We start from the raw sequence: 461,373 nt of genomic DNA, 5'->3' as shown, positions 1-461,373 counted from the left end.
CAGCACCCACGATAATAAAGGCGCGAGCAAAAGCCCGAACAGAAATAGCACATTAATTTCTAAGGCGGCCCTGACTTGGGGAATATCGCTCCAATTGCCAAAACCAATCGCGGGTAAATGCGGGGCGGTAGGTTGGATATAAGGTTTACCGAAAAAGAACGCGACACCGATACCGAACAGCATCAGGGCAATGCCCACGGCAATATCGTTGACTTTTTTAAACTGGCAAACCCAGGCATGGAGCAAGCCTAGCAACATGCCCGTCGCTCCGGCAGCAAGAACGCCTAACCACGGTGAACCGCTGAGATAAGAAACGGCGTAAGCTGTCATCGCCCCCAACACAAGATTGCCTTCTTGTCCCAGATTGGTCCGTCCGCTTTTTTCAGTTAAGCATTCGCCTAGGCTCACAAACAAATACGGCGTGCTCGCCCGAATCGCACCGCCCAATATCGCTAACGGAACACCCCACCAGCCTAAAACGGTTTCGGTCATGTCCGTCCCCTTTCGTCACAGAGTAATTTCAAACGCCCGTATAAAGTCTCGCTTAACAGGATCACGATAAAAATAATGCCTTGGAGAATGAAGACGGTTGCATCTGGCAAATGATGGCTGCGTTGCAATAAACCCGCACTGGCAGAAATACCACCTAATAAGATAGCCACGGGAATGACGGTCAGTGGATTTTGCCTAGCCAGAAAAGCGACCAGGATACCCGCATAACCGTAGCCCGCCGCTAAAGACCCGTTCGCCGTACCGTGAATGGCGGCGACTTCGATCATTCCCGCCAAACCCGCTGCGGCTCCGGCAAAAAAACACGTCATCACCGTCAAGCGGCCTACCGGAAGCCCGACGATTTTGGCGGTGCGGATATTGCCGCCGATGATACGCACGGCAAAGCCCAGCGTGGTGTGCTGGAAAATGAGGTAGTAAAGCAGGCACAGCACCAACCCAAACGCCAGCCCCCAATGCACGCCCAATTCGGGGATGTCCGCAATCATATTGGCACTGCCAATTGGCAGTGTTGCGGGTTTGTTCAGGCTTTGCGGATCACGCATCGGGCCGGTGATGAGATGGTTCAATAAAGCGATGGCGATATAGTTGAACAACAAACTGGTGATGGTTTCGTTAACCCCCCGATAGTGCTTTAACCATCCGGTACTGGCAATCCATAGGCCACCAGAGAAAGCACCAGCGATAACCATCGCTATCATGACCAGCCACGGTGCGTTGCCATTTAAGGATAAGCCTACCGAGGCGGCAGCAATACCGCCTATCACCAACGCGCCTTCACCGCCGATCATGATCAAGCCTAGCCGTGCTGGTAAGGCGGTGCACAAGGCGGTCAGCATGAGTGGTGCAGCCCGCTCCAAGGTATTCCGCCAAGAAAAAGGGCTACCGAAACCGCCCCGATACATGGAATAAAAAACCCCGAACGGGTCATTATCCACCGCCAGCAGAAACACGCCGAAGATTCCTAACGACAGCAATAACGCCAGTAGCGGAATCAACAAACCTTCCATAGCGGCGACCAGCGCTAACGCTTTCATGATTACGATCCAGTGTTACCAATAACGCCTGCAACTAAATAATCCATCGATTCGAGCTGAATGTCGGTTTGCGATAAGGCCGTTCCGGCAGGAATAACCACGTTGCCTTTGTTATCTTTCAGTTCGCCTTTGTAGATGACCATATCGCCAGCCATAAATTTGGCTTTGGCGGCATCAGCCAAGGCGGCAGTTTTGGCACTGACTGCCGGGCCATATTTTGACACTTTGACCAAGCCTTCTTTAATGCCGCCTCTTAACAAATGTGGGAAGGGTTTGCCATCCTTCAACAATGTCACAAAGTCCGTATAGACTTTCGGCCAGTTCCATTCCGCGCCCGTCAGATAACCTTTGGGGGCCAGTTCGGATTGGTCGGCATGGTAGCCGCTGGAATAAATCCCACGGCGTTCGCAAATTTCGATAATCACTTTGGGGCTGTCCACGTGCATGGTGATCACGTCAATGCCTTGGTCTATCAAACTGTTGGCGGCTTCAGCCTCTTTCACGGGCATTGCCCAATCGCCAGTGAAAATCACTTGGGTGGTGATTTTAGGGTTGACGCTTTGTGCGCCTAAAGTGAAGGAATTGATGTTACGTAACACCTGCGGGATGGGTTTGGCGGCGATAAAGCCCAATTTACCCGATTTAGACGTACCGCCAGCGACGATGCCGGCAATATATTGCGCTTCGTCGATATAACCAAAGTAACTGCCTGCGTTTAGCGGGTGTTTGCCTTCCTGATACAAGCCGCCAGCATGGAGAATCGTGACATCAGGGTATTTCGGTGCCACGGTCAGGATATGCGGGTCGAAATAACCAAAAGAAGTGGGGAATATCAGCTTGGCACCATCCAAGTTGATCATGCTTTCCATCGTGTTTTGCACGGCGATGGTTTCCGGGACATTTTCTTCTTCAATGACTTTAACCCCCGGCATAGCCTTTACCGCAGCGGCCCCCAAGGCATGGGCCTGGTTATAGCCGTAATCGCCTTTGGAACCGACATAAATAAAGCCTACGACAACGTCGTCTCCATAAGCGGCGGGTAACAGGGCAAACGATAAGGAAAAGATAAATGTTGAGGTGCATAGTTTTTTTAGGGTGTGGGTAAAAGTCTTTTTAGCAATTGCATTCATTGGAGGCCTCAAAAAGTTGATAGGTAAATGACACAACATTAACGGGTGCTTGCGTTAGCAATACCCCTAACCCAAGGCTGAAGCATAGGTTGGGGGGTAGCCCCAACGTGTTCGACCCAGTTGGGTTCCCGTGCCTACAAAGATGGCTGTGCGGGTATTACACCACTCATCGTTGTATACAACAATAAATGCATTAACAGTGCCAAGTGCCGATTTCCCCCCCTGCCTGATCCGGAATCCTGCCCGTGCTTGGGTAAAGCCGTGCTTTGGGGCGGCTAATGGATCAGGCATGAAAATAACGGGACAACCGCGTAAACCTGACAAATGATTGAAAATAGTGCGGGTTGCTTATTTTTGCACTGAATTGGCCCGTGACTCAGGGGCGCGGGACGCCGTTATTTTTGCGGAAGTTTGCTGGGAGGTCAGCCTCCCTAAAAGATCGGGCCCTGACCTTACCGCCGCTCATGCCCGAATTTTAAAATCATAGGCGTGCCTTGGTTATGGATAATGAGTTGCTGACGCGGTTCTTGCGTGGCTGGCGGCGGTGTGGCTGTCGCGGTGGCAGGCGAAGCCGTGGCGGCCGGTGGGTTTTCTAGTTTCGGCTGGGGTTGCGGGACTGGCACGGTTTCGACTTGCACGCTTGGCATCCAAGTGGGTTTGCTGATGGTTGCCGCCGCTTGGGCGGCGGTGGGGGGCGGTAAAAATTTTAAACTATCGAGCAAGTCAAAACACACGCCGCTGATGTTTTCAATTAGGCTTTCCTGCAATTTATGGGTATTGATAGGGGAAGACGGGGCGGAGAACGTCATGTCCAGTTCTTCATGCTGGTTCGGGTTGGCGTTGGCGCTTAAACGGCATTGGATAGGGATAACCTGGGCTTTTTGGAAACCCGGTGCGCGTGGGTCGGAGTTGCCGCTGGAAAAAGAAAATCCCACCGGGGTTTGGTCGTATTTGCTGTCGCCAATCTCAACCGTCAAGGTATGCGTGTAAGTTTGCCCGTTGCCAGCAGGTAGCGGGAAACGCCATTGGCTAAGGTTGCCAATGACCGCCGCACGCAAGGCGTTGGTGTCTGTTAAGCCCCATTTTACTAGCGTTTGCCGGGCGAGCTGCAGGTCAATCGCTTTGATCGCTTGTTTGTCCAGCGGCTGTGCCCTGCTGGTATTAATGCCGGATAACAAGCCGATGAGGGCCAGGATGTGGATCGGTGTTAGTGTTTTCATTGATGGGTTCCTAATGGAAAACTGGTTGTCAGGTTTGCCCTGGGCATAAAAGCGCGGTGGCGTGACCCGAAGGGATATGAATGGCACGCCTACGCATCCGGCTACACCGCCCTGCTTCCTCTGTTTTTGTTTTTGTAACGGCCTGCGCTTCCCCGCACTTACTTTAGAAACCCTCCGGATTTTCCGATATACGTCATTTAACTCATGAGTCAGATGACGCATTGTGAAATATTTACATAAGCCAAATAATCCTCGCCAGCCGCATCTTAGGGCTGCATCAAGTGAGGCTTGATGTATCAATTAACGCAAGTTTATGATCAAAGGGGCTTAATATGACTAATTCAAGCAAGCATTTAGCAAAAATCCGCCGGGCCGGATGGTTGCCGATGATGACTTTAACGGCTTTGGTGGCGGGGCATTCATCCGTCTCCCAAGCCGGGGCAACGTTTAAAATTGATGATACCAAATGGGTCAGTCTCGGGTTGGGGATGAGGACGAGTTTTTCATCAGTGGAGGATGCCAACGGCAGGGCGGGTAACCCAAAATGGTCTACCGATTTCGCCCTTAACAACCTCCGTCTCTACATGAACGGCCAGATCCATAAATACATCAAGTTCACCTTCAACACCGAATGTTCGAATTGCGGGGATGGTGGGGACATCCGTATTTTGGACGGTATCGCCCAATTTGAATTCAACCCTTATGTCAATGTCTGGGCGGGCCGCCAATTGGTGCCTGAAGGCCGTATCGAAATGAACGGGCCGTTTTACAGCGCCACTTACGAGCCTTTCAAGACCCCTTTCGAAGCATCCGATTCAACCATCCAAAATGTGTTGCCTGGGCCGGATGCCGGTACGTTTGGCCGTGACGAAGGCGCCAATTTCTGGGGAGCCGCGTTTGACGGCCACTTGAAATATGTGTTCGGTATTTTCGAAGGCTTGAAACGGGGAGCCACCGCCAACGCCGACGGTAACCTGATGTATGCCACCCGCGTTGCTTACAATATCTTGAATGTGGAAAGTGCGCCTGGCTATTACACGGGCGGTACTGCTTATGGTGCTGATGGCGATGTCTTGACGGTCGCTGGCTTTGCCCAATACCAAGAAGACGGTGCCGGCAGTTACGCGAATGCCGGCAATATGCTGATGACCGGTGGCGACCTAAAGTTTGAAAAAGTGTTGCCTAACAAAGGGGTGCTGACCGTCAACACTGAGTATAAAAACTTTGGCATTGATTATCGTAACGGTGCGCCTGCTCCAGGGACCCCAGGCACTTTTTATGTCGGCGGCGGTGGCGGCGGGCTTGTCAACGGCTTCCAAGGCGATTCCATCACCAGCAACTTGCTGTATCTGATCCCGCAAAAAGTGTGGGTCGGCCAGTTCCAACCTTATGTCATGTATACCCAAGTCATGACCCGCCAAGGTTTTACCAGCGCACAAGACCAAAGCGAGTATGAAGGCGGCATAAACTACATCATCGACGGACATAACGCGCGTGTTTCCTTGTTATGGCAAGGCGGCGACCTGTCTGGTGGGGGTGGCATTTGGAATCCGGCCGCCAACGGCAATTTCGTCAACGCGATCAAGCTGGGCGTACAGATCCAAATCTAATCCAACCTGTATAAATGCTAAGGAACAAGAACATGTTTAATAAAATTTCGAAAAAACTGCTGTTAGCCCCCATCGCCGCCGCGGTGATGGCTTTCTTCCCCGTTGCCCACGCCGAAGACACCATCAAAGTCGGCGTGTTGCACTCTTTATCCGGCACAATGGCGATCAGTGAAACCACGCTGAAAGACACCATGCTGATGCTGATAGACGAGCAAAACAAAAAAGGCGGTTTGCTCGGCAAAAAGTTGGAAGCGGTCGTCGTTGACCCCGCGTCCAATTGGCCTTTGTTTGCGGAAAAAGCCCGTGAATTGCTGACTAAAGATAAAGTGTCGGCCATCTTCGGTTGCTGGACTTCGGTTTCCCGCAAATCGGTGCTGCCTGTCATTGAGGAGCTGAACGGCATTCTCTTCTACCCCGTGCAATACGAAGGTGAAGAGTCCTCGAAAAACGTTTTTTACACCGGTGCGGCGCCTAACCAACAAGCCATCCCCGCCGTTGATTATTTGATGAACGATTTGGGTGTCAAACGTTGGGTCTTGGCAGGGACTGACTATGTCTATCCCCGCACCACCAACAAAATCTTGGAAGCCTACCTAAAATCCAAAAAGGTCGCCAAGAAAGACATCATGATCAACTACACGCCGTTCGGCCATTCTGACTGGCAAAGCATCGTCGCCGACATCAAGAAATTCGGCTCTGCGGGTAAGAAAACCGCTGTGGTCTCCACCATCAACGGCGATGCCAACGTGCCGTTCTACAAAGAGTTGGGTAACCAGGGCATTTCGGCGGAAAACATCCCCGTTATCGCCTTCTCAGTCGGTGAAGAGGAATTGTCCGGTATCGACACCAAACCGTTGGTCGGACATTTGGCGGCTTGGAACTATTTCATGAGCGTCGACACCACCAAAAACGCTGCCTTTATCAAAGAATGGCACGACTTTATCAAAAATCCAAAACGCGTCACCAACGACCCGATGGAAGCGCATTACATCGGTTTCAATATGTGGGTGAAAGCGGTCGAAAAAGCCGGTACGACTGACCCTGATGCCGTGCAAAAAGCGATTATCGGTGTCGAGTATCCCAACTTGACGGGCGGCATGTCGAAAATGTTGCCTAACCATCACATCAGCAAACCCGTCCTGATCGGCGAAATCCAAGATGACGGCCAGTTCGTCACTGTGTGGCAAACCAACAAACTGGTCGATGGCGATGCCTGGTCAGATTACCTGCCAGAAAGCAAACCGATCATTGCCGATTGGACGCCCCCTATCAACTGCGGCAACTACAACACCAAGACCAAAAAGTGTTCTGGCCAAAACTATTGATTTGATGAATCGTAGGATGGGCTGACGCAAGGAAGCCCATCAAATGGGGTAAACCAGCGATGGGCTTCGTCGCCCATCCTACATTCTCGGCTTCACATCGCCCGCAACCTGAAAAGGAAATATGATGACCCTCTTCAATCCCACGCGCTGCCAAGCCTTACTCGCGCTGCTGATGCTGGTGTTTTCGCTGGCGGCGCACAGTGATCCACAACCCGCGCCCCAGCCTTGGCTGGACGCCTTGGACACCCTCAAACAAGGCTCCATGCCGGAGCGTGAAAAAGCCATCATGCAGCTTGCCGACATCAAGGATGCGCACAATCTGGCGATCTTGCAAGCCCTGCTCGATAGCAAGCTTTTTATTACCAAGACCGATGCCAGATTGGTGATCGGCACAGACAACCATCAAGGTTTTGACCTCAGCGATGCCGTCAGCGGCGCGTCTTTAGGCGCGGTCGGCCATGATGCCCTGACCAAAATTAACCTCACTAACAAAATGCGCGGCACGCTTAGGAAAATCATCGGCGAATTGGAACTCAGCGCGGATGACCCGAAAGTGCGGTTGGCGGCGGTCAAAGCCATGGCCAAGGAAGCCGACGAAAAAGCCATCAGTTTGCTACGCGAACGTGCCGGACAGGAACAGGACGAAGCCGTCCGAGAAGCGATTAAAGTGGCTTTGCTCTTGCAGGATATGGACAGTGAAGACAAAGCCGTGCGCATCATGGCGATTGAAGGCTTGAAGGCCTACGACAGCCAAGAAGCCGCCAACCGCCTGAACGCGATGCTGGAAAAGGACGAAAACGGGGAATATTCGGAGCCGGACGCCGATGTCCGCAACCTTGCCAAAGCCTCGTTGACCAACATCAATAACCGCCTGCAATTGTACGGCTCGATAGAGACCATATTTTTTGGGCTTAGCCTAGGGGCGGTGCTGGTGTTGTCCGCCATCGGTTTGGCGATCACCTTTGGGGTGATGGGGGTCATCAACATGGCCCACGGCGAGCTGATGATGCTGGGCGCATACACCACTTATGTCATCCAGCAACTGATGCCCAATTATCTGGGCGTGTCGGTCATTATCGCCATCCCCGCCGCGTTTGTGATTTCCGCGCTGGCCGGCATCGCCATCGAACGCGGCATTATCCGCTTCCTCTACGGACGGCCTTTGGAGACTTTATTGGCGACCTTTGGCGTGAGCCTGATCTTGCAACAAAGTGTGCGCTCGATTTTCTCCCCGCTCAACCGCAGCGTCGCCACGCCTGAATGGATGAGCGGCTCCTGGCAAATCAATGATTTTTTGTCACTGACCTGGAACCGCTTTTATATCCTGGTGTTTTGCTTGCTGGTGTTTGTGCTGCTGTTGCAAATCCTCAAACGCACCAGCTTAGGCTTGGAAGTCCGCGCCGTTGCGCAAAACCGCAAAATGGCGAAAGCGATGGGCATACCCACCGCCCGCGTCGATGCCATGACCTTTGGTTTAGGTTCCGGTATCGCCGGGGTCGCGGGCGTGGCCTTAAGCCAAATCACCAATGTCGGCCCGAATTTGGGGCAGGCCTATATCGTCGATTCGTTCATGGTCGTCGTGTTTGGGGGTGTCGGCAACCTGCTCGGTACCTTGGTGGCGGGATTTTCCTTAGGTATCGCCAATAAGTTTTTGGAGCCTTTCGCCGGAGCGGTATTGGCGAAGATCCTGGTGCTGGTGTTCATCATTTTATTTATCCAAAAACGCCCGCGTGGTTTGTTCCCGCAAAAAGGCAGAGCGGCGGATTCTTGACTCGTTCCCAAGCTCCGGCTTGGGAATGCGGGATAAGAAGCTCTAGCTTCCTATAATCCTCGAAGCTAGAGCTTCTGAGACTTGAATTCCCAAGCCGGAGCTTGGGAACGAGAATTAATGAATTGATAAAAGGCTTTAAACATGAAACTCCTGACACTCGCAACCCAAGACAAAACCTGCGCCACGGTGCTGATGGTGCTGGCGGCGGTGACCTTTATCATCCCGCTCTGCAATCTGCTCACACCTGCTGATTCGCCATTGCATTTTTCTGCCTACACGGTCTCGCTGGTCGGCAAATACCTGACTTTTGCGCTATTGGGCATGTCGTTGGATTTAGTTTGGGGATATTGCGGCATTTTGGCTTTAGGCCACGGTGCGTTTTTCGCGCTAGGCGGTTACGCGATGGGCATGTACCTGATGCGCCAAATCGGCACACGCGGTGTGTACGGCGACCCGTTGTTGCCCGATTTCATGGTGTTCCTGAACTGGAAAGAATTGCCTTGGTATTGGTTTGGTTTCGATAACTTTGGCTTTGCCATGCTGATGGTCGTGCTCGCCCCTGGCGCGTTGGCGTTTGTGTTCGGCTGGCTGGCGTTCCGCTCCCGCGTCACCGGCGTGTACCTGTCCATCATCACCCAAGCCCTGACTTACGCGCTGTTGCTGGCGTTTTTCCGCAATGAAATGGGCTTTGGCGGCAACAACGGCCTGACGGATTTCAAGGACATCTTAGGCTTTAACATACAATCCGAAAATGTGCGCTCGGTGCTGTTTTTCCTTTCCGGCTTGGCTTTAATCATCGCGTTCCTGCTCTGCCGTTGGATAACCAACACCAAATTGGGCCGTGTGGTCACCGCCATACGCGACCAGGAATCACGGGTGCGTTTCCTAGGCTACCGCGTGGAAATGTTCAAACTATGGATATTTGTGTTCGCCGCCATGCTGGCCGGGGTTGCCGGGGCTTTGTATGTGCCGCAAGTCGGCATTATCAACCCCAGCGAATTTACCCCGCTCAATTCGCTTGAGATTGTGGTGTGGGTGGCGATGGGGGGGCGCGGCACTTTATATGGCGCGATCATTGGCGCGGTGGTGGTCAATTTCAGCAAAACGGTGCTGACCGGATTGATGCCGGATGCGTGGTTGTTCATTCTGGGCGGCTTGTTCGTGGTCATCACCGTGCTGTTGCCGGATGGCATCGTCGGCCTGATGCGGCGGAACATAAGGAGCAAACAAGCATGAATTCTTTTGCAGAAAACCTGTTTGATGAAGATGATAAAGTCAAAGCCAGCAATGTGGTGGTCGAAGGCAAGGTCGATATCCGCCACGGCCCCATTTTGTATATGGAAGATGTCAGCGTCAGTTTTGACGGGTTTAAGGCATTGAATAAATTGTCTTTATTCATAGATGCAGGGGAGTTGCGCTGCATGATCGGCCCGAATGGCGCAGGCAAAACCACCATGATGGACGTGATTACGGGCAAAACCAAGCCCGATACCGGATCGGTGTTTTTCGGGCAAACTATTGATTTGTTGGAAATGGATGAACCCGCGATTGCCCAAGCGGGCATCTGCCGGAAATTCCAAAAACCTAGCGTCTTTGATGCCTTAAGCGTATTTGAAAACTTGGAATTGGCCTTAAAAACCAACAAAGGCGCGTGGAAGACGCTATTTTTCCGCTTGACAGGCGAACAGCGTGACCGCATTGGTGAAGTGATGGAAACGGTGGGTTTAACGGCTTTGGCGCATTCACGGGCGGGCATCCTGTCGCATGGACAAAAACAATGGCTGGAAATCGGTATGTTATTGATGCAAGAGCCAAAAGTGATGTTGGTTGACGAACCCATTGCCGGTATGACCCATCAGGAAATCGAACGCACCGCCGAATTGCTGTTGTCGTTGCAAGGCGAACGCTCGTTGGTGGTGGTCGAGCATGATATGGAATTCGTCCGCTCCATCGCCCGTAAAGTCACGGTTTTGCACGAAGGCTCGGTGTTGACCGAAGGCACGATGGACGAAGTGCAAAACGACCCGCGCGTCATTCAAGTGTATTTGGGCGGATGATGCAACGCATGCCATTATTCCAGTTAGGCGTAGGTTGGGCTGGACGAAGGGAAGCCCAACAAAATCCACGGCAAATGATGGGCATCCTTACGTCAGCCCATCCTACAGCAACATCGCAACATCATTCCGGCGTGCATCAATCAGGAATATCAAGATGCTAAAAATCAAACAATTGCAACAATACTACGGCGAAAGCCATACCCTCTGGGACTTGGATTTGGACGTGCCGGAAGGCGCGTGTGTCTGCCTTATGGGGCGTAACGGCGTGGGCAAGACCACCTTGCTGAAAGCCATCATGGGCTTGATCCCCGTCAGGGATGGCAGCATCACAATGGACGGCGCACCGCTCGCCGATGGCAAAGCCGAACAACGCGCCACTTTGGGTATCGGTTATGTCCCGCAAGGGCGGGAAATCTTTCCGCTATTGACCGTGGAAGAAAACCTTAAAACGGGTTTACGCGCCGCCAGCAAGCAAGGCATCAAAAAAATCCCCGACCATATTTACGAAATCTTCCCCGTGTTGAAACAAATGCTACGGCGGCGGGGCGGCGATTTGTCCGGCGGCCAGCAACAACAATTGGCGATAGGCCGCGCCTTGGTCTTGAACCCGCGCCTGTTGATCCTAGACGAACCCACCGAAGGCATACAACCCAATATCGTCAGCGAAATTGGCGATGTCATCATCCGCCTCAACCGCTCGCGCGGCACGCCCCTACCCATGCCCAAACCGAATCCCAACGCCTTAGGCGAAGTGCATGAGGCCATCAACAAAATCAACCAGGAATTGGGCGTGACCGTCTTGCTGGTCGAGCAAAAACTGCCTTTCGCCAGAAAAGTCGCAGACCGGTTTTGCATTATGGACAGAGGCCGTAGTGTGGCTACTGGCGAGATGGACGGATTGACCGAAGGCATGGTGAAGCAGTATTTGACGGTTTGATGCGTAAAGCTTTTAACCACGAAGTGCGCGAAGTAAAGCAAGACAAAAACTTCGTGCGCATAGTGTCCTTCATGGTAAATTCATCACCTCAAATGTCGAATTGCTGACCACCGAGGTGAAAGGGCCATGACCATACAACCGCAATACATCACCGATGCCAACGGACAGAAACTCTCCGTTATCTTACCCATTGACGATTATCTGGAACTGCTGGAAGACCTTGAGGATTTGGCAACGATAGCCGAGCGTAAAGACGAAGCCACTTTTTCGCTTGAGGATGTCATAAAAGAACTTCAGTTATGACTGTCTACCGCATTGAATTTAAACAGTCTGCCAAAAAGGAATTAGCGCAGTTGCCGCGTCCGATAGCTGAAAAAATACTGGAACGTATCAAAGCCCTCGCGAATAATCCCAGACCCGATGCTTGCAAAAAACTAAGCGGCTCAACGCATTCTTACCGGATACGCATCAATGATTATCGTGTGGTTTATTCAATCATTGATAAACAGCTGATTGTTCAGGTTATTAAAATAGGCCATCGTAAAGCAGTTTACCGATAACATAGAGTGTTCTAAGTACGCAATGCGTGCTTTTTTATTCAACGAGGATTCTTATGAAAACAAAATCACTTATCTTAACCACCATCTTATCAATGCTAGCCACTCTGCCCGCTTACGCCCATACCGGCATCGGCGCAGTCCACGGCTTGCTGGATGGCGTTGTCCATCCCTTAATCGGCATCGACCACTTGCTGGTCATGCTCGCCGTGGGTCTATGGGCCGCCATGCGTGGCGGCAAATCCTTATGGCTGTTGCCGCTGGCGTTTGTCACCGCAATGGGCGTAGGTGCAGGTTTGTCGATGCTAGGCATCACCATTAACGCCGCAGAAACCTGGGTGGCGGCTTCTGTCATTGCTGCGGGCGTGTTGGTCTGGCGTAACACCCGTATGTCATCCGTTTTGGCGGTGGCTTTGGTGTCCGTTTTTGCCCTAGCCCATGGTTATGTCCATGCTCTGGAATTGACTGATAGTGCCGATGCCTTGGCTTATTCAGCGGGTTTTTTGCTGACTACGGCGGCATTGCATGGTTTGGGGTTGGCAGTTGGCTTATTGGCGGCGGCTAGATTGAGAATGCTTGGGGATGTGTTGGGATTGGTTTGCGCTTTGGTTGGGGTGGGGTTATTAGCAGGGGGTTAGAGAATTGTAGCCGTAGCTGTAGGTCGGGTTAGCGATAGCGTAACCCGACAGATAGATCAAAATCATAACAATCAAAAATAATCATGCGTTATCGCCGAGCTTACATACAAGGCGGCAGCTACTTCTTCACGGTTGTTACCGAAAAGCGCCGAAATATTTTCGTCCATACCGAGAATATCAACCGCCTACGAGCCGCTTTCAGAACCGTCATGAAAAAACGGCCTTTTCAGATAGATGCCGCTGTTGTCTTACCTGACCACCTGCATTTTATTTGGACACTACCTGAACATGACAGTGACTACCCAACCCGCTGGCGATTGATTAAAACCGTATTTACCAAAGATTATCCCGATAAATCTTCTGTAGATAACTTCAATCGCATAAAGAAAAACCAGCAAGACATTTGGCAGCATCGCAGCTGGGAACATTGCCTACGCGATGAAAAGGATTTTCAACAGCATGTGGATTACATCCATTACAACCCCGTAAAACATAGGTTGGTAAAACGTGCTAGTGATTGGCGGTATTCAAGCATTCACCGTTACATTCGGTTGGGGATTTTGGATGAAAATTGGGGTGGTGGGATTGAGTTTGATGAGGGGGTTGGTTATGAATAATTGGGAGGTTGGTGTAGGCTACGGAATTTAATTTGTCAACCTAAGCTAAATATATGAACACAGTATACAGATTTGCAAAGAAATTTTTGATTTCTCAAATCCCTTCACCAAATGCGAAAAAAATTCTCGAAAGCTATCTAACTTTACCGGATGGGAGTGCGGAGCCAGTTGAAATTAATGAGCTTTTTAGGCGACTACTTAGTTCTGCACAAAATACTAATATGAAGGCGAACGTAATCGGCGGATCAATTGACGGCATTGAAAACTTAGGAAAGGCTCTATTTAATTTTGATCCTAAGAAGGTCGATAAAAAATTCGCTAATGATCCAAGTAAACTCCTAAGTCATCTTATTAAGAAACTCAATCCACGGGGCGAAATTCGTGAAACTTCAAGAAGTATTTGGCCTAAGTACTGCCAAACAATAATCTCTGCTTCAGTATTTTTTAATCAATTTGAAGATGGTGACGATTTTTTTGATTGGGCTAATTATCTTTATCAAGATGAACGATCAATGGCTTCGTTACCTATGATTTTAGCGGCTGAAATTGACGGTATTGGTTATCCTCTTGCCTGTGATTTTCTTAAGGAACTAGGGTTTGTGAACTTTGGAAAACCAGATGTTCATATAATAGATATATTTGTTGGAATTGGATTATGTGATGAAAAAGCCAGTCCCTATAAAATTCAAAAAATAATCGCTCAAATGGCAAAAGCGTCTAAAGTTTCTTCTTACAATATAGATAAATTATTTTGGCTAATTGGTAGCGGTAAATTAGACATCTTTCCTAAATAATACAGATTAAATAAACCCCAATAAGGTTAAAATGGGCAACCTTCCTGATGCCGCCCAAAAGCCATGAAAACCTATGCCCAGCTGCCCACCGACAACCCCGAAGAATTCAAACGGCTGGTCGGGCTGTCAAAGGAAAATTTCCAGCATCTCAACGGCAAGCTGTGCGCTTACATCAGCGAACAAAAAAACCTCAGCCCGCTGACACGGCGAGGCCGGAAGGACAGTAAACTGGCAGCGGAAGACCGCCTGCTACTGACACTTTATTACCTCCGCCACTATCCGACCTTGATAAACTTAGGGGCGGTCTTTGGCATCAGCGAGTCGTATTGCCATAAAGTGTATTCGCGCACTGCCAGGCAGTTGGTCAAAATTGAAAGGCTCCCCAAGCGCAAGGCGCTGTTGGAAGACCCTGCCGCCACCTTGGCCGTTGACGTGTCGGAACAGCCCATCGAACGCCCCGTCAAAGGCCAGAAAGCCTTCTACTCAGGAAAAAAAACGCCACACGGTTAAGGCCCAGTTGGTCATCTGCGCGTTGACGCTGGCCATCCTGTCCGTAGTGGTGGGCAAAGGGCGGCAACACGACTTTGCCGTCTTCAAAGGCTGCCGCCTGTTGCTGCACCCTAAAGCCAACCTGTTGGCGGATTCGGGATACCAAGGGATGCACGGCCATCACCGGAATTCGACTTTGCCTATCAAAAAGCAAAAAGGCAAGCCTCTTTCTGCCGAAGACAAAGCCCACAATAAAATCCTTTCAAAACAGCGGGTTTTCATTGAGCATGTCAACCGCCGATGCAAGATTTTCAGGATCGTCAAGGACGTTTATCGGGGAAAACACAAAAACTACTCCCTGACCTGGAATTTGGTGGCTGCATTGGTCAACTTGAGATATGCCTGTATTTAGGAAAGATGTCTATTCTACAAACATCCCGAAATTGGAAATAACGGGAAAATTGGAAGCAAAAAAGATGAGTTTATTGCTGAGTTTAATGAACTATAAAATGTTAATTTAAGCAAAGTAGGTCGGGTTAGCTTATTGAGCGTAGCGAGATAACGTAACCCGACATGCCCGCGGAATGTACATTTTGTCGGGTTACGCTATCGCTAACCCGACCTACAACGTCGTATATCATTATTTAAAATGGCTATGTCACCGTTAGTTGTTGAAAAAATTTTATGTTCGGCGCAAAGCCTTATTTAATGCGGATTGCGGCTTTCGCTCAAAGCCGCGTCATTTAAGGCTTCCACAATTAACGGTGACATAGCCTTTAAAATAAACGGCATTACCCAATTGAAACCTGAAATTCCCGAAGCCTCTGGCATTGCCAATTATGCCACTCCCCAACCCCAAGGCTGGCAAGCCCAACTAGACCTAGGCTTCGAACACCAACACGGCAAAACCGTATTGGCGCACCGTCGCCATCTCGGCCCGTTAACCGTACAACGCCCCTTTTACCCAGAAGGCGAGGTCTGCCATGTGTATGTGTTGCATCCACCAGGCGGTGTCGTGGCGGGCGACTGTTTAGCAATCAACATCAACGTTGCCAGCCACAGCAAGGCGTTGGTGACCACGCCAGCGGCAGGCAAGTTTTACCGTAGCGAAGGCAAACAAGCGCGGCAACGCGTGGTGTTAAGCGTGGCGGCAGCCGCATCACTAGAATGGTTGCCGCAGGAAACCATTGTTTACGAAGGTGCACAAGTCGCGTCAGAGGTACGATTGGATTTGGCGGTGGGGGCGCGGTTTCTCGGTTGGGAAGTGTTGGCATTAGGCCGGCCTGCCGCGCAAGAGGGTTTCACCAGCGGCGAAATCGGTATGAATTGGCGCATCTTCCGTGCGGGCGAATTGTTTTACCGCGAACGCCTGTTGATAGATGCGGGGGCTTTTGCCGCCAACTGGGGTTTGAATGGGCATTCCGCTTGCGGCACCTTGTTCGCCTATCCTGCCAACGCCGCGCAACTGGCGGCAGTGCAAGAACTGATTGGCGATAGTGCAGGGCGGGGCGTGACTTTATTGGATGATCTGCTGATCTGCCGGGCTTTAGATGTCCGCGCCGACCGCTTGCGGGATTTTTTCCAAGACGTTTGGCGGCTGTTGCGGCCTGAGGTGATTGGCCGAGAGGCTTGTGCACCGCGTATTTGGGCGACTTGATTGGTCATGAAAGCCCATCCCTCGACCTAGAAAATAAAGTAAAGATGCCGGCAATAGTTTTGGAATCAACCATCACTTGCCCAGAATGTGGGCATCAAAAATTGGAGACCATGCCAAGCGATGCTTGCCTATGGTTTTATGAATGTGAAGCCTGTCATGTGCTGCTACGCCCCAAGGCAGGTGATTGTTGTGTTTTTTGTTCTTATGCCACTGTGGCATGCCCACCTAGGCAGCAAAGTGGCAAAAATTGCTGTGGCCACTAAGGTTGCGTAGGTTTTATTCGCGGCAGGCCATTGAAATCAGCCCTCTTTTGAATACCGGAAAATCACTATGCAACTGACCGCACACGAAAAAGATAAGCTCCTGATCTTCACCGCCGCCTTACTGGCTGAGCGGCGCAAAGCCCGTGGCCTGAAACTGAATTACCCCGAAGCCGTAGCCTACATCACCGCCGCGATCATGGAAGGCGCGAGGGACGGGCGCACGGTCGCCGAGCTGATGGAATATGGGCGCACCTTGTTAAGCCGTGACGATGTCATGGACGGCATCAGTGAAATGTTGCCGGATGTGCAGATAGAGGCGACCTTTCCTGACGGCACCAAACTGGTGACCGTCCATAACCCCATAGTGTAGGGTGGGCACGCTGTTTGTGCCCACCTTACTACCGATTCTGATAGTGGGCATAAACAGCGTGCCCACCCTACCCAAGGAGCCCCCCATGATCCCCGGAGAAATCATCCCCGCCGCTGGCGAGATTGAATTGAACGCTGGTTGCGAAACCCTCACCTTAATCGTAGCCAACAGCGGCGACCGCCCGATTCAAGTCGGCTCGCATTACCATTTTTATGAAACCAATCCCGCCTTGGCGTTTGATCGTGAAGCCGCCCGTGGCTTTAGATTAGACATCCCCGCAGGCACGGCGGTGCGTTTCGAGCCAGGCCAACAACGGCAAATCCAGCTCGTGCCATTCGGCGGTTTGCGCCGCGTGTATGGCTTTCGCAATGCCGTCATGGGCGATTTGGATGCCACTTCAGCGGAGACAAAACAATGAGCAAAATCAGCAGACAAGCCTACGCCGACATGTTCGGCTCCACCACTGGCGATAAAGTCCGTTTGGGCGATAGCGAATTGTTTTTACAAGTCGAAGCCGACCGCACTATCTACGGCGAAGAAGTCAAATTCGGCGGCGGCAAAGTGATCCGCGACGGCATGGGCCAAAGCCAAGTCGATTCCAAAATCGCGATGGACATGGTGATTACCAACGCCTTGATTATCGACTACTGGGGCATCATCAAAGCCGATGTCGGCGTGAAAAACGGGCGCATCGCCGCAATCGGCAAAGCGGGCAACCCTGACATCCAATCCGGCGTGGACATGATTATCGGCCCCGGCACGGAAATCATCGCGGGCGAGGGCAATATCCTCACCGCAGGCGGCATCGACGCGCACATCCATTTCATCTGCCCGCAACAAATTGAAGAAGCCTTAAATTCTGGCGTAACAACGATGATCGGCGGCGGCACCGGCCCGGCAACGGGTACGAACGCCACCACCTGCACCCCCGGCCCTTGGCACTTGCAACAAATGCTCTCGGCCTTGGATGGTTTTGCTATGAATTTCGGCTTGCTCGGCAAAGGTAACGCCAGCTTGCCAGGCGGATTGGAAGAGCAAATCCAAGCCGGCGCGATGGGCTTAAAACTGCACGAAGACTGGGGCACAACCCCCGCCGCCATAGACTGCTGTCTAAGCGTTGCTGAAAAATACGACGTGCAAGTGGCGATCCACACTGATACCCTCAACGAATCCGGTTTTGTCGAAGATACCATCGCCGCCTTTCAAGGCCGCACCATCCACACTTACCACACCGAAGGCGCGGGTGGCGGTCATGCGCCGGACATCATCAAAGCCTGCGGTTTGCCGAACGTATTGCCGTCGTCCACCAACCCGACGCGTCCTTACACCGTCAACACCGTCGATGAACATCTGGACATGCTGATGGTCTGCCATCACCTCGACCCCAGCATCCCCGAAGATGTCGCCTTCGCCGAATCACGCATCCGCCGCGAAACCATCGCCGCCGAAGACATCCTGCACGACTTGGGTGCGTTCTCGATGATTTCGTCTGACTCGCAAGCCATGGGTCGCGTCGGCGAAGTCATCCTCCGCACCTGGCAAACCGCGCATAAAATGAAAATTCAGCGCGGCGCATTGCCAGAAGATGGCGCGGACAGCGACAACTTCCGCATCAAACGCTACATCGCCAAATACACCATCAACCCCGCGATTAGCCACGGCATCGCCCATGAAGTCGGCTCGATAGAAGTCGGCAAACTCGCCGATTTGGTGCTGTGGAATCCGGCATTTTTCGGCGTAAAACCCAGCCTGATCTTAAAAGGCGGCCTTATCGCCGCCGCCGCGATGGGCGACCCCAACGCCTCCATCCCCACCCCGCAACCCGTGCATTACCGCCCCATGTTCGGCGCGTTCGGTGTCACCGCCGCCGCTACCTCCATGATCTTCCTACCCCAAACGGCGGTAGAAGGCGGCGTGCCTGCCAATTTGGGTTTGCGTAAACGCATCGGCATCGTCAAAAACACCCGTAACATCGGCAAAAAAGATTTAATCCACAACGCCTACCAACCCGTCATGGAAGTTGACCCGCAAACTTATGCGGTACGGGCGGACGGGCAATTGTTGACGTGTGAACCCGTGGCGGTGTTGCCGTTTGCTCAACGGTATTTTTTGTTTTGAGTGGTTGGGGTCAATGCGGTAGGTTGAGTTAGACATTTTGTCGGGTTACGCTACGGCTAACCCGACCTACGAACTTCAACGAGTATTTTAATGGCTATTGATAAGCAGAAAATTATTTCGGAAATTATACGAACCGCGAAAGAAAACGGCGGTATTGCGCTTGGGATGACGAGGTTCGAGCAGGAAACTGGGATACGGAAAAGTGATTGGGAGGCCAAATATTGGACAAAATGGTCGGATGCACTGATAGAGGCGGGCTACTCGCCGAACCAATTTGGCGCTCCTGCATGTGACAAAGAATTGGTATTAGTTAAACTTGCTGAATTAACTCGAGTATTTGGTCATTACCCAAATAAAAACGAAATTAAAATGCGAAAGCGAGGGGACAGCTCTATACCAACTGACGTAACAATCCGAAGACTATTTGGAAATAAATATTCCGCAGTAAATGTTCTTCTTTCTTTTGTAAAAAATGATCCTGTATGGTCTGATCTAATAGAAACTCTAGAAAATGAGTTGGAACGCATCATGCCGGAGAGCAACGTAGTTGCTGACGATACATTAAAAATCGGCTATGTGTACTTGATGCAGCACGGAAATCGAAACGAATACAAAATTGGATATACATACGACGCAATACGAAGGGAAGGCGAGATAAAAATACAGCTACCTGAGCGCGTCAATCCAATCCACTATATTGAAACTGATGACCCTTCTGGCATAGAAGCCTATTGGCATAGGCGATTCTCCCAGAAGCGAAAAAATGGCGAATGGTTTGAGTTGTCAAAATTGGATGTTAGAGCATTCAAACGTTGGAGAAAAATCTATTAAACCCTTTTCCGCTAGTTCCCAAGCTCCAGCTTGGGAGCTCAAGTCCGGGAAGCTCTAGCTTCGGGAACACGGGAAGCTGGAGCTTGGGAACGAGCCGATGGATGGGCTAACACAAATCCAAGCTAACCAAGCCGTTGAGAAAACACCATTATGCCCAGAAGCCGCTACCGCGTCCTCAGCAATCCATGCCCGCATTTTATGACAGCCACCGTCAACCACTGGCTGCCGTTGTTTACCCGCCCGGAAACGGTGGGCATCGTGTTGGATTCCTGGCGTTTTTTACAACGGGAATCAGGCTTTCAGCTTTATGGCTATGTCATCCTTGAAAACCACTTGCATCTGATCGCCGCGTCGGAAAATCTAAGCCACGATATGCAGCGGTTCAAATCGTATACGGCGAAGCAAATTATCGCGCATTTGGAACAACGCGGTGCGGTGAAGCTGTTGGAACTGTTGGCTTTTTTCAAACGCGCCCATAAGCAAGATACAGATTATCAGGTTTGGGAAGAAGGCAATCATCCACAACTCATTGAATCTGAAACAGTGATGCGGCAAAAGTTGGATTACATCCATCAAAATCCGGTGAAACGAGGCTATGTGGATCAGCCGGAACATTGGCGGTATTCCAGTGCGCGGAATTATGCGGGGCAAACGGGTTTGATTGAGGTGGTGCGAGCTTGGTAAGCTATTTTAGATTCGATCCCAAACTTCATTGGTTACTCAAATCTGCGAAGCTCTAGCTTCGAGAATACTGGAAGCTAGAGCTTCCGAAACTGCGTTCCCAAGCTGGAGTTTGGGAACGAGCATATACTTTACTGATTAATTGACTTAACTAACTATGCTAAAACTCACCGAACTCGCCCCCGCCGATACCCAAGCCGACGATAGCTTGACCTTACCCTTCGAATCCCGCCAAAAAAGCCGCTTGCCTGCCCTGACTGATGGCGGCGTAAAAGTCGGTTTGTTTTTGCAGCGCGGCAATTATTTGCGCTCCGGCACGATACTGACGGGCAACGAAAAATTCAAAGTCCTGATAAAAGCCGCGCCGGAAACTTTGTCGGTCGTCCGCACCGATGATCCTTTGCTGTTCGCGCGGGTGTGTTATCACCTTGGCAACCGCCATATTGCATTGCAAATCTTGCCCGGCGAATTGCGGTTTTTGAGCGACCACGTCCTCGATCACATGGTCGAAGGTTTAGGCTTAAGCGTCAGCCATGAAGATTTGCCTTTCGAACCCGAAGCAGGCGCGTACCAGCATCATGGGCACTGATCTTAGCCTTTTGCGCTTGCTGCAACTGGTCAGCCCTGGCTTGCCGATTGGCATGTACAGCTATTCGCAAGGGCTGGAGCGGGCGGTGGACGATGGTTGGGTCAGCACACCTGATGCCGCCCGCGAATGGATAGGCGGCGTGTTGCAGACCAGCATGACGCGCGTGGATGTGCCGATTTTGTTGCGTTTGTTGAGCGCATGGCAAAACCAAGACCTCGCGGCGGTGACACACTGGAGCCAAACCCTAACTGCCTGCCGAGAAACCAGCGAACTGCGCGCTGAAGACCGCCAAACCGGACAGGCGTTGGCGAAATTGCTGGTGAAATTGGATATGCCGGAAGCCCAAGCGTGGCAACGTCAATCGGAAGCGACCTTGGCAACCGTGTTCAGTCTCGCTGCTGTACGTTGGGGCATAGACCCGCGCCTTGCCGCGATGGGTTATGTCTGGGGCTGGTTAGAAAACCAAGTGTTATGCGCCGTCAAACTTGTTCCTTTGGGACAGGTCGCCGGACAGCAATTATTGCAAGCCTTGGCGGCGCAAATTCCTGCGCAAGTCGATGCGGCGATGTCGCTGGATGATGACGATATTGGCGGCAGTGCGTTCGGTTTGGCTTTGGCGAGTAGCCGCCATGAAATGCAGTATTCGCGGTTGTTCCGGTCTTGAATAGTAATGTAGGGTGGGCACGCTGTTCTGCCCACCTTTTTTGGTAAATGTTGGTGGGCAGAAAAGCGTTGCCCACCCTACAAAAGGAAAATCCCATGAATGACAAATCTGTATTAAGGGTCGGAATCGGCGGCCCGGTCGGTTCCGGTAAAACCGCGTTGGTGGATGCCTTGTGCAAACGGATGCGCGACAATTTTGAAATTGCGGTGGTGACTAACGACATCTACACCCGCGAAGACCAGCAATTTTTAATCCGCAGCCAAGCGCTGCCGGAAGAGCGGATTTTGGGCGTGGAAACGGGTGGCTGCCCGCATACCGCCATCCGCGAGGATGCGTCGATGAATTTGGCGGCGGTGGATGAGTTGTGCGAGCGTTGGGATAACCTGGATTTTATTATGGTGGAAAGTGGCGGCGATAACCTCAGCGCGACGTTTAGCCCGGAATTGGCGGATTTGACCATTTACGTGATTGACGTTTCAGCGGGCGACAAAATCCCCCGCAAAGGCGGCCCCGGCATCACCCGTTCGGATTTGTTGGTGATTAATAAGATTGATCTTGCGCCTTATGTTGGCGCGTCGTTGGACGTGATGGACAGGGATGCCAAGAAAATGCGTGGCGAACGTCCGTTTGTATTCAGTAATTTAAAAACCGGAACGGGCTTGGCGGATATTGAGGCGTTTATTATCCGGGCAGGGATGTTGGACGTGACGCTTGGGCATGGCTGATAGCCATTATTGGACGTCCAGTAGCCAGTCAAGCGTTTTGCCGGTCATCGAAGATTCTGACCCTCAGGCCAAGGTTATAGCAAGCGGTTTCCCAAAATTTGACGTTTTCGATGGGGGCGGGAAGGGAAGAGTATGGCCTCTTTTAGCGTTAGGGCAATGGCATACAGGGCGTACAGCACACTGATGGTGATTAAAGCGATAATGAGGCAGTGCATGACAATACCTTAGGTTTTGGGATAGGCCTTTCGGGTTTTAGAAACCTGAAAGGCCTTGGTCTTTTATGGCTCGCTCACAAACTTCTTCGCATAAGATTCCAGATGCGGAATATCAATGCGGTAACCTTTAATCATCAAATGCCAATACAGCCAGGGGAAGCCCGTGGTTTTCCCCCACCACCAGATCGGGCGGTTGGCGCGTGGATCCAGCCATGGGAAAGACGGCGTCACTTTGCCGCCATAAGAAAATTCCGCCAGCATGACGGTGTTCAAGGAAGTGGTCAACGGGCAGGAGCCATAACCATCGTAGCCTTCCACGACCGTTTTGCTGTCAATCAGGCCAAGGATGTTGTCAACCACCACCGGTACTTGTTTGCGTACGGCAGCGGCGGTTTTGGCGTTGCTGGTCGCCGCGACATCGCCCAGGCTGAAAATGTTCGGGTATTTGCTGTGTTGCAAACTTTTGTCGTTGACATCCACCCAACCTGCGGCATTTGCCAAGGGGCTTTGCTTGATAAAATCCGGTGCGCTTTGTGGCGGCGTGACGTGGATCATGTCAAAGGCTTTGGTGACACGCTCCTTGTTGCCGTTGCTGTCGCTCACTTCGAACGTCGCCATTTTGGCGTCGCCGTCTATCCCGACCAAATTATGGTTGAACGAGGTGGTGATGCCGTAATCGGCAACGACCTTGCTTAAGGCCTTGGCGAAGAAAGGCACGCCAAACAACGCCGGCCCTGCGTTGAGGAATTCGATGGTGAACTTGTCCAGTATGCCTTTTTTGCGGAAACGGTCCGCCGCCAAGTACATGATCTTTTGCGGCGCACCTGCACATTTGATCGGCATGGGCGGTTGCGTGAACAAGGCGATGCCGGATTGCATGTTTTGGATGCATTCCCAGGTGTATTCAACGGTTTCCGGCGAATAATTGCTGCACACTTGGTTTTTGCCGATGGTTTCTTTCAAGCCTTGGATTTTGCCCCAATCCAATTGCAGGCCTGGGCAAACGACCAGATAGTCATAGCCGACCACGTCACCGGAGCGTAGGGTGACGGTGTTGTCTTCGGGTTGGAAGGTGTCGGCGTAATCCTTAATCCATGTGACCGAAGGGTGGATTAAGTCCGCTTCCTTGCGCATGGTTTGTTTCAGGGTGTAAGCGCCCCCGCCAACGATAGTGAAACCGGGTTGGTAGTAGTGGGTTTCCGCTGGTTCGATAAGGGTAATGTCGATAGTTTTGTTTTGCCTGCGCATGTTATTGGCGACCGAAACGCCCGCCGCGCCGCCGCCAATGATCAGGACAGTGGAATGTTGTTGAGTCATAAACCCTCCAGGTTGATTTAATAGGTTCTTGTAATGATGGAATATCGGCAAAATTAACGAAAACTTCCGGCTAGTGGTTGGCGGATGTTTTCATGGGGGAAGCATTTTTCCGCGCCTACTTTTGAACTAAAATTAAGGCTAAGTCAAGCAATTAAGCAGCCGCCAAGCCTTCAATATTCAAACTGGTAAATGATCCCCAGGCTGTTTGGGTTGGCATTTTTATTAGTCGCCGCATTGGCGCCGACAGCGGCTTCCAGCTTGATATGTTTGGTCAAGTCGATTTGTATCATCGCTTGCGGGCCGCCACTGAGGCCTTGCCGTGTGCCAAGGTAAACGCCAGGGACGACATAACTGCCGGCTTCGACCGAGGTTTTTTTGCCGCCGACAGTCAGGCGGTCTAGCCCCAAGGTTTTACGGACATTGTCGAGGGGGTCACCCATGCCGGAAGTCGCCCCGCTCAGCGTCGCCACGGCAGAGCCTATTTGTAAAATCTCCAAGACACTCAAACTGCTGGCACTGCGGCTAAACAAGAGGCGGGCGAGGATTTCATCTTGTGGAAGGTCAGGGACGCTGCTTAAGGTGATTTTCGGTTTGTTGGCGGAACCCGCGATGGTCAGCGTCGCGGTGATATTGTCGCTACTGGTGCTGGCGACAAAATTCAGTGACGGGTCGGTCAAGCGGCCATTGTCGAAGCCGACTTTGCCTTCAGAAAAGGCCAGCGTTTTTCCGCCTAGCGTATATTGGCCGCGCCGCAATTTAAAACCACCGTCCGCCCTAGGTCTGCCTGCTGTGCCACGGACGCCGACGGTGCCGTCCAACTCGGCATCCACGCCACGCCCACGCACAAAAATCTGGCCTGGGGAGGAGATGATCAGGTTCAGTTTAATGGCAGATTCCCTGATGGCGGGCGGCGGTGCCGGGCTTCCTTTGGGTGTTTCCAATTTGAGCACGGCGATGTTGGCAGGGAGATATTCCGGGATGCGGATATCGGCACGGTTGATTTTGATGACCCCAAGCAACAGCAAATCTTCTGAAACCAAGCCGCGCAAGGTCAAATCGGCATTGATATCCGCAGTCAGGCGGTCACTCGCCAGGGGCTTGGCATTCCTTGCAATGATGGCCAGATTGATTGGCATCCCTTCCTTAAGCACGTCAATCGTCCCTTTGGCCGAAACCGTGCCGTTACCCGCTTCCCCTTGGAGTTTGTCAATCACTAACTGCCCCCCATTGGCCGTGATGAGACCGTTGATGTCGGTCAGGTTGGCACCGATAGCGTAGTCGCGTACTTCCACTTTTGTTAGCACGGCGGTTCCGGTTAACTTGGGTTCGGAAAGGTTGCCTGCTACCCCGGCATTGATGGCAATCTGCCCGCGCGCCCGTCGGCCATTTGAGGTCAGTAAGGGATCGAGGAGCTTTAGCTCGATGCGGCCTGTGGCGTGCAAATCCAAGATACCCCCGGCATGGAGCGGGGCGAACCCTGACAGATTCAGGACGGCATTTTCGCCCGCAGTGAATTTGGCTTGGATTTGGGCATTAGTGCCGTCCAATTCTGCTGCCGCGTTAAATTGTGCGGGAGGCAGGGCGTTGCCGTTAGCCGACAACAGACGCATGCCCGAACCATTGGCGGTAACCGTACCGCTGGGTTTTGCGAGGGGGCCACGAAGTTTGGCATCCGCATTGATGATGCCGGAAGCTTTTAGGTCTGGTGCCAACCCGTTAAGCGCAGCAAGGGGAAACTGGTGCAAACTTGCGGTGATGTCCAGGGTAGGGCTGATTTGTCCGTCAGCCTGCAATATGGCGTCTTCCAAACCGAGGCGCAAATGCCTGACAGCCACCGCGTCGGGCCAGCTGATAGTGGCCGGTGCCAGCAAGCGCAGGGTTTGTCCTTTCCAAACCGCATCCAGCCCATTGACTTCAAGCGCGTTGGCGTTTGCGGAAAACAAGGCGTTGGCGTCTAATTTAAGCGGTTTGCCCGCCAGATTATCAATATCCGCTGACAGTTGTAAGGCCAACTGTTCAAGAGTGCCGTTGAAATCCAGTTTCCCCGCCCCTGTCAGGGCATCCATAGCAAGCCCGTCAAGATTGAGCTGCCCTTCCATATTAGGTTTGTTCACTGGGTCACGGATGGCCAAGGTGAGCTGTGCTTGGTTTATCTGGGTGTTGGCGGCCAGGCTTATGTTTTGGGCATCAAGATCCAGATAGGCATACGGTTGCTGGCCAATGTATGTGGTTTTTAGGGTGGCGGCGAGGTTTCCCGATAAGGGTTGGCCGGCAAAAACGCTGAAATCTTCCAGGCGTTTTACCGTCAAGGCCAATGATCCGCTGGGCCATGGGCTTTGGTGTGCCAGTAGCATAGTGCCCTGTGTATGTAGGCTTTTCCAGTCAGCGCGGCTTATGTTGAATTGGAGGGATTGGTCTTTTTGCGGCTTTACGTCCATCGCTATGTCAACAGGCGAGCCCGCCAATACGGTATTGGCGTTGAACTGCCCAATGGGCAGATGGGGCAAATGTTCCACCTTAAGTTTCGCGGTCACGGGTTTGCGGGGGAATGGCCGCGTTGCCAATTCGCCAGCCACATCGGCCATCACCGTGAAGTCATCCAACGGGCCGTTGATTTGCCCGTGTGCCATCAATTGGCCGCTGGTTTTTGCTGAGACCACGCTCAAGTCATTGGCTCCAATTTGCCAGTTAAACTTGGCGACCCGGGCTTTGAGCGTACCGTCCGCTTGCAGGTTTATAGCCTTGCCGTTAAGTTGGCATCGCGACAAGACCATGTCCGATCCGTTTATAACTAGGTTGGCGCCGACTTCAACTAAACTGCCCAGCAGTTTCACGAGGGCAGGGTCACCGCCGGTAATGGCCAATCGGCCATCCACAGCGACATCGGTGGCTGGGCCATGTTGGTCCGCCGTTAATTTCAGCGTGCTGTTACCGGCCAAATTTAAGCCCGCCAACAAGGCCAGCGGTTTTAAGTCAGGCAGGTTCACCACCATTTGGATGTTTGCCGGGGTTGCCGTGATGGCATCACCCGTGATGTTGAATAAGGGATGTTGCAGTTTGAACTTTACGGGACGCTGTGTTTGGTCTAGGCGGATACTGGATTGCAGGGTCAAGGGTTGTGCTTGCAAGAGGTCTTTCGATGGGTTTGCAAGGGTCAATTTGCTCAGTTCACTGGTCAATTCAAGCCGGCCAGTATCGCCTTGGACGGACAGGTTGATATGCCCAATCCCGGTATTGGCAAGGCGCAAGCCTTTTAGGTCGATATTGCCATGGATGCTGGGTTTGCTGAGCAAGCCTTGTAGTGTGCCTTCCACGCTTAGGTATTGCCAAGCCAAGTTGGCATGGGCTTGCATGGCTGGTGCTGTGGCGGATATTTGCCAATCGGCTTGTTGGGTTTGCGCATCCAGGGTGCCCCGTAACGCGCCTTTCAGTTTCCCCCACGTCAGGTTGCCTTGGGTTTTCAGGGCGGATAAGGGGCCGTCAATGTTTGCGTCCATTGATAGTGGTTTGGACTCCTTAAGTCCGGCTAGTGCCGCCAGCAAGCCTTGGGCAGGCTCTTCTAAGGACACCCGGGCGTGGATGCCGATTTTGTCAAACTGGCCGCTTACCGTGTAGTTTCCGGCATTTTGCAAATCCCGGAGGGACAGCCCTAAGATGCCCTCCGATAACGAGGCCAAATTCGCATAGCCATCCAGCTTCATAATAATGGCTTGGCCCGTAAGCGCCGATAAATCCAGCTGTCCGATATGGAGGTTGTGCAGGTTAATGGCAAGCGGCAATGATACCGGCCCGGATGGCGGTTTGTCGGTTTTTGCCAAAGGTGACGGGACAAAGCCAATGCGCCCGGCCTGCACTAGCCCGATGTCGGCGACGCCGGACAGCAATTGCCATGGGTTCCAGTCCAGCACGAGGCCGTCGATGGTTAGCACACCGTTTTCATCTTGCCAGACGATGCGCCCAACCTCTAGTTGCTCAGGAAAATGCCCGCCAAGTCCAGTTACGGTGAGTTGGTTGGCCGTTAAGGACGACAGGCTATCGGTGATGAAAAGGCGCCCGTTTGGGGTGTTGGCGGCGACGGCCAGCAATATGCCGCATAGCAACGGCAAACCAAATAGCAGGATAATCCCTAGCGTAAGCCAGCGTGGTGTTTTGTCCATCAGAATGCCTGCCCGAGACCGATATAAATCTCAAATGAGCCGCTATTGGATTGCTGGTTGACGGGCAACGCAAAATCCAGGCGCAGGGGGCCGAAACCGGTGTAATAACGTGCGCCTATCCCTGCGCCTATACGCCAGTCACCGGATGCCAACAAGGTGTCGGGGCTGACTTGTCCGGCATCGGTGAAAGCGACGATGCCGTAGTTTTCGAGTATGCGCTGGCGGTATTCGACCGTCGCCGTGGCAATGGCCTTACCCCCTTGCGGGTCACCATCAGCGAATTGCGGGCCTATGGATTGGTAGCGGTAACCACGTACGGTGTTGCTGCCACCGGCATAAAAGCGTTTGTCAGGCGGCAGGTCAAAACGCCCCGCGCCTTCGATGCTCCCCAACAGCCCCCGCAACGCCAGCACGCTACGGCCTTCGGTATGCCAATCAAAGTAAGTCGAAGCGGACAGTTGGATGACGACGAAGCCGCGAATTTCGGAACCGGTCAAGGCGCCTACGGGGGTGATTGACGGCGTTATGATGCTGCCCTTAGTGGGGTCCAATAAGCTGTTGGTGCTGTCATATTTCAAACTGGCGGGGATGCTGAGCAAGGTGTAATCGTGGGTTTCGTTTTGCTGGGTGATTCTCGATTGCTCAGGCCCCAAGCCGATGCTGCCCGTCCAAAATGGTGAAAATTTGCGGGTTAACAGCACTTCCCCTAAGAGGGCGTCTTGGTCATAGGTGACCAGGCTTTGTCTGATCGCCGCCAAATTGGTATGCAGGGTTTGGTCGGCATGCAGAAAATCGGGTTTCATAAAATTCACGGCGACGTTGTAACCAATCCCGGTTGTGCTATTGCCGCCAATCTGGGTGACTCCGGCCGTCAGCGTGAGTTGTTCGCCGCCACCCAGCAAATTGTGGTGTTGCCAGTAACTGGAAAAACTGGCGCCCAAATCGGTTGAATAAGCCGCACCCAGTTGTGTGGTATGGCGCAAGCGTTCACTGACCATAAAGGTGACCGGCAACTGTTGTTGCGCATCCAGGTTCTTGCCAAGGCGGGTGCGGACGGATGAGAACACGCCGGTGTTTTGCAGTTCCTGGCGGTTTTTCTCAATGCTTGAGGGTTTAAACGGCTCCCCTTTGGCAATTTGTAAATGGCGGCCAACAAACCCCGGGTCAACTTTTTGCAAGCCTTTGACGGACACCTGCCCTAAGGTTATCGGCTTGCCCGTGACGACATGGTAAGTCACATCCAGCTCATGGGTTTCCGGCAGCAGTTTCGCGATAGGTTCGTCCACTTTTGCCAAAGCATAGCCATGCTCCTGCAAGGCCAGCAGCAATTTTTCCCGTGCCTGTTGGATATCGGCGGCCCGTGCCGGGGCTTTGGCTTTCAGTTCTAGCCATTGCCTGGCTTCTGCGGGAACCTCGCCATCCAGGATCAATGTCCGCACATGGTACAGTGCACCTAGGTCGAAGTTGATTTGCACAGGGATCGGTGGCTGTGCGGGGGAATATTCTATGGTATCGTACAGGCCGCGGTCATCCAGAGGCCGATTGGCTATGCGTATCTGTACTTTGCCCTGATAATAGCCCAGACTTTGCAAGGCGATGGTGAAGCGTTCGACATCGGCGCGGGCGCGTGCGACCAGCGCGAACGGGCCTACGGGGGCGGCTTCATTGAGGCTGATCAGCGTGCAAGACTCTTTAAGCATTTGGTCGAGTTCAGCGTCACCCGTTTTGGCAATTGCCACGGTATAAGGCTGCGGGTCGGCGGCATGGGCCGCAGCCACCATCATCATTAACGCCAAGCACATACCTAAGTGCCGTCGCCAACCGATGCGCTCAACTTGAAAAATGGGCATTGTTTTCATAGCACGGTCATGCGGTGTTTGTTTCATGCGGTGTTTGTTTAAGGTAACATCATAGTACTTTTTTACGATGTTGTTGGCTTGCCAAAGTCAGCAATTTTCATTATGACACTCAGCAAAGTAGGCTGGGGTGACGCAAGGAACCCCAGCAGAGTGGCTGGTGGTGCTGGGATTGCGCTATCGCTTCATCCCAGCCTACGACACTTGCCAAGGTGGGGAGTTTGCTGGGGAATATAGATAATAAAACGATAAAACCCGCTGATATTCCCAGTTATCCACATATTCTGTGGATAACTTTGTTGAAAATCACCAAAAATGTAGCATAATTGCTTGAAATTGTTAGCAATGACTTAGATTGTCCAATTTATTACCAAATTGTGAACCCGGTCAACGTGCCGGGTCTACGCCGTATGCGGCAGCCCAAAAACACCGTAGGCCGTGCATCAACCCCAAGCCTGAAGCCACGCACAGCATACCTTAATTGACTTGCCACCACGCTAAATACCATGACCGCACCCTTACAACGTTTAGGCTTTTCCCTGTCTTTGATTATTCTCGCCGCTGCGGTTTTGCTGTGGTCAGACCGGCATAACCGTGATGCCGGGGCGGCTTTAGAAAACCCGGCAAACCGTATCCCGATTGCCATTTTACAGCACAGCTCCAATCCGATGATGGACGAAATCCGCCAAGGCGTGTTGGATGGCTTGCATAGCCAAGGCTACGACGACGGGCACAAGGTGGCGATCAGTTTTTATAACGCCGAGAATGACTTGTCCACTGGCAACCTGATTGCGCAAAAAATTGTCGGTGGCGATTATAAGCTGGCGGTCACCATTTCCACGGTCATGCTCCAGGCCGTAAGCAACGCCAACCGCGCCGCGCATATCCCGCATGTGTTCGGTGCGGTCACCTCGCCCGTGACTTCGGGGGTGGGCATCAAGGCTTTGGATAGCCTGGACAAACCTGCGTACATGACGGGCATCGGCACACCGCAACCCGTCACGGAGATTTTCCGTTTGGCGAAACACATCAATCCGGCCTTAAAAACCGTGGGCGTGGTCTGGAACCCCGCCGAAACCAATTCGGAATACTGCACCCGCTTAGCCCGCGCCATATCCGAAAAACTCGGCATCACCTTGCTGGAAGCGTCGATTGAACAAAGCAAAGACGTGCGCGAAGCCGCCGAATCGCTGGTGGCGCGGGGTGCGCAAGCGTTTTGGACGGGCGGCGATTCGTCGGTGAACGCCACGGTGGAAAGTTTGACCCAAGTCGCCAAAGCGGCAAGAATCCCCGTGTTTTCCAATATCACCGGACATACGCAGCGCGGCTCGCTGTTTGATTTTGGTGCGGATTATCACGAAGTCGGTGCGGAAATCGGGCGTATCGCGGGTACGGTGTTGGCGGGCGCTGATCCGGCGCAAATGCCCGTTAAGGCCTTTGTCCCCAAACGTATCCAACTGAACGAGAAAGCCCGTAGCGGCTTGCGTGATGCGTGGGTGTTTGGCGAGGATTTATACCGCGAAGCGGGCGTGATTATCCAGTTGGATGGGACGGAGAAGAAGGTCGTGCATTAAAACCATCCCCACGCCGGAGCGCCACTGCCCACAGTTAATGATTTAATGTAATTTAAACAATGCACATTACGAATTAGTAGATGCTCTCTGACACAATCGTAACCACATGAATATTAATATTTCGCTGGTTACCAAGCTCTGGCTTGGCAACCCAAGTCTCAGAAGCTCTAGCTTCGAGAATAACAGGAAGCAAGAGCTTCCCATACCGCATTCCCAAGCCGCAGCTTGGGAACGAGAAATTTTTTTCGTGCTTTTCGTGGACAAAATTCATACCTCCAAAATTAACCCCAACAAAAAACCATGACCCTACTCATCGGCGCATTAACCCTAGGTATTATCCTATCCCTGCTGGCCTTGGGCGTGTACATTTCCTACCGTATTTTCGACATTGCCGACATCACCGTCGATGGCTCCTTGACCTTTGGCGCGGCGGTCACGGGCGTGTTGTTGGTCAATTACGGTGTGCATCCTTTCTATGCAACATTGGCGGGATTTGTGGCGGGCTTGATCGCCGGAACCGTCACCGGGATTTTGCAAACCACGTTCCGCATCAACCCCTTGCTGTCCGGCATTTTGGTGATGTCCGGCTTGTATTCGGTCAACTTGCATGTCATGGGGCGCAGCAATATCCCGTTTTTGGGGGTGGCGACCTTGTCTAGCTATTGCGAACAGCTGGGCGCGTCTTGGTTTGGCGCGGCGACGACGAATTTAGGGGGATGGACAGTGTCCAGCGCGGATACCACCATGCTGATGCTGATGTTTGCGCTGGTCAGCGGCATCGCGCTGGTTTTATGGGCTTTTTTCCGCACGGATTTGGGCACGGCGATGCGGGCGACGGGCGACAACCCGCAAATGGTCAAAGCCTTGGGCGGCAATGTCGCGCTTTACCGTTTGTTCGGGCTGGCCTTGGCGAACGGTCTAGTGGCCTTGGCCGGGAGCTTATGGGCGCAATACCAAAATTTTGCCGACGTGCAAATGGGCATCGGCATGATTGTCTGGGGCTTGGCCAGCGTCATCATCGGTGAGGCCTTGACTGGTGCGGCAGGGGTCGGGCTCGCCATCGTCGGGGCCATCATCGGCTCGGTGCTGTTCCGGGAATTGGTCGCGATTGCCTTGTCGTTTGGCCTTAACCCCAATGATTTGAAACTCATCACCGCCGTGTTCGTGTTCGCGGCCTTAGTCCTGCCTGATCTGGCCAGAAAACTTACTGTCCGCGCCAACCGTAAACGGACGAAAAACGCACGGCCCCGACCATGTTAAAATTAACCGATGTCGAAAAAACCTTCCACGCCAACACGGCCAACGAAGTCCGGCCCCTGCGCGGCATCACCTTGGACATAGGCGAAGGCGCGTTCGTCATCGTTTTGGGCGGCAACGGTTCCGGCAAATCGACTTTGCTCAACGCCTTGGCGGGCAGTTTCGAGATTGATTCGGGACGTATCGAATTGGACGGCCAAGACCTTGGTGATTGGTCCGAACACCGCCGCGCCGCGTGGATAGGCCGCGTCTTCCAAAACCCGTTTTCCGGCACGGCGTCGGGCATGTCGATACTCGACAACTTTTCGCTGGCGGCCAAACGCGGCAAACTGCGCGGTTTGGCGTGGGCGCAATCGCGGAAATTGCGCCAGGAATTGCAAGGGCGTGTCCGCGAACTGGATATGGGGCTGGAAACGCGTTTGGACAGCCCGATAGGCCTGCTCTCCGGCGGGCAACGCCAAGCCCTGACATTGCTGATGGCGACCTGGCTGAAGCCTAAACTGTTATTGCTGGACGAACACACCGCCGCCCTAGACCCGAAAAGCGCCGATCAAGTGCTGGCCTTGACCGAACGGGTCATCGCCGACGCGAAGCTGACCACCTTGATGGTCACGCATTCCATGCAGCAAGCCGTCCAATACGGCGACCGCATCGTCATGATGCACGGCGGCAGGGTGTTGCATGATTTTGGTTATGAACAGAAGCAACAACTACAAGTGGATGATTTGCTGGCGTGTTTCCATAATGCCAGGCAGGATGAGTGGTTGGATTGATTTGGGATTGTCCACGAAAAGCACGAAAAGACATGAAAAAGTGGTTAGGCTTAAAAATTGGTTGGTAATGGCGTAACTCCGGCTTTCGGATTATGTTGAAAAATGGATTACATGGCTAGGCCAGCCACATTTTTGATAGCTATGGTAAAGTACAAACGTATCGTAAAAATCTAAAAGGGTGAAAACAATGGCTACATTATCGTTCGATACCCATGAGTTTGTTAAAAAACTCAAAGACGTGGGGTTTAGCGAGGAACAAGCGGAAGTTATAACCGACTTACAAAAAACCACGGTTAGCAATACCTTGGAACAAGCGCGGCATGATTATGAATTGGATAACATTGCCACCAAGCGGGATTTGAGGGAAACGGAGTTAAGGCTTGAATTAAAGATAGCCGAAACCAAAGCCGATTTGATCCGTTGGGTGGTGGGTGTGGGTTTGCTGCAAATAACCATTATTACCGGATTAATTTTGAAGTTAATCGGTACGGTTTAGTTGGTGGCTGTTACTTAAAAGTGGAGTAGGCTGGGATGGGGCGGGGGCGTAATCCCAGCAATACCAGCCGTAAAATGCTGGGGTTCGCTATCGCGCTTTTCGAGTCCCTTTCGTCATCCCAGGGTTCTGATCCCTGTTATTCGTTAGTGCATTTTCATGCTGGCGATCACGTCATCGCGAATCTTTTCGATCTTGTCCCTATGCCGTGTGCGGTCAGTGATTTCCACAAGCTCCCCTGATAGCAAGCGGATGGATAACCAGTATTCGTAATGATCCGTACGGCTTTCCAAATCGAAATTATTCCATTGACCGATGAAAACCTCGGAAATCGAAGCAAAGGGGATGTCCCGATGTTTTTTTTCGAAACGTGAAGTATCGCGAACGGTCACCCGGCGCAGCCGATGGTCAATGCTGACTTCGCGTTTGGGCCTCCAAACAAATACCCAGAGGCCAACCGCGATGAAAAAAACGCCCATAAACTCAATTAGCTTACGTGTGCCCGATGACCCTAACTGGAACCAGCCTGTGTCCGGGTTGCTGCCTACCGGGTCAATATATTGAACAAGCAAAATGATAAAAATGCCCAAGGCGATGGCGAACCAGCCATCGCGGGGTGGATTATTTTGATAGCCTATGATTTTCATTGGAATACAAACCTTTTTTAGATTCATTATGTTGCCTAACGTAGGGTTAACCAGCCGCCCCGCTTTTGGGTGGTCTGGTTGCGCCGGGTTAGCACGGTAGGTTGGGGTGAGGCACGAACCCCAACGCATAAAATCCGCAAATGTTGGGGTTCGCAAGCTCACCACCAACCTACGGCCTAATTGTCAAGAACACACGCATGACTGCCGCACCGTTCAAGCCTAACACGCCCATTGCGTTTCATCCAAGCCAATCCCGGCGACATTTACCTGAAAATTTCACAAGAACGGATTGACGGCCATCATCCGGTTATCAATTATCTGCCCATGTTGCATGTCCTCCGAATACAGCATGGTGCACTCGGCTTGCAGTGCGGCGGCAATGGTTGGGCTGTCTGCTGTGTTTATGGCGATAGCGTAACCCAGGCAGCGTCCGGACGGCAATTGCCGTGCCGGTAAAGCCAAACTTTTATATACTGGTGACGACTTTGTTTCCGGTCTGTTTCTTGCTGATATTTTCAAGAACTTAACACAAATAACCCCAAATATTCCACCCTACCTTTAAGGCTATTAATGCGTATCTTAAAAAATTCCCTTAACTTCCATAGAGAGTGTCTATGACCGCTGACATCCAATACGACGACAAAGCCCTGCAAGCCAGCATCAAATCCTTAAAAGCGATGCTGACCAAAGTGCTGAAAACCCAAGCCAATCCGAAAATCATGGCGACTGTCGAGCAACTGCAAAAGCAGTTCACCGCTTTGCAACGCGACAGCAGCCCGGAGAAACGCCAGCAATTGCAAGCCACGTTGCAGGATTTGCCGCCTGAGACCTTAACCGAAGTGATCCGGGCCTTTAGTTTATATTTTAGTTTGCTGAACATCGCCGAAGAGTCGACTAACCTACGCCTGCGCCGCAAGGAAATCGAAAACAACAAGCATTTCTGGCCTGGCTCTTTCCATGACACTTTGCTGGGTTTCCAGCAACAAGGCGTGACCGTCGCCGATTTGCAAATCCTGCTCGACGATTTGCAATACTTGCCCGTGATGACCGCGCACCCGACTGAAGCAAAGCGGCGTACGGTGCGCACCGCTTTGCGCAAGGTGTTCCTTAGCCACGAAATACTGGATGACAACCGTGTCAAAGGCTATTTCCGGGAGCAGGCCTTGGAACGCCTGCAAAGCCAAGTCCAGTTGTTATGGAAAATCGACGAGGTGCGGACGCGCAGCATGGGCGTGGTCGATGAGATTGAAGCCGGGTTGTTTTATTTCCCGCTCTCGTTGTTTGAAGCCACGGCGAGGATGTACCGGAATTTCAAACGTGCCGTGCAAGATGTCTATGGCCTGGAGGCGGTGACGGAGCTGCGTATCCCGAATTTTTTGACCTTCGGTTCCTGGATAGGCGGCGACCGCGACGGTAACCCGAATGTCAAACCGGAAACCACCGCGTTGGCCTTGCGTCTGCAAGCCCGTACGATTGTCCAGGAATACCTGCAGCGCATTGATGCGGTGCGCAGGCAATTGGCATTTTCTTATGGCTTATGCCAACCTAGCCCTGAGTTTTTCGCCAGCCTGGAAAGTGACCGCGCCTTTATTGGCGACCACGCTAACACGCTGGAGCATAAATATCTGCAAGAACCGTATCGGCAAAAATTGGCCTTGATGAAATATCGGCTGGAACAACGCTTGGCGCAAATCGAGCAGCGTATCGACGGTTACAGCGGCCAGATTGTCGACCAATCTTACCGCAGCTCCGCGCAATTGCTCGCCGATTTGCAGCTTATCCAGCAATCGTTGGTCAGCCACGGTGACCGTGCGGTGGCGGAATTGGAATTGCAGGACTTGATCCGTTTGGTCGGCACCTTTGGTTTCCATTTGATGCAATTGGATGTGCGCCAAGAATCGACCCGCCACAGTGAAGCCGTCGCGGAAATTTTTACCGCCGCCTTGGGCTTGGATTATCTGGCTATGGACGAGGCCCAACGCCTGCAATTATTGGGTGAAGCCATCGCCACGCCAGGCGGTTTGGTTTATGACGCGACGCAACTGTCCGCCGCCACGACGGAAACCTTGGAGTTGTTCCGCGTCATGGCGGAAATGCGCCGCGAGATCGGCGGCGATTGTTTCAGCAAATACGTCATTTCCATGACCCACGCGGCCAGCCATATCCTGGAAGTGATGCTGTTGGCGGCGCAAAATGGCCTGACCGGGCGTATCGGCGGGCAATGGTTCTGCCATATCGGGGTCAGCCCCTTGTTCGAGACCATCAACGACCTGAACCATATCGACAGCGTCTTACGCACCTTATTTGCCCAACCCGTCTACCGCGCCTTGTTGCAGGCATCGGGGCAACGTCAGGAAATCATGCTGGGGTATTCCGATTCCTGCAAAGATGGCGGTATCTTGGCTTCGGCTTGGGGCTTGTACCGTGCGCAGCAGCAAGTCATGGCGATTGCCGACGAGCAAGGCATCCCGTGCCGTTTGTTCCACGGGCGCGGCGGCACGGTCGGGCGTGGCGGCGGCCCTACCCACCAGGCGATCCTGGCGCAGCCGCCCGCCACGGTGCGGGGGCAAATCAAGTTCACCGAACAAGGCGAAACCCTGTTTTACCGCTACAACAACATGGAAACCGCCATGTACGAGCTGACGATGGGCATCACGGGCTTGCTGAAGGCCAGCATCAGCCTGGTGCGTCCGGTTGACGAAGACCGTCCGGAGGATTTGGCGATCATGGGCGAGTTGGCGCAAATCGGCGAGAGCGGTTTCCGCCAACTCACCGAGCACACCCCTGGGTTTTTGGATTATTTCTACGAAGCCACGCCGTTGACGGAAATCGGACAGCTCAACATCGGCTCGCGCCCCTCGCACCGCAAAAAACAAGACCGCTCGAAAAATTCGGTGCGTGCCATCGCTTGGGTGTTCGCTTGGGCGCAATCGCGGCAAACCTTTCCGGCGTGGTATGGCATTGGTTCCAGCCTGGAGACGTGGTGCGCCGGTAAGCCGGACCGCTTGGCGGCATTACGCGGGTTGTATAAAAATTGGCCGTTTTTCCACAATTTGCTCAGCAACGCGCAAATGGCCTTGAGCAAATCGGATTTGGACATCGCCCGCGAATATGCGGCTTTGTGTCTGGACGGACAAGTCGGCCAGGACATACACGGCATGATCGCCAGCGAGCATCGCCGCTGCGTGGAATGGATATTGGAAATCGCCGAAACCGACCGCTTGCTGGCGGAAAATCCGGAACTCGCCGTCTCTTTGCGCCACCGCAACAATTATTTGGGGCCGCTGAATTATATCCAGGCCAGTTTAATTAAGGCGGTGCGCAACGCCGAAACCGATGAAGCGGAAAATCCTTGGCGCAAACCCTTGTTGAGGACGATTAACGCAATAGCGGCGGGGATGCGGAATACGGGGTAGGTTGGTGCGGCGAGGCCGGGGCCGATTGCCTTTGATGGGCCTTATTCCCATGCCGGGTGTGGGAATAAGGTGGCCTGCTTGTTTTGTTGCGCAGTGCCCGCTTTCCTCAGGTACGTCCAAGTTTCTGCGTTCCGTGCGAACCGCCCGCGACGCTTTTAAAACAGGTTCTAAGGGTTGAAAATGGTCGCGAGTTTTAAGACCCTGGCGCTGATCCAGATCCCGGCCGCTTTGGTGGCCTTTAGGTTGATGTGCAGATGGATTTTAGCGTCCGCCATTTTCAGATAAACCATGCCGCCTTGGCCAAGGAAACCATCCGTTTCACCAATTGTTAAAATGGGGCGTTTGTGGCTTTCCTGAAGCCATTGAGTGATGTTGTTGGTTTCCATGCTGACATATAACACTTGGCATTGGCCCAGTTGGCTGCCGCTAGTGTTGATGTTGTGTGCCGATAGCGTCCTGTCCCCGACCCGTTTTTTATCAATCAACGTGAATGCTTGCTGGACGGCATCGTCGCCCAGTACGCAAAGGTTCACCGTGCCATCATTGCCCTTAAACACTTCGGCCGGCCAATCGGTGAAACGGATCAAATTGAGTGTCAGCACTGACTTGATGGTGTATTCATCGACAGCCTCAGCCTGTGCCGCTGGCAAAACCATGTGCGATGACAACACCGCAATTACCACGGCTAGCCTGGCTTTTGTCTGAAAAAACAAATGCTCAGACAGTAAACCGGAAGCTTCCGCCATGTGATTGTTAGCGAGGTAAAACAAGCATGTCGACATGTTGATACTGGATAAGCCAATGCTAGACGGAAATTACAGGTATTTTGGGGGCAAATACGGAATGTATCCGTCCCCCGTCATTTGGCAAGTTACCGATAGGCCATTCGGCCGGAAATTTTGGGGCTGGCTCCCATGCAATGGCGGGGGAGGGGGCATGGCGGCGCAGGCGGAAAAGGTAAAATACCTGTTATCGCCTGGGTAGGGATGGATGGCTTGTGCTTGTTTGCCCTGGATACCTGGCCATTTAGAAAGGGGATGTTCCGTTTTCATTGTGTTCCGGTAAGGCCTAAGGGCTTAATGGGCCATGGCATTAAAAAAGCGAAAATCTAGCAACCAACCCGTTTTGGCATCACCAACTAGCCAAACACAAGGCTTTCTGATGCTGGGTTTTCATTGGATGGCCAACCCTGACGGGTTTCCGTGCATTGCCCGCTTTGGTTATGGGCTATATTATATCATCCGCTTTTAACCTCCTGGCATCTTGATGAAAACCCTTGTTGAACCGACTTTAAATTTACCGGAACCCAATGCGCATAACCACCAGCAATGTGTGCATGACGCGTTGAAAACGGCTGAGCATTTGTGTAGCGAGCGCGGCGTGCAATTGACTTCCATACGCCACCAAGTGCTGGAGTTGATTTGGGAAAGTCATAAGGCCGTGAAAGCTTATGAATTATTGGACCGTATCAAACCGCTACAAAATGCCGCCAAACCCGCCACCATTTACCGGGCTTTGGATTTTCTAATCGCGCAAGGTTTAGTCCATCGGGTGGAAAGCCTCAACGCCTTTGTCGGTTGCCGCTGTTCGGGGCATCAGCACGAACAATTGTTGCTGATTTGCAAGCAATGCGAGGAAGTCGAGGAGCGCACGGCGGGCAAGGTCATGCAGGCCTTAGCGGAGGAATTCCGGCAGGCGGGTTTTACCGCCCACAGCAAAGCGGTGGAAGTGCATGGTTTATGCCGCCGTTGTGCGGGGCTTGGTGAAGCCTGAGGGGGTTTACTGTCCCGCCTGGCCAATACCGGTTTTTTGCTATTTCCTAACCTGTCCAATATCCCTGAAAATTCAAACTGTTGGCGGCGGCGATTGGCTGGTCACCTGATTGGGGCAGGTGCCATCCAATCCTCCTGTGAAGTTTTGCAGAACCTTCCGGCTTCGTGCTATTGTTGGGGCCTATCACTCTTAGGAGCTGCCCATGCACAAGCCCGTCTGGTTTATCTGTTTCGTCCTCTGCTGGTTTTCCTCGTCCGTCTTCGCCAAACCCTTCACGAAAGACCAAGTCCCCGAGCCTCTCAAACCTTGGATAGAGTGGGTGGCGGAAGATAATCCCGAACTTGTGTGCCCGTTTTTATACAGTGATGGCGCACAAAAACGCTGCAACTGGCCTACCGCCACGCAATTGGATTTAAGTCCGACTAAAGGCGTGTTCACGACCTCAGGCCAAGTTTTTAAGGATACGTGGGTGCAGTTGCCGGGCGATAGCTTGCATTGGCCGCAGAATGTCACCATCAATAAGCAGGCCGCTTTGGTGATGGACAAGGACGGCATTCCTGTTATCAAAATCACTGCTGACGGCGCGGCAAGCAGCTATCAAATCCACGGCGAATTCCTCTGGGAGCGCATTCCCGACAATCTCCCTGTGCCGATGGACACGGGTCTCATTAACCTCAGCATCAACGGGCAAGCCATAGCCGCGCCAACCATCCGCGACGGGCAGCTGTGGTTGAAAGAAAGCGAGAGCGGGCAGGGCAAATTGGCAAATGTCCAAAACAGCCTTGATCTGCAAGTGTTCCGCCAGTTTACCGACGATGTGCCATTGCAAGCCGTTACCCGCTTAGTGCTGGATGTGGCGGGCGAACAGCGCGAAGTCAAACTTGCCAAACCCGTTTTAGATAACTTTATCGCCTTCAATTTGGCATCCGCCTTACCCGCAAAGTTAGAGAATGACGGGCAGTTATTAGTGCAACTGCGTCCAGGCCATTGGCAAATCGACATCACCGCGCGTAGCGTGAAAGATTTGCCATCCGTGCCATTCCCCAGCGGAGGCCAAGACTGGCCTGAATTGGAAATTTGGTTGTTCCAAGCCAGCCCCGATGTGCGCGTGGTCGAAATTGAACAACTGGCTTCCATCGACACCAGCCAAAGCAATGTGCCGGACGAATGGAAGAACCTGCCTGCCTATAGCATTAACAACGGGCAAGCGATGGGTTTTAAAGTGATACGCCGGGGCGACCCTGATCCCGATGCCAACCAACTAACTATTAACCGAAAATTGTGGCTGGATTTTGACGGACAAGGTTACACCGCCAATGACACTATTTCGGGCAAAATTTCGCGTGGCTGGCGGTTAAATGCCTTGCCGCAAACCCAGTTGGGTAAAGTCACGCTCAATGATGGCAATTTATTGATCACCAAACTGGCGGGTAGCGACAAGCAAGGCGTGGAAGTGCGCCAAGGTTCGGTCAATTTACAAGCCGATAGCCGTATTGTTGGCAAGGTCGGTGATTTGAATGCGGTTGGCTGGGAGCAGGATTTTCAACAAGTCACTGCCGAACTGAATTTGCCGCCTGGCTGGCGGTTACTGGCGGCAAGTGGTGTGGATAATGTGCCGGACAGTTGGTTATCGCGCTGGACTTTACTAGATTTGTTCATGGTGTTGTGTGCCGGTTTGGCAATTGGTCGGATTTGGCATCCATATTGGGGCGCATTTGCCCTGGTCACTTTGGTATTGATTTGGCACGAACCCGACGCGCCACATTTTGTTTGGCTGAATATCCTCGCCGCCACAGCTTTACTTAACGAATTGCCCAAAGACAAATTCCTCGGTTTTGCAAGATTGGTAAAAAGTTACCGTTTAGCGGGTTGGCTGGGTTTGGTGTTGATTGCGCTGCCGTTTATGGTGGATCAAGTGCATAACGGCCTGTATCCGCAATTGGAAGCACCAAGCCAAGCGATTACCGAAAATTACGACCAAGGGCGGCTTGATGAATCCGTGCAAATGCCGCTGCCTGCGAGTGCGCCTGCCGTGATGGGCATGGTGGAATCCGACAGTTACATGGCAAAAAGAACGATGAAAAAAGAGGCGAAAGCCTATTTGCAAGACCAAGCCCAAAGCCTTGACCGCATAGACCCAGCCGCCAAAGTCCAAACCGGCCCCGGTTTGCCCGAATGGCAATGGCATAAAATTTATTTGTCGTGGAATGGTTCGGTGTCCAGCCAACAACAATTGGGTTTATGGTATTTGTCGCCACCTGTGACTATGTTCTTAAATTTTCTTCGTGTTTTGGCTATCGCAGTGTTGGCGATGCTGATGTTTGGCGTTGCTGATAAATTCCGCCCCCATTTCCCCAAATTCAGGGCAACTCCGCCTGCTGTATTGGTTTTGTTGTTATTACCGGTATTGATGGCAATACAACCCAAAGCCTACGCCGATTATCCTAGCGAAGCCTTGTTAAGCGAATTGAAAACCCGTTTGCAAAAAGTCGAAACACCCGATTGTTTGCCCGCTTGTGCCGATATTCCACAAATGGCGATGAGCATTACTCAAGATCGAGTGGAATTGGTGTTGCAAATCCACGCCAGTGCGGCTGTGGTGTTGCCGTTGCCTGCTGAATATGGGCAATGGTTTCCGAACCAAGTCCTCGACAATGGCGAAGCTGCGACGGCTTTGTACCGCGAAGGCAATGGCTTATGGATACATTTAAAACCAGGCGAACACCGCGTCACCCTGCGCGGAACGTCACCATTGCTCAGCCAATTCACCCTGCCTTTACCCTTGAAACCCAAACGCGTGACTTTGGACAAATCCGGCTGGGAAGTGGTGGGCATCCAAGAAAACGCCGTGCCGGACACGCAATTACAATTTAGCCGTACCGGCCAAACCAAAGACGCTAACAACAAAACGATGCTCGAACCCGGTGTATTGCCGCCGTTTATCAGTGTCGAGCGTACATTACAATTAGGTTTGGACTGGCGCGTTTACACCCGCGTCAATCGCTTGTCACCCGTGGGTTCGGCGGTAGTGTTAAAAATTCCTTTATTGCCTGGGGAAGCGGTTAGTACCGAAGGTGTCCACGTCAAAGACGGCATGGTCGAAGTGAATATGTCCGCGCAAGATACCGAGACAGAATGGCTGTCGACTTTGGCTAAAGCGCCCGCCTTAGAATTGCTTGCGCCCAGCACTGAGCAATGGACAGAAGTGTGGAAAGCCAATGTCAGCCCGATTTGGCACATGGAAAGCCAAGGCATTGCCCCTATCCATAGCTTGGATCAAGCCGAATGGTTGCCGGAATGGCATCCTTGGCCCGGTGAAAAACTGGCGTTGCAAATCACCCGCCCCGAAGCGGTCAACGGGCAAACCTTGACGATAGACCAAAGCCAATTAAACCTAAAACCAGGGCAACGTTTACAGGATGTGGTGCTGAGTTTCAGTTTACGCAGCTCGCAAGGTGGCCAACATACCATGATCTTGCCGGAACACGCAGATTTGCAATCAGTGGCGATCAACGGGCAAACCATGCCCATCCGTTTGCAAGAGCGGAAATTGACCTTGCCAGTCACTCCAGGCAAACAGGACGTATCCATTAATTGGCATGAAGAATCGCCAATTGCCAGTGTGATATCTACACCAAGCGTTGATTTAGGCACGCCCAGCGTCAATAGCCGTTTGAATATCAGCCTAGGCCAAGACCGTTGGGTATTATGGGTGCATGGCCCGACTTTGGGGCCAGCGATTTTGTTCTGGGGTGTGTTGGTGGTGATTTTTATCGTCTCGCTAGGCTTGGGTAAAATCAGCCTGACTCCCTTAAAACATTGGCAATGGTTTTTGTTGCTGATTGGCCTTAGCCAAGTGCCGATGGCGGTCGCTGGAATTGTCATCTTATGGCTGATGTTGCTAGGTTGGCGGCAAAACCAAACCGCCGATTACCGCCATTTCAATTTGTTGCAAGTCGTGCTGGGTTTGTTGACCTTAAGTTCTTTAGGCGTGTTGTTCGCCGCCGTCGCCGAAGGCTTGTTAAGCACACCGGATATGCGCATCACAGGCAATGGTTCTAGCGCCTTCAACTTAAATTGGTATCAAGACCGCAGCTTATCGACTTTACCCTCCACCACGGTTATTTCCGTACCTGTTTTAGCTTATCGGGTGTTGATGTTGGCGTGGTCTTTGTGGCTGGCGGTGTCTTTGCTGAACTGGCTGAAGTGGGGTTGGGGGTGTTTTGCCAACAATGGTTTGTGGCATAAAAAGATTGTGCTTGCTCCGGTGCTTTCAGAACAGGAAGTTACAGAACAAGACGATACCCATAATAAGCCGTAGGATGAGATGGACGAAGGGAAGCGCATCATTAGTTTTGGCTTGTGATGGGCTTCCTATCGTCAAATTGTCCTTTTATCTACGAGCGGCAAACAGCCTATACGAGCCACCTAACTTAAAATTTATCTTCACTTTGATACCATAAACTAATAAAGATCCCCTATTTTTTATTTTTATATCAAACAATTAGTTTTTTCACCAATAGTGTGAAAAATGCCATTTCAAATCTGGTAATAGTTAATATTTCTGTCTACGCGCTTAACCTATAATCTTCCACAAACCGTATTCCGGCATGTCCGGTTTTGTTCAATGGTAATTGGCTTATCCCATAAAGGCGCATGTATGATTGAAAAATTAATAAAGGCAGGTATTTGGTGTGGTTTTACGATGTGTTTTTGGGGGACGCAGATGAGCCGGATAAAGGAAGCGAGTGCGGGACGCGCAGGCCTTCCTGTCATTTTTTGGGCATTATCAATTTATATTGTATTGGCTATACGGACTTGGTTTTGCAATTTAAGTGGTAGGATGATCGTATTGGTATGGCTCTTGGGAATATCGTGGGGGGCCATCGCCACTACCGGTACAAGTTGCCCTTCTTTGTCGCCATCAGCTACATTAAAAGGTTGGCAAGTATTAAACATGTATTATTCTCCCAGTCCTGATTTGGCTGTACTCAGATTTTTAACTGGTGATTTTACTAGAGAAAATACCTCACACCTTTCTGTAACGGGATGTAGCAAATCAAGATACAACCAACTTGGCTTACCTACATCTGCGATTTGTGACACCCTTTATCAAGGGATTGATGACAACGGGAAGCCCTACACCGTCACCACCAAAAATCATATATCAACTGGTGCAATGTATAACTGGTATTGTCCAGTAGGCTATGTTGTCGGATGGACAGGAAAAATGCTGGCTAATGGTCTTCAGGAGTATGGGTGCTTTCCTACTAACTCTGCAACGTGTCCCGCCCCCGACACCCCCAAAAACGACGACCCGCCTCCTCCCTGCGCTGGCCTGGGCAACCCCATCAACCCGGCCACGGGCGACAAATACCAGAAAGAGGCGGACTATCAAGGCACGGGCGGGCTTAGCTTCATCCGCCATTACCACAGCTCGGCGACCGTCGCTTCCGGCAACATCGGCTCGCACTGGCGGCACAATTTCGAGAACGTCATCTACTCCGACGGCAGCACCGTCGTCCGCGTCATGCGCGCCACGGGCAGGCAGGTCGTTTACAAACCCACCGGCTCGGGTTGGGCTTCCGACCCCGACATCAACGACCGCCTAGTCCGCCGCACCGATGCCAACGGCGCGTTTATCGGCTGGAGGCTCACCACCGAAGACGACACCGAAGAAACCTATGACGCCTCCGGTAAGCTGACCAACATCAAGGCACGTGGCGGCTATACCCAAACACTGAACTACACCCCCGCACCCACCACCGCTGGATTGCCGATGGCTGGGTTGCTGGACACCGTCACCGACACTGAGAAACGCACCCTCAAGTTCAACTACGACAACCAAAGCCGCGTCAGCACCGTCACCTTGTTGGATGCCGCTGAACAGGCCACCGACATTGTTTACACCTATGGCTACGACGATGCCACCGACAACCTGACCAGCGTGACCTACCCTAGAACCGCCGCCACGGGCAACCCCAAGCGCACCTACCTGTATAACGAACATGTGGCGCCGAACGACTTTACCCAAGGCACCGACTTGCCGCACGCCCTCACTGGCATCAAAGACGAAAGGGGCATCCGCTACGCCACCTTCCGTTACCAAACCGACGGCAAAGCCATTGCCACCGAACACGCGGGAGGGGTGGATAAATACCAACTGAGCTATGGCTACCAACTTATGTTCGGCTCCCCTCGAACCGACCTACCAGAAACCACCTTCAGCACCCCCTTGGACAACAACACCTACGCCTATACCCGCCACTTCGCCACCGTCCAAGGCATGATCAAAAGCACTGGCCAAAACCAGCCGGAAGGCAAGGGTGGCACCTGCCTCGCCGCCTCCAACCAGATAGAATACGACGGCAACGGCAACGTCACCAAGCGGACGGACTTTAACGGCAACCTCACTTGTTACGCCTATGATACTGCGCGCAACCTCGAAACCGTGCGTGTTGAAGGCGTTTTATCGGGTGCCTGCCCCGACGACTTGGCAGCCTACACCCCCGCCCCGAACACCACTGAGCGCAAAATCACCACCCAATGGCACGGCTTCTGGCGGGTGCCCACCAAAAAGGCCGAACCCCAACGCATCACCGAGTGGGTATGGGGCAACCTTTACTCAACTGGCACCGACGATAAATGTGGCGCCCACGGCACCTTATGTCGGCAAACTGTGTACACCACCAATGACCGCCAAGGCACACTCGGCCTGTCCGCAGTCAAAGGTAGCGGTCGTCTGACTCTATACGGCTACAACAACTTGGGCAAGCTCACCAGCGTCAACGGCCCGCGCGGCGACACCACCGATATGACCCGGTATGCCTACTATGCCCCCAACGACACAACACTCAACAACCGTAACCAGCTGCAAAGCGTCAGCCACACCGTCTACGATGCCGCCAACCTAGTTACTGGCAGCACCTTGACCACCACTTACGGCGACTATGACGGACAGGGCCACCCGCAAACCATCACCGCCCCCAATGGTGTCGCCACCACGCTGACCTACACCCCACGCGGGCAAGTGGAAACCGTCACCACCAATAGCTCCACCACCACCTTCACTTATTATCCCAACACCCTGCCGGACAGCGTCACCAGCCCCGCTACCGGAAAGACCAGCTACGGCTACGATGCCGCCCAACGCCTGAATGGCATCACCAACGGCAATAGCGAAAGCGTCGCCTACACCCTAAACAAAGCTGGCGAACGCACCCAAGAGCTCTACAAGACCGGCGGTGCTACACCGACCACCACCCAAACCGTCAACCGCCAATTCGACAACTTCGGTAGGCTCTGGCAAGAACTGAACGCCGCCAACGAAGCCGTTTACGAACATCACTACGACCCGCAAGGCAACCTCGCCCGCACCATCGCGCATCCGGATGCCACACCCGCCCACGACCAAACCACCGATTACGCCACCTTCAACAGTAGCCAACGGCTGGGTGGCTACGATGCCCTCAACCGCCTGATCGCCCTGACCGATGCCGACAATGGCCTCACCACCACCGGCTACGACGGCCTCGACCGCACCGCCAGCGTCACCGACCCGCGCGGCAACGCCACCACCTTCGTCACCAACGGTCACGGCGACCAACTCCAGGAAGACAGCCCAGACCGGGGTCAAACCAATAACACCGCCTACGATGCCGCAGGCAACCTAAAAACCAGTGTGGACGCGCTAGGCAACACCGCCACCCTCACTTACGACAGCCTGGGCCGCCCGCTCACCGCCACTTACACTGGCGCCCCCGGCATCCTCAGCGCCAGCCACACCTATGTGTATGACAAGGACACCGATGGCAAAGGCAGCCAAGGCCAATTGGTCAAAATTACCGACCCGTCCGGCAACACCCGCTGGGATTACGACCTCCAAGGTCGGCTGAGCAGCAAAACCCAAACCACCTACGGCGTAGCTTTGACCACCCAATACGCCTATGACGATGCCCTGACCATCGACACTAACAATGACAAAATACTTGACAGCAGCACCGGACGGCTGGCCCGCCTGACTTACCCCTCCGGCCTCATCGCCATTTACGGCTACGATGCCGCCGGGCGGGTCGAAAACATCCAACTGGACACCAGCAACGACGGCAACGACAACCCCCAGCCCTTCATCGACCAAATCCGCTACTATCCTTGGGGCGGGGTCAAAACATGGCAGCTAATGGGTGTCCAGGGCCAGCCCACCGTTGTGCGCTACCAAAACCAAGACGGGCGCACCACCCAATACACTTGGTTCAACGGCGCCGCCGAACGCAAACACGTCACCTATGACCGCCTCGGCAATGTCACCCGGCTCGACGAATTCGTCATCGGCTCCACTGGCAATGTCACTGCCATCCTCAACCCGCAAGACTACAGTTATGACGCGCTCAACCGCCTGACCGATTTCACCAACATCGGCCTTGGCTTGGATCACCATTACGACTATGATGCCGCCGGCAACCGCACCCAAAAACAAATCGGCACCGCCAGCACCGTCTACCAGCCAGAACCGGACAGCAACCGCCTCAACACCGTCAGCAGCACCAGCACCGCAACCTACCGTTACGATGCCACTGGCAACCTGAAGGACAACAGCAGCGGTGCCCAATTCGGCTACGATGCGCGGGGACGCCACACCTACTTCAAGGCCAACGCAACTTCCGACGGCTATTTCTACCGCATTAACGCCCTCGGCCAACGCACGGGCAAGGACAGTGCCGCCATCACCACTGGCGGTGGGGCGCGCATCTTCGTCTACGAAGGGGTCGGCCACCTCATTGGCGAATACGACAAGAGCGGCAACCGCCTACAGGAACATGTCTGGCTGGGCGATTTACCCGTCGCCCTGATTGGCGGCGGTGGCGGAGTTTTCCCCGTCCTGCCCGACCACCTGGGCACGCCACGGCAAATCATCGACGGCAGCAAGCAAGTGCGCTGGCAATGGGACAACGTCGACCCCTTTGGCGCCAACCCGCCCGACACCAACCCGTCAGGCTTGGGTGGCTTCTACTACCCCCTCCGCCTCCCGGGGCAATACTTCGATGTGGAGACGGGCTTGTTTTACAATGTCTTCCGCAGTTATGATGCCAAGGGCGGCAGGTACACGCAGAGTGACCCGATTGGGATTGATGGGGGGTTGAACACGTTTGGCTATGTCGGGGGGAATCCGGTTAATGGGGTGGATCCGTTGGGTCTTGTTAATGTCATTCCAAATAGATTTGATCCAGATGGGTTTGCTGGTGGCGGAGGTGGATTAGGTGGCGGTAGTGCTGGTGGCGGATTAGGTGGATTAGGGGCTGCTGGTATAGGACTTGGCGGAGCAATGATTGCTGATTCATTAAATGACAAGATAAGAAGGCCTAAAACGCATGGGTGGGATGACCATATGTCAACGGAAGATTTAATACAGAAAGATAAAGAGTGGGAAAACTACAAAGGCCAATGCAATGGCTGGAGCAACCCACCTCCCCATTTGGACCTGTGTGCACAAAAACGGTGGAAAATAGACCAATTGGAACAATGTATCAACATGCGGAAAAATTGGGATGCCAAATGGCAGTACAAGGGCACAGCAGACCATCCAGGAGAAATAGCTCGATTAGAAAAAACGTTACGGGAATTAATTGACAATTACCAAAACTCTTGGAGTTGCCGTGACCAACCATTGAGGTGTGACTGATGACAGCAAATGGGACAATACAATTATGGGATGCAAAAATGCCGACCATTAAAGAATGGCCGCCTGAATCTTTAGAAGAGCAGGATGATGAGTGGGCATTTAAAGAATTGTTTGGAAAGAACGCCGATGAGGCATTGGCGCAGATCAAATTCAATCCCTTTACCTATATTGAGAATCTAGGGGTAATGCCTGCTCCCGCCTTCCGGTTTTATTTTAAGGTGTTGGTCGAGTATTTGCTGTCGAATGACCCAATAGAATATCCAGGAGCGGCAGAAGGAGTATTCGGATTAATAAAATATGACATAGAATCCGGTCAAAACAAGTCCGCAGAACTAAGGTCTTATTTGCCACCTATTTTGAGGGAAATTGCTGGTAGGCAGGGTTTTTACGATGCCGATATTGGGATATTTGGCGATTTTAAACAAAAAGCCGAAGAGATAATTCGGCTTTTGGGTTAAAAACCCGTAAGGCGCATACCGTAGCGAGTAGCGAGTAGCCCGTATGGAGTGAAACGGAATACGGGATTTTTCGGCAACGACATGCCGTATGTAATCGCACTATTCCGGCACGGGGTTTCGGAATTGAGAATTGTGTGGTTCCCCCCGTATTCTGCTATCGCTGCATACGGGCCGATCCCTTCCTTTTTACGGGATTTTCTTCCGCCATGCCGTATTGAATCAAATTGATTCGGTACAGTCGATGACCCCTCCTTGTGTCGTACCACCAAAAGCATATGAATGGTTGCGTACTGAGTGTCCGGCAAAAGGGACAGATAGAAATACATCCCCAGCTCGTTGGGGTGAGGCACGAACCCCAACACTTCGAAGGCATCAACCGTTGGGGTTCCTAACGTCACCCCAACGGGCTACGGGCTGAAGTGGGGTTGGGGGTGTTTTGCGAGTAATGGCTTGTGGCATAAAAAGATTGTATTAGCCCCAGTGGTTTCAGAACAGGCGGTTGCCTAACAAGACGACACCCATAACAAGCCGTAGGATGTGCTGAACGAAGGGAAGCGCATCATTAGTTTTGGCTATTGATGGGCTTCCTATCGTCAGCCCATCCTACCCCATTTGCTAAACTCCGTGTCCCATTCCCAATGTCTTCAAATAGCATGGCAAACCTCCCTTTCTCCTACACCGTCCGCCGCAGTGCGCGGGTTAACCGGATGCGGATTGTTGTCACTAAAGACAAAATCGAAGTGGTCGCGCCGCCTAAAGTTGCCGAAAAGCATTTGCATCAATTTGTCAGCGACAAACGCCAGTGGATTTTGGAAGCGAGTGAAAAAGTCGCCAGCAAAAATCAACAAGCCGCTTTTCCGTTGCCACTATTGTTTGCCGAAGGTGTGGGCATCCTTTTTCAGGGGCAGCATTACCCTTTGGCGGTGCTGAAGACGAAAAACAAGCGGGTAAAGATTAGTTTTACGGAAAACCTAGTCGCGCATATTCCTGATACCTTGCCAAAAGAAGCGCACAGCCAAGCGATCAAACTGGCGTTAAGCCATTTTCTCAAGCAACAAACCAAACAGCGGGTGGAACAGCTCGTCCACGTCCATGAGGCAAAAAAACAATTGATTCCCCGCGCCGTCATCATCAAAACCCAAAAAAGCCGTTGGGGCAGTTGCGGCATCCATAACGACATCAACATCAACTGGTTGCTGATGCTGGCGCCGCCTGAGGTGTTGGAATATGTCGTAGTGCATGAGCTCTGCCATCTCAAGGAGCGCAACCATTCGGCACGGTTTTGGGCGTTGGTTGGCGAACATTTGCCGCACTATCAACAGCAACGGCGATGGTTGAAACAGTACGGCGGGGAATTGATGCATTATGGTTTGGGGCTGGTGCAAAGCGGTTTTTCATAGGGAAATGGGCACAAATGACAGTGCCTATTCCCCCCAGTCAATTTTTAGGATCCGCACCGCAAAAAAGCCATGGCGGGCAAACCGCTTGCCCCTACGAAAGCCCGCCTGTTCAACATTGGCTAAATACCTAGGTATCCCCTTGTTGCCTGCCATTTACAGAATACCAGCGGTCTTTACAAAATAGTGTCCCCAGGCATCCTCTGCCTGGAGAAACCTAGTCGGGCGCTCCAATATCTAAAAATCTAAAAAATTTTCATCTTATTGCATCCATTTTTGCAAGCTCTCCGTATCCATAAATGCAATTTCAAACCATAGAAATTGCTGCCGATTTATCAAATTTAATCCCGTCCTGATTAAAAAGAGAGACTACTATGAAAATGATGCCTAAATTATTGGTTGCTTCGATTGTTGCCGCGTTGCCTGCCCTCAGTTTTGCCGCTAGCCACCGCGAGGCCCCTGCCATTGCTTTTGACCCTGCCGCCGATATTACCGACGTTTATGCCTTCCGCAGTTGGGAAGACCCCAAAAAACTGGTTTTTATTATGAACGTGCTGCCTGGGCAAGAGCCCAGTGCAGGGCCCAATTATTATAATTTTGATGACCATGTGGCTTATGACATCAACCTTGATACCAATAAGGATGGCAAAGCCGATGATATTGTTTACCGGGTGCAATTTAAAACTGAACTGCGCGCACCGTTTACTGATTTGCCGATTGTTTATGGCGGTGTCGACACCGTTGCCGGTTTGCCGCCAGCGATCCGGGGGTTGGATGGGGCGGATTCGGTAGGTTTAGGCCTGCGCCAAACCTACACCGTCACTGAAATTAAAGGCACCTTATCACGCGAATTGGGCACCGGCACGTTGGTGGCGGTCCCGTCCAACATAGGCCCGCGCACCATGCCTGATTATCAGGACTTAAGCGAGCAAGGCATTTATCCTTTAGTGAATGGCGGGCGGGTGTTCGCCGGCCAGCGTGACGAGTCGTTTTATATTGATTTGGGGGCGACTTTTGACACCTTAAATTTTCGTGCCCCGCCCATCTTAACGGCCGACCAAGATGGCAACGATTTCGCCAACCCTTTTGGCAATGACATGTTCTCAGGTTTTAATGTCAATTCGATTGCCATTGAAGTGCCTATCAGTGAAGTGACCTCGGATGCGGCCGCTGTCATCGGCATGTATGCGTCAACTAGCCGTCCACGCTACAAAACCATTAACAGCCTCGGTCAAGCGGTTTACTCCGGTGCTTTCGTCCAAGTGGCGCGTATGGCTAACCCTTTAGTCAATGAAGTCATCATCGGTGCTGGTAAAAAAGACTTATGGAATGCCACCAAGCCGTATAAAGAGGCGCAATTTTTGGATTATTACCTCAATCCCCGCCTAACCGGCCTGATCAATACGGCATTCGGTACGGCTTTCCCTACGACCGGACGGACTGATTTAGTGGCGGCCTTGCTGAAGTATCCAGGGCAAAACCCTGCCAAATGCACCGTGACAAACCCCTGTTCTGATTTGTTACGCCTGAATGTGGGTGTAAAACCCGCCTTGCCTGCCGTGCAAAAACGGTTGACGGTACTGGCTGGCGATAACGCCGGTTTTCCGAATGGCCGCCGCCCTAATGATGATGTGACGGATATTGCTTTGCGTGTGGTGTCCGGAGCTTTGTTAGGCCTTCCGGTGCCAAAATTGGGTGACGGTGTCAATTATAATATCGGCGCCAAAGGCATTAATTTGACCAAAAACGGCATTTACAAAGTGTTCCCGTTTTTACCCAAGCCTCATGATGGCCGTAACCGCAGGCATATCGATTGCAACGAAGGAGGTGCCAAGCCTTGTAATTGATTTAGGGTTCGCCCATTCCCGCAGCAACTCGCGGGAATGGGTGGTTTTTAATCCCCAACGCCCCGCCGTTTTTTTATCATTTTCCTGCCGGGTTTAGCCATGCCAAGATTATCTGCCCTTGCTTGGGCCATGCTGTTCTGGATGTTGTCAGGCACCAGTCTGGCGGCGCCGTATATCCCCAAGTCTTCCGATGAGGTGCTGGAGCAATTGCCAGCCCTTAACAACCCGGCTGATCTGGAACTGAGGTTGTTGCAGCGCCAGCTCAATGCCAATCCCGACAATCTGCCTTTAGCAACCGAGGTCGCCACCCGCTTATTGGAATCCGCCCGAACCGAGGCCGACCCGCGTTATTACGGTTATGCCGAAGCGGCGGTGAAAACCTGGTGGCGGCAAGCCCAACCGCCTGTTGAGGTGTTGATGGTACGGGCGACCATCCGGCAACATCGGCATGATTTTAATGGCGCATTACAGGATTTGCAGGACGTGCTCGCCAACAGGCCAAGCAACGCCCAAGCCTGGTTGGCCCAAGCTGTGATCCAAACGGTGCGCGGCGACTATGAAGCGTCACTGCGTAGTTGCGCGATGCTTAAACGCTTGGGCGCGACTTTGCCGGCTACGGCCTGTCTGGCTAACGCCGCCAGCCTGAGTGGTTCAGGTCGGCAAGCGTACCCATTATTGCAGGAAGCCCTTGCCAATACGGCGGAAACCGATGTGCAAACTAGGCTCTGGACGCTGACGGTGTTGGCTGAAATCGCCGCCCGCTTAGGCGATGACCGGAACGCCAAGGCGCATTTTTTACAGGCGATGGCTTTGCAGCGGCGTGATGCCTATCTGTTAAGCGCCTATAGCGATTTTTTGCTGGACCAGCACCGCCCCGCAGAGGTGCTGGCCTTGCTGAAGGACGATACCCGCCCTGATGGCCTGTTATTGCGTTTGGCTTTAGCCGAACAAGCCACCGGCTCCAAGCTATTGCCGCAACATATCGGCGAGTTGCAACGCCGGATAGACGCTTATCGGCTACGGGGTGAAAACATCCATCAACGGGAAGAGGCGCGCTTTAATTTAGTGCTTGCCAAACAACCGGAAACCGCGCTGCGGTTGGCTTTGGAGAACTGGCAAGTACAACACGAACCGTGGGATGCCCGATTGGTGCTGGAAGCCGCATTGGCATCCGGCAAGCCTGCGGCGGCCCATCCCGTATTGGCCTGGTTAAACCAAACCAAGCTGCAAGACAGGCAATTGCAACCCTTTCTTGCCAAACTGGAGGCACGCTGATGCGCATTTTACTGGTGATTTGTTTGGGGCTATTGGCGATGCCCGTTTCGGCCCATAAGCCTAGCGACAGTTATTTGTCGATAAGCCGCCAGGAACAGGCTATCAGCGGGCAATGGGATATTGCCTTGCGCGACCTCAATTATGCATTGGGTTTGGATGATGATGGCGACAGCCGGATTACCTGGGGCGAATTGCAACGGCATCAGGCACAGATAGACGCTTATGCGTTTGCGCATTTAGCTATCAACGCCAACCATCAGGCTTGCACCCTTGAACCTGTCAACCATCAGGTGGACAAGCACACCGACGGGGCCTATGCCGTGCTGCAGTTTTCCGTTGTTTGCCCGGTGACGGCGCGGGTTTTAGGGGTGGATTACCGTTTGTTTTTTGACCTTGACCCGTCGCACCGGGGCTTGCTGCGCTTACAAAACCAAGGGCAAACCCAAACGGCCGTGTTAAGCCCGGATCAGCCGCTACGTGAGCTACAGTTGGGGCAGCCATCAAACTGGCGCGCGTTCAGTGAGTTTGCCCAAGAAGGGGTCTGGCATATCTGGATAGGCTATGACCACATCCTGTTCCTGGTCAGCCTGCTACTGCCCGCCGTATTGTGGCGTGCGGATAGCCGTTGGCAGCCCGTCAGGCAGTTCCGCACCGCGTTTATCGAAGTTGCCAAGATTGTCACCGCGTTTACCTTGGCGCATTCCATCACCTTAAGTTTGGCGACCTTGCAATTCCTTAATTTGCCATCGCGTTGGGTGGAATCCGCGATAGCTGCCTCGGTGCTGCTGGCGGCATTGAACAATATCTACCCTTTGGTCATTAAGCGCATTTGGCTGATGGCCTTTGGTTTCGGTTTGGTCCATGGTTTGGGTTTCGCCAGTGTGCTGGCTGATTTAGGCTTGCCCACCGGTGCCTTGGCGCTGGCTTTGGTCGGTTTTAATTTGGGTGTGGAGGCCGGGCAGTTTGCGATAGTCGGTGTGTTTCTGCCGCTGGCTTTTTACCTGCGCCAGACTTGGTGTTACCAGCGCCTGACGTTTGGCCTGGGCTCTTGGCTAATCGCCAGCATTGCCCTGTTTTGGTTGCTTGATAGGAGTTTGGATTTGGGTTGGGGGCAATTCAACTGATTTGGCTATGTCACCGTTAATTGTTGAAGAAATTTTATTTTCTGTGAAAAGCCTTATTTCATGCGGATTGTAGTTTTTGCTTAAAGCCGCGTCGTTTAAGGCTTCCATAATTAACGGTGACATAGCCACTGATTTTGATCCGGATACCGTGTTTAGTGGCCAAAGCCGGTCAAGCTAATGATTGGGTAAGGCGGTTTGCTATTGGCCTGGCGACTCAGGCAAACTGCGCTTGCCGGCGGTGTTTTTCCTAGGTTGTTTCATGGGGCTTTGCTGGACGTGATGCCCGTGTAACCCGTTGGCCTTGCCAATGTGGCCTGTATCCCGCGATAGCCGGATACAGGCCATTATTTGAGGGCCCCGTCTATTGGATGGGTATCTGTTTTACGGCATTGGCCAGATCGTAAAAGTCGTACATATATTGCATTCCATCAAACACGGCAGGTTCTGTCTTTTCGGGTGAGCCGCCACGGACCGGGGCATCCGGGTCATATTGGAGATCCAGCATCACGGCTTGGGTATAGTCTTCGCCGTTATTAAGGTCGTTGGCAAAAACTTTTTTGACAATGGCGAGGGCCATGTCAATACCCGCCGTGACCCCATTGGCGGTTATCAGCTTGCCGTCAAAAATATAACGGTGGCTGGGTTTGGGTGTCGCCCCGAAATGCGTAAGCAACTCGTCCGTCCGATACCAGTTGCTGGTGGCTTGTTTCCCTTGCAGCAAACCCGCCGCCCCAAGAATCCAGGAACCCGTGCAAACGCTGGTCGTGTAGATGGTTTTTTGATGGACTGCTTTGATCCAGTTAAGCACCTCGGCGTTTTTGGCCATTTGGATGGTCTCAAACGCGCCGCCAGGCACCACCAACACTTCAAGGTCATGGGTGTTGGCTATTGTCCTATTGGCCGCGATTTTTAGTCCGTTGTTAAAAGTGATGTCCCTTTTGTATTTGCCCGTTTCGTTTTTGCTGGCGGAAATGAGTTGCGGCTTCAATCCAGCTGAACTGAACACTTGAAAAGGCCCCAAAGCATCAATGGAATTGGCGCCATCATAAACAAGTATGCCGATGCCGCCTGATTTATAGGTTTTGTTGTCAGAGCCGCCATAAGTGGGCTTGATGTTGGGTTCGGGGACTAAAGACGTGAGCTGATGGATATCCAAATGCTCCGCCGCCGCAATGGAGGACAGTAAAAATGCAGTGAAAAAAAGTAACGTCCGAAATAACATGGTTTTTCCTTGAGGTCAGGTTACGGGATTTTATGCCGTTTTAGCGTGGCAAAAACAACGGGATTAAATGGGCCCCTTACGGCTAGCCAGAGAGGAGGGCTGTCAATCCACAATCCGTGGCCATATAAGGGCATCATCTTCGGTGCGGCCGATTGTCGGATGCCACGATAAGTCGGCCCACCACAGAAATTGGGGTTTAAGGTTTTGCATGACCAGCATTTGTAAACATCCCAAGCCCATGGCGTTGCCTGAGGCAAACCGAAAATCCGACCGCTAAGCATAAAAGGCAATAAACGCACCATATATATAACCCACTGGTTTACCTAATGATTTAGGCTAAGCATTGGTTTGTTATAGGGGATGTTTGTGTGATATGGCTTATAAATACCCCGTTAACTGTGTCATATGGCTTATGCCAATTTTTCAGCCAGCAATGTGTAAGGTGGGCAAGCGTCAGTGATGTGGGCAGGTTCTAGGTCTGGCATAATCCCTTGCAAATCCGCAAAAAACATGATTAAAAGGCGGCTCATGCAATTTTACGGAGTTTATTATGAACACCCCGATTACTTGGCGCGGCATCAAGCTGCATCATATCTCCATGCTGTTGGCCTTGGGTATTGCGTCAATTATCACGGCTTGCGAGAAAAACACGCCGCATACCGTAGCCATCCAACAGGGCACTAAAAAATTCCTTAGCGCGACGGTGTTGCAAGGCACGGTCAGTGACAAAAATGGCACGGTGAAGGCAGGCAGCGTTGAACTGAACGATGCGCAAAACCGCCTGCTTCTCAGTGCCGTCTTAGATAACGGGCGCTACCGGTTAGAGGTGCCTGAAAATACCCCGTTGCCAGTGATTCTCAACGTTTCTGCCACAACCGGGCCGCTGCTTGCTGCGGTGGTTGATCCGTCCATCAACACCTACGACATTAATCCTTTAACCACTGCAATTGCCAAAAAAGCCCAAGCCTTAGGCGGCTATACCCGCGCCAATATGGTGGTCGCCGCCGAGAGCATGATTAACGCGCCTGATGCGAATAAAACCTCAACCGGATTTCGTGGCGACCCGACCACACAATACGGTGGTTGGCACTAATGGATATGGACGGGCATTTGCTGGAATTGGCCGGGCGGCTCGGCCAATTTTTGTCCGGGCAAGGCGCGGTTATCGTGACGGCCGAATCGTGTACGGGGGGCTGGATTGCGCAAACCATCACCGAAATTCCCGGCAGTTCGGCATGGTTTGACCGTGGCTTTGTGACCTATAGCAATTTAGCGAAAGTGGAAATGTTGGGTGTCAACCCGCAAACGCTTGAACGTTATGGGGCGGTGAGCAAAGAGACGGCAACGGAAATGGTGGCGGGGGCATTAGCGCGTAGCGATGCCGATATTGCCATTGCCGTTACCGGAGTTGCAGGGCCAGATGGCGGAACACCTGACAAACCCGTTGGTACGGTGTTTATTGCATGGACAAATAAGGGGGGAGGCCTTAGGGTTGCCAAAAAGCAATTTTCTGGGGATCGGCATCAGATTAGGGCGCAAACGGTGAAAATTGCTCTTGAAGGCGTGTTTCAATGGGGAGGTTTCAGCAATACGTAGGGGGTATGCTTTAAAAGGCTTTAAATTGATGGCTTATAACAGTCAGAAACCAAATTCTGATTCGTCAAAATCTTCGAATTGTTCCCTAAGTTGTTTCTTTTCCCAGTAAATTTCAATTTTCCTGCGCGCGTCCCTTTTAATGGTCTCTTTTTCAAGGCTTTCAGGTAAAGATACAAAATCGGCATCAAAAATATCATCATCATCTTGATCGGGTTCGGTGGTGCTGGGGGCACCGGTTTTAGCGGGTGATTTAGTCGAGGTTTTAGTCATTTTAATTCCTGTGTAATAAAAGCGTTATTAAAATCTTATTATGTAGACTTGTAAATCAAAAATTATTATTGACACTGTGAAAATTAATAAACTGGTTTTCCGGTGGTTTAGGGGGCATTTTAGTGTTTTTGTGCCGGTATTGGGTTAAGCCGCTTGAAATTGACAAAACCAGGGCCGCTAAGTTGCAACAACACGTCAATAGGCCCAGAAGAAGGCTGTAACCCGGCGGGCGGGTTCAAGTTGACGCGCCCTGGTGTGATCGGATAAAGGGGTATGGGTTTGTCCTGGACTGTACGGGGTCTGGTGTGTCCGGGGGCGCGGAAGAAGGCAAATTCGGTAACGGTTAACGTAGCGCCCTATCACAGCTGGCCTATGGGCGATGGCCACGCAATGTGGCGATAATAGTGCGGGTCAACCCTCGACGGCGATGATCGCCTTTTCCGCCAAGCCTTCCAGAATCTGCAGGCCAGCGGTGACAATCATCTCCGGCTGGGGGTGCTGCATTTCTGTGGCGATTTGCTGTAAGCAGTCCGTGGCAAGCGATTGGCCATTGCCTTGCAAAATTTCCAATAGGCGGTAGGTCATTGGGGTTATTTCAAGGAACTGGACATCATCTTCCGGGTTACGGTAGACGATCAGAAAAGTCGGTTGTGCGGGCGGTTCAGTGGGTAAGAACGACGGGGCGATCTTATGTACGGGATATTGGTAGGCCAAAGGCCAAGCGACTGGCGACAAGCTGATCCTATGCCCGGCTAAATTGTCTGGCGGCAAACTGTTGGCGGGCGTCACTTCTTTGGCAATGGCAACGGCCATTTCCACCCATTCGTAATGCGCAAGTTCCAGCATAAAGGGAAAATCATCGGCGTTATCGCGTTCGTTTTGCAGGTAGGCCAAGAATTCTTCAGGTATTTCGGAAAAATACGGCGAACTGCACGCATGCCGGGCGAAAAAATCCCGTGCCAACGCTTCCCATTGGGCATCATCAATGATTTGCCGAAGCACCGGGAAATTGCTGGCCAAAAAATTATTGATGTTATTGAATAAAAGTTCCCGGTACATATCAATGCGCGGAAGCCTTACGTCAGCGGGTGCGGGATTGTGTCCGGGGTCGCGGATGTAAGCGACAAATTCGCGTTGTTTGGCGGCAAAATTGGCTTTCATCACGGTGTTAGGCGGATTGTTGGGCATGGTGTTGTTGCCATGCGTTTTGTATGGATTTGATGGTGTTGACTTCGCGGACCAGTTCCGCCATTTCGGGGATATTGAAGTCACGTTCCAGCAAGGTCGGGAACACGCCGTGCCATTCGTAGGCTTTGCCCAGCAGCTTCCAGACGGGGTCGATAATTTCCGCGCCGTGGGTGTCCACCAAAAAATCATCGGCTTCGACATAATGCCCGGCAATATGGGCATAGACAATGCGTTGCGCCGGGATGGCCTTAAGGAAGGCTTCGGGGTCGTAGCCGTGATTGACGCTATTGACGTAAATATTGTTCACGTCCAGCAGGACATCACAATCCGCTTCTTGCACGACGGCGTTGAAAAAGTCCAGCTCGGTCATTTCTTGGCCAGGGGCGGCGTAATACGAGACGTTTTCGATGGCAATTTTTTGCTCAAGGATGTCCTGCACCCGTTTGATCCGTGCGGCGACATGGCTGACGGCTTCTGAGGTAAACGGGATCGGCAGCAAATCGTACAGATGCCCGTCTTGGCTGCAATAACTCAGATGCTCGCTGTAGAGTTTCATCTGGTGTTCGTGCATAAAATCTTTGACGGCGCGGACGAACGTTTCATCCAGCGGGTCGGTGCTGCCTAAGGATAATGACAGGCCATGGCACACAAAGGGGAAGCGTTCGGTCATGGCCCGGAACTGTTTGCCGAGTTTGCCGCCCATGGTGATCCAATTTTCGGGCGCGACTTCGTAGAAATCAACAGCCGAGGGTGGCGTTTCGATCACTTGGCCCAAGAAGCTGCGGCGTAAACCTAAACCCGCCCCGTTAAGGCGTTGTTGTATTGTGTCCATAAGAACACCTGTGCAATAGTAAAAGAAAAGGAGGATATAAAGTTATATCCTCCTGATTTAACTGTGGTTTAAACAGTAAGCCTTATTTTTTGGCTGGAGCTGGGACGGCAGCGGCTGGAGCGGCAGGTTTTACAGTAGCCGCGCAAGCGCCTTCTTTGCCTTTCATCATTTCAGAACAACCTTGCATGGCTTCGCCGCAACCTTTCATTTGCGCACCACAATTGCCTTCTTTAGCTTTTACTGCGGCACAGTTTTTCATGGCCTCACCGCATTGCGCGCCACATTTGCCTTCGGGCATTTTCATGCCGGCACCACAAGCGCCTTCTTTGCCTTTCATGCTTTCGCCTTTCATCATTTCACCGCAAGCACCTTCTTTGCCTTTCATCATGGCGCCGCAAGCGGATTCCATGCCTTTTTTCATTTTGTCGCCATCCATCATGTCGCCGCATTTGCCTTCAGTGGCTTTTGCTGCGGTTTTGGCTGGTGTCTTGGCACCGGCACAAGCGCCTTCGGCGGTTTTTGCCGCACCGCCCATGTTCATGGAGGCGCCACATTTCATTTCCGGGGCTTTGGCTTCAGCAACTTGCATATAGCCTGATGATAATTCTGTCATGCCGAACGGGTTGGCTTCAGCATTCGCAGTGGCTGAAAAAGATGACATGATCGCTACGCCCATGGCGGCGATTAATGGGGATTTATTATTTGTTTTCATGGTGTGTCTTCCTAATAAAGTGTGTTGCGTGGGTAAAACGACACGGGCTTCGTATCGCAGGGTGCATGTCCAAGCAGTGCCGAACACGCGGTAAATATACTTCTGTTAGAAAAAATTACAATCTTTGTGGCTTGGTGATTAAAAGGTCTGGCGGCTGAATGCTTCCTGAATTGGTTTTTTCCCGATATTCGCACAAGTCAACGATAACACATTCGTTGCATTTAGGTTTTCTGGCCATACAGGTGTAACGGCCATGCAAGATCAGTAAATGATGCGCCGCCTTTTTGTGGTTTTTTGGAGTCCATTTGTCGAGTTTTTGTTCCACTTCAAGCACGGTCTTGCCAGGTGCGAGGCGGGTGCGGTTGGCGACCCGGAAGATATGCGTGTCAACAGCGATGGTTGGTTGCCCGAACGCGGTGTTAAGTATGACATTTGCCGTTTTTCTGCCGACTCCCGCCAAGGCTTCCAAGTGTTCGCGGGTGTCCGGGACTTGCCCGCCGTGGTTGGCCAGCAATTGTTGGCAGAGCGTAATGATGTTCGCCGCCTTGCTGTTAAAGAGCCCGATGGTTTTGATGTAAGTTTTTAAACCGTCGGTTCCCAGGGCTAAAATGCTTTCAGGGGTATTGGCGACCGGAAACAATTGCGCCGTTGCCTTATTGACCCCTTTATCGGTCGCTTGGGCGGACAGCACAACGGCGACCAGCAATTCGAACGGGTTGCTGTAGTTAAGTTCTGTGGCGGGTTCTGGTATGGCGGCGGCCAAGCGGTCAAATATCGCTAAGCGTTGTTGGGCGTTCATAGGGCAGGGTTACGCCAGCCCAATAAATGCTTCCAATAATTTCGCGGTATTTGCCATCCCGATATGCAAGTTTTGTTCAATTTCTGGCATGGTGATCTCCCCCTCGCTTTTGCCCGCCGCCCAGTTGGCGACCACCGATACGGAGGCGTAATTGATGTCCAGTTCTTTTGCCAAGGATGCTTCAGGCATTCCGGTCATGCCGACCAAGTCGCAGCCATCGCGTTCCATGCGGTTGATTTCGGCAATCGTTTCCAAACGCGGGCCTTGGGTGCAGCCATACGTGCCCCTTCCGCTGATGGTGATGCCGGCTTGGCTAGCGGCGGCGATTAAGGCGCTGCGTAATGTCGGGCTGTACGGAAAAGTAAAATCAATATGCTTGACCGGATAGTTGCCGTCGTCAAAAAACGTCTGTTTGCGGCTATAGGTATAGTCGATGATTTGGTCAGGGATGACGATATGGGCGGGTTGCATGGCCGCAGTGATGCCGCCGACGGCAGCGACGGCGATAATGTCCTCGACACCCAGTTGTTTCAGTCCCCAGATATTGGCGCGGTAGTTGATTTTATGCGGGGCTAGGGTGTGGGGGTTGCCGTGCCTGGCGAGGAAAACCACTGGCTTTTGGTTGAGTTCGCCCGTAATGAAATCGGCGGAAGGGCTGCCATAAGGTGTTGTTAGCTGCTCGCGCTTGATGATGGTTAAGCCACTGAGCTGGGTCAGTCCAGTGCCGCCAATAATAGCCAGTTGGGTCATGGGTTATTCCTGGTTGTCGATTTGGCAGGCATAAATGCCTGCGGCATTACGTAAATAGCCTTTGTAATCCATGCCATAGCCGAACAGATAACGGTTGGCGGCTTCCAGGCCGACAAAGTCCGCTTTAATGGGTTTTTCCCTGCCTAGCTGCTTGTCGATCAGCACCGCGCTGTAAACCGCATCCGCGCCTTCGTCCAGGCAATATTGGCGGATTGCCAATAAGGTGATGCCTTCGTCCAGGATATCGTCAATGATCAGGACTGTGCGGCCTTTGAGCGGCAATTGCGGTTTGAGCACCCATTCGATAGCCCCGCCGGAGGTTTGGTTTTGATACCGGCTGGCATTGATGGCGTCGACATTCAAGGGGATGTCCAGGCGGGGCAGCAATTTGCCGGCAATGACAACGCCACCGTTCATGACACAAAGGACAATCGGGTTGGTGTCGGCGAGTTTGGTGTTGATTTGGCCGGCCATGTCATCCAGCGCGGCTTCAACTTCCTGGGCACTGTGGAGCAGTTCGGCGGTGTCCTGGACGTGTTTGATTTCGTTGAGCATGGGCTTGTGATGGTTTTGCTAGATTAATTGCCGTTAAATTGCTTGATGAGCGATGTTATGGTTTGCCATTTTTGTGATTCATGGAGCTGTTCCCAGCCTATCCGCGCTTTTCCCCTCATTTGTGATAACCGCCCCTCACGAAGCGGGTCGATGCTGTCCGGGAGCGTTTCCAGCACTTGTTCCGCAGCCGCAGGGTTGTTGCAGACCAAAATCATATCGCAGCCGGCTTCTTGTGCGAGCCGGGCACGCTCGGCGAAACCGCCAACGGATGCCGCCCCTTCCATGCTTAAGTCATCGCTAAACACGACGCCTTGAAAGTTGAGTTCCTTACGCAAAACCTGTTGTATCCAGAACGGTGAAAATCCCGCCGCATTAGGGTCAATATTGGGGTAAACAATATGCGCCAACATGACGCCTTCAAGGCCTTCTGCAATCAGCTGTTTGAACGGGAGCAAATCATGGTTGCGGATGGTGTCCAGGTCACGCTTGTCTACGGGTAAGGCCAGATGCGAATCTAAGGCAACGGCCCCATGCCCGGGGAAATGTTTGCCTGTCGCCGCCATGCCGGCGACTTTCATGCCTTGTTTGAACAACCCGGCCAGTAAGGTGACCTGGCCGGGGTCGCGGGAAAAGGCGCGGTCACCGATAATTTCGCTGACCCCGCAATCGACATCCAGGACGGGCGCGAAACTAAAGTCCACCCCCACCGCCAGCAATTCCGCCGCCATTAACCAGCCTGCCGATTGCGCCAAATGGGGGGCTTGCTCAAAACGTGCGGCGGCCGGCAAACGGGTAAAACCTGTTTGGAAACGTTGTACCCTGCCACCCTCTTGGTCAACGGCAATCAGGATGTCGCCATCCCGTGCGGCCCGGATGCCGCTGATGAGCTCGGCGACTTGTTCCGGGTTTTGAAAGTTGCGGGAGAAGAGGATCACCGCTCCCGTATTGCGGTGGTTGATAAGCTCTTGCTCGATGGGGGATAGCGTCAAGCCAGCAATATCGAGCATTACCTGACCGATAGGGGGAGGTTTTGTCATGTTTGTTCTGATATGGTGTTAATGGAACCTGCCTATCCATAGTTGATTGGGCTAGATTTTAGCTGCACATGATAACAGGAAAATTTTTATGTCAATAATTGGCCTTGTCATTGTTAAGGAAGGGGACGGCACATGGGGTATCGCTTGCCCAAGACCCTATCCGTCTTTTACATGATTCCATTAACAAAATAACTGTTGCCTGGCGTTTGTTTGGCGGATTTCTTCGCGCTAGCCGCCAAATCGGCAATATCGACATGGGATTGGCATCGGCAGCAAGCGTCGGGGGCTACTATGCCCACCGATAAGCTGATCAGCGGGAAAAAACAGGGGGTGCCGGAGCGGTCTTCCGCATAAATGCCGCCCGCTTTGCTGTCATCCGCACGGTAGTATTGTGGCACCCGTTTTTCAAAGGCTGCCAAAATGTCTTCGCAGCATTGGAGCCAATTATCGCAGGTGAACACGACAATAAAGTCATCACCGCCGATGTGCCCCACCAAGCCGCAATCCTTGCCAATGTGGAACTGCAGGGTTTCGGCGACGGCTTTGATGATGTCATCGCCGGCACTGTAGCCATAGACATCATTAAACGGTTTGAAGTTATCCAGATCAAAATAGCCGACCGCGAAGGCCTGGTGGTTTGCCAGCAAGCGGTTGATGTAATCGTTGACGGGCACGCTGCCCGGCAATAACGTCAGCGGGTTGGCATGCTTGGCGTTCTGGATTTGTTGGCGGGTGATCACTTCCAGCAAATCCCGTACGGTGCCGACACCGACATAGGCTCCCTTGTCGGTAATGACAAAAGCCGTTTCATTCCCTAGGGCTGATGTCAGTTGTTGGCTGACCGATTCCAGCGGCGTATCTTGTTCAAAACTGAGCGGTTGTTTCTCTACAAACGACTTGGCTGGTTTCTTGCCATACAGCTCCAGTCCATAGCGGCTGGAAAACAGTTTGGCAAAAAAACGCTCCCTAAACATCAGGCCTGAAGCCTGGCCATTGTCAACCAGTGGCAGTATGGTCAATTCACTATTGCCTTGAAACCATTGCATGACATCGCCGATACACGTTTCTGCGGACAATGGCGAAATATAACTGACTATATGCTGCGCCGTATTGGAGTGGTAGGGGTTGGGCGATTGGGGTGACGGGGATTCCGTCGCCATCAGTGCGGAATCAATTTTTTCTAAAGGTACGGGCGCAGGTTTTGCGAAATAAAAGCCTTGGGCATAATGGATGCCCAGTTTTTCTATGGCCTTGAATTCTTCTTCGGTTTCCACGCCTTCGGCGATCACATGGCAACGCAGCGAGCTGGCTATGCTTTGGATGGAGCGCACAAAATGGGATTTGACCGTATCTTTGTGTAGCCCTTCGATGAAATGCTTGTCTATTTTCACATAATCGGGCTGTAATTCTGTCCATAACCGTAGGCCAGAATAGCCCGCACCCAAATCATCCAGGGCGATTTGGAAGCCTATGTCGCGGCAATGGCCAACGACATCCCGCATGAGCCGGTAACTGTCGGTCGCCTGGTGTTCGGTGATTTCAATGACCACCGAAGTGGGGTCGAGGCCAAATTCATTGTGGAAATGGCGGGTGATGGTGGTTTTAAAATCGGGGTGCAGCAGCACCGAAGGGCTGACGTTGATAAACAACTTTTCATTGAGGTTTAGGCTGGCGTAGTGCTTCAGGCTAATCTCACGGGAAAGGTATTCCAGTTTGTTGCTTAAGTCGAAACGGTCCGCCGTGGTGAACAGCACGAACGGCGTGTATAAAGGGCTGCCAGACGGGCCCCGGATCAGGGCCTCGTAACCGATGATTTTCTTATGGGCAATTGATACGATTGGCTGAAAATAAGGGGTCAGCTTTTCATCTTCAAGGATTTTGATGAGTTCATTATGTAATGCGGACATTGGATATTTTTACTTAAGGCAGCAAATGGCCAAGAGCATAGGTTCTGTCCGTTAGAATAGCAAGAAAGACGGTAATATTTCACAAAATTAATACAGCCCCAATTGCAATTTGGCAACTTCCGACATCATGTCGCGCGACCAAGGCGGGTCTAGGACGACTTCCACATTGACACTGGCGACACCTGGCAAGGCACGGATGCCTTTTTCGACATCGCCTTGGATGACCGGCCCCATGCCGCAACCGGGGGCGGTTAAGGTCATCATGATCTGCACGTCATACTGGCTGTCACCAACCGGACTGACTTTGCAATAATAAACCAGGCCCAGCTCGACGATGTTGACCGGGATTTCCGGGTCATAAACTGTGCGCATCACTTCCCAGCAATTTTGCTCGACCGCTTCGGCGCTCGTTTCCGACGCTAAGGTATGCAGCTGTTGCGGCTCTTTGCCGAGGGCGTCGGCATCGCTTCCGGCAATCCGCACCATGTGGCCATAATCGGTTATCACGGTAAAGTTATCGCCCAACGCTTGGTGCACCGTAACTTCCATGCCTTGACGCAACATGCCTACCGTGCCATCTGGGATCGTCACGATATTGACATCGCGGGTCAAAATAATTGTTTCTTTCTCAGCCATAATCGTTTTGTTATAAGTGGAATGTACGGGCATCGACGGTTTGGCCCGTGATGCCGATACTTTGTGGGCCTAACAAGTAAAGGTAAGCCGAAGCCAACGATTCCATTGCCGGCAAACGGGTTTTGTCTTCGGCAGGGTAGGCGCGTTTCCGCAATGGCGAATCCACCGGCCCGGGGATCAGGGTGTTGACTCTGATTGTGGAGGTTGCTTCCAATTCTTCCGCCAGGATTTTTGCAAAACCTTCCAAGGCTATTTTGGACACGCCGTACGCGCCTGAATAAGCGGGTGCAGCCCGTGCGGAAGAATCCGAGGTGAAGACAATGGACGCGTGCGTGCTTTTTTGTAATAAGGGCAGCAGCACCCGGCACAGCAAAAACGGGGCATTTAGGTTGACGCTTATCGCCTGTCCCCAGTCCTTGGTGCTGGTTTGCGACACGGGGGTAAAATGGCTAAATTCAACTGCCGAGTGTAGCAAGCCTTGTAACGAGCCGTATTTGTCACCGACCCGTTCTGCCAGTTCCAGGTAGTCGTTTTCGTTCGCGCCCGCCAAATCGAACGGGTACATAATCGGTTCCGGGGCGTTTGCTGCGACGATGCGGTCATAAACCGCTTCCAGTTTGGGGATCAGCTTGTCGAGCAAAATGATCTGCGCACCTTGTTTGGCGAGCGCTAAGGCGGCCGTGCCGCCTAAGCCGCCGCCCGCCCCGGTGATTAAGATGACGTGGTTGTTTAACGGCATAAGGCGGTGTCTATCCAAGTTAAAATTTGTGCGGGGGTAGTGATCAACGCATCGGCGCCCCACGTTTCCGGCTGGTCATCGGGTTTTAGATAGCCGTATGCCGCCGCCAGTGTCTTCATTTGTGCATTCTTGCCGGCGGTGATGTCATGGGGGGCGTCGCCAATGTAGACACATTCTAAAGGGTTCACGGCGGCACGTTTACAGGCTTCCAGCATCGGTTCCGGGTGGGGCTTGGGGTGGCCGGTGGTGTCGCCGCTGATGATGCAGGCGGCGCGGCCAGTCAATTGCAAGGCCTCCATCAATGGCAAAGTAAAGCGCTCGCGTTTGTTGGTCACGACCCCCCACTTCAAGTCACGGGCTTCAATTTCTGTCAAAGTGTCAAGGATGCCAGTGAAAAACACGCTGTGTTCGGCGATATTGTCCTGATAAAAATCGAGCATGCTTGTCAATATGGCGTCCTGCTCTTGCGCCGTTGCCGTATCGCCCAGGCAATCCTTAATCATGGCCATCGCCCCGAAAGAGATGAAGGGTTTGATTGCTTCGGGATCCACCATGGGAAAACCGTGGTGCCGGAAGGCCTTGTTCATGCAGGCAATCAGGTCTGGGGCGGTATCCACGAGGGTGCCATCAAGGTCGAACAGCACGCATGACAAGTTAAAATCTGTTGGCATTGCGGGTCACTCGGCGCGTTCAAAGGCGGCGATGTAATTGACGCCAATATCTTTGCCCAAACTAAACTGCTTGTTGAACGGGTTGTATTCAATCCCGACCATGCCTTGCAAGGCCAATCCTGCGGAACGTGCCGTCTGGCAAAGTTCAGAAGGTTTGATGAAAGTTTTAAAGTCATGTGTGCCTTTAGGCAGCATTTGCAGCAGATGTTCAGCCGCGACTATGGCTAATAGATACGCTTTCGGTTGCCGGTTTAAGGTTGAGAAAAACACTTTGCCGCCAGGCTTGACCAATTGGCTGCAAGCCGTGATGATGGAGCCAGGGTCAGGGACATGTTCAAGCATCTCCATGCAGGTGACATGGTCGAAGCTCCCTGGTTGTTGCTCGGCGAGTTCCTCGACACTGATTTTTTGGTAATGGGCATTAACCCCGGATTCGAGCCCGTGTAGGTCGGCAATGTCGACCAATTCTTCACTAAGGTCGATACCCAATGCGTCGGCGCCCTGTTTGGCAAGCGCTTCGGTCAAGATGCCGCCACCGCAACCGACATCGACAATGCGTTTGCCGGCGATTCCGGCATATTGCCGTATAAACTCAAGCCGCAACGGGTTTATGTCGTGCAAGGTCTTGAATTCGCCTTGGGTGTCCCACCAGCGTTCCGCCATGGAACCAAATTTGTTGATTTCATGCAGGTGTACATTGTTTCTCATTGTCATCGTGCCCGACTGTCTGATAAATGCGTAATAGTGTACTCTATCGCTAGGTTATTAGTCATTTTAAGCATGATTTTTATGCGTTTGCGGTATTGTCAAAAAAAACAATAGATGGACAAAATCCTGCAAAACGGTAAAATTACGCGGTTAAAATGCCCCTTAACCCCGTATCGACAATTCCTTAAATGGCAACAATTACCGTACTAAATGGCCCAAATTTAAACCTGTTGGGGTTACGTGAACCCGGCCATTACGGTAATAAGACTTTGGCGGATATCAAGGCCTTATTGGAGCAGCGGGCTGTCGGGCTAAACCATCAGCTGGCCTTTTATCAAACCAACGCAGAACACGAGCTCGTCGAACTGATCCACCAGTCCTATCGCGTGGCCGTTGATTTCATTATCATTAACCCTGCCGCCTTTACGCATACCAGTGTGGCTATCCGTGATGCCTTGCTGGCTACCCAGATCCCCTTTATTGAGGTTCATCTATCGAACGTTTATGCCCGTGAACCTTTTAGAAAACACTCCTATTTCTCAGATATTGCCAAAGGCGTTATTTGTGGATTGGGGGCAACCGGATACGAATTGGCCTTGCAGGCCGCGCATCAGATATTAGCCGAGAGACAATAAATACAATGGATATTAGAAAAATTAAAAAACTTATCGAAATGATTGAAAAATCGGGTATTGCTGAGCTGGAAGTCAAAGAAGGCGAAGAAAGCATACGCATCAGCCGCTACTCAGCCGCTCCGGCACCCGCTGCATACGCCCCTCAAATAGCGCCAGCCATCAGCGGAACTACCATCGCGCAACTTTCCGCCCCTGCCGAAGAGGCCGTTAGTGGCCATGTCGTCAAATCGCCAATGGTCGGCACTTTTTACCGTTCGGCATCACCTGGCACCAAAGTGTTTGTCGAAGTCGGGCAAACTGTACAGGCAGGCGACACCTTATGCATCATCGAAGCGATGAAAATCCTTAACCAGATTGAATCCGATGCAAGCGGCACCATCAAGCAAATCCTGGTGGATAACGCCGAACCCGTCGAATACGGACAGCCTTTATTCATCATTGAATAACGAACAATTAAGGAAACGGGAAAATCATGTTCGATAAAATCGTTATCGCCAACCGTGGCGAAATCGCCCTGCGCATTTTACGCGCCTGTAGGGAACTGGGGGTTAAAGTGGTTGCCGTCCATTCTGAAGCCGACCGCGACCTGAAACACGTCCGCCTTGCTGACGAGTCAGTCTGCATAGGCCCCGCTTCATCCACGGATAGCTATCTGAATATTCCGGCCATTATCAGTGCCGCCGAAGTCACCGATGCCGAAGCCATTCATCCCGGCTATGGGTTTTTGTCTGAAAACGCTGACTTCGCTGAAAAAGTCAAACAAAGCGGGTTTGTGTTTATTGGCCCGAATGCCGACACCATCCGCATGATGGGTGACAAAATTTCCGCCAAAAACGCCATGTTGGCGGCAGGCATCCCCTGTGTGCCGGGCAATAATGACCCTTTGTCAGACGATAATAAAAAAAATCTCAAGCTTGCCCATGAAATTGGTTATCCGGTCATCATCAAAGCGGCCGGCGGTGGCGGTGGCCGGGGTATGCGTACCGTACATACCGAAGCCGCACTGATCAATGCGATTGCCATGACCAAAGCCGAAGCGGGCAGCGCATTCGGTAATGCCACCGTGTACATGGAAAAGTTCCTGGAAGACCCCCGCCATATCGAATTCCAAGTCATGGCCGATTCCTATGGCAATGCAATACACTTGGGGGAGCGTGACTGCTCCATGCAACGCCGCCACCAAAAAGTCGTGGAAGAAGCGCCGGCCCCTGGCATCACCGAAGAGCAACGCAAAACTATCGGTGAGCGTTGCGCGAAAGCCTGTGTTGACATCGGCTATCTCGGTGCCGGCACGTTTGAATTCCTGTATGAGAAAGGCGAGTTTTATTTCATTGAAATGAACACCCGTGTGCAGGTTGAGCATCCGGTTACGGAAATGGTCACCGGGTTTGACATTGTCAAGGAACAGCTGCGCATTGCCGCGGGCGAACGCTTGTCCATTACCCAAGACCAAGTCAAAATCCAGGGACATGCGATTGAATGCCGCCTGAATGCCGAAGACCCCCATACTTTTATGCCTTGCCCAGGCAAAATAGACCAGTTCCATATGCCCGGCGGCCCCGGTATCCGTTGCGAAACGCATATTTACAACGGTTATAAAGTGCCACCTTACTATGATTCGATGATTGGCAAGCTCATCGCCCACGGTGAAACCCGCAAAGGTGCGATTGCCCGTATGAACACGGCGTTAAGTGAGATCATCATTGATGGTATCAAAACCAACATCCCTCTCCAGCAAGACATTATGAATGACAGTGCGTTTATGGCGGGCGGGCAGAACATCCATTATTTGGAAAAAAAATTGGGGATTTATTGAGCATACGGTTTATGTTTCCTTCCTACGGTCAGACCCCGCTTAGTTTTTAGCCAATCCCTGCCAGGCCCAATAGATCTAATCTATCCTGTAACCTCCGGTTTGCGCCACTGGTGCCAGTGGCAAACCGGAGCCAAAAGCCACGAAGCGGATCCGGCGGGACGTGTTTATCGGTTGCCTATTTGCCGCTAGATCCGCTTCGTGCCTTGGCAAGGCCATTACGGGATATGGCTACGGCTTAGTTTGCGGCAGTATCATTATTATAAAAGGATAAAAATATGGCGGCTCCACCAGTAGACAAGCGTAGGCATACGCGATTGCCCAGTGACCTTAGGTACTTTTTTTTTATTGATGGCAAAAAATACGCTGGCAAAGTCAGCAACATTAGCTTAAGCGGTGCATTTTTGTCGGAAGCTGATCCTGAAATATCCCCTGGGCATAATTCCCACTCAGGTATCCTCAAAATTTATCTTGAGGACGAGCTTTTGTTATTGAAATGCCAAGTTGTTTATGCGGCGACGCATGACAATGAATATTTCCTGCCCGGAGCCGGTGTCGCTTTTGATGATGGGGACCATGAGACCAACAAATCAATAACAAGGATAGCCGTCGCCTATCATCTGTGTTAGGAAGCCCTGCGATAAGTGCGGCCATGCTGTAACCGTCCACTTAAATAAGGTTGCCGTGTTTTTTATGCATAGGCTTCCGAGACTGTGAAAATATTGCAAAATGCTCTAAGAATTAATGATTGTCCACAAAAAACACGAAACACTTAAATAATAACTTTCAATAACTTTCAATAACTTATATCTAATCTGGTTTTACATTTTCGTGTTTTTTCGTGATTTTCGTGGACATAAAATAATTCTTTCACAGTCTCTTCCGCGTTTTCCATTAACCGGATAACCATGTTGCCGTTCCTATGGGCTGCATGCCCTCTTTTGGTTATCTGTCCCACACTTATTTTACCTTCTGCTTCCTATGCCTTGGCATCAAATTACCGTCACCACCCTTGAACATTTAGCCCCCACGCTAGCCGATTTTTTTGACCGTCAAGGCGCGGTGTCGGTGACCTATATGGATGCGGAAGACGAACCGGTCTACGAACCGGCCATCGGTGAGACTAAGATCTGGACACGTACGCAAGTGATCGCTTTGTTTGAGCTGGATTCAGAACCGGAGACCATAAAGGCTAAGGTTTATGGACAATTTCCGGCCCAAGATTTGTTGGCTTGGCAATATGAGGCCGTTGCCGACCAAGCGTGGGAACGGGCGTGGATGGAATACTACCATCCCATGAAATTTGCCGGCAGACTGTGGGTGTGCCCGACCGGACAAGAGCAACATGAAACCGGTACGGTTTGCCTGACATTGGATCCGGGATTGGCGTTTGGCACGGGCACGCACCCGACGACAGCCTTATGCCTGGAATGGTTGGCCAGCCATGATTTGTCGGGTAAAACCGTGATTGATTATGGCTGCGGTTCGGGGATTTTGGCGGTGGCGGCGGTGTTGTTGGGCGCTGAATCGGCGCTTGCCGTTGACATAGACCCCCAGGCCCTGACCGCAACCCGCGACAATGCCTTAAAAAACAATGTCCAAGACAAGATCATCTGTTATCTCCCCGAACAGTTCAAACCCGTCCAGGCGGATGTGGTGTTGGCGAATATTCTCGCAAAACCCCTGATTGAATTGGCTGCCCCTATCAGTGCTTTGGTCGCCCCGGGCGGGCAACTGGTCTTGTCGGGCATCTTGCATGACCAAAGCGGCGCGGTGATGGACGCCTACCGGCAGGCCATCAATTTTGCATTGCCTGTGCAGCAAGAAGACTGGATCAGGTTGGACGGCTGCAAACCCTGACGCCATGTTCACGCTATGCCCGAATTGTAGCCAACAACAAGAGCTGACGGCAGAGCAATTGCGTGTGACGCGGGCCATCTTATATTGCCCCCAATGCGGCATCCACTTTGACGCATTGGAACAGCTTAGCGATACCCGTCATGATGCACGGCTTGCGTCCAGTGGGGAGGGGGTATCGGGTTCTACGCGGATACCGCCTTTTGCGCCAGTCCAGGGGGCGTCCAATAGGCATGGCCATAAACCCGGTGTGTTTTCAGGACGGTACCGGCTAAGCGGGCCGGATAGCCCCGCCATGTTGCCGTGGGAACAAGCCCGGCAAGTGGCCAACCCGCATTGGCGGTCAGGAGTATTGGCAGGTTTGCTGTTACTGGCAGGGCAGCTGCTCTATTTCCATGGCGACGGGATCAGCCAAAACCACATGCTGCGGCGTTTTTGCCAGCCTCTTAAATGCCCGTTGCCGGCATATCAAAATGCCGCTGAACTGGCCATCGTCAGCAACGCTCTGGAGCCGCTGCCCGACCACGGGCATTTGTTTAAGGTTTTGGTTGTCAACCAAGCGGCATTTGCCCAAACTTACCCTGAGATTGACCTGACGCTACAAGATTATGAGGGCAATGCCATAGCGCACCGCCGCTTCCGTCTTAAAGACTACTTGCTCAATCCTGAAGCCGCAAGCATCCAACCCGATGCAATGGTGGAGCTGAGGTTGCATATCGCCCCGACCACCCAAAACGTGGGCGGTTATACTTTCGATTTGGCTTATTAATATGGCACATCCTGTACTTTATCTAAAAAAACACGAAGACCAACGCCTGCGTAAAGGCCATTTGTGGGTGTTCAGCAACGAAATTGACATGCAACGCTCGCCTTTAGACCAATTTACGGCAGGCGGTTTGGTGCAAATCCATAGTGCGGACGGCAAGGCCATGGGGACAGCTTATGTCAACCCCAATACCTTGGTCTGTGCACGGCTGTTATCGAGAAAAGCCAACCTCAAATGCGGGCAAAACTTTTTTAAGGAGCGCCTAAGCACCGCCTTGGCCTTACGGGAAAAGGTTTTCGACAAGCCATACTACCGCCTAGCTTTTGGTGAAAGTGACGGCCTGCCTGGTTTGGTGATCGACCGTTTTGGCGATGTGTTCTCTGTGCAAATCACCACCGCCGGGATCGAACAACGGAAAACGGCACTATTGGACGCTTTGGTCGAACTGTTCGCCCCTAGCGCCATTGTGCTGAAAAATGATAACAGCCAACGGGAATTGGAAGGGTTAAGCTTGGCTTCAGAAGTCGCTTACGGTGAACTGCCTGGCACGCTGGCCATTGAAGAAAATGGTGCGCAATTTTATGTCAATATTTTGGATGGGCAGAAAACCGGTTGGTTTTACGACCACCGTAGCAGCCGGGCGCAATTGGCGGGTTTGGCAAAGGGTTTGCGGGTGTTGGATTTGTTTTCTTATACCGGGGCTTGGGGGATACCGGCAGCCCGTGCCGGAGCGGCGGAAGTCACCTGCGTGGACGCCTCGGAAGGCGCGTTGACACTGGCGGCAGAAAGTGCCAGACTCAATGGGGTCGCAGATTGTATGCAATTTGTGCGTAGCGACGTGTTTGACTTTTTAAAACAGGCGCGGCTGGACAATCAAGTTTATGACATCATCGTCCTTGACCCGCCTGCCTTAATCAAGCGTAAAAAAGATTTCAAACAAGGTTATGAAGCGTATCGCCGCTTGAACCATCTTGCCTTGCAAGTGCTGGGGAAAAACGGCGTGCTGGTGTCGGCCTCTTGTTCATTCCACTTAAGCCGGGACAATTTACAGGAAATTTTGCGCTCATCGGGGCGGCATATTGACCGGCATCTGACTTTTTTCGCTAACTTAGGGCAAGGCCCTGACCATCCGATAGACCCTGCTATTCCTGAAACGGACTACCTGAAAACCTTTTTTTGTTCAGTTTCATCCAGTTTGTAAAATAATGAAGGCGTAAAATCATTAAGGCAGGTTGCCATTATGGAAAAAGAGTCTTGCACATTGTGCGGCCAACCCGTAAAACTTGAAGGATTTACCCAAACCGATAGCGACGGTATCAAGAAATTTTGCTGTGGGGGCTGTTTGAGCCTTTTTAGGCTCATATACCCGCACGGCGGAACATCCCCAATAAATCAAGAAACCGCTAACAACAATACTAATAATGAGGAGTCAACTTAATGAAAGCTTGTGAAAATTGCGTCCGTGTAGAAATCGGCAAACACCACGACAAAATGCCCGTTTGGAAACGGGCGGTCGGGATGGTGTTGGTGTATCTGCCTATCCTGACTTTGCCGTTTGTCATTTTAAGCGCGTATATGACTTACTACCATCTGCTGTTTGTGGGTGCTAAAAACCTCAAGAAATGGTCGGATTTCATCCCTGACCGTGCCAGCCACCGATACACAATGAAAAGCCAAATCACCATGAAGCCGACGTTTTATGGCAGCCTGTCGCAATTCAGGCTGTTTTGGATCTTAAACTGCACTTGGTATTGCCCATACAGCGTCGCTTTGTTTGAATGGCATGCTTATATGGTGAAAATCGTTGAAAACTGGTGGTGCCCGTTCACCCATGACAAGAAAGAGAGCTATAGCAATGCCAAAATCGACCAATCATTTTGGCATATCTACCCGCATGACAATGCCAAGCTGACCGACGAGGACCGCGACAACCCGATTTGGAATGAATCTGCCGAGTCATGATACGCCAGTGACTGGAGGCATGAGGCCATATTCCAGATAGTTTATTCACCACCAGTTTACGGAGGGCATAAAAAGTGCTGTGGGTCTCCGTATGCTAGCCTTTGAAAGGGCTCGTATCGTATTGTCGGAGCCTTATTTTAGGGTATGATACGCGCCCTTTTGCCATTTCCGGATCCCCCTCGCCATGCTGATAGGCCATCATAAACTCGCCAACCCTTTGATACTCGCGCCGATGGCCGGCATCAGTGACCGCCCGTTCCGGACGTTGTGCCGGAAATTTGGCGCGGGGCTCGCCGTCTCGGAGATGGTTGCCTCCAATCCCGCGTTGAGGGGGCATAAGCGCACCTTGCTCAAAACCGACCATACTGGCGAAACCGGCCTGCGTTCTGTCCAGATACTGGGCACCGACCCCGGTCAAATGGCGGAGGCGGCACGTTTTAATGTCCAACGTGGCGCGGAAATGATTGACATCAATATGGGGTGTCCGGCAAAAAAGGTTTGCTCGGTCGCTGCGGGTTCCGCTTTGTTAAAAAATGAAGGCTTGGTGACGGAAATCCTTGACGCCGTTGTCAACGCCGTAAATGTCCCGGTCACGCTGAAAATCCGCACGGGATGGGATTTGCAAAACCGTAATGCCGTGGCCATTGCTAAGATTGCCGAAGCGGCGGGTATCGCCGCATTGACGGTCCATGGCCGCACCCGTGCCTGCAAATTTGCAGGCATGGCCGAATACGAGACCATCCGCCAAGTTAAGCAATCCGTCAATATCCCGGTTGTCGCTAACGGCGATATTGATTCGCCAGAAAAGGCGAAGCAGGTTTTGGAGCTGACCGGAGCGGATGCCCTTATGATTGGTCGGGCCGCCCAAGGCAATCCCTGGATTTTCCAACAAATCAACCACTTCCTTAATACTGGTAAGCTAATTGCTAAGCCGGACTTGTCCAGTGTCTGGCAACTGTTGGTCGAACATCTCGAGGCACTTTACCTCTTCTACGGCGACATTTCTGGTGTTAGAATAGCCCGGAAGCATATCGTCTGGTATTGCCAAGCCCTGGCTATGCCGCAAAGCACTCAAAACGCCATCAATCAGGCGCAACGACCCGCCGAACAAATCGCTCTGATCGATTCATTTTTCCATCCTCTGACCAACGCAAGTGCTGAATAACCCATGGAAGCTTCTAAACATTGTGCCGAAATCATGAGTAATAATCCCCCCACCATCAATATCCCAGTCCCGTTATCCGCTTATGTCAAACAGACGCTTGAGCTGTATTTTGCACAATTAAGCGACCACGACGCGGTTAACCTTCATGCCATGGTTATCTGTGAAGTGGAAAAACCCCTGCTGGAAGCAGCCCTAACCCATTCGGGGCATAATCAAACTAAAGCCGCCAAAGTCTTAGGCTTAAGCCGCAGTACCTTGCGTAAAAAATTGGAGCATTACGGCATTTCTTAAGGCGTCCGGTTTCCTGTTGTGGCGCATGGCCAATAAAAGCAAAAGGTTATTTATCCGTCCATCCGGTAAGTGGCGCCATGCCCCGGGTTCAAGAATATCTTATTGGGCGGGTCAAATTTTTGCCGATGGGTTCCCGTCAACATCCAGCCGCTGTTTTGCATAGCGGTCAGCGGCAGAAGGCAGTGCCGTTGCCGGTGATTTTATCCACGCGAAGATGTCCTGCCAGACAATAAAGGCGTTGATGTCCCGCAAGAGCATGTGGTAGCCGTTTTTATAAAAAGCCACGGACTTTTTGGGGGGGCGGGTTTGTAGGAATTTACTTAAAAATTGGTAAGTGGGCTGTGGGGGGATGATTTGGTCGTTGTCGCCGTAAAGCAGCAGGCCGGGCAGGTTAAGTTGCCCGGCCTGCTGCTGGGCGATGTCCATCAAATCCGCCAAGCCCCACAAGGCCTCGACGCGGGTGGCTTTAATGACCAGCGGGTCGCGGCTTAAGGCTTTAAGCATGGGGATGTTGTCAGATGCCTGTATTTTGAGCCCCCTTCCGGTCAGCGTCAGTGATGGCAGGGTATGGGCGAGTGACCAGAGCAAGGCCTGTTGGTACCAAGGCATGGTGTTTCTGGCCCAAACCGCAGGTGCGGAGAGGATGATGCCGGCGACGTCCGGCCTTGGCGTTTGCGCCATGGTGGCGATCACCACGGCGCCGCCCATGCTTTCGCCGAGTAAAAAAATAGGCAAGTGGGGGTGCTTATTCCTGATAAGGCGGATAAACAAAGTTAAATCCTGGACATAAGTCGGGGTTCCGGCCCATAAGCCGCGCTGGGGGGTGCTGCCAAAGCCGCGTTGGTCATAGGCGTAACAGGCGATCCCCTGCTGGCTAAAAAATTCGGCAGGCTGTTGGAAGGAGTTGCTGTAATCGTTAAAGCCATGGATGGCTATTAGAACGGCCTGAATGGTGGTGTTTTTTTGGGGTGGCCATTGCCTGATGGGGAGTATGGAACCGTCGGCGGTGAGGTAGCGGTTAGCCAACAGTTGCGCGGGTATGGCAGGTAACCCGAGGGTGTTGGCTTTCGGCATGCAGCCCGAAAGGAGCAGAAACAGCAGGGGAAAAAAGAAACGGGAAGGGGCGTTGGCTTTGGCGGGGAGCAAGCTACGCCGGGAATCTGGCTGGTGATAGGCGGTTGCGGGCATGGGTCAAAATCGCCATCAGGTATGGCCGTTAATTAAAAATTTCTTCGAACGAGTAACCATGCGTGTGCATGATTTCTTTTAATTTTTTTAAGGCTTCCATTTGGATTTGCCGGATACGTTCGCGGGTCACACCCAACTCCTGGGCGACTTGTTCAAGGGTCGCTTCCTGATAGCCGCATAAGCCGTAACGGCGGCAAATCACATCGCGCTGTTTGTCAGGGAGTTCAAAAATCCAGTGGCAGATATTGAGGTTGATGCCATCTGCCTGGATTTTTTCATCATGCGGTAGGGCGGCATCGTGTGAAATGGAGTCGAGGATCGGTTTTTCAAAATCCTGTGAACAGGGCACGTCAACGGACGTGACCCTCTCGTTCAGTTTAAGCATTTTTTCAACCTGTGACACAGGCCGGTCGAGATGCTCGGCGATGTCTTCGGCGTTGGGCTCACGGTCCAGCAATTGCGCCAAATGGCGTTGCGTTTTCAGGTAAGTGTTCAGTTCCTTAACGATATGGATCGGTAAGCGGATCGTCCGGGTTTGGTTCATAATGGCGCGTTCAATCGCCTGCCTGATCCACCAAGTGGCATAGGTCGAAAACCGGAAACCTTTTTCGGGGTTGAATTTTTCGACGGCACGGATCAAGCCTAAATTACCTTCATTGATCATGTCCAATAGGGGGAGCCCCCGGTTGACATAGCGGCGGGAGATTTTGACGACCAGGCGCAGGTTGCTTTCAATCATGATGTTACGGGCTTCCTGGTCGCCTTTTATCGCCCTTTTCCCATAAGTTATTTCCTGCTCGGCGGTCAGCAGCTTTGACCGGCCTAATTCATTAAGATAAACACGGGTGGCATCGAAATCGTAGGTGCTTTTCGATTTTATAACGGCAATTTCAATATCCGATATGTCCTGCACGAAGTGGGCGTCGGTTTCATCATCAAAAGAAAAATCTTCATCAAGGCTTGCAACTATCTCATCATCCAAAGGTGCGGTTAATTCTTCATTCATAAATAATTTACGGGATTAGTCGAGATAAGCAGGTGGTTGATTCATTATTTAGGTAAGAAATTTAGCGGATCCACAGGCGCCCCGTTTTTTCTTATCTGAAAATGCAGGGCGCCGGGTTTCTTTGAGGCGTTCATTTCGGCGATAAGCTGCCCCGCTTTTACCTGTTGTTCTTCATGGACGATAACACGGCTATTGTTGGCATAGGCCGTTAAATACTGCTGATTGTGTTTGATGATGACCAGGTTTTTAAGGTTGCTTAAGCCTGATCCGGTATATACGATTTGTCCGGCTTCTGCGGCCACCACAGATTGCTTTCCTGCCGTGCTTTCTATATCAATGCCTTGGTTATTCGATTGACTAAAGCTTTTGATGACCCGGCCATTAATTGGCCATTTAAAGTTTAACTTTAACACTTTTTTATTATCAATTGGAATAGCGGATTTTTTTTCCGTAACGGCGGGCTGTTTAATGGCCGCCGGAGCTTTTGCCTGTTTGGGGAGGGGGGCGATAACGGGTGCGGAAGGCTTTTTGGTGGTTGGTATTTTAGGTTTTGGGGGCTCAGGACGGTTTTCTTTGGCGGGTGACGGCTTCACTTGGTTTGGATGGGTTGCCGGCTCTTCGGGGGAGTTAAACAGTTGCAGTATTTGTCCGGCCCTTACCTGATAAGGTGAGGGGAGGTGGTTCCACTGGGCCAGGTCCTGAAAAACGTGGCCGGAGCTGACGCTGATCGAATACAGTGTGTCGCCGGACTTGACTTGATAATATTTCCTAGGGTCGAGGGTTATGGCGGTGGCGGTGTTTTTTTGGGGCATGAAAGTGATTGCCGGGGATTTGGTGCGTGCAATAGGCTTAACGGCTATGGCGGCCGGTTTTTCGGGGATGCCGGTAGTTGCTACTATAGGTTTTTTGCTGGGGGTGGGGGCAGAGGCCGGGGGTAATAATGCCTTAGTGGTTTGGGTGTGCGGCTTGCTTGCTTGCGGCTCGGTAGCAATGCCGGTGTTTTGTGCGCCCAGGGCTAATGAGGGGGTTAGGCTAATAAGGAACAGCAGCTTTGTAAGGTTTTGGTACATAGTCGTTATTTCTTTAATAGGATTTTTTTAGCGAGATTGATTTTTGCGGCCAAGTAATCCGAACCACCACGGTCGGGATGGTTTTTCAGCATCAACCTGCGGTGTGCGTCAAGAATATCCTGTTCGGACGCCCCTGGCTTTAAGCCCAGAATTTCATAAGCTTCGTCAATTGCCATATCGCCTTTGCCCGGTGTTTTTGGGGCGTTGTTTTGCCGTTGTGCAGTGAAGTGCATCCACAGCCGTTGCAGGTGTGGGAAGTAATGTAATAAAACCGGGATGAGCCGGAAAAGATAGGCAATGGCGACGGCGATGAGTGCGAACAATGCGTTCAGTTTCCCCGTTGCCGCTAGAAATAAGATCATGCCGCCGATAACACTAAAGCCAATAATTCTGATATATTTCCTCAAAACTACGGGTGGCTTTTTTAGGACGCCCCGTAAGGCGAAATAGCCAATGATGACGAGCAGCAAAAGCAAAACGAACCGAATCAAGGTATGCTCCGGGATAATAATCCAGTCAAGGCTGATTAAATAGAGGTTATACCAATAATACCTTAGAATAACTTACAAAAGTTAACTGTCTGATAAATTGCCGAGTATGCAAAGTTTCCATATCCCTGTATTAGGTTTTGCTGGCGCTAGCGGGACAGGTAAAACCACGTTACTGGCCGCATTGATCCCGCTTTTGAAAAACCGGGGGTTGCGGGTTGGTTTGATCAAGCATAGCCATCACAATTTTCAGATAGACCAGCCTGGTAAGGACAGTTTCCGTTTGCGGGAAGCTGGCGCGTCGCCCGTGGTGCTGGTCTCGGCATGCCGCAGGGCGGTTATCACTGAAATCTCACCGGAGCGGGAGCCAAGGTTGGAAGAAGAATTAAAGCAATTTGACGGGCTTGCGCTTGACTTGATTTTGGTCGAAGGTTTTAAATCGGAAAAGTTTCCGAAAATTGAAGTGCACAGAAGCGGTCTTGGGCGGCCATTCCTTTACCCTGACGACCCTGACATTATCGCCATTGCCAGCGATGTCCAGTTGCCTGTACCTGATAATATGGTATGCCTCAACATCAATCAGCCCGGGTTAATCGCCCAATTTATTTTTAACCAAGTGTTAGGGGTTTCATGATTGACCGTTGTGCGTTTGGCCCCAAACCGTTATTGACCGTTGACGAAGCGCTTGCCCGGATACGGTCAGCCATAGACCCAATCCAAGAAACCGAAACTGTACCATTAACGGCCGCACTGGGGCGGATTTTGGCACGCCCTGTTTATGCGGCGGCCAATGTTCCCGGCGATAATAATGCGGCGATGGATGGCTATGCGTTTGCCAGCCATGAGGTTGCCTCCGGCCATGCGGTCGCTTTGCGTTGTGCGGGTGTCTCGTGGGCGGGACGGCCTTATCAAGGGTTGTTGGCGGCGGGCGAGTGTGTCCGGATTTTTACCGGTGCCGTCGTGCCTAAGCCGGCGGATTCAGTGCTTATGCAGGAACAGGTGCGGGTGGATGGCCCGTGGGTGCATTTTCCGGCACAGGTTAAAGCCAAACAGAATGTCAGGATGGCTGGCGAAGATGTCAGGCAAGGCGGTCTGGTGTGCACCTATCCGAAAACTTTGACGCCCATTGGTTTAAGTTTGCTGGCGGCGGCGGGGATTGCGGAAGTCCCGGTTCTTCGGCCACTAAAAATTGCCTTTTTTTCTACCGGCGACGAGCTTGTTGCCATTGGTGAAGCGTTGGCGACCGGGCAAATTTATGATAGCAACCGTTATTTGTTAGCGGGCTTGTTGGCGGACAATGCTTATACGGTTATTGATGGCGGGGTTATTGCCGATGATAAGGACGAGCTTGAAGCCAAGCTTACCGACGCTTCCCGATATAGCGACGCCATTATTACGACTGGCGGTGCTTCGGTGGGTGAGGCGGATTACATTAGGGAGATATTGCAACGTTGCGGACAAGTCGATTTTTGGAAAATTGCGATGAAACCGGGTAAGCCCCTGGCGTTCGGTAAAATAGGCGCGAGCTATTTTTTTGGGTTGCCGGGTAACCCTGGGGCTGTGTTTGCCACATTCCAGCATTTGGTTGTCCCCGCGCTCAGGCAATTGGCGGGGCTATCCGCCAAACAGCCGTTGAGGGTAAGGGCGACCTGCTCCAGCGCCCTCAAAAAAGCACCTGGAAGGCAGGAGTTTCAAGCTGGGATACTTAGCCAAGATGCAGCGGGCGAGTTTTTTGTCGGTTCGGCCGGCCAACAAGGTTCGCATTTATTAGCCGCCCTCCATAAAGCCAATTGCCACATTGTGTTGCCTAGCGAATGCCAAGGTGTCCAATTGGGTGAGCAGGTCATTGTCGAGCCGTTTAGTGTATTTATCTAAGCCGCCCTATTTCCGTTGCGGAAGCTTTTTTATTTTGGGGTTATGGGGTGTTTTCTGTCCGGACAGTGGCTTTGGGATTTTAATTGGGTTTGCATAGGCAACAGGTTTTTGGATGAATTTAAAGCGGCATGAAAGGATAAAAAGATAATGCATATTCATATTTTAGGTATTTGCGGCACATTTATGGGCGGGCTGGCGGTCATTGCCAGGCAATTAGGCCATCAGGTGTCAGGGTCTGACCAAAATGTCTATCCGCCGATGAGCACCCAATTGGAAAGTCAGGGCATACGGTTGCTGGAAGGCTATCGTGCCGGGAACCTCGATAGCAAGCCAGACCTGGTCATTATCGGCAATGCCTTGTCGCGCGGTAACCCCGAAGTTGAAGCGGTGCTGAACCAGGGCCTAAACTATGTGTCGGGGCCACAATGGTTGGCGGAGCATGTGTTGCGCGACAAATGGGTGCTGGCGGTTGCCGGCACGCACGGGAAAACCACCACCACCAGTATGCTGAGTTGGATATTGGATTATAACGGCCTTAACCCGGGGTTTCTGATTGGCGGTGTCCCGTTAAATTTTGATGTTTCTGCGCGGCTGGGGGGCTCCAAATTTTTTGTCATTGAAGCCGATGAATATGACTCGGCTTTTTTCGATAAGCGCTCAAAGTTCGTCCATTACCATCCCCGTACGGCAATATTGAATAATCTCGAATACGACCATGCGGATATTTTTCCCGATTTGGACGCCATTAAAAAACAGTTCCATCATTTGGTCAGGACAGTCCCCGGCGAAGGCATGATTATTAGCCCGGCATGCGATGCCAACCTAAATGATGTCCTGGCGATGGGCTGCTGGACGCCTGTGGCAAAAACTTCTATTGATGCGGATGCACAATGGGACGCCCGTTTGCTGAAAGATGATGGCAGCCAGTTCCAAGTGACGTTTGAGAAAGCTGGGCAGGGCGTGGTTGTTTGGCCGTTAGCGGGCCGGCATAACGTATATAATGCCCTTTCCGCAATTGCCGCCGCAAAACAGGTGGGGGTGCCCCCCGGCGCGGCTATCGAAGCGTTATCCCAGTTTAGGAATGTGAAGCGGCGTATGGAAGTGATCGCCAAGATTAAGGGGGTGACCTTGTATGATGATTTTGCCCATCACCCAACCGCCATCGCCACCACCCTGGACGGTTTACGCAAACAAGTGGCGGGGCAACGTATTATTGCCATTGTTGAGCCGCGTTCAAACACAATGCGTATGGGAGTCCATACCGAAACGTTGGCCCGATCTTTAGCCCAGGCCGATTTGGCGATTATCTATCAGCCGGAGTCAATGGGTTGGGATCTGGCCGCTTTAAAGCAATATGCCGATAATATCGAAATCCACACTTCACTTGATGGCATCATCGCCCGCTTACAAGCCGAAGCACGCCATGGCGGCCATTTTGTCCTGATGAGCAATGGCAGTTTCGGGGGGATCTATCAACGCCTCCAAAGTGCGTTGCATGAACTTTAAACAGAATATGTTGTGAAAATAGGGGGAAAATAGAGATAACTGGTATTAGCGTATTGTTCAAATTAGAATAGGACGCAGATTGAGCGTTAAATTGACATAGTGTTTCACCCAACCTTGACGGACTTTTAAATGACCGATTATAAACTGACACATCTTAAACAGCTGGAAGCTGAGAGCATTCATATTATTCGTGAAGTAGCAGCTGAATTTGAACGTCCTGTGATGTTGTATTCTATTGGCAAGGATTCTGCGGTCATGTTGCATCTGACCATGAAAGCGTTCTTTCCTGGAAAACCGCCTTTCCCGTTACTGCATGTCGACACGACTTGGAAATTCAAGGAAATGATCGAGTTCCGCGATCAATGGGTTAAGGAGTTAGGTTTGGATTTGCTGGTCCATATCAACGAGGATGGTGTCGAACAAGGCATAGGCCCGTTCACGCACGGCAGTAAAAAACATACGGATGTCATGAAAACCGAAGGCCTGAAGCAAGCGTTGAACAAGTACCAATTTGACGCCGCTTTTGGTGGCGCACGCCGGGATGAAGAAAAATCCCGTGCCAAAGAGCGCGTCTATTCCTTCCGGGATAAAAACCATACCTGGGACCCCAAAAACCAACGTCCTGAATTGTGGAATATTTACAACGGAAAAATCGACAAGGGCGAAAGCATCCGCGTGTTCCCCTTATCTAACTGGACGGAGCTGGACATTTGGCAATATATCCATCTGGAGCAAATCCCTATCGTGCCTCTGTATTTTGCCAAAGAGCGCCCGGTGGTCGAAAAGGATGGGATGTTGATCATGGTGGATGATGGACGTATGCCGATTGGCCCGGATGATAAAATAGAAATGAAGATGGTGCGTTTCCGGACTTTGGGTTGTTACCCATTGACGGGGGCGGTGGAATCGGCCGCGACAACTTTACCGGAAATTATCCAGGAAATGCTGTTGACCACCACGTCTGAACGTCAAGGACGATTGATTGACCATGATCAATCCGGTTCTATGGAGCAGAAAAAACGCGAAGGGTATTTCTAAAGCACCGTTATCGCCACTTCTAACAGAGCCATTTCTAAATAGATTCCAGAGTAATAAATATGTCCCATCAATCTGACTTAATCAGCACCGATATTAACGCCTATCTGGCGCAACACGAACGTAAGGAACTCTTGCGCTTTTTAACCTGTGGCAACGTCGATGACGGCAAAAGCACGCTGATAGGCCGTTTGCTGCACGATTCCAAAATGATTTATGAAGACCAATTGGCGGCGGTGCAAGCCGACAGCGTCAAATCCGGCACGACCGGGGCGGGCAAAATCGACTTGGCCTTGTTGGTGGACGGTTTGCAGGCTGAACGCGAACAAGGCATCACCATTGACGTGGCTTACCGTTATTTTTCCACGTCCACCCGTAAATTCATTATTGCCGACACCCCAGGGCACGAGCAGTACACGCGTAATATGGCGACAGGCGCGTCCACTTGTGATTTGGCGATTATCCTGATTGACGCCCGGTACGGTGTGCAAACCCAAACTAAACGCCATAGCTTCATCGCGTCTTTATTGGGCATCAAGCATGTTATTGTCGCCATCAACAAAATGGACTTGGTGGAATACAGCGAAGATAAATTTAACCAGATCAAACAAGGTTACCTGCAATTTATCGAAACCTTGGATTTGGATGATGTGCAGTTCATCCCGATGTCGGCCTTGGACGGTGACAATGTCGTCAACCCTAGCGAAAACATGCCTTGGTTTACGGGTGTGCCGATGATGGAGGCGTTGAACACGGTCGTGATTGCCCATGACCGTAATTTTGACAATGCGCGCTTCCCTGTCCAATACGTCAACCGTCCGAACTTGGATTTCCGTGGTTTCTGTGGCACGGTTGCCGCTGGCGTGTTCCACAAAGGCGATTTGGTTACGGCCTTGCCGTCTGGAAAAAGCAGCAAAATCAAGTCCATTGTCACTTATGATGGTGAGCTTGAGCAAGCGTTCGCGCCCATGTCGGTGACTTTCACGCTGGAAGATGAGATTGATATTAGCCGCGGCGATATGATTGTCGGCAAGGAGCTGGTGTCAGCGACAGTGGCTGACAAGTTCAAGGCGCATATCGTGTGGATGACCGAAAAAGCCTTGGCGCCAGGCCGCCAGTACATGATTAAGCTGGCGACCCGCAGCGTGTTCGGCTCGGTCTCCATGATCCATCACCGTATTGATGTCAATACCTTGGAGCATCATGACGCCAATGAACTGAAACTCAATGAAATCGGTTGCTGTACGGTTTCGGTCACGGCCCCGGTGGTGTTTGACCCTTACAAAACCAGCCGTGGCACGGGCTCATTCATCATCATTGACCGCTTGACCAACGGCACGGTCGGTGCAGGGATGATTATCGGCGTGTCCGATGACGAGAGTTTGCAGTCTGTCAGTGCTGAGGAACGTGCGGCACGGTTTAGCCAGACACCGGCGGCGATTGCGTTGACGGGTGCTAATAGCGAGTCGCTTGCTTATCAATTGGAAAGGCGTTTGTTTGATAACGGCCATGCGACTACCGTCTTGGAAGCAGAAGCGACTGCCAGTTTGATCCAAGCAATCAAAAATGCCGGTTTGTTGGCGATTTGCACCGACTGCCCTGCGGAGTTGGCGGATAACGTGTTTGATACTGACCAGCAATCCCTTGATGATATTCATGCCACGCTTAAAGAACTGAATATTGTCCATTAGCCGATGAGGCTATGCGTGGCGAAGTGTCCCGCCACGCATGGTTTTTCCTACGCCGAGAAAACGACCTCGTGCCCCGTGTATTTGCGGATATTTAGCACGCCGCTATCCAATATCAAATATTGGCCTTTGATGCCCAATAATTGGCCAGATATGTCAGGTGTTTTTATCAGGCACAGGGATTTTATTTTGCCAGGATATTCGGACACCGGGAAATGCAGGTCGATGATTTCACCGTCACTTAGCAGTTCAAGGGCGGCTTCGCCAAAACGTTCTTTTATGGCGGCGAGCTCCGTTTCACAGGCGGCGATGAGGGTGTCGCGTTGGCTGACCAAATCAATAGGCTCGGCGGTTTTCTTAAGCATTTGTTGCCAGTTGGTTTTGTCGCTGATGTGTTTGGCGATGGCGACTTCAACCAGTCCAGAGATATGGCGGGACTGGGCTTTAAAAATAGCCAGTGCTTGGGTTGCCCCTTGGTCTATCCAGCGGGTGGGTATTTGGGTGGCACGGGTGATGCCTACTTTTATGCCGCTGGAGTTGGCGAGATAGACGATATGCGGTTGAAAACAAAATTCCTCACCCCAAGCCGCTTCCCTGCAAGTCCCCGCTGAAAAATGGCAGGTATGCGGTTTCATGATGCACATGTCACACTCGGCCAAAGAGATAAAGCATGGGTAGCAATAGCCTTGGTTATAAGTTTTTTTTATTGCTTTTGCGCAATGTATGCACCGGATATTGCCCGTGCCCTTTAAGTGTATAGTTTTGCCAATTAATGGGTTTAACGCGATTTTTTTATTGTTTAACGGTAAGTCGTAAAGGATAGGTGAGCCTAATTGCCCGTACATTTTTTGTAGTTGCCCTTGCATTTTTATAGTCCTGATAAATCATAAACAGCAGTAATAATGGCACACATTGGCATTGGTAAAAAGTGTATGAAGACTAGTTCTTGGTCATCAGCCTTGATTAAATCAAAACGGCTCGTTATAATCCAGCAGCTTTTATGTGTGGAGTTTGTCCGTGGCAGCTAGAAAATTATCTACTGTCAGCAAGGTTCTTATTTGTCAATTTTTGATAATAACAATGGCCGTTTCTGGCTTTGCTGCCTTGGAAGGATGGCAAACGGCACGTTTTTCGGTGCTGGGCGGGTTGGCCGCTTTCATCCCTAATTTATATTTCGGATGGCAGGTGCGCAAGGTTGATGGCAGGCCGGCAAAAAAGGTCGTCAACAGCTTTTACTTGGGCGAAGTAGGCAAATGGTTGCTGACCATCGCCCTTTTTGTCATGTCCTTCCGGATTCCAAACATAGAAATATTTCCGCTATTAGCCACCTATGTGTTGGCAATATCTGTTTTTTGGTTCGCGCTATTAATGCGTTGACGTTGACTATTTAGAGAGGGGAACAATGGCTACCGAAGCTCACGCTGCCGAAGGTGCAACCGGATATATTATTCATCATTTGACTTCACTGCATGTCGGTGAAGGCTTTTGGGCATTACATCTTGACACATTGTTTTTCTCAGCAGTTTTGGGCGGGTTGTTTGTCTGGTTCTTTAAATCCGCAGCTGAAAAAGCCACCGCAGGTGTTCCAGGGTTGGTGCAAAGTTTTGCGGAAATGCTGATCGAATTTGTTGACACACAAGTTAAGGACAGTTTCCATGGCCATAGCAAGCTGATTGCGCCCTTGGCATTAACGATATTTTGCTGGGTGTTTTTGTGGAATTTTATGGACTTGTTCCCCGTAGATATCCTGCCTCTAATCGGGTCTTTGATGGGCATTGATTATTTGCGCGTAGTCCCAAGCACCGACTTGAACGCTACGTTTGCGATGTCCATTTCCGTATTTTTCTTGATTATTTTTTACAGCATTAAAATAAAAGGCGTATGGGGTTTTACCAAAGAGCTGACCCTGCAGCCTTTTGGTATTTGGCTGTTGCCATTTAACTTGTTGTTAAAATTGGTCGAGGAATTTGCAAAGCCTATTTCCTTGGCGTTGCGGTTATTCGGAAACTTATACGCGGGTGAATTGATTTTTATCTTGATCGCACTGCTGCCTTGGTACATCCAGCCCGTTTTGAGTTTCCCTTGGGCTATTTTCCATATTCTGATCATCACGCTTCAGGCATTCATATTTATGGTGCTGACGATTGTTTATCTGAGCATGGCGCACGAAGACCATTAATTTTTTACATTTTTTTATAACTTGATATACGTTTGGAGGTTTCATGGAAATTGCAAGATTGATTGCTGATGTGCAAGGTATGACTGCTATCGCAGTAGGTCTGGTTTTAGGTATGGGTGCGTTAGGTACTGCAATAGGCTTCGGCTTGTTGGGTGGCAAGTTTCTTGAAGGTGCTGCACGTCAACCGGAAATGGTTCCTATGCTACAAGTAAAAATGTTCGTTGTTGCAGGCCTGTTGGACGCGGTCACTATGATCGGTGTTGGTTTGGCGCTGTTCTTTACTTTTGCAAACCCGTTCTTGTCTGCTGTACAAGCGGCTGCGGCAGGCTAATTAAACAGTCTCATTTTAATAGCGACAAGAGGAACGCATCGTGAGTATCAATGCTACTCTGATTGGGCAAATGATAACTTTTGCACTTCTGGTATGGTTTACCATGAAGTACATTTGGCCACCTTTATTTGACTCTTTGGAAGAACGTAGAAAGAAAATTGCTGAAGGTTTAGCGGCTGCCGAAAAAGGCCAAGAAGAAATGCAATTGGCTGAGAAAAAGGCCAAGAACGTTTTGAAAGAAGCTAAGCAACAGTCTTCGGAGATTGTCAGCCTTGCGCAAAAACGTGCTAACGAAATTGTAGAAGAATCCAAAGAAGCCGCCAAAAAAGAAGGTGACCGTTTGGTTCTGGCTGCAAGAGCACAGGTTGAGCAAGAAATGCAACAAGCAAAAGAAGGCTTGCGTCAAGAAGTTGCCGCATTGGCATTGGTTGCAGCTGAGCAAATATTGGGTGCTGAGATTGATCAAGCCAAGCATCAAGACATTATCAACAATGTCTCTAATCAATTAGGTTAAGCGCAATGAGTGAATTGGCGACATCAGCAAGGCCTTATGCAGTAGCTGCTTTTAAACGAGCCAAAGAAACAGGGGCTATGCAAAATTGGTCACAAAATTTGGCGTTTATGGCTGCCGTTACTAGCAACGACAGTATTTCTAGCGTAGTTGATAATCCTAAAATAGGTAAGCAAAGCGTAACCGATTTATTGCTTGATATTTGTCAGGATCAAATTGATAAAGAAGCAGCTAATTTTCTGAAGTTATTGGTTCAAAATGGTCGCCTACCTTTGTTGTCGACAATTGCCGCACTTTTTGAAGAGTATAAAGCTGAGTACGAAGGATATCTTGATGTTCAAGTAACGTCAGCCTATGAACTTTCGGAAGAAAGTTTTAAGGCGCTTGCCGAAAATCTGGAAAAATCGCTAGGCAAAAAAATTAATATGAATGTGGCCGTAGACAAATCACTTATTGGTGGTGTTCTTGTTCGGGCAGGCGATCAAGTAATTGACGGCTCTATTAGAGGCCGACTTCAACAAATGCAAAAAACTCTTCAGTGAGAGTGAGAAAAATCATGCAATTAAACCCATCTGAAATTAGTGATCTGATTAAAAAGAAGATCGAAAGCTTTGATCTGAGTTCTGAGTCCCATACGGAAGGTACTGTCGTTAGTGTTTCTGACGGTATTGTTAGAGTCCATGGTCTTTCTGCAGCAATGCAGGGGGAAATGTTGGAGTTTCCAGGAAATACTTTTGGCATGGCCCTTAACCTTGAAAGGGATTCGGTCGGTGTGGTTGTTTTAGGGTCATACCAACATATCTCTGAAGGTGACACCGTAAAATGCACTGGAAGAATATTAGAAGTTCCTGTTGGCGAGGCGTTATTAGGCCGTGTTGTAGATGCTTTGGGTAATCCAATCGACGGAAAAGGTGCGATTGAAACTAGCGAAACTTCCCCAATCGAAAAAATCGCACCAGGTGTCATCGCCCGTCAATCTGTTGACCAACCTGTGCAATTGGGTTTGAAATCCATTGACGCGATGATTCCAGTTGGTCGTGGCCAACGTGAGTTGATTATCGGTGACAGACAAACGGGTAAAACTGCTATTGCCGTTGACGCCATTATCAACCAAAAAGGCACAGGTATTAAATGTATCTATGTTGCAATCGGGCAAAAACGTTCATCAATTGCTAACGTTGTACGTAAATTGGAAGAACATGGCGCAATGGAGCATACCATTATCGTTGCTGCATCGGCTTCTGAATCTGCGGCAATGCAATTCATTGCCCCTTATACCGGCTGTTCAATGGGCGAGTTTTTCAGGGATCGCGGCGAAGATGCCTTGATTATCTATGATGATTTGACCAAACAAGCGTGGGCATATCGCCAAGTGTCCTTGTTATTGCGCAGGCCGCCTGGCCGTGAAGCGTATCCTGGGGACGTTTTCTATTTGCACTCCCGTTTATTGGAAAGGGCGTCACGTATTAATGCCGAAGAAGTTGAAAAACTGACTGGCGGTAAAGTCAAAGGTAAAACGGGTTCGTTGACCGCTTTACCCATTATCGAAACTCAAGGTGGTGACGTATCTGCGTTCGTTCCTACTAACGTTATTTCGATTACTGACGGACAAATTTTCTTAGAAAGTAACCTGTTTAATGCGGGTATCCGTCCTGCGGTTAACGCGGGTTTGTCTGTATCGCGAGTCGGCGGTGCGGCGCAAACTAAGATTATCAAAAAGTTAGGTGGTGGTACGCGTCTTGACCTGGCCCAATACCGTGAGTTGGCGGCCTTTGCCCAGTTCGCCTCAGACCTTGACGAAAGCACAAGAAAGCAAATTGAACGTGGGCAACGGGTCACTGAATTGATGAAACAAAATCAATACTCGCCCATGTCTGTAGCGCAAATGGCTGTTTCTTTGTTTGCCGCCAATGAAGGCTTCCTTGATAACGTCGAAGTCAATAAGGTTCTTGATTTTGAAGCCGCTTTGCATGGATATATGAATTCAGAGCATTCCGAACTCATGGGCGCTATTAACGAGACGGGTGATTTTAGTAATGAAATTAAGCAGGGTATGCAAACTGCTATAGAAACTTTCATTAAAACTCATAGTTGGTAAAAGGGTCTTAAAATGGCTGTTGGTAAAGAAATACGCACCAAGATTGCGAGTATAAAAAATACTCAAAAAATTACCCGCGCAATGGAAATGGTTGCGGCGAGTAAAATGCGTAAAACAAAAGACAGGATGCAGGCAACACGCCCTTACGCAAGAAAAATTGCACAAATCATCAAACATTTGGCTCAAGCTAACCCTGAATATAAACATCCGTTTCTTATTCAGCGTGAGGTAAAACGGGTTGGGCTGATTGTTGTAAGTTCAGATAGGGGCTTGTGTGGCGGACTTAATTCCAATTTGTTCAGAAAATCGTTGTCGCTATTGACGCAATGGCGTAGTGATGGTGTTGAAGTTGATGTTTGCACGATTGGCACCAAAGGCGCCGGTTTTTTTTGCAGCCTTAAGCATGTGAATGTCATCGGGCAAATTGGCAAGCTGGGTGATACCCCCCATCTTCATGACATTGTTGGGGTCATTAAGTTAATGCTTGATGCCTATAGTGAAAATAAGATAGATGAGTTGTATGTAGTCAGTAACGAGTTTGTCAATACCATGACCCAACGGCCAACGGTTGAGAAATTGCTGCCAGTTGCCGCTAACGACATTGAAGGTAGCTTGACTGGGCATTGGGATTATATTTATGAACCTGATGCAAAGGAAGTTCTGGACCATCTGTTGACACGTTATATTGAATCTATAGTGTACCAAGGTTTGGTTGAGAATAATGCCTGCGAACAAGCAGCCAGAATGGTGGCTATGAAAGGTGCTTCCGACAATGCGGGCAAGCTGATTAAAGAACTTCAATTGGTTTATAACAAAGCCAGACAAGCCGCAATTACTCAAGAAATTTCAGAAATTGTTGCCGGTGCCGCAGCTGTTTAAGCCCTAGCAAAATGATAAAAAACTAAGAGGACAACTTAATGAGTTCGGGTAAAATCGTTCAGATTATTGGTGCGGTCGTCGACGTGGAATTTTCACGTGAAGAATTGCCCAAAGTTTATGATGCTTTAATTGTAGAAAGAAATGGTTTGGTGTTGGAAGTGCAACAGCAAATCGGTGATGGTGTTGTCCGCTCAATTGCGATGGGTAGCACCGACGGCTTAAGCCGGGATTTGGTGGTTAATAATACCAATGGCCCTATTTCTGTTCCTGTTGGGCAAGAAACCTTAGGCCGTATTATGAACGTCCTTGGCGAGCCGATTGATGAAAAAGGCCCGATTGGGGAAAAAGTCAAATGGGGCATCCATAGGGAAGCACCGAGTTATGCAGAGCAAGCGGCTGCAAATGAATTGCTTGAAACGGGTATCAAGGTTATTGACTTGGTTTGCCCCTTTTCCAAAGGGGGTAAAGTTGGTTTGTTCGGTGGTGCGGGTGTAGGCAAAACCGTTAACATGATGGAATTGATCCGTAACATTGCTATTGAGCATAGCGGTTATTCCGTGTTCGCGGGTGTTGGTGAACGTACTCGTGAGGGTAACGATTTCTATCACGAAATGACCGACTCAAACGTTATTGATAAGGTATCGTTGGTTTATGGGCAGATGAACGAGCCGCCTGGAAACAGATTGCGCGTAGCGTTGACTGGCCTGACTATGGCGGAATATTTCCGTGACGAAGGTCGTGACGTATTATTCTTCGTAGATAACATCTACCGTTATACCTTGGCGGGTACAGAAGTGTCGGCATTGTTAGGTCGTATGCCATCAGCGGTAGGTTACCAACCAACACTGGCTGAAGAAATGGGTGTATTACAGGAGCGTATTACCTCAACCAAAACAGGTTCTATTACCTCGATTCAAGCGGTATATGTACCTGCGGATGACTTGACAGACCCATCGCCTGCAACAACTTTTGCGCACTTGGATGCGACCGTCGTATTATCACGACAAATTGCTGAACTAGGCATTTATCCTGCGATTGACCCATTAGATTCGACTAGCCGCCAGCTAGACCCCTTGGTCATCGGTCAAGAGCATTACGATGTTGCCCGTAAAGTCCAAGGTATCTTGCAACGTTATAAAGAGTTGCGCGACATTATTGCGATTTTGGGTATGGATGAATTATCTGAAGAAGATAAGCAAACGGTTGCCAGAGCCCGTAAGATCCAACGTTTCTTGTCACAACCTTTCTTTGTCGCCGAAGTTTTCACTGGTTCACCAGGAAAATATGTTTCTTTGAAAGATACCATTGCTGGTTTTAAAGGTATTATTAGCGGCGAGTACGATGCGATTCCAGAACAAGCTTTTTACATGGTAGGCACCATTGATGAAGTGTTGGAAAAAGCCAATGCCATGAAGGCTTAATGTCAGTGTTTAGGTAATCCAAATGACCATGACCGTACATGTAGACATCGTAAGTGCAGAAAAAGAAATTTTTTCCGGTTTAGCGGAAATGGTATTTGCACCTGCTGAATTAGGCGAAGTAGGTATTTCCCCGCGTCACGCGCCTTTCATCACAAAGTTGAACCCTGGTGAAGTTAGGGTGAAGGTTACGGATAAAGAAAGTTATCCGTTCTTCATTTCTGGCGGTATGCTGGAGGTTCAGCCGCATTTGGTCACTATTTTGGCGGATACCGCGATTAGGGCTAAAGATATTGATGAGGCGGCAGCGATGGAAGCCAAAGCCAGGGCCGAAGAAGCCTTGGCCGATAAAACAGGGAAAATTGATTACGAGTCTGCCCATGCGCAATTGCTGCAAGCAATTATGCAATTGAGGACATTGGATAGGCTTAGAAAACGCGGCGAGTAATTCAAAGCAGTGAAGATTGATTGTAAAAACTAGCAATCATGATGATAAATTTTATAAGGCCCGGTAACGTGTAAACGCTATCGGGCCTTATTTGTTTAATAGGATATGAAATGACAATCACCACCATTATTCTCGCAGCAGGCAAAGGCACCCGTATGCGTTCAGAATTGCCTAAAGTCCTACATAACATTGCCCACAAGCCATTATTGCAACACGTTTACGACCTAAGTAACCAGCTTGACGATAATGGTATCCAAATCGTTATTGGCCACGGAGCCGGGCTGGTCAAAGAATCGTTAGCCTCCTCCTTTAATGTCAATTGGATAGAGCAAGTGCAGCAATTGGGGACAGGCCATGCGGTCCAACAAGTCTGCCCCTATATTGCCGATAATGACACCGTATTAATTTTATACGGCGATGTGCCGCTGTTAAAGCTATCTACGGTCAAACAGTTATTATTGGATGTCAGCTATAAAGCCCTTGCTTTATTAACGGTAAATCTTGACATACCGGCTGGTTATGGAAGGATAGTCAGGGATGCGGGGCATCAAGTCATTAAAATTGTAGAAGAAAAAGATGCTTCAGTTGAAGAAAAACGCATTCAAGAAGTCAATACGGGCATTATGGCGGTAATGGGCGGGCAATTAAAAAAATGGCTTGGGCAATTGAAAAATGATAATGCCCAAGGTGAGTATTATTTGACCGACATCATTGAAATGGCGGTTGCTGAAGGTATCAGTATCGTCACTAGCCAGCCGCAAACCACTGAAGAGGTGATGGGGGTAAACAACCGTGCGCAATTGGCGCAATTGGAACGGGTGTACCAGCAAGAACAGGCAGAATATCTTATGGCGCAAGGTGTGACTTTAAGGGATCCTTCTCGGTTTGATTTGCGCGGTTCTTTGGATAGCCTTGGGCAAGATATAGAAATTGACGTTAACGTTATTCTGGAAGGCAAAATTAGTATAGGCAATAACGTCAAAATTGGCCCAAACACGCAAATTAAAAATGCCGTCATAGGCGATAATGTCGAGATATTCTCTTGCTGTGTGATCGAGGATGCCGTGATAGGGCAGGGCAGCCGTGTTGGCCCTTATGCACGTTTACGCCCTGAAACCGTATTGGCGGCGAATGTGCATATTGGTAATTTTGTCGAAATCAAGAAGTCATCCATTGCCGAAGCTAGCAAAATCAACCATCTCAGTTATATAGGTGATGCCAGCGTCGGGAGCCATGTCAATATTGGTGCAGGGACTATTACCTGTAATTATGATGGTGCAAATAAATTTAGGACTATTATCGGCGACGGCGCCTTTATTGGTTCAGATACCCAATTGATTGCCCCGGTGACTATAGGTAATAATGCCACCATCGGTGCGGGGTCGACCATTACCCGCGATACCCCCGATAACCAATTGACCTTAAGTCGGGCGAAACAGCTTTCAGTTGCCGGTTGGCAACGTCCTGTCAAAAAGGGGAGTTAACCATGTGTGGAATAGTGGGTGGTATTGCCCAACGTAATGTTGTGCCTATTTTATTGGAAGGCTTGAAAAGATTGGAATACCGTGGCTACGATTCGGCCGGCTTGGCGGTCATTAACAATTTTGAGTTATATCGCAAACGGGAATTAGGCAAAGTAAAGGAACTGGAAGCCTTGCTCCATGCCGACCCTATATCAGGGACAATTGGCATTGCTCATACCCGTTGGGCGACCCATGGCAAACCGAGCACGGCCAATGCCCACCCTCATGTCAGCGGCAATAAAATTGCCGTTGTCCACAATGGCATCATTGAAAACTATGAGCAGCTCAAAACTGCCCAGTTAGCGCAAGGGCATGAGTTTACGTCCCAAACAGATACCGAAGTGATCGTCCATGAAGTCTTTAATGCATTGCAGGGCGCCAATAATTTACTGGATGCGGTCAAGCATACGGTAAGGAAATTGGAAGGCGCATACGCGTTAGGTATCGTCAATGCCGATGAACCCGATGTGTTGGTTGCCTGCCGGAAAGGTAGCCCTTTGGTGATAGGTGTCGGGATCGGCGAATATTTTATTGCCTCTGATGTGGCCGCTTTATTGCCTGTCACGCAACGGTTTATCTTTCTTCAAGAAGGGGATGTTGCCGCTTTGCATCTGGACTCGGTGGAGATTTACGACGCCCTGGATCAAGTGGCCAACCGTCCTATCATAGAAAGCCAACTTAGCCCCGATGCCGTGGATAAAGGCAATTATCGGCATTACATGCTGAAAGAAATCCATGAACAACCGTTTGCCATTGCGCAAACCTTGGAAGGCCGGTTTATCAATAACCGTTTGCAGGAAAATTCATTCGGGCATAACGCCAGTGAGGTATTTGACAATATAAAAGCTGTCCAGATATTAGCCTGCGGAACTAGCTATCATGCTGGTTTGGTTGCGCGTTACTGGTTTGAAGAATTGGCACGGGTGCCTTGCCAAGTTGAAGTCGCCAGCGAATTCCGCTATAGGAAACCTGTATTGGCTGCGGACACTTTGATCGTCACCATTTCCCAGTCCGGTGAGACGGCGGATACGTTGGCAGCTCTGCAAGAAGCCAAAAAACTCGGCGCGAAATATTCATTAACTATCTGTAATGTGCCTGAAAGCTCCTTAGTCAGGGAATCCGATTTGGTGCTGATGACGCGTGCCGGCCCTGAAATTGGGGTGGCTTCAACCAAGGCTTTTACTACGCAGCTTGCCACATTGATGCTGTTGGTGATTGCCGTCGGCAGACGCTTTCATTTGACGGGGCAGACAGAGCAAAAAATGACCGCCCAATTGTTCCGTTTGCCCGGAGAAATCGAAAAGGTCTTGCAGTTGAATGGTGCAATCAAACGCTTGTCAGAACAATTCGCTGAAAAACAACACGCTTTATTTTTAGGACGGGGCGCCCATTATCCCATAGCGATGGAGGGGGCATTAAAGTTGAAAGAAATTTCTTATATACATGCAGAAGCCTATCCGGCCGGAGAGCTTAAGCATGGCCCCTTGGCCTTAATAGATGCCGACATGCCAGTGATAACCGTTGCACCGAACAATAGCTTATTGGAAAAGCTCAAATCCAATATGCAGGAAGTCAGCGCCCGTGGTGGCCAGCTCATCGTATTTATGGACGAAACTTTAGTCCCGGTTGCGGAGGGCAATATCCAGATTATTAAAGTGCCGCAAGTCGAAAATGAAATTTCGCCCATACTTTATACCATTCCGTTGCAGTTATTGTCTTACCATGTCGCCGTACTCAAGGGCACCGATGTGGACCAGCCCAGAAACCTTGCCAAATCCGTTACCGTAGAATAACAATAATAATCAAGCCAATCGTTAACTTCCGATCAAACCACCAGGCAAACAAATGAAATTCCTATTACTGATATTGACAAGTCTATTTACCATGGGCGTCTCCGCTGAAGTTTACAAGTGCACCGATGCTAGCGGCAACAAAGTCTACCGCTCAAGCCCATGTTCAGAAGGTTATAAGAATATCCAAATAGACCTGACAACGGGGAAAACCGTGGATTTGGATGAAGAAAAAAAACTACAAATCCTAAAAGCCCAAAAAGAACAAGAGGAGCTTGAGCATAAGCAACTTGAGGAACAGCAAGAAAACTTGCGTAAACTGCAAATTATTAATGAAAGTAAAAAAAACCAACTGCTAATAAAAGAGAACCCAAACAAATTTTCCGCTTTCGCCATTCCACCGTATGAGTTGGAGAAATTGACGCCTTTAGTCAAACGCTATGAAGGAAGGTTGGCTGAAATTGAACGCCTACGGGGAATTGCAGCACAACAAGCTTTGGCGTCAGGCCAGTGTAACCGTGTCGAATCTTCAGAATTAAATGAAAGGTCCACCAAAGATCTGCTGGTATTCTTGGTGGATTGCTCAAACACGAAGAGCTTTTACTTTGACCAGAACCAATTGGCCAAACAATAGCCAATGGACAAGCCAAAAATTATACTCATCACTGGCTGTTCTAGTGGCATCGGTTATACAACCGCCCAGATATTAAAAAAACGCGGGCATCATGTCATTGCGGCAGCAAGGAAACAAGCCGATGTTAACCGTCTGGCCGAAGAAGGTTTTTCCGCCGTCGAATTGGATCTGGCTGATAGCCAAAGTATCCGGATTGCCGTTAATAAAATCCTTGGGATGACTGATGGCAAGATAGATGCTTTGTTCAATAACGCGGCATTTGGCCAGCCTGGTGCGGTCGAGGATTTAAGCCGCGATGTCTTGCGTCATCAGTTTGAAACCAATTTGTTTGGTACGCATGAATTGACGAACTTATTAATTCCCGTGATGCGGACACAAGGGCATGGGCGTATCATTTACAATAGTTCGGTTTTAGGATTGGTCGCAATGGGTTATCGGGGTGCTTACAATGCCAGCAAATTTGCGTTGGAAGGTTTGGCGGACACTTTACGGCTAGAATTGTATGGTACGAATATCCAAGTTTCGCTCATTGAGCCAGGCCCGATACTCAGCGATTTTAGAAAAAATGCTTTTGCGCTGTATAAACAGCACATCGATCCTAGCCGCAGTTATCACCAAGCTGCCTACTGTGCCATTGAAGCCCGCCTGCAAAAAGAGGGTGCTGCGGCGGCGTTTACGTTGCCCCCTGAAGCCGTCACCAATAAGGTCATCCATGCATTGGAAGCGAAAAGGCCTAAAATCCGGTATTACGTCACTTTTCCAACGTACTTGTTGGTTTTTCTAAAGCATATTTTACCAATGGCATGGCTTGAAAATTTGCTTAGGAAAATTTGATCCGCCCATAGGCCGATGGGGCTATTTGTGCTTGATGCATCCTAAAGCTTTCCTGCCCGCGTCAATTTCTGAACATGGCAGCCATCTAGGTGATGGCATTTGTTACTCGTCCCGTACCAAAGCATCAATAATTATCGGTGCGTACCCCCGCTAAAATGAATTAAGTAATTAATAATTAACCTGTTTTATCTTTCTAGCCTTAGTCCTTAAATTTCACCGCGTGATGCCAGTCCCCATCGGGGGCTTATAAAACTATTGCCGCCATCTATTTTTATCTGGCATATGCCCAAGGCTTTTGTACGGTAAGAGATGTTTTATGAAAAATCAATGTTTTCATGACATTAAGCCATTCGGCTTTAGGTGAGTGCAATTGTCATGGAACCGTAAACAAGTCTTCATTTCTTTGTCACAGAACAGCTTTAACCTCTCCCTTTCATAATAATTAAAACAAAAAACTGGTGGTTTCCTTAACCGTAAAGGGCACAGGAAAATCATTGCAGAATTCTGTCTGAGAGGATAATGAAATGAAACTACTACTATCTATCCATAGGTATGACGTATTTATGTTCACTTGGCTGGTCAATGCCGGGATACACCATACGCTGTCAAATATTAGCCGGTACCTATCAAAAACAGGTGATGGCCAACTTTATACGTTGATTATTGGTTTGCTTTATTTTGTTGATGGCATCGAGAGCCCGCTTTTGCGTGCCATTTTGTTGGCTTTTTTATTAGAAAGGCCCATTTATTTCATATTAAAGAATGGTTTTAAACGTAGCCGACCCGAAGCGGCACTAAAAAATTTCCGTAGCATCATTAAACCATCGGATAAATTCAGTTTTCCTTCCGGGCATACCTCTGCCGCTTTTATGATGGCGACATTGCTAGGCTATTTTTTTCCGGTCTTTATGATACCGCTTTATGGATGGGCGGTGTTGGTTGGTTTTTCTAGGGTGGTTTTGGGCGTCCATTTCCCAACAGATACATTAATGGGCGGCGTTTTGGGGATTGGCACAGCAATTTTTAGTTTAGGACAAATTATCTAATGAGAATTTTTTACGGAGTTCAAGGTACAGGCAATGGGCATATTACGCGCGCCAGGGTCATGGCAAAGGAGTTGCAGCTGGCAGGGATAGAGGTATCGTTCCAATTTACCGGGAGGGCTTTGGATAAGTTCTTTGATATGGATGTTTTCAATAACTATCAAGTCCGTACGGGATTGACCTTCAACACCGAAAAAGGGCAGGTCAGCTACCTAAAAACCGCCCGCGATGTAAAGCCAATTACCTTTATTAAAGATATAAGGGCTTTGGATTTAAGCGGTTATGACCATGTGATTACCGATTTTGAACCAGTGACCGCGTGGGCCGCAAAAAGGCAGAAAAAAGCAGTGTTAGGTATTGGCCATCAATACGCTTTCAATTATCCGATTCCTAGGGCCGGAAGCGACCCGATTGCCAACCAAGTGATGAAGTACTTTGCGCCTGCCGATGTTGGGGTGGGTTTGCATTGGCACCATTTTGGCCAACCGATATTGCCGCCCATTATAGAAACCCCGGAAACGCCGGAAAAAATTAACAAAAATAAAATTATCGTTTATCTGCCGTTTGAAGATCAAAATAGTGTCATCAATTTGTTGGCAAACTTCAGGCAATTTGAATTCCACATTTACTCGCCTGACGTCGCCGTTTCCAATTTTGACCACATTACTTGTAATCCCTTGTCGCGCACTGGTTTTCAAAATGACTTATATGATTGCGCGGGCATTATCAGTAATGCGGGTTTTGAGTTGGCCAGCGAAGCCCTGCAGTTAGGTAAAAAAATCCTGGTTAAGCCTTTGCATTCACAAATGGAGCAAATATCGAATGCCGCCGCATTGAAAGAATTGGGTTATGGGCACACCATGCAAGACATGGATGTCTCCGCAATTGAAAATTGGCTACATGATAACCATGCTATCCACATCACCTACCCGAATATCGCCAAAATACTGGTGCAATGGTTGCAAGAGGGGATGCCGAAAATGGACGCCAATTTTATTGAGACGGTTTGGGAAGGCGTCAATGTATTGAAGGTTGACTTGTCTAAATTTTGATAGCCGTTTTAGTGTAATAACACGTCGTTCCCGATTGGGTTGATTTGCCTGGGCTAAACCCGCTCCTGGCAAATCAACGTTATCTCTCAGCCCAACGCTTCTTCCGCCATATCTTCCAGTTCCGTTAGAGCCGGGAAGCTTTCCATCAGTTTACTGTATTCGATAATATGGAATTCGCCATTCCAGTCTTCGGCAATTAAGGTGCAAGATTCCACCCAATCCCCGCAATTTAAATAATGGATGTTTTCAATGTATTTATTGGCGGCGGAATGGATGTGGCCGCAAACCACCCCGTCTAGCTGGCGGCCTTGGCATTCGGTGGCAACTACAATTTCAAATTGGGTGATGAAGGAAACCGCTGATTTGACTTTGTTTTTGACAAACTTTGACAATGACCAGTAACCAAAGCCCATATGCCGTCTTAGCCAGTTGAAATGGCGGTTAAGCGTCAGTAAGCTTTCATAGCCTATATCCCCCAGCACGGCGATTTGTTTATGGTAACGCGTGACAATGTCGTAATTGTCGCCATGTGTCAGCAAATATGATTTGCCGGTGGCGGTGGTGTAGACCATCTCATCGTAAATTTCCACATTGCCGACATTCAAGTCACCATGTGATAGAAAATTCCGCAAAAATTCATCATGGTTGCCTGCAATATACACAACCCGTTTATTTTTTGAATATTTTAGGATTTTTCTTAGAAAATTCGTGTGGTGCTGGTGCCAGTACCAGCCGCGCTGGATTTTCCAGCCATCAATAATGTCGCCGATCAGATAAATTTCATCAAAAGCCAGCCTCTTTAAGGTTTTCAGCAAAAACTCGGCTTTGCACGAACGGGTGCCAAGGTGAATGTCAGAGATGAATACGGCTTTGTAGGGTGCTTTAGGTTTTTTGCTCATAATGATGGCTACGCGCTGATTTAAGGATGGCCTGGAGTGGCATGATGACGGCACAATTACGTTAAGGTGTCCAGCCTGGGGTTCCCCGCAATTATGATGGCCAAGACGGGGCTTGCCAGTTGCCGTTATGATGTCGCCAAAAATGCGGGTTTTACAGTAAAAACGGTGGCTTAATCATAGGTCATCAATATGACTTTATTGTGACGGCCGTTAGCCAAAATGCGTGGCAACATGGGTGGTTTTCTTACGGATTTTGATGCACATAGGCCGCTAAACGGTATAATCAGCGCATTTTTCCAGGTGCTTTAAAAATATTATGACTTCCGTTAATTCCGAAAAGCTTTCCAGTGCCCGTTTTGCCCAGGCGACCGACGCCTTCGTTGAAGTTTTCACCGCTTCGGTGGATTTTGACCAGCGTATGGCGCATCAGGATATCCAAGGTTCCATTGCCCACGCCACCATGTTGTGTGCTTGCGGCATCCTGACCGTGCCGGAACGGGATGCCATTATCAGTGGCTTGACACAAATCGGCAAGGAAATAAGCAACGGCGAATTTGTCTGGTCGATCAAGCAAGAAGATGTCCATATGAACATCGAAGCGCGGTTGACCGACATGATTGGCGTTGCGGGGAAAAAACTGCACACCGGGCGTTCGCGCAATGACCAGGTCGCCACCGACATCCGCCTGTATTTGCGTAGTGAAATTGTCCAAATCACCGCCCAATTGACACGCCTGCAAACCGCCATCCTTAATTTGGCGGAACAACACGCCGACACCATCATGCCCGGTTTCACGCATTTGCAAGTCGCCCAGCCGATCACCTTCGGGCACCACCTGATGGCCTGGTTTGAAATGCTGCGCCGTGACCGCGAACGCCTGGATGATTGCGCCAAACGCATTAACGTCATGCCTCTGGGGGCGGCGGCTCTAGCGGGGACTAGCTACCCGATAGACCGCTTTATGACCGCCGAACTGTTAGGTTTCAGCCGCCCGTCCGCCAACTCGCTGGATTCCGTCAGCGACCGTGATTTCGCCATCGAATTCGCCGCCGTCGCCAGCCTCATCATGATGCACTTGTCGCGGTTTTCGGAAGAATTGATCCTATGGTCTAGCGCACAATTCGATTTTATCGACATGCCCGATGCCTTTTGCACGGGTTCGTCCATCATGCCGCAAAAGAAAAACCCCGATGTGCCGGAACTGGTGCGTGGCAAATCCGGCAGGGTGACGGGGCATTTGGTGGCCTTGCTGATGTTGATGAAAAGCCAGCCCTTGGCTTACAACAAAGACAACCAAGAAGACAAAGAACCACTGTTCGATACCGCCGACACGCTGATCAATTGCTTGCGTGCTTACGCCGACATGGTTCCGCATATCACGGCGAAAAAGGCCAATATGTACACAGCCGCCAAACGCGGTTTCGCCACCGCCACCGACTTGGCGGATTATCTGGTGCGTAAAGGCATGGCTTTCCGTGATGCGCATGAAGTAGTGGGCTTGGCGGTGCGTTTGGGTTTGGAAACCCAGCGCGATTTGTCCGAGCTGACGCTTGCCGAATTACAAGGGTTTTCGGTATTGGTCACGGAGGACGTGTTTGCGTATTTGACTTTGGAAGGCTCGGTTGCGGCGCGTCGGCATATCGGCGGCACTGCGCCGGAAACCGTCAAAGCAGCCATCCAGTCAGCGCGGCAGATTTTGGGTAACGCTTAACTCGTAAGACGCTTTTTGTAGGGTGCAATACGCTAACGAGACTGTGAAAGTATTCAAAAACTGTCCGAATGTCACTTTATAACTAATTGATTTTTATTAATTATAGGAGTCAAAAAACATGTTTTTTGACTCCTAAACCGAATACTTTCACAGTCTCTAACGCTATTGCGTCCAATTGGGCGCGGAACAGCGCGATTTCTTCCGGCGTGTAAATCGGTGGCCGCCCGGAGCGCGGCAAATCCCCAAGCCCGCCGACGCCTTGTGCGTTGAAGCGGTCGATCCACTGGCTGATAGGGTCACGGTCAACCTGGAAAATGGCTTGTAGCTGGTTTATCGTATGCCCGCTGCCGCTCAGCAACAAGGCGTGGGCGCGTCTTCGCACCTTAAAGTTTGGGTGGGTCTTGTAAAGCGCATCCAACTCTTGCTTGTCTGTGTCGCTGAGTGGCCGGACAAATTTTAAACGTGGCATGGGGGCGGTGGCTCAAAAAGCTTATATTTTATACCCTTTAACTTATGTCAAATTACTTATGGGGGTTGTCAAAAATCGCGGAATGTATGATATGTGTTAATACGGTTTTAACGGCTATAAAATATCTAGGATTCAACGCCGGTTTGAAAGGTTATGGTGGACGGTGGCCTGTTTAGGGGTGCGGGCCGTAAGCGGATGCGCCCATCCGGGTCAACATGGGTTAATATGGGAAGTTGCCGTGCCGTATATCGCTGGTACGAATCTGTTATGTGCTTCAGGGCTATAGGGCGGCAGATAATGCAACACGACACCTTGCGCCATCCAGTCGTCGCGGCGTGCCAAAAAGGCGCGGCTGGTGTGCATGGAAGCGTTGTCAATAATGACGACGCACGGTTTTTTATGGACGGCGTAGCCGTCGCCATAGTGTGCGGCAAACAGGTCGAAGGCCCCGGCCACCTGTTCAGTTTTGACGCTCCCTTCAACGGTGTGGAAAAAAGACCGGCTGTCCCGGGAAACAAACCCCAGGACATTGAGGCGCTGGCTATGGAAACAGGGGATTTCCAACGTCTGGCCTTTGGGTTGCCAGGCGTAAGGCACGGAGGACGCGGTGCTGAAGCCGGATTCGTCAAAATAGAACAGGCTGATTTTGTCTTCATCGTCCCATTTTTTCAGGGCGGTTTGGATGTCCTTGGCCTTGGCAAAGCCCTCGGCACAACGCCTGCTTTTTACGGAGCGCCTGCACCGCCGCCATGAATAACCGGTTTTTTTAAAATGCGCCTTAACGTCCCGGTCGCCGACTTTTTCCGGGTCCGGGCCTCCAGAAGGGCTTGGGCCTGCTTGATTTGGCGCGGTTCTTCGTCCAATTGGGCCCGGAACAGTGCGATTTCTTCGGGCGTGTAAATCGGTGGACGCCCGGAGCGCGGTAAATCCCCAAGCCCGCCGACACCTTGCGCGTTGAAGCGGTTGATCCACTGGCTGATAGGGTCACGGTCAACCTGGAAAATGGCTTGTAGCTGGTTTATCGTATGCCCGCTGCCGCTCAGCAACAAGGCGTGGGCGCGTCTTCGCACCTTAAAGTTTGGGTGGGTCTTGTAAAGCGCATCCAACTCTTGCTTGTCTGTGTCGCTGAGTGGCCGGACAAATTTTAAACGTGGCATGGGGGCGGTGGCTCAAAAAGCTTATATTTTATACCCTTTAACTTATGTCAAATTACTTATGGGGTTTGTCAAAATAATGTAGTGATATTTTTATACGGTTTTAACGGCTATAAAATATTTAGGATTCAAGAGGTAAAGGTTATGGGGACGGTGCTGTTTAGGGTGCGGGCGTAAGCGGATGCGCCCATCCCGGTCAAATGGGTAATATGGGAAGTTGCCGTGCCGTATATCGCTGGACGAATCTGTTGATGTGCTTCCTCATGATGGCCGGTTACAATGCCGCCTGTTGATGGGCGGGGCATGCCCAATACATTAAAAATGCTTTATATTTTGAATGTTTGACGCTTTTGATGTTTCCATATATCATTGTGCGGTTATGTTAGCTCGATTACCTGAATACATAGACCCTTTGCATCTCGCCGACAAACGAGGCGTGTTAAAGGGCCAAATCCCTTTGCATAACCTGAAGCGTTTGGCAGACTTGCTGTCCGATGATTCGGGGTCGGTTGCTATTGAACTTTTTTTTCAACGCGAAGGCCGGTTGGCAACGATTGATGGCCGCTTAGAGGCCGTTTTACAACTGCGCTGCCAGAATTGTTTGGAAGCATTGGAATGGCCTGTCAATAGCGAAGTCAAATTAGGCATCGTCACCTCTATAGAGCAAGCGGATAAGTTGCCCGAAGAGTTTGAGCCGCTGATGCTTGAAGGCAAAACCATCTTGCTTAAGGACATTGTCGAAGAAGAGGTATTGCTGGCTTTGCCGGCATTTCCAAAACATCAGCACGCTTGTTTTGAGACCAGCCACTTTGAAAAAGATATACCAACTAACAAAGCAGAATCATTTGTGGATGAGAAACCATCATCCCGTGAAAACCCTTTTTCCATCTTAGCCAATTTAAAAAATACTGGAGATTCCTAATGGCCGTTCAGAAAAGTAAAGTATCACGTTCAAGACGTGGCCAACGCCGTTCACACGATGCGTTAACTAGCCGCGCATTGACCCAAGACCCTATCACCGGTGAAATGCACTTGCGCCACCACATGACTCCCGACGGTTATTTCAAAGGCCGCCAAATTGTTGGTGCCGTTGTTGAAGAAGACTAAGGTATTTTCCAATACCTGATGATGCGCCGAACCTTTGCGGGTTCGGCTTTTTTAATTTATGGCGGGGTCACCAGGCAGAGTGGGTTTAACAATTTCAATTGATGCAATGGGCGGGGATTACGGTCTTGATGTGACTGTGCCTGCCTCATTAGATTGCTTAAAGGATAATCCGGACTTGATGCTGATTTTGGTTGGCGACGAGGTTTTGCTTAAGCAACATTTGGCGCAAGCATTGGTTGACTATCAAGGGCGGTTGTCCATCCATCATGCCTCACAATGCGTGGCTATGGACGAATCGCCATCCAAGGCGTTAAAAAATAAAAAAGACTCGTCAATGCGGGTCGCCATCAATTTGGTGCGCGATGGGGTTGCTGATGCCTGTGTCAGTGCCGGTAACACGGGGGCATTGATGGCGACGGCCCGTTTTGTTTTGAAAATGATCCCAGGGGTGGACCGTCCGGCTATCGTGTCGACCTTGCCTTCCATTTACGGGCATACCCATGCTTTGGATTTGGGGGCGAACGTCGATTGTACCGCTGAACACTTGTTCCAGTTTGCCGTTATGGGCGCGGAATTGGTCAAGGCCATCGAGCATATTGACCGTCCAAAAGTAGGCTTGCTGAATATTGGCGAAGAGGAAGTTAAAGGCAACGAGCAAGTCAAGGCGGCAGCGAAGTTGCTGGAAAATTCCTCGCTGAATTATATCGGTTATGTCGAAGGCGACTCCTTGACCGCCGGCAATGTGAAAGTGGATTTGATCGTCGCTGACGGGTTTGTCGGCAATGTCGCCCTGAAATCTATTGAAGGGGCGGCAAAAATGATGAGCGCCTCGTTGAAAGAAGCCTTTGGCAAAAATTTGTTGACCCGTATGGCGGCTTTGGCGGCTTATCCTGTGCTTAAGGCATTAAAAAAACGTATTGATCCACGGCGTTATAATGGCGCGAGTTTTTTAGGCTTGCGTGGCTTAGTGATTAAAAGTCATGGCGGGGCGGATGTGTTGGCCTTTAAAACGGCGATACAATTGGCGGAAATTGAAGCAAAAAATGACGTGATCAGAAAAGTCAGCGAGCAAATCCAATTAGTCTTAGCTCAAAGGGAAAGTATATGAGCCATTATTCAAGGGTGATAGGCACGGGCGGCTATTTGCCGGAAAAAGTGTTGACTAACGAAGAAATCTCTCTGACGGTGGAAACATCCGATAGTTGGATACATGAGCGTACTGGCATTAAAAGCCGCCGTATCGCCGCCGCCCACGAAAGCGCTTCAAGCATGGCTGAAATCGCCGCCAGACAGGCCATAGAGGTTGCTGGTTGTGATCCGGAAACAATTGATCTGATTATTGTGGCAACCGGGACGCCTGACCGTGTTTATCCGAGCACAGGCTGTTTATTGCAGCAGCGTTTGGGCATAAAGAACGCCGTTGCTTTCGATGTCCAAGCCGCCTGTTCCGGTTCAATCTTTGGTTTGAGCATTGCTGACCAGTACATCAAGTCCGGTGCGGCGAAAACCGTCTTGGTGGTCGGTTCGGAAATTTGTTCGCGCATTGTCGATTGGACTGACCGTAGCACTTGCGTCCTGTTTGGTGACGGTGCGGGGGCGGTGCTGTTGCAGGCTGCCGAAGAAAAAGGCATTTTGTCCACGCATATCCATTCGGATGGCGAATACGAGGATTTGTTGTATTGCCCCAATCCGCAAGCGGCGGCCAAAGAAAGCGAAGAAGAGGCCGGATATATTATTATGCGTGGCAATGAAGTGTTTAAAGTGGCGGTCAATACTTTAGGCCGTATCGTTGACGAAACGCTGGAAGCCAATGATATGGATAAGACGGATATAGACTGGCTGGTGCCACATCAAGCCAATATCCGCATTATTGCCGCCACCGCCAAAAAGCTGAAAATGTCTATGGACCAGGTGGTCGTGACATTGGAAACCCAGGGCAACACGTCTTCGGCGTCGGTGTTGCTGGCGTTTAATGAAGCTGTCCGTGATGGGCGCATACAGCGGGGTCAAGTGGTGTTGCTGGAAGCGTTTGGGGCAGGTTTTACTTGGGGTTCCGCGCTTATCAGATATTAATTAACTTTATAAAAACAATAAAAATAGTTATGAGCGATCAGTCCACTAATATGGCTTTTGTTTTTCCTGGGCAGGGCTCCCAATCGGTTGGCATGTTAACTGATTTGGCCGCCCACTATTCCGCAGTCAAACATACGTTTGCACGGGCTTCCGAGGCTTTGGGCAAGGATTTGTGGCGTATTGTTACTGTAGACCCTGACAATGAGCTAGACCAAACGCACAATACCCAGCCGATTATGCTCGCTGCTGGCGTGGCGGTTTGGGACATTTGGTGCAAGCTAAGCCCGGTGCGCCCGGCTTGGATGGCGGGCCATAGCCTTGGTGAATACACGGCATTGGTCTGTTCCGAAGCCCTGGCATTTGAAGACGCCATCAAGTTGGTTGCTGTGCGGGGGCAATTGATGCAGGAAGCCGTGCCCGAAGGCGTGGGGGCCATGGCCGCCATCTTAGGGTTGAGCGACCAGGATGTCGAAGCGGTATGTGCTGAAGCGGCAGGTGATGAGATTGTTTCCGCTGTCAATTTCAATACCCCTGGGCAAGTGGTCATTGCAGGCCATCTGGCGGCGGTGGAACGGGCTATGGTGGCGGCTAAAAACAAAGGTGCGAAACGCGCGTTGCCTTTACCTGTCAGCGTGCCGTCCCATTGCGCATTAATGAAACCTGCCGCCGAGAGGCTGGGCGGGTTCCTGTCGGATATCCCGGTCACACGGCCTAAAGCGAAATTGGTCCACAATGTGGATGTGGCGGTGCATAGCGACGCCTTGGAGATAAAAAACATCTTGGCGGAGCAGTTGTACAAGCCCGTGCGTTGGGTGGATACCATTGAGTTCATGCAGCTACAAGGTGTCACCAGTTTTGTTGAGTGCGGGCCTGGTAAGGTGTTGTTAGGGCTAAATAAACGGATTGCTAAACATGCCGGGCATTTCGCCCTGTATGATGCCGAAACGTTGGATAACTTATTGGAAGCACAAGAAGCGGAGATACTGCATTATGAAAACTAAGCAACTCGCAGTGGTGACCGGAGCCAGCCGGGGTATTGGCAGGGCGATTGCCGAACGCTTGGCTGCGGATGGCTTTTTTGTCGTGGGTACGGCCACGACTGATAATGGCGCCGACGCGATTTCCGCTTATCTGGGCGGGCTCGGCAAAGGCGTCAAGCTTAATGTGGCGGATGCCGCGTCGATAGAAGGATTTATCAAAACCGTCAATGACGAATTTGGCGTGCCTGCGGTTTTGGTCAATAATGCCGGGATTACCCGTGACAACTTGCTGATGCGCATGAAAGATGAGGAGTGGGATGATATTATCAATACCAACCTGACTTCCGTGTTCCGCATGTGCAAAGCCGTGTTGCGCGGCATGATGAAAGAAAAATACGGACGTATTATCAATATTTCCTCGGTGGTTGGGGCAACTGGCAATGCCGGGCAAGCCAACTACGCGGCGGCGAAGGCCGGAATGATTGGTTTTGGCAAATCGATGGCTAAAGAAGTCGGTTCGCGGAACATCACCGTCAACACCGTCGCCCCTGGTTTCATTGATACCGATATGACCAGGGAGTTGAATGACGATATCAAAACCAAATTGTTGGCGGGCATTCCGCTCGCCCGTTTGGGTAATGCCGAAGAGATTGCCCATGCCGTCTCTTTTTTGGCGTCATCAGGGGCTGGATATATCACCGGAGAAACACTGCATGTCAACGGTGGTATGTTTATGCCTTAAAATTGTGACATTATTGTAATATGAAAGTATAATTTCCCCACCGTCTGGAATTGCCGGAGACGGGATTTCTAGTAAAACTAACAACAATACTTTTGTAAGCGCACAAAGAAAGCTTACATTGTTTGAGGATAATAATTATGAGTAACATTGAAGAACGGGTAAAAAAGATTGTTGCGGAGCAACTGGGTGTTAAGGAAGATATAGCGACAGATGCTTCTTTTGTGGATGATCTTGGTGCTGATTCTCTTGATACAGTTGAACTCGTGATGGCGCTTGAAGAAGAATTCGAATGTGAAATTCCAGATGAAGATGCTGAAAAAATCACTACCGTCCAGCAAGCCATCGATTACGTAGAAAAACACGTTTGATAGCCATCTAGTGGATGGACTGGTTTCATCCACTAATTCTCTTCCCCTTCTAATTCCTTTCTTGATTTCTTACGGTACATGACATTGAGCAAACGTCGGGTTGTTATAACTGGATTGGGTGCTGTTACCCCTTTAGCTAACACTGTCCCCGAAACTTGGGCTGGCATTATTGATGGTAAAAGCGGTATTAGTTCCATTGATTCATTTGATATTTCGCCTTTTGCAACCACATTTGGTGGCGTTATAAGAAATTTTGACATTAGCCAATACATCGCTGATAAAGATGCCAAACGTATGGATGGCTTTATCCATTATGGCATTGCTGCGGGTTGCCAGGCGTTTGAAGACTCAGGCATCAAAGTCACTGAAGCCAATGCTGAGCGGATCGGTGTTGCAATCGGCTCCGGTATTGGTGGTATCACGGGTATCGAAGAATGTTATGCCACCTATGATAAAAGTGGCCCACGCCGGATTTCCCCGTTTTTCGTGCCAGGTAATATTATCAACATGATTTCGGGTAACCTTTCCATCAAGTACGGATTGAAAGGCCCTAACTATGCCATTGTCACTGCGTGTGCCACGGGCACACACAATATCGGTGATGCCGCCCGCTTAATCATGTACGGTGATGCCGATGTCATGTTGGCGGGCGGTGCGGAGCGATGCACTTCCTCACCCACAGCAATGGGGGGGTTTGCATCAGCTAAAGCCTTGTCACGCCGTAATGATGACCCGCAAGCCGCCAGCCGCCCTTGGGACAAAGACCGTGACGGCTTCGTATTAAGCGATGGTGCCGGCGTGGTGGTCCTTGAAGAATTGGAACACGCCAAAGCCCGTGGAGCGAATATCTATGCCGAATTGGTGGGTTTTGGCATGAGCGGTGACGCTTACCATATCACCACGCCATCAGAAGGCGGTGAAGGTGCGGCGCGGTGCATGAAGTTGGCTTTGCGTGATGCGGGCTTGAATGCCGACCAAGTCGATTACATCAATGCGCATGGCACATCAACCCCGGCAGGTGATTTAGGCGAAACCAAAGCGATGAAAGCCGCATTAGGCGACCATGCCTATAAAGTGGCGGTCAGTTCGACCAAGTCCATGATAGGGCATTTGTTGGGTGCGGCCGGTGGCATTGAGGCGGTGCTCACAACATTGAGCATCAAGCACCAAATTGCCCCGCCAACCATCAACATGGACAATCAAGACCCTGAATGCGATCTTGATTTTGTGCCGAATACTGCCAGAAATATGAAAATTGATATTGCCATGTCCAATTCATTTGGGTTTGGCGGTACCAACGGGTCGTTGATATTTAAACGTTACGGATAGCTGCATTGACAATGGTGCTTTCTGTCAACTATGTATCTTGTCAACGGCAAAGCCACTACAACGCTTGATGTAGCGGATCGCGGTTTCCAATATGGCGATGGGTTGTTCGAAACCATCGAAATATCCAAGCAACAACCTGTTTTCCTGGATCTCCATTTACAGCGGCTACAAACAGGTTGCCAGCGGCTGCATCTCCCGCCTCCGGATATAAAGCTGCTTGTCTCTGAGATAGGCGTGTTTTGCAAGCGGGTGCCGAAGGCGGAACAGGCCGTGTTAAAGCTCATCATCACACGGGGCAAAGGTGGCCGGGGCTACCGGCCACCTGACGCCATCGAACCTTCCCGCGTTTTAAGCCTGCATCCATTCCCTGATTATCCACGTTCATACCAAGAGCACGGCATTGTCGCCCGTTTCTGCGATACCCGGCTAGGCTTAAATCCGGCCTTAGCGGGCATCAAGCATTTGAACCGTCTTGAGCAGGTCTTGGCGAGGGCCGAATGGTCAAATCCCCTGATTCAAGAAGGCATTATGCTCGATTTCAATGGCCAAGTGATTGAGGGCACCATGACCAACCTTTTTTATGTCAAAAATAATACCCTGTATACCGCATTACTGGCCTATTCAGGGGTTGCTGGCGTTATGCGCCAAGTGATCATTAGTCTTTGCCCGCAACAGGCACTCCATGTCATCGAACATAATTATACAAAAGCGGAGCTTTTATCCGCCGACGAAGTTTTTCTCAGCAATGCCATCATCGGCATCTGGCCAGTTAGGCAAATTGAAAACAGCCAATTTCCAGTGGGGCCAATGACGCGGCAAATTCAAGCGTGGTTGATGAAGTTTAAAGTCGTAGGCCTTGATGTTGAAAAATAAAGCAATTGGCCTTGTTGTTTTCGTCTTGGCTGGCATAGGTATATGGGCATGGCTGGATTATCAGCATGAGATCAACAAGCCTTTAATAACAACCAGCGATCCGGTCACGATAGAAATTGTCAAAGGTGATTCTTTTACGCGTATCACCAGCTTATTGCTGGCCCGACAATTGCCGCTTAATGCCTTGTGGTTTAAGGTGTTGGCCGTGCAGAAAGGGGTTTTTAAACAGCTGAAAACAGGCGAATATGAATTGACGCCAGGATTGACCATGCAAGCCCTCTTGGCCTTGTTGGTGTCAGGCAAAACCAAGCACTATGCCATCACTTTTCCTGAAGGCTGGTGTTTCCGGCAGATCTGGCAGGAGATCGAGCAAGACCCGCATCTCGAACATACGCTCAACGCTTCCGATACGGACGCATTAATGTTGAAGCTGGGCGCTACAACACGGCATCCCGAAGGCCTGTTCTTCCCGGACACCTATTTTTTTGAAAAACACACGACCGATGTGGCGTTGCTGCAAAGGGCCTATGCGAAAATGCAGACGGTCATTGATCAGGAATGGCGCAATAAAGCCGAACAATTGCCCTATAAGACCCCCTACGAGGCCCTGATCATGGCTTCAATTATCGAAAAGGAAACCGCCGCCAAATCCGAGCGGGCCCTGATCGCAGGCGTGTTTGTCCGTAGGTTGCAATTAGGCATGCGCTTACAAACCGACCCGACGGTCATTTACGGTATCGGCAAAGATTATCAAGGTGACATCAGCTATCAAGACTTAAAAACCCCGACGCCTTACAATACTTATGTGATTGACGGCCTGCCCCCCACGCCTATCGCCATGCCGGGGCAAGAGGCGATTAAAGCCGCCTTGCACCCCGACCAGTCCGAAAACCTTTATTTTGTTGCGCAAGGCGACGGCACACATGTTTTTTCTGCGACATTAAAAGCGCATAATCAGGCGGTGAATGAGTTTCAGAGGAAGAAAAAATGATACGCGGCAAATTTATAACGTTGGAAGGGGTGGAAGGGGTTGGCAAAACCACCAATCTGGCGTTTATCAAAGAACATTTAGAAAAATACGGCATTCCTGTCGTTGTCACCCGCGAACCGGGTGGAACCCTATTGGCCGAAAAAATCCGCCATTTATTGCTGGACGCAAACAGTGAAACTGTCACCGAACAGGCTGAATTGCTGATGATGTTTGCCGCTAGGGCGCAGCACATCAAGCATGTTATAGAACCCGCTTTGGCACAAGGCAATTGGGTGTTGAGCGACCGTTTTACGGATGCGACCTATGCTTACCAAGGTGGCGGACGCAATATGAAAGTCAGCACGATTGAATGGCTGGAGCATTTTGTACAAGGCCATTTGAGGCCTGACTTAACCTTGTTGCTCGACGCGCCCGTTGAAATCGGTATGGCACGGGTCAGGAACCGTGCGGTAATTGACCGGTTTGAGGCGGAAAAAGTCAGCTTTTTCGAACGGGCCAGGCGCGGTTATTTGTTGCAAATGGAATTGCACCCACACCGCATCAAGCTGATTAAAGCCAACCAGCCCCTAGTGGAGGTGCAACGGGCCATCACTGAAACGCTACGGATCCTGTTACGATGAAGCTGTTACCGTGGCAGCAACAAAACTGGGCGCAGCTACACCATTACATTATCCAGCAACGCATTCCACAAGCCCTGTTGATTACGGGCAAGAAAGGCTACGGCAAGCAGCAGCTCGCTAGGCAATTTGCCCATAGCTTGTTATGTGGGCATCTTGATAACGACGGCCTGGCGTGTGGAAACTGCACCAGTTGCCTGCTGTTTGCCGCCGGAACCCACCCCGATTTTATCGCCATCCAGCCGGAAGAAACTGGTAAACCGATTACCGTAGATCAAATCCGCACCCTGATCACGCGGATTAGCTTGAAACCCCAGTTTGAAAAATCCCGTATCGTTTTGGTCAATCCGGCGGACGCCATGAACATCCAAGCGGCGAACGCGTTTTTAAAATCTTTAGAAGAGCCGACCGAACGCACCGTAATCCTTTTAATCAGCAATCAACCTGCCAAATTGCCGGCGACAATTGCCAGCCGTTGCCAAAAAATGGCGATTGCCCCTGTTGGCCAGGAACAATTAAGCGCTTGGCTTAGCCAACAAAACCCAAATATTTCACCGGCAGACTTGCCTGTGTTGTTGGCTCTGGCGCAAAATGCACCCTTACTGGCGTTGGAGTATGCCAACCAGGGCGCTCTACAACTGCGGAATAGCTGCTTCAAGGCTTGGCTGGACATCGCCAAACAGCAAACGCATCCGGTCATCGTCGCCGAAAGCTGGCTGGCTTTGCCTGAACCCCAGTTGCTGTTTTGGCTTAGCTCATGGGTGATGGATTTGATTCGGTGCGCTTATCAGGCGCAACCTGGCAACCTATTTAACCCTGACTTGAATGAAACCCTGCACAGCCTGGCCCAGGGCTTAGCGCTAAAAAAACTCTATGGCCTATATGATTTGCTGCTTGTTAGCCGCCAACGCCTTGAAACTACCATCAACAAACAGATCCTTTTTGAAGAAATATTGACCTATTGGTCCCAGCTCAATCAGAGTAAATAAACATGGCAGAATCTACTTCAAGCTCCACTACCACGCCAAGGGCCGGCATATTGACGCTGTCCATCAAAGACAAAAATTCTTTATATTCAGCGTACATGCCGTTTTTAATCAATGGTGGCTTGTTTATACCGACCAACCGGCCTTATGAAATGGGTCAGGAATTGTTTATGTTGCTGAATTTGATGGATGAAACCGAAAAAATCCCGATACAAGGCAAGGTTGTTTGGAAAACGCCGCCGGGATCAGAAAGTTACCGTTCATCGGGTATAGGCGTCCAATTCACCGAAGCGGACGGCGGTGTCGCACGCGCCAAAATCGAAACTTATCTCGCAGGGGCTTTAGGTTCAGACCGGCAGACGCATACCATGTAGGGATAAGGGACATTGCCGCCATTCGCAAGGCATAACAGCCAAAACTCCGTTGCAAGGCTAGCTGTTGTGGCTGCACTGGGCTGACGCCAGTTGTCCTGTCATCCGGAGCAGGTTGTAAGCGTGTCCCGTAAGTTTATCCTCAGCGTCAGGGTCTTGAAATGTTAGGATGCGCTTAAAACCCCCGTCCCGCAGCAAATCCCCCGGTATTTTATGTAAAATGGTTTCGGGCCGGTAACTGGCAAAAGATAACGCCAGGCTATAAATGCCGGACACACCACAAACCCCTATTGTGGCCTTAACCATCCCGCTTTCCCTTTTTTGAACCCGGATTATCCGCCATGCTGATTGACTCCCATTGCCACCTGGACCGTATTGACCTTAAGCCCTACCAAAACGACTTTGGCTGTTTTATGCAGCAAGTCCAAACCAGCAACATTGAGCACCTGCTGTGCATTGCGATTGATTTGGAAGCCTATCCCGCCATGCTGGCGATGGTGGCGGATTATCCGCAAATCTCGGTCAGCGTCGGCGTGCATCCGAACGAACATGAAGGCCATGACCCCAGTGCCGATGAACTGGTGGCGTTGGGGCAAAACGGGAAAGTGATCGCCATCGGTGAAACAGGCCTCGATTACTTCCGCTCCGAAGGTGATTTAGGCTGGCAGCACCAACGTTTCCGCAACCACATCGCCGCCGCAAAAGCATTGAAAAAACCCTTGATCATCCATACCCGCGAAGCGGGGCAAGACACCTTAAAAATCCTGGCGGAAGAGGGGGCGGATGAGGTCGGCGGCATCATCCATTGCTTCACCGAAAACTGGGAATTTGCGCAAAAAGCCATGGATTTGAATTTTTACATTTCCTTTTCCGGCATCGTCACCTTCAACAACGCCACCGAAATCAAAGAAGTCGCCAAAAAGGTCCCCGCTGACCGGTTCCTGATCGAAACCGATTCGCCGTATCTGGCTCCCGTGCCGTTCCGGGGCAAGACCAATTACCCCCTGTACGTGCGCCATGTCGCCGAACATATTGCGCAGTTGCGCGGGACAACGTTCGAGGAAATAGCCGGATTGTCCACGCGGAATTTTTATACCTTGTTTAATTTTTCTTAATGCCGCTATGGGGTTGGGGCGGGTTCCTACGCTGGGGTTTGGAAAACGGCCAAGGGCGTGAATGGTATATCGGGCTCCGGTGGCTATATAAACGGCGTCCCGGGCATTTTTGGGGGATTGAAAAAAGCGGGGGAAGATGCTCAGGGAGGGTTTTGTTCCGGTGTTCCCGTTCCAACGTTCGAAGCGATGCCAGTTTTTTGGAAATTTGCCATCACAACCTTACCCTATGCCCCCTACCCACTTATCACCCAGAACAACATCCCAATCGTCAGTGATGAATTTAATGTAACCAGCGGCAGGTACGAAAGTAAGCTCGCCAAAATAAACCTTCCCTTTTATATTAAATAAATCAACCCGAACAAAGGCAAAGCCAGCCGAGAGGCTTTTTGCCACCTGGACCATTTCATTGAGGTTATCTGGCTTTTCGATAGCAAAGTCTTCGAACCTATCGTTATAACGCAATGGCAACTCGTTCCATTCCGTGTCAAAGAAAATATGTCCGCTGGGGCTATTGTTGCCAACTTGTATGGCTTCCGGTTGGCCAGAAAAGCACCAAAACCTATAATCCAATGGCCCATCTTGATAGCCATCATCGAGAAAGTCTTGGATTAATATCCGGGGCTTGATGGGGTAATAGTGATACTCCCTCTGCACCCAATAATAGTTTTCCTTTAGCCATTTCCTTAAGGTGTTTACCACCTCTTTATGGTCGCTTTTTTCGTTCAGGATGATATTCCAGCTCGAACCATGTGTGGTTTTAATCACGCATTTAGCGGGCAGTTTTGCAAAAGGGATCAAGGAAGGGGCAGTGCCATGCCACAATTGTTTGACCAGATATTTTTCACCGATTTTTTCCCGCACATAATCCCTAGCGAGGTATTTATCGGCGAGCCGCGTAAAAACCGGATTACCATGCCGTTCCAGCAGGACCATCCGGCAAAACAGCTTTTCCGTAAAGGTACGGGGCGTGTTTAGGTTAAGCTCCCTGCCATGCACATACCGGAATCTCCCTTTAATAATCGTTTCACCTGCCCGAGACCTAAAAACCCAATTTTTTAACAAAATTAATTTGTAGGGGATATGCATCGAAGTGGCTCGTCAGAAGGGGGATGGTGTCAGCCCTGTAGGTTTGTTGGTCAAGGTGCTTTTTGCGGTTACCCGGTTTGTATAGTAACGGCTAGTGACCTGATTTGTGGCTGTGCAGCGTCTTTATGTTGGTGTTGTGCCGTTGTATCAGCGAGGTAGCCCGGATGCAGCGGTAGCGGAATAACGGGGTTCGGAACCGCATAAATCCCAATCCTGAAACCCCGTTCCGGAACAGTGCGATAATACGGCAATGTTAGGTTTGGAAAATCCCGTAATCCGCTTCGCCCCTTACCGGCTACTTGCTACCTGTTTCCCCCGCCACCAATAAACCAACCTAAACCCCAACAAAATAGCCAACACCGCCGCAAAAATAACCGGATTAGTCAGGTCTTTTTTGACCAGCCACCAATAATGCACCACCCCGCCAACAGCGACGGCATAAACCAAGCGGTGCAACCATCGCCAGCGTTTGCCGCCGAGTTTTTTGATCATCGCGTTATTGGACGTGACCGCCAGCGGGATCAGCAATAAAAATGACGGGAAGCCGACGGTGATGTAGGGGCGTTTGATGATGTCCTTGATAATGCTGCCCCAGTCAAAAAATTGGTCTAGCACCAAGTAAGTCAAAAAATGCAGGCACACATAGAAAAACGCGAACAAGCCCAGCATACGGCGGGTGCGGGTTAGCCAGTGCCAACCCGTGAGTTTGCGTAGCGGGGTGATGGCCAGCGTCACCATGATCAGCGTCAGCGTCCAGTAGCCAGTGGAGCGGGTGATTTTTTCGATGGGGTTTGCGCCTAAACCGTCCGTTATGCCGCCGATGACGAGCCTGATGAACGGGATCAGTGCCAATAAAAAAATGATGGCCTTAACCCATCCCAGGGTTTTTTCGTCGAGTTGTTTGATGCCCATGGTTAGAAGTATTTTTGCAAGTCCATGCCCGAATAAAGCCCCGCCACTTGGTCGGCGTAACCGTTGAACGGTAAGGTCGGGCGTTTGAAAAAATCGCCGATCCGGCGTTCTTTGGCTTGCGACCAGCGGGCATGGTCGACTTCGGGGTTGACGTTGGAATAAAAACCGTATTCGCTAGGGCCTGCTTTCATCCAAGCGGAAACAGGCTGGTGTTCGGTGAAACGGATTTTGACGATGGATTTCGCGCTCTTGAAGCCGTATTTCCACGGCACGACAATGCGGATAGGCGCGCCGTTTTGGTTGGGGAGCATCTCGCCATACAGGCCAAAAGTCAGCAAGGTCAAAGGGTGCATGGCTTCGTCCATGCGCAGGCCTTCGTTGTAAGGCCATTCCAGCACGGTGGAACGTTGCCCTGGCATTTGCATGGGGTCATCCAGGGTGATGAATTCGACAAATTTGGCGTTGCCGGTCGGCTCGACTTGTTTGACCAGTTCGGATAAGGGATAACCTATCCACGGGATCACCATCGACCACGCTTCGACACAGCGCAAGCGGTAGACGCGCTCTTCCATCGCCGCCAGTTTCAGCAATTCTTCAATAGCAAAGGTTTTAGGTTTGTGGACTTCGCCTTCCACCGTCACTGTCCACGGGCGGGTTTTTAAGGTGTGTGCATATTGTGCCGGATCGCCTTTGCCAGTGCCGAATTCGTAGAAATTGTTATAGCCCGTCACGTCCTTGTAGGGGGTTTTTTCTTCCGCTAACTGGTAGGCCTTGTTGGGGCTGGCTTCGAGTTTGTCGGCCGCCCACAACGGCCCAGGCAATAAACTGGCGATAGATGCGCCCGCCGCCAACTGCATGAAACGCCGCCTATCGTAATAATGTTCGCGAGGGGTGATTTCCGAGGGTAATATCCTGGTATTGTTTTTATGTCTCATAACGGCGTTCCTGTGGATGTTAGGTGGGTGGCTTTTACCAGTAGTCGTACGGAAAGCGGTTTTCTTACATTGCTTCGGCATTTTTTTATAAACAATCATGGCGTGGGGTTTTTACCCCATACCAAAGCCTTAGGGAGCGAACCGTGTACCTAAGATCGTTTACCCGATAATCCTTATATGGCAAATTGGGCTAAGGCCTTAAAACCTTCCAAGTTTACGAAATAGAAAAGGCCTAAGTTAACCATCAGGCATCCAGCCAACGCCACCAAAACCAACTACGCACATGCAAATAGCCGCGGATTGGCGTTTTCAGCAAGAGCAGCAGCAAGCCAATCGAATACAGGCACCACACCGCCGCCCATTCATTGGGGTTATTGGTGCTTAAATATGCCAGAAACGGCCCGGTGATTAAATGGTAACCGGTCATTTTCCACGAACCGTACAACACGGGCATGATGAACGCGGCGACGATGTACATATTGAACAGCACCAAGTTGGCAATCGCCGGAATTTCCCAAGCGATATGCCATTGCCCCGACACCGAGCAAATATGCTTGCCGCAAAACGGCACGTTAAACGAATCGAAATAATCGCTAAACAACACGACCTTGGTTTTCACGTCATAACACATCGGCGCCCAATCAAACGGATACAGCCGTATCAACAGGCAAACCGTGGCGACAAAGCAGATGAAATACACCATTGGCGAGATTTTCTGGCGGATGTTGGCGGGAATGAAATACAGGGACACCGCGTTGACAAAAAACGGCTGGAAGGCGATGTGGATATAACCCAGCAGGGTGGCGATCTGGTTGCCGGGATTGGCGCAATCGTCGATCACCGTGTAGGTATAGGCTTGCAAGGCTTCCATCAAGGAAAAAAAGCCCAAGGCCGCACATAATGCCAGCGGTTCTTTTTTATAATAAAAATAAACGGTACTGCTTAAACCAACGCCCGCCAAAACGGTGGACGCTTCGCCACTCCAACACATATCCTTTCCCCTGTTTTTATTGTTATTTGTTATCCTTTTTAGGGGATGGTGCGCAGTGAAAAGAAGCTAAGGTGCCAGGCTTGGGATGAAGCAATAGCGCAATCCCAGCACCACAAGCCACTCTGCTGGGGTTCCTTGTGTCACCCCAGCCTACTTTGCTGCGTCCAAAATTATTACATTATCACTCATTAGCTTGGGAGGAACACGATACCGCAAAAAGTGATTGCCAAATGGGGCATAACATTTCTTCCAGAAATTATCTTAACACCTGGCGTTACGCAGTGACGTATATTTGCTCCCGTTTGCCGCGCCGGGCACCGCAGGTTTTGTCGGGACATACCAAACCATCAGATACTCGCAAAAAAACCCACCGCCTCAATCCCCGCAATCGCACACCGCTCATCCTGATCGGACTTGTCGCCGCTAATCCCCACCGCGCCCAGCAAATTGTTGTCAGCATCGCGGATCAACACGCCGCCCGGGACGGGCATGATTTTGCCGTCGGCGATGGTGACAAGCGCGTTCATGAAATCGGGGCGTTGTTCGGCGACCACGGCCAGGTTGCGCGAAGACACGCCCATGTTGACTGCGCCCCACGCTTTGGCGGTGGCGATTTGTTGGCGGATCATGCTGGCGCCGTCTTCGCGCTGCATCGCTTTGAGGTGTCCGGCGGCATCCAAGACCACGACGGTGAGGGGGTTCATATTGAGTTCGCGGGCGACATTGATGGCATGGTTGATGATTTGGTTAGCGTGTTGCAGGGTCAAGTCATTCATGGTTATTGCTCTTGGTTTACAGTAAGGGGAAGAGATAAGCGGCTATTTTGTCGGCGATAATCGGCTGTGCCTGGGCATTGGGATGGAGGCCGTCGGCTTGCATCATGGCGGGGTCCAGCGCGACTTCTTCGAGGATGAACGGGATGAAGGGGATATGCAATTCCTCAGCCAGTTGCGGGTAGACGTTATAAAACAAGTCGATATAACGTTTGCCGTAATTGGGCGGGATTTTCATGCCCAGCAAGATGACTTTCGCGCCTGTTTTTTGGGCGCGGCGGGTGATTTCAATCAGGTTATTTTTCATGGCGACAGGCGAAAGGCCGCGCAAGCCGTCATTCGCGCCCAGTTCCAGCAACACCACCGAGGGTTTGTGCAAGGCCAATGCCTGGCCTATCCGCGCCAAACCGCCAGCGCTGGTGTCGCCGCTGATGCTTTCGTTATGGATGGTGTAGCCGCTATGGTCTTTTGAATTATTCAGTTTATCCTGTAACAAAGTGACCCAGCCTTGGTCAACGTCAATTCCATAGGCGGCGCTGATACTATCGCCCAACACCAGGATAGATTTTGCCATCGCGCCCATCGACGTTACCATCATCAGTAAAGCAACTAAAAATCGGAGCATTATGCGCCCTCAAACAGACTTGTTAAACAACATTATCGTCGCGGAAGGTTTAGGAAAAGCCGTCACGGCTGGCGATAAAACCCTACATATCTTGTCAGCAATAAACTTGATAATCAAATCGGGCGAAAGCATTGCCATTGTTGGCGAATCCGGCTCCGGCAAATCGACTTTAATCAGTTTGTTGGCGGGATTGGACACGCCCAGTACGGGTCACATTTTCTTCAAAGGCCAGGATCTGACGGCGATGGATGAAGACGGGCGTGCGGCGGTGCGTAGCCAATCGGTGGGCTTTGTGTTCCAGTCTTTCCAACTATTGCAGGGTTTGACTGCATTGGAAAACGTCATGCTGCCGCTGGAATTGAACGGCGACCCGCAAGCCAAGCCCAAAGCGGAACACTTGCTGGAACGTGTCGGGCTGGCCCAACGCATGGCGCACACCCCCAAACAACTGTCCGGCGGCGAACAACAACGCGTGGCCTTGGCACGGGCGTTCGCCACGCGCCCCGCCCTGTTGTTCGCCGATGAACCGACTGGTAACCTCGACAGCAAAACGGGCGCGACTATTGTTGATTTGCTGTTCGAATTGAACCAAGAAAACCACACCACTTTGATATTGGTCACCCACGACCACTCGTTGGCCGCGCGTTGCCAACGCACCATCCGTTTGTCTGCCGGAGAGCAGGTATGAATCGGTTCAGCCTTGCTTTGCGTTTGCTCTGGCGCGATAGCCGTTCGGGCGAGCTGACGATTTTGCTGTTGGCCTTGGTCATCGCCGTGACCAGCTCCACCGCAATCGCGTTATTTTCCGACCGTCTGCAACGCACCATGACCAACCAAACCGCTGAATTTCTGGCGGCGGATTTGGTCGTGACCAGCTCCAACACGATGCCGGAAAGTTGGGCGGAAAAATCGGGACAACTGCATTTGGCCCGTGCGCAAACCGTGGAATTTACTAGCGTCCTGATCGAACATGAAGAAATGCTCTTAGCCAGCATCAAAGCCGTGACCAGCAATTATCCTTTGCGCGGGCAATTAAAAACCACGACCGCCGATTACGCGCAAGAAACCGCCACGCCACAAGGCCCGCCAGCCGGTGAAGTCTGGGTGGAGAAACGCATCCTGCCTGCTTTGAAGCTGCAACTGGGCGACACCCTGACCGTGGGCGAACTGCCGTTGACCGTCACCCGCATCATCACTTACGAACCCGACAAACAAGGCGATTTTTACAGCTTCTCGCCGCGGGTGATGATGAACGCCGCCGATTTGCCCGCCACCCGCATCATCCAGCCCGGCAGCCACGTCCATTATTTTTTCCAATTCATCGGCGCAACCCAGGACTTGCTAACCTTCAACCAATGGCTGAAACCGCAGCTAAACCCCTCGCAACGCCTGATGGACATCCACAATGACCGTCCTGAATTAGGTTCCGCCCTTGACCGTGCCGAGCGTTATCTGGGCTTATCCAGCACCTTGGTCATCATCATTTCCGGCGTGGCGATTGCGATGGCGACCCGCCGTTACACCGAACGCCATTTTGACAACACGGCGTTGTTGCGCTGTTTGGGCTGTAAGCAGAATGAGATTTTGTGGCTGTATGGTAGCCAATTTATCGTGCTGGGCGTGGTGGCGAGTGGCTTGGGCTGTTTGTTGGGTTGGTTTGCGCAAGAAGGCCTGTTCCTGTTGTTAAAGGACTTATTGCCTAAACGCCTGGCCGCCCCTGGTCTTCCGGCGGTGATGTTTGGTTTTGCCATTGGTTTGGCGGTGCTGTTAGGTTTTGCCTTGCCGCCTTTGTTGCGGCTGAAACAAGTTTCGCCCTTGCGCGTGTTGCGCCGGGAGTTGGAACCCTTGCCTGCCAGTGCGTGGCTGGTGTACGGTTTGGCCTTGGGCATGGTGGGCTTATTGGTGTGGCAATACACCGATGATTTGCCGATGACCGCCACTTTGCTGGGTGTGGGCGCGTCTGGTGTGTTGGTGCTGGGTTTGCTGGTTTTTGCCTTGTTGACAGCGCTAAGACATTTGCCGCTGGCAAGTCTGGGCTGGCGCTTTGGCCTGCAAGGTTTGGCCAGGAACCGGCAGGCCAGCATCAGCCAGATACTCGCGTTTAGCCTGACCTTGGTCGCCATGATCTTAAGTTTCACCGTGCGCAATGATTTGCTGGACAATTGGCAACAGCAATTGCCGGACAACGCGCCCAACCATTTCGCCCTGAACATTTTCCCGCAGCAGCAAGCCGGATTTGCCGAAGAATTGGCGCAGCAACACATCAGCGGCAGCCAGTTTTATCCGGTGGTGCGCGGACGATTGGTTGAAATCAACAACATCCCCGTGCAAAAACGGGTCAGCAAAGACAGCCAAGGCGATGCCGCCACCCACCGCGAATTAAGCCTGACATGGACGGAAACCTTGCCGGATGAAAATAAGATCACCGACGGGCAATGGTGGGCGGACGGCAAAGCGGGCTGGGTGTCAGTCGAGCAAAAGCTTGCCGACAGCCTGAAAATAAAAATCGGCGATGTGCTCACCTTCACCGTCGGCAGCGAGCAGTTCACCGCCACCGTCGCCAGCCTACGCAGCTTGCGCTGGGACACGATGAAGCCGAATTTCTATATGATTTTTTCAAAAGGCACCTTGGACGCGTTTCCCAGCACCTATCTGACTAGCTTTTACCTCTCCCGCACGGAAAAAAACCGCCTGAACGCGCTGGTGAAAAAATACCCCAATACCACCATTATGGAAGTGGACGCGATTTTGCAGCAATTTAAAACTATCATCACCCAGCTGACCCAAGCCATTAATTATTTGTTATATTTCGCCCTGATGGCAGGCTTTACCGTGCTGTTCGCCGCCGTGTATGCGACGCTGGACAGCCGCATTTATGAAGGCGCGTTGATGCGCACCTTGGGCGCAAACCGTGGCTTGTTACGCAAAAACCAGATGGTTGAATTCGGCGCCTTGGGTTTTATCTCTGGCGTGGTCGCGGTGCTGGTTTCCGAAGCCGTCGTGTTTGCCTTGTACACCCGCGTCATGAACATGGCTTACCAGCCCAATTTTTATGTTTGCTTGCTGGTGCCGGTCATTGGCGCGGTGGGCGTCGGGGTTACCGGATGTTGGGGCTTGCGTGGGGTATTGGATAAGGCGCCGTTGACGGTGTTGCGGAAAGGATGATTTTTGGTAGTGGGGCGGTTGTATTCAACATCCCCACGATGCCTCGTGGCTCAAGCTTTTTTAGCCGATGCCGCAATCCTCACCCGCAGTTCCTTGCCGGCCTTAAAATGCGCGGCATAGCGTGGCGGCACATGCAAAGTGTCGCCGGAAATGAAATCCCGGCCTTTACGGGAAATACGGTAATGTACCGAAAACACGCCAAAATTGCGGATTTCCACACGCTGTTTTGCCATCAACGCTTCGGCGATGCGTTCAAGGATACAGTTGACCGCTTGCTCCACTGCTTTTTTACGTAAATGAGGTTGTTTTTGCGAGATTGCCCTGATCAGATCGGTTTTGGTCATTGCCAGTTTTCCTGTGTTAGTGCTTGCCTGCCAGTTGCTTTGCCGGAAACTGTGGCATATCACGCAGTGGCTAAGTGATATGCCACAAAAATCCAGCAGGTTTTATGTGCAATCAGGCAAGCTATCGGTTTTTTATAAGGTTTTATTTTTAAACAGGTACTATAAGCAATTGTGATACCAAAAAACGTCTTTCGGGCTTTATGCCGGTCACATCCCTGAGAAGGCGATTATCGGCTTTGGGCTTGCCAATGAAGGTGAAAATGTTCTGGTTATTAAACAGGCCGATTTTGTTAAAATTGCGTTGGCACCATCAATAAGGCCGTCAACAAAACGGCGACACCCCCATCCAAACACCCAAACTTATGACTATAAACCCGCAACTGCCCATCCATTTTTCCCGCACGCACCGTTTGCAATGGGAAGAAGCCCAGCAAAAATTCGTCATCCTCTACCCTGAAGGCATGGTCGAGCTTAACCAAAGTTCGGCGGAAATCCTAAAATGTTGTGATGGTGAGCGGACGCTGGCCGACATCGTCACGGAACTGGAGCAAAAATTTGCCACATCCGGTTTGCACCCTGATATTTCCGCTTTCTTGGAGGTCGCCTTAAACAATGGCTGGATACAACAATAACCAAATCAAACCCACACCGCCACGCTGGTTACTGGCGGAACTCACTTATTCTTGCCCCTTGCAATGCCCGTATTGCTCGAATCCCTTGGACTATGCGAGCTATAAAACCGAGTTAAGCACCGACGATTGGAAGCGTGTTTTGACGCAAGCGCGGAAAATGGGCGCGGTGCAACTGGGATTTTCCGGTGGCGAACCGTTGACGCGCCAAGATTTGCCGGAATTAGTCAGACACGCCCGCGAGTTGGGCTACTATTCCAACCTGATTACATCGGGTTATGGTATGACCGAGGAAAAAATCGTCCAGTTGAAAGAAGCGGGGCTAGACCATATCCAAGTCAGCATCCAAGCCAGCACCCAGGAGCTTAACGACCATATCGCGGGTACGGCTTCGTTTGAACATAAGAAACAGGTTGCGCATCTGGTCAAAAAACACGGCTACCCAATGGTGCTGTGCGTGGTGATCCACCGCGAAAACATCCATCAAATGCCGGAAATTTTGGCGATGGCGGAAGAATTGGGCGCGGATTATCTGGAATTGGCCAACACGCAATATTACGGTTGGGCGCATATCAACCGTGATTTGTTGTTGCCGACCCAAGAACAATTTGAAAAAGCCGAAGCGATTGCCCAAGCCTATAAAGAGAAAGTCGCGGGTAAGATGAAAATCTATTACGTCGTGCCGGATTTTTACGAAGACCGCCCGAAAGCCTGTATGAACGGCTGGGGGACGACATTTTTGACCATCGCGCCGGACGGGGTGGCGTTGCCCTGCCATTCCGCGCGTGAACTGCCAGGCTTGGAATGCCCGAATGTCAACGATTACAGCATCGAAGAGATTTGGTATGAATCCAAAACCTTCAATTTTTTCCGTGGCTTTGACTGGATGAAAGAGCCTTGCCGCAGCTGCGATGAAAAGGAAAAAGATTTCGGCGGTTGCCGTTGCCAAGCGTATTTGCTGACGGGCGACATGTACAACACCGATCCGGTATGCAGCAAATCGCCTGAGCATGGGGTGATAGGGCAGGCGATAGAGTCGGCAAGGGTGGCTGCATTGGCCGCTGATGAGAAACCGTTGGTTTTTCGTAACAGTAAAAATTCGCGGGGTATGGATTAGCAATGGGGCTGAAAAAACAGCTGGCCAAACAATCCTATTGACCAGTAACAGCAAACTTCAGCTGGACCGGGCATGTCGCCCCGTCCGCAAAGTTCATTGTTGGATTCAAAAATGGCGGTAGCATTGAAACGTTAGAGGCGGGGGTTACGACCCCCGTCCCCATCCAAGGTTTTTATTGTGGGACGTTTATACGTTCCAACCAATAATCCGGTTTGCGATGCAAATGGGCGACAGCGACGATTACAAGCCTATCCGCATCTAAGCCATACAAAATGCCGTAGGGAAAACGCTTTATTAAGCATCTTCTTATCTCACCCGAAAAAAGTGCATAAGCCTTTGGAAACAGGCATATTCGCCTTACTGCGTCATCAAACTCGTTTAAAAATTGCACGCCTAAATTGGCTTGTTGAGTTTCATACCAATTAAAAGCATCGTCCAACTCGGCTTGAGCTGCTTCCAGGAATTCGATGTTCATTTATATTTCTGCATGACAGCACTATAACTGACAGTTTTTAATTCTCCTGATTGATAGGCTTGCCATCGTTTTTGTGCCTCTTCATGCCAGACGGCATCAACTTCAGGATTTGGCGCATCCAAATCGGCTAAGAGCAATTCTGCCAAACGTAATTTTTCTAAAGGCGGTAATTGGTTGGCTTGTTGGTATATCTCTTGATGGCTAAGACTAATCATGAATTGATCCTTTATAAATTATATTATTTCAATAACTTACTTTTTCTTGTTTGAAAATCAATTTTATGTGACTTTGATATTTCAATATCCAAATAGCTACACAGTTTTTGCTTTTCCGGTTCCCTCATATGGAATTGGTATAAATGGTAAACAGCAAGAGATTGAAGAATTTTAAATGCAAAGAAATTATCTTTAATATCCAACGCAAGTTTTTTAAGGCCTTCAAGGGGCAAATGACCGGGTTGGGAAAGATGCGTTGCTGCTTCTATTAATTTATAGGCATTAGTGGATTCATTGCTTTGGACTACTACTGAAATATCTTCTTGAAGCTTGCTTGAGCTTACAAATTGAGCTGTTCGTAAAATTAACCCTGTTCCTAAAATCCCTAACAAATGAAAAATTAATTTTTTCGCTAGCTCTTCTTTTTTTTCTGGTAATAAATGAGGTTGCTCTTTTCCAATAGCACTTTCTATTTCTTTAACTAAAACTAATGGGTCATTTGTAACAGATTCAAATAGCGTTCCTAAAAATCGTAAAGGACTATTAAAAATTTCATTAATAAGCTCTTTTTTAACGCCTCGTTCTAATGAACCATAATAGTTTTTAAGTATTTGCCCAAGAATTTCGGCTGTTCGTAATAAAAGATTGAGCTTATATGAAACGCTAATTCCCTCTTCTATTTCATCACTTTCTTCTTTTTCGCGATGATTTTTCGTTTCCATTTCGTCTTGGATTTGACGGCGATTTTCTTGATTTTTATCTACATCTGGCTCTGCTATAAGTAAATGAGCAGTTGTATCAATTAGAGTGTTGATTTTTTCTACATCGCCATCAAACTCCATAGCGCGGCAGTCTTTAAAACAGCCCTGTAATACGGATAATATGCGTTTAATCAACCAAGGATGGTTATTATTGTGATGGGTAAGAAATAAAATTGCATGTGCATTTTGGTATTTATACAAATTATCGCAGTAGTATTCAACCATCTCTTTTATTTCGGTTTTATGTAAATTATCTGCTAAAAACTTGCCTAAAAAGTAATAATAAATGTAAGGATATGTGAACGAATAATATTCACCTCGTTTAATTAGAATTTTTGCCTTACACAGCAATAGTAATCTTTCATTTAAATCTACTGTATCAAATAGTTCGCAAAATCCTTGATTAAATGATTTAAAATCCTTAAATGCAATTTCTTGTAGATTTTCTTTTCTTAAAAACCACGCAAATTGAGATAAGTAATTAAAAAGAGCGTCTAATTCTTCCCGCTTAACGCCGTTTTCACCGAAACTTTTTGTAATAATATATTGATAATAATAGGCAAAACTACTATTTTGAAGTTCATTTTGTTGGTCACGCTGGCAACTTTGTATCAATATTAATAAGTAAATGGGTTGAGAGGGGACCAAGCTTTTTCCAATAATAGTATTTACTAAACCTTCAATTTTATGAACTTGCTCATCCAATTCTGGTTTTGTATTAACTGTTCCACAAAGACACCATTTTTTAATTAATTGATGTCTCAGTCTTAAATTGAATCTTTGTAATTCATAAGTATCAAAAGCTGCCAATGAATTAATAGCATCTTGATTTACCAAGTTAGCAAATTCAAATTCAGTATTTGCTGTTAAGACTATTTCACTAAAGTGCTTTTCCAAATATTGGATTAGTGAATGTAATGCTCTTGAGTTGACTTTATTAATATCGTCAACTAGAACTATTTTCTTCTCCTTTTCAGATAAATCTAAAATAGAAGGCGTTGAATATTGGGATTTAACATGACGATTGATTAGTTTTTTTATTTCTTTTTCAGATGAAGAAGATAGTCCATTGGCCTTAATGTATACTGGAAAAAGACCTTCTCGATGGTATTGGTTAAATAATCTAAGAAGAGTTGTGGTTTTACCAGACTTTTCTTCCCCTAAAAGAATTATTCGCTGTTTTATGTGGTTTTTGAAAAGTATTTTTTCGATTGAAACAAAAATATTTTCATTAGTTATTTCAACGGCCATCTGCTTCACATCAGGATAAACAAAAATATCATCCAAATTAATACTATCTTTTTCAGGGTGAGTAAAATTTCCCCCAGGATCAGCAAGAAGATTTTGGAAGTCTTTCGTTAATTCTGATTTACCGTTTTGTTTTATTGATTCATCAAAAAGTAGATGGCTATTAACATCTTGTTTTAGCAAAGTATCTTCTTCAATTGAACATCTATATTCCTCAACACTATTCGATCTAAACGAAAGAAAAATTACTGAAAATTGAGGGGGCATGTTGCTTTCATCCGGTTGCAATGCTCCAGCTTCAAAGTAGAGGCTACTTCCATTATGAACATCTTTAATAGTTCCAGAACTTGAAAGATGTTCATGACCTGAAAGAATTATGTCAGCATAATTTCTGAGCGATTGCCTTAATGGATGATAGCTTTTTTGGCAATACCAATTTAATGGTTGGTGGAGTAAAGCGAATCGAATGTTGGAGTGTTCTTCTATTGATTTACTAAATAACTCTATTGGAAATACAAGTTCACCTTGTTTCTCAGGTATTCTTGACATCCAAGCTGCATTGATTGCTGAAACTCTTAGAATTTTTTCATTGACAATAAATTCGTATTCGTTCCAGAGTTTATGTCTAAATATTGGCGTCTTCTCAGTAATTTGATCTTGGAAGTCAAAGTAAGATTTTTGAGGGGTTGTACATGTATCAATTATATTTTCGTCTAACGCTTCTTCTGGGTAAGCAATTACTCCATCAATAACAATCGTTCTTGATTTATTTTCAGGAATCAATGAGCAATCGTGATTGCCAGGAACGGTAATTATGTCGACTAAAGGGCAGCCTTCTTGCTGAATCTCTTCTTTAATGAGGGATAAAAATACATAAGCCTCATCATATTGTTGTTTTTCTCCACTATAGGCAATGTCGCCAGTAACGATAATTAAACAAGCGTCACTATCCCTTGCAGAAGTAAAGCAAGCAGATGCAATTTTATTAGCTTGTTTCAGAATTAAATCTGAAGAGTTATGAATATGAATATCGCTCAGATGTAAAATTGTTAATTTCATATTGATGTGGTTTTTTTAAAAGAAGCTAGCTGTTCTAACATCTTAATTAAATTTTAGTTTTTAACTATCTTCATCCGAAATGATATTTTTATCAAATTCTGATTTTTATGATCTACCTCAGCCTCCGCAAACGAAGCCATTTCATTCAAAAATATAACCGCCGATTGCAATTAGCGGTTGAATTAAAAAAACAGTATTTCGTTGTCCGACATCCTACAAGCCCACACGATTACCCACATCTCATATCAAGTGGCATAAACCGCTTTGCCGACTTCAATCCCGACAGCATAATGCCGGACTTTCTCCATGCCTTCCCAAATCGCCTTGGGCCCGGGCTTGCCATCGGATTTGCGGCCTAAAAAACCGCCCAGGCGGGCGACCAGCCGCACCATTTCGCCCAGCGGTGGCGGTTCCGGCGGCGGCTTTTGCCGATGCGCCACCATCCAGGCGGCCTGCCATTCTTCGGGGTCGAACACCACGTCACACGGCAGCCCCGGGCATTCCTGGCCAAGCGTCACCAGATGGAGGATCCGCCAGGCGATGATGAAATAAATCACCAGCAACCGCTCCAGCCGTTCCATGCTGGCCAGTTGCCTGGCCTCGACACGGCAACCACTTTTTAGGATGCGGAAAAAGATTTACCCTAAAGGGCACACGTCAACCGGCCACCGGCAACGGTACCACCCCACCAGTTCCGCCGCCTGCTCGAGGGTGGCGGCCTCGCGGTTGGTCAGCAGCCGCCATTCAATGGCCTTTTCACCCGGCGGCGGGTTGTCCTCGCGTGCCAGGATGGCCGTCACGTCCAATTCGGGTTCGCCTTTGTGCTTGGGCAAGGTGGCCCGCAGGGCATACAGGCTCTGGCAAACCTTGCGGTCGCCGTTGGCTTCGAGCATAAATTCAATTTGCCCCAGTGGCTGTTGCTGGCTGGCTTTGTCCCACAGCTTTTGGGCAGCCTCTTCTTCACCCGTTTTCGCCAAGTTGCGGTTATGCCGAGCCCGCACAAAAAGTCAGCCGAATAGTTGCGCCGCCTCGCCTCATCCATCAGTTCGCGGATATCGGACTCACGGTCGCCGACCTGGACAAAGCGGCTGTCCGGCACACGTCCGGCGGTGTCGGCCACGAGGGTGTAGCCTTCTTTCCAGCGGCTGCTTTCCTTAGGGACAGGGCTTGTGCCTTTGGGTTGCCGCGCCCATTTATGACCCTTAGGTTACAGCCAGGCGTCCATCACCCCCAAGGCCAGGCGTTGCGGCGTGGCCATCAGCGTCAGGTGGGCGTACAGGCCGTGCTGTGCCTCGTAACTGAGGCGGCCCAGCCCGGCGATGCCGGGCTGGCTAGTGAAATCCAGTTCGGTGGTGTCCTGGATGCACAGGACCACCGGATGCCCTTGCGCCCTGTGTTCGCTTTTCCCGGCATGGCAGGCCAACAGTTCCATCGGGTCTACGGCGCCGTTTGACAGCAGGCGGTAAGCCGCCTTCGTTTCCGCCCAGCCTTCGGAGGCGCTTGGAATGCTCGCCCTGGGTGAATTTGATAAGCTTTCCATCAGTGACACCAACCGTTTCGTCCGCCGTTTGTCGCCTAATTCTAGGCCCCCAATTCCTGTTGTACCCAGCTCATATGATTAGTGAAAAGGTCATATTTTCGCTGATTTTGGGAGTTGTGGATAATCGTGTGCCTACAAGCCCTTCACAACATCCGAGACCAATTCCGGCCCACGATAAATCAATCCGCTATAAATCTGTATCAGACGAACGCAAGTACACAAATTTCTTAGCGAATAAGCCTGACAGGTACGCCAATATCCAACTGCGCCCATATTTTATCGGCAGTCAATACCGGTAAATCCAGGTGGATTGCCAAAGCTAAACAAGCCCTATCTCCCAATGAAAGGCCAAATGGCTTGGTTTGTTGCCATAAGTTCCCTGCGATATGGGCTTGCTGCATATCAAAATCGAAATAAGTTAAGCCCAAAGCAGCTAAATCCTGATTCAAATTTTCGATGTTTATATTGTTGGCAATGGCTTTCTGAATAACTTCAGTCCAGTTTACGCTTGATATAGCGGCTTTGTTCAAAATGGCGTCCGCTACTTTGTCCGTGCCTTGCTCATTATGTAGCAAAGCCAGTAAAGCTGAGGCGTCCAAAACAGTATTCATTTTCATTCTTGCGATGCTTCAATACGGCGTTCGGCAATTAGTTCGTCAGCCAATTTTATTTCTTTGGGAATCTCGGTAAATCGGTCTTGGATATTTCTCAATAATTGCTTTTTCTGCATTAGTACAGGGTCATTTTGTTCAAGCAAATTATTTAAATGCTCTTTTTTTGATAAGTAATCATTAACAATCAGTAGGATGGCTTCGTTACTTGTTTTTGCGTGGGTATAAAACAACAATTTATTGAGTTGGTGTTCTTCGATATCTATCATGGTTTGCATAAGGGCTTGTCCTTATAGAAGTAACAGTATTTCGTTGCCCAACATCCTACAAGTTATCAAGCCCCTTCACAACATCCGCCACCAACTCCGGGCCGCGATAAATCAAGCCGCTATAAACCTGTACCAAACTCGCGCCAGCGGCGATTTTTTCCTGGGCGTCTTCAGCCGTTAAAATCCCGCCAGCGGCGATGATGGGGATTTTGCCGCCCAATTCCGCCGCCAAGCCACGCACCACGTAAGTCGATTTCCCTTTCACGGGCGCACCGCTTAGGCCGCCCGTTTCTTTGGCGAGCGGGTGGTTGGCGATGGCGTCCCGCGCGATGGTGGTGTTGGTGGCGATCACGCCGTCTATGGCGTATTCCAGTAATAATCTGCCGATGTGGCTGATTTCTTCGTCAGTTAAATCGGGAGCGATTTTGACCACTAGCGGCACATAACGGCTGTGTTCTTGTTGTAGTTTGAGCTGTTCTTCCTTCAATTGCGCGATAAGGTTTTTGATTTCGTCGCCTTGTTGCAATTGACGCAGGTTTTGGGTGTTGGGTGAAGAAATGTTGATAGTGATGTAACTAGCGAGCGGGTAGGCTTTGCGTAGGCCGATCAGGTAATCGTCGGCGGCGTTGGCGATGGGGGTGTCGAAGTTTTTGCCGATGTTGATGCCTAATATGCCTTGGTATGGCGAGTTCTTGACTTGTTCCAGCAGATGGTCAATACCCAAATTGTTAAACCCCATACGGTTGATGATGGCGTTGTGTTCGGGCAGGCGGAACAGGCGCGGTTTGGGGTTGCCCGGTTGTGGGCGCGGCGTGACCGTGCCGATTTCGATAAAGCCAAAACCCAAGGCGGCGAGGGCGTCGATGTAATCGCCGTTTTTGTCCAAACCAGCGGCAAGCCCGACCGGGTTTTTAAAGGTCAAGCCCATGACGGTGACGGGTTTGTTGGCTAGGGTAGGGGTGGTTAGTTGGCTAAGGCCTGTGCGGTGCGCGAGTTTGAGCAGTTTTAAGGTCACTTCGTGGGCGGTTTCGGGGTCTAGGGAGAAGAGTAACGGACGCAGTAAGGGGTATAGGTTCATGATGGCTTTCGGGATGCTGGTCGTGAGTAAAAAGGCTAAATTAAGCGCTAGGGCCGGAAAACCTAGGTTTGTTCTCCGGTAGTTTTCAATGTGCTGCCGCTAGCTGATAAGGTTCCGGCGCAACCTGCGGTGTCCGTTGCAACACCAGATCCACCAAGAGTTGCGCCGAAGCCGGCCCCATGACCAGGCCATTACGGAAATGTCCGGCATTGATGCTTAAGTTGTCGATGTCAGGATGTCGGGCGATATAGGGTATGCCTTGTGCCGTGCCGGGGCGTAAGCCCGCCCAGTGTTTGACCAACGGATAATTTTGCAGGTCGGGCAGTAAGTTTAAGGCGAATTGGCTTAGGTCGTCTTTGGCCGTGGCGGTGGTGGTTTTGTTAAAGGCATCGCTCTCGACGGTGCTGCCTGCGAGGATTTTGCCGTCGCGGCGCGGGATCAGGTAATGGTCGCCATCCAACACCATAAACGGCAAGGTGTCGGGCTTGGCGTCGAACAACAGCATTTGGCCTTTGACGGGGGCGATGTTGGGTGGGTTTCCGGCGATTCCGGAAAACAGCCGCTGATATAAATCCCCGCTCCACGCGCCGCTGGTGATGGCCAATTGGTTGATGGAAAATTCCCCGCGCGTGGTGGTGATGGCTTGGATATGCCGGTTGCGGCAGTCGATTGCCGTCAGTTCGCAGTGCTCATAAACCGTGATGCCTTTGTTAAGCACATCTTGTTGCAGCGATTTCAATAAGCGCGGATTACGCACTTGCGCGATGTCCGGTAACCAAAGCGGATGCTCGGTGGAGGCGTTGAGGAAGTTAAAAAACGAATGGTCAGGCGAACTTGAGTTGATGTGATGGGTGGCGCACCAATCTTTTGCGGCCTGGTGATCCGGGTTTTTGGTGATTAACATGCCGCACGGTGTCCATTCCGGATCAAGCCCCGTGTCCGTGATGAGTGCGGCCGCCAAATCGGGGTAGATCCTTAAGCTTTGTAAAACTAATGTGGTGATCGCTTCCGCTTGCCGCCAAGGGTAAATAGGTAGCAAAATCCCGCCGCCTGCCCAGGAGGACTCCTGGCCGATCTGGTTTTTCTCGATTAAAGTGACTGTCGCACCCGCATTATGGAATTCACGGGCGGTTAGGAGGCCGATGATTCCCCCGCCTACGAGTGTGATGTCTGTTATCTTTTTCATTAATATCAATGTGTTGTTGATTCCGTTGTGATTGTGCGAAAGGAACGGTGTGGTTGCGGCATTACTAGGCGTGTTTCGGGTTGATTATAAGGCAAATAGTTGCCGCCCGAAAAAGTATTGGATATGCTTGAATGGGCATATTATTGTTGTTTTTTTGATACAAAATGTAGTTTTTATCTTGTTTACAACGTTACTTGTTGATAAATAATAGATAATGTGTAAACAAAAAGTTACAGTGATGCTTGTGGGGAAATAGGTTTGCTGCTAATATGTGCCTTGTGACACACATTTTGTTGTATGAAAACAAAAGATAACTAAAATAACCCTTACGAGGTAGATATGATGATGAAAAAAACTAAATTAGTTCTAGCTATGGCCACTGCTACCTTAACAATGGCTGGTCTGTTGGTGGCTCCACAAGCACAAGCGCATTCAAAAAAACATGGCCATTCTTCCTCTTACAGCAGTTCCAGTTCAGCCGAGCGTTTAGCGGCGGCTGCCAACAACCGCGTTGAAGCCCTTGAACAACAACTGCAAGCTATGCAATATGAATTGCAAGCCTTAAGATCATCACAAGCTAGCCATACTGGTTCTAGTGTTGATTCTGCAAAGGTTCAAGAGTTGGATCAATGGATGGCATCTGTGAAATCCCAGCCAGCTAAATCAAGCACTAAAGATAACATGGTGTTTTTCCGTGGCGGTTATGCCCATGCTGATAGCAATAGAGGCGGCACGCTTGACCCTACAGCACCTGGCGGCAATTCAGGTGGTGCGTTAAATGGCCCTATTGGTAATCAAGATGCATGGTATTTCGGTGCGGGTTTTGATTGGAGCCTGAATGACGATTTATTTGGCGCGATGCACGGCACTGAAGTGCTTGCCGAATTGATGTTCGATTATAAAGAATTGGGCAATAGGGCGGCTAATGGTATTACTCCTGCCGTAGGGACAGCTGAAGGCCTTCCTGTTCCTGGCGTTAACACCGAAACGGCTACTGTCAATCAATTGACTTTGGCAGCTTCACCTAAAGTCAAATTTTTAAAGGGACAAGCATTCAGACCATGGTTGATTCCAGTAGGTTTTGAGCTCAATATAATCAGCCCGCCATCTGATGCGATTACTGTATTAACTCCAGGGATGCAATTTGGTTTAGGTGCCGACTACAAAGTTTGGAACAACATCTTTGTTGGTCTTGACGCACGTTACCACTACGCACCAGGCAACATTGATGGTGTGAACACTAACGGCGTAACTGCTGGTGGTTATGTCGGTATCGGTTTCTAAGCACACCGCTTAAAACCAACTGAAAAAAGGAGGGCGTAACACCCCTCCTTTTTTTGCGTCCGTTATTCGGTAGTGGTTCAGTTTGAAACTTGAACCGTAGACTGGAGTGAGCCTGATCCGGCGGTAGCAAGAACAGGCATTTCCGCCTATCGCCCGAAATGTCCGCAGAACGCCCTTATTCAGTCCTACCATTTTATGGCTTACGTGGCAGGACATTTCAAACTAAACCGCGAACCATGATTTTGGGGCATTGACGCTAGGAATTTTGAAGTTCATACTTCAAAGTAGCACTTAAACAATGGGTAAAATAATGGAGGCAACGGCTAAAGACCTCAGAACCCATTCTAAAGAACTGCTGGATGCAGTCAGCCGGGGGGGGATGTCGCTATCACCTATCGGGGTAAGCCTTGCGCCAAACTTGTCCCCTATATACAGCAGGATAAGCCCTTAGAAATAGAAGAGGAGATTCCAGCCTTTAGTATGTGGGCGGTCGATGATATGGATTCTATTGAAGGGCATATGCAAAATTTGCGAAAAAATAGGTTCGCATGATGTTAGTCGATACCGATGTGTTGATTGGGTATCTGAAAGGTAATCCTGTGGCACGGGATACCATCAACAAGTTATCTGGTTTTTGTATTTCCGTCATGACCTATATGGCATGGGTGCAGGGTATGCGCAACAAGCAGGAACTGGGTGAATTGAGGTGCGCCTTAAAAAATTGGCAGGTTAAGGTGTTGTATGTTTCTGAAGATATTTCATTAAGGCTTTGTTTTAGTCGAGGAGCATTATTTAAGCCACGCTGTACAGCTTGCTGACGCACACTGGTTGCGGCAGCCGCCGTGACGTATGGCCTTGGTCTGATGGCCGCCAACATCAAGCGCTACAAAATTATCAAGGACGTTTCCCTAAAAGTTTTTAAGCCGGTTCATTCATGAAAACCCTCTACCCCGAACTCCAGCCCTTCCAAACCTTTTTCCTGGAAACAGGTTCAGTGCATCAGGTTTATGTCGAGCAAAGCGGCAACCCGGCCGGCATTCCGGTGATATTCCTGCATGGCGGCCCCTGTTCCGGCACCAAACCTGACCATCGGCGGTTTTTTAACCCCGAAAAATACCACATTATCCTGTTTGACCAACGTGCATGCGGACAATCGTTGCCGTTTGGTGAATTGGAAGGCAACACGACGCAGGACTTGATAGCCGACATGGAACGCATCCGCCAACATCTGGGCATAGAAAAATGGCTAGTGTTTGGTGGCTCGTGGGGAGGGGCGTTAGCTTTGTTGTACGCCCAGCAACACCCGATGCAAGTTTGCGGGTTGGTCATCCGTGCGGTTTTCCTGGCGCGGCAGCAGGATTTGGATTGGTACGCCAAAGACGGCGCAAACCGGATTTTCCCTGAACAATGGCAAAAACTTATTGACACTTTGTCAGATCCAAATCCGGAAAATTTATTGGATAGTTTGTGTGCTGTGTTTTGGGGAGGGGATACCGAAACCCAAACACGGGTCGCCAAAGAATGGCTGGCGTGGGGGGCGTTGACCGCCTTAGGTTTGGCCTACCAACCTAAAGAGTTGGAAATTACCGGGCAAACCTTCAAACAAATCCGTATGGAGCTGAATTTTGCCCTACACCGTTATTTCATCACCGAAAACCAGATACTCGACCACTGCGGGTTATTGCGGCATATCCCCATCCGTATCATCCATGGCCGCCAAGATTTTCTCTGCCCGATGGAAGCCGGAATGAAGCTCCACCAAGCGCTGCCTCACGCCGATTATGTCGTCTTACCCAATGCCGGGCATATCGCCCAACACGAAGAAATGGTCGACGCACTGGTGGCGGCGACCGATGATTTTGCTGGAACGGGTGGATTTGGTGTGTCCGTATGACCGCTAAAAGACGGCTGATTATCGGCATGACCGGGGCGACCGGGGCGATTTACGGGGTCAGGATGTTGCAGGTTTTGCAGGGGCAAGAGCAATGGGAAACCCATTTGGTCATCTCTTCCGCGGGCGTGGTCAACCTTAAGCACGAATTGGGCATGAAACGCGCCGAGTTGTACGAACTGGCCGATGTCACCCATGGCATCAACGACATTGCCGCCAGCATTTCCAGTGGCGGCTTTAAGACCGAAGGCATGGTCATCGCCCCCTGTTCGATGAAAACCCTCTCTGCCGTTGCGCACGGTTTCGGTGACAACCTGATCTCCCGCGCCGCCGATGTCGTGCTGAAAGAGCGGCGGCGGTTGGTGGTCATGCCGCGTGAAACGCCGCTTAACCTGATCCATATCCGCAACATGGCCAGCGTCACCGAAATGGGCGGGATCATGTTCCCGCCCATGCCCGCGTTCTACAGCAAATCTGATTCCATGATGGCAATGGTCAATGAAACCGTCGGGCGGGTTTTGGATATGTTTGGTGTGGATGTGGCCGGGTTGTATACGCCTTGGGAAGGTTTGTAGTTTGGGGCCCACATGCCGAAAATAAGGCGCTTATTCGTGCCTTTGCCCAGGATGATGGCCTGCCTCTGATCCGTTGGATGGAGGGGCCGGTTGATGATGGGCCATAGGGGCTGCGTGTGGTATCACAGGAGCCTGTTGGGGTCGGGCAATGGGGGCTACGTGTGGTATCGCAGGGGCTGCTTGAGGACGGGTGACAGGGGCGGCGTGCGGTGTCACAGGAGCCAGTTGGGGTTGGGCAATGGGGGCTACGTGTGGTATCGCAGGGGCTGCTTGAAGACGGGCAACAGGGGCGGCGTGCGGTATCACAGGAGCCGGTTGGGGATGGACGATAGGGGGCTCATGCGGCATCACAGCTATCGGTTGGGGAGGTGAAACCGGGGTGTTTTGATGTCCTCCACTAGAAGGCGCGTCAAGCAATATGGATGGTGTTTGCTGGACGGGGTGTGGTCGGTCTGGTTGCCTTACCGGGAAAATGGCTTGCCCGTTCCCATGATAGCCTGGCGTTTGATGGTGCCCTCCATTAGGAAGGCCTCCCCCAATAGGGTTGCCGCCATCATGGCTATGGCCTTGCCAATTATGCGGCTCTCCCCCGTTAGAGTTGCCCCATCCATGATGATCCCTGCCGTAATGCAGGCTATGGCCATGATCAGTGTACCCAAACGGATAGCTTGGCGGCCAATAGCTTGGGGACGGGTAATAAGGAGAGCTAGTCCAGGAATTGGAATAGCTGCTGCTTGGATAGTATTGGCTTGGATAGGAATAATCATAGGTGGCGCAATCGTATTCAGTGCAGGCGCAGCCGCTTAATAAACTAAAACCAAGACGGAGAAGTGTTTTTGTCAATGTATCCATGGCTTAAATCCAGTGAACAGGGTTGTGTTGGCTGCATAATAGGGACTACAAACTTAATCTTAAGTGAACGCTATAAAGCATTTCGGATTCCTTCCCTGGTGTAGTTGAATTTGGCCTTATCAATACCTAGCCCCATGCCTTGATTGGCCTTTAGGGTAAGGGGCTAGTGTAAGGGTTGGGTTGTTGTTTGGCCTGATTATCATATTGAAAATAAACGCCTTGATATTTACAATAATAATGTCGGGTCAGAAATGCTGGTGCCGGCAAACAATACAATAATGAGTCGTATCGACCACTTAACTCACGAGGAAAGAATAATGAAGAAAGTAGCATCTATTTGTGCAGGCTTGCTTTTGATTTTGAGCTCTGCTGTTATTGCAAAAGAACATTCGACCGAAGCTTTGGAACACGCTAAAGCAGCAGTGGAGCACGGTAAAATGGGCCATGCGCCTGTTTTGGTCGAGCACGCAAAATTGGCTTTGGAGCATACGCTAGCGGGCTCCCTAGTTGCCAAAGGGGCGTCAAAAAACCATTTGGACGCGGCATCCAAGTCGCTGCAAGATGCCATTGACCAAGGCGGTTTGGATCAAACCGAACCCGCCACAAAATCGGCGGAAGAAGCAGTCGGGCATATCCAAGCCAGCAAAGCCAAATAAAAGATAAGCGTTAGCGTCGGGAACAATAGGGGCGGGTTGACCGCCCCTATTTTTTTGCCCAAAGCTTTTAATAGGCCATTGCCATGCGCTTGGCTTAGAGGCCGGTCACAGCCCTTCTTGCCACAGGAAAATTGACAAGAAGGGCGTTGCGGCGATAGTTTGGTTTTATGGGGCGGCATATCCAGTGCCATAATTTCTGTGTAAGTTTATATCCCCTAATTTTTACATTTAAATTTTAATGTCTGAACACATGCCGCAAAACATTGTTGTTAGTCGACCTGAAGGGTTGACGGTTGCGTGGGCCCAACGTATTGTCGGGCAACACGAGAAGGGGACGGTTGTGACGCAAGTTGAAATTGTTTCGGTTGATGTGGGTACGACTACGCGCATCCGCTTGGCATTAGACTACAAAGGTGCCAGCGCCTTGCCGCGCCGTTGGTTTGTCAAACTGCCTTCTTTGGCTTGGCGGGCACGGTTTATTACCGCGTTGCCACAATTATTGGCGACTGAAATCCGTTTTTATCAGGAGCTTGCCGACTCGGTGCCTATCGCCCTGCCTGTTTGCCTGGCCGCGCAGAGCCACTGGGGGTTGGGTTCAATCCTAGTGCTTGCGGACGTCGAGGAGAATGGTAGTTTGGCGGGTGATGCGGACGATATTTTGTCAATAGGGCAGGCGGAGCTGGTGATTGACGGGCTGGCGCGGTTTCATGCCCGTTTCTGGCGGCAAGATGCCAGCGCACGGCGGTATCGTTGGCTGGCCGGACGTGTGCGGCGGGTGGAAGACCATTTGGGGACGGTATTGGCCGTGCCATTAATGAAACAGGGGCTACGCAATGCCGGTGATTTTTTTCCGGCCAGATTGTACAAACGGGCGTTGCATTATGCCCGTAACCGCCGCCGTGCCATGCGGTTTTTGACAGCGGCGCCACAAACATTGGTGCACCATGACTGCCATCCTGGAAATTTATTCTGGCAACACGGCCAGGCGGGTTTGTTGGATTGGCAAATGGCCCGTATAGGCGAGGGTGTCAGCGACGTCGCGTATTTTTTAGCGACCGCATTGGAACCAGAACAACGGCGGCGGCACGAAACCGGATTGTTGCGGCGGTATGCCGGGCAGCTTGCGCAGCAGGGTGTCACCGAAATTGATGGCGGGCAGCTTGCAGAGCGGTACCGCGCGCATCTGGTGTACGCTTTTGAAGCTATGGTGGTGACGCTGGCGGTGGGGGATATGATGGCGACGGAAAGCAATTTGGAATTGATTCGCCGTACAGCCATGGCGGTTGATGATTTGGATGCCTTTTCGGCGTTGCCAATATGAACAGATACCTGCCGTACAGCGCTTAAGCTACAATGGAAGGCCGCTATTTTGCGGCGCGTATCCGTCTGGCTTCTTTGGGGTTATGGATAAGCGGGCGGTAGATTTCTATCCTGTCCCCCGCTTTTAAGGGGTGCGCCATGGTGGTGGCTCGCCCAAAAATGCCGACATCCAATAGCTTGTTGGCCAACTCAGGGAAGCGGGATTGTATGCCCGATGCGCGGATGGCGTCCGCAACAGTGGCCGGCGCGGGCAATTCCAAGGCGATTAACGTTTGCCGCCCGGGTGTCGCATAGGCGACTTCGATGGCAAGCAATTCAGACATACACTTGTTTGGCGCGGCTGGTGAAGGAGCTGACCATGGTATTGCAAATCTGGTTGAACACCGCCCCAAATGCCAAGCTAGCCAGTTTGCTGGACATTTCAAATTCCAGGTCCAACGAGATTTTGCTGGCATCCTCACGTAAGGGCATGAAATTCCAAACACCTTCAAGATAAGAAAACGGCCCGTCCAACAGGGAAACAGTTATTTTGCCGCCTTTGTCCATTTGGTTGCGGGTGGAAAAGGATTTTTTAAATCCCCCCTTGGAAATAGACAATTCGGCTTCGACAACATCATCGGCGCGTTTGATGATGCGGCTGCCGCTGCACCAAGGCAAAAACTGAGGATAAGCTTCAATGTCATTAACCAGATCAAACATTTGTTGGGCGGAATATTTGACCAACGCGCTTTTTTGTACAATCGTCATCCTTAAAGAACTCCTACAACATCTAAAAACACCAGAAAAACGGCGGCGGGGGCGAGATATTTGATCAGCAATTGCCATATCTGATAGGTCAATGGGTTTGGTAAATCCAGTTCCTGCTCGCTGTGGCCACGCACCATGATCCAGCCAGCAAACATGGCGATGGCGAAACCACCTATCGGAAGCATTAGGTTGGCAGTGACATAATCCAGCAATTCAAACAAGGTCTGCCCAAAAATCTTAAAGCCCGACCAGCTATTGAAGGAGAAGATGCTCGCAAAACCGATCAGCCAAGTCACCGATCCGGCATAAAGGCTGGCTTTCTCGCGGTTGAAACCACGGGTCTCAATTAGCCAGGCCACCGCAGGTTCTATTAATGCAACCGATGACGACAACGCGGCAAGCACGAGCATGACGAAAAATAAAATGCCGAACAACCAGCCACCTATCATGGAACCAAAGGCGATCGGCAGGGTTTCAAAAATCAATCCGGGGCCGGAATCAGGTTGTAGGCCGTTGCTGAACACAATAGGGAAAATGATGATGCCGGACAACAACGCCACCACGGTGTCGGCAATCGAAACGACGACCACGGTTTCCGTAATGGATATTTTTTTCGGCAGATACGCGCCGTAAACCATCACCGCACCCATGCCTATGCCTAGGCTAAAAAAGGCTTGGCCCATGGCGGTGAGTATGGAATTGCCCGTGAGTTTGCTGAAATCAGGGGTGAACAAAAAGTGCAGGCCTTGAAAATAGCTGGGTGTGGTCATGGCATAACCGACCAATAAAATCAGCAGCACAAACAAACTGGGCATCAGCCAGCGTAACGCTTTTTCCAAACCATTGTTGACACCTTGTTTGACTATCCACATGGTCGCCAGCATAAATGCCGTGTGCCAGAAAGCCAGTTGTACAGGGCTGGCGATAAAGTCAGCGAACAATTGTTTGACGGCGGCGGCATCGGCATCAAAAAAACTGCCTGTGAAGGCTTTCAAGACATAAGCCGAAGCCCAGCCCGCAATCACGCTATAGTAAGACAGGATTAAAATCCCCGCGATAATGCCCATCCAGCCTAGATAATGCCAGTGTTCGTCGGCTTTGGCTTCGGCGGTCAAGGATTCCATCGTCGTGACCGGATTATGCCGGCCACGGCGGCCCATTAGGGTTTCCGACATCATAATGGGTATGCCAATCAGCGCGACACACAGCAAATACACGAGGACAAAGGCCCCCCCGCCGTTTTCGCCCGTGATGTACGGGAATTTCCAAATATTACCCAAGCCCACTGCCGATCCGGTCGCTGCCATAATAAAAGCGGAATGGGACGACCATTCGCCCTGGGGTGATTTTTTCGTGTCTGTCATATAGGTGGCCTCAAAAACACACTTTAATTATTATTATCGAATTATTAATTAGGTTATTAATTGTTTCATGAGTGCTTGCCCAAGCCGTTTTAGTGAAAAAAACAATTTTTGCTGCAAGCACTTATGAAACAATTAATATTATCGCGTAAAATAACAAAATTATGCCATTGCGTCAGTTTTAAATTCGCAGTGGTTTTGTTATTACCTTTCCCGATAACGTAGTCCCCTCCCTATGGCTGACAAAAATTCTAAAAAAGCTAAATCCCAACAAAATTCGACGATTGCCGTTAACCGTCAAGCTACCCATGAATATTTCATTGAAGAGCGGTTTGAGGCGGGGTTGGTCTTGCAAGGATGGGAAGTGAAAAGCCTTAGGGCAGGGAAAGTGCAATTGAAGGAAAGCTATGTGGCGATAAAACGTGGTGAAGCTTGGCTGTCAGGTGCGCATATTTCGGCTTTGTTATCCGCTTCCACGCATATCAACCCCGAAGCCGTGCGCCAAAAAAAATTGTTGTTGAACCGGCATGAACTGAACAAGTTGATCGGTGCTGTGGAACGTAAGGGCTACACATTGATCCCGCTATCCATGTACTGGAAAAATGGGCGGGCCAAACTAGAAATCGGTTTGGCTAAAGGCAAGCAGTTGCATGATAAACGCGCGGCTTCGAAAGACCGCGATTGGCAGCGCGAAAAGGCGCGGATTATGAAAAAAGGTTAATATGGGCAACCCCGTGTTGTTGTCGGCGGCGGACAGCGTGTTGGTTATCGTCGATGTGCAAACTAAATTGACTGCTGTGATGGCGGAAGCCACATCCATGTGCACCCGTGCAGTGGTATTGCTGGAAGCTGCGCAGCGTCTGGCAATTCCGGTTTTGGTCACTGAGCAATTTCCACAGGGATTAGGGCGTACCGAACGGGTGATCTTGGCAAAGCTGCCGGAATTTACGCCAATTTTTGATAAAACGGCCTTTTCTTGCTGCGCAGCCCGCGGGTTTTCTGAAGCATTGCAAGCATCGGGCCGTAAACAGATTGTCCTGGTAGGTGTGGAGGCGCATATCTGTGTTCTGCAAACGGCACTGGAACTGTTGTCTGTTGGCTATCAGGTGCAAGTTGTTGAGGATGCGGTGTGTTCACGCAATCCGAACCATAAGCTTTACGCACTTAAACGTTTGTCCCAACAAGGTGTGATCGTCACCAATTATGAGTCAGTGCTGTTTGAGTGGTTGCGTGATGCCGCCCATCTTGAATTTAAGGCCCTTTCCCGATTGCTCCGTTAATCTCTTAATATTGAATTATGCCCTTAACTTTATTCCTTGAAAAATTATCCCAAAATATTCCAGTCAGTTTTGCTGACACTATTGCGGTTATCGCCGGACATTACCATTATCAGCCAACAACCTTCAGCAATGGCTTAGGTGAAGATAGGTTAGTAAACCCGGCAGGGACGAATGAAGGTTCCTGTAAAATTTTTGCGTTCGCGCTTATTCATCAGCTTGATGAGCGGGCCACGTTAAATTTATTTGGGGATTATTATCGGGTGGATGTGCTAAATGACCCTGAAGGCACGGGCCACCAAAATATCAGGAATTTTATGAAATATGGTTGGGAAGGGGTCAATTTTGAAACTAATGCGCTATCGGCGCGATAAGCTTGAAATTTTTTGTTTTGATGCGGGGTAGTATGGGCCGAATACTGGGGAAATATCGTATCCCGAAAAAACAAACCCCCTCCGATGAGATGATCATACGGAGGGGGTTTGGTCTTATTTACCTGCTATTTGTGCAGCAGTTGAGTTGTTGCTAGTGTGTCTTTTTTCTATTTTAGAAAAAGTTTCAGTTTGAAGGGCCGCAACAGCACCGCTTTGCAAATGTTTAGTTTCGTCTTTTTTCAGTAATACAACCAACAGAACGATAGCAGCGATACATCCGCCAACAATGAACCACAATGAATTGTCTTCTTGTACTTCAGCCATTTTAAAATCCTCTTCTATAGTTATTAATATTTTTGTTATTTCCCTTTCCTCAAGGGAGCAACTCAGAATATATGAGTCGGTTGTCGAAAATACTCTTAAACAACGGGGTAATTTTTATCATGATAACTGTGCTGTGTCAAAGCTATAAATGAAAAATTACACGATAATTAACTTAGGCCTGGAAATGTCATGTGCTTGCATCATTCAACAAATTGAAAATAAAAAAGAAATAATTTTAATGGTGACGGCGGCGGCCAATATGGCCGGAATTAATTTAAAAAATATCTAACAAAAGCAGTTGGAGCTGCACGGACACTCGTCTATGAAAACAGCTTATTAAGGGTTATGATAAGAACCAAGCAGTTATGGCTTGGTTGCAGGCGTTTCCTTCGATGGCCAATTTATGGGGTGCCTTGCTTTTAGTGATTAAGCCCTTATTTTCATTATTAATAATTTCATTGCATACATCAGGAACGGGGATTGGTTTTATGAGCATTTCTTTAAGGAAAGGTGGCAATATCAGTTTGTCCAAGACTGATCCTAGCCTAAAAAACGTGATTGTGGGTTTGGGCTGGGATGCCAGGCCGACAGATGGCGCCGATTTCGATCTTGATGCGAGTGCTTTTATGGTTAAGGCGGATGGCAAAGTCCGTTCAGATAGTGATTTTATCTTCTATAACCAAACCAAATCGGCCTGTGGCTCCGTTGAACATACCGGTGATAACCGTACCGGTGCTGGTGATGGCGATGATGAATCGATTGTTGTTTTGCTGGATAAAGTGCCTGTTGACATCCAGCGCGTGGTTTTTACCGTTACCATTCATGAAGCGGAGCAACGCAAACAAAATTTTGGGCAGGTGACCCATGCGTTCGTCCGTATTGTCAATAAAGATACTGGCGTTGAAGTTACCCGCTTTGATTTAAGTGAAGATGCCTCCATCGAAACGGCGATGATTTTCGGTGAAATATACCGGCATAATGGCGAATGGAAGTTTAAGGCGGTGGGCCAGGGCTATGCGGGCGGGTTAGCCGCCCTAGCACGCCAATACGGTATCAACGTTTAATATCCTGAACACCGTTAATATTAACGGCAGTTATTTTTACAACAACCAAAAAACCGAGGAGACAATAACATGGCAATATCACTGACTAAAGGCGGCAACGTCAACTTAAGCAAAGAAGCCCCTGGCTTGAACAAAATCATCGTCGGCTTGGGTTGGGATGCCCGCGCGACTGACGGTGCGGCATTTGACTTGGACGCCAGCGCATTTTTGGTGAAAATGGACGGTAAAGTCCGCTCCGACAGCGATTTTTGCTTTTTTAACAATAAAGTCGTCGCAGACGGTGCCGTCCAACACATGGGCGACAACACCACCGGAGTAGGCGAAGGTGACGATGAAGTCGTTAAGGTTGAATTAGGCAAAATTCCGGCGGATCTGGATAAAGTTGTTTTCACCGTGACCATTTACGATGCCGAAACAAGAAAACAAAATTTTGGCCAAGTCAGCCATGCGTATATCCGTATCGTCAACGAAGACGGCGGCCAGGAAATCGCCCGCTACGATTTAAGCGAGGACGCTTCGGTCGAGACCGCGATGATCTTCGGCGAGATTTACCGTATCGGTGCGGAATGGAAGTTCAAGGCCGTAGGCCAAGGTTTCGCGGGTGGCTTAGGGCCATTGGCGGCCTCGTTTGGCGTTAATGTTTAAGGAACTATGATGGCTATCAATTTACAAAAAGGCCAAAAAATATCGTTGGCCAAAGAATCCGGCGGCAGCTTAAGCAAAGTCATTATGGGCTTGGGCTGGGATGCGAAAAAAAGCGAGAAAAAAGGCGGTATGCTGGGCGGGCTGTTCGGTGGCGGCGGTAGTAGTGTTGGCGACTCCATCGACTTGGACGCGTCTTGCGTGCTGTTCGATGACAACAACAAATCCGTAGATGTCGTTTATTTCGGACATCTGAAAAGCAAAGACGGCAGCATCACCCACACGGGGGACAACCGCACAGGCGCAGGTGACGGCGATGACGAGCAGATTATCGTCGACCTCGACAAAGTCCCTGCCAACGTCAAATCCCTGGTGTTCACCGTCAATTCCTTCACTGGGCAAACCTTTGATTCCGTCGAAAATGCTTACTGCCGCATGGTGGACAGCAGCAGCAAAGCTGAGATCGCCCGTTACACGCTCAGCTCACAAGGCCCGCACACCGCACAAATCATGGCTAAAGTCTACCGCCACAACGGCGAGTGGAAAATGCACGCCATCGGCGAAAACGGCACTGGCCGCACCATTGAAAACTTGCTGCCACAAATCATCCCCCATCTTTAAAAACTAATGCGCATTTGGTTCAATAAAACTTTTTCCACCATCAGCGCAGTCTTTAATAACCTTCACCTGGCCGGACGGCCAGGTGAAGTCACCATTATCTGCACCCATACCCACCCCACCGCCTCCGCTTTTTTGGCGGCAGACGAAAATTACCTGGAGCCTAGCTCATTAACGGGGCAAGATTATCTGGCTTGGTGCTTGGACTTTTGCCAAAGCCACCGGATCGGTTTGTTTTGGCCGGGCAAAGAGGCCGCGCTGATCAGTTTGCACCATGGCCAATTCAACGCCATCGGCACACAAGTCCTGTCGGTCGCCGACCACGAAACACTGGCTCTGCTCGATAATAAAGCCGAATTTTACGCCGCGCTAAATCCCGAAATCGCCCGGACGATGGACTTTATTGCCGTTGATAATCTGGACGCCTTTGACCGTGCCGTCATGGAATTATCCACACGCCATGACAGTTTGTGCGTCAAACCTTCAGTGTCCGTGTTTGGCCTGGGTTTCCGCATCCTTGACACCCAGCGCGACAGCATCACCCATTTAGCCAAAGGTGTGGAATACCAAATCCCGCTATCCGAATTGCGTTTGGGCATGTTCAACACCCGTCATTTTGAAACGATGTTGGTGATGGAGCACTTGGGCGGGCATGAATGGAGTGTCGATTGCGCCGGACGGCAGGGCGAACTGCTATGCGCCGTGCAACGCAAAAAATCCCTGCTAAAAGGCCACGGCCAAGCAATCGACAATAACGCTGACATCCAAGGCATGGTCGAGCGCCTGACCGGACATTACCGCCTGAACGGCTTGTTCAACATCCAATTTAAGGAAGGCAAGCACGGGCCAAGGTTGCTGGAAATCAACCCGCGCCCGTCGGGCGGTTTTGGCATGGCGTGTCTGGCTGGCGTGAATTTGGCTAAAATGGCTTTACAGGCGATCAAGGGAGGGAAGGTGGTTGTGCCTAGCATTGATTATGGCTTGCGGGTTACGGAAGTTAATTTGCCTGTGGTTTTGCAGGATGTGGATTGAATTTATCAAATATAATCAGTAGTAAACTGTAATGTCCAAAGTTAAATACATATCGGTCAGTGGTTATAAGTCAATACGAGAATTGTTGAAATTTCCATTGAAAAACTTGAATGTTCTGATAGGAGCGAACGGCGCCGGTAAAAGTAATTTTATTAGTGTATTCAGGTTACTCGCTGAAATGGCGGAACAAAATCTGCAAATGTATGTGTCGCTACAAGGTGGCTCTGATGCAATATTACATTTTGGCAGAGGTACTTCTGACAAGTTAAAAATATACTTTGAATTTACAAAGCTAATTAGTGCTAGCTATTATGAGTGCATACTCGTCCCATCTGAAGATAACAAATTAATTTTTGATCTTGAAAGTCGCGTTTTTGGCTCTAAAAGTGAATATCGTGTTAAGACGGGTGACTATGAGGCGGCTCTTCTCCAAACATCTGATAGTCGATATATTCCTAGTTGGCGTATCTACCACTTCCACGACACCAGCGATAAAGCCAAAGTCAAACAACGCCACGCCACTAACGATAACCTGCTGTTAAAACCCGATGCCGCCAATTTGGCCGCCTATTTGCGGATGCTGTTCAAAGACCATAACGACCATTACCAACGCATCGTCAGCACTATCCGCTTGGTCGCACCGTTTTTCGGTAATTTTGTCCAGCGTCCAGGCGAGCCGGAATATATCGAATTGGAATGGACGCAAAAAGGCCAACCGGACACGCCATTTAAAGCCCACGTTCTTTCAGATGGCACATTACGTTTCATCTGTTTGGCGACTTTGCTACTGCAACCCTTGGAATTATTGCCTGTCACGATTCTGATTGATGAGCCGGAACTGGGTTTACACCCTTACGCAATCTCAGTCTTAGCAGACATTTTCAAACAAGTTGCCGAAGACAAACAATTGATTGTCTCCACGCAGTCGGTCGAATTGGTCAATCACTTGTCACCAGAAGACATTATTGTCGTCGATCAAGAAGATGGCGCGTCCGTGTTCAAACGATTCACCTCAGAAGAGCTGTCCGGCTGGTTGGAAGACTATGCAATGGGCGAGTTATGGAAAAGTAATGTCTTGGGCGGGCGGCCTTAATCATGCTGACTGTGATTGTCTTTGCTGAAGGCGAAAGCGAAGAGCAATTTATTAAAAAAATCGTCGCGCCGACGCTTCATCATTTACAGGTTTACCTGAAACCACAACAATTAAAAACGTCAAAAGATGCTAAAGGCGGCGCAGTCAATTTCGAACGGCTGAAAATTAATGCCAGAAATACCTTGCGCCAATATCCCGAAGCGGTGTTGACGACATTTTTGGATTTGTACGGATTAGCTAGCGATTTTCCGCAATTTTGTGAGTCGAAAAACGCAAGCAATGTACATGAACGGATACAAAATCTGGAATCGGCGTTGACAGATGCGATAATCAGCCATGTCGGCTGCCGAACGGAACGCTTCATTCCGCATATCCAACCGTATGAATTGGAAGGGTTGTTTTTTTCTGATGTTGAAGCCTTAATCCGTGCAGAACCTGATTGGAAAAAATATCTCCCTAATTTACAAAAAGTACGCAGTGGCTTCCCATCGCCTGAACACATCAACGATGGCTATGACACAAAGCCCTCAAAACGTTTGGAAACTATCTTAAAACCCGCTTACAAAAAAACACGCCACACGCCGCTGATTGCCGAACAAGTCACACTGGCTAAAATGGAACGGGAATGCCCACATTTTAAAAACTGGCTGGATCGGTTGCGTGGTCTGGCGGGGAGTTAAGTTGTCCATCAGTATAGAAAAGCCCTTAATCATGCTCGGAAATTAGCTGATTTTGGAGCCCAAAAACATATTTTTGGACTCTGGTATTGGGTAAATCTGCACGAATCGTTTTTAACATCCCACCTTTTGCCATACCCAACATGCCCCAAAAACACACCATCCCCCTAGCTACCGGCACACTCCACCTCCACCTAATTCCGGGCAAAATCCCTCTCCACCGTTTATTGGGCTTCGCCGCCCGCGTCAGCAGCAAGCGCAAGTTTTTGCTGGTCAGCAAGGTGCTGGGCAAGCATTATCCCGTGTCACCTAAAATGATGGCGTGGTCTTACCGGGCATTGGCACGGCTGGTGTTACAGCAAACCATTGCCGCCCCGTCGTTGTGGATAGGTATGGCGGAAACGGCGACGGGCTTGGGTTATGGCGTGTTTGCCGCCGCCCATCAGGAAGGCGTGCAAGATGCGCTGTTTATGCAAACCACGCGCTATGTCCTGCAAGGCCACGACTATCTGGCGTTTGAAGAGGCGCATAGCCACGCCACGGACTTTTTTTTGTATTATCCTGAGCAAGCGGCACATCGCCATACCTTCAAAACCGCGCGGACTTTAGTGCTGGTTGATGACGAAATTAGCACGGGCAAAACCTTCTTGCGTTTGATCAAGGCCTATCAGGCCGTCAATCCGCAGTTGGAAAAAGTGGTTATCGTCAGTTTGGTCAACTTCGCCCATGCGGCTGACCGCCGTTTTTTAGAAACCGAATCCGGTGTAGCCGTTGAATGGGTGTGTTTCCGCGAAGGTGAGTTAAGCTTTGACGATAGCCACAACGCCGCGCTGGACGACATCACCATTAACGTTTCCGGCAATGGGGCTTGCAAAAAACCTTTGTTGGCTTGGCCAGGACGATTGGGTATGTCCACCCCGATGCACTGGCAAGCGGGGACGCTGGAACGGCTGTTGCCGCTGTTAGGTGCTAGCGACGCTGACCCGCGCCCCGTGTTGGTGTTAGGCACGGGCGAATGCAACCCGCCCGCGATCATGCTAGGGCGGGATTTGGAACTGGCGGGTTATAAAGTCAAAGTGCAAAGCACCACCCGCTCGCCCATCCATCAAGGCAATGCCATCGCCGCCGTGTGCCAATTCACTGACAATTACGGCGATAATATCCCGAACTTTCTCTACAACCTGGATTTGTCCGCGTATCGGCAAGTCATTTTGTGCCATGAAACGCCGCTGAACTACGCGCTGCTAAGCCGTCTACACGCTTGGCGGGCGATCAGCGCACGTTTCCAACTTACCGGCCCGTCCACTCACGATGCAACGCTACATTTTTTTAGACCTTGACGACACCCTGTTCCAAACCCTGCGCAAATGCCCTGATGCCAGCGACCCGCGTTTGCAAGTGCGGGCGTGCTTGCCGGACGGCACGCCCAATTCCTACGCCACCGCCAAACAACAATGGTTATGGGATTGGTTCAACCAAGGCTTCCGCGTCGTCCCCGTCACCGCGCGGGATATGGACGCTTATCGGCGTGTCATCGGTTTGACGTTTCAGGAAGAGCAAATCATCAACCATGGCGGCGTGATTTTGGACAAACACGGCGGGATTGATCCGGTCTGGATGGAAAAAATGACTCAAGCATTGCTGCTGTATCAACCTGCTTTCAACCGGATATGGGCGGATATTGAAGCGTTTTGCGCCCAAGATGGCCGCTACAACGTCCGCCTGGCGCAAGACCTTGGCATCACCTGGTACGGCTACATCAAACACCAGGGCGGCACAGAAGCGGCGTTGGCGGGATTATTGGCTATGGTCAAAACCCATCCGGCGGTGCAAGATGGCGGCGTGTACTGGCACATCAACGGTAACAATCTCGCCGTATTGCCCAAAATCATCGCCAAAGAAAATGCCGTGGCGTATTTGCTGGCAAAATATCATCAGGATCATAGCGAAGTGCTGAGTTTCGGTGCGGGCGATAGCAAGACCGACGCGCCGTTTCTGGCTTTGTGCGATTATGCCTTGATTCCTAAAGGCACTCAGTTGCATCAGAAATTGGCAGGACAATAACCGCACTAACAGATAAGATTGGGCAAATACCTCAAATACGTTAAACTTAATACCAACGTATAACTTATGCCTATAAAAAACCCATGCAAACCCTAAACATCCTAAACAAAGGTCAAGTAGTGATTCCCGCAGAATTGCGCTTGCGCTATGGCATCAAACCCGGTAACCGCATAGAAATACGCGATGCAGGTGATCATTTAGAGTTATATCCTTTGCCGGACAACCCGATAGCCGCCTTCCGTGGTTCGCTAAAACTAAGTGGGTCGTTAGCTGATCAGCTAATTACCGAACATCAGCAAGAAGTTAAACAAGATGAAGGCCGTTAAACCTGTTTATGTGCTGGATGCTTGTGCCTTATTGCGCCTAGCGCAAGACGAACCCGGCGCCGAGCGGGTCGCGGATATTTTAGTTGCCGCACAAGCGGGCGAAGCGCGGGTTTTATTGCATCAAATCAACCTTGGCGAAGTGGTGTACCGTATCGCCAAGGGCTTTGGCTATGCAGTTGCCGAACGCAAACGCGCCGAAATCAAATTATTGCCCATTGAAACCGTAGCATTTTCCGACGATATTTTTTGGGCGGCGGTCAAACTAAAATCCCAGTATGCCATGTCCTACGCTGATTGCTTTGCGGCGGCTTTAGTCCGGCGCGAACAAGCGGTGTTGCTGAGTAGTGATCCTGAGTTTGGCGTGTTGGGTGATGCGCTGACTGTGCTTAAAGTTTAAGATTATTGTGTAGTCAGAAAATAGTGGATAAATAAGCTTTAGCGGATTAGCAATGGCGAGGCACGCCTTACGAGTTTTTGTGATACATCTATCACTTTTAAAATAATTTAAAAATTTGCTAAACAAAAACGCCGCTCAAGTGAATATAAAGTTCACCTACAGAAAAAGGACGCCCCATGCGTATCTGTATCCACCGAGGCAGCAAACAAATCGGCGGCAGTTGTGTTGAAATTGAATATCAAAACCAGCGGCTTTTAATTGATCTTGGCTTGCCGTTAGATGCCGAAAGCAACGACAGCCGCTATCTTCCACCCATTCAAGCACTAGATGGCAATGACCCGTCATTACTCGGAATCTTAATTTCCCATCCACATCTGGATCATTTTGGGCTACTCGCCCATATCTCCCCCAACATACCAATTGGCATGGGCGTTAATGCCCGCCGTATATTGGCAGCCGCCGCGCCTTTCCTTCCTGGTAATATACCCATTCCGGCATCTGGTTGGGATTACCAATCACATCAGGCATTTACAATAGGCCCTTTCACAATAACCCCTTTTTTAGTCGATCATTCCGCTTATGATGCCTATGCTTTGTTAATTGAAGCAGGTGGAAAACGGCTTTTTTACAGCGGCGATTTCCGCGCTCATGGAAGAAAATCAGTACTATTCGATCGACTGGTTGAAAGCCCACCGCAAAATATTGATGCCTTGCTAGTGGAAGGTTCCTCTTTGGGCAGGCTTGATACCGACCAACGTTTTCCGGGCGAAACGGAACTTGAAGAACAACTTGTCCAAGCTTTTTCTGCTACGGAGGGAATAGCTCTAATTCATACCTCCGCCCAGAACATTGACCGGATTGTCTCAATTCTGCGGGCTTGTAAAAAAACAGGCCGTAAATTGGTGATAGACCTTTATGCCGCCGCCATATTGGAAGCCACAGGAAACCAAAATATTCCGCAATCAGACTGGTCCGATGTGGCCTTGTTTATACCTCAATCACAACGGATTCAAATCAAGAAAAATGCTTGGTTTGAGTTGTTGAAAAAACACTCGAAAAACCGGATTTTTATTGAATCGCTACAGGAATCGCCAAAGCAATCAACGATCTTATTCAGGCCATTGCACTGCCGTGACCTTGAAAACGCCAATTGCCTAGCAGGAGCGGGCTATATTTATTCGCAATGGGAAGGCTATTGGGAAAATGGCACGTACGCCCAACTAAAAGATTGGTTGGCGCATCACAACACCCCCAAGCAAAGCATACACACGTCCGGTCATGCCAGCCCTGTTGATTTGAAAGTCTTTGTTCAGGCATTGGTTCCTAAAAAAGTCATTCCGATTCACAGTTTCATGCCGGAACGCTATGCTGACCTTTACGCGAATGTGGAACAACATCATGACGGCGAATGGTGGGAAATATAGATTGCCGTACTCCAAAAAACACCCGAAAATTTAATGACTAAGGAAACTAGAATGGCTTTTGACCGTGAAATATCAGATGAAATGATTGATGCACTTAACGAGAAATATATGGACGAAAATGGCTGGTGGCGTAAATTGGCCGGCCATGAGGATACCTTGATAGCTATTCGCGATAAGTATCTGAATGTTTATTACAATGGTTGCAATGTCGCTAAGATTGAATTCAAAAATAAAAAGCTCAAGGCAAGCATTCATTACAAATATCTGTTAAAAAAGGAGATTAATAGTCCTTACATTGAGCAAAATGATGATGGGTTTAAAATTGCCAGTCATGCTGATCTTTTTATTACATCGCTATTGGATTTTGATGACATTAAGAGAGCAACAAAAGCCTATGGTGGTATAGAAAAAATAGGTGTCCACAAAATAATCCGTACTAATCCAAATATAGTGGATACTGAAATTGCCTTGGCTGAAGCTAAATCCGATAAAGATAATGATGCGGGAAAAAAGAATTCACGAATCGACTTTTGCGCCATTCAAGAAGAGAGTGGAAAATTGCTGTTGAGGTTTTTTGAAGCCAAGCATTACTCAAATAAAGAGCTAAGGGCAAAACAAGGTAGCGAGATTAAAGTGATTTTACAATTAGACAGATACCAAAAAATTTTAGAAAATCAAAATGCCGATATTGTGTCCTCCTATAAAAAACTAATTCACAAAGCCGCCAAGATTCAAGGAAAAAATATCCTTGGAAATATTTTAGAAAAATACCCCGACATCAATGCATTAGAAATTGACCCTGAACCCAGATTGGTTATATTTGGTTTTGATGAAGATCAGAAAGAAGGGAAAAATTTCAATAAGCACATGGACGCATTAAGAGCAGAATTAGGTGAGTCGCCAAAAAAGAAACGGTTGCTGCTTAAAGGCGACATAAAAGGTTTTACATCGGGGATTAGCTCGTAAGGCGGAATAGCTCGTTGGGGTGAGGAACGAACCCCAACAACACCCACAGCGTTGGGGTTCCTATCGTCACCCCAACCTACATCTTAACCTTAAAAACCATGACCCAAATCCCCTTCTCAGGTAGCTACTCCCCTAATGATGTTGAGTTCCTGCTCAAACAAATCACTATCGAAAACACCCCTATAGCCGTCAAAGAAGCCCTGATCCAATCAGGACAAAAGCATTATTCGCAAATGCTCAGCCATGAGTCTTTGCCTTCGGAAGCCTATCTGGAGTTGTTCCGGCAGGCGATGGCGGCGAACAGGCAGCGGGTGGCGGCGGATGTTATTAGTTTGGCTGCGGGGATAGTCGCCACGCGCCCGCACGGCATCACGTTGGTGTCGTTGGCACGGGCGGGGACGCCAGTTGGGGTGTTGTTGAAGCGGGTGCTGCAAAGCTATCACCAGGTCAACGCGGCGCATTATTCCATTTCCATTATCCGCGATGTCGGCATCGACACCCATGCCTTGCGCCATATCCTGCAACGCCACGCGCCGGAAACGCTGGTGTTTGTCGATGGTTGGACGGGGAAGGGCGTGATCGGGCGGCAATTGGCGGCAAGTTTGCAGCGGTTTGCCGAAACTGATAATGTCACTATACCCGCCGAACTTTATGTGTTGGCGGATTTGTCCGGCACGGCGGCGGTGGCGGCTTCGGCGGAGGATTATCTGATCCCTTCGTGCATTTTGAACGCCACGGTGTCTGGTTTGGTCAGCCGTTCGGTGTATGATGCGCAAACCGCCGCCGCTGGTTTTCATGGTTGCGTGTATTATCAGGACTTTGCCGAGCACGATTTGTCGGGAGTTTTTATCGACGGGATCCTCGCTAGTGTCGACGGACAATGGGGCGATGCCCGGCAGTCCATCCGCCCGGCGCGGTACCAGACAGGACAGGCGGCGGTTGCAGAGAAACTGCTGGCCGATTTGGCAACGCGTTATAATGTCAGCCATCCCAATTACATCAAACCCGGCATCGGTGAAGCGACCCGCGTGTTCTTGCGCCGTGAAGCCAGATTGTTGCTGTTACAAGACGATGCCGCCGAAGCCACCTTGCATTTGCGTTGGTTGGCGGAGTCCCGCGCCATCCCGATTGTCGTTTGTCCCGATTTGCCTTACCGCGCCGTAGCCTTAATCAAAGAGATAACAACATGACCCTGCTCCATCCTTCCTTATCTGAACCGTTTTCACCATGGATGTTGGGTGCGCCGCTGTACATGCCCGCGCATCGGCGGGATTTGGTGGCTATCGCCAATGGTGAGAAGCTCCCATTTTTGCGCTCGATGATTTTTTGTACTGAAGATGCGGTTTCCGATGCCGATATTGACAACAGTTTGCGGCACTTGGCGGCCTGCCTGCCGGATTTTGATAATCATGCAGGGCGTTTCCGGTTCATCCGTGTGCGCAACCCTGAAGTGTTGGCGCGTTTGCTGGCCTTGCCGCATATAGAAAAGATTGACGGTTTTGTGTTGCCCAAATTCACCGAAGAGGTGTTCGATGCTTATTTTTCGCAATTGCAGGGGACGGCGTTTAAAGTGATGCCGACTTTGGAGACCCGCGAAGTGTTCGACGGGCTAGCCATGCTGCGTTTGCGTGAGCGCTTGGTGCAAGCCGACATTTTTCCGCGTATTTTAATGTTGCGCATTGGCGGCAATGATTTGATGAATGTGTTGGGCTTGCGCAGGCCGCGTGGTTTGACCATTTATGACACGCCCATGGGCCATGTGATTGCGCAACTGGTGATCTTGTTCAAACCCTACCATTTCGCGCTGTCCGCACCGGTGTTTGACTATCTCAACGATACGGTAACTTTGCATAAAGAGATTGTCCTGGATTTGGCGCATGGTTTGACGGGCAAGACCGCCATCCATCCTGACCAAATCCCTGCGATTGAAGCCGCTTATGCGGTTGACCGGGAAGATTATGAAATGGCTTTGAGCTTGAACGATGATGATGCGCCCGCCGTCTTTAGGATGCACAACAGCATGTGCGAAGTCGCCACGCACCAGCAATGGGGCAAAGCCATCTTGCACCGCCAAAGCTGTTACGGTGTTAAAATGCCCAGGACTTTAGACGAGTACGCCGGACTAGCGGTTTCATAAACCTGGAGGTGGCTACATGAATGCCAGAATTGACCTTGTTCCCGGGCAAAATTGTGTATTGCCGACCCATGATTTGCATATCATTTTAAACCACGCCCAAAACCCGCCCGACATTGAAGTGCGGCTGGATAGCCATCGCGACGACCAGTTCACATGCGCCATTGCGATGCTAGAAAATATCAACCACCCGTTGTGCATCACCAAACTGCCGGATTATTTTTCGGGCCATCAACACATGGGCCGCGCCTATGGCTGGGGCTTAAACTATGTTGCCGGGAGTAAATAAAATGCTTGACCAACCATCCACTAAACCACGTTAATTTTTAGGAGCAGACCATGAGTTTCGATAGTTTTTTAAACCAATTAAAAACCAAAGCCAGCGAATTAAAAACCGAAGCTTTGAAATTTAAAAACAAGGATTTTTTGAATGCGGCAATGGCCGGTTCCGCCTTAGTGGCGATGGCTGATGGCAGTGTCAGTTCGGAAGAAAAGCAAAAAATGGTCAAGTTCATCGAGGGCCATGATGCCTTATCCATTTTTACTACCAGCGATGTCATCAAAGCCTTCCAGGATTTTGTCGGGCAATTGGAGTTTGATAAAGACATTGGCGAGGCCAAAGCCTACCAGGCTTTAGGTAAGATGAAATCAAACATTGAGGCGGCGCGTTTGTTGATCCGCATGATTATTGCGATTGCCGCTTCTGATGGGCATATTGATGAATCGGAAAAAAAGGTCGCCGCTAAGATAGCTAGGGAATTGGGCTTGAATCCGGCGGATTTTGAATTATAAGGTTACGGAAATGCCGGACGGGTTTTTGGCCTGTCCGGCATAAAGCTTACTGCCCTGGGTTAGTGCAGAACGTTTTTGGGGTTTGTGCAGGCGGAATGCTTTGCAAGTAAGCGTAAATGGCCTCCAGGTCAGTATCGCTCATTTGACCCACAATAGGCCAAGGCATCACTTGCAAGGTTGTGCCAGGCGCATCATCGGGTGCATGGCCTGTGCGTAAGGTGGATTTGAACTCGGCCAGACTAAAGCCGGCGGGTTTGCCGTGAATATCAGGTGTTATGTTCCGCGAAACAAACGGGCCAAAGGCGACACCGCCAGCCAAATATGTCGTGGAGTTGAATTGTTTCTTTTCACCCTTGAATGGATTACGCCCAACTTTGTAAGTCGGGCAACTGTGGCAATCTGCACAACTGCCTTGGGCATTGACTATGTAACTGCCTTGGTAGACTTGGTCAGTTGTTTTCTTGAGTGTGATCGGTAAGACCGCATTCGCTCCGGTGACAATGTTTTTGCCGATATTTATGCGTGTTTCTTCAGGGGTGCGGACAGTGATTGAGCCAGCCATGCCTGCATGGATGGTGCAATGGTAGGCAAATGTTCCGACCGTCTTAAATGCCCGTGCAAAAGATAGGCCTGGAGCCAGGTTAGCTGACCACAAATTGCTATTATCTTCAGTTGTTGTGTGTGTGAAAGCGCCTTTATTGACCCACTTGACCGTATCTCCCAGGTCAACTTTTAGTGGGGTGGGGTTAAAGTTGAAATCTTGTATATTGACGGTGATGGTTTTAGCGTAAGCCGATAATGATGCCAATGACAATATCATGGCCAGAATCGTGCAATTGATGCGGTTCATATATCCTCCAATAATTAAGTATGTAGTTATATTACGTGCGTGGGAGGCTATGTTTATATCACAGGTAACACTCTGTTTCACAGAGTTTTTTCGTATTTTTATTAACGTGGCAGGCGTGAAAAATTACCTTTTCCATGCACGTAAATTTAAAATCACGCGCCCCATCAATTCCCCCCAATCACCTACTTGGGTTTGCCGGATTAACTTTGTGTCCGGATACCACACGCTATCTTCACGCTCCAGCAGCCACCGCCAATCGGAATGTTGGCCCAGCAACAGCCAAGCGGGTTTGCCTAAAGCCCCGGCCAGATGCACGATGGAGGTGTCCACACTAATCACCAAATCCAGCTGCTTGATCAAGGCGGCAGTCCGCGCGTAATCGGTCAGTTCGGGTTCCAGATTGATGATGCTATGGGTGTTCAGGAAATCAGCGTCATCAATGGGCAATGGGGTTTGCAGGCTATAAAAAGTCGTATCGCTAACTGACAGTAAGGGTAACCAGTTTGGCAATGGGCAAGAGCGGTGGCGGTCATTTTGATGGGTATGGCTACCAGCCCAGCAAATGCCCACTTTAAGGCCTTGTCCCTTAAGGCGTGGCACTGTGATGTGGGCAGGAATATGCACATACGGTACGGCGGCGGGCAAATTATGCAGGCCAATGCCTAGGATATGGGGAAGGCTTAACAAGGGGCAAAGGTAATCAAAACTGTCCAACGCGACATTGCCCGGTAAACGGGCTTCTGCAACACCTTCGCAATTTGCCAACAAAGGCCGCAGTGCTTCGGTGCACACCAATATCAGCTTTTTACAGCGTGCGGCAGCCAGGGGCAGGAAGCGGGCGAATTGCATGGCGTCGCCCGCGCCTTGTTCGGTATGCACCAACAGAATTTTGCCGCCAATATCCTCGCCTTGCCAACGGGGTTGTGGGCACGCAAATGGCGTAAATGCCGGGGTTTGCCAACGCCACTCGTATTCAGCCCAGCCTTCGTCCATACGCCCTAGTTTTAGCAAAATCATCGCCCGGTTCATGTGCGCAACGGCGTATTGCTGGTCGGCCGTGATGGCTAGTCCGTAATGGTGCAAGGCTTTGGCCCAGTTTTCTTGTCCGGCAAAACAGAGGCCTAAGCTGTTGTGGGCTTCGGCATGGTTGGGTTGTAAGGCAAGCAGTTGCAACAATTCCGCCTCACCTTCCTGCCAACGTTCAAGGTTCGCTAAGGCCACGCCCAGGTGAAAACGTGCCGGAATATGTCCGGGGGCTTGTGACAAGAGTTGGCGGTACGCGTCAATGGCGGCTTCCAGGTTGCCTTGGTGGTGCTGTTGCGTAGCCGCTTCGAACGCTAAGGTTAACGGTTCGGGTGTGGCCACTTCGGCAAGGGCCTCGTCGGGCAGGGAATAGGAGCTACGCACCAGCGGGTCGTCCATATCCAACAAAACCGGAAACCGGTGCGGCAACACTTGCACGGCAAAGACCTCTTGCACCGAGCCAGTGAACGCCACGCAAGCGACGGTCTGGCCCTTTTCAATGTCCACGACCCACACCCCGCAATGCCGTTCGCCAGCTTGCGAAGTCAGCGGCAAGCCGGAAAAAACGGCGGTTTCGCGCACCTGTGAAAGGCCGATAAATGCGTAACGCCCCACAAAATCCAGGCCACGGGTAAAGCCGGGGACTTGGGCGATGACTGTCCGCACGCCGCTATTGGGGTTGACGGTACATAATTGCCCCGCACCCGATTCCAGATACCATAATTTGTTTTGGTACCAGCGCGGCGAGTGTGGCATGGATAAGCCTGTGGTGATGATGCGCCCGTCCGGCACGCTCATCAACAAACCACCTGAAGCCTTATTGGCCCGCCAGCCCGCCGCCGTATCGGTTTTGCCAAGGGCGGTGACAAAGGCCGGTTTGCCATTTTTTAAAGCCATGCCGTTAAGATGGCAGCGGTCACTTAAATCATAAGCCGTGACAAAAGGTGGGCGCCAGCGTGGCACAACGCTATAGGCAGAATCCAGGGTGCACAAACACGACATGCGCGTATTGACCAACCATAATTCACCGTCATCACTATAAGCCATTTCGTGGATGTCTATGTCGCCTGTTATGTGTACTGAACGGGGCAAATAGCAGGCGTCATGCACGGCTGGCACGGCCATTTTTTGCCCGACAGCCGGTAAATTGGCATACTCCCATAATTGATAACCCGTACCGACCGCTAAGCGTTCTTTATAAGCGGCAATTCCCATCGGTTTTTCCAGGCCACAAAAATGTGTGTTCAGGACATCCTCTTGGGTTCTTAGGATAATCAGTTGCCCTGCCTGATAAGTGGACACCAGCACGGATGCCCCCAGAAAGTTAAGCAAGGCAGGGAAGGATGGGGTATGTTGGCTGGCGAACGGGATGCTCATGGCTTGGGTTCCTGAAAATGGCCGGGGATGGGCTCTGCAAAAAGAAGGGGGGTCGCCACTATAAACGATGGGAGGTTTTTTTACCTCTTAGGCGGTCAGCTTTATTAATGGATGTCGCGCGCTGGCTATGGGCTATCAATGTTTACCGTAAGTTTTTACTTTGCAAATTATTTTTTTGTTTCCCGAATAACATCCGTTATTTATAGGGTCTCCAAAACCACACTTCATCAGCCCTAGCATACGCCCGTTAGCCGTTTGCCTATCCGGCATAGCCCTAGGGGCATCCATCGGGATTCCCCTAGGCAAGGCGGTTTTAAGTTAGGGCGTGCAAGCTTTGGACGGTTGGCGCACTAGGGGCAAGCCCACATGCCGGACAGGGATGTGATCTCCGCCACCAAGGCGTTTGCCTGGATACCCGTGGCATAATCATTCGCGTCGGGGGTGCCATCCGTGTCTATGCGGGTGATGGTTCTTTTTAGTTGTGTGCAGGAGCCTTCGTTTAAGCCTTGGCCTTTGTAGTTTCCGGCGCTCAGCAACTGGTTGCGTAAGGCGGCGATACGCTGGCTGGCATGAAAGATGTTGCCGGTACCAATAATTCCGCCACTATTGACGGCGTTGTTAAAAAAACGCACGGTGGTGGAGACGCTTTTTGGAATCCTGACCGTCTTTTCAAACGCGCCAATATCGCAACCACCATCGGCTGGCTGCGGACGTTGGATGCCGCGTTGGTCTTGGTTGCTACATAAAGGCTTGTTGGCAACATCCAGTGCAAGGCTGGTGCCCCGCAGCATGTGGGTTTCGGTATAGCCGCCGTTATCCAACAAAAAACCTAATTTCGGATCACCCGAAATGTCCGCGCCACAACCGCCGTCTTCAATGAGGTTTACGCCCTGTAAGGCCGCGACCCCACTACTATTGCCGCCACCACCACTGCTGCTGTTGATGCAGTCGCCGCCCGTCTTGCTATTGGCAATCAGGGTATTGGTCAGGGTCATGTTTTTTATGTTAAAAATGCCCCCACCTTTGTTGGCCAAGGCCTGGTTATTGGATAAAGTGCTATGGCTTATGGCCAGCTTACCTTTGTTAACAATGCCCCCGCCACTATTGCTTGCTTTATTGCCTGTGACGGTGCTATTGGATAAGCCCATATTTTCAGTGTTGTTGATACCGGCCCCTCCTGATGCCAAATTATAAGAGATGGTGCTATTGATGAGCGTCAGGCTGTTACTAACCGTATCCAAATTAAAGCCGTTATCAATGCCTCCGCCGCTGGTGGCGTTGTTATGTGATACCCTACTATTGGTGATTGTCATGATGCCGTGGTTGCGGATACCGCCACCCCCGTTTGAGGCGCTGTTTCCAAAAATGCTGCTGTTTGCGATAGTCATGGTGCCGGTGTTCATAATCCCGCCACCTATAGGCCCCGTCCAACGGAGGCTGCTGCCAATGGTTTCATTTTTAAAAACCTTGCAATTGCTTAACCCCATGCTGCCAGCGTTGTAAATGCCGCCGCCAAAGCCGCTTTCGCCATTAATCGAATAACCCGCATAGGCGCTGTTGTTGTTGATATGGCTATTGGTCAGCGTGGCGCTGCCGCTGTTACTGTTATAAATGCCCGCACCTTGGCTGCCAAAACAGTAATAATCGCATTGGGTAAAGGTGCTGTTACCCGAAACCTTGCTGTCGTTCAGCCTCAATCGTCCGTCGTTTAAAATCCCCGCGCCTTTTTCGGCATAGCCATGGGTGATGGTGAGTTTGTTGATGGTCAGGTCGCCCGTGCCGCTGATATGGAATGCACGTAAGCCGAGGGCGTCGACAGTCGAGCCCCGGCCGTTAATGGTGATGATGCTGTTGATGATGGGTAAGCCATCTTCGTTGCCCGAACCTAATAAGGAATAATGGGTTTTGGGCGCAAGGTTGATAATATCGGCGCCACTACCGGATGGGCAACCGAATGCGGCGCCGTCGGTATCGGTATCGGTATTTGCATTTCTGATCGCATTGTAGAGTGTGCAGCCACCCGTGGCGTTGATGGTGGCGGCTTGCATGACCGGGCTTGCCGCCAAGGCGAGGGCCAGGGCCAGGGTATGGCGTCGGAAAGGGAAAAACGGTGGTTGATGTGGGGTCATCGTGTGCTCCTCGCTGGGTGAAGGTGTTGTTATAAAAATAAATCCCTTTCCAGGCGATAGCGTTTTTCTAAACAGCGGCGCTATGTCTGCCTTTAAATCCTATGGCTAAAATGGGACTTTGTCATCAAGATTAACGATGCCAATCCACGTAAGGGCATGGCCATGCGCCTGTGGCGGCAAGATGTTTAAGATTACGGGCTATCAAAGGTTTTGTGTCAATTGGCCGTACTTGGTTTGGTTGCATTGCCGTTAAATCCGTGGCTGGCTTATTTGTCCATTTTAACTTGAGCAGGATAACCACAAATTAGGATATTATTCTGTGATTTATTACCTGTTTTTGAAAATAGCCAATTGGGTTGCCAAATTTAAAACTGGGAATTGACATCGTCCCTTCTAAGGTGCTTATGCAGGGTAAACATATTCGTCCACTACCAATACCAGTCATCGGTGTTGGCGGTGTTGTATTTAACGGCCAACAGGTCTTGATGATTAGGCGTAACCAGGCGCCAGGGCAAGGATTGTGGTCAATACCTGGGGGTAAACAGGAAGCGGGGGAAACCCTGGTGCAGGCTTGCCGGCGTGAGGTCGCTGAAGAAACGGGATTGCTTGTTGACGTAGGGCATCTGGTCGCTGTCGTCGAAAGGCGGCCCGAAGGTTTCCATTATGTGATTATGGATTTTTTGGCGGTCCTAGCGGAACCCGCCTCAGGGGAACCTGTTGCCCAAAGCGATGTGTCGGAAGCAAGATGGCTATGTTTGCACGATTTGCCCAATTATCCGCTGGTTGATGGTTTGCTTGAGATCATTATGCGCAGCCACCGGGTATTTAATGGCGAATATTCGGCAGGCTTGTATGATGCTAATGGGCGGCATACCGATTTTATTCTGCTGGCCAATCCGGATTTAGAAAGTGTGGTTAAACAGGCAACGAGGATATAAATAACAAGAATGGCAGAAAAGCATATTTACAAGGTGACTTTGGTAAACCATGAGCAAATTTTTGAGGTCTACGTCAAAAGTGTTTACCAAGGCGAGTTATATGGTTTCGTGGTGATTGAGGATTTTGTGTTTGATGAAAAAAACACCCTAGTGGTCGACCCCTCCGAGGAGAAACTAAGGGCAGAATCCGAAGGTGTTGAACGGTCTTTTATACCTGCCCACAAAATTATCCGTATTGATCAGGTGCAGCGGAGGGGCAAAGCCAAAATAGTGGAGGGTCAGAAAGGGCAGGCGGATGGGGTTAACAAAATTTCCATGCTGTTCCGCCCTGATAAAAATTGACGTTATGTCCCTAATTGGGACATGACCTTCCCGGGCTATTTGACTATGCGCAAATTGGGCCTGGTGGGGGGCTTCTTTTCGGGAGGCGGCTCCCCCCCGGCATCTTGGTATTCTTCTTGGTCAAAGCCCATCCCTTTGTTGTTTTCCTTGGCATAAATGGCCAATACGGCGGCGATAGGCACAATGATATGCATGGGCTTGCCGCTGAAACGGGCGTTAAAGTGGATTTCTTCATTGCCTAAAGATAAGGCTTCAATCGCTTGCGGCCTGATGTTCAGGACAATTTTGCCGTCATTAACAAACTGCTGCGGAAGCACGGCATCATTGTGCAATGCATCGACGAGCAAATGGGGGGTCAGGTTATTGTCAATGATCCATTCATAAATGGAGCGGATCAAATAGGGCTTTAACGGTGTCATTTAAGCTCTACCATTTCTTTTTCGGCATCGCTTAAACTGCGTTTAAAGGCGGCCCGTTTGAAAATACGCTGTGCATAGTTATTGATGATTTCATTTTGGGTGGTCACATCAATACCGACGCTGGGGAGACGCCACAATAAGGGCGCGATGACACAGTCAATCAATGAAAACTCGTCGCTCATGAAATAAGGCCGGGCGGCAAAAACAGGTGTCGCTGCAAGCAGGCTTTCACGCAACAGTTTTTTGGCGCGTGCAGATTTTTTCTCGCCTGACGAAGAGATCTCTTCCAACAATTGGTACCAATCCTGGTCGATACGTTTGATCACCATCCTCGCCGTCGCACGGGATACGGGATCCATCTGATGTAATGGCGGGTGCGGGAAGCGTTCGTCCAGGTATTCCATGATGATCCGGGAATCGTATAAAACCAATTCGCGTTCTATTAAGGTGGGCGAAGTGCCAGTTGGGTTTAATTCCAGTAAATCTTCAGGTGGGTTTTCCGGATCATAAAATTCTATGTCAGCGGTGATCGCTTTTTCGTGTAAGACAAAGCGGGCGCAGTGGCTCATCGGGCAGGTGGCGGATGAAAAAAGCGTCATTACGGATTTACGGGTAATAATATTTGCCACAGATAACAACCTCTTTGACGTATGTAGGGCGGAAAAAAAGGCCATTATAGCATGAAGCGTAAAGCTTTTTGTGGGTTCTGTCTGATTGTTGACCATAAGAAAACATCCTTGTTTTCTTATGCGTTTAGGATAGGAAGTTAGGGTTAATGGACATCCTTCCAATATTCTTTTTTCAGCAAATAGCCTATCACAAAGAAAACCAGCAAGAAAAACAGCACGTATTTGCCCATTTGCTGCCTTTCCAATTGCACGGGCTCGCCTACATAAACCAAAAAATTCACCAAATCATTGGCCATGATGTCAAATTCTTTTTCTGTCAAGGTGCCGGGTTCGTGTTGGACTAGCTCGATGTATTCACCGTAAATGGTTTTCCTAGGCACGGCATGTTGTTCGCCCTGTAGCTCCCAGAATGGGTTTGGCATCGCCGTGTCCTGAAATACCAGGTTGTTGACACCGAAAGGCCGTTTCGGGTCGATGTAATAACTTTTTAAATAGCTATATAGCCAGTCTTGGCCGCGTGAACGGGCGATCAACGATAAATCAGGCGGCTGGGTGCCAAACCATTTTTCGGCGTCGTGCTTGTTCATGGCGCTGTGGATCTGGTCATAAATGCCCGCGCCCAGTGGGGCGATGTCATTTAGGATCACTTTTTCGTCCACTTCCATATCTTTGGCAATACGCAAATAGCGCATGTGTTTGATGGAATGGCAGCCTAGGCAATGGGTGACAAAATGTTTGGCTCCGCGCAGCAAAGAGATTTTGTCGCCAAGGTCAATATCGGCGTCATCAAGTTTGACGCCCTCTGAGGCGTTAGCCGTTAGTGACAGCAGTAATAATGATAAGGTTAGGAAATTTTTCATATTAGTCGAGGCTCTCTACCAGTTTTTTTGCAAAGCGGGCTAGGACATGGCGTATACCAGTAGGGTTAGGCCGTCTACTGAAGAAAGAGCTTCTGAACACGCCGTGTTCAGGCTCACCTGTCGTCGGCAACAATTCGGTGATTTCTTCGAATAATGCAGGCAATTGTTCATCAATGGAATGATGTTCGGTGACGCGTGTCGGCACGGGTTTGGTTTTTTCCCAGCGGGTATAAATCGGCATCAATATAAAGAAGCCAAAGTAAATGACGGTGAAAATCCGCGCGACGATAGTTGCGGACGGTGTTGCCGGTTGGGTGCCCAAATAGCCTAAGACCAGGAAACTGAGCGCAAACATGAACAGGGCCTTTTTATAAACGCCGCCACGGTAACGGATGGACTTGACCGGATTGCGGTCTAGCCATGGCAGTAAAAATAAGACCACAATGGCTCCGCCCATGCCGATAACCCCGGCAAATTTATCAGGAATTGCCCGTAAGATTGCGTAAAACGGGGTGAAATACCAAACAGGGGCGATATGTTCAGGGGTTTTTAACGGGTCGGCCGGGATGAAATTTGCGTGTTCGAGGAAATAACCGCCCATTTCCGGCATGTAAAAAATGATTGTCGCAAAAAAGATCATGAACACGCCCACCCCGGCAATGTCTTTGACAGTGTAATAGGGGTGGAACGGGATACCATCTAAAGGGATGCCGTCAGTGTCTTTATATTTTTTGATGTCAACCCCGTCAGGGTTGTTGGAACCGACTTCGTGCAAAGCCACGATATGCAGGAACACCAGCATCACCAACACCAGAGGCACGGAAATGACGTGGAAAGCAAAGAAACGGTTTAATGTCGCATCGGACACGACATAATCGCCGCGCACCCACAAGGACAATTCGTCGCCAATCACCGGAATCGCGCTGAACAGCGAGATGATGACCTGTGCGCCCCAGTAAGACATTTGTCCCCAAGGCAACAAATAGCCCATGAAGGCTTCCGCCATCAGCGCGACAAACAGCAGCATGCCGAAAATCCACACCAATTCACGGGGCTGTTTGAACGAGCCATAGAGCAAGCCCCGGAACATGTGCAGGTAAATGACAATAAAAAACGCTGAGGCGCCCGTCGAGTGCATGTAGCGGACCAGCCAGCCCCAATGGACATCACGCATGATGTATTCCACCGAGTCAAACGCCAATTTGGCGTCCGGCTTATAGTTCATGGTCAATAAAATGCCGGTGACAAATTGGTTGGCCAGCACCAATAAAGCCAGCGAGCCAAAAAAGTACCAGAAGTTGAAGTTTTTTGGCGCGTAATAATGCGCCATGTGGTCGTTCCACAATTTAGTGAGGGGGAAACGGTCTAAAACCCAGTTGCCAGATGAAGTGAACCAGTTAGTTTTCATGCGCTTTTTCCTTCTGCCTGTTCGCCGATGATGATTTGCGTGTCGTTTACATAACGGTAAGGCGGGATTTCCAAGTTGGTTGGTGCAGGCACACCTTGGAAAACCCGACCCGCCAAATCAAACCAAGAACCATGGCAAGGGCAGAAAAAGCCGCCTTTCCAGTTATCGCCCAAATCACTCGGTGCAATTTCTGGACGGAAGGTAGGCGAACAACCTAAGTGCGTGCATAAGCCCACCGCAACAAAAATTTCCGGTTTAATAGAACGTCCTGGATTTTTGCTGGAGTCGGGCTGTATTGATTGGGAGGAGTTCGGGTCCCTAAGCTGGGAGTCTAGTGTTTTAAGTGTCGCCAGGACTTCCGTCGTACGGTTCAGGATCCAAACCGGTTTACCGCGCCATGCAACCCTGATCAATTGGCCCGGTTCCATTTTGCTAATATCAACGGTAACAGGTGCGCCAGCTGCCATGGCTTTAACACTCGGCTGCATTTGCGCTAAAAAAGGCACCGCTATAAAGCCAGTGCCAACCGCGCCAACCACGGTTAAGGCCGAGGTTAAAAACTGGCGCTTAGAATTATCGACGCCTTCATTTATCATCACGAAACTCTCCTCATTATTGTCTGTGCTTCAACGCACTTTATTATATCGGCGCCAATATACCACCAGAGCCTAGTGGATTTGAAGAGCTTATGTGAATTGTTTGGTGGGGCCGGGGATTTCATTCGCATTCGTTGGATAATGGTACAAGGGAAAATTACCCCCTGGTATTGTTTCGACCCTTAGAACGTGTTTTAAAAGCGTCGCGGGGGTTGCAGGAGCGGTTGCCGAGGTGCACGGGGCGCAGGAACTGAGTGTACTGGGCTACATGAGGAAGCGGACACCGCGCAACGCCACAATCGGGCCGCGTGGCAGCTTTTAAAGCACGTTCTTAGATGGGTAAAGGCGGATGCAAAATGGCACCAATATGGGATAATGCTGCACCAAATTAAGGCATTGGTTAATGCGGGGTTGTCCTGGCAACGCCTATTCAGGTTGGCGAAATACTATAAAATCAATGGCAGGCTGATAAAACACGGCAGCTATCCAATTCAGGCACAGCTATTGCTTATCCGATTCTAACTCCAAAGCGGGGTTCATCATCACGGTTCAAGGCCGAACCTATCAGACAACGGTGTCTTTTCACATAAGCGTATTATGTGCAAAGGGCGCCGTTTTTTTTTTGCCGAAAAACGTGTCGCGATAAGCCGCCATACTTAAAACATATTGACTGGATAGTTATCATGCCCTCAACCAAACTGAACCTATTGTCTTTTTCAGGAAAAATAAAAATTTTGCACATGACGTGGCTGGCGTTTTTCATCAGCTTTGTGGTTTGGTTTAACCATGCCCCGCTGATGCTCGTCATTGCCCAAACTTTAGGTCTGGATCAGGCGCAAATCAAAACCATCCTGATCTTAAATGTCGCCCTGACCATTCCGGCGCGTATCGTGATTGGCATGCTGGTCGATAAATTCGGCCCCAAGCGGACTTATTCGACGTTGCTCGCGGCGGGCAGTGTGCCGTGTTTTATGTTCGCGTTCGCCAGCAGTTTTGAACAACTGGCGCTGGCGCGGTTTTTACTGGGCTTTATTGGCGCGGGTTTTGTCATCGGCATCCGCATGGTCGGCGAATGGTTCCCTGCCAAACAAGTCGGTATTGCCGAAGGCATTTATGGTGGCTGGGGTAATTTTGGCTCGGCTGCGGCGGCAGGCGTGTTGCCCGTGTTGGCCTTGTGCTTTGGTGGGGCGGAAGGCTGGCGCTATGCGGTGGCGGCCACGGGTGTGGTTGCTTTGGTTTACGCGGGCATTTATTTTTTCAGCGTGTCCGACACGCCCAAAGGTTCGACCTATTTCAAACCTAAAAAAGCGGGGGCGATGGAAATCACCAGCCGTGGCGATATGTATTTCTACATGCTGATGACCTTGCCCTTGTACGTGGCCATGACCTTGTTGACGTGGAAACTGTCCACAGGTGCGACCGCGCTGTTGTCCATGCCGGCCGCGCTGGCCATTTATGCCGTGGTTTGGGTGTTTTTTATCCTGAACATCAATAAAATTGTCCACGTCAATAAGGAAGGGCTTAAGCAAGGCGTAGAAGAAATCCACCGCTACAAATTCAAACAAGTCGCCATTTTGGACTTGGCCTATTTCATCACCTTTGGTTCGGAGCTGGCGGTGGTGTCGATGTTGCCCATGTATTTTTTCGAGACTTTCCATGTGTCACAGGGCGTCACTACTGTCGAAGCCGGGTTGTTGGGCGGCAGTTTCGCGTTTATCAACTTGGTCGCGCGTCCGGCAGGTGGTTGGCTCAGCGATAAATTCGGGCGTAAATTGTCCTTGAGCATTTTCGTGACGGGTTTGGCGGCGGGCTATTCCGGCATGTCATTGATAACCTCCGATTGGCCGATTCCTCTGGCGGTGGCGTTGACAATGGCGTGTTCGTGCTTTGTTTCCGGCGGTTGCGGGGCGGTTTTTGCCATGGTTCCCTTAATCAAACGCCGTATGACCGGACAAATCGCGGGCATGGTCGGTGCTTACGGCAATGTCGGCGGCGTGTTGTTTTTGACCATTCTGGCCTTTGTGACCCCTGCCCAATTTTTTGTCATCATCGCCGCGGTCGCTGCGGTCGTCTTGCTCGCCGTGCAGTTTATTGACGAACCCAAAGGCCACATGGCGGAAGTGCAGGAAGACGGTACGGTGGAAATGATTGAGCTAAGTTGACATGGATGCGCCCATAAAACCGGAACTTGCCGTCGACATCGGTTCCGCCAGCGATCCAGGCATCAAAGCCGATAACGAAGACTGTTTCGGCGCCTTTATCCCTGACGGCGACCAGCTGGATTATAAAGGCATCGCGGTCGCCATTGCCGATGGCATGAGCGGTAGCGATGCGGGCAAGCAGGCCAGCCATTGCTGTGTGGTCAGTTTTTTAAGCGATTATTACAGCACGCCTGATTCCTGGTCGGTCAAACAGGCAGGGCAGAAAATCCTTTCGGCGACCAACTCATGGTTATACAGCCAAGGCCAGGAGCGTTACCAATCGGCTAAAGGCATGGTCAGCACCTTGAGCATCCTGGTGCTGAAATCCACTACCGCCCATATTTTCCACATCGGCGATTCGCGGGTTTACCGTTTGCGCAAAGGCGATTTGGAGCAGGTCACCCGTGACCACCGGGTCTGGTTGGCAAATGATAAAAATTATCTGAACCGCGCGATGGGCATAGAGCCGCGTTTGGAAGTGGATTACAAATCCTTGCCTTTGGCTGTCGGCGATGTGTTTATGCTGACCACCGATGGCGTACATGATTTTATTGATGAGAAAAACCTGAAAAAGCTGTTGCAAGAGGGTGATGATTTAGACTGGATTGCCGGGCAAATTGTGCGGCAGGCCATGGCGAACCACAGCGATGACAACCTCACGTGCCAAATTGTCCGCATTGCCGCATTGCCCGAAGCTAAAGAAGATGAAATCCTTCGCCGCCATGCCAACCTGCCGTTTCCGCCGCCCCTGGAAGCGGGCATGGTGTTGGACGGCTACCGTATCGAAGCGGAACTGCACGCCAGTAAACGCACACAGATTTACCGGGCATTGGACACACGTACTAACACGCCCGTGGTGTTAAAAACCCCGTCAATACTTTATGACGATGACACCCGCTACATCGAGCATTTCCTGCATGAAGAATGGGCTGGCAAACGCATAACACACGAACATGTGTTGAAGGTTCTCGGCAGCGATAGGGCAAAAAGTTGCATTTACTATGTCACCGAATATTTGCAGGGGCGCACGTTACGGCAATGGATGACGGACAACCCACAACCCGATATCAAAACCGTGGGCAATATTGTCGGGCAAATCGCCAAAGGCTTACGTGCATTCCATCGCATGGAAATGCTGCATCAAGATTTAAAGCCTGAAAACGTTATGTTTGCGGACGGCGGCATAGTAAAAATCATTGATTTTGGTTCGGTGAAAATCGCAGGCATTGCCGAATTGGCCCCGTTGGAAGACCCGGACGATGTGTTGGGCACGCTGAATTACAGTGCGCCCGAATATCACACCGGACAACGGGCGACCGTAAAATCCGATCTCTATTCGCTGGCGGTCATCACCTATGAAATGATAAACGGCGCGTTGCCTTACGGGCAGATGCCGGAAAAACCCGATAAGCATGCCTTGGCAAAAATGGTGTATGTGCCCAGTTTCCATCACAACGAGATGGTCCCTACTTGGATAGACGGCGCGTTAAGAAAAGCCACGGCGCTGAATCCGCAGTTGCGCTATGATGATTTGTCCGAATTTCTCTATGACCTTAGCCATCCCAATCCGGCCTTCTTAAATGCCCGGCAGAACCTTCCGTTGATAGAGCGCAATCCCTTGATGTTTTGGAAAGGGTTGTCATTGCTGTTGCTGCTCGCCAATCTGGTGTTGCTATATTTTGTTGGGAAATAGGCAGAGGGATGTATGGACGCTTGGTGGCGGCCATCCAAGCCATGGCGGGATGGAGGTTTTTAGGGCGGGACGGGGCTTGAGCCAATGCGGTTAAGTTAAGGATTTTTCCGTTCGCCCTGAGCCTGTCGAAGGGAGAATGGAAAAATCCGTCCCCCTAAGTCAAGCCATTCATGCTTCGACAAGCTCAGCACGAACGGCTTAACTTAACGGCATTGGACTTGTAGCCCCGTCCTACTGTTTCAACAGGCTTATTGGCAATTGAAACGTTACGGAACGGGTAACAAACCCGTTCCGGCTTATGCTTCAGGCACATTCCTTGTGTCTTTGATGTTGGCGATCCCGCCATGACGGTTTACTTTCCAGCTGCCGTGAATGGCTCTAACGGGTGTTGTCCGTTTTGCAAGGTTTGTACCGCTTGCAAATTTTTCAATTGCTGGCTTTTTTCTTGCGCCGCATCCGCTTCGTCCGCCATGCCCAGCACCCTGTAAACGGCACTGATATTTTGGAACCACGCCGCATGGCGCGGTTGTTGGGCAATTGCTTGTTGTAGCAAGGGCAGGGCGGTGTGTGCTTGGCCTTGCTTAAAGCGGGTGATGCCCAGCATGTGCAAGGCCGCGGCGTGTTGGGGATGTTGTTGCACTATCGTGCTGAATATTTCCCCTGCGGGTTCCAATTCCCCAGCTTGCAAACACGCCATGCCTTGAAAGAAATAGCCCGCAGGTAAAGTTTCCAAGGGCTCTAAGGGGCCGGCCAATGGCGGGGCGCTTAAAATTTCTTCTAAAGGCTGTAAAAAATCGGCATATCGCCGCCATTTTTCGGTGGAGGTGCGATAAATGGGTTGCCGCACTTGCCAGACGCTGGCGGTTTTGACGGCGCGTTCCAAGTTTTGGAAATCTAATACCGAATCAGTCCAAGCCAAGCCTAAATAATCCAGGATCTTACGGGCGGCGGCTTCGGTGCCGGCCACTACGTCTTCATAACGTATGGTCAAGATCGGTTTTGCCAGCACGTTGTCCCAATGCGCCATCAAGCTTTGGTGGTCACGCAATTGTGCGCCGATGTCCTTTAAGTCATAAGCGAAACCCATGCCGCCAAATTTGGCTTGGTAGTCGGTGAAATAATTGGATACGGCGACATCACGCGGTTCGCGCAGCACATGGATGATGGGTGCGTTGGGGAACAATAAACGGATTAAGCCTATGTTTTCAAAGTTATGCGGTAGCTTGTCAACGATATAACGGGCGTTAGGGTCATAGTGGCGCAGCTCTTCCAATACCTCATGGGCAAAATGCCGGGTTTGTCCAGGGGTCAAATCACGCACACAATCGGGATATTGTTGCCCGGAACCGATATGGCGTTCCCAAGCGTTGAGTTTTTGGATCACACGGGACAAAATGGCGATTTCACCCGCGACAAAAATGTCTTTATGTCCGCCCAAGATCTGTTCGACTAAGGTGGTCCCTGAACGCGGCATCCCCAATACAAAAGTGGGTAAGCCGGAAGGGTTGCCGTAGGATTGGGTTTGGGCGAAAAATTCCGGCGTGAAGGTGCGGCGTATCGCTTGGCAATGCCGGGTGTGTTGTTCTGGATTGTAAGCCAGGAACTTGCGGCTGGCGGCATTGGCGGCATTGGCGGCATTGGCGAAGCGGAAGGCTTTGCCGTAATCTTTAAGGTGTTCCCAAGCGGCTGCCAAATCGAACAACAAGCCACTGGAAACCGTGCCTTGCAAGCTAGGCAAATAAGCAATTTTTTCGATATGTGCCAAAATTTCAGGGTCTTCGGGGAAACGCCGTGCATTGATCAAGGCGCCGTAACCCGCCACCGGATGCCGTTCGGCCACCGATTCAAAATGGGCGACCGCTTCGTCAATCCGTCCCCATTGCAGTAACAAATGGCCCAGGCCCAAACTGGCGGGGACATAATCAGGGATCAGCCCCATGGCTTGTTGGTAATAGCTTTCCGCTAGGTTTTGTCCACTGGTGACGCTGGCAATGGCAACTAAAGCTTCGGCGCGTTGCAGGCCCGTTGTGATTTCGGTTAGTGCCAGGGCTTTTTCGGCGGCGGCTAGTGCGCCGCGTTCGTCGAAATGTTTGTTTCCCAGTTGCGCGAGTTGCGCCCATAACGAAGCGTTTTCCGGTTCGATTTTGATCGCCGCTTGTATGTAACGCACGGTTTCGCCGTAATGGCCTTGCACCTTCGCAAGGGTGGCAAGCTGCATCAGCAATCCAATATCGTCCGGGTGTTTGCTTAAGGCTTGCCGTAAGGAATGCGCGGCTTGCGCATGTTTGTCTTGCCCCGCCAGCACCAAGGCCAATAATTTCACGCATTTTAGCTCTTCCAAACCAGCGTCCAGGGCGTGTTGGATGGCGGCTTCTGCATCCTCCCAGCGTTGTAAGGCGACATAAGCGTCCACCTCTACCAGCAACCCTTGTTCCAAATGGCTACCACCCAAATTTTGCGCTTGTCCGATGTGTTGCAAGGCCTTGTCGTTTTCAGCCAGGGATAGGGCGCAACGGGCGATGTTGATGTGCATCGCGGCTTGTTGCGGTTCGGGGCTTTGTGGCAATGCGGTTTGCAAATCGCTTTGTGCTTCGGTAAAACGGCCTAGCTGCATCAACACCAGGCCGCGCCGGGCTAGTGCCAAGTAAAAACCGGGCTGTTGGTTTAAGGCTTGGTTCAAAGCCTGGAGGGCGGGGAGAGGTTCTTTTAGGAGCAGATGGATGGCGGCCATGTCGGTTAGGGTTTGCGCATCAAATCCGCTTGTTTGTGTTTGCAAGAGTTGCAAACACGCACGGCCTTGTTCAAAGTCCTGTTGTTGGCAATGCAACACGCCCTGCAAGGCTAACAATGCGGGATAATGGGGATGTTTTGATTGCGCTTGTTGGCATAAAGCTGTGGCTTCCGCTAATGCGCCACGTTGTTGTAGGGTTCTGATGCGGGAGGCTAAGGGGGGGCGGACATGGCTTGCTCGCTGGATAACGAAAACCTGACAGGTTGGGTTGGCAAAAAATTTGTCGTGCTTTAGATGAAAACAAATTGGCTGTCAGGTAACCGATCAGCTGGTCATCGGCTGTGCCACCGCCAAGTATGTTTTTTTGATTATTGCCTTTAATAATTGCCATAAGAACCACCACCTAATAATGTTTTTTGGATTGTTGGGAGGTCTGGTTTTTCGTAATGTAATGAGTAGCTAAACTGGATAACAGGCTGCAACTGCAATTTCATAGTAGCAAACATCTGTCTTAAAATTAACGGTCATCATAAAAATCCTAGTGCTGGAACCGGGTTTGTAACCCGTTCCGTAACGTTTTTAGTGCCTATTAGGTAGCTCAAAACGTTACGGATGGGGTCGCCTAATGCGCCTACTGTTGGTTCAAACCCCATCCTGCGTTAATCTGTACAACGTTAAAATATAAGTTATTGATATTTTATTGATTTTATATACGCTTGCCCTGTTATTTTTGTTGTTTAGACAAACACAAATTGGCTACTGGTCAGGCCTGTAAGGTTCACGGTATGCGTCGGGGTGCCACCCGTGCTGCTATTTGGGAAGGTGGTTTTTGAAACGAGCTTGGCAGAGGCTGCGCCTACTTTCCAGGAAACATAATCCTCCTTGAAAGTCTTATGGGAATTGAAATAATGTTCTTCATGGATATAAAAAGTGGTGAATGATTGATTGATAGCCGTGCCTAGTGCTAAAGCCCCATCATGTTGGGCGATAACCAGCTTGTCTTCCAAACCAAAGCCGCTCAGGTCAATTTTAGCCAAACCCCAGTCTTCATAGCGTTTGCCACCAAAATCAATGGTGATGGTTTGGACGCCGTCATCAAACACGCCACTGGCTGCCGCCGCTGTCGTGGTGTCCGAAATGGTGAACGCGTCATAATGGATGTTGATGTTGCCTATCGCCGGATTGACCCGTAGGGTGGCGCCGTCTTTGGTGAAGGTTTGGTAGCCGTTTATGACCCCCAGGTCAGTCCAGCCAGTGTCCATGACCAAAGTGTTTTCACCTTTGGCCTCGAAAACCAGGGTGTCAGTGGAATTGCTCAAATCCTTAACGCTTTGGGCGGTCACTTTTAAGGTGCTGTTGCTGTCGTCGGCAAATTTGATGGTTTCGATGTTTTTTATTGCGGACTTATTTAATTCGATAGTTTGGTTGCCACCTAAAACTTCTAAAGTATCCCTACCTAAGTTGCCGTTGAGCACATCCCCATCAAATTCTTTGATTATTAAGGTGTCGTTTCCGCCGCCACCGTTTAAAGTGTCCACACCTGACTTACCATCCAAGATGTCGTCACTCGCATCACCATTTAAGACATTATTGGCATTGTTGCCTATAATCGTATTGGCCAAGGTATTTCCAGTGCCATTAATGGCTGCCGTACCGGTCAATATCAGTTTTTCTAGGTTTGCCCCTAGCGTCCAATTGATTGAAGATCTGACCGTGTCAGTGCCGCCAGTTGACAGTTCGGCGATGGCATCATTTTGATTGTCAACGATGTAGATGTCGTTACCGGAACCACCGTCCATTTTGTCGGCATCCTTTCCGCCGTCCAAAAGATCGTTGCCATCACTACCGTTTAGGGTATCGGCGCCACGTCCACCGAACAGTTGGTCATTGCCTGCCCCCCCATTCAGTACATCATTGTCACCGTATCCATAAAGGATGTCATTGCCAGCACCGCCATTGAGCGTATTTTTTTGATAATTGCCTTTCAGGATTGCCATGATAACCACCACTTATAATTGTTTGAATGTGTTGTTATTTTTAGTTACGGCTTATCCGTAACTGCTTGATTTTATCATGTTAAATGCCCATGGGTTATGGAATTATAGGCCGGTTGAAATGAACCGCTGGGTGGGCCAATGCCACCAATGGCAATTGTCATATAAAATAAATGGTATTTAAATTAGCAAGTTAATTTCGGGTATGTATTATGCTTGCTTTAATCTGGAGTAATCCCGCGTTACTTTGCAGTTTCCATGCGATGGCGGCCACTTATCAAAATGTATATCGCTAGGGGCGAATCAAAGGTTTTGTGGTTTGTTGGCTAAAACATCCCGATGGTAACGGCAAAGGCGGGGATAGCCATACCCTGAAACCAGCGTAAATGAATCGCGCCACTCAGGCTATTCCTGCAACGACAACATTAAGTGAGAATTTCATGATCCTACTATTAGCTTATGGTGCGGTGCTGTTCAGTTTTGCCTCCGGTTTGCTGGCGTTGATGATGGGCCAGCGGCAGGTTCTGCAGGGGCTTAGCGGGTATTGGTTTAAAACATTTCCGGATAGCCATCAATATGGCCAGTCCGTGCTTGAGGGCAGCTTGCAGGAAGCGCGTTACCCGGACACGCTTCGGCAAGCGGTGTTCGGGTTATTGGGGCTGTCCGGCATGTTTGCTGTCCTGGCCGGTTTGGGTGTGATGGTTGGTAAAGAAGCTTTTATTGACCAAATCAGTTTAGGCTTGCCTTGGTTGCCTTGGCATGTCCGTTTTGACAGTTTGTCCGGGTTCTTCTATTTGATTATCGGTATTGGCGTGGGGGCGGTCAGCCTTTATGGCCCAGGCTATGTCCGTGCTTATGACGAAAGCCAACATCCTTTTGCGGCCTTGGGCTTGTTTACCGGGCTGTTTGTTTCTGGGATGTTGTTGGTGTTGTTGGCCGATGACGCCTTTTTCTTCATGATTGCCTGGGAATTGATGTCGGTCGCCAGTTACTTCCTGGTGGCGTTCCAGCATGAAAACCCGGCCAATCGCCGCGCCGCCTTCCTGTATTTGTTGATGGCGGAAGTCGGTGCCTTGGCCATTATTTTGGCTTTTGGCGTGCTGGCGAGTTTTTCTGACGGCTTTACGTTTGATGCTTTGCGGGAGGCAAAATTATCAAGCACCTGGGCCAGTATCGCTTTTGTGCTCGCCTTGCTGGGGTTTGGCATGAAGGCCGGGGTCGTTCCTATCCACGTTTGGTTGCCGGAGGCGCATCCGGTGGCGCCCTCGCATATTTCCGCACTGATGAGCGGCGTGATGCTAAAAGTCGCGCTCTATGGGTTGATCCGCTTTTGTTATGATTTGATCGGCGATGTCCATTGGCAATGGGGGGTGGTGCTATTGGTTGTCGGCACGGTTTCTGCGCTGGGCGGTATTTTGTATGCGTTGATGCAAACCAATTTAAAACGGCTGTTAGCGTACAGTTCCGTTGAAAATATCGGCATTATTTTTATGGTGCTGGGTTTGTCGATGATTTTTATGGATAACGGCCAGCCGCAACTGGCGGCCTTGGGCTTTTTGGCGGCGTTGTTCCATGCTTTCAACCATGCCTTGTTCAAGAACTTGTTGTTCCTAGGCGCTGGCATCCTCCAGCATCAAACGCATGAGTTGAACATCGACCTGATGGGCGGTTTGATCAGACGACTGCCACACACTAGCAAGTTATTTTTGGTTGGCTGTATGAGCATTTCGTCCTTGCCTTTGTTTAATGGCTTTGTTTCGGAATGGCTGGCTTTCCAGACCGCATTGCAGGTTGATGTGCTGGATAATGGCGTGTTGCGCAGTTTGATTCCGGTTGCCGCCGCCGCCCTGGCGTTGACGGCGGCGCTGGCGGCGGCGTGTTTTGTCAAGGTGTTCGGCATGATCTTTTTGGGGCAGCCGCGTTCACGCCACTGTGACAATGCCCATGAAGTTAGTGATAAAGGGATGCTGGCCGGCCCCAGCCTGTTGGCGGGATTGTGTTTTTTAATCGGCATTTTTCCTGGCGTGATTATTAGCTTGCTCAACAGCGTTGCCGGCCAACTGCTGGGGCAAACCCTGCCGAATGACTCCGCGCTGGGTTGGTTGTGGCTAGCGCCGGTTTCGGCCAAGCAGGCCTCCTATTCGCCGCCTTTGGTGCTGATAGCCGCCTTGATTGCCGGTTGCATCAGCTTTTGGTATTTGCGGCGTAACCCTGCCACGGTGATGCGCCGGGCGGAGCCTTGGGATTGCGGTTTTGGTGGCTTGACACCGCGTATGCAGTATAGTTGCCATGCGTTTACCATGCCTTTCCGGCGTATTTTTGCCAACGCCTGGATCATTGACGAGCAGGTCGACAAAGACCTGCAAGGCGCCATGAACCAGGATGTGGCAGCTATCCGTTATCAATTGCATATCCAGGACCATAGCTGGCCAAGGCTCTATGAACCGGTTGCACGCGGGGTGGACCGTTTGGCCAGACAGGTGGGGCGTATCCAAACAGGCAATATCCGGACTTATCTCGGTTATTCGTTTGCCACTTTACTATTATTGTTATGGGTGGTCAGCTAATGGCTTCAAAGGCAGGAGAAACCCAATGAACTGGTTGATCGCTATCTTACAAACCTTGCTATTTGTCGTGCTGGCGCCGTTGTTGGCGGGTTGGCTCAAGTGGTGTAAATGCCGCTTGCAAAACCGTAAAGCACCGTCGCTTTTTCAGCCTTACCGGGATTTGATCAAGTTGACCCATAAACAACCGGTTGTTGCCGGGCAGGCCTCGTGGTTATTCGTTATCGCGCCGTACCTGGTGTTTTCGGCAACGGTGCTGGCGGCAACCGTGGTGCCGTTGATTGCGGTTGACCTGCCGACCTCCGCCAGCGCCGATGTCATTGTCATGGTGGGTTTTTTTGCCTTCGCCCGCTTTTTTCTGGCCTTGGCGGGGCTGGATATTGGCACTGCGTTTGGCGGCATGGGCTCATCCAGGGAAATGACCATTTCATCACTGGCGGAACCGGCGATGCTGATGGCTATTTTTACCCTGACCATGACCGCTTCAACGACGAACTTATCGGTCGCCATCAACCATGTGCTCAGTGATGGCCTGATGTTGCGGCCCTCGTTTGTGTTTGCGTTGTTGGCGTTGATACTGGTCGCCATCGCGGAAACCGGGCGCATTCCTGTCGATAACCCCTCCACGCATCTGGAGCTGACTATGATCCATGAAGCGATGATCCTGGAATACAGTGGCCGCCATCTGGCGCTGATTGAATGGGCGAGCCAGCTCAAACTCATGCTCTATGGCGTCTTGATCGCGAATATTTTTTTCCCGTGGGGTATCGCTGAAACCTTCACTGCACAAGCCTTAGGCTACGGCTTGCTGGCGATTATCGGCAAGCTCGCCGTCTTGGCGATATTTCTGGCGATAGCAGAGACCTTGGTTGCAAAAATGCGCTTGTTTCGGGTGCAAGAGTACCTCAGTTTTGCCTATCTGTTAGGGCTGCTGGGTATGTTGAGCCACATCATTTTGGAGGCGTCACGCTAATGGATATTGAACAACAGGATTTTTATACCCAGGCCATTTTATCCTTGGCGGCATTGGTAGGCCTCACCTCGTTTTTGATGTTAGGGCAAGGGCGTTTGTTACGGCTGATTTTTATCTTTGCCATGCAGGGGTTTTTATTGACCTTGACTGCGGCATTGGCGGCCTACAGTTTGGATAATCCCCATCTGTATATTTCGGCGGTGCTGAGCTTGGTGTTAAAGGTTATTTTCATTCCGTGGATGTTGCGGCGTGAAGTCATACAAATGCAAGCCCACCGCGATATCGAAGCGTTGCACAACAAAACCACGGTGATGCTGGGCGGGGCCAGCCTGATGGTGTTCAGTTATTATGTGTTGCATCCTATCGTGCAAACCACCTCGCCAGTCATGTTGAATGCCTTGGCGGTCAGCCTTTCCGTGGTGCTGTTAGGCATGTTGCTGATGATCTCCCATCGCCAGGCCGTCGCCCATGTCGTGGGTTTCATGGCGATAGAAAACGGCCTATTTTTTGCCGCTATCGTCGCCACCAATGGTATGCCGATGGTGGTGGAGTTGGGCGTGGCTTTTGATGTGCTGGTGGCTGCGGTGTTGTTCGGTATTTTTTTCTTTCACATACGCACCAGTATCGATTCGCTGGATGTGGATAGGTTGAACCGCTTGCATGAGGTGGATAAATGATCGCTGCCTATCTGGTTTTATTAATTCCCCTAGTCGGCATTGTGTTTTTTGCGCTGGCCGGACACCAGGCGGATACCGGGAAACTCAATATCCGGTTTAACGCCATCTGCCTGTTGGCAACGGTTTGGCTGGCGATTAACGTGCTGGATCAAGGCACGCTGTTGTCTTCAGGCAAGGCATTTTTGATTGACCCGTTCAATGTCTATTTGATTGTGTTGACGGCGTTTGTCGGGCTCACCACGTCGATTTTTTCCTCGCCTTATATGGCGCATGAAAAGGAATTGGGCAAGCTCACGGATAAGCGCTTAAGGCTTTATTACTCCATGTACCAGGGTTTTATGCTGGCGATGTATTTGGTGCTGACCACCAACAATATGGGGGTCATGTGGGTGGCTATGGAGGGCGCGACCTTGGCCACGGTGCTGCTGGTCAGTTTGTACCGCACCCCTGAATCCATTGAGGCGGCCTGGAAATATTTTATCCTTTGCGGCGTGGGCATTGCCCAAGCCCTGTTCGGCACCATTTTGCTGTATTACGCCGCCGTGCAGGTGGGTGACGTGGAAAACTCCCTGTTGTGGTCGGTGCTTTATGAAAATGCCAGTAAATTGAATCCGGAAATACTTGAAATAGCCTTTGTTTTCATGCTGGTCGGTTATGGCACAAAAATTGGCCTGGTGCCTTTACATAACTGGTTGCCCGATGCCCATTCCGAAGGCCCGACGCCGATGTCGGCGGTGTTGTCAGGGTTATTGTTGAACGATGCCTTATATGCCGTCGTCCGCAATAAGATGCTGGTGGATGGGGCCAGCCATTCCGATATGGCCGGCCATTTGATGATGGGTTTTGGCATGCTGTCGTTTCTAGTGGCCGCGTTTTTTTTACATCGGCAGAAGGATATCAAAAGGTTGTTCAGTTATTCATCCATCGAACACATGGGCATCATGACTTTTGCTTTTGGCATGGGCGGCCCCTTGGCCACTTTTGCGGCATTGCTGCACATGACCGTGCATTCACTGACCAAATCGGCCATTTTTGTGACGGTAGGCCATGCTTCACAAGTTGCCGGAACCCAAAACATGGATAAAATCCGGGGTTTGATAAAAACCCAACCGCGGATTGGTTGGGGGCTATTGATAGGCACGGTCGCCATTGCCGGCTTCCCGCCTTTTGGCGTGTTTACCAGCGAGTTTTTGGTGTTGCTGGCCACGATGCACAGCTATCCTTGGCTGACGCCCCTGCTATTGTTGGGCATTGGCATCGCCTTTGCCGGTTTGTTCAGGCATGTACAACCGATGGTTTACGGCAATCAACCGGAAGGCCAACTACCCGTTAAAGCCAACTTGTGGCCGGTGATGATCCATCTGGGTTTAGTGTTGTGGCTGGGTCTGGCCATTCCTGGCTTTTTAGCCAACTGGTTTTCACAGGCGACCTTGTTAATTTCCGGGAGCACACCGTTATGAGCGCTGCAAACTGGACGGCGGATTTTTTGGGCCAGCTTGCTGCCAACGCTATTACCGTTGAACAAACCAGACTGCCATCGGCAAGCTTGTGGCAAATCGAAAGCCGGTACTGGCAACAGTTTGCCACACTTGCGGTAGGGCAAGATGTGCGTTGGGTCGCCGGATGGGCGGAACACGTTGGAGACCGGTTATTCATCAATGCCTGTTTTGAAAAACAGGGCGTTTATGTGCTGTCAAGGGCTATTGTCAACGCCGCGAAACCGGAACTGCCCTCACAAGCCACGGTTTATCCCGCCGCCAGCCGCAGTGAACGCCACACCCAGGATATGTTTGGTGTCCATTTTACGGGACATCCCGACCATCGGCGCTGGACGCGTCATCAAGCCTGGGCCAAGCACGATTATCCCTTACGCAAGGATTTTCCTGTGCAGGGCGAACCGGAAACCGTCACGCCGCCCGATAAGGATTATCAATTTGTCAAAGCACACGGGGAGGGGGTGTATGAAATTCCCGTCGGGCCTGTCCATGCCGGTATCATTGAGCCCGGGCATTTCCGTTTTCAGGCGGTAGGCGAACTGATTTTAAATCTGGAAGAACGTTTGGGTTATGTCCATAAGGGCATCGAGAAAATCGCCGAAGGCCGGACGCCAGAATCTTTAGCGCGTCTGGCCGGGCGGGTTTCCGGCGACACCACCGTGGGGCATTGCTGGGCGGCTTGCCGGGCCATGGAGCAAGCCGCCGGTATTGAAATCCCCCCCCGCGCGGCTTTGCTACGCGGCATTTTGGCGGAGCGCGAACGGGTCGCCAACCATCTGGGTGATATGGGCGCGATTTGCAACGATGTCGCCTTTATTTTTGCGCACATGCAGTTTAGCCGCTTGCGTGAATTGTGGCTGCGCACCAATGCCGCTGTTTTTGGCCATCGTTTGTTAATGGACAGGATTGTGCCGGGCGGTGTCGTGTGTGATTTATCTGAAGCGGACTGCGCCTTGCTTGAAGGGGAGGCCGTCAAGTTAAGCAAAGAACTGTCAGAAATCATGCCAGCGATAGACCTTAACTCGTCCCTGGAAGACCGGCTATACACGGCGGGTTATTTGTCGCCGGAAACCGCCGCCGCGTTGGGTACCGTGGGTTATGTCGGCCGGGCCAGCGGGCAGGATAAGGATGTCCGCCGCGATGCGCCCTATCCGCCTTATGATCAAGCCAGCTTTAAAGTCGCGTTGGAAGACCAAGGCGATGTCGCCTCAAGGTTCTGGGTAAGGTACAAGGAAATCAATGCGTCATTAAAACTCATCAAGCAATTTATGGCGCAACTTGCGGCGGGCGGCACGCTGGCTGGATGGCGGACGCCACCAGCGGGCAGTGAAGCCTTAAGCATAATTGAAGGTTGGCGCGGGGAAACCATCGCTTATGTCCGCTTCGATGCCGACAATAAAATCGCCCGTTATTATCCACGCGACCCCAGCATCCTGAACTGGCCTGCATTGGAAAAACTGGTGCTCAACAATATCGTGCCGGATTTTCCTGTGTGCAACAAATCCCTGAATGGCTCTTATTCAGGCAACGATTTATAGGAGGCGGTGTGCTACGGCTGTTTAAAAAAATTATCACCACCGGTGTCGTCACTGAGAAGTATAAAGTCCCCAAGGACGATGAACTGGAAAAGCTGGGTATCCAGATCAAACGCCACATCGACCAGAAGTTTTCCGGCAGCCTTGCCATACGGCAGGTCGATGCCGGCTCCTGCAATGGCTGCGAACTGGAAATCCACGCGCTCAATAACCCTTATTATGATATTGAACGTTTTGGCATCCATTTTGTGGCCTCGCCACGCCATGCCGATGTGTTATTGGTGGCCGGTCCGGTGTCGCGGCACATGCAGACGGCATTATTGCGCACTTACGAAGCGACGCCGCATCCCAAATGGGTGGTTGCGGTCGGGGACTGCGCCGCTTGCGGGGGGGAATTCGGGGTTTCTTACGCCAGTTGCGGCGCCGTGTCCAATGTCATACCCGTGGACATGGTCATAGCGGGGTGTCCACCTACGCCGCAGGCGTTAATGAAGGGGCTTTTGGGGCTTATGAAGGGATGAGAACGTTACCTTGTTGCGTGGCCAGTCAGCCCCCACCAGCTATCGAAGGATAGCTCCGAAAACACAAAACTAAGGCGGAGGGCATGTTGCGGCCTTGGTTTTGATGGAAGGCACTGGCCTTGTCCTGTGCCTCCGTGACGGGTTGAAAACTGATTTTTGCCATTACTTTAGGTAACTAACTGATTGCATTAGGTTAATGTATTTTTGTTGTTAAGGCGGGTAATAATGGTTGAAATCAACCGCCGTATGGGCCAATGCCACCAATGGAAATGCTCTGCTAAAATAAATTTCATTTAAATTAATAACTTAATATCAGGCACACATTATGCTTACTGTAAAACCATAGCAATTCCGCTTTACTTTGCAGGTTTCATGCGATGACGGCCACCCATTCCCACATCCATCATGTTTCGCCAACAGGCGAAGTCCCATTCAACCTTGATAACGCGATTGACGCGATTGCCCACTGGTTGCCAACCCAGGGGCCGATTAAGGATTTTATCCATCACAACACTTTGCATGCCGTCCAGCATCACCCGTTCCACAAAGGCGTGGCGATAGCGGCGAAAGTATTTGGTGCGCGTAGCTATTTGCCGTTGGCGGACTACCAGAATTTATACCGCGAGGGGCGGATCAAAGATTTTGCGGTTGATTGGGCGATAGCGCATTCCGACTGTAGCGATAAAGGTGCGGAGGCCTTAAGGGAAAGGCTGTTTATTGCCGATGACACCGTGCATTATCCGCCCGTGTCTTTGGCTAACCATGGTATCCGCAACCGTTGGTTGACGCATGTTGAAGTCGACCTGAATTCGCTGGTGCAGCCGATTATGTTCCGCTTATTGGCGAATTTCTTAGATCAAGGCATTAGCCGTTGGACGATGCCTAAGCCAAATGAAAGTTTCTGGGATTGCATCAGGCGGCTGGCGCAAAATAGCTTTTTGCCCTTATATCCTTTTCATGAGGCCAGCGTCAGGGATTTATTGGATCTTGATCCCGATGCGGTCATATTGACTTGCCTACAAAAAATCGTCGGTACCGAAACCCTTTATGAACAGTATTTGCTGGAAATGTTACTGGCGCATCCTGGTTGGGCGGGTATGGTCCGGCTTATCGAACTTGACCCGAAAATTTTGTTGGAACGCCGCCAAATTTCCTTAAAAGAATTGATTGCCGTAGAGTTAGTTGCGGAACTTGCCACTATACAGAAAAGACGGGGCGGGGATTTTGTTTGTATTGCAAAGTTACCGAACTTAACTGAATTGCCCTTATTGAGCGATTATGAAGAAAAAATCACTACTCCGTTGCATCTGATAGTTTGGCATGAAGCCATGGAATTCTCGCTTCATGCCGAGTTTTTGGCGGCTTTAAAACCCCGTCCCATTGGGGAAGCAGAAAAACCCAAACCGATAGCCCAAGCCTTTTTTTGTATTGATGACCGTGAATGCTCCTTACGCCGGCACTTGGAAGAAACTCATGATGGGATTGAGACTTTCGGGGCGGCCGGTTTTTTTGGCATTGATTTCCTTTACCAAGGTTTTGACGATGCCTATCCGGTGGCCCAGTGCCCGAACATCATTAATCCCAAGCATTTGGTCATGGAGTCGAACTTGGCCGAGGATGTCCCAAAAAACTCGGTGGCGGACAGCTTTTCTGCGTTGCATATCAAACCTCATTCGCTGTTGCGTGGCTGGTTGTTTACCCAGGTTTTGGGTATCGGTTATGCCGCACGGATGATTTGGGAGGTTTTCCGGCCTGGCTCACAGTTACTGAAAATCAAAAAGCTCAGTGAAGTGGATGCACATACCCATTTGCACTTGTTACGCGAAAGCGATGAGCCCACGGAAGACGGGAAAATGCTGGGGTTTTCGTTTACGGAAATGGCCGACAAGATCGAAGGGCTGCTGCGCAATATCGGCCTGACCAAAGATTTCGCGCCTTTAGTCGTGGTTGTGGCGCATGGCTCCAGCAGCACCAATAATCCGCATTTTGCCGCTTATGATTGCGGGGCTTGTTCCGGCAAGCCAGGGGCGCCGAATGCGCGGGCTTTTGCCTGGATGGCGAATCATGGGAATGTGCGTGCCATCCTCAGCGAGCGGGGGATCAGCATTCCGGATCAGACTTATTTTATCCCTGCGCTGCACAACACTAGCCGTGATGAAATCACTTATTTTGACAAGCACTTATTTCCAGAAGCAGCCATCTATAATTTGCCGGCATTCCAGCAAGCCATGCAAGAAGCCCTGGATAAAAATGCCCAGGAACGTTGCCGGTGGTTTGAATTGGGGCCGCAATCTGCGCCCTACGACATAGCGCACGAACATGTCATTTCCAGGGCGACATCAATATTTGAACCGCGTCCTGAGCTGAACCATTCCAACAACCTTTACAGCATTGTCGGCAGGCGTAGCTTGACCGAGGGTTTGTTCCTTGACCGCCGAGCGTTCCTGCATTCCTACAATCCCGATTCCGATCCTGACGGCACGTTGATTGTGAAAATCCTGTCGGCGGTCATTCCGGTGTGTGGCGGCATCAATCTGGAATATCTGTTTTCACGCATTGACAACTCGGTGTATGGCGCCGGGACAAAGCTGCCGCATAACGTCATCGGCTTGCTGGGCGTGGCCAATGGCGTGGAAGGCGATTTGCGCACGGGCTTGCCGTCGCAAATGATTGAAGTCCATGAACCGGCACGATTGCTGATTGTGATAGAACAAACCACAAACATTTTGGACCAGGCGTTCGCCAAACTCGGGGAATTGACCGAGTGGCTGGATAACGGCTGGGTAAGGCTGGTGTCCTGCCATCCGGTCAGCCGCGAGTTGTTTTATTATTTCAGCACCGGCTGGGAAGCCGTGGACTTATCAATGATGGGTGAGGTGCCTGCGGAGGTGTGTTCGGAAGCGATCACTGCCGGGCAAAAAGCCACCATTCCTGTCCATCAATTACGGAGAGCCTCATGAATTTACTGTTATTAACTTGCCAGTTTTTGCCGTTGGTGGGTTTGCTGCTCATTGCGTTGTTGGGCAACAACGAAAAAAGCATAGCCACGATCAGTTTCTGGGCTACCCATGCCATGGGCCTGAGCATCTTGGCGTTGCTGGTGGCTTGGGCCAAGCACGGGTTTTCGGGCTACGAATTTGAATGGTTTACTCTGTATGAACATGGCAGCTACCGCTTCCCTATCCTGTTTTATTTGGATGAAGTGGGTGCGGCTTATCTGTTTGCGATATGGGTCATTTTTTCGATTATCGTGCGCTATTGCCGTAACTACCTGCACCGTGAATCGGGATACAAACGTTTCTTTCTGACCATTTTCGGGTTTGCCTTTGGTTTGAACATGGTCATTTTGTCAGGATCCATCGACATGCTGTTTGCGGGTTGGGAAATTGTCGGCATTTCGTCGTTTTTATTGATCGCCTTTTACCGCCACCGTGTCCAGCCTGTGCGCAATGCCTTAAGGGCCTATACGGTGTATCGGTTTTGCGACATCGGCCTGTTGCTGGGCGCCTGGATGAGCCATTTGTTGTTCCATGAGAGCGACCATTTCAGCCAGTTGGCGGTGTTGTTTGAGCATAGTGCGCCGTCACCCGCCAGTTACCCGGCCTTGTTGCTGATGTCCATGTTGATTTTTATTGCCGCATCGGGAAAATCGGCGCAATTCCCTTTTTGTTTTTGGCTGCCTAGGGCAATGGAAGGCCCGACGCCGTCGAGCGCGATTTTCTACGGGGCGTTGTCCGTGCATTTGGGCGTGTTCTTGTTGCTGCGCACCACGCCGATCTGGAGCTACCATATTTTCACGCGCCTGATTGTGTTTGGTATCGGCCTGTTGACGGTGGTGGTCGCCAGCCTCTCTGAAAAAACCCAATCCAACATCAAAGGCCAGATTGCTTATGCGTCGATCACCCAGGTCGGCATTATGTTTATGGAATTGGCGGCTGGTTTTGAAACTTTGGTGTTGTTCCATTTCTTGGGCAATGCGTTTTTGCGCTGTTACCAATTATTGGTGTCGCCATCCATTGTCGCCCACATGTTGCGGGTGGAAGGGGCGATTGACACCGGCATGGGCTTTAATACCCAAAACATGCAGACCTATTTGCCCGTGTCCATCCGCGACACCTTGCCGGAAGTTTTGCAAAACACCTTGTATGTGTTTGCTTTGCAGGAAGGCAATCTGGAGCGGCTGGTGCGTTCGGTATTATGGACGCCCTTAAAACGGATCGGCGCCACTATCAACACCTGTAAAATCTGGGAAAAATTGCTGGTGGGCGGTGGCGTGTTCGCCGTTTTTGGCTCGCTCATCCATTTTGGCCTTATGTCCATGCATTTTATGGCGATTCCCGTCGCGTTGATGATGGTTTTGTCTTCACTCAGTGCGTTCAGCCAGAAACATAGTTTTCTCTGGGTTTGGAACGCCATCGCCATGAGCTGTTTGTTGGCGGCGGTGGCCGTGTGGTTGCTCCAGCCCATCGCCCGGTTTGATATTTTGTTATTTATGACCGGCATCGTCCCGTCATGGCTGTTGGGCTTGTTGGTGTTAAGCAAACTGCCCGGCAAAAAGCAATTTGCCGATTCGCCCTTTGCCTACCGTGCGATGGCGGAAACCTATCCGGGTTTGGCGATGCTGTTGTTTTTGAGCTTCCTGGGTTTGGTAGGTTTTCCGATTACACCGGCTTTTATCGGTGAAGATTTATTGCTTTACCATGCCAGCACGCAACATGCCTGGATCGCGGCGTTAATCGCCATTTCCTTTGTGATTAACGGGATTGCCGGGGCAAGGGTGTTCCTGCGCTTATGCATGGGCAGGCCTACGGAAGTTTCTGACCATGCTGAAATTACGGCGTTACAGGCGATTTTTAAGTCGAATAAATGATCCGTATTGTAAAGGCGCTGCAAAGCGGCGCCTTTACAACAGGCCTGTTAACCTCGCTGCCTAATCGCCCATGCCACATCCGCCGCCTGGCGGTTTTCCCGCACATCATGGACGCGGAACACCTTAACGCCTGCCATTACCCCCAAAGCTGTGGTCACTGCCGTCGCCGTGACCAATTCGGCCGGTTCCGACACGTCACAGATGCTGCCCATGAAGCGTTTGCGGCTAGTCCCTAGCAACACCGGAAAACCTAAACCCACAAAAATCTCCAAATGCGCAAGCAAATCCAGGTTGTCCTGTTTGCGCTTGCCAAAACCAATGCCCGGGTCAATGGCGATGTTTTCTTTTTTGACCCCCGCCGCCAATGCCGCCGCCGCCCGTAGTTGCAAGGCTTCCAGCACTTCACGGACGACATCCTCATAGTAAGGGCTGTCCTGCATCGTTTTAGGCGAACCTTGGCTGTGCATCAAAATGATCGGCACATCGGTTTCTGCGGCCAATGCCAGCATTTCCCTGTCATTCAGGCCGCCTGAAACATCATTGATCATGTTCGCCCCTGCTTCTATGGCCGCTTTGGCGACTTCGCTGGACGTGGTGTCTATGCTAATCAGCGTGTCGGTAAATTGGCGGATTGCCGTGATGACCGGAACGACACGGCGGATTTGTTCATCGGCAGGGACCGGGTCGGCTCCAGGGCGGGTCGATTCGCCACCGATATCAATGATGTCCACGCCTTCCCGCAACATCTTTTGCACTTGTTGAACCGCGCTTTCCAAATCACTGTAACGCCCCCCATCGGAAAAACTGTCCGGCGTGATATTTAAAATCCCCATGATGAGCGGTTTGTAAAACGGGTTGAACATGGTGTAAAGCTCCTGTGTACATAGTGTTGTGAAGGTTTGGGTAAAAGCTGGCTATCAATGGCCGGCCTTAACGGCCAAGGAACGATCCTAACCGGCCATTATAGGCCGTCCCCCTACCCATTGAATATGCGAATATGTCGAAGTTGTATGGGAGTTGGCAAAAAATGGTTGGCTTATGGCTGTGGTGCCGGACATTCAATAAGCCACAGGGGCGCGGCTGCCACCTCCGGCAACGTAAGTGTTTCCATTCCCCCCTTTTGTCAATGCGTTTGCGCAACGATCACCTTGTCGGTATGGGTTAAATGCTCTGTTGGATAGGGCCAGCCATACCGTTTTTCTTGACTTTTAGCCGGCCACGCCACTTGTTATGAAAGCAGGGGCTGTCCCGTGTGGCTAAGAAAGCAATGCCGCATTGCTGAAGTTTATACGTTCAGCGGGGCGTCAATCGGGTTGGGCCTAAAACAAAGGCTATGTCGCCGTTAATTGTGGAAGCCTTAAATGACGCGGCTTTGAGCGAAAGCCGCAATCCGCATTAAATAAGGCTTTGCGCCGAACATAAAATTTTTTCAACAACTAACGGTGACATAGCCAAAACAAAAGCCCCGGTTGTGGCAAAACAACCGGGGCTTTGGTGGGCTGTGGTTTTGGAAAACTTAGGCCGTCAAATCATAAATCAAAAATGCGCCGCCAGACCAAAAATAAGCTGATGGTTAACCGTTTCGGTGCTGATGGTGCCGCCGCCTGTCAAATCATCTTCAACATCAACGTAGGTCAATTTGTATTCGGCAAAGCCTGAGATAAAGCTATAGATGTCATAATTGATGCCCATCATGCCATTGACGACAGGGCCGGCGCCCGCTTGATATTCATAAGTTTGTACGCCATTGATCATCGCCTCGACGTGGGGGACGCTGAAACCGGCCCCCAAGCCAGTGTACAGCTGCATCCGGCCTAACAAGGTTTGGTCGCGTTGCCCGGCAGGGAACCAGCGGTATTGGCCGTTAAAGGTCAGGGTGTTCACACCGTGGGACATGTTGAAATCTTGGATGTGGTTGCTGATGGGTTCTACGCCATTCACGCTGTTTCCATTCGCGTCAGTGCCACTCACTTGGGCGTTTTTATCATATTCCAGATAGTTTTTGAGATGGGCAAAGTCAATGGATAAACCCCAGTTTGGCGCATCCTCAAACCAATAACCTATGCGCGCACCGTAAAAGATAGGCTCTTCGAAAGATTTGTCATCCCAGCTTACGTCACTGAAATTCAGGTTGGTTTTGCCTTGGGTCAAGTTCAGGTCGCCATTGTCGGTGAACGATTGTCCGGCATACAACCCTAAAGAAATTTCGGCATTCGCTAACGGGGCTGAAAGCAACCCGGACAACAACAAAAGCATTGTTGTTCCGGTCAACGCACCCTTGGCAATTATGGTGTTTCGCTTCATTTATAAGTTTCCTGTGGGGGGTTAAGGGAAGCCCAAAACCTTTTGGTCGTCCCGTTTTGGGCTGATAAAAACGCTTACCTTACCATTTTTGTGTTATTTCTGGCAAAGGTTGCTTAAGCAGATGCTTATGGGCGTCTGTCCAATTTGCGGTAGCTAATCGCTTCGCTTAAATGGGAGGTTTGGATTTGTGGCGATTGCGCGAGGTCGGCGATGGTGCGGGCGAGTTTTAAAATACGGTGATAAGCGCGGTTCGACAGGCCAAATTTGTCCATCGCCTGTTCCAGCAAAAGGTGTCCGGCTTCCGGCAATTCACAAACAACTTTGACTTCTTTCGCACCCAAAGCCGAGTTGGCTTTGCCGCTACGCCCTAAGGCGACATTCCGCGCAGCCACCACCCGTGCCCGGATCGCCGCGCTGCTTTCTTCCCCAGTCGCCGAACCTTTACGCAACACTTCATGCGGCACACGCGGCACTTCCAAGTGCATGTCGATACGGTCTAGCAAGGGGCCGGAAATGCGTCCGCGATAACGGGCGACTTGCTCAGATGAGCAATGGCAACGTCCCGACGCATCACCTAAATAGCCGCAAGGGCAAGGGTTCATTGCCGCAACCAATTGGAAACGCGCCGGAAAATCGGCCTGGCGGTTGGCGCGGGAGATAGTGATATGTCCGGTTTCTAAGGGTTCGCGTAAAACTTCCAAGACTTTGCGGTCAAACTCTGGCAGTTCATCCAAAAATAAAGTGCCATTATGTGCCAAGGAAATTTCCCCAGGTTTAGGGTTACTGCCGCCACCCACCAAGGCCGCCGCCGAAGCGGTATGGTGCGGTGATCTAAAGGGTGGTTTCAACCAATTATTGACATCAAAGCCTTGGTCACTAATTGACGCAATCGCGGCAGTTTCTTGTGCCTGTTGTTCGGTCAATAAAGGTAAAATGGTCGGCAAACGCGAGGCGATCATGGATTTGCCCGTACCCGGCGGACCCAGCATCAGGATGTTATGTGACCCCGCTGCGGCAATCTCAAACGCGCGTTTGACGTGATATTGCCCATGCACATCGGCAAAATCCAATTCATGCAGGGTTGGTTCGGGTTCAATTTGTTGGCACTCCATGTCGATTTGCGTCTGTCCGCTCAAATGCGCACAGATTTGCAATAAATGGTCGGCAGGAATGATCTCCAAGCCCTTCACTAAGGCCGCTTCGGCAGTGTTTTCCTTAGGTACGATCAGTTTCCGCCCTTGCTTACGGGCTTGCAAAGCAACAGGCAACACACCGATGACAGGCCGTAATTCCCCGCCTAATGATAATTCGCCGACACATTCATAGTCCGCCAACCGCGCTGTAGGGATCTGCCCCGAAGCCGCCAAAATCCCTAGCGCGATGGCTAGATCAAATCGTCCGCCTTCTTTCGGTAAATCCGCAGGGGCCAAATTGATGGTGATGCGCTGCATCGGAAAATCAAACTGCGAATTCAACAAAGCCCCGCGCACCCTATCCTTGCTTTCCTTCACCGCCGTTTCGGGCAAACCGACGATTGACAGGGCAGGCAAACCATTGGAGACATGCACTTCGACGGTGACCAGTGGCGCGTCAATACCGGAGCGGCCCCGGCTGTAGATGACGGCTAGGGATGACATGGCATAGGGAATGGGGCAAGGTAAACAATCATATTGATTTAAGCGTGTGATTCAGTATCGGTTTTTACAATGTCTTTTATATATTCATTCAATGACTTACCAATGTCAGTTGCCCGTTTTGCCGCTTTTTCGTGAAGCTCACGACCAATTCTGACATTAAACGAACCCTTGAATGGTTTTTTAGGTTCTACGCCCGTGGCTTTGCAAGTTTCCAGATAACTGTCCACCGCCAACCTAAACTCCTTTTCCAACTCGCTAACAGTTTCAGCTTCGTAATTGACCAAATCGCCGATAAATTCAATTTTGCCATGTAGGCAGTGATCTTCAACGCTGACTTTTACGCTACCTTGATAACCTTTGTAATTGAAATGTGTCATTTTAAAAAACCTTTAGCTTTCAATTCGTTGATGATGTCTTTTTTGGTGTAAGCCTTGATGGTGTTTTTGCTAGTTCCCAAGCTCTGGCTTGGGAACTCAAGTCCTAGAAGCTCTAGCTTCGATAATACTGGAAACTGGAGCTTCCAAAACGTCATTCCCATGGAGCTTGGGAACGGGCGAAACGAGCAATAATGCCTCCATTAAAGCTAAATGGAGGTGCATACCAGTTTTGTCCAAGCGGGTTGGAGAGGATTTACCTTCTCGACATGGATAACGTAAAAGTGAGGGGCTGCGTGCTTTTATGCAGTACCGACCGATTGCTGGGTTAACCCGCATGTTTCTTTAGCTGTGTAGGCCAAGCGCCCTGACCATTGCCGCCCTTGAAGAAAACACGCCCATTGGGCTGGATGGATGAAACGACAAATTCTTGTTCGACTGTGCGCATTTCTCCCTCAAACTCGAAATGTTCAACACGAACAACGCTGTCACCCGGTTTCAAATTCAGTGAAACAATTGCGTCTTGATTTTTCGCAAACAGCGCTTCGCCTATCTTTGCGCTTGCTACTCGCTTGGAGTCTTCGATTACATCTTGCCCCAGCGATTGGGCAAATGCTCGTTGACGTTCGCTCGATTGCTCGGCTGGCTTATACCCGATTGCCGGCGCAACAGCATCCATAAGCCGAGCGGCGGCAACATCAAAGGTGTCGTCGCTGACGTCGAGATCAAGAACACTTGCTAATGATATTTGGTTTTGCGAGGGAGGGCGAGTAGTCATAGCTTGATATGCGGGCTAACGTAAATTGGGGAATAACTATTAATTTCATCTGCAGAAAAAGAGGGGAAATCGACTCGTGATTTGCAGGCTATGGAGATTTCAGGACACAATGAAAATATTCCTAATGCAAAACACAGCAGGGCTGTGATGGTGGCATTATTATTTTTCATTGTTACCCTCTTTGCAAAGTTAGTTTAAGTCTTAACTGTACAACACAATTCTGATTTTAAACAGCTCACATCTTCTCCCGCAATTTCAAAAACCGCTGATAACGCGTTAGTGCAATATCCCCTTGTTCAGCCGCCGCCCTGACCGCACAGCCTTTGTCCGAAACATGGCTGCAATCGTTAAATCGGCATCTGTCCAACAAAGGCTGGAATTCGCGGTAGCCATGAGCCAGCTGATTATGGTTCATATCGGCAAGGCCAAAAATCGCCACGCCGGGGCTGTCGATCAAATCACCGCCGTCGGGCAAATGGTACAAGGTGGCGGCGGTGGTGGTGTGCCGTCCGTGTTTGGTGGTGGCGGAAATGGTGTTGGTTTTGAGTTCCTTATCGGGAATCAGCGCGTTGGTTAACGAGGATTTGCCGACACCGGATTGTCCGGTGAAAATGCTGGTTTGCTGGTTTAAAGCCTGTTTCAAATCGTCCAAGCCATTCGCGGTGGTGGCACTGACGCGATACAAGGGATAGCCCAGTTCTTGGTAAATGCGGAGTTCCTGTTCGATGTCCGGCGAAGGCGGCAAGTCGGTTTTGTTCAGCACCAAGGCCGCGCCGAAAGCGTGGTTTTCGCAAATCGCCAGATATTGGTCCAACAACAAAAAATCACAAAAGGGTTCGGTGGCGAAGACGACAAACACGGTGTCGATATTGGCGGCGACGGGGCGGGCTTTGTCGCCTCGGCTAGGACGCAGCAGCACCGAGCGGCGCGGGAGGATTTCTTCAATGCGGCCTTGTAACAGGCCGGCTTCCGATAATGTCACTTGATCACCCACCGCGACGGTGTCCACTTTCCGTCGCGTTTGGCAGAGCCAGATGATGCCGTTCACTTCAACGGCGATACCTTGGCCTAAGTGGGCGATGACCAGGCCTTGGAGCAAGTCCGCCGCCATCAGGCTTTGGCGGTCAGGTGGGCGATGCGGATTGCCGCTGGCGGATGGCTGTAGTGGAAGGCGGAATACAAAGGATCGGGGGTCAAGGTGCTGGCGTTTTCTTCGTATAATTTCACCAAGCCGCTAATCATTTTGCTGGCTTGGGAATTTTGCGCGGCGAAATCGTCGGCTTCAAATTCAAACTGGCGTTGGAAAAACGCGGTGATCGGTTGCATGAAAAAGGTGAATGTAGACGACACCAGCATGAACAACATCAAAGCGGCGGCGTTGGATTTTTGCTCAATGCTGACACCCAGACCTGTGTAAAACCAGTCTTGGTCGATCAACCAACCTAACACGGCAAAACCAATCAGGCTCATGATGGAGCTGGCGACCAGCATTTTAATGACGTGTTTACGTTTGAAATGCCCTAACTCATGCGCCAATACCGCTTCCAGCTCTTCTTCGTCTAAAGAATTGACCAAATTGTCATAAAACACGATCCGTTTGTTATTGCCCAAGCCCGTGAAATAAGCGTTGCCATGACCCGAACGTTTGGAACCGTCCATAATGAAAATGCCTTGGCTATTGAATCCGCAACGTGCCAGCAAACTTTGGATGCGGTCTTTCAATGAACCGTCTTCCATAGGTGTGAATTTATTGAACAGCGGCGCGATCAGGGTGGGGAACAGCCAGCTCATCAATAAGGAGAAGCCCATCAAAATCGCCCAGGCCCACAACCACCAGGACGAACCGATGCTGTCCATCACCCATAAAATCAACGCCAGTAAAGGCAAGCCGATGGCTGCGCCTAAGGCCAGTTGCAGGGCTTGGTCTTTGGCAAATTGTTGTACGGTGCTTTTGTTGAAGCCGAATTTTTCTTCTATGACAAAGGTTTGGTACAGTTGGGTGGGGATTTCGGCCAGTGTCATAACCAAGAGCAGGCTTGCCGTCGCCAAAATGCCCGCCATGAATGGCGAGCCAACTATCTGCGGCCAGCAGGCAAAGGCGAGGTTGATGCCCCCCCCCAAGGTGAGCAACAACAACATGGCCGTGCTGATGACCCTGTCAATATCACCGAGCTTACCTTTTGCCAAGGTGTAATCGGCAGCTTTTTGGTGGGCTTCCAAAGAAACGCTGGTGCGGAAGGCTTCCGGCACTTCATGGCGATGGGCGGCAACGTAGCTGGCCTGGCGTTTTGCCAGCCAAAATTCGATACCAAAGGATAAGGCCAGGGCAAACAAAAAAAACAGCGTGAAGGTATTCATACAGGCAAACAGGTGAGGTTTAAGGGTTAGACGTTCAGTTTACCCAATGCTACACTAAGCGCAAGATTAAACACAACGGAATCGACATGGCGCAGGACACCCAAAACCTTATCTGGATAGACTTGGAAATGACCGGTCTGAATCCTGATACCGACCTCATCATTGAGATGGCGACGATAATCACCGACAAAGAACTGAACATTTTGGCGCAAGGCCCTGTGATCGCCGTGCACCAATCAGACGAAGCCTTGGCGGCGATGGATGATTGGAACCAAGAGCATCATGGCGCATCTGGCCTGATTGGACGGGTCAAAGCTTCAACTATCAACGATGCCGAAGCCGAAGCGATGACGGTTGAATTCCTCAAGCAATGGGTTCCCGAGCGGACATCCCCTATGTGCGGCAACACCATTGGCCAAGACCGCCGCTTTTTGTTCCGCCACATGCCCCAACTGGAAGCGTTTTTCCATTACCGCAGCATTGATGTGTCCACCTTGAAAGAACTGGCCGCACGCTGGGCCCCTGAGCTTAAGCAAGGCTTTAATAAACAGGCCAAGCATCAGGCCTTGGACGACATCATCGAGTCGATTGAAGAATTGCGTTATTACCGGACGCATTTCCTTAAATTCTAGCCATGAACCAACTGTTTGCCGTTGCTTTGGGCGGTTCTTTTGGCGCGGTGTTGCGGTTTTTAGTCTCTACGGGGATTTATCACTGGTTGGGGCGGGGTTTTCCTTACGGTACCTTGGCGGTCAATATCATCGGCTCGTTTTTGCTGGGCCTGCTGACCGAAGCCTTGGTGCTGAACCGCATCGCCTTTGCTCTGGATTACCGCGCGGCGATATTGGTTGGCTTTATCGGCGCGTTCACCACTTTTTCCACGTTTTCCTTAGAAACCGTTTATCTGCTGGAACAAAACCAATTCAGCAAGGCGGCGTTGAATATTGCGGTCAGTGTCATCGCGTGTCTGTTGGCGATTTGGCTGGGCTTGCTGTGCGGCAAGGCTTTGACAGGCAAAGCGATCATCTGGACGGATGGGATGTTTCCTTATGGTTTGATTGGCGTCAATGCCCTAGGTGCGTTGTTAATTAGCTTGGTCGCTAGCCTCCTGTTGCCCAAAATCCAAATGACTATCGAACATCAATTGACGCTAGTGGTGGTTATTGTCGGTGCGTACCTAAGCCTTTCAGGTTTATATGTTTTGTTGTATTTGCTGGAACACGGTTATACCCACACCGGACATGCGCGGGCTTTGCTGATTGGTATTATCGGTAATACAGGCGTTTGCGTACTGGTGATGTGGTTAGGTTGGTGGGCTGTTAAGCAGCTTGATGCGTTTTTGCCATTGGCTAGATGAAGCCGAAGTTAGCAGAGTAAAAAAACATGGTTTTTACTCCAAATTGATGGGCTTTTTTGTCAAGCCATTTTGTGTGCATCCCGTTTCTGACAAAATCTGTTGATAAATCTGGCGCGTTTTGCCGCTTGATCCGTAATGACCCAATGAAATTGCAATGGAAAAATTATGATTACCTCATTTAAAACAGAGCAATTAGGTGTTGGTTTTGACTTCGATATAAATTTGGAGACCGATAAACAGATTTATTGTTTTATTGGCAAGAATGGGATTGGTAAGACGCAGTTGTTGGAAAATATGGCGAAGTCGTTGATTTATTGCCATTCAATTTTTAAAAGTCCTGACTCAAATTTAAAATACGCAAGCTTATGCAGGGAAAAAGTTATTTACGATAAATTTAATGCACACACAATAAAACTACCGACAGATATAGAGCTAAATAGCATTAAGATTAAAGACAGAATTCGTGATCATTGGGGCTTTATGACCTTTCAGTATCTCCTTTCAAATCGAATTACTTCATTTGTATGTGATCTACCAATAATTTTTATCGGCGCAAAAAATCGCGGTTTCACTAAAAATATCGATACTAACAACATTAAAATTCTATCTGATCGTCAAAATCGTTTTGTAGAAAGCTTTGACCGCACGTTGAGATATATAGACGGAGAAGGCTTAGAACATCAAGAGATTGCAGATTGGTTTGCATCCCGATTAATCATTAATCCGAATTTTGTAATAACAAACCAAGACAAAACGCAAGAAGCCGTTACTGTCTTACAACTGATAGATAAACTGGAACCAGACCTGAATTTGGTTACAAAAAATGAAAATGGCGATGTTTCATTAAAAATAACCTTTTCAGAAGGTCAACTCTATATAAATAACATTCCGCTCGATAAACTCTCCACTGGTTACGTTTCCATCATCAAAATCTTCCAAGAAATCATTGCTGGTTACAGTGGCTGGACAAATGAAACCAATCTAAATGAAGTTGAAGGCATTGTTTTTATAGACGAAATAGAGCCACACCTGCACATTAGTTGGCAAACAAAAATCATTGGCATTTTGCGCGAATTTTTTCCAAAAACTACGTTTTACATTTCCACGCATTCGCCCTTGGTTTTGGCGGGTTTAAAAGGCGGGGAAGGTTACGAACTGGTGCGTGAAGGTGATATGGTCAAAACTAAAACGATTAATCATATCGAAAACTATTTTTTAAATGATATTGTGACCGAGTTTTTTGGGGTCGATTTAAATATAGACAAAATTGCCCATGTCGATAAAGAAAAACAGAAAAAAGCGAAGAAATTGTTGTTGAACCTTATCAATTCGTTACCGGAAGAGGGGCAATGAATTATTTTATCGACACCAATTTGATTATTGACGCGTTTGATAAGAAAAAACCCGAAGCTATCAGTAAGCTGGCACCGATTTTAGAAGATGAAGACAGCGAGATTTTTGTCAATCGTTTGGTGTATTTGGAAACTTTGCGGACAGTGAAGTTATCGCATCGCAAGGACTTTGACGCATTGAAGGAGATATTTGATGGATTTACGTTTTTGGATATTAATCCCTATATTTATGAGCAGGCGATTGGCTTATCAAGATATTGTCAATCTAAAGGCGTAACCCTCAAGGGACAAGACACCTGTGCAGCTATAGACTTTCTGCATTTCGCTACGGCGAAGCATTACGGACTTGAGTTGTTGGCAAATGATCGCGATATGGAAAAATTGACTGATATTTATCCTGATTGGCTTGCAAGCGGAGCTTGATTTTTCCAGCTGAACATTAATGCAGCACCGCATTTATTTATAACATTCCACTTATTTAAGGTAACTATGCTAGACCCCCGTTTATTCAGAACCGAACTAGATTTTGTCACAACGCAATTGCAACGCAGGAATTTTGCGTTTGATGCCAGTGCTTATGAAGCTTTGGAAAGCCAACGCAGAGCTATCCAAATGAAAACCCAAGAATTGCAAAATGAGCGCAACAGCCGTTCGAAAGCGATAGGCTTGGCGAAATCCAAGGGCGAGAACGTTGATGGGTTGATGGCGCAAGTCCAACATTTGGTGGACGGGCTGAAAACGGCGGAAACCGCTTTGGCGGACATCCAAGGTGCGATGGCGGCGTTGATGGAAGGTATCCCCAATATCCTTGATGAATTTGTGCCGGATGGCAAAGATGAAGAATCGAACCTGGAAATCAGCCGCTGGGGCGAATTGCCCAAGTTTGATTTTACGCCTAAAGACCATGTTGATTTGGGCACCACCAAAGGGATGGAGTTTGAGTTGGGCGTGAAAATCGCCGGTAGCCGCTTTGTTGTATTGAACGGCCCGCTGGCGCGTTTGCAACGGGCGATTATCCAATTGATGTTGGACACGCACACGTCCGAGCATGGTTATTCGGAAACCTATGTGCCCTTTTTGGTCAACGCCGAAAGCTTGTACGGCACTGGCCAATTGCCAAAATTTGCCGCCGATTTGTTCAAAGCCCAGGATGAGCCGCCGTTATATTTGATCCCGACTGCCGAAGTGCCTGTCACTAACATTGTTCGTGACACCATTATTGATGCAAAAGAACTGCCATTGAAATTCGTTTGCCACAGCCCTTGTTTCCGTAGCGAAGCCGGTGCTTATGGGCGTGATGTGCGCGGCATGATTCGCCAACATCAGTTTGAAAAAGTCGAAATTGTGCAAATCGTCAAGCCGGAAGATTCCGTGCAAGCCCATGAAGAATTGACGCAACATGCGGAAAACATCCTTAAAAAACTCAATTTGCCTTACCGGAAAATGCTCTTGTGTGCGGGTGACACCGGGTTTTCATCCAATAAAACCTATGACTTGGAAGTTTGGTTGCCAGGGCAAGGGGCTTATCGGGAAATTTCTTCTTGCAGCAATTTCAAGGATTTCCAAGCCCGTCGCCTGCAAGCACGGTGGCGTAACCCTGAAACTGGCAAGCCGGAATTGGTGCATACCTTGAACGGTTCCGGCTTGGCGGCAGGCCGGACATTGATTGCCGTGATGGAAAACTACCAGGACGCTGAAGGCCGCATCCATATTCCCGAAGCCTTGCTGCCTTATATGGGCGGTTTGACGGTTATTGGCTAAAACGCTGCATACATCCGGTTTCATTGCCGGGTTTTTTTAATAATAATAATGGCGTGGATTTTATGAAAAAAATGTGTAAATGGTTGTTGTTAGTGTCGCTGTTGACGCTGGGTACGGCATGGGCGGAAGAAGCGGTGCCGGAAGACTCTGTGCAAGCGGCTGCTATCCAAGGCGATGCCAAAGCCCAAGCAAAATTGGGTGCGATGTATTTGCTGGGTAACGGTCAGGAAAAGGATGAACAACAAGCCGCCGAATGGCTGATAAAAGCCGCAACCCAAGGTTATGTGGATGCCCAGGTGCTGGTCGCCGCGTTGTATGACCGCGGCATAGGCGTGAAAAGCGATGTGAAAACGGCAACCGGGTGGTATGAAAAGGCCGCCGCCCAAGGCCATACCGCCTCCCTGGCTATTTTAGGCAAAAACCCTGTGGCGGCTGGTGGGGTGGCGTTCAGTTACCAAAGAATGCGCTTAAATGCCGCCAAACAAATTCCAACCGAATACGCTAAAAAAATCTTACTGACAAAATAATCCGATGACAATCACCACACGTTTTGCCCCCAGCCCCACGGGCTATCTGCATGTCGGCGGCGCCCGCACCGCTTTGTTTTCTTGGTTGTATGCACGTAAACATGGCGGCAAATTCATTTTACGCATTGAAGACACCGATTTGGAGCGTTCCACGCAAGCATCCGTTGATGCCATTTTGCAAGGCATGGATTGGCTGGGGCTGGGCTATGACGAGGGCCCGTATTACCAAACCCAACGCTTCGGCCGTTATAAGGAAGTGATACAGCAATTGCTGGCGCAAGGCGATGCCTACTATTGTTATTGCAGCAAAGAAGAGCTGGAAACCTTACGCACCGAGCAAATGGCAAACAAGGAAAAGCCGCGTTATAACGGCAAGTGCCGCGAACATGCCGTGGCGATTGAGGGTAGGGAGCCGGTCATCCGGTTTAAAAATCCGGTGGATGGTGCCGTGACTATCCCGGATTTGGTCAAAGGCGAAATTGTGGTCGCCAATAAGGAACTGGATGATTTAATTATTGCCCGTGGTGACGGTACGCCGACCTATAACCTGACCGTGGTGGTTGATGATATGGACATGGGGGTGACCCATGTCATCCGTGGTGATGACCATATCAACAATACGCCCCGGCAAATGAACATTTTGGCGGCCTTGGGCGCAACATTGCCCAAATACGCGCATTTGCCGATGATTTTGGGTGCGGACGGCGCACGCTTGTCAAAACGCCATGGTGCGGTCAGTGTCATGCAGTACCGTGATGACGGGTATTTGCCGGAAGCCCTGCTGAATTATCTTGTGCGCCTGGGCTGGTCCCATGGTGACCAGGAAATTTTTTCCATGGAGGAAATGATTGGGTTTTTTGAATTGGATGATGTGAACGGGTCGCCTTCGACATTTAATCCGGACAAACTCTTATGGCTAAACCATCAGTACATGATGCATGGCGACCCTGTGCATGTCGCTAAGCATTTGAACTGGCATATCGAGCAGTTAGGGATAGATGCCGCAGATGGGCCAAATTTAGTTGACATAGTAAAAGCGCAAAGGGAGCGGAGCAAAACCTTGGTGGAAATGGCTAACGCTAGTGTCTATTTTTATAAAGAGTTTGATGCCTACGATGACAAGGCCGCCAAGAAAGCGTTTACGGCGGGTTCAGAAGAGGTTCTGGCGCGTATTTATGACGAGTTTGCTGTTGTAACGGATTGGCAGGGTGGGCAATTGCATGAAATTATCGCCAATCTTGCAGAGACGCTATCGCTAAACATGGGCAAGGTCGCGCAGCCTTTGCGGGTTGCGATTTGTGGTTCGGGCGTTTCACCTGCAATAGATGTCACTTTGTCCTTGTTAGGTAAGGAAAAAACCTTAGCCAGAATAAAAAGGGCGATCACCTATATAAAAAAGTGAAATTAGTATTAGACATTAGGCGTAATTCCTGTAGAATACCGGTTCTTTACTGAGGGGGCCATAGCTCAGCTGGGAGAGCGCTTGCATGGCATGCAAGAGGTCAGCGGTTCGATCCCGCTTGGCTCCACCAAATGCTAGATTTGTTTAAAGATTAGTCCCCATCGTCTAGCGGCCTAGGACACTGCCCTTTCACGGCGGTAACAGGGGTTCGAACCCCCTTGGGGACGCCATAATAGCTACTACCACTTTAATTAGGTCTTGACTAAACAAGTTTTAGTCCCCATCGTCTAGCGGCCTAGGACACTGCCCTTTCACGGCGGTAACAGGGGTTCGAACCCCCTTGGGGACGCCATATTTAAAAAGGCCATCTTATTGATGGCCTTTTTTATGCCCGTCGATTTGCAAAATGGTTTTTTCCAATTTAGGCGGTGCCGGATACTGCCTTGCTGACTATTTTGATAATTTTTTGTCCCTTAAGCGTGCGCGCTGGCTTTTAAGGGGGGATTCTATGCTAAAATCCCAAGCTGAATATAGCCACTTGATTTTATTGTCCGCTTTTTTTGTACAAGCTGATTGATTTGCTAGGTTCATACTAAATTTTAACTAAAGAGGCTTAATTTAATGAAACAATTGAAAAAAACCGCAATTTCTTTCGCTATGGCGGCAGCGATGGCATTGGCTTCATCGCCCATTTTCGCTGAAGCAAAAGGTGAGGCTGCGGTGACGTCCGCGGCAGAAGGCACTATTGCTAAAATTGAAGAAGCGGTTAGCTTGGTGGAAAAGGGCGCGGACAAAAAAGACATCGTTAAAACCATTAACGACGCACGTCAGCTCCAAAAAGAATTCCGTTACGAAATCACCGAGCGTCAACGTCAAAAAGCTAATGATAAATTGAGAATTGCGCGTGATAGCTTTGAAAACGGCGAATTACAGCCAGCTGAAGCGAAATTAAGGGAAGCTTTGGCGGGTTATAAAGAAATGAAAGAAATATACGACAAAAACCACAAGTAGGCTGTTATCTGACCAGACCCGTTTTATTGGGCCAATAAACGGGTCTGGCTTGTGGGATAAAAAATATACCCGAAAAGCCATTTTTAAAAGCTTTGCAAGGTTAAAAAATTTTAAAATATGATAAAATAATTTTGTCACATAATCGTAAATAATCATTATGCTGGCAAAATTTTTATGATAATAACAACTAGGGGACTAGTGAAATATGAAAAACTTGAAAAAAATCCTGCTTTCTTTAGTGATCGCATCTGCTATTGGTGGCGTTTCAACTATCGCTGTTGCTGAAACTGATCCAGGCAGAATCACATATGCTCCTGCCGAAGCGATTGATATGGTAGCGGCTAAAGTAAAAATCGCTATTGATGCCGTTTCTACTGGTTCAGATGGCGAAACAGTGGCGAAATTAATTAAGGATGCATTGGATGCCAGCAAAGAAATCAATGCTAACGACAAGGTTGATATGGCGCGCTCAAGAGCGAACAACAAATTGAAGGCTGCCCGTGCCCATGCTAAAGAAAATGCTTTACAAGAAGCAGAGCAAGAATTGAGAAACGCTTATAAAGGCTTCCAAGATCTGAAAGGAATGCTGTAAGCCGTATAAGGCCATACTGGAAGCTTTTGTAGGTTTCTTTGTAGGGTTTAAAATAAGAATATCCTGCCTTAAATGCTGTTTGCCTTGACTTGGCAAACAGCCTCCCCTCTCCAGAATAAGACCCTATCCGGTTATCTTATTAAAATTTAGAACAAGTACGGGCGCGTCAGGTTTTTTCGCGGAAGATAAAATAGGGGGCATTCTATTTTAGTTGCGAAAAACTTTCCTGGCGGCCATCAACTGTTCTGTCGTCGCCCGCGTCCTTCATCCACGACCAAGCCCTGCATAGATGCCCCTTTAGAATACGCAGAGCCTTATATCCTAAAGGAGGTGTCCGATGGCCCTATGCTTTAATTGGGTGTTGATGCCGGTGTTTGTCTGGTTTCCGAGTTGATGCTGACTTCGGCATTTTTGATGAAAATTTGTTTCAGCTTATCAAATGCCCCTGACAAAGTTTTGTCCATAACCGTTTCATTACCAATTGACACAATCACCCTGGTCAATTCCGGCATTTTGTTTTTGGTTGAGGCGATATAAATGGGTTGCACGTACAGCACTGTGTTGCCCATAGGCAAGATCACCATGCGCCCCATTTCGACGACCGAACCAGATTGCCCCCATAATGTGAATTGGGCCGATATTTCAGGGACTTGTTGCGTGAGCGCTTCGATCTGCGCAGGGCCGTTCACTTGCACTTCCTTGCCGAATTTATACACCGTGATATTAGGCTGGTAATCCGTGCCACAGGTTTTGCTGTCCAGTGTGCCGGCGATACCTATCATGCTTAGGTTGCTTCGATTGACCGGGGTCATCGGGTCAATCAGCACAAATTCTTCACTGTCATTACAATTGCCAAAGTCCATAGTTTGGTAGTAAGGCATCACCGCTTTGTCACGCACATTGGCAAACTGCCAGGTTTCCGCCTGCTCATAGAACAATTCCGGGCTATTCTGATGGTATTTGGCATATATCTGCATCTGCACATAATACAAGTCGCGTGGATAGCGTAGATGTTGGCGTAATTCTGCCGGCATGTCCTCCAATTGTTTAAACAGGCTTGGGTAAGCGTTGCTGTAGGCTTGGATAATCGGGTCTTTATTGTCGGCAATATAAAAATCCACATCACCATCAAATGCATCAACCACCACTTTCACCGAATTGCGGATGTAATTGAAATGCTGCTTGCCTTCTTGGAAATCATCGTCCATGGGTTTGGAGACCGGATATTTATCGGACAAGGTGTAAGTATCCATCATCCAGTAAAACCGGTCATTGGTCATGACCAGATAAGGGTCTTTGTCCAAATGTAAAAATGGGGTTAACTTATTGACCCGTTCGTTGATATTACGGAAGATTTTCAGCTTGCTCTCCGTGGAAATGTTGGATGAAAAAAAGATTTTTTCATCCTTCAGATACAGCGCGAATAAGGCTTTTCGGAAGTACGACGGGATAGGTATGCCGCCCTTGCCATGGTAGGCTTCGGTCAAGCTTGGGTCGGTTCCGGCAATGCCGACCACGTCGAGATTGTTAGGCACGATGGCATAATCAAATTGCTCCTGGCCATAATAAATGTCAGGGTGCTTGACGTTGAAGCCAACTTCGGAGCTCATGTTCAAATCCCGTAAATACCAGACTTGCGGCTTGTCAGCATCTTGTGCCGCAGGTGTCACGACCGCCCCATAGCCGTGGGTGTAGCGCAAATGGATATTTTCCCAGTTTTGCGCTTCCAAAGGTAGTTTGGAAATATTGATTTCGCGTGCGGAAATATTGACTTGCCGGGTGTGGTCAAGCACAAAATAACGGTCCTCATCAACCGACCGGAAGCGGTAGTAAGGCCGTATTTCCTGCAATTGCCGGTAGCTGTCGATAATAAACTCCCGATCCCAAACCGGAATATTCTCGAAGCGTTTTTGTGTTCCCCAGGTTTCAATGTCTTTGGCGGCGTTCAAATTAATCGACACATCCATTTGTTTGATATTGCGCAACTTATAGGCATCCAACGTGGCGTTGATATTGTGTTGGATAAACGGTTTTTCAGCTTTGACCGGATTAGGGTTGACGATATAGCGTTGGATGATTTGCGGGATGAACTCGATGTTGGGTAGCGCCAAAGCGAACAAAAACGCCGATAGGGATAAGATAAACGGGGTTTTAATGCGGTGTTTTGGGGAAAAAATATATAAGCTGGCGGAGAGGGCGGTAGCTAAAAACGTGCCGACGGCCAACCATATCAACGGCAGCTGATAGCGCAGTTCGACAAATCCAGGGCCATAAAAAACGGGTTCATGGCTGCCGTTGTAAAGCAGGGCAAACCGTTGCAGCATAAAGCCCCAAACCACAAATGCGACGACGAAGCCAATCAACAGCGTCAAATGGATTTTCGCACCTAGGGGGTATTCTTTGCGCTGATTAGGAATGAGCGTGTGTTCCAGCCAATATAAGGCCGTCACCATGCCAAATATCAAGATAGCGGTAGTCAGCAGTTCTTGTTGGATGAGTTGGTAAGTAGGGTAAAACAGCATGTAAAAACTGACATCCTTGCCGTAAACCGTTTCGCTTACCCCGGAGTCGGCGCCGAAAAAATACAGCAACGATGTTTCCCATTGCGTATAAAAAGGGATGGCGATAAAAATGGCCAATATCAATGAAATTGGCGTGTAAACCTTTGCCGAACCGCTCATGAAGGTATTGGCAAAACTTTGGAATTTCCGGCGTTTGGCCGCGTCGTGACGCACTTCATCGGGAGGGTTTAGGCCTAAAAAGCCAGAGGCAATCCAAAAATGCAGAAAGAAAATGGTAAAAAAAGCTAGGGTGACTGCGCCTGACAGGAAAAACCTGTATAACAGTTTTAGCCAGAAATAGGCTTCCAATTTTAAGGACTGAAACCACCATAGATCGACAAACAGATCAAGAAATATGAAATGGAACGCAATATATAAAACGCCAACGATGACTAGCGTGGCTCCAATCAACGCGGGTAAAGACTTCAATTTCCCCATACCGTCCTCTTAAAAGTTTGTTAACCGATCCTGTATTAGCTTTTATCGACAGAAGCTAATAGAAAAATAATTCCAGTATTCTAACACCCAAAAATGCCTTCGTAATGTATAGACTTTATGGCTTGTTACCAAAGCCGCATAAACTATGGGTTACCGGCGTATTGATGCTACACTTGCTGGCTTTTAGCTTTTTGTATAGATGCCCACTTGAATTTGCCGCCACTTAGCCTTTATATCCACATCCCTTGGTGCATAAAAAAATGCCCCTATTGCGATTTTAATTCCCATGCGGTTAAGGGGGATACGCCTGAACGGGCGTATATCGAGGCGTTGCTACAGGATTTGGCTCAGGATTTGGCCACGTATGCCATCAGCCGCCCGGTCAACAGCATTTTTATCGGCGGAGGTACGCCCAGCCTTTTTTCGCCGGAGTCATTTGGCCGTCTTTTGGACGGTATTGCATGCCAAGTGCCTTTGGCGGATGCTGTGGAAATTACGCTGGAAGCCAATCCGGGCACGTTTGAAAGCCATAAATTTGCCGAATTTAGAAGTCTGGGCATTAACCGTTTATCAATAGGCGTACAAAGTTTCCAAGATGGGTTATTGGCAAAATTGGGGCGTGTGCATTCGTCCAAAGAAGCTATCCGGGCTGTAGAAATCGCCCATCGGGCAGGGTTTGACAATATCAATTTGGATTTGATGTTTGGTTTGCCGGGCGCCAGTGCTTCTTGTAGCCAGGAAGATTTGCAAGTGGCCATAGATTTGGAGCCCGGGCATATTTCTTTTTACCAGTTGACATTGGAGCCTAATACTTATTTCCATAAATTCCCGCCAGTGTTGCCGGATGATGAGGCTGTTTTTTTGATACAAAAAGCAGGGCAAAAATTATTGGCGGGCTGCGGTTATCAGCAATATGAAATTTCCGCTTACAGCCAAACCGGCCATGAATGCCGCCATAACCTTAATTATTGGCAATTTGGCGATTACTTAGGTATCGGGGCAGGAGCCCACGGGAAGATCACCGGGGCATTGCCGGGGCAGATCATGCGTACGCATAAGCCTAAAAGCCCGGAGCAATATTTACAAGATAGCCATGCCAATGGTGGTGCTGACGCCGTTACCCTTGGTGATCTGCCATTGGAGTTCGTCATGAACCACCTGCGTTTGCGGAAAGGTTTCTCCGTCGCCCATTATCAGGCAATGACCGGGCTCGACCCTCGCACTTTGGAGCCGGCATTGTCTGGTTGCATGGCGCAAGGGTTGATAGATTATGGGCATGGACGATATTTTTGTTCGCCAAAAGGCTGGGATTTCCTCAACACCGTTTTGCAGAATTTTGTTGCATAGCGATATGGCATGATAGGAAACACCCTTCCGCTACCCAGTGGCCGTCAGGATAAAAGTGTGTGAAACTGACAAAAATGGTCACTACCTAGTAAAATAAGTCACTTAAACCTAAGTCTATCGGGTCTAGCGCTATTTTGCCTTGTGAAGAAAGCGTGTAAAGAGGCCTGCAGATTTAGGTTTGGCCGATATGGGTCCTTTTGCGTGGTGTTTAAAGTTTAGGGTGGGGTAGCATGCGGATGTTGTTGTTATGATGGCGGGAAATTTTTTGGCACCGGTTTATGGAAATAATATTGTTGCATAAATGGGGTTTGTTATAGGATTGCGGTTGGCTTTTTGCATAAGGGGCGTGCCATAAGTCTAATTTTTGGTACATAACTTGCTCGAGACATAAATTTGATTGTTGGCAAATCAAATTTATTGCTACACAAATAACTGGCTATTTTAAAATAGCCATCAATTGTTAATGTGGTGAGGGCGTGAAGCCGTCGCATTATTTTGTGATACTATATGTTTGATTATCAAAGAGAATTTATTTCCTATGCGCTAGAGTGTGGGGTATTAAAATTCGGTGAGTTTCTCCTAAAGTCCGGGCGCACAAGCCCTTATTTTTTCAATACAGGCCTGTTTAATACGGGCGCCAAACTAGCAAGGCTCGGGGAATTTTACGCGCAAGCATTACGGCAATCCGGCATCCAGTTTGATATCCTCTATGGCCCAGCTTATAAAGGCATCCCACTGGCTTGCGCTACGGCGATGGCCTTTTCGCAATTGACTTCTGGGGACGTCCCTTTTGCTTTTAACCGTAAAGAGGGCAAGGATCATGGGGAAGGTGGCGTCATGGTGGGGGCGCCCTTACAAGGCCGTGTTGTGATTGTTGATGACGTGATTACCGCCGGGACATCGGTCAGGGAATCCGTTGACATCATAAAAAACGCCAATGCAACCCCCGCCGGGGTGCTAATCGCTTTAGATAGGCAGGAAAAAGGGCAAAACCAGATTTCTGCTATTCAGGAAGTAAGTGATGTATTTGGTTTACCGGTTTTTGCTATTATAACATTAGCGGATATTGTTGATTATTTAACACCTGATGCAAGTGAACAAGTCAATGCGATTAAGGCTTATCAAAGTCTCTATGGGCTTGATATAGGCAGTAATCCGCAGATTCAAAAATAAAAGTTTATGATCCTGACCGTTGTTGATATATGTACTACAATTGTGCGATAAACTTGAAATCTGAATCCATTTATTAATCTCGTGTTTTTTACAAAAGGCTTGCCATGAGGAACTTGGAATTTAAAGAAAAAATGCACGAATATTCGATATGGCGTGCAAACTTGGTGCAAGCGATAGAAATGTACCAGCAGTGGCTAACCCGCTATGGGATGGACGATGCCCATCGTACCAATACTCTTTTAAATATCCTGTCAAGTTTAAAAAATGACCGTATTACCTTGGCGTTTGTTGCCGAGTTTTCACGCGGTAAAACTGAGCTGATTAACGCCATGTTTTTTGCCGAGTCCGGCGTTAGGTTATTGCCGTCTTCGCCAGGCCGTACCACCATGTCGCCCACCGAAATTTTTTATGATGCGGAGGGAGGCAGTTACATCCGCTTGCTGAATATCGAGAGCCGCCTTGAAGACATGTCCTTGGCAGAATTTAAGAACATACCTGAGAGATGGACGCAATTGGAGCTTAATTGCGACTCCCCGACACAAATGCAGAATGCATTCAAAGAGCTGATCGCCACCAAAAAAGTTGACCGTGAATTGGCGGATAGGTTGGGCTTGTGGAATGAGCGTGAAGCGGCAACCCAAGGCGTCATGAATCCGGATACTGTGGAAATACCCTGCTGGCGGCATGCGCTGATCAGTTTTCCCCATCCCTTATTGAAGGAAGGGTTGTCGATCATCGACACACCTGGCTTAAATGCTTTGGGAACTGAGCCGGAACTGACGCTCAACATGTTGCCGAGCGCCCAAGCCATCATCTTTTTGTTGGCGGCTGACACCGGGGTGACCAAAAGCGATTTGGAAATATGGATGAACCACATCAACCGTGCCCGGAGTGCAAAAAAGCAAGGGTTGGCTGTGGTCATGAATAAGATTGACGCAATGTGGGACGATTTGGGCGGAAGTAATGATTACGACCGGTCAATTAAGTCGCAGATTAAAGCTTCGGCCACCATTTTAAAAATAGACGAGGAATCCATATTTCCCGTTTCCGCGAAACAAGCCTTGCTTGCTAAAATTAAAAGCGATAAGGAACTGCTTGCAAAGAGCCGTATCTCCGCATTAGAAAATTATCTTTCTAATGATATTTTAAGGGACAAGCGCAATATCATGGCTTCTATCGTGATGCGTGATATTGGCAGCCTCATAAATGAATCGGTTAATACGGCAAATACCGCATTGGCCCATGCAAGCGAGCAATTGGAAGAATTCAGAAAAGTCGATTTTCATAATCAGGATATGACCGGCAAGCTGATGGCCGAAACCCGTGACCGGCAAAGCTTGTATATGGCGAACGTCGAAAACTTCCAATCTAGCCGAAGGGTGTTTATTGTCCAGGCAAAAATGTTAATTAATTCCCTTGCGGAAGAAAGGATTAATGAGGTCATTTATGCCGCCAAGCATGATATAAGCAAAAGCCTGACGACGATTGGCATGAAGCAAAATATACGTAAGTTGTTTGATGATTTGCGTGATTTGCTTCAAGATTCGGTGGATATTACCAATGAAACACGCCGTTTGGTGAAGGCCATACACAAGAAATTTAAAGATGAATATGGTTTCAAAGAAATCGAACCGATATTATTTGATATAAAAAAATATCAAATAGAACTCGAAGAAGTTTTTGAAGAAGGGGAAGCTTTCCGTACCAGTGCTAAAGTGACTATGACCGAGCAAGGCATTGTAGTTGATAAGCTGTACAGCACGTTAGTGGCTAAAGCCAAGGCTATCCTCGGCCGCGCCCATGATGATGCCATTTCTTGGAGTAATGGCGCGTTATCGCCCTTAGCACGGCAGATTAAAGACCACAAAAAGCAAATTGAAGGCCGGTTGCAGATGCTAAGGAAAATCAACGAATCTAAAGGCACTGTCGCTGAAAATATAGCCCATCTTGAAGCGGAGCTGGTGCCGTTAAAACGGCAACGTGAAGAGCTGGCAATCATGATAAAATCCATGCAGTTGGAAGGCCAGCTCGCAGAAAGCGGCTAGTTACGGTTTAAAGCCATCATAAGGCGGGAGCCGCTTTAAACCGCGCTTATGATGCCTTAAAAATCAGGTCCCATACCCCATGCCCTAAGCGCAATCCGCGCTGTTCAAACTTAGTTAAAGGCCTGTAGTCAGGCCGCCCGCAATAACCCCCGGTTCTGCTGCAATTGTCCATCCCCGCTTCTGCGCCGAGGATATCCAACATCCATTCGGCGTAATGTTGCCAGTCAGTGGCGGCGTGAAAATATCCTCCAGCCACGAGTTTCCTAGTCAATAGCCTCGCAAACCCTGTATTGACGATCCGGCGCTTATGGTGCTTTTTCTTCGGCCAAGGGTCAGGAAAAAATAAATGCAGGCCGGCAAGGGCGTGGTCCGGGATTTTTTTCTCGAGAATTTCAATGGCGTCATGGCAATAAATCCTGACATTGCTGATGCCGCCTTGTTCCAGTAACATCAGCAAATGGCCGACGCCTGGACGGTGCACTTCAATGCCGAGGTAATCCTGTCCGGGATTCGCCGCCGCCATTTTTGCCAAGCTTTCGCCATTGCCGAAACCGATTTCCATGATCAGCGGCGCAGTACGCCCGAACACTTCGCTAAAGTTATAATCAAGTTCAGGGTTTAGGCAGTATTTGTCCCAATGGGTATCCAAAGCCAATTGTTGGCCCGGAGTCAAACGGCCTTGCCGACGGATAAAACTTTGGATTTTTTTAAAAGGAATTTCAGGATTAAGCATAAATTGAAGAAGGTACGGCTAAACCACGGAGGGTTTGATGTCCACGAAAAACACGAAAATATTCATAGCGTACTTTGCTGTTTTTCGTGGCTTTCGTGTATAAAGCTTTTAAGCGACGGCTAAATAATCAAGCCATCAATCGGAGAAGACGCTGAGGCGAACCGGCGTCTGGGCATACGCCCTGCCAAAAAGGCCTCACGGCCGGCTTCTATGCCTTTGCGCATCGCTGAAGCCATCAGGATAGGGTTTTTTGCATCGGCAATCGCGGTGTTCATCAACACGCCATCACACCCCAGTTCCATCGCAATGGCGGCGTCAGAAGCAGTGCCGACCCCGGCGTCAACTAAGATTGGCACGGTGGCGTTTTCGACGATAGTCAATATGTTATACGGGTTGCGCACACCCAAACCAGAACCTATCGGCGCAGCCAACGGCATGACTGCGACACAGCCTATCGCCTCCAAACGTAAGGCGGCTACCGGGTCATCGTTGGTGTAGACCATGACATCAAAACCGTCTTTCACCAATAATTCCGCCGCGATATAGGTTTCGGCAACATCCGGGAACAAGGTTTTCTGGTCTGCCAACACTTCCAGCTTGACCAATTTATGTCCGCCCAACAATTCCCGCGCCAAACGGCAGGTCCGAACCGCATCATCGGCGGTGAAGCAACCCGCCGTGTTCGGCAGGATGGTGTATTTATCCGGTGAAATGACATCCAGCAAATTCGGCTCGCCGGGATTTTGCCCGATATTCGTGCGGCGTATGGCCACGGTGACGATTTGCGCCCCGCTCGCTTCAATCGCCAGACGGGTTTCTTCCAAATCTTTGTACTTGCCGGTGCCGACCAACAGGCGCGATTGGTAGGCTTTGCCCGCCAAAATAAACGAATCGTCCTGGCCTCCACCTATGGCGTGGACGATTTCCAAACGGTCATCGGCCTGCAAGGTTTGGCTGGCGTATTGGTTGAACGGTAAGATTTCCTTGTTCAATTCCACGGCAATTTTTTTGCCCGTCAAGCCCAAATCGGCAACCAAATCGGCGACACTGGCATTGTCAGCACAGTCACGGCTATCGCCGTTCACAAAAACTTTCATATTTTCAAACTCCCGTCAGGGTTGGCGACACGGCGTTTCCGTACCGCTTCCGCCAATTCATGCAACAACGGTACGGTGTCTTCCCAGCCCAAACAGCCATCGGTGATGCTTTGCCCATAGACCAGTTCTTGGCCTTCGATTTGTTTTTGGCTACCCGCCTTCAAATGGCTTTCAACCATCACGCCCATGATGCGGTGGTCGCCATGCGCAATCTGCGCACTGACATCTTCACCGACAATCAGCTGCCGTTGGCATTGTTTTAGGCTATTGGCGTGGCTGAAATCTATCATGATATTCGGGCGGAGATTAGCCTTGCGCAAGCCTTCGGCGACTTGTTCGACGCTGACCGCATCGTAATTCGGCCGGTCATTGCCGCCGCGCAAAATGATATGCACGTCTTCATTGCCGGTGGTGGAAAAAATCGCCGAATGGCCGGTTTTGGTCAAGGACAAAAAGTGATGCGGGCTCATCGCCGCACCTATTGCATCAATGGCGATTTTGATCGTGCCGTCGGTGGAGTTTTTAAAACCGATAGGGCAGGACACGCCGGAGGCCAATTCACGGTGGCCTTGGCTTTCGGTGGTGCGTGCGCCGATGGCGCCCCAGGCGATCAGGTCGGAGATATATTGCGGGCTAATCAAGTCCAAATATTCAGTCGCCGCCGGCATGCCCATGCTGGTGACATCGACCAACAACTGCCGGGCAATGCGCAAGCCTTTGTTGATGTTGAAGCTGGAATCCAAGTCAGGGTCGTTGATCAAACCTTTCCAGCCGACAGTGGTTCGGGGTTTTTCAAAATAAACGCGCATGACGATGAGCAGGTAGTCTTTCAGCTCATCTTTAACGGCTTTCAGGCGTTGCGCGTATTCTTTGGCGGCAACCGGATCATGGATGGAACAAGGGCCTATCACCACCAGCACCCGGTCATCCGCCCCCGTCAGGATATTATGGATTTCCTTGCGGGCGGCCAGGGTAGTTTCTGCGGCCGCGTCGGTAATCGGCAATTCCTCGTGGACCAGAATCGGTGCAATCACTTCTTTAATTTCACAAATTCTCAAATCATCAGTGTTATATTTTGTTTGCATGAGTGCTACCAAGCTGCTGCTTTATTACAGGATGTGTTTCAAATCCTGGTATTTTAACTGTTTTCGGCTTCTTTGGGGTTAGTTTTTGCTTAGTGATTGATCTTAAAATACAAGAAATGTCCACGAAAAGTACGGAAGGCACAAAAAATTGCTTCTGAACCGGGTTATGGCAAGCCTGTCTGCCAAGCTTGAGCATCTGTCCAATTCTGCCACGACAGCAGGCTAAATTATCGGAAAAAAACCGTTGTATGAGGTTTTTCGTTTTTTGTGGACGGCTCCAGGCTTTTCAGTTTTCTTGTATCCCAGCGTGTGTGCTCATCTGAAAAACGTGCTTATTTCAGCACCCGAACCAGCTTCATAAAGCGATAACTGAAACTAACCTGCGGATCGTCGGCAATTTCTTCCCTGGTCACTTCCCGCCATTCGGAGGCATTAATTTCTGGAAAAAACGTGTCACCCGCAAATTCCTGTTGGATTTCGGTCAGGTACAGCTCGTTGGCTAGCGGCAGCACCGCTTCGTATAAAGTCGCCCCGCCGATGACAAACACTTGTGCTGACAACCGGCAAGCATGGTTTAGCGCCGCGTCCAGCGACGTAAACACCAAGCAACCGTCCTGGTGATAATTGGGGTTGCGGCTGATGATGATGTTTGTCCGTCCAGGCAAGGGTTTGCCGATGGCCTCAAAGGTTTTCCTTCCCATAATGAGCGGGAACCCCATCGTGATGTGTTTGAATTTTCTTAAATCGGCCGACAAATGCCAGGGCATTTTGTTGTCCAGGCCGATCACGCGGTTGCTGGACATCGCGACTATCAATGATATTTTCATGTTCTTAAAAAGGTGGCTTTGTTATGCTTAATGAACGGATAACCCGACATCATACACTATGAAAAATAAAAAAATTTTGCTGGTATTTACTGGCGGCACGATAGGTTCATCGGTCACGGCGGGGACGATCAACACCTCCAGCATTGCGCCATACACCCTATTGCAGCAATTCCAACAACATGATCCTAATGCGGGGAATGTGAATTTTACACCCATCGCGCCGCTCAATTTGTTAAGCGAGAATTTGGTCCCGACCGATTGGACGGCTTTGATAGCGGCCATTGAAGCCGCAAATCCAGGGCGGTTCGATGGCATTGTCATCACCCACGGCACTGACACCTTGGCGTTCACCGCCGCCGCCTTGGGCTGTTATTTCCATGCCTTGGAAACGCCTATTTTGTTGGTGTCCAGCGATTACCCGCTCGCCGACCCCCGTGCCAATGGCCTTGCCAACTTTATGTGTGCAGTGGATTTTATCGCGCAACAGCCGCAACCCGGCGTGTTTGTGCCTTACCGCAACCCAGGCCAAGCCATGCACATCCATCAAGGCCACCATCTCGCGTCTTCCTTGCAACTCAGCGGCGACTTTATTAGCGTGCAGCACAAGAGCTATATGCAGCATGATGGGGCGTTCAGGATCCTGCATCCGCGTAAACCCAGGCAGCAGGCCCATTACCGTTTGACCGCCCGTTTTTCTGAGCGGGTCATGTTGTTGCGCCCATACCCAGGCCTAGATTACCGCAACATCAACTTAGACCATGCCGATGCCGTGCTGCACGACTTATACCATTCCGGTACGGCTTGCGTCTCGCCCAGCACTGGCAAACACCACGCCTTGCCGGAATTCATCGCCCAATGCCGGATGCGCAATATCGCCGTCTACCTGGCCCCTGCCTTGCATTCGCCGGATGCTTACCAAAGCACACGGCAGCTGATCGAGCAGGGCGTGCATGTGTTGTGGGATTTGTCCATCGAAACGGCCTACGCCAAACTTTCGCTGGCTTATGGCAATTTTACGCAACAAGAGGAAATCGTCGGGTTTATGGCGGCGGATATTGCGGGCGAGCATATTTAATACAAATCCACCGGGTCAACATCCAAAGACCAGCGCACTTTTTGTTTGCCCTTCATGGCTTCCATTTGCGGCACCAACTTATCCAACAACCTATGTAAGGCTTGCCGGTGTTGGCTTTGCAGGAGCAATTGGTAACGGTACAGCCCCGCCCGTTTTGCCATCGGCGCGGCGGCCGGCCCCAGCACCTCCACTTTGGTTTGGGCGTGTTGTTGCAATAAGGCCACGACCGCATTCAGAAAAGCCAACGGCGCGTCTTCGGAAGCCGCTTGCACCCGCATCAGGACTTGATGGCTATAAGGCGGCAAGCCCGCTTCTTGCCGTTCCGCCAACGCAGTTTGGGCAAAGCTGTGGTAACCGGAATGGATCAACGCCAATAACAAGGGATGGTCGGGTCGGCGGGTCTGCATCACCACCTTGCCGGGTTTTTCCGCCCGTCCGGCGCGGCCTGAGACTTGCACCAACAATTGCGCGAGCTTTTCCGGCGCATGGAAATCAATGCTGAACAAGCCGCTGTCGACATCTAAAAGCGCCACTAGCGTGACGTTGGCAAAATGGTGGCCTTTCGCCAGCATTTGGGTGCCTAGGATGATGTCCACTTTTCCCGCGTTGATTTGCTCCAGATAATTTTCCAAAGCGCCTTTGCGCTGCGTGGTGTCGCGGTCTAGGCGGACGATGGTTTTATCGGGGAAAATCGCGGCCAACACTTGCCCGACCCGCTCCGTGCCTAAGCCCAATGCAGTCAGCTCACCCGTTTTGCAGGCCGGGCAGTGCTTGGGCAAAGCCTGTTCTGAACCGCAATGGTGGCAGCGCAGGCGTTGTTCATGCCTATGGATGACCAAGTTCGCATCGCAGCGGCGGCAACGCGCCACCCACGCGCAACTGTGGCAAATCAAGGTTGGCGCAAAGCCGCGCCGGTTTAAAAACAACAGGACTTGCTCGTGTTTTGCCAACGTCCCGCGTATCGCCGCCAACAAGGGCTCGGACAAACCTTCTTGTAGCCGTTGGTTCCTGATGTCCAACAATTGCAGGCTAGGCTGCACCGCCACGCCCGCCCGTTTTAGCAAACGCAGATGTTGGTAACGCCCGTTTGCGGCATTGCACAGGCTTTCCAGGGCAGGGGTCGCCGAGCCCAGCACCACTGGGACGCCCAGTTGTTTGCCGCGCACCACGGCGACATCCCGCGCCGAAAAACGCAGCCCTTCCTGCTGCTTGAAAGAGGTGTCGTGTTCTTCATCAAGGATAACCAGCCCCAAGTTTTTGAACGGCGTGAACAAGGCCGAGCGCGTCCCCAGCAAAATCGCGCATTCGCCTTGCCGTATCTGTAGCCACGCCGTTTGCCGTTGGGGGTCGGTCAATTTGGAATGCGACACGGTGATGCTGACGTTAAAGCGTTGCCGGAACCGGGCTTCCAATTGCGGCGTGAGGGTGATTTCCGGCACCAGCACCAACACCTGTAAACCCCGTGCCAAAGCGATGGCGATCAACTGCATGTACACTTCAGTCTTGCCGCTGCCGGTCACGCCATCCAGCAGGAACACGCGGAACTTGCCAAAACTGTCAGTGACGGCGGCAATCGCCGCTTGCTGGTCGGCGTTGCAGGATAAGCCCGTGTTATGGGCAGGCGCCTGCACCACCATATCCGGCGCGTCGGCTGGCATCAATAAACCCTTGCCGATTAACGCCTTGGCGGCTGTGCGCCAGTTGTTTTGCAGGGAGGCCAACTGCGTTTCCGGCAAGGCGCTGGTGTGCGCCTGGAATTGTTCCAGCAGGTTTTTTTGTTGCGGGGCGCGTTTTAATGAACTGGCATCGAAGTTTTTGCCCATGTCGGTCAGCGCGAGATAACGGGTTTGCGGCAAGGCCGCAGTGTTGCCTTGCCGCAAACCCGCAGGCAAAGCGGTGCTGATGACTTGGCCCAAGGGATGATGGTAATAATGGCCCACCCATTGCAACAACGCCAAATCTTGCTTTGTTAACAAAGCCTCCCTGTCAATAACCCGTAAAATCGGCTTTAATTTTTCCACCGCCACCGGGCTGGTCGTGGAGATTTCCATCAGCACCGCGATTTTGTGGCCTTTGCCAAACGGCACTTCTAAGCGCACACCAGGGCAGATTGGTTCGTCATCAATTGCCAGGTAGTCGAACAGGCTAAATACGGGCAAAGGTAAAGCCACACGGAAAATCCGTGCCGCAGCGGAGGGGGAAGTGGGCATTGGCTAAAAACTAAGGGTGGGGGTAGGGCATTATAGCGATACCGGGGGTGGGCTTGGAAATTGTTCGCAGGGGGAGCAGGGCTTGAGCAGGACGGGGTTTTGCAACCCCGTCCTAAACGTTTTAAAGCTTGTAAATTAGGATGACGAAGGGAATCCCAGCGTATAAAGCCGCTATTGCCGGGATTGCGCTATCGCTTCATCCCAACCTACAACACTAATTGTTATCAAAGCAAATTCGCCACATACAAGGCGGCGCCAGGACGTTTTGTCGTCCGCATGGCGAAAACCAAGCGGTTACCATTGACCGAGCCAGGCCCCAGTTCGTTGTACACTTCCAGAACTGAAGTCCCATCGCCCAGCTTATCGCCAATGCCGACAATACGTTGGATTTTATTGTCCTTAAACATAAAAATCCCCATTCTGCCATTGGCCGTCAGCCCATCACAGTTAGTCGTATTGGCAAAGAAAAACACCCGCCCTGCGTCGGCGACAAAATTGCCAATCACATTGGCAGGGCATTGCCTCATCCCCGGTAACTTTTGTAAGTTGCTAAAAATCCTACGAATAGGTGCGCCCCCCACTTTGGAAAAAAGCCCATAATAATCCGCGCCGCTGTTGGCATAAAATACCGATTTGTTGCCATCAAATAAAAAATAACTGAAAGCCGCCCCGGCCGTTTCTGGGCTGGGGTCGCCGGGCAAATTATTGGAACGCACCAAAAGATGCTGCTTACCGGCATATAAAGCTTGGGGGCCAAAGACGTTGCTGCCAGCATAACCAAACAGGGTGGCGCCATTTTTAGGATAAACGCCTAAAGTCGGGCCGTAAAAAGCGCGTGGATTGGGGGAAATGGCAATATCAGGATCATTGTTGTCGCGGATTTTGGTCAGGCCTGCGCCGTCATATCTTGCCTGATAAACCCCCGAAGGGTCGGAGTTGCCAAGTGTCGCCGCCGAAAAAAACACCCTGTTGCCATTAAAGGCATAAGCGTTGTGGCAACCTTGTTGGCTAAAACCAGAAAATTGCCCAAATTTGGTGAAACCATCGCTAGGGTTGGTGGTTTTATAGTTTGCAACACGCTTGATCAGCCCGTCCTGCAAGCGGATTGAATACAGCCCGCCAACAGCCCGCAAAGCGGGGTCGGGATTGGAGTCAGTGGCAAAAAACACCGCCCTGCCTTTGCCTAACACGGGAGAGGTCGTATAGTCCCCGCCGTTACTAAACCCAAAGGTGCTAAACGTACCGACGCCTCCGGGCACGGCTTGACTTTGGCCCACTAACTTACGCAAGCCTGCGCCATTGGCCTTGATGGTCCAGATCGAGTCATAACCTGCCCGAGAAATAAGGCTAAGCGAGCGGAACACCACATCATCCCCTTCGATGACCGGACAACCGATCTCAAAAAAAGTGGCGTTACCAGAGTTAGTCTTATCAGGACGCTCTTGGCCTTGGTAGACTAATTCTTGAAAAACGGCCGCCGCCTGGGCTGCCGATATGAAACACATACTGGATAAGCCCAGCAACCAGGCTGCAATATGCACCAAAAACAGCGGTTTTGTTTTCTTGATACCCATAATACACTCCCATTTGCTGCGCTTAATTGAAGTGGGCAATCGGTACACAGCACAACCAAGGGCCCAACAGGAAATCGGTTTTAAGCTTACTGGCCATTTAAAAAATAACCGGTTGTTTAGGCTTGTCCCATGCCGCCACGATAATGCCCCAATAGGCTGCGCATGGGTTTTGAAGGCGTTCACACTGCGGGCATGTCCGTTGTCAGCACCGATTGCCGCATCCTAAATTCGTTCATGTCCTTATTGTCTACACGGTCATAAATTTCTTCCACAGCCAGCGTCAGGCCAATCGGGGCAAAAGTTACGGCATCGCCCAGATAGAAATATTCCGGTTGCCAATGTTGGCTGCGGCGCAGCACTTGCACGGAGACAAAATCCTGTTCAACCAGCACATATTCCTGCACGGACGGCAGGTTGATGTAACGTATCAACTTGGTGGTGGTGTCGGTTTTGCGGGTGGATGGCGAGAGCACTTCCACGATGATGACGGGCGAGTTGGCAAAATAATCGTCACCGGATAGTTTGCCGCAATCCACCAGCACATCGGGATACACATAGTCTTTTCCTAAACGGACTTTCATATCGGCAACAAAAGTGGCGCATGGAGTGCCTTCCAGATGATTGCCAAATTTACGCATGATGTTAGCGGTAATACAATTGTGGTTATATCCCGCCCCAGCCATTGCGTATACTTGCCCTCCAATATATTCATGCCTGATGTCGGAAACTTGTTCGCTCGCCAAATATTCTTCTTCGCTTATTAAATAAGGCGGTAATGGTTTTACGGATGACATAGTGGCAAACTCCAATTTATGGTTACCGTAGCCTGGGTGAGTGTAAACGGTATCATCCTTAAGTGGTTTCTTTATCCGTATTCCAAATCTGCAACAAGCTCAACGTCGCCAAAAGCAAAAACGCCAGCAAAGTCCACGCCGGCATACTGAACCCCAAAAACTGCCAATTCACTTCTGCGCAATCCCCAGAACCATTCAGCATCAGTTTGATGGTTGCGGACAATGGGAAATTCTGGAACACATATTCCAAGCCCGGGCCGCATTCCGGTACCTTATCCGGCGGCAAATGCTGTATCCAAACATGCCGCGCCGACACCGCCCCGCCACATAACGCAAGCACCGCACCGGCTATCGAATAAATTTTGATGCCGCGTGCTTGCGGGTTGTGGATGGCCTCCGCCAAAAAGCACAAGCCCGTCAACAAAATGCCGATACGTTGGGAAATGCACAAGGGGCAGGGCTCCAACCCGTCAACGAACTGGAAATACGCGCCCATGCCCAGCAAAAACACACAACCCAAAAATCCCCAAAAAAACCAGATCCGGGGGGTAAACCTTAATAATTCCAACATATCACATCACCTTACGATTCAAGATTAAAGCAGGGTTAACAAATGCAAATAGTGTAACATCGACGCGAAAACGGGACATCGCCGGATTTGGCTGTCCGGCCCGGTTTTGGCATTACAATAATGGGCATCCCACAAGCCAGACTCTGAACATTTTAAATGAAACAAATTCCCTTATTTCCTCCTTTGTTAGGCCAATTGGACTGCCATGAATTATTGGCTTCATTATTGGCTTTGTTTGCCGATAGCGCGGTTTATTGTGTTGACCAGCGGCAAAACATCCTCTATTGGAGCCCGGCAATGGAGCGCTTGACGGGTTTGCCCGCCCAAGAGGTTGTCACTAAGCCGTGTTTGCCGGATTATGCCATTGATGTCGGCCACCTTGACGAGGGCAACCAGATGGTCAATCTGGTGTGCCCAAATGGCGATAATGTCTGCATGAAAAAATCCGTGCAAAGCTTACGCGACCCGGACGGCAACATTGTTGGCGGCATTGGCCTGCTGATGGCTTGCGGCCCGATTGGCAGCCAGGACACGTTGAAAACAATCAAGAAAAATTCCAACCAGAACTTTTATGGCATCATCAGCCGCTCCCCGGCCATGCAGGCGGTGTTCCAGATCATCGAAAACGCCGCCGAAACCACGGCCACCGTGTTGGTGAGGGGCGAAAGCGGTTCGGGCAAGGAATTGGTGGCGCGGGCCATCCATCAGCTCAGTACACGCCGTAACGCGCCGTTCCTGGCGATCAATTGCGCGGCATTATCGAGTAGTTTGCTCGAAAGCGAGTTGTTCGGGCATGTGCGCGGGGCGTTTACCGGGGCGGTTAAAGACCATCAAGGGCTGTTCCAACGCGCCCACGGCGGCACTTTGTTTTTGGACGAAGTCGCCGAATTGCCGCTGGATTTGCAGGCGAAACTGTTGCGGGTGATCCAGGAGCGCAATTTCATCCCCGTCGGCGGTGACCGTTCGGTGAGCGTTGATGTGCGCCTGGTCGCCGCTTCGCACCGCTCTTTGCGTGAGCAGGTCAAAAAAGGCGAATTCCGCGAAGATTTGATGTACCGCCTGCGCGTCGTGCCCATTTTTCTGCCCGCCCTGCGCGAACGCCGCGAGGACATCAGCTTGTTATTGTGGCATTTCATCCAGCTGCATAATGGCGAAAACTTGCGCAAAATCGACAAAATCGACCCGCTGGCGATGCGCCTGTTGCTGGATTACCCATGGCCCGGCAATGTGCGGGAACTGCATAATGTCATTGAATACGCGTTTGCGGTCGGGCGTGGAACAACGCTGAAAATGTCGGAATTGCCGCCGGAATTTCGTGAACCTGCCGTCAGTGTGGAAGCCCCTGCCGCCACCAAACTGCGCTTATCGGGCGAGGATGAAGCCACGGCCATCCGGCTAGCCTTGCAGCAAAGCAACGGCTCAGTTGGCCATGCGGGGGATTTGTTGGGGATGAGCCGGGCGACATTATGGCGCAAGCGCAAGCGGTATGGTTTGTAGGATGGGCTGACGACAGGATGCCCATCAACATTCACCAGAAACGATGGGCATCCCTTCGTTCAGCCCATCCTACCAAGGTATAACAATCAAATTAGTCATCCACCCCATAAGCTTTTAAAATAGCCCCACCAAAGATTTACTTTCTGAGAATTACTGGACATGCCTTTACCCATTCAAGATTACGCTTTACTCGACGATGACGAATGCGATGCGCGGATTAGCGCCGCGAAAGCCAAGCTGGGCTCCCGTTGTGTGATACTGGGCCACCATTACCAACGTGATGAAGTTTTCAAACACGCCGATTTTTCCGGCGATTCGCTGAAATTGTCGCGGGACGCCGCCAACTCGGAAGCGGAATACATCGTCTTCTGCGGTGTGCATTTCATGGCCGAAGTGGCGGATATTTTGTCGCGCCCTGAGCAAATCGCCATTTTGCCGGATTTGGCGGCGGGCTGTTCGATGGCGGACATGGCGAACCTGATGAAGGTGCAAAAATGCTGGGAAGAACTGGCGCAAGTGTTGGATGTGGAAAGCCAAATCACGCCCGTCACTTACATCAATTCCGCCGCCGATTTGAAAGCCTTTTGCGGCCAGCATGACGGCATTGTCTGCACCTCATCAAATGCCCAAAAAATCCTCACTTGGAGCTTTGCGCAAAAACCGAAAGTGCTGTTTTTCCCTGACCAGCATTTGGGCCGCAACACAGGCTACCGCATGGGCATCCCGTTGGAAGAAATGGTCACTTGGGATTTTAACAAACCCATGGGCGGGTTGACCGAGGAACAAATCCTCAACGCCAAAATGATACTTTGGAACGGGTATTGTTCGGTGCACCAGGCGTTCAAGCCGGAGCAAATCGACAATTTCCTGGCGCGTTACCCAGAAACCAACGTGATCGCCCATCCCGAAGCCTGTTTTGAAGTTTGCGAAAAAGCCGATTTTGTCGGTTCTACTGAATACATTTTAAAAACCGTCCGCGCCGCCGAACCGGATACGCGCTGGTTGGTGGCAACTGAATTAAATTTGGTCAACCGTCTGCATGAAGAATGTAAAAGCCAAGGTAAAAACGTGCATTTCATGTCGCCAACTTTGTGTATGTGTTCAACCATGTTCCGCACCGACCCGCAACATTTGGCGTGGGTGATGGAAAATCTGGCGGCGGGTGAGGTCATCAACCAAATTGCCGTATTGCCCGAAGTGGCGGGGCCGGCAAAAAAGGCATTGGATAATATGTTGATGGTGAGTTAAGATTTTCGCCAGTCGGCTTTGCACGGGGTATCAGCCGTACTACAGGAGTTAGGGATAAGGACAGAAAACAATGATTACGGGTTGATAAATATGATTTTTCTAACAATAAAAATAAAGCTGTCCGCTGTTTGCAGCATCCATGCTACTGACTGGCAGTCAAGGAAGTAAGCCATGACCATGACCACCGCCGAACTTAACGTCCTGCATAGCCATATTGACACGTCCACCAAGTTCCTGGAATTTGGTGCGGGGGCAAGCACTTTGTATGCCGCCAGTGTGCCGGGCATCACCCAAATCGACTCGGTGGAATCGTCCGCCGAGTTCGTCGATGAGAACCTTAAACATAATCCGGTGATTTCCGAAGCCCTGTCCGCCGGACGTTTGCTGTTCCATATCATCGACATCGGCAAAACGTTTTATTGGGGCTATCCGGCGAGTTTTTGCAAAAAACATCTCTGGCCCGATTATTCTTTCCATATTTTCCGGCAAAAAAGCGAGCATGATTTGGTGTTGATAGACGGGCGCTTCCGCGTGGCCTGCACCCTTAACACCATTTTGAACACGCCGGAACATTGCAAGATCCTCATCCACGATTTCTGGAACCGCCCCTACTACCACATCGTCCTTCCGTTTCTGGAAACCCAGGCGGAAGTTGATACCCTGGGCGTTTTTACCAAAAAAAACGCGATTGACCACCGCCAAGTCAAGTCATTGATCGAGAAGTATAAATACTTGCCTAGATGAGGTTTCCAGCGCCAGACATCGGTAAGGTTTTGGCCGGGCTGTGCGCGTATCTGGGTATCCGTAACGTCTTGTGCCGTTGATTGCAGGGAAGCCTTAAGGCTTCCAGGCAGCGACGGTCACCCCATCACCACCGCTTGCTGTTTCGCCCCCCAGTTGCCCGGTGCCGCCTTAAAGACCCCGGCGCAGCGTGTCCCGCAAAAGCTGCAACAGCCGTGCTGGTCCAAATTCCATTCCGACAGCTCATACCAATCGCGGCCTATCAACAGCTTGCCGCAACTGTGGCAATATGTGCTGTCGGCGGACTTGTCATGGACATTGCCGACATAGGCGTAATGCACGCCATTTTTTAACGCGATTTGCCGGGCCAGCAGCAACGACGAAACAGGCGTGCGCGGCTTGTCCTGCATTTTCCAATCGGGGTGGAAGGCGGTGAAGTGCATCGGCACGTCCGGCCCCAGGTTTTCCACCACCCATTGGGTCATCGCTTCCAGTTCCGCTGCTGAGTCATTCTCACCGGGAATGATCAGGGTGGTCAGTTCCAGCCACACCGACGTTTCATGTTTAAGGTATTGCAGGGTTTCCAATACGGGCTGCAAATGGCTGCCGGTGATCTTGTGATAAAAATCTTCGGTGAACGCCTTCAAGTCAATGTTGGCGGCATCCATCCATTGATAGAACTCGATCCTGGGTTCTGCGCAGACATAACCCGCCGAAACCGAAACGGATTTTAGCCCCAAGCTTCTACAGGCGATTGCGGTGTCGATGGCATATTCATGGAACACTACCGGGTCATTGTAGGTATAGGCCACGCTGTCGCAACCATGGGCCAGCGCCGCTTGGGCAATGGCTTCGGGGGAGGCTTTGCCCATCAGCGTGTCCATTTCCCGTGATTTGCTGATGTCCCAATTCTGGCAAAATTTACAGGCGAGGTTGCAGCCTGCCGTGCCAAAAGAGAACACGGGCGTGCCAGGCAGGAAATGGTTGAGCGGTTTTTTCTCGATAGGGTCAATCGCAAAACCGCTGGAGCGCCCATAACTGGTCATCACCACTTGGCTGTCAAGGTTTTGCCTGACAAAACACAGGCCGCGTTGGTCCTGATGCAATTTACAAAACCGCGGGCACAAGTCGCATTGGATGCGTCCGTCATCCAGTGCATGCCAATAGCGGGTTTTTACGGTGTCGTGCGTGATAAACTCAGTCATCTTTATGCTCCCGAAAGCTATTTATAATTGCCAAAAACAGCATATACTCATACCTAAAGATTTTATAGCGTAATTTTTATCGGAAATAGGAGGGCGCACTTATGAACAGACAACCCGCTGTGGCCGGGGCTTTTTATCCGGCCGACCCGAAGCAACTCCACGCCATGCTGGACCAGTATCTTACCGATGCCGAAACTGCCGCAAAAGTGCCCAAAGCCATTATCGTCCCCCATGCAGGCTACATTTATTCAGGCCCTATCGCCGCATCCGCCTATATCCGCTTAAAAAAAGCCCATGACCGGATAACCCGTGTCGTCCTTATCGGCCCTTCCCATCGGGTCGCTTTCAAAGGGCTGGCGGTGAGCGGGGCGCAATATTTCGTGACCCCCCTCGGGGCTATCCCCGTCGACCAGGCCGCCGTGCAGGCCATCACGCAGTTACCATTTGTCGGCTATGGCGAACAGGCGCATACCTCTGAACATAGCCTGGAAGTGCATCTGCCATTTTTGCAGGAAATGCTCGATGATTTCACAATCGTCCCGATAGTCGCAGGCGACGCGACGCCGGGACAGGTCGGCCAAGTGCTAGACGCCCTGTGGGGTGGCGAGGAAACGCTGATAGTCATCAGTTCCGACCTTAGCCATTATCATGACTACGCAACGGCGCAGCGCTTGGACAAAGCGACCAGCCAACGGATAGAAAACTTGCAATATGACGCCTTATCCTTTGAATCCGCTTGTGGCAGGGTTCCGGTCAGCGGTTTGTTGAAGGTGGCGCAGGAAAAATCACTGACGGTAAAAACCATAGACTTGCGCAATTCCGGCGATACGGCGGGCGATAAAAGCCGGGTGGTGGGGTATGGTGCGTATGTCATTGACTAAAGCGCATCAACAACGGCTGTTGGCGTTGGCAAAAAACTCAATCGAGCATGGTTTGCAGACGGGCAAGCCCTTAAAAATCAATCTGGCTGATTTCCCGCCTGAATTGGCAGGGCGGCGGGCGACGTTTGTGACCCTAGAAAAACAGCATCAGTTGCGCGGTTGTATCGGTATGCTCGAAGCCGTCAGGCCATTGGCGGAAGACATCGCCGAAAACGCATTTTCAGCCGCTTTCAGGGATCCCCGGTTCCCGCCGTTGCAAGCTGAGGAACTGGACGGTTTGGACATACACCTGTCCATACTCACGTCCGCTGAGCCTATGGCATTCACGTCCGAAGAGGATTTGCTGGCGCAACTGCAACCCGGCATAGACGGCCTGATCCTGGAAGAAGGCCGTCGGCGCGGGACATTCCTGCCCTCGGTTTGGGAATCGCTGCCTGAGCCTGGGCAATTCCTGCGGCATTTAAAACAAAAGGCCGGTTTGCCTGCGGGTTATTGGTCCGATACGGTCAGGGTTTACCGCTACCGTGCCGAAGTGGTAACGTGAGCGTCAGAAGATATAGAGCCGCCCGCCTTAATACCATACGGAGATCAACTTCCGGCATTCCGTCACCCATTTGCATTCCTTTTCTTCGCAAACCCCTTTAAATTCAGAGCGGAAGCAGGGGCGATGTTGTGTGGCTTTTTGGATGGCCTGTACCAACGCCAACTCCGAAACTAAGCTCTCCGGGTTTTCAATGCCGATCAATGCCGCCAACTGCTGTAAGCTTACGACCGTCATCGGCCCGTCTTCCGCCAAAATGGTGACGTAAATCCCCACCAGCATTTCCAAATACGCCATTTCGGCCGCCTGCCAATCTTCCAGCTCGTTGCCGGGCTCAAAGTTTCTGGCTTCCGCCTTGAAATATGCGGCTTCGGCTATCCACTGATGCCGGTTGATATTCGTTGCTAAATTTCTGATCATGGATGTTGTTCCAACGAAAATTTGCTAATACGGTTATGGCTCCATTAATCGTGATGCCCCTTAAGGCCCGGCCCTGCGTTAACTGGCGCCATCTCAAGTTGAATTGTCCGTATGATGCTTTGGATTGGGTCCATTTCGCCTTGGGCTGTAAGGGCCGTACCGTTATGGTAGTCGGTTTTTATTGGAATATGCAGACGCTGGCCTTCTAATTTTACGTTCATTGATGCGTCATCGGCTCCGGGGACATTCACGGTCACAAGATAATGCACGGGTTTCTCCTGTAAATCCAGCAGTGGGTTTGCTTAAACTGCCTAACAGGGCGTTCATGTGGAAAGGGGAGATGGATTTATCGGAAATTCGTCCCATTTCTTTTGGCATGTGCCGCATTTCATCATAGGGAGCCCATGGGCTGTCATCAAGAATTTGTCATCAAAGTCTGATTGGGGCTGACCCAGTTTGGCTCTGTCCGGTATTTTTGGATATTGCCGGTGTAAAAATCCAGCCAATGAATCTGGCAGGCCACAACGGACTGGGCCGGCTGCGTAAAGAAATTGAGCAATTGCGGATGGGGGGGCTAAATACTAAAAAAGGCCGCCGTCTTTTATGACGCTATCTCTGGGGCACAAGTGCAGGTCAGCCCAATGCCAACGATGGGGAAAACGGCATCCGTATCTATAGGAGCAATGCCGGGATAGTTGTTTGTCGATTTGCACAGAACTTTTTTCACGGGGCTAACCGGATTCAAAGGCTAACTTGACCTCAACACCCATCTAGTACTCAGTCAATGTTGAATTGTCAGTGTTATTTTCGTAGGGGCGGGCGGTTGCCCGCCTGATCGCTACGGATGTTGGCACAGGCCATAAACAAGGCGGACAACCGTCCGCCTTTTATTTACGGATTTAGACTGCCCCGACAAAAAATCAATGACTGAGCATTAGTCACAAATAAAAGAACTTTCATGTAGCCAGGGCGGCTGTTATGAAAGCCTGTGAATCACGTATAAAAACGATTAATTAATTCACATTGATCGTGATATTGGTGCATTAATTTTCGTCTGCTTGGGTTCTGGGGTTACGGATGGGGCTGTCCGGGGCCAGGGGCGCCAATAGCTGGCGCATCGAATCCACCCTTCTTTGATATTTTCATGGCTTAATCGCCTTAAAGCCAATATCCGTGCGGAAATAAATCCCGTTCCAATCGATTTTTCCGGCTAATTCATACGCTTTGCGTTGCGCGGTGGCGATGTCCTCGCCCAAGGCGCAGGCGCACAGCACGCGTCCGCCCGCTGTGACAATATCATCACCCACTTGCGCCGTACCGGCGTGGAAAATTTTGCAATCATCCGTGTCATCAGCCGCCAAACCGGAAATCACCGCGCCTTTTTGGTAAGCGTCTGGATAACCGCCTGCCGCCAATACCACGCCCAAAGCCGCGCGCTCATCCCAGTCGCTGGTGGTTTTGTCCAATTCACCCGCTAAGGCCGCCAAGCACAGTTCCACCAAATCCGATTTTAACCGCATCATGATCGGCTGGGTTTCAGGGTCGCCGAAGCGGCAGTTGAATTCCAACACTTTAATCGCGCCGTTCGGCGAAATCATCAAGCCCGCGTACAAAAAGCCTGTGTACGGGATGCCATCCGCCGCCATGCCTTCCAGCGTGGGCATGATGACTTCGCGTAGTGTGCGCTCGTGGACATCGGGCGTAACCACTGGCGCAGGCGAATACGCACCCATGCCGCCCGTGTTCGGGCCTTTGTCGCCGTTGTCGCGGGCTTTGTGGTCTTGCGACGTTGCCATTGCCAAAGCGTGTTTGCCATCGGCGATGACAATAAAACTGGCTTCTTCGCCGACTAAAAATTCCTCGACCACCACGCGATGTCCGGCTTCGCCAAAGGCATTGCCCGCGAGCATATCTTCTACGGCATCAATGGCTTCTTGTTCGGTTTGCGCGACAATCACGCCTTTGCCCGCCGCCAAACCATCGGCTTTCACCACGATAGGCGCGCCTTGTTGTTTGATATAAGCAATCGCTAAGTCTTTGTCGGTAAAGCTTTGGTAAGCGGCGGTCGGGATGCCGTGGCGGCTTAAGAAATCTTTGCAAAACGACTTCGAGCCTTCCAATTGCGCCGCCTGTGCGGTCGGGCCAAAGCACTTCAAACCAGCGGCTTGGAATTGGTCAACAATGCCCAACACCAACGGTACTTCGGGGCCGACGATGGTCAGGCCGATGTCATGCTCTTGGGCAAACAGCAACAAGGCCGGAATGTTATCGACCGCAATCGCGACGTTTTCAATGCCAGGTTCAGAAGCCGTGCCGGGGTTGCCGGGCGCGACAAAAACTTTTGTGACATTAGGAGATTGGCTAGCTTTCCAGGCAAGGGCATGTTCGCGCCCGCCGCTGCCGACGATGAGGATGTTCATGGGTTAGGTTCTCGGGTTAAATAGCCGTCTGTTTTTTGGAAAAAAAACGGACGTTAGGAAGGTTTTCAAAATGGTCGTCAGCCGTAACAAGTCCGGCGTTTTCTTGCTCGGCAGTTGCGTAAATGATGGCATCGGCAAAACTTAAACGATATTGTTGTGATAATGCCGAAGTCCGTAACGCCAGTGTTTGGGTAAATGCAACAATGCTTGCTTGTTGGGTATAAGCAATGATTTCTAAAGCCATTGCTTCAGATCGTTCCCGACAAATCCATTTATGCAGTTCGTATTGGATGGTAGTTGGTACGACTAACAGTTCTGGTTTAAGCAAATACGGTTCAAATTCACTCGCCAAAACGCCATCGGTCAACCATTCTATCCAACCGCAAGTGTCAACGATGGTCATATCCTGTCGCTGCGATCACGGATGTTGTCGGTATTCGCACCTTTTAAAATGCCTCGCAAGGATTTGGGTAAAGTTTGTTGTGGCACTAACGCGATGAAATTCTCTTTCAAGACCACATCAAACGTTTGTCCGGCTTGTAAATGCAGGGAATCGACAATTTCTTTAGGAATTACAACTTGGTTTTGGTTTGAAAGCGTTGCTTCTAACATGATTTTAACTCCTGGATAGCGGCGATTTTCACTTCTTGCCAAGATAGTACATCATTTGGGTTGGCGAGATAATCCTCAAGTCTGCGGTCGAGTTCTTCTTGTTGCGGCTTGGTCAATGGCGGATCGACTTTCAAACAGGTTGTATTTTGTGATGATTTTATATTCATGGCGCGTATTTGATTGAATGATTGGCTTCCTTACGTCAGCCCATCCTACGTTAAAATCGATGCGGAATACCCGCCGCTTTTAAGATGCTATTAGCCGTATGCCTTGATTTACAAGCATGGTTTACCGTCACAGAGACACCTTTTTCTGATGCCCAGATTTCGTGTGAACCTTTGCCAGTGCGGACTAATTTATAACCATGCTTAAGCAAAAGCTCTTTAACCAGTTTTTCGTAACCATTCATACCGCAACAGGTGGTTGAAAAAACGACACATGCGTTCCGGCTTTGGCGTGTAACTTGGGTAGGTTCAGCGTAAGCAATTCCGGCACTAAATCCCGCACTTCTTTTTCCAACTCGTCCAATGTTTCCGCTTCCACTACCAAGCCTTTTAAATCAAGGCTAGTGGCGACGTAAACATTAGCTTCGTCGTCATGGATGATTTCAACTTTGATTAACAACGACAATCCCAAACTTGCAAAGAATGCCGCACAAGGCCAGCCTAAACGGTACATGCTGTTCTCCTGAATAATGAAGTTTGAGCATAAATATCAATTTTGTAGGATGGGCTGAACGAAGGGAAGCCCATCAAAATGTGCGGTAAATGATGGGCTTCCTTACGTCAGCCCATCTACGAGCTAATTACAGCAAAAGCTGTTTATCATCATTCTTGTATACAGTTAAATTGACCATTCCAACACGTCATCCTCAAGTTTTGAGAAATGGCGAAACAATCTACCCAAATTTGCGATTTGGTTGGGTTCTGCACTAATGCAAAACTCAAACAATTCACGCATTGGAAGAGCTTCGTTATTGTTGAACCGAAGTTGAATGGCACAGTGTCCAGTGGATGAGGTGGTGAAAGCCCTAAATCTGAAATAATATCCCCATCTATCCTCAGGTCGCTCTGATCCTACTTCATAAAGAAACACATCAGTTGGATGTCGAGGAAAAACTTCAAGCTTATCAGCAAAGTGAGTTAACGTGTCTGCATTGTCAAAATATTCGAAACAGCAAGATTGCCGTCCATTTGAAACCTCAAAAGCCAAGTGCAGATGATAAGGTTCTTCGTATGGAATTCGGGTAATTCGAATATATGCGCTCATCAGTTAATCCAGGTTATGTTAATGCCTAAAATGCCGCATCCCAGTAAACACCATCGCAATCCCATGCTCATCCGCCGCCGCGATCACTTCCGCGTCGCGCATTGAACCACCTGGATGAATAATCGCGGTCACACCTGCTGCTGCTGCGGCATCTATGCCGTCACGGAAAGGGAAGAAAGCATCGGAAGCCAGCGCGGAGCCTTGCACGACCAAGCCTTCGTCAGCGGCTTTAATACCGGCGATTTTTGCCGAATACACACGGCTCATTTGGCCTGCGCCGACACCGATGGTTTGCCCGTTTTTGCAATAAACAATGGCGTTAGATTTAACGAATTTGCCGACTTTCCACGCGAACAGCATATCCGCCAGTTCTTGTTCGGTTGGGGCGCGTTGACTGACGATTTTCAGGTCGGCGGCGGTGATTTTGCCTTGGTCTTTATCTTGTACTAGCAAGCCACCTGCGACGCGTTTGAAATCTAAAGACGCGGCTTCCTGCTCTGCCCACACGCCGCATTCCAAGACACGAATATTTTGTTTGGCGGCGAGTACGGTTTTGGCGGCTTCGCTGACCACGGGCGCGATGATGACTTCAACAAATTGCCGTCCGATGATTTCTGCGGCGGTGGTTTCGTCCAGTTCGCGGTTGAAGGCGATGATGCCACCGAACGCAGAAGTCGGGTCGGTTTGGTAGGCCAAGTTGTACGCGCCTAAGTTGTCGTCGGCTTCCGCCACGCCGCAGGGGTTGGCGTGTTTGACGATGACGCAGGTGGGCTTGGCGGTGAAGGCTTTGACGCATTCTAAGGCCGCGTCAGCATCGGCGATGTTGTTGTAGGAGAGTTCTTTGCCTTGCAATTGTTTGGCGGCGGCGATAGTGCCGGATGCCGGAACTTTTTCGCGGTAGAAGGCGGCGTTTTGGTGCGGGTTTTCGCCGTAACGCAACGCTTGGTGGTGTTCAAATTGCAGGTTTAAGGTTTCAGGGAATTGTACGCCGTTTAGGCCGCTTAAGTAGGCCGCGATTTGGGTGTCGTAGCTGGCAGTGTGGGCGAAACATTTTACTGCCAGGTTAAAACGGGTTGCGCCGCTGAGTTGGCTGCCTTCGTTTTGCAGTTCGGCGAGGATAAAACCGTAATCATCAGGGTTGACCACCACGGCGACATCGGAGTGGTTTTTGGCGGCGGCGCGGAGCATGGTCGGGCCACCGATGTCGATGTTTTCAATGGCGGTGTCAAAATCACAGTCCGGTTTGGCGATGGTGGCGGCGAACGGGTACAAATTCACCACCACCATATCAATTGGCTGGATGCCGTTTGCCGCCATAATAGCGTCGTCAATACCGCGACGGCCTAAGATACCTCCGTGCACTTTCGGGTGCAGGGTTTTCACGCGCCCGTCCATCATTTCGGGGAAACCCGTGTAGTCGGAGACTTCTGTCGCGGGGACGTTGTTTTCCGTCAGGGTTTTGAAAGTGCCGCCTGTGGACAGGATTTCGATGCCTAATTGGTTAAGTGCGCGGCAAAAATCGACAATACCGGATTTATCGGAAACGCTGATAAGCGCCCGAGTGATTTTTTTGTTCATGTAAGCCTTATTTTAAAGAGAGGTTTTGTATGGGGATAAACCACGTTAAAGCGGTTGCTAAGCTATTATAAACGGCGGGGGCGTTCCTTCAATGACTGATTCAATGTAAACAGCAATGAATCGGTCATGGAAGGAAGGGTAAAGTTATAGGCTTAAGGGTATCAGTTGAGAAAGCGTATTGATTGTATGGTGCGTAGTGACAATTCATCATTGCCGACTAGCCCTTGGGTATCAATCACTACTGAACGTTTGCCATTGCTGATCACCGCCCATAAGCATTCGCCTGCGGCGGCATGGAAGCCATTTTCGTCCGAAACGCCACAATCGACAACGGCTTTGATGCCTTGCCAGCCATCCCCTTGAATCAGTTCGGCAGGATATTCGCCGGAGCGGCCTTGGGCGATCCAGTTTTGGCCGTTTTTGGTGAAGATGGCTTTATCAACGGCGATTTGATCTAAATTCCCGTCAAATATTTCAAAAGCGATCAGGTAATCGGTTTGTGATGGCATTGCCGGTTCAAGCAAAGCCACGCAGTTTTTGCTGTCATGGCATTGTGGGCTGATTTTGCGTTGTGCAGGATAAGAAAAGGCAATGCCGAGTTGTTTGTCGGTGAATAGCGTCCAAGCCTTTTCGGTGGGGGTGGACAATTCGGCTATCCTTTGTTGGTAGGCCTTGCTAAGGCAGACGTCATCGTGGCAGGTGTCCCGCTGCGTACGTAACCAATGTTGTTGGGCTTTTTTGAGGGCCGCCGTTTTGCTGGCCGCTTGGTAGAGTTTGCCTAACTGTTCATCAAGTGTTGATAATTGTGGGTTAGCGCAGATTATTTTTTCAACTTCCGTGCTGGCTTTAGCACAATCAAAGCCAGCCGCTTGAAGATGGGTTACTGTGATGGGGGCCAACAACAAAAGGGCTAGGCAAGCGTGTTTTTTCATAAGTTACGGGGAATGTAGGCATTGGATAATGCTGGGTTACCCAGCGCGTGTGTGGATACTAGCCGCCTTGGCCTTTATTTGCCAAGGCTTGTTTGATGGCGGCTTTGGTCATCGGCCCGACTTTGCCGTCAGCGGCTAGTTTTGCTTTGGTTTGGAAGTTTTTGACCGCTTGCGTGGTGTCTGGGCCGCTGATGCCATCGGCCCAGTTTAGGGCTTGCGCCCAAATCGTTCAAGGCTTGTTGCAGCCATTTGATGCTGTTATCGTCTTCGGGATACAACCCAAGCTACTGGTGAATGTAATGAAATGCCCAAAATGTGATTATCAATTGCCAGAAGGACAACCAAGCTGCCCGCAATGTGGCATTATCTTTGCGAAATATTTCAAGTATCACCCGGAGCCCAACGCTACCCCGGAACCAGCTCTGGAGCCAGTGGTTATCACCTTCAGCAAAGACCAAGAATCTAGCTGGTTTCAGGAGACCCCGGTTCCTGGCCTGCATTTGTTGGGTCGGTTGGTTATTTTTATAGGGCTGGTTATCTGGAGCTGGCAGTTGATTAGCCCGTCCATTGCCAGCAATGCCGTTGGCGGATCATTTTTGCACAGCATCAACCTGCCTTTCCACGAAGCCGGGCATATCATTTTTAGGCCATTTGGCGCCTTCATCACTTCATTAGGCGGGACGTTAGGGCAATTGCTGATGCCGTCTGTTTGCGCGGGTGTGCTGTTGCTAAAATCGCGTGACCCGTTTGGCGCGAGCGTGGCCTTGTGGTGGGTAGGGGAGAACTTTCTCGATATAGCCCCGTATATCAATGATGCACGCGCAGGCGTTTTGCCCTTGCTGGGTGGAAATTTTGGCCATTCTGCGCCTTATGGCTTTCATGATTGGCAATATATTTTGAATGAATCGGGTTTGTTGCAACACGACCATGCCCTTGCAAAAATGGCCTTTGATATCGGCTCTTTGGTCATGTTGTTTTCCTTATACTGCGGCGGTTTTTTGTTGCTGAAACAATACCGATTTTGGCATAAAAACCACGTCTAAACCGCGTCAGAACAGGCTTTAGGTAAATTGTCCGTAAAGCCTGATAAATCGCTTGCATACCCTGACGCTATAAGAGTAATGTTACGAACCGTGACGGATTGCATCCAATTATGCAACGCACTATTTACAAAAAAACAACTAATACATAAAAATAACTAGGACGCAACTAAAAAGTCGACAGGCTTAGTAATCTGACGGGCTGTCTTTTCAGGAGGCCTGATCTATTGGATAATGCCCGTTCTACAACTATTAACCCTTCCTATCCACCCTTAAAAACGAGAAAAAATATGTCTACTTTTCCGATTGATCTTGGCGCATACCAACGCATTTCGCTAGACCCTAGCGTCCCTACGTTGACCGCAGAGCAAAAAGCCGCCCTGCAAGCCAATATCCAATTGTGCCGCGATGCTATCGTGTTCTTCACCTCTACCGGTGCGGCGCGTGGCGTGGGCGGCCATACTGGCGGCCCTTACGACACCGTGCCAGAAGTCATGATTATGGACGCCTTGTTCCGTGGTTCTGATAATTTCGTACCGACGTTCTTTGACGAAGCCGGACACCGTGTCGCCACGCAATATTTGATGTCAGTGCTGAACGGCGCTATGCCCGCCGAAAAATTAACCGAATACCGCGCCGCGCATTCGCATCTGCCAGGCCATCCAGAATTGGGCTTCACACCCGGCGTTAAATTCAGCTCGGGCCGTTTGGGCCACATGTGGCCTTATGTCAACGGCGTGGCGATGGCTAACCCTAGCAAAACCGTATTCTGCTTAGGTTCAGACGGCTCACAACAAGAAGGTGACGATGCCGAAGCAGCACGTTTAGCAGTCGCCCAAGGCTTGAACGTCAAATTGATTATTGACGACAACAACGTCACTATCGCAGGCCACCCATCACATTACTTGCCAGGTTGCTCAACCGCAAAAACTCTGGAAGGCCACGGCTTGACCGTGCTGGAAGGCAACGGTGAAGACCTCGACAGCCTGTATGCCAACATCTGCAAAGCCATCAACACGAAAGGCCCGGTCGCCATCATCAACCACCGCCCCATGTGCCCAGGCATTAAAGGCTTGGAAGGCTCGACCCACGGCCATGACGTGATTTCCGTCAAATTGGCCTTGGAATACTTGCAAGACCGTGGCCACACTGCTGCGGTTGACTTCCTGAACGGCGTGGTCGCCCCTAAAAACGACTACAAATTCTTGGGTTCCAGTGACAAATGGGATGCCAACCGTAACGTCTTCGGTGATGCCGTTGTTGCTGTCATGAGCACCATGAGCGAAGCGGAACGTATCGAAAAAGTCCGCGTGATCGACTCTGATTTGGAAGGCTCTTGTGGTTTGCACAAAATCCACACCGCGTTCCCAGAAAGCTTCATCTCTTCCGGTATCATGGAACGCGGCAATTTCTCAGCCGCCGCCGGTTTCGGTATGGAAGCCGGCAAACAAGGCATTTTCGGCACCTTCAGTGCATTCTTGGAAATGTTGATGTCAGAAATCACCATGGCGCGTTTGAACAACTCCAACGTGTTGAGCCATTTCTCACATTCTGGTATCGACGACATGGCGGACAATACTTGCCATTTCGGTCTGAACAACATGTTCGCCGACAACGGCTTGGATGACGCTTACGCAACGGGCTTGTATTTCCCGGCCGACCCTAACCAAATGAAAGCCGTGGTCAGCAAAATCTTCTTCGAGCCAGGCCTACGTTTCGTGTTCTCCACACGTTCAAAAGTGCCATTAATTTTGAACGACAAAGGCGAAGAATTCTTCGGCGGCGATTACACGTTTGTCCCAGGTAAAGACGAAGTCATCCGCGAAGGCACCGCAGGCTACATCGTGGCTTTCGGCGAAACCTTGTACCGCGCATTGGACGCCGTAGAACGTTTGAAAGCAGAAGGCATTGACGTTGGTTTGATCAACAAACCCACTTTAAGCGCCATCGACGAAGACATGCTGCAAAAAGTCGGCAAAGCACCGTTTGTATTGGTGGCTGAATCCTTCAACCGCAAAACCGGTTTGGGTAGCCGCTACGGTTCCTGGTTGCTGGAACGCGGACTGACACCTAAGTTTGCCCATATCGCCACCCACAAAGAAGGTTGCGGCGGTTTGTGGGAACAATTCCCGCACCAAGGCATTGATCCCGTTGGTATCATGGCGAAAGTGAAGGAATTGCTTGCCTAAGCAACCACCTAGCTTGCAGTGACAAAAAAGGGTACAGTGATGTACCCTTTTTTTATGCCTTGGATTTTTGGAGATACCTGACATGCAAGATATTCATCTGACCTTGCACGATCCACAACTTGAACAAGCCTTGTTGCGCTTGGCAAAACAACAGCAGCAAAACTTGCCGGAGTTTGTCCTTAGCATCCTATCCCGTTATGTCAATGAAACCGAGCAACCAGAAACATTAAGCATCCAGAAACTCGACCCATTCCAGCATTCACAAGCCCCGAGTGAGAAATTCCAGTCACCAGAAAATAATGCTGATCTAGTTTTTGCAGATATTGACGATAGCCTTAATTTTGCCAAACAGCTAAGGCAACAAGCTTGGCAACGCCATGACTAAACAGGTGCTATGTGATACCTGCATTTTGATTGACTTTGTCAACGGGCGCAGTCGGCAACTTGTGGATTTGCATAGCCAGAACATCCAGCTATTCATCAATCCCGTCATTGAATTAGAATTGCTCCAAGGCGCACGTAATAAAGTAGAAATGCAAAAACTGGAAAAAATAGTGGCGATGTTCCACCACCTAGAAATGCCCCCGGAAGTTTTCAACGTTGCGCGGCAATTAATAAAACAATACTCGCTCTCGCATGGGTTACGTTTAGCCGATGCTTTGATTGCCTCGACCGCTTTAGTTTATGGGCTTGAGCTACTCACGATAAACCAAAAAGATTTTCGGTTTATTCCTGAGTTGGTTTTATGTGCTTGATAAGATGCCATCAATTTATTGGATGACTTTAATGGGTGTATTTTATGGGAATGTTCGACTCTGTTTATGTGCCTTGCCCAAAATGTGGCGAATTGAATGAATTCCAAAGCAAAGGCGGCGATTGTTTGTTGAACGAATACACACTGGAAAATGCGCCCGCAAACGTCCTGCTGGATATAAACCGACATTCCCCGTCACTTGCCGAAACTGCGGGACAAAATATGAAGTAAAGCTGACCGTATCAATCGCTAAAGAGATAATCGAGGTATCAATATGAACCCGCTCATCAGCCGCAACAAAACCGCAATTTTAGGCCTAGCCAAACAGCATGGCGTTAAATCCATTAGCTTGTTTGGTTCAATGGTACGGGGGGATGTCACCGACAATAGCGATGTGGACTTTTTGGTAGAACTTGAACAAGGCCGCGACTTGTTTGATTTGGGTGAGTTGCTAATGGATCTACAAGCCTTACTGCAACGAAAAGTGGATTTAGTCACCCAAAATGCACTACATCCGGGTATTTCTTCCCAAATTTTGAAAGAAGCGCAGCCATTATGAAAAATGACCGCATTTATATTGAACATATCATTGACTGCATTGACCGGATCGACGAATACACGCAGAACGACTCATTTGTGTTCATGAACTCGACTATGGTGCAAGATGCGGTCATTAGAAATTTACAAACACTTTCAGAATCTACGCAAAAATTGTCCGATGAGCTAAAAGCAGAACATCCTGAAATTAATTGGAAAGCTATTTCAGGATTCAGAAATATCTTGGTTCACAACTACTTAGGTTTGGACTTGCCGCAGATTTGGATTGTTATTGAAAATCGGCTGCCGCTATTGAGGGAAAACCTTGAAAAACTACTCTAAATCTAAAATCCAACGTGGCATTTCAAATCTTCATGTTGCCTATTGCGAATGGTGGTTAGAAAGCATTGCGAGTACTTCAAGACCGCGTCTGCCAAGATAATCCACCTCTTGTGAAATAATGCTACGGACCAAAGGATGTTTCTAAGGTTTTGGAGTTTCGTCCAAGACCTTAATCCTATAAGTATTCCGCCCTTGCTGCTTAGCCTGATACAGCAATTGGTCGGCGAGCTGCAACAAACTGTCCGTTGAACTTCCTGTTTCGGGGATTTGGGTGGTGACACCCATGCTGACGGTCACATAACCAGGTGTGCTGGAGCTTGTATGGGGGATACGTAGTTTTTGCAAGCGGGTTTGGATTTTTTGGACCACCATTTCGGCCCCGGCAGCATCGGTGTTGGGCAAAACGATCGCGAACTCTTCGCCGCCGAAGCGGGCGACCAAGTCGGTGGCGCACCTGGTACCTGCTTTCAGGATAAGGGCGATATGATGGCTTCAACGTTTATCGGTAAGTGGCTGGTTTTTTGCAGCAACTGTCCATTTGCATGGCTTCTGCTGTCCGGAGATAGGGCGGGTGCAAAGATTATAATGCCTATTTGCTATAGCCTAATCGCTAATTACGCTGACGGTTAGGAAGGGATATGAAAAATAACCTGGGTGGTTCGGAGGGATTGGCCTATCCCCCGGCTAGGCCAGGGGGATTTAATATTTTTAAGGGGATTCCGGCATGGGGTCACGGGGACATTAGGCGCGGAGTGACCCCACTTATGCTTTAGCGTTGTTGTTTTGTTTGGACAAATACCCGGACGCGTTAACCGGAATGCCTTGGGTGGTCAGGATGACACCCAGTTCGGTCATCGCTTTTTGGTACACTTTTCGTTTGAAGTAGACGACATCGTTGAGCGGTTCCCAATAGTCCACCCAACGCCAGCTGTCAAATTCCGGTTTAGGGCTGTGGTCAAAGCGCACATTGGCATCGGTGGCCAGCAAACGCAGCATATACCATATTTGCTTTTGGCCGATACATAACGGTAGCGAATTCTTACGGATATAGCGTTCGGGTAGCTGGTACCGTAACCAGTAACGGGTGCGTCCTAAAATTTGTACGTGTTGTTTTTGTAGCCCGGTTTCTTCCCACAATTCCCGATACATCGCATTTTCTGGGTCTTCATTTTCATTGATTCCGCCTTGCGGGAACTGCCATGCGTCCACGCCCATCCGTTTTGCCCAAAACACGCGACCCTCGTCATTGCAAAGGATGATCCCGACATTGGGCCGGTATCCTTTAGAGTCTATCATGTTAAAACCTGTCATTTTTTTACCTTGCCGTTATCGTCATTGGCCTGTGAGGGTGTGCGGGCGGGCAAGGTAGTTTGTAATTAAGCCATTGTTCCATAAAAAAAGTGCAGAAGCTATAGTGTGCCACCCTTTTGATGGTACATTTCATACGTTCTAAGGGTTTTCCCATAGACAGTAGATTCCAGGCCCATCAGCAGGTGATGGCCTTATTTTTAACAGGATAACTATGAGTTTAGCGATTTTTGATTTAGACAACACCTTGATAGGCGATGATAGCGATTATTTATGGGGGCAGTTTTTGGTTGACCATGGTGTGGTCGATAAAGGCCAGTATGAAGCAGCCAATGCGCGGTTTTATGAACAATATAAGCAAGGCACGCTGGATATCGTCGAGTTTTTGGGCTTTTCCCTAAAACCTCTGGCGGAACATGACCCCGCGCAACTTTATCAATGGCGCGAGCAGTTTATCCGCGAGATCATCACGCCGATACTGCTAAAGCCCGCACAACGTCTGGTTAACAGGCATAAAGCCCGTGGTGATACCTTGCTGGTGATCACCGCCACTAACCGTTTCGTCACCGAACCGATAGTTAAGTTGTATGGTATCAGCAACCTACTGGCGACGACTCCGGAAATGGTGGATGGCAGATATACCGGGAAATTTACTGGTGTGCCGTGTTTCCAGGCAGGCAAAATCACCCATCTGGAGGCTTGGTTAAAAGAGTCAGGTGAAACGTTGCAAGGCAGCTGGTTTTACAGCGATTCGCATAATGACTTGCCCTTATTGCAACGGGTTGAGCATCCTGTGGCCGTGGATCCCGATGAGAAACTGGCGGTGTCCGCGCAAACCGCGGATTGGCCTGTGATTAGCTTAAGGGATGAACAGTGTCCGCTACACCATTTCGTGCATTGGCAAAAGTAGCGTGGAAAAGGCCTTCCAGACCCAAAGAATCTGGAAGGCCTCCTGGTCACTTTTTTCTGACATAAAAAATTTGGCTATTATCGTGGCGCACCACTTCAATCAGCACATGCCCGGCCTGATCGACATACACGCCAAAATCCAGATGCGCCGCCGGATCGGTGGCGATCACTTTGACAATTTCACCGCTTGCCATGTTATTCAAAGCCTTTTTCAAACGCAATAAAGGCAAGGGGCACATCAAGCCACTGGCATCAACTTCTACGCTACATTCAATCATTTCTGTTTTTAAGTTTTCTAAACCCTATTGAGGGTGCTTATAATAACACCCCCAATTCAATCGACACATCCCAGACAATGGATTATTTCCCGCTTTTCGCCAACCTTCATGACCGTCCTTGCCTAGTCATCGGAGCCGGCAATATTGCCGCACGTAAAATTGACTTGTTGTTACGCGCAGGTGCGAAGGTCACCGTCATCTCCCGCGAGGTCAGTCCGGCCATTACGCAACTGGGGTTGGACAAAAAATTGATAGCCATCGAAAAAGTCTTCGCAGCGGACGATGTCCTAGGCTTTATGCTGGTCATTTCCGCAACCGATAACGCCGAAACCAACCAAGCCGTTGCCGCCGCGGCCAACGCCCACCATATTTTCGTCAATGTCGTTGATAATCCCGCCCTGTGCAGTTTTATCTTGCCTGCCATTATCGACCGCTCGCCCATAGTGGTCGCCTTTTCGTCGGGCGGTGCGGCTCCGGTGCTGGCGCGTTTGCTGAGGGCGAAAATAGAAAGCGTGATCCCGCCCGCTTACGGACGATTGGCGCAATTGGCGGAAAAATTTCGGGATGTGGTCAAACAACGCATCCATGCCCCCGAACAGCGGCGGATTTTCTGGGAAAACATCTTTCAAGGTGCGGTTGCCGAACAAATCTATGCGGGTAACGGGCAACAAGCCGAACAACAATTGCTGGAAACGCTGGATGCGCATGAAAACGCGCCTACCGCCGGTGAAGTGTACCTGATTGGCGCGGGCCCTGGGGCGCCGGATTTATTGACTTTCCGTGCCTTGCGCCTGATGCAGCAAGCCGATGCCATTGTTTACGACCATTTGGTGTCACCGGAAATTTTAGATTTGGCACGGCGTGATTCGGAGAAAATCTACGTTGGCAAACAACGCCAAAACCACAGTCTGCCGCAAGATTCCATCAACCGCCTGTTGGCGGATCTGGCTAAGGCCGGCAAGCGCGTGGTGCGCTTAAAAGGCGGCGACCCGTTTATTTTTGGGCGTGGCGGTGAGGAAATCGAAACCCTGATGCAGGAAGGCATCGCTTTCCAAGTGGTCCCGGGCATTACCGCCGCATCGGGATGCGCTTCTTACGCGGGGATCCCGCTGACCCACCGCGACCATGCCCAGTCTTGCACTTTCGTCACCGGGCATTTAAAAGACAATACCATCAACCTAAACTGGACACAGCTTGCCGCGCCGAACCAGACCATCGTTGTTTACATGGGGTCTATGGGCTTGGAAAAAATTTGCCAGTCGATGATCAGCCATGGCAGCCCCCCTGATTTGCCGATAGCCTTGGTGCAACAGGGCACCACCCGCACCCAACGCGTGTTTACCGGAACCCTGGCGACCATGCCCGCACGCATGGCCCATGAGAAAATCTCCCCCCCCACGCTGATTATCATTGGCACTGTGGTGAGTTTGCATAACAAGCTGAGTTGGTTCCGTAATGATGCATAGCAGGGCAGGGCAACGCAGGTTGACCAGGATTTCAGTTGGTTACCAGTAGCAGGGCGGGGGTTGAAAGCAATGCCGTTAAGTTATGGAAAATATTTAAATAATCAGTTGATTACAAGCTATTTATATGGACATTTTTCAGGTAGGTCGGGTCGCCTAATGCGCCTGCTGTTGGTAGCGGTAGCGTAACCCGACAGCATCCGAACAGCAATTGTTGGGTTACGCTATCGCTCGGTAATTGCTCCTGCATTACTCTACCTCCTGCATCCATGCAGTCGTAACCCAACATAATTTCACAACATAGTGATTTTACTATTTTATCTCTTAACTTAACGGCATTGGGTTTGAAACCCCCGTCCTTAACATTCCAAAATAGCGATAGATACTGAAAATGTTATGGAACGGGGGTTGCGTAGCTTATGGATTTTGTGTCCAGTTGGGATCAAGGCGACTGGTTAAGCAGGACAACTACGGTCAATTATTCTCTTGCTCCTGCTCCTGCTCCTGCTCTTGTTCTGGGCTGTCGGCTTTGAACACCTCGGCGATAAGCCCAATATGCGGTGCCAGTTGGGGGATCACGGGGATTTTCCAGGATTTTCCGACGACACGGGACAACAAATTACCCAGCCAAAGCTTATTGGATTGGGCTTGTTGAATGATGAATGTATACGAACCGCCATCGTTTTCGATGGCGAAGCCATCAACCCAAACCTCAATCGGTTCTGATTCGCCGCAAAGCAGGGTTTGCACATAGACTTTGCGGGTGTCGATGTCAAAATTAAAATCGGTTAGCTCGGCGACGCCTTTCAGCACTATATTTGCCACCCATACAACCATCTTATTGGGGGTCAACTTTATTGCCATTTTTATTAAACGGGATTTATAACTCATTTTTTAGCCTTTATCAGTTAGGTGGTAAAGCTTCTAATCTTAACCGTTATTGGATTAGATCGGTAAGCGCAAAGCAAAAAATGTGGCCGAATATTTCTGTTTGATTTTTTTATAAAGCTATTTTGCCGTATAGCCAGCCAAATGACCGCTCGCCCGGCTTTTGGGCTATGCTGTGCGGTATTCGAATCCCATTAGAAATCGATTTCCCCCATGACAGACCCTATACAACTCTCCGCCATTGCATTATTGCTAGCCATATCCATTTTATTGTTGCTGTTGCTAAGCCGAGTCAACAAACTGCTAAAAAACCAATCCGACGACATATTCCAAGAATTCACCCGTTTGCTGCAAAGCAGCGCAACCAGCATTAACCAAGGTTTTGCCGAATCCAGAAGGGAGTTGCGTGAAACCAGCTCAGAAAACCGCCGTGAACTCCAAGAAATTTTTAAAAACCAGCAAGACACCCTGCTAAAGCGCATCACGGAAAATAACGCGCTACAAATCCAACAACTGGATGTGTTTGCCGCAATGATAAAAACTGATGCGCAGACCAATCGGCAAGAGTTGAACGCGGGCCTTAAATCATTCGAGGGAAAATTTTTGGAGGGCATCAAAGATTTAACCGGACAATTGCGCCTGCAATTTAGCGACCTGAACAAGCAACAGGCCGAAGCCAATCTGCAAGCCAAAAACAGCATGATGGACATACAGCAAACGATAGACAACCAACTCAAAGCGATACGCGAAGACAATGCGTCGCAACTCAACGAAATGCGTAAGACCGTTGACGAGAAATTGCACGACACGTTGGAAAAACGTTTGGGCGAATCGTTCAAGCAAGTCAGCGACCGTTTGGAGCAAGTCCATAAGGGTTTGGGCGATATGCAAAATCTGGCGATAGGCGTGGGTGATTTGAAAAAAGTCCTCTCCAATGTCAAGGCGCGGGGGATTTTGGGCGAATACCAACTGGGCAATATCCTCGAACAAATCCTCGCGCCCGACCAATACGCCATCAACGTCGCCATCAAGCATGGCAGCCGTGACCATGTCGAATTCGCGGTGAAATTGCCGGGCAAATCCGATGAGAAAACCGTGTGGTTACCGATAGATTCCAAGTTTCCGTTGGACAGTTACCAGGCTTTGCTGGGTGCGTGGGAGGAAGGCAACATCGCCGCCATTGATGCCGCGCAAAAAGCCTTGCTAAAAGCGGTGGAAGGTTTCGCCAAAGACATCAGCAGCAAATACATAGACCCGCCGCACACCACCGATTTTGCGATCATGTTCCTGCCGGTTGAAAGCCTGTACGGCGAAATCCTGCGCCATCCCGAATTGTTTGAGCGTTTGCAGCGCACTTACCGCATCACCATCACGGGCCCTACGACCTTGTCGGCTTTGCTGAACAGTTTGAACATGGGCTTTAGGACTTTGGCCGTGCAAAAACGCAGCAGCGAAGTATGGAAAGTATTGGCGGAAGTGAAGACGGAATTTGTGAAATATTCCGAACAACTGGCGGCGGTGCATAAATACATCAACTCCGCGTCGAACACGCTGGAAACGTTGCAGACTACGCGCACCAAGGCGATGGAGAGGAAACTGCGTGGGGTTGAGGTGTTGGAATTGGAGGGGGATTTGGGCTTGAAACGGTCTGGTATTTTGGATGAGGATTGATCGCTTTTCGTTGCCCATGATTGGCAAGGCTTGAAGTGAAAAATTCGTAAGCCGTATTTCATAGGGTAGGGTGGGCACGCAGTTTTGCCCACCGTTTGTCACGCAAAAAGTATGGTCACACAACTGTGTGGGCAGAAAAGCATTGCCCACCCAACTAATGCGCCCTACGAACTTCCGTGTTCTTCATGGAAGAGGTTTTAAGAAGCCACCCCCAACAACACCGCCCCCGCCTTAAACACCGCCGTGGCCTCGCTACCTTCTACCAAGCCCAAATTGTCAACGCTTTCGTTGGTGATGGTCGCGGCGATAAAGTTGCCGCCTTGTAAGCCAATCACCACTTCGGAATTGACCGAGCCTTTTTGGATGCGGGCCACAATGCCTTTGAGCTGGTTACGGGCGGATAGGCGGTAACCGCCAAAATCGGTGACGACGATCACTTGCGACACTTTGATTAAGGCAATGGCGTCAACGCCTGCTTTAATCCCTAGGGTTTCCACCGATTCTTTGGTCAGTGAGGCGACGATGGTGTCGCCGCCTTTCAGGCCGATAACAACGGTGGCATTGACAGGGCCGATGCTGACATCGGTGATTTTGCCGAAAAATTGGTTACGTGCGCTGGCTTTCATAATTAACCTCTTCAATAAAAAAATAATGTCCTGATGGGTGTTCAGGCGTTGGTTGAGCTGTTGTAAAAATAAGTCATGCTCGGTTTGCAGTTGTTTGAACAAGGCCAAAAAGGCCTTGCCCGCCAAGGTCAGCCGTGTGCCGCCGCCTTGTTTGCCGCCAACGGCCGTAGCCACCAAAATGTTGGGCGACAGGTTATTGGCACGCTCGATCATTTCCCACGCGCCTTTGTAGGTCAAGCCCACGGTTTTTGCCGCTTGGTTGATGGAGCCGGTTTGTTCGATAGCCTCCAGCAAACCAAATAAGCGTTCGCCCATGCCGCCCAATAATTTAATATGGCCGCTGAGCAGGGCGGGGGTGTTATTTTGTGTCATGGGTTTTTCGGCTGTGTTGATGGCGTTTGGCAAGGTAATGGTTCCAAATGGAAAGGTTGTAGGGACGTTGGGTAACTCACAAAAAATAACCTGCAGGGGATAGAAAGTCCATGGGCCGGAATGGGGTTTCACCAGGGCAGGACGGGGTTTTGGGAACCACTGCCGTTAAGTTAAGGACTTTTCCGTTCATCCTGAGCCCTTTGATACCTCAGGAGAGCCTTGTCGAAGGAAGAATGGAAAAATCCGACACGCCTAAGTTAAACCGTTCATGCTTCGACAAGGCTCAGCACGAACGGATTAACTTAATGGCATTGGGTTTGGAACTCCGTCCCGCTCCGGTTATTCCATTAACGCCACCGATTTTACCTGGACCCAAAGTTCCTGCCCCAAGGTTATGCCGAGTTCGGCCACCGCCCGTTTTGTCAGCCGCGCCAGCAACATTGAATCCCCAACCCGGACGCGGACCAGCGCCAGCCCCGGATGGCCGTCATTGCCGATGGCATCGACCCGCCCGCGCAGCACGTTTTGGATGCTGCTCTGTCCGGGAGCCTGTTGGGCTAAACTGACATCCCTGGCAAGCACCCTGACCCTCACATGGCGGCCGATAGGGATACCGTGTTCCCGTGCCCACAGGCTTCCGCCAAGGAAGTCCACCCTGGCCAAGTGCCAATCGCTGTCAATGGCCCCGACCTTGGCATCCAGGACTGTCCCGACATCTTCCCCCAAGCGGATAGGCAGGTCAAGCCGTGCCAAGGTTTCGGCCAAAGGGCCGTTGGCTAGCATCCGCCCGCCTTCCAGGACGACAAGATGATCCGCCAACCGTGCCACTTCGTCAGGGGAATGGCTGACGTACAGGATAGGGATATCCAGCGCATCGTGCAAGTGTTCCAGATAAGGCAAAATTTCTTGCTTGCGCTTGATGTCCAACGCAGCCAGTGGTTCGTCCATCAATAAAATGCGCGGATTGACGGCCAGTGCCCGCGCAATGCCGACACGTTGCCGTTCCCCGCCAGAAAGGCGGTCTGGCTTACGGTCCAGCAGATGCCCGATGCCCAACAATTCAATGGGCTTATCCAGGGCCGACGCCTGGACATTGGCACTGCGCTTCATGCCATAGCACAAATTTCCCATGACGCTCAGGTGCGGGAACAAACTGGCTTCCTGAAACACATAGCCCAAAGGCCGCTGGTGGGTGGGCAACCAATAATTGTCTTTTTGCCAGATTTCACCATTGACGGAAAGAAAGCCTTGGGGCGCGCGTTCCAACCCGGCGACGCAACGCAATAAGGTGGTTTTACCTGAACCCGAAGGCCCGAACAGGGCGGTCACGCCACGCCCTGGCAAGGCCAAGTCAATGTCTAGCGTGAAGCCTGGCCAGTCAAGTTGAAAACGCGCCTGAATATTCGCCATGCCTCTAGCCTTTTTTGGGATTAGGCCGCCAAGCGTAAAGCCCCAGCAGCACCAAAAAGGAAAAAACCAACATCATGGCCGCCAATTGGTGGGCTTGGGCGTATTCTAAGGCCTCCACATGGTCATAAATCTGCACCGAGGCGACCCGCGTTTCGCCCGGTAAGTTGCCGCCGATCATCAGCACGACACCAAACTCCCCGACGGTATGGGCAAAAGTCAGGATGCTGGCGGTCAAAAAGCCGGGTAAGGCCAACGGCACGGCAACCGTGAAAAAAGCATCCAACGGCGAAGCCCGCAAGGTTGCGGCAACTTCCAGCGGGCGGTCGCCGATGGCTTCGAAAGCCGTCTGTAAGGGCTGCACCATGAAAGGCAAGGAGTAAAACACGGATGCGGTGACTAGGCCCCAAAAAGTGAAGGGTAGCAAGCCGATGCCCAGGGTTTGGGTGAGGTGCCCGACGGGGCCGTCAGGGCCCATCGCAAGCAGCAGGTAGAAACCGAGCACGGAAGGCGGCAATACCAATGGCAAAGCCACCACCGCGCCAACCGGGCCTTTCCACCATGCTTTTGTGCGGGCCAGCCACCAAGCGATAGGCGTGCCCACCAGTAACAGGATCACGGTGACAATACCCGCCAGCCGGACAGTCAGCCAGATGGCCTGAAGGTCGCCGTCAGTTAACGCCATAAATATTGGTTTCTTTAATGTGCATGTTGGAAAGTCTTTATGGAGGAAATGAGCAAGACGAAACCGAGCAAGGTCATCAGCAGGCCCGTTGGCATTAATCCTAAAAGTAAGCCGCCTAAGGCCGCCCCTAAAATAGATCCCAGCACCATCCAGCGAAACAGTGTCTGTTCATGCCGCAGTATGGCGAAGGCATCCGAACGAGTATAGCGGGCGAAACCGACCAACATGGTGGGCAAGCTTACCGTCAAAGATAGGCTGCCAGCTAGTTTGATGTCCAATCCGTAGAGCAGCATTATAGTTGGGATCAATAATTCCCCACCCGCGACACCTAACAATGCCGCCACCACGCCAATACCGAAACCAGCAACCAATCCGGCTGCCAGCCGTAGCGGGCCGGCATCAAAAAGTGCGGTAACCCCATCATGTAAATCAAACCAAGCTTCTGATAGCATGACTAGCGACAACCCTGCCAACAAGACCATGATGATACGGTTGAGCCAAACCCGCGACATCGTCATAGCGTGACCAGCAGCCCACCATGCACCGATAAGGCTGCCCGCAAGTAAATTCAAGGTGATACCGTAATGTGCCAGCTGTTGGTCAAATGGGATTTGCTTAGTCCGAAAAATTAGCGCTGCGGTGACTACCACCAAGCTCATGGCTTTGTTTAAGATAATGGCTTCCAAGGTAGGGAGTTTGAACATCCCTACCAAAACGGGCAAACGGAATTCTGCCCCTCCCAAACCAATTAAGCCGGCCAACGCACCAATCAGCGATCCAGTTATGAAGCTTTGGATACTACGGTGGTGTAAGCTCATGGCTGCTCCCTAGTGTTATTTTTTGGAAACTTCTCCAGGCAACACGAAGCCATATTTTGCCATCACAATGCGTGCAGGACTGCTGTCCATGTAGTCAGCAAAATGCTTGGCAAGGCTGTTGTTTTCCCCATGCTTGGTGATGATAAAGCCCTGTTCCAAGGGCTTATGGAGATTGTCGGGTATCAGCCAGTAGCCACCTTTGGGGGCCAATTCAGGGCTGCCAGCCAACGACAGCGCGATGATGCCGACTTGGGCATTGCCGGTTTGCACAAACTGGGCGGTTTGGACGATATTTTCGCCATAGACCAGCTTAGCTTGCACCTTCTCCCACAGGCCGGAAGCACGCAACGCTTCTTCCGCCCGTTTGCCGTAGGGCGCATGTTTCGGGTTGGCGATGGCGATGCGGGTGATGTTCGGGGCGGTGAGGCTGGCCAATGTCATCTTCGTCGCATCAAGGCTAGCGCTCCACAAAACGATACGGCCAACGGCGTAGGGTTTTACCTCGGAAGCCGCAAAGCCGCCCTTGACTAATTCACGGGGAAAGTTGATGTCGGCGGAAAAGAAAAGGTCGTAAGGGGCCCCCTGCTGGATTTGGGTATGGAAATTACCGGAAGAGCCGAAAACCACATCTACCTCGTCGCCAGTATGGGCCTTCTTGAAAGCGGTGATGATCTCATCCATGGCAAATTTGAGGTCAGAAGCGGCAGCGACAGTGATTTTTTCGGAATGTGCGGACAGGGAAAACAGGCAGAAACAAACAACTAGGACTAGTTTGAGACGGTTCATCGGGGCTCCTGGCATTTATGGAATAAAAGTACGCATGGAGGCGTCATACGGTCGTATGCGGCCTAAGGTGATTCGTTTCGAAATATACAATAGTACATAATGAATTGCCAGGAAATTTGAATCTCCAGTGCGTGCAAAATTACCCTCGGGCTTTAAGCCACGAAGATATAATAAGCCATTTGGCAATTTGCTTTTCTTGATACCCCCATGCTGACCCCGATTAAATTGTTCAAATGCCTTGCCGATGAAACCCGCCTGCGTTGCCTGGTGTTGCTGCATAAGGAAGGCAGGTTGTGTGTTTGCGAACTGACACAGGCGCTGGATATGTTGCAACCGAAAATTTCCCGCCATCTGGCCTTGTTAAGGCAAGACAATATCCTGCTGGATAGCCGGGAAGGGCAATGGGTGTATTACCAGATCAATCCTGATTTGCCTACGTGGGTGTCGGATATTTTGGACATCACCGCCGGGCAATTTTCCAGCCATCCTAAACAACAGGAAGACCAACAACGTTTGCAGGCCATGGCGAACCGTCGGGAGGAAGCCATGGGCTGTTGTGGCTGATTGTTTTTCGCCCTATAATATATGGAAATTCGAATATTTAAATATAGAGGCGGTCATCATGTTAAACGTATTAATTTTGTGTACTGGCAATTCTTGCCGTAGCGTTTTGGGCGAGGCCTTGATCAACCATTTGGGCCAAGGCCGTTTGCGGGCGTTTTCGGCTGGCAGCCGTCCGGTCGGCAAAGTCAATGCCAACGCGCTGGCGACCTTGCAGCGTAATGGCCTACCTACTGAAGGTTATAGCAGCCAATCTTGGGATGAATTTGCCGATGCCGGCATTGATATCGCCATCACGGTTTGTGACCAGGCGGCGGGTGAAGTTTGCCCCGTGTATCTTGACAGCACCACACGGGCGCATTGGGGCTTACCCGACCCGGCCCATGCCAGCGGTACGGAAGCCGAGGTCCAGGCGGCATTCCAAGCGACTTATGAGGCGTTGGAACGGCGCGTCAAAGCCATGTTGGCGTTGCCATTGGAGACATTGTCCTGTGCCGAGTTGAGCGGCAAGCTCAACTACATTGGGCAGTCTTATTAACTTCAGGCTGGATAAACTAATGGTTACGAAAAACACCCTTGCTATTGATAAGCATGCAAGCAATGCTGCGCCTGTTGATGTTGACGCGCCAAAACACCTGGGTTTTGTCGAACGCTTCCTGACCGTGTGGATTTTTCTGGCCATGGCGGGTGGCGTGGGTTTGGGCTATTTCGTCCCTGATGTGACGCAATGGCTGGGGCATTTTCAAACGGGCACCACTTCCGTCCCAATTGCGGTTGGCCTGATCCTGATGATGTATCCGCCGTTGGCGAAAGTGCGTTATGAAGAGCTGCCGCAATTATTCAAAAACATTAAGGTCCTGTCCATTTCCTTGCTGCAAAATTGGCTGGTAGGCCCGGTGTTGATGTTCACGCTGGCGGTGGTTTTCTTGCACGATTACCCCTCTTATATGGTGGGTTTGATTATCATCGGCTTGGCGCGATGTATTGCGATGGTGTTGGTCTGGAATGAATTGGCGGATGGCGACAGCGAATATTGCGCGGGCTTGGTGGCCTGCAATTCCATTTTTCAGGTGTTGCTGTTCCCTTTGTACGCCTATGTTTTTATCACGGTATTACCGGATATGTTGGGCATTGCCGAAGGCTTGGAAGTCAAGCTGGCCATGTCGGACGTGGCGCAAAGCGTTTTGATTTATTTAGGCATCCCGTTTTTCACAGGCATGGCCACCCGTTTGGTCTTGGTGCGTTTAAAAGGTAGGGTTTGGTATGAACAAACCTTCATACCGCGCATCAGCCCCATCACCTTGATTGCCTTATTGTTCACCATCTTGGTGATGTTCTCGTTGAAAGGCGAATACATCGTGCAATTGCCGATGGATGTCCTGCGCATTGCCGTCCCGTTGGTGATTTATTTTGCGGTGATGTTTTTGCTGACTTTTTATCTGTCCGACAAGGCAGGGGCGAATTACCGTATCAGTGCGACGCTGTCATTCACGGCGGCGGGCAATAATTTTGAATTGGCGATAGCGGTGGCGGTGGCGGTTTTTGGTCTGGATTCCGGCGAGGCGTTTGCGGCGGTCATTGGCCCGTTGGTTGAAGTGCCTGCGTTGGTTGGTTTGGTTAAATTGTCCTTGTATTTTCGGGAAAAATATTTTGCGGGCGAGGCGGCGGCAAAGTGATTTTGGGGGCCCTTACAAAACCACAGGCAAAAAAAAGCGGCTTGGATAAGCCGCTAAAGAGGAAGGATATAAAACTCTAAGGTTCCAAAGAAGGAGCTTGCATCTCAAGAGTTGTGCTTATCTTACGGGCAAGTTATGGCAAAAGGAATGTGACACATTGCCGCGTGGCGGATTGTCGCAGGAGCCATGCCTTTCCCTCGGCATTAGCCCGCCAAAACCACAGGCAAAAAAAAGCGGCTTGTGTAAGCCGCTAAAGAGAAGGATATAAAACTCTAAGGTTCCAAGAAGGAGCATGCATCTCAAGAGTTGGCGTTATCTTACGGATAAGTTGTCAGAAATGGAATGTGACACATTGCCGCGTGGCAGATTGTCGCAGGTTTAGGTGGCAACGTTAGGGCCGTTGTGTGGTGACCAAGCTTGGCATGTTTCCAAAGCCGCCAGTTTTTAGGTTTTCTGCCAAATCCCTAATAATTGGCCAATATTGACACCGTATGCTGATAAATTTTCAGGGCTAATTTACAATAGCCTGTGTTATTGGCATCGGGGGAAGGCGACTGGATGTGGCTATCCCCGATCTTATCGACCAGATTGATGAGGTGACGGATGAAAGATAAAACCTTGACCGTAATCCTGGCAGGCGGCGTGGGTCGGCGGCTGCATCCGCTAACCGCCGACCGGGCCAAGCCCGCGGTGCCGTTCGGTGGCAATTACCGGATCATCGACTTCACATTGACGAATTGCCTGCATTCCGGATTGCGGCGGGTGCTGGTGCTGACCCAATACAAGTCGCAATCGCTGCAAAAGCACCTGCACGATGCGTGGGGCATTTTCAACCCGGAAATATCCGAATACATCATGCCCGTCCCGCCACAAATGCGGACGGGTGAGTCCTGGTATTCCGGGACAGCCGACGCCATCCGCCAAAACCTGTACATGCTTGAACGCAGCAAGGCCAGCTATGTGCTGATCCTGTCGGGAGACCACATCTACCGTATGGATTATGCCGCCATGCTGCTATCCCACCGCGACCAGGGGGCGGAGCTGACGATTGCGTGCATGCCCGTGCCGCTCGCCAACGCCAGCGCTTTCGGCATCATGTCAGTGGATGATACGCAACGGATTGGCGAGTTTCACGAAAAGCCCAAAAATCCCCGGCCCTTGCCAGATGACCCGCACCATGCGCTGGCCTCAATGGGCGTCTATATTTTTAACATGGATTTGCTTTTCCGTGAGTTGGAAACCGCCCATCCAAGCGATGTCGCATCAGGCCTTGATTTCGGCAAGGACATTATTCCACGGCTCATCGGTAAGCAGCGCCTTTACGCTTACCTCTTCGGTGGTGAATCCGGGCGTGTCAGCCAAGACCGCTACTGGCGCGATGTCGGCACCATCGACGCGTATTATCTGGCGAACATGGATCTGCTCGCCCCCGTCCCGCCATTGAACTTGTACCAGCCGGAATGGCCCATCCGCACCTACCACAAACAAAACCCGCCCGCCCGCATGGTCTCTGGGGCTTTCGGATACGACGGGCAACTTGTCAATTCCTTGCTCAGCAACGGGACGGTCGTTTCGGGCGGAGTCGTCAGGCATTCAATCCTGTTTTCCCAAGTCCAAGTGGATGAACAGGCGGTAGTCGAAGATTCGATCTTGTTTGACGGGGTACATGTCGGGGCGGGAGCGCATTTGAGGCGTTGCATCGTCGATAAAAACGTACGGATCCCGCCTGGCGAACGGATTGGCTGTGACCCCGCCGCCGATGCCAGCCGCTTCGTCATTTCAGAATCCGGCATCACCGTCGTACCCAAAAATTACCGTTTCCTGAATGATCCCCAACAGGGTGGCGGGTGACGTCATCGCGGAGCAATAGCCAAAGCTTTGCTCCTATAACAAATCACTCAATCTGGCAAAGTCAGGTAGCCCGTGTAGGGCGCATTAGCGATAGAGACTGTGAAAGTATTGCAAAATGCTCTAAGAATTAATGATTGTCCACAAAAAACACGAAACAATTAAACAGTAACTTTCAATAAGTTATATTTAATCTGGTTTTACACTTTCGTGATTTTCGTGGACATAAAATAATTCTTTCACAGTCTCGATAGCGTAATGCGCCGGATGGTTGAAGGCCAACATGCGGTGCAATACGGCTATCGCCTATTGCACCCTACGGAATGCGTCTTACAACAAATCACACAATCTGGCGAAATCAGCCAAGGCCAGGGTTTCGGCCCTTACGGACGGGTCTATGCCCACCGACTGGATTTGTTCGGCGGTCAGCACTTTACTTAGCGAATTGCGTAAGGTCTTACGGCGTTGCGAGAAAGCTTCGGTGACGAGGCGGCTGAGCTGGGCTGGGTCACGCACGGCGACGGGGGGGTGTTGGTGGGGGATGAGCTTCACCACGGCGGACATGACCTTAGGGGCGGGGTCAAAGCTTTCCGGCGGCACCACGAATAGCAATTCCGGCTCACAGTAATACTGCATCATGACGCTTAACCTGCCATATTGCTTGCTGCCCGGAGCGGCGCAAATCCTATCAACCACTTCTTTTTGCAGCATAAAGTGCATGTCTTCTATGCAGGATGTGCTTTCCAGCAAGTGGAACATCAATGGTGTGGAAATGTTGTAGGGCAGGTTGCCTATCACCCTCAGTTTTTCATTGTCTTTAACCAGTTGCGAAAAATCAAAATTCAGGGCGTCGGCGCTGTGGATGGTCAGGCGCGTCTCTTGGCTGAACTTGTTGTTAAGCAAGGCCACCAAATCCCGGTCCAGCTCAACCACATCCAGGGTGATGCCGGTTTTTAGCAAAGGCCCGGTCAAGGCGCCCATGCCAGGGCCGATTTCAACCCAGTGCTCATCCGCGCGGGCGGCTATGCTGGAGATGATGTCGTTGATCACCGAATGGTCATGCAGAAAATTCTGCCCGAAACGTTTGCGTGGGATATGGTTCATGAAGGGGATTTAGGGTTGGAGGCCATGGTCAAGGCGGTTTGCAAGGCGACGGCCAAGCTGCCGGCATCGGCGTTGCCCGTGCCGGCAAGGTCAAGTGCCGTGCCGTGGTCGACGGAAGTGCGGATGATGGGCAAGCCCAAGGTGATGTTCACGGCTTGGCCAAAGCCTTTGTATTTCAGGACGGGCAAGCCTTGGTCGTGGTACATCGCCAGCACGGCATCGGCATGGGCCAGGTATTTTGGCGTAAACACCGTATCGGCGGGCAATGGCCCGGCCACATCCATGCCTTGGCTGCGGAAACTTTCCACGACCGGTTCAATGACTTCGATTTCTTCGCGTCCCAGGTGGCCGCCTTCGCCGGCATGGGGATTCAGGCCGCAAACCAGGATCCGTGGTTTTTCAAGATGGAAACGCGTCCGTAAGTCCTGTTCCAGCACGCGGATCACCGTCCTTAAACGGCTATGTGTGATCGCCGGGCTGACTTCGGCCAGGGGCAGGTGGATGGTCACTAAGGCGACACGCAGGCCTTCTGTGGCGAGCATCATCACCGGGTGCCCGCCCGTCAGTTCGGCAATAAATTCGGTATGTCCGGTGAACGGCAAGCCGGCATCGTTGATAATGCCCTTATGCACCGGTGCGGTCACCATGGCGGCAAACAATCCGTCGATGCAGCCCTTGGTGGCTTTGGTGATGGTTTTTAACACATAGCGGCTGTTTTGGGCGTTCAGCCGGCCCGTTTGTACGGGTGCGGCAAGATCCACGGGCAATAGGGCCAGGCAGCCTGCCTGATGTGGCTGTATAGGCGCGTTGCTGTCAAACACCTTAAGCTTAATTGGCAGGCCTAATTGTGCGGCACGTTGCGCCATTAATTCAGGGTTGGCAATTACGACTAGCTCACATGGCAAGTCTTGCTGCGCCAGTTGGATGCAAAGGTCCGGGCCGATACCTGCCGGTTCGCCAGGTGTTAAGGCAATGCGCAAAATGGGGGAGGTCATGGGGATTTTGAAAAAAGTGAGGGGTTGCGGGGTTGGTTAACAGGCGGTTAAGAACTCCGTACCAGCCGGACACCATAACCATAATTGATATTGCCATAAAATGCACTGCCATTGTTGAAGTCCACAATCCAGGCCACGTTGTCGTTGTAAGAGCTGGATGAAGAGGACCAGAACAGGTCATAGTTCCTTGGGAAAACCCGGTTATTGATGAAGTGTATCGACTTTTTGGCGTCGCCTTCTTTGAGGTCGATAAGGGTTTTCAATTCTTCAATGGAGGGCAACCGCCAGTCGGTATAACCGTCATAACCGCCTTGCTCATTGAATATCTCCGTTTCGGAAAAAGCTTCTTTCCAAGTGTAACGCGCCAACCTGCCTTGGCTAAGTTCATGGTACCACTCTTGGCCCAGCGCGAACCGTAACCAGGTGAGGCCATGTAGGGTATCCGTGGCCAAACCGCCGTTGACCGTAAATTGCAAGTCATCAGCAAACAGCCCCAAGACCTCTTTGAAATAATCAAAATAGCTCCGGTCAAGAAATTGCGCCGCTGTCTTAGAGTCCTCATAGATTGCCATGGTCAGCTTTTCAGCGATGAGTTCATCCGAGTCTTCCAGTTCATGGTACGCCGCCGCCAAACCCAAAAAGGCCAGCGAACGGATTTGTTTGTGGCTAAATGAACCGGACCTGCCCAATTCAGGGATCGTGGAGAGGGTGTAAAACGCAGACAACGCCGCCGTCACCAAATCACGTTTCGCTTGGGTGCGCGATGAGTCTTTTAATTGGCTAAACGCACTGATCAACGAGGATAGCCTTTGTTGTTCCTGGCGGGTTGCCGTATGTTTCAGGTCATTTTGCAATTTGGCCAGATAAGCATTAATTCTGGGTGGCTTTTCTGTCAACAAAATGCCAAGTTCTTGGCACAAGTGTTTGATCTTTAGCCGAAATACCCGTGCCGTGATTTCGGTGTCAAAATAATGCTGGATATCTATTATCACTTTATTCGACTCAACCATGGCCTTATCTCTTGAAGTGTGGTTTTAGAATGGCAGCTGTGGGATGGATGGGCATAGGTGGTAGGGCATTATGTGTGGCATTTTTACGTAAGTTGTGTGATTTAATACTATTTTAACATTGTATTTTATTAGCGTAGCCATAAAACCTAAGCGAGCAGGGTTCTTGGCGTTATTTTTATCCAACCGAAGTTTCCTGGTGCATCAAGCCATTGTTGCCGATGGGGCTGGTTGTCAAAATATCCTAGCCATCTATGATCCATATTTCCGTCGCGCGATTTTATGTGAAAGATGTGCCGCTTAGCATACATTGTCGGCGGATGTTGCGCTGTAGGCAACAGGAAAACTTTCATGATTGATGCCCGGCAGATTAAGACAATCGCCGCCTTTATGGGATAATTTCCGCCAATGCGGGGCGGGGGCGCAATTATTCCGTCATATTGTGACAGGGTTCATAGCGGCCCATGAATGCGGGCTATTGCCTTGGCTAGGTGCGGCAGGATAAAGTGAATATACGGCCAGGCTTGGGATTGTGTTTGCCATCCCGGACGGGCACGCCATGGCTGCAAAATGTTTCAGATAAATTATAATGGGTTTGATGATGGAAATGATTAAGGTGCTGTTTGTCTGTATGGGCAATATATGCCGTTCACCGACGGCTGAAGGTGTTTTTACCAAGTTAATTGAAGACCGCAATTTGGCTAGGCTTTTTAAGGTGGATTCCGCCGGTACCCATGCTTACCATGTCGGGGATGCGCCGGATTTACGGGCCCAAAAAGCCGCCCGCAACCGGGGTGTCGAGCTGGCCCATTTGCGTGCGCGAAAATTTACCTATGCCGATTTTGAAAATTTCGATTTTATCCTGGCAATGGATGATGACAATTATGCCATCCTGATTGACGCCTGCCCTGACGGGCATAAAGAAAAAGTCCGCTATTTGCTCGATTTTGCACCGGACCTGAAGGTGAGGGAAGTCCCGGATCCCTATTATGGCGGCAGTTATGGCTTTGAGCGGGTATTGGACTTGGTCGAGGAAGCGTCCGAAGGCTTTTTAAAGGAACTCAAGCAAGCAGGCCGTTTATAACATCAACTCATAGCTAATACGAGGACAACCAAATGGCGATAGTAACAAACACAGTCAATTACTTGGACGGCGAGCTTGTTTTAGAAGGTTATTTTGCCTTTGACGACGCGCAGGCCGGACGCCGCCCGGCGGTCTTGATCAGCCATGCCTGGGGAGGGCGGGATGGTTTTGTTGCCGATAAGGCCGAGAAACTGGCGGGATTGGGTTACCTGGGTTTTGCGCTGGATATGTACGGCAATGGCGTTTTAGGGGCTTCGCCGGAAGAGAATGGCCGTTTGATGCAGCCATTCATAGACGATAGGGCGATGTTGCAACGGCGCATCAAAGCGGCTTTGGCGACGGTCAGGCTAATGCCGTGGGTTGACGACAGTAAAATTGCCGCGATAGGTTTTTGTTTTGGCGGATTATGTGTCCTGGATTTGGCCAGGACGGGCGCTGAGATTAAAGGGGTGGTCAGTTTCCACGGTTTATTGGGCGCACCCGGTAACCTTGAAGGGCAACCGATCAAGGCCAAAGTGCTGGCTTTGCATGGCCACGATGACCCTATGGTCCGCGTCGAACAGGTGGTCGCTTTTGAACAAGAAATGACCCGGGCCGGGGTGGATTGGCAAGTGCATGCTTATGGCCACACCATGCATGCGTTTACTAACCCGGTGGCGAATAACCCTGATTTTGGCACTGTGTACCAAGCCGATGCAGACCGCCGTTCTTGGGTGGCGATGCAAAACTTCTTGGCTGAAATTTTCGCCTGAAAAGGTTTTAAGGGAGATAAGGCTCCGGATTAAGGGCGCTTCAAACATCCCGTCCGGCACTGGCCTTGCTGAATAATAGGTGACGCTGTGCTTCATCGCAACCCTGCGCACGTAGGAACGCCCGTTGTTCCGCCGTTTCCGCCCCTTCGGTGATGGTTTGCAGGCCAGGGCCGATCTTAAACCCATTCCCCCGATAGACAAAATCATGCCGCTATCTTCTGCATTCGGGACGAACTCCGCCAGCGACACCCTGCCCAGTTTGGGATATTGCCAACGCGGCAACGCTTCCGCGCCCATGATGTGCCCGGTTTGGATGTTGATTTGCGGCCGGTAACTGGTAATGCACCACTTGCAATCGCCCCCCGTCCAGCGTAAGGCATAGACCCATTGCAGGTTGCTCGCCACATAAGTGCGGCACGGTATCTTGTTTGCGCCATGACGTGCAGGCGGCGTGTCTGCGCTTATTTTCCAAAAGTTGAAGGTTAAAAAACTGTTGGGTTGCTGCCCAGGCTAGTTTTTTACAGCTGTCCTTTTATATAATCTTCCCTCGCTTACGGCTTTTACGGCACACTTATCTTGCTGGTTTTAATTGATAATTTCTGGAAAAGCCAGTTCTGCGGTGTTGTCATCACCTGTCCATATTTGTCAACTATGCTATCGGCCTTGAACCGTTGGCAGGCAACTGGCAGCGTATTACTAAACTAATTGGTGGGGTAGGGGGGTTATGGCAGGATAAGGCCAGTTACAGGAGGGGGAAAAATAAAGTGATCATGTTAACCGCCGTTATTAGGGGTGTTGAGGACTTCCCGGTAGCGGCCCTAAAAATAATAACTATAAAAGCTATGAGCAAAATAATTGATAACACAAAAAATAGGTATCGGGAGAATATCGAAAGGTTGTTGGTGGGGACGGATATTGCTTTTAATGGCGATAATCCTTGGGATATTCGTGTTTATAACAGTGACCTGTACCAACGCATCCTGACCCAAGGCTCTTTGGGCTTGGGGGAAGCGTATATGGATGAATGGTGGGACTGCCATCAGCTTGATGAGTTGTTCAACAAGATTTGCCAGGCGCAATTGGAAAATAAAGTCGTTGTTGACCCGCAAACGTTCATGAACCGGATCTTGGGGTGTGTCGTCAACCGGCAAAGCCTCCGGCATGCGCCCGAGCTGATCAAATGGCATTATGACATCGGCAATGACTTATACAGCCGGATGCTCGACAAACGCCTGACTTATAGCTGCGGGTACTGGAAGGACGCGAAAAACCTTGATGAGGCCCAGGAGCATAAGTTTGATTTGATCTGCCGGAAACTGAACCTGCAAGCTGGACAAAAAATCCTCGATATTGGCTGCGGTTGGGGCAGTTTTATGAAATTTGCGGTGGAGCGTTACCGTGTGTCCTGCGTCGGCGTGACGCTGTCAAGGGAGCAGGTCGCTTTGGGTAAAGAGTTGTGCCAGGATATGCCGATAGAGATCCGTCTGATGGATTACCGGGAGCTACATGAGAATTTTGACCATATCGTTTCAATAGGCATGTTTGAACATGTCGGTTTCAAAAATTATGGCGAATACATGAGGGTGGCAAACCGCTGCCTGAAGGACGGCGGCTTGTTCCTTTTGCACACCATCGGCAGCAGTAAGTCCAGGATTACCGTGGATGCTTGGATGGGCAAGTATATTTTCCCTGAAAGCATGTTGCCGTCGATCAAGCAAATTGGCAAGGCCGCCGAAGGCCAGTTTGTCATTGAAGATGTGCATAATTTCGGTGCCGATTACGACAAGACCTTGATGTGCTGGTTTGATAATTTTTCTAAAAACTGGCAAGCCATCATAGAAAATTATGACCACCGTTTCTTTTTGATGTGGAAGTATTATTTGCTGTCTTGTGCGGGGGCTTTCCGTGCCCGTGACAACCAGCTTTGGCAAATCGTCTTATCGAAAAATGGGGTGCCGGGCGGCTATACGTCGGTGCGTTAGCGGGCTGTCTTATAGGCAGGACGGGGCTCACAGTTGGCAGTAGGCCTCCCGTCCTGCATTGGCAAAAGGCCTTAGCTAAGCTTCCTTCAACGCCTCATAAACCCCCAGCGTAAAACGCGGCGAACAAATCGCCAAAAAAACCAAATCATCCTCGCCAATATTGGTGATCTGTTGCGGGCATAGCGGCGGGATAATGACCACATCGCCCGCCGCCACGTTTTGTGGCGCCAGATCATCAATCCTAACCATCCCGGCTCCTGCCAGCACGACATAACGCTCCACTACGCCTTGCAAACGGTGCAGTTTGGTGGTGACCCCTGGCCTGACCCGCGCCCTGGCTATCGAAACATCCGCATCGGCGGCGGAATTGGACAATTCCAAAATAAAACAGCCCTCGTCAAAATAATATTCCTCGTCTTCGTCGGCTTTTAAGATTTGTGCTTGCATGGTTCAACGCTCCGATTCTTTTTTGGCGACTTTGTCGCGTAAATAAACTGGCATGGCTTGCTCCACGGGTACGGCTTGGCCTAGGTCAAAGCCGCGTTGGCCTAATGCGGCGATTGCCCGCGCCCTAGGCAGGTGATCGCTTTCAAAATGCGTGATTTGGTCGCCTAAGCGTTCCAGCAGCGCGGCCTGATAAACGCCCCAACCCGTGCCCAGGCCAACGCCGGACAATTCGGGAAACTCAACCAACCCAGGCGGCGTGACCGCTTCTTCGCCCATGAGCTGGGCAAAACCCTTGGCGTCGCGCTGGTAAACGCCCCAGAAGATTTCCCCCATCCGTGCATCCATCGCCACAAATGCAACGTTTTCATCATGGTGGTCAAAATAATCCTGGGCAATCGCCGCCAGGGTCGATACCGGAACCACCAGCAAATCCAGCCCCAAAGCTAGGCCTTGGATAATCCCCGTGGCAATGCGCACGCCCGTAAACGATCCGGGGCCACGGCCAAACGCCAAACCTTCCAAATCGGCAGGCTGTAATCCGGCTTCGTTCACCAGCCCATCGAGCATCGGCAAGATCAGTTGCGTATGGTCTTTGCTGGCGAGTTCATAACGTTCGCTGATGGCGCCTTCTATGGATAGCGCTGCCGAACACGCATCGGTTGCGGTTTCTACGGCGAGTAGTTTCATGGTAAGTCCCTATGGAAAATCGGTTTAAACGGCTAATGGCCGCGAAGCGTGGCCGGTTGGGCCGCCTCGGCAATTGCTCCTGCATTGCTCTATCTCCTGCATCCATGCAGTCGTAATGCGCCAACTGTGGGTAACCGTATATTAGACATCTTTCCTAAATACAGGCATATCTCAAGTTGACCAATGCAGCCACCAAATTCCAGGTCAGGGAGTAGTTTTTGTGTTTTCCCCGATAAACGTCCTTGACGATCCTGAAAATCTTGCATCGGCGGTTGACATGCTCAATGAAAACCCGCTGTTTTGAAAGGATTTTATTGTGGGCTTTGTCTTCGGCAGAAAGAGGCTTGCCTTTTTGCTTTTTGATAGGCAAAGTCGAATTCCGGTGATGGCCGTGCATCCCTTGGTATCCCGAATCCGCCAACAGGTTGGCTTTAGGGTGCAGCAACAGGCGGCAGCCTTTGAAGACGGCAAAGTCGTGTTGCCGCCCTTTGCCCACCACTACGGACAGGATGGCCAGCGTCAACGCGCAGATGACCAACTGGGCCTTAACCGTGTGGCGTTTTTTTTCCTGAGTAGAAGGCTTTCTGGCCTTTGACGGGGCGTTCGATGGGCTGTTCCGACACGTCAACGGCCAAGGTGGCGGCAGGGTCTTCCAACAGCGCCTTGCGCTTGGGGAGCCTTTCAATTTTGACCAACTGCCTGGCAGTGCGCGAATACACTTTATGGCAATACGACTCGCTGATGCCAAAGACCGCCCCTAAGTTTATCAAGGTCGGATAGTGGCGGAGGTAATAAAGTGTCAGTAGCAGGCGGTCTTCCGCTGCCAGTTTACTGTCCTTCCGGCCTCGCCGTGTCAGCGGGCTGAGGTTTTTTTGTTCGCTGATGTAAGCGCACAGCTTGCCGTTGAGATGCTGGAAATTTTCCTTTGACAGCCCGACCAGCCGTTTGAATTCTTCGGGGTTGTCGGTGGGCAGCTGGGCATAGGTTTTCATGGCTTTTGGGCGGCATCAGGAAGGTTGCCCATTTTAACCTTATTGGGGTTTATTTAATCTGTATTATTTAGGAAAGATGTCTATTATTCCGCAAAAAACGCCTGCACATCGGCAATATCACGCGTCCGCCTCATGGGCGGCACGCTGTCCAAAAACAGCTGCCCGTAAGAGCGTTTTAACAAGCGCGGATCACAGACCATTAAAACACCTTTATCGTTCTCGTCGCGGATCAAGCGGCCTATACCTTGCCTTAAGGCGATCACGGCGGCGGGGATTTGATGCTCGAAAAACGGGTTCTTGCCTTGCTTGGTCATGGCATCCAGACGCGCTTTCAGCACCGGGTCGCCGGGTGAGGAAAACGGCAGTTTGTCGATGATCACGCACGATAAGGCTTCGCCGCGCACATCCACACCCTCCCAAAAACTCGAAGTCCCTAGCAAAACGGCGTTCCCGACTTTTTTAAACTGTTCCAGCAATTGGATTTTCGGGCGGCTGCCTTGCACCAGCAAAGGATAAGGCAGTTTGTCTTTCAGCAAATTTTCCGCTTGTTGCAAGGCGCGGTGGCTGGTGAACAGGAAAAACGCGCGGCCTTTGCTGGCTTGCAACACGGGCAGGACAAATCCAATGATCAAAGGGATGAAATTGGGGTCATTCGGTTGCGGCAAGCCTTTGGGATGATAAAACAAGGACTTGTTGGCATAATCAAACGGGCTGCCCCAGCTTTGGCTACGCGCTTGGGTTAGCCCTAAGTTGTTGGCAAAATGGTCAAATTTGTTCGCCACGCTCAGCGTCGCCGACGTGAAGATCCAAGTGGCTTTGTGATGTTGCATGAACAGCCGGAATTCCCCGGCAATATCCAGCGGCGTACGGCTGAGGGTAAAGGTTTTGCGGTGGACTTCATACCAACGTATCCATTTGCCGCTGTTGTCATCCAGGATAGTTTTGAGTTGCTGGACTAATTCATCGGCGCGTTTGAAACACGTTTCCAAGCCTTTGGTTTTCACCGAAGCCAATTCCAATTGCACGGCCAAGGCTTGCAGTTGGGTTTTGACGGCCTGCAGCCCCGCCATAATTTTGGGGTTGCTTTCCAGCTCTTGCCATTCGCCGCGCTTCAGTTCCATGCCAAACGCCAAACGCAAGTCCTTGATTTCATGCTCCAGCTCTTCGGCGGCGGCGCGTAAGGCCGGGATGTCGGTGGCATCCTTAAAATACTCGATCAGCGCGTCTTGCGCCAGGTCATTCAATTGCTTGGCGCCGATGTTGATGCCTAAAAAATTGGACGCGGTGTCCGCCAGTTGGTGCGCCTCATCAATAACCACCACTTCGGCATTGGGCAAGAGTTCGCCAAAACCGCTGTCACGGATCGACCAATCGGCACACAGCAAATGGTGGTTGACGACCAGCACTTCGGCTTCTTGGGCTTTCTTGCGGGCTTTGACCAGAAAACAGTCGGCGTAATCGGGGCAATCTTGGCCTAGGCAATTTTCCACCGTCGAAGTCGCCAGATACCACACTTGGCTAGTTTCCGGCACATCGGCAATATCGGCGATATCGCCCGTTTGGGTACGCTTGGCCCAGGCGTTGATTTTTGACAAATCCGCCGCATCTTCCTTACTGAATCCCAGATTTGAGGTTAAGGCGTTTTTCAAGCGGTAAGTGCACAGATAATTGCTGCGGCCTTTCAGCAACGCCGCCATAAACGGCGTTTGCACAGCTTTTCGCAACACCGGCAAATCTTTGTTAAATAATTGGTCTTGCAGGTTTTTCGTGCCTGTGGAAACAATCACTTTTTGCCCTGATAAAATCGCGGGAACCAGATAGGCGAAGGTTTTGCCTGTGCCTGTACCGGCTTCTGCGAGCAAATGCTGGCGGTCAGTGATGGCGGCCTCTATGGCCTTTGCCATTTCCAGTTGCCCTGCTCGCGGTTGGAAACCTTTAATGACAGAGGCCAGTGCGCCATCGTGGCTAAAAAAAGAAGCTAATTCGGTCACTTGAATGGGTATCGAAAAAAGTCCAAAAAAACGACATAGTAGGGCAATGCGCTGAATAATGCTATGCGGAATGCATGACAAAAGCGGGAGCAGGGGCGGGAACTCCGCTAGAATAGGACTCTCCATAGCAAATACGAAAACTATCTTTAGGAGTGCGTGATGAAACGGTGTTTGTTTATTCTCTTTTTGCTGCTTAACGGCTGTTCGACGGTACCACCTGCGATTAGCGATGCGCCGCTGTATGATTTGTCTTATCTGGAAGCGATCCATCATCTTGACAAATTCAAAAATGCGCCCGTGCGTTGGGGGGGCGTAATTGTTGACGTCGCCAATGAACAATCGCGCAGTTTGGTGCAAGTGTTGGCTTATCCTTTAAACAGCCAAGGCCGTCCGCTGACCGACCAGCCCTACCAAGGGCGGTTTGTCATAACCACGCCAGAATTTTTAGACCCGGCGGTATATGAAAAAGATACCTCAATCACCGTTGCGGGAACCCTGGTGGGCGATATTGAACGTACCATAGACAAAAAGACCCTGCGTTTACCGTTGCTGACGATTACGGCGATGCATTTATGGCCGGATTATGCCACCAATTATTATGGTGGCGGATTTTACGGCGGTTACGGCCCCTATAATGGCTTTTATGGCTATCCGGCCTGGGGCTATTACCGGCCTTTTTTCTACCCTCCGTTCCGTTAAACTAAAGGGGACGCATGCTTACCATTTTTATCGCCAGCCTGGCCTTAGGGCTGTTCGCTGGCCTATTGGCCGGGCTGTTTGGCATCGGTGGCGGTTTGGTCATTGTTCCGGTGCTGGCGTTCTTCTTTAAAGGGCAAGGCTTCCCGCCCGACATCACCTTGCTGATGGCGGTCGCCACCTCGCTTGCAACTATTGCCCTGACTGCGGTTTCTTCCGTGCTGGCGCATCATCGTTTAGGTGCGGTGGTCTGGGCCAAAGTGTCGCGCCTAAGCCCGATGATTATGGTCGGCGCGGCGGCGGGGGCGGTGGTTGCCAAACAAATCCCCGCCGATTCCTTACGTTTGGTTTTGGTGGCGTTCTTGCTTTATGTCGGTACGCAAATGGCTTTCCAGCTCAAGCCTAAACCCGGTGCCGTCAAGCAACCCTTATGGCTGGATATGGGGGCGGCAACCGTGATTGGCTTAATGTCAGCCATCGTCGGTATCGGCGGTGGCACCCTGACCGTGCCGTATCTGGTCTATGGGCAACTGCCCATGCGCAATGCCGTAGCAATCTCCAGCGCCTGCGGCTTGCCCATCGCGCTTGCCGGAACCGCCAGTTACGCCTTGCTGGGTTGGGATGCGGCGAATTTGCCGGAATGGAGCTTGGGTTATGTGTCCTTGCCCGCGTTTGCCGGCGTGGGTCTGACTAGCATGATGACCGCGCCTATCGGTGCGAAACTCGCCAACAAACTGCCCGCCACACAATTGAAACGCTATTTCTCGGTGCTGTTGTGGGTGATGGCGGCCAAGTTGTTGTGGCATTAAAGGTGTTGTTACAATGGCGGCTCACTTTTTAATCTAAGGTTACCGCCCCATGTCAGAATCAGAAAATCCCGATGAGCAGTTTCTGCTCCGTGCCGATGCGCACATCCACTTGGCCAACGAGCAACTCAAAGACGCTTCTAGGGACAAAGTCTGCGCGTCCATCATGTTCGCCGCCGCACGGTTTGATGCGTGGATGAATGCCTGCGACCTGCAAACCAGCGGGCAAATGGCAAGCCACCGGGACGAAGCCATCGCCTATTTTGTCGGGCAATACCGGTTGATGTTGGAACACCACATGGATGATTACATTGCGAATTTTGCGAAGTATATGGGCGGCGATAATTCGGAGGGGTAATTTTACAGTTTAAAGCCGGAACGGGTTTATGGCCCGTTCCGTAATGTTTTGATTATTTACGGGGATGTTGAAGCGTTGACGGCAGTTACAAACCCCGTCCAGACTTGGGACGATGGAAAAAAGGGCCAGTTTGAATCAAACGGAACTGGCCTCCTCGATTCAATTTATACGAAAAGAGTAGGTGCAAAATTTTTTATTTTTCATGGACAGGGAGGTAATATCAGTTATAGAATTGAAAAGCAGTATTTGTTTTTTAATAAAAATCAATTTGTTAAAATCGCAAGCGTAATAAATGTTATTCAGTAATTGCCTGATGTCCCATTTTATCTGGGCAAATGTAGCTTATGTTCCCCTTAACTTTGTTGGTAGGCGATGAAACAGCGATTTACTTATCCACTAAATCACACGATATAGGAGAGTCACTTATGAAACATGGTGCTTTTATCGGCATAATTTTATTGTCATTGTCTTCTTATACATTCGCTGCCGATACACAGGCAACGCAAGCAAATGATGCCAAAACCAGTACGGCGACCACCCCGCCACAGCAAGACGTGGGGAAAGCCAAGGAAAACGGGCAAAAACAAAGCACGGAACCATCCCCGCAAAAACCAAGCATTGCCGATTATTGCCGTGAACATACTTGCTAAAACAAAGGTGACATAATGAACTTTAAAAAACTTATTCAGCAAACCTTATTAAGCATTATTACGATAATAACCCCTGCCGCTTATGCCGATGACCCACATTGGACATACGATGAGCAGGCCGAATGGGGGGCATTGGAAAACACCGATGTTAGCGCACCCATTCCAGAACTATACCCTTTTGCAGAATGTGGCTTAGGACAAAAACAATCTCCCGTGGATATTTCTGCGCCATCCGTGAACCTTGATATTAATCGTATTAACCTTGTTTATTCAGCTGTTCCTTTGTCCATCAGCAATAATGGGCATACGATTAAAGTAAATATGCCAATAGTTGCCAATCCAAATGCCTCGTTTGTCGGCAGAGAAAAATATCAACTGTTGCAATTCCATTTCCACGCGCCTAGTGAGCATACAATCAGTGGCGTGTCCTATCCGTTAGAAGTGCATTTTGTCCATTCGGCACCCAGCGGTAGGCTTGCTGTGGTCGGCGTATTTTTTAAAGTGGGAAAAGAAAATCTAGAATTCCAGAAGATTTTGGATAATGCGCCCCTAGTTGTAGGTGAGTTCAAGTCTGATAGTGAAGTTATTGATCCTTACAATTTATTGCCTAGCAGCAGGCTTTTTTATACCTATGCGGGTTCATTGACTACGCCGCCTTGTACAGAAGGGGTCGATTGGTATGTTCTGCGTCGTCCAATAACTGTTTCGAAGGCGCAAATTGCACAATTTGAAGCATTGTATTCCGGCAACGCCCGTGCGGTGGAGCAACTCAACGGTCGCGTTGTAGAAACTTTGCGTTGATATTGCTAGAGAAGCCACAAAGCTGTGCAAACGGATTTATCGTTTGCACAGCCTTTCCGTTAGAACTGCTGGCCATACCGTGATGTGTGGCTGTTGCCGTTTAATGGTACAAGCAACCACAGATCTTCATTACCCCGAAAAAACCACTTCCCCAACATCTCGACAAGATACAAATCTTATATCGCCAATCCCCGTTCCGCCAAAACCTACTTTTAATATCGTTGCCCAATATTTTGATGTCGTACCGGATGTGATAGCAGCCCCTAAAACCAATACCCAGTTTTTTATTGGGTATTGAAATGTCAGGCATGGACAACCTACCTTCACTACCCGGCTGGGACGGAACTGGTTAGTACCATCCCGCCCCAGTTTCTGAACAATGGATTTCAGTGAGCAGCAATAATAATATTGTCTGTTTAAATAACAGGGCCTTCAATAAAGGTGACAACCAAACTGGATTTTTCGGCATCCGCCGCATTCGCACTTATCTTATTCGCAAGAAAACGTATCTTCACCGTTTGTCCTGCGGTGCAGTTATCCGCACGTTGATAGCTCACACTGCTCCAAGTAGTGCCTGAATCGGTATACTCCCTAATGATGTGGTGATTATTGATGTCTTGTTTTACAGAGTTTTTGGTAATCCCATATTGCAAGTCCACTTCCCCTGCCGCACCGCTAGTGGCTAAAGTAATTTGTGCACTAACATTCGAAATTAAGGTGCCTGCCGCCGGACAAACAACGGTGACCGTATTTATAATTGTCGGTTGAGTGGGATCGGTACTGTCAATATTCTTAAAAAGCGTGAACGAGCGGTCAACACCGGTTTGCCCCGCGTAAGCGAGGCTACTGCAGGTTAATGCAGCTAAAACAATCAGATGACGGATAAACATAATAGCTCCTCTATGGATTTAGGCTGAAAAGAACGATATGTGCTTCAAACATATCGTTGTCCATACTGGGCTTTTAATTGCCATATATAAAGGGACACTTGACGAAAACATCAGGTATTATTTCACTGACAATTTAATGTTTTCAATGTCTTAAATATTTGTTAGCTCTAAGGCTGTGGATAAATGGCTAGCCAAGGCTTCGCGCTATCGAATCACCCCGAAAAAACCACCTCAAACCCCCGCATAAACCCGGCAACCTCCTGCCTGGCCAACACTTCCACCGGCAAAAACAAATCCCCCACCACCAAACCACGCTCCGCCAAACTTTCCGCTTCGGTGTAAATCGCCGTGACATCATACATTTCCAAGGCGTTAAAAATCGCGGCGGTGTTTTTGTAGCCACTGTGTTCCGGTTGTTGCCCGGATTTAAGCTGGAACACGCCATCATCCAACAGCAGCAAGCTGACAGGCTGGTCGAAGGCGGCGGTGGTTAGGATAATATCGAGCATTTCCTGCACAAACGCGCCGCTATGGGCGGGTTGGCGCAGGACGAACAAATAATTTTTCATCTCATCCCCAGACGATAAAACGGTCGGCTTCCAACGTGGCGGCAAGCAGTTGGCCTAATCCGGCGATGCGGAAACCGTCCGCCAAGTCATTGCCTTGTTTGCCTTGGCGCCAGGCCTCATCGGCACACAACAAGCCGCGCCGTTGCGCAGCGGAAATGCACACTGCCAAGTCGATATGATGCTCTTTTGCCAAGGCTTGCCATTGTTGGGTTTGTGAGGGTTCGTCATCGGGGGGTGTGGCGTATTTCAGCGCGTGATAAATGCCGTCATGATAAAAGAACACTTGTAAAATTTGATGCCCCTCAGCCACGGCGGCTTTGATGAACGCGCAAGCGGTACGTCCGGCGTTGGCCTGGTAAGGGCTGGAGTTGATTTGTAGGGCGAATTTCATAGTTTGTATGGCGCGGTCAGGGGGGTGATGATTTATAATCGTGGCTATTATTTTACAAGTTTGTGTATCATGAAAACTATTTCTGGCTTAATTGGTCTTGTAGTTTATCTTTCTGTCCCAGATCTATTTTCCGACACCCCACCATGAAATGTAAACTTGCCACTATCCCTTTGGCCTTAAGCCTCGCGTTATTTCCTGCCCCGCAGCAAGCGCTTGAAATCAGTAAAATCGACCTGCCTGACCTAGGCGATTCTTCCGGCACATTGATTACCGCCGAAGAAGAGAAAGAATTGGGGGAAGCTTTTTTCCGCAGCCTCCATTCCCAAATCACCATCAGCCAAGATGCCGAAATCCAACAATATATCCAGACCCTAGGGCAACGCTTGGTCGAGCATAGCGATATGCCCAGCCATCCGTTTTATTTTTTCGTGGTCATGGAAAATGACATCAATGCGTTTGCCGGCCCCGGCGGCTATATCGGCGTCAATTCGGGGCTGATTTTAATGACGGAAGCCGAAAGCGAACTGGCTTCGGTCATGGGGCACGAAATTGGCCACGTCACCCAACGGCATTTGTACCGTAGCGCGGAAGCCGCCAGCCGCTTGTCCATCCCGACCATGGCGGCGACTTTGGCGGCCATTTTGTTGGGCACGCAGTCAGCGGCGGCGGCGCAGGCGGCGATTGTCGCCATCCAGGCGGGCAGCGTCCAGTTCCAGATCAATTTCACCCGCGAACACGAAGAAGAAGCTGACCGTGTCGGTATGCAAACTTTGGCAGGGGCGGAATTTGACCCGCGCAGCATGCCGACGTTCTTTGAGCGCCTACAGCAATCCACCAGGTTTTACGGGCAAAACGTCCCTGAATTTTTACGCACCCACCCGGTCACCGCGTCGCGGATTTCCGACACGCGCGGACGGGCGGAAACGTATCCGTATAAACAATATCCCGATTCGTTGGGCTATCAACTGACCAAAGCGAAAATCAGGGTGATGACAGGGCTGAACGATACGGACACGCTGAATTTTTTCCAATCGCGTCTGAACCAAGGAACCGATGACCAACGCCTGGTCGCCCGTTATGGTTTGGGTTTGGCCATGCTGAAATTGCAGAAATTTAAGGAGGCGGAAGCCATCCTGCAAGATTTGCACAAGGCCTATCCCCGTCAAGTCCAATATACCTCAGCTCTAGCGCGGACAGCGTTGGACAGCCGTGATTTCAGCACCGCCGTATTGCGCTACAAAAAGCTGGCGGAAGATTATCCGGAAAATGAAGCCATCAAGCTGGATTACATTAACGCCTTGATCAAAGTTGGAAAACCTGAAGAGGCTAAAGATAATTTGGCGTTGCTCAACCCCGCGACGCAACGCTTGCCGATTTATTGGGAATTGCTTGCGCAAGTTTATAGTTATCTGAAACAACCCGCCGAATCCCACCGTTACTTGGCGGAATATTATTATGTGACCGGGCAAATCCGAGAAGCCATTCTACAGATCAGGCTGGCGCAAAAATCCAAAGGCCTGACGGCACAATTGTCTTCCATCTTGGCTGACCGGCTAAACTTTTTCCTGACCCAGGAATATGAAATCCGTCGTAGCCGATAGCCGATGGTGAAAAATGGTCATGCGGTTGGTTATACGGATTTTAAGCCCATTCTGAACCCAAGCTTAACAAAACGCAGTCCTTGCCGATTATTTTAAAAAATTTTAATTTTGTCGACTCGCTAACAAATTATATTTATTGGATTTTTTTTTTATTACAGGATTTTTACAGTTAAACTGTTTCCGTTTCATAGACAAGGTGGTTTTTCTCAGGATACAATAACGCACCTTTTAGAGAGTTAGACAGCGTAAAAGCTGGCTAAAAAGGGGGAGGAGGAGCCGGAAGGCTCAAATATAACAATAATAAAAAATCAGTCAAATTAGTTGAGTTGGGTTAAATTTTTTAACTAATAATAACAATAATAAAGACTCAATACGCCCGCTTTATGCGGGCTTTTTATTGCCTGCCGTTTTAGGGCGGTTGACTGTCAATGCCTTTGGCTTATGTCTGGGGGTACCGGAAGGTCAGCAGCCATCCCCTCCCATGCACTGGTTGACTTCCACCGTAATATGCGAGAGCTTCCCTAAACCTTGTAGCCTATAAAAAGGTTTGAGCAACGCCTTATAATAGTCCGGTGATTGGGGGTGGTGCGACACCAGCGAAATGATCACCGCAAAATGCCCTGGTCCCACGCACCAAATATGCAAGTCGGCGACCCGGTTGTCGGCGTCCTGTTCAATCGCCTGCTGTATTGTGGTTTTGTAATGCAGATCCAGGCTTTCATCTGTCAGCACCGGGCTGGTTTCGCGGACCAGCGAGTGGGACCAACGGGCAATGATTAACGCGCCGACGATGCCCATAGCCGGGTCTAGCCAATTCAAACCATAATATTTACCCGTAGCTAAAGCGATAATCGCCAGTACGGAAGTCAGTGCGTCCGCCAGCACATGTGCGTAAGCGGCTTTAAGGTTATGGTCTTGGTGGTGATGTTCATGGGGATCATGATGATGGGCGTGGTCATGGCCGTGATGGTCTTTAAGCAACAAGGCGCAAAGGACATTCACCAACAACCCTACTCCGGCGACAATAATCGCCTCGTCAAAATGGATCTCCCTAGGATGTAAAATCCGCTCGCCCGACTCAACCAGCATCATAATCGCCACCACGCCCAGCGCAATGGAACTGGCAAACCCGCCCAGCACCCCGACTTTGCCAGGGCTGAATGCAAAGGTGTGGTCATCTGCGTGGAGCCGGGAATAGCGGTAAGCGAACAGCGTGATCACAAACGCCGCGACATGCGTCGCCATATGCCAGCCATCCGCCAGCAAAGCCATCGAGCCAAAAACCGTACCGGCGGCGATTTCCAACACCATCATTAAAAACGTCAGCACCAACACCTGCCACGTGCGCCGCTCGCCTTTTTTATTGATCACCGCAAAATCATGGTGATGCTGCAAATCTTTGAGTTTTCGTGAGTGCATGTGGTGGTTCCAATTTTGATGATGGCTGTTTGGTGGTTGTTCCTGCTTATGCTTTATACCATTGCATTTGCCGATTTATCAAACGCCCAAGTGCTTGGGCAATATTTTTTGCATATGAGCCGATGTCCATCCCGTTACAAAAAGTTTACACCCTCGTTTCCAAACAGCAACAAATCACCCAATACCTAGGCGCCGGAACCCAAAAAATCGACGACATGATAAAAACCGCCAAACAGGCTATCGCTCTACCCTACAAGAATACCGCACCGCCTTACTCACCGCTTGCCGTGACCGGAAAAATCGATGTGTGGGGTTTTAGGTCTTACGGGGGCTAGGAAAGTATATTAAGATTGCGGTTAGTTTACTTTTGGCTATTGGTAGATTCAATTCCGAAGTGCAATCCTTGTGCTCCTGCGGCTTTTTGCAATGTGCCAGCAAAAAACACGCCGGTTCCGGTGCCCCCTTGTAGGTATTAGGAAGCCCACTGTCTTCTAGGCGGGCAACAACCCGCTTGAGAGGGGCATTTCTGCTTGGTGAAGCTGTTGGCCTTCGCATGGTTGGCCTGCTTGACGATGTTTTGCCCGTCATGGGTAAACATCGGCTCGGTAAGCCCTAGATTATTCGCCACTTCGGTAAGCCCTAGATTATTCGCCACTGTTGGGGCGCCATCCCGATCCGCACGCTTACGGTGCCTGTCCTAAACTATGCCGTATATTTGTTGCGGACGGCCGGGGCAAGGTCATTTTGGGCCTGTGCTGAAATGGCATGATAAAAAAACAGAAGCGTTCGCCACCAGCCCTTGCCACTTAAAAGTGGGATCAAATTACTAGGCAATTAGCAAAGCATTTATGACCAATGAAAAAATACTTTTAGCAAATGGTATTCTGGACTATTTTGGCAAGCACAGTTTGCCTCCCCCTGTTATCGTAGGAGGGGTAGGCGGGTCTGGGACGCGCTTGATTGTTAAGCTATTGCGTGAAATGTCTATTCAAATGGGCGAAAATGTTAACGTCTCTGAAGATGCAAAAGAGTTTATTGGTATTTATGACGCGCACATAACAGCTTATTTGTTAAAACAATTTATCGATATGCCTGTTTTTCAGGCGGACTTGCTATCAGCTATCAAAGCGCATCGCCAGAACATGGTGTCCGGGAATTGGGGGTGGAAAAATCCAAGGACTATATATCTTCTTCCTATACTCGACAAACTCATGCCAAGCTTTAATTATATTCATGTTATTAGGGATGGCCTTGAAATGGTTGGCTCGTCTAATAAAAAGCAACTAGAAAAATATCAAAGTTGTTTGCTAAGTTCAGAGCAAGTCATGTTGCCATCTGACATCCGGGCGATATTGTTTTGGGCAACCGTTAATCAATCCGCCTCAAATTATGGCATTGCTCATATGGGTGAAAGATATATGTTGCTGCGTTTTGAAGACGTATGCAGTGATCCAACTGAGGCGATGCGGCCTATAGCTGAACGTCTTGGTTTGGTATTGCCAAAAAAGTGGAATGAAACCATTAGGCCGCCTGAAAAAAGAAAGGAGAAAATACGAATTGATAATTTGAGCCAAATACTGGCTGTAAGCGGGGATGCCTTAAAAAGGTTTGGTTATCTGTACTGATTTTGGCCATATCGTTGTTAAATACCTGTTCAAATGATGATGGGTTTGTCGTTATGTTGAAAAGGACATTTATGAACCTATTATTTTTGTTATCGGTTAAGTTAATAAGTGTCCCTAGGGGAGCTTAAAAACATCCGGGAGAACATGTAGCCATTTCATTAGCCATTGTTATTTTCTCCAGCCGCTACAATCCCAGTTTAATAGTTTTTCTATGCAGGATAACTCATCTTCATAAATATCAAGTAAAAAGTTTTTTTCTTCTATGCGCATATCGCCAATATATGGGGTTGCGAAAATGGTTTGTCTTTCAATGGGGGTGAGTTTTTCAACACCCAAAAATCCAAACACTTCATCAAGGGTTTTTTGGGGGCTTGTTTTTAAATCTTCGTGCCGTAGTACCAATGTGTTGGCTTTGGGGAAATAGCGCCACATTTTTTGCAATTGCTTGCTATAAAACCCCCGGTCAATATACGAATAAACCCTATGTTGAAAAGGCAATGCTTCCTGGCATCTCCGCTGTTCATTATAAATGGCCTCCCAAAAACTAAGCCTTTCCTTGTTTTTACTGAACTCCATGTTCCAGTGTGAAAACGCCCTTTCTATAGGGTTTCTTAAGATAAGGATGATTTTCATTGCCGGATTATATTGCCAAATGCGCTTGGGTGCGTTTTGCCAATACATATAAATGGGGGTGCATTCACCTAATAAAGTGTGTGTCGGATTTGGCGAGAACGCCCTGTGGTAGAGTGAATAGTCGACGGTGTTTTGGGTAAAGAAAGATTCATTATCGAAAAAATGCACCTCTTTTGGAATTGCCATGCAAATTTCCGGGTGCAATTTAAGGTAAGCATGTAAAGCCGTTGTGCCTGCTTTTTGGGCACCAGCTATTAAAAAATTGACTTTTTTTTCCATAAGAAAAATGATGAGTTGGCCAAAAAATGATCCCCTAAGCCCCAGGCAATTTTTTAGATATAACCGCAGTATTTAAGGTCTTCCTCTATCATGCTGAAAAATTCATCAGGTAATTCAATTTGCTTGGTTTTAGATGTGTCAATTTTTTCGTGGATATATTCAGGCGATAATTTTTTGTTGCCGACACCGTCTAGCATTGTTTGTTCGTATTGGACGCCTAGAAATTGGCAGATTTCCATTAATACGGCTTGAGGTTGATGCAATAGCGTTTCGAATCTGACGCATAGGTTATTGGCATGGTGGTTTGAAAAAAATTGGTAACATTCAACAGAATATTTCCAGCGTTTACATGCCATTTCCATCGGTTGCCCCGTCCTCCGTACTTTTGAGTTTACGCATGTCCTGCCGTCCCGCAAAATAAATATTATTTTTGTATTTTTCAGGTAATCATTAAAAAATGTGTCCAGTACGTTGATGGTTTGTCCGGGGTTGGCGGCATTATGGTCTTCCAATCCAAATAGTTGTTCGGTGGTGATTTTGTTGCCCCATAGGGAATTTGGGTGATTGCCGGCCATTTGCTTGCAGGCCGAGATGAATGCCGTTGCACGTTGGTGGAACATCCCGTCGCCTTGATAGGGGAGCTCTTTGCCCATCAGGTAGGCGACCGAAAACAGCTCAAAGCCAACTTCCAATTTTGGGTGATAATCAAGTAATCCCGCCATCAGGCTGGTCCCTCCCCGTCCTGCGCCGACAATCAGGAAGTTAACGTTATTATTGTCTGGCATTTTCTCTCCTTGCTTTTTATGAAGGCTCAAATGGGGTTTATAGGGCTGCTGGCGATGTAGTATATTGCCTAATGGCAGTTAATTGAATAAGCGGGGCCCCCACATTAACCTTGATGTTGGCAACGGCCAAGCGTGCTTGTTCCATTTTTAAGTGATGGCTTATTTAGGGTTTCTTTATGTTAGTTTCAGTGCACATACCAAAGACTGGCGGAACTTCTTTCCAGGAATTTTTAAAATTACATTTTAAGGAGGGGCTTTTCCTTGATTATGTTGATAAGCCAATGTCAAAAGATTCGGATACCAGGAATAGGGAGGCAATGGAAAATCAAGCGAATTCAAAGGATTGCACTTATGATTGTGTCCATGGGCATTTTTTGCCGGTCAAATATGACGTGGCTGAAAAAAATAATGTCTTTGCCGTATGGTTTAGGGATCCAGTGGAACGTGTCATTTCGCGGTTTTATCATGGTAAAAGGAATGTCAATGGCCATCTGGTTACCGAGTCGATGTCTTTAGAAGAGTTTTGTGAAATAGAGCGTCTTAATAATCTATATGAAAAATATTTATGGAATTTTTCTATCAACAAATTTGATTTTATTGGGATCACTGAAGATTATGACAATAGCTTGCAGCTATTCCGAAAACAATTGGGCATAAATGCCTTGGGTAGGTTTCATGCCAACGCAAACCCTAACAAAATGAAGGATACATATGAAATCACTACAGATTTAAGAAAAACTATTCTTAATGCCAACCGGCAGGATTATGAAATTTATCGCGAGGCGCTTGATATCAATAATAAACTAAAAAAGAAGTTTTGGGTTTAAGGGTCGGTGCGCAGTATTCCGTAGAGGCCGCCACGCAGGTCTGGCCTTTTTGCGTTGCCAGCCAAACCGTTCACTGGCAAACCTGCTGGTTTATGGATGTTGCAAACCGGGGGTCTGGGTGGCGCCACCCTGCTATCAAGGGCGGATGGGTAAAACCAAAAAACAATCCGATAAGCCATTTTCCGGTTATGATTGTCCGTTAGAAATATTTGAAATTATCTGTCTTTCAGACCCAAAAATGAAGGTAAATAACAATGATGGAATGGTTGCTTGCTCCGCTGGCATATTTGATTGGTTCAGTTTGTAGTGCGATTATTGTTTGCCGCTTGATGGGGTTGCCAGATCCTCGTGAGCAGGGGTCGGGAAATCCTGGGGCGACAAATGTGATGCGTTTTGGTGGTAAAAAAGCGGCGAGTATTACGCTATTGGGTGATTTGCTAAAAGGCTTGGCCCCTGTCTATGGCGCAAAGTTACTGGGCGTGCCTATGGAGCTATTGGCGATTACCGGATTGGCGGCTTTTATGGGGCATTTGTACCCGGTGTTTTTTGCTTTCAAAGGTGGCAAAGGTGTCGCCACGTCAGTCGGTGTGTTGCTCGGTTTTTCCTGGATATTGGGGTTGTCGGTTATGGTAACCTGGGTTTTGGTTTATAAGATAGGCAAAATTTCATCCTTATCGGCGTTGGTCGCTTCATTGCTTTCGCCATTTTTTGCATGGTTTATTCTCGGCGACCTAAACATAGTTGGTGCTGCGGCCGTGATGATGGTGTTTTTGCTTTGGCGGCATAAAACCAATATCCAACGCTTGTTAGCAGGAGAAGAGAGCTAGGGAATTCTTAAACATGGGATTGGGTTGTTTGTTTGGCAGGCCCATCACTGGCAATTTGATAATTCACCCATGGGCCAGCGCGGCCTGGCAAAAATCCGTAAATCTTGCTGCTGTCCTGCTAGTAAGCGTTGGCAGCCAGCATAAGCAATCATTGCGCCGTTGTCGGTACAAAACTGTGGTCTTGGAAAATAGATGTCCGCCTTTTCTTTTAAGACCATTTCGGTCAGTGCAGCACGGATTTGCTTGTTGGCGCTGACACCGCCCGCAACCACCAATCTGGCCAGGCCGGTCTGCTGCAAGGCGCGTCTGCATTTGATAACCAGGGTTTCAGATACGGCAGTTTGAAAGGCTTCTGCAATATCGGCTTTATCTTGTGCCGACTTTTCAGAGGCGTTGAAGGTGTTGAGGGTAAAGGTTTTTAAGCCGCTGAAACTGAAGTCCAAGCCTGGGCGATCCGTCATGGGGCGCGGAAATGTGAAGGCCGGCTTGCCATGTCGGGCAAGTTCTGACAGCTTGGGCCCGCCTGGATAACCTAGCCCTAGCAATTTTGCGGTTTTGTCAAAAGCTTCGCCAGCGGCATCATCTAGCGATTCGCCTAGCAGTTGATAATCACCAATTCCTGCCACCCGCACCAATAGGGTGTGGCCGCCAGAGATCAGTAGGGCGACAAATGGGAACTGCGGCGCATTTTCTTCCAGCATTGGCGCGAGCAAGTGGCCCTCCATGTGGTGGACGGCAATCGCCGGAACTCGCCACGCCCATGCCAAGCTCCGTGCAGTTGCTGCGCCCACCAGTAAGGCGCCCATGAGGCCGGGGCCTGCGGTGTAGGCTATGCCGCCAATCATGCGGCTAGATAAATGGCTGTCGAGCAATGTTTGTTTGATTAGCGGGACTAACTTGCGGATATGGTCACGCGATGCCAGTTCCGGGACGACGCCGCCGTACTCGCTGTGCATGTCGATTTGGCTGTATAAAAAATGGCTTATCAAGCCTTGTTTAGGGTGGTAAATGGCGACACCCGTCTCATCGCAAGAAGTTTCTATGCCTAAAACGTACATTGAGTTTTTGAAAATGGCTAAAGTAAAGGTATAATTCAGGGCTTTTTAGCTCAGCCGCTAACTGGGCTAGCCAAATTTAATATTAACATACTTGGAACAACATAATGCCGTCAGTAAAAATTAAAGAAAACGAACCTTTTGACATTGCCATTCGCCGTTTTAAACGCGCTTGTGAAAAAGCGGGTGTTTTAGCAGAAGTCCGCCGCCGTGAGTTTTATGAGAAACCAACGGCAGAGCGCAAGCGCAAAGGTGCGGCGGCCGTTAAAAGGCACTTGAAAAAATTGGCTCGTGAGCGTTATGCCTTGAAAAACCTGCGTCGTGGCCGTCCTGCACTCTGATTATGGGCGACTTATTGACAGACCGCATCAAGGGTGAAATGAAAGCCGCTATGAAAAGCGGCGACAAAGCGCGGTTGGGTGTGATTCGTCTAATGTTGTCAGCCATTAAGCAAGTCGAAGTGGATGAGCGTATTGTTTTAGACGACCAGCACACTATTGCCGTGTTAGATAAAATGGTCAAACAGCGCCGTGAGTCCATTCGGCAGTATGGCGATGCTGGCCGCGATGACCTGGTTGCTGTTGAAGAGGCCGAGGTTCTGGTGATCCAGGATTTTCTGCCGCAAGCCCTGTCTGAAGTTGAGATTGACCAAATGATCAGTGCTGCCGTTGCGCAATCTGGAGCGGCTTCTGTTAAGGACATGGGTAAGGTCATGGGGTTGTTGAAAAATGCCATGCAAGGCCGCACTGATATGTCTGTGGTGGGTGCCAAGATCAAGGCGGCGCTGGCTGAATAAGTATTTTTTGTCCTGGTAGCTATGTCCGGTGGCAGAATTCCCCGCGCATTTATTGATGACCTGTTGGCGCGGGTTGATATTGTCGAGTTAATTGACTCGCACGTCCCCCTAAAGAAAACGGGTGCTAATTATGTTGCCCGTTGTCCTTTCCACACCGAAAAAACCCCTAGTTTTTCTGTAAATAGCAATAAGCAGTTTTTCCATTGTTTTGGTTGCGGCGCTAGTGGTAATGCCATCAGTTTTTTGATGGATTTTAATCACCTTGATTTTGTTGAGGCAGTTGAGGATCTGGCTGCATTTGCAGGGCTTGATGTGCCCAGGGAAAATGCCTCGGCCACACTAGCCCAGGATAAAGTCGATCTGCAAGGGCTCTATGATTTAATGGGGCGGGTCGCTGAATTTTATGTCCAACAATTGCGCGCGAGTGCGGCAGGAAAGCACGCGGTGGCATATTTAAAAAAGCGTGATGTTAGTGGTGAAGCCGCCAAAACGTTTATGCTGGGTTATGCACCACAAGACTGGCAGGAGTTGGCCAAGCGTTTTAATCAGCGTGAGCTATTGGATGCCGGCTTGCTGGGAAGTAATGACAATGGCGGTCTATATGCCCGCTTCCGTCATCGGGTCATGTTTCCTATCCGTGACAAGCGTGGGCGTGTCATCGGTTTTGGCGGGCGGGTCTTGGATGATTCTTTGCCAAAATACTTGAATTCTCCAGAAACACCCTTATTTCATAAAGGCCGTGAAGTGTATGGCCTGTATGAGTTGCTGAAGAAAAACGCCAAGCCGCCACGCATTTTATTGGTTGAAGGCTATATGGATGTTATCGCCTTGGCGCAACTGGGTGTTGATTATGCGGTGGCTGCGTTAGGGACGGCAACTTCGCAGGCGCATTTGGAATTGTTGTTCCGTTACACATCGGAGCTGGTATTCTGTTTTGATGGGGACAATGCGGGCAGGGAAGCGATTTGGAAAGCCATGGAGGCGGCTTTTTCGGTTTTGCAGGATGGCCGGCAAATTCGGGTTATGTTGTTGCCGCCACCCCATGACCCTGATTCTTGGGTGCGTGAGCAGGGTGTTGAAAGGTTTGTTGGGCATATGCAGGATTCCCAGGTTTTGTCCGACTATTTTTTTGGGCATTTGACCCAAGAATACAATTTAAATGAAATGGAAGGGCGTGCGCAATTTGTCAATAAAGCCAAGCCGTATCTTGCAAGATTACCGGATAGCCTATTCAAGGAAATGATGTTTGCCAAGTTGCAGGAGCTGGGTAGGGTTGATGTTGCCGAGAAGAGGGTTGTGCCTGATCGGTTTCCAAGCCGTCCGCCGCAAAAAAATAGCCGCCCCCCTTTGGAGCGGCAAACGTTAGCCATGCTGGTGCAAAATCCAGGTTTGCTTGAAGTGCTGGAAGAGAAGGGCGTGGACTGGGAGGGGCTGGATTTTAAGGGTGCCGATAAATTCAAATCCATATTGAAAGTGATGCTTGCCAAAAAACCCATCAATACCGGCGTTTTGTTGGAGTATTATAGGGATAGTGTCGATGAGGGGATTGTCAAGCAGTTGATGTCAACAAAATTGGAGGTTCCGTTGGCAGGGATAGAAGCGGAGTTTTGCGGGGCTTGGGAGAGGTTGCTCGAACACGCGGCGGATGTCCGCTTTGATCGCCTGTTGGTTAAGTTGCAAAGGGAAGGTTTAAGTCAACAGGAAAAAGAGGCTTTCCAAAAATTATCGATGGATCGGATAAGAAAATAACAGGGCGCGGGTATAAAACTGGAAAATTTGTAGTATAATGACCAGTTCAGCAGAGTGGTGCTGGATTAGGGTATTCAGTGAGAAGACAATGAATCAAGAACAACAGCAGTCCCAGCTTAAACAATTGATAGCTAAAGGCAAAAACCAGGGTTACCTGACTTATGCCGAAGTTAACGATCATTTGCCCAGTGATATTGCTGATCCTGAGCAGATTGAAGAAATCATCGGTTGGATCAATGACATGGGCATTCAAGTCTATGAGGTTGCTCCTGATGAAGATTCCCTGATTACTGATTCGGCCACAGTCACCACGGATGACGAGGATGCTGAAGAAGTTGCGGCATTGGCTTCTGTTGATAGTGAATTTGGCCGGACCACTGATCCAGTGCGCATGTATATGCGTGAAATGGGCTCGGTCGAGTTGTTGACCCGTGCGGATGAATTGAAAATTGCCAAGCGTATTGAAGAAGGGCAGCACCAATTGGTCAAATCCATTTCCCGTTCTTGTGTGGTGGTTGAAGATTTCTTGCAGTCATTTGATAATATATCGGGGGAAGAAGGTGGCGTCCGGTTAACTGACCTTATCTCTGGATTTGTCGATTTGACCGAACCGGAGGATTTGATCGCCGCCCAGCCAGCCGGTGAAGTGGCCGTCGATGCGTCGGCTGAAGATGAGCTGAAGGGATTGGCTTACGAAGAAGTCCTGGAGAAAGTTGAGGCGTTAAGGCAGCAGTTGGGCGTGGCTTCCGATGCCATAAAGCATTATGGTTATGTCAGCGAGAAGACCGAAACTGCTTTTGAAGTTTTGGCTGAATTGTTTATGGAGTTTAAATGGACTCCCCAATACTTAAAAAAACTGACTGGCATTATCCCTAATGGTGTTGCCGCAGTGCGTGAGCAGGAAAGGCTTATTCTGGAAATTTTTACGAAATATGCCAAAATGCCACGGAAAAATTTCATTATTTCGTTTACAGACCACGAGTCTGATCCAGCTTGGCTAGATCAGTTTTTGCAACCAGGGCATGAGTACGCGGATGGCCTGAAGCCACATGAAAAAGAATTAAGGAAAGCGCAGAAAACACTGGCTGATATCGAGGCGCAATATGGCTTGACCATTAATGGCCTAAAAGACATAAACCGGCGCATGTCAATTGGTGAAGCCAAGGCGAGGCGCGCTAAAAAGGAAATGATCGAAGCCAACTTAAGGCTGGTGATTTCCATCGCCAAAAAATACACCAACCGTGGCTTGCAGTTTTTGGATTTGATTCAGGAAGGCAATATCGGATTGATGAAAGCCGTCGATAAATTTGAATATCGTCGTGGTTATAAATTTTCGACCTATGCGACATGGTGGATACGCCAAGCGATAACCCGCTCTATTGCCGACCAAGCCCGGACGATCCGTATTCCGGTTCATATGATCGAAACGATCAACAAACTGAACCGTATCTCACGGCAGATTTTGCAAGAAATGGGGCGGGAAGCCACCCCTGAAGAGTTGGCCGAACGTATGGAAATGCCAGAAGATAAGGTCCGTAAGGTCTTGAAAATAGCCAAAGAACCTATTTCCATGGAAACGCCAATAGGTGATGATGAAGATTCCCATTTGGGGGATTTTATCGAGGATGGTAAAGTACTGTCTCCAGTTGAGGCGGCTACCATAGCCGGTTTGCGGGAATCGACGCAAAACGTCCTGGCCGGGCTGACTGCACGTGAAGCGAAAGTGTTGCGCATGCGTTTTGGCATCAACATGAATACCGACCATACCTTGGAAGAAGTCGGTAAACAGTTTGATGTGACGCGTGAACGGATACGTCAGATCGAAGCCAAAGCCTTAAGGAAATTAAGGCACCCCTCCCGCTCAGAACAGCTAAGATGCTTTCTGGATGGAGAATAAGCAATGAAACAAAGGGCCATTAGCTCAGTTGGTTAGAGCGTCCGACTCATAATCGGCAGGTCGTAGGTTCAAGTCCTACATGGCCCACCACAATAAGTTACAAGGCTGCATATGCAGCCTTTCGTCTATCTGGGTTTTATTTTCTACGAGGCTGTAACATGAGCAATAACTTCATTTTTACATCAGAATCCGTTTCCGAAGGCCATCCCGATAAGGTCGCGGACCAGATTTCCGATGCCGTATTGGATGCCTTATTGGTGCAAGACCCTAAATCACGGGTTGCGTGTGAAACCTTGGTCAAAACCGGAATGGTCGTATTGGCGGGGGAAATTACCACCAATGCGTGGGTGGATATGGAAGCTCTGGTCCGCAAAGTCGTTTGCGATATTGGCTATGACAATGGCGAAATCGGTTTTGACGGACAAAGCTGCGCGGTATTGAACGCCATCGGCAAACAATCTGCCGATATCGCCATGGGTGTTGATGAAAGCGATAACCATGAGCAAGGTGCGGGCGACCAAGGTTTGATGTTTGGCTATGCCAGCAATGAGACCGATGTGTTAATGCCAGCCCCAATCACCTATTCGCATCTGTTAGTCAAACGCCAGGCGGAAGTCCGTAAAAATAAATCCTTGCCTTGGTTGCGCCCTGATGCCAAGAGCCAAATCACTTTCCGTTACGAGGACAACAAGCCCGTAGCGATTGATGCCGTAGTCCTGTCCACCCAACATTCGCCAGACATCAGCCAAAAAGCCCTGTATGAAGCGGTGATGGATGACATTATCCTGCATGTATTGCCTAAAGAATGGCTGCATAAAAACACCAAGTACTTCATCAATCCGACCGGGCAATTCGTGATTGGCGGCCCTGTTGGTGATTGCGGCTTGACAGGCCGTAAAATCATCGTGGACACCTACGGTGGCATGGCACGGCACGGTGGCGGTGCGTTTTCCGGTAAAGACCCTTCCAAGGTTGACCGTTCAGCCGCTTATATGGCGCGATATGTCGCCAAAAACATTGTTGCCGCCGGATTGGCGGAGCGTTGTGAAATCCAAGTTTCTTATGCAATTGGCGTTGCCGAGCCGACTTCCATCAGCGTGGAGACTTTTGGCACCAGCAAACTTAGCGAAGACCGCTTGGTGCAAATTGTCAGGGACACTTTTGACTTGCGCCCTAAAGGCCTGATCGCCATGCTTGACCTATTAAAACCGATTTATCAAGCCACTGCTGCTTATGGGCACTTTGGCCGTACCGAAGATAGCTTTAGCTGGGAAAAAACCGATAAAGTTGACGCATTAAAAGCGGCGGCTGGCATTTAAACATTTAAGGGCATAGACAAAAATGAGCGGACAAGATTATAAAGTAGCCGATATGGCATTGGCCGAATGGGGCCGTAAGGAAATCAATATCGCCGAAACCGAAATGCCTGGTTTGATGGCGTTGCGTACGGAATTCGGTGCGCAACAACCATTGAAGGGTGCGCGTATCGCAGGTTGCTTGCACATGACCATCCAAACGGCGGTTTTGATCGAAACGTTGACGGCTTTGGGCGCGGAAGTGCGCTGGTCATCCTGCAATATCTTCTCGACCCAAGACCATGCCGCCGCCGCCATAGCGGCTGCCGGAGTCCCGGTGTTTGCCTGGAAAGGCGAGACTGAAACCGAAGCCGAGTGGTGCATCGAACAAACTATTATTGGCTCTAACGGCTGGCGGCCTAACATGATATTGGATGATGGCGGTGACCTCACCAATATGATGCATGACCATTTTCCTGAATTGATGGCTGACGTCAAAGGCTTGTCGGAAGAAACCACCACCGGAGTGTTGCGGTTGTACGAGCGGGTCACCAAAGGCACGCTGAAAGTCCCGGCATTTAACGTCAACGACTCGGTCACCAAATCCAAGTTCGATAACCTTTATGGTTGCCGCGAATCCTTAGTGGACGGCATCAAACGCGCCACTGACGTGATGATCGCCGGTAAAATCGCCGTGGTTTGCGGTTATGGCGATGTCGGTAAAGGCTGTGCACAATCCTTGCGGGGCTTGGGCGCAACCGTTTGGATCACTGAAATTGACCCGATTTGCGCCCTGCAAGCGGCAATGGAAGGTTACCGCGTGGTCACGATGGAAGATGCGGCGCCAATTGCCAACATTTTCGTCACCGCCACCGGCAACTTCAACATCATCCGCCATGAACACATGGTGGCGATGCGCGACCAAGCGATAGTCTGCAACATAGGGCATTTCGATGCCGAAATCGACATCGCGTCATTGCGCCAGTACACTTGGGAAAACATCAAGCCACAAGTTGACCACGTTGTCTTCCCGGACGGCAAGCGTCTGATTATCCTGGCGGAAGGCCGCTTGGTTAACTTGGGCTGTGCAACAGGGCATCCTAGTTTCGTGATGTCCAATTCATTCTGCAACCAAGTGTTGGCACAAATTGAACTGTGGAATAACGCCGAGCAATATGAAAACAAAGTTTACATATTGCCGAAAAAACTGGATGAAAAAGTCGCGAGATCGCATCTGCAACAATTGGGTGTGAATTTGACGGTTTTGACCGAAGAACAGGCTAAATATATCAGTGTTCCGGTTGAAGGGCCATACAAGGCTGACCATTACCGTTATTGATCACCAGTCAGTTTTTGTAGGTTGGGTTAGCGTAGCGTAACCCGACATTTTGGGACTACGATGTTGGGTTAGGCTACGCTAACCCAACCTACATCCATCAAAATGCAAATACAAAAACCCCATCCACAGTTGTTCAGCTTTGAATTTTACCCGCCCAAAACAGAAGAAGGGGCGGCCAGTTTGCATGCGGTCCGTAGCCAACTGGCAAAGCTCAATCCCGATTTCTTCTCGGTGACCTTTGGTGCTGGCGGTTCCACCCGCGACAAAACCTTTGATACGGTCATTGATATTCAGGCCAAGGGCATAGCCGCCGCGCCGCATTTGTCGTGTGTCGCTTCCACCAAAGCCAATATCCGCGCCATCCTTAAGGATTACCTTGACCACGGCATCAGCAAAATTGTCGCCTTACGCGGCGATTTGCCGTCCGGCATGATGTCCGCAGGGGAATTCCGTTATGCCAACGAACTGGTCGAATTTATCCGCCAAGAAACCGGAGACCATTTCCAAATCCATGTTGCCGCCTATCCTGAAATCCATCCACAAGCCGCCAATGGCAATGATGATTTTAAAAATTTCAAGCGCAAAGTTGAAGCGGGGGCGGATGCCGCGATCACCCAATATTTCTACAACGCCGAAGCTTATTTTTATTTTGTCGACAGGTGCGCAAAAAACGGCGTGGATATTCCGATTGTTCCGGGCATCATGCCTATTACCCAATACACGCAGTTGTTCCGGTTTTCGGAAATGTGCGGGGCGGATATTCCGCGCTGGATGAGGAAGCGTCTCGAAGGTTACGGTGACGACCGTGCCGCGATCCAAGCCTTTGGTCTGGAATTGGTGACCAACCTTTGCCAACGTTTGCTGGACAATGGTGCGCCCGGACTGCATTTTTACACAATGAACCAAGCGGCACCCACGGTTGCGATATTGGAAAACCTTAAGCTCTGAAAGCGCCGGTAGCCTGGGTTGGCGGCAGATTATTTTTTTAGTTTGCCGCTGTCTATGGGCCTGCCATGCAATTCTGAAAAAATATCGCTGTCCTGCCCAAATTCCTCAGGTGCGTCATCTTGAGCGGGGCTTTCTTTTAAATCGGATGTTTTTTGAGCTTTAGGGCTACCGTCAATCGGGCCTTCAAGGTCGGAAAGCTCGGCATCAATGGATTTTATCGTGTTGTTAGGTTTTGGGGCTTCTTTAGGCCGGGAATAATCAAGCGGTTTGTTGTTTATGATAACGGGCGACGGATTCAAGGACTTAGCCGGATCCGTAATGGTGAGTGGCGTATAAGGCAAATATTCACGCGCGATCAATTTCGATAACGCGTCATAAAATTCCAAATAGAATTTGGGTGTGACAATCCCGCTATCCACCCATTCCTCTGTCCTTTGGAAAGGCAAGGGAACGGGCAGGGTAACACCGCCGAATCCCGCCTGGACCCATGTGGATTGTTTTTCTGACATGCTGAACGTTGCCGACATGACCACTTCCGTGGACTTGGCTTGGGCAGAAAAAATGATCGACAATTTAATGAACATCATCTGGTCTTTATCGCCTTCTATCCCATGCATCCCCGTTGCGGAGATAATTTCAGAGGCGGCGTCGGAATGGTCCACCTGATAATTAGAAATGATCAACAACCGTTTGATGGCATCATAGGTCAGTTTTTTTTCGAAAGGATACACTTGCTTTTGGTAACAACGTGTTTCAGGCGATTTGCCGAGCATCGGCTCCATATCCGGCAAAAAACAAAATGTCGATGCCGATTCTGAAACTTTCCCATCATGACCAAATTGGATGCTCAAACGGTTGGCATTCATCGTGTTGGTCTTGGGGTCGCTATTGCGCTCAACAACCTCCCAAATGGCATTGTTGTGGTAAGTATATTGCAGGAAAGGCTTGTGCCCTGACAGGGACTTGGTAACTTCAGCCACGTTCATGCCTTGCTTGACCAAGGGCACGACGGCTGATAAGGGAGGGATGCCATCATTCTTTTTAGTCTGTACTGGAGTGCAAGCCGTCAGGACTCCAGCCATCAATACCAAAACCCTTAATTTCATCGGATTCCCCTTGTTATTTTTATTGTCGGCTCGGTGTCCGATCATAGCATTATTGTGCGAAAGCCGGTTTTGATGTCGAGTCGATGGGCTTGGTTGTTTCGTTAGTCGGGCTGGAGCGCAAATACGCGACCAAATAGTTCATGATCATTTCAGCCGCTTCCTGTTTTTGGCTAGCCACCGCAATCTGGACGTAAGTTGTTTTGTCCAGATGATGGCAATTGACCACCGCGACACTTTGTTCACCAAACCCGCCTATGGTACCGTTGCCGTGGTCTTCGATTTCAAGGTTCATCTTACCCATAATTTCTTTGCTTTTTTGTTGGCACTGCTCAAAACTGAGGTCATGTTTCATGAAGCTGGATGTTGTCAGCGCTGGGGGCGCGGCTTGTGCGGTGAAGAAGGCGGCAGATAAGCTAATGGATAGAAAAAGCCGGGATTGGAAATTAACTTTTGTTCTCATAGTAAGTCCTTGTTTTATGGCGCGATACCGGATTAACGTCCCGACAAATAGAGAGGAAAAATGCTGGGCTCCCGATTTATAAATGTACCAGACGTTTCAACCAATGTGGAAATGGCGCATCTTTGGTGATGTGAAACTGCCGCAATATTTTTTAATTTTTTAATTTTTTAGGTGACGGTGTTTCTTGCGTTTCTATTAATCATTCCGTACTACAGGAAAAAGTGTTAAAAATTCTGCTGATAGACGGGAACAAATTGGTGTTATGGCCGGAAGCACGATGTATGCAGTATGTTAATTTGATGGTTGTCTACTAAATCACAACCTAGTCTAGGCGGCAAGCGTTCCGTTCCGGCTGCTCCCAGTAACTTACCTCAGGACAGGCAAGCCACAAGCCACACCCAAATTCTGCGCCCGATGCCGTAAGTAATGGTCCATCAACACTATCGCCACCATCGCTTCGGCGATAGGCGTGGCGCGGATGCCGACGCAGGGGTCGTGGCGGCCTTCGGTGATGACTTCGGTGGCCTCGCCGTGGGTGTTGATCGTGCGGCCGGGCAGCCTCAAACTGGACGTCGGCTTCAGCGCGATGCTGGCGCGGATGTCTTGGCCACTGGAAATGCCGCCTAAAATGCCGCCCGCATGGTTGCTTAAAAAACCATCCGGCGTGATTTCGTCGCGGAATTTAGTGCCTTTGCTGTCGATGCAGCCAAAGCCATCGCCGATTTCCACGCCTTTGACGGCGTTGATGCCCATCAGCGCGTAGGCGAGTTCGGCATCGAGCCGGTCAAAAATCGGCTCGCCCAAGCCTGGCGGCACGTTGCTGGCGACCACTTCAATCCTGGCGCCTATGGATTCCCCTTCTTTACGCAAGGCGTCCATGTAGCTTTCCATTTCCGCCACTTTATCCATGTCGGGGCAGAAAAACGGGTTGCTGTCGATGACGGCCCAATCCAGTTTTTCGATTTTGATCGGCCCCAGTTGTGACAAATAGCCGCGAATTTTAGTCCCTGCCTGTTCAAACAAAAACTTTTTGGCGATGGCGCCCGCCGCGACGCGCATAGCGGTTTCCCGCGCCGAGGAACGCCCGCCGCCGCGATAATCGCGGAAGCCGTATTTTTGTTGGTAGGTGTAATCGGCGTGGCCAGGGCGGAAGGTTTCGGCGATTTTGCCATAGTCTTTCGAGCGTTGGTCGGTGTTTTCGATCAACAAACCAATCGGTGTGCCGGTGGTTTTGCCTTCAAACACGCCGGAGAGGATTTTCACTTCGTCGGCTTCGCGGCGTTGCGTGGTGTGCCGTGACGTGCCGGGTTTGCGGCGGTCCAAATCATGTTGCAAGTCGGCTTCGCTCAAGGCCATGCCCGGGGGGCAACCATCGACGATGCAACCGATGGACGGGCCATGGCTTTCGCCAAAACTGGTGACGGTGAAGAGTTTCCCTATGGAGTTTCCAGACATGTTATGACAAAGCCGCTAAAAAGTGTTGATGGTAAAAGTTGACATGTTCGGCGGTGAGCAAGAAAACGCCATCGCCCCCGCGTTCAAAATCCAGCCAGTAAAATGGCACGTCGGGGAATTTGTCCTGCAAAGTGCCTGCGCTGCTGCCGACTTCAACGACCAATATGCCTGTGTCGGTCAGGTAGTTGTCGGCATCCACGAGTATGCGTATGACGATGTCCAGGCCCGTCTCGCCCGCTTTTAGCCCCATTTCGGGTTCGGCGTGGAATTCTTTGGGCAATTGCCGCCATTCTTCCAGGTTCACATACGGCGGGTTGCTGACGATGATGTCGTAGCGCGTTTCTGGCAGTTCTTCAAACAAGTCAGACTCGTACAGGGTCACGGCATCGGCAAGGTGGTGCTGGTTGACATTCCGCTCGGCAACGGCAAGTGCGTCAGGGGACAAATCGACGGCATCGACGTAAGCTTCCGGGAAGGCGTATGCGCAGGCGATGGCGATGCAGCCGCTTCCCGTGCATAAATCAAGGATATTGCTGACCTGCTCTTCATCAATCCACGGTGCAAAGCGTTGTTCAATGAGTTCGGCGATGGGCGATCTGGGGACTAGAACCCGTTCATCAACGTAAAATGACAATCCGGCAAAAATGGCTTCATGGGTCAGATAGGCGGCAGGGATGCGCTCATTAATGCGTCGGCCAATCATGTCGATCACAGATTGGCGTTCGTCCAATGTCAGCACGGTATCCAGATAGGCTTCGGCAAGATTGTAGGGTTGGTGGACGGTGTGCAAGACCAGTGCGGCGGCTTCGTCTAGTGCAGCGACGGTGCCATGCCCAAAACTGACTTGGTGTTCGGTAAAGCGGCTGGCCGCCCAGCGGATGTAATCACGTAAGGTCTTTAAGGTGGTCAAAACTTCAGGGGGTGTGGTTTGCATGATGTATTGTGCTTGGGTAAGTAAATAACTAGGCGTCAACTAAATGACATGTTTAAAAGCTGCTGCGTGGCCCGACTGCTGCCCGGCTAGCTCAGGGCCGCGTTGCGGCTGCCATAGGGCACATGCCAGATTCTACGCCCCGTGTGCCTTGTGGAGCCCGTCCGTCCGCAAGGCATAAGACCACGAAGAGGGCTGGCCACATGGCCTGCCAGTTAATGGTTTTAGTTGGTTCCCCGCAACGCGTTTAACAGGTGTGATCAAAGTTTTTCGGCTTTTTTGCGGGCTTCTTTCGCGCCTTCAGGATTGTTTTGCATATCCCTGGCCCTGGCGATTAATAGCCAGCTATGTTTTTTTAGCTGTTTGTCGTTTCCCGCCAAAAGGACGGACTTTTTTGCCAAATCTTCCGCCAATTTGGGTTTTGATTGCTTGAGGCGCAATAAGGCCAGTTTATAAAATAAGGTGGCGTTTCTTGGTTCTATCCTGATGGCTCGTTCAATCGTTGCGGTCGCCGATTCCACATTGCCCTTTTCGGTGCTTTTATTGGCGGCCAACACCAGCGTGCCCACGACGGGTGATAAAGGGGCGAATGTTTGTAATGGCTCAAAAGGCGGAGGCGGTGGTGGGGGCGGTGGCACCACCACAGGCTGCGGAATAACGGGTGCAGCTGGTGTTGGTATCCCGGTATTTTGTTGTCCGGCAATTGGGAGTGGTGTGGTTGCGTTTTCAGCGGGAGTAGGCGCAGGTTGTCCGGGCGGTGTGGGTTGTTCCGAAGGGTTGGCTCCCGTTTGGTCTGGCGGCGTGGCGTCGGGGTTGCTTGCATTGGCGTCATTTGCGGCCGCCGCCTTCTCGAGCTCCGCCAGTTCCTTTTCTTGTTCAGGCGTGAGCAGGTCACGCGTTTGTTCTGTGGGAAGCGGTTCGGGTGGCAATTCTGTGGGTGTGGCAATAGCCCCGGTGTCTTCAATCGGCTTGATTTCGACGTTGGCTTCAGGGCTTATTTCGGGTTTAGGTTCAGGTTCCGCTATTGGGATGTCTTGGTAAACAACGGGATTGCTTTCATAAACAGGTGCGGGCTCCCGGATACGGAACAGGTCCTGGGAACATCCGGTGACCAGAACAGACAGTGAACAGAGGAAGAAAAATCTTTGAGTTAACATGTAGTAGTTACATCCAGTCGTTCATAACCCGCCGTAGCCGCTTTAAGCTGATATGGGCGTCTGATACGGTGAATAAAAAATGCTCAGATTATAAAGGCCTTATTGGTTTTCCACCAGCAAGATAAGAAACCGTCAGATAGCGCCTAAAACGGGATGTCATCATCAAAGTCATCATAAGTGGGTGGCGCGGGAGGCATCGCCGCGTTGTTGGTGGGCTGCCGTGGTGGTGGGGACGGGTTGGCTTGATAAGCAGGTTTGTTGGGTTGGGTTGTTTGCGGTTCCGCACCAAAATCGCCAGTGCCGCCGCTACGGCTGCCCAACATGTGCATTTCTTCGGCAACAATTTCGGTGGTGTAGCGGTCTTGGCCATCCTGGCCTTGCCATTTTTGGGTGCGGATGCGTCCTTCAACGTAAAGCTGGCTGCCTTTTTTTAGGTATTCGCCTGCGATTTCCGCCAACCGCGCAAAAAAAACGACCCGGTGCCATTCGGTTTCTTCGCGGTTTTCATTGGTTTGTTTGTCTTTCCAGCGGCGGCTGGTGGCCAAGCGGATAGTCGTTATTGCACTGCCGCTAGGCAAGTATCTGATTTCAGGGTCAGCGCCCAAGCGCCCGATTAACATGACCTTATTCAACATGGTTCCTCCAATCTGTCTGCCATTGATGGGTTTGCGCGGATTTGTAAGGGTAAGCTTTATGGTTGCCCGGCCAGCTGGAGTGTTGTTGTCGCCCAATGGCGCTTGCAGAGTGGTTCTTGATAGTCCAAACCTTAGGGTTGGGGTTTATAACCAATGCCGTTAAATTAAGCCGTTCGTGCTGAGCCTTGTCGAAGCACGAACGGCTTAATTTAACGGCATTGGTTATAAACCCCGCCCCGCCGTGTTTTGGTGGCTTCCGTATCGCTTAACTGCGCCTACTTTTCACCGGCCCGGACATCAAATTCAATTTTCCAGCGGCCTTCATCTTTTTGCGAGACGGCGTGTAGTTCGAGCGTGCCGACTTCAGTGACGGCGGCGCATAAATGCACGGGAATGACTTCGCCTGGCCTACGGCCTGCTTCCGGTAAGGTGATTTCAATTTCCGCCAATTCCGCCAGTTCATCATCGCCCCAGTAATCCAAACGGGTGCCGACGGGATCTTCGCGGCGGGTGTTTGAGGCAAAAAAGCGGAACCGCACGGGCTCGCCGATAACCAGGCCGAATTCATCATCAGGCAGTTCTTCTTGGGTGCCTTCTTCCATGCCAAACGGCGCGATGCACAACGCTTCCAATTCAGGTGGCAGTCCAGGGACGGCAGGCATGGCGCTCTCAATGCCAACATAATAGGATGCCGCCGTGCCGCCTTTGATACGCACGCCCCGGCCTTTGCGCACAAAACCGTAGTAGGCGGCGCCTCTGGCAACGGCGAGGTCAAGGTCAGCACCCGCCAATAGGCGGGCTTCAGGAGCCTGTTCGGCAGCCAGCCAAGCATTGAGGACTTGCATCAGCCGTTCGGCAAGGGCGTCGGCTTTTAACACGCCGCCATTGAATAGCACGGCGGAAGGGTGCAGAAACGTCGCGTGTTCCGGCAAATTGACATCGGGCAAGTCGCTGGTGGCGTATTGCTGTTTGGATAAGAAGGCCGCGAGATGGCGGGTGATGCCGGCATCCTGCGCATACGGCAAGCCGGCCGTCCTTAAACCGGAACGGGTGCGGCTAACAGGGCGGTCGCTGATGGCGACGGTGGGCAAAAAGCCTTCAACCAATACGCGGTTGACTTCGTCGCGGGTCAGCTCGGTGCGTAAGGTGCCGCCTATCATTGAAGAGCCCCGGTTGGCGACAACCAGCGGGATGGTGTCGATGCCGCCATCGGTAAACAGTTTTTCTTTGGCATCGCGGCAACTGTGCGTCAAGGCCTGAATTTGCCAAGGTTGCAGGCGCTGGCCTTCTTTTTCCAGTTTGGCTTTGACGGTGTATGCCAGCGCCAAGTCCATGTTGTCGCCGCCCAGCAGGATATGGTCGCCGACCGCTACACGGGTCAATTCCAGATTGCCATTTTGCTGGGTAACGGCAATTAAGGACAAGTCGGTGGTGCCGCCGCCTATATCGACAATCAGGATAATGTCGCCACAATTGACTTGTTTCCGCCATTCACCCTGGCTCTTTTCTATCCAGCTATAGACCGCCGCCTGCGGTTCTTCCAGGAGGATGGCTTGGCCAAGCCCCACGGTACGGGCCGCTTCCACCGTCAGTTCGCGTGCGGCAGGGTCAAACGAGGCCGGTACGGTAATCACCACATCTTGTTCGGATAGCGGGGCATTGGGGAACTGGAATTTCCAGGCATCCCGCATGTGCTGCAAATAGGCGACGCTGGCTTGGAAAGGCGAAACGCGGGCGATTTCATCTGGCGCGTCGACAGGCAAGATCGGTGATTTGCAGTCGACGCCAGCATGGCATAGCCAGCTTTTGGCGCTGGCAACCAGGCGGATGGGGGTTTTGCTGCCTAGATTACGGGCGATTTCACCGACCAAAAAATCCGGTTTAGCCGTCCAAGGCAATGCCGTGGAACCTTCAGCCAATTCGGCTTCATGGGCCTGGTACAGGAAAGAGGGCAATTGGTACTGGTCTTCTACCATGCCTGGTGCGGTCAATTGCGGGATGGCCATGACCTGCTGGACAAAGGCGTCATCCTCGGCCCCTATTGGGGCATAAGACAAAACACAGTGGGTCGTGCCCAAGTCAATGCCCACAGAAAAGTGCCGGGTATCGGAAACTGGCACGGAGGGCAAGGGTTCAATAGCCGGCGCGGCATTTTCGGTGACGCTTGGCGTGGCAGGAGGCGGGGATGCCAGTTCCGGCCCGCTGCCGTCTCCAGGTTGGTTAGTGGCCACCGCTTCAGGTTCAGGGGAAGGGCGCGCTTCTGTTGGGGGTTCTTGGGCCATTTCCTGGGGCTTGGGATCCTGAAGGTTTTCCTGTATTTTTTTGATATGGTCAAACAAACTCATAGCTCTACCTCGGCGGCTGCGACGATGGCGGCGTTGTGGCCTTGCGTCAATTTGGGCAAACGCATGTCGGTGACTTGCCAACCTTTATGGATTAGCGTCCCCGTGAAGGGCGCGGAGCCGACAATGTTGCCGGTTAGGCGGATGGAGCCCGCATCAAAACCCGGTTGTACGGTGATTTTGCTGCCTTCCGCCTCGCTGCGGACGGGTGCCAAGCTAAAGTGGTCATTGAGCGCTTTATTGCAGCCTTCATGGACCACCCGTGCGGCGATGCCAATATCGGCGTCACTGTAAGCGGTGATGTTTTCCTTGATAAAGTCGAGGAAGCGCGCTTCTTTTTGTAATAAGCCCAATAATTGCAAAGCGGCGTCAGGGGTAGCTTCCTTTAATATGACGGGTTCCGGGGCGGGCGCGTGGACGATTTTCTCCACCTCGACAACTTTTTCGACTTCTACTATTTTTTCGACTTCAACAACTTTTACGATAGGTTCGGCTGGTGGTTGGATGATGGCCGCCCCGGCGGATGGTTTCCGGCCCCGCGACAGGCTAATGACCATAGCCAGCAAAAGTATGAGCAGGGTTAGTGACAACAGCATAACGGCGCCGGCAAGGCCGACATGCCATAAGTCAAAAGTTGTCGGTTGCAGGGTTAAATCTATAGTGTATTGATTGTTCATGGTAAATGAGGGTTTTATTGTTTTTGTTGTTGACCCGATTTACGCGCGGCGTCTGCAAACATGAGGTTTTGCAAAACCAAGCGGGTGGTTTGGATGCGCATTTGTTTTAAGTGGCGGTCAGCGATAATGCCCGGCACTTTTTGCACCAGATAAACGTCACGCATTTTAGCCAAAACCGGTTCGCACATTTTGGTGATGGTGTCGGTTGCCAAGCGGGTGTCCATCAAGGCATAAGCCGGTTTTTGCATTTCGTCGGAGACGCATATTTTATATTGGAGTGTTGCTTTCCGGATTTCCGCGATGGTTGTATCAGATAAGTTTGTATTATGCCATTCGTTTTTGGCGTCGTTAGCAAACACAGTCATGCTGCCGAGCATGAGGGCTAACAATAAAAATAGTTTGTTCATGGTATTCCTGATAAATAATGGAAAATGGAATCTAAGAATCCCCGATTTTACGCTATCGGTTTGAAAATGGATAACGGATAAAAAATCTGGCAGGATTTAAAAACCTGCCAGATTATAGTGTCACCGGGCGTTTTCCAAGGCGGCAATACGCTCTTCAAGAGGCGGATGGCTCATGAACAAACGGCTGATGCCGCCGCCATTGATGCCAAAAGCCGCCAGTTGCGCGGGCAGCGCAGTGGGCTCATGGGCACGTTGCAAAGCGCGTAATGCGGCAATCATTTTATCGCGGCCGGCAAGTTTGGCCCCGCCCGCATCCGCCCTAAATTCCCGGCGGCGGGAGAACCACATCACCAGCATTGAGGCCAAAATGCTTAAGGCAATTTGCGCGGCCATTTGCGTGATGTAATAGGCCGGGCCATAACCCCGTTCGGTTTTGAAAACGGCCCGGTCAACGACATGGCCTATCACCGTGGCAAAGAAGTAGACAAAGGTGTTGACGACGCCTTGCATTAAGGCCATGGTGACCATATCGCCGTTGGCGACATGGGTGAGCTCATGGCCGATGACGGCTTCCACTTCGTCTTCGTCCATGTTGTTCAACAAGCCGGTGCTAATCGCAACTAAGGCGCTGTCACGGCTCATGCCGGTGGCAAAGGCATTGGCTTCGGACGCCTCAAAAATACCGACTTCTGGCATACCGATACCGGCTTGTTGCGCTTGCCGGGTGACAGTTGCCAATAACCATTGTTCGGTTTGGTTTTCAGGATGGGTGATGACATGGACGCCCATCGTGCGTTTGGCTGACCATTTCGACATCGCCAACGAGATGAACGAACCGGTCATGCCAATGATGGCGGACATCATCAGTAACCCGTCCAAGTTCAGGTTGACACCCTGGGCGTCTAAAGTGCTTTTTAAGCCCAAGACATTAAAAATAAAACTGATGGCAAGCAATATCGCAGCATTGGTTGCCAGAAAAAGGAAAATGCGCATCATAGTGAAGCCCTTTTATGGTGTTGTGTTAGGTGTGAATCAGATATAGGGATTGAATGGGTGAATTCAATCGCCAATCAGAGTGATAATATAGCGTAAAGTTTATTAACGGAGGTCACCTTATGTGTTTACGTTTTTTGAAAAGCTTGTTGGCGGGTGTTTTGTTTTCGGCTTCTTGTGCCGTTTTTGCTGTGGACAACCATCAGGCGTTGCTGGATAAGCTGCATTTGCCAGAAGGTTTTAGCGTGTCGGTTTATGCCGACGGTTTGCCCAATGCGCGGAGTTTGGCATTGGGCGATAACGGCGTGGTATTTGTCGGCACTGGTAAAGAAGGTAAGGTTTATGCCGTCACTGACAGCAATGCCGACGGCCTTGCCGAACCGCACCGGCTAATAGACAGCGGCTTGGCTATGCCTAATGGGGTGGCTTATAAAGATGGCGCATTGTATGTCGCCGCGATCAACCGCATTTTGCGTTACGACGCGGTTGTCCAACATCTTGGCCATCCGCCCGCGCCTGTGGTGGTGTACGGCAAATTCCCCGAAGACAAGCACCACGGTTGGAAATACCTGCGCTTTGGGTCTGATGGCAAGCTGTATACCGCCGTCGGTGCGCCGTGCAATATCTGTAACCCCGGGCAGGACATTTACACCTCGCTGGTCAGGCTCAACCCCGATGGCAGCGGTTTGGAAATTCTGGCGCGGGGCATCCGCAACACGGTGGGTTTCGATTGGCAGCCGGAAACAGGGGCATTGTATTTCAATGACAATGGGCGTGATCATCTGGGGGATGACGTGCCGCCTGACGAACTGAACCGTTGGACAACGAAAGGCGAGCATTTTGGCTACCCGTATTGCCACGGCGGTGATATTCCGGATCCTGAATTCGCCGCCGGCAAAAAATGCGCCGACTTTACCGCACCTGTCTGGAAGTACCCCGCGCATGTGGCCCCCTTAGGGATGCGTTTTTATCAAGGAGGGCAGTTTCCGGCTGCTTACCAGGGCCAGTTGTTCGTCGCCCAGCACGGTTCATGGAACCGTACCGAGCCACAAGGTTACCGGGTCGTGTTGCTTAAGTTTGATAAACAGGGGCAGGTGGTGGCGGAAGAGGATTTTATTAGTGGCTGGTTGGACAAGGATGGCACGGTGTCAGGAAGGCCAGTCGATATCCTGGCGATGCCTGATGGCAGTTTGCTCATTAGCGATGACAAGCAGGGCTTGATTTATAAGGTTTCCTACAAGCCGACACATTGAAGTTGGGTTTTTTGTTGGCTGTTGATGATTTTTGGTATTTTAAGGTTTGAAAGCTGGTTAATGGTGTTCAAATTTTGTCCAGGTTCTGTAAGGCCTATGTTAGTATGTGGCTTTTATTACTAGATGCAATGAAGCAACGATGGATAATCTTAATGACGATTCCGCACAATATTTGATCAGCACGGTTTCCAAAAGGTCGGGTGTCAAGTCCGATCTCGTCAGGGCTTGGGAACGCCGCTATCAGGCGGTTACCCCGACCCGCACCGCTGGCGGGCATCGTGTTTACACCGCGCAAGACATTGCCCGCTTAGTGCTCCTTAACGAAGCGACCCGTCACGGGCATAGCATTAGCCAAATTGCCCGGTTACCGCTGGAAGAATTGAGGCGCTTGGTCAAAAGCGAGCAAACGGCCGCCGTTTTAACCTCCGCGCCGATTAGCGCCACCGGTAAGCGGTGCCTTGCCGAAGAATATATCGAAAAATGCTATTCGTCCGTGGTGGCTTTCGATGCCAACACGCTGGAAGCGCATTTTGAACATGCGATTGTCGAGCTGGGCACCGACGCGTTTATCGAACATTTATTGACGCCCTTATTGACTAGAATAGGCGAGCGTTGGCGTTCGGGTGAACTTAGGCCCGTGCATGAACACATGGCTTCGTCGATTATCCGTTCGCTGACTTATATCCTGCGTAACAATAACCCGGTCGCCGCTAACGCGCCGAGGATGGTTGTTTCGACGCCAATCGGGCAGTTGCATGAGTTGGGGGCGCTGCTGGCGGCGATCATTGCCGAACTGAAAGGCTGGCAAGTGACTTACCTGGGGGCGAACCTGCCCGCCGAAGAAATCGCCGCCGCCGTCCGCTTCACCAACGCGGTGGCCGTGACGCTGAGTATTAGCTTCAACAATGATGACCTGGTTATCCCAAGAGAAATCAGGCGCCTGAAAAAACTGTTGGGCACCCGCGCCGCCCTGATTGTCGGCGGCAGGGCGGCGGCGGATTATAAGGCGGTGTTGGATGAGGCCGGGGTGTTGGATGTCCAAAACTATGACCATTTCCGGGCGATTTTGGATGGCTTGGCGGCGGGCCACCAGTGCGCAACTGAGTGACGGCTTAGCGTCTGTAGAATAAGGGCGTGTAATTAGGTATAACTACTGGGTTGGATTGCGATGGGTTTTTGGCACAGCAAAAAATTGGCTGAAATGAGCCATGAAGAATGGGAGTCGTTATGCGATGGTTGCGGGCAATGCTGTTTGCACAAATTGGAAGATGAGGATACCGGGGAGGTTGCCTTAACCCGTATCGCTTGTGATTTGTTGGATTTGAAGACGTGCCGCTGCACAAATTATGGCAGGCGCGTCCAGTTGGTTTCCGAATGCCTGGATTTAAGGCAACGCGACTTTGCCGGGTACCATCACTGGTTGCCAAAGACGTGTGCTTACCGGCTGGTCGGTGAGGGCAAAGATTTGCCTGAATGGCATCCTTTGGTGTCAGGGACAAAAAACAGCGTCAAGGCGGCGGGTATGTCTGTCAGCCATTATGCCTTGAAAGCTTCCACGCTTAAGCCTTCAGAAGATTATGAAGACCATATCATCGAGTGGCTCGATTAGCTTATTCCTTGATGTTGATCACAATGCCTGCGCCGTCTACCGATTTGCGCTTTTCCGCTTCAGGTTCAGGCGATGAGATCAAACTGCCATCGAGTTGGAAGGGACGTTCTCTGGTTTTCGGTTTGGCGGCGAATAAGCCGTCAAAGGCTTTTTGTTGGTTATGGTTGGTTTCTAGGAACGACGGCTTGGTGTTTTCAGGGTTTTTAAAGGGGATGGTCAAATCCAGCGGCGGTTTGGGTGGCGGTTCTTCCGGTGCCTTGCTGGTGTCGGATTTTGCCGTTGCCGTTGGCACGTTATGATGGGATGGCTGCTTGAATCCCGTTAGCGATACCCATGAAACTGCGATTAATACCCGGATAAACAAACGATGGTTTTTCATTTTGGTTTTTCCATTTCAGTTATAAAGTATTCAGTGCTTTATTGTATAGGGAAGAAGCATAAACCCAATATCTTAAGAAGAGATTATTTTGTCCATAAAACAGAGTTTGCCCTCAGTGGCAAGGGGATAGGTCAAGGTGCTCTGCCTAATCCTTATCGAATACGCTGATGCGGGAAGGTTTGATCCGCGTATTAAACAACTTAATGCCAATGCCGCCGATTTGTTGGGCTATCAGGCTAACGGCCTGGTTAACCAGCCGCTCTCAAAGATTTTTGCCAGTGAAGATTGTTCCCGCGTGTTGCCGCCAGTTTTGGATATTGCCGATGGTTCAGTTGAATGTGGCCTGGTCACGCAAAGCAATGCACGGGTGCAAGTGTTGGTGACCGCCACCGCATTGTTTGCCCAAGAATCTGGCAAAAGTGAAATGGCCCTACTGATAACCCCTTTGGGCATGGGCCAGGCCATGGCCATCAGTGCCAGCCAATGCCAGGAAATAGGGTCGGCATTAACCGAGAGTGAAGAGCGGTTCCGGCAAATGGCTGACATGACAGGCGAGTGGTTATGGGAGCAAGACCGGAATGGCTACTATATTTATAGCAGCGGGGCCGTGCAGCAAATCTTAGGTTATACCCAGCAGGAAGTGATGGGTAAGCATTACACCCAATTTCTGACGGAGCAGAATATGGCCGACCAGAAACACTATGCCTCCAGCCAAAAACCGTTTTATGGCCTGATCAACGACCACCGCCATAAAGACGGACATCTGGTTTTTACCGAATCGACAGGGCTGCCCATCATGGATGCGGCGGGTAAGCTCATCAAATGGCGTGGGGTTGACCGCGATATTACCGCCAAAAAATACTTTCATGACGCCTTAATAGAAAGCGAAAGGCGCACCCGCCTGATCATAGAAAGCTCCACCAACGCCATTGTCATCATGGATGCCTATGGCATCATCACCGATTGGAACCGGCAATCGGAACAGATCTTCGGTTGGAGCGCCGAAGCGGCTATCGGCCAGCCTTTGGACCAGCTGATTGTGCCGCCACAATTTCGGCAAGCTTTCCGGCAGGAGCTGAAATCGTTTTTGCATACGGGCGGGAGCCCGTGGTTAAACAAATTGGTCGAGCATGTCGCCATCCGAAGCAATGGCTCGGCGTTCCCCATCGAGCTTAGCGTGTCGCCATTAAAAATCGGTAACAGTTATATTTTTAGCGGATTTATCCACGACATCACGGCGCGTAAGGTGGCTGAACAGCAAATCCGTGATGCGCAAATCACCCTGGCGATTGCCCAAAGTGAAATCAAAATAGCGCAGCAAATACAAACGTCCTTATTGCCATCCGCCCCCATACAATCAGCGCATTTTGAAGTCACTGGCTTATGCCTGCCGGCAGGTAAGGTGGGTGGCGATTATTTTGATTATTTTTATCACAACGAAAATCGCCTGGACATGGTGATTGCCGATGTGTCGGGACATTCCATCGGCCCGGCATTGTTTATGGTCGAAGCGCGGAGCGTGATCCGCACCCAAGCCAGCCATTCCGGAAAGCCGGCGGCCATTCTGGAATTGCTCAACCATTTTTTGTTTGATGACTTAAACAAGGCCGATTATTTTGTCACCGCGTTTTATTTGCAGTATGACATCAGCCAGCAACAACTCAGTTACGCCAATGCCGGGCATCCGACGCCGTTATTGCTGCGGGCAAACACAACCGAATGTGTGCGGCTGGATGCTGACGGCATGATTTTTGGCGTACGCGAAGATATTATTTTTGAAGAGAAGCGGCTGCTGCTTGGTGAGGATGATATTGTGCTGGTCTACACTGACGGCCTGACCGAAGCGGACAATGCGCAGGGCGAGTTTTTTGGCATCGGGCGCGTCAGCACGGTGTTGGTGGAACAGGCCAAGGAAAGCCCGCAAAATATTATCAATGCCATGCTCAATGCGTTGAAAGGTTTTTGTCAGCGTGACACCTTTAATGACGATATTACCTTGCTGCTTTTTAAAAGGCATTAGCCGCCAAGCCGTAGTGGCGTTACCTAAAAATAGTGATGGATCGCATAGCTATCTCGGCCGTTTTGTCGCGCCGTCATCCAACAAGGGTTGCCGGAACTCCGAAGCGGCGCCGGGGTTGGGTGACGTATTGAAGGTCCCAAAATGCCGATAGGTGCCGGAAACGTTATGGAGCGGTTGGCAAGCCCTTCCAGCGCTAGGCAGCGGGCATTTGACGGTTTGTTAGGTTCCGTAAGCCGTGCGCCAACTCGGATAACTGTGAAATAATAGCTTTTTAACCACGATATAATCAGACATTATGGCTCAATATATTTATTCCATGAACCGGGTCGGCAAAATCGTCCCGCCCAAAAAATATATACTCAAAGATATTTCCCTGTCATTTTTTCCGGGTGCGAAAATCGGTGTGCTGGGTTTGAACGGTTCCGGTAAATCGACTTTGCTAAAAATCATGGCGGGCCTTGATAAGGAAATCGAAGGCGAAGCGATCCCCCAAAAAGGCATTTATATTGGTTATTTGTCTCAGGAGCCACAACTTGATGCCAGTAAAAATGTGCGCGGCAACATTGAAGAAGCCGTCGCCCATGTCAAAACCGCATTGTCTGAACTGGATGCGGTATATGCCGCTTATGCCGAGCCTGATGCGGATTTTGACAAGCTAGCGGCAGACCAAGCGCGCCTGGAAGACATCATCAACGCGATGGACGGGCATAACCTGGACCGCAAGCTCGAAGTCGCCGCCGACGCCTTGCGTCTGCCGGATTGGGACGCCGATGTCACCACTTTGTCGGGTGGCGAAAAACGCCGGGTCGCGTTGTGCCGTTTGTTGCTGTCCAACCCTGACATGTTGTTGTTGGACGAGCCTACCAACCATTTGGATGCGGAATCGGTGGCATGGCTGGAGCGGTTCCTGCACGATTATACGGGCACTGTGGTGGCCGTGACCCATGACCGTTATTTTTTGGACAATGTCGCCGGTTGGATACTGGAATTGGACAGGGGATCCGGTATCCCTTGGGAAGGCAATTATTCCAGTTGGCTAGAACAAAAAGGGGCGCGTTTGTTGTTGGAAGAACGCCAAGAGTCTTCCCGCCAAAAAGCCATGAAGCAAGAGCTGGAATGGGTGCGCACCAACCCGAAAGGCCGCCATGCCAAAAGCAAGGCGCGTCTGGCGCGGTTTGATGAATTGTCATCGGTGGAAGTGCAAAAACGTAACGAAACCCAAGAAATTTATATTCCGCCCGGGCCGCGTTTGGGTGATGTCGTGATCGAAGCCAATAATATCAGCAAGGGCTTTGGTGACCGGTTATTGATCAATGACCTGAGCTTTAAATTGCCGCCCGGTGGCATCGTCGGCATCATCGGCCCGAACGGCGCCGGTAAGTCCACCCTGTTCCGTATGATGGCGGGCTTGGAGCAACCGGATTCGGGCACCTTGACGATGGGCCAAACCGTGCAATTGGCTTATGTGGACCAGTTGCGCGATGACATGGATGACAAGAAAACCGTTTGGGAAGAGGTGTCCGATGGTTTGGACATGATCACTGTCGGCAAATACGAAACCCCGTCACGGGCCTATTTGGGGCGTTTTAACTTCAAAGGCGGCGACCAGCAAAAACGTATCGGTGACTTGTCCGGAGGTGAGCGTAACCGCGTGCATTTGGCTAAGTTGCTGAAAACCGGTGGCAATGTCCTGTTGCTTGACGAGCCGACCAACGATTTGGACGTGGAAACCTTACGGGCCTTGGAAGAAGCCCTGTTGGCCTTTCCGGGTTGCGCCGTGGTCATTTCGCATGACCGCTGGTTTTTGGACCGGATCGCCACCCATATGCTGGCATTTGAAGGCGACAGCCAGGTTGTCTGGTTTGAAGGCAACTATCAGGATTACGAAGCGGACCGCCATCGCCGTTTAGGCAGTGACGCCGACAACCCAAAACGCTTGAAATATAAGAAATTAGCGTGACCAAAAACGGGCGGCAGGGTTGGCCGGAAAAAAACAAAGTTTAGGGAGGGTTGGTTGGAGTGTCAGTTTTATTTACATTTTATTGGCTGATGGTAAAGGAAACAACTAAAAGTGCCCTATATAACAATAAGTTGATTTTTTGGTATGTAAGTTGCTTTATGCATTATAGGGTAGCCCCTTTCCAACCAAACAGCTTTTCTTAAAGAGGATAAAAAAATGAATAGTAAATTTAAAACCCTGTCGGCCAGCCTGTTGCTGGCGGGCACATTGGGTTTGGCAAACCAAGCACATGCGTTAAATATTGATACATTTAACACTACAACACAGTTCCTGGCCAGCCCTGTTGCTGTCTCTGGCTCTCAAGTGGCGGCCCCTGAAGCTATCGGTGGCTTCCGTAAATTAGACATACAAAGCACCAATGGCTTTACCACTATAGCGGCAAACACCAGCCCCAATTTTGGCTCCCTGACGGTCAGCAATAACACCAATGTCATTTCAACAACGTCCGTGCTTTGGAACGCTAATAACGGTACTTTTGGTGGTTTGGGCGGCGTTGATTTGACTGACGGCGGCGCATCCACTGCGTTGCTGCTGGGCATATCCAGCATTGATGTGGGCCTTGTGAGCATCAAATTTGATATTAAAGACACGCTCGCCCAAGGTGGGGATATCGCCAGCTTGACGTTGTCCGGACTGAACGTGGGTCTCCAAACTTTTTTGTTTAGTTCATTCACTAACTACGCGGCTGTGGACTTTACCAAGATACAACGGATTCAAATGACAATCATCGCAGGTATATCCTCTGATTTGGCATTGGATTTGGTCGAAACTAACCGGGAGTTGCCAGAACCTTCCAGTTTGGTTCTGATGGGGTTGGGTTTGGCTGGGTTATCTTGTTTCCGTAAAAGAAAAAATGCTTAATTGATTGCCTAGTTCTCTGGTTTTAACAAAAAAGCCGCTCATTGAGCGGCTTTTTTGTTTTTAGGGGCGCCTTCCGGTAAGAGGGGGTTACGGGTGCGGCAATAATCGCCGCTTTTTGGAAGGTGTCAATAAACCTGACAGTTGGCATGGCTGTTTTGGGTTTGCGGGTAAACACATTGGCCGCCGGATGTTAAACGTCCGTCCTTCCGGCAATACTGGCGCGCTTGTTGTGCCTTCCTGGGCAGGATAATCTTGGCATCCTGCGTTTGCGTGGCTTCCACATCGTTATCGCTTGCCGCTCAGGTGTAAGCCGTTCCCTAATATATTCGCCGCACATATAGGGGATGAATCAGTTATAATCCACCGTTTTTGGGTACAGCAGTCAGGCGGCATGTCAGAAAACCATTCAGAACTTAAACGGCGGCGCACGTTCGCCATCATCTCCCATCCCGATGCGGGCAAAACTACCATTACTGAAAAACTCTTGCTGTTTGGCGGTGCGATCCAGTTGGCGGGTTCGGTCAAAGGCCGTAAAGCGGCACGCCATGCCACTTCCGATTGGATGGAAATGGAAAAGGAGCGGGGCATTTCGGTGACCACCTCGGTCATGCAGTTTGAACACAAAGACGCCATCATCAACCTGCTCGACACCCCCGGCCACGAGGATTTTTCCGAAGACACCTACCGCACCTTGACGGCGGTGGATTCCGCGCTGATGGTCATTGACGTGGCAAAAGGCGTGGAAGAGCGCACCATCAACCTGATGGAAGTCTGCCGGTTGCGCACCACGCCGATCCTGACTTTCATCAACAAGCTTGACCGTGAAGGCCGCGAGCCGATTGAGTTGTTGGACGAAGTGGAAAATGTCCTGAAAATCCAATGCGCCCCGATCACCTGGCCTATCGGCATGGGCAAACGCTTTAAAGGCGTCTATCATTTGTACAAAGATGAAATCCATCTGTTCAGCGCCCAACATGGCGGCAGGATTGCCGAAGCGGAAGTGATCAAAGGCTTGCATAATACCAAGCTGGACGATTTGTTGGGCGACCAGGCCGCAGAATTGCGCGATGAGATTGATTTGGTCAAAGGCGCCAGCCATGAGTTCGATTTGGACGCCTATTTGGCAGGCAAGCTCAGTCCGGTGTTTTTCGGTTCGGCGATCAACAATTTCGGGATTTTGGAATTGCTCGACGCGTTTGCCGAATACGCGCCGTCGCCCAGGCCACGCGAAGCCGAACAACGCACTGTCGATCCGGAAGAAGACAAGTTCACGGGGTTTGTTTTTAAGGTGCAGGCGAATATGGATCCTGCGCACCGTGACCGCATCGCCTTTTTGCGGGTCTGTTCCGGAAAATTTGATAAAGGCATGAAAATCCACCACGTCCGTTTGGGCAAAGCGGTGCAGGTGTCCAATGCGCTCACGTTCCAAGCCGACTCGCGGAAAGCGGTGGAAGAAGCTTATCCAGGTGATATTATCGGCCTCCATAATCACGGTACGATCCAGGTCGGCGACACTTTTACGCAAGGTGAAATTTTAAAATTCGGCGGCATCCCGTATTTTGCACCGGAACTGTTCCGCCGGGTGGTGCTCAAAGACCCGTTACGCGCCAAAGCCCTGCAAAAAGGTTTGGTGCAATTGACCGAAGAAGGCGCGACCCAGCTGTTCCGCCCGTTAAAAAACAACGATTTGATTTTGGGCGCGGTCGGGGTGTTGCAGTTTGATGTCACTGCGTTCCGTTTGAAAGCCGAATACAATGTCGAATGTGTGTACGATGCCATCCCCATCTCCACCGTCCGGTGGGTCAGTTCCGACAAACCCGCCAAATTGGAAGAATTCAAGAAGAAAGCCTTTGATAATCTTGCCGAAGACGGCGGTGGGTATTTGGTGTATGTGGCCAATAGCCGCGTCAATTTGCAGCTGACCGAAGAACGGTGGCCGGATATTCACTTTAGTGCGACGCGGGAATTATAGCCGCAAGGCAAGATTTATGCCCTGCGGGATACTGAGTGGTCTTGATTGTAAACTGATCGGGTTCTGGCTTGATGGGTGGCATTGAAAAATGCGGAAATGCCCAAAGACTAGGGCATTATGAGGATAACGGCTAAAATAAATCTGTTGGGCTATCTATTCAGTTTTCTTAATCCATAAATTCCTAAACTATGTCTGAACAACAAAGCGACGCACAAACAGCTTTAAGTAAACTCAAAACATTTATTAACCAGCAAGTGATCGGCCAGGATGTGCTGGTTGAGCGTATGTTGATCGGCCTGTTGGCGGACGGGCATATCCTGGTTGAAGGTGCGCCAGGCCTCGCCAAAACCCGTGCCATCAATATCCTCAGCAAAGGTATCCAAGGTGATTTCCACCGTGTCCAGTTTACGCCTGACTTATTGCCTGCCGACTTGACCGGTACGGAGATTTACCGGCCGCAACAGGGTTCGTTTGAATTCCAAAAAGGCCCGCTCTTCCACAATTTGATACTGGCTGACGAAATCAACCGTGCCCCCGCCAAAGTGCAGGCCGCATTACTCGAAGCGATGGCGGAACGGCAAATTACGGTAGGGCAGGCGACCTACCCTTTGCCCGGCCTGTTCATGGTGATGGCGACCCAAAACCCCATAGAGCAAGAAGGCACGTATCCCTTACCGGAAGCCCAACTTGACCGTTTCTTGCTGCATGTCAAAGTCGATTACCCTAATGCCGAACATGAAAAGGCCATCCTGCATTTGGTTAGGACTGAAGCGCGGCAAACGGCGCAGGCTAAAGCCGAGCCCTTTGTCGCGGTTAGCCAAGCGGCATTATTTGCAGCCAGGAATGAAGTGCTGGATTTGTACATGGCGGATAATTTGGAAACCTATTTGTTGCAAATCATTTTGGCGACCCGCAATCCGCAAGCGTATGGGGATGATTTGGCGGGTTGGTTGCAATACGGTGCCAGCCCTCGTGCCAGCATTGCCTTAGACCGTTGCGCACGCGCCAAGGCGTGGTTGTCACAACGTGATTTTGTCGCGCCGGAAGATATTCAGGACATGGCTTTTGATGTGCTGCGCCACCGTTTGATTTTATCTTATGAAGCCGAAGCCGAAGGCATCACCACCGACCATTTCATTAAAGAGCTGATAGCCAGAATCGCTGTGCCTTGATGTTAGCCAAAAAACCATTAGCCACCGCAAACCCTAAAGTTACCGTCTCCTTAGCCAGCCTGATAGATTTGGCTGGTTTTGCCGCGCGTATCAAGTTGCATAACCCGCAGTTCCGCGCGAAGCAAAGCGGGGGGTATGTCTCGCGCTTTAAAGGGCGCGGTATGGAGTTTGAGGAGGCCAGGATTTATCAGGCGGGTGACGATATCCGTAGCATCGACTGGCGCGTGACCGCCCGTACAGGTACGGCGCATACGAAAATCTTCCGTGAGGAACGCGAGAAGCCCGTGTTTATTTCCGTGGATAACCGCGCCGCCATGCAGTTCGCCACCCGTGGCGTGTTCAAATCAGTGTTGGCGGCTAAATTGGCCGGATTGTTGGCATGGACAGCCCAGCAGCAAGGTGACCGCATCGGCGGGCAATTGTTTTCCGAGCAATTTTGCCGTGAATTAAAGCCGCAAAACGGCAGGCAGGCGGTCTTGCGGTTCTTGGACGCCTTAGTTAAGGGGGGGGGATGGCCGGATAACGCCAATCCATCCAGCATGTCTTTGGAACATGTTCTGGCGAGGTTGACCCACCATACCCGCCCCGGCAGCCTGGTTTATTTCATCAGTGATTTTCGCGGCCTTAACGCGCAAGCGGAAATCCATCTGGCCAAGTTGGCGGAACATTGTGATGTGGTGTTGGTGTTTGTTTACGATGCCTTAGAAAGGCGCTTGCCTGCCAATAAGGGGCGTTACCGGTTTACTGACCAAGAACGCGAAGTGATTATCGATAGTGCGGATGAACAACGCCTATCCGCATACCAACAGCATTTTACTGACCGGCAACAACGGTTGGAGCTATTGGCCAATAAAAGGGGGCTGGCATTGATCCAATGCAGCACTACCGAAGACCCGATACAGTGCTTAAGATGAAAAACGTTTTTCGATGACATTATGCAAGCCACGCAACTAGAACTCAGGGACATCCATTTACCCGAAGCCATTGGTTGGTGGCCGCCGGCTGTAGGCTGGTGGTTGTTGGCCGTGGTGATAGCGGGGCTAGTGGTTTTTTTGTACGGGTTATATAAACGCTTGACCCGCAAAACCGCTGTCAAAAATGCGAGAACGCTTTTGTTGGCCATTAAAAATAACCGGGACTTGGATAACGCACAGAAACTTTGTGAACTGTCCATACTTTTGCGGCGTGTTTCAATGAGCATTTCGCCGCGTAGCGATGTGGCAAGTTTGACGGGCCGCGCATGGTTGGCTTTTCTTGACAGCCAGCTTAAGGATTCTAGGTTTAGTTCGGGGATAGGCGTCCTGCTTGCCGACGCGCCTTATCGGCAAAAGCCATTGTCGGACGCCGAGACCGCGGAATTGGTCAAGCTCTGCGAAGACTGGCTTAAGCACTGCACCCCGCCAGTCCGGCAGGGAGCAATCCACATGAAAAAAACGTTATGATCCATTTGGAATGGCCTTGGCTGTTGGCTGCTTTGCCCTTGCCTTTAGCCGTCCGTTGGCTACTGCCAGCGCATCAGGTGGTGGAGCAGGCGGCTTTAAAAGTCCCTTTTTTAGATGATTTCACCGGTGGCGAAACCGCCGTCGTTTCCCGTCAGAAATGGCTGTTAGGGATGGCGGGCATCGCTTGGTGCTTTTTCATTTTGGCTTGTGCCCGTCCGCAGTGGTTGGGCGAACCGGTTGAGCAGGCGGTCAGCGGGCGCGACCTGATGCTGGCGGTGGATTTGTCTGGCAGTATGGAAGCGCAAGACTTTTTTCTGAATAAGGAACCTGTTGATCGCTTGACGGCCGCCAAGTCGGTTGCGGGTGATTTTATTAACCGCCGGGTTGGTGACCGCATCGGTTTGATCCTGTTTGGTAGCCAAGCTTACTTGCAAACGCCGCTGACGTTCGACCGGAAAACCGTCATTACGTTGTTGAACGAGTCCGCATTAGGCTTGGCGGGTGACAACACCGCCATTGGCGATGCCATAGGTTTGGCGGTCAAACGTTTGGCGCAGCAGCCTGAAAATAGCCGGGTATTAATTTTGATGACCGATGGCGCCAATACGGCGGGTGAGGTCACGCCGCTGAAAGCGGCGGAATTGGCGAAAGCCAAAAATTTAAAGATTTACACCATAGGCATAGGTGCGGATGAAATGATTGTGCGCAGCTTTTTTGGTAGCCGCAAAGTCAACCCTTCGGTGGATTTGGACGAAGGCGCTTTGGTCAAGATCGCCGAAAGCACCGGGGGCAAATATTTCCGTGCCCGTAACGCCGAAGAATTGAACAACATTTATTTGCTGCTTGATGAGCTGGAACCCATTGAAAAAGACAAGCAATATTATCGCCCAAGCAGCGAGCTGTTTTATTGGCCGTTGTCGGTTGCGTTGGGGTTGGTGGCTTGGCTTTGTGCCGTGCGGGTGAGGTTATGACGGGGATCGCTGATTTTCATTTTATCAGGCCGTTCATGTTGCTGGCCTTGTTGCCGGCGATAGTGTTGCTGGTTTTGCTATGGCGGAGCAAATTGGGGCAAGGGGTATGGGCATCGGTTTGTGATGAGGACTTGTTGCCGTATTTATTGCAGGAAAAATCGGTGAAACCGACACGGGCCTTGTTGATGACCGGGGCGGTTGCGGCTTTTTTGGCGATCACCGCCTTGGCCGGGCCGACTTGGCAGCGCTTGCCTGCACCTGCCTTTAGGAATATGTCGGCCTTGGTCATTGCGCTGGATTTGTCACGGTCTATGGATGCCCAAGACATAAAACCCAGCCGTTTGGTCCGGGCGCGTTACAAGATATCTGACCTGCTAAAACAGCGCAAAGACGGGCAGGCCGCATTATTGGTCTACGCAGGCGCGGCTTTTACGGTGACCCCGCTGACGGATGACACCCAAACTATCGACAGCCAATTGTCCGCATTAACCACAGGGATGATGCCCCGCGCAGGCAGCAACACCGTGGCCGTCCTCGACCAAGCGGTGGCCTTGTTCAAACAAGCGGGTTTGCCAAAAGGGCAAATAGTCCTGGTCACCGATGGTGTGGATATTGAAACCGTATTGCCGGCGGTGAATGCCTTGGATGGCTATGAATTGTCCATTTTGGGTGTCGGCACCCCCGATGGGGCGCCTATTCCTGATGTCAATGGCGGTTTTGTTAAAAATGCCCAGGGCACCATCATTATCCCCAAATTGGATGCCAATGGTTTGGCACAATTGGCGCAAGCGGGCCATGGGGTTTATCAGACCATCACGGCGGACGACACTGACATACGCGCTTTGCTGGCACGGTTAGGCCAAGCTGTCCAGCAAGGCGGACAAACCAATGGCAATGTCGTCGTCGAATTATGGGATGACAAAGGCCCGTGGTTGTTGCTGTTCGCACTGCCTTTAGTGGCAATGAATTTTAGGAAAGGCGTATTGGCGATTGCGTTTTGTTTGTCGATACCGTTCCCTAACGACAGTTATGCTTTGGGATGGCAGGATTTATGGCAGACGCCAGACCAGCAGGCGCAAACAAAATATCAGCGGCAGCAGTTTGCCCAGTCGGCAGAGCAATTTGCCGATCCACAATGGAAGGCGTCAGCCTATTATAAGGCGGGTGAATATGGTAAGGCCCTCAAAGCATACCAGGCTGCGCCGCAACCGGAGAGCAGCGATTATTTTTATAACCAAGCCAATGCCTTAGCCCGTTCCGGACAATTGGAAGAGGCTTTAAAAGCTTACGGCCAAGCCTTGGTGATTGACCCAAAAAATGCTGATGCCCAATACAATAGGGACATTGTGGCCAAGGCGCTCGAAAAACAGCAGCAAGAACAAAAGAAACAGCAAGGCCAGCAATCGCAGCAAAAAGACGCTAAACAAACGGCTGATGGGAACCCAACTGGGGATCAAAAAAAACCAGATGGGCAGGACGGCGACGATAGCAGCCAGAAACCTGAGCCAAAGCCGGAGCGTCCGGATCCGGCGGCCTCTGGGCCGCAACAACAGGAAAAACAAAAGCCGCAGGAAGCCAAAGGCCAGGCTGAAAAGCCGGAACCGGCAAGCGGAACCGCTGAAGGCGGACATGAAAAACCTCCGGTGAAACCCGAAGATAAGGCGCAACCCGCGCTTAATGTTGAATCAACCGAACAACAGCAAGCGAATGAGCAATGGCTGAAGAGAATCCCGGATGATCCGGCCGGGCTATTGAGGCGGAAATTCAAATATCAATATAAGCAGCGAAACCCAAACGACGGGAGCGACGAGGAGGGTTGGTGAGTTGGCCCGACAGCTTAGCGGCTTAATTAAAGACAGTCTGGAGCCGGAAAATACGCTGGCTTATGCCAGAAAATGGAATTTATCTTTTTGCAATGGTTTTGCTAAGTCAATCTGTTGCTTACGGTTTTTAGCCGGGGGCGCCCTAAAAGTAGGCTGCGCCAAAAATAAAGCTGGCCGGTTTCAAGGTAATAATACCGGAGAAAATGTTAATTACTTCCATGTGCCAGGAGCCTAGATGAGTAAAAATACCCATAATCCTTTAAAGCTATGCGTTGAGGTCTCGTTGTTGTTGGCCTGGGGTATAACGGCTGGTGTGAAGGCCGACTCTAAGTTGCCGGATACCTTGGCAAGGGTTAAACCAAGCATAGTCGCAGTAGGGACTTACTTGCCCAAGCGGAGCCCCCGGGCAAACTTTTTAGGCACAGGGTTTGTGGTGGGGCAGGGTAACCTGGTCGTCACCAACGCGCATGTTGTCCCTGAGTTGTTGGATATTGAACATTTAGAGAAAATGGCTATTTTTTATCGGCAGGGCAATGATGAAAAAATGCAGACGGCCACCGAAGTTGCAGTGGATAAAGACCATGATTTGGCCGTGTTGAAGATAGCCGAACCGTTGCCCGCTCTTAAATTGGGTGATGCGGCCTTAGTCAAAGAAGGTCAGGTCTATGCCTTCACAGGTTACCCCATAGGCATGGTGCTGGGGCTTTATCCGGTCACCCATAGGGGGATGGTTTCTGCGATTACCCCTAATGCCATTCCGACACTCAGGGCCGGACAAATCAACCCCAAATTACTTAGACGGTTGGACGCCCCGTATAATGTTTTCCAACTGGATGCGACAGCTTATCCAGGCAATAGTGGCAGCCCCCTTTATGATGCTGATAACGGCAATGTGGTCGGCGTTATTGATAAGGTCTTCGTACAGGAAAGCAAAGAAAATTTGTTATCCAACCCCAGCGGCATTTCTTATGCAATCCCGGTTGATTATGTGACCAGCCTACTCAAAGATAAAAACCTACATTGATTGTCGCGCTTGCCAATTTCCAAAAACCTTTAAAGGGAAGACTGTGATCCGTATTTTTCGACACTATATATCAAGGGCTTATTTATCGCTTTTGTTGATTGAGTTTGTGGTTTTTTTTAGTGCGATGTATTTTGGGATTACCGCCCCTGTGTTAACGGCAGCGTCCTGGTACAGCGATTATGGGATTATTGTTTCCAGCACCGTTTTTGGCTGCGTCCTAACCTTGTCTTGCGCCGCAATGGGTTTGTATCGCCGGAGTTTAAGCCTCCAAGATTACAATCTTTTGGCCCGTACTTGCGTCAGTTTTGTCCTCGCGGTCATTATCCTGGCGCTCATTTATTATTTCATCCCGGAATTTTTGATCGGGCGTAGTGTGCTGGCGGTAGCTATCTTCTTTGCCTTGGTCGGTATCTTTATAACCCGGGAATTATTTTATAAGTTTGCGAACCTGGAAAAATTTAAAAAACGGGTGCTGGTGATTGGCAGTGGCACGAAAGCCAGTAAATTAAGTGACATCAATAATAGCTTCATACACAAAAGCTTTAAGATCGTTGGTTTTGTCAGCTTTCCTGGCGAGCAAGTCGCGGTTGATGAGCTGTTGGTTAACTATTATGAAAACAACGATATCCGTGCTGTTGCGGAGGGTTTGAAAGCCGATGAACTGGTGGTCGCCCTGGATGATAACCGCCGTTTCATGCCGCTTAACGGTTTGCTGGATTGCAAAATGTCCGGGCTGAAAGTGATTGATATGGTCAGTTTTTACGAGCGTGAACAAGGCATTATTTCCTTAGAAAACACTTATCCTGGTTGGCTGATTTTTAGCGATGGTTTTGCGCAAGGCGGTTTACGGGCATGGGAAAAGCGTTTATTTGATTTATTCGCGAGTTCTTTGTTGCTGGTCGTCACTTGGCCCGTCATGTTACTGGCCACCCTGGCCATTTTTTTGGAAAGCGGGGGGAATGGCACGATATTCTATCGCCAGATCCGGGTGGGTGAAGATGGCAGGAACTTCGAAGTGTTGAAGTTTAGGAGCATGAGGAATGATGCTGAAAAAAATGGTGTGCAATGGGCGCAAGCCAAGGACAGCCGGGTCACCGCAGTGGGGGGGGTCATTAGAAAATTCCGCATTGATGAATTGCCGCAAATTTTTAATGTGTTCAGCGGGCAGATGAGTTTTGTCGGCCCACGTCCGGAAAGGCCTGAATTTGTCAATGGGTTTGAGGAAAGGATCCCTTATTATCGTGAAAGGCATCGTGTTAAGCCCGGCATTACTGGTTGGGCGCAATTATGTTATCCCTATGGTGCCAGTGAAGATGATACCATTCAGAAACTCCAGTACGACTTATACTATGTTAAAAACTACAGCTTATTCCTGGATATATCCATTATGTTCAATACCGTTGAAGTGGTATTGTGGGGCAAAGGGGCGCGTTAATGATGCCTTACATTTGCCTAATGGTTGGACTAGGGCATTAATCGGCCTGGCGCTGGTTTTAGCCGTTTCATTAGCTGTTTTTTTTGACACATGGTCTTCAATTACTGAGATTTGGGCCCGTTCTAAGACTTATACGCATGGCTACGTGATCGCCCCAATTAGCCTTTGGTTAATCTGGTCACGGAGATATTATTATCTTCAGTTATCACCAGCGGTGTCTTACCTCGCTTTTGCGGGAATTATATCCTGCGGTTTTATATGGTTGAGCGCCGATTTAATCCATATTGTGGTTATCAAGCAATTGGCCGTTGTTGGCATGTTGGTAAGCGGTTTTTGGCTAATATTAGGGAATACGGTATCCCTCAGCATGTCGTTTCCCTTGCTTTTCCTTTTTTTTATGGTGCCTATGGGCGAGGAACTTATCCCGGCACTTATAGAGTTTACCACGACATTTACCGTTAAATTGCTTAGGGCCAGCGGTTTGGCGGTTTACCGCGACGGCAATTTTTTTACTTTAACATCAGGCAGTTGGTCGGTTATAGAAGCGTGTAGCGGGATTAGCTATTTGATAGCCTCCATTACCTTGGGTTTTGTTTTCGCCTATTTGAATTACGCGTATTTTTGGAAGCGGGCGTTATTCATGTTGCTGAGTTGCATTGTCCCCATTATTGCCAATGGCCTACGTGCCTATATGATAGTCATGATCGGCCACCTTAGCGATATGACCTTAGCGGTAGGTGTGGACCATCTCGTTTATGGCGGGGTCTTTTTTGGCCTGGTTATGCTGTTGCTATTTTATCTGGGGTCTTTTTGGCGTGACCCCCCTTTTACGCCCATCTCAATTGTCACCAAAAAAACGGTTAAACAAAGCGTTAACCCTATGCTGTTGGCAATAGTGGCATTTACACTATTGTCCGGGTTGTGGCCATTAGTGTCACCTTGGTTGTTGGATAAACAGGCCGTTAACGGTTTACCTATTTATGTATTAAAATCGGGGCCGGACGGTTGGCATCCGGTAGAAAACCCAAACTGGATTTGGGTGCCCCAATTTGACCAGGCGGTCGACCATAAAATTAGCTTTTATAGCAATGGTAAAGACATAATAGGCCTGTACCGCGCCAGTTTCGGTAAAGAAGCCCAAGGTGCGGAATTGGTCAATTCTGAGAATATGCTGATCAGGCCTATTGACTTTAAGCGCTTGCGTTCGGTAAATATTGGCCCTGCGCAATTGGCGGAGGATGCGGGTATGGGTCTGCCGGTCAATTCGACGCTGATAAAAGGTGCGGAAGCGACCGTTTTAGCACTGGATTGGTATCAAATAGGTGGCCAAATCACCACTAACCGGTATTGGGTCAAATGGCGGCAGTTAGTTAAACGCTTAACGGGTAATGCCGCACCTGAATTAGAGGTGGTCTTATGGACACAATCGTCGGACAGGGACTATCGGCCTGCGGGACGTGTGCTAACAAGTTTCTTGGTGGATTTTATGAAGCAAAATAATTTGTCATCCGGTTCATAATGCCAAACCTATTTAGGATCGGTAGTCCTGGGATATCCAATAGTTGCAGGTTTGACGCCCTAAACGATGCCTTAAAAGCTTACAAAGAATATTGATAAAAATGAAACGAAAACAAAACAGCAGCCTCTTGGGCGCCATGAAAAGGCATTGGATCCTGTCCTCGGCGGTGGTTGCCGGGGCGCTGTCGGTGGGGTATTGGGGGCTGTACGCGTCCGACCGCTACATCTCCGAGGCGCATGTGATCATCCAGAGCACCGAGATGAACAGCGGGCAGAGCTTCGACCTGGGGACCCTGCTGGGCAACGTCAGCGCCGGCAACCAGCCCGACCAGCTGCTGATGCGCGACTACCTGCTGTCCCTGGACATGCTCAAGAAGCTCGACGCCGAACTGCACCTGCGCGACCATTACAGCGACCCCCGGCACGACCTGCTGTCGCGGCTGTGGTCCAAGAACAACGACATCCTGGAAGTCGAAGAATTCTACGACTACTACCTCGAACGGGTCAGCGTCGAATACGACGACTACGCCGGGGTGCTCGTCATCAAGGCCCAGGGCTACGACCCCCAGACCGCCCAGGCCATCACCGCCGCCCTGGTCAGGGACGGCGAACGGTTCATGAACGCCCTCGCCCATAGCCTGGCCAAAGACCAGGTCGACTTCCTGAGCCAGCAGATCGGCGACATCAACCGCGCCACCATGGCCGCCCGCCAGGCCCTGCTCAACTACCAGAACAAACACGGCCTGGTGTCCCCGCAGGGCACCACCGAAAACCTCGCCGGCATCGTCAACGCCATGGAAGGCCAACTGAGCACCCTGCAGACCAGCCGCGCCGCCATGCTCGGCTACCTCATGCCGGACAGCGCCAACGTCGTCGAGCTCAACCTGCAGATCGGCGCCCTGGAAAAACAGATCGCCAGCGAAAAGGCCAAACTGGCCGCCCCCCAAGGCAAGGCCCTCAACAGCACCGTCGAAGAATACCAGCGCCTGGAAATGGAGGCCGGCTTTACCCAAGACCTCTACAAGACCGCCCTGACCGCCCTCGAAAAAGGCCGCTTCGAAGCCTCCCGGACCCTCAAGAAAATGTCCGTCCTGCAAGCGCCGACCCTGCCCGAATACCCGCTGGAGCCGCGCCGCCTTTACAACAGCGCCGTCTCCCTCCTGATGATCCTGCTCGCCGCCGGCATCCTCCACCTGCTCGCCGCCATCATCCGTGACCATAAGGACTAATTTATGACTCGCAACATAGCCCAACGCTTCTTAACAATTATAAACACAGCCTTTCTTTTCGCCATATTGACATTTGCTTTACCTGGATATGCTCGAGGGATGAGTGCGAGTACAAAGACATTTTTAGGGTTAACCAGCCCCAAAGAAGAGTCTGTCAAACTTCCTGGCGTTGCTGCCAGCACTAGCGATACCACTCAGCCGATAGCCCCTCCGACACCGTCCTCGACCCAAACTGTCATCACTCCTGCCCAGGTTGTACCGTTTGCCAGTACCCTATCGGTTGGTGTTCCGGCGAGCACTCCGTCAATGCCACCCGCCGACAGCACCAGTGCCGACGTGCCCATGATCGCCACCCAACCGCCGCAACAGTACGACTACAGCGCCAACCTCGCCAGCGACGTGTTCGGCGCCAACCTCTTCACCGGCTCGTTCGCGCGTGAGGGCGCCACCCACTTCAACCCCGACTACGCCGTCGCCGTCGGCGACAACATCCAGGTCCGGTTCTGGGGCGCCTTCGAATACGACGCGCCGCTCACCGTCGACCCCCAAGGCAACATCTTTGTCCCCCACGTCGGCCCCCTGCAAGTCCTCGGCGTGCGCAACCAGGACCTCCAGCGCGTCGTCGACTCCGCCGTGCGCCGCGTCTACCGCGCCAACGTCTACAGCTACGCCAGCCTCGCCGCCGCCCAGCCCGTGCGCGTCTTCGTCGGCGGCTTCGTCAACCGCCCCGGGCTCTACAGCGGCACCAGCATGGACAGCCTGCTGCACTACCTCGACCAGGCCGGCGGCATCGACGTCGAACGCGGCTCCTTCCTGGGCGTCCAGGTCAAGCGCGCCAACCGCACCCGCGCCACCCTCAACCTCTACGACTTCATTCTTGAAGGCCGGATGCCGCTCATCCAACTGAGCGACGGCGACGTCATCTTCGTCACCCCCAAACAAAAGGGCGTCAAGGTCGCCGGCCTCGCCGCCAACGCCAAACGCTTCGAATTCAACAGCGAAGGCGCCACCGTCGCCGACCTCGCCCGGCTCGCCAAACCCATGGCCACCGCCACCCATGTGCGCGTCACCCGCAACACCGGCACCACCCTCAACGTCGAATACTACCCGCTCGCCGACGCCGCCCGCGTCCCCCTGCGCAGCGGCGACACCATCGAATTCACCGCCGACAAAAAGCAGGGCACCATCACCGTGCGCGTCGAAGGCGAACACCTCAGCGCCCAGGAATACGTCGTCCCCTACGGCACCCGCCTGGGCACGCTCATGGCCAAGGTCCGTTACAACGACCGCGCCGACAAAAACAGCCTGCAACTGTTCCGGCAAAGCATCATCGCCCGGCAAAAGGACATGCTCGACAGCACCCTCAAGCACCTCGAGACCAGCGTCCTCACCGCCCGCTCCGGCACCCAGGAAGAGGCCCAGCTGCGCACCGAAGAGGCCGCCATGATGCTGCAATGGATAGACCGCGCCAAAAGCATCCAGCCCAGCGGGCAAGTGCTGCTCGCCCAGGCCGACCACATCGACCGGCTGCTGCTGGAGAACGGCGACGTCATCCGCATCCCCGCCGTCGACAACCTCGTCCTGGTCAGCGGCGAAGTCATGTTCCCCAACACCGTCGCCCTCGCCGCCGACAAGGACATCGAGGACTACATCGCCACCGCCGGCGGCTACTCGCAGCGCGCCGACACCTCGCGCATCGTCATCGCCCACCGCGACGGCAGCTTCGAGGACACCGAGGCCAGCTCCGGCTGGTTCAGCGAACCGGACATCCGCCCCGGCGACGAGATCATGGTGCTGCCCGCCGTCGACCCCAAATACCGCCAGGTCTTCAAGGAGTTCGCCACCATGATCTACCAGATGGGCCTCGGCGCCCGCGTGTTCTTGAAGTAGGGACGGCTTTGGCCTATTGCGAATAGGGTGGGCAAGCGATTTAAGCAATTGCTGTGGCAGGCCAGCTGAGATTAATTTTTACAAAACCTAAATCAAACAATAGCAAGGAAAAATTATGCAAGTCATTAAAACCGATCTTCCTGGTGTAGTGATAATCGAACCCAAAGTGTTTGGCGATGAGCGCGGCTTTTTTATGGAAACGTGGAATCAGGAGCGTTATGCGGGTAGCGTGACGCAAGACAATTTTGTCCAGGATAATGTCTCCTTTTCCAGAAAAGGCGTCTTGCGCGGTTTGCATTTCCAAAAAATCAACCCGCAAGGCAAGCTGGTTTATGTCTTACAAGGTGAGGTGTTTGATGTTGCGTTGGATATCCGCGTCGGCTCTCCGACGTTTGGGCAATGGGCCAGCGTCGTATTGTCGGCGGAAAACAAACGCCAATTTTTTATCCCCGCCGGTTTTGCCCACGGCTTTTGCGTGACTTCCGACACGGCATTATTTGCGTACAAATGTACCGACAAGTACAACCCACAGGCGGAGGGCAGCGTGTTGTGGAATGATCCTGATTTGAATATCCCTTGGCCTACGGATACGCCAGAATTGTCTGCCAAAGATGCAGTTGGCACAAAATTGGCTGACTTTTCCCATGACCTTCTTCCCAATTACTAAAAAATGGATGCAACTATGAATAAAGCGATTATTGTCACAGGCGGTGCCGGGTTCATCGGTGGAAACTTTGTCTTGGATTGGTTGGCTACTTCTGATGTGACGGTGATAAATCTGGATTGCCTGACCTATGCAGGCAATATGGAAAATTTGGCCTCTTTGGAAGGTGATGCCCGGCATATTTTTGTCAAAGCCGGTATTGGCGATAGCGTTGTGGTGCGTGGTTTGTTTGAAAAATACCAACCTTGTGCGGTCGTGAACTTTGCCGCCGAATCCCATGTAGACCGTTCTATCCATGCGCCTGAAGATTTTATCCAAACCAACATCGTCGGCACCTTTAGGTTGTTGGAAGCGGCGCGTAATTACTGGAACACCTTGGCGGATGAGGATAAGGCGGCCTTCCGTTTCCTGCATGTGTCCACCGATGAAGTGTACGGTTCCTTGAAAAAAGACGATCCGGCGTTTAGCGAAGAAAACAAATACGAACCTAATAGCCCGTATTCCGCCAGCAAGGCGGCCAGTGACCATTTGGTGCGGGCATATCACCATACTTACGGTTTGCCGGTATTGACCACCAACTGCTCCAACAACTACGGCCCTTACCATTTCCCTGAAAAACTGATCCCGTTGATTATCACCCATGCGTTGGCTGGCAAGCCCTTGCCGGTTTATGGTGACGGCCAGCAAATCCGCGATTGGCTGTATGTGGTTGACCATTGCCGTGGTATCCGCCGTGTATTGGAAGCGGGTAGGGTGGGCGAAACTTATAATATCGGTGGCTGGAACGAAATGGCGAATCTGGATATTGTCCATATCGTCTGTGATTTGCTGGATGAATTCCGTCCCCGCGAAGATGGCAAATCTTACCGTGAACAAATCACCTTTGTGACTGACCGTCCAGGCCATGACCGCCGTTATGCGATTGATGCCACCAAAATTGAAAAGGAATTGGGCTGGAAGCCTCAGGAGACTTTCCAAACGGGCATACGCAAAACTATCCAATGGTATTTGGATAACCCCGAGTGGGTCGCCAACGTCCAATCCGGCTCCTACCGTGATTGGGTGGAGAAGAATTATGCGGAGCGCGGCTAATGAAAATTTTGCTGTTTGGTAAAAATGGTCAGGTTGGCTGGGAATTGCAACGTGCCTTGGCACCATTAGGCGAATTGATTGCTTTGGATAGGCATTCCGGCGATGGTTACTGCGGCGATTTGAGCAATTTATCAGGCATTGCCGAAACCATTTCCCAAATCAGGCCGGATGTGATCGTCAACGCCGCCGCCCATACCGCCGTGGACAAGGCCGAAAGCGAACCGGAATTGGCGAGGACTATCAACGCTTTGGCCAGCGAAGTGATGGCGCAGGAAGCCTTGCGTTGCGGGGCGTGGCTGATCCATTATTCCACCGATTATGTGTTTGATGGCAGTGGCGATAAGCCTTGGCAGGAAACCGATGCCACCGGGCCATTGGGTGTTTATGGCGCGACCAAGTTGGAAGGCGAACAGCGTATCCAACAGTCCGGTTGCCAGCATATCATTTTGCGCACCAGTTGGGTGTATGCGGCGAAAGGCAATAATTTCGCGAAGACCATGTTGCGCCTGGCACAAGAACGGGACAGCTTGAATGTGATTAATGACCAAATAGGTGCGCCAACGGGGGCGGAACTGATCGCCGATGTCACGGCTCACATCATCCGTACCGTCCGGCAAAAACCTGAAGTGTCAGGGGTTTATCATTTGGTGGCGGCAGGGGAAACATCATGGTTCGGGTTCGCAAAATTAGTTTTGGAAACGGCCGTTAAGGCCGGAAAGGTTTTGAAAGTGCAGCCAGAAGCTGTCCAACCGATCCCGACCAGTGCCTACCCGACTCCAGCCAAACGTCCGCATAATTCCCGTTTGAATACCAGCAAACTGGAAACCACTTTTAATTTAACGTTGCCAAATTGGCAAACGGGCGTGGCCCGTATGTTAACTGAGTACTTTGGTTGACTGCGAGTAGCGTGCGCCCCTTTAATTACGGAATTTATTTATGACTACACAAACAAGCGGTTCCCAAAACACACTTCCCACCCGTGGCATCATTTTGGCGGGTGGCTCAGGGACTAGGCTGTATCCCGTCACCAAAGTGGTTTCTAAACAATTGTTGCCGATTTACGATAAGCCAATGATTTATTACCCCTTGGCGACCCTGATGCTGGCGGGTATCCGTGACATCCTGATCATTTCCACGCCCCAAGACACGCCGCGTTTTGAGCAATTGTTGGGCAACGGCGGCGATTGGGGCTTGAATATCCAATATGCCGTGCAACCTAGCCCTGATGGTCTGGCGCAGGCCTTCATCATCGGCAGGGAATTCGTCGGCAACCATCCGACGGCTTTGGTGCTAGGCGATAATATTTTTTACGGCCATGATTTGCAAATCCAGCTCGAGAGGGCCGTTGCCAGAAACAATGGCGCGACGGTATTTGCCTATCACGTCCATGACCCTGAGCGTTATGGCGTGGTGGCGTTTGATGACGATGGCCAAGCCACCTCGTTGGAAGAAAAGCCTACCGAGCCAAAATCCAATTATGCAGTGACGGGTTTGTATTTCTACGACAATAGCGTTTTGGACATCGCCGCGACACTCAAGCCTTCCCCGCGTGGTGAGTTGGAGATCACCGATGTCAACCGCATTTATCTGGAACGCAAGCAGCTTTCTGTTGAAATTATGGGCCGTGGTTATGCGTGGTTGGACACGGGCACGCATGAAAGCCTGATTGAGGCGAGCAACTTTATCGAAACGATTGAGCATCGGCAAGGCCTGAAAGTCGCATGCCCTGAAGAGATCGCTTTCCGTAAAGGCTATATTGATGCCAGCCAATTGCAAGAGCTAGCTAAGCCGTTGGCTAAAAATGGTTATGGGAAATATCTGAACAATCTCTTGAGTGATAGGGTGCTGCGTTAACAGCGCCAGTTCCCGTTGAATGCCGTCGTGATTTTTTGCCGGCTTCCTCATGTGGGGAAGGCGGCTTTTTGCAATGCAATGCAAAGCCAATGTATTGGCCTCATCACGGTATAATGGGCTAGATCTTTTATTCAGCCCTTACATCTATGGACTCCAACTCAGCTAAAGCCACGGTTTTTTTGATCGAAGAGTGCGCGAATCCGTCCACAGATTTTTTTATCCTGCCTATCCTGGTTTTTGGCGGCCATACGGTTGTCCGGTGTAACCACCATGATTTGCCTGCCCGTGACGCCTTAACCCAGGCCATCGTCATTTTTGTCCGCTATGTCCCCGCCAATTGGGCGAAGCTGGTTGCGGCAAGCCGTAAGCAATTGCGGGCCCTGATTTTTTTTATGGACGATGATGTCCTGGATTTTTCGGCCTCAGTGGGCATGCCGCCCGTTTATCGCTATAAACTGGCCAAGTTGGCCTTGTGCCAACGCGCTTGGTTGCGCCGGCAGCAGGCCCGGCTGTGGGTCTCCACGCCTTACCTTATCGATAAATATGCGGACTGGCAGCCCCAATTGGTTTTGCCAGCCCCCACCGCATTTCCAGACCGTATCAAGCGGATTTTTTACCATGGTTCGATTGCCACACATAAAGCTGAAATCCGCTGGTTGCGCCCCGTGTTGGAAGAGGTGCTGCGTAAAGACCCACAGGCTGTTTTTGAGATTATTGGCAAAAAAGAGGTGTTTGAGTTGTACCGTGGCTTGCCGCGTGTCACCGTTGTGCATACGCTGAAATGGCCTGCATACCAGGCTTTTTTGGCGATGCAGGAACGGCATGTCGGTTTGAACCCTTTGTTGGACATCCCTTTTAATCGTGCCCGCTCATATACCAAGTTTTTCGATATTACCCGCTGTGGCGCGGTCGGGATTTATACTCCGGACAGCACTTGTGCGCAGGTGGTCAGCCACCAGCAACATGGCTTGTTGGTGGAGCTTGACCCATCGGCTTGGGTTGAGGCCATCTTGAGTTTGACCCAAAATGATGGCTATTGGCAAACCTTGTTGGGTAATGCGCAGGCAAAAATGTTGGCGTTGACGGTGCAGGCACAGCAAGCCAATGCCCATTTGCTTGAATAGGCGAACAGGCAATGCAAAACGATGAGCCATTGGCCATGGCCGCGCAAATCAGCCGGGCAGTGTTGCAAAAACCCGGCTTGGCCAAGTTGTTGGCCTTAAGTTGCCAATGGCGTGTGTTGGTTGTTTATCGAAGCGGATGTGTTGGCGCATTGGCAATCTGGCATCGCTTGGCATCAGTTTTTGCCCGTTGCTCGGGGCTCAAGCTATTGGAATTGGCCGAGGGTTATATTGGTCCTGCAAGTCCCGAATGTAAAACCGCACCTTTGTCTATGGTTGTTGAGTGGGGGCAAACGTCTCGTTTGGAAACGTTGCTTAGGGCAAGCCATACGCCAGCCCAACTGGAGCGTGCGCGTAACTTGGTGGCGTTGTGGCGGACGCATCAGCTATCGCGGTATAACCATGCACGGGATTATCAAGGCAAGCTGCCATCGCCTTATGTTTTGTTGGTTGACGGAGGGGATGTTGATACGGAGGTTTTTCAGCAGATGTTAGGGGCGGCGTTGCAGGAAAATCCCGGCTGCCATGTCGTCCTGATGGCGGGTTTGGACCAGCATAGTGGAAAAAACCCTCATCAAGGCCGCTATGCTCAATATTCAGGCCAGGCACGTGTTGTTGTCCTGGACGGGGCCGTGCATACGGCAACCTTGGTTAAGCAATCACAAGCCGTATATTGCCATGCTTCTTATATCGGTTTTGAAGGCCTTTTATGGGGTAAACGGGTGCGTTGCTTTGGCATGCCCTTTTATGCGGGCAGGGGCTTGACCGAAGATGCGCTGCCAGTGCCGGAAGGGCGAAAGCCGGTGCCTTTGGAAAATATGGTATATGCCGTATTGGTTGCTTATTCCTATTATGTGGATCCTGAAACCCTACAATTGTGTGGGCCTGAACGCCTCATGGCCTGGGTTGGCTGGCAACGCCTGATGCGGGGGCGTTTCCCGGCCGTAGTTTATGCCTATGGTTTTTCCAATTACAAAAAACCGATCGTGCGGCGTTTTTTTCTGGGCAGCCAAGTGCTGTTTGATTATCCGATGGGTTTGCTCCCTGCCCAGTCCACTTTGGTGTTATGGGGACGGAAGGCGCTGGCCAATGTGGCTGGCGAAAAGGTTGCCGAAAACCAATGGCATGTTATTCGCTTGGAAGATGGTTTTATACGCTCGGTTGGTTTGGGTGCTGACTTAATACAGCCATTGTCTTGGGCTTTGGACACGCGGGGCATTTATTATGATGCAACAAACCCGTCTGATTTGGAGCATCTCCTACAAAACCACGTATTCGATGTTGTCCTGCTTGACCGTGCCGGACAGCTGCGTACACGTTTGGTGGCTGCCGGATTGACTAAGTACAATGTCGGCACCGATGTTTGGCAACGCCCTGGGCATATTACAGCCGACCAAGTCATTCTCGTGCCCGGGCAAGTTGAAAGCGACGCTTCGCTGGCTTTTGGGGCGCCGGGGATACGTACCAATGCGGATTTGCTGATGGCGGTGCGCAAAGCCAATCCGGCGTCTTATATACTTTATAAACCCCATCCTGATGTGGTGGCCGGTTTACGCAGCAAGGGGCAGGGGGAGGAGAATGCCGGGCAATGGTGTGACGAAATTGTCGTGGATGTGACGATGGGGGCGTTGCTTGGGCAGGTCGGTTCAGTCCATACTTTGACTTCGCTGACAGGCTTTGAGGCGTTGTTACGGGGAAAAAAAGTGGTCTGCTACGGTTTGCCGTTTTATGCAGGTTGGGGTCTAACCGAGGATATATTGCCAGTGGCTAGGCGCACCCGTAGGTTGGCTTTGGATGAACTGGTGGCGGGGACGTTGATTCTGTATCCGACTTATATTAGCCGTACCACGGGGCAGTTCACGACGCCTGAACGGGCCTTGGACGAGCTGTTGATTTGGCGGGAAAAATCCCCTATTTTGCCGTTTTGGCGTAAATTATTGCGCGGTTACTTAAAAATTGAAATGATGCTTAAATCCAAATTCCACAACACGTTATAGCGCCCAATGCAATCAATCTCCAAATTTGTAGGGCCTTAAGGTTTATTAAGCCTATTTTATTACCGAATCCTTGCTATTTTAATTACCGTCCTCATAATCGTATTTTTACAATGGTGTTTTAAGGACGCATTTATGGAAACACATGACATGACAGAGTTACAACCAAGCGATGTATTGATTCCGGTTTTGCCGCTACGGGATGTGGTGGTTTATCCGCATATGGTGATCCCCTTGTTTGTCGGACGGGAGCGCTCAATTGATGCGTTGGATGCGGCAATGCGTGACAGCAAGCAAGTCTTGTTGGTCGCCCAAAAAGAAGCCGAAATTGATGAGCCCAATTTTACTGACCTCTATGAAGTCGGGACATTGGCGAATATCCTCCAATTATTAAAGCTGCCCGATGGTACCGTCAAAGTGCTGGTTGAAGGCAGCCAACGTATTGCGGTAAGCAATTATCAGGATACGGGGACGTTTTTTTCAGCGGTGGTCCGTCCGCTCGAAGAAATCCAGACCTTATCCGAACAGGAACTGGATGTGTTGCAGCGGACGGCGATCAGTTCGTTTGAGCAATATGTCAAGTTAAACAATAAAATACCCCCTGAAGTGCTTACATCCCTTGCCGGGATTGATGACCCCAGCCGTTTGGCGGATACCATGGCGGCGCACATGAGCCTTAAAGTCCAGGAAAAACAAGGCATCCTTGAGAATGCCAATATCCAGGGCCGGTTGGAAAACCTGATGATGCTGATGGAAGGCGAGGTGGACATTTTGGAAATGGAAAAGAAAATCCGTGTCCGTGTCAAACAGCAAATGGAAAAAAACCAGCGCGAGTATTATCTTAACGAGCAAATTAAGGCGATCCAAAAAGAATTGGGCGATATGGAAGACGCCACCAATGAAATCGAAGAGCTGGAAAAGAAAATCGCCGAAGCGGGCATGTCCAAAGAAGCAAAAACCAAGGCGGAAACCGAACTGAACAAATTGAAGCTGATGCCGCCGATGTCGGCGGAAGCGACGGTGGTGCGCAATTACATTGATTGGATGATCAATGTGCCTTGGAAGAAAAAAACCAAAGTCCGCCATGACCTGAAAATTGCCGAGCAGGTGCTCGAAACCGAGCATTATGGCCTGGATAAAGTGAAAGAGCGGATACTTGAGTATCTGGCTGTGCATCAGCGGGTCAAACAGCTCAAAGGCCCGATTTTATGTTTGGTGGGGCCTCCGGGGGTGGGTAAGACATCGCTTGGCGAGTCAATTGCGCGTGCGACAAACCGCAAATATGTGCGCATGGCCTTGGGTGGCGTGCGTGACGAGGCAGAAATACGCGGGCATCGCCGGACTTATATCGGTTCCATGCCAGGCAAAATATTGCAGAACCTGGCTAAGGTGAAAACCCGCAACCCCATGTTTTTGTTGGATGAGATCGACAAGATGGCGGCAGATTTCCGCGGTGATCCTGCTTCTGCATTGTTGGAAGTCTTAGACCCTGAACAAAACCATACTTTTTCTGACCATTATCTCGAAGTCGATTTCGATTTGTCCGATGTGATGTTTGTCGCCACCGCCAATACCATGAACATCCCGCCCGCGTTGTTGGACCGGATGGAGGTGATACGGTTGGCGGGCTATACCGAGGACGAGAAAATCAATATCGCCTTGCGTTATCTGGCGCCCAAACAGATCAAAAACAATGGCCTGAAGCCGCATGAAATCGAAATTACCGAAGCGGCGGTGCGGGACATGATCCGCTATTATACGCGGGAAGCGGGGGTGCGTAGCTTGGAGCGGGACATTTCCAAAATTTGCCGGAAAGTCGTTAAGGCCTTGCTGTTAAAATCGGTCGAAGGCAAGGTGGTGGTGACCGCCGAAAATTTGAACGACTATTTGGGGGTTAAACGCTTCAATTACGGCGTGGCCGAAGAGCAAGACCAAATCGGGCAAGTCACTGGCCTGGCGTGGACGGAAGTCGGCGGCGAGTTGTTGACCATCGAGACGGCGGTGATCCCGGGCAAAGGCAAGCATTCGGCAACGGGAAAATTGGGTGATGTCATGAAAGAGTCCATCGAAGCGGCGATGACGGTGGTCAGGAGCCGTTCAGGGGTTCTCGGCATAGATAATGACCTGTTCCAGCAAAATGACATCCATATCCACGTCCCGGAAGGCGCAACGCCCAAAGATGGCCCCAGCGCAGGCATAGGCATGTGTACGGCTATAATTTCGGCCTTGACTAAAATACCTGTCCGGGCAAATGTTGCGATGACAGGCGAAATCACCTTGCGTGGGGAAGTGCTACCGATTGGCGGTTTGAAAGAAAAATTGTTGGCCGCGCATCGTGGCGGTATAACCACAGTGATCATTCCCGCAGAAAATGAAAAAGATTTGGTGGAAATCCCTGATAACATTAAAGCCAATCTGACGATTAAGCCCGTGCATTGGATCGATGAAGTGCTTGAGTTGGCTTTGCAGTATGTGCCTGTTCCGATAGAAAAAAGGGTGGTTGAAGAGCAGGCAAAAACAGAAGCCGATACCGTTAAGGGCTTAAAGGCCGGTTTGACTGCGCATTGAAAGTATCGGGGTGCAAGCCAGTAAAAAATGAGCCAAGCCCGCAAATATCAAGGCTTGGCGGGCGTTAATGCTTGACACTATATGATCGCAGTTGATATAAATACTATCGTTTCTTGTGTTGCTGCAATCAGGGCATAAGAATTACACGTGCGTCTTGCACAACACATATAACAACAACTTCCTGAGGGGGGAAATAATGAATAAATCGGAACTTATCGATGCGATAGCGGATTCGGCTGAACTGACAAAAGCTGATGCCGGTCGTGCTTTGGATGGTTTTATTAAGGCAGTTGAAAGTGCTTTGAAAGCAGGTGATTCAGTCGCTTTAGTGGGTTTTGGTACGTACTCTGTAAAAGAACGTGCTGAGCGTAAAGGCCGTAATCCACAGACGGGCGAAGAGATAACAATCAAGGCTGCAAAAATTCCGTCATTTAAAGCTGGTAAATCTTTAAAAGATGCTGTAAACTAATTGTCATTAGTCGGGTGCTTAGCTCAGCTGGGAGAGCGTCGCCCTTACAAGGCGAGGGTCGGGGGTTCGAACCCCTCAGCACCCACCAGACTTTGGAGTGGTAGTTCAGTTGGTTAGAATACCGGCCTGTCACGCCGGTGGTCGCGGGTTCGAGCCCCGTCCACTTCGCCAAAAAATCAAAAAGCCCCGTACCACTTGGTTCGGGGCTTTTTTTTTTGCATCATGAGTTGATTTATTAGGACTAAGCTATGTTGACGACAATTAGAGAAAAATCACAAGGTGCTTTCGCATGGGGTATCTTATTATTAATTGGCGTGCCTTTCGCTTTATGGGGCATCAACAATTATATGGATGGAGGGAAGGAGCCCCCCGTCGCGTCCGTAGGGGATAAGGATTTTTACCAGCGTGATGTCAATAAAGCTTATGAGCAATATAGCCAGAGCTTGCGGGGTTTGGGCATTGATGAACAAACCTTAAAAACGCAAGCGTTGCAAAAACTCATCAAAGACGAAGTTTTATTGCAATATGTCCAAGCAAGGGGCTTAACTGCTCCAGATGACAGCGTCCGTGAATACGTCAAATCCCTAGAGTATTTTCAAACGGATGGCCACTTCGATGAGGGCAAATATAAATCGTTGCTGGCAACACAAAGGATGTCATCTAATGAATTTGTCAGTAGGGTCAAAAATGCAATGATAATGGAGCAGTTCCAGCGTAGCATTGTCGACAGCAGTTTTGCTAGCCAATATGATGTAGAAAGTTTTTTTAAGATCCAAAACCAGCAGCGTGATGTGGATTACTTGACAATACCGTTGCAAGCAGTGGCCGAACAACCTAAGGACGAGGAAATTGCCAGTTATTATCAGCAACATCAAAATGCTTACCAAACCCCAGAACAGCTATCCATTGACTATATTGAATTGTCACTTGCTGACATGGCAAAAAAAGTTTTAGTGACGGATGAAAAATTAAAAGCGTTCTATGATGAACAAAAAGAGCAATACACAACACCTGAGCGAAGGAAAATAAGCCATATTCTGTTTGCCATAGATGATAAGGTAAGTGAGAAAGCGGCTTTTGAAAAAGCCCAAAAAGCCAAGAAGGAACTTGCCAATAAGGAATTCCCTGTGTTGGCGGCCGAGCTTTCGGACGATAAGGCAACCGCTAAACAAGGTGGTGATTTGGGTTTGTTTAGTGCCGGCGTTATGGAAAAAAACTTTGAAGACGCGGCGACTGCCTTAACGCTGGGAGAGGTATCTGAACCAGTAAAATCGGCTTTCGGTTACCATCTCATCAAAGTCACTGAATTGATCCCTAGCCAGATAAAGCCGTATGATAGTGTCAAAAACGAAGTAGTAAAAGCGTATCAAAAAGCGCAGGCTGAAAATGGCTTTTATGAGGCTGGCGAAAAACTTACGGAAACAAGCTACCAGAATCCCGATAGCTTACAGGCGGCGGCCGATGCGCTTGGGCTAACGATAAAAAAATCTTCCTTGTTTACGAAAGATCACGGGGACGGCATCGCCGCAGATGATAAAATCCGAAGCGCCGCTTTTACAGAAGAAGTATTGCAAGGCAACAACAGCACGCCGATAGAGCTTGGCACCGAGGTTTTGGTGGTATTGCGTATGCAGGAACACAAGCCAGCGGCAACAAAAGATCTGGATGCTGTAAAGAAGGATATTATAGCGATTTTGTCTAATGAAAAATCCCGGCAACTGGCGGTTGAAAAAGCTAAGCAAATCAAGGCCCGTTTGCAAACAGGTGCCGCTATACAGGTAGTCGCTGTAGAAAATAAGCTTGAACTTAAAAATATAAAAGGACTGACACGCCGCAAAGCAGATCTTCCGGAGCCATTAAGCCAAGCAATATTTAAAGCGGCTAAACCCATTGGCAGTAAACCTAGTGTATTTGTAACGGCGCTTCCTTCCGGTGAACAAATTGTGGCGATTTTGGGTAAAGTGACAGAAGGGAGCATGTCGGACGGTGATAAAAGACAACTGGAACTGGCCAAAAAGAATATAGGCAATGCATTTGGCCAAACTGAATTTAATGCCGTGTTAAACAGTCTGGAAGCGGATGCGGACATATCTGTCCAGGCAAAGCCCCCGCAATTGACCGAATAGCGTCAAATTCAAGGTAAAATGGGCATTGGTTTTATCCGCAAACTTATTATATTTTGCGGGTTCTCCCGGAAACGGCTAATTTAGGTTTCGTGGGGGCTATGAAGCAGTGGTGTGTAATTATACAGAATGGGCAAAGTGGATAGCTTCTTTGCGAATGGCAGGAACGTGGGGAGGGGGCGATAAGCTTATCGGCCTGAATGTTTTCTTAGGGCGAACTTCGATTCCAAAAAATTTGTGTTGTGGTATTGCTTAGGATTGATTTTTAGATCATCAGGGTTGACGACGTTTTTAATAGTATAGACGTTGCCATTCTTGTCAGTGGCCATTTGTGCCAGATCAATCAATTGTTCAGGCATTGGATTGTTTTCTTCATCACGAAGCAAAATAACCTTAGGCCGAAGCTTCATCCGGTCATTGACTTCAACGACAATTGCGATTGCGCCATTGGTCATCATTACAACACACCCGGGGGGGTAAACGCCTAGGCTTTCAATAAATTTAATGAGCAAACTCCGGTCAAGTTTAGTGCCGACCAATTTTGTCATTAAGTGCGTGGCTTCAAGATGTGTTTTGTAGTTCTGGTTTGCACGGTTGTTGATCAATGAATCATAGGTGTTGACTATTGAAATGATTTTTGTGAAATCAGATATGCTGGCTTGCCTAAGTTGGCGAGGGTAGCCGGTACCATCTAAGCGTTCATGATGGGTCAAGGCCGTTTCCAGTACACAAGATTCAATATTGTCGCTGGATTTAAGCAGCTCATAACCCAGCTTAGTGTGGGATTGCATAATCTTTAATTCTTCACCTTCCAGTTTTCCTTGTCTAGTGATAAGCCTATAAGGGATTTGCATTTTCCCTACATCATGCAATAGCCCGCAGAGACCCAGATTCACCATGGCTGCTTCCGGAAGGTTAAGATGGCGGCCAAGGACGATTGCCAAAACACATACATTTAAGCTGTGTGTCACCGTATGTTCGTCTTTTTCTTTTAGCCGGATCAGCCATAGCATCGCATCGGGTGATTGTAGGACGGTATTGACACAATCTGAAACCGCTTTTTTGGCTAGCCACCCATCAATATTTTTACCTTGCGCCGCTTGCTTCATGACATCGGTAAGCAAAGTATTAGTGTCAGTATAAGCCTGCTCTGCTTTCACAATTTCTTTTTCGAAAGAACCGAGTTTTTTAGGTGGCACACTATTTTCTATATTGATGGCTTTCGATAAGCTAGTATTTTCCGAATTGCTGGTAATACCCCGGGTAAAAACAATTTTTCTGGTTCTTGTGGTATCGATAAAAACATAAGCACAAAGGCTTTTTACGGCTTGAAGTTGGCTTTGTGTCCTTATTTCAAAGCCCTGAAATAAGAAAGGTGTGTCTAGCCAAGGCCTATCGAGTTCAACTACATACATGCCCAACACTAGTTGAGAAACGGGGGTGTACGTTTTCTCAACTACGGAACCATAATTGTGGCTTAGTTTTTTTATTTCTTTTTTCTTTCGAAAAGGCCACAGTGTCGAGATCATGGTAAGTTATTTATTAATGATACGGGCTAATTTTTTTGTCCATAATAGGCAATTTTTATTTTAAGTAAAGTGCAATATTACCCAATAACTTAACTTAGATCACAAATAAGCGAAAAAATACGACTGCTTTAATAAACGTCCCGAACGTAACGCTTATCTTTTTTCAACTGGTTGACATAATTAACAGCCTGTTGCCCTGTCAATTTGCCATGTTCGGCAATGATGTCATGCAAGGCTTTATCCACATCTTTCGCCATTCTGTAGGCGTCTCCGCAAACAAAGAAATAGCCGCCATTTTCCAGCCACGTGAACAATTCTAAGCCATTTTCCCGCATTTTATCTTGAACGTAGATTTTAGCTTCTTGATCCCTCGAAAAGGCCAAATCCAGGCGGGTTAGCAAACCGCTGTCCTGCATCGCTTCCAATTCTTCACGATACATAAAATCGGTTGCGGCATTACGGTCACCGAAAAACAGCCAGTTTTTGCCGGATGCCTTGCGGAATTGGCGTTCTTGTAAAAACGCACGGAATGGGGCGAGACCCGTTCCGGGGCCGACCATGACCATCGGCAAATTGTTGTCTTCAGGGACGCGGAAAACTTTGTTAGGCGTAAAGAAACAGTGCACGTAGGTGTTGCTGTCAACCCGGTCTGCCAAAAAGGTGGAGCAAACGCCTTTATGTTGGCGGCCATGGCTTTCGTAGCGTACGCTAGCGACCGTCAAATGGACGGTTTCAGGATGTACTTTACCGCTGGAAGAAATGGAATAGGCGCGGTGCTGTAAGGGTTTCAGCAAGCGAATCAATTCAGCGGCGGAGAATTCCACTTGCGGGAATTGCAATAACAAATCCAGCATGTCACGTCCCCATAAATAAGCCGCCAATTCTTCTTTGTCCCCGCCCGCAAGTATGCCGTTCAACTCCTGGTCGCCTGAACGTTTTGCAATTTCTTCAACAAATTCTTTGCTGGGCAGCTTAATTTCGAAGCGCGTGCGTAAGGCTTCCGCTAGCAGCATCAGTTCGCCATTTACGGGTTCCTCTTCATCTCCCCGGCAACCTATTGATTTCAGTATGTCCGCCACTAAATCTGGGCAGTTGGTGGGGATGACGCATAAGGCGTCGCCTGCTTCATAGCTTAAACCGGAACCTGCAATTGAAATTTCGTAATGGCGGGTTTCTTTGGATGATTTAGGGTCAGTAACGATGCGGTTAACCAGCAATTTTCCGGGAAAAGGGTTTTTACGGTTGTATTGTGGTTTTTCGTTTACGGGGGCTGATATATCAATGACGGCTGAAGTGCTGGCTCCGCCAGCTATTTGTGGGATAACCGTGGTAAGCCAATGTTGGGCGGGCTCTTCAAAATCAACGTCGCAATCAGTCCGGTCATAAATCCGCGTTGCGCCCAGTTCGGATAAGCGCATATCCCAATCTTTCCCGGCTTGGCAGAACAAATCATAGCTGGTGTCACCCAAGGCCAAGACTGAATATTTGATATTTGCCAGCTTAGGCGCGGCATCCGAAGCAACCGCGTCCCAAAGCATTTGGGCGTTATCGGGCATCTCGCCTTCACCATAAGTGCTGGTGATAATCAGCAAATACTCCATTGCGTTAAGCGCATCAATTTCGACCTCATCCATGCTTTTGACGATGGGTTTCAAACCGTGTGTTTTGGCGATAGTTGCCGCATCATTAGCGACAGCTTCGGCATTGCCAGTTTGGCTGCCGTAAAGGATATTTATGACGCGGACATCGGTTTGGTTGACAGTGCTGGTGTTTTGCACCATTTGGGTATGCATCCCAGCAAAAAAACCGCTTAGCCAAGCGCGTTGGTTTGCGCTGTAAGGCGCGTCTAATGGAATATGAGGTGTTTTCATCATGTCACTGCAAAATCAAATTTGAATCAGCCCCCCATGTCTGGCATGGGGAGGTGTAGGGTGAGAAGGCGGGCAAAAGAAGGGTTAAGCAGCTTGTTCGCTCAGCATATTTTGAACAATGCCCAAACCAACCAAGCTAGCCAAATATTGTTCAATGGAAGGGATGTCTGCTAATGCGAGTTTGTTGCTGGTTTGCTGTTCAATAATCCAGGCGGTGGAACCTATGGAATAGATGCTTTGCACTGAGCGGTTAATCAACGCCGTTTTGTAATCGTTAAGGCGTTTTGCCGCCAGCAACCAAGCCAATTGGTCATCATTGTAATTGCTATAAGCTTCCCGAATACTTTTTACCAGAGCTTCCTGTAACTTGCGGGGGCGTTCCAGAATGATTTTACGGGCGGCTTGTTCTATCTGGTTTTGTGTGCGCTGGCTTTCTGGCACATGCTTCAAATTATCCCGTGCAACTTGTTGGGCTTTGTCAAGCACCGCGAAACTGTTGATCAATTTAAACGTCAAATCGGTATCAGCTGAGCCGTAGTTAGGGATAAGGCCTCCAAACAACGGTTGGGTGTTGTTGTAAGCCTGTTTGACTTGCTCTATTTGTTGTTGGGCCAACTCCAGGGACAATTCCTCTATCATCTCTTTGCGGTCAACCGTTTGCTTTAAGAATGGAGCGGATTGCGTTTTGTACAACCATAAAGGCAATGCAAACTTAAAGTGCACGCGCTCTTGCTGCCAGTTATTGAGCAAGTTTCTGGCTTTGCTCGAATTGGCATGCTCGGCATGTTGTTCCAGCATGGCGAGGATGAATTGTTCATGCGCTTTGGCCATTTCTGAATCTTCAGTTAGGCTGTGGAGTTCCACCGATGACTTGTCATAGAGGTTTTCCAAGCGGTTTTCAGGGTCATATTGGTAAGCATTACCACCTGACATGCCGTTACAGAAGCCTTTACCGAAACCGCCGATATTCAACACCGCCCCGTTTGTCATATATTCACAGGCAAAATCACCGACACCTTCAACCACTGCCATGGCGCCAGAGTTACGTACGGCGAAACGGTCACCCGCTTCCCCATTGATGAACGCTTGCCCGCCAGTAGCGCCGAATAGCGCGAAATTGCCAATTAACACGTTGTTGCCAGGCGTTTTGATGCCGCCGCCAGGGGATTCGATGACTATTGTGCCGCCGCAAGCTGATTTGCCTACGCCATCGTTGCAAGTGCCCAAGTGTTCCATGCGCATGCCGTCATTCAGGAAGGCGGCATAACTTTGCCCGGCGGAGCCATGGGTACGGATGATGACACTGTCAGGGGCCAAATAGCGGCGGCCACGTGAGGTCTGGTAAATGATTGGTGAATGGGCAACTTGCTCACCGGTGATTTCATAAGCCAGGAAACGCTCTATATCAATAGCCGCTTGGCCTCCCACGGATTTATTGCAGTTATTGAGTTTAAAGCCATCGCCTTCAATAATGATTTGCTGTTTATTATCAAGCAGCGCGGATTTGACGCGTTCAATGATCCTATTGTCGACGTTGAAGTTGGCTTCCAGGTAAATGGGTTTGGCGATTTTGATTTCATCAACGTGATGGAGCATTTTGCGCAAATCAATTTGACCGACCATAGACGGATGGTCAATCAAATGCAACAAATCAGTTTTGCCGCGTATTTCTTGCAAGCTGGTATAGCCTAGTGTCGCCAGTATTTCGCGGACTTCGTGTGCCAGATTCATGAAATATTGGGCTAAGACACGCGGGTCGCCTTTAAACTCTTCATGGGATGTGGTCAGGCCGGCCGGGCATTTGACATTGCAGTTTTTGGCCATGACACAGCGCAGCATCATCAGCGCAGTTGTGCCAAACTCAAAGGAGTCCGCCCCTAATAAAGCCGATTTGACAACGTCTGTACCGCTTTGGTGGGCGCCGCTACAACGTAAGACGACCTTGTCGCGCAAGCCGTTGGCTGACAAGGCTTGATGGACTTCGGCGATGCCTATTTCGGGCGAACGTCCGCTGTTTTTTAGGCTGGTGACCGCCGCCGCGCCCGTGCCACCTGTGTTACCGGCGACGTTGATCACATCCGCCCCGGCTTTGGCGACGCCGACCGCAATTGTGCCTATGCCTTCCGATGACACCAGTTTCACGCCAACTTTAACGCGGGCGGCTTTGGCGTCGTGGATCAATTGCCCCAAATCTTCGATGGAGTAGGTGTCATGGTGCGGCGGGGGGCTGACCAACTCAACTTTCGGTGTGCCGCCACGCAAGGCGGCGATTTCGACCGAAACTTTAGCGGCCGGCAATTGCCCGCCTTCGCCAGGTTTCGCCCCTTGGGCGATTTTGATTTCAATTTCGCGGATAGTGGGGTCGGCAAGATAACCGGCCCAAACCCCAAAACGGCCAGAGGCAAATTGTTTGATTTTGCATGAGCGTAAGGTATTGAATCGGCTGGAGTGTTCGCCACCTTCGCCGGAGTTGCTTAAACCACCGACAATGTTTGTGCCTAATGCGACTGCTTCATGCGCTTCCGCCAGTAAGGCGCCATGGCTCATCGCACCTGAAGCTAACGTTGCGGTGATCTCATGCGCGGCTTGTACGTCAGACAGCGGGATTGCGTCGCGTGTAGGCCGAATTGCGGCCAAATAAGTTGCCAATACGTTATTGGTGTCAACCAAACTGATAATCAGCGCGTCTTCCTTGACCGTGACGGTGAACTCAATAGCTGCAAAACGGCTTTTATAATGCTCCGCCAGTTGTTTTAAGCGGTTGGCCGAAGTGTTTTCGGTCAAGGAAATGGTAAACGTGCGCCCATCGGTTTGGCCGACCTTTAAGCCACGGATCAGGTAGTTGATGTTGCCGTAAAGGTTTTGTTTGCCGAGGATACGGTCAAAATCCGCACAAGTCTCCGCCTTGCTGACATCCGCAGGGAAATCCATAATATCCCGTAACGCCGCGGGTCTGGCATCGCGTTCAAGATACAGGTTTTTGGTAAAGCTGCGGTAGGCGGGGGTTATGCCAAAAGTGTCTATTTGCCCGTCAGTGCGCTTGCCGTAGCCAAAATCAATATACGCCGTATCGCTGGCTTCAGGCGATTTTTCTTGGGGAATATAAAGTATCGCCTCATCGGTCATATTGATGTATTCGCGCACCGCCGTATTGCCGTAGGAATGGCCAGCACCATCTTGGCGTTCTTTGAACAGGCCTAAAAAGGGGATGTCCTTTTCTTCATGGACGTTCAAGGCTTTGTGATGCCACTCGGTCGCGCTGGCGGCAATATCCGCGTAACGGACGCCGCCAACGGAAGCATGGATATTAGGGAAATAGGGGCTAAGCTTAGGCTCGTCGGTGTCGAGATAATTGGATTCAAAAAATTCGCCGCCGATGTAGCTTTCAACCGTACACAAACCAAATTTGCCCATGGTTTTCATCAGCGATTTTTCCGTGCCTTTTACGAATTTATCGAGGACTTTCTGATGTTCAGCAGGCGCATAATGGCTAATGACGCGGTTATGGACGCTGATAGGGCAAATCGCTGACGCGCCGAAACCTAGGATAGTCGCTATGTCGTGTGGGCTGGCGGCTTGTCCAGTTTCGGCAATGAGCGACGAATTAAAGCGCAAGCCTTGTTGGACCAACCGTTGATTGGCGGCGGCGATCATCAGCAATGCCGGGATGGCGGCCCGGTCAGGGCTTATTTGGGTGTCACTTAGGATGATTATGCCGATGTTGTTTTTGGCGGCTTGCTCAACTTGGTCACAAGCGGCCAATAAAGCCAATTCAAGGTTTTCTTGGTTCTGTTCCGCGTCAGCAAAGTCCGGCGTGTACAGCATGGCGACTGTTGTTGTGCTGACGGCTGATTGCTTGCGGATCTGTTCCAACTGTGTGCGTTGCAAAATGGGCGTGCTGATCACCAGTTGCTTGGTGGCGCTGTCGGAAAAGTTTGGTTTCGCGCCTAAGGCGACACGCAAGGTCATGCCATCGCTTTCTCTGATGGAGTCCAGGGGAGGGTTGGTGACTTGGGCGAAACGTTGGCTGAAATAACGGGACATGCCCCCTTCGGCGCTGGACAGCGCATTGGGCGTGATCCCGTAGCCCATCGCCGTAACTTTTTCCATGCCGGACGCGAGCATAGGATCTAGCAAGAACCTGAAGCTTTCTTGGTTTAAAGAGTAGGCCGTGTGTTGTTGGTCGACGTTGAAAGCATGCTGGTTTTCAAGTTCGGAAAGCTCCACTTTGGGTAGTTCGGACAAGTGTATGCAGCGTTGCAGGAGCAAGGCCTGATAATCTTTTTCAGAAGCCAGACGCTCCATGACTTGATGGCTGTTGTAGGCTTCGCCAGTATTATGGTCAAAATACAGCATGCCGCCCGCTTCGATACGGCCGCGTTTCAGCACTTCTTTAGGCGGGAAGTCGATTTGCCCCGCTTCGGACATCACGCAAAGATAGTCGCCCGTTTCAACTGAACGTAGCGGGCGTAAACCTAAACGGTCAAGACGGGCGCCAACGCGGATGCCGTCAAAGAAAATCAACGCGGCAGGGCCGTCATTTTTCTCTTCGTATAAACTGAAATACTCCAGCATGGCACGGACTTGCGGGGACAATGTGGTGTCGTTTTCCCAAGCAGGCGGCATCATCGCCAACACGGCGGTGACAATGTCCATGTTGTCTTCATTGATGCGGCGCGATAAGGTTTGGTCTAGCCGTCCCGAATCGGATTGGCCGCAAGGAAAGATGATGTTTTTATTGTTTTGGCGGGCAATCGCGCTTTCGCTTAAGCGGTTTTTTTTATCGGTGTTCAGTTCACCGTTATGGGCCAAATACCGGAAAGGCTGCGCCATGGTAGTGGCGGGGGCGGTGTTGGTCGAAAAACGGGTGTGGAAAAATAAGGTGCTGATCTCGTGGTCGGTATCGTACAGGTCAATGAAATAGGGGATGACTTCAAACGAATTTAGGCGGCCTTTGTAGACCTGGGTACGCGAACTCATGGATAAAGGATAAAAACCCGTCAGTTCAGGGCGGGTGTAGCCTTCGACCTCAATATCCAATAAGGTCGCTTGGATATGGTCTTCAAAAATAGCATGGGTCGCGTCTTGCAGCGCTTCAGGACGGCCAAAAATGCATTGTTTAATGGGCAATTGTGCCTTTAAGGAGGCTTCATTTAAGACGTTTTTGTCGACCGGGACTGTGCGCCAAAGCAAAATTGGCAAGCCGGCCGCTTTAAAGTGGCGTTCGACTAATTCTTGTGCCGCGGAATCGTAGTGGTCATGGTCTTCGGGAAAGAAAAAGTTGGCAACCCCAAACCCCCCTTTTTCCAGTGTGGCCATGCCAGTGACTTTACGGAAAAACTTAAGGGATAAATCAATATTAACGCCTGCACCATCCCCAATCCCTTCGGAGCTCATGCCGCCGCGATGCGGGATCGTGCATAAGGCTTCGTGGGATTTTACCAATAAATCGTGGGTTTGCTTGCTTTGTTTATGGGTAATAAAGCCCACGCCGCAGCTATCCTGCGATAGCTCAGGGTCGTAAAGCATAGGTTCTTTTTGGGTTAATCGGGGATTTGAGTTCATGATGCAGCCCGTTGTCTATTCATGCTGTAATACAGCGTGTAATGTCGTTTTTCTTGCGGTATGTGGTCGTTTTTTCATGCAATGCGTGGTAGAGTCGGCATTTGCCGGGCCCGTTCATGGCAAGGCCACAAATCTTTCAGATAAATTTCATTTGGTGAAACCTGGCAATTGTAATACAGCCAAGCTTATCTGTCACACTGTGCCAGTTTTTAATTGCAGAAAATTAGATTACTTGATAGTTGATTAATATGGAAGAAATTTTTGATGTACTCATAGTGGGTGGAGGCATGGTCGGTGCTGCGGTAGCTTGTGGCTTGGGTGGCGGCCCTTTGAAAGTCGCTGTCATAGAGGCCCTCCCGCCTGTCCCTTTCGCCATCGACCAACCCCATGACCTTAGGGTTTCCGCCCTGAGTATAGCATCAAAAAATATTCTTGAGACCGTTGGGGCTTGGCGCGGTGTGGTGGGGCGCCGTGTTTGCCCGTTTCGGCGTATGCGGGTTTGGGAAACGGCGGGTGACACCGAATTTTGCAGTGACGACATCAGTTATCCTGAGCTTGGCTATATCGTTGAGAACAGGGTCACCCAGTTGGCGTTGCTTGAGCGGTTGCAAGATTTTGCTAATGTTGAGCTGGTTTGTCCCGCTGTTATCGATAAAATCACTTATTATCCGGGGCAGGTCAGCCAAGTGGCCTTGGCTGACGGGCGCGTGTTGTCAGCAAAATTATTGGTTGCCGCTGACGGTGGCCAGTCCAGGGTCAGGCAAGTTGCCGGATTAGGCGTGACCAGTTGGGACTATGGCCAGCATGCCTTGGTCATTTATATTGAAACCGCGTATGGGCAGCAAGATATAACGTGGCAGCGTTTTGTCCCTAGCGGGCCCCAGGCTTTTTTGCCATTGACCGGACATTACGGGTCTATTGTTTGGTATAACTCCCCCGATGAGGTCAATCGCCTGAAGGCCTTGCCGGGCGAGGCGCTTAAAGATGAGTTGGTTGCCGCATTTCCTGATTGTTTGGGGCAGGTCAATCGGGTATTGGCGACCGCCAGTTTTCCGTTAAGGCGCCAACATGCCCAAAGTTATGTAAAGCCCGGGGTTGTTTTGGTGGGCGACGCGGCGCATACCATCAACCCATTGGCGGGGCAGGGCGTCAATATTGGTTTATTGGATGCGGCGGTGTTGGCGGAGGTTTTGGTTGAAGCGGCTAAAAAAGGTCAGGACATCAGTGGCTTAACGGTCTTGAAGCGTTATGAGAAGATTCGCCGCAATGAGAATTTAAAAATGATGACGGTTATGGATGTGTTTTATCAGGTCTTCAGTAATGACATGTTGCCGATAAAAGTATTGCGCAATTTAGGTTTGGGTTTGGCGGAGCGTATTTTGCCGGCGAAAAATAAAGTGATGCGTAGCGCGATGGGGTTGGAAGGGAATTTGCCCAAACTGGCTAAGGGGCAGGCTATCCTTTAAGCGTTGCACTACATTTTGTGTAGTGGATGCGTTTAACAGTTGCGTAAAAAAAATGGGTTGGTATAATAGCTGGCCTTGAAGCTAATAACTTCAGGCGCGTAGCTCAGTTGGTTAGAGCACCACCTTGACATGGTGGGGGTCGTTGGTTCGAGTCCAATCGCGCCTACCAGAATTCCTAAGCACTGCACGGCAGTGCTTTTTTTATTGCAGATACCAATCGAAATTAACTGAACAATGCCAGTCATTACTCTTCCTGATGGTTCTCAGCGTGAATTTGCACAAGCTGTAACAGTTATGGATGTCGCCAAATCTATCGGTTCCGGTTTGGCGAAAGCGACATTGGCAGGAAGGGTTAATGGGCAATTGGTTGATGCCAGCTTCCTTATTGGGGAAGATGCCAGCCTACAAATAATCACTTCCAAAGATGAAGACGGATTGGAGATTATCCGCCATTCCACGGCGCATTTGCTGGCCCATGCGGTTAAGCAATTGTTTCCTGATGCACAAGTCACCATCGGCCCTGTCATAGAAAACGGTTTTTACTATGACTTCGCCTATCAAAGGGCGTTTACCCCTGATGATCTGGCTGCAATTGAAGCTAAGATGCAGCAGTTGGTGTCCGATGATTACCCCATCAAGCGTTTTGTCCTGCCAAGAGATCAGGCAGTCAGTTTTTTCCGTGGACAAGGCGAACAATACAAAGCTGAAATTATCGAGGCTATCCCTGCGGATCAGGATTTGTCTTTGTATGAGCAAGCTGATTTCACTGATTTATGCCGGGGTCCCCATGTCCCTAGCACCGGTAAGTTAGGTGCTTTCAAATTGATGAAGGTGGCGGGTGCTTATTGGCGTGGCGATTCCAATAATGCCATGTTACAGCGCATTTATGGCACAGCCTGGCTTGACAAGAAGGCCTTACAAGCTTATCTGCACCGTTTGGAAGAAGCTGAAAAACGCGATCACCGTAAATTGGCCAAAACTTTGGATCTGTTCCATACCCAAGAAGAAGCGCCTGGTATGGTCTTCTGGCACGAAAAAGGCTGGGCAATTTATCAGCAAGTTGAACAGTATGTCCGTGCTAAGTTGCGTTTGAATGGCTATGCCGAAGTCAAAACTCCACAGGTGGTGGACCGTTCCTTGTGGGAAAAATCTGGCCACTGGGACAAATTTGGTAGCATGATCTTTACTACCCATTCGGATAGCCGCGATTATGCGATCAAGCCGATGAACTGCCCTTGCCATGTGCAGATTTATAACCAAGGTATAAAAAGTTATCGTGATTTGCCGATACGCTTGGCGGAATTCGGTTCTTGCCACCGTAACGAGCCTTCCGGCACCTTGCATGGTTTAATGCGTGTGCGCAATTTTGTGCAGGATGATGCGCATATTTTCTGTACTGAAGCACAAATCCAAAGCGAAGTTTCGACATTCATTGATTTGTTGTTTGATGTCTATAAAGATTTTGGTTTTAGTGAAGTCATTATCAAACTGTCGACCCGGCCTGAAAATCGTGTCGGTGATGACTCGGTTTGGGATAAGGCGGAAGACGCCCTACAATTGGCTCTTGATAACAAAGGCTTGGCTTGGGAACTGCAGCCTGGTGAAGGGGCGTTTTATGGGCCTAAAATTGAATTTTCGTTAAAAGATTGCATCGGCCGGGTCTGGCAATGCGGCACGATCCAAGTTGATTTCTCGATGCCAAACCGTCTGGATGCGGTATACATTGCGGAAGATGGCTCCAAACAAATCCCGGTGATGTTGCATAGGGCGATACTGGGGTCTTTGGAACGCTTTATCGGTATCCTGATTGAACAGCACGCGGGCACATTCCCGTTATGGTTAGCCCCTGTACAAATCGTAGTTTTGAGCATCGCTGACCGGCATCATGAATATGCGGGGAAAGTGTTGCAAGGCCTTGAACAACAAGGTTTCAGGGTCAAAATAGATTTGAGGAATGAAAAAATAGGATTTAAAATCCGCGAACACTCCATGCAACGCATCCCGTATCTTGTCATCATCGGTGATAAAGAATTAGAACAACAAACTATTACGGTGCGGACACAAAAGGGTGATGACCTAGGCAGTCTGGCAATCCATGAGTTTACCGAACAGTTAAAAACCATGATTGCAGACAGAAAATAACATTATTTTGGAGGATTAAGGTATCGCTGCTAAAAAAGATGAAACTCGTCTCAATGACATGATCACCGCTAGACGAGTGCGGGTTACCGGCGCAGATGGGGAAGCGTTGGGTATTATCTCTTTGGATGAAGCCAAACAAATTGCTTATGCGGCAGACTTGGATTTAGTGGAAATATCGCCAAATGCGGATCCTCCGGTTTGCAAGATAATGAATTATGGCAAATACCAGTTTGAACAAAATAAAAAACTGGCCATAGCCAAGAAAAAGCAAAAGCAAATACAAGTCAAAGAAATCAAGTTCAGGCCAGGTACGGATGAAGGTGATTATCAGGTCAAGCTAAAGAGTCTGGTCAAATTCCTGAACGACGGTGACAAAACCAAGGTTACGGTCAGGTATCGTGGGCGTGAAATGGCGCACCGTGAAATCGGTATGGATCAGCTTAAGCGTATCGAAAAAGATTTGGAAGAGATAGCGATAGTCGAGCAATTCCCTAAATTGGAAGGGCGGCAAATGATTATGGTGATGGCTCCCAAAAAGAAAAAGTAAAGGCATCCGCCTTTGCTGGGCAGTGCCGGAGGCGCTGTTTAAAGCATCATTTATGATGCGGCTAATCCTTCAGGGCCATGCATTTTGCCTTGCTGGGTTATTTCTCAGGGAATTTGTACTTTTAATTATTGGAGCAAACAAATGCCAAAAATAAAAACAAACCGTGGTGCCGCCAAGCGTCTCAGACGTACTGGCAACGGTGGTTTTAAATGTGGTCAATCACACCGTCGTCATATCCTGACGAAAAAATCTACCAAAAGAAAACGCCAGTTGCGTAAACCCGCGTCTGTCCATCCATCCGATGTGCGTATGGCTATACGCATGATGCCTTACAGTTGAGGAGTGAATCATGCCTAGAGTGAAACGCGGTGTAACAGCCAGAGCCAGACACAAAAAAATCTTAAAGCAAGCGAAAGGTTACTACGGTGCCCGTAGTCGGGTCTTCCGCGTCGCCAAACAAGCGGTTATCAAAGCAGGCCAGTATGCGTACCGTGACCGCAAACAGAAAAAACGCCAATTCCGCGCTTTGTGGATTGTCCGTATCAACGCCGCTGCGCGCATGTATGGCATATCTTATAGCCGTTTGATCAATGGCTTGACGAAAGCCAATGTCGCCATAGACCGTAAAGTCTTGGCTGATATTGCTGTCCGCGATATTGAAGCATTTGGTGAAATAGCAAAAATTGCTATTGCCAACCAAAGCAAGCCCTAATTGATCCTTTCGGATTAGTGATTGGCCGTCCGCCTTCAAGCGGACGGTCATTTATGTTTCGGGCAATATTAAAAATCCCCTCATCACTCACACAGCGAGCTATTCCGTGTCCGCCAACTTAGACGACATCCTCGCGCAAGGCTTAAAAGAGCTTGCAGTAGTCACCGACCTCAACCAACTCGATCAAGTCCGCGTCCAGTATTTTGGCAAAAAAGGCTTTTTTACTGAGCAAATGAAGCAGTTGGGTGCGCTTGATCCTGAGCAAAGACGTGCAGTCGGGCAAGTGATCAACCAAGCTAAAGACCAACTGCAAAGCCAGTTGGAACAAAAAAAAATGGCTTTGGAAAGTGCCGCCTTAGAAGCCCGATTGGCAAGTGAGCGAGTGGACGTTACTTTACCTGGCAGAGGCCAATCTGTAGCTGGTTTGCATCCAGTGACCACCACGCTCAGACGTATCTCCAAGATTTTTACCAGCGTCGGTTTTGCCGTCGTTGAAGGGCCAGAAATCGAAGATGACTACCATAACTTCGAAGCCCTAAATATTCCCGCACATCATCCGGCGCGTGCTATGCACGACACGTTTTATATCGATCCGCGCACGGTGTTAAGGACGCATACCTCACCTGTCCAAATCAGGGTGATGGAATCCGAAACGCCGCCGTTGAAAGTCATCGCCCCAGGCCGTGTCTACCGTTGTGATTCCGATATAACCCATACCCCTATGTTCCATCAGGTGGAAGGCTTTTTGGTCGACACTGACGTGAGCTTTGCCGATTTGAAGGGTGTGGTCTACCAATTTTTACGTGCCTTTTTTGAAAAAGACATCCAAGTGCGTTTTCGCCCTTCTTACTTCCCTTTTACTGAACCATCCGCCGAAGTTGATATTGAATGTGTGATGTGCGACGGCGAGGGTTGCCGAGTGTGTAGCCAAACGGGTTGGCTGGAAGTGATGGGTTGCGGCATGATCCATCCTGAAGTGTTCAAATCCGTCAATATCGATAGTGAACGCTACACGGGTTTTGCTTTTGGTATGGGTGTGGAACGCTTAGCCATGCTACGTTACGGCATTAATGATTTGCGGTTGTTTTTTGAAAATGATCTCAAATTCTTAGAACAATTCAATTAAGCAAGGGCCGAAAAGTCATGCAAATTAGTGAAGCCTGGTTAAGGGAATACGTCAATCCAGCCATCAGTACCGACGAATTGGTCGCGCAACTGACGATGGCAGGATTGGAAGTCGATTCAGTGACACCAGCCGCTGCCGTATTCAGTGGCGTGGTCATTGGTGAAGTGTTGGCTATGGAACAGCATCCTGACGCTGACCGTCTACGCGTTTGCCGAGTCGCGGTCGGAGAAACCGAGCCTTTGCAAATTGTTTGTGGTGCTGCCAATGTCCGGGTCGGTTTAAAAATCCCTGCGGCTTTGTGCGGTGCTGTGTTGCCAGGCGATTTCAAGATCAAAAAATCCAAATTGCGCGGCGTTGAATCGTTCGGCATGTTATGTTCTGAGAAAGAATTGGGTTTGGTTGCCGAAGCGTATGGCTTAATGGAATTGCCGTCTGATGCGCCTGTTGGTGTTGACATCCGTGATTACCTGTCCCTAAACGACATGTTGATCGAAGTTGACCTGACCCCAAACCGTGCCGATTGCTTAAGCGTCGAAGGCATAGCCCGCGAAGTGGCTGTGTTGAACCAGCTCGATTGGTCCGCTTTAGCGGCTGAGTCTTTTGAAATTACCGAAACTAACACTTTGGGGGTTGCTGTTGAAGCTACCGATGCCTGTCCACGTTATTTAGGCCGTTTAATCACAGGTGTCAACGCCAAAGCTGAAACGCCATTATGGATGCAAGAGCGCTTGCGCCGATCTGGTGTCCGCAGCTTAGGGCCAGTGGTTGATGTGACCAATTACGTTTTACTGGAATTGGGTCAGCCTTTACATGCATTTGATGCTGATAAGTTAACAGGCGGCATCACCGTCCGTTGGGCTAAAACCGATGAAGAATTGGCCTTATTGAACGGACAGACCATTAAACTCGATAGTGAAGCCTTAGTCATTGCTGATGACCAACAGGCTTTAGCATTGGCAGGCGTTATGGGTGGCAGCAGTTCGGCGGTCAGTGATGCTACGCAAAACGTATTTTTAGAATGCGCATTTTTCACACCACAAAGCATAGCTGGTAAAGCCCGTCGTTTCGGTTTGCATACCGATTCCTCACACCGCTTTGAACGCGGTGTTGATGCGACCTTGCAAGAGCGTGCCATTGCCCGCGCCACCCAGTTGATCATTGACATTGCTGGCGGTAAAGCTGGCAATGTCACCGAAGTCACCACAACGGCGACCTTACCGCAACGTTTGCCCATTTTCATCAGAAAACAGCGTGTCGCAAAAATCTTAGGTGTTGCGCTTGACGATGCCATTATCACGGATATTTTCCAACGCCTAGGTATGACGGTAGTTGCGCAAGCCGATGGTTGGCAGGTCACACCTCCTGGTTGCCGTTTCGACATCGCCATAGAAGCCGATCTGATCGAAGAAATCGCCCGCATTTATGGTTACAACCAATTGCCAAGTAACAGCCTATTGATGCGGGCGGATTTGGGCAAAGCCACCGAAAGCCTGTTGGACATTAGCCGCGCCGCTGATTTGTTGGTGGACAGAGGTTATCAAGAAGCCATCACGTATAGCTTTGTCGACGAAGACATTCAAAAAGCTGTAGACCCTGAAGCAGAAGTCATCCGCCTGAAAAATCCCATTTCCTCAGAATTGGCGATGATGCGCACGACCTTATGGTGCGGTTTGCTGAAAGCGGCCTTGTACAACACTAACCGCCAACAAAGCCGCGTCCGCTTGTTTGAAACCGGATTGCGATTTATCAAAATCGACGGCGTCACCCATCAACAAAGCCGTTTGGCAGGTTTGGCCTTAGGTTCTGCATATTCTGAGCAGTGGGGTGAAAAATCCCGCAAAGTCGACTTTTTCGACATCAAAGCCGATGTGGAAGCCTTGTTTGCACTAACAGGCCGTGAAGTCAGATTTGCCGTTGCCAAAAATGCGGCCTTACATCCAGGCCAATCAGCGGAAATCTTAACGTTGACTGGTGAATCTATCGGCTGGCTAGGCATGTTGCATCCTACTTTAGAAAAACAACTCGGATTTGATAGCCAAGTATTCTTGTTTGATCTTGACCAAGGCTTATTGCTAGCTAAACAAGTGCCTCGTTTCAAACCCTTATCCAAATTCCCGTCCGTACGCCGGGATTTGGCATTAATTGTTAAAGAAGGCGTTTCCGCTGACGATATTACTGGTTGTATTAAAGATTCTCAGGAATTGACTTTACAAGATGTTGTTATCTTTGATATATATCGCGGTAAAGGCGTAGAAGACGGCTATAAAAGCGTCGCCTTAAGCTTACACTTACAAAACGAATTACAAACACTAACCGATTCTGAGATTGATGCGATATTAACCAGAATCTTGGCTAGATTGACCAATGACATCAATGCAAAACTGAGGGATTAACGATATGGCATTAACAAAAGCAGATTTTGCTGAAAAATTGTTTGACGAACTGGGCTTGAACAAACGCGAAGCAAAAGAAATGGTGGAATTGTTTTTTGAAGAAATCAAAAGCTCTTTAGAACAAGGCCAACAAGTCAAAATCTCCGGTTTTGGCAAATTTGAATTGCGCGACAAAAGCAGCCGCCCAGGTAGAAACCCGAAAACTGGCGAGGAAATTCCCATTACCGCCAGACGCGTGGTCACTTTCCGCTCAGGCCAAAAACTGAAAGCCCGCGTAGAAGTTTACGCAGAAGCTGAACAATAACAGATCATTGCCGCCGTTTTGCATAGCTGACTGGCCAAAGAAGGAATTCAAAACCTGTTTTGATCCTTCGCTAAATGCAGCAACGCTGAGATGAGAAATCCCTAACCCATTTTTAACTAAATGGGTTTTCTATAGAGAAGCCAAGTGTATTTTTATATTGCCTTGTAGTGAGTCAGAGCGCATTTTTATCTCTGATTTATGCTTATTTGTAGTACAATAATCAAACAATTCGGGGCGTAGCGCAGCTTGGTAGCGTACTTGTCTGGGGGACAAGTGGTCGCAGGTTCAAATCCTGTCGTCCCGACCAAACAATCATCCAATAAATAGGATGGGATTAGTGTAAAAACCCGCAAGCTTTTGCTTGGCGGGTTTTTTATTGCCCGTTAAATTAAAGAAAAAGACTCAATATGGGTTTCAGGGTCTTTTTGAATGATGGTGGCTAAAAAGTTTCAAATGTCTTTTATTGGATGCAAACCTAAATTTGTAATCCAATATCAGCAGATTTATAGGTCAAAACACCCATTTTTCCCCCTATTTTTAAACTTTGAGGTGTTTTGGCTTGCAAAGAACTAAAACACATATAGAGCCAAGAAGAATTAACAAATGATGGTCTTGATAAGACTGAATCCTGCTACAAACAGTGGCAAAGCTTATCATCTTCAAATGATCGTTTTTCCATTCTGAGAATCCTCCATGTTTGGCAATTGGATTTAAGGATTCCCACATCTTTTTCTTATATTTATATTTGCTCTGTTAAATGCTAGGCTCTTTTTATATAAGACTTTAAAACATCCTTGGGCTAAAAAATTCAAAATTACTGGTGATATATCCATTAATAATACGATATTAAAATAGCATGGAAAATAAACCTTTATATTGCATTGACTTGTTTGCAGGCGCCGGTGGGTTTTCGCTGGCGGCACAAAATATTGGTTTCTCAGTTGCAGCTGCGATTGAGCTCAACAGACATGCTTGCGATACGTATGAAGCCAACCTAATAAATGGCAATTCGACCAAGCTTTATAATCGGGATATTCTCGAAATCAGCCCCACAGAAATTCTGAACGACTGTTTTAATGCTGAGAAACAATGTGATATTGTCTTAGGGGGGCCTCCATGCCAAGGATTTTCTATCCACAGAATCAATAATTCAGGAATTGATGATCCACGCAACAAATTAATTTTACGTTATTTTGAATTCGTAAAAGTACTTAAGCCAAGGGTTTTCCTTATGGAAAACGTACCGGGTATTTTATGGCTTAGACACAGAAAATTTTTGGATGCGTTTTATGAAGCAGGGGAAAAAGCAGGTTATCGCCTAATGCCGCCAGTTACTCTTGATGCCAGAGACTTCGGTTTACCGCAAAGAAGAAAACGCATATTTATTTTAGGTATCAGGCCGGATGTGGAATTTAATGTATCATGGCCTCCAGCACCCACACATGGTGATATTCAAAATGTAAAACATAACCCACGCCTCCAACCTTGGCAAACAGCAGCCCACGTTTTTGAGAAGCCAGTGGATGAAAATGATGAAAATAATATTCACATGAATCACACCGCTGAATTAATTGAGGTATTTAAATCAACCCCTTTAAACGGAGGTAGCCGGAAACATTCAAATCGGGTATTGCCTTGCCATGAAAACCATAAAGGCCATCAAGACGTTTATGGAAGAATTGATCCAAATCAGCCAGGGCCAACAATGACGACGGCTTGCACTAATCCGTCCAAAGGCCGGTTTGTACATCCCACCGAACACCACGGCATATCTGTGCGTCATGCCGCCCGTTTCCAAACCTTTCCTGATTCGTTCGTCTTTAAAGGTGGCATCATTGCCGCCAGCCAACAAATCGGCAACGCCGTACCCGTAAAATTAGGTGAAGTTTTATTGCGGACTATCGCAAATGGCCTAAACTTTACGCCAGACCATTAATATCAGTTGACCTTCTATGATCGAAACCGCAGCCTTTAAAACACGGGCCAGAACCATAGACCACCTTGGGCGAGAGCAAATCGCCGACTGCCCAACCGCCGTTTCCGAATTATGGAAAAACGCCTACGATGCCTATGCACGAGAAGTCGCTTTGCATATTTTTGATGGCGAAATGCCGATTGCGGCAATAGTCGATGATGGTCATGGCATGAGCCGGGAAGACTTTATTGAAAAATGGCTAGTGGTCGGCACAGAATCAAAAACTTCAAGCGCAGCATTAGATGTATCAGATAGAAATCAATTACCTATACGCCCCAAGCAAGGGCAAAAAGGTATAGGCCGTTTATCATCCGCTAATTTAGGCTCTTTGTTATTACTGGTCTCCAAAAAAACCACCCAACCTTTTGTCGCCACTTTGGTAGATTGGCGCTTATTTGAAAACCCCTTCCTGTATCTGCAAGACATAGAAATCCCCATCATCGAATTTTATGACCCCAATGAGCTGTTGGAACAACTGCCCAAAATGTTTGACCGCTTAATGGGTAATTTATGGGGTGATGGTCGGGATTTTGCGAGAGATCAACGTATAAAAGCTGCTTGGCAAAGTTTTGACGAATTAGAAGAGAACGAAAATAAACAATTAACCAGCAAAGCCATTGAAACAGTATTGATTGCCACTGTTTTTGAACCCCGTCATTTACAACAATGGAATGTTTGGAACGGCAAAAAAACACATGGCACAGCCCTTTTTATAGGCAATATTTCTTTCGATTTGGAGGCGCAACTAAAGAATCAAACTACGTTTGATGAAGAAGAAACCGCTAAAAAAGCGCAAGATCGTTTATTTGAAACCTTGCAAAATTTTACTGATCCTTTTGTAGATGCTTCAGAAATCTTACAGGGCTATGCGGCAGAAGACTTTGATGTTTCCGTCACTGCATGGGAAGGCTTACTAAGCCGTCCTATTATTTCTAGTGATAGGGAGTTTGACTTATGCAATCTTGAAGAACTGGAACATATTCTTGATGGTACGGTTGATGAGTTGGGTATTTTCAAAGGCCGCATCAAAGCTTTCGGCCAATGGTTAGAGGGCGAAATTCAAATTATACCGAAAGCAAAAGTTCCTACCCGTTCTGATAGCCGTGTTGGATTATTTCGTATACGTCTAGGATCTTATGAAGGACTAGAAATGAATTCAACTCATCCGGCTGAGGTTTGGAGTAAATTTAAAGGCCAATCAGAACGCTACGGCGGACTTTTAATTTACAGAAATGGTTTAAGAGTTATGCCTTATGGTAGAGAAGACAATGATTTTTTTGAAATTGAGAAGAGGCGTTCTCAACATGCAGGCCGCGAGTTTTGGTCAAATAGGCGTACTTTTGGGCGAATCGCATTAACACGATCGCACAACCCAAACCTTAGAGATAAAGCAGGGCGGGAAGGTATAATCGACAACAAGGCTTCAAAAGTATTTAGAGATCTTGTAGAAAATATTCTAATTGCTTCTGCGAACAGATTTTTCGGAACCAAAGCTTTACACCGTAAAGAGTCATTACGTTTAACTCAAGAAAGCAATGCTAAACTGAAAGCCAACGAAGCTCAAAAAAAGGTCAAAGCCCGTAAACGCAAAGAATTCCGCAAAAACTTACAAGACTTTACAGTCAAACTACAGCAATCCTTATATGCCTTAAGGCAACTGGCAGACCAAGCCCGAATTGGTTTTCCCGATGATGAATACGAAGTTTTGGCTTTCAGGGAACGCTTATCCGGCTTAAAAAATGAAGTGCGCGAATTATCACTAGGCCAGCCGCCTAGCTCCCTAGGTATATTGGAAGAACCGTATAAAGCCTTTCGCCGTGATAGCCGCGAAGTTGCCGAATTATGTGTGCAGCTCAACGACACCGTGACTAAAAAGCTGGAAACCCTAAAGCCAAAATCATCCACGGAGATTGCCTATTCCAACCTAAACCGTAACGCCGCCTTTTTACACAACCGTTTACGCAAATGGAATGCCCAAGCCGCAGAACTGCTTAACGCCGAATTAAAGCGTGTTTCGCAACTGACCGAAGAGCGCAACAAAAGCTACCATCTTGAAATGCTGCCCTTGCTGGACGATTTGGAACATCAGCGCATCTCTTTGGCGCAAACACTGGATGAATTTGATAGGGAGCGTGACCGCCAAGACAGCAAAAACGCCGAAGTATTCGAGCCGTATATTTCAGTGCTAAAAAGCCTGCAAGAAAGCGTGGATGTGGAGGCGTTAATCAGTTTCACCCTAGAAGAATCGGCGAATTTAAATAAAAAGCTGGATGAATTGAATGCCCTGGCCCAATTGGGCATTACCGTGGAATTTATCGGCCACGAAATTGAAGGCTTGGATATGACTATGTCACGCGGCTTACGCGAAATGCCTGAATCCATAAAAACTACCTCCGCTTATCTCGCCGTCAAAACCGCGCATGAGTCCTTGGCTGATAGATTGCGGTTTTTATCGCCACTTAAATTATCCGGTGAAAAAATCAAAACTTGGCTAACAGGCGATAAATTGCTTGATTATATTCAAGGTTTCATGGGTAGTAATCTGGCAGACCGCAAAATTATCCTAGAAGCAACACCCAGCTTTAGGCGTTTTAGCGTTTACGAACAACCTGCGCGAATTTATCCGGTGTTCATCAATTTAGTCAATAACGCTGCTTATTGGGTCAGCCAAAGCGATGCCGAACCTAAAACAATACTTTTGGATATTGCCGATGGCAAAGTCATTGTTGCCGATAATGGCCCCGGGGTTGAAGAAGATGATCTTAAACATTTATTTAGCCTGTTCTTCACCCGTAAGCTTCGGGGCGGGCGCGGTGTAGGGCTATATCTATGCCGCGCCAATTTAGCGGTAGGCGGACATACCATTGATTACATTCAAGACGGGAATCTCAAAAAGCTGCCCGGCGCAAACTTCATGATAGATTTTAAAGGGGCGAAATATGAGTAAGGCGGCTGTCGTGGCAGCAACAAGCGAATATCGTGATTTAATAAAAGAGGTTTACATAGACCCTATTCGCACAGTCGTGGTGATTGATGATGAATTTCCTTCCTTGGATGGCATGATAGCAAAGGAATTAAACGAAAACGGAGCATGGAAAGGTAAGCTTGACGATGTTAAAACTGTCAAAGACATTCTTCAATTTTGTCGGCATAAAGAAAAGCCTTGGCTAGTTGATGTTCATGACGGCAGCAATATCCCTTTTAAAGGCGAAGAAGTTATTGCCCCGCATTTGATTCACAGCGATTTGATGATATTGGACTTCAATCTTAACGATACAGGCGAAAAAGCCATCAAAATCCTTAGGAAACTCGCTAGTAACAACCATTTTAATATGGTGGTTGTTTACACAAACGCTGAAATAAAGGACGTGGCTCGTGATATTACTTTGGGCTTAACTTGTACTGATGAGAAACTTGCATTTTTGCATGGCGAAGAAGAAAAAATTAAGTCACAACTTGGTATTTGGGAAGATGAAGATGAAAAAATTATCGATAAGCTCAATGCTGAAATTACCGAGCAGGTATACCTGAATTATCGTGCTACAAAAGAAAATGGTTGTAATCAGATACTGAGGCAACCTGAAGGGAAAAATATAATAGCATTGCACAAACAACGACCTAAAAGTTTAAATATTAAGCCTATTGATATTATTAAATGGTTGTTATTGAAAAAAGAAAACGAAATAAAAGAAAAATTATCAATTGAATCTTTAGGTCATGTATCAACCGCTTCACCAGAAACTGACATCAATTGGATTAGAACGGATTGCCTGTTTGTTACTGTAGTCAAAAAAAATAATCCGCCCGATACACTCCCAGAAAAGTTATTGGATGCTTTGCACGAATGGTGTCCAAAACCACATAGGCTGTTAATGAGCCAAATGCGTTTCCTTATGGATGACCGTGGCGTAATAGCCGAATCTGAAATTCTTGAAAATAATTACTTACAAGCGGGCTGGTTAATGGAATTGCTTGAAACAAAGGCCTATGCCCAAAAACAACTAATTAACAATACTGTCAGTAAACATTGGGAAGCATTAGGTGACGTGTTGAGAAAAGACATTAGTACGTTTGCCGATAAACTTACATCGCACTTGAAGACCTACGATACAGCAGATGTAATTGCTAAACACTGTAATATTAAGATCAATATCGCGGACATTAAAAATAAAGATGATACTGTTGCACCTGAAAAACAATCTAAAACCAATATTGATCCCGAGTTAAAAAAAATAAATAAGCACATTAACTGTTATAACAACACGAAACCCGTTGATGGCTACCATTTGACCACTGGGCACATTTTGGAACTTGATAACGGGCCAGAAAAAGAATATTGGATATGCTTATCCCCGGCCTGTGATTTAGTACCAGAACAAAAAACAGCTGGTTTATATCGTCGAGTTGAAGGTTCAATGCCGTTTGTTGCCGTTGAATTAACGGAGATTGGTGAACAAAAAGCGATTGAAGAGGTGAACCTCAATATTTTTGTTTTTCTTGAAATTGATAAGAAAATTTGTACTTTTACCATTCATCGTAGCGGCTACTTACACTCTAACCTAGTTTGGGAGCAAATGATTGCAGCAAACAATGGGGTTTTTGATATTGAATCCAAAGAATTACAAATTTTTCGGCCTAGCAAAAATCCAAACGATGAGCATATAACAATGGAAAAGCACAAAGTACGAATTGTTGCACAGCTCCAATACGAATACGCCCTGAATTTACTTCAACGATTCGGTGCAACAATGTCCCGTGTTGGCTTAGATTTTTCTAAATAATCAAATAGTAATTGTTTTACCTATGCCTAACTAAACAATCAATCGGTTTATTATATCTTTGCAATTGGATTTTATTTTTAAGGTAAAATATATTTTTTACAATTAAAGAGATAATAGCATATGAATGATTTGATAAACCTTTCGGTAAATGATTTAAAAAATTTCCCGATAAAAGACTTAAGCAGATTACAAGACAATATCAATAAAGCGATTGAGCTCAGAAAAGTTGCCGATAAAAAGGAACTGATCAACAAGTTCGTTTCAATGGCTGAAGAATCTGGATTCACAATAGAAGAATTGTTGGCAGACAAAACAGTGTCCACCAAAAATAAAAAAGGGCGTGCTGAAGCTAAATACCGTAATCCAGACAACCATTCCCAAACGTGGAGCGGTAATGGCAGAAAGCCCGCTTGGTTGGTTGAACTGATAGGCACTGGAAAAACGCTTGATGACTTTATCATATAAGGTGACAATTTTTAGCCCATTGGGTTACGGGTTATCTTGTTCCAGTTAACCATCCTAAGTGGCTTTAGGTTCTGTTTTAACAACACGGCTTAGTGGCTATTGGCTATTGGATGCTGGAATGCATTTTTGTCCCTATCATTTTGATTCCACTGCGATAGGGAAACTAATTCTAACCTTGATGAAGTAAACGCTGGAACCATTGTTCCGGCTGTTACAACCCCGTAACTATCTATGGGTAGTTACGGATAATAACGGACTTTTATGACCCATTGTTATCTTTAATCTTCGCAGAGGGTAAGCGTAGTTTGTCTGAATCATGTTTGGAGCATGGATAAGTAATTACACAAAAGTAACCCGGTATTCATCGCCGAATTTTGAAAGGATGTCCAATACGGCCTGTTTCAATGTCCCGTAACTGGCATAGCACGATAGGGGCAGCCATTCATACTTGATCTTGCGCCAGACGATTTCGATCAGGTTAAGCTCAGGGCTATAGGGCGGCAGATAATGCAACACGACACCTTGCGCCATCCAGTCGTCGCGGCGTGCCAAAAAGGCACGGCTGGTGTGCATGGAAGCGTTGTCAATAATGACGACGCACGGTTTTTTATGGACGGCGTAGCCGTCGCCATAGTGTGCGGCAAACAGGTCGAAGGCCCCGGCCACCTGTTCTGTTTTGACGCGCCCTTCAACGGTGTGGAAAAAAGACCGGCTGTCCCGGGAAACAAACCCCAGGACATTGAGGCGCTGGCTATGGAAACAGGGGATTTCCAACGTCCGGCCTTTGGGTTGCCAGGCGTAAGGCACGGAGGACGCGGTGCTGAAGCCTGACTCGTCAAAATAGTACAGGCTGATTTTGTCTTCATCGGCCCATTGTTTCATGACGGTTTGGATGGCTTTGGCCTTGGCAAAGCCATTGGCACAACGCCTTCCTTTTACGGAGCGCCTGCACCGCCGCCATGAATAACCGGTTTTTTTAAAATGCGCCTTAACGTCCCGGTCGCCGACTTTTTCCGGGTCCGGGCCTCCAGAAGGGCTTGGGCCTGCTTGATTTGGCGCGGTTCTTCGTCCAATTGGGCCCGGAACAGTGCGATTTCTTCGGGCGTGTAAATCGGTGGACGCCCGGAGCGCGGTAAATCCCCAAGCCCGCCGACACCTTGCGCGTTGAAGCGGTTGATCCACTGGCTGATAGGGTCACGGTCAACCTGGAAAATGGCTTGTAGCTGGTTTATCGTATGCCCGCTGCCGCTCAGCAACAAGGCGTGGGCGCGTCTTCGCACCTTAAAGTTTGGGTGGGTCTTGTAAAGCGCATCCAACTCTTGCTTGTCTGTGTCGCTGAGTGGCCGGACAAATTTTAAACGTGGCATGGGGGCGGTGGCTCAAAAAGCTTATATTTTATACCATAAAACTTATGTCAAATTACTTATAACCTAATAAAAATTTAACTGGCGTTAAAAATGGGTGGCTTTATCTGAATTTTGATTTATTTAACAACGCCTAGCAAGTCCCTCACCTTATCTTGAATTATCCTTGTGTTCTCCGGGCCCATGCGTAGCATTTGTTTGTGTACCGGGTTTAGTGCTTCCAACTGTGGATCGGCAAACTGATAGCGGACGGATTGTTTTGTTAATGGAATCGGCCCCTCGATAATCGGCGCTGACAAAATTTCCATAGCCGCTTTATTCAACATGGTTTCTATAGGGTAATCCTCTGGATAGCTGAATTCCTTGAATACCTGTAGTAGCAATGGGTTGAAGGTTTTGTACACGGTGCTTAAGGCGGTTACGTCAATATGGTCAATTGCCATGGCCAATGCGTTGTAGCGTTGGTAGCTTTCAGGTGCAATAAAGATACCGTCATTGGTTTCCTTAACCGTAAGGCTTTGCGGCAATTTTATAAAATCCAGATGCTTGTTAATCCGCAATCCTTGTGAAAAATCATTCACTAGCACCATAAACTTTCTGATTAAACCTTCACCTTTCAACCAAGGTGCAAGTTCCGGCGAAACTGTAGTGATGGCGTTGCGGATTTCGCTGTCGCTACTATCGAGTTCCGGTAAGATGACCACGGCCGGAGGCGTTTCCAATTGTTCAAATGTCCCGGTGGCTGCTTCTGCTTCTGGAGCCTTGGTTTCAGTTGTTGGCTTTGCTTCGGGGGATTTTGCGGGCCCGTCTGCTAATGTAAGCAAGCGGCTGGCGGGTTCGATGAGCGAGTCAATGAAAGGCCTGGCGAAAAAGCCAGCCAGTGCGGAACAGACTATCAGTATAAATACCACAACCGTAGGTATGCCACTTGACTGTTTGGATTGAAACCGTGAATATCGCCCGGAATCCCGATCATACCGCCCCATAAATGCCCCTACCGTGATTGTGGGTTGACCAGCTTGATAGCGGTTTTGTCTAAAATGATTTTATGGTCTTTATATAAAGCCCCAATCGCTTGTTTGAAAGCTTTTTTACTCACGCCAAAGGCCGCATAAATCGCTTCGGGCGGGCTTTTGTCACTCAACATGAGCACGCCATTATTGGCTTGCAATTTTGCCAAAATCGTTTCTGTGAGCGGCTCAACCTTGCCATAACCTGGCTGATGCAAAGTCAGGTCAATTTTTAAGTCTTCCCTGATTTGTTTGATATAACCGTCCAATTTTTGGCCAATTTGGACGGTTTGGAACAGTTCATTGTGATACAGCATACCCCAGTGGGTGTGGTTGATAATGGCCTTAATGCCTAAGTCGGTTTTTTCAGCGATCAGCAGCGACACTTTTTCACCCGCTTTGAAATACACGGATGTTTCGGCCAGGAAGCGGTTTATTTTGGTGGTCGCCACAACGCGGCTTTTGTCGTCAAGGAACAGTTTGACCAAATATGAGTGGCCGACTTCCATTTCCAAGTGTTGCTCGCTAAAAGGCACCAATAAGTCTTTTGGCAATCCCCAGGCTAGGAACGCACCCGTATAGTTGACGGATACGACGGGTAACCAGGCAATTTCGTCCACTTGCGCTAAGGGTATCTTTCTGGTGGCGGCCAAATGCCCGTCCGTATCGACATAAACAAACACCTCCAAGCTGTCATTAAGCTGGCAATGGGTAGGCGCTTTGTCGACTAACAAAATTTTATTGGAAGTTTCATCGCCGAGATAAAAATCAGCACCTTGTTGTTTAACGATTTTTAGGGTATTGGTTTTGCCAATATGGATCATGGGGATGCTCTCAAGGAATTTACTGGTTATCGTTCCATTATACCGCAACCGTCTTATCCTCCATGGGCTTAAGCAGGTTTTGGCGGGAATATAGAGCTGATATGTTAGGGTCAATTGGCAAATTTGGTAGTGGGTGGGCGCCTGATCCCCATGAAACGTTTTTGCCAGTAATTATTTTTTAAGCTGGAAACGGTCACTTTGCCGGTACGCTGGCTAGGCGAGTGTATGAAATTATCATTGTTAATGTAAATTCCGACATGTGAAAACACTTTGCCATCAATGTTGAAAAACAATAGGTCGCCGGATTGGATGGCGTTTTTAGGGACAGGGGGCAACTTTATCGCCATTTCACGGCTCGTGCGTGGTAGTAAAACCCCCTGCTGGCGATAGACATGGCGGACAAACCCGCTGCAATCAAAACCTTCCTGCGGTGATTCCTTGCCATAGCGGTAGGGTTTGCCTCGCAGGCTCAGGGCATACGCAACCACGGGTTTCGGTGTGGCTCTAACAGAACTGGGGGCTGGAGGTTCAGGTGCGCTGGCGCAACCTACGATTAAAATCGACAGCAGCACGATGCCAATTTTTAGAAAAACCAGTATCCTTTTCATTGGCATGTTAATTCGAAAAACAGTTATTAATACGGAGCGTGGAAATATCCATTAAATAGCTTCCAAAACGTGAATAGTTCATATTTTTTTCGATATTAATCCGCTATATTATTAACCTTAGTCAAGGTATCAGTTTAAATGCCTCAAGTCGGTTTCGATCTTGGTTTGCCGGAATGGGTGTTTTTTAAATGCCAAGATCGGGTGCCCAGAATCAAAAGTAACTGACAATAAAGCAAGGAAGCCGCAGCTTAACGGTTATTTGCCGCAGAATGCAAGTGCCGCCCGTAACATCAAGAAATTTGTTGGAATACTTCCGGCATTATACAAAATAGACCGGTGTCCGTTCTAAATCCACCCCTTTTTCTCTAAAAATTGGGGTGTTCATTTTTTAAGCAAAACTGTCGAGGAATAATCATGGCGTTCACATCAGGTAATGATAATTGGCAAGGTACAAGTGGTAACGATAATGTTGATGCGCTGGCTGGCGATGATACGCTGGATGGCGGTGCCGGTAACGATACTCTACGCGGTAATAAGGGGAAAGACCTTATTGCCGGAGGGGCGGGAATCGACATCCTGTATGGTGGTGACGATAACGATATCCTGGATGGTGGCACTGAAGACGATACCCTTTTTGGCGATGCGGGCAATGACATCGTCTATGGCGGTACGGGCAAAGATACACTGAATGGCGGTACTGGTGACGATTATTTGTTCGGAGGAGGTGATGCGGACAATTTATTTGGCGGTGCCGGTTCGGATGTGCTCGATGGCGGCGAGGGTGACGACACTTTATACGATACCGATAATAAGGCAACCTATGGGGCGCTTGCTACCGAAATTGATGAAATGATTGGTGGTGATGGCAATGACGTATTCTATGGCGGTTATGACAGGATGTTTGGCGGTGCGGGCAACGATGCTTTCAACATTAAGAATCAGGGCACAGTGGTTGGTGGCATCGGCAATGACACCATCACGGTCTCCAACACCAATGCCGCGCTAGGTTCTTGGTTGGAAGGCGGGCTGGGTACGGACACAATTAAAGCTGGTTCGGGCAATGATGTGCTGTTTTCCGGTTACGGGGTAGACTACTTGGAAGGTGGTGCCGGGAATGATAGCTATGTGATTACCTTTGATGATTTTGTTGATAAAAACGGTGACCCTAGCTCCGGGGCAAAAACGATTAAAGAGATTGCATCGGGCGGTTTCGACACGGTGTATTACATACGGGATTTTAAAGGCGATGGCCGGGATGATGATGCGGGCAGTGATGGCAAGGAGTTTGACCCGCTGGCCGCCGACATCGACTATAAGGTCACCTTAGGCGATTGGATAGAAAATGGCGTGTTGGATGACCAGATCTATGTCAATAACCCTAACACGTTGACCTACTTTATTGCTTGGTTAATTGGCAATAACCTGAACAACAACCTCAAAGGCAGTAACCTTTATGACATTTTGGACGGCGGCCTAGGCAATGACACCGTCAGTGCGGGTGACGGTAATGATGTGATTTTTGCAGGCCAGAATCAAGGTACTGATACGATTGATGGCGGTGCAGGGGAAGATATTATCGGTGCAACGACTAGTTTTAGCCTTGCAAGCAGTTTAATAAAAAATGTGGAAGATATTGATTTACTGGATATTGCAGGCGCTTCAACTGCGACTGGTGATACGGCCAACAACGTTTTGTACGGCAACTATGCCAACAATATACTTATTGGCAATGCCGGTAATGACATTCTCGATGGCTGGTATTATACGAATTACTATGATCCGGTAACCAACAAAGTCACTGGCACAGATAAATTATTCGGCGGTTCAGGCGATGATATTTACCGTATTGATGAAGCCACTGATATTGTCAAAGAAGACTTCATTACTAATGGTGGTACCGATACCGTCCAATTCAAGAGCGCCACATTAGTCAGTTACTATAAATTGACAGACGGGGTTGAAAACCTGACGATAGTAGGCAACCTCAAAGAAGGAGCCGGGAATGACCTCAATAACCGGATTATTGGAGATGGTACAGCCAATATCCTAAGGGGCCAATTTGGAGACGACTATCTGGATGGCGGTACGGGGGTAGATACTTTTTTTGGCGGTTATGGCGATGACACTTATGTGGTCAGTGACACCACAGAAAGCATTACTGAAGTTCCCGGACAAGGGGATGATTGGATGCAGTCCGACAAAATCAGTTTGGATTTGGCAAAAGATAACTGGGGTGGCAGTATTGAAAACGGTAAGTTGACGGGCACCAGCAACCTCAATTTAGATGGCAGCACCGCCAATAACCGCTTACTGGGTAATGATGGCAATAACCGGTTGGATGGTAAAGGGGGGGGGCACGATACCTTGGTCGGTGGCTTGGGTAATGATGTGTATGAGGTTGACACCATAACAGACACCTTGACTGAAGTGGTCAATCCTCAGGCTGATGCCTTAGGTAATATCAAAACTGGCTGGATTGATACGGTAGAAAGCTCCGTCAATTTCAGTTTAGCGGATAATACAAAGGGTTATTTTGAAAATTTAAGTTTGTTGGATGGCGTGGCAACTACCGGCACTGGCAATGATCTCAATAACTCCATTTTGGGCAATAAGAATGTCAACACGCTATACGGCTTAGGTGGCAATGACACTTTGAACGGTGGCGGGGGTATAGACACGTTGGTTGGCGGCCTGGGCGATGATACTTATCAGTTATATACGGATAAAGATATAGTCACTGAAAAATCAGGGGAAGGTAATGCTGATACCATTATTGTTGACTATGATGTGCTAAGTCTAACGGCCAATATAGAAAATTTGGTGTTAAATGCCGCTTCGGCGAAAGTCGGTGTTGGCAATAGCGGCAACAACGTGATTACCGGTAATGGCGAGGCCAATACGCTGACGGGCCTTGCGGGTGATGACACATTGGCCGGCAAGGATGGCAGCGATACTTTAACGGGTGGTTTAGGTGCGGATGTCCTCAATCTGACCGAAACAGCCCAGGTTAGCGATAAGGTTGTCATTGCGTTGGGTGACAGTTCGGCCGCTTCTTCCAGCACGGCTGACCGGGTTGTAAAATTTGGTTTGGGGCAAGACACTCTTGATCTGGCAGGCACCCTGAAAATCGCTGCAAATGTGAACTCTTTTGACGGCAGTAATGGAGCCATTTTCAAAAGCCATTCTATACTCAACGGAATTATCCGCTTCGATGATTCGGATGTCTATTCCTCGCCTGTCAGCATTACGGCAGCCAATTTGGGGGATGTGGTTGAATATTTGAAATTGAATATTACCGGTGATTTAACTGGTTCAATTGTTGCCTTTCAAGGTATGGCTCCGGACCCTACGACTACCACAGGTTCTTCTGTCCTTAGCACTTGGGTCTTCCAGGACAATGGCACTAACGACACTTTGGTGGCGTTAGTGGGCGTAACCACGGCGACCAGCCTTTCGACTGGCGGGTTTAGCTCTACCGCGATCCATCTGGCTTAGTTTGTTGGGCCACCCTGTAAGTTAAGCGCCGCAGGGTGGCTTCCATGCCTTAGGGTGGCTTCCATGCCTTTTTTACTCCGTAACCCCCCATTGCCGCCTCAGCGATTCCCTGTTCAACGCCAACCACTGGATGGCGATAATCGGGATTGCCGATTCAATCTCACGCGTTTCCAGCATTTTATAGGCATCGGCAAAAGCCACTGCACGGACAAGAATATCTTCGCCCTCATCGGCAAGCCCGTGGATGCCGCCCACTTTGCTGGTGTCAACCTTGCCGCAAAATAAGGTCAGGCGTTCTGATGAACCGCCGGGTGTGGTATAAAACTCACTGATTTCCAGTAATTCCTCAATGGCGCAGCCCGCTTCTTCCAAGGCTTCACGATAAGCGACTTCAACGGCGGTTTCGCCCGCTTCTATCGCACCTGCGACAATTTCCACCAGCCAAGTGCGGTCAGTTTGCATGATGGCCCCGACCCTAAACTGTTCGATAAGCACCACTTGGTCAGTGTTCGGGTCATATAACAAGACACCGACGCAATTCCCGCGTACAAACAATTCCCGGTTCAGGCCGGCGCTCCAACCGCCAGCAAATAGCGTGTGTTTTAGATGAAGTTTTTCCAGGCGAAAAAAGCCGTTATATAAGGTTTCCTTATTCAGGATCGAAAATTGTTTTTTCATGATGTTTTGGGGAAAAGCTGATGGAAGGGGCGTTGTGAAAATGTTTTGAAAAACGATTGGAAGTTAAAACGGTATTTTTAACGGCCTGTATTTGGGATTAGGATGTCATAAAATTTATGCCATATTGTTACTATAGCCCTAAGTCGCTTATGGCTTTTGCCACATTGTACCGCTTTTGTTAAAGCCTATGCCCCCGTAACCCTGAGATAAAAAATATGGTTTACCCTTTCCCTGACGCCGTCATAATGATTTTTTGTAAAGCCCCCATTCCCGGACAGGTGAAGACCCGCTTAATGGCTGGGCTGACCGCACAGGAGGCGGCCAGTGTGCATAGGGAACTCAGCATCCATACGTTGCAATTGGCGGTGGGCAGCCAGTTGTGTCCGGTGCAGTTGTGGTGCGCGCCTTCGACAGGGCATTCATTTTTCCAGACGGCGGCGACAGATTATGGGGTGGCGCTGAGGCAACAACGGGGGGAGGATTTAGGGGAGCGGATGCACGGGGCGTTTTGTCATGTGTTGCAAGACCATGCTTACGCGCTGATTATCGGTTGTGATTGCCCTTCGTTGACGGCCGCCGATTTGCGCCAAGCCTTGCTGGTTTTGGACGGGCGCTATGATAGCGTGGTGGCTCCAACCGAGGATGGCGGGTATAGCTTGATTGGCTTGAGCCAGCCCGTTCCTGAATTGTTTCGTGGGATAAGGTGGGGCACATCTTGCGTTTTGCAGCAAACCCGTGAACGTATCAGGAACTTGCGGCTAGGTGGTTATGAATTGCCGGAGCAATGGGATGTGGACACGCCTGCCGATTTGGCAAGGTACCGTTACCAAAAAAATCTGAAATAAAGGCGGTTTAGGGTGCAGAGACGCAATGGGTGCGGCTCTGCAAGTTTGGGAGAAGTTGATTAGAAATTGCCAAAAAAGACGGTAAAAAACATGATTGTCACTACCACCAGGCCAAATATCCAAAAAAACCTTAACTCGTCAAACTGATTTTTTACCTGTTTCATTGCCGACTACCTCCCGACATCATAACTCCCCACCTAAAGCCCTCCGATCCAATAAGCCCGCACACCAACCAGGGCTTTGCTGGCTTTAGGCCAGTGTGCCACACTTGGCTTATTGGCTGTCAGAGCCTGCCTGCTCTTCAATAACCGGATCGTCCATGCCACTAAGCAATATTTCGGTCAATACCGACAGTTTGTCAGCATCGACATGGCCAGCCTTATATTGCCGTTTTAAGAGCTTAACGAAAGGATGCAGCACGGGATTAATCTTTATCGTCGGTTGCGGAGGTTTCTTCTGCTCCGGCGGTAAAGCCTTGCGTCCGCGTTTGTCTTTTTTCTTGGTCATGGGTTACTCAATTATTAAAAAGTAACCTTATTATATCAATAGCTGGCGGATATGCAATTAATAAAAAGTAACCTTGAAAATATATTTCAGTGCCGTTATCTTTAAAACGGATGTTACGCAGACATTTTCTGCGGATTGAAACCAAATGACAAAGAGTCGCTATCGCGACGGCTTTTTAATCGGGTTCTCGCACCCGACGGCGAGCTACTTTCTTTTGCTCCGCCGAAAGAAAGTAGCCAAAGAAAAGGCGGCCCGTTACCGCTTCCTCCTTGCGCTCCTCGGTTTTGTCGGGGGTCAGCAGAGAGGGCTTCCTGCCCTCCTGCTGACGTGCGGCATCCTTGCCGCACCCCTTCGGGCTGTTCCCGACAAAACCTGCGGTGCTCGGCGCGGCAAACGGGTGTTAAACAACGTTACTGCGTAACGTCAGTTTAAAATTAAAGCGCGGCAACGCCTCCACGGCCACGCGTCCTCAATGACGGCTCCCAAAAAGGCTTTGCCCCTTTTAATGTGTGCTATCGTACAGATTTAATGCGGGTATATTTTTTGATGTATGCAGCCGTTTTTGCCCGGTCGAAATGGCCTTCCGGTTAAAAGGCGCGGGATATGGGTGGCATTCTTGTTTTAGCGGTTTGGCAAGTGTTGTATCATCAAATCCAGTGCGGCTGCATAACCTGTCGTGGCGGATGCATCACCGTTGCGGCTGGAAACTGGCACTGCATTTCGGAATATCCCAGACTAGCACCTTAAAAGGAATAACCATGTCAACAAACCACAGGCCGTCATGCAAACTTACGGCATGGCAAGCGTTGGAAACCCATTACCGCAAGGTTTCCGAATTGCCCCTTCGCAAGCTGTTCTCTGATGACCCTAAACGCGGGGAACGCTTGGCTGTAGAAGCTATCGGTATCTACTTGGATTATTCAAAGCATCGCATCACTGATGAGACGGTCAAACTGCTTTTGCAATTGGCGGCGGCATCAGGCTTGGGGGATCATATTGAGGCCATGTTCCGGGGCGATAAGGTCAACGTCACCGAGGGTAGGGCGGCCTTGCATGTGGCCCTACGTGCCGGCAAAGGCCAAACCATGCTGGTGGATGGCATCAATGTCGTGCCCCAAGTCCATGCGGTGCTGGACAAGATGGCCGGTTTTGCCAACCGGCTGCGCAGTGGCGGGTGGAAAGGCCATACGGGCAAACCGATCCGCAACGTTGTCAATATTGGCATCGGCGGTTCTGATCTGGGGCCGGTCATGGCTTACGAGGCCTTACGATATTACAGCCAACGCGGTTTGACCTTCCGTTTTGTTTCCAATATTGATGGCACCGATTTTATCGAAGCCACCCACGACCTGGATGCGGAAGAAACCCTATTCATCATCACCTCAAAAACGTTCAAGACCTTGGAGACGATGACCAATGCGCACTCGGCCCGCGACTGGATACTGGCGGCTTTGAAAAGCCCTGATGCTGTCGCCAAGCATTTCGTCGCGGTTTCCAGCAATGCCCAGGAAGTGGCCAAATTTGGCATAGACGCAGACCATATGTTCACTTTTTGGGATTGGGTGGGCGGGCGATATTCCATGTGTTCGGCGATTGGCCTGTCGACGATGGTCGCCATAGGCCCGGAGCATTTCCGGGCCATGCTGGATGGTTTCCAGCAGATGGACGGACATTTCCGTAGCGCACCGTTTGAACAGAACTTACCGGTGCTGATGGGGCTTTTGGCGGTTTGGTACAATAATTTTTTTGGGGCCGAAACTCTCGCAGTCTTGCCCTATGAGCAATATTTGAAACGCTTCCCGGCTTACCTCCAACAATTGGCTATGGAGAGCAACGGCAAGCATGTCAGCACCGATGGGGCTAACGTTGCCCATCAGACCTGCCCCATTTACTGGGGGGAAGTGGGCAGCAACGGGCAGCATTCTTTTTACCAATTGCTCCATCAGGGCACTAAACTGGTCCCTTGTGATTTTATCGGGTTTGCGCGGCCGCTAAATCCCCTGGGCCGCCACCATGACTTGCTCTTGGCCAATATGTTCGCCCAAGCGGAAGCGTTGGCGTTTGGCAAAACGTCGCAGGAGTTGGGCAGGGAGGGCGTCCCCGCCTGGCAGGCGCCGCATAAAACTTTCGAAGGCAACCGCCCGTCCAGCACTATTTTAGTGGAACGGCTAACCCCGATGGCTTTGGGGAAGCTGGTCGCGCTTTATGAGCATAGTGTTTTCACCCAAGGGGTCATTTGGGGTATAAACTCTTTTGACCAGTGGGGGGTTGAATTGGGTAAGGAGCTTGCCATGCAAATCCTCCCGGAACTTGACGGCCAATCCAAAGGCCAATCTAAGCAAGATAGCTCGACAGGCGCGTTGATCCAACGCTATCTAACACTTAAAGGGCAATAACATGGGCAATAACACTACAGGCTTGAATCTGGGCGTAGTCGTCTCGGTGCGCGGTAGTGTCGTGGATATCCGCTTCGGCGGGCATTTGCCGCCCATCTATTCTTTGCTCCATGCGCAAGACGGCAAGATTGTCATCGAAGTCTTGGCCCAACTGGATGCCTGGCATGTGCGCGGGATCGCCTTGACCCCTACGCAAGGGCTGGCCCGGGGCATGGGGGTGGAAGATACCGGCGGGCCGTTAAAAGCCCCGGTTGGCAATAGCGTGCTGTCGCGGATGTTCGATGTTTTTGGTAATGCCATCGACCGGCTGGATGCCCCGGTGGATGTCCAATGGCGTTCGGTGCACCGGGCGCCCCCGCCATTGGCACGGCGCTCCACCCAATCAGAAATTTTCGAAACTGGCATCAAGGCCATTGATGTGTTGGTGCCGTTGGAACGCGGCGGTAAAGCGGGCTTGTTCGGCGGGGCGGGCGTGGGCAAGACGGTGCTGCTCACCGAAATGATCCACAATATGATCGGGCACCACGAGGGCGTGAGCATTTTTTGCGGCATAGGCGAACGTTGCCGCGAAGGCGAAGAGCTTTACCGCGATATGAAAGAGGCGGGCGTATTGCCGAATATGGTGATGATCTTCGGGCAAATGAACGAGCCGCCAGGCAGCCGCTTCCGCGTCGGACACGCCGCACTGACGATGGCGGAATATTTCCGCGATGACGAGCACCGCGATGTGCTGCTGCTGATAGACAATATTTTCCGCTTCATCCAAGCGGGTTCGGAAATTTCTGGCCTGATGGGGCAAATGCCTTCCCGCTTGGGTTACCAACCGACCATGGGAACTGAATTGTCAGGCTTGGAAGAGCGTATAGCCAACACCGACACTGGCGCCATCACCTCCATCCAAGCCGTGTATGTGCCAGCCGATGATTTTACGGATCCGGCGGCGGTGCATACGTTTTCGCATCTTTCGGCTTCGATAGTGCTCTCGCGCAAGCGGGCCAGCGAAGGGCTTTACCCTGCCATTGACCCCTTGCAGTCAAGTTCCAAAATGGCGACACCGGGCATTGTCGGTGAACGGCACTACCAACTGGCGCAAGAAATACGGAGGACACTTGCGCAATATGCGCAGCTTAAGGATATTATTGCCATGCTAGGTTTGGAACAGCTGTCGCCTGAAGACCGTAACGTGGTCGCCCGTGCGCGGCGTTTGGAGCGTTTCCTCACCCAGCCGTTTTTCACCACCGGGCAATTCACCGGGCTCAAAGGCAAGTTGGTTAGCCTTCAAGATGCATTGGACGGTTGTGAGCGGATACTGCAAGATGAATTCAAGGACACCCCTGAGAGCGCCTTGTACATGATCGGTACGGTGGATGAAGCGAAAGTGAAGGCGGCGGCCGGCTTGTCGAAGCCAATAACGGAAACCAAAAAACTATCAGGTGCCCAACCGTGACCGGAGACCGAACATGCCACCGACATCCATGAACCTTAAAATTCTCCTGCCGTTCCAAGTTTTCGCCGAAAAAGCGGGGGTGTCACGCATAGTCGCGGAAACGCGCGAAGGATCGTTCGGCCTTTTGCCGCAACGTCTCGATTGTGTGGCGGCGCTTCCGCCAGGGATTTTGGCTTACGAAACCGTAGCGGAAGGTGAAGTGTTTGTGGCCGTTGATGAAGGGGTGTTGGTGAAAACTGGGGCGGACGTGCTGGTTTCCGTACGCCGGGCGTTGGCAGGCATGGGGCTGGCGCAATTGCGTGCTGCGGTGGAACAGGAGTTCTTGACATTGGATGAGGATGAACAAAGCGTACGCGCCGTCATGGCAAAATTGGAAAGCGGCTTCCTGCGCCGTTTCGCGAGTTTTCAACATGAATAAAAAACCTAAAAAAAATCCGAAAGGTGCGCCGGATTTCGCCACCCAAGTCGGGGCTAAGGCCGGACGCAAACTTAAGGCCCGGCGCAACGCCACGCCTGGGGTCTGGTCCGGGTTGGGGATGATGGGGATGATTGGCTGGTCAGTGGTGGTGCCGACTTTGCTGGGTGCCGCACTCGGCCTTTGGCTGGATAAGCATTACCCCGGCCCGCACTCATGGACGCTAGCTTTGTTAGTGGCGGGACTCACCTTAGGCTGTTGGACGGCTTGGTATTGGGTCGCCAAAGAAAGCCAGGCGATACGGGATGAACAGGAGGATGACGATGAATGAAATGCTGGCGTTGTTTTGGCCGTGGCTGATAGGGGGGCTGTTGGGTGTGGTTTTTTACGGCGGCCTTTGGTGGACAGTTAAGCAATGCGTATCATCGCCCCGGGCGGGCTTATGGTTTTCAGGCAGCCTGCTATTGAGGATGGGCATTACGTTGGCCGGGTTTTATTGGGTCGGCGGCGGCCAGTGGCAACGGCTATTGCCATGCCTTTTGGGTTTTATCATGGCACGCCTGCTTGTGGCTTTTCTGTTACGTCCAGGACAGGAATCGTGGGCCAAGCCATCAGAAAAAAAACCGGGCAAGCCAACGCAGGAGAGCCGCCATGCACCTTAGCCCCGATGAGCTGATTTTTTGGCAATATGGTTTTTTCAAGCTCAATGCGACTATCGTGTACACCTGGGGCTTGATGTTGGTGTTGGTGATGGGTGCAAAGCTTGTCACACGTAAGCTTTCCCTAGATTTGCAGCGTTCGCGTTGGCAGAATTTGCTGGAAATTATCGTCACCGTTATCGTGAAACAAATCGAGGAAGTTGGCCTAAGTGAACCTAGGAAATATCTTGGTTTTCTCGGCACGCTGTTTTTATTCGTCGCCACCGCCAGCCTTTGCACCATCATCCCCTACTACGAACCACCGACCGGATCGCTTTCGACCACCGCCGCATTGGCGTTGTGCGTGTTGATTGCGGTGCCGTTGTTCGGTATAGAAGGGCAGGGATTGGGCGCTTATCTTAAGACCTATATTGAACCCACGTTCATCATGTTGCCGTTTAATGTCATCGGTGAAGTTTCCCGCACCTTGGCCTTGGCGGTGCGCCTGTTCGGCAATATGATGAGCGGGGCGATGATCATCGGCATTTTGCTGACCATCACGCCGTTCATTTTCCCTATCGTCATGACCGTGCTAGGCCTCCTTACCGGCATGGTGCAGGCCTACATTTTCAGTATCTTGGCGGCGGTGTACATCGCCGCCGCCATGAGCACCAGCAAGCGCAGACCCGCGCTGAATAAAAACTAACCCAAGGAATCACTATGGACAACATGACTATCATTGCGGTGGCCTCAATCGTCATCGCTGGCATCACCACCGGTTTTGGCACAATGGGGCCGGCATTGGCGGAAGGGCGGGCGGTCGCGACGGCCCTCACCGCACTGGCGCAACAGCCCGACGCTTCCGCCACCATCACGCGGACGCTGTTTGTGGGCTTGGCGATGATCGAGTCCACCGCCATCTATTGCTTCGTGGTTTCGATGATCCTCATTTTCGCCAACCCTTTCTGGAACCATGTCATTGCCCAAACGGCGGGGCATTAAGCCATGCTCATCGATTGGTTCACCGTCGGTGCGCAGACAGTCAACTTCCTCATTTTGGTGTGGTTGCTGAAACGCTTCCTGTATCGGCCTATCCTCCACGCCATTGATGAACGGGAACGGCGGATCGCCGCAGAACTCGCCGATGCCGACGCGAAAAAAGCCGAAGCGCAAAAAGAGCGTGACGACTTCCAACACAAGAACCAGATTTTCGACCAGCAACGTGCCGAACTCTTTGGCCAAGTGGCCAGTGAGGCAAAAGCCGAACGCCAACGTTTATTAAATGCAGCACGTATGGCGGCTGAAGTGTTGCGGGACCAGTGCATGGAGACGCTGAAAAACGATGCCCATAACCTGAACCAGGCGATCAGCCGCCAAACCCAGCAGGAAGTGTTCGCCATAGCCCGCAAGGTGCTGGGCGACCTGGCTTCGGCAAGTTTGGAAGCGCAGTTGGGGGAGATGTTTGTCCGCCGCCTACGGGAGTTGGATGGCCCTGCAAAAACCAGCCTTGCCGAAGCCCTTGCGGTAGCTTCCGGGCCGGTCATAGTGCGTAGCGCGTTTGAACTGCCGATACCGCAATGCGCGGCGATACGGCAAACGCTCAACGAAGCCTTGGCGGCTGAAACCGACATCCGTTTCGAGGTTTCAGCCGACCTGATCAGTGGCATTGAATTGGTGGCAAACGGCTGGAAAGTCGCCTGGAGCATCGCGGATTATGTTGCCGAGTTGGAAAAAAATGTCGGCGGACTGCTGGAAGAACAATGCAAGCCTAAGGCCCGCTCCGAGCCTAAGCCAGTACCCGCAAATGCCCCCGCTGACGCCGAGGCCATCAAATGAGCGTGCCATCGGATACTTTGCAGCAAGTCTTCGAACGCACCTTCGCCGGGATCCGCCAAGGGCGGGAAGCGTTCACGCCGCAATTGGCCCCGCACGAAGTCGGCAGGGTCATGACGGTCTCCACGGGCATTGCCAAGGTGTCCGGGCTACCGAATGTGGGGTATGAAGAATTGTTAAAGTTTCAAGGCGGTGTGTTTGGGATTGCCTTTAATGTCGATGAGGAGGAGATCGGCGTTGTGCTGCTCGGCGAATATGTGGCTTTGCAGGCTGGCGATGAAGTCACGCGCACCGGGCGGGTCATGGATGTGGCGGTCGGCGAGGGTTTGCTCGGAAGGGTCGTCGACCCGCTGGGCCGTCCGCTCGACGGTGGCGGACGGGTGATGGCCAGCCAGCGTTTGCCCATCGAACGCCCGGCGGCGTCAATTATGGACCGTGCGCCCGTCACCGTACCACTGCAGACCGGGCTTAAAGTGATTGACGCGCTGATCCCCATCGGACGTGGCCAGCGCGAGCTGATTTTAGGTGACCGGCAGACCGGCAAAACCGCCATCGCGCTTGACGCCATCCTTAACCAGCATGACCAAAACGTCGTGTGCGTTTATTGCGCCATCGGGCAGCGGGCGTCCTCTGTGGCGAGAACCGTAGCCATCTTGCGGGAGAAAGGTGCGCTGGCCTACACCGTGGTGGTGGTGACCGAGGGCAACGACCCGCCAGGCTTGGCTTATATCGCACCGTACGCCGCGACCAGTATCGCCGAGCATTTCATGGAAGCCGGACGGGACGTGCTGATCGTTTATGATGACCTGGCCCAACACGCCCGCGCCTACCGCGAGCTTTCCCTGCTGTTGCGTAGGCCGCCGGGCCGGGAAGCGTTTCCGGGGGACATTTTTTATATCCATTCCCGCCTGTTGGAACGGGCGACCCATCTGCGCAAGGAACTGGGCGGCGGCTCGCTCACCGCCTTGCCCATCATCGAGACCGAAGCGCAAAACATTTCCGCCTATATTCCGACCAATTTGATTTCCATCACCGACGGGCAAATTTACCTCTCGCCTACGCTGTTTGAATTGGGGGTGCTGCCCGCCGTTGATGTCAGCAAATCCGTTTCGCGTGTCGGCGGCAAGGCGCAGCGGGCGGCCTACCGGGCGGTGGCGGGCGACCTCAAGCTGGCTTACGCCCAGTTTGAGGAACTTGAAACTTTTGCCCGCTTCGGCGCCCGTCTGGATGACAATACCCGCAAGGCCATCGAACATGGGCAACGCATCCGCGCCTGCCTCAAACAAGCCGAATCCGCACCCGTGTCCGTGCCTGCCCAAATCACCATCCTGCTGGCTTTGACGGCCGGGCTTTTTGAACTAGTGCCACTAGCCCAGATGGCGGATGCTGAAAAGGCCGTACAAGGCGCCGCCGTCAATATCCCAACGGACGTGCTTGCCCGCTTGGAGGTTGCCGAAAATTTGGGCGACGCAGACCGCCAGGCCATTATCGAAATCGCGCGGCTAGCGTTGCTCCGCTTCCAGCCCGGTGCAAACCCCGAGGCCAAATCCGCAAATCCCCCTTCTGTGCAGATTAAAAAACCATGAGCGGCAACATGGCGAACTTGCGCCGTAAAATCAACAGCGCCGATGACCTGCAATCTGTTGTCCGCACCATGAAAGCCTTGGCCGCTTCAAGTGTCGGCCAATACGAACAATCCGTACGTGCCTTGAACGATTACTACCGGACGGTGGAGCTAGGGCTAAATGTCTGCCTGCGGGCAAACGGCCTAGGGAATTTGAAATGGGGGAGTGACGGGCACAAGGCTTTTGATGTGGCGGGTGCGGTGGTGTTTGGCTCTGACCAAGGGTTGGTCGGGCAGTTTAATGAGGTGGTGGCCGGTTATGCGCTTGAAACCCTCGCGAAGCTGCCCGGCAAACCGCACATTTGGGCGGTCGGTGAACGTGTCCATGCCCATTTGGCCGACGCAGGGTTCCCGGTAATAGGGTTGTTTGCCGTACCGAATTCCGTCAAGGCCATTGCCCCGTTGGTCGGGCGGATTTTGGTGGAGAGCGAAACGCGCCACGACCCTTCCGCCACTTTCGGCGCAGGGCAGGGCGAAGCTACCGGGCTCTACCTGTTTTATAACCGCCCTACAGCCGAAGCGGCCTACGCCCCGTCTTGCCACCGCCTGTTGCCGCTGGATGAAAACTGGCGGCGTAAGCTTTATCAATTGCCTTGGCCGACCAAAAACCTGCCTGAAGTGATGGGCAGTGACATCGCCACCCTACGCGGACTGATCCGGGAATATCTTTTTGTCTCGCTGTTCCGGGCGTGCGCCGAATCGCTGGCCAGCGAAAATGCGAGCCGGCTGGCGGCGATGGAACGCGCCGATAACAACATTGACGAATTGCTGGAGAATTTCCACAGCGCTTTCCACCAGTTACGCCAGAGCGGCATCGACGAGGAATTGTTCGATGTGGTCTCTGGTTTTGAAGCCTTGTCCAATATAAAACGGTAGCCAGGCGGATCCGAATTCCTTGGCACCTTTAACGCCGCTTTTTGAACCTTCATTTGCCCCCCTCATTAGGTTAACTAACGTAAGCCAGCATTCTGGCTAGGTTCTGTTGACGTTTCATCGGAGCCATAAGAGCACGGATGCAAATGACAACATCCCCCTGTAATTAATGGCTTTTTTCTCATATCTGGTGGCAATCCTGCGGTAGTGCTTGAGCTTGCCGAACATACATTCGATGACGTGCCGCTCCTTATAATGGCAATAATCGCAGTCAATTTCTTCTTTCCTGTTCGATTTGGGCGGGATGACGGCTTTTATCCCCCGTGTTTCCAACCACTCCCGTAAGGCATTGGTGTCGTAGGCCTTGTCCGCCAAAACGGCGCGGGCACTGAGGTTTTCCAACAAGGGGATAGCCTGCCTGCACTCCGCCCCTTGGCTGCCCGTCAGGATGAATCTGACCGGTAGCCCCAAGGCATCACAGACCGCATGGATCTTGCAGCCAAAGCCGCCTTTGGAACGCCCCAACGCCTCTTCCTTGTCGGAGCTGTTTGCCGCCCCCGCCGCACAGGCATGTGCCCTGATTACCGACCCATCCATGGAAACATCCTGTAAATCAGCGGCTTCGGAAAAATATCCGAGGAGTTTCTCCCAAGCCCCATTCGCGCACCAGCGCGAGAAACGTTTGAAGATGGTGTTCCATTTGCCGTACGTTGGCGGCAAAACCCGCCACTGCGCCCCCGAACGTAATATCCACAGGCAAGCCCCAACGAACCGCTTGCATTGCTCGGGACAGCCGACATGGATGCACGGCAATTGTTTTAAGAACGCCAATAAGCGGCCCCACTCGTCATCACTCAGCTCTATTCGGTTCATGCCATCCAAATCGGATAATCTTAACCTATTCGACAAACGTCAACAGAACCTAGTGTAACCACCCCATAACCCCATGGTTTTTCGCTTTAACTGTGTCAAATGACACAATTTTTATATCTTATAAAATCATAATATTTTGATTTGTTTGAATAAATTATTTTCTAAGGTTTGTTGCCGGATAAAAACCATGCAAATTTTATGTAATTTCATCTGAAAGTGCGCCATATCGCCTAGTTTTTAATTGAACTGTGTTAAATGACAGGTTTTTATATTTAATGAAAAGCTAATATTGTGTTTTTTTTGAATATATTTTTTGGCATACATCATGCTTTGTCTAATGCGTAGGTAGATGTTTTTTTGGGTCGTGGTGGGTCACAGCCATGGCCGGCAAAATGCAACATACATTACCCTATGCTGATTGGCTGCAAAAAATAGTTAATCAGGACGATAATCCCTGCGCCAGAGCTCCTGTTAATGGTGGGTTGGCTGCAATTTTTTAATCCTTTTAAAAAAACCAAGCGTCATACAAGGACAACATCGATGAAAATTAATAAATTAGCTAGCTTTACTTTATTGGCGACAGCGGGTTTCCTCGCTGCTTCAGCAAGCTTCGCAGCAACCCAGCCTAGCCAAATTACCAATTTTACGGCAAAAAGAACCACTGATGTTTTTACGGTAAAAAGTAAGGCTTGGAGCGACCCGGCCTTTGGTGATATGGGTTGGACGCATAGTTCCGATTGGGGCCGCTTTGTCGCTAGAAAAGGCCAAACAGTGACCATCAAATTAACCTCTGAAACCATAGGCGTACATCCAGCTGTTACGGTTTGGTTCCGTGATAAAGATGACACGGCTCCAGACTCCTACGTTGTGGATCATTTTTATCCACAATACGCCAATTTCACTAAATTCGGTGCGACTGATGAAGGCACTGGAGCCAGCCTAGGCAATATTATTATGCGTATTAAGGCTTTTGGCTATGACCAGGATGGCAATAGCAAACGTGTTAAAAGTTTCAATGGCATAAAAGATGACGTTCCAGGCCAATTGGTATTGACGTTTAAGGCACCAAACTCAGGTCCTTACATCTTTGTGGTAGGGGGCTTTAACCCTGATGTGGGTGTTGACAACACCATAAAACATAACATAAACGCCTCAGTGGTTGTTACCACACCAGTAGCGACAACTCCTTAAGCCATTCCAGCTTGATTTATGCCGTGTTGTCCCTTTATATGCACGGCAAAGGGGCAACCGGACGATATCCATCTAATATTTTCTACTCACTTTATCTTTTGTCGCAAATCAGATTTATATTGCTAATGCCTGTTTGCCCCCAAAGATAGAACAATCAGCAGGTCTTCTTATGTCCACAGCTCAGCGTGCCGACACCCTATTGCCCCATTTTATTCTACCTAGCATGGTGTTGATGGGGGCAATCCTCAGCACCGAGGTCAGCGCACATGGTGATACCCCACCTCCGCTCAAGGGTGTTGCAATGCCCATAACACCCGGTTTGCTTGACGGTGACAGCCCTATTGTCACCAATAAAGCGGCGGCCATCCAGTTGGGCAAGGCCCTGTTCTGGGATACCCAGGTAGGCAGTGACGGTATGGCTTGCGGCTCATGCCACTTTCATGCCGGGGTTGACGGGCGTTTCAAAAACCAGCTTGCCCCAGGGAAACTGCATCGGTTCGCCACAACGGGGCAATCTTTTGAAGCGACCGCATCCGGTGGTGTCGGCGGGCCTAATTACATCCTCAAACGTAGCGACTTCCCGCTTTACCAACTGACGAACCCTGCCGATAGGGATTCCGCCGTATTGTTCAGTACGGATGATGTCGTTGCATCGGCAGGCACCTTTTTGTCGCGTTTTGAAGGCCTCAGCCAAGCTAAAAACGGTCACGATGACTGTTCTCCGAGAGCCGATGACATTTTTCATCTAGGGACGTTAAATACCCGTCAAGTCCAGGCTCGCCAAGCACCCAGCGTCATTAATGCGGGTTATAACTTCCGTAACTTTTGGGATGGTAGGGCCAACAATATTTTTAACGGGGTTTCACCTTTTGGTCTGCGTGACCAGGGCGCCGGTATTTGGGTTGTGCAAGCTGGTGGAAGCGTCAGCAAACAGCCGCTCCGGTTGGAAAATGCATCTTTGGCCTCGCAAGCCGTTGCCCCTCCTATGAACAACACCGAAATGTCTTGTAGGCAACGGACTTTCCCTGACATCGGGCGTAAATTATTGACCCGCCAGCCATTGGCGGCACAAGCCGTCCATGCTGAAGATAGCGTGTTGGCCGGGCTACGCGACCCTTCCGGCAAAGGCTTGAGGGTGTCCTATGATAATTTAGTCAGAAAGGCATTTGCCCCGCGTTATTGGTCGTCAAAAACGGGCGATTTTGGGCGTCCTGCAGATCTGGCTGCCGCCCCTTATTCCCAGAAAGAAGCTAATTTTTCCTTGTTTTTTGGCTTGGCCCTGCAACTTTACCAACAAACCTTGGTTTCTGACCAAACCCCCTTTGATACGCCCCGTGTGCCAGGAAGCTTCCCCAAAATGCCGGAAGGTTTGGATAGGCAACAAAAACGCGGCCTGACAATTTTTCTTAACGCCCATTGCGCCGTTTGCCATGCCGGGCCAACCCTGTCCACGGCCGCCCATCCTGACATTGTCACGCCATCCAATAATTTTTCCTCGCAACGTTTGGTCAACCGTAAGACCATGAACGGGGCGTTCAATGGGAATGGCGTTGTCAACGGTATGCTGGATGAAGGTTTTTTTAACACTAGCGTTGCCCCAACGGATAATGACGTAGGTGTTGGTGGTAAAGACCCTTATGGCAATCCGTTGTCTTTTAGCCAACAATATTTCGATAAGTTGCTTAACGGCACGCCAATGATAGACCCGGTCGCGGTCAATTCCTGCGACATGGACAATACTTTTGCCCAGGATTATTTGGATAGCGAACTGATGGATGACCCCTATATTGTCGGTAGCTGTGACACCCGTGGGCTTTATGCAAAAATACCGACGGTTCCGGTGTTGCTCGCGGAACTTCAAAAAAGGAAACAGGGCCGCGCCTTGGTGGCTATCAAAGGCGCGTTTAAAGTGCCCACCTTGCGCAATATCGAGCTGACCGGGCCTTATATGCACAACGGTAGCCTGCTGACGCTGGAACAAGTCGTTGATTTTTATTTCAGGGGAGGGAACAACTTTAAAAATAGCCATCATTTTGCGACACTGGTATTTCCACAAGGCATTTCAAGCCCGGAAAAAGCGGATTTAGTGGCGTTCCTAAAATCATTGACTGACGAACGGGTGCGTTGGGAACGGGCCCCCTTTGACCATCCGCAGCTGATAGTGCCCCACGGGCATAAGGAAAGTGCGAATATCCAGCATCCCGAACTGGCGGCCGACCAATATTTACAAATTCCCGCAGTTGGCAGAAATGGCCGTGATACCACCTTAGGACCGTTAAAACCCTTCCAAAGCTATCTCAAACCTTAATTTCACAAATGGTGCATAGCTTTGCAAGTTGATTGGCAAATTCAATTTAAGAAGCCCAATCAGCCATCTCAAAAGGCTCCGTACGGTAATTCCGTACGGAGCCTTTCAAATCCCCGTCTTTTCTTCGGATACCGCATTACTAATGCTTGCCACGCCTACCGGGAGACAGGGCGGCGCCGCCTCTTAAACTATGCCGCTCAAATTGTTTTTTCAATCCTTGGAATCTTTCTTGGCTTTTTTCAAGGCTTTCTTTTCTTTCGGGTTGAGGGCTGGTTTTTTCTTGTCTTCCTTATTGCTTTTTTGTTCTTTACTCATAGTGTCAACTCCAAATTGATTGATGGGGCTTTTCTTAATATCCGTTAAATGCCACTGCTTCCAGCGCGCCGCCAACGAATTGAAAGGCCCCGAAGGCACACTATAGGCCTATTGCTTTAAGTATGCTTGGGTTTTGTATGGAGGGTAGGCCATTGGCTCCGTGCCGGGTAATAATGCGATGCTTTTTTTGTCCAGGAGCCCGTTATCTGGCTTGTGCGGCAGTTAGCCGTCGCTAAGCAAGCGCTTCAACAACTGACTTTAAGTTCATCAAGCCTTTTTCAAATTGTCCCCCGACCATTTTGTCGCAGTTCATGATCAAGCCCATTGCCTTACTGATGAAATCGTTTCGGCCTGTCATCGTCCAAGTGACCTTGGTTTGGCCACTATCGGCTTGGAAGGTGAATTCTGCGGAGTTGGTGCCTTTGAAAGGTTTTTGGAAATCTAACCTGAATTGGATGTATTCATCGGGGTGGCTATCGGTGATGGTCATGCTGCCCACGCCGACTTTGTTGTTGCCTGCCCAACCCATGACGGCTCCGATGCCCGATTCGGGGCCATCAAAGGTGGTTGTGGCGTTGGGGTCTAGTTTTGCCCAGGGCGACCAGGCATGCCATTTTTGCAAGGTGTTGACATGGGGAAATATGGCTGCGGCAGGCGCGGAAATTGTGGTTGTCCGGGTGACCCGGAATTCGGCCGGTTGCCTGGCTGCGATAATGATAAACACGATGACAGTGACTGCGGCAAAAATTAGGATGATTTCTAGCATGGGCTGTTTCCTCCCGTTGTTTGAAAGGCTAGGATTATAGAATAGCTTAGATGAAAAATCCGTTAAACATCAGCCACTTTTATCAATGATATGTGGCTTGTATCGTGGCGGTGCTATCCAATACAAGCATGTGCTGACCAGTGGGCCATGCGGGCTTTCCGAATGCTGGGGAAGGTGGCTCTAAGGGGGGAGGCGGGGTGCAAAAACGCATTTTGCACCCCGGTTTTTTCAGATTTCAGGATCGGTTTTGTTTGCCGCTACGTTTTCATTAACGCTTACGGCTTCCGGTGCTGGCTTGTTGCTTTCAGGCTGTTGGACGGCGACGGGTTGCCCCGCTGCCAGCTCTGGCGGTGCCGTGTGGGCGACGGCCTGCCCGGCAGCGGGCTCAGGCACTGCTGTAACCGGTGTTTCTGGAAGCACAGGAGCTACGGCTTCGAAAACAGCGATGATGGGTGCTACAGGTTCAGGTGGCTGGGAAGGTTCCGCCACAACATGGGGTGGCTTAGAATGATGCCCAACCGGCTGGGCAACGTGTTCGACGGCAGCCTCAACTTTTGCGTCCGCCATGTGATCAGGGGCATGGCTTAGGCTGTTTTCTGGTGTGTTTTCAGACACCGAGGCGGCGACATTTTGGTGTTGGGCAGGGGCTTGTTTATGGGCATGCTCTTCCTGGTGACCCGTGTCGTCAAAACTGTCTTGAACCGCCAGTTGTTCCTCAAACTCGTCATTACCCTCAGTATTGTCTTCAGGTTTTTTGTAGTTAGGGTTACGGGGCCTTCTGCGGTTGGGGCCACGCCTGTTTGGGCGTCTGGATGCCGAACGGTTGTTTGCCTGCTCTTCGCTGGATTCTTCCATGGAGTTTTCCAGCTCCGGTGACGAGGTTTCCAGTCCGGCATTAACGTCATGGTCAATATAGTCTTTTACGGGCGCCTCTTCGGGGGCTGCGGCTAGGGGCGCAACAGCGGCTGGCGGAATGATATTCGGGCGGACGTTACGGCCTGGCCCCCTGAATTGGCGTGGCGCTTGTGCAGCTTCGTCCGGCTTGGCCGGTTTTTCCGCATCCTGGCCTATGCCTGGTTCGCGCTCACGATCCCGGTTGTTTTTGTTACGGTTGCGGTTGCGCCTGGAGTTGTTGCGGCTACGGGCTGGAGGCGTTTCGGCGTTGGTTTTGGTTTCGACGGCTTCTACAGGGGCATCGGCGGCGGCCGGTGCGTCCTTGTTTTCTGGCTCGTTATTGGCCACCGCTCCGACCAGCTTGTGCCAGAAGCGTTTGATCAAGCCTGCGGCCTCATTCTTATGTGTTATGGGCTCAGGAATGTCGTGGATAAATTCTTGGATAAACGGCTTGTCAACTTTGGTTTTGACCTGCTGGGCAAAATCAGGGATGGTGATTTCTTCCGCTTTTATCTGGTTGTAACTGGGTTTCTCATCTGCCGTTTCCTTTTCTTTGATACGCTCTATCTCGTAAGCGGGCGTTTCCATGTGTTTGCTGGGCAGGATGACAATGCCGACCTTCAAACGGTTTTCAATTTGCTCAATGGCGCTGCGTTTTTCATTTAACAGGAAGGTCGCGGATTCAATCGGCAAATGCACAATGACTTTTTCTGTGCTTTTTTTCATCGCCTCTTCTTCAATCAGGCGCAACACCGATAGCGCGACCGATTCAACGTTGCGTATCGTGCCTTGGCCTTTACAACGCGGGCAGATGATTTGCGTGGAATCCCCTAAAGAAGGCCGCATCCGCTGCCGTGACATTTCCAACAGGCCAAAGCGGGATATTTTGCCGGTTTGGATGCGGGCGCGGTCAATTTTAATGGCCTCCCGCAGATGGTTTTCGACACTGCGTTGGTTTTTGTTGGACATCATGTCGATGAAGTCGATGACGAACAGGCCGCCTAAGTCACGCAAACGCAATTGGCGGGCGATTTCTTCCGCCGCTTCCAGGTTGGTGTTAAGCGCGGTTTCTTCGATGTCACTGCCTTTTGTGGCGCGCGCCGAGTTGATGTCTATGGACGTCAGTGCTTCGGTGTGGTCGATGACGATGGAGCCGCCGGAAGGCAAGGACACTTCGCGGTTGTAGGCGACTTCAATTTGCGCTTCAATTTGGTAGCGGTTGAACAGCGGCACGGCGTCTTGGTACAACTTGGCTTTGGGCAAGAAATGGGGCATGACTTGCTTCAAGAATTTTTGCACCAAAGCGAAGGATTCTTGGTTGTCAATCAGGATTTCATCGACATCGCCGCGCAAGTGGTCACGCAGGGCGCGGATGATGACGTTGCTTTCCTGGAACACCAAAAACGGGGCTTTTTGTTCGCTGGATGAGCGTTCGATGGATTCCCATAACTGCATCAGGTAGTTCAAGTCCCATTGCAGTTCTTCGGCATTTTTGCCGCAGCCAGCAGTACGGACGATCAGTCCCATATTGTCAGGGATGGTCAAGGAAGCCATGACTTCGCGCAATTCGCTACGGGTTTCGCCTTCAATGCGGCGGGAAATGCCGCCTGCTTTGGGGTTATTGGGCATCAGCACCAAATAAGTTCCGGCGAGGCTGATGTAGGTGGTCAAGGCCGCGCCTTTGTTGCCGCGTTCTTCTTTTTCAATCTGGACGACGATTTCCTGGCCTTCTTTGATCAGGTCTTTTACAGAGGCGCGGCGGCCTTCTTCGGCACCTTCCGGCGCATTACGGTAAGCGGGGGAGATTTCTTTGAACGGTAAAAAACCGTGTTTTTCTGCGCCATAGTTGATGAAGGCGGCTTCTAAACTGGGTTCTACGCGGGTGATGATGCCTTTATAAATATTGGATTTTTTTTGTTCTTTTGATGGTACTTCTATGTCAAAATCATATAGTTTTTGACCGTCTACCAAAGCGACCCGCAGTTCTTCCGCCTGCGTGGCGTTGATAAGCATTCTTTTCATTGTGTATCCTTGTGGTGTCCTGCTCCATGGTCAGACTTTATTAATCAGACTGGCTTAATTTCTAGTGCAAAGTGAGTCATCAATACAATAATGGCGATAGGGGTGAAAAATACCATCAATTGGGCTTTTACAGTGCTATTGTTGGTTTATCGGCGTTGGTTTATCGGCGCATTGTTGTGGGTATCTTGCTCTGCAACAATGAAGGCAACGATACTTGCGCTCACAAATACTAAGTCAAATCAGTCTTAGTGGTAAATTCTGTTTTCAGCAGGAGTTTAAAATCGCGCATCTAGGGTCGAGCGATGAACCCGAAAATTCTTTTGTTATGAAGCCGAAAGTTAGCGGCGTTATGGGGTTGCCCTGTCAACTTCATGTTTTTGCCCCAAGCCAGTTCCGTCATGGGACTGCGGGGCGGTATGTTTTTTTTGAAAACGTGCTTAATATAGCAACCTTATCGCCCTACAGCAATTTAAAGAATCAATCCAGTCCATAATACTGATATTATTTACTCATAATGACTACAACAGAGCAGAGCTCGTCCCCCAAAGTCCAACTGGTCGAAATCACCGAAGAGCAATGTGACCAGCGCTTGGACAATTTTTTAATCACGTTCCTGAAAGGTGTGCCCAAAAGCCATATTTACCGGATTGTCCGTAAAGGGGAAGTCAGGGTGAATAAAGGCAGGGTCGATGTGAAATACCGTCTGGAAACGGGCGATATTGTGCGTGTCCCGCCCGTCAGGGTCGCGGAAAAAGCCCCCGAATTGTTTGTCGGCCATCATTTGCAAGACGCGCTTGAACAAGGCGTTTTATTTGAAGATGAAGCGTTTATGGTCATCAACAAGCCTGCCGGTTATGCGGTGCATGGCGGCAGCGGCGTCAATTCGGGCATTATCGAAGGTTTACGGTCTATCCGCCCCAATGCGCCTTTTTTGGAACTGGTGCATCGCCTTGATAAGGACACGTCCGGTTGCTTGCTGGTTGCCAAAAAACGCAGCGCCCTAAAAAAACTGCATACCTTGTTCCGCGAGGATCAAGTGCAAAAAACGTACATTGCGTTACTGGCGGGCCGATGGGAACGCAAAAAACTGGTCGTCAATGCGCCGTTGCAAAAAAACCTGACCCAAGGTGGCGAACGCATGGTGTTTGTCAGCAAGGCGGGCAAGGAAGCGGAAACCCTGTTCCGTAGGATAAAGCTATTTGCCGATTCCACCCTGGTCGAAGCCGCGCCCAAAACCGGACGCACCCACCAAATCCGCGTCCATGCCGCCACTAGCTTGGGACATCCAATAGTCGGCGATGAACGCTATGGTCAGGACGAAACCAACAAAACTTTCCGCAGCCGTGGTTTTAAGCGCATGTTTTTGCACGCCGCCACCCTGCAATTCCAGCATCCGGTTTCCGGTGCACTATTAACGGTTTCAGCCCCTTTACCCCAACAATTGGATGATTTGATAACGTATGAAGAAAAAAGCCTTTGATTTAATTATATTCGATTGGGATGGGACATTAATTGACTCGATAGACTGGATCACCCATTGCTTGCAAACGGCGGGCGCATTATGCGGTTATCCCATCCCTGAGCGGCAAGCCGCCAAAGATGTTATTGGCCTGTGTATCCATTCGGCCATGCAGGCTTTGTTTCCTGATGCTGATGATGAAAAAATCGAAGTATTGGTGGGCCATTACAGTAAGGCTTATTTTTCCAAACAAATCCACCAAGATGATTTGTTTATCGGCGTTTATGACATGCTGGTGCAACTGAGAGCCAACGGCTATCAGCTTGCCGTTGCCACGGGTAAAACCCGTGCAGGCCTTGATGAAGCGTTGGCTGGCACGGGTACGTCGGAGTTGTTTTGTACGACCCGTTGCGCTGATGAAACCGCGTCCAAACCTGACCCGCGCATGTTGCATGAAATTATAGAACAGGCCCAAGTCGCTAAGGAGCGTGTGCTAATGGTCGGCGATTCCATACACGATTTACAGATGGCACAAAACGCGCAAATTGCGTCCATAGGCGTTGCTTGCGGGGCGCATACTGAAGATCACTTGCAACAATACAACCCGTTGCGCTGTCTACAGCTGCCTACGCAATTACTGGAAATCATTTAAGGTTAAATCTAATGGACAATCAACAAGATAACTCGACAAAACCCGCCAGTGCAGCGGGATGGGAACATGAGGTTTTAGAAAAACTGGTGTTCGCGGCCCTTTCGGAACAAAAAGCCACCCGCCGTTGGGGGGTATTTTTTAAATCGCTTTTGTTTTTGTATCTTTTGGTTTTGCTGGGCATCGCGGTTTATCCAAAAATCAAAATGGATAAGGGTTCCACTGGCCATACGGCGGTCGTTAATTTGGTGGGCATGATCGCTGAAGGCAAGGACGCCAATGCCGCCGATTTGATTGAAAGCCTACGGGATGCCGTTAAGGATGAAAATACCAAGGGCATCATCATCCACGCCAATTCCCCTGGCGGTAGCCCGGTGCAATCGGCTTATGTCTACGATGAAATCAGGAAAATCAAAAAAGAACACCCCAAATTACCCATTTATGCGGTCGTCAGCGACATTTGCGCATCGGGTTGCTATTACATCGCCTCTGCCAGTGACAAGATTTTTGTCAACCCCGCCAGTTTGATTGGCTCAATAGGCGTCTTGATGGATGGCTTTGGCTTTGTCGATGCGATGAAAAGCCTAGGTGTGGAGCGCCGGTTACTGACGGCTGGAACCCATAAGGCGATGCTTGACCCGTTCTCGCCACCTAAAGACGATGAAACGGCCTATATGAAGGATTTGCTCAATCAAGTCCACCAGCAATTTATCTCCGCTGTCAAAGCCGGGCGCGGTGAGCGTTTGAAAGAAACGCCGGACATGTTCTCAGGCTTGGTCTGGACGGGCGAAGCCGGCGTCAAGAATGGCATCGCGGATGAGTTTGCCGATGAAGATAAAGTGGCGCGTGACATTATCGGTGCTGAAAAGCGGGTTGATTTTACCCAGCAAGAGGCGTTGATAGACAAGTTGGCGGGGAAATTGGGCGCGTCATTTGGGCATGTGGTTAGCAACGTGTTGCAGACGCCGTCGTTGCGTTGATACGGTTTGGCCTATAGCAACCGCCCTTCCGGTTTGGATTGCCGGAAGGGTGGCGGTGTTGGGCCAACGCCAGCACACAATTAAGCGCGGGTTCAGGGTGGGGCGTTAAGCTATCATCCCTACACAAAAAGCACTTTCTTTGTTGTGGTTCAACCCTCTGGCGAATCTTATGAAAAACTTGATCCCTATCATTTTATTAATGCTGTTTTCTGGGAACGGCTGCTTTGCTGAAGGCGAAATTGCCCGTCCCGAAATGGTAAGCCAAACCATCAGTTTGGAACGTGCCGCCAACCAGCTGGTTAAAGACGAAAACAACCGCATACTGGGCGCGGAAACCGAACAGATAAACGATAGGCCTATCCACGTCATCAAGGTCTTGACCGGACAAGGCCATATCCGCCACTTTAAGTTCGATGCCGAAACAGGCCAATTAATCGACTAACTCACGTTGAGGACATCATGCGTATTCTAGTTGTTGAAGATGAAATAACGCTTTGTGAACAAATCCAACATTTTTTTGCCGAGCGGGGGTTTGCTGTGGATACCGCCCATAATGGCAGTGACGGTTTTTACATGGGTAAGGAATTTCCCATTGATGCGGCGGTGGTTGATATTGGTTTGCCGGATTTTTCAGGCATCGAACTGATCAAGCGCCTACGCAAGAACAAAATTGCCGTCCCTATTTTGATCCTGACCGCACGTAGCCGTTGGCAGGAAAAAGTCGAAGGGCTGGAAGCCGGGGCCGATGATTATCTGGTCAAGCCGTTCCATTATGAGGAATTGTTGGCGCGGATCAATGCGCTGATCCGGCGTTCGGCAGGGCAGTCGCATCCGATCCTCACCCATGACAATATCGAGCTGGACACCGTCGCCCAGGAAGTCAGTGTGTCCGGTGTCAAACTCGAACTTACAGCCTACGAATATAAAGTGCTGGAATATCTGATGTTCCGCAAAGGCGAGCTGATTTCCAAATCCGTCCTGACCGCGCACATTTACGATGAAGACTTTGACCGCGACAGCAATGTCATCGAAGTGTTCATCGGCCGTTTGCGCAAAAAGCTCGACCCCGACGGAAGCCGCAAACCCATAGAGACCTTACGCGGGCGCGGTTACCGTATCCCCGCAACCTCCTGAGTATAGCCGTTGCGCCTTAAATCCCTCAGTTTCCGTCTGTTAGTTGCCGAAGGGCTGGCGCTCACCGTCTTTTTTGCATTGGTCGCCATCATCCTTGAACAAGGTTTTCGTGACAGTGCCGAACAAGCCCTAAAAGAACGTCTGCAAGTGCAGATTTATTCCCTGTTGTCATCAGCGGAAATCAATAATGCAGGCGAGCTGAAAATGCCCGAACACTTGCCTGAACCGCGTTTTATCAATCCGGGTTCCGGGCTATACGGTTTTATCCAACAGAAAAAAAACCAATTGCTCTGGCGTTCGCCTTCGGCGATAGGTTTGGATGTCATCACCCCGCCGCCATTAAATGTCGGGGATTCCTTGTTTTCATTCGACAAGCACGGGCGTTATGTCCTGCATTACGAAGTGTTTTGGCAAAACGCCTCCGGTGTTGAACGTGAATACACCTTCACCGTCGCCGAAGACGCCCAGTTTGTCAGGAACCAAGTGGAGCAGTTGCAAGAAACCTTGCGCGTCTGGTTACTGTTTATTGGTGTCGTGCTCGTGACCATCCAGTTTGCGCTCTTGCGCTGGAGTTTAAAGCCTTTACGCAGCATCGCCACCGACTTGGAAGCGATAGAGCAGGGCAATAAAACCCTGTTGGATGGCACGTATCCCAGCGAATTGAAAGGCCTGGTCGGCAACCTCAATGCTTTTATCACCATGGAACGGGCGCATTTGGAGCGTTACCGCAACAACCTCGCCGATCTGGCGCACAGCCTCAAAACCCCGTTGGCCATTTTACGTGGCTGTGTCGAATCGTTCAGCGCCAACACTGAAACGGTTAAGGAACAAATTTCGCGCATGGATGAAATCGTCGAGTACCAACTGCACCGTGCCGCTGCCCAAGGCAAACAGAAAGTCATCAAAACCGTAGATTTGCCGCTCATCATCAACAAGATCACAATGTCGTTGAACAAAGTCTATCTCGATAAGGGCATCACCATCACCGCCATCATGCCGGAATCCTGTTTGATTTATTGCGAAGAAGGCGATTTGTATGAAATCGTCGGCAATCTGCTTGATAACGCCTGCAAATGGTGTAAGCACAGCGTTAAGGTCAGTGTCTCAATCAATGTCCGCAATAACCGCCGCAATTTTTCCGTGCAGATACAAATTGAAGATGACGGGCCTGGTATCCCGCCAGGAAAATTCAACGAGATTTTAAAACGGGGTGTGCGGGCGGATGAAAATATCCATGGCCACGGCATTGGCATGAGCGTGGTTTATGAACTGGTCACGCTGCTGGGGGGCAAGTTGGAAGGAGGCAAAAGTACGCTTTTGGGGGGGATGAAGTGGGCCGTTTATTTGCCATGAGGGCCGGGTGTGATTATTCCGGTGCGGACGGATGTGCAGGAGCTGCCATATCTCAGCCCAAATCCGGAACCACTGTTTTTTTAAGTTGCGGCTTCTTTTACGGGCATAAAGTATTTCGGGGATGGTTCCGCAACTGTCGGCTCAACCTTCGCCTTGGCAGGGATTGCCGGAATCCAGCGTACCAGGATGAGCCAAAAATGACTGGCAGACGGAAATCCGGCTGCTTCCAAATATACCCGCCATTTATTCGGCTTCGCTTGCCCCGATAGTTGAGGCGTTACTGGACGCTTGAGTTTACTATTGGTAACAACGGCGAATGACCCTAGTACTCAGTCATTTTTTTATTGTCGGGTAAAGTTTTTTCAATTTTACCCGGGCATCTTCACTGGTAAATCGCCATTCCATAGGCTGAGCAATAGCATTTCTTTGTTCTTGCCAAGCTGCGATTTCCATCCTTAATGTTTCTTGGTCCGGAATGCGCCGATCCAGACATTGGCGAGACAAGATGCTCAATTCTATTTCCGCCATATTTAACCAACTGCCATGTTTGGGCGTGTAGTGGATTTCCAATTTATCCAGAATTCTTCGCGCTTCCTCAGGGGCGAACGCCTTATACAGCGATGCTCCCGTGTGGGTGTTCAAATTATCCATAACCAGTGTGATGCGCTCAGCACGAGGGTACTCGACATCAACCAGGTTGCGGATTTGATGCGCCCAATCCACCGCCGTCCGTTGATCCGTTACCACCACATGCCGTTTCCCCTCTAACGGTTCAAAAAATAGGAACAGATTACTCACCCCATTACGTTCATACTCCGTGTCATACTTTTCGACGGTGCCTGGTTTTGCCGGTATCGGCTGACGTGTTTCCTTAATGTGTTGCTTGCTGCTTTCGTCCATACAAACCAGCGGATGAGTGTCATCATACGAGCGTTTGTAAACAGCCAGTACATCTTCCATAGCGCAGACAAATTCCGCATTCTCTTTAGCCGGGATACACCATTCTTTATTCTGCCAAGGTTTCAACTCATTTTTTTTAGTGTTTGCCGGATAGTTTCGTGGGATACGCTTTCCACATGGCCCAGTTCAACCATGTGCTGCCCAAGCAATCTCAGTGTCCAGCGACTGCGTCNATCAGGGGCATCACCANAGGCTAACGCGAGCAGATGCGCTTCCTTTTCGCCGTCAATGACACGGCTTTTAACCCGGATCGGTTTAGCCCGGTTTAAGGCGGACTCCAAGCCTTCTTGAACCCATCGTTCCCGGACTCGTTCAACGGTGCGTGTGGAAATGCCAAAGGCTTCACTGATTTGACTATCCAGCCACGGGTCGCCCCATTCACTACTATCTGTCTTGAGCAGGATTTCTGCGTGAAGCCTTTTATGGGCAGCCACTTTGCCTTTATGAATCAAACTTTCCAAATCAGTACGTTCTTCTTCTGTCAGTCGTACAATGTATTTTTTCGCCAATTGCCAGTTCCATGGGGTAATGAATAAACTCATCATATGGGGGCCGTAACTCGACATAACAATAATGACTGAGTACTAGGGGGCAACCATAACCTGGATGGTTGCCCGGACTTATCGTATTAAAGGACTAAGTTTATGGCTGAAGGTGGCAGGCCGGTGACTTGAATATTAAAATCTGCCTGGGTGTCGCCATCAATATCACCAGAAAGGTAATTCAGGGTGAAATCAAAACGTAATTCCCCTTCCGCTCCACTAAACTGATTGCTGCTAATGTAAGTGAATGCTTGGTTGCCGCTTTCATTGCTGACGGCATCAATGGCTGAAAGGTCAATCTTATCGGTAAGGCCAAAGTCTGTGATGCTGTCTTGGGCATTGAAATAGAAAGTTTGTACAGGGCTTTGCAAATCATCTATAGATAAAAACTTGAAGGTATCGTTACCGGCACCGCCTGTGAACATGTCAGAACCTTGACCGCCCACTAAGGTATCGTTACCATTCCCGCCGGAAAGGGTATCATTGCCTGAGCCTCCGGTTAGGGTATCATCCCCGTCCCCGCCGTTCAGGGTGTCATTGCCCATGCTCCCGTTTAGGTTGTCGTTGCCCGCCAAGCCGTTCAACATGTCATTGCCGTTGCCAGTGGTTTTGGTGTCCGCCGCCCCGGTGCCTGTGAATGTCTGGTCTGTGGCGACAACCAACTTGTTGGTGCCGGCACCGGTTTCTTGCAGCATTTTGCTGAAATTAGCCAGTTGGATAGTCGCATCTTCCTGGTAATCGCCATCAAAATCAAAAGACAGATAGGAGCCAACCCCATTCCCGCTGAAGCTTGAGCCTTGGATAAAACGGTATTGTCCGGTTTCACCGCTAAACTCGGCGTCACCGATAAAGTCACCCCATAATTGGAAGTTTTGGATATTGATAAATAGCTGGTCGCCAGCACTAAAGTCGGTGATGACGTCCCCTTTAATGCCGTCGGCTTCAGTGAACCTGAAAGTGTCAATGCCAGTGCCGCCTATGTAAACATCCTTGCCATAGCCGCCGTCTAAAATATCATTGCCGGCACCACCGAAAAGATGGTCGCTGCCTTCGCCGCCGATCAAGGTGTCGTTGCCGCCCTTTCCTAATAAGCGGTCATTGCCGGAACCACCCGTTAATGGATCGTTTACAGCGTCGGTGCCTGTTAAAATTTGATTAGGGGCGACAACCAATAGGCCCGAATCCGGCGCTGTTTCGATGAAATTGACCTTAGTTTTTAGTTGTATTGACACATCGGCCTCAGCATCGCCATTGGTGTCAATTTCAATGCGGGTCGGATAATAGGATAAAGCCGGAGAGTAGGCTAAATTGAAATCGCCACCATCGCCATAACGGATTTCCCCTGCCACGCCGTTAAATTGTTGGTTGCCAATAAAATGATGGGCGGCAAGTGCTGAAAAATCAATACGGTCACCCGTGACAAAGCTTTGGATAACATCACCTTTGGCATCGGTGACATTTTTATATTGGTAGGTATCGTTACCGGCTCCGCCATGAAGCGTATCGGCTCCTGCCCCACCTTCCAAAATATCGTCGCCCGTACCGCCGGAAAGCCAATCGGCACCAGTGCCGCCACGTAAAATGTCGTTACCGCCCAGGCCGAACAACGCATCTGTGCCCGCCGTGCCAATTAAATTGTCTACGCCAGCCGTCCCCACTTTAATTTTGATCGTCATTTATTTATCCTCGTGTAAAAGTTAATATTTTTGATTAAATCATTATTATCCAGTGGTCATTCTGCCTACCTTTGATTTCCTGAAAACAGGATGGCGTTAATGGGGCTCCACTAGCCGCCCAAAGTAGGTTGTGCGGGTTTCGCTATGCTGAGCTTCCAAACCCTATATCGTTAACCTAGCGAAGTGCTGATTAAATCATCCGGTATAACCTAACGCAAGGGGAGCCTAAAAATAGGGGGGTAATGGCCGTTTGGAAGCATTTGCCATAAGTCTGTTAGGCCTGGATGGGCTAGTTGTCCGGCGATATGTTAGGTGGGCGTTTTGCCTACCGGCCACTGCCCAAAACTAAAATGGCTTGCTGTCCCTAGCATAGCCAGATGTTTACAAGCCCCGCAACAAATCCCCTTTAATATCCTCAATATTCTCCAAGCCTACCGAAACCCTGATCAGGCCGTCCATAATCCCCGCCGCCGCCCGTGCTTCCGGGCTTAAGCGGCCGTGCGTGGTGGTTGCCGGATGGGTGATGGTGGTCTTCACGTCGCCCAGGTTCGCGGTGATGGACAGCAAACGGGTCGAATCAATCAACCGCCACGCCGCTTCTTTACCACCTGCCACTTCAAAACTGACGATGCCGCCGAAATGGCTTTGCTGGCGTTTGGCAAGCTCATGTTGCGGATGCGAAGCCAAACCGGGGTAATAGACTTTGCTGACGCCCGGTTGGGCCTCCAGCCACTGCGCTAAGGCCAAAGCATTGTCGCAATGCGCTTTCATGCGGATCGCCAAGGTTTCCAATCCCGACAGGAACACCCAGGCATTGAACGGGCTCATGGCCGCGCCGCCCGTACGCAAATACGGGTAAACCGATTTTTCGATGATCTCCTCGCTGGCGATCACCGCGCCACCGACACAACGGCCTTGCCCGTCGATGTACTTGGTCGCCGATTGCACGACAATATCCGCGCCTAAGGCCAAAGGTTTTTGTAGGGCAGGGGTGCAGAAGCAATTATCCACCACCAACAAACTGCCATTTTGATGGGCGAGTCCGGCGAGTCCGGCAATGTCGGCGATGCCCGTCAACGGGTTGGATGGGGTTTCCAAAAATAAAAACCGCGTGTTGGGTTTGATCGCCGCCGCCCACGCCGCCGTGTCGGTCAAATCGACAAAATCACAGCTGACGCCGAATTTGCCAAAATAATTTTCAAACATTAGCACCGTGTTGCCGAATACGCCGCGTGAACAAACGATATGGTCGCCCGTTTTCAACAAGCTCATCCCCACCGCCATAATCGCCGCCATGCCGGAGGAAAACGCCAAACAACGTTCGCCCTGCTCCATCAACGCCAGGCGTTCCTGGAAGGCGCGGACGGTGGGGTTAGTGAAACGCGAGTAAATATTGCCGGGTTTTTTGCCGGAAAAGCGCAAGGCCGCTTCTTCCGCACTGGCGAACACATAGCTGGAAGTGGGGAAAATCGCGATGCTGTGTTCGTCTTCCTGCGTGCGTTGATGTCCGGCGCGTATGGCTTGGGTTTCTAGGGAGTAGTCGTTCCAGTTGATGTCGGTCATGATTGATAAGGATTCAAATAAGGTGTGATTTAAGACAGGGCAATAGTTTAGCGTAAAAGTGAAATATCCGGCATTCTGTAGCAAATGCACAAAGCCTGATTCTTTAAGGCTAAGGAATGGGTATGAAACAATTTTGCCAATTGCCAGCCAGAAGTTCGCGGTAAGCCAGTTTAGTAGGGTGGGTCACGCTTTTTTGCCCACCACATTGGCCGCTGGCATATGAGGCAATTATTTACCGCAACGCCTTCTCCCAACGGCTAACCAATGCCGAGGCGATGCTGTTGCCATACACATTGGTCGCGCTGCGGCCCATGTCCAGCACTTGGTCTATGCCCAGCAGCAACAGCAAACCCGCTTCAGGGATTTTGAACATGGACAAGGTGGCGGAAATGACGATCAACGAGGCCCTGGGCACGCCCGCCACGCCTTTGCTGGTGAACAGCAACACCAAGAGCATCAGCAATTGGTCTGCCAGGGGCATGTCGATGCCGTAAGCTTGGGCGATGAACAGCACGGCGAAGGTCATGTACATCATGCTACCGTCTAGGTTGAACGAATAGCCTAGCGGCAACACCAGCCCGCAGACTTTTTCATCACAGCCGAAACGTTCCAATTGCTGCAACAATTTAGGGTATGCGCTTTCGCTGCTGGCGGTGCCGAAGGCCAAGAGCATGGGTTCGCGGATATGGCGGATCAGCGACAACATCCGCCTCCCCAAAAACAGGCAAGCGAAGCCGCCCAGCAAGCTGCACAGCAACAACAGGCCAAAATAGAACTCGCCGATAAATTTGCCGTAAGACAGCAACACGCCGATGCCTTGTTGGGCGATCACCGAGGCCATTGCCGAAAACACCGCCACAGGGGCGTAGTGCATGACGTAGCTGGTGACTTTGAGCATGATGTGCGCCAGCGAATCCAGCAATTTGACGAAAGGATGCGCCAGTTCGCCCAAGGACGCGCAGGCGATGCCGAAGAACATCGAGAACACGACGATTTGCAAAATTTCGTTGGCGGACATGGCTTCAAAGATGCTTTTCGGGAAGATATGGGCGACAAAATTGCTCAGCGTCGGTTTGACGTTCGGCAAGCCGCTAGCCGCATCGGTAGGCGGTAAGGGGATATGCAGGGAATTGCCCGGTTCAAAGACATTCACCAGCAACATGCCCAAAAGCAGGCTGGCGATGGAGGCCGAAAAAAACCACAGCATGGCTTTAAGGCCGATGCGCCCGACGGTATGGATGTCGCCCATTTTCGCCATGCCCACCACCAGCGTGGCGAACACCAGCGGCGCGATGATCATTTTCACTAAACGCAGGAACACATCCGTCAGCATGTTGAGCACGGCGACGATCTGGGCAAGCAGTGGGTCGTGCTGTCCTACCCCGCCTAGCGTCAGGTTCAGCGCTTCACCCAACGCGACGCCTAAAACCAGGGCGATGGCGACGTACAGGGTTTGGCGGTTGGGTGCTTGGGGGTGATGGTGTGTATGGGGGGTCATAGCCAGTCCTGGTGAAAAATAAGCCGATTATAAGGCCGGGTAGGGTTCATGGCCCGGCATCCTGGCTGGATTGACGATGCCCGAGAGTTAGGGGCGGGGCATTGTATCAAAGGGTGGGGTGTTGCTTGTTTCAGGGCCGTTGTCCAGTTGTTGGTGAGCTTACAAAAAACCAATGCCCAGTACGATCAAGCTACAAAAAATGGCGAAGATTAATGCAAAACGCAATTTTTGTTCGCGTTCGGCGATGTCACGGAATTCCTCCAGCTCCTCACGCAATTCCAGGAGGGCATTTTGTAATTCGGTATCGTTGTTGGCGATATGGCACAGAGGGTTTTCTGCCTTGAGACGGGTAAGGTAGTCTTGCTGCAATTGACGCAGCCCGGCTTGATAGCCTAAGGGGTCGGGATAGTCTGGGTCACTGGGTAGGTCGAGCTGGGCGACTGGCAAGTCCCGCTGGCACTCGTCACCTACGATAATAAGCCAGGTTTTTTTGTTTTGGCCGTGCGCGTATAGGAATTCAAGCTGGGTGTAGGAGACGGGGCCGAATTTGCTGTCCACGTCCGTTATCCCGATGCCGTAGGCTTTTCCTGCGATTTGCACCAAACCTTCGCAGGCGTCGATTTTGTCCTGTAACATTTGCCGGAATTCGTCAGGCGCGTTAGGGATGGCTTCTTGCCATACCGGTTCAAAGCCCAGCGAGTGGACGGTGGCGGCTACAAATTGACGGGCAGTATGTAATTCTGTGCTGACGGCAGAAATGAAGATGCTTGGATGGCTCATGGGCATTTGGTGGTTGGGATGCGTTGTTGTTTTTTAGGCATGTTAAGTCAGTTTTACATAAATGTCTCTGAAAAAACAACAGCTACGCTCTACCTGTACGGATCCTCTACGGCAATGTGCCTAACCATCTCGCTTTACAGATTAATTGCTTGGTGTAGGAATCGGAACGGGTTCCATGGCGACATCAAGCATTGCCGGGATGGCGTTTAACTATCTATAAGTTAGGGACGGGCTACACGTCGTGCCCCGCCATTTTCCTGGAAGCCCCCGTCTTGCGTTGTTAACCTTATCCGGTAATGGGGTGGTGAGTCCGGTTTGGACATTTATGGACGAAGGCGCATCAAGGCGGCGCATTGCCCAGGATTGGCAACCCCTTGCCAGTAGCCGAAAGGCATTCAGGTAAGGGCGGGGCAAGTGGGGGCGCTTGTGCCTAATAGGGTTTGTGGCAGGCTCCCCCTATCTGTGGATTTACCGGCCTAACACGTCGTTCCGTGCGCCTTCGGCTATCGTGGTGACTTGGGCTATCAGTGCTTCTGGGGCATTCAGTTCTTGCAGCGTTGCAGTTAGGTGTTCCATTACGGCATCAAAGTGGCTATCGTCCAGACCCATTTTAACCAGGTGCGCGTGTGCGGTGCGCATATCCGTGCCGGTATAGTTGTTGGGGCCACCAAACGCCATGGTTAAAAAGGCTTTTTGTTTCGCGGCTTGTTTTTCCATATCGGAGTTATCGAAAAACCGGTTGATACGGTAATCAGCCAGGACTTTACGGTAAAAAATATCGACTGCGGCATCAATCGCAGCTTCACCACCCAGTTGTTCAAATAGGCTAATGTTCGGGCTTTCTTGCGTCTCACTCATGGTCTTCTCCTGTTTATTGTTATTAGTTTTGATGCAAGCCGTTGCTTACTTTTAAAAGTGTATCCCAATGCAAATTCTTGTGCAATATTTAACTTGTATAAGTAATTTATGGCATAATCATAGGCCACTTATTGGTTTCAGGATGGACGTATATGCCGCAAAAAATTAGCTCCCGCCAACATGAAATCCTTGAACAGTTACTGGAAAACCGTACAGGTTTAAGCGTAGATGCGCTAGCCGCAATGTTGGATATTTCCCGGACCGCCGTACAACAACATTTCGTGGCTTTGGAAGGGGAGGGTTACATCAAGAAAACGGCGTCGAACAAAACCGCCGGACGGCCGGTGGCGATTTATGGCATTACCGATAAGGGCATCAATTATTTTCCAAAACAATATGCTTGGTTTGCCGAATTAATTGTCAGTGATTTGCAGGAGGGGATGGGGGAAGAGGCATTTGGCGCTTATATGCAGCGCTTGGGCGGGAAACTGGCGGATAAATTAAAGGCCCAGTTTGTCGGCAAAGCGCCCGACGGGCGTTTGCGGCAGCTCCTGCGCATTATGGCGGAGTTGGGTTTCCAAGTGCAGCAGGAAATTGATACGGAGGCACAGCAGCCAGTTATCAAAGCCAGGAACTGCATTTATCATGATGTCGCCCGGCAATATCCCGCATTATGCCAGTTTGACCTTACCTTGATGTCATCGTTATTGGCAAAGGAAGTGCAGCAGTTGGGCTGTATGGCGAAGGGGGATTGTGTGTGCCGGTTTAGGATTGGCAAGGATTAGCAATGCCAGCAAACCGGCCCCACAAGGTTATGGAGACCCGTGGGGCTAAGGGAAGCAAAGCGGCCGTTATCAGGGATTGGAGCCGTTTTTTTTCTGCTCGGCTTCATAAACCAGATACGGTTCGGAATGCCCCAATACCACGCTTTCGTCAACAACTACTTTGGAAATGTCGTCTGTGGACGGCAGTTCGTACATCGTGTTCAGCAGGATGTTTTCGACGATGGTGCGCAAACCGCGGGCGCCAGTTTTACGCTCCATGGCTTTACGGGCAATTGCGCCTAACGAGTCCTCGCGGAATTCCAGCTCCGTGCCTTCCATGTCAAACAAATGTTTATATTGTTTGACTAGGGCATTTTTAGGTTCGGTCAAGATTTGGATTAGCGCGGCTTCATCCAGTTCTTCCAGTGTCGCCACTATTGGCAGACGGCCTACGAATTCAGGGATCAAGCCATATTTGATCAAGTCTTCAGCTTCCACTTCGGCAAACAATTCGCCGACATTTTTGGTGTCGTCTTTTGAATTTACCTCAGCAGAGAAGCCGATGCCGCCTTTTTCAGTCCGCGCTTTGATGACACGGTCGAGCCCGGCAAATGCACCGCCAACAATGAACAAAATATTCGCTGTGTTGACGTGCAAAAACTCTTGGTTCGGGTGTTTACGGCCACCTTGTGGAGGCACGGAAGCAATGGTGCCCTCAATCAATTTTAAAAGGGCTTGCTGGACACCTTCGCCGGAGACATCTCGGGTGATGGATGGGTTCTCCGCTTTTCTGGAGATCTTATCTATTTCGTCGATGTAAACGATGCCGGTCTCGGCTTTTTCCACGTCGTAATCACATTTTTGCAGGATTTTCTGGATGATGTTTTCGACATCTTCGCCGACATAACCCGCTTCCGTTAACGTGGTGGCATCGGCAATCGTAAAAGGCACATCCAATAAACGGGCCAGCGTTTCCGCCAGCAACGTCTTGCCTGAACCGGTCGGGCCAATCAGCAAGATATTGCTTTTAGCCAGCTCAACGGTGTCTTTTTTGCTTTTGTTGCGCAGGCGTTTGTAGTGGTTATAAACCGCTACGGCAAGGATTTTTTTGGCTTTTTCTTGGCCAATGACGTAGCTGTCGAGCTCGTTTTTTATATCCTTGGGTTTGGGCAGCTCAGTGTTGCCTATCCACCCGCCAGTTTCATCCGCCAGTTCATCTTTTATGATGTCATTGCACAATTCAACGCATTCATCACAAACATAGACGGAAGGCCCCGCAATCAGTTTGCGGACTTCGTGCTGGCTTTTGCCGCAGAAAGAACAATAAAGCAATTTATCGTCGTCTTTGATACTCATAATTGACTCCCGCAAGCGTCAGTACTCTCGGTACTGGTCATCGAACTATCCAAGGTTACTGCTCAGCGGCAGTGATGCGGTTGGCCAAGACCTTATCAATCAGGCCATAAGCCACTGCGTCACTGGAGCTTAAAAAGTTGTCCCGATCAGTGTCTAGCGCAACTTTTTCGAGCGGTTGGCCGGTGTGATGGGAAAGGACCCTATTGAGCTTGTCGCGGATATTCAAAATTTCCCGTGCATGGATGTCAAAGTCAGAAGCCTGGCCCTGAAAGCCGCCTAAGGGCTGGTGTATCATCATCCTGGAATGCGGCAGGCAGTAACGTTTGCCAGCTGCGCCGCCAGTCAACAGCAACGCGCCCATGCTCGCCGCTTGGCCTATGCACATGGTGCTGACGTCCGGTTTGATGAACTGCATGGTGTCATAGATGGACATCCCTGCCGTGACTGAGCCACCCGGTGAGTTGATGTACAAATGGATGTCTTTGTCGGGGTTTTCTGATTCCAGAAACAGCAACTGGGCGACGACAAGATTGGCCATGTAATCTTCAACCTGGCCGACCAAGAAAATGACGCGTTCTTTCAATAGCCTGGAATAAATGTCGAAAGACCGTTCGCCCCTAGCGGTTTGCTCAACTACGATTGGGACTAGGCCGCCGGCGGCTTCTATTTGGCTGGCTAGGTTGCTTGCATAATGTTTGTACATAAATGATCCTTAGCGTTGGTGTTTTTCCATGACTTCACTAAATGGAAGGGTTTCTTCTGAAACTTTCGCCTGGGCGACCAACCATTCAACGGTTTGGTTTTCCAAAACCATTTGTTGGACATCGTTCAGGCGGCTTTTGTCGGAATAATACCAGTTTACGACCTCTTCGGGTGATTCATAACTTTTTGCCATGTCTTCAACCGTTGAGCGGACTTTGTTGTCATCCAAGGTGATGGCATTTTTTTGGATGACTTCGCCCAGGATCAAGCCTAAGGCCACGCGGCGTTTTGCTTGCGCTTCAAACACGTCACGGGGTAATTGCAAGTCTTCCAGGCTCAGTTTTTGCCGTTTTGCCGTTTCGATGTAAGGTTTCATCAGGTTTTCGGCTTCTTCGTTAATCAATGGGCTGGGCAAGCTAATTTGGATTTTTTCGTACAGGGCGTCCATGACGGAGTTTTTAAGCCTGGCTTGCAGGGCATTGGCCAATTCCCTCTCCATGTTGGTTTTTACGTCGGCCCGGAATGATTCCATCGTGCCTTCTTCAAGGCCATAGCTCTTGATGAACTCTTCATTGATTTCAGGCAGCGTTGGCTCTTCAACTTTGACCACGTCGACTTCAAACTCAGCTGTTTTACCAGCCAACTTGGTGTTGCCGTATTCTTCAGGGAAGGTGGTGGTGAAGTTTTTGCTTGCGCCTGCTTGAAGGCCGATAAGGTTTTCTTCAAAGCCCGGGATCATTTGGTTGGCGCCGATCTCAACCGAATAATTTTCCACCTTGCCATTTGTGAAGTTTTCTTCGTCGGCAATCCCAGAAAAGTTGATGGTGATGCGGTCTTTTTCCTGGGCGGAACGGTCAACCAATGTCCAAGTCAGTTTTTGGGTGCGCAGTTTTTCAATCATGGTGTCGACATCGGCTTCTTCGACGCTTGATAAGCTACGGACGACTTCCAGTTGGTCGAGCCCTTCCAATGGGATTTCTGGATAAACTTCGAAAATTGCTGTGTATTTGAAGCCTTCGCTTTCATCTACGGAGTCGATGTATGGCTGGCCTGCCGGTTTTAGCGCTTGGTTCTGTAAGGCTTCATAGTAGGTGGATTGGATCAGGTCTCCGGCGATTTCGCCGCGGACACGGTCACCATATAATTTTTTTACGATGTGTGCCGGTACTTTGCCGGGCCGGAATCCGTCGACCTTAACTTCGCGGGCTAAAGATTTGAAACGTGTCGCCATTTTCTCCTGAACTACTGATTCAGGCACGCTCACGGTCATTTTTCGGCTTAATTCTGATGTCTTCTCGACAGAAACTTGCATTTCTTTACTCCACGCATTTGATAAGGATTTTTTAGAGACGGATAGCCTCAATAGAACTGAAAATGCCTGGCTTCAATGAAGCCAGGCATTTTTAAGGAATTAAGTGGTGCGAACGGAGAGACTCGAACTCTCACAGGGCAACCTACTGGAACCTAAATCCAGCGCGTCTACCAATTTCGCCACGTTCGCACTTTGATTGAACGCGGCATTATATAGGCTTTGATGCAGGCATAACAAGCTATTATTTTGAAAATAACGCTTATTTCATTGGTGGCATAGGTAATTATGTTATCCTTAAAAATTTTAGAATAACCACTGTTACCTTCCGTCAGGGGCAATATGTCCATAGAAACCAAGCCACATTGGCTTCTTTTTAAGCTACACTGCAACTTCCAAAATCCCTCCTGCCCAGGTTTATAAAAGCCGTTTGTATTCTGCTGAAATTAATGACATGTCTAGTAATTATATGTTCGATAACGACGATTCTTTGGACGCGCTAAAAGTCCCGCCGCATTCCATCCCCGCAGAACAGGCTGTTTTGGGTGGTTTGATGCTGGATAACCAAACGTGGGATTCGGTCGCCGACAAGGTGGTGGAAACGGATTTTTATCGCCGCGACCATCGGCTGATTTTTAAAGTGATTGAGCAGCTGGCCAATAAGCAATCCCCGTTTGACATCATCACCATTTCCGAGGCGTTGGCGGCGGTCAGCGAGCTGGAAGACACGGGGGGGCTGGCGTATTTGGGCTGGCTGGCAAAAAATACCCCGAGCGCGGCGAATATTGTCACTTACGCCAATATCGTCCGCGACCGTTCGGTATTGCGCCAATTGATCCATGTCGGGACCGGCATCGCCGATTCGGCGTTTAATCCCGAAGGCCGCGAAACGTCCGAGCTCTTGGAAAATGCCGAGCGGGAAGTGTTCAAAATCGCCGAGCAAAAACAGCGTGGCCAAGGCGGCTTCATACCAATCAAGGCCTTGCTTGCCAAAGCGGTGGACCGTATCGAGACGCTGTTTGAGCAAGACGGCAATATCACCGGGGCGGCGACCGGATTCACGGATTTTGACCAGCTCACCTCAGGCTTGCAGCCTGCCGACTTGATTATTGTGGCGGGCAGGCCTTCCATGGGGAAAACCACGATAGCCATGAACATGGCGGAAAATATTGCTATCAAGAGCGATATGCCAGTCGCCGTGTTCAGTATGGAAATGCCCGGGGATGCGTTGGCGATGCGGATGATGTCGTCCTTGGGGCGCATCGACCAGCATAAGGTGCGTACCGGAAAACTGGAAGATGATGAGTGGCCGAGATTGACTTCGGCGATTAATTTGCTGGCGGAAACCAAGTTGTTCATTGACGATACGCCTGCGCTGTCGCCTACCGAAGTGCGTTCACGGGCCCGCCGGTTGACCCGCGAACACGGGCAGCTCGGCCTGATTGTCCTGGATTATCTGCAATTGATGCAATCGCCGTCCAGCGGCGACAACCGCGTCCAGCAAATATCCGACATTTCGCGCGGGCTAAAAGCCTTGGCGAAAGAGCTGAACGTGCCGGTCATCGCCTTATCGCAGCTGAACCGCAATCTGGAGCAACGCCCGAACAAGCGTCCGGTGATGTCGGATTTGCGCGAATCGGGCGCGATCGAACAGGACGCGGATTTGATTGTGTTTGTTTACCGTGACGAAGTCTATAACGAAGACAGCCCTGACAAAGGCATTGCCGAAATCATCATCGGCAAGCAACGTAACGGCCCCTTGGGTACGGTCAGGCTAACCTTTTTAGGGCAATACACCCGTTTTGAAAACTTTTCCGGGCAAAGTTATAGTGCCGAGGATTACGAATGACCCCTGCAGCTTATGCGGTACTCAATTTAAACGCGCTGAAACACAATTTGCAAAAAGTCCGTGACTGCGCCCCCGGCGCCAAGATCATGGCGGTCATTAAAGCCAACGGTTACGGGCATGGCATGTTGCGGGTTGCCGAAACTTTAGCCTCCGCCGCCGATGCGTTTGCGGTGGCGAGGGTGCAGGAAGGCATCCGCCTACGCAAGGCCGGGCTGCAAAACCGTATTGCCGTTTTGGAAGGCTTCACTTGTGCGGAAGAATTGGATGATTTGTTGGCTTATCAATTGGATGCGGTGGTGCATACGGGTAGCCAGCTGGGTTTGCTGGAGCGGCATGCCGGACAGGCGCAAATCGCCGTCTGGCTGAAACTCGATACCGGTATGAACCGCTTGGGTTTCAATGCGAAAGAATTCCCCGAGGCGCACCGGCGCCTAAGCCGCTGTGCTTCAGTCAGGCAGCCGGTCAACCTTATGACACATTTGGCGAACGCCGATGACATGCAAGACCCGATGACGATGACGCAAATCACCCTATTTGAACAAACGGTCGCAGGGGCGCCGGGTGAACGGAGCATTGCCAATTCCGCCGGCATCTTGGGCTGGCAAGCCGCGTTAACGGATTGGGTGCGTCCGGGCGTGATGCTTTATGGCATTTCGCCATTCCCTGATAGCACAGGCGGACAATTGGGTTTGCAACCCGTCATGGGGCTGCATTCACGGCTGATTGCCGTAAAGCCCTTGGCAAAAGGTGATTCCGTTGGGTATGGCTGCCGTTGGGTTTGTGGGCAGGACACGACTTTGGGTGTGGTGGCGATAGGTTACGGTGATGGTTATCCGCGTTATGCCAGGCCGGGGACGCCGGTATTGGTCAATGGCCAGCGCGTGCCCCTGATCGGGCGGGTGTCCATGGATATGATCACCGTTGATTTGGCAAGCCAGCCCGATGCCAAGCCGGGCGATGCGGTGACTTTGTGGGGCGAGGGTTTGGCGGTTGAGGAAATTGCTTTGTGTTCCGACACCATCCCTTATACCTTGGTGTGTGGTGTGACCCAACGGGTGCGCTTGGTCGAAGCCGGCGCAGGGGATAACCCCTTGTTACGAACGGTGTAAAATCAATTCCAGCACCAACTTGCTGCCAAAATAAGCCAGCAACAACAACACAAAACCACACACCGTCGATTGTATCGCCACTTTACCGCGCCACCCATAAAGTTTCCTGCCCAGCAGCAAGCCGGTAAAAATCAGCCACGCCAGTATGGACAGCACCGTTTTATGCACCAGATGCTGGGCGAACAGGTCTTCTACGAAAGCAAAGCCGCTGACCAGTGAAAACGTCAGGAAAAACAAGCCGGCAACGATCATTTGGAACAGCAGCGATTCCATTGCCTGTAGCGACGGTAACGATTGGACAAAGCGCTTCGGCGGGTGGCTTTTGAGTTGCTGGTTTTGGATGTAGAGCAGCACGGCTTGCAGGGCGGCGATATTTAACAGGCTAAAGGCGATGATGGAGGCCAATATGTGCGTGGTCATCCCCCAGCTGTAGCGTGACAAGTGTTGCGCCGGGTCGGCAAAGTTAATCTCAAGCCCCAACATGATGGCGGCGATGGGAAACAGTACGGCGCCGAGTTTTGCCACGGGTTTGTTCAAAGCGGCAATCAGCAGCACCAAGGCGACAATCATCGCCACTAATGAGGCGGTGCTAAAAAAACTAAAACTAAAGGTCTGGTGTCGTTGGAACGCCGAGGCGATGAAGGCGGCGTGCCCGCAAACAGCCGTCCAGGCCAGATAAATCGGCGTGCGTGGTAAGGTGTTTTGGCGAATCTGCCGGACGATGAACAGCGTGCTTGCCAAATAGGAAATAATTGCAAAAGTAGCGAGTGCTATGGAAATCATTGGCTTTTTTGGGCGATGATGAGGAGACGATGTAAACGGGATGGGTTTGGCGATGACGGCAAAGTGCAAAGGTCTCGTAGGCTATGTTAATATAACAGGTTAAATAGTCCTAGCGCATTTGTGCCTGTGGATAGCTTCTTTATCCTTATAAGAATAACAACGCCGATATGTTTGATACTTTAACCGACCGCTTAAGCGACACACTTAAAAAACTGAAAGGCCAGGCCCGGCTGACCGAAGACAATATCAAGGACGCTTTGCGCGAAGTGCGCATGGCCTTGCTGGAGGCTGATGTCGCACTGTCTGTGGTGACCGATTTTATTGAACAAGTGAAAATTGGCGCGTTAGGGCAGGAAGTCCAATCTAGCCTGACGCCTGGCCAGGCGATGATTAAGCTGGTTCAGGCCGAATTGGTCAAGGTGATGGGGGAGGCGAATGAAACGCTGAACCTGAAGGCCCAACCGCCTGCGGTGATCCTGATGGCGGGTTTGCAAGGCGCGGGTAAAACCACCACGGTTGCCAAACTGGGACGTTGGCTGAAGGAAAACCATAAGAAAAAAGTTGGCGTGGTCAGTGTGGACGTTTACCGTCCGGCGGCGATCAAGCAATTGGAAACCTTGGCGAATGATCTGTCCTTGGATTTTTTCCCTAGCGAAATTTTCCAAAACCCCGTTGATATAGCCCAAAATGCGATTGAAGCCGCCAAGAAGAAGTTTTTGGATGTGATCATCGTCGATACCGCAGGCCGTTTGCATGTCGATGATGAAATGATGGTCGAGATCAAGGCATTGCATGCGGCGATCAATCCGGTTGAAACTTTGTTCGTGGTCGACAGCATGACCGGGCAAGACGCGGCGATCACCGCCAAAGCCTTTAACGACGCCCTGCCATTGACGGGCGTGATCCTGACCAAAGCGGACGGTGATGCGCGGGGCGGGGCGGCATTGTCTATCCGCCATATCACGGGTAAGCCGATCAAGTTTATTGGGGTCGGCGAAAAAACCTCGGCGTTGGAGCCGTTCTATCCCGACCGTATCGCCTCACGTATTTTGGGCATGGGCGATATCCTCGGTCTGATTGAGGAAATCGAGAAGAAGGTTGACAAGGAAAAGGCCGAAAAATTTGCCAAGAAAATGCAAAAAGGCAAGGGCTTCGACATGGAAGATTTGCGCGAGCAGCTGGTGCAAATGCAAAGCATGGGCGGAATTGGTTCCATGATGGAAAAAATGCCTGGCATGAGCAAAGTGCCGCAAGAAATCAAAGAAAAAATGAATGATAAAATGTTGGCGCGGCAAATTGCCGTGATCAACTCTATGACCATGCAGGAACGCCGCTTTCCCGATTTGATCAAAGGCAACCGCAAAAAACGCATTGCCGCAGGTTGTGGCCAGGAATTGCAAGATGTCAACCGCATCTTGAAGCAGCATCTGATGATGCAGAAGGTCATGAAAAAAATGAAAAACGGCAATATGGCGAATATGATGCGCGGCCTTAAGGGCAATGCTCGTAACATCAGACGATAAGCCGCGGACAAAAGATGTGCTGATAGAGTGATGTAAATGGTAATTTTTCTTCACTTATCAGTAAATTCGCGTAAAATAGTTGGATTAACAATTACTGAATGTTTTTTCGAGGAAATTAGATGGTAACCATTCGTCTTTCAAGAGGTGGTGCAAAAAACCGCCCTTTTTACCACGTCGTTGTAACCGATAGCCGCAGTTCGCGTGATGGGCGTTATATTGAGCGCGTTGGTTTTTTTAACCCATTGGCGCGTGGCAATGAAGAAAGGTTACGTTTAGACGGTGAACGCGTTGCTTACTGGCAAGCAAACGGTGCACAACCTTCTGACCGCGTTGCGAAATTGATTAAAGACGCAGCAAAAGCGGCTGCCTAATCCGTTTGCCAGGCAAAGAACTTATCAACGTTGGCGAAGTTTCCGGCGTTTTTGGTATAAAAGGCTGGGTAAAGGTATTTTCATTTACCGATGACCGCGAGAATATCCTTAACTATTCGCCTTGGCTGCTAAAAAAAGGCGGTGAGGCCAAGACAGTTAATGTCCTTGAAGGCGCCTTGCAAGGCGGTGCGGTGGTTGCCAAGCTCGAAGGCATAACGGACAGGGATCAGGCGGCAGCCTTAATGGGCTGGACGATTTTTATCACGCCTGAACAATTGCCAAAAGCAGCGGAAGACGAATACTATTGGTCGGATCTGATCGGCCTGAATGTCGAAACCGTCGAAGGCGTGCAGTTAGGTAGTGTCGAAAACCTGTTGGAAACGGGGGCTAACGACGTGGTGATCGTCAAAGGTGAGCGTGACCGGGCAATCCCGTTTTTACAAGGACAAACCGTTATCCGCATTGATTTGCCGGCGCAAAAAATGGTCGTTGATTGGGATCCTGATTTTTGATGGTGCTGACACGTTTTGATGTGGTCACCTTATTTCCGGAAATGGTCACGGCGGCGGCAAGCTACGGCGTAACAGGCCGGGCTATCGAACGCAATATCGTCAGCTTGTCAGTCTGGAACCCAAGGGATTACACCCATGACCGGCATAGGACGGTCGATGACCGTCCTTACGGCGGCGGGCCAGGGATGGTCATGAAATACCAGCCGTTGCATGATGCCGTAATTGACGCCAAACAAGCCCATAGTGGCGCAAGCAAAGTGGTTTGTTTAAGCCCGCAAGGCAAGCCGCTTACCCAAGCCTTGCTCAAGGAGGCCTGCCAGCTTTCCCAATTGGTGTTGGTGGCGGGGCGTTATGAAGGCATGGACGAACGTTTTGTTGATTTGGATTGTGATGAAGAATGGTCGCTAGGCGATTATGTCATCAGCGGCGGTGAGCTTGCCGCGTTAATAGTGATTGATGCCATCACCCGTTTGTTACCCGGCGTGCTGGGTGATGCCGAATCTGCCCAGCAAGATTCCTATATGGCCGGATTGCTGGATTGCCCTCACTATACCCGGCCCGAACAGATTAATGACCGTGCAGTACCCGATGTGTTAATGGGCGGAAACCATGCGGACATAACCCGTTGGCGGATGAAGCAAGCATTGGGAAGAACCTGGCAAAGACGGCCAGATTTATTAAAAAATAAGAATTTAGACGCAGACCAGGAAAAGCTGCTAAAAGAATTTATAGTAGAATTGAATTAAAGGTGTAGTGATGAGCAATATTATTGATGAATTGGAAGCCCTGCAATTGAAACAGATCCCTGAATTTAATTCAGGCGACACCGTTGTAGTGCAAGTAAAAGTAAAAGAAGGCGAACGTGAGCGTATCCAGGCATTTGAAGGCATCGTGATCGCAAAACGTAACCGTGGTTTAAATTCTGCCTTCACCGTCAGAAAAATTTCCCACGGCACGGGTGTCGAGCGTGTTTTCCAAACCCACAGCCCTATGATCAGCGAAATCATCGTCAAACGCCGTGGTGATGTCCGCCGCGCCAAACTGTACTACCTGCGTGATTTGACCGGTAAGGCAGCGCGTATCAAAGAAAAGCTGTAAACGGTTTGATTGCCGCTTACGAAAAAAGGCAGCTCAGGCTGCCTTTTTTGTGTCCGGCCTTTTTAAGGCCGCCTTCAATGACACGCCCATTATTTGCCATTTTGTTTTATGTCATTTGTTGGCTTGGGATTCCCGAACCCGTGTTGGCTAAGGCTGGGAAAAAAAGCCATCCCGTTAAAAAAGTGGATGTCAGGCCAAATGCCAACGATGACGATGTCTGGACTTTTAGCCTAGAATCGGACACCTATGAGTCGGCTGCGTATTTGAGCCCCACGGTAGATTTTTCCTCAAGGGATGGGTGGGATTTACAAGCCGCGTTTTATAACATCCCCATTTATGGCGGAGGGGCTCAAAATTACGAATGGGACAGCTACCTCAACCTCTCAAAAACCTTCGAAATAAATGCCAGCTTTAGATCAGTGCTGGGATTGCAGAATGGGACAACCTTATTCTCAAGCAGCAGGAAATGGCATAATTTCGACTACGGCTTGCTCATTTATCAGCCATTCCCGTTTCTAAATGTCCATGCCGGAACGTATTGGGCCAATAAAGCCCTGGCCACCACAACGGACGTGATGGGCTATACCACAGGATTCAGTTTGGAGTTTGTCAAGGATAAGTTGTCGTTTCAGGGCGACTATTACAGCGGGCATTCCAACGTTTCGGGTGCGGTCGTCAACCTGTTTTACCAATGCTTGCCTAAAACCCAATTTTATCTGGGGGTGGGGGTGCCGGAAACTAATTCGGGCAATGAATTTTACGGCATCGTAGGTTTCAGCGTCTCTTCACAATAACTATCCCCGCCGATGGGGTTCGTGGCGGTGTTTTTTACAACGCCTTGTCTAAGATTACATCGCCACCGATTCTTGGTGGGTCCAGCCAGCTACCGCCTCTTGAGTGAACCTGATCGTAAAACCCCACGTTGCCGCAACCCATTATTGTAGCCCCGCCAGTCCCGTCAGCCTTATAGCCAGGCTTTTTGATTTTATGGCGACGGGATTCTTATTGTGCTTATACGGCATGGCGTGAAACCCATTGGCACAGTGCATCCACGATGACGCCATATAACCGGTTTGAATGCTGGAAAACTGGTTTATTCAACAACGCCCGGAAAACCGGTTCGGCCCCTGGTCAAATTGACCGCCGCCGCATTTATTAGCCCGCCCATCCAAACCATTTCCAAGCTCACCCAGCGCTGGCACGAGGTTGCGAAGTCGGAAGATAGGGTTATCTTATGGCCCCCTCGAGTGCAGTTTGTCAGCCAACCTTGCTTTTCGCTGTAAGCCAACAGGTTTCGTACCGTACCACGGGCCATCGAAAAGTTTTTCGATAAAATTACCGATGGTGCTTGGGCATACCATTCCCCTTGTTCAAAACGCATCGAACGGGTGATCTCCATTAAAGTTACATAGCCGTTTTCCCTCAACAAGAAATAATCTACGGCAGGAAACGCTTCCGACAAACCAAAACGGTCATGACGATAGGCGTACACGATATAGGTCATCAGTTCACCAAGAATTTCCGGTGTGGCAGCCAGTTCTTGTGGCGATTTGATCAATGGTACGGCCCGCCCTACGGCATCGAGATAGCTTTCCAGCCAATGTAAAGCCGGGCCAATCATTTTTTCCGTCGGTTCCAGTAATTTAACCCGCCGATCCGACGATTCCACGCGCCTCAACTGCCCGGCCACCACAGCCAAACCCAACATGGCTTTAACCCGTGTTGGCGATGCCAAAATTCCCTGGTTACTACCTAATGCATACAACTCTTGGATGCGGGTATAAGTCACCCCCGGCCCGTCCAGTCCACGACGGTGATGCAAATACATGACAAACCCCATTAAAGCAAAGCGGGGGATTTCACGCGCAATTTTATTAAGCAGCCAATTTGAGGCATAAGCGTTCAGCATGTTTTCGGCAAATCCACGGCATGCGTCGTGAAAATTTGGGGTAAGTTGCAATAGATCTGCGCACTCATACAAAACTTGCCGGTCCAATGTTCCGGTTTTCCACTCATGGGCAGGCGAGTTTAGCCACTTGGGTTGCGAATGGTATTTCAAATTAGGGTTTAAGTTTGCCATCGGTAAGCCTTAATAAATACTTTACTATTGTCATAAGCATAGCAGCTAAAACATAAAGTATTTGATTCGGGGGAGGTTTTGGCACCTTTCCGTAACGGCTCATCAGCATTGCCAACGGTAAGGGCAGTCGGCTCTTTGTGCGGGCGGTGCGGGCTTTTTAACTCTTTAGCTGTGAAGTGGCGTAGCCCACTGTTCCGACCCAACATGGTAGCTACGCGGTATCTTTAGGGATAAATAAAGGGGGCATGTAAAACCGGGGGAGTTAATGGATGGGGATAGGCGCTGGCGTGACCTGTTGCAAAACAACTGTTTTTCACTGCGCCTAAGGATCAACAATAAAATCGGTTTGACTGTCCCCTGGTTTTGCATGCCCCCAAGATTGTCAGCCAAAAGTAGTTAGATTGGTAGGGGTTCATTTATTTGGAAGTTACGCATTGACAACAGTCATTATATAAAAATCATGAGGTTGCCAGCGATTTATAAAAAAACCTTAGCCAAGTATAGTTTAAATGAATATGTAAGGTATCGTTTCTTATATGTTTGTTTTAAATAATAAATTTTTTATATATCTTCACGCTGGCAAGGTTTTCAAAAACTTCTCTCTGTCACGCGTAACTTCTATTGTCTTTTCCACGTCATGATAGAGAGGGTTCAATAATGGGAATTAGTATCGCTTCAGCTCCAGGCGACAAGGGTGTGCGTCTTGTCGATCCAGTTTCGGTTTCATTTGAAGGAAAAGTGGTGCTTTTGGCCAGGGCGGCAAAGCAATCCGTAAACATGATTTACTACAATGTATCTACTAATGCCCCCGTTCAGGATGGTGATGCTGGGTTTGTAGGCTGGGAAAGCATCGACCTTACCCAGATTGGTGTCAGCTTGGATTCTGCGTCGACGCCGCTCCGGGTCTCCGGAATGGGCCTCATCAGCGCGCCGCCAACCTTTGAGCCGGCACTGGCGGATGCGCCATTCTGTGCTGTTTCCGATAACCGATATATCTATCTCTTTCGGCTCAGCACCGTGGGCACGCTCTATCTGAACCGCTTTTTACTGGTTTCAGTTTCGGCCAGCGATTCCAGGGCAGACGCGGGGGGAGAGCCTCAAGCGAACTTTGAATTGCAGCCAGCCTGGGAAGTGCGCTACCGCAGAAGCGGGCTCAGGGATACTCCCGCAGGCCCGCAGGACACGCTGGGGTATCGGGGCATGACGGGCGATCCCTTCATCGAACCAACGATGGAACTGGTTGAGGTGCAAGGCGTTCTCGGCGGCAATGTTGCTCCGGTCACGCCCGGTAATTTCGCCGTTATCCTTACACCAAGTGCGACAGGCGCGGGCTCCAGATGGCAGTTTGTGGTTGCGACAGCAGATTCGGTGACCGTGTCCTCCTACGCCCAGTTGAAAAGCGGATTACCGCAACTCGATCCGGGCCTTTCGGCAGTATCCAGCATCTGTCCCGGAGGTTCAAACCCTCAACTGACGTTCACCAAAGGGGTCGATGCGGTCTTGTACGGAGACCAGGAGGCAGCCGACCCTAACAATCCAGACCAAGGGACGCTGAAGCGGGGCGCGCGCGTCATGATTGCCGCCCCGTCGGCAGCGGGCATGGCTATCTTCGATTTCGGGCTGCTTCCGGATGGGACGCTGCCTGCATACCCTAACGCGCAGCTTGTGCAAGCCGTTGACGGGGGAGAAGCCCCCTACCTCAACAACGTCGTGGGGTCTTTGGGAGGCATCACCATTTGCTCCGCCCTGTTGGAAAACGTTCAGGCATCAGCCCCACCACGTTTACTGGAAAGCAAAGACGGGCTGATTCGTTTGTATTACGCGGGTTTACCAGTAAACGGGGATGCACCCTTCATGGTCGCGCAGTACAGCACCATGACCGCTCGCGTGTCGGTGCAAGTGCCATGGATCGCGGGAAACGAAACCGGCCAGATCGACATGGTCGCCAATGGAGCCAGCTTCCTGTTCTCAAATTTCCAGGTCATGGTCGAGTACGGTATTTCCCCGGATATTTGCAACGTCGCAGTTAACTATGGAAACACCAACCTTGGCGAGGAGAGGTGGGTTGGTGTTCCGCGGCAGGCCGACCAATTCGTTGCCGTCCTGATGGGAAACGCAAGCTACGATCCGAATGACGCCGGGGTGAAGAATGGGACGCGCGTGTTTTTCGACTATACCGGCCAGCGGCCCATCGCAAGGCTCCCTTTGCTAAACGCGGAAAACGGCGCAACCACAGGCTACCTGGGCTTAGTTTCGGCGCGTGGCGATGTGCCGTTGCAAACGGTAACCGCCACTTCTGACGGCGAACAACTTCAACTCACGCTGCAGTTTACCGCCCACGGGAAGCCGATAACGCAAACCTGGCAGGGATTGCCGGTCGACCCGTATCAAGCGTCAGTCATCTTGAGGGGCGACGCCGCAAACTCCGGTTACTATGCTCCCGGCGAGAATGATACGCTGGCGCTCAGCCTGCTTGCCTCGGGTGACCCACTTATCTTGTTCCTCAAAAGCGGGGCGCTGGATGTTTCAATTGCGATCTCGGAAAGCGCCACGCCAAACACCGTCGGCTGCTCGGTCAACGGAGGTGGCGCGGTGGAGTTCCCGGCGAATCAGCAGGCTTTCGCGGCGCAATTGCTGTCCCAATACCCGGATATCTTCCTCTGGGTGTCGCCAGGTTCCGCGTTGGGGCTGATCATCCAGCAGCCCGAAGTGGCCTTCCGCCCGGATCAGAATCCTTCCGGCGGCCTGAGCCTCGCGGCACTGGCAAGCCTTTTCGGCGTAATCCCCCCTTCCTCTACCGATCCCGTGGGCGCTGGCGCCGTGACCGCCGCCGTTATGAACGGGCGGCAGTACTCGCCGGATCAGCAGTACGTCATCGAGATTGCCGCCACCGACGGCATCCCGCTGACGCTCTACCTGCAACCCGGCATAACCACGGCATCGGTGGAAATTTTGGCCGCTTCAAGCGGCATGTCGGACGAGGTTGATCTGTTGTTCCAGCGCGACGCGACGACCCCCTTGGTGCGGATTTACGGGATGCCGCTGGACAGCGAGGAGTTCGTTTCCCGGTTGGCCCAGGAAGCGGGCGTGGCTGGCGCGATCCTCGCCATCGCCGTTAATCCTGCGGGTGGAGGCATTGTTGCGGGCGCTTACGATGCGAAGCTTGCCGAGGGCGCAAGCAGCGGATTGCTGTTTCCGCAAAGCCTGCTGCAAGCGGTTGCCGTCTTCACCGGGTTCCCGGCGAACGGTCTGCCGCCTATGGTGCAGAAATGCGGTGCCGCGGCGCAGGCACCGGACGCCATGGGGGGATGGATGGCGGCACCCAGTCAAGAGGCGATTGAACTGGACGGCTCCGGTTTGGTTTGGATTGACGCGGATCAGAACCAATTCAACCTGCTGGATCCCGCGACTAGCATGACCCTGGAAGCATGGATCGCTCCCGGTGACGGCGGGACGGTGATGGCGTTTAACGGGGCCGGCGGCCCCCCTTGCCTTACTTTTGGGTCGCTACAGGCGGAGGAATCATCCTATATCCTCATCAGCGTTCCCGGAAGCAGCGATTTTTTGGACTCGAATACACTGACCTTCGAAATGTGGGTCAACCCGACGCCAAACGCGCAGGGGTCGATTCTGGGGGTTTATGATCCCCTCGATAACAATGTTTGGCTTAGCCTCGGGCTAAACCCACAGAGCCACCTATTCGTTGTTCCAACACCATCACCAGTACCTGATGGTTGGAATCCGACTTTGACGCCGAATATCTGGAATCATGTCGCCATCACCGCAACGGTATCGGCCTCGGCTTCTGAGACAATTTTTACTATTTTCTTAAACGGGATACCGCAACCAACGTACAGCATACCGATCACCGTTTGGCGGTGGACCAAGCCATCGGGAAACGCCCTCTTTTTCTATATTGGGGGAAGAGATAAGTCTGCTTATCTTCCTCCCACCGCGGCGTGCAGCCTTGCGGAAGTCCGTTTCTGGCAAAGCGCGCGCACGCAGGATGAACTCTTAAGCACAATGTTCAGCACGCTGATGGGGTCTGAGCCAGGGCTGGAAGGCTACTGGAGGCTTCTCGATGCGCCGGGAATGGGGGCTATTTTTGCGAACTCATGTTTGAATCCTGGCGCTGCGCCGTTCGGACTCATGAACCTGAGTGATACGCAAGCGGTCAGCGGGGCGCAAACGGGTGTTGTCCAGCCGAGTTTCGTGCTGGCCACCGCGACGCAACCGTGCCTTTCGATCACCGGCAGTTCGGCCGCGGATTCATCTAACGCCATGGCCAACTTCTGCCTGACCAGTGGAAACAACCTGATCCAGGATCAAACCCAATTCACCATGGAACTTTGGCTCAACCCGGCCACGGCGGGTGCGGTCTTGTGCCTAGTGTGCGTTGATCAACCTGGAGATTTGCTTGAGCTTGAGCTGGCTCTGAACTCGACGCTCAATCCGTATTTGAATTTCCTTGGAGTCGGTAAGTATGAGGGCAGTTCGTGGGAATCGCAGCCGAGTTCGATCCAACTGGATCCGGGAGTCTGGACCCATCTTGCCGTTGCAGGGTCGCTGGGCTCAGATGGCGTGTGGAGGTACAGCCTGTACATCAATGGCGTTCAGCCCGATGCAGAGATAGCCACACCGGAGGGAGGCGGAAGCCTCAGCACCATTCTCAGTCAGGGGGCTTATTTTTCTGTGGGTGAAGCCGCTCAGAGCAACGCGATTCTGTCGTCCGCCGTAGCGGATTACGCCCAGGTACGTCTGTGGCAGTCGTTCCTCTCCCCTGAAAATGTACGGCGCGGGATGACGGTTGCGCTCACTGGCTACGAAGACGGCTTGCTGGGGAGTTGGGCCCTCAGCGAAGACCCGATGTATAGCTCCTTTTTTGCGAATGGCTGTGCCGCGACCGGGGGCGCCGTAAATCTCATCATCTACCCGTCGGCCGACCAGCCGATATCCCAAGGCATCTTCACCGGATGTCAGAATGTGATCGCCGCAGTGGGTGGCAGTGATCCGGTCATGACGGACGCTGTTGTTTTAGCCGATGCCTGGAACCATGTCGCGGTCGCCTGGGAGGCGGGGTGCGGAGTCGCGTTCCAGAAGGCTAACGGTAACGATGTGGACTGTGGCAACTCGGCGGAATTCGATTTAGGCGTTTCGCTTTCAATCGAAGCCTGGATATTGGTTCCTGCCTTCCCTAATGCGCCGTGCGCGATCGTTTCCAAGTGGGGAGACGAGCCAGCTTCGGAAAGTTTTTACCTAGGCCTGGACTCCTTAGGCAATGTGACCGCACATGTGTTGCTCGCGGATGCCAGCACAAGGTGGACGGTGACCTCGACCGGCGTGAACGTCACGGACGGGAAAGCCCATCACCTTGTATTCACGTACGCCTCTTCCGCATACTCCCCGCCGCAAGATGACAACATTTCCGGGCCTCAGTCCCAGGGAAATCTGGCTTTGTTTGTAGACGGACAGGCGGTGGCGGTCATACAAACCACCTCTGGCCCGCAGCCAAGGCAAGGTTTGCCCACGTTCTGGCTGAACCAGGCTGAAGCGGCCATTCAAACCACGCCAACGCCCGTGATACTTGGCGCCACAGCCATGCCAACATCCGTATTCCTATTGCTTGGCGCTATAATGGCGGGAAACGCCTATTTCCAGGGAAGTCTGGGGGGAGTGCGGATCTGGTCTGTCGCGCTCAGCGCCGTACAGGTTCAGCAAGCCATGCGGCAACGCCGGGCCTTTGGGACAGATGGCTGCATCGCCGCCTGGTGGTTCATGGAACAGGAAGGCGATTGGGCCTACGACAGCGTTTCCAACAACAACGCGCGCCTTGCGGACAGCTCAATGTGGACTATTATCGGTGAGCTGTCGAGCCTGGCGGTCTACGTGAACGGCGAGCCGGCGCCAGCCATAGGCCCGGCGCCCGAGGGTTTGTACCCCGGTTACAACTGGGGCGATCCTGGGTTTGCCATTGGCGGATCGTACCTGGACCAGGCGGAACTGGGCGGTTTCCTCGGACAAATCGATGAGGTGCGGATCTGGAACATAGTCCGCACTGGCAGGCAGATTGACGCCACCCAGTTCTCGACGCTTAAAGGCGACGAATCAGGTCTTGTCGGTTATTGGAACTTCGACAACAACACCTTCAACGACCAGACCGGAAATGGCAACAACGGCGTCGGGATTGGCCAGACACCGACATTTGTGGCTTCGGCAGCGCCCGTCAGCAATGAAGGGCCGTCTGTTTTAAACGTATACGGAGGCCAGGCGACCACGTTCCAGTCCTCCTTGTCCGGGACGCCGGCTATCATCGAGTTCGCCGATGTGGATCGCGGGGCCGATGGCACGCTGGTGTCCACCTTGCAGCGCGGGTATTACTTTGTCGATGGCTTCCTCAATATCACGCCGGGTTTCCGGGTGGGCGACCTGCGCATGATCTATCTCGGACAGGTGCAAACCGCGCCAACACTGGTGGGGTTCATTGAAGGCGCGCCACCAGTGCCGAGTGAAAATCTCACGAATCCTTGGAACGGCACCTATACGTCTTTTTACTACGGCACCAGCAGCGTGACGTTGACGGAAGCGGAGTCCACTGCGGTGAGTTTTTCGGTCGGGAGGGACGCAGGCCAATCCATGGATATCTCCGGTTCGTTAGGGTTTTCGGTCGATGTAAATGCCTCAGCCTCGATAGGGTTTATTGCCGAAGTTTCCGGCACTATCGCTGAGGCGGGCTTTAATATTGCCGCCTTGGCGGGCGGTATGATGGGATCAAGCACAGGAGAAACAACCGTTCGTTCCTCGTCCTGGGCCCAGACCATCTCGGATACTTATAGTCTACGAGGACAATGGGAAGATCCAGGCAACATACTGAACACTGCCGTATCGCAGCGGTTTCTGCCCTCGAACACGGGTTACGCGCTGGTGACGTCGATGACGGCGGACCTTTACGTCCTTCAACTCAATACGACTGGCGCGATGGCCGGGAAGATCGCCGTTCCCAATCTCGAAATTCCGCCGGATAAGAACATCATCGTGTTTCAGATGGATCCGGGCTACATCAAGAATGGCACGCTCGACGGCAAAATCGGCCTGCTGAACGACCCCGATTATCCGGCGGCCGATTTCGAACGTGGAAGTTATTTCAAGCCACTCGAAGCCTACCGGTTGAAAGCCGATATCGAGCGGCAGACGCTCGCTTTAGGCGCCTACTACGAGCAGTTCAATCCCCAGAGCCAGACCGCGTTGGGCAGTCCTGTATTCGACAACAACTCCACCGTCCCGGAGAATACTGAGGCGGAAGGCAAGCTCTTTGTAAACCGTTCGAATGGCGGCAAGTCTGTGCGCAAGAGCATCGTGAACAGTTATGTATGGACGGCCGCCGGGGGCTTGCATGCTGAACAGGAGCAATTCACCGATGAGCGGCAGACTACCTGGTCGGCTTCCGCGAACAGTAGCGTCAATACTGGCTTTTCGATGAGCGGCAAAGCTTTGTTCGGCCCCGGAGTGGTGTTTGGCCCTACCGGCAGCTTTGATTTCCTCTATAACTGGCAGGTTAGCGCGACGGCCAGCAAAACCAAGACCGAAAGCACCGGCTTTGGCTTGAACGTGGCGGTCACGGGCGAACCGATCCTCGAAGCGTTGGACAGCAGCGGCCAGAATTACACTCGCCAACTCTGTCCGGGCAAGGTGAGCGCTTATCGCTTCAATGCCTTCTATTTGCATCCCGACGCCGCGAACGCGGATGCATTTACCAGTATCGTTGATCAGAGCTGGCTACGAAGCAGCGATCCAAACGCCGTGGCGCTACGCGAGGCCAGTATAGCTGGCAACGAAGTATGGCGCGTTCTCTATCGGGTCACCTACGTTAGCCGGGTTCCGCCAGCATTCAGCGGCACGCCCAACGAAACCCTCCAGCCCGACTTCAACCGGACCATCGATGTTTCAGACAACGCCGCCCTGATCGCACTGATTCTGGACAATCTGGGGGATAAGGAAGCGACGCCCGCCAACGTGGGGACCGCCATTACGGCGGTAGTGAATCCGGCCGCAGCGAATTCCCCACTTGGCGCGTTGGTTCCCTGGTGGGACACCGTGAGGCCCAATGCTGATCCCGCCTGGATGGGGGAGCTGCTGTACGATGTCCTCTCTTATATGCTGACGGGTTTCGCCACTGGCGCGGTGACAAACTCGGGCCAGCAGGCCGCCACAGCACGATTACACCCACAAACAGCGGCTTTTCTGCGGGCTCCACGCCACAGGGGGCGTTGCTGAATAAATCGGCTATTGGGTAAGCGATAATTTATATAAAGTTGATTTTTAATATATATATTTTATTTAACCCATTCTGGAGCGAGGGTGGCATTGCAGATTTTGTCGCTATCTCAACCTGATAGCGGACTGGATACAAGCGCTAGCACTCAGTCAATGTTGAATTGTCAGTATTATTTTCGTAGGGGCGAGCGGTTGCCCGCCTGATCGCTACGGATGTTGGCACAGGCCATAAAAGGCGGACAACCGTCCGCCCGGGTTTAGACTGGCCCGACAAAAAATCAATGGCTGGGCGCTAAGTTACATGTCGTTTTTGCGATAGCGGATAGGCTCTACCGCAGCCAATTGGCCCGACCAATGTAGGATGGGGTAGGCCAGTTGGCTGTTGCCAAGCTTTAAGTTTTTTATATTGACATCTAAGAGATAAAAAATGCCAATTTTTAACGGAAGCGCTGGCAACGGCGCGGATACAATAATGGGTTGCGGCAACGCGGTGATTTTACGATCTAGTCCATTCAAGAGGCGGTAGCTGGCTGGCGCCCGGCCAAGACCGGAGCGCGAGGTCGACACCCAAGTGTGATATCGCGAAATGGCAACTGCGATGTTTAACCGACGGTTTAATGAATTCGTTTGTCCGTGTCATGAAAGCATGTGGACTGCCACAGCAAAAAAGGGAAGTTTGGGTCGGTGTGGCCGCACCCAATGGATGACAAGCCTGGGCGGTCATAACCGGTATCCGTAAAAGTTTAACGGGTGTTAAAAATGGGTGGTTTTGCCTGAGTTTTGATTTATTCAACAATGCCCCCGAAACTACGGCAGGTAGCCAGTTGCTTGTAAACCAATAGCACATTGTAAGGGCGGCTATCCTTTTTGATGCTTTCAAACAAAGTGCCAATTTCGCTTTCTTCGCCTTTTAGGGATTGGATGAGAAAACGGGCCGGATAAAGTGGCAACCCGGTTGTATCATGGCTTGCGGGATGGTTTGAGTATGTCAAGCAAGTTGTCCTCGGACATTTCTTGCTTGGTGAGGTTTACATAGGCAAGTGTGTGTAGCGGCGTTTGTACCCTAATATATAATTTTTTCAGTGGCTCAGGCATTGTGGAGCCCGTTATTTTTTGGGCTCCAAGGTCACCGATACGGTAAGGGGCATTTAGTGGTTAGGTACCAATACTACCGGTTTTGATTCCGGCAATGTCCACATGGCTCCGGTCAATGGGTCAATGACGAACATGCCTAGCCCCCATCCAAATAAAAGGTTGCCCCAATACCAGTTGTTTAAGTGCGAATTAAGTGGGGCGGTTTGGGTGCCATAACCTTCTTTTTGAAATTTAAGGGTATATTTCTCGCCTTTAAAATAGCCTGCATCGGGTTTAAGGGTGACTGTGGCGGGTGTTTTGCCGCTGTGTACGGTTTTGCCTTGCTGGTTGATGACCACAAAATCGGCGCGGTCAGGTAAGCTAGTGATGCTGGTGGGGTGTGTTGAATCGGTGACGATACTGGCGCAGCCTGCTAGCGAGGCGATGGCTATCGAGATAACAATATTTTTTTGAGACAGCATAATAATACCTTAAAAAATAAATTAAAAATGACAGGAAGGTGGCAAGAAGGTGGGATCCGTTTACTTCATCATTTCCTTTTTGAATAACGTATCCAGTTTTCGGTTGGTCTGTTCGCCGTAGTTTCTGTTATCTAGCGCTTGCCGTGGAGGGACTGCGACTGTTTGGCGAGGTGTTGCTTCAGGTGAGGCAATGACCGAGTCGTCGGGCGGGCAGGTGTCAAGACGGAAAGCGTCGTTGTATTGGGTGTCTTTATCAAAATCATCCCAAATGTATAACGGGTAGGCAATGGGCTTGGTAGGTATCGGTAGGGATATGAAGTCGGCAAAACTGACTCCCACGCGCCCGAGGGTGTTGATTAGCCCTTTAGCAAGCCCTCCGGTGATACCGTAAAAAATATTGCTGTCGTTGGTGGTGTTGATGATATTTTTGGGGATTTCCAATAAGCTTGAGTCAAAGTTGCTCACCATGCGCAAGGCTTTTTCGTTAATCTTTTGGCCATAACTGCACGGGGGCCGGTTTTGGATATTGTCGGCCTCCGCAGCAATTTCGGTATCGTCATTATATTGATCTGCCAAGCATTGGGGGAGGTAAGCGGTCATCAGCCCGGTGCATAAGAAATACACAAAGAAACGGTTAGATTTAATCATGGCAAATCCTGTAAGTTAGTTGTAATGATGGAATTAGTATAGCAGAGCTTGCATTTTTTATTTTCCCAATGCTTTGGCAAAAACATCCGCCATTGTGCCCCGTACTGGTTCGGTTTTTTTAGGTGGGGCGGAAGGCCGCTTAGTTAAGTTTTTTTCGGTCTTTGCTGGTGTTGTTGGACGGGCGTCTGGTGATGTTTTCATGCTCAAGGCAATGCGTTTGCGGGCGACATCAATTTCCAGCACGGTGACTTTGACTATGTCGCCGACTTTAACGGCTTCTTTGGCATCTTTAATAAATGTGTCGGACAGGTGTGAAATATGCACTAGCCCGTCCTGATGGACGCCTATATCGACAAATGCCCCAAAATTAGCGACATTGCTGACGATCCCTTCCAGTTTCATCCCTACTTCAAGGTCGGTGATTTTTTCAATACCGGCGGTAAAAGCCAGGCTTTTAAATTCTGGCCTAGGGTCGCGGCCTGGTTTTTCAAGTTCTTGTAAAATATCGGTTACGGTAGGTAAACCAAAATCGCCGTTAGTGTAACAGTTAGGGTTTAGGTTGCGCAAAAACTGGCTTTGGCCGATCAGATCGCGGATGGATTTGCCCGTATCCTTAATGATGGCTTCAACTAAGGGATACGCCTCAGGATGGACAGCGGATGCATCTAGCGGATTATCGCCGTTCATAATCCGTAAAAACCCTGCCGCTTGTTCATAAGTTTTGCCTCCTAAACGGGGGATTTTTTTCAGTTGTTCACGGTTCGTGAAAGATCCGTGTTCGTTCCGGTAAGCGACAATGTTCTCGCTGACACTAGTCGATAAGCCTGACACTTGTTTTAGTAATGGCACGGATGCGGTATTGACATCAACACCCACGGCGTTTACGCAGTCTTCAACAACGGCATCCAGGCTACGTGCCAACTGCACCGGATTGACGTCATGCTGGTATTGGCCTACGCCTATTGATTTAGGGTCAATTTTTACCAACTCCGCCAGAGGGTCTTGTAAGCGTCTGGCTATGGAAACGGCGCCACGCAAGGAAACGTCCAATTCCGGGAATTCTTTGGCGGCGAGTTCCGAGGCCGAATATACCGACGCCCCCGCTTCGGACACGACGATTTTGGCGATATTCAATTCTGGATATTGCTTGATGACATCGGCAACCAATTGGTCGGTTTCCCTGGAAGCGGTGCCATTACCGATGCTGACCAAATTGACGCCATGTTTCTGGATCAGTTGCGCAAGTGCGGCGATGGACTCAGTCCATTGTTTGCGTGGCGGGTGTGGGTATATAGTGTCAGTCGCCAGCAATTTACCGTTTGCGTCAACAACCGCCACTTTAACGCCAGTGCGTATGCCGGGGTCTAGCCCCATGGTGATTTTGCCCCCGGCAGGTGCGGCCAACAGCAAGGCACGTAAATTACTGGCAAAAACCTTGATGGCCTCCTGTTCGGCCGCTTCCCGCAAACGTAATTTCAAATCCGCGTCAATGCGGGTGAACAGCTTGATTTTCCAAGCATAACGGGCGGTTTCGGCTAGCCAACTATCAGCAGGGCGGGTCGTGTCCGTGATTTTAAGATGGCGGGCGACAAATTGCCCGCAAAGTTCGTGTTCCACCTTGTCGTCAATTGCTGGCTGTAGGTTTATTGCCAATAAATTCTCGTTACGGCCACGTAATAACGCTAATGCACGGTGCGAAGGGATTTTGTTGATGGCTTCGCGGTAATCAAAATAATCCTTAAACTTTTCGGCCTGTTGTTCTTTGCCCGCTACGACGGTAGCGTGCACAATACCATTTTGCCAAACCCGTTCACGCAGTTCTGCCAAGAGTTCGGCATTTTCTGAGATCCGTTCCATGATAATTTGCCGTGCGCCTTCCAATGCCGCTGAAATATCGCCGATGCCTTTGTCTTCATTAAGATATTCTGCGGCGATTTGTTCTGGTATCAATAGGCGGTCATGCAACAGGGTATCCGCGAGCGGTTCTAATCCGGCTTCACGGGCAATCTGTGCTTTAGTGCGGCGTTTAGGCTTATAGGGCAAATACAAATCTTCAAGGAGCGTTTTGGTATCGGCCGAGTTGATGGCCTGTTCCAATTCTGGTGTCAGTTTGTCTTGCGCCCTGATGCTATCCAAAATGCTGGCACGGCGCCCGTTAAGCTCACGTAGATAAATCAGGCGTTCTTCAAGCATCCGTAACTGGGTGTCATCAAGGCCGCCAGTGGCTTCTTTACGGTAGCGGGCAATAAAAGGCACTGTCGAACCATCATCAAGCAATTTAACAGTTGCGCTGACTTGTTTGTAGTTAACAGATAATTCTTCAGCAATACGGGAAATGACGTCCATTTGTAATTTTTCGCAGTTTAAAAATGCCCATTGTAGCGTGAATAATAGTTATTTTGATATTTACCACGGATTTAATCAATCTCAAGCAAACGGCTTAAATATCATGAATCTGCAACCAGTTTCCAGAAATTAGGCCATGCAACTTTTGACAGCATAAATTGCGCCACGCTAGGTTTTGATTTTTATTTGCCCAAAAAACTGTTATTATGCTCCCCGTAAGTTGGATGCTGTGTAAGAACAGTGAGTTTTTAATTACATTAGGGAGAAGCCATGCTTATACTGACTCGCCGAGTAGGGGAAACTTTAATGATTGGTGACGAGGTAACGGTTACCGTCCTTGGGGTTAAAGGAAACCAGGTTCGCATAGGTGTGAATGCGCCAAAAGATGTATCTGTTCACAGAGAAGAAATTTACGAAAGAATAAAAAAAGAACAAGCAGAGTCAGCTAGTTCTGAGTAATACACAGTTTCAGGAGGGATGGCCGAGAGGCTGAAGGCGCTCCCCTGCTAAGGGAGTATGGGCTTTAACTCCCATCGAGGGTTCGAATCCCTCTCTCTCCGCCAAAATTAATTTTAAAAGATTTTCTTGACAGTTTTGTAATTAAAAAAGATAATACCTAGCTCAATTTAACGCGCCCGTAGCTCAGCTGGATAGAGTAATCGGCTACGAACCGATCGGTCGGGAGTTCGAATCTCTCCGGGCGCGCCAATTTATAAAAGTTTAATCCCCTGTAGCTCAGTCGGTAGAGCGGGTGACTGTTAATCACTAGGTCGGCGGTTCGAGCCCGTCCGGGGGAGCCAAGTAAATCAAGGTCTTACATGAAAATGTAAGACCTTTTTTTTGCCTGTTAGTTTTCCGGGCAACCCCAGGGCAACTTTTCTGCCTTGCCATTAAAGAATTGACCATAGTTATGCCCCCCTTATTTCCTAGCTTACCTAATTGCAGATTTGACACTTTCTTGAATAGTTAATTTAGAAACCTGCAAAACCTACAATACCTGCGCCTTCCATTTTACCGAGCCACGGCTTGACTCATCCCTTACAAACCGCAAACCATTCACTACCCGGCCCTCATTACGTTTTAACCACCAGCCTAACCGATTTTTATTGATGCTGCCGTCTTTCTCAGCTGCAATGTCCCGAATGAATTCCCATAGCTCGTCATCAAAACTGATGCGTTTCAAGGCGTCCCGGATTAATACCGCTTCATTGCCAAATCTATCACGCCAACCAAGCAGTATCATGCCAAGCTGTTCGCGATCGGGGTCTGCACTGATAGATTCGAATATACAAACCGCAGGATCAGGTAAGCCCAACCAAAGTAACGGCTGACGGCAGAGGTCTGACCACTCATAATAGGTGGCTATCGTTTTACATTCGGTTTTTGGCCGCCCTGCACAAATCCAGGCACGAATAATAGTCAAGGCCAGCGAGACATAGCGCCCCCGGTTAGCCCTGACATCACGCACAGGCTGCTTACGGAACTCACGGGTTGCGGGTATTTCGCAAGTAGGATCAAGGGTGATCGTAATGGTGCGTCGGGTCATATCCCTGACGGGGTCGACGTTATTGCCGCTGGATAAAAATAATGTCCGAGTGCCGACTTCGGCAGTCTTGCTCTGCCCCAGAATGCGACCCGAAATAAACTCACTGGTTAACACGGTACACAGTGATTTGTGGGGGACCAAGTCAGTAGTCAGGTTATCGAATTCCACCACTGCCGGTGCTGTTAACAACTCCGCCAATAATATTTTTCGGCATTCTTCATCATCAGCAGGAAAAGCATGGGGTGTGCCGCGTTGAGGTGTGACAAAGGCGGTTATTAATTCACAAAGGTAACTTTTGCCGCTGGAGATGCTATGCGCCTTACTATGGAAGAGCGGCGCGAGCGGAAGCGATGATCTAATGGTTGCGGTTAAAATTGCCGCTAATGCCGCCGCCAAATCCTGTTTAGTTTTAAAGGTAAATTCACTGAGCAGTTCCGATAAAACGGCTAATGCCTGTTCTGCCTGTTGGCGACTTGGGGTTAGCGGAATCTTAAAGTCATCGGCATTAAATACGCCAAACATGCACGTTTCTAAATCATAACCAGGTTCAGTGACTAAACTGCCATCCGGTCTTAAATAAGGTTGCCTCGCTATACCATTTAATAGGGGTAAATGAGGATACGAAGTCGCGTCATGGAGAACCCGGATATATTTTTCGGGCGGATCACAAATCACCCAGCCATTACTGCGTTTGTCAAAACGCTGCCAAACGGCTAATCCGGCAACCGCTCGGATTAAACCGGCAAGGGACAATTGTTTAACTGTGGAATCTTGGGTGCTGGGGTCGGTGACGATGGTGACAATAACGCCACCACGCTGATAATGCCTAAAGGTTTTTGCCAATTCACGCTCTGTCACATCGCAAATGCGAGGAATTTCGCCAGGCTGTACAAGGATCGATGGCTTGTGTTTTGCGGCAACCCGGCTGATTTCAAAAAAATCATGCAAGGCGCCTACACGCCGATGCGCACAAGCCCCCTGCCGACATTTGAAACCGCCCAAAGGGAAAAACTCGTTCGGTTCAAAATAGGCCGCATCATTGTCTATTTGGTTTAAATGCTCATGCAGCCAAGGGCAAAGTATTGCGTGCTTGCCGCCGCCTAATGGTTGCTTATAGCGCCCAGACGCCTTAAGTGCGGTAATAACTGGATTTTCATCTGATCGCGGCACATGTACATCATCTTGATCAGATATTGGGTCGCAAGAGTTTTTTATATTTGTCACGTTTGGTTTCTGTTGCCGTGAAGATAATGGCGGTATCCGATAAACTTAAGTGAATTATTTACCTCTGAACCCCGGAAATTCAGTGCTAAATGATGTGTCAAAACAGGAGAATTACATCAATCGATTGAAATAAATGCTTTAACTTCCTATTAATATGTCTACAAAACTTAGTGGAACCTTTTTTTCTGCCTACCTGATCGTTGACGACTCAATGAAGCACTTTAGATCCGTCGTCCTGTATTTAATTTGGCGTCCAATTCGTACAAAGGGGATTTTCACTTGGCCAGTCGACCGCCATTTGGTTAGCGTGGCTGCCGGGATGGACAGCAATTCCGCGGCTTTTTCAGTGGTTACAAGCTTGTCGGTATCTAACGATATTTCTGAGTTACTCATAATGCACACCCCGTTTTATTGATAACCATTCGGTAAATGTCGGTAATAACCAATTTCATCGTATTTTCCCTCTTAATTAATTCTGTAAATTGCGTAGATCAGCTGGAGTTTTCCCGAAGTAGCCCCAGCAGTCACAAGGCTATGTTACTTAAAAATATTCAAATGATAAGCGCGAAAAGTATCACTTTTTTGGTATAGTTCGATTGAAGGAATATCGTGAAATCAAACGGTTGACAGCCTCTAGCGGCATGGCGCACAATCCACCCCGCAGATCGTGATTCCGGGACGGACATCATCGGGTAGTGCCAGTTCAGCACTTTAAATGACGAATAAACAGGCTAGGCTCAAAGTAATTTTTGCCGACAAGGAGTCGCCGATGCCACACTAAAAACAAAGCGGTCTTTGGCCGTGAGCTAGAGAAACAAAGCGGCCGTCGGCTGCGACTTGAAAACAACGCGTTTCCACGCAATAGAAAACAGAAACAATGACTTGGCGGCACGGTAAGCGCGTGTACCCTGAGCATTAATCCCCTCAAGCCTCTGGCGGTCGCATCCTTGATGCTGCGCCGATGTAACCAATCGCCTATTGTTCCGCTAGGAATGGCTGGCTACCCCCTGTTTTGCCGCCTGCCCGCAGGGCCTGGACAAAACGCCCCCACTCTGATGCCAAAAAAACGCCGCTTTTGCGGCCCGTATTTCTGCGCCCATCAGATTTGCCCCGTGCCAGGCCAAAAACCACCGCCACCGGCGGTAGGATTTTGGCGATGGCGCGCGGCCTGCAAAACCGTTTATGCCGACATAAACGGTTTTAAAATTCGACCCTCACCCCACGTCCAACAAGGACTACAACGTTTTCTGGCTTAGGGGTTATCAGGGGTTTTCTTGAATGAGAGACCAATAAGGCGCCGTTCCTGCCGATTTGCGACAGGAATCCTGACCAACCATCACCTTTCTTCCCACCTCTCAGGCAATCACATTATTGTCGCTTCGCGCAGCGGCTAAGAAATCGCGCACCAGGTCTTTTTTTTTGCACACCCTCCGCCGGCTAGGTAAGCCGCGCTATATCACTAACCCACACTGCTTTTATGGTTTTGTGTGCAAAAAAAAGCCTTTGTCCCGACCAAGGGGGTATCCGTTGTATGGGTTACAAACCTGAAAATGACGTTATCGATTTTGAGACATTAACCGGAAAAATCGCATAAATACTCCCGAATTTGGCGGATAAAACTGATTTGAATGGGTTTAGCCCAGTCATTAATGATTGATAGGAGTCACGATGAACACCACAGAAAAACCTACTACGCCATCGTCCGCAGTGAACGATGGCAATCATCATCCCATGTCGGTCGATATGGCCGCAGTCGGGCAATTGATTCAAGACCGTGGATTATTTCTAACGCTCATGAATTATTGGCCGTTGCTTGGCTTCCTTGCCCTGTCGGGTGACGAACTTGAGGGGCACTGGCAAATCATGCGGTCGATTTTTTACAGTTTGATTGCCGAAATGAACAAGGCGGTTAAACGACTGTTCGGAGAAGCCGACAGCAGGTCAAAGGCGGCTAAACAGGCGTTTTTAGCCTTCATCAGCCAATGGTATCCAGGTGCAGGTATGGCGTTAGTTGGAGTTGATTGCACGGAAGCTAATCATCCGTATAGCTATCAAGACACTGACATCGGTTCGCAACGCATGTCATTCGGGTAAAGGGATACGTCTGTCGAAGTGCGATCGATTCTCGCCAAAGCCTTGACGGGAATCGATCGCGTCGTACTTGGAAACCACTAAGCGGGTGGCGGCAAAACTGTCAACAAGCTAAGCCGCCGCTGTCACGGGGATTCGTCTCAATCAGATTGGAGTAAAATATGTCTACACTGTCTAAACAGGTCATAGGCCTGTCCCGCCGCTATGTCAGTAAGGGAAGTAAAGAAAACCGTAGGAGACAACTGCGGCGGATGCTGCTGTTCGTCGAATGGTTGGAAACCCAAGAACCCGGTAGGGATTTGGCGCAGCTCGGCAAACGGCATATCATTAATTTTTGGCAAGCCCACCGTCACCTTACCGATAAGACCCGCTATGAATATTGGCTGGCATTGTGTGTGTTGTGGAAGTTGATGGAGAAGCCAGGCAAGCCACCTAGGCCGTTTGTGGCTGTTAATAACCAAAAAACTGTTCAAACCAGCGGATATACACTTTAAATTCAGGGTTAAAATCTACCCAATGCAGCGGCAACTATCTCAGGAGCAATCGACATGACTACACACTATCCGGTGTCTGAGGGCATCCCGATGACCGAGGCGGAATACCTGGCAACCGAACCCGATGCCTTAGACCGGCGCGAGTATCTGGATGGCTGTGCTTATGAAATGGCGGGGTCAAGTTCCAACCACAATTTGATAGCGGGGAATATCGCTTGCGAATTCAGGAATCACTTAAAAGGCAAAATCGGCGCAGTTTTTATGTCCCAATTAAAATTGGTGTTGCCATCAGCGGCTGGGGAAAATTATGTCTATCCTGATGTGATCGTAGACTGCTCAACATTCGATGGTAACAGTTATTTTGTCAACGCCCCGACGTTGCTTGTCGAAGTCTTATCGGACAGTACCCGTAAACTTGACCTGACCACCAAGCTATCACGGTACATCCAGATACCTTCCTTGCAGGAATATGTCGTAGTGGAACAGGGTTTTCTCCAAGTGATGGTCTTGCGTAAAAACCAAGGCTGGTTTCCTTGCACCTATTTTTTGGGTGATGACGTCACCTTTGAATCGATTGGGCTGGCGTTGCCGGTCGAGGCCATTTATGAGCGGGTTGACAATAAAGACATGGTGCGTCATCGGGAAGAAAACCGCAAACTGGCTGACCCTATTGTAACCAATGCAGAAAACCCGCTTTAAACCTTTGTCTATCGTATACATTCGCGACTCCCTAAACGTAATAAATATCTCCCTACACCCGTTTTCCCAGCCGAACCCAACGAAGTGATATAGTATGCAGCTATAGGAAATCCAACACTTTTACTAAACAACGCATGATCGAAGACATCAAGAAAACCTTGTGGGCGACCGCCGACAAACTCCGCGCCAATATGGACGCTGCCGAATACAAACACATCGTCCTGGGTCTGATCTTCGTCAAATACATCTCCGACACCTTCCAGACCCGCCGCGCCGAACTCACGCGCAAATTTGCCGACAGTCAGGACGACTATTATCTGGACGATGCCGACCCTGACTTAATCAACGCCGAACTCGAAGACCGCGACTATTACAAAGAAGTCAACGTGTTCTGGGTGCCTGAAGCCGCCCGCTGGGAAAGCCTTCGCGCCCAAGCCAAACAGGCTGACATCGGCAAACGCATCGATGACGCGTTGTCGCTGATTGAAACCGAAAACCCCAAACTGAAAGGCATCCTCGACAAACGTTATGCACGGGTGCAATTGCCCGATGGCAAATTGGGCGAATTGGTTGATCTAGTCTCGCAAATCGGCTTTGGTGAATCCGCCGACACCGCCAAGAATCACGCCCGTGATTTGCTGGGGCAAGTGTACGAATACTTTTTAGGCCAGTTCGCCAGTGCTGAAGGCAAACGCGGCGGGCAGTTCTATACGCCCGCATCCATCGTCAAAACCCTAGTCGCCGTACTTGCCCCGCATCATGGTCAAGTCTATGATCCTTGCTGCGGCTCAGGTGGGATGTTTGTGCAATCCGAACGTTTTATAGAAGCGCACGGCGGCAAACTAGGCGATGTCTCCATCTATGGACAAGAAGCCAACCCGACCACTTGGCGACTAGCGGCAATGAACCTCGCCATTCGCGGTATTGATTTTAATTTGGGCAAAGAACCCGCCGACACCTTCGTCCGCGATCAGCACCCCGACTTACGCGCCGACTTTGTCCTCGCCAACCCGCCGTTCAATATCTCCGACTGGTGGCACGGCAGTTTGGAAGGCGACCCGCGCTGGGTATACGGCACACCGCCGCAAGGCAATGCCAACTATGCTTGGCTGCAACACATGCTCCACCACCTCAAACCCACAGGCCGCGCTGGCATCGTGCTTGCCAACGGTTCGATGAGTTCCAGCCAAAACAGCGAAGGCGACATCCGCCGCGCCATGGTCGATGCCGACAAAGTCGAAGTCATGATCGCCTTGCCCGGACAACTGTTCTTCAACACCCAAATTCCCGCTTGCTTGTGGTTTTTGGTCAAAGAAAAACGCACCCGACTAGGTGAAGTGCTGTTTATTGATGCCCGAAAATTTGGCAGCATGATTAGCCGTGTGCAATGTGAATTTACCGACGAAGTGATCGAACGCATCGCCAACACCGTCGCCGTATGGCGGGGCGACAGCACCACAGGCGAAAACTACGCCGATATTGCGGGATTTTGCCGCAGCGTCACCTTGGCAGAAATCGCCGAACACGGGCATGTGCTGACCCCAGGTCGTTACGTCGGCGCAGAAGCAGTGGAAGACGATGACGAAGCCTTTGCCGACAAAATGCAAAAGCTCACCGAAAAACTGGGCGAGCAAATGGCGAAGGGCGCGGAATTGGATCAACTGATACGCCAGAAATTAGGAGGCTTAGGTTATGAGTTCTGAGGATAACGCCTTAGGCTTGCCCAAGGACTATGCTGACTGGCTGGCGCAGCTAAAAAGCAAAATTGCCCAAGCCCGCCAACGCGCCGCTTTTGCAGTCAATGCCGAACTCATCAACCTGTATAGGCAAATCGGTGGCGAGATAGTCAGCCGCCAAGCCGAGCAAGGCTGGGGCAGCAAGGTTATTGAACGTTTGGCGCACGACTTGAAAGATGCTTTCCCCGATATGCGCGGCTGGTCGTCCAGCAATCTTAAATACATGCGCTTTTTTGCCCAGCATTGCCCTGACGGTTTAATTGGTCAGCAACCCGCTGACCAATTACCTTGGTTCCACATCGTCACACTGCTGACTAAACTTGCCGACACCGAAGAACGCGAATGGTACGCCCTGCAAGCCGTGCAACAAGGCTGGTCGAGGACGTCATTGGAAGTGCATATCAAAAACCGCTTGCGCCAACGCCAAGGGGCAGCCGTCAGCAACTTCGCGGCGCGTCTTCCGTTACCTCATGCCAACCTGGCACAAGAAGCCCTAAAAGACCCTTACCTATTTGACTTTCTGGGCTTGGGCGACGACGCGCAGGAACGCGAGATCGAAAACGCGCTAATCCGCCACATCATCCGTTTTTTATTGGAATTGGGCGCGGGCTTTGCCTTTGTGGGGCGGCAATTCCGCTTAGATGTGGACGGCGATGAGTTTTTCATCGACTTACTGTTTTATCACACCCGTCTTAAATGTTATGTGGTGGTTGAACTGAAGGCCACCGCCTTTAAACCTGAACATATAGGCCAGCTCAATTTTTACCTCGCCGTTGTCGATGCACAAATCAAAGCCGCAGACGACCAGCCCACCATCGGCCTGTTGCTGTGCAAAAAGCAAAACCGCTTAGTCGCCCAATATGCGTTGTCCGGTATAGACAAACCTATCGGCGTGGCAGAATACCAGCTCTTGCGCGACTTGCCGGAAACCCTGGCCAGCAACTTGCCCAGCATTGCCGAGATAGAGGCTGAAATGGCGATGGACATGGGGGTAATTGATGATGAATAGGCTTTTATCGCACTTATCCGTAACCCAATACTTGGTGCCACAAGCTGTGGCACAAACACACGCGCTAAAAATTTCACAGCAAAAAACGGTCCGGTTAGTGTTTCAGTACACAACAACAGGGGAAACTAAATGCAATATCTAAACGTAGACCAACTGCGGCGGTGCATGAAAACCTTGGATGCGTCGTTACTGCTCTATCAAAAAGCCGAAGGCGACAGTATCGAGCAAGAAGTCTTCCGTAACGCCATTATCAAAGGCTACGAACTGGCTCAAGAAACCGCTTTTAAATTACTGAAAAAAGCCCTGAAAGCCTTTGGGCATGGCGGCAAAAAACTGGAAGCCACGCCTGTTAAAGACATTCTCCGGCTCGCCGCCGTCCACGATTTACTGACATTGCCAGAGGTTGAGCGTTGGTTTGCTTACCGCGACAACCGCAACAACACCGCGCACGATTACGGCGAACAGTTCGCCAAGGAAACGTTGACACTGATCCCCGCGTTTTTACAAGACATCACCACATTGGCAGACGTGCTGGAACAAAAACTAGGCAAAGGAGCAGAAAATAATGGTGCTTGATACCGCGCAACTGCACTTGCCCGACCGTTATTTGCAAATGGTTTTAACGATTTTGCAAACCCACTTACCCCATGCCGAAATCTGGGCGTATGGCAGCCGCGTCAACGGCGATTATTACGATGCCAGCGATTTGGACTTGGTAGCCCGCCAACCCGACGATCTGAGCCGTCACCAAAACAACCTTGGCGACGTGACCGACGCATTTTCAGACAGCAATTTGCCGATTATTGTGCAAATAGTGGATTGGGCGAGGATTCCAAACGAATTTCAGGAAGAGATTTTGGCGAATTACGCCGTTGTGCAAACAGGGGCGAAGAAATGAGTTTAGATAAACAAAAAATTGTAGGTCGGGTTAGCGACTGCGTAACCCGACAAGCAGAGGCGGAATCGGAAGCCAATGTCGGGTTACGCTTCGCTAACCCGACCTACATAGATGAATTTTCGACACTTGAAGAAGTTTCAGAAGTAGTTGATTCGTTGCATAAAACGCCAACTTATTCTAATGATGGCTTGCCTATGGTTCGGGCAACTGATGTCAAATATGGAAATTTAAATTTAACTCAGACACTAAAGGTAGATGAAAAGACTTTTTCTGAATTTTCGCGGCGCTACAAACCCTCTACCAACGACATAATTATCACAAGAGTTGGGAGTTACGGTATTACTTCAAGAGTAACAAAAACTAATTTTTGTCTTGGTCAAAATACTTCTGCAATTATTCCTAAAAATATTAACCCGCGATACTTATATGCGGTATTGAATTCTGCTTATATTTGGTCACAAATTGAAGCTGGAGTTGTAGGAAGCACTCAAAAGACACTAAGCCTTAAAGTTATAAAAGCATTAAAAATCCCTAGACTTGGCGACAATATCGAAAACGAAATTTCAACAATTTTAGGGGCACTTGATGACCGCATCGCTCTAATACGCGAAACCAACGCCACCCTAGAAGCCATTGCCCAAGCCCTGTTCAAATCGTGGTTTGTGGATTTCGACCCTGTACAGGCCAACGCAGCTTTGCTCCCCTCTCCCTGTGGGAGAGGGGCTGGGGGTGAGGGCAGACAGTCTAAAAACCCTCACCCCAACCCTCTCCCACAGGGAGAGGGAGCCGTCCTTCCCCCCGAAATAGCCGCGCTGTTTCCTGATAGTTTCGAGGAATCGGAATTAGGTCTGATTCCGAAGGGGTGGAAGGTTTGTCGATTAGGCGACGTGACCGAGAAAATCACAAAAGGAACTACACCTACAACACTTAAGCGGGCATTTGTGCCAATTGGCATCAATTTCATCAAAGCGGAATCAATGACTGATGACGGAGGATTTATATCCGAAAAGTTCGCATTTATAGATAATGAAACTCATGAATTACTTCGACGTTCCCAGCTTGAAATTGGAGATGTACTCATTTCTATTGCTGGAACAATCGGACGTGTTGCAATCGTAACAAAAGATTTTGTTCCTGCTAACACTAATCAAGCTGTTGCATTGATTCGTCCTAAACAGGATATTTTTCCAAGTGGATTAATCAGTCGGCTTCTGCAAAGAAACGAATCCCAGCATTCAATTGGAGAAAAAGTTGTCCAAGCTGTTCAAGCAAATTTGAGTCTTGGTAATCTTTCAGACTTTAAGCTGGTATTACCGCCACCAGATGTTACAAAACATCTGTATCAATCAGGTCTAGCACAAATCGACAACAGCAAAGAAATGAATCATCGTCGAATCCAAAACCTAACCTCCCTCCGAGACACCCTACTCCCCCGCCTAATCTCCGGTCAATTACGCTTGCCCGATGCCGAGGCCATGCTTGAGGAAACCACATGATTACATTGGATACGTTGACATATTGGTTAAGCACGCCTCGGGAAAATGAACATCTCGAATTCAAGGAAGCCAAGCAGCAATTCGACAAGGCTAAATTGTTGCGTTATTGCGTGGCCTTGGCGAATGAAAGCGGCGGGCATCTCGTGTTGGGTGTCACGGACAAGCCGCCCCGCAAAATCGTTGGCACTCAAGCGTTTCAAAATCTGGGGGACATAAAAGCCAGGATTCTGGAAACCCTGGGTTTTCGGGTTGAAATAACTGAATTGCAGCACCCAGATGGCAGGGTGTTGGTGTTTGAAATTCCTCCCCGCCCTGTAGGAACACCGCTTCACTTGGAAGGTGCTTATCTGATGAGGGCTGGCGAAGACTTAGTCCCTATGAGTTCTGATCAATTGCGCCGAATTTTAGCGGAAGGCGCACCGGACTGGTTTGAGCAACCGGCAAAGCAAAATGTGACGGCTGACGAGGTGGTTGCACTTTTGGATACGCAATCCTTCTTTGAATTAATCGGGCTACCTTATCCCACTTCACGTGAAGGTGTGCTGGCACGTTTGGCTAAAGAACGCTTGATCGTTGAGGGTTCAGAGGGTTGGCTGGTAACCCATCTGGCGGCTATTATGCTTGCTAAACGTCTGGACAGCTTCTCGCCAGAATTGGCACGCAAGTCGCCGCGTGTAGTGATTTACGAAGGAATCAACAAACTGGTGACCCGTGAGGATAAACCAGGGGTCAAAGGCTACGCGGTCGGTTTCGAGAGTTTGGTTGATTTTGTGCATTCTGCTGCGCCGCAAAACCGTTACATAGAACAGGTGGTACGCGAAGAAGTGAAGATGTTCCCTCGCCAGGCCATTCGTGAATTAATTGCCAATGCCCTGATCCACCAGGATTTCCAAACCTCAGGCACGTCGGTGATGATAGAAATGTATGCCGACCGCCTGGAAATATCCAACCCCGGTTTGCCGTCGATTAAAGTGGAGCGTTTTATCGACGAGTATCGATCCCGTAATGAGCGGTTGGCTGATTTGATGCGGCGGATGGGGATTTGTGAAGAAAAAGGTAGCGGGATCGATAAGGTCATTGATGCTGCCGAGGTTTTTCAACTGCCGGCTCCAGATTTTCGTGTCGGTGAAACACGGACAACTGCAATACTTTTTGCCCATCAGGATTTTGCCGACATGAGCAAGCCGGATCGTATACGGGCTTGTTATCAACATTGCTGCTTACAGTATGTGAGCAACCATCGTATGTCCAACCAGAGCCTAAGGGAACGGTTCAAGCTGCTGGAGTCGAAAGCGGCGACCGTTTCATTGGTGATTGGAGCAACCAAAGATGCGGGTTTAATCAAAGCCGACGAGTCTGATAGCACTTCAACCCGCTATGCCCGCTATTTGCCTTTTTGGGCATAAAGAGTGTTTTAATGCAAATCGCGACACCTATTGTTTTTACATAAAAAACATAATAATTCAAATAGTTAAGTGTTTTAAAGCAAAACGTATATTGGGTTTTAATCAATTAAATGCAGATGGAAAATTCGAAATGACCGAAGACCAACTGGAACAAGAAACCCTAAGCTGGCTGGCGGATGTTGGCTATACCGCTATTTATGGCCCGGACATTGCCGTTGATGGTGTCGTACCTGAACGTAGCCATTATGCCCAGGTGGTGTTGGTTGAGCGTTTACGCAAGGCAATCCATCGCCTGAATCCTTTGGTGCCATTGGTTGCCCGTGAAGATGCGCTGCAACAGGTGTCGAATCTGGATACGCCTGTGTTGTTATCCGCCAATCGGCATTTTCACCGCTTATTGGTCAACGGCGTGCCTGTTGAGTATCAACAAAATGGCGAAACACGCGGCGATTTTGTCCGGCTGGTGGATTTTGCCGATGTGGCGGCGAATGAATGGCTGGCTGGCGATTAATCAGTTTGCCATCAAAGGGGCGAAATATTCCCGCCGCCCTGACATTATCTTATTTTTAAACGGCTTGCCGCTGGTGTTGCTGGAGCTGAAAAATCCGGCTGATGAGAACGCCGATATTTGGAAAGCGTTTGACCAACTGCAAACCTATAAAGAGCAAATCCCCGATGTTTTCCAATATAACGAAGTGCTGGTGATTTCGGACGGCACGGAAGCACGGATGGGTTCGCTGTCGGCGGATACCGAGCGTTTTATGGCGTGGCGCACCATAGACGGTGTGACCCTTGATCCGCTGGGGCAGTTTAATGAACTGGAAACGCTGGTGCGAGGGGTTTTGGCTCCGGTTTATCTGTTGGATTTCCTGCGCTTTTTTGTGTTGTTTGAAGATGACGGCACGTTGGTTAAGAAAATTGCTGGCTATCATCAGTTCCACGCCGTGCGGACTGCCATTGCCCAAGTGATTGCGGCCTCGCGTCCGGGCGGTTCGCACAAAGGCGGCGTGGTCTGGCATACCCAAGGTTCCGGCAAGAGCATCACCATGACCTGTTTCGCCGCCCGCGTGATGCGCGAACCGGAAATGGAAAACCCGACGATTGTGGTGATTACCGACCGCAACGATTTGGACGGGCAATTGTTCGGCGTATTTTCCTTGGCGCAGGATTTATTGCGCGAGCAACCCGTGCAAGTGGAAACCCGCCAAGATTTACGGCGCGTGTTAGCCAATCGGCCTTCCGGCGGTATTGTCTTTGCCACCATCCAAAAATTCATGCCAGGGGAAGATGAAGACAGTTTCCCCATGTTGTCTGACCGCCAAAATATTGTGGTGATTGCCGATGAGGCGCACCGCACCCAATACGGTTTTGCAGCGAAAATTAAGACTGTCTCTGCCGCCGTAGGTCGGGTTAGCCTTGAAGGCGTAACCCGACAACATGTTGAGGAATTGCCGGGTTACACAACGCAAGTCCCATCAGCAGCTATAGCAGCCGAACCGCGTATGGTGTATCAAGTCGGCTATGCCCAGCATTTGCGCGATGCACTACCGAACGCGACCTTTGTCGCCTTTACCGGAACGCCCGTGTCCTCCGAAGACCGCGACACCCGCGCCGTGTTCGGCGATTACATCGACATTTACGACATGCAGCAAGCCCGTGAGGATGGTGCGACGGTGGCGATTTATTTTGAATCTCGCCTAGCCAAGCTCGGCTTGAAACAAGATGCCTTGGCGGATATTGACGCAGAAGTTGATGAATTGGCGGAAGACGAGGAAGATGACCAACAAGCCCGCCTGAAAAGCAAATGGACAGCACTTGAGCAAGTGGTCGGAGCTGAACCGCGCATCCAGCAAGTTGCCGCCGACCTAATTGCACACTTTGAGGAGCGTAGCCAGGCGCAATCCGGTAAAGCCATGATTGTGGCGATGAGCCGGGAAATCTGTGTTCATCTGTACAATGCCATTATCGCCCTCCGCCCAGAGTGGCATGATGACGATCCAGAACATGGCGCTATCAAAATTATCATGACGGGTTCCGCCAGCGACAAACCCTTGTTGCGTCCGCATATCTATTCCAAACAAACCAAAAAACGCTTGGAGAAACGCTTTAAAAATCCAGACGACCCGTTGCGGCTGGTGATTGTCCGCGATATGTGGCTGACGGGCTTTGATGCACCCTGTGTGCATACCATGTATATCGACAAACCGATGAAAGGCCATAACCTGATGCAGGCCATCGCCCGTGTCAACCGCGTGTTCCGCGACAAACAAGGTGGCTTGGTGGTGGATTACATCGGCATAGCCAACAGCTTGAAAGAAGCCTTAAAAGAATACACCGCCAGCAAAGGCCGAGGCCGCCCGACTGTTGATGCCCATGAAGCCTACGCGGTGCTGGAAGAAAAATTGGATATTCTTCGGTCACTATTGCACGGTTTCGATTACAGCGATTTCTTAACGGGCGGTCATGGCATATTGGCAAAAACCGCCAACCATGTGCTGGGCATCAAAGAAGGCAAAAAACGTTTTTGCGATACCGCCCTGGCGATGTCCAAAGCCTTCACGTTATGCTGTACCCTGGATGAAGCCAAGGCTGAACGGGAAGAAGTGGCTTTTTTCCAAGCCGTTAAGGTGTTGCTGACCAAGAAAGAGATCAGCGGCAAAAAGAAAACCAATGAAGAACGCGAACTGGCTATCCGCCAAATCATCGGCTCGGCGGTCGTATCAGAACAAGTCGTGGACATTTTTAACGCCGTTGGCTTGGATAAACCCAATATCGGCATTCTTGACCAAGATTTTCTCAACGATGTCCGCAACCTGCCGGAACGCAACCTTGCCGTGGAACTGCTGGAACGCTTGCTGGAAGGCGAAATAAAAGCCCGATTCGCCAGCAATATCGTCCAGCAACATAAATTCTCGGAATTGCTCAGCAATGTCATCCTCCGTTACCAAAACCGCTCCATTGAAACCGCCCAAGTGATTGAAGAGCTGATCCAGATGGCGAAAAAATTCAAGGAAGCGGCGGAACGCGGCGCAGATCTTGGCCTGAACAATGATGAACTGGCCTTTTACGATGCCCTGGCGAATAACGAAGAATCCGTCCGTGAACTTGGTGACGAGACCCTGAAAAAAATTGCCCATGAACTGGCTGAGAATCTACGCAAAAATGTCAGCGTCGATTGGTCGGTGCGGGAAAGCGTAAGGGCCAGCTTACGGCTGATGGTGAAGCGGATACTACGCAAATACAAATACCCGCCCGGCAAACAGGAAGAAGCCGTGCAACTGGTATTGGAGCAGGCGGAGAGTTTGAGTGCGGAGTGGGGTTAATCGTATGGTTTGTTGTGATGAAGACTATTATTACCCAAGCTTTCTTGTTCTCTCTGTCAATGAATGCACAGTAAAGAAATATTTCCTAGAGGTATAAAGTATCTAAGTATCATATACTACATATAGTTAGCAGATATCCCACGAAAATTGGGAAGAACCACTTTTATTTAGCCCTGAAAAAATTTTACCAAACAACCTCTTAACTGCATTCTTCATTTCCCGATTAATGCAAAGAAATAAGTATTTAAATTATGAATCAAGAAGCATCAAATCCTAATGCTGAAATTGAAGAAGAGCTCACTTCCGATGGATTGCGTAAAAGCGGTATTGAACGTGAGATTGATGATGACAATAGTGAAATTAGCAACCCGTTTGATCCTAACGATATAGCTATTGTCACTAAAAATCCCAGCATAGACAGTGTTATCAAGCGAATTGAACATAAAGAAATTGAACTTAATCCTGACTTTCAACGTAAAGGTGGAATTTGGCAAATTAAGGAGAAAAGCCGTTTAATTGAATCCTTGTTGTTAAACATTCCTTTGCCGGTATTTTATGTGGCCGCTGATAAAGATGATAACTGGATAGTTGTCGACGGTTTGCAACGATTGACGACACTTAAAGAGTATATTCAGGACAAAACACTCATACTTAAAAACTTGGAGTTTTTAACACAATTTGAAGGTTTAAAGTTCGAAGCATTACCGCGCAATATGCAACGGCGCATTTTGGAAACCGAACCGGTATTTCATATTATTCAACCTACGACACCAAAAACCGTAACCCGAACTATTTTTAAACGCATCAATACCAGTGGCTTACCTTTATCTGCCCAGGAAATACGCCATGCGCTGTATAACGGAAAATCAACAGCTCTGTTAAAAGAATTATCTGAATGCGAAGAATTTAAGCAGGCGACAAACAATAGTATTAGTGATGACCGTATGGCAGATAGAGAATGTGTATTACGCTACCTTGCCTTTTCTCATCGTTCACCAGAAGATTATAAAAACAAAGACCTGGATGGTTTTTTATCAAGAACCATGGAAATTTTTAATGCTATGTCCGATGAACGTATAAATGACTATCGTCAGCGGTTTAAGAAAGCCATGCGCAATTGCCACGCAGTATTTGGAATTAAGGCATTTCGTAAACAATCAGCTCTTAATGATCGTCTATTTCCGATTAGCAAAGCCTTATTTGAAGCTTGGTCGGTTATCCTCTGTAATTACAATGATGCGGAAATAGAAACGTTAAAAAATCGTTACGAGGATCTGCAAGAACGTTTTATTGACTTGTTAGATGGGCGTAGTTTGCCATCCGCAGTAAATAACTCTAATTATGCATACTTAGATTTTGCTAAAGCAATCCAGCAAACTGCTGATGTTAAAAGTGTACATTTTCGCTTCGCGGCAGTTAAGAGTTTAATTGATGATGTTTTACAAGATAAGCCAAAATCTCCCCATTACGTCATAGATGGTTTATGGGTAAATGACTTAGAACTTTTTTAAATATCAAATAGTATGTTAACCACACTACAAATCAAAAATTTCAAATGTTTTCAACAAGCAGAGCTTACTCTTGCATCATTAACATTACTTTCCGGCTTAAATAGCACAGGTAAAAGTTCGGTATTGCAAAGCTTATTGCTATTACGTCAATCCTATAAAGAAGGGGGCAAGATTAGATTAAATGGTGATTTAATCGAGCTTGGGCAAGCGTTAGATGTATTTGCAATCGATGCCAAAAATGATGAAATGGAATTTCAGCTAAGTAGTTCGGATTGGGATACTGTAACGTGGGCTAATCATTTTGATGTATCAAAAGACTTATTTACATCTACGACTGCTTTGAAAGATATTGAACAATTAGCATTGTTTAACGATAACTTTCATTACATAAGCGCTGATCGCTGGGGCCCACGGGTCAGCGTTCCACTATCCGATTTCGATGTTCATCATAATAATCTAGGCAAATACGGTGAATACAGCATTCATTATTTACTTGAACAGGGCGATAGACATTTAAAAAATTCAAATATTGGTTTACTTAACGAAGATGCAGGCACGACCCTATTGCCTCAAGTTCAAGCTTGGTTAAATGATATTTCTCCTGGTGTAAAAATTGATCCTAAAGAATTTAAAACAGTCAATGCTGGAACTATTGGCTTTTCATTCCCCTCGGAAGTTGGTTTTTCACGTCCCTTCCGCCCCACACATGTGGGTTTCGGATTGAGTTATACTCTTCCAGTTATAGTGGCTTTGTTATCTTTGCCTAAAAATGGCCTGATTATATTAGAAAATCCCGAAGCGCATTTACATCCTCGTGGACAATCATTAATGGGCAAATTAATAGCACATGTTGCAGCTGCTGGCACTCAGGTCATTGTTGAAACTCACAGCGACCATTTGCTAAATGGTATTCGTATTGCAGTACGTGACGGATTATTAACACCTGAACAAACAGTTTTACATTATTTTTCTCGTAACGGTAGCGCAATTGAAATTACCACTCCACAAATTGATTCTGATGGCAAAATCGACAAATGGCCCGAAGGTTTTTTTGATGAATCAATTCGCAATTTAGCCGCACTTTCTTCTCGTCGCCGCGAACGTAATCCGAGCAAAACATGAGAGCCACTTTAATATTTAATGACTTATCAATTCAGGCTGCTCCGACAAGAAACCAAGCTCAATATTGGCTTTCTGAGATGATAACAACCATTGCCGATTTAATTGATGAAGAAATTTGCGAAAAAACGCTGCATTCTAAAATTAACCTTTACGAAATTGATCTCATAGAAAACGACTATGGTTTTCAGGAATGGTTAGAAGATACTCGTATTCTCAATCGTGAGTTGTATGAATTTGCACTACAACTAAGTATTCAATCACCCGCTTATGCTTGTCTAAAAAGCCAGCAAGATATTAATGATGAATATTTTCGTTCTGAATTTAACTTAAAATGCACAGATACAAAATGCGAAGCATTAGGTATTGCATTGCTGTCCGATGGTATCGCAATTAGTCTGCCATCATGTGAAGAATGGCTGGTTGACTCAGTTTATATTGAGCAATTTTTATATGATGAAACGGATGAAAACTTAGATTTTCCTACCCGCAGCCTTCATCAAGTGCGTCATGCCTCACAAGCCAATCATGTTGATAACGTTATCCTGCATTGGCGGCATGAGCTTTTGAACCAAATAAACAACAGCCAAAAACTGTTAAATTATTGGATCAGCGTATTTCCAAACTTAGATCAATCCAAAGAAAATTCATTGCACGAGCTTCAAAGTGAAACACTTGCGAGTGCCGTAAACCGTTTATGGCAATTGAATAACACTTGCTTTGAATGGAAGTTAAAAAATGAAAATGAGCCAGCTTATCCAATGAAAGCCCGCCCTGAATCTACAGCAACTATGCAACAAAAAAACCTTGCTGATATGCGTCTCTCGACTTGTCCGCGCCAGGGTCAGAAACACTTTGTGATGCACTGTAACATTCAGCCAAAAGGCTTCCGTTTATACTGGCTAGAAAATCAACAACAAAAACGAATCACGATTGGCTATATTGGACCACATTTACCGACCGCTAAAATCAAAGCCAAATAAAAAATCTCTATACATGACAAAAAACAGTGGAAGTTGATGCGGCCGATATAAATTAATTAAATACCGCATTTTGTTTTGAGAATGGATGCACATACTGAAAAACTGAGCTATCTCAAAATGGCCGATGATGAAATTCGTCAAAAATTTTGATTTATAGCTGAAATCTAATGACCGTTTCTCGATGCTTAACGACCATTCGACCAAGATTGCTGAATATCGAAATTGCGCCGATTGCAGGTATTACAGCTTTTGCAGGTTATAGTCAGAGTCGTTTTAAAATTTAGCATAACTACGAAAAACTCATAGCAAGGTAACGCTGAGCATCTTTCGAGAAAAACGGAAGGTTATTTGCGATTTAGCTGTGCGTCATCGGTTTTACCCATTAAATGGCATCGTGGATCCAATTTCACCGCCACTTTCAATGTAACTTGGCTAGCAATACGATGGCATCTTTGATCGGGTATTGCTGCCTATTCCCCACTCGCTTTTAACAAAAAATGAACATTGTCTCCGGTTGCCGCCGAATGGGACTGGATAAAGTCGGCAATTTTCCACGTTGCCGCCTTAAGCGTTTTGGCTTCGGGGTTGATGTAGCCGCCAGTCACGTCATTATCCGTTTTGTGGTTTGCCAGCGCTTTTAATAAAGAGAACGGTATCATTGCCGCTTCGCCAATGGTTAAAAAGGTGCGTTTTAGGTCGTGGCTTGAAAATTCAATGCCCGTTTTCTTGCAAATTTCCGCAATAGGTTTCCTAGGTATATTCATCACGCCATCTTTAGAATCACCAGGGAAAACAAAACGGCTATCGCCGGTTAAGGTTTGCAAGCCTCTGAAATAAGGTTTGATTTGTGGCGCAATGTAGGCGGTAAAATCAGTATGGTTTTTGGTGTCTCTGGCAATAAAGCAATCGTTTTTAAAATCAACATCTTTCCATTCTATTAATTTTTCATCAGTAATCGCACCAAGAAATTTTAAAATGGGTCTTGCGATTACTGATAAAAAATTAATAACTTATTGATTGGATTTATTAATCATCCCAAAAGTTCGCGCACAGTACCCTAATCATACTGTGCGCGAACTTTTGGGACGATTAATAAATAGCGGACGTCCTGATCCCTTAGTCCTGTATGCAGCAAAAGTAGCAAATACACTTTGGCTTTCTCATTTTCCAAACTTAACACAGCGGCATACCAGTCTTTCAGGTTATCACTGGAAACCATGCGTTTTTTGCGTTTGGGTTTTCCCCATAAACCGCCATCACGCAATACGTCAACCGGGTTTTCTTCTAGCGCCTTAAGTGCGTCAACGGCATATTTCATCAACAGGCGCAACACGCGCATTTTGTTGTCCCTGCCGCCTTCAAGCTGGTTACGACGTGTCATCACCATGTCACGGGTAATAGTATCAATTGGCTTGTTCATCCAATCTGAAAAGCCTTGATTCATTTTTTTGGTGTAATCGAGTTTCGATGCTTCCCTTAAGTCTCTTTTGTCTGTCAGGTATCTGTTTAATAATTCTTGCAATGTGATACCTCGAATACGTTGTTTACGTTTTTCTTCGGTAGGGTCAATCAGGGCAAGCTCATATAAATGTCAGGTTGAAAAAATCACATTCTCTCTAAATTGATCACTTAATACAGCTTTAAAGCGTTTACGCTTAATGCTCAGTTTAGAAGGTTCCTTTTTTAGCAGGTTGATGGCGAGTTGACGGACAACATTAAAATTTTCAGGTGCATAGCCGCCCTCGGCGAGGTTCTTGGAAAAATCCAGCGCCGGATTTTCGAAGATGGCAATCAGGCTGGTGGGTTTCTCCACCATTCCCTTGCCGCTGCCGAGCTTGACCGGGTCATTGAAATCGACAGCGATTGATAATTTGTTAGCTTTGTCTATTGGATCGATGATTTTTTTGTTGATCTGGTCGCCAATATCGGGTTTGCCCTTGAGCGCGACCATGTCTTTAAAGCCCGCACCTTCGGGGACGGTGATAGGCGCGTAGGGGATGCCTGCATATTTGTCGCTGACGTATTTGATGAACAGCAGCACCAGCACATAATCTTTGTACTGGGAAGCATCCGTACCGCCGCGCAATTCGTCGCAGCTTCTCCATAGTGAACTGTATAGCTCTGGTTTTTTAATGGCCATTGGTGAATGTTTTTTTTGTCTGACGGACTACAAGATCGGCAAAGGTGATTTTAGGGGGCGTAGCGCTTATGTCGTGAGTTTAAGGAAAGTCTGATTAAATCCCTCGATAAGCCCGGCTAAGGACGAACAGTAAGTTGTTGGTTTTGTTTTGGTGGGCTTGATGAGCCACAAATGGGGATCAATTTGTTTTTAAATAAATCATGGCGCAGGCTGGTAGTTACCCTGTAAGCCGCGTCATTATTGAGTTTCCCGGCTATTTTGCGGCATCGTTGTGATATGTTCTTAGGCTACTTTAGCCAGTATCACGAATTGTGTCATTGTCTGGAGTGTGATTTATGCATTTCGTTGGACAATAAAAAACCCGCTAAGCCAGATAACTTGCGGGTTCTTATATTTCTTTGGTTCTCTTAAAACCTTTATTTGGTACCGATGGCCGGACTTGAACCGGCATGACTTGCGTCACCACCCCCTCAAGATGGCGTGTCTACCAATTTCACCACATCGGCATGAAGCGATAACTATTTTTTCACGGTTTCATTTTTATCAGTCACTGTTTTTTTCTTTTTTTCTTTAACAGTTTTCTTTGCTTCTTTTTTGTTTTTTTCCGCTGGGCTGGCGGCTGCTTTTTTCTCGTCAACCTTTAAGGGTTCAACGGTTTTAATCTCTTCAGCTTTAGGCACCACAGTCTCTTTAATTTCAGGGGTAGTGGCTGGCACGCTGCTTTCAGGCGGTTTGGCTTCCGTAGTTGCAGGGCTTGGGATTGCTGCCGGATTTTCTGACATTTGTTCAATGGCTTGTTTTATGACAGGCGTTGAAGATGTCAAAGGCATTTCTTCCGTTTTTGTTTCTGTCGCTATTGGAGCACTTTCGGCAGTTTTTGGGCTATCGGCTTGGGGAATGCCAATAGGGTCTTTTTTAACGGCCTCTGAACTCATCAAATCATAGGCTGCGCCTTGTCTGCCATTGAGGATGGCCAGTCCTAAGCTAGTAATAAAGAATAGTGTGGCTAGGGTCGCTGTCGTTCTTGATAAAAATGACCCTGCTCCCTGTGCCCCAAAAACTGAACCTGATGAGCCTGAACCAAAAGAAGCTCCCGCATCAGCCCCTTTTCCTTGCTGAATAAGGATTAGGCCTATTATGCCTAAACCCAGCAATACATGAATGACTATAATGATTTGATACATGAAAGTTAAACTACTTGACTGAATGGTATATCTTTAAAAAGGATTCCGCATCCAACGAAGCCCCACCAATTAAGCCGCCATCAATATCCGGCATGGCAAACAAGCCTTTTGCATTGTCTGGCTTGGCGCTGCCGCCGTATAGGATTTGGATTTTGTCGGCTATTGTTTGGTCTTTTGCGGCGATGTATTCACGGATGTGTTGGTGCACTTCTTGGGCTTGGGCGTCACTGGCTGTTTTGCCTGTGCCAATGGCCCAAACCGGTTCATAAGCAATGACGGCATTGGCAAAAGCCGCTATGCCTGCAAGGCCAATGACAGCGTCCAATTGTTTTTCAACTACGGCGAAAGTTTGTTCTTGTTCGCGTTCTTCCAGGGTTTCGCCAATACATAACACGGGGATGATGTTTTGGGCTTGGGCTTGGCAGAAACGCGCGGCAACTGATGCGTCGGTGTCGCCGTAATAGCTGCGCCTTTCGGAATGCCCTACTAAAGCATAAGTACAGCCGAATTCGCTTAACATGGAGGCGGACACTTCACCCGTGTAGGCGCCTGAAGCTTGGTCGGCGACATTTTGTGCGCCTAAGGCCAAGCGGCTGCCTTTGGTGATTTCGCTAACGTTGGGCAAGAAAACATAAGGTGCGCATACGGCGATCCCTGCGGTATTTTCACCTAATCCTGCCAAAATACCTTGTGCAAGCGAATCAGCACTAGCACGAGTCCCATTCATTTTCCAATTGCCGATAACCAGTGACTGACGCATCATTACCTCCACATAGAATAAAGCCGCCTATGATATAGGCTAACAGGGTTGAATTCAAGCACCGATTGCGCTCTTCACCGCTTCGGCGAGTTGCTGGGCGTAATTATTGACTGCGTCCCCCTGTTCGCCTTCAACCATGACGCGAATTAACGGCTCCGTTCCTGATGTCCGTAGTAGCACCCTCCCTTTGTCGCCCAATTTATTTTCAACCGCTTTGACAGCTTGTTGGATACCGTCATAGTGATCTAGGTTGACTTTTTTGGCGGTTTTGATATTGATAAGGATTTGTGGGTATTTTTGCATCCCTGATTTTAGTTCATGGAGCGATTGGCCGCTGTATTGCATTTCTGCCAGGACTTGCAGGGCGGCGATGATGCCGTCCCCCGTGGTGGTTTTATCCAGGCAAATGATATGGCCTGAATTTTCCCCGCCTAAAATGCCATTGTGTTTGGTCAGCAGTTCCATGACATAACGGTCGCCTACTTTTGCCCTTAGCAGTGGGATGCCAAGTTGGGCTAAAGCATGTTCCATCCCTAAATTGGTCATTAATGTGCCCACAACAGGCCCGGCCATTTGGCCGGAAGAGAGCCTGGATTTTGCGATAATGTAAATCAGTTCATCGCCATCAACTATTTCGCCCTTATGGTCAACCATGATCAGGCGGTCACCGTCACCGTCCAGGGCTATGCCCAAATCCGCATGGTTTGCCAAAACGGTCGCCGCCAGCATTTCTGGCTTGGTGGCGCCGCAGTTGTCATTAATGTTTAGGCCGTTGGGTTGGACACCGATGCTGATGACTTCGGCGCCTATTTCACTAAAAACATGGGGGGCAATGTGATATGTGGCGCCATGGGCGCAATCGACGACGATTTTCATGTGGTCGAAATCGAGCCGCGTCGGGACGCTGGCTTTACAATATTCAATATAGCGGCCGGCGGCGTCCTCCAAGCGTTTCGCTTTGCCTAAGTGCGCCGAGTCCACTGTCGTCATGGGGGAATCCATATAGTGTTCGATTTCCTTCTCTATATCATCGGGTAATTTAGTCCCCTGTACTGAAAAGAACTTCACGCCATTGTCGTAATAGGGGTTATGGGAGGCGCTGATGACTATGCCCGCTTGCGCCCTTAGTGTGCGTGTCAGGTAAGCAATGCCCGGTGTCGGCATGGGGCCTAATAGCCGGGTGTCGACGCCTGCGGCGGTTAATCCCGCTTCCAAAGCGGATTCGAACATATAACCTGAAATACGCGTGTCCTTGCCGACCAATACAAAGTCATGCCGTTCATTGGCGAAAACTCGGCCGGTCGCCCAACCTAGTTTTAACAGGAAGTCGGCAGTTATGGGCGGCTCACCGACTTTGCCTCTGATGCCGTCAGTACCAAAATATTTTTTTGTCATAGTTATCCACTGGTTTCAGAAAAATGGCTTAAAAAAAAGGAGAGGTTTTAAGCCTCCCCCTTTTTTAGGACTAATTTACGTGGCAGCCTAGCTTTGTTCAGCCGCCCCGCCAATGATTTTATCATCCTTTATATCATCTGCTTTATGGCCGTTTCTCGGTGGTATATCAAGCCAGCCTTGGGGATCCCTTACCGGCCTACGGGCCATCAAATCTTCGATTTGGTCTTTATCAATGGTTTCATATTTCATTAAGGCGGCGGCCATCGCATGAAGGATGTCAATATTTTCTTTAATAATCCCTTCCGCACGTTTGTAGTTGCGGTCAATGAAAGAACGTATTTCCTCATCAATGGTATGGGAGGTTTCTTCCGCTACGGTTTTATGCTGGGTCACAGAGCGGCCCAAAAATACTTCGCCTTCTTCTTCACTATAGGCGAGTGGCCCCAAACGTTGGGACAAGCCCCATTTGGTAACCATGTTCCGTGCCAGTTCGGTGGCCCGTTCGATGTCGTTGGACGCCCCTGTGCTGACCTGTTCCCAACCAAAGATAAGTTCTTCGGCGATACGCCCGCCATATAAACTGGAAATCATGCTGTCCAGTTTTTGTTTGCTGGCGCTGTATTGGTCTTTTTCAGGCAGGAACATGGTCACGCCCAACGCACGGCCTCTAGGCATGATGCTGACTTTATAAACCGGGTCATGTTCAGGCACCAGTTTGCCGACAATAGCATGTCCGGCTTCATGATAGGCGGTCATTTTCTTTTCTTTATCGCCCATGACCATCGTGTGCCGTTCCGCACCCATAATGAGTTTGTCTTTGGCTTTTTCCAGGTCAAACATGCTGACGACCCGTTTATTCATGCGGGCTGCAAACAAAGCCGCTTCATTGACCAAGTTGGCCAAGTCCGCCCCTGAAAAACCAGGGGTGCCTTGGGCGATGTATTTGACTTCGACATCTTCCGAGGCGGGGACTTTTTTCATGTGGACGTTAAGGATTTGCTCACGGCCACGGACATCAGGCAAGCCCACAGTCACTTGGCGGTCAAAACGGCCCGGACGTAACAAGGCCTTGTCCAGCACGTCAGGGCGGTTAGTGGCGGCGATGACTATAATGCCTTCATTGCCTTCAAAACCGTCCATTTCCACCAGCAATTGGTTCAAGGTCTGTTCACGCTCGTCATTGCCGCCGCCTAAACCGGCACCGCGTTGGCGGCCTACGGCATCAATCTCGTCGATAAAAATAATGCAAGGCGCGTGTTTCTTCGCCTGTTCGAACATATCGCGTACCCGTGAAGCCCCGACGCCGACAAACATTTCCACAAAATCCGAACCGGAGATGGTGAAAAACGGCACTTTCGCTTCACCTGCAATCGCCCGTGCCAACAATGTCTTGCCTGTGCCTGGGGGGCCTATCATCAACGCGCCGCGCGGGATTTTGCCGCCTAATTTTTGGTATTTAGCGGGGTCTTTCAAAAAATCGACCATTTCTTCGACTTCTTCCTTGGCTTCATCACAGCCTGCCACATCGGCAAAAGTCACCTTAATCTGGTCTTCTTCCAACATCCGCGCTTTGCTTCTGCCAAAGCTCATGGCTCCCCGGCCAGCCGCCCCGCCGCCTTGCATTTGGCGCATGAAAAACACCCACACGGCAATTAACAGCAGCATCGGGCCAAAGGACACCAGCAACTGCATGATCAATGAGGGTTGTTCTGGCGGCACGGCTTTGATTTCCACGCCGTTTGCCAATAAGTCATCAACCAAATGGGGATCTGAAGGCGCGTAAGTTTTAAACATTTGGCCGCCCTGCATTTTGCCCTTGATGACATGTTCGTCAATCATCACTTGCTGGACTTGGCCTGCCTTCACAGACTCGATGAACTGCGAATAGGACAGCGCAGAATCAGACCGTTCACCTTGGGGGGCAAAATTATTAAAGAGGGACATCAGCACAATCGCAATGACGACCCACAAGATTATATTTTTTATCATATCGTTCACAAACACGCCCTAGGCTTGAACCGCTCGGTTTAAAACATTTGTTAAATTATATCAGGACTTATCATCCAGACTGTGGTTATTTGTCTGTAGAATCCGCTCGATAGCTACAGATCTATGGGCGATCAAGCCTTATTTAAAGCCTTTTGCCAAAATATAAACTTCATTGCTACGAGGCCTTGATGCTTTGGGTTTGCGGATGACCACTTTGTTAAAAGATTGTTGCACGTCCCGATGGAAGGCTTCAAAGCCTTCGCCATGAAATAATTTCACGAGGAAACTGCCGTTTTTCGCCAACACGGTTCTTGCCGTGTCTAACGCCAATTCCCCCAGGTAAATGGCCCGTGGTTGGTCAACGCTATTGTTGCCGCTCATGTTGGGCGCCATGTCTGACATCACCAGGTTGATAGGTGCGTTGTCCAACACCCTATAAAGTTCGGCCAACACCTCTTCTTCGCGAAAATCGCCTTGGATAAAATCCACGCCTTCCAACGGTTCCATCGGCAAAATATCCAAAGCGATCAATTTGTTGTTTTTTCCTATCAACGGCTTTGCAAATTGCGACCAGCCGCCAGGCGCCGCACCTAAATCAATAATGTTCATCCCCGGTTTTATCAGTTGGTCCTTCTCTTGGATTTCACTTAGTTTGAATACCGCCCGTGAGCGGTAACCTTGCGCTTGCGCCATTCTGACGTATTCGTCATCAAAATGTTCCTGCATCCAACGTGTGCTGCTTTTACTTCGTCCCATAGCCCTTTGTTTAGTGTAGAATTAATATTTTGAATTGTAGGAAGTGAGAGTGAACTCTGTAGATAAGAAACAACTACGCGCCAATGCCCATGCCTTAAAACCCGTGGTGATGGTTGGCCAGTCAGGCTTGACTGACGCAGTCCTTGCCGAGGTCGATCTGGCCTTAAATAGCCACGAGCTTATTAAAGTTAAAATACGCGCCGAACGTGATGAACGCAAGGAGATAAGCGAAAAAATGTGTGCGGCGACTGGCGCGGAGTTGATTCAGTCGATTGGTCAGGTTACGGTTTTGTACCGCTTGAACCCAAAGAAATGACTGTCCAATTTAGGGGGCTTTGAGTTTGGGCTTGTCTGCCTAAGCAATTAAGAGCCAGTGGAGACGTTGCGGGGCAGCGTCTCCACAAACCGTTCCAGGGCTTAATGTGCTTGCCGGTCAGATATATTCAATTGAAATGATTTCGTATTCAATATTGCCGGCAGGTGCTTTGACAATCACCACGTCGCCCGCTTCTTTACCGATCAAGGCCCGGGCAATGGGTGAGCCTATGGAAATGCGGCCTTCTTTGATATTGGCTTCGTCTTCGCCAACGACTTGATAAGTGACCCGTTTTTCCGCGTCAATATCTTCCAGTGCAACCGTTGCCCCAAACACGACTTTGCCGTTGGCGTCGACTTTGGTGACATCAATGATTTGCGCGTTGGCCAGTTTGCCTTCAATTTCCGCAATACGCCCTTCGGCGAAACTTTGCTGTTCTTTAGCGGCATGGTATTCGGCATTTTCTTTTAAATCACCATGCGCCCTTGCGGTGGCGATGGCATTAATGATGCGCGGCCTAACGACTGACTTTAATTCTTCCAATTCTGCGCGTAACTTTTCCGCGCCTTTTACGGTAAGGGGTACTTTACTCATCTTCCAACAACTCCACTAAATTATTTTGTCCTGGTTTTTTATTAACTTAAACGCTTGGTCAACATAAGCTTTTATGCAAATCCTGTAAACATGACACGTCCCCCGCATCCAGTTCGCCCAAGGCAAAGCACGCAGCCCGCGCCCCCGCCATGGTGGTGTAATAGGGCACCCGGTTTTGTAGGGCTTCGCGGCGCATCGTGAAGGAATCGGAAATGGCTTTTTTGCCGATCGTGGTGTTGATGATCAGTTGGATTTGCCCATTTTTGATCATATCCACCGTGTTAGGCCTTCCTTCATTGACCTTGTAAACCAATTCGCAGGTGATGCCGTTCTCTTTAAGGTATCTTGCCGTTCCGCCCGTGGCGACGATTTCATATTTTTTGGCCACCAACATGCGGGCGATTTCGGGCGCTTTCGCTTTGTCGCCATCACGGATACTGATCAAGACTTTGCCGCTATGGTCCAGATTGACGCCGGCGGCACGTTGTGATTTGGCAAACGCTTCACCGAAAGTCTTGCCCACGCCCATGACTTCGCCTGTCGACTTCATTTCCGGCCCCAATAAAGGGTCGACGCCAGGGAATTTCACAAACGGGAACACCGCTTCTTTGACGGAAAAATAATCAGGGATACGTTCTTCGGTGACGCCTTGTTGCTCTAGCGTTTGCCCGACCATCACCCGTGCGGCGATTTTTGCCAACGCGTAACCCGTGGCCTTGGACACGAACGGCGCCGTCCGGGAAGCCCTAGGGTTGACTTCCAGCACATAAATGTCTTCGCCTTGGATCGCAAACTGGGTGTTCATTAAGCCGCGCACACCCAAGGCTTCCGCCATTCTGGCAACTTGTTCGCGGAGTTGGTCTTGAAGATGCGCCGGCAGGTCATAAGGCGGCAGGGAACAGGCGGAGTCGCCGGAATGCACGCCTGCCTGTTCGATATGTTCCATCAGGCCACCAATCAGGACGCGTTCGCCATCGTAAATGGCGTCAACGTCCATTTCCACGGCGTCGTCCAAGAAGCGGTCAAGCAATACCGGCGAGTCATTAGAAACGCTCACCGCTTCTTTCATATAACGCTGCAAGCCTTCTTCGTTGACGACAATTTCCATCGCCCGTCCGCCCAGCACATAAGACGGACGCACCACCAGCGGATAACCTAGCTCTTTCGCGGCATTGACCGCCTGCTCGGTGGAGCGGGCGGTCGCATTTGGCGGTTGTTTCAGCTGCAAGCGTTCAAGCAATTTTTGGAAACGCTCGCGGTCTTCCGCCAAGTCTATCGAATCCGGCGAGGTGCCGATGATAGGCACGCCCGCCGCTTCCAAGGCACGGGCCAGTTTGAGCGGGGTTTGTCCACCGTACTGGACAATCACGCCCTTTGGCTGCTCCAGATGGACGATTTCCAACACGTCTTCCAAGGTCAAGGGTTCAAAATACAAACGGTCCGAGGTGTCAAAATCGGTGGACACGGTCTCAGGGTTGCAGTTGATCATGATGGTTTCGTAACCATCTTCACGCAGGGCCAGTGCCGCGTGGACACAGCAATAGTCAAATTCGATACCTTGGCCGATACGGTTGGGGCCGCCACCGAGGATGATGATTTTTTCCTTGTCAGTTACCCGCGCTTCGCATTCTTCCTCATAGGTTGAGTATAGGTACGCCGTGTCGGAGGCAAATTCCGCCGCGCAGGAGTCAATGCGCTTATAGACCGGGCGGATGTTTTGCTTGTGGCGGGTGTTGCGCACTTCGATTTCCGAAGTGTCCAATAATTTTGCCAAACGCACATCGGAGAAGCCTTTGCGTTTTAGCTTATACAGCTCGCCTGTTTTTAGCGTTGATAAGGTTTTGGTCGCCAAAGCTTTTTCGGACAGCACCAAATCCTCCACTTGTGCCAAAAACCACGGGTCGATTTTACAGACTTCGTGGATTTCGGTGAGGCCCATGCCGATACGGAAAGCGTCGGCAACATAGCGCAGACGGTCGGGCCCGGGATGGCGCATTTCCCTGTGGATTTTATCCAAGGCCTCGTCGGCATTCAGGTCGATGATTTCATCCAGGCCGCTGATGCCGATCTCCAAACCCCGCAAGGCTTTTTGCAGGGATTCCTGGAAAGTGCGGCCTATCGCCATGACTTCGCCGACCGATTTCATTTGTGTGGTCAAACGGTCATCGGCTTGCGGGAATTTTTCAAAGGTGAAGCGCGGGATCTTGGTCACGACATAGTCAATGCTAGGCTCAAATGAGGCGGGTGTCGCGCCGCCCGTGATCTCATTTTGCAACTCGTCCAAGGTAAAGCCCACCGCCAGTTTGGCGGCGACTTTGGCAATCGGGAAGCCCGTGGCTTTGGAAGCCAAGGCTGACGAGCGGGAGACCCGTGGGTTCATTTCAATGACAATCAGGCGCCCGTCCACAGGATTGATCGCCACCTGGACGTTAGAACCGCCTGTATCGACGCCGATCTCGCGCAAGACCGCGAGCGAGACATTCCGCAGGATTTGGTATTCCTTATCGGTCAAGGTTTGCGCGGGGGCGACAGTGATGGAATCGCCGGTATGCACGCCCATCGGGTCGAAGTTTTCTATCGAGCAGACGATGATGCAATTGTCTTTAGAATCCCGCACGACTTCCATTTCGTACTCTTTCCAACCCAACACCGATTCTTCGATCAGCAATTCATTGGTGGGCGACAAATCCAAGCCGCGTTCGCAAATCTCCATAAATTCATTTTTATTGTAAGCAATGCCGCCGCCGCTGCCGCCCATGGTAAAGGACGGGCGGATCACGGTCGGATAGCCGACTTCCTTTTGCGCGGCTAGCGCCTCTTCCATGGTGTGCGCGGTTTTTGATTTGGCGACTTCAAAACCGATACGCGCCATCGCCTCGTTAAACAGCTGGCGGTCTTCGGCTTTGTTAATCGCTTCTTTGGTCGCGCCGATCATCTCCACGTTGTATTTCGCCAAGACCCCGTGCTTGTCCAATGCCAAGGCGCAATTGAGCGCAGTTTGCCCGCCCATGGTTGGCAAAATCGCGTCTGGACGTTCTTTTTCGATGATTTTCTCAACGGTTTGCCAGTCGATAGGCTCGATGTATATTGCATCCGCCATATCGGGGTCGGTCATGATGGTCGCGGGATTGGAATTTACCAAAATCACGCGGTAGCCTTCTTCACGCAGGGCTTTGCAGGCTTGGGTGCCGGAGTAATCAAATTCGCAGGCTTGGCCGATGACGATGGGGCCTGCGCCTAGTAATAAGATGGATTTTATATCGGTTCTTTTGGGCATGTTGTGAGTTTTATGTGTTTATAAAATGACCAATCATTAGAATAATTCACTATGTGAACCTGTACGGATCAGGATAAGTTCGTCATCTTTTAATTGATAAATCAAAAGCCAATCAGGTTTTATGTGGCATTCCCTGCAATCTTGCCAATTTCCTATCAATGCGTGGTCACGGTATTTTTCTTCAAGGATGTCATCGTTTGCCAATATCGCAGTAACCTCTTGCAATTGCCTTATATCGTGCTGACCAGAACGGCTTAACCGCTTGTAGTCTTTTTTAAACGCAGAAGTTAAAACAACTTCCCGCATTATTCGTTATCCAAATCCGCCCACATCGCATCTAAGGAAGGGTAGCGATGTACCCGGCCATTATGTGCATCTTCGATAGCGGCTAAA

Annotated in this window: 433 protein-coding genes, 13 tRNA genes and 3 pseudogenes (2 of these 449 running past the window's edge); 272 read left to right on the top strand and 177 right to left on the bottom strand. The window is 50.1% G+C overall.

The annotated features are described in order from the left end of the window. The 4 genes from METMI_RS0102985 to METMI_RS0102970 form a co-directional block, all read right to left on the bottom strand. Window positions 1-492 carry the 5' portion of an ABC transporter permease gene (locus METMI_RS0102985; RefSeq protein ID WP_019864740.1) on the bottom strand. 435 nt of this gene lie to the left of the window's left edge, so only the first 492 of its 927 coding nucleotides appear in the window; its start codon is at window positions 490-492; the stop codon falls past the left edge of the window. Further along, entirely contained in the window at window positions 489-1,547 is a 1,059-nt protein-coding gene (locus METMI_RS0102980; RefSeq protein WP_019864738.1) for an ABC transporter permease, read from the bottom strand. The genes METMI_RS0102985 and METMI_RS0102980 overlap by 4 nt, the downstream gene beginning before the upstream one ends. Window positions 1,548-1,549: 2 nt before the next feature. Further along, window positions 1,550-2,677 carry a BMP family ABC transporter substrate-binding protein gene (locus tag METMI_RS0102975; protein ID WP_019864737.1) on the bottom strand — a complete coding sequence of 376 codons (1,128 nt, stop codon included), beginning with the start codon at window positions 2,675-2,677 and terminating at the stop codon, window positions 1,550-1,552. A gap of 452 nt (window positions 2,678-3,129) precedes the next feature. Then, entirely contained in the window at window positions 3,130-3,897 is a 768-nt protein-coding gene (locus METMI_RS0102970; RefSeq protein WP_019864736.1) for a hypothetical protein, read from the bottom strand. 332 nt (window positions 3,898-4,229) lie between these two features. On the opposite strand from METMI_RS0102970, the gene METMI_RS0102965 reads away from it, so the two are divergent. From METMI_RS0102965 to ureG, 23 genes are all read left to right on the top strand, one after another. Further along, the gene (locus METMI_RS0102965) at window positions 4,230-5,507 is read left to right on the top strand and encodes a hypothetical protein (RefSeq protein ID WP_019864735.1); all 1,278 of its coding nucleotides are present in this window, start codon (window positions 4,230-4,232) and stop codon (window positions 5,505-5,507) included. Between the two features lie 32 nt (window positions 5,508-5,539). Further along, window positions 5,540-6,832, top strand: coding sequence for an urea ABC transporter substrate-binding protein (gene urtA, locus METMI_RS0102960; RefSeq protein WP_019864734.1), 1,293 nt, complete (start codon window positions 5,540-5,542; stop codon window positions 6,830-6,832). Between the two features lie 124 nt (window positions 6,833-6,956). Beyond that, on the top strand, window positions 6,957-8,603 hold the full coding sequence (gene urtB, locus METMI_RS0102955; RefSeq protein ID WP_019864733.1) for an urea ABC transporter permease subunit UrtB: 1,647 nt from the start codon (window positions 6,957-6,959) through the stop codon (window positions 8,601-8,603). Between the two features lie 141 nt (window positions 8,604-8,744). Further along, on the top strand, window positions 8,745-9,839 hold the full coding sequence (urtC, locus tag METMI_RS0102950) for an urea ABC transporter permease subunit UrtC (RefSeq protein WP_019864732.1): 1,095 nt from the start codon (window positions 8,745-8,747) through the stop codon (window positions 9,837-9,839). Then, window positions 9,836-10,660, top strand: a complete 825-nt coding sequence (gene urtD / locus METMI_RS0102945; RefSeq protein ID WP_019864731.1) for an urea ABC transporter ATP-binding protein UrtD — start codon at window positions 9,836-9,838, stop codon at window positions 10,658-10,660. Before urtC ends, urtD begins: the two co-directional genes overlap by 4 nt. 154 nt (window positions 10,661-10,814) lie before the next feature. Next, the gene (locus METMI_RS0102940; protein ID WP_019864730.1) at window positions 10,815-11,597 is read left to right on the top strand and encodes an ABC transporter ATP-binding protein; all 783 of its coding nucleotides are present in this window, start codon (window positions 10,815-10,817) and stop codon (window positions 11,595-11,597) included. A 126-nt stretch (window positions 11,598-11,723) separates the two neighbouring features. Then, window positions 11,724-11,900, top strand: coding sequence for a hypothetical protein (locus tag METMI_RS27365; protein ID WP_019864729.1), 177 nt, complete (start codon window positions 11,724-11,726; stop codon window positions 11,898-11,900). Next, window positions 11,897-12,157, top strand: a complete 261-nt coding sequence (locus METMI_RS0102930; RefSeq protein ID WP_019864728.1) for a type II toxin-antitoxin system RelE family toxin — start codon at window positions 11,897-11,899, stop codon at window positions 12,155-12,157. The genes METMI_RS27365 and METMI_RS0102930 overlap by 4 nt, the downstream gene beginning before the upstream one ends. 53 nt (window positions 12,158-12,210) lie before the next feature. Next, window positions 12,211-12,792 carry a HupE/UreJ family protein gene (locus METMI_RS0102925; RefSeq protein ID WP_019864726.1) on the top strand — a complete coding sequence of 194 codons (582 nt, stop codon included), beginning with the start codon at window positions 12,211-12,213 and terminating at the stop codon, window positions 12,790-12,792. Window positions 12,793-12,875: 83 nt separating this feature from the next. Next, the gene (locus tag METMI_RS0102920) at window positions 12,876-13,409 is read left to right on the top strand and encodes an REP-associated tyrosine transposase (RefSeq protein ID WP_029151459.1); all 534 of its coding nucleotides are present in this window, start codon (window positions 12,876-12,878) and stop codon (window positions 13,407-13,409) included. Window positions 13,410-13,462: 53 nt separating this feature from the next. Then, window positions 13,463-14,203, top strand: a complete 741-nt coding sequence (locus METMI_RS0102915; protein ID WP_019864723.1) for a hypothetical protein — start codon at window positions 13,463-13,465, stop codon at window positions 14,201-14,203. 63 nt (window positions 14,204-14,266) lie between these two features. Beyond that, complete coding sequence (locus METMI_RS27690; protein ID WP_019864420.1) at window positions 14,267-14,713, top strand: transposase family protein; 447 nt, start codon at window positions 14,267-14,269, stop codon at window positions 14,711-14,713. A 7-nt stretch (window positions 14,714-14,720) separates the two neighbouring features. Next, a complete protein-coding gene (locus tag METMI_RS27685; protein WP_019864421.1) occupies window positions 14,721-15,104 on the top strand; it encodes an IS5/IS1182 family transposase in 384 nt (127 codons plus the stop codon). Between the two features lie 387 nt (window positions 15,105-15,491). Then, window positions 15,492-16,349, top strand: a complete 858-nt coding sequence (locus tag METMI_RS0102905) for an urease accessory protein UreD (protein ID WP_232215170.1) — start codon at window positions 15,492-15,494, stop codon at window positions 16,347-16,349. A gap of 44 nt (window positions 16,350-16,393) precedes the next feature. After that, window positions 16,394-16,612 (top strand): GDCCVxC domain-containing (seleno)protein, encoded by a 219-nt coding sequence (locus tag METMI_RS27680; protein WP_083930156.1) that lies wholly within the window; start codon window positions 16,394-16,396, stop codon window positions 16,610-16,612. Between the two features lie 67 nt (window positions 16,613-16,679). Beyond that, complete coding sequence (gene ureA / locus METMI_RS0102895) at window positions 16,680-16,982, top strand: urease subunit gamma (RefSeq protein WP_019864720.1); 303 nt, start codon at window positions 16,680-16,682, stop codon at window positions 16,980-16,982. An 85-nt stretch (window positions 16,983-17,067) separates the two neighbouring features. Beyond that, window positions 17,068-17,400, top strand: coding sequence for an urease subunit beta (locus METMI_RS0102890; RefSeq protein WP_019864719.1), 333 nt, complete (start codon window positions 17,068-17,070; stop codon window positions 17,398-17,400). Beyond that, window positions 17,397-19,100: an urease subunit alpha gene (ureC, locus tag METMI_RS0102885; RefSeq protein ID WP_019864718.1), complete on the top strand. Its 1,704-nt coding sequence runs from the start codon at window positions 17,397-17,399 to the stop codon at window positions 19,098-19,100. Before METMI_RS0102890 ends, ureC begins: the two co-directional genes overlap by 4 nt. A 90-nt stretch (window positions 19,101-19,190) precedes the next feature. After that, a complete protein-coding gene (locus METMI_RS0102880) occupies window positions 19,191-19,931 on the top strand; it encodes a GIY-YIG nuclease family protein (RefSeq protein WP_019864716.1) in 741 nt (246 codons plus the stop codon). 150 nt (window positions 19,932-20,081) lie between these two features. Next, the gene (locus METMI_RS0102875; protein ID WP_029151456.1) at window positions 20,082-20,615 is read left to right on the top strand and encodes an REP-associated tyrosine transposase; all 534 of its coding nucleotides are present in this window, start codon (window positions 20,082-20,084) and stop codon (window positions 20,613-20,615) included. Between the two features lie 154 nt (window positions 20,616-20,769). Continuing rightward, the gene (ureE, locus tag METMI_RS0102870; RefSeq protein WP_019864714.1) at window positions 20,770-21,201 is read left to right on the top strand and encodes an urease accessory protein UreE; all 432 of its coding nucleotides are present in this window, start codon (window positions 20,770-20,772) and stop codon (window positions 21,199-21,201) included. Continuing rightward, window positions 21,191-21,865 (top strand): urease accessory protein UreF, encoded by a 675-nt coding sequence (locus METMI_RS0102865; RefSeq protein WP_019864713.1) that lies wholly within the window; start codon window positions 21,191-21,193, stop codon window positions 21,863-21,865. Before ureE ends, METMI_RS0102865 begins: the two co-directional genes overlap by 11 nt. 95 nt (window positions 21,866-21,960) lie before the next feature. Beyond that, window positions 21,961-22,590 carry an urease accessory protein UreG gene (gene ureG / locus METMI_RS0102860; protein WP_040572879.1) on the top strand — a complete coding sequence of 210 codons (630 nt, stop codon included), beginning with the start codon at window positions 21,961-21,963 and terminating at the stop codon, window positions 22,588-22,590. A gap of 278 nt (window positions 22,591-22,868) precedes the next feature. Here ureG and METMI_RS0102855 read toward each other — a convergent pair whose 3' ends face one another. The 3 genes from METMI_RS0102855 to METMI_RS0102845 all read right to left on the bottom strand — a co-directional run bounded on the left by METMI_RS0102855 (window position 22,869) and on the right by METMI_RS0102845 (window position 30,138). After that, entirely contained in the window at window positions 22,869-24,122 is a 1,254-nt protein-coding gene (locus METMI_RS0102855; protein WP_019864711.1) for an NAD(P)/FAD-dependent oxidoreductase, read from the bottom strand. A 170-nt stretch (window positions 24,123-24,292) separates the two neighbouring features. Continuing rightward, window positions 24,293-28,279 (bottom strand): translocation/assembly module TamB domain-containing protein, encoded by a 3,987-nt coding sequence (locus tag METMI_RS0102850; RefSeq protein WP_019864709.1) that lies wholly within the window; start codon window positions 28,277-28,279, stop codon window positions 24,293-24,295. Next, a complete protein-coding gene (locus METMI_RS0102845; protein WP_198007883.1) occupies window positions 28,279-30,138 on the bottom strand; it encodes an autotransporter assembly complex protein TamA in 1,860 nt (619 codons plus the stop codon). The genes METMI_RS0102850 and METMI_RS0102845 overlap by 1 nt, the downstream gene beginning before the upstream one ends. A gap of 503 nt (window positions 30,139-30,641) precedes the next feature. Here METMI_RS0102845 and METMI_RS0102840 point away from each other — a divergent pair. The 4 genes from METMI_RS0102840 (at window position 30,642) to METMI_RS0102820 (ending at window position 34,235) form a co-directional block, all read left to right on the top strand. Continuing rightward, window positions 30,642-31,709, top strand: coding sequence for an ABC transporter substrate-binding protein (locus tag METMI_RS0102840; RefSeq protein WP_019864707.1), 1,068 nt, complete (start codon window positions 30,642-30,644; stop codon window positions 31,707-31,709). A 300-nt stretch (window positions 31,710-32,009) separates the two neighbouring features. Then, window positions 32,010-32,969, top strand: coding sequence for an ABC transporter permease (locus tag METMI_RS0102830; RefSeq protein WP_019864705.1), 960 nt, complete (start codon window positions 32,010-32,012; stop codon window positions 32,967-32,969). Continuing rightward, complete coding sequence (locus METMI_RS0102825; protein WP_019864704.1) at window positions 32,963-33,739, top strand: ABC transporter ATP-binding protein; 777 nt, start codon at window positions 32,963-32,965, stop codon at window positions 33,737-33,739. Before METMI_RS0102830 ends, METMI_RS0102825 begins: the two co-directional genes overlap by 7 nt. Window positions 33,740-33,926: 187 nt before the next feature. After that, window positions 33,927-34,235: a coiled-coil domain-containing protein gene (locus METMI_RS0102820; RefSeq protein WP_019864703.1), complete on the top strand. Its 309-nt coding sequence runs from the start codon at window positions 33,927-33,929 to the stop codon at window positions 34,233-34,235. Between the two features lie 143 nt (window positions 34,236-34,378). On the opposite strand, the gene METMI_RS0102815 is transcribed toward METMI_RS0102820, so the two are convergent. Both METMI_RS0102815 and METMI_RS27360 read right to left on the bottom strand, forming a co-directional pair. Then, a complete protein-coding gene (locus METMI_RS0102815) occupies window positions 34,379-34,906 on the bottom strand; it encodes a hypothetical protein (protein WP_156829753.1) in 528 nt (175 codons plus the stop codon). A gap of 249 nt (window positions 34,907-35,155) precedes the next feature. Beyond that, on the bottom strand, window positions 35,156-35,341 hold the full coding sequence (locus METMI_RS27360) for a PIN domain-containing protein (protein ID WP_019864700.1): 186 nt from the start codon (window positions 35,339-35,341) through the stop codon (window positions 35,156-35,158). Between the two features lie 152 nt (window positions 35,342-35,493). Here METMI_RS27360 and ppc point away from each other — a divergent pair, with 152 nt between their 5' ends. After that, window positions 35,494-38,295: a phosphoenolpyruvate carboxylase gene (gene ppc / locus METMI_RS0102805; protein WP_019864699.1), complete on the top strand. Its 2,802-nt coding sequence runs from the start codon at window positions 35,494-35,496 to the stop codon at window positions 38,293-38,295. Window positions 38,296-38,462: 167 nt separating this feature from the next. Here ppc and METMI_RS0102800 read toward each other — a convergent pair whose 3' ends face one another. Next, window positions 38,463-39,077, bottom strand: coding sequence for a YfiR family protein (locus tag METMI_RS0102800; RefSeq protein ID WP_019864697.1), 615 nt, complete (start codon window positions 39,075-39,077; stop codon window positions 38,463-38,465). 484 nt (window positions 39,078-39,561) lie between these two features. On the opposite strand from METMI_RS0102800, the gene METMI_RS0102785 reads away from it, so the two are divergent. The 8 genes from METMI_RS0102785 to METMI_RS0102735 all read left to right on the top strand — a co-directional run bounded on the left by METMI_RS0102785 (window position 39,562) and on the right by METMI_RS0102735 (window position 55,848). Then, a complete protein-coding gene (locus METMI_RS0102785; protein ID WP_019864694.1) occupies window positions 39,562-40,068 on the top strand; it encodes a transcriptional repressor in 507 nt (168 codons plus the stop codon). 202 nt (window positions 40,069-40,270) lie between these two features. Next, complete coding sequence (locus METMI_RS0102780; RefSeq protein ID WP_019864693.1) at window positions 40,271-44,389, top strand: hypothetical protein; 4,119 nt, start codon at window positions 40,271-40,273, stop codon at window positions 44,387-44,389. Window positions 44,390-45,298: 909 nt separating this feature from the next. Then, window positions 45,299-49,747, top strand: a complete 4,449-nt coding sequence (locus tag METMI_RS0102770; RefSeq protein WP_019864691.1) for an RHS repeat-associated core domain-containing protein — start codon at window positions 45,299-45,301, stop codon at window positions 49,745-49,747. Then, window positions 49,747-50,205 carry a hypothetical protein gene (locus tag METMI_RS0102765; protein ID WP_019864690.1) on the top strand — a complete coding sequence of 153 codons (459 nt, stop codon included), beginning with the start codon at window positions 49,747-49,749 and terminating at the stop codon, window positions 50,203-50,205. Before METMI_RS0102770 ends, METMI_RS0102765 begins: the two co-directional genes overlap by 1 nt. Window positions 50,206-50,858: 653 nt before the next feature. Further along, the gene (locus tag METMI_RS0102755; RefSeq protein WP_019864687.1) at window positions 50,859-51,605 is read left to right on the top strand and encodes a M48 family metallopeptidase; all 747 of its coding nucleotides are present in this window, start codon (window positions 50,859-50,861) and stop codon (window positions 51,603-51,605) included. A gap of 371 nt (window positions 51,606-51,976) precedes the next feature. Next, window positions 51,977-53,449 carry a DUF4331 domain-containing protein gene (locus tag METMI_RS0102745; protein ID WP_019864684.1) on the top strand — a complete coding sequence of 491 codons (1,473 nt, stop codon included), beginning with the start codon at window positions 51,977-51,979 and terminating at the stop codon, window positions 53,447-53,449. A 99-nt stretch (window positions 53,450-53,548) separates the two neighbouring features. After that, complete coding sequence (locus tag METMI_RS23015; RefSeq protein ID WP_040572758.1) at window positions 53,549-54,724, top strand: tetratricopeptide repeat protein; 1,176 nt, start codon at window positions 53,549-53,551, stop codon at window positions 54,722-54,724. Beyond that, entirely contained in the window at window positions 54,724-55,848 is a 1,125-nt protein-coding gene (locus METMI_RS0102735) for a HupE/UreJ family protein (protein ID WP_019864682.1), read from the top strand. The genes METMI_RS23015 and METMI_RS0102735 overlap by 1 nt, the downstream gene beginning before the upstream one ends. Window positions 55,849-56,209: 361 nt before the next feature. Here METMI_RS0102735 and METMI_RS23010 read toward each other — a convergent pair whose 3' ends face one another. Beyond that, window positions 56,210-57,070, bottom strand: a complete 861-nt coding sequence (locus METMI_RS23010; RefSeq protein WP_019864681.1) for a DJ-1/PfpI family protein — start codon at window positions 57,068-57,070, stop codon at window positions 56,210-56,212. 550 nt (window positions 57,071-57,620) lie between these two features. Between METMI_RS23010 and METMI_RS0102710 the strand changes: the two genes are divergently transcribed. Beyond that, window positions 57,621-58,163 (top strand): hypothetical protein, encoded by a 543-nt coding sequence (locus METMI_RS0102710; protein WP_019864678.1) that lies wholly within the window; start codon window positions 57,621-57,623, stop codon window positions 58,161-58,163. A gap of 5 nt (window positions 58,164-58,168) precedes the next feature. Continuing rightward, a complete protein-coding gene (locus tag METMI_RS0102705) occupies window positions 58,169-58,666 on the top strand; it encodes a CinA family protein (RefSeq protein ID WP_040572876.1) in 498 nt (165 codons plus the stop codon). Window positions 58,667-58,708: 42 nt separating this feature from the next. Here the strand turns inward: METMI_RS0102705 and METMI_RS0102700 are convergent, their stop codons facing one another. The 13 genes from METMI_RS0102700 to ubiG form a co-directional block, all read right to left on the bottom strand. Continuing rightward, a complete protein-coding gene (locus METMI_RS0102700; RefSeq protein ID WP_019864676.1) occupies window positions 58,709-58,936 on the bottom strand; it encodes a PA3496 family putative envelope integrity protein in 228 nt (75 codons plus the stop codon). 411 nt (window positions 58,937-59,347) lie between these two features. Next, complete coding sequence (locus METMI_RS0102695; RefSeq protein WP_019864675.1) at window positions 59,348-60,124, bottom strand: HvfC family RiPP maturation protein; 777 nt, start codon at window positions 60,122-60,124, stop codon at window positions 59,348-59,350. After that, window positions 60,105-60,956: an HvfB family MNIO-type RiPP peptide maturase gene (locus METMI_RS0102690; protein ID WP_019864674.1), complete on the bottom strand. Its 852-nt coding sequence runs from the start codon at window positions 60,954-60,956 to the stop codon at window positions 60,105-60,107. Before METMI_RS0102690 ends, METMI_RS0102695 begins: the two co-directional genes overlap by 20 nt. Window positions 60,957-61,038: 82 nt before the next feature. Continuing rightward, window positions 61,039-61,668, bottom strand: a complete 630-nt coding sequence (locus tag METMI_RS26005) for a hypothetical protein (protein WP_019864673.1) — start codon at window positions 61,666-61,668, stop codon at window positions 61,039-61,041. 115 nt (window positions 61,669-61,783) lie between these two features. After that, the gene (gene nth, locus METMI_RS0102680) at window positions 61,784-62,467 is read right to left on the bottom strand and encodes an endonuclease III (protein ID WP_019864672.1); all 684 of its coding nucleotides are present in this window, start codon (window positions 62,465-62,467) and stop codon (window positions 61,784-61,786) included. A 9-nt stretch (window positions 62,468-62,476) separates the two neighbouring features. Further along, the gene (locus METMI_RS0102675; RefSeq protein ID WP_019864671.1) at window positions 62,477-63,217 is read right to left on the bottom strand and encodes an S-methyl-5'-thioinosine phosphorylase; all 741 of its coding nucleotides are present in this window, start codon (window positions 63,215-63,217) and stop codon (window positions 62,477-62,479) included. A gap of 3 nt (window positions 63,218-63,220) precedes the next feature. After that, a complete protein-coding gene (locus tag METMI_RS0102670; protein ID WP_019864670.1) occupies window positions 63,221-63,772 on the bottom strand; it encodes a hypoxanthine-guanine phosphoribosyltransferase in 552 nt (183 codons plus the stop codon). A gap of 23 nt (window positions 63,773-63,795) precedes the next feature. Continuing rightward, window positions 63,796-64,809 carry a beta-N-acetylhexosaminidase gene (nagZ, locus tag METMI_RS0102665; protein ID WP_029151453.1) on the bottom strand — a complete coding sequence of 338 codons (1,014 nt, stop codon included), beginning with the start codon at window positions 64,807-64,809 and terminating at the stop codon, window positions 63,796-63,798. A 167-nt stretch (window positions 64,810-64,976) separates the two neighbouring features. Continuing rightward, on the bottom strand, window positions 64,977-66,716 hold the full coding sequence (locus METMI_RS0102660) for a GGDEF domain-containing protein (RefSeq protein WP_019864668.1): 1,740 nt from the start codon (window positions 66,714-66,716) through the stop codon (window positions 64,977-64,979). Window positions 66,717-66,803: 87 nt separating this feature from the next. Further along, a complete protein-coding gene (gene sufT, locus METMI_RS0102655; RefSeq protein WP_029151452.1) occupies window positions 66,804-67,352 on the bottom strand; it encodes a putative Fe-S cluster assembly protein SufT in 549 nt (182 codons plus the stop codon). Between the two features lie 10 nt (window positions 67,353-67,362). Next, window positions 67,363-68,091 carry an SDR family NAD(P)-dependent oxidoreductase gene (locus tag METMI_RS0102650; protein WP_019864666.1) on the bottom strand — a complete coding sequence of 243 codons (729 nt, stop codon included), beginning with the start codon at window positions 68,089-68,091 and terminating at the stop codon, window positions 67,363-67,365. Then, window positions 68,082-68,762, bottom strand: a complete 681-nt coding sequence (locus tag METMI_RS0102645; protein WP_019864665.1) for an HAD family hydrolase — start codon at window positions 68,760-68,762, stop codon at window positions 68,082-68,084. The genes METMI_RS0102650 and METMI_RS0102645 overlap by 10 nt, the downstream gene beginning before the upstream one ends. Before the next feature lie 6 nt (window positions 68,763-68,768). Next, window positions 68,769-69,476 (bottom strand): bifunctional 2-polyprenyl-6-hydroxyphenol methylase/3-demethylubiquinol 3-O-methyltransferase UbiG, encoded by a 708-nt coding sequence (gene ubiG / locus METMI_RS0102640; protein ID WP_029151451.1) that lies wholly within the window; start codon window positions 69,474-69,476, stop codon window positions 68,769-68,771. A 182-nt stretch (window positions 69,477-69,658) separates the two neighbouring features. Between ubiG and aroQ the strand changes: the two genes are divergently transcribed. From aroQ to METMI_RS0102590, 11 genes are all read left to right on the top strand, one after another. Continuing rightward, entirely contained in the window at window positions 69,659-70,105 is a 447-nt protein-coding gene (gene aroQ / locus METMI_RS0102635; protein ID WP_019864663.1) for a type II 3-dehydroquinate dehydratase, read from the top strand. 5 nt (window positions 70,106-70,110) lie between these two features. After that, entirely contained in the window at window positions 70,111-70,551 is a 441-nt protein-coding gene (gene accB / locus METMI_RS0102630; protein ID WP_019864662.1) for an acetyl-CoA carboxylase biotin carboxyl carrier protein, read from the top strand. A gap of 26 nt (window positions 70,552-70,577) precedes the next feature. Further along, the gene (gene accC / locus METMI_RS0102625) at window positions 70,578-71,921 is read left to right on the top strand and encodes an acetyl-CoA carboxylase biotin carboxylase subunit (RefSeq protein WP_019864660.1); all 1,344 of its coding nucleotides are present in this window, start codon (window positions 70,578-70,580) and stop codon (window positions 71,919-71,921) included. A gap of 275 nt (window positions 71,922-72,196) precedes the next feature. Then, window positions 72,197-72,547, top strand: a complete 351-nt coding sequence (locus tag METMI_RS0102620; protein WP_083930150.1) for a PilZ domain-containing protein — start codon at window positions 72,197-72,199, stop codon at window positions 72,545-72,547. 352 nt (window positions 72,548-72,899) lie between these two features. Beyond that, window positions 72,900-73,778, top strand: coding sequence for a 50S ribosomal protein L11 methyltransferase (gene prmA / locus METMI_RS0102615; RefSeq protein ID WP_019864656.1), 879 nt, complete (start codon window positions 72,900-72,902; stop codon window positions 73,776-73,778). A 4-nt stretch (window positions 73,779-73,782) separates the two neighbouring features. Then, on the top strand, window positions 73,783-74,544 hold the full coding sequence (locus tag METMI_RS25235) for a DUF3426 domain-containing protein (protein WP_019864655.1): 762 nt from the start codon (window positions 73,783-73,785) through the stop codon (window positions 74,542-74,544). Window position 74,545: 1 nt separating this feature from the next. Continuing rightward, window positions 74,546-75,742 (top strand): class I SAM-dependent rRNA methyltransferase, encoded by a 1,197-nt coding sequence (locus tag METMI_RS0102605; protein ID WP_019864654.1) that lies wholly within the window; start codon window positions 74,546-74,548, stop codon window positions 75,740-75,742. Between the two features lie 39 nt (window positions 75,743-75,781). Beyond that, window positions 75,782-75,979: a heavy metal translocating P-type ATPase metal-binding domain-containing protein gene (locus METMI_RS28380; RefSeq protein ID WP_232215169.1), complete on the top strand. Its 198-nt coding sequence runs from the start codon at window positions 75,782-75,784 to the stop codon at window positions 75,977-75,979. Then, a complete protein-coding gene (locus tag METMI_RS0102600) occupies window positions 75,979-76,503 on the top strand; it encodes a hypothetical protein (RefSeq protein WP_019864653.1) in 525 nt (174 codons plus the stop codon). The genes METMI_RS28380 and METMI_RS0102600 overlap by 1 nt, the downstream gene beginning before the upstream one ends. A 184-nt stretch (window positions 76,504-76,687) precedes the next feature. Next, window positions 76,688-77,668 (top strand): tRNA dihydrouridine synthase DusB, encoded by a 981-nt coding sequence (dusB, locus tag METMI_RS0102595; RefSeq protein ID WP_019864652.1) that lies wholly within the window; start codon window positions 76,688-76,690, stop codon window positions 77,666-77,668. A 33-nt stretch (window positions 77,669-77,701) separates the two neighbouring features. Beyond that, window positions 77,702-77,959 carry a helix-turn-helix domain-containing protein gene (locus METMI_RS0102590; protein ID WP_051102394.1) on the top strand — a complete coding sequence of 86 codons (258 nt, stop codon included), beginning with the start codon at window positions 77,702-77,704 and terminating at the stop codon, window positions 77,957-77,959. A gap of 111 nt (window positions 77,960-78,070) precedes the next feature. Here METMI_RS0102590 and METMI_RS0102585 read toward each other — a convergent pair whose 3' ends face one another. From METMI_RS0102585 to METMI_RS0102570, 4 genes are read right to left on the bottom strand one after another with little or no spacing between them, the layout of a single operon-like run. Then, on the bottom strand, window positions 78,071-79,147 hold the full coding sequence (locus tag METMI_RS0102585) for an alpha/beta hydrolase (RefSeq protein WP_019864649.1): 1,077 nt from the start codon (window positions 79,145-79,147) through the stop codon (window positions 78,071-78,073). 28 nt (window positions 79,148-79,175) lie between these two features. After that, a complete protein-coding gene (rpoS, locus tag METMI_RS0102580; protein WP_019864648.1) occupies window positions 79,176-80,153 on the bottom strand; it encodes an RNA polymerase sigma factor RpoS in 978 nt (325 codons plus the stop codon). A 44-nt stretch (window positions 80,154-80,197) separates the two neighbouring features. After that, window positions 80,198-81,223, bottom strand: coding sequence for a peptidoglycan DD-metalloendopeptidase family protein (locus METMI_RS23000; protein WP_019864647.1), 1,026 nt, complete (start codon window positions 81,221-81,223; stop codon window positions 80,198-80,200). Between the two features lie 5 nt (window positions 81,224-81,228). Then, window positions 81,229-81,714, bottom strand: a complete 486-nt coding sequence (locus tag METMI_RS0102570; protein WP_019864646.1) for a DnaJ domain-containing protein — start codon at window positions 81,712-81,714, stop codon at window positions 81,229-81,231. A 106-nt stretch (window positions 81,715-81,820) separates the two neighbouring features. On the opposite strand from METMI_RS0102570, the gene mobB reads away from it, so the two are divergent. The 5 genes from mobB (at window position 81,821) to cysN (ending at window position 87,818) form a co-directional block, all read left to right on the top strand. Continuing rightward, window positions 81,821-82,345 carry a molybdopterin-guanine dinucleotide biosynthesis protein B gene (gene mobB / locus METMI_RS0102565; RefSeq protein WP_019864645.1) on the top strand — a complete coding sequence of 175 codons (525 nt, stop codon included), beginning with the start codon at window positions 81,821-81,823 and terminating at the stop codon, window positions 82,343-82,345. Continuing rightward, the gene (gene moeA / locus METMI_RS0102560) at window positions 82,342-83,586 is read left to right on the top strand and encodes a molybdopterin molybdotransferase MoeA (RefSeq protein WP_019864644.1); all 1,245 of its coding nucleotides are present in this window, start codon (window positions 82,342-82,344) and stop codon (window positions 83,584-83,586) included. Before mobB ends, moeA begins: the two co-directional genes overlap by 4 nt. A 147-nt stretch (window positions 83,587-83,733) precedes the next feature. Continuing rightward, the gene (mpl, locus tag METMI_RS0102555; protein ID WP_019864643.1) at window positions 83,734-85,092 is read left to right on the top strand and encodes a UDP-N-acetylmuramate:L-alanyl-gamma-D-glutamyl-meso-diaminopimelate ligase; all 1,359 of its coding nucleotides are present in this window, start codon (window positions 83,734-83,736) and stop codon (window positions 85,090-85,092) included. A gap of 129 nt (window positions 85,093-85,221) precedes the next feature. After that, window positions 85,222-86,130, top strand: a complete 909-nt coding sequence (cysD, locus tag METMI_RS0102550) for a sulfate adenylyltransferase subunit CysD (protein ID WP_019864642.1) — start codon at window positions 85,222-85,224, stop codon at window positions 86,128-86,130. A gap of 59 nt (window positions 86,131-86,189) precedes the next feature. Then, complete coding sequence (gene cysN, locus METMI_RS0102545) at window positions 86,190-87,818, top strand: sulfate adenylyltransferase subunit CysN (protein WP_019864641.1); 1,629 nt, start codon at window positions 86,190-86,192, stop codon at window positions 87,816-87,818. 47 nt (window positions 87,819-87,865) lie between these two features. Here cysN and METMI_RS0102540 read toward each other — a convergent pair whose 3' ends face one another. Then, a complete protein-coding gene (locus METMI_RS0102540; protein WP_019864640.1) occupies window positions 87,866-88,681 on the bottom strand; it encodes a DUF2797 domain-containing protein in 816 nt (271 codons plus the stop codon). Window positions 88,682-88,832: 151 nt separating this feature from the next. Between METMI_RS0102540 and METMI_RS0102535 the strand changes: the two genes are divergently transcribed. The 15 genes from METMI_RS0102535 to METMI_RS0102465 all read left to right on the top strand — a co-directional run bounded on the left by METMI_RS0102535 (window position 88,833) and on the right by METMI_RS0102465 (window position 102,555). Further along, window positions 88,833-89,192: an ATP synthase subunit I gene (locus METMI_RS0102535; protein WP_029151449.1), complete on the top strand. Its 360-nt coding sequence runs from the start codon at window positions 88,833-88,835 to the stop codon at window positions 89,190-89,192. A gap of 25 nt (window positions 89,193-89,217) precedes the next feature. Continuing rightward, on the top strand, window positions 89,218-89,994 hold the full coding sequence (atpB, locus tag METMI_RS0102530; protein ID WP_019864636.1) for a F0F1 ATP synthase subunit A: 777 nt from the start codon (window positions 89,218-89,220) through the stop codon (window positions 89,992-89,994). Between the two features lie 43 nt (window positions 89,995-90,037). After that, window positions 90,038-90,325 carry a F0F1 ATP synthase subunit C gene (gene atpE / locus METMI_RS0102525; RefSeq protein ID WP_019864635.1) on the top strand — a complete coding sequence of 96 codons (288 nt, stop codon included), beginning with the start codon at window positions 90,038-90,040 and terminating at the stop codon, window positions 90,323-90,325. Between the two features lie 40 nt (window positions 90,326-90,365). Beyond that, the gene (locus METMI_RS0102520; RefSeq protein WP_029151448.1) at window positions 90,366-90,839 is read left to right on the top strand and encodes a F0F1 ATP synthase subunit B; all 474 of its coding nucleotides are present in this window, start codon (window positions 90,366-90,368) and stop codon (window positions 90,837-90,839) included. A gap of 5 nt (window positions 90,840-90,844) precedes the next feature. Beyond that, entirely contained in the window at window positions 90,845-91,378 is a 534-nt protein-coding gene (locus METMI_RS0102515; protein ID WP_019864633.1) for a F0F1 ATP synthase subunit delta, read from the top strand. 14 nt (window positions 91,379-91,392) lie between these two features. After that, entirely contained in the window at window positions 91,393-92,934 is a 1,542-nt protein-coding gene (gene atpA / locus METMI_RS0102510; protein ID WP_029151447.1) for a F0F1 ATP synthase subunit alpha, read from the top strand. A gap of 12 nt (window positions 92,935-92,946) precedes the next feature. Beyond that, complete coding sequence (atpG, locus tag METMI_RS0102505; RefSeq protein WP_019864631.1) at window positions 92,947-93,813, top strand: F0F1 ATP synthase subunit gamma; 867 nt, start codon at window positions 92,947-92,949, stop codon at window positions 93,811-93,813. 38 nt (window positions 93,814-93,851) lie between these two features. After that, on the top strand, window positions 93,852-95,234 hold the full coding sequence (gene atpD / locus METMI_RS0102500) for a F0F1 ATP synthase subunit beta (RefSeq protein ID WP_019864630.1): 1,383 nt from the start codon (window positions 93,852-93,854) through the stop codon (window positions 95,232-95,234). A 22-nt stretch (window positions 95,235-95,256) separates the two neighbouring features. After that, window positions 95,257-95,679, top strand: coding sequence for a F0F1 ATP synthase subunit epsilon (locus METMI_RS0102495; RefSeq protein WP_019864629.1), 423 nt, complete (start codon window positions 95,257-95,259; stop codon window positions 95,677-95,679). A gap of 110 nt (window positions 95,680-95,789) precedes the next feature. Continuing rightward, the gene (gene glmU, locus METMI_RS0102490; RefSeq protein WP_019864627.1) at window positions 95,790-97,163 is read left to right on the top strand and encodes a bifunctional UDP-N-acetylglucosamine diphosphorylase/glucosamine-1-phosphate N-acetyltransferase GlmU; all 1,374 of its coding nucleotides are present in this window, start codon (window positions 95,790-95,792) and stop codon (window positions 97,161-97,163) included. Between the two features lie 2 nt (window positions 97,164-97,165). After that, the gene (gene glmS, locus METMI_RS0102485; RefSeq protein WP_019864626.1) at window positions 97,166-98,995 is read left to right on the top strand and encodes a glutamine--fructose-6-phosphate transaminase (isomerizing); all 1,830 of its coding nucleotides are present in this window, start codon (window positions 97,166-97,168) and stop codon (window positions 98,993-98,995) included. A gap of 52 nt (window positions 98,996-99,047) precedes the next feature. Next, the gene (locus tag METMI_RS0102480) at window positions 99,048-99,626 is read left to right on the top strand and encodes a DUF4124 domain-containing protein (protein WP_019864625.1); all 579 of its coding nucleotides are present in this window, start codon (window positions 99,048-99,050) and stop codon (window positions 99,624-99,626) included. A gap of 3 nt (window positions 99,627-99,629) precedes the next feature. Next, window positions 99,630-100,460: an SDR family oxidoreductase gene (locus tag METMI_RS0102475; protein ID WP_019864624.1), complete on the top strand. Its 831-nt coding sequence runs from the start codon at window positions 99,630-99,632 to the stop codon at window positions 100,458-100,460. 656 nt (window positions 100,461-101,116) lie between these two features. Then, a complete protein-coding gene (locus METMI_RS0102470) occupies window positions 101,117-101,506 on the top strand; it encodes a phosphatase PAP2 family protein (RefSeq protein ID WP_232215168.1) in 390 nt (129 codons plus the stop codon). Continuing rightward, on the top strand, window positions 101,506-102,555 hold the full coding sequence (locus METMI_RS0102465) for an MJ1255/VC2487 family glycosyltransferase (protein ID WP_019864622.1): 1,050 nt from the start codon (window positions 101,506-101,508) through the stop codon (window positions 102,553-102,555). Before METMI_RS0102470 ends, METMI_RS0102465 begins: the two co-directional genes overlap by 1 nt. A gap of 86 nt (window positions 102,556-102,641) precedes the next feature. Here the strand turns inward: METMI_RS0102465 and METMI_RS0102460 are convergent, their stop codons facing one another. Further along, window positions 102,642-103,454, bottom strand: a complete 813-nt coding sequence (locus tag METMI_RS0102460) for a UDP-2,3-diacylglucosamine diphosphatase (protein WP_019864621.1) — start codon at window positions 103,452-103,454, stop codon at window positions 102,642-102,644. 316 nt (window positions 103,455-103,770) lie between these two features. Between METMI_RS0102460 and argH the strand changes: the two genes are divergently transcribed. Continuing rightward, window positions 103,771-105,165, top strand: coding sequence for an argininosuccinate lyase (gene argH / locus METMI_RS0102455; RefSeq protein ID WP_019864620.1), 1,395 nt, complete (start codon window positions 103,771-103,773; stop codon window positions 105,163-105,165). 109 nt (window positions 105,166-105,274) lie between these two features. On the opposite strand, the gene METMI_RS22995 is transcribed toward argH, so the two are convergent. The 4 genes from METMI_RS22995 to METMI_RS26685 all read right to left on the bottom strand — a co-directional run bounded on the left by METMI_RS22995 (window position 105,275) and on the right by METMI_RS26685 (window position 107,093). After that, complete coding sequence (locus tag METMI_RS22995; RefSeq protein WP_019864619.1) at window positions 105,275-105,634, bottom strand: helix-turn-helix domain-containing protein; 360 nt, start codon at window positions 105,632-105,634, stop codon at window positions 105,275-105,277. A gap of 210 nt (window positions 105,635-105,844) precedes the next feature. Next, complete coding sequence (locus METMI_RS27355; protein WP_198008002.1) at window positions 105,845-106,231, bottom strand: transposase; 387 nt, start codon at window positions 106,229-106,231, stop codon at window positions 105,845-105,847. Window positions 106,232-106,359: 128 nt separating this feature from the next. Next, window positions 106,360-106,791, bottom strand: coding sequence for a helix-turn-helix domain-containing protein (locus METMI_RS22990; RefSeq protein ID WP_019864175.1), 432 nt, complete (start codon window positions 106,789-106,791; stop codon window positions 106,360-106,362). A 125-nt stretch (window positions 106,792-106,916) separates the two neighbouring features. Continuing rightward, complete coding sequence (locus tag METMI_RS26685; RefSeq protein ID WP_156829750.1) at window positions 106,917-107,093, bottom strand: hypothetical protein; 177 nt, start codon at window positions 107,091-107,093, stop codon at window positions 106,917-106,919. 74 nt (window positions 107,094-107,167) lie between these two features. Between METMI_RS26685 and METMI_RS0102435 the strand changes: the two genes are divergently transcribed. From METMI_RS0102435 to METMI_RS0102365, 14 genes are all read left to right on the top strand, one after another. Then, entirely contained in the window at window positions 107,168-107,710 is a 543-nt protein-coding gene (locus METMI_RS0102435) for a YceD family protein (protein WP_029151445.1), read from the top strand. Next, a complete protein-coding gene (rpmF, locus tag METMI_RS0102430; protein WP_019864615.1) occupies window positions 107,710-107,895 on the top strand; it encodes a 50S ribosomal protein L32 in 186 nt (61 codons plus the stop codon). Before METMI_RS0102435 ends, rpmF begins: the two co-directional genes overlap by 1 nt. Before the next feature lie 79 nt (window positions 107,896-107,974). Then, window positions 107,975-109,003 (top strand): phosphate acyltransferase PlsX, encoded by a 1,029-nt coding sequence (gene plsX, locus METMI_RS0102425; RefSeq protein ID WP_269634416.1) that lies wholly within the window; start codon window positions 107,975-107,977, stop codon window positions 109,001-109,003. Next, window positions 109,000-109,968, top strand: coding sequence for a beta-ketoacyl-ACP synthase III (locus METMI_RS0102420; RefSeq protein WP_019864613.1), 969 nt, complete (start codon window positions 109,000-109,002; stop codon window positions 109,966-109,968). The genes plsX and METMI_RS0102420 overlap by 4 nt, the downstream gene beginning before the upstream one ends. A gap of 29 nt (window positions 109,969-109,997) precedes the next feature. Next, on the top strand, window positions 109,998-110,969 hold the full coding sequence (gene fabD / locus METMI_RS0102415) for an ACP S-malonyltransferase (protein ID WP_029151444.1): 972 nt from the start codon (window positions 109,998-110,000) through the stop codon (window positions 110,967-110,969). Then, window positions 110,959-111,690 (top strand): 3-oxoacyl-ACP reductase FabG, encoded by a 732-nt coding sequence (gene fabG / locus METMI_RS0102410; RefSeq protein WP_019864611.1) that lies wholly within the window; start codon window positions 110,959-110,961, stop codon window positions 111,688-111,690. The genes fabD and fabG overlap by 11 nt, the downstream gene beginning before the upstream one ends. 137 nt (window positions 111,691-111,827) lie before the next feature. Then, the gene (gene acpP, locus METMI_RS0102405) at window positions 111,828-112,058 is read left to right on the top strand and encodes an acyl carrier protein (RefSeq protein ID WP_019864610.1); all 231 of its coding nucleotides are present in this window, start codon (window positions 111,828-111,830) and stop codon (window positions 112,056-112,058) included. Between the two features lie 84 nt (window positions 112,059-112,142). Continuing rightward, window positions 112,143-113,387 carry a beta-ketoacyl-ACP synthase II gene (gene fabF, locus METMI_RS0102400; protein ID WP_029151443.1) on the top strand — a complete coding sequence of 415 codons (1,245 nt, stop codon included), beginning with the start codon at window positions 112,143-112,145 and terminating at the stop codon, window positions 113,385-113,387. Between the two features lie 30 nt (window positions 113,388-113,417). Further along, the gene (pabC, locus tag METMI_RS0102395; protein ID WP_019864607.1) at window positions 113,418-114,260 is read left to right on the top strand and encodes an aminodeoxychorismate lyase; all 843 of its coding nucleotides are present in this window, start codon (window positions 113,418-113,420) and stop codon (window positions 114,258-114,260) included. Beyond that, a complete protein-coding gene (mltG, locus tag METMI_RS0102390; protein WP_019864606.1) occupies window positions 114,247-115,251 on the top strand; it encodes an endolytic transglycosylase MltG in 1,005 nt (334 codons plus the stop codon). Before pabC ends, mltG begins: the two co-directional genes overlap by 14 nt. Next, window positions 115,248-115,871: a dTMP kinase gene (gene tmk / locus METMI_RS0102385; RefSeq protein ID WP_019864605.1), complete on the top strand. Its 624-nt coding sequence runs from the start codon at window positions 115,248-115,250 to the stop codon at window positions 115,869-115,871. The genes mltG and tmk overlap by 4 nt, the downstream gene beginning before the upstream one ends. Further along, window positions 115,868-116,857 carry a DNA polymerase III subunit delta' gene (locus METMI_RS0102380; protein WP_019864604.1) on the top strand — a complete coding sequence of 330 codons (990 nt, stop codon included), beginning with the start codon at window positions 115,868-115,870 and terminating at the stop codon, window positions 116,855-116,857. Before tmk ends, METMI_RS0102380 begins: the two co-directional genes overlap by 4 nt. Window positions 116,858-116,859: 2 nt before the next feature. Next, window positions 116,860-117,228 carry a PilZ domain-containing protein gene (locus METMI_RS0102375; RefSeq protein ID WP_040572756.1) on the top strand — a complete coding sequence of 123 codons (369 nt, stop codon included), beginning with the start codon at window positions 116,860-116,862 and terminating at the stop codon, window positions 117,226-117,228. A 338-nt stretch (window positions 117,229-117,566) separates the two neighbouring features. After that, window positions 117,567-118,340, top strand: a complete 774-nt coding sequence (locus METMI_RS0102365; RefSeq protein WP_019864601.1) for a TatD family hydrolase — start codon at window positions 117,567-117,569, stop codon at window positions 118,338-118,340. Window positions 118,341-118,559: 219 nt separating this feature from the next. Here the strand turns inward: METMI_RS0102365 and METMI_RS0102360 are convergent, their stop codons facing one another. The 6 genes from METMI_RS0102360 to METMI_RS0102335 all read right to left on the bottom strand — a co-directional run bounded on the left by METMI_RS0102360 (window position 118,560) and on the right by METMI_RS0102335 (window position 123,662). Beyond that, on the bottom strand, window positions 118,560-119,273 hold the full coding sequence (locus METMI_RS0102360; RefSeq protein WP_198007882.1) for an ATP-grasp fold amidoligase family protein: 714 nt from the start codon (window positions 119,271-119,273) through the stop codon (window positions 118,560-118,562). A gap of 441 nt (window positions 119,274-119,714) precedes the next feature. Further along, entirely contained in the window at window positions 119,715-120,338 is a 624-nt protein-coding gene (locus tag METMI_RS0102355; RefSeq protein ID WP_019864599.1) for a protein-methionine-sulfoxide reductase heme-binding subunit MsrQ, read from the bottom strand. Window positions 120,339-120,340: 2 nt separating this feature from the next. Beyond that, the gene (gene msrP, locus METMI_RS0102350) at window positions 120,341-121,273 is read right to left on the bottom strand and encodes a protein-methionine-sulfoxide reductase catalytic subunit MsrP (RefSeq protein ID WP_019864598.1); all 933 of its coding nucleotides are present in this window, start codon (window positions 121,271-121,273) and stop codon (window positions 120,341-120,343) included. 244 nt (window positions 121,274-121,517) lie between these two features. Continuing rightward, the gene (locus METMI_RS0102345; RefSeq protein WP_019864596.1) at window positions 121,518-122,264 is read right to left on the bottom strand and encodes a DUF5765 domain-containing protein; all 747 of its coding nucleotides are present in this window, start codon (window positions 122,262-122,264) and stop codon (window positions 121,518-121,520) included. Between the two features lie 347 nt (window positions 122,265-122,611). Continuing rightward, the gene (locus METMI_RS0102340) at window positions 122,612-123,040 is read right to left on the bottom strand and encodes a GlcG/HbpS family heme-binding protein (protein WP_019864595.1); all 429 of its coding nucleotides are present in this window, start codon (window positions 123,038-123,040) and stop codon (window positions 122,612-122,614) included. A 16-nt stretch (window positions 123,041-123,056) separates the two neighbouring features. Next, a complete protein-coding gene (locus METMI_RS0102335) occupies window positions 123,057-123,662 on the bottom strand; it encodes an arylesterase (protein ID WP_029151441.1) in 606 nt (201 codons plus the stop codon). A 1-nt stretch (window position 123,663) separates the two neighbouring features. On the opposite strand from METMI_RS0102335, the gene METMI_RS0102330 reads away from it, so the two are divergent. Together METMI_RS0102330 and METMI_RS0102325 are read left to right on the top strand one after the other, a co-directional pair. Next, window positions 123,664-124,350, top strand: coding sequence for an ABC transporter ATP-binding protein (locus tag METMI_RS0102330; RefSeq protein WP_019864592.1), 687 nt, complete (start codon window positions 123,664-123,666; stop codon window positions 124,348-124,350). Continuing rightward, window positions 124,347-126,827, top strand: a complete 2,481-nt coding sequence (locus tag METMI_RS0102325; RefSeq protein WP_019864591.1) for an ABC transporter permease — start codon at window positions 124,347-124,349, stop codon at window positions 126,825-126,827. Before METMI_RS0102330 ends, METMI_RS0102325 begins: the two co-directional genes overlap by 4 nt. 50 nt (window positions 126,828-126,877) lie before the next feature. Here the strand turns inward: METMI_RS0102325 and METMI_RS0102320 are convergent, their stop codons facing one another. Further along, a complete protein-coding gene (locus tag METMI_RS0102320) occupies window positions 126,878-127,171 on the bottom strand; it encodes an HU family DNA-binding protein (protein WP_019864590.1) in 294 nt (97 codons plus the stop codon). Window positions 127,172-127,533: 362 nt separating this feature from the next. On the opposite strand from METMI_RS0102320, the gene pqqD reads away from it, so the two are divergent. Next, entirely contained in the window at window positions 127,534-127,803 is a 270-nt protein-coding gene (gene pqqD / locus METMI_RS0102310; protein WP_019864587.1) for a pyrroloquinoline quinone biosynthesis peptide chaperone PqqD, read from the top strand. Next, complete coding sequence (pqqE, locus tag METMI_RS0102305) at window positions 127,784-128,917, top strand: pyrroloquinoline quinone biosynthesis protein PqqE (RefSeq protein ID WP_019864586.1); 1,134 nt, start codon at window positions 127,784-127,786, stop codon at window positions 128,915-128,917. The genes pqqD and pqqE overlap by 20 nt, the downstream gene beginning before the upstream one ends. 172 nt (window positions 128,918-129,089) lie before the next feature. On the opposite strand, the gene METMI_RS0102300 is transcribed toward pqqE, so the two are convergent. The 10 genes from METMI_RS0102300 to thiO all read right to left on the bottom strand — a co-directional run bounded on the left by METMI_RS0102300 (window position 129,090) and on the right by thiO (window position 137,359). Next, window positions 129,090-129,392, bottom strand: coding sequence for a type II toxin-antitoxin system RelE/ParE family toxin (locus METMI_RS0102300; protein WP_019864585.1), 303 nt, complete (start codon window positions 129,390-129,392; stop codon window positions 129,090-129,092). Next, on the bottom strand, window positions 129,389-129,607 hold the full coding sequence (locus METMI_RS0102295) for an addiction module protein (protein WP_019864584.1): 219 nt from the start codon (window positions 129,605-129,607) through the stop codon (window positions 129,389-129,391). The genes METMI_RS0102300 and METMI_RS0102295 overlap by 4 nt, the downstream gene beginning before the upstream one ends. A 23-nt stretch (window positions 129,608-129,630) precedes the next feature. Continuing rightward, window positions 129,631-132,675 carry an STAND family AAA ATPase gene (locus tag METMI_RS0102290; RefSeq protein WP_019864583.1) on the bottom strand — a complete coding sequence of 1,015 codons (3,045 nt, stop codon included), beginning with the start codon at window positions 132,673-132,675 and terminating at the stop codon, window positions 129,631-129,633. Between the two features lie 245 nt (window positions 132,676-132,920). Next, window positions 132,921-133,256 (bottom strand): IS4 family transposase, encoded by a 336-nt coding sequence (locus METMI_RS27350; protein WP_019864582.1) that lies wholly within the window; start codon window positions 133,254-133,256, stop codon window positions 132,921-132,923. Window positions 133,257-133,313: 57 nt separating this feature from the next. After that, window positions 133,314-133,676 (bottom strand): hypothetical protein, encoded by a 363-nt coding sequence (locus tag METMI_RS27345; protein WP_029151440.1) that lies wholly within the window; start codon window positions 133,674-133,676, stop codon window positions 133,314-133,316. Window positions 133,677-133,882: 206 nt separating this feature from the next. Next, a complete protein-coding gene (locus METMI_RS27340; RefSeq protein ID WP_269634481.1) occupies window positions 133,883-134,269 on the bottom strand; it encodes an IS4/Tn5 family transposase DNA-binding protein in 387 nt (128 codons plus the stop codon). A 173-nt stretch (window positions 134,270-134,442) separates the two neighbouring features. Further along, window positions 134,443-134,826: a PIN domain-containing protein gene (locus METMI_RS0102270; protein ID WP_029151438.1), complete on the bottom strand. Its 384-nt coding sequence runs from the start codon at window positions 134,824-134,826 to the stop codon at window positions 134,443-134,445. Between the two features lie 2 nt (window positions 134,827-134,828). Continuing rightward, on the bottom strand, window positions 134,829-135,104 hold the full coding sequence (locus tag METMI_RS22975) for a hypothetical protein (protein WP_019864580.1): 276 nt from the start codon (window positions 135,102-135,104) through the stop codon (window positions 134,829-134,831). A gap of 46 nt (window positions 135,105-135,150) precedes the next feature. Continuing rightward, window positions 135,151-136,173: a quinone-dependent dihydroorotate dehydrogenase gene (locus tag METMI_RS0102260; protein ID WP_019864579.1), complete on the bottom strand. Its 1,023-nt coding sequence runs from the start codon at window positions 136,171-136,173 to the stop codon at window positions 135,151-135,153. An 85-nt stretch (window positions 136,174-136,258) separates the two neighbouring features. After that, window positions 136,259-137,359 (bottom strand): glycine oxidase ThiO, encoded by a 1,101-nt coding sequence (thiO, locus tag METMI_RS0102255; protein WP_019864578.1) that lies wholly within the window; start codon window positions 137,357-137,359, stop codon window positions 136,259-136,261. A 339-nt stretch (window positions 137,360-137,698) separates the two neighbouring features. On the opposite strand from thiO, the gene METMI_RS0102250 reads away from it, so the two are divergent. The 6 genes from METMI_RS0102250 (at window position 137,699) to METMI_RS0102225 (ending at window position 143,938) form a co-directional block, all read left to right on the top strand. Then, window positions 137,699-138,643: a hypothetical protein gene (locus METMI_RS0102250; RefSeq protein ID WP_040572754.1), complete on the top strand. Its 945-nt coding sequence runs from the start codon at window positions 137,699-137,701 to the stop codon at window positions 138,641-138,643. A 548-nt stretch (window positions 138,644-139,191) separates the two neighbouring features. After that, window positions 139,192-139,461, top strand: a complete 270-nt coding sequence (locus METMI_RS25985) for a PIN domain-containing protein (protein ID WP_198007880.1) — start codon at window positions 139,192-139,194, stop codon at window positions 139,459-139,461. Between the two features lie 116 nt (window positions 139,462-139,577). Beyond that, window positions 139,578-140,537 (top strand): prolyl aminopeptidase, encoded by a 960-nt coding sequence (pip, locus tag METMI_RS0102245; RefSeq protein WP_019864575.1) that lies wholly within the window; start codon window positions 139,578-139,580, stop codon window positions 140,535-140,537. Then, on the top strand, window positions 140,534-141,109 hold the full coding sequence (locus METMI_RS0102240) for a UbiX family flavin prenyltransferase (protein ID WP_019864574.1): 576 nt from the start codon (window positions 140,534-140,536) through the stop codon (window positions 141,107-141,109). Before pip ends, METMI_RS0102240 begins: the two co-directional genes overlap by 4 nt. 1,169 nt (window positions 141,110-142,278) lie before the next feature. Then, window positions 142,279-142,617, top strand: coding sequence for a small metal-binding protein SmbP (gene smbP / locus METMI_RS0102230; RefSeq protein WP_019864571.1), 339 nt, complete (start codon window positions 142,279-142,281; stop codon window positions 142,615-142,617). A 250-nt stretch (window positions 142,618-142,867) separates the two neighbouring features. Next, window positions 142,868-143,938 (top strand): phosphotransferase, encoded by a 1,071-nt coding sequence (locus tag METMI_RS0102225; RefSeq protein ID WP_029151435.1) that lies wholly within the window; start codon window positions 142,868-142,870, stop codon window positions 143,936-143,938. A 43-nt stretch (window positions 143,939-143,981) separates the two neighbouring features. On the opposite strand, the gene METMI_RS0102220 is transcribed toward METMI_RS0102225, so the two are convergent. Genes METMI_RS0102220 through METMI_RS0102210 form a run of 3 tightly spaced genes read right to left on the bottom strand, consistent with a single transcriptional unit; the run spans window position 143,982 to window position 146,048 of the window. Continuing rightward, a complete protein-coding gene (locus METMI_RS0102220) occupies window positions 143,982-144,260 on the bottom strand; it encodes an RnfH family protein (RefSeq protein ID WP_019864569.1) in 279 nt (92 codons plus the stop codon). Beyond that, entirely contained in the window at window positions 144,253-144,684 is a 432-nt protein-coding gene (locus METMI_RS0102215) for a type II toxin-antitoxin system RatA family toxin (RefSeq protein ID WP_019864568.1), read from the bottom strand. The genes METMI_RS0102220 and METMI_RS0102215 overlap by 8 nt, the downstream gene beginning before the upstream one ends. A 2-nt stretch (window positions 144,685-144,686) precedes the next feature. Beyond that, window positions 144,687-146,048 (bottom strand): sodium-dependent transporter, encoded by a 1,362-nt coding sequence (locus tag METMI_RS0102210; RefSeq protein ID WP_019864567.1) that lies wholly within the window; start codon window positions 146,046-146,048, stop codon window positions 144,687-144,689. A gap of 232 nt (window positions 146,049-146,280) precedes the next feature. Here METMI_RS0102210 and smpB point away from each other — a divergent pair, with 232 nt between their 5' ends. The 3 genes from smpB to METMI_RS0102195 are packed head-to-tail and all read left to right on the top strand — an operon-like array spanning window position 146,281 to window position 147,696. Further along, window positions 146,281-146,766, top strand: coding sequence for an SsrA-binding protein SmpB (gene smpB / locus METMI_RS0102205; protein WP_019864566.1), 486 nt, complete (start codon window positions 146,281-146,283; stop codon window positions 146,764-146,766). 1 nt (window position 146,767) lies between these two features. Next, window positions 146,768-147,325 carry an isochorismatase family protein gene (locus METMI_RS0102200; RefSeq protein ID WP_019864565.1) on the top strand — a complete coding sequence of 186 codons (558 nt, stop codon included), beginning with the start codon at window positions 146,768-146,770 and terminating at the stop codon, window positions 147,323-147,325. Between the two features lie 17 nt (window positions 147,326-147,342). Further along, window positions 147,343-147,696, top strand: coding sequence for a HopJ type III effector protein (locus METMI_RS0102195; RefSeq protein WP_019864564.1), 354 nt, complete (start codon window positions 147,343-147,345; stop codon window positions 147,694-147,696). A gap of 114 nt (window positions 147,697-147,810) precedes the next feature. Here the strand turns inward: METMI_RS0102195 and METMI_RS0102190 are convergent, their stop codons facing one another. Then, window positions 147,811-148,020, bottom strand: a complete 210-nt coding sequence (locus tag METMI_RS0102190; RefSeq protein ID WP_019864563.1) for a hypothetical protein — start codon at window positions 148,018-148,020, stop codon at window positions 147,811-147,813. Between the two features lie 488 nt (window positions 148,021-148,508). Here METMI_RS0102190 and METMI_RS0102180 point away from each other — a divergent pair, with 488 nt between their 5' ends. The 16 genes from METMI_RS0102180 (at window position 148,509) to METMI_RS0102105 (ending at window position 161,249) form a co-directional block, all read left to right on the top strand. After that, window positions 148,509-149,084, top strand: a complete 576-nt coding sequence (locus tag METMI_RS0102180; protein WP_029151434.1) for a TerD family protein — start codon at window positions 148,509-148,511, stop codon at window positions 149,082-149,084. Window positions 149,085-149,153: 69 nt separating this feature from the next. Further along, window positions 149,154-149,729 (top strand): TerD family protein, encoded by a 576-nt coding sequence (locus METMI_RS0102175; RefSeq protein ID WP_019864558.1) that lies wholly within the window; start codon window positions 149,154-149,156, stop codon window positions 149,727-149,729. A gap of 6 nt (window positions 149,730-149,735) precedes the next feature. Next, complete coding sequence (locus METMI_RS0102170; RefSeq protein WP_232215166.1) at window positions 149,736-150,347, top strand: TerD family protein; 612 nt, start codon at window positions 149,736-149,738, stop codon at window positions 150,345-150,347. Window positions 150,348-150,353: 6 nt separating this feature from the next. Continuing rightward, the gene (locus METMI_RS0102165) at window positions 150,354-151,376 is read left to right on the top strand and encodes an ATP-grasp domain-containing protein (RefSeq protein WP_019864556.1); all 1,023 of its coding nucleotides are present in this window, start codon (window positions 150,354-150,356) and stop codon (window positions 151,374-151,376) included. A 31-nt stretch (window positions 151,377-151,407) separates the two neighbouring features. Continuing rightward, window positions 151,408-152,469, top strand: a complete 1,062-nt coding sequence (locus tag METMI_RS0102160; RefSeq protein ID WP_019864555.1) for an AAA family ATPase — start codon at window positions 151,408-151,410, stop codon at window positions 152,467-152,469. A 2-nt stretch (window positions 152,470-152,471) separates the two neighbouring features. Continuing rightward, window positions 152,472-153,149, top strand: coding sequence for a DUF4276 family protein (locus METMI_RS0102155; RefSeq protein WP_019864554.1), 678 nt, complete (start codon window positions 152,472-152,474; stop codon window positions 153,147-153,149). A gap of 140 nt (window positions 153,150-153,289) precedes the next feature. Further along, window positions 153,290-154,486: a phosphoribosyltransferase domain-containing protein gene (locus METMI_RS0102150; protein ID WP_019864553.1), complete on the top strand. Its 1,197-nt coding sequence runs from the start codon at window positions 153,290-153,292 to the stop codon at window positions 154,484-154,486. After that, window positions 154,458-155,210 carry an HAD family hydrolase gene (locus tag METMI_RS0102145; protein ID WP_019864552.1) on the top strand — a complete coding sequence of 251 codons (753 nt, stop codon included), beginning with the start codon at window positions 154,458-154,460 and terminating at the stop codon, window positions 155,208-155,210. The genes METMI_RS0102150 and METMI_RS0102145 overlap by 29 nt, the downstream gene beginning before the upstream one ends. A gap of 83 nt (window positions 155,211-155,293) precedes the next feature. Next, the gene (locus tag METMI_RS22970) at window positions 155,294-155,536 is read left to right on the top strand and encodes an AbrB/MazE/SpoVT family DNA-binding domain-containing protein (protein WP_019864550.1); all 243 of its coding nucleotides are present in this window, start codon (window positions 155,294-155,296) and stop codon (window positions 155,534-155,536) included. After that, window positions 155,523-155,933: a type II toxin-antitoxin system VapC family toxin gene (locus METMI_RS0102135; protein WP_019864548.1), complete on the top strand. Its 411-nt coding sequence runs from the start codon at window positions 155,523-155,525 to the stop codon at window positions 155,931-155,933. Before METMI_RS22970 ends, METMI_RS0102135 begins: the two co-directional genes overlap by 14 nt. Window positions 155,934-156,109: 176 nt before the next feature. After that, complete coding sequence (locus METMI_RS0102130; RefSeq protein ID WP_019864547.1) at window positions 156,110-157,357, top strand: MBL fold metallo-hydrolase; 1,248 nt, start codon at window positions 156,110-156,112, stop codon at window positions 157,355-157,357. 51 nt (window positions 157,358-157,408) lie between these two features. Continuing rightward, window positions 157,409-158,323 (top strand): hypothetical protein, encoded by a 915-nt coding sequence (locus METMI_RS0102125; RefSeq protein WP_019864546.1) that lies wholly within the window; start codon window positions 157,409-157,411, stop codon window positions 158,321-158,323. Between the two features lie 98 nt (window positions 158,324-158,421). Further along, a complete protein-coding gene (locus METMI_RS0102120) occupies window positions 158,422-159,513 on the top strand; it encodes a cysteine protease StiP domain-containing protein (RefSeq protein WP_019864545.1) in 1,092 nt (363 codons plus the stop codon). Further along, window positions 159,510-160,460: an HpcH/HpaI aldolase/citrate lyase family protein gene (locus METMI_RS0102115; RefSeq protein ID WP_019864544.1), complete on the top strand. Its 951-nt coding sequence runs from the start codon at window positions 159,510-159,512 to the stop codon at window positions 160,458-160,460. Before METMI_RS0102120 ends, METMI_RS0102115 begins: the two co-directional genes overlap by 4 nt. A 16-nt stretch (window positions 160,461-160,476) precedes the next feature. Further along, window positions 160,477-160,746, top strand: a complete 270-nt coding sequence (locus METMI_RS0102110) for a hypothetical protein (RefSeq protein ID WP_019864543.1) — start codon at window positions 160,477-160,479, stop codon at window positions 160,744-160,746. A gap of 50 nt (window positions 160,747-160,796) precedes the next feature. Then, complete coding sequence (locus METMI_RS0102105) at window positions 160,797-161,249, top strand: tellurite resistance TerB family protein (protein WP_019864542.1); 453 nt, start codon at window positions 160,797-160,799, stop codon at window positions 161,247-161,249. A 46-nt stretch (window positions 161,250-161,295) separates the two neighbouring features. Here the strand turns inward: METMI_RS0102105 and METMI_RS25215 are convergent, their stop codons facing one another. The 3 genes from METMI_RS25215 to METMI_RS0102080 all read right to left on the bottom strand — a co-directional run bounded on the left by METMI_RS25215 (window position 161,296) and on the right by METMI_RS0102080 (window position 166,628). Further along, window positions 161,296-162,099 carry a plastocyanin/azurin family copper-binding protein gene (locus METMI_RS25215; protein ID WP_019864541.1) on the bottom strand — a complete coding sequence of 268 codons (804 nt, stop codon included), beginning with the start codon at window positions 162,097-162,099 and terminating at the stop codon, window positions 161,296-161,298. A 123-nt stretch (window positions 162,100-162,222) separates the two neighbouring features. Next, window positions 162,223-164,499 (bottom strand): TIGR03032 family protein, encoded by a 2,277-nt coding sequence (locus METMI_RS0102090; protein ID WP_019864540.1) that lies wholly within the window; start codon window positions 164,497-164,499, stop codon window positions 162,223-162,225. A 350-nt stretch (window positions 164,500-164,849) separates the two neighbouring features. Further along, window positions 164,850-166,628, bottom strand: a complete 1,779-nt coding sequence (locus METMI_RS0102080; protein WP_019864537.1) for a choice-of-anchor Q domain-containing protein — start codon at window positions 166,626-166,628, stop codon at window positions 164,850-164,852. A gap of 404 nt (window positions 166,629-167,032) precedes the next feature. Between METMI_RS0102080 and METMI_RS22955 the strand changes: the two genes are divergently transcribed. Together METMI_RS22955 and METMI_RS0102070 are read left to right on the top strand one after the other, a co-directional pair. Then, window positions 167,033-167,566 carry an NUDIX hydrolase gene (locus tag METMI_RS22955; RefSeq protein WP_083930146.1) on the top strand — a complete coding sequence of 178 codons (534 nt, stop codon included), beginning with the start codon at window positions 167,033-167,035 and terminating at the stop codon, window positions 167,564-167,566. Window positions 167,567-167,575: 9 nt separating this feature from the next. Continuing rightward, window positions 167,576-167,908 (top strand): DUF1820 family protein, encoded by a 333-nt coding sequence (locus tag METMI_RS0102070; protein ID WP_019864535.1) that lies wholly within the window; start codon window positions 167,576-167,578, stop codon window positions 167,906-167,908. A 35-nt stretch (window positions 167,909-167,943) separates the two neighbouring features. Here METMI_RS0102070 and METMI_RS0102065 read toward each other — a convergent pair whose 3' ends face one another. From METMI_RS0102065 to petA, 5 genes are all read right to left on the bottom strand, one after another. After that, window positions 167,944-168,327, bottom strand: a complete 384-nt coding sequence (locus tag METMI_RS0102065; protein WP_019864534.1) for a ClpXP protease specificity-enhancing factor — start codon at window positions 168,325-168,327, stop codon at window positions 167,944-167,946. Then, on the bottom strand, window positions 168,324-168,926 hold the full coding sequence (locus METMI_RS0102060; RefSeq protein WP_019864533.1) for a glutathione S-transferase N-terminal domain-containing protein: 603 nt from the start codon (window positions 168,924-168,926) through the stop codon (window positions 168,324-168,326). Before METMI_RS0102060 ends, METMI_RS0102065 begins: the two co-directional genes overlap by 4 nt. 173 nt (window positions 168,927-169,099) lie before the next feature. Then, the gene (locus METMI_RS0102055) at window positions 169,100-169,816 is read right to left on the bottom strand and encodes a cytochrome c1 (RefSeq protein WP_019864532.1); all 717 of its coding nucleotides are present in this window, start codon (window positions 169,814-169,816) and stop codon (window positions 169,100-169,102) included. Between the two features lies 1 nt (window position 169,817). After that, a complete protein-coding gene (locus METMI_RS0102050) occupies window positions 169,818-171,224 on the bottom strand; it encodes a cytochrome b (RefSeq protein ID WP_019864531.1) in 1,407 nt (468 codons plus the stop codon). Continuing rightward, complete coding sequence (petA, locus tag METMI_RS0102045; protein WP_019864530.1) at window positions 171,221-171,820, bottom strand: ubiquinol-cytochrome c reductase iron-sulfur subunit; 600 nt, start codon at window positions 171,818-171,820, stop codon at window positions 171,221-171,223. The genes METMI_RS0102050 and petA overlap by 4 nt, the downstream gene beginning before the upstream one ends. A gap of 683 nt (window positions 171,821-172,503) precedes the next feature. Between petA and METMI_RS0102035 the strand changes: the two genes are divergently transcribed. Both METMI_RS0102035 and METMI_RS0102030 read left to right on the top strand, forming a co-directional pair. After that, on the top strand, window positions 172,504-173,982 hold the full coding sequence (locus METMI_RS0102035; protein WP_019864528.1) for a NarK family nitrate/nitrite MFS transporter: 1,479 nt from the start codon (window positions 172,504-172,506) through the stop codon (window positions 173,980-173,982). Between the two features lies 1 nt (window position 173,983). Further along, window positions 173,984-175,714: a bifunctional protein-serine/threonine kinase/phosphatase gene (locus METMI_RS0102030; protein WP_019864526.1), complete on the top strand. Its 1,731-nt coding sequence runs from the start codon at window positions 173,984-173,986 to the stop codon at window positions 175,712-175,714. 352 nt (window positions 175,715-176,066) lie between these two features. Here the strand turns inward: METMI_RS0102030 and METMI_RS22950 are convergent, their stop codons facing one another. From METMI_RS22950 to METMI_RS25210, 3 genes are all read right to left on the bottom strand, one after another. Further along, complete coding sequence (locus METMI_RS22950; RefSeq protein WP_156829749.1) at window positions 176,067-178,490, bottom strand: tetratricopeptide repeat-containing sulfotransferase family protein; 2,424 nt, start codon at window positions 178,488-178,490, stop codon at window positions 176,067-176,069. A 25-nt stretch (window positions 178,491-178,515) separates the two neighbouring features. Continuing rightward, window positions 178,516-178,836 carry a hypothetical protein gene (locus METMI_RS26675; protein ID WP_156829748.1) on the bottom strand — a complete coding sequence of 107 codons (321 nt, stop codon included), beginning with the start codon at window positions 178,834-178,836 and terminating at the stop codon, window positions 178,516-178,518. Between the two features lie 346 nt (window positions 178,837-179,182). Further along, window positions 179,183-180,442, bottom strand: a complete 1,260-nt coding sequence (locus METMI_RS25210; RefSeq protein WP_019864524.1) for a calcium-binding protein — start codon at window positions 180,440-180,442, stop codon at window positions 179,183-179,185. A 437-nt stretch (window positions 180,443-180,879) separates the two neighbouring features. On the opposite strand from METMI_RS25210, the gene hyfB reads away from it, so the two are divergent. The 8 genes from hyfB (at window position 180,880) to METMI_RS0101980 (ending at window position 193,075) form a co-directional block, all read left to right on the top strand. Next, window positions 180,880-183,006 carry a hydrogenase 4 subunit B gene (hyfB, locus tag METMI_RS0102015; RefSeq protein ID WP_019864523.1) on the top strand — a complete coding sequence of 709 codons (2,127 nt, stop codon included), beginning with the start codon at window positions 180,880-180,882 and terminating at the stop codon, window positions 183,004-183,006. Window positions 183,007-183,031: 25 nt separating this feature from the next. Then, window positions 183,032-183,976, top strand: coding sequence for a respiratory chain complex I subunit 1 family protein (locus METMI_RS0102010; protein ID WP_019864522.1), 945 nt, complete (start codon window positions 183,032-183,034; stop codon window positions 183,974-183,976). Then, window positions 183,976-184,653 (top strand): formate hydrogenlyase, encoded by a 678-nt coding sequence (locus METMI_RS0102005; RefSeq protein WP_019864521.1) that lies wholly within the window; start codon window positions 183,976-183,978, stop codon window positions 184,651-184,653. The genes METMI_RS0102010 and METMI_RS0102005 overlap by 1 nt, the downstream gene beginning before the upstream one ends. Then, on the top strand, window positions 184,650-186,113 hold the full coding sequence (locus METMI_RS0102000; RefSeq protein ID WP_019864520.1) for a hydrogenase 4 subunit F: 1,464 nt from the start codon (window positions 184,650-184,652) through the stop codon (window positions 186,111-186,113). The genes METMI_RS0102005 and METMI_RS0102000 overlap by 4 nt, the downstream gene beginning before the upstream one ends. Then, the gene (locus tag METMI_RS0101995; RefSeq protein WP_019864519.1) at window positions 186,110-187,687 is read left to right on the top strand and encodes a hydrogenase large subunit; all 1,578 of its coding nucleotides are present in this window, start codon (window positions 186,110-186,112) and stop codon (window positions 187,685-187,687) included. The genes METMI_RS0102000 and METMI_RS0101995 overlap by 4 nt, the downstream gene beginning before the upstream one ends. Before the next feature lie 8 nt (window positions 187,688-187,695). Next, window positions 187,696-188,205: an NADH-quinone oxidoreductase subunit B family protein gene (locus tag METMI_RS0101990; protein ID WP_019864518.1), complete on the top strand. Its 510-nt coding sequence runs from the start codon at window positions 187,696-187,698 to the stop codon at window positions 188,203-188,205. A 377-nt stretch (window positions 188,206-188,582) separates the two neighbouring features. After that, complete coding sequence (locus METMI_RS0101985; protein WP_019864517.1) at window positions 188,583-191,165, top strand: YbcC family protein; 2,583 nt, start codon at window positions 188,583-188,585, stop codon at window positions 191,163-191,165. Continuing rightward, window positions 191,162-193,075, top strand: coding sequence for a proton-conducting transporter transmembrane domain-containing protein (locus METMI_RS0101980; RefSeq protein WP_019864516.1), 1,914 nt, complete (start codon window positions 191,162-191,164; stop codon window positions 193,073-193,075). The genes METMI_RS0101985 and METMI_RS0101980 overlap by 4 nt, the downstream gene beginning before the upstream one ends. A 47-nt stretch (window positions 193,076-193,122) precedes the next feature. Here the strand turns inward: METMI_RS0101980 and folP are convergent, their stop codons facing one another. The 7 genes from folP to METMI_RS0101940 form a co-directional block, all read right to left on the bottom strand. Beyond that, window positions 193,123-193,938 (bottom strand): dihydropteroate synthase, encoded by an 816-nt coding sequence (folP, locus tag METMI_RS0101975; RefSeq protein WP_019864515.1) that lies wholly within the window; start codon window positions 193,936-193,938, stop codon window positions 193,123-193,125. A 673-nt stretch (window positions 193,939-194,611) separates the two neighbouring features. Continuing rightward, on the bottom strand, window positions 194,612-195,379 hold the full coding sequence (locus tag METMI_RS0101970; protein ID WP_019864514.1) for an outer membrane beta-barrel protein: 768 nt from the start codon (window positions 195,377-195,379) through the stop codon (window positions 194,612-194,614). Window positions 195,380-195,504: 125 nt separating this feature from the next. Next, complete coding sequence (locus METMI_RS0101965; RefSeq protein ID WP_019864513.1) at window positions 195,505-197,016, bottom strand: YifB family Mg chelatase-like AAA ATPase; 1,512 nt, start codon at window positions 197,014-197,016, stop codon at window positions 195,505-195,507. 38 nt (window positions 197,017-197,054) lie between these two features. Continuing rightward, complete coding sequence (locus METMI_RS0101960) at window positions 197,055-197,393, bottom strand: type II toxin-antitoxin system HicB family antitoxin (protein ID WP_019864512.1); 339 nt, start codon at window positions 197,391-197,393, stop codon at window positions 197,055-197,057. Window positions 197,394-197,718: 325 nt separating this feature from the next. Then, a complete protein-coding gene (locus METMI_RS0101950; protein WP_019864510.1) occupies window positions 197,719-198,168 on the bottom strand; it encodes a hypothetical protein in 450 nt (149 codons plus the stop codon). A gap of 235 nt (window positions 198,169-198,403) precedes the next feature. Continuing rightward, window positions 198,404-199,279, bottom strand: coding sequence for a ribosome small subunit-dependent GTPase A (rsgA, locus tag METMI_RS0101945; protein ID WP_019864509.1), 876 nt, complete (start codon window positions 199,277-199,279; stop codon window positions 198,404-198,406). Beyond that, window positions 199,279-200,526: a M48 family metallopeptidase gene (locus METMI_RS0101940; RefSeq protein WP_019864508.1), complete on the bottom strand. Its 1,248-nt coding sequence runs from the start codon at window positions 200,524-200,526 to the stop codon at window positions 199,279-199,281. Before METMI_RS0101940 ends, rsgA begins: the two co-directional genes overlap by 1 nt. Window positions 200,527-200,612: 86 nt before the next feature. Here METMI_RS0101940 and orn point away from each other — a divergent pair, with 86 nt between their 5' ends. The 12 genes from orn to METMI_RS0101875 all read left to right on the top strand — a co-directional run bounded on the left by orn (window position 200,613) and on the right by METMI_RS0101875 (window position 208,528). After that, the gene (gene orn, locus METMI_RS0101935; protein WP_019864507.1) at window positions 200,613-201,158 is read left to right on the top strand and encodes an oligoribonuclease; all 546 of its coding nucleotides are present in this window, start codon (window positions 200,613-200,615) and stop codon (window positions 201,156-201,158) included. A gap of 2 nt (window positions 201,159-201,160) precedes the next feature. Beyond that, window positions 201,161-201,883, top strand: a complete 723-nt coding sequence (crcB, locus tag METMI_RS0101930; RefSeq protein WP_019864506.1) for a fluoride efflux transporter CrcB — start codon at window positions 201,161-201,163, stop codon at window positions 201,881-201,883. 165 nt (window positions 201,884-202,048) lie between these two features. After that, window positions 202,049-203,236, top strand: a complete 1,188-nt coding sequence (locus METMI_RS0101925) for an AAA family ATPase (protein ID WP_019864505.1) — start codon at window positions 202,049-202,051, stop codon at window positions 203,234-203,236. After that, a complete protein-coding gene (locus tag METMI_RS0101920) occupies window positions 203,233-203,658 on the top strand; it encodes a PIN domain-containing protein (RefSeq protein ID WP_019864504.1) in 426 nt (141 codons plus the stop codon). Before METMI_RS0101925 ends, METMI_RS0101920 begins: the two co-directional genes overlap by 4 nt. A gap of 66 nt (window positions 203,659-203,724) precedes the next feature. Continuing rightward, the gene (gene serS / locus METMI_RS0101915; RefSeq protein WP_019864503.1) at window positions 203,725-204,996 is read left to right on the top strand and encodes a serine--tRNA ligase; all 1,272 of its coding nucleotides are present in this window, start codon (window positions 203,725-203,727) and stop codon (window positions 204,994-204,996) included. 62 nt (window positions 204,997-205,058) lie between these two features. Then, window positions 205,059-205,523: a tetratricopeptide repeat protein gene (locus METMI_RS0101910; RefSeq protein WP_051102392.1), complete on the top strand. Its 465-nt coding sequence runs from the start codon at window positions 205,059-205,061 to the stop codon at window positions 205,521-205,523. A 4-nt stretch (window positions 205,524-205,527) separates the two neighbouring features. Beyond that, window positions 205,528-206,925 carry a glutamate--tRNA ligase gene (gene gltX, locus METMI_RS0101905; protein WP_019864500.1) on the top strand — a complete coding sequence of 466 codons (1,398 nt, stop codon included), beginning with the start codon at window positions 205,528-205,530 and terminating at the stop codon, window positions 206,923-206,925. Window positions 206,926-206,979: 54 nt separating this feature from the next. After that, window positions 206,980-207,055, top strand: a tRNA-Ala gene (locus METMI_RS0101900). Between the two features lie 24 nt (window positions 207,056-207,079). After that, a tRNA-Glu gene (locus METMI_RS0101895) sits at window positions 207,080-207,155 on the top strand. 46 nt (window positions 207,156-207,201) lie between these two features. Next, window positions 207,202-207,277: transfer RNA gene (locus METMI_RS0101890), tRNA-Glu, on the top strand. Between the two features lie 269 nt (window positions 207,278-207,546). Continuing rightward, entirely contained in the window at window positions 207,547-207,936 is a 390-nt protein-coding gene (locus METMI_RS0101880; protein ID WP_019864497.1) for a hypothetical protein, read from the top strand. A gap of 205 nt (window positions 207,937-208,141) precedes the next feature. Beyond that, on the top strand, window positions 208,142-208,528 hold the full coding sequence (locus METMI_RS0101875; protein ID WP_019864496.1) for a hypothetical protein: 387 nt from the start codon (window positions 208,142-208,144) through the stop codon (window positions 208,526-208,528). Between the two features lie 350 nt (window positions 208,529-208,878). Here METMI_RS0101875 and METMI_RS0101870 read toward each other — a convergent pair whose 3' ends face one another. Continuing rightward, entirely contained in the window at window positions 208,879-211,527 is a 2,649-nt protein-coding gene (locus tag METMI_RS0101870; RefSeq protein WP_019864495.1) for a UPF0182 family protein, read from the bottom strand. Window positions 211,528-211,734: 207 nt separating this feature from the next. On the opposite strand from METMI_RS0101870, the gene hemW reads away from it, so the two are divergent. From hemW to METMI_RS0101850, 3 genes are all read left to right on the top strand, one after another. Then, window positions 211,735-212,874, top strand: coding sequence for a radical SAM family heme chaperone HemW (gene hemW, locus METMI_RS0101865; RefSeq protein WP_019864494.1), 1,140 nt, complete (start codon window positions 211,735-211,737; stop codon window positions 212,872-212,874). Window positions 212,875-213,381: 507 nt separating this feature from the next. Continuing rightward, window positions 213,382-214,047: an orotate phosphoribosyltransferase gene (pyrE, locus tag METMI_RS0101855; RefSeq protein ID WP_019864492.1), complete on the top strand. Its 666-nt coding sequence runs from the start codon at window positions 213,382-213,384 to the stop codon at window positions 214,045-214,047. Between the two features lie 104 nt (window positions 214,048-214,151). Beyond that, complete coding sequence (locus METMI_RS0101850) at window positions 214,152-216,092, top strand: dynamin family protein (protein WP_019864491.1); 1,941 nt, start codon at window positions 214,152-214,154, stop codon at window positions 216,090-216,092. A gap of 46 nt (window positions 216,093-216,138) precedes the next feature. On the opposite strand, the gene trmB is transcribed toward METMI_RS0101850, so the two are convergent. The 4 genes from trmB to METMI_RS0101830 form a co-directional block, all read right to left on the bottom strand. Further along, complete coding sequence (trmB, locus tag METMI_RS0101845) at window positions 216,139-216,825, bottom strand: tRNA (guanosine(46)-N7)-methyltransferase TrmB (RefSeq protein ID WP_019864489.1); 687 nt, start codon at window positions 216,823-216,825, stop codon at window positions 216,139-216,141. 119 nt (window positions 216,826-216,944) lie between these two features. Next, the gene (thiS, locus tag METMI_RS0101840; protein ID WP_019864487.1) at window positions 216,945-217,922 is read right to left on the bottom strand and encodes a sulfur carrier protein ThiS; all 978 of its coding nucleotides are present in this window, start codon (window positions 217,920-217,922) and stop codon (window positions 216,945-216,947) included. Next, window positions 217,919-219,007, bottom strand: a complete 1,089-nt coding sequence (gene aroG, locus METMI_RS0101835; protein WP_019864486.1) for a 3-deoxy-7-phosphoheptulonate synthase AroG — start codon at window positions 219,005-219,007, stop codon at window positions 217,919-217,921. Before aroG ends, thiS begins: the two co-directional genes overlap by 4 nt. Window positions 219,008-219,339: 332 nt before the next feature. Then, a complete protein-coding gene (locus METMI_RS0101830) occupies window positions 219,340-219,834 on the bottom strand; it encodes a dihydrofolate reductase (protein ID WP_019864485.1) in 495 nt (164 codons plus the stop codon). 58 nt (window positions 219,835-219,892) lie between these two features. Here METMI_RS0101830 and METMI_RS0101825 point away from each other — a divergent pair, with 58 nt between their 5' ends. Beyond that, on the top strand, window positions 219,893-220,909 hold the full coding sequence (locus METMI_RS0101825) for an asparaginase (protein ID WP_019864484.1): 1,017 nt from the start codon (window positions 219,893-219,895) through the stop codon (window positions 220,907-220,909). Here the strand turns inward: METMI_RS0101825 and METMI_RS0101820 are convergent. The 4 genes from METMI_RS0101820 to METMI_RS0101805 all read right to left on the bottom strand — a co-directional run bounded on the left by METMI_RS0101820 (window position 220,906) and on the right by METMI_RS0101805 (window position 226,058). Further along, window positions 220,906-223,119 (bottom strand): primosomal protein N', encoded by a 2,214-nt coding sequence (locus tag METMI_RS0101820; protein WP_019864483.1) that lies wholly within the window; start codon window positions 223,117-223,119, stop codon window positions 220,906-220,908. The genes METMI_RS0101825 and METMI_RS0101820 overlap by 4 nt on opposite strands. Before the next feature lie 224 nt (window positions 223,120-223,343). Then, entirely contained in the window at window positions 223,344-224,693 is a 1,350-nt protein-coding gene (locus METMI_RS0101815) for a hypothetical protein (protein ID WP_019864482.1), read from the bottom strand. 179 nt (window positions 224,694-224,872) lie between these two features. Then, a complete protein-coding gene (locus METMI_RS0101810; protein WP_019864481.1) occupies window positions 224,873-225,487 on the bottom strand; it encodes a Uma2 family endonuclease in 615 nt (204 codons plus the stop codon). Window positions 225,488-225,545: 58 nt separating this feature from the next. After that, window positions 225,546-226,058, bottom strand: a complete 513-nt coding sequence (locus METMI_RS0101805) for a disulfide bond formation protein B (RefSeq protein ID WP_019864480.1) — start codon at window positions 226,056-226,058, stop codon at window positions 225,546-225,548. Between the two features lie 156 nt (window positions 226,059-226,214). Between METMI_RS0101805 and METMI_RS0101800 the strand changes: the two genes are divergently transcribed. The 3 genes from METMI_RS0101800 (at window position 226,215) to METMI_RS22940 (ending at window position 229,547) form a co-directional block, all read left to right on the top strand. After that, window positions 226,215-227,555: a sigma-54 interaction domain-containing protein gene (locus tag METMI_RS0101800; protein ID WP_019864479.1), complete on the top strand. Its 1,341-nt coding sequence runs from the start codon at window positions 226,215-226,217 to the stop codon at window positions 227,553-227,555. Window positions 227,556-227,714: 159 nt separating this feature from the next. Next, the gene (gene nadA, locus METMI_RS0101795) at window positions 227,715-228,803 is read left to right on the top strand and encodes a quinolinate synthase NadA (protein ID WP_019864477.1); all 1,089 of its coding nucleotides are present in this window, start codon (window positions 227,715-227,717) and stop codon (window positions 228,801-228,803) included. 171 nt (window positions 228,804-228,974) lie between these two features. Continuing rightward, window positions 228,975-229,547, top strand: a complete 573-nt coding sequence (locus METMI_RS22940) for a hypothetical protein (RefSeq protein ID WP_019864476.1) — start codon at window positions 228,975-228,977, stop codon at window positions 229,545-229,547. Window positions 229,548-229,663: 116 nt separating this feature from the next. On the opposite strand, the gene amrS is transcribed toward METMI_RS22940, so the two are convergent. Beyond that, window positions 229,664-230,749 (bottom strand): AmmeMemoRadiSam system radical SAM enzyme, encoded by a 1,086-nt coding sequence (amrS, locus tag METMI_RS0101785; protein WP_019864475.1) that lies wholly within the window; start codon window positions 230,747-230,749, stop codon window positions 229,664-229,666. Between the two features lie 101 nt (window positions 230,750-230,850). Here amrS and amrB point away from each other — a divergent pair, with 101 nt between their 5' ends. Then, the gene (gene amrB, locus METMI_RS0101780; RefSeq protein WP_019864474.1) at window positions 230,851-231,630 is read left to right on the top strand and encodes an AmmeMemoRadiSam system protein B; all 780 of its coding nucleotides are present in this window, start codon (window positions 230,851-230,853) and stop codon (window positions 231,628-231,630) included. Continuing rightward, window positions 231,617-232,174, top strand: coding sequence for an AmmeMemoRadiSam system protein A (gene amrA, locus METMI_RS0101775; RefSeq protein ID WP_029151431.1), 558 nt, complete (start codon window positions 231,617-231,619; stop codon window positions 232,172-232,174). Before amrB ends, amrA begins: the two co-directional genes overlap by 14 nt. 27 nt (window positions 232,175-232,201) lie before the next feature. Here the strand turns inward: amrA and METMI_RS0101770 are convergent, their stop codons facing one another. The 11 genes from METMI_RS0101770 to METMI_RS28265 form a co-directional block, all read right to left on the bottom strand. Further along, the gene (locus tag METMI_RS0101770; protein ID WP_019864472.1) at window positions 232,202-232,591 is read right to left on the bottom strand and encodes a DUF2934 domain-containing protein; all 390 of its coding nucleotides are present in this window, start codon (window positions 232,589-232,591) and stop codon (window positions 232,202-232,204) included. Window positions 232,592-233,733: 1,142 nt separating this feature from the next. Further along, window positions 233,734-235,011 (bottom strand): phosphoribosylamine--glycine ligase, encoded by a 1,278-nt coding sequence (gene purD / locus METMI_RS0101755; protein WP_019864469.1) that lies wholly within the window; start codon window positions 235,009-235,011, stop codon window positions 233,734-233,736. 16 nt (window positions 235,012-235,027) lie between these two features. Next, a complete protein-coding gene (locus METMI_RS0101750) occupies window positions 235,028-235,414 on the bottom strand; it encodes a type II toxin-antitoxin system VapC family toxin (protein WP_019864468.1) in 387 nt (128 codons plus the stop codon). Further along, a complete protein-coding gene (locus METMI_RS0101745) occupies window positions 235,411-235,623 on the bottom strand; it encodes an AbrB/MazE/SpoVT family DNA-binding domain-containing protein (protein WP_019864467.1) in 213 nt (70 codons plus the stop codon). The genes METMI_RS0101750 and METMI_RS0101745 overlap by 4 nt, the downstream gene beginning before the upstream one ends. Further along, window positions 235,617-235,790 (bottom strand): addiction module protein, encoded by a 174-nt coding sequence (locus METMI_RS25980; RefSeq protein WP_019864465.1) that lies wholly within the window; start codon window positions 235,788-235,790, stop codon window positions 235,617-235,619. Before METMI_RS25980 ends, METMI_RS0101745 begins: the two co-directional genes overlap by 7 nt. A 50-nt stretch (window positions 235,791-235,840) precedes the next feature. Further along, a complete protein-coding gene (locus METMI_RS0101735) occupies window positions 235,841-236,032 on the bottom strand; it encodes a type II toxin-antitoxin system HicA family toxin (RefSeq protein WP_019864464.1) in 192 nt (63 codons plus the stop codon). Continuing rightward, the gene (locus METMI_RS0101730; RefSeq protein WP_019864463.1) at window positions 236,029-236,301 is read right to left on the bottom strand and encodes a DUF1902 domain-containing protein; all 273 of its coding nucleotides are present in this window, start codon (window positions 236,299-236,301) and stop codon (window positions 236,029-236,031) included. Before METMI_RS0101730 ends, METMI_RS0101735 begins: the two co-directional genes overlap by 4 nt. A gap of 165 nt (window positions 236,302-236,466) precedes the next feature. Then, complete coding sequence (locus METMI_RS25975; RefSeq protein WP_198007879.1) at window positions 236,467-236,892, bottom strand: hypothetical protein; 426 nt, start codon at window positions 236,890-236,892, stop codon at window positions 236,467-236,469. Between the two features lie 18 nt (window positions 236,893-236,910). After that, on the bottom strand, window positions 236,911-238,470 hold the full coding sequence (gene purH / locus METMI_RS0101725) for a bifunctional phosphoribosylaminoimidazolecarboxamide formyltransferase/IMP cyclohydrolase (RefSeq protein WP_019864462.1): 1,560 nt from the start codon (window positions 238,468-238,470) through the stop codon (window positions 236,911-236,913). A 161-nt stretch (window positions 238,471-238,631) separates the two neighbouring features. Further along, complete coding sequence (locus METMI_RS25200) at window positions 238,632-239,402, bottom strand: lysozyme inhibitor LprI family protein (RefSeq protein WP_019864460.1); 771 nt, start codon at window positions 239,400-239,402, stop codon at window positions 238,632-238,634. 58 nt (window positions 239,403-239,460) lie between these two features. Beyond that, window positions 239,461-239,595: a peptidoglycan-binding domain-containing protein gene (locus METMI_RS28265; RefSeq protein WP_408630390.1), complete on the bottom strand. Its 135-nt coding sequence runs from the start codon at window positions 239,593-239,595 to the stop codon at window positions 239,461-239,463. Here METMI_RS28265 and METMI_RS22920 point away from each other — a divergent pair. The 7 genes from METMI_RS22920 to METMI_RS0101685 all read left to right on the top strand — a co-directional run bounded on the left by METMI_RS22920 (window position 239,594) and on the right by METMI_RS0101685 (window position 244,264). Beyond that, a complete protein-coding gene (locus METMI_RS22920; protein WP_408630389.1) occupies window positions 239,594-240,445 on the top strand; it encodes a zinc ribbon domain-containing protein in 852 nt (283 codons plus the stop codon). The two genes, METMI_RS28265 and METMI_RS22920, sit on opposite strands and share 2 nt — an antisense overlap. 287 nt (window positions 240,446-240,732) lie before the next feature. Then, entirely contained in the window at window positions 240,733-242,631 is a 1,899-nt protein-coding gene (locus tag METMI_RS0101710) for a transketolase C-terminal domain-containing protein (protein WP_019864458.1), read from the top strand. Window positions 242,632-242,713: 82 nt separating this feature from the next. After that, complete coding sequence (locus tag METMI_RS0101705) at window positions 242,714-243,016, top strand: hypothetical protein (protein ID WP_019864457.1); 303 nt, start codon at window positions 242,714-242,716, stop codon at window positions 243,014-243,016. Beyond that, a complete protein-coding gene (locus METMI_RS0101700; protein ID WP_019864456.1) occupies window positions 243,009-243,386 on the top strand; it encodes a type II toxin-antitoxin system VapC family toxin in 378 nt (125 codons plus the stop codon). Before METMI_RS0101705 ends, METMI_RS0101700 begins: the two co-directional genes overlap by 8 nt. Window positions 243,387-243,430: 44 nt before the next feature. Next, window positions 243,431-243,616, top strand: a complete 186-nt coding sequence (locus METMI_RS0101695; protein ID WP_156829747.1) for a hypothetical protein — start codon at window positions 243,431-243,433, stop codon at window positions 243,614-243,616. Window positions 243,617-243,659: 43 nt separating this feature from the next. Beyond that, on the top strand, window positions 243,660-243,944 hold the full coding sequence (locus METMI_RS0101690; protein ID WP_019864454.1) for a nucleotidyltransferase family protein: 285 nt from the start codon (window positions 243,660-243,662) through the stop codon (window positions 243,942-243,944). Further along, on the top strand, window positions 243,941-244,264 hold the full coding sequence (locus tag METMI_RS0101685; protein ID WP_019864453.1) for a HepT-like ribonuclease domain-containing protein: 324 nt from the start codon (window positions 243,941-243,943) through the stop codon (window positions 244,262-244,264). The genes METMI_RS0101690 and METMI_RS0101685 overlap by 4 nt, the downstream gene beginning before the upstream one ends. Before the next feature lie 141 nt (window positions 244,265-244,405). On the opposite strand, the gene METMI_RS0101680 is transcribed toward METMI_RS0101685, so the two are convergent. Then, a complete protein-coding gene (locus METMI_RS0101680; protein WP_029151430.1) occupies window positions 244,406-244,738 on the bottom strand; it encodes a GGDEF domain-containing protein in 333 nt (110 codons plus the stop codon). Window positions 244,739-245,026: 288 nt separating this feature from the next. Continuing rightward, window positions 245,027-245,560 (bottom strand): RNA pyrophosphohydrolase, encoded by a 534-nt coding sequence (locus METMI_RS0101675; RefSeq protein WP_040572855.1) that lies wholly within the window; start codon window positions 245,558-245,560, stop codon window positions 245,027-245,029. Between the two features lie 226 nt (window positions 245,561-245,786). Here METMI_RS0101675 and METMI_RS0101670 point away from each other — a divergent pair, with 226 nt between their 5' ends. Further along, window positions 245,787-246,482, top strand: coding sequence for a histidinol-phosphatase (locus METMI_RS0101670; protein WP_019864449.1), 696 nt, complete (start codon window positions 245,787-245,789; stop codon window positions 246,480-246,482). Window positions 246,483-246,528: 46 nt separating this feature from the next. On the opposite strand, the gene METMI_RS0101665 is transcribed toward METMI_RS0101670, so the two are convergent. Continuing rightward, complete coding sequence (locus METMI_RS0101665; protein WP_019864448.1) at window positions 246,529-246,759, bottom strand: sulfurtransferase TusA family protein; 231 nt, start codon at window positions 246,757-246,759, stop codon at window positions 246,529-246,531. A gap of 77 nt (window positions 246,760-246,836) precedes the next feature. On the opposite strand from METMI_RS0101665, the gene cysG reads away from it, so the two are divergent. Further along, window positions 246,837-248,225: a siroheme synthase CysG gene (cysG, locus tag METMI_RS0101660; protein WP_019864447.1), complete on the top strand. Its 1,389-nt coding sequence runs from the start codon at window positions 246,837-246,839 to the stop codon at window positions 248,223-248,225. Window positions 248,226-248,334: 109 nt separating this feature from the next. Here the strand turns inward: cysG and METMI_RS26670 are convergent, their stop codons facing one another. Next, a complete protein-coding gene (locus METMI_RS26670; RefSeq protein ID WP_156829745.1) occupies window positions 248,335-248,472 on the bottom strand; it encodes a hypothetical protein in 138 nt (45 codons plus the stop codon). 224 nt (window positions 248,473-248,696) lie between these two features. Continuing rightward, window positions 248,697-249,113: a hypothetical protein gene (locus METMI_RS0101655; RefSeq protein ID WP_019864446.1), complete on the bottom strand. Its 417-nt coding sequence runs from the start codon at window positions 249,111-249,113 to the stop codon at window positions 248,697-248,699. A gap of 210 nt (window positions 249,114-249,323) precedes the next feature. On the opposite strand from METMI_RS0101655, the gene rmuC reads away from it, so the two are divergent. After that, window positions 249,324-250,781: a DNA recombination protein RmuC gene (gene rmuC / locus METMI_RS0101650; RefSeq protein ID WP_019864444.1), complete on the top strand. Its 1,458-nt coding sequence runs from the start codon at window positions 249,324-249,326 to the stop codon at window positions 250,779-250,781. Window positions 250,782-250,978: 197 nt separating this feature from the next. On the opposite strand, the gene METMI_RS0101645 is transcribed toward rmuC, so the two are convergent. The 5 genes from METMI_RS0101645 to modA all read right to left on the bottom strand — a co-directional run bounded on the left by METMI_RS0101645 (window position 250,979) and on the right by modA (window position 255,475). Beyond that, window positions 250,979-251,779: a TOBE domain-containing protein gene (locus tag METMI_RS0101645; protein WP_029151429.1), complete on the bottom strand. Its 801-nt coding sequence runs from the start codon at window positions 251,777-251,779 to the stop codon at window positions 250,979-250,981. A gap of 339 nt (window positions 251,780-252,118) precedes the next feature. Beyond that, window positions 252,119-253,189, bottom strand: a complete 1,071-nt coding sequence (gene modC / locus METMI_RS0101640) for a molybdenum ABC transporter ATP-binding protein (protein ID WP_019864442.1) — start codon at window positions 253,187-253,189, stop codon at window positions 252,119-252,121. 4 nt (window positions 253,190-253,193) lie between these two features. Further along, a complete protein-coding gene (gene modB / locus METMI_RS0101635) occupies window positions 253,194-253,871 on the bottom strand; it encodes a molybdate ABC transporter permease subunit (protein ID WP_019864441.1) in 678 nt (225 codons plus the stop codon). Between the two features lie 14 nt (window positions 253,872-253,885). Beyond that, entirely contained in the window at window positions 253,886-254,689 is an 804-nt protein-coding gene (locus METMI_RS0101630) for a sulfite exporter TauE/SafE family protein (RefSeq protein WP_019864440.1), read from the bottom strand. A 15-nt stretch (window positions 254,690-254,704) separates the two neighbouring features. Beyond that, the gene (gene modA / locus METMI_RS0101625; protein ID WP_019864439.1) at window positions 254,705-255,475 is read right to left on the bottom strand and encodes a molybdate ABC transporter substrate-binding protein; all 771 of its coding nucleotides are present in this window, start codon (window positions 255,473-255,475) and stop codon (window positions 254,705-254,707) included. A 207-nt stretch (window positions 255,476-255,682) separates the two neighbouring features. Here modA and METMI_RS0101620 point away from each other — a divergent pair, with 207 nt between their 5' ends. From METMI_RS0101620 to glgC, 4 genes are all read left to right on the top strand, one after another. Next, window positions 255,683-256,039, top strand: a complete 357-nt coding sequence (locus tag METMI_RS0101620; protein WP_019864438.1) for a metalloregulator ArsR/SmtB family transcription factor — start codon at window positions 255,683-255,685, stop codon at window positions 256,037-256,039. A 58-nt stretch (window positions 256,040-256,097) separates the two neighbouring features. Continuing rightward, the gene (locus METMI_RS0101615; RefSeq protein ID WP_029151428.1) at window positions 256,098-256,574 is read left to right on the top strand and encodes an arsenate reductase ArsC; all 477 of its coding nucleotides are present in this window, start codon (window positions 256,098-256,100) and stop codon (window positions 256,572-256,574) included. A 19-nt stretch (window positions 256,575-256,593) separates the two neighbouring features. Beyond that, a complete protein-coding gene (gene arsB, locus METMI_RS0101610; RefSeq protein ID WP_019864436.1) occupies window positions 256,594-257,712 on the top strand; it encodes an ACR3 family arsenite efflux transporter in 1,119 nt (372 codons plus the stop codon). 603 nt (window positions 257,713-258,315) lie between these two features. Continuing rightward, the gene (gene glgC, locus METMI_RS0101605; protein WP_019864434.1) at window positions 258,316-259,563 is read left to right on the top strand and encodes a glucose-1-phosphate adenylyltransferase; all 1,248 of its coding nucleotides are present in this window, start codon (window positions 258,316-258,318) and stop codon (window positions 259,561-259,563) included. A 327-nt stretch (window positions 259,564-259,890) separates the two neighbouring features. Here glgC and rsmA read toward each other — a convergent pair whose 3' ends face one another. The 3 genes from rsmA to METMI_RS0101585 are packed head-to-tail and all read right to left on the bottom strand — an operon-like array spanning window position 259,891 to window position 262,669. Continuing rightward, window positions 259,891-260,664, bottom strand: coding sequence for a 16S rRNA (adenine(1518)-N(6)/adenine(1519)-N(6))-dimethyltransferase RsmA (gene rsmA / locus METMI_RS0101595; RefSeq protein ID WP_019864431.1), 774 nt, complete (start codon window positions 260,662-260,664; stop codon window positions 259,891-259,893). Then, window positions 260,661-261,659, bottom strand: coding sequence for a 4-hydroxythreonine-4-phosphate dehydrogenase PdxA (gene pdxA, locus METMI_RS0101590; protein WP_019864430.1), 999 nt, complete (start codon window positions 261,657-261,659; stop codon window positions 260,661-260,663). The genes rsmA and pdxA overlap by 4 nt, the downstream gene beginning before the upstream one ends. A 47-nt stretch (window positions 261,660-261,706) precedes the next feature. Further along, entirely contained in the window at window positions 261,707-262,669 is a 963-nt protein-coding gene (locus tag METMI_RS0101585; protein WP_019864429.1) for an Lcl C-terminal domain-containing protein, read from the bottom strand. A gap of 598 nt (window positions 262,670-263,267) precedes the next feature. Between METMI_RS0101585 and METMI_RS0101580 the strand changes: the two genes are divergently transcribed. Both METMI_RS0101580 and METMI_RS0101575 read left to right on the top strand, forming a co-directional pair. Further along, window positions 263,268-263,750 (top strand): low molecular weight protein-tyrosine-phosphatase, encoded by a 483-nt coding sequence (locus METMI_RS0101580; protein ID WP_029151426.1) that lies wholly within the window; start codon window positions 263,268-263,270, stop codon window positions 263,748-263,750. Window positions 263,751-263,782: 32 nt separating this feature from the next. Next, window positions 263,783-264,502: a dienelactone hydrolase family protein gene (locus tag METMI_RS0101575; protein ID WP_019864427.1), complete on the top strand. Its 720-nt coding sequence runs from the start codon at window positions 263,783-263,785 to the stop codon at window positions 264,500-264,502. Window positions 264,503-264,676: 174 nt separating this feature from the next. Here the strand turns inward: METMI_RS0101575 and METMI_RS28260 are convergent. Further along, window positions 264,677-264,907: pseudogene (locus METMI_RS28260) on the bottom strand (EAL domain-containing protein); the annotation flags it as partial. A 437-nt stretch (window positions 264,908-265,344) separates the two neighbouring features. Here METMI_RS28260 and cfa point away from each other — a divergent pair. Further along, window positions 265,345-266,484, top strand: coding sequence for a cyclopropane fatty acyl phospholipid synthase (gene cfa / locus METMI_RS0101565; RefSeq protein WP_156829743.1), 1,140 nt, complete (start codon window positions 265,345-265,347; stop codon window positions 266,482-266,484). Window positions 266,485-266,559: 75 nt separating this feature from the next. On the opposite strand, the gene METMI_RS0101560 is transcribed toward cfa, so the two are convergent. The 5 genes from METMI_RS0101560 to METMI_RS0101545 all read right to left on the bottom strand — a co-directional run bounded on the left by METMI_RS0101560 (window position 266,560) and on the right by METMI_RS0101545 (window position 270,601). Then, the gene (locus METMI_RS0101560; protein ID WP_019864424.1) at window positions 266,560-266,931 is read right to left on the bottom strand and encodes a cupin domain-containing protein; all 372 of its coding nucleotides are present in this window, start codon (window positions 266,929-266,931) and stop codon (window positions 266,560-266,562) included. 3 nt (window positions 266,932-266,934) lie between these two features. Continuing rightward, on the bottom strand, window positions 266,935-267,618 hold the full coding sequence (gene tsaB, locus METMI_RS0101555; RefSeq protein WP_019864423.1) for a tRNA (adenosine(37)-N6)-threonylcarbamoyltransferase complex dimerization subunit type 1 TsaB: 684 nt from the start codon (window positions 267,616-267,618) through the stop codon (window positions 266,935-266,937). A 154-nt stretch (window positions 267,619-267,772) separates the two neighbouring features. After that, window positions 267,773-268,156, bottom strand: a complete 384-nt coding sequence (locus METMI_RS27665) for an IS5/IS1182 family transposase (RefSeq protein WP_019864421.1) — start codon at window positions 268,154-268,156, stop codon at window positions 267,773-267,775. Window positions 268,157-268,163: 7 nt separating this feature from the next. Then, complete coding sequence (locus METMI_RS27660) at window positions 268,164-268,610, bottom strand: transposase family protein (RefSeq protein ID WP_019864420.1); 447 nt, start codon at window positions 268,608-268,610, stop codon at window positions 268,164-268,166. 83 nt (window positions 268,611-268,693) lie between these two features. Further along, entirely contained in the window at window positions 268,694-270,601 is a 1,908-nt protein-coding gene (locus METMI_RS0101545; protein ID WP_019864419.1) for an ATP-dependent DNA helicase, read from the bottom strand. A 159-nt stretch (window positions 270,602-270,760) separates the two neighbouring features. Between METMI_RS0101545 and METMI_RS0101540 the strand changes: the two genes are divergently transcribed. The 5 genes from METMI_RS0101540 to METMI_RS0101515 all read left to right on the top strand — a co-directional run bounded on the left by METMI_RS0101540 (window position 270,761) and on the right by METMI_RS0101515 (window position 273,912). Beyond that, window positions 270,761-271,300, top strand: a complete 540-nt coding sequence (locus METMI_RS0101540) for a Slp family lipoprotein (RefSeq protein WP_019864418.1) — start codon at window positions 270,761-270,763, stop codon at window positions 271,298-271,300. A 14-nt stretch (window positions 271,301-271,314) separates the two neighbouring features. Next, complete coding sequence (locus tag METMI_RS0101535; RefSeq protein ID WP_019864417.1) at window positions 271,315-272,106, top strand: sulfite exporter TauE/SafE family protein; 792 nt, start codon at window positions 271,315-271,317, stop codon at window positions 272,104-272,106. A 49-nt stretch (window positions 272,107-272,155) separates the two neighbouring features. Continuing rightward, complete coding sequence (locus tag METMI_RS0101530) at window positions 272,156-272,461, top strand: DUF3144 domain-containing protein (RefSeq protein ID WP_019864416.1); 306 nt, start codon at window positions 272,156-272,158, stop codon at window positions 272,459-272,461. Window positions 272,462-272,886: 425 nt separating this feature from the next. After that, complete coding sequence (locus tag METMI_RS0101520) at window positions 272,887-273,111, top strand: hypothetical protein (RefSeq protein ID WP_019864414.1); 225 nt, start codon at window positions 272,887-272,889, stop codon at window positions 273,109-273,111. Window positions 273,112-273,126: 15 nt separating this feature from the next. Beyond that, window positions 273,127-273,912 carry a carbonic anhydrase gene (locus METMI_RS0101515; protein WP_019864413.1) on the top strand — a complete coding sequence of 262 codons (786 nt, stop codon included), beginning with the start codon at window positions 273,127-273,129 and terminating at the stop codon, window positions 273,910-273,912. Between the two features lie 416 nt (window positions 273,913-274,328). Here METMI_RS0101515 and METMI_RS0101510 read toward each other — a convergent pair whose 3' ends face one another. The 3 genes from METMI_RS0101510 to tusD all read right to left on the bottom strand — a co-directional run bounded on the left by METMI_RS0101510 (window position 274,329) and on the right by tusD (window position 275,762). After that, window positions 274,329-274,802 carry a hypothetical protein gene (locus METMI_RS0101510; RefSeq protein WP_019864412.1) on the bottom strand — a complete coding sequence of 158 codons (474 nt, stop codon included), beginning with the start codon at window positions 274,800-274,802 and terminating at the stop codon, window positions 274,329-274,331. A 212-nt stretch (window positions 274,803-275,014) separates the two neighbouring features. Then, window positions 275,015-275,371, bottom strand: coding sequence for a sulfurtransferase complex subunit TusC (gene tusC / locus METMI_RS0101505; protein WP_019864411.1), 357 nt, complete (start codon window positions 275,369-275,371; stop codon window positions 275,015-275,017). Between the two features lies 1 nt (window position 275,372). After that, entirely contained in the window at window positions 275,373-275,762 is a 390-nt protein-coding gene (tusD, locus tag METMI_RS0101500; protein WP_019864410.1) for a sulfurtransferase complex subunit TusD, read from the bottom strand. Between the two features lie 143 nt (window positions 275,763-275,905). Between tusD and METMI_RS0101495 the strand changes: the two genes are divergently transcribed. Further along, entirely contained in the window at window positions 275,906-277,363 is a 1,458-nt protein-coding gene (locus tag METMI_RS0101495) for a beta-barrel assembly-enhancing protease (protein ID WP_019864409.1), read from the top strand. A 462-nt stretch (window positions 277,364-277,825) separates the two neighbouring features. On the opposite strand, the gene dmeF is transcribed toward METMI_RS0101495, so the two are convergent. Beyond that, complete coding sequence (gene dmeF / locus METMI_RS0101490) at window positions 277,826-278,782, bottom strand: CDF family Co(II)/Ni(II) efflux transporter DmeF (protein ID WP_019864407.1); 957 nt, start codon at window positions 278,780-278,782, stop codon at window positions 277,826-277,828. Between the two features lie 122 nt (window positions 278,783-278,904). Here dmeF and METMI_RS26660 point away from each other — a divergent pair, with 122 nt between their 5' ends. Next, on the top strand, window positions 278,905-279,117 hold the full coding sequence (locus METMI_RS26660) for a hypothetical protein (RefSeq protein WP_156829741.1): 213 nt from the start codon (window positions 278,905-278,907) through the stop codon (window positions 279,115-279,117). 137 nt (window positions 279,118-279,254) lie between these two features. On the opposite strand, the gene METMI_RS26655 is transcribed toward METMI_RS26660, so the two are convergent. Continuing rightward, the gene (locus METMI_RS26655) at window positions 279,255-279,437 is read right to left on the bottom strand and encodes a hypothetical protein (RefSeq protein WP_156829740.1); all 183 of its coding nucleotides are present in this window, start codon (window positions 279,435-279,437) and stop codon (window positions 279,255-279,257) included. A gap of 193 nt (window positions 279,438-279,630) precedes the next feature. On the opposite strand from METMI_RS26655, the gene METMI_RS0101480 reads away from it, so the two are divergent. Then, window positions 279,631-280,407, top strand: a complete 777-nt coding sequence (locus METMI_RS0101480; protein WP_019864405.1) for a sulfotransferase — start codon at window positions 279,631-279,633, stop codon at window positions 280,405-280,407. Between the two features lie 168 nt (window positions 280,408-280,575). Here METMI_RS0101480 and METMI_RS0101475 read toward each other — a convergent pair whose 3' ends face one another. Both METMI_RS0101475 and METMI_RS0101470 read right to left on the bottom strand, forming a co-directional pair. Next, a complete protein-coding gene (locus tag METMI_RS0101475; RefSeq protein WP_019864404.1) occupies window positions 280,576-281,319 on the bottom strand; it encodes a sulfotransferase domain-containing protein in 744 nt (247 codons plus the stop codon). 53 nt (window positions 281,320-281,372) lie between these two features. Further along, window positions 281,373-282,104 carry a sulfotransferase family protein gene (locus METMI_RS0101470; protein ID WP_019864403.1) on the bottom strand — a complete coding sequence of 244 codons (732 nt, stop codon included), beginning with the start codon at window positions 282,102-282,104 and terminating at the stop codon, window positions 281,373-281,375. 176 nt (window positions 282,105-282,280) lie between these two features. Here METMI_RS0101470 and METMI_RS0101465 point away from each other — a divergent pair, with 176 nt between their 5' ends. Continuing rightward, a complete protein-coding gene (locus METMI_RS0101465) occupies window positions 282,281-282,931 on the top strand; it encodes a sulfotransferase family 2 domain-containing protein (protein ID WP_083930139.1) in 651 nt (216 codons plus the stop codon). A 254-nt stretch (window positions 282,932-283,185) separates the two neighbouring features. Beyond that, on the top strand, window positions 283,186-283,758 hold the full coding sequence (plsY, locus tag METMI_RS0101455; protein WP_029151423.1) for a glycerol-3-phosphate 1-O-acyltransferase PlsY: 573 nt from the start codon (window positions 283,186-283,188) through the stop codon (window positions 283,756-283,758). Between the two features lie 44 nt (window positions 283,759-283,802). Here plsY and tsaD read toward each other — a convergent pair whose 3' ends face one another. Continuing rightward, entirely contained in the window at window positions 283,803-284,816 is a 1,014-nt protein-coding gene (tsaD, locus tag METMI_RS0101450; protein ID WP_019864398.1) for a tRNA (adenosine(37)-N6)-threonylcarbamoyltransferase complex transferase subunit TsaD, read from the bottom strand. 104 nt (window positions 284,817-284,920) lie between these two features. Here tsaD and rpsU point away from each other — a divergent pair, with 104 nt between their 5' ends. The 8 genes from rpsU to metF all read left to right on the top strand — a co-directional run bounded on the left by rpsU (window position 284,921) and on the right by metF (window position 292,837). Further along, window positions 284,921-285,154, top strand: coding sequence for a 30S ribosomal protein S21 (gene rpsU / locus METMI_RS0101445; RefSeq protein WP_006890759.1), 234 nt, complete (start codon window positions 284,921-284,923; stop codon window positions 285,152-285,154). Between the two features lie 2 nt (window positions 285,155-285,156). Continuing rightward, a complete protein-coding gene (locus METMI_RS0101440) occupies window positions 285,157-285,609 on the top strand; it encodes a GatB/YqeY domain-containing protein (protein WP_019864396.1) in 453 nt (150 codons plus the stop codon). A 21-nt stretch (window positions 285,610-285,630) separates the two neighbouring features. Beyond that, window positions 285,631-287,358: a DNA primase gene (gene dnaG, locus METMI_RS0101435; RefSeq protein WP_019864395.1), complete on the top strand. Its 1,728-nt coding sequence runs from the start codon at window positions 285,631-285,633 to the stop codon at window positions 287,356-287,358. A gap of 88 nt (window positions 287,359-287,446) precedes the next feature. After that, window positions 287,447-289,255 (top strand): RNA polymerase sigma factor RpoD, encoded by a 1,809-nt coding sequence (rpoD, locus tag METMI_RS0101430; RefSeq protein WP_019864394.1) that lies wholly within the window; start codon window positions 287,447-287,449, stop codon window positions 289,253-289,255. 13 nt (window positions 289,256-289,268) lie between these two features. After that, window positions 289,269-289,345 (top strand) — tRNA-Ile (locus METMI_RS0101425). A gap of 68 nt (window positions 289,346-289,413) precedes the next feature. Continuing rightward, a complete protein-coding gene (gene metK / locus METMI_RS0101420) occupies window positions 289,414-290,574 on the top strand; it encodes a methionine adenosyltransferase (protein WP_019864393.1) in 1,161 nt (386 codons plus the stop codon). A gap of 22 nt (window positions 290,575-290,596) precedes the next feature. After that, complete coding sequence (ahcY, locus tag METMI_RS0101415) at window positions 290,597-291,889, top strand: adenosylhomocysteinase (protein ID WP_019864392.1); 1,293 nt, start codon at window positions 290,597-290,599, stop codon at window positions 291,887-291,889. A gap of 102 nt (window positions 291,890-291,991) precedes the next feature. After that, the gene (metF, locus tag METMI_RS0101410) at window positions 291,992-292,837 is read left to right on the top strand and encodes a methylenetetrahydrofolate reductase [NAD(P)H] (RefSeq protein ID WP_019864391.1); all 846 of its coding nucleotides are present in this window, start codon (window positions 291,992-291,994) and stop codon (window positions 292,835-292,837) included. A 29-nt stretch (window positions 292,838-292,866) separates the two neighbouring features. On the opposite strand, the gene METMI_RS0101405 is transcribed toward metF, so the two are convergent. The 10 genes from METMI_RS0101405 to htpX all read right to left on the bottom strand — a co-directional run bounded on the left by METMI_RS0101405 (window position 292,867) and on the right by htpX (window position 303,003). Beyond that, the gene (locus METMI_RS0101405; protein ID WP_019864390.1) at window positions 292,867-293,943 is read right to left on the bottom strand and encodes a hypothetical protein; all 1,077 of its coding nucleotides are present in this window, start codon (window positions 293,941-293,943) and stop codon (window positions 292,867-292,869) included. 49 nt (window positions 293,944-293,992) lie between these two features. Continuing rightward, window positions 293,993-294,403, bottom strand: coding sequence for a hypothetical protein (locus tag METMI_RS0101400; RefSeq protein ID WP_029151422.1), 411 nt, complete (start codon window positions 294,401-294,403; stop codon window positions 293,993-293,995). Window positions 294,404-294,769: 366 nt separating this feature from the next. Then, window positions 294,770-295,858, bottom strand: a complete 1,089-nt coding sequence (gene aroC / locus METMI_RS0101395; protein ID WP_019864386.1) for a chorismate synthase — start codon at window positions 295,856-295,858, stop codon at window positions 294,770-294,772. Between the two features lies 1 nt (window position 295,859). Continuing rightward, window positions 295,860-296,792, bottom strand: a complete 933-nt coding sequence (gene prmB, locus METMI_RS0101390) for a 50S ribosomal protein L3 N(5)-glutamine methyltransferase (protein WP_019864385.1) — start codon at window positions 296,790-296,792, stop codon at window positions 295,860-295,862. 257 nt (window positions 296,793-297,049) lie between these two features. Then, window positions 297,050-297,946 carry a tetratricopeptide repeat protein gene (locus tag METMI_RS25185; RefSeq protein ID WP_019864384.1) on the bottom strand — a complete coding sequence of 299 codons (897 nt, stop codon included), beginning with the start codon at window positions 297,944-297,946 and terminating at the stop codon, window positions 297,050-297,052. 143 nt (window positions 297,947-298,089) lie between these two features. Continuing rightward, entirely contained in the window at window positions 298,090-298,581 is a 492-nt protein-coding gene (gene ssb, locus METMI_RS0101380; protein ID WP_019864383.1) for a single-stranded DNA-binding protein, read from the bottom strand. A 275-nt stretch (window positions 298,582-298,856) separates the two neighbouring features. Next, window positions 298,857-300,926, bottom strand: a complete 2,070-nt coding sequence (locus tag METMI_RS0101375; protein ID WP_019864382.1) for an Hsp70 family protein — start codon at window positions 300,924-300,926, stop codon at window positions 298,857-298,859. Then, window positions 300,923-301,600, bottom strand: coding sequence for a DUF2760 domain-containing protein (locus tag METMI_RS0101370; RefSeq protein ID WP_019864381.1), 678 nt, complete (start codon window positions 301,598-301,600; stop codon window positions 300,923-300,925). The genes METMI_RS0101375 and METMI_RS0101370 overlap by 4 nt, the downstream gene beginning before the upstream one ends. A gap of 14 nt (window positions 301,601-301,614) precedes the next feature. Continuing rightward, window positions 301,615-302,007, bottom strand: a complete 393-nt coding sequence (locus tag METMI_RS0101365) for a hypothetical protein (protein ID WP_019864380.1) — start codon at window positions 302,005-302,007, stop codon at window positions 301,615-301,617. A gap of 120 nt (window positions 302,008-302,127) precedes the next feature. Then, window positions 302,128-303,003 (bottom strand): protease HtpX, encoded by an 876-nt coding sequence (htpX, locus tag METMI_RS0101360; RefSeq protein ID WP_019864378.1) that lies wholly within the window; start codon window positions 303,001-303,003, stop codon window positions 302,128-302,130. 119 nt (window positions 303,004-303,122) lie between these two features. Here htpX and METMI_RS0101355 point away from each other — a divergent pair, with 119 nt between their 5' ends. The 3 genes from METMI_RS0101355 (at window position 303,123) to METMI_RS0101345 (ending at window position 305,862) form a co-directional block, all read left to right on the top strand. Then, complete coding sequence (locus METMI_RS0101355; protein ID WP_019864377.1) at window positions 303,123-304,253, top strand: PQQ-dependent sugar dehydrogenase; 1,131 nt, start codon at window positions 303,123-303,125, stop codon at window positions 304,251-304,253. A gap of 139 nt (window positions 304,254-304,392) precedes the next feature. Continuing rightward, window positions 304,393-305,361 carry a MerR family transcriptional regulator gene (locus tag METMI_RS0101350; protein WP_019864376.1) on the top strand — a complete coding sequence of 323 codons (969 nt, stop codon included), beginning with the start codon at window positions 304,393-304,395 and terminating at the stop codon, window positions 305,359-305,361. A 60-nt stretch (window positions 305,362-305,421) separates the two neighbouring features. After that, window positions 305,422-305,862: a YcgN family cysteine cluster protein gene (locus METMI_RS0101345; RefSeq protein WP_019864375.1), complete on the top strand. Its 441-nt coding sequence runs from the start codon at window positions 305,422-305,424 to the stop codon at window positions 305,860-305,862. Window position 305,863: 1 nt separating this feature from the next. On the opposite strand, the gene METMI_RS0101340 is transcribed toward METMI_RS0101345, so the two are convergent. Continuing rightward, entirely contained in the window at window positions 305,864-306,241 is a 378-nt protein-coding gene (locus METMI_RS0101340; RefSeq protein ID WP_019864374.1) for a hypothetical protein, read from the bottom strand. 136 nt (window positions 306,242-306,377) lie between these two features. Between METMI_RS0101340 and METMI_RS0101335 the strand changes: the two genes are divergently transcribed. From METMI_RS0101335 to METMI_RS0101205, 25 genes are all read left to right on the top strand, one after another. Further along, the gene (locus tag METMI_RS0101335; RefSeq protein WP_019864372.1) at window positions 306,378-308,261 is read left to right on the top strand and encodes a SpoIIE family protein phosphatase; all 1,884 of its coding nucleotides are present in this window, start codon (window positions 306,378-306,380) and stop codon (window positions 308,259-308,261) included. A 295-nt stretch (window positions 308,262-308,556) separates the two neighbouring features. After that, window positions 308,557-310,221, top strand: a complete 1,665-nt coding sequence (gene ettA / locus METMI_RS0101330; protein ID WP_029151419.1) for an energy-dependent translational throttle protein EttA — start codon at window positions 308,557-308,559, stop codon at window positions 310,219-310,221. Between the two features lie 216 nt (window positions 310,222-310,437). Further along, a complete protein-coding gene (locus tag METMI_RS0101325) occupies window positions 310,438-311,142 on the top strand; it encodes a PEP-CTERM sorting domain-containing protein (RefSeq protein ID WP_019864370.1) in 705 nt (234 codons plus the stop codon). 391 nt (window positions 311,143-311,533) lie between these two features. Beyond that, a complete protein-coding gene (locus METMI_RS0101315) occupies window positions 311,534-313,114 on the top strand; it encodes a peptide chain release factor 3 (RefSeq protein ID WP_019864368.1) in 1,581 nt (526 codons plus the stop codon). A 188-nt stretch (window positions 313,115-313,302) separates the two neighbouring features. Further along, entirely contained in the window at window positions 313,303-314,286 is a 984-nt protein-coding gene (locus METMI_RS0101310; protein WP_019864367.1) for an AAA family ATPase, read from the top strand. Then, the gene (locus METMI_RS0101305; RefSeq protein ID WP_019864366.1) at window positions 314,286-315,200 is read left to right on the top strand and encodes a DUF58 domain-containing protein; all 915 of its coding nucleotides are present in this window, start codon (window positions 314,286-314,288) and stop codon (window positions 315,198-315,200) included. Before METMI_RS0101310 ends, METMI_RS0101305 begins: the two co-directional genes overlap by 1 nt. Window positions 315,201-315,221: 21 nt before the next feature. Continuing rightward, entirely contained in the window at window positions 315,222-315,728 is a 507-nt protein-coding gene (locus METMI_RS22905) for a DUF4381 domain-containing protein (protein ID WP_019864365.1), read from the top strand. Next, window positions 315,725-316,699 carry a vWA domain-containing protein gene (locus METMI_RS0101295; protein ID WP_019864364.1) on the top strand — a complete coding sequence of 325 codons (975 nt, stop codon included), beginning with the start codon at window positions 315,725-315,727 and terminating at the stop codon, window positions 316,697-316,699. Before METMI_RS22905 ends, METMI_RS0101295 begins: the two co-directional genes overlap by 4 nt. Continuing rightward, complete coding sequence (locus tag METMI_RS0101290) at window positions 316,696-318,522, top strand: VWA domain-containing protein (RefSeq protein ID WP_019864362.1); 1,827 nt, start codon at window positions 316,696-316,698, stop codon at window positions 318,520-318,522. The genes METMI_RS0101295 and METMI_RS0101290 overlap by 4 nt, the downstream gene beginning before the upstream one ends. A 235-nt stretch (window positions 318,523-318,757) precedes the next feature. Beyond that, window positions 318,758-319,546, top strand: coding sequence for a S1 family peptidase (locus METMI_RS0101280; RefSeq protein ID WP_019864359.1), 789 nt, complete (start codon window positions 318,758-318,760; stop codon window positions 319,544-319,546). A 43-nt stretch (window positions 319,547-319,589) separates the two neighbouring features. Continuing rightward, window positions 319,590-320,981, top strand: a complete 1,392-nt coding sequence (locus METMI_RS0101275) for a TIGR03013 family XrtA/PEP-CTERM system glycosyltransferase (RefSeq protein ID WP_019864358.1) — start codon at window positions 319,590-319,592, stop codon at window positions 320,979-320,981. Continuing rightward, the gene (gene xrtA / locus METMI_RS22900; protein ID WP_083930137.1) at window positions 320,896-322,500 is read left to right on the top strand and encodes an exosortase A; all 1,605 of its coding nucleotides are present in this window, start codon (window positions 320,896-320,898) and stop codon (window positions 322,498-322,500) included. Before METMI_RS0101275 ends, xrtA begins: the two co-directional genes overlap by 86 nt. A 100-nt stretch (window positions 322,501-322,600) precedes the next feature. Next, entirely contained in the window at window positions 322,601-323,728 is a 1,128-nt protein-coding gene (locus METMI_RS0101265) for a hypothetical protein (RefSeq protein WP_019864356.1), read from the top strand. A gap of 306 nt (window positions 323,729-324,034) precedes the next feature. Further along, complete coding sequence (locus METMI_RS0101260; RefSeq protein ID WP_156829738.1) at window positions 324,035-325,618, top strand: polysaccharide biosynthesis/export family protein; 1,584 nt, start codon at window positions 324,035-324,037, stop codon at window positions 325,616-325,618. A 115-nt stretch (window positions 325,619-325,733) separates the two neighbouring features. Continuing rightward, window positions 325,734-326,285, top strand: coding sequence for a dTDP-4-dehydrorhamnose 3,5-epimerase (gene rfbC, locus METMI_RS0101255; RefSeq protein WP_019864353.1), 552 nt, complete (start codon window positions 325,734-325,736; stop codon window positions 326,283-326,285). 15 nt (window positions 326,286-326,300) lie between these two features. Further along, window positions 326,301-327,374, top strand: coding sequence for a dTDP-glucose 4,6-dehydratase (gene rfbB / locus METMI_RS0101250; protein ID WP_019864352.1), 1,074 nt, complete (start codon window positions 326,301-326,303; stop codon window positions 327,372-327,374). Next, window positions 327,374-328,270 (top strand): dTDP-4-dehydrorhamnose reductase, encoded by an 897-nt coding sequence (gene rfbD / locus METMI_RS0101245; protein WP_019864351.1) that lies wholly within the window; start codon window positions 327,374-327,376, stop codon window positions 328,268-328,270. The genes rfbB and rfbD overlap by 1 nt, the downstream gene beginning before the upstream one ends. A 40-nt stretch (window positions 328,271-328,310) precedes the next feature. After that, window positions 328,311-329,228 carry a glucose-1-phosphate thymidylyltransferase RfbA gene (gene rfbA / locus METMI_RS0101240; protein ID WP_019864350.1) on the top strand — a complete coding sequence of 306 codons (918 nt, stop codon included), beginning with the start codon at window positions 328,311-328,313 and terminating at the stop codon, window positions 329,226-329,228. A gap of 146 nt (window positions 329,229-329,374) precedes the next feature. Beyond that, entirely contained in the window at window positions 329,375-330,352 is a 978-nt protein-coding gene (locus tag METMI_RS0101235; RefSeq protein WP_019864348.1) for a glycosyltransferase, read from the top strand. Between the two features lie 11 nt (window positions 330,353-330,363). Continuing rightward, window positions 330,364-332,346, top strand: a complete 1,983-nt coding sequence (locus tag METMI_RS22895) for a capsular polysaccharide biosynthesis protein (RefSeq protein WP_019864347.1) — start codon at window positions 330,364-330,366, stop codon at window positions 332,344-332,346. A 132-nt stretch (window positions 332,347-332,478) separates the two neighbouring features. Then, window positions 332,479-334,911, top strand: coding sequence for an endopeptidase La (gene lon / locus METMI_RS0101225; protein ID WP_019864346.1), 2,433 nt, complete (start codon window positions 332,479-332,481; stop codon window positions 334,909-334,911). Between the two features lie 196 nt (window positions 334,912-335,107). Beyond that, the gene (locus tag METMI_RS0101220; protein WP_019864345.1) at window positions 335,108-335,380 is read left to right on the top strand and encodes an HU family DNA-binding protein; all 273 of its coding nucleotides are present in this window, start codon (window positions 335,108-335,110) and stop codon (window positions 335,378-335,380) included. Between the two features lie 12 nt (window positions 335,381-335,392). Continuing rightward, window positions 335,393-335,468, top strand: a tRNA-Val gene (locus tag METMI_RS0101215). A 6-nt stretch (window positions 335,469-335,474) separates the two neighbouring features. Next, window positions 335,475-335,551 (top strand) — tRNA-Asp (locus METMI_RS0101210). 77 nt (window positions 335,552-335,628) lie between these two features. Next, window positions 335,629-337,506, top strand: a complete 1,878-nt coding sequence (locus METMI_RS0101205) for a SurA N-terminal domain-containing protein (protein ID WP_019864344.1) — start codon at window positions 335,629-335,631, stop codon at window positions 337,504-337,506. A gap of 185 nt (window positions 337,507-337,691) precedes the next feature. Here the strand turns inward: METMI_RS0101205 and METMI_RS0101200 are convergent, their stop codons facing one another. The 3 genes from METMI_RS0101200 to METMI_RS0101190 all read right to left on the bottom strand — a co-directional run bounded on the left by METMI_RS0101200 (window position 337,692) and on the right by METMI_RS0101190 (window position 346,468). Continuing rightward, a complete protein-coding gene (locus METMI_RS0101200) occupies window positions 337,692-339,032 on the bottom strand; it encodes an HD-GYP domain-containing protein (protein WP_029151417.1) in 1,341 nt (446 codons plus the stop codon). 128 nt (window positions 339,033-339,160) lie between these two features. Further along, complete coding sequence (locus METMI_RS0101195) at window positions 339,161-340,906, bottom strand: sulfite reductase subunit alpha (protein ID WP_232215164.1); 1,746 nt, start codon at window positions 340,904-340,906, stop codon at window positions 339,161-339,163. 81 nt (window positions 340,907-340,987) lie between these two features. Then, the gene (locus METMI_RS0101190; RefSeq protein WP_019864341.1) at window positions 340,988-346,468 is read right to left on the bottom strand and encodes a glutamate synthase-related protein; all 5,481 of its coding nucleotides are present in this window, start codon (window positions 346,466-346,468) and stop codon (window positions 340,988-340,990) included. Window positions 346,469-346,716: 248 nt separating this feature from the next. Here METMI_RS0101190 and METMI_RS0101185 point away from each other — a divergent pair, with 248 nt between their 5' ends. The 14 genes from METMI_RS0101185 to METMI_RS0101125 all read left to right on the top strand — a co-directional run bounded on the left by METMI_RS0101185 (window position 346,717) and on the right by METMI_RS0101125 (window position 362,379). Further along, window positions 346,717-347,934, top strand: coding sequence for an FAD-dependent monooxygenase (locus METMI_RS0101185; protein ID WP_019864340.1), 1,218 nt, complete (start codon window positions 346,717-346,719; stop codon window positions 347,932-347,934). 92 nt (window positions 347,935-348,026) lie between these two features. Beyond that, window positions 348,027-348,103, top strand: a tRNA-Val gene (locus METMI_RS0101180). 65 nt (window positions 348,104-348,168) lie between these two features. Then, window positions 348,169-350,076 (top strand): threonine--tRNA ligase, encoded by a 1,908-nt coding sequence (gene thrS / locus METMI_RS0101175; RefSeq protein ID WP_029151416.1) that lies wholly within the window; start codon window positions 348,169-348,171, stop codon window positions 350,074-350,076. 22 nt (window positions 350,077-350,098) lie between these two features. Next, a complete protein-coding gene (gene infC / locus METMI_RS0101170) occupies window positions 350,099-350,623 on the top strand; it encodes a translation initiation factor IF-3 (RefSeq protein WP_083930135.1) in 525 nt (174 codons plus the stop codon). 141 nt (window positions 350,624-350,764) lie between these two features. Beyond that, entirely contained in the window at window positions 350,765-350,962 is a 198-nt protein-coding gene (gene rpmI, locus METMI_RS25960) for a 50S ribosomal protein L35 (protein WP_083930133.1), read from the top strand. Between the two features lie 10 nt (window positions 350,963-350,972). Beyond that, on the top strand, window positions 350,973-351,335 hold the full coding sequence (gene rplT, locus METMI_RS0101165) for a 50S ribosomal protein L20 (protein WP_019864336.1): 363 nt from the start codon (window positions 350,973-350,975) through the stop codon (window positions 351,333-351,335). A gap of 127 nt (window positions 351,336-351,462) precedes the next feature. Beyond that, entirely contained in the window at window positions 351,463-352,461 is a 999-nt protein-coding gene (gene pheS / locus METMI_RS0101160) for a phenylalanine--tRNA ligase subunit alpha (protein WP_232215282.1), read from the top strand. A 17-nt stretch (window positions 352,462-352,478) separates the two neighbouring features. Then, complete coding sequence (pheT, locus tag METMI_RS0101155) at window positions 352,479-354,854, top strand: phenylalanine--tRNA ligase subunit beta (protein ID WP_019864333.1); 2,376 nt, start codon at window positions 352,479-352,481, stop codon at window positions 354,852-354,854. Between the two features lie 4 nt (window positions 354,855-354,858). Further along, on the top strand, window positions 354,859-355,158 hold the full coding sequence (locus METMI_RS0101150; RefSeq protein ID WP_019864332.1) for an integration host factor subunit alpha: 300 nt from the start codon (window positions 354,859-354,861) through the stop codon (window positions 355,156-355,158). Window positions 355,159-355,388: 230 nt separating this feature from the next. Continuing rightward, a tRNA-Pro gene (locus METMI_RS0101145) sits at window positions 355,389-355,465 on the top strand. Window positions 355,466-356,014: 549 nt separating this feature from the next. After that, window positions 356,015-357,094 carry a DNA cytosine methyltransferase gene (locus METMI_RS0101140; protein WP_019864331.1) on the top strand — a complete coding sequence of 360 codons (1,080 nt, stop codon included), beginning with the start codon at window positions 356,015-356,017 and terminating at the stop codon, window positions 357,092-357,094. 16 nt (window positions 357,095-357,110) lie between these two features. Then, a complete protein-coding gene (locus METMI_RS0101135; RefSeq protein ID WP_019864330.1) occupies window positions 357,111-360,080 on the top strand; it encodes an ATP-binding protein in 2,970 nt (989 codons plus the stop codon). Next, a complete protein-coding gene (locus METMI_RS0101130) occupies window positions 360,073-361,914 on the top strand; it encodes a response regulator receiver domain (RefSeq protein WP_019864329.1) in 1,842 nt (613 codons plus the stop codon). Before METMI_RS0101135 ends, METMI_RS0101130 begins: the two co-directional genes overlap by 8 nt. Before the next feature lie 120 nt (window positions 361,915-362,034). Beyond that, window positions 362,035-362,379 carry an H-NS histone family protein gene (locus METMI_RS0101125; protein ID WP_019864328.1) on the top strand — a complete coding sequence of 115 codons (345 nt, stop codon included), beginning with the start codon at window positions 362,035-362,037 and terminating at the stop codon, window positions 362,377-362,379. 339 nt (window positions 362,380-362,718) lie between these two features. Here METMI_RS0101125 and METMI_RS26650 read toward each other — a convergent pair whose 3' ends face one another. The 5 genes and pseudogenes from METMI_RS26650 to METMI_RS0101100 all read right to left on the bottom strand — a co-directional run bounded on the left by METMI_RS26650 (window position 362,719) and on the right by METMI_RS0101100 (window position 366,185). Continuing rightward, window positions 362,719-363,453 (bottom strand): IS630 family transposase, encoded by a 735-nt coding sequence (locus METMI_RS26650; RefSeq protein WP_232215281.1) that lies wholly within the window; start codon window positions 363,451-363,453, stop codon window positions 362,719-362,721. Continuing rightward, window positions 363,369-363,746 (bottom strand): annotated as a pseudogene (locus tag METMI_RS27655) (helix-turn-helix domain-containing protein); the annotation flags it as partial. The gene METMI_RS26650 and the pseudogene METMI_RS27655, both read right to left, overlap by 85 nt. 116 nt (window positions 363,747-363,862) lie before the next feature. Beyond that, window positions 363,863-364,654, bottom strand: a complete 792-nt coding sequence (locus METMI_RS0101110; protein WP_019864326.1) for a DUF3014 domain-containing protein — start codon at window positions 364,652-364,654, stop codon at window positions 363,863-363,865. Window positions 364,655-364,737: 83 nt separating this feature from the next. Beyond that, entirely contained in the window at window positions 364,738-365,577 is an 840-nt protein-coding gene (locus METMI_RS0101105; protein ID WP_019864325.1) for a CvfB family protein, read from the bottom strand. A gap of 110 nt (window positions 365,578-365,687) precedes the next feature. Beyond that, complete coding sequence (locus METMI_RS0101100) at window positions 365,688-366,185, bottom strand: C40 family peptidase (RefSeq protein ID WP_019864323.1); 498 nt, start codon at window positions 366,183-366,185, stop codon at window positions 365,688-365,690. 414 nt (window positions 366,186-366,599) lie between these two features. Here METMI_RS0101100 and METMI_RS0101095 point away from each other — a divergent pair, with 414 nt between their 5' ends. Then, window positions 366,600-369,680 (top strand): calcium-binding protein, encoded by a 3,081-nt coding sequence (locus METMI_RS0101095; RefSeq protein WP_019864321.1) that lies wholly within the window; start codon window positions 366,600-366,602, stop codon window positions 369,678-369,680. A gap of 72 nt (window positions 369,681-369,752) precedes the next feature. Here the strand turns inward: METMI_RS0101095 and METMI_RS0101090 are convergent, their stop codons facing one another. Next, entirely contained in the window at window positions 369,753-370,358 is a 606-nt protein-coding gene (locus tag METMI_RS0101090) for an NUDIX domain-containing protein (protein ID WP_019864319.1), read from the bottom strand. Window positions 370,359-370,573: 215 nt separating this feature from the next. Here METMI_RS0101090 and METMI_RS0101085 point away from each other — a divergent pair, with 215 nt between their 5' ends. After that, window positions 370,574-371,203 carry a TIGR04282 family arsenosugar biosynthesis glycosyltransferase gene (locus tag METMI_RS0101085; protein ID WP_019864317.1) on the top strand — a complete coding sequence of 210 codons (630 nt, stop codon included), beginning with the start codon at window positions 370,574-370,576 and terminating at the stop codon, window positions 371,201-371,203. A 273-nt stretch (window positions 371,204-371,476) separates the two neighbouring features. Here METMI_RS0101085 and METMI_RS0101075 read toward each other — a convergent pair whose 3' ends face one another. Beyond that, window positions 371,477-371,710: a hypothetical protein gene (locus METMI_RS0101075; protein WP_019864313.1), complete on the bottom strand. Its 234-nt coding sequence runs from the start codon at window positions 371,708-371,710 to the stop codon at window positions 371,477-371,479. Window positions 371,711-371,855: 145 nt separating this feature from the next. Between METMI_RS0101075 and METMI_RS26645 the strand changes: the two genes are divergently transcribed. The 11 genes from METMI_RS26645 (at window position 371,856) to METMI_RS0101020 (ending at window position 380,939) form a co-directional block, all read left to right on the top strand. Further along, entirely contained in the window at window positions 371,856-372,131 is a 276-nt protein-coding gene (locus tag METMI_RS26645) for a hypothetical protein (RefSeq protein WP_019864311.1), read from the top strand. A gap of 337 nt (window positions 372,132-372,468) precedes the next feature. Continuing rightward, window positions 372,469-374,106 (top strand): glucose-6-phosphate isomerase, encoded by a 1,638-nt coding sequence (pgi, locus tag METMI_RS0101065; RefSeq protein WP_019864309.1) that lies wholly within the window; start codon window positions 372,469-372,471, stop codon window positions 374,104-374,106. A 1-nt stretch (window position 374,107) separates the two neighbouring features. Further along, a complete protein-coding gene (gene atpD / locus METMI_RS22885; RefSeq protein WP_019864307.1) occupies window positions 374,108-375,553 on the top strand; it encodes a F0F1 ATP synthase subunit beta in 1,446 nt (481 codons plus the stop codon). A 13-nt stretch (window positions 375,554-375,566) separates the two neighbouring features. Beyond that, window positions 375,567-375,971: a F0F1 ATP synthase subunit epsilon gene (locus METMI_RS0101055; protein WP_198007877.1), complete on the top strand. Its 405-nt coding sequence runs from the start codon at window positions 375,567-375,569 to the stop codon at window positions 375,969-375,971. After that, the gene (locus tag METMI_RS0101050) at window positions 375,964-376,299 is read left to right on the top strand and encodes an AtpZ/AtpI family protein (RefSeq protein WP_019864303.1); all 336 of its coding nucleotides are present in this window, start codon (window positions 375,964-375,966) and stop codon (window positions 376,297-376,299) included. Before METMI_RS0101055 ends, METMI_RS0101050 begins: the two co-directional genes overlap by 8 nt. Further along, window positions 376,292-376,630, top strand: coding sequence for an ATP synthase subunit I (locus METMI_RS0101045; protein WP_019864301.1), 339 nt, complete (start codon window positions 376,292-376,294; stop codon window positions 376,628-376,630). Before METMI_RS0101050 ends, METMI_RS0101045 begins: the two co-directional genes overlap by 8 nt. Further along, window positions 376,620-377,312: a F0F1 ATP synthase subunit A gene (locus tag METMI_RS0101040; protein WP_019864300.1), complete on the top strand. Its 693-nt coding sequence runs from the start codon at window positions 376,620-376,622 to the stop codon at window positions 377,310-377,312. Before METMI_RS0101045 ends, METMI_RS0101040 begins: the two co-directional genes overlap by 11 nt. 14 nt (window positions 377,313-377,326) lie before the next feature. After that, window positions 377,327-377,608, top strand: coding sequence for a F0F1 ATP synthase subunit C (locus tag METMI_RS0101035; RefSeq protein WP_019864299.1), 282 nt, complete (start codon window positions 377,327-377,329; stop codon window positions 377,606-377,608). A gap of 3 nt (window positions 377,609-377,611) precedes the next feature. After that, window positions 377,612-378,442 (top strand): F0F1 ATP synthase subunit B family protein, encoded by an 831-nt coding sequence (locus METMI_RS0101030; RefSeq protein ID WP_019864298.1) that lies wholly within the window; start codon window positions 377,612-377,614, stop codon window positions 378,440-378,442. Next, entirely contained in the window at window positions 378,439-380,025 is a 1,587-nt protein-coding gene (locus tag METMI_RS0101025) for an alternate F1F0 ATPase, F1 subunit alpha (RefSeq protein WP_019864297.1), read from the top strand. The genes METMI_RS0101030 and METMI_RS0101025 overlap by 4 nt, the downstream gene beginning before the upstream one ends. An 8-nt stretch (window positions 380,026-380,033) precedes the next feature. Beyond that, complete coding sequence (locus tag METMI_RS0101020; RefSeq protein ID WP_232215162.1) at window positions 380,034-380,939, top strand: F0F1 ATP synthase subunit gamma; 906 nt, start codon at window positions 380,034-380,036, stop codon at window positions 380,937-380,939. Between the two features lie 114 nt (window positions 380,940-381,053). Here METMI_RS0101020 and METMI_RS0101015 read toward each other — a convergent pair whose 3' ends face one another. Beyond that, a complete protein-coding gene (locus METMI_RS0101015) occupies window positions 381,054-381,809 on the bottom strand; it encodes an IS5 family transposase (RefSeq protein WP_019864295.1) in 756 nt (251 codons plus the stop codon). A 540-nt stretch (window positions 381,810-382,349) separates the two neighbouring features. Between METMI_RS0101015 and corA the strand changes: the two genes are divergently transcribed. Together corA and METMI_RS0101000 are read left to right on the top strand one after the other, a co-directional pair. Continuing rightward, window positions 382,350-383,000 (top strand): copper(I)-binding protein CorA, encoded by a 651-nt coding sequence (gene corA / locus METMI_RS0101005; protein WP_019864294.1) that lies wholly within the window; start codon window positions 382,350-382,352, stop codon window positions 382,998-383,000. A 169-nt stretch (window positions 383,001-383,169) separates the two neighbouring features. Beyond that, the gene (locus METMI_RS0101000; protein ID WP_156829736.1) at window positions 383,170-385,308 is read left to right on the top strand and encodes a cytochrome-c peroxidase; all 2,139 of its coding nucleotides are present in this window, start codon (window positions 383,170-383,172) and stop codon (window positions 385,306-385,308) included. A 547-nt stretch (window positions 385,309-385,855) separates the two neighbouring features. Here the strand turns inward: METMI_RS0101000 and METMI_RS0100990 are convergent. Both METMI_RS0100990 and METMI_RS0100985 read right to left on the bottom strand, forming a co-directional pair. Further along, complete coding sequence (locus tag METMI_RS0100990) at window positions 385,856-386,389, bottom strand: SRPBCC family protein (RefSeq protein WP_019864291.1); 534 nt, start codon at window positions 386,387-386,389, stop codon at window positions 385,856-385,858. Window positions 386,390-386,617: 228 nt separating this feature from the next. Beyond that, complete coding sequence (locus METMI_RS0100985; RefSeq protein ID WP_019864290.1) at window positions 386,618-389,305, bottom strand: Rne/Rng family ribonuclease; 2,688 nt, start codon at window positions 389,303-389,305, stop codon at window positions 386,618-386,620. A gap of 514 nt (window positions 389,306-389,819) precedes the next feature. On the opposite strand from METMI_RS0100985, the gene rluC reads away from it, so the two are divergent. From rluC to METMI_RS0100955, 6 genes are all read left to right on the top strand, one after another. Next, a complete protein-coding gene (gene rluC / locus METMI_RS0100980; RefSeq protein ID WP_019864289.1) occupies window positions 389,820-390,785 on the top strand; it encodes a 23S rRNA pseudouridine(955/2504/2580) synthase RluC in 966 nt (321 codons plus the stop codon). After that, entirely contained in the window at window positions 390,766-391,416 is a 651-nt protein-coding gene (locus METMI_RS0100975) for an HAD family hydrolase (RefSeq protein WP_019864288.1), read from the top strand. The genes rluC and METMI_RS0100975 overlap by 20 nt, the downstream gene beginning before the upstream one ends. An 11-nt stretch (window positions 391,417-391,427) precedes the next feature. Next, the gene (locus METMI_RS0100970; RefSeq protein ID WP_019864287.1) at window positions 391,428-392,393 is read left to right on the top strand and encodes a S49 family peptidase; all 966 of its coding nucleotides are present in this window, start codon (window positions 391,428-391,430) and stop codon (window positions 392,391-392,393) included. 169 nt (window positions 392,394-392,562) lie between these two features. Next, window positions 392,563-392,835: a PepSY domain-containing protein gene (locus METMI_RS0100965; RefSeq protein ID WP_019864286.1), complete on the top strand. Its 273-nt coding sequence runs from the start codon at window positions 392,563-392,565 to the stop codon at window positions 392,833-392,835. A gap of 17 nt (window positions 392,836-392,852) precedes the next feature. Beyond that, complete coding sequence (locus METMI_RS0100960) at window positions 392,853-393,527, top strand: response regulator transcription factor (protein ID WP_019864285.1); 675 nt, start codon at window positions 392,853-392,855, stop codon at window positions 393,525-393,527. 9 nt (window positions 393,528-393,536) lie between these two features. Then, entirely contained in the window at window positions 393,537-394,880 is a 1,344-nt protein-coding gene (locus METMI_RS0100955) for an ATP-binding protein (protein ID WP_019864284.1), read from the top strand. A gap of 333 nt (window positions 394,881-395,213) precedes the next feature. On the opposite strand, the gene METMI_RS25945 is transcribed toward METMI_RS0100955, so the two are convergent. The 6 genes from METMI_RS25945 to METMI_RS0100920 all read right to left on the bottom strand — a co-directional run bounded on the left by METMI_RS25945 (window position 395,214) and on the right by METMI_RS0100920 (window position 402,757). Then, window positions 395,214-396,382 (bottom strand): IS630 family transposase gene (locus METMI_RS25945; RefSeq protein WP_198007966.1). Its coding sequence is split into 2 segments (ribosomal slippage): window positions 395,214-395,920 and window positions 395,920-396,382, totalling 1,170 coding nucleotides; the frame shifts between segments, so codons are not numbered across the junction. 86 nt (window positions 396,383-396,468) lie between these two features. Continuing rightward, window positions 396,469-398,058 (bottom strand): calcium-binding protein, encoded by a 1,590-nt coding sequence (locus tag METMI_RS28095; RefSeq protein WP_019864280.1) that lies wholly within the window; start codon window positions 398,056-398,058, stop codon window positions 396,469-396,471. 381 nt (window positions 398,059-398,439) lie between these two features. Continuing rightward, window positions 398,440-399,621: an O-succinylhomoserine sulfhydrylase gene (locus tag METMI_RS0100935; RefSeq protein WP_029151411.1), complete on the bottom strand. Its 1,182-nt coding sequence runs from the start codon at window positions 399,619-399,621 to the stop codon at window positions 398,440-398,442. A 232-nt stretch (window positions 399,622-399,853) separates the two neighbouring features. After that, window positions 399,854-401,119, bottom strand: a complete 1,266-nt coding sequence (locus METMI_RS0100930) for a dicarboxylate/amino acid:cation symporter (RefSeq protein WP_019864278.1) — start codon at window positions 401,117-401,119, stop codon at window positions 399,854-399,856. Window positions 401,120-401,278: 159 nt separating this feature from the next. Continuing rightward, window positions 401,279-401,899: a DUF4062 domain-containing protein gene (locus METMI_RS0100925; protein WP_019864277.1), complete on the bottom strand. Its 621-nt coding sequence runs from the start codon at window positions 401,897-401,899 to the stop codon at window positions 401,279-401,281. Between the two features lie 468 nt (window positions 401,900-402,367). Then, the gene (locus METMI_RS0100920) at window positions 402,368-402,757 is read right to left on the bottom strand and encodes a group I truncated hemoglobin (RefSeq protein ID WP_019864276.1); all 390 of its coding nucleotides are present in this window, start codon (window positions 402,755-402,757) and stop codon (window positions 402,368-402,370) included. Between the two features lie 152 nt (window positions 402,758-402,909). Between METMI_RS0100920 and METMI_RS0100915 the strand changes: the two genes are divergently transcribed. Next, a complete protein-coding gene (locus tag METMI_RS0100915; RefSeq protein ID WP_019864275.1) occupies window positions 402,910-403,542 on the top strand; it encodes a helix-turn-helix transcriptional regulator in 633 nt (210 codons plus the stop codon). Window positions 403,543-403,611: 69 nt separating this feature from the next. On the opposite strand, the gene clpX is transcribed toward METMI_RS0100915, so the two are convergent. The 4 genes from clpX to METMI_RS0100895 all read right to left on the bottom strand — a co-directional run bounded on the left by clpX (window position 403,612) and on the right by METMI_RS0100895 (window position 407,080). Next, window positions 403,612-404,877 carry an ATP-dependent Clp protease ATP-binding subunit ClpX gene (clpX, locus tag METMI_RS0100910; RefSeq protein WP_019864274.1) on the bottom strand — a complete coding sequence of 422 codons (1,266 nt, stop codon included), beginning with the start codon at window positions 404,875-404,877 and terminating at the stop codon, window positions 403,612-403,614. 55 nt (window positions 404,878-404,932) lie between these two features. Continuing rightward, window positions 404,933-405,580, bottom strand: a complete 648-nt coding sequence (gene clpP, locus METMI_RS0100905; RefSeq protein WP_019864273.1) for an ATP-dependent Clp endopeptidase proteolytic subunit ClpP — start codon at window positions 405,578-405,580, stop codon at window positions 404,933-404,935. A gap of 9 nt (window positions 405,581-405,589) precedes the next feature. Next, window positions 405,590-406,891: a trigger factor gene (tig, locus tag METMI_RS0100900; protein ID WP_029151410.1), complete on the bottom strand. Its 1,302-nt coding sequence runs from the start codon at window positions 406,889-406,891 to the stop codon at window positions 405,590-405,592. A 104-nt stretch (window positions 406,892-406,995) separates the two neighbouring features. Next, window positions 406,996-407,080, bottom strand: a tRNA-Leu gene (locus METMI_RS0100895). Between the two features lie 262 nt (window positions 407,081-407,342). Between METMI_RS0100895 and dnaB the strand changes: the two genes are divergently transcribed. Both dnaB and alr read left to right on the top strand, forming a co-directional pair. Beyond that, window positions 407,343-408,737 (top strand): replicative DNA helicase, encoded by a 1,395-nt coding sequence (gene dnaB / locus METMI_RS0100885; RefSeq protein WP_029151408.1) that lies wholly within the window; start codon window positions 407,343-407,345, stop codon window positions 408,735-408,737. Next, window positions 408,734-409,846, top strand: coding sequence for an alanine racemase (gene alr / locus METMI_RS0100880; RefSeq protein WP_019864268.1), 1,113 nt, complete (start codon window positions 408,734-408,736; stop codon window positions 409,844-409,846). Before dnaB ends, alr begins: the two co-directional genes overlap by 4 nt. On the opposite strand, the gene METMI_RS0100875 is transcribed toward alr, so the two are convergent. After that, a complete protein-coding gene (locus METMI_RS0100875) occupies window positions 409,832-410,629 on the bottom strand; it encodes a cytochrome C assembly family protein (RefSeq protein WP_019864267.1) in 798 nt (265 codons plus the stop codon). The two genes, alr and METMI_RS0100875, sit on opposite strands and share 15 nt — an antisense overlap. Window positions 410,630-410,796: 167 nt before the next feature. Here METMI_RS0100875 and ffh point away from each other — a divergent pair, with 167 nt between their 5' ends. The 6 genes from ffh (at window position 410,797) to METMI_RS0100845 (ending at window position 414,927) form a co-directional block, all read left to right on the top strand. Next, window positions 410,797-412,152 (top strand): signal recognition particle protein, encoded by a 1,356-nt coding sequence (ffh, locus tag METMI_RS0100870; RefSeq protein ID WP_019864266.1) that lies wholly within the window; start codon window positions 410,797-410,799, stop codon window positions 412,150-412,152. 119 nt (window positions 412,153-412,271) lie between these two features. After that, on the top strand, window positions 412,272-412,523 hold the full coding sequence (rpsP, locus tag METMI_RS0100865; RefSeq protein WP_019864265.1) for a 30S ribosomal protein S16: 252 nt from the start codon (window positions 412,272-412,274) through the stop codon (window positions 412,521-412,523). 5 nt (window positions 412,524-412,528) lie between these two features. Continuing rightward, complete coding sequence (gene rimM / locus METMI_RS0100860; RefSeq protein ID WP_019864264.1) at window positions 412,529-413,035, top strand: ribosome maturation factor RimM; 507 nt, start codon at window positions 412,529-412,531, stop codon at window positions 413,033-413,035. Further along, window positions 413,035-413,781 (top strand): tRNA (guanosine(37)-N1)-methyltransferase TrmD, encoded by a 747-nt coding sequence (gene trmD, locus METMI_RS0100855; protein WP_019864263.1) that lies wholly within the window; start codon window positions 413,035-413,037, stop codon window positions 413,779-413,781. The genes rimM and trmD overlap by 1 nt, the downstream gene beginning before the upstream one ends. 10 nt (window positions 413,782-413,791) lie before the next feature. After that, window positions 413,792-414,133 carry a 50S ribosomal protein L19 gene (gene rplS / locus METMI_RS0100850; RefSeq protein WP_019864262.1) on the top strand — a complete coding sequence of 114 codons (342 nt, stop codon included), beginning with the start codon at window positions 413,792-413,794 and terminating at the stop codon, window positions 414,131-414,133. A gap of 77 nt (window positions 414,134-414,210) precedes the next feature. Further along, the gene (locus METMI_RS0100845; RefSeq protein WP_156829735.1) at window positions 414,211-414,927 is read left to right on the top strand and encodes a hypothetical protein; all 717 of its coding nucleotides are present in this window, start codon (window positions 414,211-414,213) and stop codon (window positions 414,925-414,927) included. A gap of 299 nt (window positions 414,928-415,226) precedes the next feature. Here the strand turns inward: METMI_RS0100845 and METMI_RS0100840 are convergent, their stop codons facing one another. Then, window positions 415,227-416,213 (bottom strand): hypothetical protein, encoded by a 987-nt coding sequence (locus METMI_RS0100840; protein WP_019864260.1) that lies wholly within the window; start codon window positions 416,211-416,213, stop codon window positions 415,227-415,229. A 657-nt stretch (window positions 416,214-416,870) separates the two neighbouring features. On the opposite strand from METMI_RS0100840, the gene METMI_RS0100835 reads away from it, so the two are divergent. Then, complete coding sequence (locus tag METMI_RS0100835) at window positions 416,871-424,484, top strand: LamG-like jellyroll fold domain-containing protein (RefSeq protein ID WP_019864259.1); 7,614 nt, start codon at window positions 416,871-416,873, stop codon at window positions 424,482-424,484. A 297-nt stretch (window positions 424,485-424,781) separates the two neighbouring features. Here METMI_RS0100835 and METMI_RS0100830 read toward each other — a convergent pair whose 3' ends face one another. From METMI_RS0100830 to METMI_RS0100810, 5 genes are all read right to left on the bottom strand, one after another. Beyond that, window positions 424,782-425,000, bottom strand: a complete 219-nt coding sequence (locus METMI_RS0100830) for a hypothetical protein (RefSeq protein ID WP_019864258.1) — start codon at window positions 424,998-425,000, stop codon at window positions 424,782-424,784. A gap of 269 nt (window positions 425,001-425,269) precedes the next feature. Next, window positions 425,270-425,476: a BLUF domain-containing protein gene (locus METMI_RS0100825; RefSeq protein ID WP_019864257.1), complete on the bottom strand. Its 207-nt coding sequence runs from the start codon at window positions 425,474-425,476 to the stop codon at window positions 425,270-425,272. A gap of 156 nt (window positions 425,477-425,632) precedes the next feature. Continuing rightward, window positions 425,633-426,040 (bottom strand): hypothetical protein, encoded by a 408-nt coding sequence (locus tag METMI_RS0100820; RefSeq protein WP_019864256.1) that lies wholly within the window; start codon window positions 426,038-426,040, stop codon window positions 425,633-425,635. Between the two features lie 60 nt (window positions 426,041-426,100). Then, window positions 426,101-426,688: an exosortase system-associated protein, TIGR04073 family gene (locus METMI_RS0100815; protein WP_019864255.1), complete on the bottom strand. Its 588-nt coding sequence runs from the start codon at window positions 426,686-426,688 to the stop codon at window positions 426,101-426,103. Between the two features lie 57 nt (window positions 426,689-426,745). Next, complete coding sequence (locus METMI_RS0100810; protein ID WP_019864254.1) at window positions 426,746-429,034, bottom strand: Tex family protein; 2,289 nt, start codon at window positions 429,032-429,034, stop codon at window positions 426,746-426,748. Between the two features lie 270 nt (window positions 429,035-429,304). Between METMI_RS0100810 and csrA the strand changes: the two genes are divergently transcribed. The 4 genes from csrA to METMI_RS0100790 all read left to right on the top strand — a co-directional run bounded on the left by csrA (window position 429,305) and on the right by METMI_RS0100790 (window position 429,834). Continuing rightward, window positions 429,305-429,493, top strand: coding sequence for a carbon storage regulator CsrA (gene csrA / locus METMI_RS0100805; protein ID WP_019864253.1), 189 nt, complete (start codon window positions 429,305-429,307; stop codon window positions 429,491-429,493). A gap of 12 nt (window positions 429,494-429,505) precedes the next feature. Beyond that, window positions 429,506-429,597, top strand: a tRNA-Ser gene (locus METMI_RS0100800). Window positions 429,598-429,665: 68 nt separating this feature from the next. Beyond that, window positions 429,666-429,742 (top strand) — tRNA-Arg (locus METMI_RS0100795). Window positions 429,743-429,758: 16 nt separating this feature from the next. Next, window positions 429,759-429,834, top strand: a tRNA-Asn gene (locus METMI_RS0100790). 188 nt (window positions 429,835-430,022) lie between these two features. Here METMI_RS0100790 and METMI_RS0100785 read toward each other — a convergent pair. Both METMI_RS0100785 and METMI_RS25935 read right to left on the bottom strand, forming a co-directional pair. After that, entirely contained in the window at window positions 430,023-431,804 is a 1,782-nt protein-coding gene (locus METMI_RS0100785; RefSeq protein WP_156829734.1) for a hypothetical protein, read from the bottom strand. Window positions 431,805-431,993: 189 nt separating this feature from the next. Beyond that, window positions 431,994-432,197 (bottom strand): helix-turn-helix domain-containing protein, encoded by a 204-nt coding sequence (locus METMI_RS25935; RefSeq protein ID WP_083930126.1) that lies wholly within the window; start codon window positions 432,195-432,197, stop codon window positions 431,994-431,996. Between the two features lie 1,275 nt (window positions 432,198-433,472). On the opposite strand from METMI_RS25935, the gene METMI_RS0100775 reads away from it, so the two are divergent. The 13 genes and pseudogenes from METMI_RS0100775 (at window position 433,473) to METMI_RS0100715 (ending at window position 448,569) form a co-directional block, all read left to right on the top strand. Further along, window positions 433,473-433,898 carry a hypothetical protein gene (locus METMI_RS0100775; protein ID WP_019864250.1) on the top strand — a complete coding sequence of 142 codons (426 nt, stop codon included), beginning with the start codon at window positions 433,473-433,475 and terminating at the stop codon, window positions 433,896-433,898. 158 nt (window positions 433,899-434,056) lie between these two features. Continuing rightward, the gene (locus METMI_RS0100770; RefSeq protein WP_156829733.1) at window positions 434,057-434,389 is read left to right on the top strand and encodes a hypothetical protein; all 333 of its coding nucleotides are present in this window, start codon (window positions 434,057-434,059) and stop codon (window positions 434,387-434,389) included. Window positions 434,390-434,443: 54 nt separating this feature from the next. Further along, window positions 434,444-435,088 carry a Uma2 family endonuclease gene (locus tag METMI_RS0100765; protein ID WP_051102295.1) on the top strand — a complete coding sequence of 215 codons (645 nt, stop codon included), beginning with the start codon at window positions 434,444-434,446 and terminating at the stop codon, window positions 435,086-435,088. 134 nt (window positions 435,089-435,222) lie between these two features. After that, complete coding sequence (locus METMI_RS0100760) at window positions 435,223-436,791, top strand: class I SAM-dependent DNA methyltransferase (RefSeq protein ID WP_019864245.1); 1,569 nt, start codon at window positions 435,223-435,225, stop codon at window positions 436,789-436,791. Next, on the top strand, window positions 436,781-437,833 hold the full coding sequence (locus METMI_RS0100755) for a PDDEXK nuclease domain-containing protein (protein ID WP_019864244.1): 1,053 nt from the start codon (window positions 436,781-436,783) through the stop codon (window positions 437,831-437,833). Before METMI_RS0100760 ends, METMI_RS0100755 begins: the two co-directional genes overlap by 11 nt. Window positions 437,834-437,962: 129 nt before the next feature. Continuing rightward, entirely contained in the window at window positions 437,963-438,409 is a 447-nt protein-coding gene (locus METMI_RS0100750; RefSeq protein WP_019864243.1) for a nucleotidyltransferase substrate binding protein, read from the top strand. Then, window positions 438,399-438,731, top strand: a complete 333-nt coding sequence (locus METMI_RS0100745; protein WP_019864242.1) for a nucleotidyltransferase domain-containing protein — start codon at window positions 438,399-438,401, stop codon at window positions 438,729-438,731. The genes METMI_RS0100750 and METMI_RS0100745 overlap by 11 nt, the downstream gene beginning before the upstream one ends. Then, window positions 438,728-440,227 (top strand): restriction endonuclease subunit S, encoded by a 1,500-nt coding sequence (locus METMI_RS0100740; protein WP_019864241.1) that lies wholly within the window; start codon window positions 438,728-438,730, stop codon window positions 440,225-440,227. Before METMI_RS0100745 ends, METMI_RS0100740 begins: the two co-directional genes overlap by 4 nt. Continuing rightward, on the top strand, window positions 440,224-441,633 hold the full coding sequence (locus METMI_RS0100735; protein ID WP_019864240.1) for an ATP-binding protein: 1,410 nt from the start codon (window positions 440,224-440,226) through the stop codon (window positions 441,631-441,633). The genes METMI_RS0100740 and METMI_RS0100735 overlap by 4 nt, the downstream gene beginning before the upstream one ends. 130 nt (window positions 441,634-441,763) lie before the next feature. After that, window positions 441,764-444,956: pseudogene (locus METMI_RS22875) on the top strand (type I restriction endonuclease subunit R). Between the two features lie 251 nt (window positions 444,957-445,207). Further along, the gene (locus METMI_RS22870; protein WP_019864239.1) at window positions 445,208-446,467 is read left to right on the top strand and encodes a DUF262 domain-containing protein; all 1,260 of its coding nucleotides are present in this window, start codon (window positions 445,208-445,210) and stop codon (window positions 446,465-446,467) included. Window positions 446,468-446,479: 12 nt separating this feature from the next. Beyond that, window positions 446,480-447,589 carry an AAA family ATPase gene (locus tag METMI_RS0100720; RefSeq protein WP_019864238.1) on the top strand — a complete coding sequence of 370 codons (1,110 nt, stop codon included), beginning with the start codon at window positions 446,480-446,482 and terminating at the stop codon, window positions 447,587-447,589. Continuing rightward, a complete protein-coding gene (locus METMI_RS0100715) occupies window positions 447,586-448,569 on the top strand; it encodes a hypothetical protein (protein ID WP_156829732.1) in 984 nt (327 codons plus the stop codon). Before METMI_RS0100720 ends, METMI_RS0100715 begins: the two co-directional genes overlap by 4 nt. 470 nt (window positions 448,570-449,039) lie before the next feature. Here the strand turns inward: METMI_RS0100715 and METMI_RS22865 are convergent, their stop codons facing one another. From METMI_RS22865 to rlmE, 9 genes are all read right to left on the bottom strand, one after another. After that, window positions 449,040-449,333 (bottom strand): site-specific integrase, encoded by a 294-nt coding sequence (locus tag METMI_RS22865; protein WP_156829731.1) that lies wholly within the window; start codon window positions 449,331-449,333, stop codon window positions 449,040-449,042. A gap of 293 nt (window positions 449,334-449,626) precedes the next feature. Further along, a complete protein-coding gene (locus METMI_RS0100705) occupies window positions 449,627-450,091 on the bottom strand; it encodes a hypothetical protein (protein ID WP_156829730.1) in 465 nt (154 codons plus the stop codon). 69 nt (window positions 450,092-450,160) lie between these two features. Further along, complete coding sequence (locus tag METMI_RS0100700; RefSeq protein WP_232215159.1) at window positions 450,161-450,709, bottom strand: type I restriction-modification system subunit M N-terminal domain-containing protein; 549 nt, start codon at window positions 450,707-450,709, stop codon at window positions 450,161-450,163. A 421-nt stretch (window positions 450,710-451,130) separates the two neighbouring features. Beyond that, window positions 451,131-451,215: transfer RNA gene (locus METMI_RS0100695), tRNA-Leu, on the bottom strand. 12 nt (window positions 451,216-451,227) lie between these two features. Next, on the bottom strand, window positions 451,228-451,893 hold the full coding sequence (secG, locus tag METMI_RS28255) for a preprotein translocase subunit SecG (protein ID WP_083930125.1): 666 nt from the start codon (window positions 451,891-451,893) through the stop codon (window positions 451,228-451,230). A gap of 10 nt (window positions 451,894-451,903) precedes the next feature. Continuing rightward, complete coding sequence (gene tpiA / locus METMI_RS0100685; RefSeq protein ID WP_019864233.1) at window positions 451,904-452,653, bottom strand: triose-phosphate isomerase; 750 nt, start codon at window positions 452,651-452,653, stop codon at window positions 451,904-451,906. A 54-nt stretch (window positions 452,654-452,707) separates the two neighbouring features. Further along, window positions 452,708-454,048 carry a phosphoglucosamine mutase gene (glmM, locus tag METMI_RS0100680; protein ID WP_019864232.1) on the bottom strand — a complete coding sequence of 447 codons (1,341 nt, stop codon included), beginning with the start codon at window positions 454,046-454,048 and terminating at the stop codon, window positions 452,708-452,710. A gap of 87 nt (window positions 454,049-454,135) precedes the next feature. Then, window positions 454,136-456,037, bottom strand: a complete 1,902-nt coding sequence (gene ftsH / locus METMI_RS0100675) for an ATP-dependent zinc metalloprotease FtsH (RefSeq protein ID WP_198007876.1) — start codon at window positions 456,035-456,037, stop codon at window positions 454,136-454,138. A gap of 138 nt (window positions 456,038-456,175) precedes the next feature. Continuing rightward, complete coding sequence (rlmE, locus tag METMI_RS0100670; RefSeq protein ID WP_029151405.1) at window positions 456,176-456,793, bottom strand: 23S rRNA (uridine(2552)-2'-O)-methyltransferase RlmE; 618 nt, start codon at window positions 456,791-456,793, stop codon at window positions 456,176-456,178. Between the two features lie 49 nt (window positions 456,794-456,842). On the opposite strand from rlmE, the gene yhbY reads away from it, so the two are divergent. Beyond that, window positions 456,843-457,109 carry a ribosome assembly RNA-binding protein YhbY gene (gene yhbY / locus METMI_RS0100665; protein WP_019864229.1) on the top strand — a complete coding sequence of 89 codons (267 nt, stop codon included), beginning with the start codon at window positions 456,843-456,845 and terminating at the stop codon, window positions 457,107-457,109. A gap of 117 nt (window positions 457,110-457,226) precedes the next feature. On the opposite strand, the gene greA is transcribed toward yhbY, so the two are convergent. The 4 genes in view from greA to METMI_RS0100645 are tightly spaced (at most 58 nt apart) and all read right to left on the bottom strand, a layout consistent with a single transcriptional unit that may run on beyond the window. After that, window positions 457,227-457,703: a transcription elongation factor GreA gene (gene greA / locus METMI_RS0100660; protein ID WP_019864228.1), complete on the bottom strand. Its 477-nt coding sequence runs from the start codon at window positions 457,701-457,703 to the stop codon at window positions 457,227-457,229. 58 nt (window positions 457,704-457,761) lie between these two features. Next, the gene (carB, locus tag METMI_RS0100655; protein ID WP_019864227.1) at window positions 457,762-460,980 is read right to left on the bottom strand and encodes a carbamoyl-phosphate synthase large subunit; all 3,219 of its coding nucleotides are present in this window, start codon (window positions 460,978-460,980) and stop codon (window positions 457,762-457,764) included. 36 nt (window positions 460,981-461,016) lie between these two features. Then, the gene (locus METMI_RS0100650; protein WP_019864226.1) at window positions 461,017-461,286 is read right to left on the bottom strand and encodes a type II toxin-antitoxin system YafQ family toxin; all 270 of its coding nucleotides are present in this window, start codon (window positions 461,284-461,286) and stop codon (window positions 461,017-461,019) included. Next, window positions 461,286-461,373, bottom strand: the final stretch of a protein-coding gene (locus METMI_RS0100645; protein WP_019864224.1) for a type II toxin-antitoxin system RelB/DinJ family antitoxin. It continues 170 nt past the right edge of the window; 88 of the gene's 258 nt are visible here — the last part of the coding sequence; its start codon lies beyond the right edge, outside the window — the gene reads right to left on this strand; it ends in the stop codon at window positions 461,286-461,288. Before METMI_RS0100645 ends, METMI_RS0100650 begins: the two co-directional genes overlap by 1 nt.

The sequence above is a fragment of the Methylovulum miyakonense HT12 genome (assembly GCF_000384075.1).
In the GTDB taxonomy this organism is placed as follows: domain Bacteria; phylum Pseudomonadota; class Gammaproteobacteria; order Methylococcales; family Methylomonadaceae; genus Methylovulum; species Methylovulum miyakonense.
The sequence above is the reverse complement of the archived record's forward strand: the minus strand, read 5'-3'. Positions and strand labels throughout refer to the sequence as shown.

Excerpts from the sequence above, each read along its gene's own strand:
- METMI_RS0102980 (WP_019864738.1), bottom strand. The coding sequence starts at position 1,547 with ATGAAAGCGTTAGCGCTGGTCGCCGCTATGGAAGGTTTGTTGATTCCG.
- METMI_RS0102975 (WP_019864737.1), bottom strand. The coding sequence starts at position 2,677 with ATGAATGCAATTGCTAAAAAGACTTTTACCCACACCCTAAAAAAACTA.
- METMI_RS0102970 (WP_019864736.1), bottom strand. The coding sequence starts at position 3,897 with ATGAAAACACTAACACCGATCCACATCCTGGCCCTCATCGGCTTGTTA.
- METMI_RS0102965 (WP_019864735.1), top strand. The coding sequence starts at position 4,230 with ATGACTAATTCAAGCAAGCATTTAGCAAAAATCCGCCGGGCCGGATGG.
- urtA (WP_019864734.1), top strand. The coding sequence starts at position 5,540 with ATGTTTAATAAAATTTCGAAAAAACTGCTGTTAGCCCCCATCGCCGCC.
- urtB (WP_019864733.1), top strand. The coding sequence starts at position 6,957 with ATGACCCTCTTCAATCCCACGCGCTGCCAAGCCTTACTCGCGCTGCTG.
- urtC (WP_019864732.1), top strand. The coding sequence starts at position 8,745 with ATGAAACTCCTGACACTCGCAACCCAAGACAAAACCTGCGCCACGGTG.
- urtD (WP_019864731.1), top strand. The coding sequence starts at position 9,836 with ATGAATTCTTTTGCAGAAAACCTGTTTGATGAAGATGATAAAGTCAAA.
- METMI_RS0102940 (WP_019864730.1), top strand. The coding sequence starts at position 10,815 with ATGCTAAAAATCAAACAATTGCAACAATACTACGGCGAAAGCCATACC.
- METMI_RS27365 (WP_019864729.1), top strand. The coding sequence starts at position 11,724 with ATGACCATACAACCGCAATACATCACCGATGCCAACGGACAGAAACTC.
- METMI_RS0102930 (WP_019864728.1), top strand. The coding sequence starts at position 11,897 with ATGACTGTCTACCGCATTGAATTTAAACAGTCTGCCAAAAAGGAATTA.
- METMI_RS0102925 (WP_019864726.1), top strand. The coding sequence starts at position 12,211 with ATGAAAACAAAATCACTTATCTTAACCACCATCTTATCAATGCTAGCC.
- METMI_RS0102920 (WP_029151459.1), top strand. The coding sequence starts at position 12,876 with ATGCGTTATCGCCGAGCTTACATACAAGGCGGCAGCTACTTCTTCACG.
- METMI_RS0102915 (WP_019864723.1), top strand. The coding sequence starts at position 13,463 with ATGAACACAGTATACAGATTTGCAAAGAAATTTTTGATTTCTCAAATC.
- METMI_RS27690 (WP_019864420.1), top strand. The coding sequence starts at position 14,267 with ATGAAAACCTATGCCCAGCTGCCCACCGACAACCCCGAAGAATTCAAA.
- METMI_RS27680 (WP_083930156.1), top strand. The coding sequence starts at position 16,394 with ATGCCGGCAATAGTTTTGGAATCAACCATCACTTGCCCAGAATGTGGG.
- ureA (WP_019864720.1), top strand. The coding sequence starts at position 16,680 with ATGCAACTGACCGCACACGAAAAAGATAAGCTCCTGATCTTCACCGCC.
- METMI_RS0102890 (WP_019864719.1), top strand. The coding sequence starts at position 17,068 with ATGATCCCCGGAGAAATCATCCCCGCCGCTGGCGAGATTGAATTGAAC.
- ureC (WP_019864718.1), top strand. The coding sequence starts at position 17,397 with ATGAGCAAAATCAGCAGACAAGCCTACGCCGACATGTTCGGCTCCACC.
- METMI_RS0102880 (WP_019864716.1), top strand. The coding sequence starts at position 19,191 with ATGGCTATTGATAAGCAGAAAATTATTTCGGAAATTATACGAACCGCG.
- METMI_RS0102875 (WP_029151456.1), top strand. The coding sequence starts at position 20,082 with ATGCCCAGAAGCCGCTACCGCGTCCTCAGCAATCCATGCCCGCATTTT.
- ureE (WP_019864714.1), top strand. The coding sequence starts at position 20,770 with ATGCTAAAACTCACCGAACTCGCCCCCGCCGATACCCAAGCCGACGAT.
- METMI_RS0102865 (WP_019864713.1), top strand. The coding sequence starts at position 21,191 with ATGGGCACTGATCTTAGCCTTTTGCGCTTGCTGCAACTGGTCAGCCCT.
- ureG (WP_040572879.1), top strand. The coding sequence starts at position 21,961 with ATGAATGACAAATCTGTATTAAGGGTCGGAATCGGCGGCCCGGTCGGT.
- METMI_RS0102855 (WP_019864711.1), bottom strand. The coding sequence starts at position 24,122 with ATGACTCAACAACATTCCACTGTCCTGATCATTGGCGGCGGCGCGGCG.
- METMI_RS0102850 (WP_019864709.1), bottom strand. The coding sequence starts at position 28,279 with ATGGACAAAACACCACGCTGGCTTACGCTAGGGATTATCCTGCTATTT.
- METMI_RS0102845 (WP_198007883.1), bottom strand. The coding sequence starts at position 30,138 with ATGAAAACAATGCCCATTTTTCAAGTTGAGCGCATCGGTTGGCGACGG.
- METMI_RS0102840 (WP_019864707.1), top strand. The coding sequence starts at position 30,642 with ATGACCGCACCCTTACAACGTTTAGGCTTTTCCCTGTCTTTGATTATT.
- METMI_RS0102830 (WP_019864705.1), top strand. The coding sequence starts at position 32,010 with ATGACCCTACTCATCGGCGCATTAACCCTAGGTATTATCCTATCCCTG.
- METMI_RS0102825 (WP_019864704.1), top strand. The coding sequence starts at position 32,963 with ATGTTAAAATTAACCGATGTCGAAAAAACCTTCCACGCCAACACGGCC.
- METMI_RS0102820 (WP_019864703.1), top strand. The coding sequence starts at position 33,927 with ATGGCTACATTATCGTTCGATACCCATGAGTTTGTTAAAAAACTCAAA.
- METMI_RS0102815 (WP_156829753.1), bottom strand. The coding sequence starts at position 34,906 with ATGAATCTAAAAAAGGTTTGTATTCCAATGAAAATCATAGGCTATCAA.
- ppc (WP_019864699.1), top strand. The coding sequence starts at position 35,494 with ATGACCGCTGACATCCAATACGACGACAAAGCCCTGCAAGCCAGCATC.
- METMI_RS0102800 (WP_019864697.1), bottom strand. The coding sequence starts at position 39,077 with ATGTCGACATGCTTGTTTTACCTCGCTAACAATCACATGGCGGAAGCT.
- METMI_RS0102785 (WP_019864694.1), top strand. The coding sequence starts at position 39,562 with ATGAAAACCCTTGTTGAACCGACTTTAAATTTACCGGAACCCAATGCG.
- METMI_RS0102780 (WP_019864693.1), top strand. The coding sequence starts at position 40,271 with ATGCACAAGCCCGTCTGGTTTATCTGTTTCGTCCTCTGCTGGTTTTCC.
- METMI_RS0102770 (WP_019864691.1), top strand. The coding sequence starts at position 45,299 with ATGCTGGCTAATGGTCTTCAGGAGTATGGGTGCTTTCCTACTAACTCT.
- METMI_RS0102765 (WP_019864690.1), top strand. The coding sequence starts at position 49,747 with ATGACAGCAAATGGGACAATACAATTATGGGATGCAAAAATGCCGACC.
- METMI_RS0102755 (WP_019864687.1), top strand. The coding sequence starts at position 50,859 with ATGGCAAACCTCCCTTTCTCCTACACCGTCCGCCGCAGTGCGCGGGTT.
- METMI_RS0102745 (WP_019864684.1), top strand. The coding sequence starts at position 51,977 with ATGAAAATGATGCCTAAATTATTGGTTGCTTCGATTGTTGCCGCGTTG.
- METMI_RS23015 (WP_040572758.1), top strand. The coding sequence starts at position 53,549 with ATGCCAAGATTATCTGCCCTTGCTTGGGCCATGCTGTTCTGGATGTTG.
- METMI_RS0102735 (WP_019864682.1), top strand. The coding sequence starts at position 54,724 with ATGCGCATTTTACTGGTGATTTGTTTGGGGCTATTGGCGATGCCCGTT.
- METMI_RS23010 (WP_019864681.1), bottom strand. The coding sequence starts at position 57,070 with ATGTTATTTCGGACGTTACTTTTTTTCACTGCATTTTTACTGTCCTCC.
- METMI_RS0102710 (WP_019864678.1), top strand. The coding sequence starts at position 57,621 with ATGAACACCCCGATTACTTGGCGCGGCATCAAGCTGCATCATATCTCC.
- METMI_RS0102705 (WP_040572876.1), top strand. The coding sequence starts at position 58,169 with ATGGACGGGCATTTGCTGGAATTGGCCGGGCGGCTCGGCCAATTTTTG.
- METMI_RS0102700 (WP_019864676.1), bottom strand. The coding sequence starts at position 58,936 with ATGACTAAAACCTCGACTAAATCACCCGCTAAAACCGGTGCCCCCAGC.
- METMI_RS0102695 (WP_019864675.1), bottom strand. The coding sequence starts at position 60,124 with ATGCCCAACAATCCGCCTAACACCGTGATGAAAGCCAATTTTGCCGCC.
- METMI_RS0102690 (WP_019864674.1), bottom strand. The coding sequence starts at position 60,956 with ATGGACACAATACAACAACGCCTTAACGGGGCGGGTTTAGGTTTACGC.
- METMI_RS26005 (WP_019864673.1), bottom strand. The coding sequence starts at position 61,668 with ATGAAAACAAATAATAAATCCCCATTAATCGCCGCCATGGGCGTAGCG.
- nth (WP_019864672.1), bottom strand. The coding sequence starts at position 62,467 with ATGAACGCCCAACAACGCTTAGCGATATTTGACCGCTTGGCCGCCGCC.
- METMI_RS0102675 (WP_019864671.1), bottom strand. The coding sequence starts at position 63,217 with ATGACCCAACTGGCTATTATTGGCGGCACTGGACTGACCCAGCTCAGT.
- METMI_RS0102670 (WP_019864670.1), bottom strand. The coding sequence starts at position 63,772 with ATGCTCAACGAAATCAAACACGTCCAGGACACCGCCGAACTGCTCCAC.
- nagZ (WP_029151453.1), bottom strand. The coding sequence starts at position 64,809 with ATGACAAAACCTCCCCCTATCGGTCAGGTAATGCTCGATATTGCTGGC.
- METMI_RS0102660 (WP_019864668.1), bottom strand. The coding sequence starts at position 66,716 with ATGTCCGCATTACATAATGAACTCATCAAAATCCTTGAAGATGAAAAG.
- sufT (WP_029151452.1), bottom strand. The coding sequence starts at position 67,352 with ATGGCTGAGAAAGAAACAATTATTTTGACCCGCGATGTCAATATCGTG.
- METMI_RS0102650 (WP_019864666.1), bottom strand. The coding sequence starts at position 68,091 with ATGCCGTTAAACAACCACGTCATCTTAATCACCGGGGCGGGCGGCGGC.
- METMI_RS0102645 (WP_019864665.1), bottom strand. The coding sequence starts at position 68,762 with ATGCCAACAGATTTTAACTTGTCATGCGTGCTGTTCGACCTTGATGGC.
- ubiG (WP_029151451.1), bottom strand. The coding sequence starts at position 69,476 with ATGACAATGAGAAACAATGTACACCTGCATGAAATCAACAAATTTGGT.
- aroQ (WP_019864663.1), top strand. The coding sequence starts at position 69,659 with ATGGCAACAATTACCGTACTAAATGGCCCAAATTTAAACCTGTTGGGG.
- accB (WP_019864662.1), top strand. The coding sequence starts at position 70,111 with ATGGATATTAGAAAAATTAAAAAACTTATCGAAATGATTGAAAAATCG.
- accC (WP_019864660.1), top strand. The coding sequence starts at position 70,578 with ATGTTCGATAAAATCGTTATCGCCAACCGTGGCGAAATCGCCCTGCGC.
- METMI_RS0102620 (WP_083930150.1), top strand. The coding sequence starts at position 72,197 with ATGGCGGCTCCACCAGTAGACAAGCGTAGGCATACGCGATTGCCCAGT.
- prmA (WP_019864656.1), top strand. The coding sequence starts at position 72,900 with ATGCCTTGGCATCAAATTACCGTCACCACCCTTGAACATTTAGCCCCC.
- METMI_RS25235 (WP_019864655.1), top strand. The coding sequence starts at position 73,783 with ATGTTCACGCTATGCCCGAATTGTAGCCAACAACAAGAGCTGACGGCA.
- METMI_RS0102605 (WP_019864654.1), top strand. The coding sequence starts at position 74,546 with ATGGCACATCCTGTACTTTATCTAAAAAAACACGAAGACCAACGCCTG.
- METMI_RS28380 (WP_232215169.1), top strand. The coding sequence starts at position 75,782 with ATGGAAAAAGAGTCTTGCACATTGTGCGGCCAACCCGTAAAACTTGAA.
- METMI_RS0102600 (WP_019864653.1), top strand. The coding sequence starts at position 75,979 with ATGAAAGCTTGTGAAAATTGCGTCCGTGTAGAAATCGGCAAACACCAC.
- dusB (WP_019864652.1), top strand. The coding sequence starts at position 76,688 with ATGCTGATAGGCCATCATAAACTCGCCAACCCTTTGATACTCGCGCCG.
- METMI_RS0102590 (WP_051102394.1), top strand. The coding sequence starts at position 77,702 with ATGAGTAATAATCCCCCCACCATCAATATCCCAGTCCCGTTATCCGCT.
- METMI_RS0102585 (WP_019864649.1), bottom strand. The coding sequence starts at position 79,147 with ATGCCCGCAACCGCCTATCACCAGCCAGATTCCCGGCGTAGCTTGCTC.
- rpoS (WP_019864648.1), bottom strand. The coding sequence starts at position 80,153 with ATGAATGAAGAATTAACCGCACCTTTGGATGATGAGATAGTTGCAAGC.
- METMI_RS23000 (WP_019864647.1), bottom strand. The coding sequence starts at position 81,223 with ATGTACCAAAACCTTACAAAGCTGCTGTTCCTTATTAGCCTAACCCCC.
- mobB (WP_019864645.1), top strand. The coding sequence starts at position 81,821 with ATGCAAAGTTTCCATATCCCTGTATTAGGTTTTGCTGGCGCTAGCGGG.
- moeA (WP_019864644.1), top strand. The coding sequence starts at position 82,342 with ATGATTGACCGTTGTGCGTTTGGCCCCAAACCGTTATTGACCGTTGAC.
- mpl (WP_019864643.1), top strand. The coding sequence starts at position 83,734 with ATGCATATTCATATTTTAGGTATTTGCGGCACATTTATGGGCGGGCTG.
- cysD (WP_019864642.1), top strand. The coding sequence starts at position 85,222 with ATGACCGATTATAAACTGACACATCTTAAACAGCTGGAAGCTGAGAGC.
- cysN (WP_019864641.1), top strand. The coding sequence starts at position 86,190 with ATGTCCCATCAATCTGACTTAATCAGCACCGATATTAACGCCTATCTG.
- METMI_RS0102540 (WP_019864640.1), bottom strand. The coding sequence starts at position 88,681 with ATGCAAGGGCAACTACAAAAAATGTACGGGCAATTAGGCTCACCTATC.
- atpB (WP_019864636.1), top strand. The coding sequence starts at position 89,218 with ATGGCTACCGAAGCTCACGCTGCCGAAGGTGCAACCGGATATATTATT.
- atpE (WP_019864635.1), top strand. The coding sequence starts at position 90,038 with ATGGAAATTGCAAGATTGATTGCTGATGTGCAAGGTATGACTGCTATC.
- METMI_RS0102515 (WP_019864633.1), top strand. The coding sequence starts at position 90,845 with ATGAGTGAATTGGCGACATCAGCAAGGCCTTATGCAGTAGCTGCTTTT.
- atpA (WP_029151447.1), top strand. The coding sequence starts at position 91,393 with ATGCAATTAAACCCATCTGAAATTAGTGATCTGATTAAAAAGAAGATC.
- atpG (WP_019864631.1), top strand. The coding sequence starts at position 92,947 with ATGGCTGTTGGTAAAGAAATACGCACCAAGATTGCGAGTATAAAAAAT.
- atpD (WP_019864630.1), top strand. The coding sequence starts at position 93,852 with ATGAGTTCGGGTAAAATCGTTCAGATTATTGGTGCGGTCGTCGACGTG.
- METMI_RS0102495 (WP_019864629.1), top strand. The coding sequence starts at position 95,257 with ATGACCATGACCGTACATGTAGACATCGTAAGTGCAGAAAAAGAAATT.
- glmU (WP_019864627.1), top strand. The coding sequence starts at position 95,790 with ATGACAATCACCACCATTATTCTCGCAGCAGGCAAAGGCACCCGTATG.
- glmS (WP_019864626.1), top strand. The coding sequence starts at position 97,166 with ATGTGTGGAATAGTGGGTGGTATTGCCCAACGTAATGTTGTGCCTATT.
- METMI_RS0102480 (WP_019864625.1), top strand. The coding sequence starts at position 99,048 with ATGAAATTCCTATTACTGATATTGACAAGTCTATTTACCATGGGCGTC.
- METMI_RS0102475 (WP_019864624.1), top strand. The coding sequence starts at position 99,630 with ATGGACAAGCCAAAAATTATACTCATCACTGGCTGTTCTAGTGGCATC.
- METMI_RS0102465 (WP_019864622.1), top strand. The coding sequence starts at position 101,506 with ATGAGAATTTTTTACGGAGTTCAAGGTACAGGCAATGGGCATATTACG.
- METMI_RS0102460 (WP_019864621.1), bottom strand. The coding sequence starts at position 103,454 with ATGAGCAAAAAACCTAAAGCACCCTACAAAGCCGTATTCATCTCTGAC.
- argH (WP_019864620.1), top strand. The coding sequence starts at position 103,771 with ATGACTTCCGTTAATTCCGAAAAGCTTTCCAGTGCCCGTTTTGCCCAG.
- METMI_RS22995 (WP_019864619.1), bottom strand. The coding sequence starts at position 105,634 with ATGCCACGTTTAAAATTTGTCCGGCCACTCAGCGACACAGACAAGCAA.
- METMI_RS22990 (WP_019864175.1), bottom strand. The coding sequence starts at position 106,791 with ATGCCACGTTTAAAATTTGTCCGGCCACTCAGCGACACAGACAAGCAA.
- METMI_RS26685 (WP_156829750.1), bottom strand. The coding sequence starts at position 107,093 with ATGCCCCGCCCATCAACAGGCGGCATTGTAACCGGCCATCATGAGGAA.
- METMI_RS0102435 (WP_029151445.1), top strand. The coding sequence starts at position 107,168 with ATGTTAGCTCGATTACCTGAATACATAGACCCTTTGCATCTCGCCGAC.
- rpmF (WP_019864615.1), top strand. The coding sequence starts at position 107,710 with ATGGCCGTTCAGAAAAGTAAAGTATCACGTTCAAGACGTGGCCAACGC.
- METMI_RS0102420 (WP_019864613.1), top strand. The coding sequence starts at position 109,000 with ATGAGCCATTATTCAAGGGTGATAGGCACGGGCGGCTATTTGCCGGAA.
- fabD (WP_029151444.1), top strand. The coding sequence starts at position 109,998 with ATGAGCGATCAGTCCACTAATATGGCTTTTGTTTTTCCTGGGCAGGGC.
- fabG (WP_019864611.1), top strand. The coding sequence starts at position 110,959 with ATGAAAACTAAGCAACTCGCAGTGGTGACCGGAGCCAGCCGGGGTATT.
- acpP (WP_019864610.1), top strand. The coding sequence starts at position 111,828 with ATGAGTAACATTGAAGAACGGGTAAAAAAGATTGTTGCGGAGCAACTG.
- pabC (WP_019864607.1), top strand. The coding sequence starts at position 113,418 with ATGTATCTTGTCAACGGCAAAGCCACTACAACGCTTGATGTAGCGGAT.
- mltG (WP_019864606.1), top strand. The coding sequence starts at position 114,247 with ATGTTGAAAAATAAAGCAATTGGCCTTGTTGTTTTCGTCTTGGCTGGC.
- tmk (WP_019864605.1), top strand. The coding sequence starts at position 115,248 with ATGATACGCGGCAAATTTATAACGTTGGAAGGGGTGGAAGGGGTTGGC.
- METMI_RS0102380 (WP_019864604.1), top strand. The coding sequence starts at position 115,868 with ATGAAGCTGTTACCGTGGCAGCAACAAAACTGGGCGCAGCTACACCAT.
- METMI_RS0102375 (WP_040572756.1), top strand. The coding sequence starts at position 116,860 with ATGGCAGAATCTACTTCAAGCTCCACTACCACGCCAAGGGCCGGCATA.
- METMI_RS0102365 (WP_019864601.1), top strand. The coding sequence starts at position 117,567 with ATGCTGATTGACTCCCATTGCCACCTGGACCGTATTGACCTTAAGCCC.
- METMI_RS0102360 (WP_198007882.1), bottom strand. The coding sequence starts at position 119,273 with ATGGTCCTGCTGGAACGGCATGGTAATCCGGTTTTTACGCGGCTCGCC.
- METMI_RS0102355 (WP_019864599.1), bottom strand. The coding sequence starts at position 120,338 with ATGGGCATCAAACAACTCGACGAAAAAACCCTGGGATGGGTTAAGGCC.
- msrP (WP_019864598.1), bottom strand. The coding sequence starts at position 121,273 with ATGAGACATAAAAACAATACCAGGATATTACCCTCGGAAATCACCCCT.
- METMI_RS0102345 (WP_019864596.1), bottom strand. The coding sequence starts at position 122,264 with ATGTGTTGGAGTGGCGAAGCGTCCACCGTTTTGGCGGGCGTTGGTTTA.
- METMI_RS0102340 (WP_019864595.1), bottom strand. The coding sequence starts at position 123,040 with ATGAATGACTTGACCCTGCAACACGCTAACCAAATCATCAACCATGCC.
- METMI_RS0102335 (WP_029151441.1), bottom strand. The coding sequence starts at position 123,662 with ATGCTCCGATTTTTAGTTGCTTTACTGATGATGGTAACGTCGATGGGC.
- METMI_RS0102330 (WP_019864592.1), top strand. The coding sequence starts at position 123,664 with ATGCGCCCTCAAACAGACTTGTTAAACAACATTATCGTCGCGGAAGGT.
- METMI_RS0102325 (WP_019864591.1), top strand. The coding sequence starts at position 124,347 with ATGAATCGGTTCAGCCTTGCTTTGCGTTTGCTCTGGCGCGATAGCCGT.
- METMI_RS0102320 (WP_019864590.1), bottom strand. The coding sequence starts at position 127,171 with ATGACCAAAACCGATCTGATCAGGGCAATCTCGCAAAAACAACCTCAT.
- pqqD (WP_019864587.1), top strand. The coding sequence starts at position 127,534 with ATGACTATAAACCCGCAACTGCCCATCCATTTTTCCCGCACGCACCGT.
- pqqE (WP_019864586.1), top strand. The coding sequence starts at position 127,784 with ATGGCTGGATACAACAATAACCAAATCAAACCCACACCGCCACGCTGG.
- METMI_RS0102300 (WP_019864585.1), bottom strand. The coding sequence starts at position 129,392 with ATGAACATCGAATTCCTGGAAGCAGCTCAAGCCGAGTTGGACGATGCT.
- METMI_RS0102295 (WP_019864584.1), bottom strand. The coding sequence starts at position 129,607 with ATGATTAGTCTTAGCCATCAAGAGATATACCAACAAGCCAACCAATTA.
- METMI_RS0102290 (WP_019864583.1), bottom strand. The coding sequence starts at position 132,675 with ATGAAATTAACAATTTTACATCTGAGCGATATTCATATTCATAACTCT.
- METMI_RS27350 (WP_019864582.1), bottom strand. The coding sequence starts at position 133,256 with ATGGAACGGCTGGAGCGGTTGCTGGTGATTTATTTCATCATCGCCTGG.
- METMI_RS0102270 (WP_029151438.1), bottom strand. The coding sequence starts at position 134,826 with ATGAATACTGTTTTGGACGCCTCAGCTTTACTGGCTTTGCTACATAAT.
- METMI_RS22975 (WP_019864580.1), bottom strand. The coding sequence starts at position 135,104 with ATGCAAACCATGATAGATATCGAAGAACACCAACTCAATAAATTGTTG.
- METMI_RS0102260 (WP_019864579.1), bottom strand. The coding sequence starts at position 136,173 with ATGAACCTATACCCCTTACTGCGTCCGTTACTCTTCTCCCTAGACCCC.
- thiO (WP_019864578.1), bottom strand. The coding sequence starts at position 137,359 with ATGAAAAAGATAACAGACATCACACTCGTAGGCGGGGGAATCATCGGC.
- METMI_RS0102250 (WP_040572754.1), top strand. The coding sequence starts at position 137,699 with ATGATGATGAAAAAAACTAAATTAGTTCTAGCTATGGCCACTGCTACC.
- METMI_RS25985 (WP_198007880.1), top strand. The coding sequence starts at position 139,192 with ATGATGTTAGTCGATACCGATGTGTTGATTGGGTATCTGAAAGGTAAT.
- pip (WP_019864575.1), top strand. The coding sequence starts at position 139,578 with ATGAAAACCCTCTACCCCGAACTCCAGCCCTTCCAAACCTTTTTCCTG.
- METMI_RS0102240 (WP_019864574.1), top strand. The coding sequence starts at position 140,534 with ATGACCGCTAAAAGACGGCTGATTATCGGCATGACCGGGGCGACCGGG.
- smbP (WP_019864571.1), top strand. The coding sequence starts at position 142,279 with ATGAAGAAAGTAGCATCTATTTGTGCAGGCTTGCTTTTGATTTTGAGC.
- METMI_RS0102225 (WP_029151435.1), top strand. The coding sequence starts at position 142,868 with ATGCCGCAAAACATTGTTGTTAGTCGACCTGAAGGGTTGACGGTTGCG.
- METMI_RS0102220 (WP_019864569.1), bottom strand. The coding sequence starts at position 144,260 with ATGTCTGAATTGCTTGCCATCGAAGTCGCCTATGCGACACCCGGGCGG.
- METMI_RS0102215 (WP_019864568.1), bottom strand. The coding sequence starts at position 144,684 with ATGACGATTGTACAAAAAAGCGCGTTGGTCAAATATTCCGCCCAACAA.
- METMI_RS0102210 (WP_019864567.1), bottom strand. The coding sequence starts at position 146,048 with ATGACAGACACGAAAAAATCACCCCAGGGCGAATGGTCGTCCCATTCC.
- smpB (WP_019864566.1), top strand. The coding sequence starts at position 146,281 with ATGGCTGACAAAAATTCTAAAAAAGCTAAATCCCAACAAAATTCGACG.
- METMI_RS0102200 (WP_019864565.1), top strand. The coding sequence starts at position 146,768 with ATGGGCAACCCCGTGTTGTTGTCGGCGGCGGACAGCGTGTTGGTTATC.
- METMI_RS0102195 (WP_019864564.1), top strand. The coding sequence starts at position 147,343 with ATGCCCTTAACTTTATTCCTTGAAAAATTATCCCAAAATATTCCAGTC.
- METMI_RS0102190 (WP_019864563.1), bottom strand. The coding sequence starts at position 148,020 with ATGGCTGAAGTACAAGAAGACAATTCATTGTGGTTCATTGTTGGCGGA.
- METMI_RS0102180 (WP_029151434.1), top strand. The coding sequence starts at position 148,509 with ATGAGCATTTCTTTAAGGAAAGGTGGCAATATCAGTTTGTCCAAGACT.
- METMI_RS0102175 (WP_019864558.1), top strand. The coding sequence starts at position 149,154 with ATGGCAATATCACTGACTAAAGGCGGCAACGTCAACTTAAGCAAAGAA.
- METMI_RS0102170 (WP_232215166.1), top strand. The coding sequence starts at position 149,736 with ATGATGGCTATCAATTTACAAAAAGGCCAAAAAATATCGTTGGCCAAA.
- METMI_RS0102165 (WP_019864556.1), top strand. The coding sequence starts at position 150,354 with ATGCGCATTTGGTTCAATAAAACTTTTTCCACCATCAGCGCAGTCTTT.
- METMI_RS0102160 (WP_019864555.1), top strand. The coding sequence starts at position 151,408 with ATGTCCAAAGTTAAATACATATCGGTCAGTGGTTATAAGTCAATACGA.
- METMI_RS0102155 (WP_019864554.1), top strand. The coding sequence starts at position 152,472 with ATGCTGACTGTGATTGTCTTTGCTGAAGGCGAAAGCGAAGAGCAATTT.
- METMI_RS0102150 (WP_019864553.1), top strand. The coding sequence starts at position 153,290 with ATGCCCCAAAAACACACCATCCCCCTAGCTACCGGCACACTCCACCTC.
- METMI_RS0102145 (WP_019864552.1), top strand. The coding sequence starts at position 154,458 with ATGCAACGCTACATTTTTTTAGACCTTGACGACACCCTGTTCCAAACC.
- METMI_RS22970 (WP_019864550.1), top strand. The coding sequence starts at position 155,294 with ATGCAAACCCTAAACATCCTAAACAAAGGTCAAGTAGTGATTCCCGCA.
- METMI_RS0102135 (WP_019864548.1), top strand. The coding sequence starts at position 155,523 with ATGAAGGCCGTTAAACCTGTTTATGTGCTGGATGCTTGTGCCTTATTG.
- METMI_RS0102130 (WP_019864547.1), top strand. The coding sequence starts at position 156,110 with ATGCGTATCTGTATCCACCGAGGCAGCAAACAAATCGGCGGCAGTTGT.
- METMI_RS0102125 (WP_019864546.1), top strand. The coding sequence starts at position 157,409 with ATGGCTTTTGACCGTGAAATATCAGATGAAATGATTGATGCACTTAAC.
- METMI_RS0102120 (WP_019864545.1), top strand. The coding sequence starts at position 158,422 with ATGACCCAAATCCCCTTCTCAGGTAGCTACTCCCCTAATGATGTTGAG.
- METMI_RS0102115 (WP_019864544.1), top strand. The coding sequence starts at position 159,510 with ATGACCCTGCTCCATCCTTCCTTATCTGAACCGTTTTCACCATGGATG.
- METMI_RS0102110 (WP_019864543.1), top strand. The coding sequence starts at position 160,477 with ATGAATGCCAGAATTGACCTTGTTCCCGGGCAAAATTGTGTATTGCCG.
- METMI_RS0102105 (WP_019864542.1), top strand. The coding sequence starts at position 160,797 with ATGAGTTTCGATAGTTTTTTAAACCAATTAAAAACCAAAGCCAGCGAA.
- METMI_RS25215 (WP_019864541.1), bottom strand. The coding sequence starts at position 162,099 with ATGAACCGCATCAATTGCACGATTCTGGCCATGATATTGTCATTGGCA.
- METMI_RS0102090 (WP_019864540.1), bottom strand. The coding sequence starts at position 164,499 with ATGAGCATCCCGTTCGCCAGCCAACATACCCCATCCTTCCCTGCCTTG.
- METMI_RS0102080 (WP_019864537.1), bottom strand. The coding sequence starts at position 166,628 with ATGACCCCACATCAACCACCGTTTTTCCCTTTCCGACGCCATACCCTG.
- METMI_RS22955 (WP_083930146.1), top strand. The coding sequence starts at position 167,033 with ATGCAGGGTAAACATATTCGTCCACTACCAATACCAGTCATCGGTGTT.
- METMI_RS0102070 (WP_019864535.1), top strand. The coding sequence starts at position 167,576 with ATGGCAGAAAAGCATATTTACAAGGTGACTTTGGTAAACCATGAGCAA.
- METMI_RS0102065 (WP_019864534.1), bottom strand. The coding sequence starts at position 168,327 with ATGACACCGTTAAAGCCCTATTTGATCCGCTCCATTTATGAATGGATC.
- METMI_RS0102060 (WP_019864533.1), bottom strand. The coding sequence starts at position 168,926 with ATGACGCTTTTTTCATCCGCCACCTGCCCGATGAGCCACTGCGCCCGC.
- METMI_RS0102055 (WP_019864532.1), bottom strand. The coding sequence starts at position 169,816 with ATGAAAAATTTCCTAACCTTATCATTATTACTGCTGTCACTAACGGCT.
- METMI_RS0102050 (WP_019864531.1), bottom strand. The coding sequence starts at position 171,224 with ATGAAAACTAACTGGTTCACTTCATCTGGCAACTGGGTTTTAGACCGT.
- petA (WP_019864530.1), bottom strand. The coding sequence starts at position 171,820 with ATGATAAATGAAGGCGTCGATAATTCTAAGCGCCAGTTTTTAACCTCG.
- METMI_RS0102035 (WP_019864528.1), top strand. The coding sequence starts at position 172,504 with ATGCCCTCAACCAAACTGAACCTATTGTCTTTTTCAGGAAAAATAAAA.
- METMI_RS0102030 (WP_019864526.1), top strand. The coding sequence starts at position 173,984 with ATGGATGCGCCCATAAAACCGGAACTTGCCGTCGACATCGGTTCCGCC.
- METMI_RS26675 (WP_156829748.1), bottom strand. The coding sequence starts at position 178,836 with ATGGCAATTATTAAAGGCAATAATCAAAAAAACATACTTGGCGGTGGC.
- METMI_RS25210 (WP_019864524.1), bottom strand. The coding sequence starts at position 180,442 with ATGGCAATCCTGAAAGGCAATTATCAAAAAAATACGCTCAATGGCGGT.
- hyfB (WP_019864523.1), top strand. The coding sequence starts at position 180,880 with ATGATCCTACTATTAGCTTATGGTGCGGTGCTGTTCAGTTTTGCCTCC.
- METMI_RS0102010 (WP_019864522.1), top strand. The coding sequence starts at position 183,032 with ATGAACTGGTTGATCGCTATCTTACAAACCTTGCTATTTGTCGTGCTG.
- METMI_RS0102005 (WP_019864521.1), top strand. The coding sequence starts at position 183,976 with ATGGATATTGAACAACAGGATTTTTATACCCAGGCCATTTTATCCTTG.
- METMI_RS0102000 (WP_019864520.1), top strand. The coding sequence starts at position 184,650 with ATGATCGCTGCCTATCTGGTTTTATTAATTCCCCTAGTCGGCATTGTG.
- METMI_RS0101995 (WP_019864519.1), top strand. The coding sequence starts at position 186,110 with ATGAGCGCTGCAAACTGGACGGCGGATTTTTTGGGCCAGCTTGCTGCC.
- METMI_RS0101985 (WP_019864517.1), top strand. The coding sequence starts at position 188,583 with ATGACGGCCACCCATTCCCACATCCATCATGTTTCGCCAACAGGCGAA.
- METMI_RS0101980 (WP_019864516.1), top strand. The coding sequence starts at position 191,162 with ATGAATTTACTGTTATTAACTTGCCAGTTTTTGCCGTTGGTGGGTTTG.
- folP (WP_019864515.1), bottom strand. The coding sequence starts at position 193,938 with ATGTTCAACCCGTTTTACAAACCGCTCATCATGGGGATTTTAAATATC.
- METMI_RS0101970 (WP_019864514.1), bottom strand. The coding sequence starts at position 195,379 with ATGAAGCGAAACACCATAATTGCCAAGGGTGCGTTGACCGGAACAACA.
- METMI_RS0101965 (WP_019864513.1), bottom strand. The coding sequence starts at position 197,016 with ATGTCATCCCTAGCCGTCATCTACAGCCGGGGCCGCTCCGGTATTGAC.
- METMI_RS0101960 (WP_019864512.1), bottom strand. The coding sequence starts at position 197,393 with ATGACACATTTCAATTACAAAGGTTATCAAGGTAGCGTAAAAGTCAGC.
- METMI_RS0101950 (WP_019864510.1), bottom strand. The coding sequence starts at position 198,168 with ATGACTACTCGCCCTCCCTCGCAAAACCAAATATCATTAGCAAGTGTT.
- rsgA (WP_019864509.1), bottom strand. The coding sequence starts at position 199,279 with ATGGCGGCGGACTTGCTCCAAGGCCTGGTCATCGCCCACTTAGGCCAA.
- METMI_RS0101940 (WP_019864508.1), bottom strand. The coding sequence starts at position 200,526 with ATGAATACCTTCACGCTGTTTTTTTTGTTTGCCCTGGCCTTATCCTTT.
- orn (WP_019864507.1), top strand. The coding sequence starts at position 200,613 with ATGGCGCAGGACACCCAAAACCTTATCTGGATAGACTTGGAAATGACC.
- crcB (WP_019864506.1), top strand. The coding sequence starts at position 201,161 with ATGAACCAACTGTTTGCCGTTGCTTTGGGCGGTTCTTTTGGCGCGGTG.
- METMI_RS0101925 (WP_019864505.1), top strand. The coding sequence starts at position 202,049 with ATGATTACCTCATTTAAAACAGAGCAATTAGGTGTTGGTTTTGACTTC.
- METMI_RS0101920 (WP_019864504.1), top strand. The coding sequence starts at position 203,233 with ATGAATTATTTTATCGACACCAATTTGATTATTGACGCGTTTGATAAG.
- serS (WP_019864503.1), top strand. The coding sequence starts at position 203,725 with ATGCTAGACCCCCGTTTATTCAGAACCGAACTAGATTTTGTCACAACG.
- METMI_RS0101910 (WP_051102392.1), top strand. The coding sequence starts at position 205,059 with ATGAAAAAAATGTGTAAATGGTTGTTGTTAGTGTCGCTGTTGACGCTG.
- gltX (WP_019864500.1), top strand. The coding sequence starts at position 205,528 with ATGACAATCACCACACGTTTTGCCCCCAGCCCCACGGGCTATCTGCAT.
- METMI_RS0101880 (WP_019864497.1), top strand. The coding sequence starts at position 207,547 with ATGAAACAATTGAAAAAAACCGCAATTTCTTTCGCTATGGCGGCAGCG.
- METMI_RS0101875 (WP_019864496.1), top strand. The coding sequence starts at position 208,142 with ATGAAAAACTTGAAAAAAATCCTGCTTTCTTTAGTGATCGCATCTGCT.
- METMI_RS0101870 (WP_019864495.1), bottom strand. The coding sequence starts at position 211,527 with ATGGGGAAATTGAAGTCTTTACCCGCGTTGATTGGAGCCACGCTAGTC.
- pyrE (WP_019864492.1), top strand. The coding sequence starts at position 213,382 with ATGTTTGATTATCAAAGAGAATTTATTTCCTATGCGCTAGAGTGTGGG.
- METMI_RS0101850 (WP_019864491.1), top strand. The coding sequence starts at position 214,152 with ATGAGGAACTTGGAATTTAAAGAAAAAATGCACGAATATTCGATATGG.
- trmB (WP_019864489.1), bottom strand. The coding sequence starts at position 216,825 with ATGCTTAATCCTGAAATTCCTTTTAAAAAAATCCAAAGTTTTATCCGT.
- thiS (WP_019864487.1), bottom strand. The coding sequence starts at position 217,922 with ATGAAAGTTTTTGTGAACGGCGATAGCCGTGACTGTGCTGACAATGCC.
- aroG (WP_019864486.1), bottom strand. The coding sequence starts at position 219,007 with ATGCAAACAAAATATAACACTGATGATTTGAGAATTTGTGAAATTAAA.
- METMI_RS0101830 (WP_019864485.1), bottom strand. The coding sequence starts at position 219,834 with ATGAAAATATCATTGATAGTCGCGATGTCCAGCAACCGCGTGATCGGC.
- METMI_RS0101825 (WP_019864484.1), top strand. The coding sequence starts at position 219,893 with ATGAAAAATAAAAAAATTTTGCTGGTATTTACTGGCGGCACGATAGGT.
- METMI_RS0101820 (WP_019864483.1), bottom strand. The coding sequence starts at position 223,119 with ATGCCCACTTCCCCCTCCGCTGCGGCACGGATTTTCCGTGTGGCTTTA.
- METMI_RS0101815 (WP_019864482.1), bottom strand. The coding sequence starts at position 224,693 with ATGGGTATCAAGAAAACAAAACCGCTGTTTTTGGTGCATATTGCAGCC.
- METMI_RS0101810 (WP_019864481.1), bottom strand. The coding sequence starts at position 225,487 with ATGTCATCCGTAAAACCATTACCGCCTTATTTAATAAGCGAAGAAGAA.
- METMI_RS0101805 (WP_019864480.1), bottom strand. The coding sequence starts at position 226,058 with ATGTTGGAATTATTAAGGTTTACCCCCCGGATCTGGTTTTTTTGGGGA.
- METMI_RS0101800 (WP_019864479.1), top strand. The coding sequence starts at position 226,215 with ATGAAACAAATTCCCTTATTTCCTCCTTTGTTAGGCCAATTGGACTGC.
- nadA (WP_019864477.1), top strand. The coding sequence starts at position 227,715 with ATGCCTTTACCCATTCAAGATTACGCTTTACTCGACGATGACGAATGC.
- METMI_RS22940 (WP_019864476.1), top strand. The coding sequence starts at position 228,975 with ATGACCATGACCACCGCCGAACTTAACGTCCTGCATAGCCATATTGAC.
- amrS (WP_019864475.1), bottom strand. The coding sequence starts at position 230,749 with ATGACTGAGTTTATCACGCACGACACCGTAAAAACCCGCTATTGGCAT.
- amrB (WP_019864474.1), top strand. The coding sequence starts at position 230,851 with ATGAACAGACAACCCGCTGTGGCCGGGGCTTTTTATCCGGCCGACCCG.
- amrA (WP_029151431.1), top strand. The coding sequence starts at position 231,617 with ATGTCATTGACTAAAGCGCATCAACAACGGCTGTTGGCGTTGGCAAAA.
- METMI_RS0101770 (WP_019864472.1), bottom strand. The coding sequence starts at position 232,591 with ATGATCAGAAATTTAGCAACGAATATCAACCGGCATCAGTGGATAGCC.
- purD (WP_019864469.1), bottom strand. The coding sequence starts at position 235,011 with ATGAACATCCTCATCGTCGGCAGCGGCGGGCGCGAACATGCCCTTGCC.
- METMI_RS0101750 (WP_019864468.1), bottom strand. The coding sequence starts at position 235,414 with ATGACCATCGTTGACACTTGCGGTTGGATAGAATGGTTGACCGATGGC.
- METMI_RS0101745 (WP_019864467.1), bottom strand. The coding sequence starts at position 235,623 with ATGTTAGAAGCAACGCTTTCAAACCAAAACCAAGTTGTAATTCCTAAA.
- METMI_RS25980 (WP_019864465.1), bottom strand. The coding sequence starts at position 235,790 with ATGAATATAAAATCATCACAAAATACAACCTGTTTGAAAGTCGATCCG.
- METMI_RS0101735 (WP_019864464.1), bottom strand. The coding sequence starts at position 236,032 with ATGAATGGTTACGAAAAACTGGTTAAAGAGCTTTTGCTTAAGCATGGT.
- METMI_RS0101730 (WP_019864463.1), bottom strand. The coding sequence starts at position 236,301 with ATGTACCGTTTAGGCTGGCCTTGTGCGGCATTCTTTGCAAGTTTGGGA.
- METMI_RS25975 (WP_198007879.1), bottom strand. The coding sequence starts at position 236,892 with ATGAGCGCATATATTCGAATTACCCGAATTCCATACGAAGAACCTTAT.
- purH (WP_019864462.1), bottom strand. The coding sequence starts at position 238,470 with ATGAACAAAAAAATCACTCGGGCGCTTATCAGCGTTTCCGATAAATCC.
- METMI_RS25200 (WP_019864460.1), bottom strand. The coding sequence starts at position 239,402 with ATGAAAAAACACGCTTGCCTAGCCCTTTTGTTGTTGGCCCCCATCACA.
- METMI_RS22920 (WP_408630389.1), top strand. The coding sequence starts at position 239,594 with ATGCCATCGGCCCAGTTTAGGGCTTGCGCCCAAATCGTTCAAGGCTTG.
- METMI_RS0101710 (WP_019864458.1), top strand. The coding sequence starts at position 240,733 with ATGTCTACTTTTCCGATTGATCTTGGCGCATACCAACGCATTTCGCTA.
- METMI_RS0101705 (WP_019864457.1), top strand. The coding sequence starts at position 242,714 with ATGCAAGATATTCATCTGACCTTGCACGATCCACAACTTGAACAAGCC.
- METMI_RS0101700 (WP_019864456.1), top strand. The coding sequence starts at position 243,009 with ATGACTAAACAGGTGCTATGTGATACCTGCATTTTGATTGACTTTGTC.
- METMI_RS0101695 (WP_156829747.1), top strand. The coding sequence starts at position 243,431 with ATGGGAATGTTCGACTCTGTTTATGTGCCTTGCCCAAAATGTGGCGAA.
- METMI_RS0101690 (WP_019864454.1), top strand. The coding sequence starts at position 243,660 with ATGAACCCGCTCATCAGCCGCAACAAAACCGCAATTTTAGGCCTAGCC.
- METMI_RS0101685 (WP_019864453.1), top strand. The coding sequence starts at position 243,941 with ATGAAAAATGACCGCATTTATATTGAACATATCATTGACTGCATTGAC.
- METMI_RS0101675 (WP_040572855.1), bottom strand. The coding sequence starts at position 245,560 with ATGATAGACTCTAAAGGATACCGGCCCAATGTCGGGATCATCCTTTGC.
- METMI_RS0101670 (WP_019864449.1), top strand. The coding sequence starts at position 245,787 with ATGAGTTTAGCGATTTTTGATTTAGACAACACCTTGATAGGCGATGAT.
- METMI_RS0101665 (WP_019864448.1), bottom strand. The coding sequence starts at position 246,759 with ATGATTGAATGTAGCGTAGAAGTTGATGCCAGTGGCTTGATGTGCCCC.
- cysG (WP_019864447.1), top strand. The coding sequence starts at position 246,837 with ATGGATTATTTCCCGCTTTTCGCCAACCTTCATGACCGTCCTTGCCTA.
- METMI_RS26670 (WP_156829745.1), bottom strand. The coding sequence starts at position 248,472 with ATGCAGGAGCAATTACCGAGCGATAGCGTAACCCAACAATTGCTGTTC.
- METMI_RS0101655 (WP_019864446.1), bottom strand. The coding sequence starts at position 249,113 with ATGAGTTATAAATCCCGTTTAATAAAAATGGCAATAAAGTTGACCCCC.
- rmuC (WP_019864444.1), top strand. The coding sequence starts at position 249,324 with ATGACAGACCCTATACAACTCTCCGCCATTGCATTATTGCTAGCCATA.
- METMI_RS0101645 (WP_029151429.1), bottom strand. The coding sequence starts at position 251,779 with ATGACACAAAATAACACCCCCGCCCTGCTCAGCGGCCATATTAAATTA.
- modC (WP_019864442.1), bottom strand. The coding sequence starts at position 253,189 with ATGGCGAATATTCAGGCGCGTTTTCAACTTGACTGGCCAGGCTTCACG.
- modB (WP_019864441.1), bottom strand. The coding sequence starts at position 253,871 with ATGGCGTTAACTGACGGCGACCTTCAGGCCATCTGGCTGACTGTCCGG.
- METMI_RS0101630 (WP_019864440.1), bottom strand. The coding sequence starts at position 254,689 with ATGAGCTTACACCACCGTAGTATCCAAAGCTTCATAACTGGATCGCTG.
- modA (WP_019864439.1), bottom strand. The coding sequence starts at position 255,475 with ATGAACCGTCTCAAACTAGTCCTAGTTGTTTGTTTCTGCCTGTTTTCC.
- METMI_RS0101620 (WP_019864438.1), top strand. The coding sequence starts at position 255,683 with ATGCTGACCCCGATTAAATTGTTCAAATGCCTTGCCGATGAAACCCGC.
- METMI_RS0101615 (WP_029151428.1), top strand. The coding sequence starts at position 256,098 with ATGTTAAACGTATTAATTTTGTGTACTGGCAATTCTTGCCGTAGCGTT.
- arsB (WP_019864436.1), top strand. The coding sequence starts at position 256,594 with ATGGTTACGAAAAACACCCTTGCTATTGATAAGCATGCAAGCAATGCT.
- glgC (WP_019864434.1), top strand. The coding sequence starts at position 258,316 with ATGAAAGATAAAACCTTGACCGTAATCCTGGCAGGCGGCGTGGGTCGG.
- rsmA (WP_019864431.1), bottom strand. The coding sequence starts at position 260,664 with ATGAACCATATCCCACGCAAACGTTTCGGGCAGAATTTTCTGCATGAC.
- pdxA (WP_019864430.1), bottom strand. The coding sequence starts at position 261,659 with ATGACCTCCCCCATTTTGCGCATTGCCTTAACACCTGGCGAACCGGCA.
- METMI_RS0101585 (WP_019864429.1), bottom strand. The coding sequence starts at position 262,669 with ATGGTTGAGTCGAATAAAGTGATAATAGATATCCAGCATTATTTTGAC.
- METMI_RS0101580 (WP_029151426.1), top strand. The coding sequence starts at position 263,268 with ATGGAAATGATTAAGGTGCTGTTTGTCTGTATGGGCAATATATGCCGT.
- METMI_RS0101575 (WP_019864427.1), top strand. The coding sequence starts at position 263,783 with ATGGCGATAGTAACAAACACAGTCAATTACTTGGACGGCGAGCTTGTT.
- cfa (WP_156829743.1), top strand. The coding sequence starts at position 265,345 with ATGAGCAAAATAATTGATAACACAAAAAATAGGTATCGGGAGAATATC.
- METMI_RS0101560 (WP_019864424.1), bottom strand. The coding sequence starts at position 266,931 with ATGCAAGCACAAATCTTAAAAGCCGACGAAGACGAGGAATATTATTTT.
- tsaB (WP_019864423.1), bottom strand. The coding sequence starts at position 267,618 with ATGAAACTACTCGCCGTAGAAACCGCAACCGATGCGTGTTCGGCAGCG.
- METMI_RS27660 (WP_019864420.1), bottom strand. The coding sequence starts at position 268,610 with ATGAAAACCTATGCCCAGCTGCCCACCGACAACCCCGAAGAATTCAAA.
- METMI_RS0101540 (WP_019864418.1), top strand. The coding sequence starts at position 270,761 with ATGAAACGGTGTTTGTTTATTCTCTTTTTGCTGCTTAACGGCTGTTCG.
- METMI_RS0101535 (WP_019864417.1), top strand. The coding sequence starts at position 271,315 with ATGCTTACCATTTTTATCGCCAGCCTGGCCTTAGGGCTGTTCGCTGGC.
- METMI_RS0101530 (WP_019864416.1), top strand. The coding sequence starts at position 272,156 with ATGTCAGAATCAGAAAATCCCGATGAGCAGTTTCTGCTCCGTGCCGAT.
- METMI_RS0101520 (WP_019864414.1), top strand. The coding sequence starts at position 272,887 with ATGAAACATGGTGCTTTTATCGGCATAATTTTATTGTCATTGTCTTCT.
- METMI_RS0101515 (WP_019864413.1), top strand. The coding sequence starts at position 273,127 with ATGAACTTTAAAAAACTTATTCAGCAAACCTTATTAAGCATTATTACG.
- METMI_RS0101510 (WP_019864412.1), bottom strand. The coding sequence starts at position 274,802 with ATGTTTATCCGTCATCTGATTGTTTTAGCTGCATTAACCTGCAGTAGC.
- tusC (WP_019864411.1), bottom strand. The coding sequence starts at position 275,371 with ATGAAAAATTATTTGTTCGTCCTGCGCCAACCCGCCCATAGCGGCGCG.
- tusD (WP_019864410.1), bottom strand. The coding sequence starts at position 275,762 with ATGAAATTCGCCCTACAAATCAACTCCAGCCCTTACCAGGCCAACGCC.
- METMI_RS0101495 (WP_019864409.1), top strand. The coding sequence starts at position 275,906 with ATGAAATGTAAACTTGCCACTATCCCTTTGGCCTTAAGCCTCGCGTTA.
- dmeF (WP_019864407.1), bottom strand. The coding sequence starts at position 278,782 with ATGCACTCACGAAAACTCAAAGATTTGCAGCATCACCATGATTTTGCG.
- METMI_RS26660 (WP_156829741.1), top strand. The coding sequence starts at position 278,905 with ATGTCCATCCCGTTACAAAAAGTTTACACCCTCGTTTCCAAACAGCAA.
- METMI_RS0101480 (WP_019864405.1), top strand. The coding sequence starts at position 279,631 with ATGACCAATGAAAAAATACTTTTAGCAAATGGTATTCTGGACTATTTT.
- METMI_RS0101475 (WP_019864404.1), bottom strand. The coding sequence starts at position 281,319 with ATGGAAAAAAAAGTCAATTTTTTAATAGCTGGTGCCCAAAAAGCAGGC.
- METMI_RS0101470 (WP_019864403.1), bottom strand. The coding sequence starts at position 282,104 with ATGCCAGACAATAATAACGTTAACTTCCTGATTGTCGGCGCAGGACGG.
- METMI_RS0101465 (WP_083930139.1), top strand. The coding sequence starts at position 282,281 with ATGTTAGTTTCAGTGCACATACCAAAGACTGGCGGAACTTCTTTCCAG.
- plsY (WP_029151423.1), top strand. The coding sequence starts at position 283,186 with ATGATGGAATGGTTGCTTGCTCCGCTGGCATATTTGATTGGTTCAGTT.
- tsaD (WP_019864398.1), bottom strand. The coding sequence starts at position 284,816 with ATGTACGTTTTAGGCATAGAAACTTCTTGCGATGAGACGGGTGTCGCC.
- rpsU (WP_006890759.1), top strand. The coding sequence starts at position 284,921 with ATGCCGTCAGTAAAAATTAAAGAAAACGAACCTTTTGACATTGCCATT.
- METMI_RS0101440 (WP_019864396.1), top strand. The coding sequence starts at position 285,157 with ATGGGCGACTTATTGACAGACCGCATCAAGGGTGAAATGAAAGCCGCT.
- dnaG (WP_019864395.1), top strand. The coding sequence starts at position 285,631 with ATGTCCGGTGGCAGAATTCCCCGCGCATTTATTGATGACCTGTTGGCG.
- rpoD (WP_019864394.1), top strand. The coding sequence starts at position 287,447 with ATGAATCAAGAACAACAGCAGTCCCAGCTTAAACAATTGATAGCTAAA.
- metK (WP_019864393.1), top strand. The coding sequence starts at position 289,414 with ATGAGCAATAACTTCATTTTTACATCAGAATCCGTTTCCGAAGGCCAT.
- ahcY (WP_019864392.1), top strand. The coding sequence starts at position 290,597 with ATGAGCGGACAAGATTATAAAGTAGCCGATATGGCATTGGCCGAATGG.
- metF (WP_019864391.1), top strand. The coding sequence starts at position 291,992 with ATGCAAATACAAAAACCCCATCCACAGTTGTTCAGCTTTGAATTTTAC.
- METMI_RS0101405 (WP_019864390.1), bottom strand. The coding sequence starts at position 293,943 with ATGAAATTAAGGGTTTTGGTATTGATGGCTGGAGTCCTGACGGCTTGC.
- METMI_RS0101400 (WP_029151422.1), bottom strand. The coding sequence starts at position 294,403 with ATGAGAACAAAAGTTAATTTCCAATCCCGGCTTTTTCTATCCATTAGC.
- aroC (WP_019864386.1), bottom strand. The coding sequence starts at position 295,858 with ATGTCTGGAAACTCCATAGGGAAACTCTTCACCGTCACCAGTTTTGGC.
- prmB (WP_019864385.1), bottom strand. The coding sequence starts at position 296,792 with ATGCAAACCACACCCCCTGAAGTTTTGACCACCTTAAAGACCTTACGT.
- METMI_RS25185 (WP_019864384.1), bottom strand. The coding sequence starts at position 297,946 with ATGTTAACTCAAAGATTTTTCTTCCTCTGTTCACTGTCTGTTCTGGTC.
- ssb (WP_019864383.1), bottom strand. The coding sequence starts at position 298,581 with ATGTTGAATAAGGTCATGTTAATCGGGCGCTTGGGCGCTGACCCTGAA.
- METMI_RS0101375 (WP_019864382.1), bottom strand. The coding sequence starts at position 300,926 with ATGAGTTTGTTTGACCATATCAAAAAAATACAGGAAAACCTTCAGGAT.
- METMI_RS0101370 (WP_019864381.1), bottom strand. The coding sequence starts at position 301,600 with ATGAACAATCAATACACTATAGATTTAACCCTGCAACCGACAACTTTT.
- METMI_RS0101365 (WP_019864380.1), bottom strand. The coding sequence starts at position 302,007 with ATGAACAAACTATTTTTATTGTTAGCCCTCATGCTCGGCAGCATGACT.
- htpX (WP_019864378.1), bottom strand. The coding sequence starts at position 303,003 with ATGATGCGCATTTTCCTTTTTCTGGCAACCAATGCTGCGATATTGCTT.
- METMI_RS0101355 (WP_019864377.1), top strand. The coding sequence starts at position 303,123 with ATGTGTTTACGTTTTTTGAAAAGCTTGTTGGCGGGTGTTTTGTTTTCG.
- METMI_RS0101350 (WP_019864376.1), top strand. The coding sequence starts at position 304,393 with ATGGATAATCTTAATGACGATTCCGCACAATATTTGATCAGCACGGTT.
- METMI_RS0101345 (WP_019864375.1), top strand. The coding sequence starts at position 305,422 with ATGGGTTTTTGGCACAGCAAAAAATTGGCTGAAATGAGCCATGAAGAA.
- METMI_RS0101340 (WP_019864374.1), bottom strand. The coding sequence starts at position 306,241 with ATGAAAAACCATCGTTTGTTTATCCGGGTATTAATCGCAGTTTCATGG.
- ettA (WP_029151419.1), top strand. The coding sequence starts at position 308,557 with ATGGCTCAATATATTTATTCCATGAACCGGGTCGGCAAAATCGTCCCG.
- METMI_RS0101325 (WP_019864370.1), top strand. The coding sequence starts at position 310,438 with ATGAATAGTAAATTTAAAACCCTGTCGGCCAGCCTGTTGCTGGCGGGC.
- METMI_RS0101315 (WP_019864368.1), top strand. The coding sequence starts at position 311,534 with ATGTCAGAAAACCATTCAGAACTTAAACGGCGGCGCACGTTCGCCATC.
- METMI_RS0101310 (WP_019864367.1), top strand. The coding sequence starts at position 313,303 with ATGTCTGAACAACAAAGCGACGCACAAACAGCTTTAAGTAAACTCAAA.
- METMI_RS0101305 (WP_019864366.1), top strand. The coding sequence starts at position 314,286 with ATGTTAGCCAAAAAACCATTAGCCACCGCAAACCCTAAAGTTACCGTC.
- METMI_RS22905 (WP_019864365.1), top strand. The coding sequence starts at position 315,222 with ATGCAAGCCACGCAACTAGAACTCAGGGACATCCATTTACCCGAAGCC.
- METMI_RS0101295 (WP_019864364.1), top strand. The coding sequence starts at position 315,725 with ATGATCCATTTGGAATGGCCTTGGCTGTTGGCTGCTTTGCCCTTGCCT.
- METMI_RS0101290 (WP_019864362.1), top strand. The coding sequence starts at position 316,696 with ATGACGGGGATCGCTGATTTTCATTTTATCAGGCCGTTCATGTTGCTG.
- METMI_RS0101280 (WP_019864359.1), top strand. The coding sequence starts at position 318,758 with ATGAGTAAAAATACCCATAATCCTTTAAAGCTATGCGTTGAGGTCTCG.
- xrtA (WP_083930137.1), top strand. The coding sequence starts at position 320,896 with ATGTTAAAAACTACAGCTTATTCCTGGATATATCCATTATGTTCAATA.
- METMI_RS0101265 (WP_019864356.1), top strand. The coding sequence starts at position 322,601 with ATGAAACGAAAACAAAACAGCAGCCTCTTGGGCGCCATGAAAAGGCAT.
- METMI_RS0101260 (WP_156829738.1), top strand. The coding sequence starts at position 324,035 with ATGCCACCCGCCGACAGCACCAGTGCCGACGTGCCCATGATCGCCACC.
- rfbC (WP_019864353.1), top strand. The coding sequence starts at position 325,734 with ATGCAAGTCATTAAAACCGATCTTCCTGGTGTAGTGATAATCGAACCC.
- rfbB (WP_019864352.1), top strand. The coding sequence starts at position 326,301 with ATGAATAAAGCGATTATTGTCACAGGCGGTGCCGGGTTCATCGGTGGA.
- rfbD (WP_019864351.1), top strand. The coding sequence starts at position 327,374 with ATGAAAATTTTGCTGTTTGGTAAAAATGGTCAGGTTGGCTGGGAATTG.
- rfbA (WP_019864350.1), top strand. The coding sequence starts at position 328,311 with ATGACTACACAAACAAGCGGTTCCCAAAACACACTTCCCACCCGTGGC.
- METMI_RS0101235 (WP_019864348.1), top strand. The coding sequence starts at position 329,375 with ATGGACTCCAACTCAGCTAAAGCCACGGTTTTTTTGATCGAAGAGTGC.
- METMI_RS22895 (WP_019864347.1), top strand. The coding sequence starts at position 330,364 with ATGCAAAACGATGAGCCATTGGCCATGGCCGCGCAAATCAGCCGGGCA.
- lon (WP_019864346.1), top strand. The coding sequence starts at position 332,479 with ATGGAAACACATGACATGACAGAGTTACAACCAAGCGATGTATTGATT.
- METMI_RS0101220 (WP_019864345.1), top strand. The coding sequence starts at position 335,108 with ATGAATAAATCGGAACTTATCGATGCGATAGCGGATTCGGCTGAACTG.
- METMI_RS0101205 (WP_019864344.1), top strand. The coding sequence starts at position 335,629 with ATGTTGACGACAATTAGAGAAAAATCACAAGGTGCTTTCGCATGGGGT.
- METMI_RS0101200 (WP_029151417.1), bottom strand. The coding sequence starts at position 339,032 with ATGATCTCGACACTGTGGCCTTTTCGAAAGAAAAAAGAAATAAAAAAA.
- METMI_RS0101195 (WP_232215164.1), bottom strand. The coding sequence starts at position 340,906 with ATGATGAAAACACCTCATATTCCATTAGACGCGCCTTACAGCGCAAAC.
- METMI_RS0101190 (WP_019864341.1), bottom strand. The coding sequence starts at position 346,468 with ATGAACTCAAATCCCCGATTAACCCAAAAAGAACCTATGCTTTACGAC.
- METMI_RS0101185 (WP_019864340.1), top strand. The coding sequence starts at position 346,717 with ATGGAAGAAATTTTTGATGTACTCATAGTGGGTGGAGGCATGGTCGGT.
- thrS (WP_029151416.1), top strand. The coding sequence starts at position 348,169 with ATGCCAGTCATTACTCTTCCTGATGGTTCTCAGCGTGAATTTGCACAA.
- rpmI (WP_083930133.1), top strand. The coding sequence starts at position 350,765 with ATGCCAAAAATAAAAACAAACCGTGGTGCCGCCAAGCGTCTCAGACGT.
- rplT (WP_019864336.1), top strand. The coding sequence starts at position 350,973 with ATGCCTAGAGTGAAACGCGGTGTAACAGCCAGAGCCAGACACAAAAAA.
- pheT (WP_019864333.1), top strand. The coding sequence starts at position 352,479 with ATGCAAATTAGTGAAGCCTGGTTAAGGGAATACGTCAATCCAGCCATC.
- METMI_RS0101150 (WP_019864332.1), top strand. The coding sequence starts at position 354,859 with ATGGCATTAACAAAAGCAGATTTTGCTGAAAAATTGTTTGACGAACTG.
- METMI_RS0101140 (WP_019864331.1), top strand. The coding sequence starts at position 356,015 with ATGGAAAATAAACCTTTATATTGCATTGACTTGTTTGCAGGCGCCGGT.
- METMI_RS0101135 (WP_019864330.1), top strand. The coding sequence starts at position 357,111 with ATGATCGAAACCGCAGCCTTTAAAACACGGGCCAGAACCATAGACCAC.
- METMI_RS0101130 (WP_019864329.1), top strand. The coding sequence starts at position 360,073 with ATGAGTAAGGCGGCTGTCGTGGCAGCAACAAGCGAATATCGTGATTTA.
- METMI_RS0101125 (WP_019864328.1), top strand. The coding sequence starts at position 362,035 with ATGAATGATTTGATAAACCTTTCGGTAAATGATTTAAAAAATTTCCCG.
- METMI_RS0101105 (WP_019864325.1), bottom strand. The coding sequence starts at position 365,577 with ATGATCCATATTGGCAAAACCAATACCCTAAAAATCGTTAAACAACAA.
- METMI_RS0101100 (WP_019864323.1), bottom strand. The coding sequence starts at position 366,185 with ATGAAAAGGATACTGGTTTTTCTAAAAATTGGCATCGTGCTGCTGTCG.
- METMI_RS0101095 (WP_019864321.1), top strand. The coding sequence starts at position 366,600 with ATGGCGTTCACATCAGGTAATGATAATTGGCAAGGTACAAGTGGTAAC.
- METMI_RS0101090 (WP_019864319.1), bottom strand. The coding sequence starts at position 370,358 with ATGAAAAAACAATTTTCGATCCTGAATAAGGAAACCTTATATAACGGC.
- METMI_RS0101085 (WP_019864317.1), top strand. The coding sequence starts at position 370,574 with ATGGTTTACCCTTTCCCTGACGCCGTCATAATGATTTTTTGTAAAGCC.
- METMI_RS0101075 (WP_019864313.1), bottom strand. The coding sequence starts at position 371,710 with ATGACCAAGAAAAAAGACAAACGCGGACGCAAGGCTTTACCGCCGGAG.
- METMI_RS26645 (WP_019864311.1), top strand. The coding sequence starts at position 371,856 with ATGACAAAGAGTCGCTATCGCGACGGCTTTTTAATCGGGTTCTCGCAC.
- pgi (WP_019864309.1), top strand. The coding sequence starts at position 372,469 with ATGTCAACAAACCACAGGCCGTCATGCAAACTTACGGCATGGCAAGCG.
- atpD (WP_019864307.1), top strand. The coding sequence starts at position 374,108 with ATGGGCAATAACACTACAGGCTTGAATCTGGGCGTAGTCGTCTCGGTG.
- METMI_RS0101055 (WP_198007877.1), top strand. The coding sequence starts at position 375,567 with ATGCCACCGACATCCATGAACCTTAAAATTCTCCTGCCGTTCCAAGTT.
- METMI_RS0101050 (WP_019864303.1), top strand. The coding sequence starts at position 375,964 with ATGAATAAAAAACCTAAAAAAAATCCGAAAGGTGCGCCGGATTTCGCC.
- METMI_RS0101045 (WP_019864301.1), top strand. The coding sequence starts at position 376,292 with ATGAATGAAATGCTGGCGTTGTTTTGGCCGTGGCTGATAGGGGGGCTG.
- METMI_RS0101040 (WP_019864300.1), top strand. The coding sequence starts at position 376,620 with ATGCACCTTAGCCCCGATGAGCTGATTTTTTGGCAATATGGTTTTTTC.
- METMI_RS0101035 (WP_019864299.1), top strand. The coding sequence starts at position 377,327 with ATGGACAACATGACTATCATTGCGGTGGCCTCAATCGTCATCGCTGGC.
- METMI_RS0101030 (WP_019864298.1), top strand. The coding sequence starts at position 377,612 with ATGCTCATCGATTGGTTCACCGTCGGTGCGCAGACAGTCAACTTCCTC.
- METMI_RS0101025 (WP_019864297.1), top strand. The coding sequence starts at position 378,439 with ATGAGCGTGCCATCGGATACTTTGCAGCAAGTCTTCGAACGCACCTTC.
- METMI_RS0101020 (WP_232215162.1), top strand. The coding sequence starts at position 380,034 with ATGGCGAACTTGCGCCGTAAAATCAACAGCGCCGATGACCTGCAATCT.
- METMI_RS0101015 (WP_019864295.1), bottom strand. The coding sequence starts at position 381,809 with ATGAACCGAATAGAGCTGAGTGATGACGAGTGGGGCCGCTTATTGGCG.
- corA (WP_019864294.1), top strand. The coding sequence starts at position 382,350 with ATGAAAATTAATAAATTAGCTAGCTTTACTTTATTGGCGACAGCGGGT.
- METMI_RS0101000 (WP_156829736.1), top strand. The coding sequence starts at position 383,170 with ATGTCCACAGCTCAGCGTGCCGACACCCTATTGCCCCATTTTATTCTA.
- METMI_RS0100990 (WP_019864291.1), bottom strand. The coding sequence starts at position 386,389 with ATGCTAGAAATCATCCTAATTTTTGCCGCAGTCACTGTCATCGTGTTT.
- METMI_RS0100985 (WP_019864290.1), bottom strand. The coding sequence starts at position 389,305 with ATGAAAAGAATGCTTATCAACGCCACGCAGGCGGAAGAACTGCGGGTC.
- rluC (WP_019864289.1), top strand. The coding sequence starts at position 389,820 with ATGACTACAACAGAGCAGAGCTCGTCCCCCAAAGTCCAACTGGTCGAA.
- METMI_RS0100975 (WP_019864288.1), top strand. The coding sequence starts at position 390,766 with ATGAAGAAAAAAGCCTTTGATTTAATTATATTCGATTGGGATGGGACA.
- METMI_RS0100970 (WP_019864287.1), top strand. The coding sequence starts at position 391,428 with ATGGACAATCAACAAGATAACTCGACAAAACCCGCCAGTGCAGCGGGA.
- METMI_RS0100965 (WP_019864286.1), top strand. The coding sequence starts at position 392,563 with ATGAAAAACTTGATCCCTATCATTTTATTAATGCTGTTTTCTGGGAAC.
- METMI_RS0100960 (WP_019864285.1), top strand. The coding sequence starts at position 392,853 with ATGCGTATTCTAGTTGTTGAAGATGAAATAACGCTTTGTGAACAAATC.
- METMI_RS28095 (WP_019864280.1), bottom strand. The coding sequence starts at position 398,058 with ATGACGATCAAAATTAAAGTGGGGACGGCTGGCGTAGACAATTTAATT.
- METMI_RS0100935 (WP_029151411.1), bottom strand. The coding sequence starts at position 399,621 with ATGACCGACATCAACTGGAACGACTACTCCCTAGAAACCCAAGCCATA.
- METMI_RS0100930 (WP_019864278.1), bottom strand. The coding sequence starts at position 401,119 with ATGACCCCCCATACACACCATCACCCCCAAGCACCCAACCGCCAAACC.
- METMI_RS0100925 (WP_019864277.1), bottom strand. The coding sequence starts at position 401,899 with ATGAGCCATCCAAGCATCTTCATTTCTGCCGTCAGCACAGAATTACAT.
- METMI_RS0100920 (WP_019864276.1), bottom strand. The coding sequence starts at position 402,757 with ATGAGTGAGACGCAAGAAAGCCCGAACATTAGCCTATTTGAACAACTG.
- METMI_RS0100915 (WP_019864275.1), top strand. The coding sequence starts at position 402,910 with ATGCCGCAAAAAATTAGCTCCCGCCAACATGAAATCCTTGAACAGTTA.
- clpX (WP_019864274.1), bottom strand. The coding sequence starts at position 404,877 with ATGAGTATCAAAGACGACGATAAATTGCTTTATTGTTCTTTCTGCGGC.
- clpP (WP_019864273.1), bottom strand. The coding sequence starts at position 405,580 with ATGTACAAACATTATGCAAGCAACCTAGCCAGCCAAATAGAAGCCGCC.
- tig (WP_029151410.1), bottom strand. The coding sequence starts at position 406,891 with ATGCAAGTTTCTGTCGAGAAGACATCAGAATTAAGCCGAAAAATGACC.
- dnaB (WP_029151408.1), top strand. The coding sequence starts at position 407,343 with ATGTCTAGTAATTATATGTTCGATAACGACGATTCTTTGGACGCGCTA.
- alr (WP_019864268.1), top strand. The coding sequence starts at position 408,734 with ATGACCCCTGCAGCTTATGCGGTACTCAATTTAAACGCGCTGAAACAC.
- METMI_RS0100875 (WP_019864267.1), bottom strand. The coding sequence starts at position 410,629 with ATGATTTCCATAGCACTCGCTACTTTTGCAATTATTTCCTATTTGGCA.
- ffh (WP_019864266.1), top strand. The coding sequence starts at position 410,797 with ATGTTTGATACTTTAACCGACCGCTTAAGCGACACACTTAAAAAACTG.
- rpsP (WP_019864265.1), top strand. The coding sequence starts at position 412,272 with ATGGTAACCATTCGTCTTTCAAGAGGTGGTGCAAAAAACCGCCCTTTT.
- trmD (WP_019864263.1), top strand. The coding sequence starts at position 413,035 with ATGGTGCTGACACGTTTTGATGTGGTCACCTTATTTCCGGAAATGGTC.
- rplS (WP_019864262.1), top strand. The coding sequence starts at position 413,792 with ATGAGCAATATTATTGATGAATTGGAAGCCCTGCAATTGAAACAGATC.
- METMI_RS0100845 (WP_156829735.1), top strand. The coding sequence starts at position 414,211 with ATGACACGCCCATTATTTGCCATTTTGTTTTATGTCATTTGTTGGCTT.
- METMI_RS0100840 (WP_019864260.1), bottom strand. The coding sequence starts at position 416,213 with ATGGCAAACTTAAACCCTAATTTGAAATACCATTCGCAACCCAAGTGG.
- METMI_RS0100835 (WP_019864259.1), top strand. The coding sequence starts at position 416,871 with ATGGGAATTAGTATCGCTTCAGCTCCAGGCGACAAGGGTGTGCGTCTT.
- METMI_RS0100820 (WP_019864256.1), bottom strand. The coding sequence starts at position 426,040 with ATGCTGTCTCAAAAAAATATTGTTATCTCGATAGCCATCGCCTCGCTA.
- METMI_RS0100815 (WP_019864255.1), bottom strand. The coding sequence starts at position 426,688 with ATGATTAAATCTAACCGTTTCTTTGTGTATTTCTTATGCACCGGGCTG.
- METMI_RS0100810 (WP_019864254.1), bottom strand. The coding sequence starts at position 429,034 with ATGGACGTCATTTCCCGTATTGCTGAAGAATTATCTGTTAACTACAAA.
- csrA (WP_019864253.1), top strand. The coding sequence starts at position 429,305 with ATGCTTATACTGACTCGCCGAGTAGGGGAAACTTTAATGATTGGTGAC.
- METMI_RS25935 (WP_083930126.1), bottom strand. The coding sequence starts at position 432,197 with ATGAGTAACTCAGAAATATCGTTAGATACCGACAAGCTTGTAACCACT.
- METMI_RS0100775 (WP_019864250.1), top strand. The coding sequence starts at position 433,473 with ATGAACACCACAGAAAAACCTACTACGCCATCGTCCGCAGTGAACGAT.
- METMI_RS0100770 (WP_156829733.1), top strand. The coding sequence starts at position 434,057 with ATGTCTACACTGTCTAAACAGGTCATAGGCCTGTCCCGCCGCTATGTC.
- METMI_RS0100765 (WP_051102295.1), top strand. The coding sequence starts at position 434,444 with ATGACTACACACTATCCGGTGTCTGAGGGCATCCCGATGACCGAGGCG.
- METMI_RS0100760 (WP_019864245.1), top strand. The coding sequence starts at position 435,223 with ATGATCGAAGACATCAAGAAAACCTTGTGGGCGACCGCCGACAAACTC.
- METMI_RS0100755 (WP_019864244.1), top strand. The coding sequence starts at position 436,781 with ATGAGTTCTGAGGATAACGCCTTAGGCTTGCCCAAGGACTATGCTGAC.
- METMI_RS0100750 (WP_019864243.1), top strand. The coding sequence starts at position 437,963 with ATGCAATATCTAAACGTAGACCAACTGCGGCGGTGCATGAAAACCTTG.
- METMI_RS0100745 (WP_019864242.1), top strand. The coding sequence starts at position 438,399 with ATGGTGCTTGATACCGCGCAACTGCACTTGCCCGACCGTTATTTGCAA.
- METMI_RS0100740 (WP_019864241.1), top strand. The coding sequence starts at position 438,728 with ATGAGTTTAGATAAACAAAAAATTGTAGGTCGGGTTAGCGACTGCGTA.
- METMI_RS0100735 (WP_019864240.1), top strand. The coding sequence starts at position 440,224 with ATGATTACATTGGATACGTTGACATATTGGTTAAGCACGCCTCGGGAA.
- METMI_RS22870 (WP_019864239.1), top strand. The coding sequence starts at position 445,208 with ATGAATCAAGAAGCATCAAATCCTAATGCTGAAATTGAAGAAGAGCTC.
- METMI_RS0100720 (WP_019864238.1), top strand. The coding sequence starts at position 446,480 with ATGTTAACCACACTACAAATCAAAAATTTCAAATGTTTTCAACAAGCA.
- METMI_RS0100715 (WP_156829732.1), top strand. The coding sequence starts at position 447,586 with ATGAGAGCCACTTTAATATTTAATGACTTATCAATTCAGGCTGCTCCG.
- METMI_RS22865 (WP_156829731.1), bottom strand. The coding sequence starts at position 449,333 with ATGAATATACCTAGGAAACCTATTGCGGAAATTTGCAAGAAAACGGGC.
- METMI_RS0100700 (WP_232215159.1), bottom strand. The coding sequence starts at position 450,709 with ATGGCCATTAAAAAACCAGAGCTATACAGTTCACTATGGAGAAGCTGC.
- secG (WP_083930125.1), bottom strand. The coding sequence starts at position 451,893 with ATGTATCAAATCATTATAGTCATTCATGTATTGCTGGGTTTAGGCATA.
- tpiA (WP_019864233.1), bottom strand. The coding sequence starts at position 452,653 with ATGCGTCAGTCACTGGTTATCGGCAATTGGAAAATGAATGGGACTCGT.
- glmM (WP_019864232.1), bottom strand. The coding sequence starts at position 454,048 with ATGACAAAAAAATATTTTGGTACTGACGGCATCAGAGGCAAAGTCGGT.
- ftsH (WP_198007876.1), bottom strand. The coding sequence starts at position 456,037 with ATGATAAAAAATATAATCTTGTGGGTCGTCATTGCGATTGTGCTGATG.
- rlmE (WP_029151405.1), bottom strand. The coding sequence starts at position 456,793 with ATGGGACGAAGTAAAAGCAGCACACGTTGGATGCAGGAACATTTTGAT.
- greA (WP_019864228.1), bottom strand. The coding sequence starts at position 457,703 with ATGAGTAAAGTACCCCTTACCGTAAAAGGCGCGGAAAAGTTACGCGCA.
- carB (WP_019864227.1), bottom strand. The coding sequence starts at position 460,980 with ATGCCCAAAAGAACCGATATAAAATCCATCTTATTACTAGGCGCAGGC.
- METMI_RS0100650 (WP_019864226.1), bottom strand. The coding sequence starts at position 461,286 with ATGCGGGAAGTTGTTTTAACTTCTGCGTTTAAAAAAGACTACAAGCGG.